Genomic DNA, 445,422 nt, shown 5'->3' on the forward strand with positions numbered 1-445,422 from the left:
GCAACCTCGTCATCCGTGACGGCCCGGCCGTAGAGGAACCGCTCGGCGACGCCGGGGCCGAGCGGGGGCGCATAGCGCTCGATCATGGGCCCGTCCGTCAGCCACGCCTCCCGTCCCTGGATGCGCCGGAACGCCCAGTAGAGCGGCTCGAAGCCGCTCGCGGCGGTCTCGACCATCGCGGCCTCGCCGAGCGCGCGCTCGATCCCGTGCACCACGATGGCGAGTGCGCCCCGCACCTCCGTATCGAGCATGGCGAAGCAATCGGCCGCGAGCATGGGCCGCGGCTCCTGCGGCAGCGGATTCGGGTCGGGCCCGAGCAGCACCTCGCCGACCCGCAGGAAGGTGTCGCCGTCGCGGGCGAAGTGCCCGCAGGTGTCGAGCGAGGGAGAGAGGTCGAGCGCGCCTTCGAGGCTGACGCGCCCGTGGCTCGGCCGGATGCCGAACAGGCCGCAATGGCTTCCCGGCGCACGGACCGAGCCCCCCGTATCGGTGCCGATCGCGAAGTCGCAGAGCCCGTTGGAGACCGCCGAGGCGGAACCCGAAGACGAGCCGCCCGGGATGCGGTCCGGTGCGCCGCCGTTCACCGGCGTGCCGAAATGCGCATTCTTGCCGTTCAGCGAGAAGGCAAGCTCGTCCGTGTGGGTCTTGCCGACGAAACGGGCGCCCGCGTCGAGCAGGCGCTGCACGGCCGGCGCCGTGACGCTCTTGATCCCCGACATGGCGAGGACGTGCGGCGATCCGCCCCCGGTCGGGTAGCCCGCGACGTCGAAGAGGTCCTTCGCCCCGAAAGTCAGGCCTGCGAGCGGACCTTCGGAGGCGTTCGGCACCTCGACGGCAGGATAGGGGACGAAGGCGCGGGCAGGATCGTCGCGAAGAAGCATCGTGTCTCCAGCTTCCGGCTCCGGAGGCTCATCTCCCGATTATCCCGGGAGGAAGCCGGGCCGCAATTCCGGCCGCGCTGAAAAGACGGGCAGCTTCTCTCAGGCGCCATGCGGGGAGAGGACGTGGATGACGCGGCTCGCCAGCATGTCCTTCGTCCGCGCCCCATAGGCCTGCATGTGCGGTGCGGCGGCATGGGCGCGCAGGGCCTCGAGGCTCGCCCATTTCTCCACGACCATGAAGGTATCGGGGCCGAGCTTCGTCTGGAACGGCCCGACATCCTCGGCGTCCACCACGGGTCCATATTCGATGCAGCCGTCCTCGGCGAGGACGTTGGGCACGTTGGCGTGCATCTCGCGCAGCACGCTCTCCCGCATCCCCGGCTTCGCCGAGATGACGGCTATGACATGGATCATCGGACGCTCTCTCCCGTGTGATTGTCAGGCGATCTAGACCGCCGCTGCCGCCCCCGGCAAGGCGGGATCCGGATTGGCCCTTCGGCGGGCTTGGCGGCGGAACGGAGCCGGGCTAGGCCTTGGACGGCCGCCCGGCTCAAGAGGCGGCGACGAGGAGGCGCCGTGTTCTATCGCGAGGCGGGCCAGTTCAAGACCAGCTACGCGGCCGACATGGCCGTCTTTCCCCTGCGGGAGGATCGGATCGGCCTCGCGGCGATCCTGCTCGTCGCGGCCGTGGCGATCCCGCTTTTCGGTTCGGGTTTCCTTCTCAACGTCGTGATGATCCCGTTCCTGATCTTCGCGCTCGCGGCGATCGGGCTGAACATCCTGGTCGGCTATACGGGCCTTCTGTCGCTCGGGACGGCCGGGTTCATGGGGGTCGGCGCCTATGCCTGCTACAAGCTGACGAGCGCCTTCCCCGGCGTGAACATCGTGGTCTGGGTGCTTGCGTCCGGCCTGTTCTCGAGCGCGGTCGGGGTTCTGTTCGGGCTGCCCTCGCTGCGCATCAAGGGCTTCTATCTCGCGGTCGCGACGCTCGCGGCGCAGTTCTTCCTGTCCTGGTGCTTCATCCGCATCCCGTGGCTCGTGAACTACAACATCTCGGGTGCGATCGAGGTGCCGACCAGGACGCTGTTCGGCGTCCCCGTGACGGGCCCGAACGCCGCGCCGGAAACGCGCTACCTCGTCGTGCTCGCCATCGTGGTGCTCCTGACCTGGGTGGCTTCGAACCTCGTCCACGGCCGCATCGGGCGCATGTGGATGGCGGTGCGCGACATGGATCTCGCGGCGGAGCTCATCGGCATCCGGCTCCTGCCGACGAAGCTCCTCGCCTTCGCGGTCTCGTCCTATTTCTGCGGAGTGGCCGGGGCGCTCCTCGTGTTTCTCTGGTACGGCTCAGCAGAGCCGGACGTGTTCGGGATCGACCAGTCCTTCCTCATCCTGTTCATGGTGATCATCGGCGGGCTCGGGTCGCTTCTCGGCTCGTTTCTCGGCGCCGGACTGATCTATCTCCTGCCCATCGGGCTTCGCGCCGTCCTGCCGGCGCTCGGCATCGACGTGCAGCCCTCGACGGTCGAGCACCTCCAGTTCCTCATCGTCGGGTCTCTCATCATCGGTTTCCTGATCGCCGAGCCGCATGGCCTCGCGAGATTGTGGCAGACGGTGAAGCAGAAGCTCCGGGTCTGGCCCTTCCCCTACTGACGCGGCTGCCATCTGCAGCTCGCCCGTCCGGCAGCGCCTCGTGCCGTGAATGCGCCGGGCCGCGGCTGGCTCCGGGCTGAAACGGCGTCACCCAGGAACCCGTTCGCACGGGATCCGGAGTACCCTTGCGCGCCTGCGGGCCCGCTCCCATCTCGCTTCGCGCGGGCCGGGCCCCTCTGACGACGCACCCCAGGTGTCGTGATGTCGGACCGCGTCGGGCGAGCTCGATGCCGGGTCCATGCGCTTTACGGGACAGTTCCCATCGAGCCGCCTCTCGAACCTGAGAGGGAGCTATGGATCTGTTCACGGATGTCGTTTTGCTGGGAAGGCCGCTTTGGATGTGGGCGGGCTTTCTCGTCCTCGTCGCGGCGCTTCTCGTCTTCGATCTGGGCGTTCTTCACCGCAAGACGCGTGAGATCGGGGTGCGCGAGAGTCTCGCTCTCTCCGCATTCTACATCGCGCTTGGCCTGGCGTTCGGCGGCCTCGTCTGGGTTCAGCTCGGGCAGCAGGCAGGGGTCGAGTACCTGACCGGCTTCGTCGTCGAGAAGAGCCTGGCGATGGACAACGTCTTCGTCATCGCCATGATCTTCGGCTATTTCGCCATTCCGCGCGAGCTGCAGCACCGCGTCCTGTTCTGGGGCGTGCTCGGGGTCATCGTGCTGCGGGCCGTCATGATCGGCGCCGGCGCAGTCCTCGTCCAGGAATTCTCCTGGATCCTCTATGTCTTCGCGGCCTTCCTCATCGCCACGGGCGTGAAGATGCTGTGGACGAGCGGGGAAGATTCCGACCTGTCGCAGAACCCGGTCCTCCGGTTCCTGTGCAGGCGGCTCCGGGTGACGGACAGGCTGCACGGGGAGAGCTTCTTCGTGCGCCTGCCGCACGGCCCGGCCGGGCAGGCCGCGATCTTCGCGACCCCGCTCTTCCTGGCGCTCGTGCTGATCGAGGTCGCGGACGTGATCTTCGCGGTCGATTCGGTGCCGGCGATCTTCGCGATCACGACCGATCCCTACATCGTCTATACGTCCAACATCTTCGCGATCCTCGGCCTGCGCGCGCTCTATTTCGCGCTCGCCGCGGTGCTGCATCGGTTCACCTACCTGAAGCAGGCGCTCGCGGTGCTGCTGGTGTTCATCGGCTCGAAGGTCTTCGTCGCCGACCTGCTCGGCTGGACCAAGTTCCCGGCGGAGTGGTCGCTCGGAATCACCTTCGCGATCCTCGCGGCGGGCATGCTCTACTCGATCTGGCGCACGCGGCCGGACGGCGAGCGTGGTCCTGCCCTGCCGGCTCATAGCAGGCCGTGACGGAAGCGGGACGGCCCGGCTTCCGGGCCGTCCCGCCACCGACTAAAGTCGGGGCATCGGACGCATGACGTCCGCAACACAATGCGGCACACGGCCGACAAGGGCCCGCAAAGGGCGTTCCATCCGGAGGAAACGATGCTCAAACGCGCGATTGCACTCGGCCTTGCCGCCGCCACCCTGGCCGGCTCGCCCCTTCCCGCCTCGGCGCAGGAGGGGATCTATGTCCCGCTCTTCACCTACCGCACCGGCCCGTTCTCCGGTTCCGGCATCTTCATCGCGAACGGCATGCGCGACTACCTGACCATGCTGAACGAGCGCGACGGCGGCATCGGAGGCGTGAAGCTGCTCATCGAGGAATGCGAGACCGGCTACGACACCAAGAAGGGCGTCGAGTGCTACGAGGCCGTGAAGGACAAGCGGCCCGTGATGGTCAATCCGTGGTCGACGGGCATCACCCTGCCGCTGATCCCGAAGGCGGCGGTGGACAAGATCCCCGTCCTCTCGATGGCGTACGGGCTGTCCGCCTCGGCCGATGGCAGCCGCTTTCCCTGGATCTTCAACCCGCCCAACACCTACTGGGACGGGCTCGCCATGATCATCAAGTACATCGCCGAGCAGGAGGGCGGGCTCGACAAGCTGAAGGGCAAGAAGATCGGCTACATCTATCTCGACGCCGGCTTCGGCAAGGAACCGATCCCGCTCTTCGAGCAGCTCGCCAAGGATTACGGCTTCGAGCTGAAGATGTACCCCGTCGCCGGCACCGAGATGCAGAACCAGTCCTCGCAATGGCTCGGAGTGCGGCGCGACCGGCCCGACTATATGGTCATGTATGGCTGGGGCGCGATGAACCCGACGGCGATCAAGGAAGCCGTCAAGATCAACTATCCGATGAGCAAGTTCCTCTCCGTGTGGTGGCCGTCCGAGGACGACGCCCGCGGCGCCGGGCCTGGGGCGAAGGGCTTCAAGACCCTCAACTGGCACGCGGTCGGCACGAACTTCCCCGCCCTTCAGGACATCATCAAGCACGTCGTGGACACGGGTAAGAGCCAGTCGCCCAAGGATCAGGTCGGCCAGGTGCTCTACAACCGCGGCGTCTACAACTCGATGCTGATCGCCGAAGGCATCGCCCAGGCCCAGAAGATCACCGGCAAGAAGATGGTGACGGGCGAAGACGTCCGGCGCGGTCTGGAGGGGCTCGACCTGTCGGCCGCGCGCCTGAAGGAGCTCGGCTTCGAGGGGTTCGCGGACCCGATCAAGCTGAGCTGCACCGACCATAACGGCCACAAGGCGGCGTTCATGCAGGAATGGGATGGCGCCAAATGGGCGAAGGTCACGCAGCCGATCGAGCCCATGGCCGACAAGGTGAAGCCGCTCCTCGAGGCCGCCGCGAATGACTACGTCGAGAAGAACACCGGCTGGCCGAAGCGGACTGAGCCCTGCGACAAGAGCTCGTGATGTCTGGTGGTCGCCGAGACCAGGCTGCCATGGCCGGGCTTGTCCCGGCCCTCCCGGCCCTAAGGGGACGCCCGGTCGAGCGGAGGGCGGTCAGATGGGCTGCTGCATGCCGAACCCGCATGCGGACCTGATCGTCGTCGCCAGGACGAGCCGGCCATGATGAAGGGGAGTGCCATGAGTCCCGGCGCCGCGGTGTCGCCCGCACCCGACCCGATCCTCGCAGTCAACAACATCGAGGTCATCTACGATCACGTGATCCTTGTCCTGAAGGGCGTCTCACTCGAGGTGCCGCGCGGCGGCATCGTGGCGCTGCTCGGCGCCAACGGGGCCGGCAAGACGACGACCCTGAAGGCGATCTCCAGCCTTCTCAGGGCGGAGCGCGGCGACGTGACGAAGGGTTCGATCACCTTCGCGGGCGAGCGGGTGGACAGGCTCTCGCCGGACGATCTCGTTCGGCGCGGCTGCATCCAGGTGCTCGAGGGGCGGCACTGCTTCGGCCACCTGACGATCGAGGAGAACCTCCTGACGGGGGCCTATACGCGCCGTGACGGCAACGCGGCGATCAGGCGCGACCTGGAGGCCGTCTACGAGACGTTCCCGCGTCTGCGGCAGCGCCGCTCGGCGATGGCCGGCTACACGTCGGGCGGCGAGCAGCAGATGTGCGCGATCGGCCGCGCCATCATGTCCAAGCCGAAGATGATCCTGCTCGACGAGCCGTCGATGGGCCTCGCGCCGCAGATCGTGGAGGAGATCTTCGAGATCGTCCGCGACCTGAACACGAAGCAGGGGGTGTCCTTCCTGCTGGCCGAGCAGAATACCAACATGGCGCTCCGCTATGCGACCTACGGCTATATCCTGGAGACCGGCCGCGTCGTGATGGACGGTCCGGCCGAGAGCCTGCGCGAGAACGAGGACGTCAAGGAATTCTACCTCGGCGTGGCCGAGGGCGGGCAGCGCAGCTTCCGCAACGTGAAGAGCTACAAGCGCCGCAAGCGCTGGCTGGCGTGATCCTCAGAGCATCGAGCCACGGCGGGGCGGGTCGAGGCTGAAATTTCGACGGTTCGGCCGCCCGGAACTCTGGCGCGTGTCGAGCTGGCCTGGCCGCCGCGATGCCAGGACGGACCTTGTTGGCTCGATGCTGCGGTTCATCCGCCCGGCGCCGGGGCAGACCCCGACCGGCTCGTCGATCACCGTCCGGAGCAAGCGGCCCCGGGGCCGCGGCCGATCCCGGGGCAGGCGGCGCGTGCCGGGACGACCGCGACCAGCTTGCGGCCTGCATCCCCTCCGGCCGTCACGACCGGGTTTCCGCTTCTCGGCGGCTGCGGCATCTCGCGCCGGAGAGAAAGTCGTCCCGCCGCCCCTTGAAACCCCGCCGAGCCGGGAGCATGTGAATGTTGTTGACATTCACATCGGGAGCTTCCCCCATGTACTCTGCCTCGTCCTCCGGCTGGAATGCCGGTGCGGCTGCCGCCCAAGCTCCGTCGCGCCCGTGCTCCTCGCGCCGGCCGCTGGAGATCGTCGGCGTCGTGTTCATGTTCCTCTATTTCTGGCCGCTCGCGGTCACCTATCTGGTCTGGAAGTTCATGGGCTATCCGGTGCCGCACGAGCTGCGTCGCACTGTCGAGGAGAACGTGCTCAACCCGCTGCGCAACATGCGGTGGGGCGCACCGTCCTCCTTCGCCGGCACGGGCAACCTCGCCTTCGACGAGTATCGCCGCTCCGAGCTCGAGCGGCTCGAGCGTGAGCGCCGCCGCCTCGACGAGGAGGCGCGCGAGTTCCGCGACTTCGTCGAGGAGCTGAAGCGGGCCAAGGACCGCGAGGAATTCGACGCCTACATGGCGCGGCGCCGGAATTCCGGCCCGACCACGGCCTGATCTGCAGGAGGAGCCGGGTGGCGCCGCCCGGCTCCTCTCTCGTCTTGCAGGCGTCATATTTGACGCCTTCCCGCACGCGGCGGTAAACGACGGCATCTCGGCCGGCCTCGGGTCGGCCGGCGAAGGGTCGCTCATGTCCGAAATCGCGGGTCCTGCGCCGCGTCATCCCACAATCGGTGTCCGGGTCGGTTCCGTCATGGTCGGCGGGGGCGCGCCCATCGTCGTCCAGTCGATGACGAACACCGACACGGCGGATGTCGATTCGACGGTCGCCCAGGTCTCGGCGCTCGCCCGGGCCGGTTCGGAGATCGTCCGCATCACGGTCGATCGTGACGAGGCGGCCGCGGCCGTGCCGAAGATCCGCGAGCGGCTCGACCGGATCGGGGTCTCGGTGCCGCTCGTCGGCGATTTCCACTATATCGGCCACAAGCTCCTCACTGACCATCCGGCCTGCGCGGAAGCGCTGGCCAAGTACCGGATCAACCCGGGCAATGTCGGCTTCAAGGAGAAGAAGGACCGGCAGTTTGGCGCCATCATCGAGCTCGCGGCGAAGCACGGCAAAGCCGTCCGCATCGGTGCGAACTGGGGCTCGCTCGACCAGGAGCTGCTCACCCATCTGATGGATGAGAACGCGAGGCTGCCGAACCCGGTCGATGCGCGCGCGATCACGCGCGAGGCGCTCGTCCAATCGGCGCTCCTCTCCGCTGCGCGGGCGGAAGAAATGGGGCTGCCGCGCGACCGCATCATCCTGTCCGCCAAGGTCTCCAACGTCCAGGACCTGATCGCCTGCTACCAGGACCTCGCCCGCCGCTCGGACTACGCGATCCATCTCGGCCTGACCGAGGCCGGCATGGGCTCCAAGGGCATCGTGGCCTCCTCGGCCGCGCTCGGGATTCTCCTGCAGCAGGGGATCGGCGACACGATCCGCGTCTCGCTCACGCCCGAGCCCGGCGGCGACCGCACGCTCGAGGTCAAGGTCGCGCAGGAGATCCTGCAGACCATGGGGTTCCGCACCTTCGTGCCGCTGGTCGCGGCCTGCCCCGGCTGCGGCCGCACGACCTCGACCGTGTTCCAGGAACTCGCCCGCGACATCCAGGATTGGATCCAGGTCTCGATGCCGGACTGGAAGCGGACCTATCCGGGCGTCGAGAACCTGAACGTCGCCGTGATGGGCTGCATCGTGAACGGCCCGGGCGAATCGAAGCATGCCGATATCGGCATTTCGCTCCCCGGCACGGGCGAGAGTCCGACCGCGCCGGTCTTCATCGACGGGCGCAAGGCCATGACCCTGCGCGGCCCGACGCTCGCGCAGGACTTCAAGTCGCTCGTGGCGGATTACATCGAGCGGCGCTACGGCACGGCGGCGCGCGACGCGGCCGAATAGAGCGCCCCACCTCCGCGGGAACACTCCCATGCGCCCGAGTCTTGTGGTGGGGCCCGGCGGCGAAACCTCCCGGAGGGATCGCGGCCAGGCAGGCGGCGCCGCGGCGCCCGGCATGCGGGCGCGCAGGCGGTCCTGGCGGGGCTGACCATGGCTCAGGAGGCGGCCGTCGCGAACGGTCATCCCGACTCTCCTGCTCCGGCGGAGAGCGCCGTCCCGGGCGGGCACCACAAGGCCGGCTTCTGGACGCTCGCGCTCGGCTCGGTCGGGGTCGTCTACGGCGATATCGGCACCAGCCCGCTCTACGCCTTCCGCGAGGCGGTGCATACGGCCCGCTCGGACGGGGTGATCACGCCGGACGAAGTCTATGGCGTGATCTCGCTGATCCTGTGGACGCTGACGCTCATCGTCACGATCAAATACGTGACGATCGTGCTGCGGATGGACAACAAGGGGGAGGGCGGCGGGCTCTCTCTCATGGCTCTCGCCCGGCAGGCGACGGGGGGGAGCTTCGTCCTCCTGGCGCTCGGCGTGCTCGGGGCATCGCTGTTCTATGGAGACGCGATGGTCACGCCGGCCATCTCGGTCCTGTCCGCCGTCGAAGGCCTGAAGCTCGTCACGCCCGCCTTCGAGCCCTACATCCTGCCGATCACCATCGGCATCCTGCTCGCGATGTTCCTGGTCCAGAGCCACGGCACGGCGCGGGTGGCGGCCTTTTTCGGGCCGATCATGGTGGCCTGGTTCTTGACCATCGGGCTTTCGGCGCTGCCGCACATCGCCGGCCACCCCGAGATCTTCCACGCGTTCAACCCCTATTACGGGGTCGAGTACCTGTTCACCCACGGTCACGGCGCGCTGGTCGCGCTCGGCGCCGTGTTCCTGGCGGTGACGGGCGCGGAGGCGCTCTTCGCCGATCTTGGCCATTTCGGGCGCAAGCCCATCCAGCGCGCCTGGTTCTTCCTCGTCTTCCCGTGCCTCGCGCTGAACTATCTGGGCCAGGGCTCGCTCGTGCTGCAGGACGCGGAGGCCGCGGCCGATCCCTTCTTCAGGCTCGTGCCCGAATGGGCGCTGCTTCCGCTCGTCGTGCTTGCGACCTGCGCGACCGTCATCGCCGGCCAGGCCAATATCACCGGGGCCTTCTCGATGTCGCGCCAGGCGGTGCAGCTGGGGCTGCTGCCGCGGCTCGAGATACGCCACACCTCCGAGGCGCATTCGGGCCAGATCTATCTGCCGCAGATCAACTTCTTGCTGCTTGTCGGGGTGATCATCCTGGTTCTCGCCTTCAGGTCCTCCTCGGCGCTGGCAGCCGCCTACGGCATCGCCGTGACCGGGACCATGCTGATCACCGGCACGATGGCCTTCATCGTCGCGCGCCGGGTCTGGAAATGGAGCACGCCGGTGGCGGTGCTCGTGATCGTGCCCTTCCTCCTCCTGGAACTCACGTTCCTTGGCGCGAACATGATCAAGGTCCTGGACGGAGGCTATGTCCCGCTCATGCTGGCGGCGGTCCTGACCCTCATCATGGCAACCTGGATCAAGGGCACCCGCATCCTCTTCGACAAGACCCGCAAGACGGACGTGCCGCTCGCGGAGCTGGTCGGCATGCTCGAGCGCAGCCCGCCGCACCGGGTGAAGGGCACCGCGGTCTTCCTCACGAGCGACCCCGCCACGGCGCCCTCCGCGCTGCTCCACAACCTCAAGCACAACAAGGTGCTGCACGAGAGGAACGTGGTGCTGACGGTACGGTCGATGGATACGCCGCGCGTGGCCCCCGAGGAGCGGATCTCGATCGAGCAGCTCGGCGACGCGTTCTGGCGCGTGCAGATGATGTTCGGCTACATGGAGACGCCGAACATCCCGCGCAGCATGGCGCTGCTCAGGAAGCTGGGCTTCAAGTTCGACATCATGGGAACGTCGTTCTTCCTGTCCCGGCGCTCGATCCGACCGGCCGTGCGCTCCTCGATGCCGCTCTGGCAGGACAAGCTGTTCATCGCGCTCGCGCGCAGCGCCTCCGACGCCACCGACTTCTTCCAGATCCCGACCGGGCGCGTCGTCGAGGTCGGCACGCAGGTCACAATCTGAGCCCAGCCGCGGGAGCCCAGCTGCCATGAGGCGGCTCGTCCGCCTCCTGCTCGTCGTCGCGCTCGTCTATCCGGCGTTCGTTCTCGCGCTCGCGCTCGCCTATATCGTCGTGCCCCCGGTCTCGACCCTGATGCTCGCCCGCTGGCTCTCCGGTGAGAGCGTGGCCCGCAGCTACGTGTCGCTGGCGCAGATCTCGCCCCAGCTTCCCGCGGCCGTCATCGCCTCGGAGGACGCCCGGTTCTGCCAGCATGGCGGCGTCGACTGGAGCGCCCTGCACGAGGTGATCACGGACGAGGAAGGTCCGAGCCGGGGCGCCTCCACCATCCCGATGCAGGTCGCCAAGAACCTGTTCCTCTGGCCGTCCCGCTCCTATGTCCGCAAGGCGTTGGAGATCCCCCTCGCCATCGTCCTCGACCTCCTCTGGTCCAAACGGCGGATGATCGAGGTCTACCTGAACGTCGCCGAATGGGGGGAGGGGACGTTCGGGGCCGAGGCCGCCGCACGCAGGCATTTCGGGAAGGGCGCGCGCGAGCTCTCGCGGCGGGAGGCGGCGCTTCTCGCCGCGGCCCTGCCGAACCCGCTCCTGCGCAATCCCGGACGGCCTTCGGGGCGACTCCGGGGCCTTGCCGGCCGCATCCAGGTCCGGATGGAAGGAACCCCGACCGACTGCCTCCGCCAGGGCTAAGGCGCTCCGGAGAACGCTCTAGCCAGAACCGGCGCGCACCTATATAAGCCCGCCAATCCGGAAGATGCCTGCACGCCTCCCGCCCGCGCGGGAGCGCTTGCGTTTGGAGACAGCAACGTGGCCGTTCCGAAGCGAAAGACCTCGCCGATGAAGCGCGGCATGCGCCGCTCGGCGGATGCCCTCAAGGCCCCGACCTATGTCGAGGACAAGGATTCGGGCGAGCTGCGCCGCCCGCATCATGTCGACCTGAAGACCGGCATGTATCGCGGCCGCCAGGTGCTCGCCGTCAAGTCGAAGGATTGAGGGCGGAGGCCCTCTCGGCGCGCCCGCGTCGCAACTGGCCGGTTTTCGGCCGGCGCGGGCCAGGTCAGATCAGCAGCTCAAATCAGGCAGTCGAGCCGCGCCTGCGCGGGTTCGCTTCGCCGGGCGTAGGCGCTCGTCGCGGTCTCGGGGGCGGCCGAGCGGGCCTGCCTGTAGGCGGGAAGCCGGCGCTCGCAGGCGATCAGCTGGGCCAGGAAATACGCTTCGGGCCGATCCGATCCGTGCGGCGGACGCGGCGTTGCGAGCGGGACGAGGGCGCGCGAGCGCGGATTGCCCGCTTGGGCTTCCTCGGGGTCGGCCAGGTGCTGATCCGTCATGGGACGCCTCCCTCCTCGAGCCCGTCTCCTCGCAAGCGATCGGCCAGATTTTACGAGACCTTAACGACACTTACCGCATCGTTTCGGCACGTTCCACGCCGAACGAACCCCCTTCCGCCCGAATCGTTCCAGGATGAGGCGAGGGCCCGCTCGGCACCGCCAGGACTGCGCGATGTCGGGCCTTGCCCAGCCGAGACTCCCGGACCATCTGCCGTCCGATCCGCGCGGCATCCTGACCTCGATCGGCGTCGCCGTCTATGACTGGGACATCGCGGCCGACCGGCTGACCTGGGCGCCGAACGCGGCGGAGGTCATCGGCCTGCAGGACCTCTCCGCCTTCTCCAGCGGGCGAGACTTCGCCGGCATCGTCGAGCCCGGCTCCGGCATCGCGCGCAGCGAAGCGATCCTCGGCTCGGCCGTGCGGGACGAGGGCTCGGGCGTGCCCTATTCCACCCGGTATGCCGTCCGGCCGACGCCGCACCGCCTCATCCTGGTCGAGGATACGGGGCGCTGGTACGCGGGTGCGGACGGGCGGCCGGCCGTGGCGCACGGCATGCTCCGGATATCGCAGGCCGAATCGGAGGGGCAGGCGCATGAAGGCCCCGGCCAGCGCGAGCGCACGGCCTTCCTGAGGCAGATCGCCGGAGACGTCGGCGAGGCGAGCCGCTCCAGAAGGCCGCTCACCGTCTTCGCCATCGCGATCGAGAACCTGTCGCAGCTCAACGACGAGCTCGGCTTCGACGGCGCCGACCAGGTCGTGCAGGAAGTCCTCGCGCGCATGCGGGTCGTGATGCGACGGCGTGACGGCTTCACCCGCTATTCGGGCAACCGCTTCGCCCTGGCCCTGCGCGCCTGCCCGCCGGATCAGGCCCGCATCGCGGCGGAGCGGCTGAACGCCGCGGTCTCGGGCGCTCCCGTCGCCACGGCGCAAGGCCCGGTGGCGGTGCGCATCCTCATCGGCGGGGCGACCGCGCCGGACCACGCGCTCGACGCCGCGGGTCTGCTGCGCCGCGCCGAGCAGAGCCTCGCGGTCGTCAAGCGCCGCTCCGGCGCGAGCTTCGTCCATTACGATCCCGAGATCTTCCGCTCCGGGGAGCGTCCGGCCGGCAGCCAGGGCGCGCTCGACGTGATCGGCCTTCTGAACGCCCGCCGCATCGCCTTCGCCCGGCAGCCGGTCGTGGATGCGAGCACGCGGGAGGTCGTCTTCAGCGAGGCGCTTCTGCGGATAACAGGAGAGGACGGGCGGGTCGCCACCGCCGGGGACGTCGTGCCGGCCATGGAGCGGAGCGGCCTCGTGCCGCTCGTCGACATGCGGATCCTGGAACTCGCGGCGGAACGGCTCGCGCGCCACCCGGAGGAGCGGCTCTCGGTCAACATCTCGCCTCTGACACTGGAGAGCCCGGACTGGCTCGCGACGCTGGCCGCGCATGTCGGCCGCCGCTCCGACATCGCGTCCAGGCTCATCGTCGAGGTGACCGAGACGGTGGCGATCCGCGACCCGGACATGGCCAGGCGCAAGCTCGACGCCATGAAGGCGCTGGGCGTGACGATCGCGATCGACGATTTCGGGGCCGGCCATACTTCGTTCCGGCACCTGCGCAACTTCCCGGTCGACATCGTGAAGATCGACGGGGCCTTCATCCAGAACCTGTCGCGCTCGACCAACGACCGCTTCTTCGTCCAGACCCTCATCGACCTCGCCCATCACCTCGGGCTCTCGACGGTCGCCGAATGGGTCGAGGACGAGGAGACCGCCCGCATGCTCGCCAAATGGGGCGTCGACTACCTGCAGGGCGACTATTGCGGTCTGCCGCGGCTCTCGCTCGAGGCTCCCCCGCGCGAGGCCGCCCGGGTCGCCTGATTCCGCCGGGCGGAGGCTCCGGGCCGGCCAGATCCGGGTTCCCGGCAGCAGCCGCAATCCCGGGCTGGCCCAGAAGGCTTACTTGCGGGCGCAGACAATCACGCTCAGGATAGCTCCCAGGCGATCGTCACTTCCGGCTCTCGTAGAGGAGCTTCAGATGGCGGGCGAGCGAAGAAGAGGTTGGGAGTTCACGAGAGCGGTCCAAAGGGAGGCCGAGCAGCGGCAGATGGGGCGATGCGCCTGCTGCTACAGGGAGCTGGCCGACACGGCCCAGACCAATGCCCACCACGTCGTTCCCATCGAACAGGTGGACGAGCGGGTCGATTTCTTCAAGCATCAATGGCTGAAGAGTTCGGACAATTGCGTGGTCGTCTGCCGGGAGCCGTGCCACACCGAGATCGCGCATCACGCATTCAAGACCAGCGGAGGCTACGAGGCGCCGCCGGAATTCTTCCCGTTTTCGCACGGTATCGGCAATTCGCCGGCGCATCGCGCCTGGATCCGCAAGATCAAGGAATACCGCGCCCGCCTGTTCAAGGAAAAGGGATGGGATGCCGACGGGGACTTCTCCGGCGGGGGCGCTCCGTCCGGAGGAGGACCGCCCGAGGGCACCTTCGTTCCCCCGCCGGCGCTTCCGGCCCTTCCGAACGGAGCCGGGGGAGCCGCCTCGGTCGGTCTCGCGATCCTCGCCATGGTGGCGGTCGCAAGGAACCTCGCGACCTTCGTGCGCAACTGCAAGAACGCGGGGGCGGCTGCCGCGGACCTGGTCGGGGCAGAGCGGGATATCGACGAGAAGCGTCGCCGCGATCCGACGCTCGGCTGCCTGGTCGCGCTGACCTACAGGGTCGAGGTCGGCGTCGGGACGGTGAGCTTCGAGTACGAAAGCGTGAAGCTCTACTACAATTACTCGGAAGACAAGGCGCTGGCCACCTTGCGGATATCGCCGCCGTACCGGCTGAAGGCCGACCCGTTCGGCCAGGACGCGCCCAACATGGGTTATTCCGTAGAGGCGATCTGGATAAAGCCCGTCAAGACGGCGGTCTTCTCGAAGGACATCTCAGGCACGATCGCGAGCATCGACCATGCGATGTACAACCCGCCGGATCGCGAGCAGGCCTTCCACATCCTGAATGGCTGCAGGATGCACGACATCCTCCAGATCTACGTGACCTTCATGAAGGATGGGAAGCACAGGTGTCTGTGGGAGAACATCGGAAGCGCGAAAGGCATCAACCGGGAGAGGCTGTCTCTGGCCGTAGCCGCTATCGACTACAAGAAGCAGGGCATCCCCTTTGCGAAATTCGCGCAGGCCATGGGGACCTGGATGCCCGCTTCGGGCACCCAGGAGTACAACGAGCTGGCCGCCTTCTACGGAACCTCGGCGCCGGCGAGCGACACCGGGCACGCGATCGTGGGGAACTGGGGCGTGAAGATCGGAGGCTGGAGCGGGGCGTTCAGCTTCACGCGCGACGGCAAGGTCTCCTGGAACGAGACCGGAGGGAAGCCGCATCCTGGGAAATGGTGGCGCTACCAGGGTGCGGTGAACTGGCAATTCGACGACGATCCTCCGGGCTTCCAGCGGACGTTCGAAGCCGTCGAGCCGATCGGGCCCTCCGTGAGCGGCCGCATACTTCCCGAAGGCCAGGGCTTCTTTAGCATGGCGAAGAGGTAGGAGGCGGGCGCACGCACGGGTCGGCTGGGCCGCGAGGCCGGAGGGACCGCGGCTACTTCTTCGCCAGGCTTTCGAGCTTCGCTTGCATCTCGGCCATCTGCCGCTTGAGCGCCTCGATGTCGCTGGCGCTGGTATCGGCCGGCTGGGCCGGCTTTTCGGCCTTGTCGGGTTCACCCTCGCCCTTCGGCACGAAGGGAGACCACATCCTCATGGCCTCCGTGAAGAAGGCCATGTTCGCCCGGACCTGGTCCTCCATGGCGTGAAAGGCGGTCGGCCCGAAGGTCTTCTCCATCTGATCGCGCAGCTTCTGCTGGTCGCGCGTCAGATGGTCCATGGAGAATTCGAGATAGCGCGGCACGAGCGCCTGCATGCTGTCGCCGTAGAAGCGGATGAGCTGGCGCAGGAAGGTGGTGGGGAGCAGGTTCTGCTGGCCGCCCTTGCTCTCCTGCTCGAACATGATCTGCGCGAGCACGGAGCGGGTGATGTCCTCGCCGGTCTTGGCGTCGTTCACCACGAAGTCCTCGCCGGCCCGGACCATGGCGGCGAGGTCCTCCAGCGTCACATAGGTGCTCGTACCCATGTGATAGAGACGGCGGTTCGCGTACTTCTTGATGACCGTCGGCGCCTTTTCGGTGGCCATTCGACTCCCATCCTCCCGAGACGGGGAGAGTCTTCCACGGACCGTGCTGCACTGCAATCATGCAAAAAGGTGGGAGTGGCTGCGCCGCCGGCTCCAGCGCCGGTCCTAGTCCGGGCATCCCTCGGCAAGCCATGCGCTCTTCAGCTCCGCCAGCCGTCGTCCGAGCTGCGGTCCCGGCGGCACTCCCTCGCCGATCAGGTCGCGCCCGGTCAGGCGGAAGGCGGGGGCCGGCGCGCCTGCCCTGAACGCCTCGACCTGCACCTGCCCGTCCTCGGACACGACCGGGCGCGGCTCTCCGGCCAGGACCGAGACGATCTCCACGAGCGGCCCCGCACCGTGCAGCGCCGCGATGCGGCGGGCCTCGGCCCGGTCCAGGACGCCGCGTGACAGCAAACGGCCGAGCAGGCGGGCGAAGGTGGCGAGGCGGTCATGCTCCGCGTTGGACAGGCGGAGGCGGTCGCGCAGGCGTTCGGCATCCTCCTCCGTCCGGACATGCAGCGCCGCCAGCCTTCCGACCGCGTCGAGGCTCGACGCCCGGCGCAGGCGGCCCAGTTCCGGCACCTCGCCCGCGATGCGCAGGAGGAGGCCCGTCCCGCTCAGCGTGGCCACGACCTCGGCGGCACGGCGGGCCGAGAGCAGCTTGAGGAGTTCTGCGCGGATGCGCTCGCGCGACAGGATCGAGAGCCCGTCCCGCTCGCGGATTGCGGCATCGAGACCCTCAGGGTCGAGCGGACCCTCGGCATAATCCGCGCTGAACCGGAAGAAGCGCAATACGCGCAGGAAATCCTCCCGAATGCGCTGGCGCGGATCGCCGATGAAGCGCACCCGGCCGGCGGCGAGATCCGGCACCCCGCCCGTGTAGTCGCGGACCTGCCCGTCAGGCCCGAGCGACAGCGCGTTGATGGTGAAGTCGCGGCGGAGCGCGTCCTGCTCGAAGCTGCGGCCGAAGCGCACGACGGCGCGGCGCCCGTCCGTCTCGACATCCTCCCTCAGGGTCGTAACCTCGAAAGGCGTGCCGTGCACGATGACCGTGACTGTCCCGTGCTCGATGCCGGTCGGGACCGCCTTCAGCCCGGCGGCGCGGGCCCGCCGCATCGTGTCCTGCGGCGGCGCAGTCGTGGCGAGATCGATCTCGTGGACCGCTCGGCCGAGAAGCGCATTGCGCACCGCGCCGCCGACGATCCGGGTCTCCTCGGCGGGGGCGGCAAGCGCCTGGAGAAGGCGCCCGACCTCGGCGCGGTCGAGCAGCCGTGCCGGACCGTCGAGGTCGAGCTCGCCCGCGCTCATTTGAACCGGCCGGGCACGAACTGGCCGTTCTCCATGTGGGGCGGTTCGAAGCCGGCCGCAGGCCGCTCGGTGAAGAAGCCCTTGTAGAGGAAGCTCGCGAGCACGAGCAGGAGTCCCGCCATCGCGAGCCATACGATCGGACCGGACCAATGCTCGACGTCCAGCACCTTCCGGCGCTGGAGCATGAGGAAGAGCCCGAAGACGAGGAACGGCGCGAGGAAGAGAAGCCCCTCGGTCAGGATGACCCTAATCATGCGCGTAGAGGCGCTCGTACATGTTGCGCAAAATGCCTGCGGTAACGCCCCAGATATAGCGGCGGCCGAAGGGGATGGCGTAGTACTGGCGGATGCTGCCGCGCCATTGCCGCGCATGCAGCTCGTGGTTGCGCTCGTCCATCAGGAAGGAGAGCGGCACCTCGAAGACGTCCGCGACTTCCGCCGGGTTCGGCGCGAGCGGCGCGCCGGGCATGACGAGCGCGACCACGGGCAGGACGAAGTAGTTGGAGGACGACAGGTAGGCGTCCAGGTAGCCGAGCGGCCGCACGAAGCTGCGCGGAAGCCCGATCTCCTCCTCGGCCTCGCGCAGGGCGGTGTCGATCGCGGTCGGGTCCTCCGGATCCATGCGTCCGCCCGGAAAGGCGATCTGGCCCGAATGGCTCCGCAGGCCCGAGGCGCGCTCGGTGAGAAGGACGCAAGGCCCGCCCGCATGCTCGACCACGGGCACGAGCACGGCGGCGTTCCGTGGCTGCGCCGAGGGGAGCGAGCTCCAGGTCGCCGGGTTCAGGGCGTGATCGCCCTTCAGGTCGCAGCGCGGCTCGAGGAAGCCCGGCGGCTCGCGACGGAGCCGGCCCCCGGCGCGCTCGGCGAGATCGTGCCGGCGCTCGAGCGCCGCGCTCACGCCGCCTCTCCGTACGGCACGGGATAGAACGCGCCGCGCACGAAGATCCCGAACTCGGCCGGCCGGCCTTCCGCCGACCTGTCCTCGCCCAGCTCGATGAGATCGTAGGTCAGGGCCCGCGTCAGCCGCGCCCAGAGGTCGCCGCGGACACGGAGATAGGGCTTCACGGCTCCGGTCACGTCCGCGTCGAAGCGCAGCGGGTGGTCGGGCCCGACCTCGACGAGATCGTCGACATTGGTCCGAAACGCGACCCTCCGCTCCCGTCCCTCGCCGTCGACCGCCATCTCGACCGCCAGAAAGGGGACGTCCTCGACCGCGATTCCCACCCGCTCCACGGGGGTGACGAGGACGTAGCGGTCCGGGTCCTTGCGCAGCACGGAGGCGAACAGCTTGACGAGGGCGGGCCGGCCGATCGGGGTTCCCATGTAGAACCAGGTGCCGTCGGCCGCGATCCGCATGTCGAGATCGCCGCAGAAGGGCGGGTTCCAGCGTTCGACGGGAGGCGGACCCTTGCCGGCCGCGTGCTCGCCGAGCGCGGCCTTCAGCCGCCCCAGCGCATCGGTCGGCCCGGAAGTCTCGCTTGTTCGGCACTGTGCCATGCCGCGTCTTTAGTCGATCCGCCATCAAAGAAACATCAAGCCGCTGCCTAGTTTCGAGGCGGCTGCGTCGACGGACCGCTTGCCACGGTCCGGCTGCCTGCCCACACTCTCCGCTTCCGTCAGGCGGCGGAGACCCCTGGAGGCGCTTTTGGAACTGGCCCAGTCAGCCGCATCGGTCCCGACCTCGCTCGACGATGCGGTGATCCAGCACGCGGAGACCGCGCTCGAGACCATCGGCCGCGCACGCGAGGCGATCGACCGTGTCATTTTCGGCCAGGAGCGCGTGGTCGAGCTCGCGCTCGTCACCCTGCTCGCGGGCGGCCACGGGCTGCTCGTCGGCGTGCCCGGCCTGGCGAAGACGAAGCTCGTCGAGACGCTCGGGACCGTGCTCGGGCTCGAGGCGCGCCGCGTCCAGTTCACGCCCGACCTGATGCCCTCCGACATTCTCGGAACCGAGGTGCTGGACGAGGGCGCGGACCGACGCCGCTCCTTCCGCTTCCTGAAGGGACCGATCTTCGCCCAGCTGCTCATGGCGGACGAGATCAACCGCGCCTCGCCGCGCACGCAATCGGCGCTGCTCCAGGCGATGCAGGAATTCCACGTTTCGGTCGCGGGCGAGCGGCACGACCTGCCGCGCCCCTTCCACGTCCTGGCGACCCAGAACCCGATCGAGCAGGAGGGCACCTATCCGCTGCCCGAGGCCCAGCTCGACCGCTTCCTCCTGCAGATCGACGTCGGCTATCCGGACCGCTCGGCGGAGCGCCGCATCCTGCTCGAGACGACGGGCGTGGAGGAAAGCCGGCCGGCCGCGGTCATGAACCCGGAAGGGCTCATGGCGACGCAGCGGCTGGTGCGCCGCCTGCCGGTCGGGGACAGCGTGGTCGAGGCCATTCTTGACCTTGTCCGCTCCGCACGGCCGGAGGATTCGGGCGAGATCGCGGGCAAGCTGATGTGGGGACCTGGCCCCCGCGCCAGCCAGTCGCTGATGCTGGCTGTGCGGGCGCGCGCCCTCATCCAGGGCCGGCTCGCGCCCTCCGTCGACGACGTGATCGCGCTGGCGGAACCCGTCCTGAAGCACCGCATGGCGCTGAGCTTCGCGGCGCGGGCCGACGGCGAGACGCTGCCCGGCATCATCGGGCGGCTCGTTTCGCGGCTCGGCTGACCCGCCGGATGGCCAGGACGGAGGTTCTTCCGGCCGAGAGCCGCAGGCCGGGCCGCAGCGAGACCGCGGCGGCCCTGTCGCTCGCCGCCCGGATGCCACGGCTCATCCTGGAGGCGCGGCGGGTGACCGCGAGCCTGGCCCACGGCCTGCATGGCCGCAGGCGCGCCGGACCGGGCGAAAGCTTCTGGCAGTTCCGCCCCTTCGTGACGGGCGAGGCCGCCGGCCGGATCGACTGGCGGCGGTCGGGTCGCGACGACCGACTCTATGTGCGCGAGCGGGAATGGGAGACGCCCCATGCCGTGTGGCTCTGGATCGACCGCTCGGCTTCCATGGCGTTCCGGTCCGACCTTGCGGAAACGCCGAAGATCGAGCGCGCCTTCGTGCTCGGGCTGGCGCTCGCGGACACGCTCGTCGAGGCGGGCGAGCGGGTCGGCCTTCTCGGCCTCAAGCAGCCGACCGCCTCGCGCCGGGTGGCGGAAGGCTTCGCCCAGACCTTCGCGGCGCGCGAGCGCGACCTGGACGACGACCTCCCGCCCGCGACGCCGATCGGACGCCTGGACGAGGCGGTGATCGTCAGCGATTTCCTGTCGCCGCTGCCCGAGTTGCGGCGGCGTGTCGAGGCGATTTCCTCACGGGGTGCGCGCGGTCATCTCGTGATGATCGTCGATCCGGTCGAAGAGACCTTTCCGTTCGGCGGCCAGGCCGTGCTGGAGGAGCCCGAGGCGGGGCTGCGGCTCCGCATCGGCGATGCGGCGTCGTGGGGCGCGAGCTACCGCCGCCGCATGGCGGCTCATCGCGGCGCCATCGCGGAGCTCGCGCGTGCCCGCGGCTGGTCGGTCACGATCCACCACACGGACAAGCCAGCAACCCAGCCTGCGCTGCGGGTGCTGACCCTCGTGGCGGGCGCGCCCGGGACGGGGGGTGCCTGACATGCTGGGCCTGCCGCTCACCTTCCTGTCCCCGCTGGTGCTGGCCGCGCTCGTGACCCTGCCGGCGATCTGGCTCCTGCTCCGGGTCACGCCGCCGCAGCCGCGCCGCATCGACTTCCCGCCGCTGCGCATCCTCGCGGACCTCCTGCCGGAGCAGGAAAATCCCGCCCGCACGCCCTGGTGGCTCCTCGCACTCCGCCTCCTCGTCGCGGCGCTCCTGATCCTCGCGGCCGCAGGCCCGCTCTGGAACCCGGGCGCCGCCGGCGGGCGCGGGCCGCTGCTGGTGATCCTGGATTCCGGCTTTCCGGCCGCGTATGACTGGCGCGAGCGGGCCGCCTTCGCGGCCGAGCGGATCGAGGGCGCGCAGCGGGACGGCCGCCCCGTCGCGCTCCTCGCGACCGGCGAGCGCCCGGGCGGCCTTGAGACCGTCTCGCCGGCCGCGGCGCTCGACCGGCTTCGCGCCGTGAAGCCTCAGCCCTGGCTCGTCGACCGCCGCAACCACGCCGATGCCGTGACCCGCTTCCTCGCGGCCCAGCCCGATGCCGAGATCGTCTGGATCTCCGACGGGGTCGCCGGCGCGGGAGATTCCGCCTTCAGCGAGGCGCTTGCGGCTGCGGCAGGAGCCCGGTCGCTCGCGGTGTTCCAAGCTCCGGCGCCGCCGGCCGTGGCGCTCGCCGGCCTGGAGAACCGGGCGGGCCAGCTCGTCGTTCATGTCTTGCGGGCGGTGCCGAACGGCCGCGATGCCGGGACGCTTCGCGCCATGGATCTCAAGGGCCTGCCGCTCGCCGACGCCCAGTTCGCCTTCCAGCCCGGCGCGACGGAGGCCGAGGCGAGCTTCGAGGTGCCGATGGAGATCCGAAACGCGATCGCCCGGATCGACATCCTGGGCGAATCCTCCGCCGGAGCCGTCCACCTCTCGGACGAGCGCGGCAAGCGCCGCCGGATCGGTCTTGTTTCCGGTTCGACGGCCGACCAGGCCCAGCCCTTGCTCGCGCCGACCTACTACCTCGCCCGCGCGCTCGGCCCCTATGGGGAGGTGCGGGAGGCGCCCGGCGGCGTCGCGGAAGCGGTCGGCCAGCTCCTGGACCAGCAGGTCTCGGTCCTCGTCCTGGCGGATGTCGGGACGCTCGACCGCGACACCTACCGGCGCGTGGCGGAGTTCGTGGACAAGGGCGGCCTGCTCCTGCGCTTTGCCGGAACGCGGCTCGCGGCAGGGAACGACGACCTGGTTCCCGTCCGGCTGCGCCGGGGCGGCCGCAATCTCGGGGGCGCGCTGTCCTGGGACGCGCCGAGGACGCTCGCGCCGTTCACGCGCGAAAGCCCGTTTTTCGGCCTGGCCGTGCCGGCCGATCTCGGCGTGCGGCGCCAGATTCTGGCCGAGCCGGACGGGGAGCTGAGCCGGAAGACCTGGGCGGCGCTCCAGGACGGAACGCCGATCGTCACGGCCGACTGGCGCGGCCAGGGCATGGTCGTTCTCGTCCACGTGACCGCGGATGCCGCCTGGTCGAACCTGCCGCTGACCGGCCTCTTCGTGGACATGCTGCGCCGGGTCGTCGCGCTGTCCGGCAATCCGGACGTGGTCGGGGCGGATCAGAAGGCCGACATCCAGACCGTGGCGCCGACGCGCGTGCTGGACGGGTTCGGCGCACTCGTCGCTCCTCCGCCGACCGCCAAGGCGGTGCAGCGCAACCATTCGGACCGGGCGAGCCCCGAGCACCCGCCCGGCTATTACGGCCCGACCGAATCGAGCCTCGCCGTCAACGCGCTCCTCGCCGGCGACAAGCTCGCGCCGCTTCCGCTCGGCCCGCTTGCGTCCCGCACCGCCCCGCTCGCCCGTGCGGAGACCCTGGATCTGCGCGCCCCGCTGCTCACGGCCGCGATCCTGCTGCTCCTCGCCGACGCGCTCGTCTCCCTGTGGCTCGGCGGACATCTCCAGCGGCTTCGTCCGCGCCGGGTGGCGGCCGCAGCCGCTCTGGCGGCGGCTCTCGGCCTGCCGTGCCTCGTCGGCGGCCAACCGGCCTTAGCGCAGGGCTCCGGCCGTGCCTCGCCCGATCCGGCGCTCGTGACGCGGCTCGCCTACGTCGTCACGGGGGATGCCACCATCGACCAGACGAGCAAGGCGGGGCTGACCGGCCTGACCCAGGCTCTGGCCGCCCGCACGGCGCTCGAGGCGGGCGAGCCGGCGGCCGTGGACCTGGCGCGGGACGAGCTGGCCTTCTTCCCGCTGCTCTATGTCCCGGTCGCCCCGAACCAGCCGCTGCCGTCGCCGGCGGCGATCCGCAAGCTGGACGCCTTCATGAAGAACGGCGGCACCATCCTGTTCGACACCCGCGATGCCATGAACGCGCGGCCGGGCGGCGAGCCGACAGCCGAGACGCAGGCACTGCGACGCATGCTCGCCACGCTCGACATACCCGAGCTCGAGCCGGTGCCGCGCGACCACGTGCTCACCAAGACCTTCTACCTGCTCGATCGCTTTCCCGGCCGCTACGGCACCGGCCAGACCTGGGTCGAGGCGCTGCCGCCCGCGGCCGACGGCGAGCGCCGCCCGGCGCGCGCGGGCGACGGCGTGTCGCCGATCGTGATCACGTCCAACGATCTCGCGGCCGCCTGGGCCGTCGGCCGCAACGGCGAGCCCATGTTCCCGGTGATCGGCGCCGATCCGCGCCAGCGCGAGATGGCGTTCCGCGGAGGTGTGAACCTCGTCATGTACACCCTGACCGGTAACTACAAGGCTGACCAGGTCCATGTGCCGGCGCTGCTGGAGCGGCTGGGGCAATAGGCCCCGCGAGGCGCGATGCTGACCCTCTCCTTCTCCCCGCTGCTTCCGGTCTGGGCCCTCGTTGCGCTCGGGATCGCGGTCGCAGCGGTCACGGTCGTGGCGGCGCTCACCCGGGGCGGCGTCGCGGCTCTGCGCGCGCTCGCCCTGGCGCTCGTGCTCGGCGCCTTGACCGGGCCCTCGCTCGTGCAGGAGGAGCGCGATCCCGTCCGCAGCGTGGTGGCGGTCGTGGTCGACCGCTCGACCTCACAGACGCTCGGCGATCGTGCCGAGATGACGACGCGGCTGCGCGAGGAGGCCGAGCGCCGGCTCGGCGCGCTGCCCGATATCGAGATCCGCATGGTCGATGCCGGCGACGGCGAGGGGGACGACGGCACGCGCCTCTTCGCCGCCCTGCAGCGCGGGCTGGCCGATGTGCCGCCGGACCGGCTCGCGGGCGTGCTCATGGTGACGGACGGGGTGGTGCACGACATCCCGGCTTCAGCATCCGAGCTCAGCTTCCGGGCGCCCCTCCACGCCCTGGTCACCGGCCGGCCGAACGAGCGCGACCGCCGCATCGCGCTCCTCGAAGCGCCTCGTTTCGGCATCGTCGGCAAGGACCAGACCATTCGCGCGGAGGTATCCGAGCGCGGCGGGACGGGGATCGCGACCGTGACGGTGCGGCGCGACGGCCAGACGGTGCTGCGCCAGGACGTCCGGACGGGCGCGCCGTTCACGCTGACCGTCCGGGTGGACCATGGTGGGCCGAATGTCGTCGAGATCGAGGCGGACGGACTCCCCGGCGAGCTGACGCCGGTCAACAACCGGGCGGTGGTCACGATCGAGGGGATCCGCGAGAAGCTGCGCGTCCTCCTCGTCTCGGGCGAGCCGCATCCGGGCGAACGGACCTGGCGCAACCTGCTCAAGTCGGACGCGAACGTGGACCTCGTCCACTTCACCATCCTGCGTCCCCCGGAGAAGCAGGACGGCACGCCGATCAACGAGCTCTCGCTGATCGCCTTCCCGACCCGGGAGCTCTTCCAGCAGAAGATCAAGGATTTCGACCTCATCATCTTCGACCGCTACGCCAACCAGAGCGTCCTACCGTCGACCTATTTCGACAACATCACCCGCTACGTGCGGGAGGGCGGCGCGCTCCTGATCGCAGCGGGGCCGGAATATGCGGGCCCGGGCAGCCTCGCCCGGACGCGCCTCTCCGCGATCCTGCCGGGGGGGCCGGACGGCCGCATCCTGGAGACGCCCTTCAAGGCGCGCATCACCGAGCGCGGCCAGCGTCATCCCGTGACCCGCGACCTGCCGGGATCCGAATCCGACCCCCCGGCCTGGGGCGAGTGGCTGCGCACGATCGGGGCGGAGATCCGAACCGGCACGAGCGTGATGTCCGGAGCGGGCGAGGCGCCGCTTCTCGTGCTGAACCGCGAGGAGAAGGGCCGGGTCGCGCTGCTTCTCTCGGACCACGCCTGGCTGTGGGCGCGCGGCTACAACGACGGCGGGCCGCATCTCGACCTCCTGCGCCGCCTCGCCCACTGGCTCATGAAGGAGCCCGCTCTCGAAGAGGAGGCGCTGCGCGCGAATGTGGCCGGCCGCGCGATCCGGCTCGAACGGCAGACGATGGGTCAGGATCCCGGACCGATCGCGGTCACGTCCCCGTCGGGTCGAGAGCGACAGATCGCGGTCGCCGAGGCCCGGCCGGGGCTCTTCACGGCGGAGGTGCGGGCCGAAGAACTCGGGCTCTATACGTTCCGCTCCGGCGACCTCGCCGCATTCGCGAGTGTCGGGCCGGCGAATTCGCGCGAGCTCTCCGACGTCTTCAGCGACCCGGCTCATCTCCGTCCGTTAGCGGAGGCTACGGGCGGGTCCTCGCGCCGCGTCGCGGAAGCGGCCGGGCCGGCGACGCTGCCGCGCATCCAGATCGTGCGCTCCGGCTCCCGCATGGCCGGGTCGGACTGGATCGGCATCCGCCCGAGCGACGCTGCGACGATCCGCGGCGTGCGGGTCTTCCCGCTCGGGCTCGGCTTCCTCGGTCTCGGCGTGCTGGTCGGCGCGGTGCTGTTGGCCTGGATCCTGGAGGGTCGCCGCCGGGTGGCGCGGGCCTGAACGCCACGGTCAGGGCTCCGCCACCGTTTTCCTCTCGTTATCGATCACCATCAGCAGGTCGTAATAGACGATCTGCGGCTCCGATCCCGTGCGGGCGCGAACGCCCTCGCGCCATTCCGGTCCATGCGCCGCCTCGGCCGCTTCGCGCGACGGCCAGAGATAGATACCGCCGCCGGCATCGTCCTGGCCGTAGAGGAAGTGCTTGCGGATCAGGTCGGGATTGGCTTGCCATTTCGGCACGGTCGCCCGCGCCTCCTCCAGGACCTCTTCCCGGCTCTGGCCCGGCCGATGCTTGAAGGTGACGATCTCGACAATCACGAGGAGCTCTCCCGCGCAGCGAAGCTGCACAATGCTGCACAATAGTGCGCGGCACCGTTCGGGAAAGCCGTCCGCCCGGCGAGGGGCCTAGGGCCACCTCACGGTGGGCGGGAGGGAGGACAGGATCGAGGCGACGTTGCCGCCGGTCTTAAGCCCGAAGATCGTGCCGCGATCGTAGAGCAGGTTGAATTCCACATAGCGGCCGCGGCGGACCTGCTGCTCCTCCCGGTCGGCCTCAGTCCAGGGCGTGGACATGTTGCGGCGGACGATCTCCGGATAGACGCGGAGGAACGCTTCGCCGACGGCCTTCGTGAAGGCGAGATCGGCCTGCGGATCGCCGGACCAGAGATAGTCGTAGAAGATGCCGCCGATCCCGCGCGGCTCGTTGCGGTGCTTCAGGAAGAAGTATTCGTCGCACCAGGCCTTGTAGCGGTCGTAGGGCTGCGTCGGATGCGCCGCGCACGCCTCCCGCATCGCGGCGTGGAAGGCGAGGGTGTCGGGATCCTCCTGGCTGCGGCGACGATCCAGCACCGGCGTGAGGTCCGCCCCGCCGCCGAACCAGGGCTTCGACGTGACCACGAAGCGCGTGTTCATGTGCACGGTCGGCACGTTCGGGTTCCAGGGATGCGCGATGAGCGAGATGCCGCCCGCCCAGAAGCCCGGATGCTCCTCCGTGCCCGGAATCTGCGCCCGGAATTCGGGCGCGAACTCGCCATGGACGGTCGAGACATGGACGCCGGCTTTCTCGAAGACGCGTCCCTTGATGACCGACATGACGCCGCCGCCGCCCGGCGCGCCCGTATGGTCCGTACGCTGCCAGGGCGTGCGGACGAAGCGGCCGGGTCCGGCCGGCGCCTCGGGAAAGGCCGGCCCCTCCGCCTCGGCCTCCAGGCGCTCGAAGGCGGCGCAGATGCGGTCGCGCAGATCGGCGAACCAAGTGGGAGCCTCGGTCTGGAGGCGCTCGGTGACGGACGGAATGCGCTTCGGCGTGCGGCGTTCCGGACAGCTGCTCATTGCGCCGCCGTGACCGCGATCGCCATTTCGCGGAGGTCCGGACCACTCACCTGCACCGCGAAGGGCGCGCCGCCCGTGTCGAAGCGGACGCTCTTGCGCAGGCCCGGGCAGCCGCGATGGCCGGTCGAGCCGAGCGAGCGGAGATGGCGCCCGCCCTGCACGACGTCGACCCAGGCGTCGTCCGACAGCGTCACCTGGATCCGGGCCGGCGCCCCGTCCACCTGGACATGGGCAGCCCGGATGTCGGGGCCGCCGCGCTCCGGAGGAGCGTGCAGCCCCGCCTGCGCCAGCGGCACAGCCGCGATGCGCCGCGCTTCCCCGAAGGGCAGGGTCGCCCCGTTCTCCGCGGCCGGTGCTTCCGAGAGGAGGGTGCGCTCCCGGGTGAGCGGCCAAGCGAAGTCGGCGCAGCGGTCCTGGGCGGCGGCCGGACCGGACGCCGCGAGAGCCGCGAGGAGGCCGAGAAGGGCGGGCCGCATTTTCAATCCACGCCAACCATCACGTCGGACGCCTTCACGACCGCATAGGCCTCCTGGCCGACCGCAAGGCCGAGCTCGGCAACCGCGCGGTTGGTGATGGATGCGGTGACCACCTGACCGCCCGCGATCTCGATCCGGACATGCGAGGTCGTCGCGCCCTTCTCGATCTCGACGATGCGGCCCCTGAGCTGGTTGCGGGCGCTGAGCTTCATGTTCCCTCCGGGACCGCCACCGACCGGACGCGGCCGTCAGGCCGCGAGCTGCCGCAGCACGTAGGGCAGGATACCCCCGTTGCGGAAATATTCGAGCTCGTCGAGCGTATCGATGCGGCAGACGAGCGGCACGTTCTTCACCGTTCCGTCGGGCGAGCGCACCTCCATGGTCATCCTCTTGCGCGGCGTGAGGCCCTCCTCGATGCCCCGGAGCGTGATCGTCTCGTCGCCCTTGATGCCGAGCGAGGCCCAGGAATCATCGCCCTGGAAGACGAGCGGCATCACGCCCATGCCGACGAGGTTGGAGCGGTGGATGCGCTCGAAGGACTCGGCGACCACGGCCCGGACCCCGAGCAGGTTCGTGCCCTTCGCGGCCCAGTCGCGCGAGGAGCCGGTGCCGTACTCCTTCCCCGCCAGGACGACGAGCGGAACGCCTTCCTGCTTGTAGCGCATGGCGGCGTCATAGATCGCCATCTGCTCGCCGGAGGGCTGATGGATCGTGTAGCCGCCCTCGACGACGTTCCCGGAGGCGTCCTTCACCATCTGGTTCTTGATGCGGATATTGGCGAAGGTGCCGCGCATCATGACTTCGTGGTTGCCGCGCCGCGTCCCGTACTGGTTGAAGTCGGCCACGCGGACCTGGTGCTCCAGGAGGTATTTGCCGGCGGGCGAGGAGGCGCGAATGTTGCCGGCCGGCGAGATGTGGTCCGTCGTGATCGAGTCGCCGAAGAGGCCCAGGATGCGGGCATCGACGATGTCGCGGACCGGCTTCGGCTCCCTGGTGATCCCCTCGAAATAGGGCGGGTTCTGGATGTAGGTCGAGCCCATGTCCCATTCGTAGGTCAGGCCTGTGGAGACCGGCACCGCCTTCCAGTGAGCGTCACCCGCGAAGACGTCGGCATAGCGGGTCTTGAAGAGGTCGGCCGTGATCGTCCGGTCGATGAAGGACTGGATCTCCTCCGAGCTGGGCCAGATGTCCTTGAGGTAGACCGGCTGGCCGTCCGAGCCCGTGCCGAGCGGCTCGGTCGCGAGGTCGATCGTGAGCGAGCCCGCGAGCGCATAGGCGACCACGAGGGGCGGCGAGGCGAGATAGTTCGCCCGCACGTCGGGGTTCACCCGGCCTTCGAAGTTGCGGTTCCCCGAGATCACCGCGCCCGCGATGATGTCGTTGTCGTTGATCGCCTTCGAGATGTTCTCCGGCAGCGGCCCGGAATTGCCGATGCACGTCGTGCAGCCGAAGCCGACGATGTTGAAGCCGAGCTTGTCGAGGCAATCCTGCAGGCCGGCCTTCTCGAAATATTCCTCGACCACCTGCGATCCGGGCGCGAGCGAGGTCTTCACCCAGGGCTTGGAGCGCAGGCCCTTAGCGACGGCGTTGCGGGCGAGGAGCCCCGCCCCGATCATCACCGAAGGGTTCGAGGTGTTCGTGCAGGAGGTGATCGCCGCGATGACGACGTCGCCGTGGCCGAGGTCGAAATTCGCGCCCTCGACCTTGAACCGCTTGCCGAGCTCCCCGGCCTTGCGGAACTCGCCTTCCATGGCGGACGCGAACGACGCCTTGATGTTGTCCAGGGCGACCTTGTCCTGCGGGCGCTTCGGGCCGGCCATGGACGGCACGACGTCCGCGAGGTCGAGCTCGAGCGTGTCGGTGAAGACCGGATCGGGCGTCGACGCGTCGCGCCACATGCCCTGCGCCTTGGCATAGGCCTCCACCAGAGCGACGCGCTCCGGCGTACGGCTCGTCGTCCTGAGATAGGCGATGGTCTTCTCGTCGATCGGGAAGAAGCCGCAGGTCGCGCCGTATTCAGGCGCCATGTTGCCGATCGTCGCCCGGTCGGCCACCGACATGTCGGCGAGGCCCGGCCCGTAGAACTCGACGAACTTGCCGACCACGCCCTTCTTGCGCAGCATCTGCGTGACGGTGAGCACGAGGTCGGTCGCCGTCACGCCCTCGCGCAGCTTGCCCGTGATCTTGAAGCCGATCACCTCCGGGATGAGCATCGACACGGGCTGGCCGAGCATGGCGGCCTCGGCCTCGATGCCGCCGACGCCCCAGCCGAGCACCGCGAGCCCGTTCACCATCGTGGTATGCGAGTCGGTGCCGACCAGCGTGTCCGGATAGGCCATCTCGACCGGCTCGGCCTCCGCGCGGCGCGTCCACACCGTCTGCGACAGGAACTCCAGATTGACCTGGTGGCAGATGCCGGTGCCGGGCGGCACCACCGAGAAGTTCTCGAAGCCGACCTGGCCCCATTTCAGGAACTTGTACCGCTCGGCATTGCGCTCGTATTCGAGTTCGACGTTCTTCGCGAACGCCTTCGGCGTCCCGAACTCGTCCACGATGACGGAGTGGTCGATGACGAGGTCGACCGGGATCAGCGGGTTGATCTTGCGGGGATCGCCGCCGAGCGTCTTCATGGCATCGCGCATGGCCGCGAGGTCCACCACCGCAGGCACGCCCGTGAAGTCCTGCATGAGGACGCGGGCGGGCCGGTAGGCGATTTCCTTCTCGGCCTTGCCGCGGTTCTCGAGCCAGTCGACGATGGCCTGGACGTCCTCCTTCTTGACGGTGCGGCCGTCCTCGTAGCGCAGCAGGTTCTCCAGCAGCACCTTCATCGAGAAGGGCAGGCGGGACGCGCCCGCGAGGCCGTTCTTCTCGGCTTCCGGAAGGGAGTACATCGAGTAGGTCTTGTCGCCGACCGTCAGGGTCTGGCGGGACTTGAAGCTGTCGAGCGAAGTGGACACCGGGCTGCTCCTCCGGATCGGTGTGATCGAACACGCGCGGCGTGAACCGCGCAGGACGGGTGTTCGGCCGTGTGCGCCTTGTCGGCGCGCGCCGCTCCGGGGGTGCCCGGACGCTGGGAAAGCGCGCGGAGCGGATTGGACGCTCTGGCGCGCGGCGCAGCCGGCGCGGATATAGGTCAAAAGCGCGGCCCGCGCCAGCGTTTCGGAGCAGTTCTAATTTTGCTCTCACACGGTGTGGATGGGTAAGTCTGCCTTGTCAAGATAACAAGTCTCTCTTACCATGTTGCCGTGATCGAGGTCGTCAAGAGAGCTGCGGAGCGCGTGGGCGGCGTCCCGGCGCTGGCCAAGCGTATCGGCGTCAGTCGGCAGGCGCTGTATCAGTGGCAGCGCGTCCCGTCCGACAAGGTGAGCGCGCTCGCGCGTGAGACCGGCATTGCCGAGCATGACCTCCGTCCGGATCTGTATGGTCGCAGCCGGGAAGACCGCACGCCTAGCTACGATGACGACTACGCCGCCTGGGCCTTGCACCAGGCCCGCCTTCTTCGCACCGGTCGCTTCGACGAGCTCGATCCGGAGAACCTGGCCGAGGAGGTGGAGGATTTGGCCAGGCAGGAGAAGCGCGAGATCGAGAGTAGGCTCGGGGTGCTGCTCCAGCACCTTCTCAAATACATGGTTCAGCCGGAGAACCGCTCCAATTCCTGGCGTGCCACCATTTTGGAGCAGCGCGCGAGGATCGCGCGGCGGCTGACCGAAAGCCCAAGCCTGCGAAGCTATCCAGGGCAGGTTCTGGAGGACGAGTATGGGCTGGCCCGCCAACAAGCTGCTCTAGAAACAGGACTGCCGCTCGAGCGGTTTCCCGCCAATTGCCCGTTTGGTATCGATGACGTCCTCGACTTGGATTTCCTGCCCGAACCGGGGCGAGAAGCAATCTGACTGCGGTCGAGAGCCGGTCTGCTTCGCGTGGCGTATCATAAACTCCAATCCACCGGCCCCATGCCCCGACTTTCCAGAAAGGCATTGGCCCGGCTGAACGGTCGCGAGCCGGGGAAGTCGCGGGCCCGGTTGAGCGGCGAGGGGTGGCCGCTCTCGATGACGAGATGCTTCGTCCGGTCCACCAGGGCGGCGCGGGCGCGCGCATTCGCTCCCCAGAGCAGGAAGGCGACGGCGGGCCGCCCGGCCGAGACCGCCGCGACGATCTCGTCGACGAGCCGGGACCAGCCGAGCCGCATATGCGCGCCGGAGCGTCCGATCTCGGTCGTGAGCGCCGCGTTGAGCAGCAGGACGCCCTGGCGGGCCCATTCCGTCAGGTCGCCATGGCTCGGGCGCGGACAGCCGAGATCGTCGCAGAGCTCCTGGAAGATGACGCGGAGAGAGGCCGGCACGGATTTCGGGCCGACATAGGAGAAGGCCAGGCCGTGTGCGTCGCCTGCCTTCGGGTAGGGGTCCTGGCCGAGGATCACGGCCCTAACGCTGTCGAGTGGCGTCAGCTCGAGGGCGCGAAAGATCAGGCCGGGCGGGGGGGCGAGCGAGACGCCCTCGTCGCAGAGCCGGTCGAGCTCGGCCGAGATCCGGTCCGCCTCTCCCTCCGTGAAGAAGGGGAGGCGGCACCAGCCTGAAGCGTTCGGATCGGCGCGCAGCTGCGCCAGGGCCGCCGCGACCGGTCGCGTCATCGTGACGTCCCGGGCTCGGCTGCCGGGAGGTTCGGGCGCTGTGTCCTGGAGCATTCGCGAACAAGTATCGTTATGAGCTGCGCCGAGGCCGAACCCAGATAATCATGAGCGCACCGACCGTCACCTCCGCACAGAGCTCCCGCTCCCCCTCCTCCGATCGTCCCGCGGGCCATCCGCTCGTGCGCTCGGGCCGGATCGGAGTGCTCCTGATGAACCTCGGAACCCCCGAGGCGACGACCTACTGGCCGATGCGGCGCTACCTGAAGGAGTTTCTGTCCGATCGCCGGGTGATCGAGACGCCGCGGTTGATCTGGTGGCCGCTCCTCAACGGCATCATCCTCTCCACCCGGCCGAGCCGGAAGGGGCGCGACTACGACACGATCTGGAACAAGGAGCTGGACGAGGGCCCGCTGAAGACCATCACCCGCAGCCAGGCGCAGCAGCTCGCGGCGGTGCTCGGCGAGACGGCCGGCGAGCGCATCGTCGTCGACTGGTCGATGCGCTACGGCTTTCCGCGCACGAAGGACCGGATCGAGGCGCTCCTGGGGGAAGGGTGCGACCGCATCCTCCTCGTGCCGCTCTACCCTCAATACTGCGCCGCGACCTCGGCCACCGCCTGCGACCAGGCCTTCCGGGCGCTCATGGACATGCGCTGGCAGCCGGCCGTCAGGGTCGCGCCGCCCTATCACGACGATCCCGTCTATATCGAGGCGGTCGTCTCCTCCATGAAGGCGGAGCTCGCCAAGCTCGCCTTCGAGCCCGAGGTGATCCTCGTCTCCTTCCACGGCATCCCCGAGGAGTACCTGCAGAAGGGCGACCCCTATTATTGCCATTGCCACAAGACGTGGCGGCTGATGCGCGAGGCCTTCGGCTGGCCGGAGGAGCGGTTCCGCATGAGCTTCCAGTCGCGCTTCGGGCCGGACGAGTGGTTGAAGCCCTACACGGACGAGACCGTGAAGGAGTTCGCCGCCTCCGGCGTGAAGCGCATGGCGATCGTGGCGCCGGGGTTCTCGGCCGACTGCCTGGAGACGCTGGAGGAGCTGAACGGGGAGAACCGGCACTATTTCGAGGAAGGCGGCGGGACGGACTTCGCCTATCTGCCGTGCCTGAACGACTCGCCCGAAGGCATGCGGGTGATCCGCCACGTGGTCGAGCGCGAGCTGTCCGGCTGGATCTGATCTCCGGCCGCGGCTTGCGTCCCGGCACAAGCTGCCTAACATCGCGGCAGGTCGAACCGGAGCCGGTCGCATGATCGCGCAACCTCGGTGCATTGCGCTCGTCGGACCCTTCCAGAGCGGCAAGACCACGCTGCTGGAAGCCATCCTCCACCGCACGGGCGCGATCGACCGCATGGGCCGCTCCGGCTCAGGCAGCCTGGTCGGCGATTCGAGCCCGGAGGGCCGCGCCCATAACATGGGCGTCGAGCCGAACGTCTCCACGGTGCAGTATCTCGGCGACGGCTACACCTTCATCGATTGCCCGGGCTCGGTCGAGTTCGCGCATGACATGCGCACCGTGCTGCCCGTCTGCGACGCGGCCGTGGTCGTGTGCGAGCCGGACGACAGGAAGGTCCCGGCGCTCGCCCTCGTCATGCGCGAGCTCGAAGAACTCGGGATCCCGCGCTTCCTGTTCCTGAACAAGATCGACGCCACGGGCCGGCGCGTCCGGGAGACTCTGGCTTCGCTGCAGGAGGCCTCGGCGACGCCGCTGCTGCTGCGCCAGATCCCGATCTGGGAGAATGGGGTCGCGACCGGCTTCATCGATCTCGCGCTCGAGCGTGGCTTCGTCTACCGCGAGCAGGCGCCGAGCGAGCAGATCCCGCTCTCCGAGGGCGAACTGCCCCGCGAGAAGGAGGCGCGTTTCACCATGCTGGAGCGCCTCGCCGACCACGACGACGCGCTCATGGAGGCGCTCATCTCCGACGAGGAGCCGCCGAACGACCGTGTGTTCCAGGACCTCGCGCGCGAGCTGCGGGACGGGCAGGTCGTCTCCGTGCTGATCGGCTCGGCCGAGCATGGGCATGGGGTGACACGCCTTCTGAAGGCGCTCCGCCACGAGGCGCCTGCGCTCCCGGATACGCGCGAGCGGCTCGGCGTGCCTGCCGAGAGCGTTCCGCTGGCGCAGGTCGTGCGGACGATCCACACCGGCTTCAGCGGCAAGCTCTCGGTCGCGCGCGTGCTCCGGGGCGTCTTCCGCGAGGGCGACACGGTGACGGGATCGGGCGGCGGGGAAACGCGCATCGCCGGTCTCTCGCAGCTTCGCGGCGCCCAGACCACTCGGTTGGCCGAGGCCGGGGAAGGGGAGGTGGCGGGCTTCGCCCGGCTCGATCCGATCGGCACGGGCGAATGCTTTGCGGCGGGCCGCAAGGCGGCCGAACCCCTCGTCCAGCTTGTGCCGGCGGAACCGGTCTACGCCGTCGCGGTGCGGGTGAAGAACCGCAAGGACGACGTGCGCCTCACCTCCGCGCTCGCCAAGATCGTGGAGGAGGATCCCTCGCTGAAGCTCGAGCACCGGCCGGATCTCGGCGAGGTGCGGCTTCTCGGCCAGGGCGAGATGCATCTCAGGGTCGCGGTCGAGCGTCTCGCCTCGCGGTTCCAGGTCGAGGTCGAGACCGCGAAGCCGAAGGTGGGCTACGCCGAGACGATCCGCCGGCCGAGCTCGGCCCGCGGCCGGCACAAGAAGCAGTCCGGGGGGCACGGCCAGTTCGGCGACGTCTCCATCGAGGTGCGCCCGCTCGGCCGTGGCGAGGGCTTCGTGTTCGAGAGCCGGATCGTCGGCGGCGTCGTGCCGAAACAGTACATCCCTTCCGTCGAGGCCGGCGTGGAGGAGTGGCTGAAGCGCGGGCCGCTCGGCTTCCCCATGGTCGATCTCGCCGTGACGCTGGTCGACGGCTCGTACCACGCGGTCGATTCCTCCGATGCGGCCTTCCAGGCCGCGGCCAAGCTCGCCATGAGCGAAGCGGTTCCGCGTCACGCCTCCGTGCTGCTGGAGCCGATCCTGTCCGTCGAGATCGCGATCCCGTCCGGTGCGATCTCCAAGGCTGCGAGCCTCGTCACGGGCCGCCGCGGGCAGGTGCTGGGCTACGATGCCCGCCCGGGCTGGCCCGGCTGGGACATCCTCTCCGCGACCGTCCCGGAGGCGGAGATTGCCGACCTCATCGTCGAGCTGCGCTCGGCCACCGCCGGGGTCGGCACCTTCTCGACGAAGTTCTCCCACATGGCGGAGGTGACCGGCCGCCCGGCCGAGCTGGCGCTCGCAGCCGCGGGTTAGAGGATGAAGCGGCTCAGGTCGGTGTTGCTCGCCAGGCTCTCGACCTGCGCCCGCACATAGGCGCCGTCGATCGCGAAGGTCTCGCCCGAACGGTCCGGTGCCGTGAATGAGATGTCGTCCAGCACGCGCTCCAGTACCGTCTGGAGCCGGCGCGCGCCGATATTCTCGACCGTGGAGTTCACGTCCACGGCGACCTTGGCGATGGCCTCGATCGCGTCCTCCGAGAATTCGAGGCGGATGCCCTCCGTGCTCATCAGGGCCACGGATTGCTTGATGAGGCTCGCCTCCGTCTCGGTCAGGATCCGGCGGAAATCGTCGATGGTGAGCGGGTTGAGCTCGACCCGGATCGGCAGCCGGCCCTGCAGCTCGGGTAGAAGGTCCGAGGGCTTGGAGACGTGGAAGGCGCCCGACGCGATGAAGAGGATGTGGTCCGTCTTCACCGGGCCATGCTTGGTCGCGACCGTGGTGCCCTCGATCAGGGGCAGAAGGTCGCGCTGCACCCCCTCGCGCGAGACGTCGGCGCCGATCCGCCCGCCTTCGGAGCGGGCGCAGATCTTGTCGATCTCGTCCAGGAACACGATCCCGTTGTTCTCCACCTGCCGGATCGCCTCCTGCACGATCGCGTCCTGGTCGAGCAGCTTGTCGGATTCCTCCCCGATGAGAGGCCCGTAGGCCTCCCGCACCGTGGTGCGGCGGGTGCGGGGCCGGCCGCCGCCCAGCGCCTTGCCCAGCATGTCGGAGATGTTGATCGCGCCCATGGAGGCGCCCGGCATGCCGGGTATCTCGAACATCGGAAAGGCCGGCGCGCCGCCCTGGACCTCGATCTCGATCTCCTTGTCGTCGAGCTCGTTCGCCCGAAGCTTCCGCCGGAAGGAGTCGCGGGTCACCTGGGAGGCCGTCGTGCCGACGAGCGCGTCGAGCACGCGCTCCTCCGCCGCGAGATGCGCCCTCGCCTCGACGCTCTTGCGCTTCTCGTCGCGGACGAGCGCGATCCCCACCTCGACGAGGTCGCGCACGATCTGCTCGACGTCGCGGCCGACATAGCCGACCTCCGTGAACTTGGTCGCCTCGACCTTCAGGAAAGGCGCGCCCGCGAGCCTGGCGAGCCGGCGCGAGATCTCCGTCTTGCCGCAGCCGGTCGGCCCGATCATCAGGATGTTCTTGGGCGCCACCTCCTCCTTGAGGGGCCCTTCGAGCTGCTGCCGGCGCCAGCGGTTGCGGAGCGCGATGGCGACGGCGCGCTTGGCGTCGGCCTGGCCCACGATGAAGCGGTCGAGCTCGGAGACGATTTCACGGGGAGAGAACGTGGTCATGCCTGCTTATAGCTGCTTCGGCCGGTCTCGGGCGCCGTGGCGTCCGGCCAGGACCTCTCGATGCTTCCGTTTCGATGCGATAGGCCGCGATACAGGGGCTTCGCGCGATCATCCTTTCGCGCGTCGCGCGCCATCAGCAGCACCCGGCCAAAGATCGTATCCCGGAACCCGAGCCTGACGAAGCCGGCCTTTTCGTAGGCCCTGATCGCGCGCGGATTCGACGGATCGGGATCGGTGACGACGCGCGGGGCGCCGCGCCTGAACAGCTCCTCGACGAAGGCCGTGACGAAGCAGGAACCATGACCCCGCCCGACGAGATCAGGCGGCCCGATGAACTGGTCGATGCCGAGCGTTCCGTCCGGCTGGTCCCGGTAGGGATGGCCGTCCTCCAGATGGGGCGCGTAGTGCTGGATGTAGCCGATCGGCTCGCCGCCGAACTCGACCAGGAAGGGCTCCGTCGAGGGATCGGCGATCGCGGCCCGGATCTCGGCGAGACCGTCCCCGTGCCACCACTCGGCGACGTGCGGCTCGGCGAGCCAGCGCGCCAGCAGCGGCAAGTCGGCCGCCGCGACCGGGCGGAACGCATATGCGGGTGCCTCAAGCCGCATCGAGCGTTTCGATCACCACGTTGCCGTTCGTGTAGACGCAGATCTCGGCCGCGATCGCGAGCGAGCGGCGGGCGATCGCCTCGGCGGCCATGTCGGTGTCGATGAGCGCACGGGCGGCGGCCAGCGCGAAGTTTCCGCCCGAGCCGATCGCCATCACGGCCCCGTTCGGCGTCGCCTCGGGCTCGAGCACGTCCCCGGAACCCGACAGGAGCAGGCTCACCTCGCGGTCCGCGACCAGCATCATGGCCTCGAGCCGGCGCAGATAGCGGTCCGTGCGCCAGTCCTTGGTGAGCTCGACGCAGGCGCGCGTGAGCTGCCCCGGATATTGCTCGAGCTTGCCTTCCAGCCGCTCGAACAGCGTGAAGGCGTCGGCGGTCGCGCCCGCGAAGCCGCCGATCACCCCGCCCTTCGCGAGGCGTCGCACCTTGCGGGCATTGCCCTTCACGATCGTCTGGCCAAGGCTCACCTGGCCGTCGCCGCCGATCACCACCTGCCCGTCCTTGCGGACCATGACGATGGTGGTGGCATGCATGCGGGGCGGCTGGTCTTCGGACAAGGAGAGCTTCCTAGAGGGAACCGTCACTTAATCATCCGGATAGCGAAATCCAGCCACGACCCCGGAGCGGTGGCGCCATGGCCCTGCGCTTGCTACTGAGCGGGGCCTGTTCAACTCAAGAACACCTTCGGGGGGATCATGCGCTCCGCGAGCGTCAGCCGCCGGACGAACGAGACCGATATTTCCGTGTCGCTGGCGATCGACGGGTCGGGCCGCACCTCCGTGGCGACGGGCATCGGCTTCCTCGACCACATGCTTGAGCTCCTCGGCCGGCACGCGCTGTTCGATCTCGACGTGAAGGCGGCGGGCGACCTCCATATCGACGGGCACCACACGACCGAGGACATCGGCATCGCGCTCGGCCAGGCCTTCGCGAAGGCGCTGGGCGACAAGCGCGGCATCGCCCGCTATGCGAGTCTCGACCTGCCGATGGACGAGACGCTGACCCGTGTCGCGGTGGATCTGTCGGGGCGGCCCTTCCTGGTCTTCCGCACGACGTTCCCGACGGAGAAGATCGGCGGCTTCGACACCGAGCTCGTCCGCGAGTTCTTCATCGCCTTCGCCATGAATGCCGGCCTGACGCTGCACGTCGAGACTTTGTACGGCGAGAACAGCCACCATATCGCGGAAAGCTGCTTCAAGGGTCTGGCGCGCGCGCTGCGCCGGGCGGCCGCTGTCGATCCGCGGGAAGGCGAGCGCATTCCTTCCACCAAGGGTGCGCTCTGACGGTTTGCTCGATGTCCTCCTCCTTCACCGTCCACCTGCCCAAGGACGCGCTGCCCGGCGATCCCCGCGCGCTCGACCGCGCGGAGATCGTCCGCGACCAGTTTTCCTGGGGCGCCTTCCTCGTACCGGAGCTCTGGTTCCTGTGGCACCGGCACTGGATCGTCGCGATCGGGGTGCTCCTGGTCAGCTTGGCGGTCGCCATGGGGCTGCGCGCGCTCGGCTTCCCGGCAGGTGTCATCTTCCTGATCGACCTGCTCATTCAGCTGTTCCTCGGGTTCGAGGCAGCGAGCATCCGCCGCCTGGCCTACCGGATGCGCGGACGGCCCATGACCGGGTTGGTCATCGCGGCGGACGAAGCCGAGGCGGAGGCGAAGGGCTTCGCGCAGTGGCTCGATGCCGGTGTCGCTTCGGCTCCGACGCCGGCTGCCCTCGTGCGGGTGGCGCCGCTCGTGCCCCGGCCCGTCCAGGAACCTGTGCTCGGCCTCTTCCCTGACGCGGAGGGCCGGCGATGACCGTCGCGATCGTCGATTACGGCTCGGGTAACCTCAATTCCGCTGCCAGGGCCTTCGAGCGCGCGGCGCGCGAGAGCGGCTCGGGCGAGGACATCGTGGTGACGTCCGATCCCGACCTGGTCGGGCGGGCGGACCGCGTCGTGCTTCCCGGCGTCGGCGCCTTCGCGGATTGCCGGCGGGGACTGGACGCCATCCCGGGGATGGTCGAGGCGATGCGGGACGCCGTGATCGGGCGCGGGCACCCGTTCCTGGGCATCTGCGTCGGCATGCAGCTCATGGCGACGCGCGGCCTCGAACACGAGACGACCCCGGGCCTCGACTGGATCGGGGGCGATGTCGCGCCCATCCAGCCGGACGATCCCGGTCTCAAGATCCCCCATATGGGCTGGAACACGCTCCACCCCCAGAAGGACCATCCGCTGACGGACGGCATCCCGCTCGGGCCGGAGGGTCTGCACGCCTATTTCGTCCATTCCTACGCGCTCCAGCCGAGGGACGGTGACGAGGTCGTGGCGATCTCGGCCTATGGCGGTCCGGTGACCGCGATGGTCGCGCGGGACAACCTGGCGGGGACCCAGTTCCACCCGGAGAAGAGCCAGGAGCTCGGCCTCAGGCTCATCGCCAACTTCCTGCGCTGGCGGCCATGATCCTCTTTCCCGCGATCGACCTGAAGGAGGGGCGCTGCGTCCGGCTGGTCCAGGGCGACATGGCCCAGGCCACGATCTTCAACGACGACCCGGCCGACCAGGCGCTCACCTTCCAGCGCCAGGGTTTCGAGTGGCTGCACCTCGTGGATCTCGACGGGGCCTTCGCGGGCCGGCCCGTCAATGCCGAGGCCGTGCGCCGGATCCTGCGGGAGGTCGCGATTCCCGTGCAGCTCGGCGGCGGCATCCGCGACATGCGCACGGTTGAAGGATGGCTCTCGGAAGGAGTGGCGCGCGTCATCATCGGGACCGCCGCCGTGCAGGATCCCGACTTCGTGCGCGAGGCCGCCCGGCGTCACCCGGGGCGGATCGCCGTCGGGATCGACGCCAAGGACGGACGCGTCGCCGTGCATGGCTGGGCGGAGACCTCGATGCTCACGGCCGAGGAGCTCGGCCGCCGCTTCGAGGATGCGGGCGTTTCGGCCATCATCTACACCGATATCGCGCGCGACGGCGTGCTGAAGGGACTGAACATCCCGATGACGCTCGCGCTCGCCCGCGCGGTCGGCATCCCGGTCATCGCATCGGGCGGGCTCGCCTCGCTTGCCGACGTCCAGAGGCTGCTCGAGCCGGACTGCGCCGCGCTCGCCGGCGCGATCACGGGGCGTGCGCTTTATGACGGCCGGATCGAGCCTGGGGAGGCGCTCACCCTGATCGCCCGGGCCCGCGGCGCGAGAGGTGCGGCGCCGCCGGATCGCGTCCGCGCCCGGGGATGAGCACGCCGCTGTCGGAGCCGGGAGCGCCCCCCGCGACGGGCGGCCTCGATCGGCCGGGTCGGGCAGTCGGCGGAATCCAGCAGCTCCTGCGCGAGATCACCGCCGGCGGCATGGTGGGGCTCCTGGTCCTGCCGTTCTGCGTCTCTGCCGGGGTCGTCGCCTACGAGCCGCTCGGCCGCGACTACGTGGCGCTCGGCGCCGCCGCAGGCATCCTGTGCGCCGTGGCGGGCGGCGTGACCGGAGCGCTCGCCCGCGCCTCGTCCTTCATCCCTAACGTTACCTCGACCACCCACTCGCTGATCCAGGCGAGCTTCCTCGGCTGGCTCGTTCAGCGGTCGAATGGCGACGTGACGCTCGCGCTCGCCCTGCTCCCGCTCTCGGCGATGCTCGCAGGCCTCTGGCAGATCGTCATCGCGCTTTCGGGCCTCGGCCGGGCCGTGAAGTTCACTCCCTATCCGGTTCTCGCGGGCTTCCTCACGGGCCTGGCGATCCTCATCATGGCGCAGCAGCTGCCGCGGCTGTTCGGGCTTTCGTCGGTGGGTGCCCTGGCAGGCGCCTTGGCCGAATTCCGGCTGCCGGCGCCTGCGATGCCGCTGTTCGGGCTCTCGCTCGTCCTTCTCGCCACCACGCTCGAGCGGCGGGCGCCCCAGCTCCCGACCATGCTGATCGCGCTGCTGGTCGGCACCGGGATCTACCACCTTCTCCGGCTCCTCGCGCCCTCGCTCGATCTCGGCGGCACCGTCGGCCCCATCTCGCTCGAGACCGCCTCGCTCGGGCTTCATCTCGACCTCGCGACCGCAACCCGGGCGCTCGCCGATATCGAGCTCGTGAAGGCGCTTCTCCTCACCTCGCTGACCCTGGCGATCCTGGGCACGCTCGATCTCACCTTCGCGCTCCGGGCGGCGCAGGATCTCGCCGACGTCGACCCCGCCCCGCGCCGCAACCTCGCGGGCCAGGGGCTCTCCAATTTCGCCTCGTCGCTCGCCGGCGGCCTCACGGTCACGACCTCGATCGCCTTCTTGCGCACCATCTTCGGCGGCGGCGGGCGGACCCGCCTTTCGACGATCTCGGTCGCGGCCGTTCTGCTGCTCGCGGCGGCTGCCGCCCCGAAGGCGGTCGGCGCGCTGCCGAGCGTCGTTCTCGCCGCCATCCTCGTCGCGATCGCGTGGCGGCTCTGGGACCGCTGGTGCCTGGCCCTCGTGCATGACCTCGTCCGGGCCGACGACCGCGATGCGGCCGTGCGGGCGCGCCGCAACGCCGCGATCGTGGCGGCCGTGACGGCGACGACCGTCCTCGGCCAGCCCGTCGCGGGCGCTCTGGCCGGCATCGCGCTCTCCTGCCTCGTCTTCATCATGGAGATGAGCCGCCCGATCGTCCGGCGGCAGCTCGACGGCTCCCAGCTCTTCTCCAAACGCATCCGGTCGCAGGGGCACGTGGCGCTGCTGCGCGGCAGCGGCCGCTACACGGCGATCCTCGAGCTGCAGGGCATCCTCTTCTTCGGCAATGCCGACGACCTCGCCTCGCGGGTGAACTCGCTGGAGGGAAGCGCCCGTACGGTGATCCTCGATCTGCGCCGCGTGACCGACATCGACACGTCCGGGGCCACCATCCTGAAGCAGATCGCCGCCCGCTGCAGGCAGCGCGGAATGACCCTCATGGTCTCCGCCGTCGATCCCAAATTCGCCGCCCTCGTCGCCCAGGCGATCGGGCCGGATTCGGAGGCGGCGATCTTCGCCGACCTTGATGCGGCGCTGGAGACGGCGGAGGACAGGGCCCTGAAGAGCGCGCATGCGGCGGGCAGCGCATCCTGGCGGGCATTGCGGATCGAGGAGACGGATCTCGCAGGCGGTCTGTCGGAGCGTGAGATGGCGGCCTTCAAGGCGCATCTGAAGCCCTGCTCCTACCCGGCGGGAGCCGCGCTCTGCCGGGCCGGGGAGGCGGCCGACAAGCTCTGGATTCTGACCCGCGGCTCGGTCAGCGTCCGGCTCGCCGGCGGGCGGGCCGACCGCCGGATCGCGGGCCTCGGCCCGGGCACCGCCGTGGGCGAGATGGGGCTCCTGGACCGCCGCCCGCGCTCGGCCGACGTGATCGCCGACGAAGAGGTCGAAGGCTTCATCCTGACGACGGAAAGCTTCGATCAGCTCTTGCGCGAGGAGCCGCATCTCGGCCAATCGCTGCTTGCGACGATCGCCCGCCTCACCGCGCAGCGGCTCCGGGCCACGTCGGAAGAGCTGCTGCTGGCCTCGAGCTGATGCTGAAGATTCGGATCATCCCCTGCCTGGACGTCAAGGACGGACGCGTCGTGAAGGGCGTGCGGTTCCTCGACCTGCGCGACGCGGGCGACCCCGTAGAGGCGGCACGCGCCTATGACGCGGCAGGTGCGGACGAGCTCTGCTTCCTGGACATCACGGCGAGCCATGAGGACCGCGGCATCCTGCTCGACATCGTCCGGCGCACGGCGGCGGAGTGCTTCATGCCGCTCACGGTCGGAGGCGGTGTGCGCACGGTGGAGGACATCCGCCAGCTCCTCCTGGCCGGCGCCGACAAGGTGTCGATCAACACCGCGGCCGTGAACGATCCGGACTTCGTCCGCCAGGCGGCCGAGAAGTTCGGCAGCCAGTGCATCGTGGTCGCGATCGACGCCAAGCGCGTCACGGAAAAGGGCGAGGAGCCGGACCGGTGGGAGATCTTCACCCATGGTGGCCGCAAGCCGACCAGGATCGACGCGATCGCCTTCGCCCGCAAGGTCGTGGCGCTCGGCGCCGGCGAGCTTCTCGTCACCTCCATGGACAAGGACGGGACGCGCTCCGGCTACGACCTCGCGCTCGTGCGGGCGGTCGCCGACGCCGTGACGGTCCCGGTGGTCGCCTCGGGGGGCGTCGGCAGCCTCGACGATCTCGTGGCGGGCGTGCGGGACGGTCATGCGAGCGCGGTTCTCGCCGCCTCCATTTTCCACTTCGGCCAGCACACGATCGGCGAGGCGAAGCGGCACATGGCGCAGGCCGGCATTCCTGTGCGGCCTCCGCTCGAACCGCGGCATGCTCCGCTCCACCGATCGCATCGCCGGCCGCTTCAGGGGACGGGAGGACAGGACATGGCATCGTTCAAGCTGAGCAATCCGGAGGGTGTCCATCGTGCGGCTCCAAGCTACTCGCTGGCTGCGCAGGTCGAGGCGGGCGCAAGGCGGGTGATCGTCTCCGGTCAGGTCGGCATGGCCGCGGACGGCACGATCCCGGCCGCCCCGGAGAGGCAGATCGAGCTCGCCTTCGAGAACCTCCGCACCGTGCTGCGCGCGCACGGCCTGGACCTGCCGGACGTCGCCAAGACCACCGTGTTCCTGACGGATCGCTCCCTCCTCCCTCCCTATCGCGAGATCCGGGCGCGGCTCATGGGCGAGCACGCCCCAGCCTCGACGCTGCTGTTCGTGGCGGGGCTCGCCCATCCGGAATTCCTGGTGGAGATCGAGGCGGAGGCAGTCGCCTGACGCCCCATTGACCCTCTCGCAACCTGGACCGGCATGACCAGCTTCACGCTCCTCGATCTCGAGCGCATCGTGGCGGAGCGCGCGGCCGCGCCCGTCAGCGAATCGCATACGGCGAAGCTTCTTGCAGGGGGGCCCGCCAAGCCGGCCAAGAAACTGGGCGAGGAGGCCGTCGAGGCGGCGATCGCGGCCGTCCAGGGCGACCGGCCCGGCCTCGTGGCGGAAGCGGCCGACGTCCTCTATCATCTTCTCGTCACACTCCGCGCCGGCGGGGTGAGCGTCGATGAAGTCATGGCCGAACTGGCGCGGCGCACCGCCCGGTCCGGCCTCGCCGAAAAGGCGTCGCGCGGGAGCGGTTGAGCCGATGCACGAGTTCCTAGGCCGGGAGAGCCCGGCCGTGCCGGTCCCGCCCCCTGCCGCGGTGCCGGCAGCGCCGGAGCGCGATCTATCGCCCTACCGCACCTTCTCGCGTGAGGAATGGGCGAAGCTGAGGGCCGACACCCCGCTGACGCTCTCGGCGAGGGAGGTGGAGCAACTCCAGTCTCTGAACGACCCGATCTCGCTGGACGAGGTCATCGCCATCTACCTGCCGCTGTCGCGGCTGCTCTCGCTCTATGTCGCGGCCGCGCAGGGGCTGTTCCGCGCGACGCAGCGCTTCCTTCTCGCCGACACCCACGAGAAGGTGCCCTATATCATCGGGATCGCGGGCTCGGTCGCGGTCGGCAAATCGACCACGGCCCGTATCCTCAAGGCGCTCCTGGCGCGCTGGCCGAACACCCCGAAGGTCGACCTCGTCACGACGGACGGGTTCCTGCGGCCCAATGCCGAGCTGCAGCGGCTCAACATGATGGACCGCAAGGGCTTTCCGGAGAGCTACGACACTGCCCGGCTCCTGCGCTTCCTGTCCGACATCAAGGCGGGCAAGCGAGGGGTCAGGGCGCCGATCTACTCGCACCTGACCTATGACGTCCTGCCCGACGAGGAGGTGGTGGTCGAGAACCCGGACATCCTGATCGTCGAGGGGCTGAACGTGCTGCAGCCGGCCCGCCTGCCCCGGGACGGGGCCGCGATTCCCTTCGTGTCCGACTTCTTCGACTTCTCGGTCTATCTTGATGCCGAGGAGGAGGACCTGCACCGCTGGTACCTCGCGCGCTTCCTCCGCCTGCGCAGCACGGCCTTCCGCAACCCGCTCTCGTATTTCCGGAAATACGCGGACCTGTCCGAGAGCGAGGCGGTCGAGTTCGCCGAGGGGCTCTGGAACCGCATCAACCTCGTCAATCTGAACGAGAACATCCTGCCGACGCGCCAGCGGGCGAGCCTCATCCTGCGCAAGGGGGCGAGCCACCGGATCGAGGAGGTCTCGCTCCGGCGGCTTTGAGCGGCTCAGCCGCGGCGCATCGGGCCCTCGCCATGCGGGCCGGGGCCATGACGCCGGTGGTGGCCGGCGACGCCGCGGACGAGGCTGCGCGAGAGTACCGAAAGGCGCCGCTTCTGGCCCTCGTCGAGCGAGGCGTAGAGGGGCTGGGCGGCGTCGGCGAGCTTCCGAAGCGCATCCGCCGAGGCCGCCTGGCGGTCGGCCATGAAGCGCAACGTGTCCGGCACGTCCCGCGGGGCTCCGTCCTGCCGCATGGAAGCGAAGCGCTCGCGCCTCGCTTGCCGGGCCTCCTGGCGCTGCGTCGCGAGTCCGCGGATCGCCTCCTCGACCGGCGGCCAGAGATTCTCCTGGGCGGGCGTAAGCTTGAGCCCCGCACGAAGGGCGGCGATACGGGCATCCGTGAAGGCGGCCCGATCCTCGGCCGAGAGCGGTCCGCCCCGGCGCCAGCCCGGCCCGTCGTCGAACGGCCCGCCCGGGAAGCCGCGATCCTGCGCATAGACCGCCGTCGCCGCCGCCAAGGCGCCGACGCCCGAAAGGCCGATCAGCCACCGCTTCATGTCCGTCTCCTGGTCTGGCCGGCGCTATCCGGCTCGACCCGAAGCTGGACCTGCCGAGCTTACGGCGGGGTCGCGGCCGGGTTAAAGGGCGGTAATGCTGCAGCCCCAAGGCCGACACCCCGCGCCCGCCGAAGCCGTTCCCGCCCGATGAAGTGGTCCCCCGAGCAGGACGCCGCCATGCTTGCGGTCGCCCAATGGCTGAAGGCGCGCGACCGGCCGGTCTTCCGCCTGTTCGGCTATGCCGGGACGGGCAAGACGACGCTCGCCCGGCACATCGCCGAGAGCGTGGAGGGCGACGTGTGCTTCGCCGCCTATACGGGCAAGGCCGCGCTCGTGTTGCGGGACAAGGGCTGCGCCGAGGCCTCGACCATTCACTCGCTGATCTACCGCTCGCGCGGCTCGGGCGAGACGGGCCCGCGCTTCGTGCTGAACCGGCAGAGCGACGCGGCGAAGGCCAAGCTCATCGTCATCGACGAATGCTCGATGGTCGACGAGGAACTGGGGCGCGACCTCCTCTCCTTCGGCACCCCCGTCCTCGTACTGGGCGATCCCGCTCAGCTTCCGCCCGTGAAGGGGGCCGGCTATTTCACGGAGCACGAGCCGGACGCGATGCTGACCGAGGTGCATCGGCAGGCCGCGGGCGATCCGATCATCCGCCTCTCCGTTGCGGTCCGCGAAGGCGGCCGGCTGGAGCGCGGGGAATGGGGCGGGACGCGCGTGATCGGCCGCCGCGACATAGACGCCGAGGCGATCCTCAAGGCCGACCAGGTGCTGGTCGGGCTCAACAAGTCCCGGCGCGGCTACAACAATCGCATCCGCCAGCTTCTCGGCTTCCGCGACTCGATGGCGGCTGCGGGCGAGCGCCTCGTCTGCCTGCGCAACGACAAGACGAAGGGGCTGCTGAACGGCGGCCTGTTCACGGTGAAGGCGGCGCGTGGCGAGCGCGGCGGCCATGTCGAGCTGGACGTCTCGCCGGAGGACGAGGCGAAGCGCTCCGTCCGGGTCTCGGTTCCACGCGAGTTCTTCGAGGGGCGCGAGGAGGAGCTCTCCTTCGCGACGCGGCGCAAGTCGGACGAGTTCGACTACGGCTATGTCCTCACCGTCCACAAGGCGCAGGGCTCGCAATGGGACGAGGTCGTGCTCTTCGACGAGAGCTACGCCTTCCGCGAGCATCGCGCGCGCTGGCTCTATACGGGCCTGACCCGGGCCGCCAAGCGGCTCACTGTGGTAATGTGATCACAACCTCAAGGAGTGTAGATCTAAGGTTCGAATCTCGCTTCCTGACCTGTCGGCCGCGTGCATTCATTACCTGAGGTTGTGGAGACGCGATCTGACCTCCACACAAGCCGGCACATGCCGAAGGGCAGGCCGGGCCCGGGGGGGGCTGACATGCGCGCATTTGCGATCGGGATTCTCTGCGCCGGGCTCGCGGCCTGCGACTCGCCGAACTTCCGCACCTCGCAGTTCCGCTTCGGCGACACGGACACGCTTGCTGCGACCGGGAACCTGCGTTTCGTGACCGAGAGGCCTCGGTCGATTGCGGGCGGGCCGCCCGAGATCATCATGTGCTCGGAACCTACCCCCGACTACGCGACCGCCTTCTCCCAGGACGTCGATCTCACGCTGAAGAGCACGGCTGCGCAAGCGCCGGCCGAAGGCACGCTCGGCAACGCCGTCACCGAGAAGATCGAAAACCTCGGCGGCCGCAGCAAGGGCGTACTGGCGCTGCGGGACGGGCTCTACGCCGCCTGCCAGGCCTATACGAACGGGCAGATCGGCAAGGATGCCTATTCGATGATCCTGAGCCAGTACGGGACGCTGCTCGTGGCGCTCATGAACGAGACGGCGCCCACCGCGACGGTCCAGGGCGGGAACGGTGCGGCGAACGCTGAGGCGATCAGGGTCCAGCGCGCGGCGAGCGCATTCTCGGCCGTGCTCGTCGCCTGCATCAACGGCAACGACCCGACGCGGCAGACCGCCGAGGACCTCCCTCCCAACCCGCTTCTCACGCGCGAGTTCTGTCGGAACGTCGTCGCGCGCGCCGGCGGGGTGACCTGGCGCCGCAACCGGGGCTGAGCCGCCCGGTTGACCTACGGCATTCTCGGGACGCGCCGGACAGGATCCGGGTTCCGCTCGCGAGCTGGTCCGGCGGCAATCTCGGCGCGTGGTCGAATGGCTTGGCCGAAGCCTTGCATCGTGGGAGCCGCCCGTGGGCGAGCCGGAGTTCCCCGATGCAGCACCCCTTCAGGATCGCCGCGGCGGCAGCCGCCTCCATCGCCCTTGCCGTGCCCGGCGCCCTGGCCCAGGGCACCCTTCGGATCGGGATGACCGCCTCCGACATCCCGCTCACCACCGGCCAGACCGACAATGGCGGCGAAGGCATGCGCTTCATGGGCTATACGGTCTATGACGGGCTCATCAACTGGGACCTGTCCAGCGCGACCAAACCGTCCGATCTCGCGCCGGGGCTCGCCGCGAGCTGGGCTGTCGACGCTTCGGACAAGACGAAGTGGACCTTCAAGCTGCGCGAGGGCGTCCGCTTCCACGACGGATCCCAGCTCGATGCCGCGGCCATCGTCTGGAACCTCGACAAGCTGCTGAAGGAAGACGCTCCGCAATTCGACCGCAGGCAATCCGCGCAGGGCCGGACCCGCATTCCGGCGGTCGCTTCCTACAGAGCCCTCGACGGATCGACGCTCGAGATCACGACCAAGACGCCCGATGCGACTCTTCCCTACCAGCTCGCCTGGATCATGATCTCATCACCGGCGCAGTGGGAAAAGGTCGGTCGGAACTGGGACGAGTTCGCGAAAACGCCCTCCGGCACCGGGCCCTGGAAGCTCGTCTCGTTCAGGCCGCGCGAACGGGCCGAGCTCGTTCCCAACCCCGGCTACTGGGACAAGGCGCGCGTCCCGAAGCTCGACCGGCTCGTCCTGTTGCCGCTGCCGGAGCCGAACGCCCGCACAGCTGCCTTGCTGTCCGGCCAGGTGGATTGGATCGAAGCTCCCGCGCCTGACGCGGTCGAGGCCCTCAAGAAGGGCGGCTTCCAGATCGTCACCAATGCGTATCCGCACAACTGGACGTGGCACCTCTCCCGGGTGGAAGGATCGCCCTGGAACGACATCCGCGTCCGGAAGGCGGCCAATCTCGCCGTCGACCGGGAGGGGATGAAGGAGCTCCTGGCCGGTCTGATGATCCCCGCCAAGGGTTTCTTCCCTCCGGGCCACCAATGGTTCGGCAATCCGAGCTTCAAGCTCGGCTACGATCCGGCCTCGGCCAGGAAGCTCCTGGCAGAGGCGGGTTACGGGCCGGACAAGCCGCTCGCGACCAAGATCCTGATCTCGCCCTCAGGCTCCGGCCAGATGCAGCCGCTGCCCATGAACGAGTTCGTTCAGCAGAACCTCGCCGATATCGGCATAAAGATCGAGTTCGAGGTCGTGGACTGGAACACGCTCATCAATCTCTGGCGCGCCGGCGCGAAGTCCGAGACGAACAAGGGCGCCACTGGGATGAACTACACCTACTTCATCCAGGACCCGTTCACCGGCTTCATCCGGCATCTGCAATGCAACCTGGCTCCGCCGGCGGGCACGAACTGGGGGCACTATTGCGATCCCGAGATGGACAAGCTGTTCGATCAGGTCCGCAACACCTTCGATCGGGCCGAGCAGACCGCCGTCCTGCAGAAGGTCCACGAGAAATACGTCGACGACGCGCTCTTCCTGATGGTTACGCACGACGTCAACCCGCGCGCGATGAGCCCGAACGTGAAGGGCTTCGTTCAGGCCCAGAACTGGTTCCAGGACTTCTCCCCGATCACGATGGCGAAATAGCCGAAAGGCCCGGACCGCCGGCGCGCCCTTCCTCCAGCATCATGCGGGCGCGGGCGGAGAGCTTTTCCGTCTCGCTCTTGAGCTGGCCGCAGGCCGCCAGGATGTCGCGACCGCGCGGCGTGCGGACGGGGGAGGCGTAGCCCGCGCGGAACACGATCTCGGAGAAGCGCTCGATCCGCTCCCAGCTCGAGCACTCGTACTTGGTGCCGGGCCAGGGATTGAACGGGATCAGGTTGATCTTGGCCGGGATGCCGCGCAGCAGCCGCACGAGCTCGCGCGCATCCGCGTCGGAATCGTTCACGCCCTTCAGCATGACGTATTCGAAGGTGATGCGCCGCGCGTTCGAGAGCCCCGGATAGTCGCGGCAGGCGTTGAGCAGGTCGGCGATGGGGTAGCGCCTGTTCAGCGGCACGAGCTCGTTCCTGAGATCGTCCCGCACGGCGTGGAGCGAGATCGCCAGCATCGTGTTCGCCCGCTCGCCCAAGGCCGGCATCTCGGGGACGACGCCCGAGGTCGAGACCGTGATGCGGCGGCGCGAGAGCGTCAGCCCCTCGGCGTCGCTCATCACGTCGATCGCATCAACCACGTTGTCGAGATTGTAGAGCGGCTCGCCCATGCCCATGAAGACGATGTTCGTCACGAGCCGGCCGCCATCCGGCAGCATGGCCGTCTCGCGGTCGCCGAGCGTCGGGAAGTCGCCGAGCCGGTCGCGGGCCACGACGAGCTGGGCGGCGATCTCGGCGGAGGTCAGGTTCCGGACCAGGCGCTGCGTGCCGGTGTGGCAGAAGGAGCAGGTGAGCGTGCAGCCGACCTGGCTCGAGACGCAGAGCGTGCCGCGGTCGTCGTCCGGGATGTAGACGCACTCGATCTCGGCGCCGCGATCATGCGGGCCGGTCTTCGGCATGCGCAGCAGCCACTTGCGCGTGCCGTCCACGGAGATCTGCTCGGCCGTCACCTCCGGCCGGTCGAGCGTGTAGGCTTCGGCAAGGGCGTGCCGCAGGCCCTTGCCGACATTGGTCATCTCCTCGAAGTCCCGGATGCCGCGGTGGTAGAGCCAGTGCCAGATTTGCGAGACCCGCATCCGGGCCTCCTTCTCGGGCACGCCGATGGCGAGCAGCTTCTCCTTGAGCGCAGGCCGCGTCAGCCCGACGAGCGACGGCCGCGCGGATTCGGTCGCGATGTCGGAGGACGGCGCGGGCGGAAGAACGGGATGCGGTGCGCGCGCGCCATTGTCGAGCGACGCCGTCGCCATGGGAGCCTGCCTGGTGAGCCTGGGTGAGTGGCTCATATAGCATTGCGGCCCCGTCTTGTTGAGGGGCGGGCCTCCGGGTCGCGATCCTTCCCGGACGGGCCGGCGTCAGGGGCATTCCTTCCTGGCGCGGTCCAGCGCCTGGGCGAAGCCGGCGAGAGAATAGCGGTCGCTCGTCTTGTTGCCGCGGGCCGAGGTGACCGAGACGGTCATGGCCTGCCCGCGCGCCATCGCGGCGATGGCCTGAGGCTCGTCGGCCGGATTCTTGATCCAGGCGTTCTGCGCCTTGGTGACGAGGGCATAGGAGCTGTTGCCGACCGCCAGGGAGGCCTCGCCGCCCTCGCGGGTGTTGAAGCCGAGGACGGACGCGACCTCGTTGCGGACGTTCTCGGCCGGCCGGAACGAGACGAAGAGATAGGCCGGCGTGTCCTTGAGGTTCGCCGGGCTGCGCGATTTCGGCTGGGACAGCGCGTAGCAGATCTTCGCGCGGCCGGTCTGCGCCGTATAGGCGCTCCAGTCGGTGAAGGTGGCCACCAGGGTCGCCTGGCCGCCGCCCGGCGCCTGCGCCGCCGCGGCGGGACGCTGCGCCCGCTGGGCCGTCTGTCCCTGCGCGAGAGCGGGCGCGGCGAGCGCGAGGCAGAGCGCCGGGAGGACCAGGGGCAGACGAGTCATGGACGGGACCGGTTCAACTTTTCGTTAAGCTAGGCCGGACAGGGTTAACAAACACGAAACGGGGCGGAATTGCGGTCCCTGGCCGGCCCGGCACCGGTCACCCGAGCCGCTGCTCGGGCCGCGCCTCGCCGAAGGGGCGGCCGACCCGGATTCCACCGCCGACCATCGGATAGGCGGCCTCGACCAGATAGGGCCCGCCGCCGACGGTGTCGCGGGCCGAGAAGAGCACGAAGCGCTCGGCCGTGAAGCTCAGCTTCGGGAAATGGCCGCGCATGGCGATGAAGCCGGCGACCTCGCCTGCGGAGGCGTCCCGCAGCCGCGCCAGCGTGACGTGGGGCGTGTACTTGCGGGATTCGGGCTCGAGCCCGACGCGCCGCATCAGCCGCTCCTGGTCGGCCTGGAGCTTGGTGAGCTCCGGCGTCGGCGCGACGCGGGCAAGGAGCGCCCGCGGCCGCGACCCGCCGAAGGTCGAGAGCGCGTCGAGCGTGATGCGGATCGGCGCGCGCGGCCGCTCCTCCGCCAGCATGGAGGCGATGTCCCGCGCGATCCCATGGTCGACATCGCCGATGAAGCGCAGCGTGATGTGGTAGTTCGCGGGATCGGCCCAGCGCGCGCCGGGGAGCCCGCCGCGATAGAGCGCGAGCTCGGCGCCGATCTCGGGCGGGATCTCGAGGCCGGTGAAAAGGCGTGGCATCGGCATCCCTCCAAATCAGCGACTCGGGAATTGTCGCGGCCGCGCGCGCGGCCGCAAGGGCCGGATGCCCGTCGATCAACAGCCCGTTTGGGAGCGGCTCAGCGGCCCGGGGCGAGATCGGGCTTCGCTGCCGCGATATCGTCGCCTCGGAGCACGCGCCCGCTCGCCGTCGTCACGAAGGGACCGCGCGCATCCGCCGGCAGGCCACCCTGCGCGAAGTCGAGCGCCTCGCGCAGCGTGGCGAATTTCTGGCTCGCCTCGCCCCAGGACAGGTCGGCCGACGCGTTCTCGCCCCGGATCCAGTGGACCTCGGCCGGCTCGTCGAAATTCAGGTCGTCGGGCATTCTGACCTCCCGCCTCTTCGCAGCGTGAACGTCCGACGGCTTCCCGGGTTCGCTAGCCCCGCTCCCCGATGCGCGCGAGAAAGCTCTCCACGGTCGGCAGAATGCGCTCCACGATGACCTTCACGCCCTCCGCCGACGGATGCATCCCGTCCGGGAGCTGCAGCCGCGCCTCGCCCGCGACGCCGTCGAGGAAGAACGGGTAGAGGACGAGGCCGTGCGTCTTGGCGAGTTCGGGATAGATGGCGTCGAACCGGCGGGCATAGTCGGGCCCGAGATTGCGGGCGGCCAGCATCCCGGCGAGCAGGACCGGGATTTTCCGCTCCTTCAGGCGCGCGATGATCGCATCGAGCGCCCGGCGCGTCACGGCGGGGTCGATGCCCCGCAGCATGTCGTTCGCCCCGAGTTCGAGGATGACGCCGTCCGTCCCGTCCGGAACCGACCAGTCGAGCCGTTCGAGCCCGCCCGTCGCGGTGTCCCCGGAGACGCCGGCATTGGCGATCTCGACCTTGTGACCGCGCGCCTTGAGAGCCGCCTCGAGCACGGCGGGGAAGGCCGCGGCCTGCGGCAGGTTGTAGCCCGCGGTGAGCGAATCCCCGAGCGCCACGAGCCTGATCACGCCGTCTGGCGCGGCCCTTGCGGGCGCGCATCCGAGCCATGCGAGGGCGAGCAGCAGGCCCGTGACGTAGGCGCGCCATTTGCCGGCGGCGCGGAGCGACCCATATGTGCGGCTGCTGGACGCCAGCGCCATCTGCAACTCTCCCTGGGAACGGGGGCTGAGATCGGGTCTCCGTGCATGCCAGGCAAGATCATCGAGCTCGAGGATGTCCAGCTCAGCCTCGGGGACGGGGCGGCGCGCGTCGAGGTCCTGAAGGGGATCAGCCTGACGGTCGAGCCCGGCGAGGCGGTCGGTCTCGTCGGGCCCTCCGGCTCCGGGAAATCCACGCTCCTCATGGTGATGGCCGGGCTGGAACGGCCGGACCGCGGCCGCGTCGTCCTTGACGGCGCGGAGCTGACCGGTCTCGGCGAGGACGAGCTCGCCCGGGTGCGCGGCCGCCGCATCGGCATCGTCTTCCAGTCCTTCCACCTCGTGCCGACCATGACGGCGCTGGAGAACGTGGCGCTGCCGCTCGAACTCGCGGGGCGCGATGGGGCCTTCGCCCGCGCGAAAGCCGAGCTCGAGACGGTCGGGCTCGGGGCGCGGCTGCACCATTATCCGGCGCAGCTCTCGGGCGGCGAGCAGCAGCGGGTCGCGATCGCCCGGGCGCTCGCGCCGGACCCGGCGATCGTCGTGGCCGACGAGCCGACCGGCAACCTCGACGAGACGACCGGGCGGGGCGTGGCGGACCTGCTTTTCGGGCTGAAGCGCGAGCGCGGGACGACGCTCGTCCTGGTCACGCACGACCCTTCGCTCGCCGCCCGCTGCGACCGTACGGTCCGGCTCCGGGCGGGGCGCATCGCCGAGCCCGTCCCGGCGGCGGAGATCTGAGCCCGCATGCACGGCACGATCCCGGCCGCCTCCTCGCCCGCCCGCAGGGCCGGGCTTCCGCTCGTCCTGCGCCTCGCGCTGCGCGAGCTCAGGGCCGGGCTTGCCGGCTTCTTCGTCTTCATCGCCTGCATCGCGCTCGGGGTCGGGGCGATCTCGGGCGTCGCCTCCATCGCCCGCTCCCTCGTGGAGGGCGTGGCGAGCCAGGGCCGCACGATTCTCGGCGGGGACGCGACCTTCGCGCTCATCCAGCGGGAAGCCACGCCCGAGGAGCGCGCCGCGCTCGCGGCCCGGGGAAGCGTCGCGACCGTCGCGACGCTCCGGGCCATGGCCGTCACGGCGGATGGCGCCGCGCTCGTCGAAGCGAAGGCGGTCGATGCGAGCTATCCGACCCGCGGCACGCTCGAGACGGATCCGCCCGTCGCCGTGGCGGAGCTCCTGGCCGAGCGGGACGGCGCCTGGGGCGCCGTCGCCGATCCCGTTCTGTTCGAGCGGCTGGACTTGAAGCCCGGGGCCCGGGTCACGATCGGCACCGCGGCATTCGAGCTGCGGGCCCGTCTCGTGTCGGAGCCCGACAAGATCGCGAACGGGATCGGGTTCGGGCCGCGTCTCATCATGTCCCAGGACGCCCTGCGCGCGAGCGGTCTCCTGCAGCCGGGCAGCCTGGTGCGCTGGAGCTATCGGGTGTCGCTGCCGCCGGGCCGGGATACGGACGAGGACCTCTCCGCCGCGGTGGAAGCCGTCGCGAAGGCCGTGCCGGAGGCGGGCTGGGACGTGCGCACCCGCCTCAACGCCGATCCCCGCTTCACCAACAACATCCTGCGCTTCTCGCAATTCCTGACCCTGGTGGGCCTGACCGCGCTGCTCGTCGGCGGGGTCGGGGTCGCGAACGCCGTGACCGCCTTCGTGGACCGGAAGCGCAATTCGGTCGGTATCCTGAAGAGCCTCGGCGCGACGGGCGGGACCGTGATCGCGGTCTTCCTCGTCCAGGTCATGGCGATCGCGCTGATCGGGATCGCGCTCGGGCTGGCGGTCGGGGCTGCGCTCCTCTTCGGCACGGCGGCGCTCGCCGGCTCGGTCCTGCCGCTCCCGATCACGCCGACGCTGGCGCCGGCCGATCTGGCCACGGCCGTGCTGTACGGGCTTCTGACCGCGCTCGCCTTCTCGATCCTGCCCCTCGGCCGGGCGCACGACATTTCGGTCTCCGGCCTCTTCCGGGACCGGATCGCACCCGACCGGCGCTGGCCGCGCCCCCGCTACATGGTCGCGGCGGCGGTGGCCGGGCTTGCCCTGACGGGGCTCGCCGTCCTGGCCGCGCAGGACCGCCGCGTCGCGCTGATCTTCGTCGGGGCGGCGCTCTTCGCCTTCGTCCTGCTCCGCCTCGTGGCGGAGGGCGTGATGGCGGCGGCCCGCCGCCTGCCGCATCCGCGCCATCCCTCGGCGCGGCTCGCGCTCGCGAATCTGCATCGCCCGGGCGCGCTCACGCCCTCGCTCGTCCTCTCGCTCGGACTCGGCATCGCGCTCCTGGTCACGATCGCCGTGATCGACCGCAATCTCAGCCGCGAGCTGAATTCGACGCTGCCGGAACGCGCGCCGAACTTCTTCTTCATCGACGTGCCGAGCACCGAGACGGAGGCCTTCGGCCGCTTCCTGGCCGAGAAGGCGCCCGGCGCGGCGCTGGAGGCGGTGCCGATGATGCGCGGACGGCTGACGAGCCTGAAGGGCGTGCCGGTCGGCGAGGTCAAGGCCGCGCAGGAGGTCGCCTGGGTGCTCGACGGCGATCGGGGCATTACCTATTCCCGGGCGCTGCCGGAGGGCAGCTCGCTCGTCGCCGGCGAGTGGTGGCCGGCCGACTATCGCGGCCCGCCGCTCGTCTCCTTCGACGCGCAGGTGGCGGAGGGGCTCGGGCTCGCCATAGGCGACAGCGTCACGGTCAACGTGCTCGGGCGCAGCCTCACGGCCCGGATCGCGAATCTGCGCAAGGTCGATTGGCGGCGGCTCGGCATCAACTTCGTCATGGTGTTCTCGCCCAACACCTTCACGGGCGCTCCGCACACCGAGCTCATGACCATCACGCTGCCGCGCGGCGCCGACCCGGCGCTGGAGCCCCGGCTCCTGCGCGACGTCGCCCGCGCCTTCCCGAGCGTCACGAGCGTGCGGGTGAAGGACGCGCTCGAGGCCTTCAACGAGATCGTCGGCCAGCTTCTCTTCGCGATCCGCATCGCGAGCTCGGTCGCGCTGCTCGCGAGCGTGCTGGTGCTCGCCGGCGCGCTTGCGGCCGGGCACCGGGCGCGCGTCTACGACGCCGTGATCCTGAAGACCCTCGGCGCGACCCGGCCGAAGCTCGTCCTGGCCTATGCGATCGAATACGGCGCGCTCGGGCTTGCGACCGCCCTGTTCGGCCTCGTGGCCGGGAGCGCGGCGGCGTTCTTCGTGATCACGCGCGTCATGAAGCTCGGCTTCTCGCCGGATCTCGGCCCGGCCGCGGCCTGGGCGCTCGCGGCCGTATTCGTCGCGGTCGGGCTCGGTCTTGCGGGCACCTGGCGCATCCTGGGCCAGAAACCGGCCCGCTACCTGCGCAGCAGCGAATAGCGAATCGGTAACCCTGCCGCGCATCGGACGGAGGGGCGCGGCATGCGACGCAGGTCGTAACGGCGGCAAAGCTTGGCCGCCTCTTGCCGGCAACTCTGCTTCCCCCCATATTCGCTGCATCGCCGGAGGTCCGGCGGAGGAGGGTGCGTGAAATCCTCCCGAGAACAAACACGCTGAGAGCCATCCAGAGGACGACTCCCATGCCTTCCTTTATCCCGAACCAGGCCGGCTACGGCGCGGGGTTCGCCCGCACGACCGCCGAGGTCGATCAGGGCCTCCGGGCCTTCATGCTCGGCGTCTACAACAACATGGTGCTCGGGCTTGCCGTGTCAGCGCTCGTCGCGCTGGGCATCAACATGCTCGCCGTGACCACCGATGCCAGCCAGGCCGTGGCCCGGATGAACGGCCAGTACCTGACCGCCTTCGGCCGCACCCTCTACGGCACGCCCCTGATGTGGGTGATCGCGCTCGCGCCGCTCGCCTTCATCTTCTTCTTCAGCTTCCGGCTGGACAAGATGTCGGCGGCGACCGCGCGGACGACCTTCCTGGCCTTCGCGGCCGTGATGGGCGCCTCGCTCTCGACGATCCTGCTCCGCTACACCGGCGCGAGCGTCGTGCAGACGTTCTTCGTCACGGCGGCGGCCTTCGGCGGGCTGAGCCTGTGGGGCTACACCACGCAGCGTTCGCTGTCGGGGATGGGCTCCTTCCTAATGATGGGCCTGATCGGCCTCATCCTGGCCTCGCTGGTCAACATCTTCCTGGCTTCGAGCGCGCTTCAGTTCGCGATCTCGGCGATCGGCGTGCTGATCTTCGCAGGCCTCACCGCCTACGACACGCAGAAGCTGAAGGAGATGTACCTCTACGGCAACTATGACGGCGAGACCGCCGCCAAGGTGTCCGTCTATGGCGCCCTGACGCTCTATCTCGACTTCATCAACATGTTCCAGTTCCTGCTCGCCTTCATGGGCAACCGGAACGAGTAAGTACGGCCGCAAGGCCGGACCTCCAGAACCCCGGCGAAAGCCGGGGTTTTTCTTTGTCCAGAGGGCAGGGGCCCTTCCATCGCGAGGACATCACCTTGGCCACCGCCGTGCGCCTGCGCCATCCGCAATCCGGGATCGTCAAGACGGGCTATTACGGCTTCAGCTGGACGTCGTTCTTCTTCGGCGGCTTCCCGGCCCTGATGCGCGGCGACGTCTGGGTCGGCCTGGCGATCCTCGCCGGATCGCTCGTCGCCTCCGCCTTCTCGGCGGGGCTGCTCTGGTTCGTGGTCGGCCTCGTCTGGGCCTTCATCTACAACCGCCGCTACACGCTCGGCCTGCTCGAGCAGGGCTACGTCTTCGACGACGACCCTCGCCGCGTGGCGGACGCGAAGCGCGCGCTCGGCGTCGCCTGACCCTCTCTCGCGCCGCCTCAGTTCGCGACGACGCGCAGAGGCTCCAGTACGCGCAGCACGCGGTCGAGCTCGTGGCCGCGCTTCAGGATGCGGCCCCCGGCCGCGATCACGGAATAGGCGCCCTGGCGGCGGGCGAGAGCCGGCTCCTTGACGATGCGGTAGAGCGGCATCTCGGAGGAGCGTCGGAATACCGAGAACACGGCCCGCTCCCGCTCGAAATCCATCGCGTAGTCGCGCCACTCGCCCTCGGCGACCATGCGGCCGTAGAGGTTCAGGATCTGGCGCAGCTCGTCTCGGTTGAAGGTGACTTCCGCCTTCGGCGCGGCGGCCGGAAAGGGCACGATATGCGCCCCGCCGCCGCGCATCATCTCCGCCTGCTCGCCCTCGTTCATCACGCCTCCACCGAGCCGGGGCCGTCACCAGCCTGTCACGGGATGATGGGCCGCGCCCGGCCCGGGCGCAAGCCGCCATGCCGGGCAGGCGCCGGGGTTCAGGCGGGCTCCACCACCAGCGTCGCCCCGTCGAGGCGGGAGACCCGGATCTCGGCTCCGGCCGGCAGATCGGGGCCGACCACCCGCCACACCGTGTCGTCCAGGCGGATCCGGCCCTCGCCCGCCACGATCGGCTCGTCCAGCCGGAAGCGGCGGCCGACAAGCGCCTCGCCGCGCCGGTTGAGGGCCGGACCGTCGGCGCCGCCCCCACGTCGCGTCAGCGCCCGCCCGGTCAGGACGGAGGCGAGCGACAATGCGGCGAAGGCCACGAAGGCCGCCTGCCAGGACAGGCCGAGCCCGTAATCGAGCAGGCCCGTCAGGACGGCGGCGATCCCGAGCCAGAAGAGGAAGACGCCGGGGGCGAGCGTCTCGAGCCCGATGAGGACGAGGCCCAGGATCAGCCAGGTCCAGGGCTGAAGATCGCCCGCACCCCACATCGGTCAGCCCGCGTTCGGGGGCGGGGAGGAGGGCGGCAGGCTCCGGCCCGCCCGGGGCCTGCTGTCGCCCGAAGAAGCGGCGCCGTCGCCGAAGACGGCGCGGGTGATCTCGGCGATGCCGCCGAGCGTCCCGGCCAGGGCCGCGGCCTCGATCGGCACGACGACCACCTTCTGGTTGGGCGCCGTCGCGATCGCCTTGACGGCGTCGACGTATTTCTCGGCGACGAGGAAGTTCGCGCCTGCGATGTCGCCCCGCCCGATCGCCTCGGACACCATGGCGGTGGCCTTGGCCTCGGCTTCCGCCAGCCGCTCGCGGGCTTCGGCATCGCGGAAGGCCGCTTCCTTGCGGCCCTCGGCGGCCAGGATCTGGGCCTGCTTCTGCCCCTCCGCGCGCAGGACCTCCGCCTGCCGCAGGCCCTCCGCCTCGAGCACCGCGGCGCGCTTCTCGCGCTCGGCCTTCATCTGCCGGGCCATGGCGCCCGCAAGGTCGGCCGGCGGCAGGATGTCCTTGATCTCGATGCGGGTCACCTTGACGCCCCAGGGGGAGGCGGCCGCATCCATCACGCGGAGCAGCCGCTCGTTGATCTCGTCCCGGTGCGACAGAAGCTGGTCGAGATCCATGGAGCCCACGACCGTGCGGATGTTGGTCATGGTCAGGACGAGGAGCGCCTGCTGCAGGTCGGCCACCTCGTAGGAGGCGCGCGGGGCGTCGAGCACCTGGTAGAAGGCCGCCGCGTCGATCCTCACCCCGGCATTGTCGCGCGTGAACGCCTCCTGGCTCGGCACGTCGAGCACCTGCTCCATGATGTTCACCTTGTGCCCGATGCGCTCGATATACGGCACGATGAGGCCCAGCCCCGCCCCGAGCGAGCGCGAGAACTTCCCGAACCGCTCGACCGTATAGACATAGCCCTGGGGCACCGTCCTGACGCCCGCCGCAATCGTCACGATCACAAGAAGGACCAGGACGATGACGAAGACGTTCAATCCGAGCGAGACCTGCGTCACGAAGCTCCCTCCCGGGGCGATTCGCGGCCCTCGGCGCAGCCCTTCGTAGCGCAGGCTCCGTTTCCGTCCGGTTTCTCATACGGGCGGGTCCCGGCCGCATGGGGGAGCCCTTTGCGCCGGAACGCGTTGTCGCGCCGAATCACGCACGGAGACGCGCCATGGCTGCCAGACAGACGCCGGCCCAGAAGGAGACGGTCGAGCGCGTCATCCACGAGTTCAAGCATGGCGAGCTCAGGATCCGGGGGAACGGCCCCAAGGTGAAGAACCCGAAACAGGCGATCGCGATCGCGCTGCGCGAGGCGGGCGCCTCGAACCAGGAAAGCCCGAAGAAGAACAGGCAGAGCCTTGCCCGCAGCAAGGCCAAGGAGCGCCGCGGCGAGACGGCGAAGGACGCGGCCGAGGGCGGCAAGAGCGCGAAGTCTGCGGCCGGCGAGACGAAGGCCGCACTCTACGAGCAGGCCAGGAAGAAGGATATTCCCGGGCGCTCGAAGATGAGCAAGGACGAACTCGCCCGCGCGCTGCATCGCTGAACCGCGCAGATCGGCCGGCCGGGCCTTGGATCTGGCCCATGCCCGGCATGGCGTAAATCGAAATCATCCGAAGCATCTGGCGGGCTTAAGCCGCGGTTCAGCCACATAGGACAGGTTGAAGTGCTGCCGCCCGCTCGTCACGCGCGCGTTTTTTCAAGGAGAGGATGGTGACGTCACCCTGGACGATCCTGCGCCGGACCGGCGCGGCCGCAATCCTGGCCGGTGTGTTCTCGACCGCGGCCTCCGCCGCGACCTGCCGCGATCCGGCCGGCTTCGACAAATGGCTGCAGGACATCCGGCGCGAGGCGATCGCGCAGGGCATCTCGCCCCGGGCCGTCGATGCGGGCCTGGCGGGCGTGACCTTCGATCCGGCCGTGATGCGCAAGGATCGCGGTCAGGGGGCGTTCCGGGTGCCGTTCGAGCAGTTCGTGAAGACGCGCGTCACGGCGGGCCGGGTCGCCAAGGCGGCCCAGCAGCTCCGCCAGCGGGCGGCGCTCTTCCGCTCCATCGAGCAGCGCTTCGGCGTGCCGGGCCCCATCCTCGCCGCGATCTGGGCCATGGAGACGGATTTCGGCGCCGTCCAGGGCAACATGCCGGTCGTCCGCTCGGTGGCGACGCTCGCCTATGATTGCCGCCGCACCGAGCGCTTCACGAACGAGCTCTTCGCGGCGCTCCGGGTCATCGACCGCGGCGACCTCACGCCGGCGCAGATGAAGGGCGCCTGGGCGGGCGAGATCGGCCAGACCCAGTTCATGATCTCGAACTACTACAAATACGCGGTCGATTTCGACGGCGACGGCCATCCGGACCTGATCCGGAGCGTGCCGGACGTGCTCGCTTCCACGGCGAACTACCTGAAGGGCCACGGCTGGCAGCGCGGCGCAGGCTGGAATCCGGGCCAGCCGAACTTCGCGGTCATCCGCGAGTGGAACAAGTCGGAGAACTACGCCCGCGCGATCGCGCTCTTCGCCAGCAAGCTCGCGGGCGCGGAGGATTGAGGACGCGCAGGACGATCAGGGAGTCCTGCCCGCCTCCTCCACCGTCCGATGGAGATGCTGGACGAGCGCGTCGTCCAGTTTGAGTCGCGCGGCCAGCATGGCGAGGTAGCCGCGCTCGGCCGCGTTGTCGACGTCGATGGCGAGGAGCGAGGCCGCATAGATCTCCGCCGCCTCCTCCGGGTTGCGCGCGCCGCGCGCGACCGCATCGACATCGAGCGGCGCCCGCAGCTCGTCCATCACGAAGGCCTTGTCGTCGGAATCGAGATCGAGCTTGTCCATGGCCCCGAAGATGTTCGCCTGCTCGGCGGCGTCGATATGGCCGTCCGCCTTCGCGGCCGCGATCATGGCCCGGAGGAGCGCCCGGCTGAGATCCTGCTGCTCCTCCTCGCCCGCCGGGTTGAACGGCGTGCCCGGGGGAGGCGGCGCGAGGCCGGCCGCCGCCTGGGCAGGCTGGCCCCAGGGGCTCTGCCCCGGCTGCGGGATGAAGCCGCCGCGCGCGGATCCAGGACCCATGCCGGCGGCGCGCGCGCCCTGGCCCGCCTGCCAGTCCTGGTAGGCCCGATAGGCGAGCGAGCCGATCAGGGCGAGACCGCCGAGCTTCGCGGCCGAGCCGCCGAGCTTCCGCCCTTTCTTGGAGCCGAGCAGGATGCTCGCGAGGCCGCCGGCCAGCGCGCCCGAGCCGCCGCCGCCGAGCTGCCGGGCGAGGCTGTCGAGCGGCGAGCCGCCGCCATGACCGCCGAACCCGCCGCCATGGCCGCGGTCGTAGCCGCGCCCGTGCTGGCCGAGCGATCGTCCGACCTGGCTTGCGATGAGCTGCCCCAGGAGGCGCTTGGCGTCGAACATCGGGTTCCCTGTCTCCTGCCGGCCGGGCCGGCCTGGAGGTCAGGTGGGGACGCTGCCGCCGGACGCCAATGCTTCAGCGCGGCGCCGTGACCCGGATCGGGCCGAAGCGACAGGCCTCCCGGTCCACCTGCGGGCAGCGCCGGAAGCCCGACAGGTCCTTCTCCAGGCAGATGCGGACCTCCCGCAGCTCGCCGCGGCGGCAGGTCACGGCCATCATGTCGGGCCGCAGCCCCGGATTGACCTCCGCAAAGGCGCGTTCGACGCTGGCGCCGGTCGTCTGCCCGTCCCGGGAAAGGCTCTGGAGCGGGTCGGGGATGCGGACCATCTCGCGCGCCCGGCGCACGGCCCGGAAATAGGAGCCGGGATCGAGGCCCGAGCAGGTGCCGTGCCTGCGCCATTGGTGACGCGCGAGCCCGGCATCCGGGAAGATGTCCGACGTCTCCTCGACCACGTAGCGCGGGGGGGGGCGGCTGTCGCATTCCGTCGGGTAGCCGCGCTCGTATTGCGGCCAGAGGCCGTGCACCACGAAGCCGAGCCGGCGTCCGGGATCGCATTGCCGCGAGCCGCGGGCGGCTCCGGTCGCCTCGCAGAAGGCCGGCGACCAGCTCAGCGCCAGGACATAGAAGTCGAAATCTCCCGGCCGTCCGCGCTCCTGCGCGAGGGTCGGACCGGCCGGGAGAAGAAGCGCGACGAGGCCGGCGAGGGCGGCTCCGAGGCGCCTCCGCATCAGGGCCGCGCCATCCGGCAGGCGGGTGCGAAGGCCCAGTTGCGGTCGAGCCCCTGGACGCAGAATTCGACGCCCCAGCCGTTGCCGAGAAAGTCCATGTCCTCGCGCACGGAATAGTCGACGCGGTGGCGGCGGCTGTTCGACAGCGTCGCGGTCGCCGTGCAGTAGCGGCGCGGGATCATGTCCAGCCCCCAGGGCTTGTAGGCGAGCGGGTGGATGCGCTCGTACTCGACGATGGTCAGGTCAGAGTTCCAGAACTGGGCTTCCTTCTCGGCGAACTGGTTCGCGACCCTGGCGAGCACGGCCGGGTCGCCGCAGAGAGGAAGCTCTCCCGTATAGGGCAGGACGCGCTTCTCGGCCGGCGTCAGCTCCCGGGCGCCCGGAGTTCCGGCGAGGGGAAGGAGGGCCGCGAGGCCGAGGACCAGGGCTGGCAGGTTGCGACGCATGGCGTCCCGGATGTTCGTGGCGACCCGCACACTTGGCCGCGAGGAGGCGGCCGGGTCAATGGCCGGGCCGCAACACTCGCCTCAGTAGATCGCGGTGCCGCGGTGAAGCTGGGGCTGGAGCACCAGGGGTGCCCCGGCGGGCCGGCCCGGCGCTCCGGCCGGCGGAGCGTAGGGATCGCGATGCGGGGCTGGAGCGGGGCCCCTGTAGGCCGGACCGTCCTGGCGCGGCGCCGCGGCGGCGCGGCTCGGCGCTGCCATCTCGTAGGCTGCCGCGCGGCTGGCGGGGGGCGGCGGCGAGGCGGCGGCCCGGCTCTGCGGGCCGGGGCCATGGCGCGGCAAGGCCTCCGAGACCGCGTAAGGATCCTCGCCCTCGTCCTCGATCTCCAGCGGCTCGGCCGGTTGCGGCAGCGGCCGGACCGCGGGCCTGGGCCGGGCGACCGGGACGTCGGCTGCGCGGTCGGGATCGAGCCGGGGCTCGAACTTGATCATCGGCTTGCAGACGCGCCGTCTGCCGCGCGGATCGTGCCGGGCGAGGTCCAGGTGGAAGTGGTTGTAGTGGTAGATGTCGGAGCCGGGGGCCAGCACCGTCGTGAAATGGCGGCATGCGCCCACGAAGGCCTCGCGGAGGAAGTCCTGCTCGTCCGGCGCGCCTTTCCAGCCCTTCTCCACGCTGATCGTGCGGCCGTCGGCGAGCTTGAAGGACATGATGTCGACCGCGTTGCCGAAGGCATGCTCGGAGAGCTTGGCGCCGACGCGGTTGTTGCGGCCGCGGCAGGAATAGGAGCCGGCCCGGATCTCGGCGACGCTCGTGCCGAAATAGAGCTCGGCCGCGGGCTGCACCGTGCCGTTCAGCCAGGCGTCGATCTCGGGGATGATGGGACAGCCGAGCGTCAGCCGGTTGGAGAGGCCGACCGTGCCGTCGGCCAGCGCGGCGACCTTGAACGGGTACGAGATGCCGCAGGCGCCCGGCCCGTCGATCTCGGATGCGCGCGACATATAGGCCGTGGGCGTGACGAGCTTCGCCGCAAGGCATGCTTCCTCGGCCTGGGTCCGCCAGGCTTCACGCTGCTCGAAGCCGAAGCGCCCACAGCCCACGAGCGCAACGCCGACGAGCGTCAGGGCCAGAAACGCAACGTAGCCACGACGCATTCCGATCAAATGCGGCGGGCGCGGTTAAGGGCGCTTCAACGGCTGCGGCGGGGCGCTGGCCCGAATCGGGGCAGCGTCATCTGGCGCCACCTTGCCGCCATGGGATAAGCCGTTCGCCCCTCCGCCTGCGGCCTCCCATGCTGTCCCTCGTCGATCTCCTTGCCCGAATCGGATCGGGCGCGCTCACGCCAGAGAGCGCCTTCCGGCTGACCCTGGAGGCGATCGCGATGCGCGAGGGCGAGATCGGCGCCTTCGCGCATCTCGACCGGGATGCGCGCCCATCCGGACGAGGCCCGCTCAACGGGATCGCGGTGGGCGTGAAGGACATCATCGACACGGCCGGCATGCCGACCGAGATGGGCTCGCCGATCTATGCCGGATGGCGGCCGAAAGCGGACGCGCCCGTCGTCTCCGCGCTGAAGCGCGCCGGCGCGACGGTGATCGGCAAGACGACGACGACCGCCTTCGCGTCCGTCGACCCGACCCGGACGCGCAACCCGCACGGGCTCTCGCACACGCCGGGCGGCTCCTCCGCGGGCTCCGCGGCCGCGGTCGGGGCCGGCATGGTCCCGCTCGCCGTCGGCACCCAGACCGGCGGCTCGGTCATCCGCCCGGCCGCCTATTGCGGCGCGGCCGCCATCAAGCCGTCCTTCCGCCTCCTGCCGACGGTCGGGGTGAAGTGCTTCGCCTGGACGCTCGATACGGTGGGGCTGTTCGCGGCCGGCACGGCCGACCTCGCCTTGGCGCTCGAACTCGTGAGCGGCCGGCCGATGCCGCTCGATCCGCCCGCGAGGCCGCGGATCGGCGTCGTCACGCAGGATTTCGCGGGCGAGCCCGAGCCCGCCGCGGCCGCGGCGTTGGAACGGGCCGCCCTCCTCCTCTCGCGAAGCGGGGCCGAGATCTGGGACGTGAAGCCCCCTTCCTCCTTCGCGGCCGCCTGGGCGGCGCACGGGACCATCCAGGATTTCGAGGCGAAGCACGCGCTCGCCTGGGAATACGACCACCACCGGGCCGAGATCGCGCCGCTGCTCGGCGAGGCGCTCGACAAGGCGCAGGCCATTCCGGCAGCGGCCTATGACGATGCGCGGCGGCTTGCGAACCGTGCCCGCCGGGACGCCAGGGAGCTGTTCGCCGAACTCGACGCCGTCGTCACCTACGCGGCTCCCGGTCCGGCCCCCGAAGGTTACGGCTCGACCGGCGACTCCCGCTACAACCGGCTCTGGACCCTGCTCGGGACCCCCTGCGTCAATGTCCCCGGGCTCGTCCGGGAGGGCGGGCTGCCCGTCGGCGTGCAGGTGATCGCGCCCTTCGCCCGCGACGGGGTCGCGCTCGCCCTCGCGCATCTCCTGGAGAGGGCACAGGCTGCCTCCTGAAACGCGCCGCAGCACGGTCGGACCCTGCGCCGCAGCATCGAAAGCCGCTGGCGCCGTGAAACCCGGGCTGTTAGCCTCGCGTTCAATACGGCGTCAGGCGAGGGGGCTAGCCATGGACGTTCTGCTGAGATCGCATTGGTGGGGCCGAATGCAGGCGGCGGCAGCCTGCGCCGCGCTCGGGCTACTGGGAGCCATCGTGCTCGGAGTGTTCTGATCCGAGCTCGTCCCGACCGGATGCCGGCGCCCGGCCGGTTGCCGGGCCGGTCGGGATCATGCCAAGCGGAGGCCATTTCGCGAGGCCTCCGTGACCGGACATCGACCTGACAACGTGCTGATCGGGCCCTGGGCGACGCCTTTCGGGGCCCCGCCCTTCGACCTGATCGACCGGGCGAGCTTCCGAGACGCCTTCGACCACGCCATCGCGGAGGATCGGCGCGAGGTCGACCTCATCACGAACGACCCGGCCGAGCCCAGCTTCGAGAACACCATCGTGGCTCTCGAACGGAGCGGGCGGCTGCTGAACCGGGTCTCCGCCACCTTCTTCAACCTGACGGGCGCGGATACCGACGACACCCTGAAGGCGATCGAGCGGGACATCGCGCCCGTACTCGCCAAGCACAACAGCTCGATCTACCTCAACGACGCGCTGTTCCGCCGCATCGACCTGCTGAAGGGGCGCCGGGACGAACTCGGGCTCGGCGAGGAGGAAGTCCGGCTCCTCGACAAGTGGCACAAGCTCTTCGTCCGCCAGGGGGCGGGGCGTCCTGCCGAGGTGCGGGCGCGGCTCGCCGAGATCGGGGAGCGGCTCGCCGTGCTCGGCACCCGCTTCGGCCAGAACGTGCTTGCGGACGAGCAGGCCTATACGCTCCGGCTCGAAACCGAGGAGGACCTCGCCGGCCTCCCCGACTTCATGGTCGCGGCGGCGCGGGAGGCCGCGGCCGAGCGCGGGCTCGACGGCCACGTCATCACGCTCTCGCGCTCCTCGATCGAGCCCTTTCTCCAGTACTGCGCGCGTCGCGACCTGCGGGAGAAGGCGTTCCGCGCCTGGATCGCGCGCGGGGAGGGCGGCGGAGAGACGGACAACCGCGCGATCATCGCCGAGATGGTGGAGTTGCGGGCCGAGCGGGCGCGCCTTCTCGGCTATGCGAGCTTCGCCCATTTCCGGCTCGACGACACGATGGCCGGCACGCCGGAGCGGGCGCTCGAGCTCCTGCGCTCCGTGTGGGGACCGGCGCGCGCGCTCGCGCTGCGCGAGGCGGCCGACCTGCAGAAGCTCGCCGATGCCGAGGGTGGCGGATTCCGCATCGCGCCCTGGGACTGGCGCTACTATGCCGAGCGTTTGCGCAAGGAGCGCTTCGCGCTCGATGCGGAGGGCGTGAAGCCCTATCTCCAGCTCGACCGCGTGATCGAGGCGGCCTTCGACTGCGCCGGCCGGCTGTTCGGCCTGAACTTCACCGAGCGCCGGGACGTCCCGACATATCACCCGGACGTGCGCGCCTTCGAGGTGACGGACCGCGAGGGCCGGCATGTCGGGCTGTTCCTCGGCGACTATTTCGCCCGGCCGTCCAAGCGCTCCGGCGCCTGGATGAGCGCGTTCCGCACGCAGTGGAAGCTCGACGGCGAGGTCCGGCCGATCATCGTCAACGTGATGAATTTCTCGAAGAGCGCCGGCGAGGAGCCGGCGCTCCTGTCCTTCGACGACGCCCGCACCCTGTTCCACGAATTCGGCCACGGGCTGCACGGCCTTCTCTCCGACGTGACCTATCCGTCGCTCGCGGGCACCGCCGTCCCGCGCGATTTCGTCGAGTTCCCGTCCCAGCTCTACGAGCATTGGCTGGAGCAGCCCGCCGTGCTGCGGCGCTACGCCCGCCATTACCGCACGGGCGAGCCGATGCCGGACAGCCTGATCGAGCGCGTTCTCGCCTCGCGCCAGTTCAACCAGGGCTTCGCGACCGTCGAGTATACCGCCTCCGCGCTCGTCGACATGGAGCTGCATCTCCTGCCCTCGGCGCACAACCTCGACGTCGTCGCGTTCGAGCGGGCGACGCTGGAGAGCCTCGGCATGCCGGAGCCGATCGCGATGCGGCACCGGACCCCGCATTTCGGGCACGTCTTCTCGGGCGAGGGCTATTCGGCCGCCTATTACAGCTATCTCTGGTCGGAGACCCTCGACGCGGACGGCTTCGCCGCCTTCGAGGAGGCCGGCGACATCTTCGATCCCGCGACGGCCGGCCGCCTGCGGCGCTACGTCTATTCGGCGGGCGACCTGCGCGATCCCGCGGAGGCCTACCGGGCCTTCCGCGGCCGGCTGCCCTCGCCCGAGGCCCTGATGCGCCAGCGCGGGCTGCTCGCGGTGGCGAGCGAGGCGGAGATGTAGCTCCGCCCCCGCGAGCGCCTACGCGACCGTGAGCGTCTTCTGGATGTTGCCCCTGGTCGCGTGGGAGTAGGGGCAGACGATATCCGCCCGCCGCACGAGGTCCTCGGCCCGGTCGCGATCGAGCCCCGGCAGCGTCACCGTGAGCGCGACCGTGATGCCGAAACCCTCTCCGTCGTCGCGCGGACCGATCCCGACCGCGGCCTCGACCTTCGCGTCGGCCGGAACCGGGATCTTGTCGCGGTTGCCGACGAAGCGCATCGCGCCGAGGAAGCAGGCCGAATAGCCGACCGCGAAGAGCTGCTCGGGATTCGTGCCCGGATTGCCGGCACCACCGAGCGCCTTCGGGGTCGTGAGCTTCAGGTCGAGGACCTTGTCGTCCGTCTGGGCCGAACCCTCGCGGCCGCCGCCCGTCGCGTGGCCATGTGCCGTGTAGAGAACCTTCACCATGACACTCTCCCGTGCGGGGCCGCTCGACCCTAATTAAATTGCGCGCAATACATCTAATCGACATTCCGATTGCGCGCAATCGATTTCCGCGCGAGAATCCGATCACGAACTCGGGAGCATCCGGTGCCTGCGCCGAACCGACCCATGCCGGTCGACATGCTGTGCTTTGCCGTCTACTCGGCGGCGCATGCCTTCAACCGCGCCTATCGGCCGCTTCTGGCGCGCCACGGCCTCACCTATCCGCAGTACCTTGTCCTGCTCCTGCTCTGGGCGGATGACGGGCAGACCGTGAGCGAGCTCGGCGCGCCGCTCTTTCTCGATTCCGGAACTCTCACGCCGCTCTTGCGGCGGCTGGAGAGCGCCGGCCATATCCGGCGCGAGCGCGACCGGGAGGACGAGCGCCAGGTGAGGATCCGGCTGACCGGCAGGGGTAGGGCGCTCGAGGCGGAGCTCGCGGATGTGCCGGCCGCGATCGGCTGCGCGGTCGGGATGCCGGCCGCGGAGCTGCGGGAGCTGACGGGCCGCATCCGGGAACTTGGGCGGACGCTGCGCGCCACCGCCGGATCGGAGATGGACGGGGACGGCGATGGCGCATGACCAGCTGAGGATGGACCGGGTCGCGGATGCGCCGCGCTGGAACCCGGTCGACAACCTGGCTCCGGACGGCTGGAAGCCGTGGCTCAGGCTCGGGCGCTACGACCGGCCGATCGGGTCCTGGCTCCTCATGTGGCCCTGCTGGTGGTCGGCGGCGCTCGCCGCCCAGGCCTCCGGCCGCCTCGAGCAGCTGCCGGCCCATCTGGCGCTCTTCTATGTCGGAGCCTTCGTCATGCGGGGCGCGGGCACGACCTGGAACGACATCCTCGACCGCAACATCGATGCTCGCGTCGAGCGGACGAAGCTGCGCCCGCTCGCCTCGGGGCAGATCGGAGTCAAGGCGGCGCTCGCCTTCGCGATCGTCCAGTCGCTGATCGGGCTGCTGGTCCTGCTCCAGTTCAACGCGTTCTCGATCGCGCTCGGCTGCCTCTCGCTCGTGCCGGTCGCGGTCTATCCGCTGATGAAGCGCTTCTTCGCGCTGCCGCAGGCCGTCTTCGGGCTCTGCTTCGCCTGGGGCGCGCTGATGGGCTGGGCCGCGGTCTTCGGCGCGCTCGCGGCGGCGCCGGTCCTCATGTACTGGGGCGCCTATTGCTGGTGCATCGGCTACGACACGGTGTACGGGCACCAGGACCAGCGCGACGACGCCATCATCGGCGTGCAGTCCACCTCGCGCACCTTCGGCCGCTGGAGCCGTGCCATCATCGCGGGGCTCTATGGCGCGGCGGTGCTGCTGATCGGGCTCGCCCTCTGGTCCGCGGGCGCCTCCTGGCCGGGCTATCTCGGCCTTGCGGCCTTCGCGGCTCATCTCGCCCAGCAGGTGGTGCGGCTCGATCCCGGCGACCCGCCCCTCTGCCTCCGCCTGTTCAGGTCGAATCGGGATGCCGGCGCGCTGCTGTTCCTGGGATTGCTGGCCGATGCGGCGATGAGGGGGTGAGCGGCAAGCCGCTCGCTGATGCCGGGCCGGGGACGGCGTCGCCTTCGGCGCAGGGCGGCCGAGATCCGGCCGCGAGCCGGCTCAGGCGGCGTAACGGTTCGCGGTCGGGCCGAAATAGTTGATGTAGCGGCCGCTGATGGCCTCGACGGGGAGGGCGACGAACACGTCCGTCGTGCCGAACTGCCTGTCGATGGCGGCGCCCTCGCCGAACTTCGCCCCGACCCGGAGATAGGCCTTCACCAGCGGCGGCAGGCTGAGGAGCGCCGCCTTCCTGTCGATCGCCTCGGCCGCGATCCTATCCATGCGGACCAGGCGCCCGGGACGCGGGCGTGCGCTCCATTCGGGCTCGGCCCTGGCGAAATGGTGCAGGAAGCTCAAAGGCACGGCGAGCCTGTCGGGATCGGTTCCTTCGAGGCTCGCGCAGCCGATCATCGCGTCGATGCTGTGGCGCTGCACATAGGCCCAGATCCCGGCCCAGAGCAGCTCGACGGTCTTCTTGTTGCGGTAGGGCCGCAGCACGCAGGAGCGGCCGAGCTCGAGCAGGTTCCTGCCCCGATGCCTGTCCAGGAGCGGGGCAATGTCGAATTCGCCGGCCGTGTAGAAGCCGGAATGCGCCTCCGCCACGTCGCCCCGCAGCAGCCGGTAGGTGCCGACGACCTTCGGCTTCGGCGCCCGGAACGGCTTCCGCTTCACGGCATGGTCGAGGACGAGCAGGTGGTCGCAGATCGCATCGTAGGCGTCGATGTCGCGCCGCTTCAGGGCGGCCAGGCCGACCGGCACGGCCGACATCTCCTCGTAGAACACCTTGTAGCGCAGGCGCTGCGCGCGCTTGATCTCCTGCGGTCCCGCGGCGAGCCGGACCTCCAGGGACCCGAGCCGCCCGAAGCTCTCCGGCAGTGCGATCGGTAGGCCAAACCCGGGCAGGAAGCGGGAGGCCGTCCCGCGCAGCATCGCGGGCACGAAGGGCAGGCCGGGCAGAGTCGGTGCCGGCCGTGGGACATCACGGTCGAACTGCGACTGGCTGGACATGCGGGGTAGCTCCGGCAAATCGGCATGCGGCGCCGATTGCTGCGGCCTTACATCACGGCCCTCTGACGAATTTGCGACGGGCGGCGGGGCGATCAAGCGGCGGCGCTTCGGTGGGGCCGGACGGCCTCCGCCAGCGCCTCGAAGCCGAAGGGTTTCAGGAGGAAACCGTCGAAGCCGGCGGTCTCGCTGTAGCGCTCGCGCTCCCCGACCATGCTGGCCGTGAGCGCCACGATGCGCAGGCGTTCGTCCCGGCCGGTCGCGGCCTCGATCTCGCGAATGCGGCGCGTGGCCTCCGCGCCGTCGAGCCCCGGCATGCGCAGGTCCATGAGGATCACGTCGTAGGGGGGGCGGGCGCCCGAGAGCGCCTCCTCCGCATAGGCCAAGGCCTGCAGGCCGTCCTTCGCCCAATCCACCAGGGTGTCGAGCTTCTGGAGGCTCTTCATCGCGACGAGCGCGTTGATCTCGTTGTCCTCCGCGAGCAGAATTCGGAGCGGGCCGGAAACGGCCGGCGCCGGCGCGGCCGGCGGCGGAATATCGGCGAATCGCACCGGGGGCGCCTCCGGACGGAGGCGCTCGAAGAGCGAGCGGGCCCGCACGGGTTTCACGAGATAGGCGTCGTAGCCTGCGGCGTGCGGCGATTCGAGATCGCGCCGCTCGAAGGGCGAAAGGAGCACGATCTTCCGGCGGATGCCGCCGTCCTGCGCCGCCCGGGCGAGCTGCCGGATGTCCGTCTCGCCGAGGGCGACATCGGCGATCAGCACGTCGAAGCGCGCGGCCCGCATGATCTCGCCGGCGCTCGCGGCGTCCAGCGCGCGCGCCGTCTCGGCCCCCGCCTCGGCGAGCCGCCGCTCCAGGCAGCGCGGCTCGAAGGGCGAGGCGCCGACGAGCAGCACGCGCAGGTCGAGCCGGTCCGGCTGCGCCTGTCCGCCGGCGGCCGCGGCCCGGAGGGGCAGCCGGACCCGGAAGATCGAGCCCTGCCCGACGGTGCTCTCCACCTCGATGCGCCCGCCCATCCGCTCGACGATTCGGCGCGTGATCGCGAGCCCGAGCCCCGTGCCGACGCTGCGGGCCGCCTTCAGTCCGCCCTGCTCGAACTCCTCGAAGATCGCGCCGATCCGGTCGGCCGGAATCCCGGGGCCCGTGTCCTCGACGGCCAGGACGATCTCCTCGCCCCCTCCGCGCTCGACCGAGATGCAGACCCCTCCGCTCCCGGTGAACTTGACCGCGTTGCCGGCGAGGTTGAACAGCACCTGCCGCAGCCGGTCCCGGTCCGAGTTGACGACCCTCGGTACGTCGGCGGCCACGAAGCAGGCGATCTCGGTGCCCTTGTCCTGCGCGCGCGGCGCCAGGAGTTCGACGACGCCCTGGACCAGGCTCTCCAGCTCGAACGGCTCGCAGACGAGATCGATGCGGCCGGCCTCGATCCGGGAGAAGTCGAGGATCTCCTCGATCAGCGACAGGAAGGCTTCGGCCGAGCCGCGCAGCGCCTGGACATAGGTGAGCTGCTCGGGCGCCAGCCGCGTGTCCAGGAGCAGGTCGGACATGCCCAGGATGCCGTTGAGCGGCGTCCGGAACTCGTGGCTAACCGTCGCCAGGAAGCGGGACTTCGCCTCGCTCGCGGCTTCCGCCCGCGCCCGCGCCTCCTCCAGCGCCCGCTCGCTCTCGATCCTATCGGTGATCTCGCGCCCGCTCCTGAGGAGCGCGACCGTCCCGTCCGGCTGCGCAAGCTCCCGTTCGGTCCAGCTGAACCAGCGGACGCCGCTCTCCGTCCTGATCGCCTCGTCGACACGCCGCGTGCCGTCCGGCAGGGTTTCCGGCTCGCGCCGCTCGACGATCTCGGGCTCGGCCGCCGGGTCGCCGAGCAGCCGCCGGTAGGCCGCGTTCGCCAGGACGATGCGGCCGTCGGCCCCGCGCTGCACGACGGGATCGGGCAGGGCGTCGAGGATTTGGCCTTTCGGCTCGGCGGACATGCGCAGAGATCACCCCGGATTCGGGGCGAGCCTAGCGTCTCCGCTTCTCACGGGCCGTTGAGGAAGATGCTTACGACAAGCCTAACGGGCCTGCTCCCGCCACGTCTCAGATCCGCTCGATGATCTTCTCGCCGAACAGGCCCTGGGGCCGGATCATCAGCACCGCGAGCGCGATGAAATAGGCCAGCCAGGTCTCGATCCCGCCCCCGATGAGCGGCCCCCAGTAGAACTCCCCGAGCTTCTCGCCGATGCCGATGATCAGGCCGCCGACGATCGCGCCCGGGATCGAGGTCAGGCCGCCGAGGATCAGCACCGGCAGCGCCTTCAGCGCGATGACCTGGAGCGCGAAGGAGACCTCCGAGCGGGCGCCCCACATGATGCCGGTGGCGAGCGCGACGATGCCGGCCGTGAACCAGACCACGACCCAGATCTGGTTCAGCGAGATGCCGACCGAGAGCGCGGCCTTGTGGCTGTCCGCCACCGCGCGCAGCGCGCGGCCGATTCTGGTCTTCTGGAAGAAGACCGCGAGCGTCGCGACCGCGAGGGAGGCGATGATCGCGGCCGCGATGTCGATCTTCTGCAGCGAGACGAGGCCGCCGAGGATGGGCAGGTCGATCGCGCCGCTCGGCAGGTAGAGCTGCTCGGTGATCATGCGGCGCGGATTGCCGCCGAAGATGATCTCGCCGAGCCCGATGAGGAGATAGGTCAGCCCGAAGGTCGCCATGAACAGGATGATGTCGGGCTGGTTCACGAGCGGGCGCAGCACGACGCGTTCGATCGCGACCGCAAGCACGAACATGACGCCGATCGTGATGGCGAGCGCGAGGAAGGCCGGCACGCCCTTCTCGGCGAGGCCGACGAGGGTCAGGGCCGAGAACACGACCATGATGCCCTGGGCGAAGTTGAACACGCCCGAGGCCTTGAAGATCAGCACGAAGCCGAGGGCGATCAGCGCGTAGAGAACGCCCGATACGAGCCCTTCCCAGATCGTCTGGACGAGCAGGTCCGGCGCCCCGCCCATCTGGACGAATGGGTCGATGAAGATGCGGTACAGGAGGTCCATCAGGCCGCGATCCCACCTCTCCCCTTGCGGGAGAGGTCGAGTCGCGTGCGGTAGCACGCGACCGGGTGAGGGGACGATCTTCCTCGAGCAGGATCCGACCCCTCACCCGGACGGCCGCTGCCGCGGCCTGCTCGGCCTCTCCCGCAAGGGGAGAGGCGGGCGCGCTCCGTGATCAATGCGCCACTCCCAGATACGCGTCGATGACCTTCTGGTCGCGCTTGACCTCGGCCGGGACGCCGTCCGCGATCTTGCGGCCGTATTCCAGGACGACCACGCGGTCGGACAGCTCCATCACGACGCCCATGTCGTGCTCGATCAGCGCGATGGTGGTGCCGAACTGGGCGTTCACGTCGAGGATGAAGCGGCACATGTCCTCCTTCTCCTCGAGGTTCATGCCGGCCATCGGCTCGTCGAGCAGCAGCACCTCCGGCTCCATGGCCAGGGCGCGGCCGAGTTCGACGCGCTTCTGCAGGCCGTAGGGAAGCTTGCCGACCGGCACCTTCCGGATCGCCTGGATCTCCAGGAAGTCGATGATCTCCTCGACCACGCGGCGGTGCTCCACCTCCTCGGCCATGGCCGGGCCGAAGCGGAGCGCCTGCCAGAGGAAGCCCCTGTGCATCCTGAGCGAACGCCCGGTCATGATGTTGTCGAGCGTCGTCATGCCCTTGAACAGAGCCACGTTCTGGAAGGTGCGGGCGATGCCGCCGCGCGCCGCCGCGGACGGGCGCATGCGCTGCCGCCGGGCGCCCTTGAAGGTGATGCAGCCCTCCGTCGGATGGTAGAAGCCGTTGATGCAGTTCAGCATCGAGGTCTTGCCGGCGCCGTTCGGGCCGATGATGGCGCGGATCTCCCCCTTCTGGATGTCGAAGGAGACGTCGGTCAGCGCCTTCACGCCCCCGAAGGCGAGGGAGACGTTCTCGACGGAGAGGATCACCTCGCCCTTCACGATGAGCGGTCCGTCGGGGGCTCTCACGCCGCCTTCTCCAGCTCGCGCGCGGCCTCTGCCGGGGGGTGGAGGATCATGTCGCGGATCGCGACGGTGCCGGCCAGGATGCCCTTGCGGCCGTCCTCGAAGGTGACCTCGGTGCGGATGGAGGCTTCCTTCGAGCCGTCGTAGAGGCCCTGGATCAAGGGTGCGTAGCGCTCGGCGATGAAGCCGCGGCGCACCTTCTGGGTCCTGGTCAGCTCGCCGTCGTCGGCGTCGAGCTCCTTGGGCAGGATGAGGAAGCGGCGGATCTGCGCCCCGCCCATGCGGGGCTCGGCGGCGAGCGAGCGGTTCACCTCGTCCACGTGCCCGGCCACCATGTCGTAGACGCGCGGATGCGCCGCCAGCTCCTGGTAGGAGGCGTAGGTCACGTTGTTGCGCTCGGCCCATGAGCCGACCGCCACCAGGTCGATGTTGATGAAGCAGGCGACGTAGTCGCGCCCGTCCCCGAAGGCGACCGCCTCCTTGATGTTGGGATAGAACTTCAGCTTGTTCTCGACATATTTCGGCGGGAAGAGCGAGCCGTCGCGCAATCGGCCCACATCCTTGGCGCGGTCGATGATCTTCAGGTGCCCGCGCGCATCGAAGAAGCCGGCGTCGCCGGAGCGGACGAAGCCGTCCGGCGTCTTGGTTTCGGCCGTCTTCTCCGGGTCCTTGTAATAGGCCTGGAAGACGCCCGGCGAGCGGTAGAGGACCTCTCCGTTCTCGTCGATCCGGATCTCGACCTCCGGCGCCGGCCGCCCGACCGTGTCGGCCAGGATCTCGCCGTCGGGCTGCATGGTGACGTAGACCGAGGCCTCGGTCTGCCCGTAGAGCTGCTTCAGGTTCACGCCGATCGAGCGGTAGAAGCGGAAGATTTCCGGCCCGATCGCCTCGCCGGCCGTGTAGCCGACCTTGATCCGCGACAGGCCGAAGCGGTTGCGGAGCGGCGCATAGACCAGGGCGTTGCCCAGCCCGTAGATCAGCCGGTCCAGCAAGCCGACGCGCTCGCCGTTGAGGATCGGCTCGCCGACTTTCCTGGCGTGGCGCAGGAAGTAGTGGAACATGCGCCGCTTGGGCGCGGAGGCGTCCTCCATGCGGACCATGGTCAGGGTCAGCATGTTCTCGAAGACGCGCGGCGGCGCGAAGGCGTAGGTCGTGCCGATCTCGCGCCTGTCGTCGACGACGGTGTCCGGGCTCTCGGGGCAGTTCACGCAGAGCCCCGTGATGATGGCCTGCGCGTAGGAGAAGATGTGGTCGCCGACCCAGGCGATCGGCAGATAGGCGATGATCTCGTCCGTCTCGTCGAGCTTGTCGAAGGCCGAGCCGATCTCGCCCGCAAGCCTGACGTTGTCGAAGGTCAGCATCACGCCCTTGGGCCGGCCCGTCGTGCCCGAGGTGTAGAGGATGATGGAGAGGTCCGAGCCCTTGCCGGCCGCGAGCGACGCGTCGAGCTTCTCGACGAGCTCCGGCAGCGTCTCGAGCAGGCGCCGGCCTTCCGTCACGGCGTCGTCGATGGAGGTCAGCCGCGTGTGGTCGTAGGTCCGAAGGCCCTTCTCCTCGTCGTAGAGGATGTGGTGCAGCTTCGGCAGCCGCTCGGAGACGGAGAGGAGCTTGTCGACCTGCTCCTGGTCCTGCGCGACCGCGAGGGTCACCTCGGCATGGTCGAGCACATAGGCCATCTCGTCGGCGACCGAATCGGCATAGACCGGCACCGGCACGGCGCCGAGCCATTGCGCGGCGGCGATCGCCCAGTACAGGCGCGGCCGGTTCTGGCCGACGATCGCGATCTTCGAGCCGCGCTCCACGCCGAGCTTGTCGAGCCCGGCCGCGAAGGCGCGGACGATGTCGTGCACCTCGGCCCAGGTCCAGCTCTGCCAGATCCCCAGGTCCTTGTGCCGGAACGCGGGACGCGCGCCGCGGACGCGCGCGTTGCGGACGAGAAGCTTCGGAAACGTGTCCTCGGCGCCGGGCGCTGGAGCCGCCACCACAACCTCCCTCAGCTCCGGCGGAGCAACCTATAGCCACGCGCGGATTGCTTCCGCGTCTCGGGCGATGAGCCCGGCCGCGGATTATGTCGCACGGGGATTGCCGGCCCGCAACGCGACGGAAGTCGCACGGGCCGGGGGGGCGACCTACTCCGCCGCCTGCGCCAGCGTCGGCTCGGGCGAGCGGAAGCGGGCGAGGAGCTCCGCCTCCTCCTTCTTCGCTGCCGCGAGGTGGCGGGCCTTCACGTGGCCGAAGCCGCGGATCTTGCCGGGCAGCGCCGCGAGCCCGACCGCGGTGGCGTGGTTCGCGGGCGTGAGCCCGGCCAGGATCTCGTCGAGTAGCTTCACGTAATCGGCCACGAGCTGGCGCTCGACCTTCCGCTCGTGCGTGTAGCCGAAGATGTCGAAAGGCGTGCCGCGCAGACCCTTCAGCTTCGCCAGCATGCCGAACGCCTTCAGCATCCACGGGCCAAAGCTCATCTTCCTCGGCTCGCCGGTGCGCCGGTCGGTCCGGGCGAGGAGCGGCGGCGCGAGATGGAACTCGAAGCGCAGGTTATCGCCCTCGAAGGTGGAGGCGATCTGCTTCGCGAAATGGCCGTTCGTGTAGAGGCGCGCGACCTCGTACTCGTCCTTGTACGCCATCAGCTTGAACAGCGCGCGGGCGACTGCCTCGGCGAGCGCGGTCGAGCCCGGCACGGCCTTCGCCTCGGCCGCGCGCACCCGCTCCACCAGGTCGCGATAGCGCTTCGCGTAGCCCGCGTCCTGGTAGTCGGTCAGGAAGGCGACCCGGCGCGCGACCGCCTCGTCCAGCGTCTGGGAAAGGTCGGTCGTGTCGGCGGACGCCTTGCCGGCCGCCACGATCGCCCGCACGGCCTCCGGCTCGGCCGCGGCGCGGCGGCCCCACTCGAAGGCGTCGAGGTTCATCTGCACGGCCTCGCCGTTGAGCTCGATCGCCCGGCGGAGCGCGGCGCGCGACAGCGGCACCCGCCCCGTCTGCCAAGCATAGCCCAGCATGAACATGTTCGCGCCGATCGCATTGCCGAGCAGCGCCAGCGAAGCCTCCGTGGCGTCCACGAAGGAGAGGCCCGGACCTTGCTCGGTGCGGGCTCCGGCCGCGGCCGCGATCGCCCGCTTCAGGCGCTCGGCCGGAAGCGAGTAGTCGGCATTGCGGGCGAAATCGCCCGGCATGACCTCGGCCGTGTTGACGACCGCGCCGGTGCGGCCCGGCTTCATGGCCGCGAGCACCTTCTTCGAGCCGGTCACCACGAGGTCGCAGCCGAGCACGAGGTCGGCCATGCCGGCCGTCACCCGGATGGAGGTGATGTCCTCCTGCCGGTTGGCGAGACGCAGATGGCTCGTGACCGCGCCGCCTTTCTGGGCGAGGCCCGCCATGTCGATGAGCCCGAGTCCCTTGCCCTCCAGATGCGCGGCCATCCCCATGATCTGGCCGACCGTGATCACGCCCGTGCCGCCGACCCCGGTGACGAGGACGTTGAAGGTCTTCTCGATCGCCGGGAGGGCCGGCTCGGGCAATTCGCCCGCCGGCATCGCGGCCGCCGGGAGGGCGGCCGGCTCCATCTTCTTCGGCTTGGCGCCATGCACCGTCACGAAGGAGGGGCAGAAGCCCTTGATGCAGGAGAAATCCTTGTTGCAGTTCGACTGGTCGATCCGCCGCTTGCGGCCGAACTCGGTCTCGAGCGGCTGCACGGCGACGCAGTTCGACTTGACCGAGCAGTCGCCGCAGCCCTCGCAGACGAGGTCGTTGATGATCACGCGCTTGTCGGGGTCCGGGAAGGCGCCGCGCTTCCTGCGCCGACGCTTTTCCGAGGCGCAGGTCTGGTCGTAGATCAGGACCGACACGCCGCCGACCTCGGCCAGCTCGCGCTGCACCTCGTCGAGCTCGTCCCGGTGATGGATGGTGAGGCCCGCCGGCCAGCGCACGCCGGCCGGGTACTTGTCCGGCTCGTCGGTCACCAGGCGGATCGTCTGCACGCCCTCGGCCGCGACCTGCCGGGCGATCATGTCGACGGTGAGCGAGCCCTCGTGCGGCTGCCCGCCGGTCATCGCGACGGCGTCGTTGAACAGGATCTTGTAGGTGATGTTCGTCTTGGTCGCGACGGCCCAGCGCAGGGCCAGCGAGCCGGAATGGTTGTAGGTGCCGTCCCCCAGATTCTGGAACATGTGGCCGCGCTTGGAGAACGGCGCCTCGCCGATCCAGTTCGCGCCCTCGCCGCCCATCTGGGTGTAGCCCTCGGTCTGGCGGTCCATCCACTGCGCCATGAAGTGGCAGCCGATGCCGGCATAGGCGCGGTGGCCTTCGGGAACCCGGGTCGAGGTGTTGTGCGGGCAGCCGGAGCAGAAACCGGGCGTGCGCACGGCCACGTCGCCGGTGACGGCGAGGAGCGCCTGCGCCTCCTTGAGCTTCGCCACGCGCCCGGCGAGGTCGTCGTTGCGGTGATAGCGCAGGAGCCGCTCGCCGATCGCGATCGCGATGTCGTTCGTGTCGAGCGCGTATTTCACGGGGAAGAGCCACTTCCCCTGCTCGTCCTTCTTGCCGACGACGACGGGCTGGTTGGCGGTGCCGTAGAGCTCCTCCCGGACCTGGACCTCGATCAGCGAGCGCTTCTCCTCGACCACGATCACGAGATCGAGCCCGCGCGCGAAGTCGATCAGCTCCGATTGCGGCAGCGGCCAGGGACAAGCGACCTTGAACAGGCGCAGGCCCATGTCGTTGGCCTTGACCTCGTCGAGGCCGAGCTCATCCAGGGCCTCGCGGACGTCGAGATAGCTCTTGCCGACCGTGATGATGCCGACCTTCGGGTTGCGGCCGCCCGACAGGATCGTCCTATTGAGGCCGTTCGCCCGCACGAAGGCGAGCATCGCGTCCCGCTTGAAGTCGTGGAGGCGCGCCTCCTGCTCCAGGAAGGGATCGCGCGGCCGGATGTTGAGTCCCCCGGGCGGCATCGCGAAGTCCGTCGGGATCTCGATCTTCACGCGATCCACGCGGCCGTCGACGGAGGCGGTCGACTCGATGTTGTCCTTCACGCACTTGACCGCGACCCAGGTGCCGCAGAACCGCGACAGCGCGAAGCCGTAGAGCCCGTAATCGAGGATCTCCTGGACACCGGCCGGGTTCAGGATCGGGCTCATCACGTCCACGAAGGCGAATTCGGACTGGTGCGCGACCGTGGAGGATTCCGCCGTGTGGTCGTCGCCCATCAGGGCGAGGACGCCGCCGTGGCGGGAGGTCCCGGCCTGATTCGCGTGCCGGAAGACGTCGCCGGTGCGGTCGACGCCGGGGCCTTTCCCGTACCAGACGCCGAAGACGCCGTCGTACTTGCCCTCGCCGCGCATCTCCGCCTGCTGCGCGCCCCAGAGCGCGGTTGCGGCGAGCTCCTCGTTCAGCCCGGGCTGGAAGACGATATGCGAGGCCTCGAGCTGTCGCTTCGCCTTGTAGAGGTTGAGGTCCAGCCCGGCGATCGGAGAGCCGCGATAGCCGGAGACGAGGCCCGCCGTGTTCAGGCCGGCCCGGCGGTCGCGCTCCCGCTGCATCAGCAGCAGGCGGACGATCGCCTGCGTGCCGGTGAGGAAGACCCGCTCCTTCGAGAGGTCGTACTTGTCGTCGAGCGATACGGAGTCGAGAGCAACCTCGGAGAGGCTCATGACCCGGTCCTCCACGCCCCACGGGGCTCAAGCCGGCTGCGGCCGGTCTCGTTCGAATACGTCAGTAATGCTGACATATGCAGTTTAGAGCGTCAATCAACTGCGGACGGGCAGGCTGGGTCAAGACGGCCGGAGGTCGCGACGCCCGGATACGCTTCGCTGCGCTCGCCACGCCCACCGGGTCACGGGGTCAAACCCGAGGCGTCCAGCTCCGCTTCGCGCGGGCGACCAGCGCCCACGCTCCTCATGCTGAGGTCCTCATGCTGAGGTGCCTCGCCGGGAGGCGGGCCTCGAAACACGAGGCCGAGGCCCGGACCGACTCGCTGCAGACACCCTTTTGTCCTTCGAGGCTCCGCTCCTCAGGACGAGGAGCTCGGGCGGGCCGCATCGGCTTCCGCCTGACAGGACCTTCTTTTATTCCTATAAGGCCGCCACTCCCCTCCGGAGAGGGAGCCGCGTGCGCACCGGTCGCGTTGGCGGAGGGGAGGCGGTCCCGCGACGGGCGCCCAGGTGGGTGCCCGGCCCGGGCGGCCGTCGCGAAACCGAGGCAGCTCCGATCTGACCCGATGGCCGCGGGATGCGGGCCCTCCGGGTCGTCGAGCGCCTTCAGCTCGGAGATGCCGGCCCGCCCGCAGCGGAGAGCGACACGACGGCCGCTAGCGTCCGGAGGAGGAGGAAGGACGGCGCGTCGCGAGCGCGATGACGTGCGACAGCTCCGCAAGGGTCGGGCCGTGCATCGCTTGCCCTCCAACTCGGGGCGAAGCGAGCGGCCGGACGCGTCCGGAACATGGAGACGCTTGTCGCGCGACCGCCATCCGCCCCATGAGAGCGGCAGAACGGAGATGAGCAGCCTCATGACAGCGATCCGCCCCCGCCGCAGCGTCCTCTACATGCCGGGCTCGAATGCCCGCGCGATCGAGAAGGCCCGCTCGCTTCCGGCGGATGCCGTCATCCTCGATCTGGAGGACGCTGTTGCGCCGGAGGCCAAGGCAGCCGCTCGGGAGCAGGTGGTCGCTTCCGTGAAGGCCGGCGGCTTCGGCCGGCGGGAGGTCGTGATCCGGGTGAACGGGCTCGACACGCCCTGGGGGCATGACGACCTCCTCGCGGCGGCCTCGTCCGGCGCCGATGCCGTGCTGGTCCCCAAGGTGTCGGATGCCGACGCGATCGGGGCCGTGGAACTCGCGCTCGCGACGGCGCGCGCGCCCGACGCCCTGCGGGTCTGGGCCATGATCGAGACCCCGATCGCGATCCTGCATGCGGAAGCGATCGCCCGAGCCGCCCGGCACGAGACCGGCCGGCTCGCCTGCTTCGTGCTCGGCACCAACGACATCGCCAAGGAGACCCGCGCCCGTTTCGTCCCGGGCCGCTGGACCATGCTGCCCTGGCTCGCGACCGTCGTCGTCGCCGCCCGCGCGCACGGGCTCGACGTGCTCGACGGCGTCTACAACGACCTGCAGGACGAGGCGGGCTTTCGGGCCGAATGCGAGCAGGGCCGCGACCTCGGCATGGACGGCAAGACCCTGATCCATCCGAACCAGATCCCGGCCGCAAACGAGATCTTCGCCCCGGCTCCTGCAGAGGTCGAGGCCGCCCGCAAGATCATCTCGGCCTTCGATCTGCCCGAGAACAGGGGGCGCGGCGTCATCTCGCTCGGCGGCCGCATGGTCGAGCGGATGCATGCGGAGATGGCTGCGCGCACGGTCGCCCTGGCGGACGCGATTGCGTCGGCGCGATAGGCCCCGCCCTACCCCAGACTACGCCCGATCGCCTCGAATTTCCGGGCGCGGTGCTCGCGGATCTCCGTCGGTCCCATGCCGCCGAGATCCGACAGCGCCCGCTCGATCGCGTCTCCCGCCGCCCTCACGGCCGTCGGGCGGTCGCGGTGGGCGCCGCCGATCGGCTCGGGCACGATCTCGTCGATGATGCCGAAGCGCAGAAGGTCCTGGGCGGTGATCTTCATGGCGGTCGCGGCGTCCTGGGCACGCGTCGGGTCGCGCCACAGGATGGAGGCCGCGCCCTCGGGCGAGATCACGCTGTAGACGGAGTGCTCCAGCATCAGGACCTTGTTCGCGGTCGCCACCGCGATGGCGCCGCCGGACCCGCCCTCGCCGATGACGAGAGCCACGTTCGGGGAGCCGAGCGCGAGGCAGGCCTCGGTCGAGCGCGCGATCGCCTCGGCCTGGCCGCGCTCTTCGGCGTCGATGCCCGGATAGGCGCCCGCCGTGTCGACGAAGCTGATGACGGGCAGGCCGAACCGGTCGGCCATCTCCATGATGCGGGCCGCCTTGCGGTAGCCCTCGGGCCGGGCCATGCCGAAATTGTGCCGCACGCGGGTCTCGGTCGTGGAGCCCTTCTCCTGGCCGATGACGGCCACGGCCTCGCCCCGGAAGCGGCCCAGCCCGGCAAGGATCGCCTGATCCTCCCCGAACTTGCGATCACCGGCAAGCGGCGTGAACTCGGTCATCAGCTCGCGGCAATAATCGACGAAGCGCGGCCGCTCGGGATGGCGAGCGACGAGCGTCTTCTGCCAGGGCGTCAGGCCGTCATAGAGATCCTTGAGGGCCGCGAAGGCCTTGGCCTCCAGGCGCGCCACATCCTCCCGGATCTCGACCGCGTCGTCGCCCTGCGTGAGCGTGCGCAGCTCCTCGACCTTCGCCTCCAGTTCGGCGACGGGCTTCTCGAAATCCAGATATGCGCGCATCGGGGGTCGAGACGAAGCTCCGCGGGAGGCGAGCGATGTCCGGCCGGCACGCCCGCGGCGGATCGCATTGCGGGCGGGACTTAAGCCGCTCCGCCGTCCGCTTCAAGTCGCAGCCAGCTTCAGCCGACTACCAGGAGCCCGGCGAGCCCCGCCGAGCCGACCAGGATCCGCCACCATGCGAACGGCGTGAAGCCGTGGCGCGAGATATAGTTCAGGAAGGCCTTCACGACGAAGAGGCCTGCCGCGAAGGCCGCCAGGAAGCCTACGGCGATGTTCGCCACGTCGTTGAAGGCGAGCAGCTTGTAGCTCTTGAGGAGGTCGTACGCGAAGGCGCCCGCCATGGTCGGCATGGCGAGGAAGAAGGAGAACTCGGCTGCCGAGCGCTTGTCGGCGCCCAGCAGCATGGCGCCCACGATCGTCGCCCCCGAGCGCGACACGCCGGGGATCATGGCCAGGCACTGCACGCAGCCGATCCCGACATACATCCGCAGGGGAAAGCTCGTCGCATCGTTGTAGCGCGGTTTCAGGTCCACCTGGTCGATGATCATCAGCACGAAGCCGCCGGCGATCAGCGATATGCAGACGATGAGCGGGTTGAAGAGCACGCCCTTGATGAAGCCGTGCAGCAGCGCGCCGACGATGGCGGCCGGCAGGAAGGCGATGAGGACGCCGATCACGAAGTACCGTGCCGCCGGCTCGCGCGGCAGGTCCTGCGCGACCCGGAGCAGGCGGCCGAAATAGGCCGAGACGATCGCCAGGATCGCGCCGAGCTGGACCAGGATCGCGAAGGTCTTGTTGGCCTCTCCGCTCAGCCCGAAGAAATGCTGGAGGAGCAGCAGGTGCCCGGTGGAGGAGACGGGCAGGAACTCGGTGAAGCCCTCGACGAAGCCGAGGATCAACGACTGCAGAAGCTGGATGGCGGTCATGGGCGGCTCGGCCGGGGCGGGTGGTCCGCTAGGAAGGGGTTGTCCGCTTAAGGTAAGCGGCGGGTTAACGCGAGCGACCCGGTCTCGCGCCTTCTCTGGCGAACCCGACGATCACGGCCCGTTAACTCTCCGGCCGTCTATGGGCGCAGTTTCGCGTTTCCCGACATGGCCGTTCTCCACCACTACCCTTTCTGCCCGCATTCCCGCTTCATCCGCCTCTCGCTCGCCGAGATGGGCATCCAGTCCGCGACCGCGGAGGAGCGGCCCTGGGAGCGCGACGAGAGCTTCCTCCGGCTGAACCCATCCGGGACCACGCCCGTGCTTTGCGACGACGAGATCGCGGTGCCGGGGGCGAACGTCATCGCCGAATATCTCGACGAAACCCGCGGCCCCGGCCTGAACGGCCGCCGCCTCCTTCCGCCGGATCCCGCCACCCGGGTCGAGGTGCGGCGGCTCGTCGAGTGGTTCAACGGCAAGTTCTTCGAGGAGGTGACTTCCTATCTGCTCGAGGAGAAGATCCTGAAGCGCTTCCGCCGCGGCGCGTCGCCCGACGCCTCCGCCATCCGGGCGGCGCGCTCGAACATGCGCTATCATCTGCGCTATATCGGCTATCTGGCCGGGACCCGGAACTGGCTCGCCGGCGACAGGCTCACCTATGCGGACCTCGCGGCCGCAGCCCATCTCTCCTGCGCGGATTATCTCGGCGACGTGCCATGGGACGAGGACGAGACTGCGAGGGACTGGTACGCCCGGGTGAAGTCGCGCCCCGCCTTCCGGCCGATCCTGGTCGACCGGATCCCCGGCATGGCGCCGGCAGCGCATTACGCGGACCTGGATTTCTGACCGGGGCGGCCCTGAAGGCCCAGGTCGCCGAGCGGGGCAGGGCGCTCGGCTTCGACCTTATCCGCGTGGCCGCTCCGGACGCGATCCCGGAGGCGGCCGACAGGCTCGCCGACTGGCTGGGTGCGGGGCACCAGGCCGGCATGGACTGGATGGCGGCCACCCCTGAGCGCCGCGCCTCGCCGGCCGGGCTCTGGCCGGAGGTGCGCTCGGTCGTCATGCTGGGCATCTCCTATGCGCCCGAGCGCGACCCGATGGCGGCTCTGGCCGAGCGCGGCACGGCGGTCCTTGCGACCTATGCCACGCGGCGCGACTATCACGACGTCATCAAGGGACGCCTGAAGGAACTCGCAGGGTTCCTCGCCGCGAAGGCGGGGGCGGACGTGAAGGTGTTCGTCGACACCGCCCCCGTGATGGAGAAGGCGCTCGCCGCGGCGTCTGGCCTCGGCTGGGTGGGCAAGCATTCCGTGATCGTCTCGCGCGAGCACGGCTCCTGGCTGCTCCTGGGGGCCATCTACACGACGGCCGAGCTGCCGCCGGACGAGCCCGAGACGCCGCGCTGCGGGAATTGCACGCGCTGTCTCGACATCTGCCCAACCGCCGCCTTTCCGAGACCGCATGTGCTCGATGCCGGACGCTGCATCGCGTATCTCACCATCGAGCATAAGGGCCATATCGCGCCCGAGTTCAGGGAGGCGATCGGCAACCGAGTGTTCGGCTGCGACGACTGCCTCGCGGTCTGCCCCTGGAACAAGTTCGCGGCCGCCGCACGCGATGCCCGGCTCGCAGCGCGGGCCGAGCTGTCCGGCCTCTCGCTTCGGGATCTGTCCCGGCTCGACGATGCCGGTTTCAGGCAGCTTTTCGCCGGCACGCCGATCAAGCGGACGGGCCGGGACCGCTTCATTCGCAACGTGCTGATCGCGATCGGCAATTCCGGCGACCCCACCCTTTCCGAAGAAGCCATGCGGCTCCTCGCCGATCCATCCCCGCTCGTACGTGCCATGGCCGTATGGGCCGCGGGACGTCTGCTGCCGCCTGCGGAATTCAGGCGTCTCGCCGCCGCGCAAGAGCCGTGCGAGGGGGATGCGGATGTCCGGGCCGAGTGGCGCGCCGCGCTCGGGCCGGCGGCCCCGCTCGAGGCTGCCGCATGAGTCTCGTCGTGTTCGGGCACGGCTACACGGCCGAAGCCTTCATCCGCCGCGTTCGCGGCCGCTTCGACCGGGTCGTCGCGACCGCGCGCAGCCGGGAGAAGACCGTCCGCCTCGCGGAAGCGGGCCTGGTGGGCCGGCTCTTTCCGGACCCGGACGGCGCGTCCGCGCTCCGCGCCGACATCGCGGCCGCCGAGGCGGTGCTCGTCTCCGTCCCGCCCGGCCCGGACGGCGATCCGGTTCTCGCCCGCCTCTCGGATGCGATCGCGGCCGCGCCGCGCCTGGCATGGATCGGCTATCTCTCGACGGTCGGCGTCTATGGCGACCATGGCGGCGGCTGGGTGGACGAGACGACGGAGCCAAGGCCGGTCAGCCGACGCTCGCACGAGCGGCTCGCGGCCGAGGGCGGCTGGCTCGATCTCGGCCGGCGCAGCGGCAAGCCGGTCGCGATCTTTCGCCTCGCCGGCATCTACGGGCCCGGCCGTTCGCCGCTGCAGAAGGTGCTGGACGGGACGGCGCAGCGCATCGTGAAGCCGGGCCAAGTGTTCAATCGCATTCATGTCGAGGACATCGCGGCGGTTCTGGAGGCCTCGCTCGCCCGTCCGCGCGCCGGTGCGATCTACAATGTGGCCGACGACGAGCCCGCGCCGCCGCAGGATGTGGTGACCTACGCGGCCGGGCTCGCCGGGCTTCCGCCCCCGCCGGAGGTCGCCTTCTCCGAGGCCGAGATGACCCCGATGGCGAGGAGCTTCTACGGCGAGAACAAGCGCGTCGCCTCGCGGCTCATCCGCGAGGAGCTCGGCGTCACGCTGCGCTATCCGACCTATCGCGAGGGGCTGGCAGCGCTGGTCGCAGGCCGTGATGCGGCGGAGCGACCGGACAGGAGTTGAGACCTTCCGACGAGCCCAGCCGAGCGGAAGACGGAGGCGCGTCTATTCCACGCGCTCGTTCGGGTAGACGCCCCAGAGCCGGTCCTGACGGATATAGCCGGAGATGTCGCGGCCGGGCTGCGCGATGGAGACCCGGCACCAGCCGTCCCGGCACGCCTTCACGCTCGCGATCACGTTGGGCTGAAGCTGCGCGACGACATTGCCCTTCTCGTCCTGCCTGTCGAACAGGGGCAGCGGCGCCGTCCCGCTCTTGGCCCAGGGCATGACGAGCGCGGTGCGACGGCCGGAGAGAAGCGAGTGGAGCACCCATCCTTCCGTGCCGCCTGCGTCCCGTATCCGCCGCCACACCTCGTATTCGGCCGTGATCTCCACCGGCAGGCCGGCGCGCTGGAACACCCAGGCCGTCCTGTGATCCTTGGACGGGCCCTCGCGCAGGTTCACCCGGTCCGTCTTGAGGCTCACGTAGCGTGGCACCGGCAGGCCGGAGACCTTGCCTGTCTGCGTCTCGCCGACCGCGAGAGCCGGGACGACGCTGCCCAGGAGAAGGAGTGCGGCAAGCGCTGCGAGGATGCGGCTGGATTGCGTCATGGGCGGCTCATGAGGGTCGATTGTCTTCGCCCGGGCCTCTGCTAGACAGGCCGGCTCTAGCGAGGTCCGGCTCCTGCCGCCATAGGGCGGCTTGCCGCCTTTGATCGTCGCACTAGGGTTAAGGGCGCGTAAGCGCCGCCACGGGGGAAGTCTCGGATCCATGATGCCGTCGCGGAAAAGACCGGTCGTTGTCGTGACGAGGCGGCTGCCTAACGCGGTCGAGACGCGCATGCGCGAGCTCTTCGACACGCGCCTCAATATCGAGGACAGGCCCATGACGGCGGCGGAGCTCGCCGAGGCCGTGCAGAGCGCCGACGTGCTGGTCCCGACCGTGACGGACCAGATCAACGCCTCCCTCCTCGCCCAGGCCGGGCCGAACCTGCGGCTGATCGCGAATTTCGGCAACGGCGTCGACCATATCGACGTGCAGGCGGCACTCGCCCGCGGCATCACGGTCACCAACACGCCGGGCGTCCTGACCGAGGACACGGCGGACATGACGATGGCGCTCGTGCTCGCGGTCGCGCGCCGGCTCGCAGAGGGGATCCGCATCATCCCGGAGGACGAATGGGCCGGCTGGTCGCCGACCTGGATGCTGGGCCGCCGCATCACGGGCAAGCGCCTCGGCATCGTCGGCATGGGCCGTATCGGTCAGGCTCTGGCGCGGCGCGCCAAGGCCTTCGGACTATCGATCCACTACCACAACCGCCGCCGCGTCGCGCTGCCGATCGAGGAGGAGCTCGAGGCGACCTATTGGGACTCGCTCGACCAGATGCTCGCCCGCATGGACATCGTATCGGTGAACTGCCCGCACACGCCCGCGACCTACCACCTGCTCTCGGCTCGCCGCCTCAAGCTGATGCGGCCCGACGCCATCATCGTGAATACGGCGCGCGGCGAGATCATCGACGAGACCGCGCTCGCCCGGATGATCGAGGCCGGCGACCTCGCGGGCGCCGGGCTCGACGTGTTCGAGCACGAGCCGACGGTCAATCCGCGCCTCGTCAAGCTCGCACGCCAGGGCAAGATCGTGCTCCTGCCGCATATGGGCTCGGCCACCGAGGAGAGCCGCTTCGACATGGGCGAGAAGGTCATCGTCAACATCCGGACCTTCATGGACGGGCACCGTCCGCCCGACCGCGTGCTGCCGAGCATGCTGTGAAGCCTTTCTGCCGGACGGCATAGAGGGACGGCATCCGGCGATAGCCGCGATGCAGCATCGCACGGACGCCGAATGCGGTCGGGTTCGCTGCCTGGTTGCCGAGCCGGCATAGGGCTATGTCGGCCGACCCTGCCCGGAAAAATCCTTCTCGTAGCGCCATGCGGCCGCACCGTCCTCGTAATAGTCGGGGATGACCGCGATCCTGCGATATCCGGCGCGCTCGTACAGCTTGCGGGCCGCTTCGTTGTCCGCCCTCACCTCGAGCCGGATGCGGGTACGACCGGCCTCCCGCGCGGCCCGCTCGGCGGCATCCACCAGCCTGCGGCCGAGCCCGTCGCCCTGACGGCCGGGCGCGACCGCCACGGAGGTGAGCCAGGCGAGATCCGAGCCGCGGCGGATCTGGACGAGCACGTAGCCCAGGACCTCGTCGCCATCGGCTGCGACCCGGGCCAGGATGGTGGGCGACCTGACCGCGTGCCGGAGCGCGCGCCGGTCGAGACGGTCGGTCGGGAAGGAGGCCTCCTCGATGGCGAGGAGCGCAGGCACGTCGTCCGGCTCCGCCGGGCGGATCGCGGCCGCCGTGCGTCGCCGGCCGGCTCCGCTCAAGTCACGGTCCAGCGATAGGTCCAGGTCTCGGTCAGCGCCTTGTCGCCGGAGCGCAGATAGGCGCGCAGATCCGCCGACTGGCCGGGATCGAGCTTGAGGTCGATCGCGGCCCGGAAGCCGCCCGTATGCTCGTTCGGCACCACGAAGGTTCCGACGATCTGCCCGGCGGACATGGAGGGCACGACCTGAACCAGGCTCGGATCGGGCAGGTAATAGGCCAGGTTGCCGCCCGCGAAGTCGATCAGGAAACGACGCACCGTCCTGTCGGCGGGCTCGACGGAGCCGCTGGCCCTGGCCGGCGCCTGGAACGTGTTCACGACCTTGCCGCCGGGGTGGAGATCCTCGCCGGCGCCGATCGACCGGATCCGATAGCCGAAGGAGACTTCCTGGCCGGTTTCGTAGGGTTGGCGGGGACGCCAATAGGCGACGACGTTGTCATGCACCTCGGCGGGCGTCGGGATCTCGACGAGCTCGACTGCACCCTCGCCCCAATTGCCGGTCGGCTCGACCCAGTAGCTCGGCCGCATCTCGTAATTGGCCTCGAGGTCCTGGTAGCTGTCGAAGCGCCGGTCGCGCTGCATCAGCCCGAAGCCGCGCGGATTGTTGTCCATGAAGGCCTGGACGGTCTTGGTGGCCGGGTTGCGGATGGGCCGCCAGATCCACTCGCCGGTGCCGGCATGGATCAGGAGCCCGTCCGAATCGTGCACCTCCAGGCGGAAATCGTCGCCCGTGCGCCGCTCATTCTCGCCAGAATAGTACATCGAGGTCAGTGGCGCGAGGCCGGCCGCGGCGATGGGCCGGCGCGGGAACAGCGTTGCGCTGACGTCGATCGTGGTCTCCGCGGAGGGATAGATCTCGAACCGGTAGGCGCCCGCGACCGAAGGGCCGTCGAGCAGGGCCAGCACCGTCACCCGCTCCGGGCCCGCGGTCGGTACGTCGATCCAGAACTCGCGGAAGAACGGGAACTCCTCCGGCTGCTCGCGGCCGTCCACGTTGATGGCGAGCCCGCGGGCGGAGATGCCGTAACGCTGGTCGCGCCCGAGGAAGCGGAAATAGCTCGCGCCGAGAAAGGCCACGAGCTCGTCCAGCACCCGCGGCGTGTTGAGCGGGTAGTGCAGGCGGAATCCGGCGAAGCCGAGATTGACCGGAAGCGGCCGCTCGATCCGCGTGCGGCCGTAATCGAAGAGCTGCGGCTGGTAGGCGACCGGGGTGGGCACCCCGTCGCGGATGACGTTCACGGTGATCGGGCGCGTGTAGAGAAAGCCCAGATGGAAGAGCTGCAGCCGGAACGGCCCCCCCGAGGAGGCGAGCAGCGCCCGTTCCGGGCGGAAGCGGATGTCGCGATAGGCGTCGAAATCGAGGTTCTGCAGCGGCTCGGGAAGGGGCGCGATGGCGGCGTCGAAAGGCGCGCCCGCGAGCTCGCGCGCGCGCCGGACCACGTCCTCGAACCGGAACGGGATGAGCGGCGGGGCGGCGCTCTGCTGGGCGCGAATGGGGGAGGCGGCAGCCGCGGCGGCGGCCAGTGTGGCGAGCGCGCTCCGGCGCGTGATGTCGGTCATGGAAACAGGATATAAGAGGGTGCGTCGGATCGCGCGACCCTGGACGGCGGCAGGTGACCTTTCGGTGAACGGCCGGGCTGGCGGCCCCCGGGCCGCGGAACCACCGGGGCTGGCCGCCGCTTGGGGAAGGAGCTCACGGGAGGCGGCATGATCGGGCGGGTCCTGGCACTGGCGATCGGACTCTTTGCGGGGCTTGCCGCCTCGCAGGCGCCGGAATTCGCTCAGCAGTACCGGCAGCGGATCGGCGGCGCGATCGACGAGCTGCGGCGGGTGGTCGGCACATTCGACGAGAATGCGCGTGCGGAGGGCCTGTCGCGGGAGCAGGCCATCGCGCGGCTGTCCGGCCAGCCCGACCGCCTTACCCAACGGCAGGGGCCAGCCATGAGCGAGATCGTCGACCGGCTCGAGCGGCTGGAGCGGCAGCGGGACGCGGTCGCCAATGCCGGACCCTTCGAGCGCCTCGTCGTGCTTGCGCGCGGCTTCGACGGCCAGCTCGCCCGCGCCACCTATCTCGATTACGAGCCGGCCTGGCCCGCGACGAGCGAGGGGCTCGTGATAGGCGGCGCCGGGTTTCTGCTCGGCTGGGGCGGCTTCGCGCTCCTGTTCCGCGCGTTCGGCCGGCTCCGGCCAGGGCGCTGGCGCCAACCGCCTCGTAAACGCCTCCAATCCGCGTGATCAGCCGCCGATTTTCAGGTCGGCGTAGACCTGGGCGAGCGTGACTGAGCCGCCGAGCGCTGGAAGTGCCAGGATGGACCGGTGAACCTGCTCGTCGAGGGGGAAAGAACCTCCGCGACGAGCACTGGATCCTTCGCGTATCCGCTCTCGAGAGGCGGGCCGCAACGGACCACCAGATCAGGAATCGCTACGTAGTCCTCCACCGCACCGCTGAGCAGCCTCAATCCGGCCAGCGCGACGCAGCCGCGTTTCGCGGCGAGATCGTCGAGCGCCCGCCAAAGGTTTTGCTGAATGCGCTGGTGCCGCTCGATCTGCGGCGCCATCCGGACGGGCTTTCCCGACGAGAAGCTCCCACCGCTCCTCGTCGGGGAAGCGCTCTATCATGTCCATGAACGCCGTGACGTTCATGGAGGGCGTGGCCGGCGGACGGCGACGTTCATTCGGAACACCTCCGCCGGCCAGATTACCCTGGCTTAAGGGTCACCGCACCAAGGTGTTCCGGAACGCCCAGGGCTCGGCAGGGTCGATGTCCTCCGGGAAGAAGCCTGGGCGGCCGGTGAGCGGCGTCCAGTCCGTGTACTGGCCGATCACCGGGCCGAGATAGGGCATCTGGATCTCGAGGCAGCGGCGGAAGTCCATCTCGTCCGCCTCGACGATCCCGGCTTCGGGGTTCTCCAGCGCCCAGACCATCCCGGCGATCACGGCCGAGGAGACCTGGAGGCCCGTCGCGTTCTGGTAGGGCGCGATGCGCCGCGTCTCCTCGATGGAGAGTTGCGAGCCATACCAATAGGCGTTCCGGGCATGGCCGTAGAGGAGGACGCCGAGTTCGTCGATCCCGTCGACGATCTCGTTCTCGTCCAGGATGTGCCATTCGGGCTGCCGCTCGCCGGCCTGGCCGAACATCTCGTGCAGCGAGAGCACGGCGTCGTCGCAGGGATGATAGGCATAATGGCAGGTGGGCCGGTACACGGCCCGCCCCGACTGGTCGCGGACGGTGTAGTAGTCGGAAATCGAGATCGACTCGTTATGCGTGACGAGGAAGCCGTATTGCGCCTGCGCGGTCGGCGTCCACGAACGCACGCGCGTGTTGGCGCCGGGCTGCAGAAGGAAGATGCCCGCCTGGCAGCCTTTGTCGTGGCCGCGCGCGTTCTCCGGCATCCAGGGCTCGAAGGTCCCCCAGCCGAGCTCGGCGGGCTGCAGGCCTTCCGACACGAAGCCCTCGACGGACCAGGTGTTGACGAAGACCCGCCGCGGCTTCGGGTTGCGGGCGCGCTGCGTGTCGCGCTCCGCGATGTGGATGCCCTTGACGCCGACACGCTGCATCAGCGCCGCCCAGCCCTCGCGCGTCCTCGGCTCGTCGCCGTCGAGCCCGAGATCGGTCGCCACGTTGAGGAGGGCGCGCTTCACGAACCAGGACACCATTCCCGGGTTCGCGCCGCAGGTCGACACCGCGGTGGGACCGCCCGGCCGCTTGCGCTTGGCGGCGAGCAGGGTCTCGCGGAGGGCGTAGTTCGTACGGGCTTCCGGCCCCGTCGACCTATCGAAATAGAACCCCGCCCAGGGCTCGACGACAGTGTCAATATAGAGCGCGCCGAGCTCGCGGCAGAGCTCCATGATGTCGACCGACGAGGTGTCGACGGAAAGATTCACGCAGAAGCCCTGCCCCTCTCCCTCGGTGAGGAGGGGGGTCAGGATCTCCCGGTAGTTCTGGGCGGTGAGCGCCGCGTGCACGAATCGCACTCCCTGGACGTCCAGCATCTCGCGCTCGGTATCGACCGGGTCGATCACCGTGATGCGCGACCGGTCATACTCGAAATGCCGCTCGATCAGCGGCAGCGTGCCGCGGCCGATGGAGCCGAAGCCGATCATGACGATCGGCCCGCTGATGCGGGCATGGACGGGCCAAGCTGTCATTCCGGGGAGGGTTTCCTTCTGCTGAGGGACGACGCCGCCAGATGAACGGCGGCGCCTGCCGGGTCAACCGCTACAGGCGGCTTGTGGAGGACGGATGAAACGTCCAGCCCTGCCGCGCTTTAACCCGGGCGCGGGACGCTCTAAACCGCGGGCCACGCCTCCGGAGAGGGGCGGAACGGGATGGGACGTCCGGGCTTGGGGGCGCAACCACCGGTCCTGACCGGACAACGCCTGGAGACCCATCGTGCGTTCCCTCTCCCGTCGCGGCCTTCTTGCCGGCACGGCCGCCGCAATCGCCGCGCCCGCCCTCGCCCAGAGCTTCCCGAACCGGCCCATCACGATGGTGGTGCCCTTCGCGGCCGGAGGCTCGACCGACGTCGTGGCGCGCATCATCGCCCAGAAGATGAGCGAGGGCCTCGGCCAGCAGGTCGTGGTGGAGAACGTGGCGGGCGCAGGCGGCAATGTCGGCGCGGCCCGCGTCGCCAAGGGCGAGCCCGACGGCTACCAGATCCTGATGGGCACGGTCGCCACGCACGCGCTCAACCCGCTGATGCTCAAGCGGAAGCCCTACGATCCGGCGACCGATTTCGCACCGATCTCGCTGCTCGCGATCGTGCCGAACGTGCTGATCGTGAATCCGTCGCTGCCGGCGAAGACCGTTCCGGAGCTGATCGGGCTCCTGAAGGCCAATCCGGGCAAGTATAACTACGCCTCCTCGGGCCTCGGCACGCCGCTCCACCTCTCGGGCGAGCTGTTCAAGAGCCTCGCCAAGGTCGAGATGCAGCACATCGCCTATCGCGGCTCGGGCCCGGCCCTGAACGACGTGGTGGCGGGCGTGGTGCCGATCCAGTTCGACAACCTTCCTTCCGCCTCCGCCTTCATCCAGGCCGGGACGCTGCGGGCGCTCGGCGTCACCACCAAGGAGCGCGCCGCGTCCTTTCCGGACGTGCCGACCATCGCGGAGGCCCTGCCCGGCTACGAGACCTATACGTGGAACGCGCTCTTCGCCCCGAAGGGAACGCCGAAGGAGATCGTGGACCGGCTGAACGCCGAGGCGGTGAAGGCCGTCAAGGACCCTGCCGTCGGCGAGCGCATGAAGGTCTTCTCGGCGGCCGTGGTCGGCTCGACGCCGGAGGCGCTGGCCGAGCATGTCAGGGCGGAGATCGCCAAGTGGACGCCGGTCGTGAAGGAGGCGGGCGTCTCCATCGACTGACCCCGCACGGCCGCGCGGCAAAGAAAAAGCCCGGTCGGGAGATCTCCGGACCGGGCGAAAGTTTCCACTAACCGGGAGCTACAAAGCCCGAGATGCCGCCACGAGTCGAGCCCGTGCCTTAAGATTTGGTTAACCACTCGGTCGACGGCTCAGGCCGCGCGCGCGACCGACGGCAGATCGTCGTTCGCGAGCGCCCGGATGAGGCTCGCGAGGTCGGGACGCGGCGCGAGCTCGCCCGTGGCCTGGACGAGGCCGCGGGCGCCGGCGAGCGCGCCGGGCGCGAGTTCGAGCCCGAGAAAGCGTTCCCGCTCGACCGGGCCGGGCAGCCACAGGCCGGCGACCGCCTGGGCCGAGAAGCCGAAGCGCCGGTAGTAAGGGGCGTCGCCGACGAGCAGCACGGCCCGATGGCCGAGTTCGGCTGCGCGGGCGAGCGCATGGCGCATCAGCTTGGCTCCCATGCCGAGCCCCTGCAGGGCGGGATCGACCGCGATCGGGCCGAGCAGCAGCGCCGGCCGTCCCGGACCGGCCGTGACGTTCCAGAGCCGCAGGGTCGCGACCAGCTCGCCCTGCCGCTCGACCACGAAGGCCAGCTCCTCCGCGGGGAGGCGGCCTTCGCGCAGGCGCTCGCAGGTCTTGGCGAAGCGCTCGTCGCCGAAGCAGGCTTCGAGCAGAGCCTCGCGCGCGGGAATATCCTTCGGGGTCTCTGTGCGGATCTCGAACAAGGCCGTGCCCTCCCCGGGCGAAAGGTGGGAGAAAACAGCCCTCGCACCTGCCGCTGACGCGGCAGGCCGTCCGGGGGATTGGGGGGGTCGTCATGGTCGGGCTTGACCCGACCATCTAGGGATCGCGCCGCGGCTGGATCCTCGGGTCGAGCCCGAGGATGACAGCCTTGGCCCTCACCCGGTTGCCGCTGCCGCGGGCGCTCGACCTCTGCCGACGGGAGAGGCGGGGCCGCTCAGATCACATGCGTCTCGAGCGGCGGCAGGCCGTTGAACGCGACCGACGAGTAGGTCGACGTATAGGCGCCCGTCCCCTCGATCAGCACGAGATCGCCGATCTGGAGCGAGACGGGGAGCCAGTACGGCGTCTTCTCGTACATCACGTCGGCCGAATCGCAGGTCGGGCCGGCGAGCACGCACGGGACCTTGCGGTCATCGTCGTGCTCGGTGCGGATGCGGTAGCGGATCGACTCGTCCATCGTCTCGGCGAGGCCGCCGAACTTGCCGATGTCGAGATAGACCCAGCGCACCTCGTCCTCGTCGCGGCTCTTCTTGGAGACGAGCACGACTTCGGACTCGATCACGCCCGCATTGCCGACCATGCCGCGGCCCGGCTCGATGATCGTCTCGGGCAGACGGTTGCCGAAGTGCTTCGAGAGCGCCTGGAAGATCGAGTTGCCGTAGGCCTCGACCGCCGGGACGTCCTTCAGGTACTTCGTCGGGAAGCCCCCGCCGAGATTGACCATCGAGAGCGCGATGCCGCGCTCGGCGCATTCGCGGAAGATCCAGGACGCCGAGGCGAGCGCGCCGTCCCAGGCCTCCGTGTTCGCCTGCTGCGAGCCGACATGGAAGGAGACGCCATAGGCCTCCAGCCCCAGCCGGTGCGCATGCTCCAGCACGCCGACCGCCATCTCCGGCTCGCAGCCGAACTTGCGCGAGAGCGGCCATTCGGCGCCTGCGCCGTCGCACAGGATGCGGCAGAAGACACGGGTGTCCTCGGCGCCGGTCGCCCCCACGGAGCGCGCGATCTTCTCGACCTCGGCCTCGCAATCCACCGCGAAGAGCCGCACGCCGAGCTCGAGCGCGCGCACGATGTCGCGCTCCTTCTTGATCGTGTTGCCGAAGGAGATGCGGTCGGGCGTGGCCCCGGCCTCGAGCGCCATGCGGATCTCCGCGACCGAGGCCGTGTCGAAGCACGAGCCGAGCTCGGCCAGCATGGCGAGCAGCTTGGGCTCGGGATTCGCCTTCACGGCGTAGAAGACGCGGGTGTCCGGCAGGGCGCGCGCGAACTTCTCGTAGTTCTCGCGCACGACCTCGAGGTCCACCACGAGGACGGGGCCGTCGGCGAGGCCGGCGCGGCGTCGGTCCTGCAGGAAATCACGGATGCGCTCGGTCATGGCGCTCTCCCCAGAAGGTTCAACGTGCCGGATCAGGCCGGCCCCGGTGAAAATTCAGGCGGCAGGGAGAGAGACCCTGGCCGCCCGGCCTCATTGGGTCGACGTGCGATGTGGCGCCCCGCGCGGTGGAAACGCGGATGCGGCACAAGGCACCGTCGTCCCGACGATGCTGCCTTCGTTTGGATGGGGAGACCCCGTCCGCACGCCCGGCAATGAGAAACAAGCCTCTTCGGTGCCGGCCTTTGGAGGGCCGACGAGACCAAAAAAGCCCGTTCGTCGTTGCTTTAAGCTGCGTCCCCCGTGGAGAGCGGGGTTCGCCGGTTTCGCCTCCGGCTGCCGGTTGTTGTCGGGGTCGGTGTCACCACCTGGATCGCCGCCTGGAGGGTTCCCGCCCTCGCGGCATCGATCCTAAACCCCTGGCGGCTGTCCGGCCTCTTGTCCGGATGCCCACCAACCGGCACGCGGCCACAGGCACGTGCGAAATTGGGCAAGCGCGGAGATAGGGTTATTCGCCCCCGGGCACAAGACCCTTTTTGGGGCCGCGCCGGGACATTTTGACGGGGCGGCGCGCTGGGTCCGCCTCAGGCGGACAGGACGAGAATGCCGGCCTGGCCGTCGGCGGCCCCGAAGGCGAGCCGGCCGCCCTTTGCGTCCCAGGCGAGCGCCGTGATCGCGCTGCCTTCCGCCGGGCGGCGGGCGAGGAGTTCGGCCCCGTCCTCGAAGCGGACCAGGAGCACGCAGCCGTCCTCGTAGCCGATCGCCAGCACGTTGACGTGCGGGTGGAAGGCAACTCTCATGACGCGCGCATGGCGCAGCCCGCATTCTCGCGGCGCCTTGCCGGTCGGGCCTTCCTTCGAGCCGAAGGGCCAGACGATCGCGGCATCGGCCCCGGAGGTCGCAAGCCACGCGCCGCCGAATGACCAGGAGAAGGAGCGAGGCTTGCCGGCATAGCCGGTCATCCGCATGTGGCCGCGATCCGGCTGCAGACGCCAGCCATGCATCGCGTTCTCCTGCATGGAGGTCACCACGAAGCGGCCGTCCGGCGACCACGTGACGTCGAGATGCGAGCCCTTCCAGGAGAGGAGCTCCGGCGGCGTGTCGAGGTTCGGGTACCAGAGCGTGGCGCCGCCGTAATGAGCGACCGCCAGACGGTAGCCCTTCGGCGCGAAGGCGAGGCCGCGGGCGCTGGAGGGCGCATCCCAGCTCTTCGCCCGGCCCTTATCGTCGAGCGCCGTGACCCTGCGCCCGGCCGCGAAGGCCACCGCGCCGGAGGGGTGGACCGCCAGGGCATCGACCCAGCCGGACGAGGCGGCGAACTCCCTCGCAGTGCCGTCCGGGCCCGTCGCGACCACGCGGCCGTCGTCGCCGCCCGTCACGATCCGTTTCCCGTCCGTGGCGGCGGCGAGGACGGCCCCGTCCGGATGCACCGCGGCCCGGCGCGGCTCCCCTTCGGGCGGGACGAGAAGCACGCTTCCGTCTGCGAGCGCGAAGGCGGCCGTGCGGCCGAGCCAGCCGAGCCCGGTCACCTCCGCGCCGGCTTCGACCGGCAGGACCTGGTCGGTGAGCGAGGTCAGCGTGGCGGACATGTCGTTCCCTGTCATGGTCGGGCTTGACCCGGCCCCGAGAATTGTCTGGATGCTCGAGTCAAGCCCGAGGATGACAATGCCGGTCATGCGGCCGAGGCCGAGCGGTTACGCCGCGCAGGCGAGAAAACCCTCGCGGATGGCCTTCTCGTTCAGGTCCCGGCCGATGAAGACGACGCGGCTTTCGCGCTTCTCGTCCGGGCGCCACTCGCGGGACAGATCGCCGTCCAGGATCATGTGCACGCCCTGGAACACGAAGCGCCTGGGCTCCTGCGGGAAGGCCACGATCCCCTTGCAGCGCAGGATGTTCGGCCCCTCGCGCTGGGTCAGGTCGGAGATCCAGGGCATGAACTTGTCCGGGTTCACCTCGCCCGCGCGGAAGGAGAAGGAATCGATCTCCTCGTCGTGGTGGTGATGGTGCCCCTCCTCCAGGAATTCGGGCTCCACCTCCATGATGCGGTCGAGGTCGAACGCCTTGCGGTCGAGCACCTCGCCGATCGGCACGTTGCAGTTCACCGTCCTGTGGATCGTGGCGGAAGGGTTGATGGCGCGGATCTGCGCCTCGACCTTCTCCAGTCCCGCCGCGTCGACGAGGTCGGTCTTGTTGAGGAGGATCACGTCCGCGAAGGCGATCTGGTTCTTGGCCTCCGGCGCGTCCTTCAGGCGCTCGCTGAGCCACTTGGCGTCCGCCACGGTGACGACGGCGTCGAGCCGGGCGCGCTGCGCCACGTCCTCGTCGACGAAGAAGGTCTGGGCCACGGGAGCCGGATCGGCGAGGCCGGTCGTCTCGACGATGATCGCGTCGAACTTGCCGCGCCGCTTCATCAGCCCCTCGATGATGCGGATGAGGTCGCCGCGCACGGTGCAGCAGATGCAGCCGTTGTTCATCTCGAACACCTCCTCGTCCGCACCGACGACGAGGTCGTTGTCGATGCCGATCTCGCCGAACTCGTTGACGATGACGGCGTAGCGGCGGCCGTGCTGCTCGGTGAGGATGCGGTTGAGGAGGGTGGTCTTGCCGGCCCCGAGATAGCCGGTGAGCACGGTGACGGGAATCTTGTCGGGCATGTCCGGTCGGATGCTGCGGTTCGGGGCGCCGCCCGCGAACCTCGAAGGTCGCGGCTTATATCGTGAGCCTCGCGGCCGGGGGAAGATCGCGGCCGGCCGGGCATGGCTGTCGCGCGTTCCGCCAATCCGCTCGCCCCTTCATCGTTCTGCGGCGGTGCTCCTCCCCCTTGAGCGGGGGAGGGGACCACGCGAAGCACGGGTGGGGCAGCGCCAGACAGTCGCGTCCTCGCAACCCCGGTCTCAGAGCGGCCGCTTCACCCAGCGCGCCACGAGGCCGAGGATGCCCTCGCGGAACAGGAGCACGCAGAGCACGAAGATGATGCCCTGCACGATCGTCACCCAGGCGCCGAGTGTGGCCAGGTAGTTGGCCATGGCGACGATCACGGCCGCGCCCACGATCGGCCCGAAGACCGTGCCCATGCCGCCGACCAGGGTCATCAGCACGACCTCGCCCGACATGGACCAGTGCACGTCCGTGAGCGAGGCGAGCTGGAACACGATCGCCTTCAAGGCGCCGGCCAGCCCCGCGAGCGTGGTCGAGAGGACGAAGACCGCGAGCTTGTACTGGTTCGCCCGGTAGCCGAGGGAGACCGCGCGCGGTTCGTTGTCCCGGATCGCCTTCAGGACCTGCCCGAAGGGGGAGTGGATGATCCGGTAGATCAGCGCGAGCCCGAACAGGAACACGGCCGCGACCACGAAATAGAGCACGCGGTCGTCGGCGAGATTGATGAAGCCGAACAGCCTGCCGCGCGGCACCGCCTGGATGCCGTCCTCGCCGCCGGTGAACTTGGCCTGGAGGCAGAAGAAGAACACCATCTGCGCGAGCGCGAGGGTGATCATCGAGAAGTAGATGCCTTGCCGTCGGATCGCGACCGCCCCGAAGACGAGCCCCAGGAGGGCCGCCGTGGCCGTGCCCGTGAGGATGGCGAGTTCGGGCGAGAAGCCCCACACCTTCGCCGAATAGGCCGACAAGTAGCTCGCCATGCCGAAATAGGCGGCGTGGCCGAAGGAGAGGAGGCCGCCATAGCCCAGCAGAAGGTTGAAGGCGAGCGCGAAGAGCGCGAAGCACAGCACCTTCATCAGGAAGACGGGGTAGAGGACGAAGGGCGCGATGACGAGCGCCACCGCGATCCCGATGAAGACCTTCAGGTGGAAGGAGGCGGTGCCGCGCGGCTCGTGCAGCACGGTTGGGATGTTGGTGTCGGCCGGCAGCGCGGCTCCGGCGGTGGTCGCGTTGGCCATCAGGAGGCCCTCCCGAACAGGCCGGCCGGCTTCACGAGCAGGACCAGCACCATGATGACGAAGATGACGGTGGACGAGGCCTCCGGATAGAAGACCTTCGTGAAGCCCTCGACCAGGCCGAGCGTGAAGCCGGTGACGATCGAGCCCAGGATGGAGCCCATCCCGCCGATCACGACCACGGCGAAGACCACGATGATGAGGTCGGCCCCCATGTTCGGGTTCACCGAATAGATCGGGGCGGCGAGCACGCCCGCGAAAGCCGCAAGCGCGACGCCGAAGCCGTAGGTCAGCGTGATCATCAGGGGCACGTTCACGCCGAAGGCGCTGACCAGGGTCGGGTTCTCGGTGGCCGCCCTGAGATAGGCCCCGAGCTTGGTCTTCTCGATCATGAACCAGGTCGCGAGGCACACGATCAGCGAGGCGACGATCACCCAGGCCCGGTAGTTCGGCATGAACATGATGGGCGCATCGAAGAGGCGGATCTGCTGTCCGCCCGCGAGCTGCGGCGGGATCCCGTATGGCAGGCCGGAGACGCCGTACTGGTTGCGGAACAGGCCCTGGATGATGAGGGCGAGCCCGAAGGTGAGCAGCAGGCCGTAGAGGTGGTCGACATGGACGGTCGAGCTCTGGCTCGGCCGCTTCCAGGCATAGATGGACGCCGCCGCCACTCCGATCACGGCCGCGCCGACGAAGGCCAGCGTCGCGGAAAGCGAGAAGCCGAAGGACAGGACCAGGAAGCCGATCGCCGTCGCCCCGATCAGGACGAAGCTCTGGCGCTGGTCGGAGAAGCTGAGCGGCGCGATGTAGTTGCGCTCGATCAGGATGCCGACGCCGCCGACGATCACGGGCGCGAGGATGAGCGCCCACCAATAGCCGATGCCAAGATAGTTCAGCAGCATCCAGGCCACGAACGCGCCCATCATGTACAGCGCACCGTGGGCGAAATTGATGATGTTCAGGAGCCCGAAGATGACGGCGAGCCCGAGGCTCAGGATCGCATAGAACGATCCGTTGATGAGCCCCAAGAGGAGCTGTCCGAACAGGGCGGCGCTTGGGACGCCGAAGATCGTGATCATGCGACAGGGTCTCGGCCGGGGCGCTTCGCCTCCATTGAGGGGAGACGAAGCTGCTTTGCGTCAAGGCCGCTCCGCCGATTCAGCGGAGCGGAGTTATGGTTCAGCTGTGGTCCGCGGATGGCGGAGCAGTCGGGTCAGCCCTTCTTCACGAAGGGGCAGTTGCCCTCCTCGATCGGCCGGAAGGCCTCCTCGGTCGGGATGGTGGCGACGAGCTTGTAGAGGTCCCACTCGCCCTTCGATTCCTCGGGCTTCTTCACCTCGAAGAGGTACATCGGGTGGATCGCGCGGCCATCGGCCCGGATCGAGCCCTTGCCGAAGAGCGGATCGTCGATCGGCATCTCCTTCATCTTGGCCATCACGACGGCGGTGTCCTTGCTCTTCGTCGCCTCGACGGCCTTCAGGTAGTGGATGATGCTCGAGTAGACGCCCGCCTGGGCGCTTGTCGGCATCTTGCCGCCGAATTTCGCGGCGAAGCGCTTGGAGAAGTCGCGCGTGGCGTCGTTCTGATCCCAGTAGAACGCCTCGGTCAGCACGAGGCCTTGTGCCGCCTTCAGCCCCAGCGCCTTGACGTCGGACGAGAAGATCAGGAGCCCGGCGAGGTTCTGGCCGCCTTGGGTAATGCCGAATTCCGAGGCCTGCTTGATCGCGTTGATCGTGTCGGAGCCGGCATTGGCAAGTCCGATGACCTTGGCCTGCGAGCTCTGCGCCTGGAGGAGGAAGGACGAGAAATCGGCCGCCGAGAGCGGATGCTTCACGGCGCCGAGGACCTTGCCGCCCGCCTTCTTCACGGCGTTGCTGGTATCGCGCTCCAGCGCGGCCCCGAAGGCATAGTCCGCAGTCAGGAAGAACCAGCTGTCGCCGCCCTTCTTGGTCATCGCAGCGCCGGTGCCGTTGGCGAGCGCCCAGGTGTCGTAGGTCCAGTGGACGTTGTTAGGTGTGCACTTCTCGCCCGTGAGGTCGGAGGTGCCCCCGCCCGAAGGCATGAATATCTTGTTCTTCTCCCGCGTGACCTCGGAGACCGCGAGAGCGACCGAGGAGGTCGTCACGTCGAGGATCACGTCGACCCCGTCCTGGTCGTACCATCTCCTGGCGATGGTCGAGCCGGTATCCGGCTTGTTCTGGTGATCGGCCGAGACGATCTCGGCCTTGATGCCCTTCTCGGCGGCCTTGAAGTCCTCGACGGCCATCTGGGCCGCGACGACCGAGCCCGGACCCGAGATGTCGGCATAGAGGCCGGACATGTCGTTCAGGACGCCGAGCTTCACTGAAACCTGGGCCTGGGCCGCGCCCGCGCAGGAGGCGGCGAGAGCGGCCGCGATTACCGTACCGAGCTTTCTCATCATCGCGTCACCCGGTTGACCTTGAACAAACCGGCTCGCAGAGGCGGCAACCGTGCCTCCGCGAGCCTGCCTCGAACCGCTCAGCTCTTCTTGACGAGCGGGCAGTTGCTCTCGGAGAGCGGACGGAAGACCTGATCCGCCGGCACCTTGGCCAGGATCTTCGCCACGTCCCAGTCGCCCTTCGATTCCTCCGGCTTCTTCACCTCGAGCAGGAAGGCGTCGTGCATCTTGCGGCCATCCGCGCGCACGCTGCCCTTGCCGAACAGAGCGTCCTCGGTCGGCATCGCCTTCATGCGCGCCAGGACCTTCTGCGGATCCTTGCTCTTCTCCGCCGCGACCGCCTTGAGGTAGTGGATCACGCTCGAATAGACGCCGGCATTGGTCATGTTCGGCATGCGGTTGTTCAGCCTCTCGCCGAAGCGCTTCGACCAGGCCCGGGTCTGGTCGTTCTCGTCCCAGTAGAAGGTCTCGCTGAAGACAAGGCCCTGGGCCGTCTTCAGCCCGAGCGCCTTCACGTCGTTCACGAAGACGAGCATGCCGGCGAGGTTCTGCCCGCCCTGCGTGATGCCGAACTCGGCCGCCTGCTTGATCGAGTTGACGGTGTCGCCCCCGGCATTCGCCAGCCCGATGACCTTCGCCTTCGAGGCCTGGGCCTGGAGGAGGAAGGACGAGAAGTCGTTGCTCGGGAACGGCGTCTTCACCGAGCCGAGGATCTTGCCCCCGTTCTTCTGCACGACGGCCGCGGTGTCGCGCTCGAGCGCGTGGCCGAAGGCGTAATCCGCGGTGAGGAAGTACCAGGTGTCGCCGCCCTGGCGCACCATGGCGCCGCCCGTCACATTCGCGAGCTGGACCATGTCGTAGGTCCAGTGAACTGTGTTCGGCGAGCACTGCGTCCCGGTCAGGTCCGAGGTGGCCGCGCCGGAGTTCAGGAAGACCTTGTTCTTCTCGCGCGTGATCTGGTTGATGGCGAGCGCGACCGACGAGGTCGGCACGTCGAGGATCACGTCCACGCCGTCCTGGTCGTACCATTGCCGGGCGATGTTGGACCCGACATCCGGCTTGTTCTGATGGTCGGCGGCGATGACCTCGACCTTGATGTCGTCGCCGATGATCTTCTGCGCCCTGGCGTCCTCGACCGCCATCCGGGCGGCGAGCACCGAGCCCTCGCCGCCGATATCCGAATAGACGCCCGAGCGATCGTTCAGAACCCCGAGCTTCACCGAGATCTGCGCCTCGGCGGAACCCGCCATGAGGGTCGCCAACGCGACGGCCGCCAGCATCGTCCTCCCTGTCATCCTCGTTCCTCCCGTGGTCGCGTTATGGTTGTTCTTGTTCTTAGACGCCGAGATAGCGGTGGAGCTTCTCGATGTTCCGGTCGAGCTCGGCATTGGGGATCATGTCGACGACCTTGCCCTGCTCCATGACATAGTGCCGGTCCGCCACGGTCTGGGCGAAGCGGAAATTCTGCTCCACGAGCACGATGGTGAACCCGTCCCGCTTCAGGCGTTCGATGGTACGGCCGATCTGCTGGACGATCACGGGGGCGAGCCCCTCGGTCGGCTCGTCGAGGAGCAGCAGCTTCGCGCCCGTGCGCAGGATGCGGCCGATGGAGAGCATCTGCTGCTCGCCGCCGGAGAGCTTCGTGCCCTGGCTGCCCGAGCGCTCGCGCAGGTTCGGGAAGAGCTCGTAGATCTGCTCGACCGTGAGCCCGCCCGGCTTCACGACGGGCGGCAGCATCAGGTTCTCGTAGACCGAGAGGCTGGCGAAGATGCCGCGCTCCTCGGGCACGTAGCCCATCCCGAGCCGCGCGATGGCGCGCGACGGCATCCTGATCGTCTCGACCCCGTCGAAGGTCACGGATCCGGTACGCTTGCTCATGATGCCGATGATGGAGCGCAACGTCGTCGTCTTGCCGGCGCCGTTGCGGCCGAGCAGCGTCACGACCTCGCCGGGAGCGACGTCGAAGGTCACCCCATGCAGGACGTGGCTCTCGCCGTACCAGGCCTCGAGATTGCTGATCCCGAGCAGCGGGGCGCTCGCTCGCGCCGCCCCGGGTGCGCGAAGTGCGGCCTCAGCCATGGCCGGCTCCGATATAAGCTTCCACCACGCGGGGGTCCTTCGAGACGGTTTCGTAATTGCCCTCGGCGAGCACGTTGCCGCGCGCCAGGACCGTGATCGTGTCGGACAGCGAGGCTACGACCGAGAGATTGTGCTCGACCATGAGGATCGTGCGGTTCTTGGCGGCGCGCCGGATCAGGTCGGAGTTCCGGTCGACGTCCTCGTGGCCCATTCCGGCCATCGGCTCGTCCAGGAGCATCATCTCCGGATCGAGCGCGAGCGTGGTCGCGATCTCGAGCGCGCGCTTGCGGCCGTAGGAGAGCTCGACGGCCGTGTGATTGCGGAAATTGGCGAGGCCGACCTGCTCGATCAGGTTCATGGCGTCGCCATTCAGCTGGTCGAGCACCCGCTCGGAGCGCCAGAAATCGAACGAATCACCGCGCTTGCGCTGCAGCGCGATGCGCACGTTCTCGAGCACGGTGAGATGTCCGAAGACGGCCGAGATCTGGAAGGAGCGGACAAGCCCGAGCCGGGCGACGTCGGCCGGCTTCATGTTGGTGATGTCGCGCCCGTTATAGACGATCGAGCCGCGGCTCGGCTGCAGGAACTTCGTCAGCAGGTTGAAGCAGGTCGTCTTGCCCGCCCCGTTCGGGCCGATGAGAGCGTGGATCGTCCCGCGCTTCACCTTCAGGTCGACCTCGCCGACGGCCGTGAAGCCCTTGAAGTCGCGCCCGAGTCCGCGTGTCGACAGGATGATGTCGTCAGCCATTCCGATGCTTGGTCCCCGGCGTTCCCAGCGCCGAGTTCCCCGTCGGTCGCTTGGCCGGTATGAGCCACACGCAATCCGGACAAGTCAACACTGACGAGGGAGGTGAGGGGTAAGGTGCCGCATTTTCGGTCACCCGGCACCCTCGGCAGCCAGGAGGTCCGCCTGATGCTGGGTGATGAGGGCGTCGACGATCTCGTCGAGCGCCTCGCCCGAGAGCACCTCCTCGAGCTTGTAGAGCGTGAGGTTGATGCGGTGGTCCGTCACGCGACCCTGCGGGAAGTTGTAGGTCCGAATCCGTTCCGACCGGTCGCCCGAGCCGACCTGCGACCGGCGGTCGGCCGCACGGGCGGCGTCCTTCGCGCTCCTCTCCCTGTCGAGCAGGCGCGAGCGCAGCAGGGCGAGGCCGCGCGCCTTGTTCTTGTGCTGGGACCGCTCGTCCTGGACGAAGACCACGATGCCGGACGGGATGTGGGTGATACGCACCGCTGATTCCGTCTTGTTGACGTGCTGGCCGCCGGCCCCCTGCGCCCGCATGGTGTCGATCTTCAGGTCAGCGTCGTTGATGGCGACGTCGACCTCCTCGGCTTCCGGCAGCACCGCAACGGTGGCCGCGGAGGTGTGGATGCGCCCCGACGCCTCGGTCGCGGGCACGCGCTGGACGCGGTGGACGCCGCTCTCGAACTTGAGCCGGGCGAAGACGCCGCGCCCCTTGATCTCGGCCACGACCTCCTTCAGCCCGCCGGCCGTGCCCTCGCTCTCGGCCATCACCTCGACCCGCCAACCCTTCAGCTCGGCATAGCGGGCATACATGCGGAACAGGTCGCCCGCGAAGAGCGCGGCCTCGTCCCCGCCGGTTCCGGCGCGGATCTCCAGGATCGCGCTCTTCTCGTCGGCGGAGTCCTTGGGCAGGAGGAGCACGTTCAGCTCGGCCGCGGCGCGCTCGAGCGCATCGACCGCCTCCGGCCGCTCGTCGAAGGCGAGCGCCCGCATCTCGGCGTCGGTCGCCGGATCCTCGAGGAGTGCATCGAGCCCGGCGAGGTCTTCCGCCCGGGTCCGGTAGGCGCGAATCGCCGCGACCACGGGGTCGAGTTCGGCGAGCTCGCGCGACAGCGCGACGAACTGGTCGGGCTCCGGCGCGCCGTTCAGCGTGGCGGTGACGATCGCGTGCCGCGCCAGCACGGCATCGAGCTTCTGGGCCGGCGGGGCTCGCATCAGAGCGGGATTCCGTGGCGCTCGGCGAAGTCCGTCAGGGCGGGCCTCAGGCTCTCGTAGGTGCCGGCATGGTCCATCTCGCGCCGGATCAGCTCCTTCAAGGGACGGGTATCGAGTTCCAGGATCATGGCCTTGATCGGGCCGATGGAGGCCGCCGACATGGAGAGCGAGCGGAAGCCGAGGCCGATCAGCAGCATCGCCTCGAGCGGCCGCCCGGCCATCTCGCCGCAGACGGTGACCGGGCAGTTCCGCTCCGCGGCGCCCTCGACGATGGCCGTGAGCGCCCGCAGCGGCGCGCGGCTCAGCGGGTCGAAGCGGCTGGCGACGAGCTTGTTGCCGCGATCGGCCGCGAACAGGAACTGCATCAGGTCGTTCGAGCCGATCGACAGGAAGTCGGCCGCCTGCGCGATCTCGCCGATCTCGAAGAGCAGCGAGGGCACCTCGACCATGGCTCCGAGGGAGAGCCTCTCGGGAAGCGGGCTCGACTGCCGCTTCAGCCAGTTGATCTCGCCCTCGACGAGGAGCTTCGCGCGCTCGAACTCGGCCGTGCTCGCCACCATGGGGAACATGATTCGCAGATGCCGTCCGGCCGCGGCCTTGAGGAGGGCGCGGGCCTGGATCCGCAGGAGCGCGGGCCGGTCCAGCGCGATGCGGATCGCGCGCCAGCCCAGCGCCGGGTTCTCCTCCTCGACGCGCGGCATGTAGGGGAGGAGCTTGTCCCCGCCGATATCGAGCGACCGGAAGGTGATCGGCGCATCCCCCGCGGCCGCGAAGACGGCCGCATAGAGCTGCTGCTGGTCCTTCGCGGAGGGCATGCGCTCGGCGATCATGAATTGCAGCTCGGTTCGGAAGAGGCCGATGCCGACCGCCCCCGTCTCGTGCAGATGCGGCAGGTCGACGAGGAGCCCGGCATTGAGCTGGAGCGCGATCTCGACCCCGTCGCGCGTCACGGCCGGGCGGTCGCGGAGCTGGCGGTACTGGGCCTGGCGCCGCGCCCGCATCCGCGCCTTCTCGGCATAGGCCGCCTCGACCTCCGGGGGCGGGCGGATCTGCACTTCGCCGGCGCCGCCGTCGACGATGATGGCGTCCCCCGTATCGACCATCGAGGCCGCGCCCTCGACCTCGCTCACGACCGGAATGTTGAGCGCGCGGGCGACGATCGCGATGTGGCTCGTCTCGCCTCCCTCCTCGAGCACGAGCCCGCGCAGGCGCGAGCGGTCGTAGTCGAGGAGCGCGGCGGGCCCGAGCATGCGGGCCACGATGATGGCGTTGTCCGGCAGGTTTTCGCGCGGCGCCACCATCTCCTGGCCGGCCAGCTTGTGCAGGAGCCGGTTGGCGAGATCGTCCAGGTCGTGCAGACGCTCGCGGAGGTAGGGCTCCGTGACCCGCATCAGGCGGGCGCGCGTGTCGCTCTGGACGCGTTCCACGGCCGCTTCCGCCGTGATGCCGGTTTTCACCGCGTCCCGCATGCGCCGGAGCCAGCCCGGGTCGTGTGCGAACATGCGGAAGGTCTCCAGCACCTCGCGGTGCTCGCCGCCATGCGCGATGTCGCCTCGCTCCAGCATCTCGTCGATGGAAGAGCGCACCTCGCCGAGCGCCTCGTCGAGGCGGGCAAGCTCGGCATCGACATCCGTCGCGATGAGATCGCGGATGACGACCCGCGGTTCGTGCAGGACGGCGTAGCCGAGGCCGAGCCCGTCGGCCAGCGCCACGCCCTTCAGCTGCGCCGGGCCCCGCGCAGCCGGCTCCGCGCCGGGCGAGCCGAGAGACTGCAGCTCGCCGGAGGCGATCATCTCCGCCAGCACCATCGCGGTCGTCTGGAGCGCCTCGACCTCCTCCTCGGCATAGACCCGATGCGTCCGATTCTGGACGACGAGGACGCCGAGCGTGTTGCCGCCGCGCAGGATCGGGACCCCGAGGAACCCGTGATAGACCTCCTCGCCCGTCTCCGGCCGGTAGGAGAAGGCCGGGTGCGACTGCGCGTCGGAGAGCGCGAGGGGCTCCGCGTTCTGGGCGATCAGGCCGACCAGGCCCTCGCCGGCCTGCATGGTGGTGAGGTGGACGGCCTCGCGGTTCAGACCCTCGGTGGCATAGAGTTCCAGCGTCCTGTCCGCCCGCATCACGTAGATCGAGCAGACCTCCGAGACCATGTTGGACGCGATGAGCACCACGATGCGATCGAGGCGGGCCTGCGGAGGCGCGGGCTCCGCCATGACCTCCCGCAGGCGGCGCAGGAGCAGGCGCGGACCGCCTGGTGCACCTCGCATCTCAGAAACCCGTGACTTTCGACCCGCTTAGGCAAACCCCAATAGCCGAGCTCTGCCCCCGAGCCCGCTTCCGCATGAAATCAGGCCTTGTCCAGGCCGTATAGCGAGTGAAGCGTCCGAACGGCAAGCTCGGTGTAGGCGGCGTCGATGAGCACGGAGAACTTGATCTCGGACGTCGTGATCGCCCGGATATTGATGCCCTTCTCGGCCAAGGCCCGGAAGGCGCGGGAGGCGACGCCGGCATGCGAGCGCATCCCGACCCCGATGGCCGAGACCTTTACGACGTCCGTCGCGCCCTGGATGTCCTTCAGGCCGATCCGCTCGCGGTTCTCCTCCAGGATCGCGCGCGAACGCTCGTAATCGGCCGCCGGCACCGTGAAGGTGATGTCGGTGGTCGCCTCGTCGTCGGAGACGACCTGGATGATCATGTCGACATTGACGTTCTGGTCCGCAAGCGGACCGAAGATGGCCGCGGCTACGCCCGGCTTGTCGGCGACGCGGCGGAGGGTGATCTGGGCCTCGTCCTTCGAGAAGGCGATCCCGGTGACGACGGACTGCTCCACGATGTCCTCCTCGTCGCAGATGAGCGTGCCGGGCTTCGGATCGGCGGGATCGTCGAAGCTTGAGCGCACATAGGTCGGCACCCGGTAGAGCATGGCGAGCTCGACCGAGCGCACCTGCAGGACCTTCGCGCCGAGCGACGCCATTTCCAGCATTTCCTCGAAGGCCACCCGGTCGAGCCGGCGCGCCTTCGGCACGATGCGCGGATCGGTCGTGTAGACGCCGTCCACGTCAGTGTAGATGTCGCAGCGCTCGGCGCCCAAAGCCGCCGCGAGCGCGACCGCGCTCGTGTCCGACCCGCCGCGGCCGAGCGTCGCGATCCGGCTCGTCTCGGCATGGACGCCCTGGAAGCCGGACACGACCGCGACCTCGCGGCGCGCCTCGAACCCGTCCAGGATGCCGGAGCCGTCGATGCTCGCGATGCGGGCAGCGCCATGCTGGTCGGAGGTGCGGATGGGGATCTGCCAGCCCTGCCAGGAGCGAGCCGGCAGCCCGTCGTTCTGCAGCACCAGCGCCAGCAGGCCGGACGTGACCTGCTCGCCCGACGCGACGACGACGTCGTATTCCTTCGGGTCGTAGATCGGCGCCGCCTCCTTGCACCAGGCGACGAGCTCGTTCGTCTTGCCGGCCATCGCGGACACCACCACCGCGACATCGTAGCCGGCCTCGACCTCGCGCCGGACGTGGCGCGCGACGTTGCGGATGCGCTCCACATTGGCGACGGAGGTGCCGCCGAACTTCATGACGAGACGTGGCATCGGATCGTGTCTTGAGGAAGCGTCGTGGTGCCGATGCCGAGGGAGGGAGCCGGGCCGGTCGCCCGCGGGGCGCGTATCGCGTATGGTCGCGCCATGTCAACGCAGCGCGCATTCGCCGGAGCCGGGACGGTCGACCGGCGCGAGGTCGACCGCTTCGACCGCCTCGCCCGGGACTGGTGGGACCCGAAGGGCCCCATGCGGGCGCTCCACCGCATAAATCCGCTCCGGATGTCCTTCATCCGGGACGAGGCCTGCCGGCATTTCCGGCGGGAGCCGAAGGCGCCCTTTCCGCTTGCCGGTTTGTCGGTGCTCGACGTCGGCTGCGGGGCCGGGCTCCTGTCCGAGCCCGTGGCGCGCCTCGGCGGGGCCGTGACTGGGCTCGATCCGAGCGCGCGGAACATCGAGGCGGCGCGCCGCCACGCGGCGGAGGGCGGACTTGCGATCGAGTACCGGACGGAGACGGTCGAGGAGATTGCCGCCCGAGGCGGGAGGTTCGACCTCGTGATCGCCATGGAGGTCGTCGAGCACGTCCCGGAGGTGGAGAGCTTCGTCCGGGCCTGCGGAGCAGCGGTGGCGCCGGGCGGGCTCCTTCTCCTCGCGACCATCAACCGGACGATGCGTTCCTTCGCGCTCGCGATCCTGGGCGCGGAATACCTGCTGAAATGGCTGCCGAAAGGCACGCACGACTGGGAGAAGTTCGTCACCCCGGACGAGCTGCGCGAGGCGGTCGAAGCGGCCGGGTTGACGGGATTCCGGACGCGCGGGATGGTGTTCAACCCGGTCGAGCGGGACTGGTCGCTCTCCCGCGACACGGCCGTGAACTATCTCGCGGCAGCCGAGAAGCCGGCCGGCCCATGATCCACGTCACGCCCTCGATCGTGCTGGACGAAGCCGAGATATCCGAGAGCTTCGTCCGGGCATCGGGGCCGGGTGGGCAGAACGTCAACAAGGTGTCGACCGCCGTCGAGCTACGGTTCGATGCGGCGCGTTCGCCGGCTCTTTCGGAGGCCGTGTTCCATCGGCTTGCGGCGCTCGCCGGCCGACGGATGACGCAGGACGGGGTCGTGGTGATCGAGGCGCAACGGTTCCGCTCGCGCGAGCAGAACCGCGCCGACGCGCTGGAGCGCCTCGTGGCCCTGATCCGCCAGGCGGCAGTCGCCCAGAAGCCCCGCCGCCCGACCCGGCCGACATTGTCATCGAAGGTGCGTCGTCTCGAAGGAAAGACCCGCCGGGCCACCGTGAAGAAGCTGCGCGGCGCGGCGCGCCTGGAGGATTGATGCTGGCAAGAAGAGGGAGGGGCGCCGGGGGGAATGCGCGCCGTCCGAGCGGCTGCCGTCATCCCGTTGGGGACCGACACCATCGCGGCCGACCGGATCTATTCGGCGTCGGGCTGCCGCGCCGGCTGGGCGTCTGCGAAGGCGGGGAGGGCCATCGCGGCTGCGTCCGCCTCCGCGAGCCGCGGCAAGCCGGAGAGGTCGGCGCCATAGCGGCGCGCATTCGCCATCTGCGGCACGAGGCAGATATCGGCGAGGGTCGGGGCCCGGCCGAAGCAGAACGGCCCGCTTTCGGCAGCGACCAGCTTCTCGCAGGCCGCGAGACCCTGCTCGTTGACGTGCCGCGCCCAGGCCGTCGTCCTCGCCTCGTCCGAGAGCGCACGGATCTCGTTGAGCACACGCAGGTTCTGGAGCGGGTGGGTGTCGCAGGCGATCGCCGCCGCGAAGGCCCGCACCTTGGCGCGGCGCACCGGGTCGGCGGGTAGGAGGGGCGGCTCCGGACGGGTCTCGTCCAGCCATTCGATGATGGCGAGCGACTGCGTGAGCACCGTCCCGTCGTCCAGCACCAGGGTGGGAACGAGACCCTGCGGGTTCAGGGCCAGATACTCGGGCGCGCTCTGCTCCCCGCGCCGGAGATGCCGGAAGGCATGCTCGACCGCGATGCCCTTGAGGTTCAGCGCAATGCGGACCCGGAAGGCCGCGCTCGAGCGGAAATAGCCGTAGAGCTTCATCGGGCCGTCACCTTCCCGGCCGGTTCCCCGGCTCCCGGCCCGTTCAGTGACGGAGCGGCCGCGCCTTGTCGAGCCGGCCGCCCGGAGCTACGAGCCTCAGCCGGAGGAACGCCATGGACATCATCCCCCCGTCGAAACATCCGAGCCGCCGCGTGAACCCGGACTGGTTCACCGGGACCGTGTGGCAGGACCCCATCGTGGAAGCCCCGCCTCCGGCCCGGATCCGGGCGGCGCGGGTTGCCTTCGAGCCCGGGGCGCGCACGAACTGGCACACACACCCGCTCGGCCAGACGCTCCATGTGGTCCAGGGGATCGGGCATGTGCAGAGGGAGGGCGGCCCCGTCCAGGTCATCCGGGCCGGCGACACGGTCTGGATCCCGCCGAACGAGCGGCACTGGCACGGCGCCTCGCCGACCCACGGCATGGTTCATATCGCCATGCACGAGACGGATGGCGAGAAGCACGTGACCTGGATGGAGCCGGTCACGGACGAGCAATACGCGGTGCAGCCGACAGCCTGACCGGAGCGGCCGAGGGCGGCGGTCCCGGCGGGGCTCTCAGTTCCCCATCCGGTCGCGCCATTGCTGCTCGCCGGCCAGGCAATTGGCGCGCCGCGTCTCCTGGGCGAGGAGGACGAGCGAGCCGCCCTCGTCCGCAGCCGCGAAGCCGGGACTTGGCGCCGCGGCGATCTCCATGATGATCTTGGTCTTCACCGCGTCCCGGAACTGCGCCTTGTCCTTGGCCGGTACCATGAAGGCGCCCTGCCCACCGATGACGCAGTCGCGGTAGTAGGTATCGAGGTCCTGGATGTCGAAATAGCCGGCGTCCTTGAGCATGACGGGGAGGCCGTTGATCGTGATGCCGCGCGCGATCGCGTCGGCGCGCGAGGCGAGGACCGCCCGGCCCTGGTTGTTGGGCCCGTCCCCCGAGACGTCGATCACGCGGCGGAGCGCCGAGACCCCGCTCTCGTCCTGCATCCGCACGGAATAGTCGATCGCCCCCGAGATCGAGGTTCGCGAGGCGCGCCGCGTCGGCTTGCGCGAGAGCGCCTCCGCAAAGGCGTTCGCCGTGTCGGCGCCTTCCAGGATCGTCCAGGGAAGCAGGATCCGCTGGTCGCTCGCACCCGCCCATTCCATGTAGGATACGGCGATCCGGCCGACGGCGCCGCGGCGGATCGCGTCGTGGACGATGGGGGAACGGAACGCCTCGATGAAGCCCTCGCGCTGAAGCGTCTGTTCGTCGGGGTCCATCGAGAAGGAGACGTCGACCGCGATGACGAGCGCGAGGTCGACCTCGATCTCCGCTCGCGCCGGCCCCGAAGTCAGGGCGGCCCCTGCGAGGGCCAGGCCCGCGAGCTGGAAGAGACGGCGCCGCATCGCGCACCCCCAAGGACGACCGCCAGTGTGGCGATCGGGATAGGCGATGCAAGCAACGGTCCAGCCCCGGACCGGGTTCAGACGTCCAGTCGCGTCCGGACGATCCGAAGCGCCTCCGCGAAGGCGGCGTCGGCGTCGAGCGCGGTCGTGTCCAGGAGGACCGCGTCCTCGGCCATCCGCAGCGGCGCGTTGGGGCGGCCCTGATCGCGCGCGTCCCGGCGACGGATATCGGCCAGGACCGTCTCGAAATCCGACGGTTCGCCCGTTTGGGCGAGCTCGCGCTGCCGACGGCGGGCGCGTTCTTCCGGAGAGGCCGTGACGTAGAGCTTCAGGTCCGCGTCCGGACAGACGACGGTGCCGATGTCGCGCCCGTCGAGCACCGCGCCGCCCTCCTGGCGGGCGAAGCGGCGCTGGAAGCCGAGCAGCGTCTCGCGCACGGCCGCGAAGGTGGAGACGATCGAGGCCGCCTCGCCCATCTCGCGGCTGCGCAGCCGCGGGTCGTCGAGCCTGGCGGTATCGAGCGCCGCGGCCGCGCGCGCGGCGAGCGCCGCGTCCGAGAGCGGCTCCTCGCGGTCGAGCATGTCGCGGGCGACCGCCCGGTAGAGGAGCCCGGTATCGAGATGGGGCCGGCCGAGATGGCGCGCGAGGCGGCGGGCGAGCGTTCCCTTGCCCGAGGCGGCGGGCCCGTCGATGGCGATCACCATCAGGACAGCTCGGCCCCGAGCTCGCGCATCATGGCGGCGAAGCCGGGGAAGCTCGTCGCGATCATGGCCGAATCGTCGGCCGTGACGGGATCCCGCGAGGCGAGGCCCATCACCAGGAACGCCATCGCGATCCGATGGTCCATATGGGTCGCGACGAGGCCGCCGCCCGGCACCTTGCCGCCCGTCCCGTGCACGAGGAGGTCGTCGCCCGAAATCTCGGCCGCGATCCCGTTCGCCGCGAGACCGGCGGCGACCGCGGCCAGCCGGTCCGATTCCTTGACCCGAAGTTCCTCGAGGCCGCGCATCAGCGTCGGGCCGGCCGCGAAGGAGGCCGCGACGGCGAGGACGGGGTACTCGTCGATCATGGAGGGGGCGCGCTCCGGCGGGACCTCGACCCCCTTCAGCGGCCCGTAGGACGCCCTGATATCCGCGACGGTTTCGCCGCCGATATCGCGCCGGTTCATGAACTCGATGGCGGCGCCCATCTCGACCAGCGTCGTAATGAGTCCGGTGCGCAGCGGGTTCATCATCACGTTCTCGACGACGACCTCCGAGCCCGGCGTCACCAGCGCGGCCACAAGGGGGAAGGCGGCGGAGGACGGATCTGCCGGAACCACGACCTCCGTGCCCTTGAGGTCCGGCTGGCCCACGAGCGCGATCCGCCGGCCGGCGTCCTCCTCGGCCACCGAGACGGTCGCGCCGAAATGGGACAGCATGCGTTCCGTATGGTCGCGCGTCGCCTGCCGCTCGACGACGGTCGTGATGCCGGGCGAGTTGAGCCCGGCGAGGAGTACTGCCGACTTGATCTGGGCCGAGGGAGCCGGGGTCTCGTAGGTGATCGGGATCGTCTCGCGCGGTCCGCGCAGCGACAGCGGCACGCGCCCGCCCGGGGCTTCGGAGACGACGGTCGCGCCCATCCGGACGAGCGGGTCGAGGATCCGGCGCATGGGCCGCTTGCGGAGCGAGGCGTCACCGTCGAAGGTCGCCGTGATCGGATGCGAGCCGGCGACGCCCATCATCAGGCGCGAGCCGGTCCCGGCATTGCCGAAATCGAGGACTGAGGCGGGCTCCCGAAGGCCGCCGATCCCGGCCCCGACGACGCGCCAGCGCCCCTCGGCCTCGCGGGTCACCCCCGCCCCGAGCGCGCGCGCCGCTTCGGCCGTGCGCAGGACGTCGTCCGCTTCCAGGAGGTTCTCGACCCGCGTCTCGCCGCGGGCGAGGAGGCCGAAGATCAGGGCCCGGTGCGAGATGGATTTGTCGCCGGGAACGCGGATCCGTCCGCGCAACGGCGAGCCGGGACGGGACGCGATGGGGGATGCGGCGGTGTGGGACCGTGACACGATGCTGGGCGATGTCGGAAGAAGGCGGCGCCCCGTTACCATGCAGGCCCGCGCGCGTCATCCGCGCTTGAAATCGCGCCCGTCCGTTACGAATTGACTCGCTTGGCCCGCGCGACTAACGGGGCCGCTTCCATCCAGCGGAAATCTTTGCACGTGGCTAGACCAGAGCTCGGCACGAAGCGCGTCTGTCCGACGACCGGCCGGAAATTCTACGACCTGAACCGCGACCCCATCGTGTCGCCCTATACGGGCGAGGCCATTCCGCGCTCTGCCTTCGAGCCCGCGCTGAAGCCTGCCGCGGGAACGCGCGCCCGTCCGGAGGAGGACGACGAGGAGACGGACGTGGCCGGCGCCGGCGCCGAGATGATCTCGCTCGAAGACGTCGCCGAGGGCGAGGACGCCGCTGCCGTGGTCGAGGACGAGGTTGCGCTCGAGGAGGATGGCGGCGCCGAGGACACCTTCCTGGAGGAGGAAGAGGAGGGCGGCGACGATGTCGCAGACCTCATCGACGGAGATATCGAGGACGAGGAGGAGGCCTGAGGCTTCCCGCCGCCGCGATCGGTCTTGAACTGACCGGCGCCGGCCCATATAGAGGCGCCGCTGCTTCGGCGGCGCCGACGCGGCTTCCCAACGCCGCGGACGTGTCTGGGGCCATAGCTCAGTTGGGAGAGCGCGTGAATGGCATTCACGAGGTCGGCGGTTCGATCCCGCCTGGCTCCACCACTCGACCGTTGATCCGGTCCATCATCCGCCTTCCCGCCCGACCCGGACGGGTCGCGCGGACATGCGTACCGGCGCCGTCTGCTCCCGCGGCGACCCGGCGGGCCTGAGGGCGTCGGCATGTTCCCCCGACGCCGGATCCCTGTCGTTCACGTAGGCAAGGACGGCTGGCTGTTCCTGGCCGGCGGCCGCAACCGCCCGATCGACATGTACCGCCGGCGGATCGGCACGGCGTGGCGCGCCCATGCCTGGGCACGGCTGATCCGGACCCGCGCCGAGCGCTTTCGCGCCCGCGGGATCCTCTACCGGCACGCCGTCGTGCCGGAGAAGCTGTCCTTGTACCCCGAGTTCACGGCCGGGCTCCGCTACGACCCGGCCCGCGGTTATGCGGCCCGGCTGGGCCGCCGGCCGGACCTGCAGCCGGTCCTCGTGGATATCCTCGGCGCACTTGCCGAGGCGAAAGGGCGCGCGCAGCTCTACCACCGGACCGACACGCATTGGACCACGGAGGGCTGCCTCGCCGCGCATGACGCGATCTGCGCCGCGCTGGGGGCCAGCCGCTCCTGGCGTCTCGAGGACAGGCCGTATATCGCGCAGGACATCGCGGGCGACCTCGGAGTGAAGCTCGATCCGCCGGTCGGCGAGACGCGCCGGCAGCATCACGTCACTCTCGCGGCCGCGCCCGTCTGGCGCAACGCCCTGTTGAGCCGGGCGGAGGCGTCCGGCACGATCGCCGACCTCCATCGCGGCGCCGCCATCACCTATGCCCAGGGCGGCCCGGAGGCGGATCCCAGGCGGGTGCTGCTGTTCGGAGATTCGCTGTCCCACTTCTATCCGATGTTGTTGACGGGCATGCTCGCCGAGACGTTCCGCGAGTTGCACTTCGTCTGGTCCGCCTCGGTCGACTGGACCCTCGTCGACCGGATCCGACCCGATATCGTCGTCACCGAGATCGCGGAGCGGTTCATGGCCGAAGTGCCGGCAGACGATTTCGACCTGGAGGCGTTCGTCGGCGAGCGCCTCCGGACGGCGTAGCTTCTCCGACCGAAGTGCCGCCCAGAGTTCAGTTTCGCACGGGAGCCTCTGCCCGATCCCGGCGTTTTGCCGAGGTCCTCATCGGACGTTCCTCCCAGACTGGCCCCGGCCCATTCGATGCGGCCGGGGTTTTTTGAGCGCCGCAGCTCGGCGCCTCTTAACGCAACATTAACCATGACCGGGCGAGCCAGTCGGAAAAGGAGAATCCGAATGGCCCCGAACGACGGAAGCGCGAGCGCCGGCGAGACCCTGACGCCGCTCGTGCGTCAGCTTGCCTCGCAGCTCCGCGCCAGCCGGTCTGGAACCGCCATCGCGAAGTCGTTCCCCGAACGCGAGGCTGCCGATCGGCCGGCCCTGCGGAGCACGCTGGAGGCCATCGCGAAGGCAGCGGAGCGAAGCAGCGCCCGCGAGCAGGCGATCACCCAGCTCGAAGCGCGGCTGAAGGAGGTGGAGGCGATGCTCGCGGCCCAGGCCGCCCGGCTTTCCGAGACCGAGGCCAGACTGCGCGCATCGCAGGACGAGACCCGCCGCGAGCGGGCCCGGGCCGAGGAGCTCCAGCGCCGCTCGACCGAGCTCCTGGAGAAGACCCAGGGCATGCTGAGCGAGGCGGGGGAGCGGCTGGCGGCGGCGGAAGGCCGCGCCGAGAGCGCGGAAGCGGATCTCGAATACCTGAAGACCTTCGTCCGCGACCGCCTGAGCGCGTGATCCGGGGCGAGGGGGTCAGAGTACGGCGAGGGCATAGGCCAGCCCGATATTCGTGACTTGGTGGAGAAGCTGGTCGAAGCCGAACAGCCACCAGTAACGCGCATCATGGGGCGTCCAGCCGCCCCAGCGTCCGACGACGCTCTTGCCGCGGTCGACCCCGAAATGGACGACCAAGTCTATCGCGGCGAGCCACCACAGGCGTGGCGCCACTACGAGGACGATCGCGAGCGCCAGGCCGGCATGGATCGCCACATGTGCCGCGAGCGGCTTGAACCAGTCGCCGCGGCAGTCCTTCCCGATGGCGATCCACCCGGTCTGGAGCACGAAATCGGCGAGGAAGTGCTTGACCGTAAAGGCCACGGTCAGGACGGCTAGCATCGTCAGCGGCGTCCACGCGCCCGCCCCACCCATCATGCTCCGCCCGTCTCTCCCATGCCGACGACCTATGGCGCGTCCAGAGGGCCGGCGCCAGCGAGAGTCGGAAGCGGCATTGCGGCTGTCTGTGTGCAGGCGCACGGATCGGCTTGGGCGCGCATCCGCGGGCCGTGTATCATGCGGCATGCCACCCCGAGCCATAACGGGACGCCATGGGAAGCTACGCCGCGCCGCGCTACGAATACGTCATCCCGCCGGAGCTGCGCGGGAGCCCGGGTGCGAGGCGCCCCGTCGTGGTGGTGGGGGCTGGACCGGTCGGGCTCGCGGCCGCAATCGATCTCGCGATCCACGGGATTCCCTGCCTCGTGCTGGACGACAACGACACGGTCTCGGTGGGAAGCCGCGCGATCTGCTGGGCGAAGCGAACGCTCGAAATCTTCGACCGGCTCGGCGTGGGGGACCGGATGGTCGCGAAAGGCGTGACGTGGCAGCGTGGCCGCGTTCATCGCGGCGATGAGGAGATCTACAGCTTCGACCTGCTGCCCGAGGGCGGGCACAAGATGCCGGCCTTCATCAATCTCCAGCAATACTACGTGGAGGAATACCTCGTCGAGCGGGCGCGCGACTTCCCGGACCTCCTGGAACTGCGCTGGCGCAACGAGGTCACCGGCGTGAGCGCCCGCGGGGATGGGGTCGTGCTGGAGGTCGCGACCCCGGACGGCTCCTACCGGATCGAGGCGGATTGGGTGCTGGCGGCCGACGGCGCGAACAGCGCGCTGCGGCGCATGCTCGGCCTGCCCTTCGAGGGCCAGGCCTTCGAGGAACGCTTCCTCATCGCGGATGTCCGCATGCGGGCACCCTTTCCGAACGAGCGCCTCTTCTGGTTCCGGCCGAGCTTCCATCCCGGCCAGAGCGCCCTGCTCCACCGCCAGCCGGACGACGTCTTCCGCATCGACTTCCAGCTCGGGCCGGAGGCCGATCCTGTGCTCGAACGCCAGCCCCAGCGCGTGATTCCCCGCGTCAGGGCGGTGGTGGGCGAGAGCACTCCCTTCGAGCTCGAATGGTGTTCCGTCTACGCCTTCCGCTGCGCCCGGCTGGAGCGCTTCGTGCATGGGCGCGTCGTCTTCGTCGGGGACAGCGCGCATGTGGTCAGCCCCTTCGGGGCGCGGGGCGGCAATGGCGGCATCCAGGACGTGGACAATCTGTGCTGGAAGCTCGCGCGCGTCGTCCAGGGCCGCGCCCCGGAAAGCCTCGTGGCGACCTACGACGGGGAGCGCCGGCATGGGGCGGACGAGAACATTCTGAACTCGTCGCGCACGACCAGTTTCATGACTCCGAAGACGAAGGTCGAGCATCTCTTCCGCGACGCCGTCCTCGACCTCGCGCCGCGCGCCGCCTTCGCCCGTGCGCTGGTGAATGCCGGGCGGCTGTCCCGGCCCTGCACGCTGGCCGGACATGTTCTCCAGACTCCGGATGCCGCTCCATGGGACGGCCCGGCCCCGGGCACCGTCTGCCCCGACGCGCCGATCCTGGACGAGGCCGGGCGGCCGGGCTGGCTGCTCAACCGCCTTGGCGGAGACTTCGCACTGCTCGTCTTCGCGGAGGATGCGGCCGAGCTTGCCGCGATGGCCGCCCGCGCCTCGTGCCTCGGGCCGCCGCTCGTCGCAATCGCCCCGCGCTCCCTCCAGGCGCCGGAAGGGATCGTGGTCCTCGCCGATCCGGACGGGCTGGCCCGGGTGCGCTACGCGGCGGAGCCCGGCACGACCTATCTGATCCGGCCCGACCAGCATGTTGCGGCGCGGTTCAAAAGCTTCGATCCTGGCGGAATCGCGCTTGCGCTCGAGAGGGCGGGCGGCGGCGTCCGCCCGGTGCGGGCAGCTGCGTGATGGCGGGTGGTCTCGACCTCGCGGAGGGCTTCGCCGGCCGCGGCGACGACGTCTACGAGGCGCTGATCAGGGGCCACGAAGGTCTTACGGACGAGGAGAGCGCCGCCATGAATGCGCGCCTCGTCCTGATCCTCGCCAATCAGGTCCGCGACCCGGAGGCGGTGATCGCCGCCATCCGGCTCGCCCGCGAAACGGCCCGGGCCGGCTAGCACTTTGGCCGGTCTCGGTGTCACCTTGAAGCGGATGCGGCAGTGCCGCCGATCCTTCGCATCGCCGGGAACAAGCTCCGCACCGACGACGGCTACGTGAGCGGCCAGACGGCCAGGATGAGCGGCACGCCCACGACGATCACGATGAGCGAGAGCGGCAGGCCGAGGCGGGCGTAGTCGCCGAACTTGTAGCCGCCGGGGCCCATCACCAGCGTGTTGCACTGGTGGCCGATCGGGGTGAGGAAGTCGCAGGCGGCCCCGATGGCGACCGCCATGAGGAAGGCGTCGGGCTTGAAGCCGAGCCCGGTCGCGAACCCGGCCGCGATCGGCGCCATGACGAGCACGGTCGCGGCGTTGTTGAGGAAGGGCGTGACCGCCATCGCGGCCACCAGGATCAGGGCGAGCGCGCCCCAAGGCGGAAGCCCGCTCGCCGCATGGCTGAGCCACCCGGCGAAGAGGTCCGTGGTTCCGGTCGTGCGGAGCGCGTCGCTCACCGGGATGAGGGTCGCGAGCATCACCAGGATCGGCCATTCGATCGCGTCGTAGGCCTCCCGGATCGGCAGCGCGCCGAACAGGATGAGGAGTGCGGCCGCGCCGAAGAACGCGACCGCCACCGGCACGAGGCTGAAGGCCAGCAGCGTCACCGTGACCGCCAGGATCCCGACCGTGATCCAGGCGCGCCGGGCGCTTCCGAGCTGAAGGGTGCGTTCGGCGAGCGGCAGCAGACCGAGCTCCCGCATCCGCTCCGGCACCAGAGCGAGGTCGCCCTGAAGGACGAGGACGTCGCCCGACCGGAGCGTGATGTCGCGCAGGCGCTCCGTGAAGCGCTTGTTCGAGCGGCTGACCGCCAGGATGTTGAGGCCGAAGCGTTCGTGCACGGCGAGGCGGCGGGCGGATTGCCCGATCAGCAGCGAGTTCGGCCCGATGACGGCCTCTGCCACGCCGACCTCGTGGCTCGGATCCTCCACCTCCACCGAGCGCCGCTCCGCCTCGAGTTCGAGGTCCGCCCGGGCGACCACCCGCTCGAGCGCGTCCGGCTCGCCCTCGAGCAGGAGGATGTCGCCGGACCGGAGCGTCGCGTCGGGCAGCGGCGACAGGCTCTGGGTCTTGTTGCGCACGACGGCCGTGACGGTGACGTCCCCCTCCGCCATGTTCTTCAGGTCGGAGACGGTCTTGCCGGCCAGCGGCGAGGTCTGCGGAACCGCGGCCTCCGTCACGTAGTCCTTGATGTTCAGCGCCTCGTCGAGCGTCGCCGCGCCGCGGCGGTCGGCCGGGAGCAGCCGGTGGCCGACGACCAGGAAGGCGACGCCCGCCGCGGCGATCCCAAGGCCCACCGGCGCGAAGTCGAACATCGTGAAGGGCTCGCCCAGCATCTCGCCGCGCACGCGCGACACGATGATGTTGGGCGAGGTGCCGATGAGCGTGATGATGCCGCCGAGCAGCGCCCCGAAGGACATCGGCATCAGGAACACGGAGGGCGACTTGCCGCTGCGGCGCGCGATCTGAAACGCGACCGGGATCAGCATGGCGAGGGCGCCGATGTTCTTGATGATGGCGGACAGGATCGTGACGCTGCCGACAAGCACGGCGATCTGCGTGCGGGTGGTGCGGGCATAGGGTGCGATGTGGCGGAGAAGCCGCTCCATCACGCCGGAGCGCCCGACCGCGGCGCTCACCACGAGCGCGCTCGCCACGATGATGACGATGTCGTCGCTGAAGCCGGAAAAGGCGTCCTTCGGCTTGACGATCCCGGCCGCGAGCGCGGTGAGAAGTGCGAGAGCCCCGACCAGGTCGTAGCGGAGCCGCCCCCACAGGAAGAGCCCCATCATCGCGGCGAGGATGAGGACGGCTAGGATCTGTGGGGTGGTCATCGAGCTCGGACGGCGGGGGCGGGCGGGCCGCCGAACTCAAGTCGGGCCTCTCGCCCCGGTTCCAGGTGCGCGGCCTCTGGCCGGTTCCGTCCGAAACCAAGCCTCGGATCGGGTGGCGGCGGAAAGACCGCCATGCCGGGCGGATGCCGCCCGGAAGCAGGCGGAGCGCGGGCGCGCCGCGCTCCGTCTCGGCGTCAGCGCGTGGCGAGATTGGTGCCGATGGACCTAAAGGCGGTGTTCAGGTTCGTGCCGATGGTCGTCAGGGCGCCGATGATCACCACGGCGATCAGAGCCGCGATGAGGCCATACTCGATGGCGGTCGCGCCATCCTCGTTGCGGATGAAGCTGCTGGCGATCGACTTAAGCTTAGGCACAGGTCTCTCCCTTGTGGCCGGTATGCTTGGCCAGTCTGCCGGGTAAACGTGGAGAGCCGCTTAAGAGGCGCGGTTAAAAAGTTCAGCATGACTTGCCTCGTCGGCGGGGCCCGATCCCGCCGGTGGAACCGAGGACGGCAGAAAACGGGTCGCGGCGGGTATCCGGCAGGCTAGACCCGCGCGGGAGGGTTCTCTCTTGCGACACACCGGCACGCTGCCCGGCGCGATGAATGCGACGGAATGGTCGCTGCTCGTCTCGCTTTCGCTGCTCTGGGGCGGCTCCTTCTTCTTCGTGGCCGTTGCCGTGCGGGAGATCCCGCCGCTCACGCTCGTCCTGCTGCGGGTCGGGATCGCGGCCCTGGTGCTCAACGCCCTGCTGCCGCTCCTCGGAAGCGGGCTCCCGAAGACCCGGCGCGCCTGGTCCGCGATCCTGGTCATGAGCCTGCTGAACAACGTGGCGCCCTTCTCCCTCTTCGTCTGGGCCCAGACGACCCTGACGGGCGGGGCTGCCGCCATCCTGAACGCAACGACGCCGCTCTTCGGCGTTCTGGTGGCCAATGCCTGCCTGCCCGACGAGAGGCTGACGGCTGCCCGGGTTGCCGGCGTGATGCTCGGCCTCGCGGGCGTGGTCGTGATGGTCGGGCCATCGGTGCTGTCTGGGATCGGGCAGGAAGCGGGAGCGCAGGCCGCGTGCCTCGCCGCCGCGCTCAGCTATGCGTTCGCCGGTGTATGGGGCCGGCGCTTCGCAGGGCTTGAGGTCGCACCGATCCAGACGGCGGCGGGGCAGGTGAGCGTCTCGGCCCTCATCCTGCTGCCGCTCGCGCTCGGCATCGAACGGCCCTGGACCATCGGCATGCCCGGCGCGGCGAGCTGGGCCGCCGTGTTCGGGCTGGCGACGCTGTCCACGGCTCTCGGCTACGTCATCTATTTCCGGATTCTCGCGACCGCGGGGGCGACGAACCTGCTTCTCGTCACGTTTCTCATCCCGCCGAGCGCGATGCTGCTGGGCGCCCTTATCCTGGGCGAGACGCTCACGCTCCGGCAGGCGGGCGGCATGGCCCTGATCGGGGCGGGGCTCGCCGCCATCGACGGGCGTCTCGTGCGGCTTGCTTCGGGCATCGCCCGGACCGGCATGCGCTGGCGGAGGGCGAAACGGCGAAACAGCCCGGAAACGTGAACCCCAGCCCCGCGCATCACGGGCGAAACATCCGCAACCTAAGTAGCTCCCGCCCCGGCGCAGCAGGCCGGACAAAGGGGGTTCACGTCATGATCGCTCGCGCCAAGATCCTGCCCGCCTTCGCGGCCGCCGCCATCCTGGGCGGCGCGACCGTCGCCGCGACAAGCCCGGCCCAGGCCTGGTGCGGCTATTACGGCTGCGGCTACGGCGATGCGGCGCTCGCGGCAGGCATCGTGGGCGGCCTCGCGGTCGGCGCGATCGCGGCCTCCGCGGCCCACCAGGCGCAGGCCGCGCGCGAGGCGGAGGCGCGCCGCGCCTATTACGGCCATCGCCGCGCGCCGGCCCGAAAGGCGCGCCCGGCGCGCCATGTCCAACGCTGATCCGCTTCAGGTCGGCGTCGGGACCGGCGACGGTACGAGGACCGGCGAGAAGTGCCGCGCGCGGCGCCTCTCGTAGACCGGGATGGGGCGGTGGAGCTGCTTGGTCGCCTCCACGACGTGGAGGCCCGCGAAGGGGAGCGAGAGGCTCCGCCCGAGCTGCTCCCAGGCCGCCGCCCCGGACAGGAGGAAGCGGCTCCGCAGCGGCGGGACGTAGAGGATCTCGGCCCAGCTCTCTGGCGAGAACAGCGCGCCCTTCATCAAGTGCCGGAGCTGCCGCCGGCTGAAGGGTTGGCCATGCCCGAAGGGCGTGGTGTCCATGCGCGACCACAGCCCGCGGCGGTTCGGGCAGACCAGGATCATCCGGCCGCCGGGGTTCAGGACGCGCCAGACCTCGTTCAGGAGCTCGGACGGGCTCTCGACCGTCTCCAACGCGTGGACGACCAGCACGCGGTCCACCGATCCGTCGGCGAGCGGCATCATCATCGGGTCGACCAGGGCGGATGACGAGGGGCCCGAGGCGGGCCAGTTCACGACGCCCTGGGTGGCGGGCATGAAGGCGAAGCGGGGGCCGGCCTCCTCCATCTCGGCAAGGAACGGGGTCGCATAGCCGAGCCCGAGCACGCTCAGGCCGCGCAGGTCGCTCCAGGCCTGCGCGATCGCGCGGCCGACGAGCCGCTTCGTCACAGAGCCGAGCGGGCCCGCATAGAAGGCGCGCAGATCGGTTACGTCCACGCTCAATCCCGCCTCCGCTCCCGGCCGCTCCGGTCGTCCACGGCCGAGGTTCCATCGTGTCCCGGGCCGTGATAGCCGATCGCCCGTTCACGCGAGATTATTCCGATGCCGGCCGACATCCATGTCTTCCGCTGCCTTGAGGACAATATCGGGGTGCTCATCCACGATCCCGCGACGGGCGCCTGCGCGTCGGTCGACGCTCCCGAGGAGGCCGCGGTCGCGAATGCGCTGGACGAGAAGGGCTGGAAGCTCAGCCACATCCTGGTCACGCATCGCCACGCCGATCACGTCCAGGGCATTCCGGGCCTGAAGGCGCGGTTCAACTGCCGGGTTGTGGCGCCCAGGAAGGCCGCCTCCGAGGTGCCCGGCATCGACCAGAGCGCGGGGGAGGGCGACCGGGTGGCCGTCGGCGACCTGTCGGCCGAGGTGTGGGACACGCCGGGCCATTGCCGGGATCATATCGCGTACTGGTTCTCGGCCGAGAAGGCGGTCTTCGCCGGCGACACGATCTTCACGCTGGGCTGCGGCCGCGTGATGGAATCGACCATGGACGAGATGTGGCGGTCGCTCGAGCGCTTCGCCGCGCTGCCGGACGACACGCGCGTCTATTCCGGGCACGATTACGTGCTGTCCAACGCGAAATTCGCGCTCGCGGCCGATCCGGACAATGCCGCCCTGAAGAGCCGCGCCGAGGAGGCGAAGCGCGCCGCGGAGCAGGGCCGCTTCCTGGTTCCGTCGACGATCGGCGAGGAGAAGGCGACGAACCCGTTCCTGCGGGCCGGCGAGCCGGCGCTGGCCAGGTCGGTGGACAAGGCGGGCGCCCCTCCGAACGAGGTCTTCGCCGCCCTGCGCGAGTGGAAGAACCGGTTCCGATGAGCGTGGGCGGCCTGTCCGCCGAGGCCGTGATCCGTCTCCTCGATCTCGCGCCCCATCCTGAGGGCGGGCATTTCCGCGAGACCTTCCGCGATCCGCGCGAGATCGCAGGCCGGTCCGCCTCGACCGCGATCTACTATCTTCTGGCGGCCGGCGAGACCTCGGAATGGCACCGCGTCGACGCCGCCGAGACCTGGCACTACTACGCGGGCGCCCCGCTTGTCCTCACCGTCTCGCCGGACGGCCACGACGCGGAGGCGCGCCGTCTCGGGCCGGAGCTCGCCGCGGGCCAGCGCCCGCAGATCACGGTCGCGGCAGGCTCCTGGCAAAGCGCGACGAGCCTCGGCGCCTGGACGCTCGTCGGCTGCACGGTCGCGCCCGGCTTTCGCTTCGAGGGGTTCGAGATGGCCCCGCTCGGCTGGCGCCCGGTGCCGAGGGCAGCGTCCGGGCATGGCTGACCTCGCTCTCATTCGCGCCCTGGAGGAGCGGCTGATCAACGCCTGGCCCGCTTTCGAGATCGAGGTGGTCGAGGGCTGGATTCTGCGCTTCGCCGAGGGCTATTCCAAGCGCGCCAACGCGGCGACCCCGCTCGTGCCCGGGGCGGCGGTGGATCCGGCGCTGATCGACCATGTGCTGCGGTCGTTCGAGGAGCGGGCGGTCGCGCCCTGCTTCCGCCTCACGGGGGTCGAGGACCGCCGCTGCGAGGAGGTGCTCGCCGCCCGCGGGCTCGTCGACTTCGATCCCTCGCTCTGCCTCGTCGCACCGCTCGGGCCCGAGCTCGCCGTCGATCCCTCCGTCGTCATCCGGCCGGCGCCCAAAGCCGCCTGGATTGGGGCCGCAGCCGCGGCCTATGGCGGGGAGAAGGCGAATGCCGACCGGCTCGGGCGCATCGTCCGCGCCATCCGTCAGCCGGCCGCCTTCGCGACCCTGTCGCTCGACGGGGAGGATGCAGGCTGGGGCCTCGCGGTCTGCGAGCGCGGCTATGTCGGGCTCTACGACATCGTCGTGGCGCCGAACCTGCGCGGGCTGGGCCTCGGCCGGAGGTTGGTCGTTTCGCTCATGGCCTGGGGCCGCGACGCGGGCGCTGCGCAGGCCTATCTGCAGATGCGGGAAGCGAACGAGGTTGCCGGGAGCCTCTACGCCTCGCTCGGCTTCACCACCGCCTACCGCTACGCGCACCGCGTCCTACCGGCGCCGCCATGAGGCCGGCATCGTGGCGACGACCGCGCCGGACGCGATAAGCGCGCAGGCCAGCGCCAGCGACCAGGTCGGCTCGGCGAAGCCGGCCAGGATCAGGATGCCCGTGGACACGACCGGGATCGCATAGGAGCCGATCCCGAGAAGCCGGATGTCGCCGCGCTTCATGCCGATGTCCCACAGGTAGAAGGCGGCGCCGACCGGCCCGAGGCCGTTCGCGATCACGGCCGCCCATTGCAGGCCGGCTTGCGGCCACACCGTCCGCTCGAACAGGAGATGGCATAGGAACCCGAGCGCGGCGGTCGCGAGGCAGAAGCCCGTGACCGCGTCCGTCGGCACGGCCGCCACGCGCCGCGACAGGACCGAGTAGCCGGCCCACACGAAGGCGCAAGCGAAGGCGCAGAGATAGCCCGCCCAGTATTCCGGCCTGATCTCGAGCGCGCCGCGGCCCGCGACCAGGACGACCACGCCCGCGAAGCCGAGAAGTGCGCCCGCGACATGCTGCGCCCGCAGCCGCTCCCCGGGGAGAAAGGAGGAGAAGAGGACGATCAGGAGCGGCCAGAGGTAGTTGATGAGGCCCGATTCGGCCGGCGGCGCGAGCTTCAGGGCCGCGAAATAGAGTGCATGGTAGCCGAAGAGCCCGGCTACCCCGAGGGCCCACACGGCCGGCTTCTGCACGAGGGAGGCCGCCGCGCCCGGGCGGAACGGCCACGAGAGCACGCCGAGCCCGCCCCCGATCGCAAAGGTCATCGCGAGGAGCTGGAACGGCGGGACGGGCCCGGTCGCGGCGGTGAAGAGCGCGAGCAGCGCCCAGAGCGCCGCCGCGCCGAAGCCGGTGAGCGTTGCGGCGCGGGACGACATGCCCGCGCCGTAGCGAGCCTTCCGCTACCCGGTCAAGCTGGCCGGGACGGCTCAGACCATGTATTGGCCGCCGTTGATGGAGAGCGTCGAGCCGGTGATGAAGCCGGCATCCTCGCTCGCCAGGAACACGACCGCGCGGGCGATCTCCTCGGGCTCGCCGAGCCGGCCGACCGGGATGCCAGGCAGGATGTTCTTCTCCACGACCGCCGGGTCGATCGCCTTCACCATCTCGGTCGCGATGTAGCCCGGGCAGATGGCGTTCACGGTGATGCCGGCCCGCGCGCCTTCCTGGGCCAGCGCCTTCACGAAGCCGATGTCGCCGGCCTTCGCGGCCGAGTAGTTCGCCTGGCCCATCTGCCCCTTCTGGCCGTTGATGGAAGAGATGCAGATCACGCGGCCCCACTTGCGTGTCCGCATGCCCTCCCAGACCGGGCGGGTCATGTTGAAGAGCGAGTTCAGGTTCGTGTTGATGACGGCGTACCACTGATCCTTGGTCATGCGGTGGAACATGCCGTCGCGCGTGATGCCCGCATTGTTGACCAGGACGTCGACCGGCCCGACCTCCGCCTCGACCTTGGCGATGCCGGCCGCGCAGGCGTCGAAATCCGACACGTCCCATTTGTAGGTCTTGATCCCGGTGGCCGAGGTGAAGGCGGAGGCCGCCTCGTCGTTGCCGGCATAGTTCGCGGCCACCGTGTAGCCGGCGGCCTTGAGCGCCTTCGAGATCGCCTCGCCGATGCCGCGCGTCCCGCCCGTCACCAATGCCACACGTGCCATGCGTTTCACTCCCTCTTGCTGCCGCCCCGGCTCTTCGGCCCGAAAGCGGAACGGCCCGGCGTTGCCGGGCCGTTCACCAATGTTAACGCGGCAGAGCCGGGCGTCGATCCTCTATGTGGGTTCGACTTTCGGCCGCTTCATCCCGCCCGAGGGAGGTCAGCGCTCCACGCACATCGCAACGCCCATGCCGCCGCCGATGCAGAGGGTGGCGAGGCCGCGCTTGGCGTCGCGCTTGCCCATCTCATGCAGCAGCGTGACGAAGACGCGGGCGCCGGAAGCGCCGATCGGATGGCCGATGGCGATGGCTCCGCCATTGACGTTCACGATGTCAGGGTTCCAGCCCATGTCCTTGTTGACGGCGCAGGCCTGGGCCGCGAAGGCCTCGTTGGCCTCCACGAGGTCGAGATCCTGAACCTTCCAGCCCGCCTTTTCGAGCGCGCGCCGCGATGACGGGATCGGGCCCGTGCCCATGATGGCCGGATCGACGCCGGCGGTCGCCCAGGACACGATGCGGGCGAGGGGAGTGAGGCCGCGCTTCTCGGCTTCGGACGCGGCCATCAGCACGACGGCGGCCGCGCCGTCATTGATGCCCGATGCGTTCCCGGCCGTGACCGTGCCGTCCTTCGAGAAGGCGGGGCGGAGCTTGGCGACGGAATCGAGGGTCGTGCCGGCCCGGATATACTCGTCGTCCGCGACGACGACGTCGCCCTTGCGGCCCTTGACGGTGACCGGGACGATCTCGTCCTTGAACCTGCCGGCTTTCTGGGCGGCCTCCGCCTTGTTCTGCGACGCGACCGCGAAGCGGTCCTGCTCCTCGCGCGAGAGCTGCCACTTCTGCGCGACGTTCTCGGCCGTGTTGCCCATGTGGTAGCCGTGGAAGGCGTCCAGGAGGCCGTCCTTGAGCATCGTGTCGAGGAGCTTCAGGTCGCCCATCTTGGTGCCGCCGCGCATATGGGCGGCGTGCGGCGCCATCGACATCGATTCCTGGCCGCCGGCCACGATGATGTCGGCGTCGCCGTTCGCGATCTGCTGCATGCCGATGGCGATCGTGCGCAGGCCTGAGCCGCAGAGCTGGTTCAGGCCCCAGGCCGTCTTCTCGGCCGGGACGCCCGCGGCCATCGCGGCCTGGCGGGCCGGGTTCTGGCCCTGGCCGGCGGTCAGGATCTGGCCCAGGATGACCTCGTCGACCTCGCCGGGCTCGACCTTCGCGCGCTTGAGCGCCGCCTTGATCGCAACCGCGCCGAGCTCGTGCGCCGGCATCGTGCCGAAGACGCCGTTGAAGGACCCGACCGGGGTGCGCGCGGCTCCCACGATCACGATGTCGGCTTGGGCCATCCCTGTTCTCCGGTTCGGCAGATTGCTGAAATTGGATGCGATAGGGCGATCAACTCCCCGTCCGCCATCAAGTCAAGCCGGCCGGATGGTCCCTTCTCTCACCGCCCGGTGCGGATGCGGGTCCAGAGCCGCGTCACGGTGCGCTGCGTCCGCTCGTCATAGGCCGTGTTGGTGAAAAGCCGCCCGAAGGTCTCCGCATCCGGATAGATGCCGGGATCGGACGCGATCTCGGGCCTGACCAGCTCCTTCGCGGGCAGGTTGCCGCTGGCATAGTTCACGAAATTCGAATTGGCGGCCGCAACCTCCGGCCGGAGCATGTAGTCGATGAAGGCATGCGCCTCGGCGACGTGCGGAGCGTCGGCCGGGATCGCCATGGAATCGAACCACATCAGCGCGCCCTCGCGTGGGATGACATAGGCGATGTCGACGCCGTTCTTCGCCTCCTGCGCCCGCTTCCTCGCCTGGAGGATGTCGCCCGAATAGCCGACCGCCATGCAGATGTCGCCGTTGGCGAGCGCATTGATATATTCGGAGGAGTGGAACTTGCGGATGTTGCCGCGGATCTTCATGACCGCGTCCGCGGCCTTCTGCAGGTCCTCCTGCTTCTTGGAATTCGGCTCGAGGCCGAGCGCCGCGAGGACGCCGGGGAAGACGTCCTCGGGTGCGTCGAGGACGTAGATCCCGCAATCCTTGAGCTTTCCCGAGAGCTCCGGGTCGAGCAGCAGCTTCCAGCTGTCGAGCGGCACGTCGCCGAGCCGCTCTTTCACCTTGGCCCGGTTCAGCCCGATTCCGGTTGTGCCCCACATGTAGTTCACGGCGAATTTGTTGCCCGGATCGTAGACCGCAAGCCGCGACTGGATCTCAGGCCAGGCGTTCTTCAGGTTCGGGAGCTTGGCCGGATCGAGCTTCTGGAAGACGCTCGCCCGGATCAGGCGCTGAAGAAACGGTCCCGACGGGACGACGACGTCGTAGCCGGACTTGCCCGCGAGCAGCTTCGTCTCGACGATCTCGTTGTTGTCGTATGTGTCGTACACGACCTTGATCCCGGTCTCGGCCGTGAAGCGCTCGAGCACCTTGGGATCGACGTAGTCGCTCCAGTTATAGACGTGGACCACGCGGTCCTGGGCGAGGGCGGCGGTCGCCGCGAGGGCGCAGAGGAGAGCGGCTGCAAGGCGTCTGATCATGATGGCGGGAACGTAGGAGAGGGGGGACGGCGAGACAACCGGTCCTTCGGCCGACGGATGCGTCCTGCCGAAGCAGATTCCGTCTGGCGTGCCATGGCCTCACCATGATTACACGTACGATCCAGCGACGGCGGTACCTGTCCGGAGTGCCTGGCCGCGGGAGTAGAGTGCGCCATGATCACGCGTCGCAGCTTGGTCCAGGCCGCCGGCGTTGCGGCGGCCGCGATCGCGACCGGCGCGCGCGCCCGATCCGGCGAGGTCGCGATCGGCATCCTGTTCCCGACCTCCGGGCCGAACGCGCAGGTCGGCATCGATGCCCGCCACGCGATCGATACCGCGCTCGATATCGTCAACAACCCGCATCCCGACCTCGACCTGCCCCTTGCCGCCGGGGTGGGGCTCCCCGGCCTCGGTGGGGCGAAGCTCCGGGTGGTCGCCGCCGATCACCAGTCGAGCCCGCAGACCGGCCGCTCGGAAGCCGAGCGGCTGATCGCTCAGGAGAAGGTCTGCGCGCTGCTCGGCTCCTACCAGAGCGCGGTCGCGGCCAGCATCGCCCAGGTCTCCGAGCAGCTCGAGGTCCCCTATGTGTCGGCCGAGAATTCCTCGCCCAGCCTGACCCGGCGCGGGCTGCGCTACATCTTCCGCCCCGGCGCGCATGACGACATGTTCTCGGCGACCATGTTCGACTGCCTGGACGAATTGCGGCGCAGGGGAAGCCGCGTGGAGACCGTGGCGCTCTTCGCCGAGGATACCCTGTTCGGCACAGATTCCGCCAATACCCAGCGCAGGCTCGCCGGCGAGCGCGGCTACAAGGTCGTGGCCGACATCAAGTACAGGGCGAACGCCCCCACCCTTGCCGAGGAGGTCCGGCAGCTCAAGGAGGCAGATGCGGACGTGCTCATGCCGTCCAGTTACACGAGGGACGGCATCCTGCTGGTCAGGGGCATGGCCGAGCTCGGGTACCGGCCGCGTGCGATCCTGGCCCAGAATTCCGGCTTCTCCGATCGGGCCCTCTACGACGCCGTCGGGCGCGACGTCGTCGGCTGCATCACGCGGGCCTCCTTCCCGCCGGAGCTCGCGGCGCGGCGGCCCCTGGTCGGCAGGGTCAACGCCCTGTTCCGCGCCCGCTCGGGCAAGGACCTGAACGACCTCTCGGCGCGCCAGTTCACGGGCGCGCTGGTGCTCGCGGAGGCGATCGACCGGGCGCAAGGAACGGACGGCCCCGGGATCCGCGACGCGCTCGCGGCGACCGACATACCGGGGGAGCGCACGATCATGCCGTGGAAGCGCGTCACCTTCGACGAGACCGGCCAGAACCGCGACGCGGATCCCGTCCTGCTGCAATGGACGGGCGAGCGCTTCGTGACGGTGTACCCGTCCACGGTTGCGGTCGCCGAACTGCGCTTCCCGATGGGCCGGGCCTGATCGAGGCCACGACCTCGATGATCGTGTCCGGCCCGATCCGCTCGACCAGACGGCGGATCCGGCTCCGCTCGACGGCCACGCAGCCCTCGGTCGGGGAGAAGCCCGGCCCGGCCGAGTGGAGGAAGATGGCGCTGCCGCGGCCGCGCACGATGGGGCCTCGATTGTAGGAGAGATCGAGCACGAGATCGTAGAGCGCGTCATCGCGCCACATGCGCTCGTGCCCCGAATGGGACGGCAGCGCGATCGGGCGGTTGTAGAGCCGGTCCTTCGGATCGTCGCTCCAGCCGAGATCCGGCCGGATGATGCCGAGCGGGAGCGGCGTCGCCGGCCGCCGCATCCGGTCGGGCCTGTACAGGGCGGCGAGCACCCGGAAGCGGCCGACCGGGGTGCGCCCGTCGCCCTCCCGCTTCGGGCGCCCTGGCCCGCTCCGGCCGAGCGCGCAGACGAGGTCGATCCCCGGGCCGAGGAGGCGGCCCCTGGTCCGGTCGAGCGGCGAGCGAAACACGCGGATAAGTCGGGCGGTGCGGCGCTTCATCGGAGGAGGGGTCTTCTACCGGACCCGCCTGTCAAGCTAAAGGGGCGGGATGTCGAGCTCCGCCGAGCCTATGGCATCAGGAAGGCGCATCTGAATGGCGCGCATCAGTCGGCTACTCGTCGTCGAGGACGACGGCGATCTCCGCGAGACGCTGGTCGAGCAGATCGGCCTCTGTTCCGAGTTCGAGGTCGGCTCTGTCGAGACCGCGGGCGAGGCGCGCGAGCTCCTCAAGACGGAGCGCATCGACGTCGTCATCATGGATGTCGGGCTTCCCGACATGGACGGGCGCGACGCCGTGAAGCTGATCCGCCAGGACGGCTATCGCGGGCCCATCATCATGCTGACGGCGCAGACGAGCGACGCGGACGTCGTGACGGGCCTGGATGCGGGCGCGAACGACTACGTGGCCAAGCCCTTCAAGTTCGCCGTGCTGCTCGCGCGCATCCGGGCGCAGCTCAGGAGCCACGAGGCGAGCGAGGACGCAGTCTTCAAGATCGGCCCCTACACGTTCCGGCCCGGGGTCAAGCTGCTGGTCAGCGACAAGGGCTCCAAGCTCAAGCTGACCGAGAAGGAGACCGCGATCCTGCGCTTCCTGTACCGGGCGGGCCAGAAGGTCGTCTCGCGCGACATCCTGCTCCAGGAGGTCTGGGGCTACAACGCAGCGGTTACGACCCACACGCTGGAGACGCATGTCTACCGGCTGCGGCAGAAGATCGAGCCGAACCCCTCCTCCGCCCGCATCCTGGTCACCGAGCCGGGCGGCTACAAGCTCCTGCCCTAGCGAGCCGGGGCGTGGCGCAGGAGAGCATCATCGCGCTGCTTCGCCGGACCCCGGTGGTCGGGCTGTTCGAGGACGATGCCCTGCGCATCATCGCGAACGTCGCCGACGCGCGCCGGCTGCGGCCGGGCGAGGTGCTGTTCCGGCAGGGGGACCGTTCCGACGGAGGCTATGTCGTGACCTCCGGCCGGATCGCCGTCGGGCGCGAGGGGGACGAGGAGGAGGCCGTGCTCCTCGGGCCGGGCTCGCTCATCGGGGAGGTGGCGCTCTTTCTCCGGATGCAGCGCCCCGCCACCGCGACCGCCCGCGAGCCCTCGTCGGTCCTGCGCATCTCGCCCACCCTGATGCGCCGCGTCCTGCAGGAATATCCCGCCGCGGCCGACGGCATGGCCGAGGTCCTGTCGCGCGACCTGGAAGGCGTCGCGGCCGAGCTCGACCGGGTCGAGCGGCTCTTCGCGGAGCCGGCGTAGCGCTCAGAATTCCAGCGTCGCCGTGACCGGGACGTGGTCGGAGGGCCGCATCCAGCCGCGCGCGTCGCCATGGATGTCGACCGACCGCAGCGTCGAGCCGAGGTCGTCCGAGATCCAGACGTGGTCGAGCCGCCGGCCCTTGTTGGCGGCGGCCCAGTCCGGCGAGCGGTAGCTCCACCAGGTGTAGATCTTGGTCGGCTCGGGCGTGAGGTGGCGGGCGCAGTCGATGAAGGCGCCTTCCTGGCGGAGGGTTTCCAGCGCCTCCGTCTCGACCGGCGTGTGGCTCACCACGTCCAGGAGCTGCTTGTGCGACCAGACGTCGTGCTCGAGCGGCGCGACGTTCAGGTCGCCGACCACGATGGTCGGCCGCTTCCCGCGCCGGCCCGCCCAGTCCCGCATCTCGGCCAGGAACTGCAGCTTGTGCTTGAATTTCGGGTTCAGCTCCGGGTCCGGCACGTCGCCACCGGCCGGCACGTAGAAGTTGTGGATCTCGAATCCGGCCGCCTCGCCCGCCTCCGGCCCGAGGGTCACGGCGATGTGGCGCGCGTCCTGCCGCTCGCACCAGTTCTGCGGCTCGACCTTCGCGAAGGGGAAGCGCGACAGGATCGCGACGCCGTTATAGCCCTTCTGCCCGACCTGGACGACGTGCGGGTAGCCGAAGCCCTGGAGCGCCTTCAGGGGGAAGCAGTTGTCCGGGCACTTCGTCTCCTGCAGGCACAGGACGTCCGGCGCGATCTCGCCGAGCGCCCGCTCGACCTGATCGATGCGCAGCCGGACGGAGTTGATGTTCCAGGTGGAGACGGAGAGCTTCACGGGAGGCTAGGGGCAGGAGGATGCCTGCCCCTAGTGGAGGATCGTGGCCTGGGGAAGGGAGCGAAACGCCCCATCCCGCCCGCCGGCCCGCTACTCCACAGGCCGCATGTAGTTGAGCATGAAGATGCGCGGATCGATCGTGCGGTTCTTCTCGATGTCGGAGAGGGAGACGGTCGTCGTGTAGCCCTGCGGGTCGATCACGCGCCAGCGCTTCAGGGTCGTGATCTCGGGGTCGAAATAGAGGGTGATCTTCGAGGTCCCGCCGAGCGTGGACGAATCCTCGATCGAGATGCGCACGCCCTCCTGGTCGGTCGCCACGGCGGTCACGCGCGCGTCCCGGGACAGGTCGATCTTGGAGGAGAGCAGGAACTTCAGCGGCGTCTGCGAGATCGGGTAGGGGTCCGAGGTGTTGAGCTTGCGGTCGCGGACAAGCACCGTCGAGCCGTCGGACACGACCTCCAGGGTCGAGGGCTTCTCGTATTCGAAGCGCAGCTTGCCCGGCCTCTGCAGGTAGAGAATGCCCGTGAGCCGGCGGCCGTCGCCGCCGACCTGGGTGAAATCGGCCACCATGGAGGTGACCGAGTTCAGCGCCGCATTGGCCTTCTCGACGATCTGCCGGTCGGTCAGCTTGTCGCTCGCAGCGGCCGGGACGACCGGAGCGCCGGCCGCCCGCGCCTTCGCGATGGGCACGATGGAGCCCGTCGCCGCCACGTCCAGGTCGCGTCCGAGCGAGGCCGGCCGCGGCGGCGGCAGCACGCCCGCCACCCTCGACCGGCCGGCGGCCTCGGCCGATGGGCCGAGCGCGAGCAGCGCCGCGAGCGCCAGCGCCGGTGCGCGGGTGAAGTATGCCGCCGTCATGTACTCAACTCCACGCTTGGGCCGGGCGCGTCCGGCCGGCAGCCCGCCGGCCCGGCTCAGTCGCCGGCGCCCACGTTCTCCATCAGGATCTCGCGCTTGCCCGCATGGTTCGCGGGCCCGACGATCCCCTCGTTCTCCATCCGCTCCATGATGGAGGCGGCGCGGTTGTAGCCGATGCCGAGCCTGCGCTGGATATAGGAGGTCGAGGCCTTCTTATCACGCAGCACCACCTGGATGGCCTGGTCGTAGAGGTCGCCGCCTTCCTCGCCGAAGGAGCCCTTGTCGAAGATGGCCGCCTCGTCGCCGCCGCCGGCCGGACCGTCCTCGTCGCCCGTCGTGACCGCGTCGAGATATTGCGGTCGGCCCTGCGCCTTCAGATGCGCCACGACCTTCTCGACCTCGTTGTCGGACACGAAGGGGCCATGCACGCGCGTGATGCGCCCGCCACCCGCCATGTAGAGCATGTCGCCCTGGCCGAGGAGCTGCTCGGCGCCCATCTCGCCGAGGATCGTCCGTGAGTCGATCTTCGACGTGACCTGGAAGGAGATCCGGGTCGGGAAGTTCGCCTTGATCGTGCCCGTGATCACGTCCACCGAGGGGCGCTGCGTCGCCATGATGAGGTGGATCCCGGCGGCGCGGGCCATCTGGGCGAGGCGCTGGATCGCGCCCTCGATGTCCTTGCCGGCCACCATCATCAGGTCGGCCATCTCGTCGACGATCACGACGATGTAGGGCAGCGGCTCGAGATCCATGATCTCGTCCTCGTAGATCGCCTCCCCCGTCTCATTGTCGAAGCCGGTCTGCACCGTGCGGGTGATGACCTCGTGGCGCGCCGAAGCTTCCGCGACGCGGGCGTTGAACCCGTCGATGTTGCGGACGCCGAGCTTCGACATCTTCTTGTAGCGCTCCTCCATCTCGCGCACGGCCCATTTGAGGGCGATGACCGCCTTCTTGGGGTCCGTCACGACGGGCGAGAGCAGGTGCGGGATCCCGTCATAGACCGACAGCTCGAGCATCTTGGGATCGACCATGATGAGCCGGCACTGCTCGGGCGTGTGCTTGTAGAGCAGGCTCAGGATCATGGTGTTGATGGCGACCGACTTGCCCGAGCCGGTGGTGCCGGCGACGAGGAGGTGCGGCATGCGGGCGAGGTCGGCGATGATGGGCTCGCCGCCGATGTTCTTGCCGAGGCAGAGCGCCAGCTTCTGCTTGGTCTCGACGAAATCGGCCGAGGAGAGGAGCTCGCGCAGATACACCGTCTCGCGCTTCTGGTTCGGCAGCTCGATGCCGATCGCGTTGCGGCCGGGCACGACCGCGACGCGGGCCGACACCGCCGACATGGACCGGGCGATGTCGTCCGCGAGGCCGATGACGCGGCTCGACTTGGTGCCGGGGGCCGGCTCGAGTTCGTAGAGCGTCACGACCGGTCCAGGGCGGACGTTGATGATCTCGCCGCGGACGCCGAAATCCTCCAGCGTCGATTCGAGCAGCGTGGCGTTCTGCTCGAGCGCGTCCTTGGAGACGGTCGCGACCTGCTTCTTCGCCTCCGACAGCAGACCGAGCGAGGGGATCTCGTAATCCCCCTCCGGTTCAGGCTGGCGCACGGCCTGCCTGACCGGGGCGGCGGGAGCGGAGACGCGGCTTGGCGCGGGGCGGGCGGGCGCGGCCGGCGGCTTTGCGGCAGCTCGCGGCGGCGGCTCGCAGGCGGGCTCCTCCTCCTCGTCCTCGCCGAGGTCGTCGAACTCGGGCTCGACCTCGTCCCGGCTGCGCTCTGGCTCGATGACGAGCTTCCGGCCGCCTCGGGCGGCCGCGACGGGCGGCGCGTCCTCGTCCTCTTCCTCGTCGAAGACGTCCGGCGGCGCCGCCGGGGCGCGGCGCTCCGCCACGACCGGCTGTGGCCGCGCAGGCGCGGGCCGAGCCGGAACGGGCGCATCGCCGAAGGAAGGCTCGCGGCGCATGCCGGCGGCTGTGGGGGCGCGACGCTCCAGAGCAGATGCCGTACGGGCAAGGTGACCGTCCTCGCCGCGATGCGCCTCCAGGCCGGCCTCCACCTTGCGGCGGAGCGCCGATTTCAGGCTCATCGCGGCATGCGCGAGGGCGCCGAGCGAGATGATCGCCCAGCTCGGCTCCTCGTCCGACGAGGCTTCCTCGCGATCCTCGCCGCGGCGCCCGCGCGGCATCGGCTCGGCCGCGGCGGTCTCCGGCGGGCGCCGGCCGGCGCTGCAGGCGGCGGTGAGGAGCAGGATGGCGAGCGCCGCGAAGCCGAGCCCGGCGAGGGCCGCGCCCGTCGCTCCGCTGAGCCCGACGACGTGGCGCAGCCCCAGGACGCCGTCCCCGACCACGCCGCCAAGGCCCGTGAGGAGCGGCCACCGCGTCGTGGGGGGCAGCGCGCTCGCGGTCGCGGCTGCGGCCATGATGCCGCCGCCCCAGAGGAGAAAGCGCATGATCGGACGCTCGAGCTTCTTCTGCCGCAGGAGACGCAGGCCCCAGGCCGCCGGCCCGAGCAGGAAGGCGACCGAGCCGAGCCCGAAGATCTGAATGAGGAGGTCCGCCCCGATCGCGCCCGGCGCCCCGAGCAGGTTGCGGGCCGGCGCGGATGTCGCGTTGTTCCAGCTCGGGTCGTTCACGGACCAGCTCGCGAGCGCGAGAGCCGCCGCGATCGAGCCCGCGACCAGCACGATGCCGCCCGCCTCGACGGCGCGCCGCCGCAGGAAGGCCCCGAGCGCCTCGGACAGGCGGTCGAGAGGTGAATCGTAGCGACGGATCGTGTGCATCAGGATACGCGACGAATATGGTTGACCGCCCCGATCCTTAGGGAGGGGCAGTTAAGGCGCCGCTAACCCTGCGGCGGGGGCCGGAGCTGACCGGGTGCCCCCTCCCGGCTCTGCAGCGCCGGTGCTATCTTCGGGCCATGGCTATCGCGGCGCTGCAGACCATCCTGGACCGTATCCATGCCTGGCCGGAGGAGCGGCAGGAGCGCGCGGCCGACCTGCCCGCCTCGCTGGAGGCCGCGGGCGGCGGCGATGACCTGCAGGTCAGCGACGAGGATCTCGCCGAGATCGACCGGCGGCTTGCGAACCCGGATTCCCGTCGACTTGGCCTGGAGGAGTTCAACGCCCGTATGGACCGGCGTCTCGGGCGGTGAAGGTCCTTGTCTTGGAGCCCGCTGTCGAGGATCTCGAGGCGATCCACGGCTCTATCGCTCGCGACGGCCCGCGTGCGGCGGACGACTTCATCGAGAGCATCCGAGCGCACCTGAACAGCATCGCCGATACGGGGTTCGGCGGCATCGGAAGGCCCGGCAGAGGACGTGGCACCAGAGAGCTGGTGCATGGCCGCTACGTGATCGTCTACCGCTACGACCCGCAGACAGACGAGATTCTCGTTATCTCCGTCGTCAACGGCGCGCGCCGCCGCTAGGATGGCGGCCCGCCGCTCCGCGCTCGTCGGGTGGGCGCTGTTCGACTGGGCCTGCCAGCCCTTCTTCACGCTGGTCACGACCTTCGTGTTCGCCCCGTATTTCGCGTCGGCGCTGGCGCCTGACCCGGCGACGGGCCAGGCCTGGTGGGGCTATGCGACGGCGGCGGCGGGCCTCGCCCTGGCGATTTCCTCGCCGGTGCTCGGCTCGATCGCGGACGCGACAGGCCGCATGAAGCCCTGGATCGCGGCCGCCTGCCTCATCCTCGTCCTGGCCTCGGCCTCGCTCTGGTTCGCGGCGCCCGGCGCCAACCGGGCCGTTCCGCTGGCGCTCGCCGCCTTCGCGGTCGGCACGGTCGCGGCGGAGGTCGCGGCCGTGTTCAACAATGCCATGATGTCGCGGCTCGTCGGCCCGGCCGGGCTCGGGCGGCTGTCCGGCACCGGCTGGGCGGTGGGCTATACGGGCGGTCTCGTCTCGCTGGTCCTCGTGCTCGGCTTCATGGCGGCCTCCCCCGATACGGGGAGGACGTTCTTCGGCCTCGAACCATGGTTCGGCCTCGATCCCGCGGCTCGGGAAGGGGATCGGGCCTCCGGCCCGCTCGCCGCGCTCTGGTTGATCCTCTTCGTCTGGCCGCTCTTCGTCTTCACGCCCGACGCGGCCGGCACGGGAATCCCCGCCCGAGCGGCCGTTCGGGACGGGCTCGCACGGCTGCGCTCCACGATCGCCGAGGCGAGGGCGCATCCGGCGGTCGGGCGCTTCCTCCTCGGCAACATGATCTATCAGGACGGGCTCGTCGCCCTCTTCGCCTTCGGGGGCATCTACGGCGCGGGCGTCTTCGGCTGGAGCCCGACCGAGCTCGGGATCTTCGGCATCCTGCTCACGGTGTCCGGCACGGTCGGAGCGGTCGTCGGCGGCATCCTCGACGACCGGTTCGGGGCGCGTGCCGTAATCCTGGGCTCGCTCGCCGTGCTGATCCTCGTCTGCATCGGCATCCTGTCGCTCGGGCGCGCGCACGTGCTCTTCGTGGTCCCGACCGCGCCGCCATCGGCCGAGCTGTTCGGCAGCGTGCCCGAGAAGCTGTTCCTCGGGCTCGGCCTCCTGATCGGAGCCGTCGCGGGGCCGCTCCAGGCCTCCTCGCGCGCCTATCTCGCCCGCACCGTACCGGCCGAGGATGCGGGCCGCTATTTCGGCCTGCTCGCGCTCTCCGGGAAGGTCACGTCCTTCCTGGCGCCGCTCGCGGTCGCGGCGGCAACCCAGGCGGCCGGCACGCAGGCGGCGGGCCCCGCGGTACTGATCCTCTTCTTCGGGATCGGCGCGGCCCTGATCGCGAGCCTCAGGCGACCGTGGCGGCGGTGCCGGTCACGGTCACCATGAGCATGCTTTCGGAGGCGCCGATCGCGCCGTAATCGAGGTCCACCCCAACGACCGCGTTGGCGCCGAGCCTGCGCGCCCGCTCGGCCATCTCGGACATGGCATGCTCGCGCGCATCGCCGAGCACCTTCTCGTAGGATCCCGACCGGCCGCCCACGAAGTCCCGGATGGAGGCGAAGAAGTCCCGGAACACGTTCGCCCCGAGGATCGCCTCGCCCGAGACCACGCCGTGATAAGCCGTGATCCGGTGGCCCTCGATGCTCGGCGTCGTGGTGATCAGCATCGGCTCTCTCCCCTTCAGTGGCGGAAATGGCGGTGACCGGTGAACACCATGGCGAGACCGGCCTCGTCGGCGGCGCGGATGACCTCGTCGTCGCGCATGGAGCCGCCGGGCTGGATCACGGCCGTCGCTCCGGCTTCCGCGGCCGCGAGGAGACCGTCCGCGAAGGGGAAGAAGGCGTCGGAGGCGACCACCGCGCCCCGGGCGAGGCTCTCGGGCAGCCCCGTATTCCGGGCGGCCTCGGCCGCCTTCCAGGCTGCGATGCGGGAGGAATCGACGCGGCTCATCTGGCCCGCCCCGATCCCGACGGTCGCGCCGTCTCGGGCATAGACGATCGCGTTCGACTTCACGTGCTTGGCGACCCGGAAGGCGAAGCGGAGGTCCCGCAGCTCCTCGTCGGTCGGGCCTCGCCTCGTCACGACCTTGAGGTCCATGTCGTCGACGACCGCATTGTCGCGCGCCTGGGCCAGAAAGCCGCCCGAGACCGTACGGACGACGAGGCCCGGCGCGCGCGGGTCGGGCAGGCCGTCCGCGAGCAGGAGCCGGAGGTTCTTCTTCGCGGCTACGATCGCGACCGCCTCCTCGGACGCGTCGGGCGCGATGATCACCTCCGTGAATATCTCCACGATCTTCCGCGCGGCCTCCGCATCGAGCGGCCGGTTCAGGGCGACGATGCCGCCGAAGGCCGAGACCGGGTCGCAGCGGAGCGCCTTCTCGTAGGCCTCAAGGAGCGTCCCGCCCTCGGCGACGCCGCATGGATTGGCGTGCTTGATGATGGCGACCGCCGCCGTGCGGGCCGGGTCGAACTCCGCCACGCATTCGAAGGCGGCATCGGTGTCGTTGACGTTGTTGTAGGAGAGCTGCTTGCCCTGGACCTGACGCGCTGTCGCGACCCCCGGCCGGCGCTCCGGCCCGCGGTAGAAGGCGGCGCTCTGGTGCGGGTTCTCCCCGTAGCGCATGGCCTCGGCCAGCATACCCCCGATGGCCCGGTAGTCCGGGGCCGCTTCGGCGATCTCGCCGGCGAGCCAGTTGGAGATCGCGGCATCGTAGGTGGCCGTCCGGGCATAGGCCTTCTGCGCCAGCCGCTTCCGCAACGTGAGGGTCACGGCGCCGTCATGCGCCGCGAGCTCGCCCAGGACCGCATCGTAATCCGCCGCATCCACCACGACCGCGACATCGGCATGGTTCTTCGCCGCGGCCCGGATCATGGCGGGGCCGCCGATGTCGATGTTCTCCACGCATTCGTCGTAGCCCTTGCCGGCCGCGACGGTCGCCTCGAACGGGTAGAGGTTCACGACGAGCAGATCGATGCTCGGAATGCCATGCGCGAGCATGGCGGCCTGGTGCTCGGGATTGGACCTGATCGCGAGGAGACCGCCGTGAACCGCCGGGTGGAGCGTCTTCACCCGTCCGTCCATCATCTCCGGAAAGCCCGTGAGCTCGGACACCTCCTGGACGCGAAGCCCGGCCCCGACAAGGGCTGCGTGCGTTCCCCCTGTCGAGACGAGCTCGACGCCGCGCTGCGCCAAAGCCTGCGCGAAGGGCACGAGCCCCGATTTGTCGGAGACGGACAGGAGGGCGCGGGTGACGCGCCGAAGCTCGGTGGGCATACTCAACTCTGGTCGGGTTCTGGGCCCGGCCGTCCGGCCGGTGCCTCGGGTTCCTCTAGGGTCGCCTCCTCGGGCGGAGCGGCGGCCTGACGCCCCTCTAGCACACGTTCGAAGCTCCAGCGGGCGGAGAGCGGCGCATCTGGCGGCGGCGGATTGAGGCGCACCACGATCTGCCGCGTCGGCCTGCGGCCCTGGGGACCGCCGAAATAGATGCTGTCCTCGAGCGCGGCCGGCGCGTTCTCGCTCCGGAACCGCCAGACCTCGCCGCTTCTGCCGAGCTTCAGCGCGACGGCGTTCGGAGAGGCCTCGCGCGCGGCCTGCACGTCCGGATGGAGGTGGAACCGCAGCACCGGCCCGGGCGCGCGCTCGCGGGGGCGCCCCGCACCGAGAAGGCGGTCGACCCCTTCCAGCCTGGCGCCGTCCGGAGCGAGGCTCCAGCGCCGCTCATGCGCGATCCCGAAGCGCGCCTCGTAGCCGTCGTGCCGCGCCGAGACCACCACCCAGCCGTCGGCATCGATGCCGCGCTCGACCCGGACCTCACCGGGGCCGGCGACGAGCACCGGCCCGAGCCGGCGTTCCACGAAGCGGGCGATCTCGCCCCGCGCGTCCTCGAGAAGGAGGCCCGACGACACCTCGCCCAGCGCGAGCGTGGAATGCGCCGCGGTCCGGCGCGCGGCCGTCCGGGCGGGTCCGGGCGCGAGCGGCGCGCCGACATTGACGACGAGCGGCGCCCCGCCCGCCGTCATCTCGAAGGACAGGCAGCCGGCATGGGCCGCTCCCGCCGAATCGAGCGGCGGGGCCCGCCCGGTATCGGCGATGAGGACCGTCCCGCCCGACTCCAGCCGGGCATAGCCGGACTGCTCCGCGTAGCTCGGCGGGCTTCCCCGGACGCTGTCGTAGGACAGGAGCGTCGCGATCTGGTCGACCGCGGTCGGCCCCATCCCGTTGAACAGCGCGAGCTCCCGCCCGCCGCCCCGGAGATAGCGCAGCATCGGCATCATGCGGTCGATGGCGCGCCCGAGCGCCTCCGGCGCCTCGATCGCCCGGCTGGCATAGAGGAGGCGCAGCGGCAGCAGGTCGAGCAGGAGCTCGATCAGCACGCCCGGATGGCGGCTGACATGGCCTCCGTCCGGCAGGATCTGCGCGTCGAGCTCCGCCCCGAGCAGACGGGTGGCGCGCCTCAGCCGGTTCTCCAGCCCGCTGCAGCAGAGCGCCGCATAGGAGAGCGCGATCGCGGCGGCGAGCCGGTCGAGCGGGATACGGGCGCCGACGGCCTCCGCCTCGAGGAGCGCGACGCCGCGTCCGATCGCCCGCAGGAAGGCGTTGTAGAAGGCCGGATCGGCCCCGTTCAGGACGAGCGGCGACTGGCACAGGAAGGAGATGGTCCGCCGGGCCACGACGCGCGGCTCGCGTCCCACCCCGGCCGCCAATTCCCGCCGACGCGGCCCGACGGCTTCGCCGACGAGGGCGCGCGCGTTCTCGCGGGACAGCTGGGAATCGGCGGCCCGCAGGTGCCTGAGCCAGGAGAAGCCGTAGAGGGCGCGCGCCCAGTCGCGCGTCGGCGGCTCGATCTCGAAGGGCGAACGGCCGCGCGTCTCGACCTCGCGCCCGGCGAAGGTGAACAGGCCGGAATAGATGTCCTGCGCGATGGTCGGGTCGCTGGTGCGGAGATCCTGGGGCGCGAAGAGCAGCCGCTCGGGGCGCGGCACGCGCCAGCTCGGGCCGCGCGCATGCCGGCGCAGCCAGAGGATCGGCACGCGGCCGGCCTCTGCTAGTGCCAGCCTGTAGAGCCGCCAGCGGTCGGCCGCCCAGCCCAAACGCTATTCCCGCCTGATCGGACCCGCGCGGAGGAAAGGCCCGGGTGAGTTGAGCGCGGCCTCCGGCGCCGCCCTCTCCCCATGGCGCATCAGGCCGGCTTGCGCGAGACCCGGCACGCGAAAAAGCCGTCCAATCCCCGGCGGAAAGCCTCCGGCAGGCCGGCGGCGTCGGGCAGCGTGCGGAGGTCGCCCTCGTCCGTGACGACGGCCTGGCCCAGGCCGGTCTCGCCCGGCGCGACGGGGATGCGCTCGAATTCGGGGTGGCGGCGGAGGAAGGCGGCGGCCTGCTGCTCGCCCTCCTCGGGTTCGAGCGAGCATACGCAATAGACGAGCCGCCCGCCCGGGCGGACGAGCGTTGCCGCGTGGTCGAGGAGGCGGCGCTGCAGGTCGGCGAGGCTGGCGAGATCGCCTTCCTGCTTGGTCCAGGCGGCGTCGGGATGGCGGCGGAGGGTTCCGGTCGCCGTGCAGGGCGCATCCAGCAGCACGGCGTCGAAGGGCTCGGCCCGGAAGGCCAGGGCGTCGGTGCAGACCACCTCCGCCCCGAGCCGGAGACGGTCGAGATTCTGCCGCAGCCGGCCGAGCCGCGCGGCGGAGCGGTCCACGGCGGTCACCACGGCGCCCGCGGCCGCGAGCTGCGCCGTCTTGCCGCCGGGCGCGGCGCAGAGATCCGCGACCCGCTCGCCCGGCCCCGCTCCCAGAAGCCGGGCCGGGAGCGCCGCCGCGGCATCCTGCACCCACCATGCGCCCTCGGCATAGCCCGGCAGGTCCGGGATGGCGGTCCGGTCCGCGAGGCGGATGCTGCCGGAGGGCAGGAGCGCGCCGCCGAGCCGCTCGGCCCAGCCCGCGGCATCCTCCTTCGCGCTGAGGTCGACCGGCGCGCCGTCGCGATGCGCCGCCGCCATGGCGGCGGCGCGCTCCGGCCCGTAGGTCCCGGTCCAGCGCTCGGCCAGCCAGACCGGAGCGTCCTCGAGCGGCGAGATCTCCTCGGCCAGGATGGCCTCGCGCTCGCGCGCCACCCGGCGCAGGACGGCATTCGCCACCCCCGTGAGGTGCCGGAGCTTCGGGTCGCTGCGGGCCAGCTCGACCGTGAGGTCGACCGCGGCGTGATCCGGCACGTTCAGGAACAGGATCTGCGCCGCTCCGGTCGCCAGCAGCGCGAAGGCGCGCTCGTCCGCGGAGAGGCCCTTCGCCAGCCGCTCGTTCAGCACGCGTCCCAGGGTCCCGAGCCGGCGGAAGGTCGTCACCGCGACCGCGCGCGCGAGCGGGTCGGCGCCAGGGCTCCGGGCCAGGATCTCGTCAAGCCCGGTGCGGCTGCGCAGAACCTCGGCGACGGCCGCCAGGGCCAGCCGCCGCGCTCCGAACCCGGCCGGCTCGGCCGCGGCGGGAGGTCCTTCCTCGCTCCGGCCCGAACGCCGGGCCCGCGTCACCGCCACGTGCCCGGCCAGCCGGTCGCGCCCAGGGAGCGGCGAACGGCCGGCCCGAAGCCCGGGCGGGCCGCGCCGCCGAAGCCGGACCGGGCGAGCTCATGCAGGGCCGCGATGCGGTTCTCGGTTGCCGGATGGGTCGAGAAGAGGCTGTCCAGCCCGCCGCTCCGCAACGGGTTGACGATGAAGAGCGGCGCCGTCGCGGGATGTCGCTCCGCCTCGACATTCACGTAGCGCTGGGCGCCGGCCTCGATCCGGGCCAGCGCCGAGGCGAGCCAGAGCGGGTTGCCGCAGATCTCGGCGCCCAGCCTGTCGGCCTCGTATTCGCGCGACCGGCTGATCGCGAACTGGATGATCATGGCTGCGATGGGAGCGAGAAGGGCCGTCGCGATCGCCACGATCGGATTCATCCGCTCGGCCTCGCGCCCGCCGAAGATGAAGCCGAACTGCGCCAATGTCGAGATCGCGCCCGCGATCGTGGCCGAGACGGTCATGAGCAGCGTGTCGCGGTTGCGGATATGCGCGAGTTCGTGCGCGATCACGCCGGCCAGCTCCTGGCGGTTGAGCGTATCGAGCAGGCCGGTCGAGACCGCGACGGCCGAGTTCGCCGGGTTGCGCCCCGTCGCGAAGGCGTTCGGCTGCGCGCTCTCGATGATGTAGACTCGGGGCATCGGCAGCCCGGCGCGCGCTGCGAGCTCCCCGACCAGCCCAACGAGATCGGGCGCGGTGCGCGCATCGACCTCGACCGCGCCATGCGCCGCAAGCGCGAGCTGGTCCGAGTTCCAATAGGCGAAGAGGTTCGTCACGGCCGCGAACCCCAACGCGATCAACATCCCGGTCGTGCCGCCGAGCGCGTAGCCGACCACGCCGAAGAGAGCCGTGAGCCCGGCGAGCAGGACCGCGGTCTTGACGGTGTTCATGCCATCCTCCAACTCGACGTCATGACTGACGTCCTCGCCGGGAATGTGGGAATTCAGGGCGGCCTGCGGCAAGATGCGCCACCGGGCGCGGCCCCTGGCAAGCCGCTGAGCGAGGCCGCGAGGCGGGCGCTCGCCGAAGCGGCCGAGCGGCGCGCCGCTGTCGACCGGCGGGCGGCGGAGATCGCGAAAAGTCCCGAGCGGAACGGTCGCGGCGGGCTGGAGCCCGTGCGCTACGACGACTGGGAGATCGGCGGCCGCGCGGTCGATTTCTGAGGCCGGCGGCGCCGATTGCGGGAGGCCGGGACGCCGCCTAAAGCTGCAGCAAAGCTTGAGGGGAGGGGCAGGTGTCCGCCTACGACCGCGATCTCGACCGCAATCCGGCGAACCACCAGCCGCTCACGCCGCTGCAGTTCCTCGAACGCGCCGCGGGGGCCTTCCCGGACCGCACGGCCGTCATCCACGGCGGGCTGCGCCGCTCCTATGCCGAGTTCTACGCTCGCACCCGCCGCCTCGCCTCGGCCCTTGCGAAGCGCGGCATCGGGCGCGGCGATACGGTCGCGGCGGTCCTCGCCAACACCCCGGCTATGCTCGAATGCCATTACGGCGTGCCGATGTGCGGGGCGGTGCTCAACACCCTGAACACCCGTCTGGACGCGGCCACCATCGCCTTCTCGCTCGACCACGGCGAGGCCAAGGTCCTCATCACGGACCGCGAATTCTCACCCGTCGTGCAGGCAGCGCTCGCCCGGGCGAGCGTGAAGCCGCTCGTCATCGACTACGACGATCCCGAGTTCGACGGCCCCGGCGAGCGCCTCGGCGCCATCGAGTACGAGAGCTTCCTGGCGGAGGGCGACCCGGATTTCGCCTGGCTGCCGCCGGACGACGAATGGGACGCGATCGCGCTGAACTACACCTCGGGGACCACGGGCGACCCCAAGGGCGTCGTCTACCATCACCGCGGCGCCTATCTCACGGCCATCGGCAACATCCTGTCCGCCAGCATGGGCCGGCACCCGGTCTATCTCTGGACGCTGCCGATGTTCCACTGCAACGGCTGGTGCTTCCCCTGGACGATCTCCGTGCTCGCGGGCACGCATGTCTGTCTGCGCTGGGTGCGGGCGAAGGCGATGTTCGACGCCATCGCGGAACACGGCGTCACGCATCTCTGCGGCGCGCCGATCGTCATGTCGACGCTGCTCAACGCCCCCGCCGCGGAGAGGCGGGAACTGCCGCACCGGGTCGAGTTCATCACGGCCGCGGCTCCGCCGCCCGAGGCGGTGCTCGCCGCGATGGCGGAGGCCGGGTTCAACGTGACCCATGTCTACGGCCTGACCGAGACCTACGGGCCTGCCGTCGTGAACGAGTGGCACGGCGAGTGGGACGACCTGCCTGCCACCGAGCGCGCGGCGCTCAAGTCCCGCCAAGGCATCCGCTACGTCCCGCTCGACGCCCTCGACGTCCTGGACCCGGAGACGATGCGGCCCGTCCCGGCGGACGGCGCGACGCTCGGCGAGGTCATGTTCCGCGGCAACGTGGTGATGAAGGGCTATCTCAAGAACCCGAAGGCGAGCGCGGCCGCCTTCGCGGGCGGCTGGTTCCACTCGGGCGACCTCGGCGTGAAGCACCCGGACGGCTACATCCAGCTCAAGGACCGCTCGAAGGACATCATCATCTCGGGCGGGGAGAACATCTCGTCCATCGAGGTCGAGGAGGCGCTCTACAAGCATCCCGCCGTCCAGGCCGCCGCCGTCGTCGCGAAGCCGGACGAGAAATGGGGCGAGACGCCCGTCGCCTTCGTCGAGCTGAAGCCGTCCGAGATGGTCTCGGCCGAGGAGATCGTCGCCTGGTGCCGGGCCAATCTCGCCCATTACAAGGCGCCCAGGCACGTCGTCTTCACGGAGCTGCCCAAGACCTCGACGGGCAAGATCCAGAAGTTCCGCCTGCGCGAGATGGCGCGCGCGGTCTGAGGCCGGACCGGGAACCGCCGCCTCGCAAGAGGCGGCGGCGGGGATCGTCAGGCTGTCTCGGCGTGCCTCAATGGGCCGTCCGCTTCAGGCGGTAGATCTCGTCCTTAAGCTGCAGTTTCCGTCGCTTCAGCTCCGCAAGCCGCGTCGTGTCGGCGGAGGGACGTGCGGCGGCATCGTGGATCTCACGCTCGAGCGCCTCGTGCTTCCTCTCGAGCTCGGACAGATGGTTCTGCAGCGGCATTTAGTTCTCCTCGCCTAGTGCCAGTGCCCCCAGATCTCGTCGTTGATTCGTGGCCAAGCTGTGGCATCCAGCCGCAGATTGACGGGCCATCAGCCTTGCTGAGATGGCCATGCGAAAGCATAGTCGCAACCGCCTTCGGGCGCTAGGACTGCGACGCTCGGGAGCCGCGATGGTGCTGGAACAGGACGATGATCCCGTGGCCGCGATGCAGGCCGAGCTGTCGCGGCTGAAGCAGGAACACCGGGATCTCGATTCGGCCATCGATGCGCTGGAGAACATGGTCGGCGGCGACCAGCTGCAGGTGCAGCGTCTCAAGAAACGGAAGCTGATCCTGAAGGATCGCATCTCCTTCCTGGAGGACCAGCTCACGCCCGACATCATCGCCTGAGGATTTCGGCGGCGCGCGCCGCCTTCCGCTCGCGCTTGCGGCGGTACATGGCGGCGTCCGCGCGGGCGAGCGCCGCCTCGGGCTCGTCCTCCGGCCGGATGGCGGCCGCCCCGATCGAGGCCTCCACGGTCAGGTCCGGCTCCGGCAGCGGGGTTCCGGCCAGGACCGCCTCCAGCGCCTCCGCCTTCTGCCGCGCGAGCGCCTCGTCGACCCGCCAGAGCAGGACGGCGAACTCGTCGCCGCCGAGCCGACCGATGACGTCGGAGGCGCGCAGATTGGCCTTCAGGCAGGCCGCGACGTGCTTCAGCGCGCGGTCCCCGACCTCGTGGCCATGGGTGTCGTTGATCGGCTTGAACCGGTCGAGGTCGACGAAGAGGAGGCCGGCCGGCATCTTGTAGCGCCGGACGAACGAGACGGCGCGGGCGAGGTCGCGCATGAAGCCGCGCCGGTTGAGCAGGCCGGTCAGCGGATCCTCGACGGAAGCCGCCGCGAGCGCCTCCTTCTCCGCCTCGACCTTGCGGAGTTCGCAGGCGAGCCGCCGGATCTCGGCGCGCAGGCGCCGAATCTCCTCCGACGGCTCGCGAGCTCTCCTGGCCGGCTGCCTCATGTCGGGAGGTTAAGGCTAGGGCCCTTAAGCCTTTCTCAGCCGCTTGCCCCGAATTGTGCGCTCCTCTAATCGGCCCTCTCCGGGCCGGGGCGCGCCCGGCGGACGGAGCCGGGCATGAGTGCGGGTGCGCCACCCGTCGCGATCATCATGGGCAGCCAGTCGGACTGGGCGACGATGCGGCACGCGGCCGAGACGCTCGACGCGCTCGGGGTGCCGCACGACGACCGGATCGTCTCCGCCCACCGCACGCCGGACCGGCTCTTCGCCTTCGCCAAGGGCGCGCGCGATGCCGGGTTCAAGGTCATCATCGCGGGCGCGGGCGGTGCGGCCCATCTTCCCGGCATGGCGGCGGCCATGACGACTCTGCCCGTCCTCGGCGTGCCGGTCGAATCGAAGGCGCTCTCCGGCCAGGACAGCCTGCTCTCCATCGTCCAGATGCCGGCCGGCGTACCCGTCGGCACGCTCGCGATCGGCCGCGCGGGAGCCGTGAACGCGGCCCTGCTCGCGGCGTCCATCCTGGCCCTGGAGGACAGGGCGCTCTCCGAGCGGCTCGACGCCTGGCGGCGCGCCCGCACGGAGGAGGTCGCCGAGCGGCCCCGCGACGATGCCTGACCGGCTCGCGCCCGGCGCCACGATCGGGATTCTGGGCGGCGGCCAGCTCGGCCGCATGCTGGCGCTCGCCGCCGCCAATCTCGGGCTGAAGTCGCATATTTTCTGCCCCGATCCGCATTCGCCGGCCTTCGACGTCGCGGCCGCGCGCACGGTCGCCGAATACGACGACGAGACGGCCCTGCGCGCATTCGCGGAGGCCGTGGACGTCGTCACCTACGAGTTCGAGAACGTGCCGGCCCGCACGGCCGAGGTCGTCGCCGCTTCGCGCCCGCTCCATCCGGGCGCCCGGGCGCTCGCGACCGCACAGGACCGCCTGGCGGAGAAGACCTTCGCGGCGGAGCTCGGCATCCCGACGGCTCCGTTCCGGGCGGTGGCGAGCGAAGCCGAGCTCGCGCGGGCTCTGGGCGAGCTCGGCGCGCCCGCCATCCTGAAGACGCGCCGCTTCGGCTACGACGGCAAGGGCCAGGTGAGGATCGAGCCGGGCATGGCGGCCGGTGAGGCCTGGGCGCATCTCGGCGGCGCCCCCGCCATCCTGGAGGGCTTCGTGGCCTTCTCGCGCGAGATCTCGATCGTCGCCGCGCGCGGCCGCGACGGCGCCTTCGCGGCCTACGAGCCGTGCTGGAACGAGCACCGGAACGGCATCCTGGACGTGACGCGGCTTCCGGCCGGGCTGCCGTCCGCGGCAGAGCGGGCCGCGGTCGACGCCGCGCAGGCCATAGCCGAGGCGCTCGATTACGTGGGCGTCATCGCGGTCGAGATGTTCGTGGTCGGGGAGGGCGAGCGGGCGTCGGTCGCCGTGAACGAGATCGCGCCGCGCGTCCACAATTCCGGCCATTGGACGATCGAGGGCGCCGAGACCTCGCAGTTCGAGCAGCATGTCCGGGCGATCTGCGGCTGGCCGCTGGGATCGACCGCGCGCCGGGGCCGGATCGAGATGCGCAACCTGATCGGAGCCGAGATCGAGGCCTGGTCCGAGATCCTCGCACAGCCGGGCGCGCACCTGCACCATTACGGCAAGGCGAAGGCCCGGCCGGGCCGCAAGATGGGCCATGTCACCGTGGTGGCGCCGGAGGGGACTTAGCGCGCGATTTCGGCGGCTGCGCTTCTGGACAGGCCGCGGCGATTCTGCTATCGGGACGCCCTTCGGCGGAGGCCTGCGCGTTCCGCGCCCTTTGCCGTTTCCGAAATTCGCGCTGGTCGCCGGCGACAGAGGCTTTCGAGGAGCACGCGTGCAGGTTCTCGTTCGGGACAACAACGTCGATCAGGCGCTTCGCGCCCTGAAGAAGAAGATGCAGCGCGAGGGCATCTTCCGCGAGATGAAGCTCCGTGGCCATTACGAGAAGCCTTCGGAGAAGAGGGCACGCGAGAAGGCCGAGGCCGTGCGCCGCGCCCGCAAGCTCATTCGCAAGCGCATGCAGCGCGAGGGCCTGCTGCCGTCCAAGCCGAAGGCTCCGCCGCGCGGCGGCGCGCGTCCGGGCCGTCCGGGCGAGGCTCGCCCGCTGGCTCCGCGTCCGGTCGCTGCGGCCCCTGCGGTCTGACCTTTTTCAGGTTTTCCTAACCACGAGCCGACACCTTCCGGCCGGCGGACGGGAGTTCAAGCTTATGGTTGCCTCGGGACGGGGATTCGGGATCGTGGGCGCTGCGGCGCTGGCTGCGGCGCTCGCGGGATGCAACACCGTCGGGCAGGGCGCGCGCGGCCCGCAGGTCGCGGTGGTCGAGGAGGACAAGGGGACGGCCTCGATCAACATCGAGTCGCTCTCCGACGTCGTCCGGCGCAACCCGAACGACGCGAGCGCCCTGAACACGCGGGGCGCCGCGCTCGCGCGGGTCGGCCGCTACGGCGATGCGATCGCCGATTTCAACAAGGCGCTCCAGATCGATCCGGGCAACGCGCCGGCCTACACGAATCGCGGGCTCGCGCATCGCCAGACCGGCCGCAACGACGCCGCCTATGCCGATTTCACCAAGGCGATCCAGGCGGACCCGAACTACGGCCCGGCCTATATCGGCCGCGCGAACCTTCTGCGCGCGCAGGGCAATTACGATGCGGCCCTGGCCGATCTCAGCCAGGCGATCCGCCTGATGCCGGAATCGGCCGAGGTGCTCCATGCGCGCGGCCTCGTCTATCAGAAGATGGAGCGGCACCGCGAGGCGATCATCGATTTCGACGCCGCCATCGACCGCAACGCCTATGTGGCGGCGCCCTACGAGGCACGCGGCCAGAGCCTGATCGCGACGCGCCAGTACGACAAGGCGGTCGAGGACTTCAACGCCGCCCTCAACGTCAACAACAAGGACGCGAGCGCCTGGGCGTGGCGCGGCCTCGCGCTCGAGCGGGCCGGCAAGCGCCAGGAGGCGATGGAGAGCTACACGCGCGCCACCTCCATCGATCCGGGTAACAGCATCGCCAAGCAGGGCCTCGGCCGTCTCCAGGGCGGGATCGCCTCGCTCAATCCCTTCCGATAGCGGGGCCGGGCCCGGCCTTCGCCTCGACCGGAAGCTTCGCCTCGATCTCGGCCAGGAAGCTGCGGACGGCGTCGATCCCGCCGCTCTCCAGGATGGTTTCGTGCCCGACGCCGGGGAGGCGCAGGTAGCGCTTCGGCTCGTTGGCGGCCGCATGGAGCAGCTCCGACAGCGCGATCGGGATCACGGCGTCAGCCTCGCCGTGCATGACGAGGAGCGGCACCTTGATGTCGCCGATCCGGTCGATCGAGCGGAACTGGTCACGCATGAGGAGCGCGACGGGCAGATACCAGAACATCCCCCTGGCAATGTCGGCCGTGGACGTATAGGGCGCGTCCAGGATCACGCCCCCGACCTCGCGCTCCGTCGCGAGCCGCACGGCGACGCCGGTCCCGAGCGATTCGCCATAGAGCACGATGCGCTGCGGCGCGTATGAGCTCAGCCAGTCGCGCGCGGCCCTGGCGTCCTCGCGCAGGCCCTCCTCGGAGGGGGCGCCGGTCGAGCCCGAATAGCCGCGATAGCTCACGATCAGGATGCCGCGGCCGTCCTGCGTGAGCAGCCGGACCCGGTCCCGCCGGTTCAGCAGGCTCCCGCCATTGCCGTGGAAGTAGAGGACGAGTGCCCGCCCGGGTTCAGGCGGCTTCCACCAGCCCACGAGCCGCTCGCCGTCGCGGGTCACGATCACGACGTCCTGCACGTCGGGAAGCCCGGCCTGCGCGGCCGGGACCCGGAGGCCGGAGGCCGGAAACAGCAGCCGGCGCTGCTGCGTGTAGATCAGGGCCAGGACCGCCACATAGGCAAGGATGCCGAAGGCGACCGTCCAGGCGAGGATGCGGAGAAGGCCGGATCCGGCGCTGTCCATGTGGCTGCGTGCGCTGTCTGCCGAGACTTCAGGAACAATGTGGCCCGGCCGCGATTGTTCGGGCCGTCTCCCCGAACAGAACGATCGAGCCCGGGTATGAAGCTCTTCAAGTGCCCGCATTGCGGGCAGCTGCTCTACTTCGAGAACGTGAAGTGCGAGCGCTGCGGTCACCGCCTGGGCTACATCCCCGAGGCGGGATACCTGACCGCGCTGGAACCGCAGGACGACGGAACCTGGCGCTCGCTCCGCCCGGACGGAGCGCGCTACAGGTTCTGCTCCAATGCCGAATACGACGTCTGCAACTGGCTGGTCCCGGCCGAAAGCCCGGACACGCTGTGCCGCGCCTGCCGGCACAACCGCACCGTCCCGAATCTTGGCCGCCCGGGCGCGCAGCTCGCCTGGCGCAAGATCGAGGAGGCCAAGCACCGGCTGTTCTACCAGCTCCTCCGGCTGGGCCTGCCGACGCCCGCGGAGGGCGAGGCGAAGGAGCCGCTCATCTTCGACTTCCTGGCCGACCCCCCCACACCGGACGGTCCCAGGGTCCTCACCGGCCATGACGACGGCCTGATCACGATCGCGCTGGCCGAGGCGGACGATGCCGAGCGCGAGCGGCGCCGGGCCGCAATGGGCGAGCCCTACCGCACCCTGCTCGGCCATTTCCGGCACGAGGTCGGGCACTTCTATTGGGATCTCCTGGTCCGCGACGGCGGACGGCTCGCCGAATGCCGCGCCGTCTTCGGGAACGACGAGGAGGATTACGGCGAGGCGCTCAAGCGCCACTACGAGGAGGGCGTGCCCGAGAACTGGCGGGAGAGCTACATCTCGGCCTATGCCACGACCCATGCCTGGGAGGATTTCGCCGAGACCTGGGCGCATTACCTCCACATCATCGACTGCCTGGAGATGGCGCGCGCCTTCGGGATCAGCGTGCAGGCGCGCGCGGACGATACGGGGCTGATCGCGGCCGATGCGGATGTGGACGTCTACGGGCCGGGAGATTTCGCGCCGATCGTGCAGACCTGGTTGCCCATCGCCTTCGCGCTGAACAGCGTGAACCGCTGCATGGGCCAGACTGACCTCTACCCGTTCGTGCTCTCGCCGCCTGTCGTGCGGAAGCTCGGCTTCATCCACTGGCTGGTCCACGACCACCGCAGCCGCACCAGCGGTTGACTCAGTCAAGTAATCCGATCAGCTTCGCTCCTCCACGCGGAGGGTGCGATGCCGGAACCGGACGACGAGGCGGTCGTGGCCGTCCGAGCCTTCACGCGCTTCTATACGCGGCAGACCGAGCTCCTGAACGAGGGGCTGCTCGACAGCGGCTTCTCCCTCGCGGAGGCGCGCGTGCTCTACGAGCTCGCCAATCGGGACGAGGTTTCGGCCGGCGATCTCGTACGGGATCTCGGCATGGATGCCGGATATCTGAGCCGTATCCTGAAGCGGTTCGAATCGGCCGGTCTTCTCTCGCGCTCCGCTGCGCCCGAGGACGGCAGGCGCGCCCGGCTGAGCCTCACGGAGGCGGGGCGTGCCGCCTTCGCGCCGCTCGACCGCGCATCGCGCGAGCAGGTCCGCAGGCTCATCGGCCCGCTCGCGCCGGCGGAGCGCATGCGGCTCGTGCGCAGGATGGGCGAGATCGAGACGTTGCTCGGCGGCGGGGACGGGGAGGGAGAGCCGCCCTTCCGCCTGCGCGGACACCGGCCGGGCGACATGGGCTGGATCACGCACCGGCAGGCCGTGCTCTATGCCCGTGAATACGGCTGGGACGAGACCTTCGAGGCGCTGGTCGCCGAGATCACGGCCGCCTTCATCCGCAACTTCGACCCGGCGCGCGAGCGGTGCTGGATCGCGCAGCGGCGCGGCGAGGTTCTTGGCTCGGTGTTCTGCGTGCGGGAGAGCGACACGGTCGCGAAGCTCCGGCTCCTCTATGTCGAGCCGGAGGCGCGCGGCCTCGGCCTCGGCCGCCGCCTCGTCGAGGAATGCATCGGCTTCGCGCGTCACGCGGGCTACCGCACCCTGACACTCTGGACGAATGACATCCTTCTCGCAGCCCGCAGGATCTATGTCGGGGCCGGTTTCAGGCTGGTCGCCGAGGAGCGCCACCATTCCTTCGGGCACGACCTCGTCGGGCAGTACTGGGAGCTGGCGCTATGAGGGCGAGGGACGGAACTCAGCCACGCGGCCGAGTATCTGTTTAAGCGCCTGAACATCGTCCAGATCCGCACGCGAGCTGAAGTCTCCGTGAGCGAGGGCATTTCGCTTCCGGAGAAGGTCCCGCAGGGACACCACGAGGTCTCCTTCGACGATGCCGAGGGACGTGAGCCACTCGACGATCTGCCACGAAGTCATAGGCTCGCGAGCCGCAGATGCGGCATCTTCTATTTTGCGACGGGTCGCTGCTTCGAGGAGAGACCAGCCGAGTAGGAAGGCTGCGGACAGATTGCCGGCCTGCTCGAGCCTGTCGATCTCCTCCTGAACCTCCATCAACTCGGCGTCGGAAGCCGAGCGGATCTCGGCGGGCCTGAGCGTCCATCCTCTTTCGCGAACGAAGTTCTCCGTGAACACGACCTCCAACGTCCAGTTCGGATGACCGTTGAGCCGGCGCGACACCTCGGCGATGCGCTGGTCGGGCCGGCCTGTCCTCTGGCGCTTGAGCTCTATCAGAACGCCTTCTCCGTCCTTCAACGCGAGGGCGTCGGGCCTGTAGCCTTGCAGAAAGTCGGGCACGAACTCCGTCGGCGGCTCCACCATGAACTGAAAGCCCCGCTCCCGATACTTCGCGCCGAGGACTTCCATGATCTCTCGCTCTTGGGAAGCAGACGGCGTAGTCATGGCAGTTCCTGATGATCGATTCCGGCATCCACCCGAACGAGCACGAAAGCGTCGTTCCACAGAAGCGCGTCCGCAAGCTCCGGAGGTGGGTTTTTCATGGCCACTAGAGCCGTAAGATCTGACTTCCGGATAACGATCTCATCGATCTGTCGGTCGTCAACCCAGATCAGACCATTCAGAGCGTCCAGTATGGGCTTTGCGATATTGTCCGCGTCCAGGGCGGAAGGACCCTGAGAGAAATAGATGATGGTGACGCGAAGCTGGGTCGTCCAGGCCCATGATCCCGGTGGGAGCTTAGCCAGGGCGGCCACCCGGACACTGTCTCGCCACCTTGCTCGCGATCGGGCCGAGGCTTGCACCGATGCAGGAATTCCCCGCACTGCGAACGTCAGAGGTAAGTCTGGCTCGAGCTGTGGCACGGCTCGGCAGCTCAGGGGTAAAAGTAGGCCTCCAATCGAGACCTCGCCTCAGTGGGCGAGGCTCTTGTTGATCTCGTCCACCATCTTCTTCGCGTCGCCGAAGAGCATCATGGTGTTGTCGTTGAAGAAGAGCGGGTTCTCGACGCCGGCATAGCCCGAGCCCATGCCGCGCTTGATGAAGAGCACCGTCTTCGCCTTCTCGACGTCCAGGATGGGCATGCCGAAGATCGGCGAGGAGGGGTCGGTCTTGGCCGACGGGTTGGTGACGTCGTTCGCGCCGATCACGAAGGCGACGTCCGCCTGCGGGAACTCGCCGTTGATGTCCTCGAGCTCGAACACCTCGTCATAGGGGACGTTCGCTTCCGCGAGCAGCACGTTCATGTGGCCAGGCATGCGGCCCGCGACCGGGTGGATGGCGTATTTGACCTCGACGCCCTCCTTCTTGAGGTTGTCGGCCATCTCGCGCAGCGCATGCTGCGCCTGGGCGACCGCCATGCCGTAGCCCGGCACGATGATCACCTTGGCGGCGTTCTTCATGATGAAGGCCGCATCGTCCGCCGAGCCCTGCTTGACCGGCCGGGTCTCGGCCGCGCCGGCAGCCGGGCCCGCCGTCTCGCCGCCGAACCCGCCGAGGATGACCGAGATGAAGCTGCGGTTCATCCCCTTGCACATGATGTAGGACAGGATCGCGCCCGACGAGCCGACCAGGGCCCCCGTGATGATCAGAGCCATGTTGTGCAGGGTGAAGCCGATGCCGGCCGCGGCCCAGCCCGAATAGGAGTTGAGCATCGACACGACGACAGGCATGTCCGCGCCGCCGATCGGGATGATGAGCGTCACGCCGAGCACGAACGAGACGAGCACGATCAGCCAGAAGGCGAGGTGGCTCTCCGTCCGGATCAGCACCACGACGAGGACCAGCAGCAGGACGGCGAGCCCGATATTCAGGGCGTGCCGCTGCGGCAGGATGATGGGCTTGCCCGACATGCGCCCGTCGAGCTTCAGGAAGGCGATCACCGAGCCCGTGAAGGTCAGGGCGCCGATCGCCACTCCCAGCGCCATCTCGAAGAGCGAGGCGCCGTAGATCCGCCCCGAGACCGGGTTGACGATGCCGAAGGCCTGCGGCGCGTAGAGCGCACCGGCCGCGACCAGCACCGCCGCGAGACCGACGAGCGAGTGGAAGGCCGCCACGAGCTGCGGCATCGCGGTCATCGGGACGCGCTTGGCGACGACCGCGCCGATGCCGCCGCCGATGCCGAGCGCGAGGATCACGAGGATCCAGGCGACCGCGCCGGAAGGCGGATGGCCGGCGAGGGTCGTCACGACCGCGATCCCCATGCCGACCATGCCGAACAGGTTGCCCTGCCGTGACGTGGTCGGGTGGGAGAGGCCCCGCAGCGCCAGGACGAAGAGGACGCCGGAGACGAGGTAGAGAAGGGCGGAGAGGTTCGGCGACATGGGGAACCTCAGCCCTTCTTGCGGTACATGGCGAGCATCCGCTGGGTGACCAGGAAGCCGCCGAAGATGTTGATGGAGGCGAGGATCACGGCAATGAAGCCGAAGATCCGCGCCCAGGTCGTGCCCGATCCCAGCATCGGGGCCGCGGCCACGCCGACGGAGAGCAGGCCGCCGACCACGATCACGGAGGAGATCGCGTTCGTCACCGACATGAGCGGCGTGTGCAGCGCCGGCGTCACGGACCAGACGACGTAGTAGCCGACGAAGACCGCGAGCACGAAGACGGCCAGCTCGAACACGACCGGGTCGACATGGCCGCCGGTGGCGGCGCTTGCGGCGGCGGAGAGGGAGCGGATCTGGTCGAGATAGCCCTGCGTTGCCTCGGCCGCCTGCCGGGCGGCGGCCGCGGAGGCGCGGGCGCTCTCGAGGGCCTGTTGGTCGGTCACAGCCATGTCGGGACCTCCGGAAAAATCGCGGGTCCCTTCTCCCCTTGCGGGAGAAGGTGTCGGCACGAAGCGACGACGGATGAGGGGGTGGTCGGGTGCGTACCCCTCATCCGGCCCTCGCTGACGCGAGGGCCGCCTTCTCCCGCAAGGGGAGAAGGGGCGCGAGCTGGAGGGGTCGCCTGCACGATGGTTCTACAGCGTCACGGCGTCTTCTCGGGACGGCGCTTCGGCTCCAGCCGGGGCGGTCGCGACCGCCGGCTGCGAGGCCGTCTGCTGGGCGGCGGTGCCGAACAGCGGATGCACGATCTGCCCGTCGCGGGTCAGCAGCGTCGCCTTCACGAGCTCGTCGTCCCAGTTCACGGCAAGGCTCTTCGACGCCTTGTCGACCAGCGTCTCGACGAAGGCGTAGAGGTTGCGCGCATAGAGGCTCGAGGCCGTCGCGGCGAGCCGGCCGACATTCGAGTAGCCGACGATCTTCACGCCGTTGGCGGTCGTGACGAGCTCGTCCGCCTTGGCGCCGTCGACGTTGCCGCCGCGCTCGACCGCGAGATCGACGAGCACCGAGCCGGGTTTCATCGAGGCGATCATCTCGCCGGAGACGAGCTTCGGCGCGGGCCGGCCCGGGATGAGGGCCGTCGTGATGACGATGTCCTGCTTGGCGATATGGGAGGCGACGAGCTCGGCCTGCTTACGGCGGTACTCGGCCGACATCTCCTTGGCGTAACCGCCGGCCGTCTCGGCCTGGCGGAACTCCTCGTCCTCGACAGCGATGAACTTGGCGCCGAGCGACTCGACCTGCTCCTTGGCGGCCGGCCGGACGTCGGTCGCGGTCACGACCGCGCCGAGGCGGCGCGCGGTCGCGATCGCCTGCAGGCCGGCCACTCCCGCGCCCATGACGAAGATGCGCGCAGCCGGGACGGTCCCGGCCGCGGTCATCATCATGGGGAGCGCGCGGCCGTATTCGGCGGCGGCGTCGATCACGGCCCGGTAGCCGGCGAGGTTCGCCTGGCTGGACAGCACGTCCATCACCTGGGCGCGGGTGATGCGCGGCATCAGCTCCATCGCGAAGGCGGCGACGCGGGCCTCGGCCGCGGCCCGGAGCGCCGCCTCGTTGCCGTGCGGGTCCATGATCGCGATGACGAGCGCGCCCGGCTTGCAGGCGGCGAGCTCCGCCGGGCTCGGACGGCGGACCTTCAGGACGATGTCGGCCTCGCGCGCCGCGGACGCCGCGTCGGGCGCGATGCCGGCACCCGCCGCCTCGAACTCGGCATCCGGGACGCCGGCCGCGGTGCCGGCACCGGCCTGGACGACGACGCTCGCCCCGAGGCCGAGATATTTCTTCACCGTCTCGGGCACCGCCGCAACGCGCGTCTCCGACGGCGCGTCGGACAGGACAGCGATCCGCATTTCCGTCCCCTTCGTCTTTGTCGGCGGGCTGACCGGAGCCCTTAAGGCCTTAAGGCGGTCAGTAGAGGAGAAGCATGAGCAGGAGGATCGCCATCACGACCGCTCCGGGACGCCACGACAGCGATGTCGAGAACAGGCCGACCGCGGCCGCGACATGGGCGAGCACGATCATGACGATCGCCGAGACCCAGCCGCCCTTGACCCCGCCGACCGCAAGCGCCGTCACGATCGACGCGGCGAAGACGGTCCCGACCGCCGTGAAATGCGTGAAGGCGTTGTAGGTGGCCTCGTGCGCCCGCGCGTCCATGTCCGGGCTGTACAGCCGCTCGGCGTTGCCGGTCTCCGCCATCGTCTTCCTCTTCAACGACCCTGGCCCGTCTCGTAGCCGAAGGTCCGGGACGCCGCAATCGTGGCGTGCCGGCTCCCGTCAGGCGGCGGCGGGGAGCCCGACGCGCTCGAGGGCGGCCTTCTGGCGTGCGGCGAGCGTCTCGATCGCGAAGCCCTCGATCTCCGACTGGAACAGGCGGTGGAAGTTCAGCTCGGCGTTGAGGTGCAGGAACACCGCGCCGAGCCCGACCGCCGCGCGGTCCATGAACACGAATTCGCGCGGCACCGTCACGGGCCCCTTCTCGCGCAGCGCCATGTGGACCCGATACGCTTCGCGGCGTCCGTATTCGGACGGCTTCACGCCGTCCGCAATGGTGCGGACGCGATCCTCGAGCAACGGCCCGTAGATGAAGCGGGCCCAGATGTTCAGCGTGTCGATCAGATCGGGAGTAAGCCGGCGGAAGCCCCAGGTCTCGTAGGCATGGACCATGCGGGCGCGGTCGTCGTGCAGGAGTCCGAGATAGAGGTCCACCACGCCCGCCAGGAAGCGCGGCGGGAAGATGCGGACGCAGCCGTAATCGAGAAGGTTGATGCCGGCGGGCTCGCCGCCCTCGGAGAACACCGTGTAGTTCCCCAGATGCGGGTCGCCATGGATGATTCCGAGATCGGCGACGGGGTGCCACCAGGCCTTGAACATCGCGATCGCGAGGCGGTTGCGGATCTCGACCGGGGCGTCCTTGAAGGTGAGGATCTTCGCGCCGTCCAGCCAGCCGAGGGTCAGGAGGCGGCGGGTCGAGAGCTCGGGGAACACCTCCGGGACGCGCACCTCGCCGATGCCGTCCAGCGCCTCGCGGTAGATGGCGGCGTTCTTGGCCTCGTGCGTGTAGTCGAGCTCCTCGCGCACGCGCGCCCCGATCTCCTTGGCGATCTCGCGCGTGTCGATGGCGGCATCCATGCGCCGATGCAGCGCGAAGACGAGCCCGAGCTGCCTGAGGTCGGCTTCGACGGCCGACTGCATGTCCGGATACTGGAGCTTGCAGGCAAGCGCCCGGCCCTCATGTGTGGTGGCGCGGTGCACCTGGCCGAGCGAGGCGGCCGCCGCGGGCTTCAGGTCGAAGGAGCCGAAGCGGCTGCGCCAGTCGGGTCCGAGCTCGCTCATCATGCGGCGGTTCACGAAGGCCGCGCCCATCGGGGGCGCCTCGCTTTGCAGCTTCGACAGCTCGGCCGCGTATTCGGGCGGAACCAGGTCCGGGACGGTGGCGAGCAGCTGCGCCACCTTCATGATCGGGCCCTTCAGGCCGCCGAGGGCGGAGGCGAGCGCGGCCGCGTTCGAGGCGTCGGCGCCGTCGCGACCGAGCAGGCGCTGCCCGGCGATGCGCGCCGCCACCCCGCCGACATTCGCTCCCACCCGCGCATAGCGCGCGGCACGGGCGGAGAAACGGTTCGCTTCGCGATCTGACATGCGGGGGAGAGACTCGAGAAGACGGGCTCCTCATATGGGTCGCCCGGCGCCGGATGCTACGGCGCCCACGGTTCTTGGAGAGGCGGACAAGTAGAGTTATAACGCTTGTACGAACCGGAGGCGCTCATGACGGCTCACGACAAGGACCTGGCGAGCGGCCCAGTCCAGGCTGCCCCTGCCGCAAAGGTGGTCGCTATCGGCAACTCGCACGGGATCGTCCTCGGGAAGGAGATCCTGGCGAAGCTCAATGTCGGGCGCGGGGATCTTCTCTATCTGGTCGAGGCTCCGGACGGGTTCCTGCTGACGCCCTACGATCCGAAGATTACCGAGCAAGTGGAGGCGGGGAAGCGCTTCATGCGCCGCTACCGGGACACGTTCCGGGCGCTTGCGAAGTGATCGCGTCTCGTGCGCGCGATCGTCTGGATCGAGAAGAAGGCTCTCCTCCTGCTTCATAACATCAGCCTCGCCGAGCACGGCGGCTCGTCCGGATTACGGGACGAGGGTCTGCTCGACTCGTCGCTCGCGCGTCCCCAGAACCTGGCCGCTTACGGCGAGCCGGACCTCGCCGCGTTCGCCGCCAGCTACGGCTATAGGTTGGCGAACAACCATCCCTTCATCGACGGAAACAAGCGCGCCGCCTTCCTTGGGATCGGCCTCTGCCTGGACCTGAACGGGATGGTTCTCGACGTGGACCAGCCGGAGGCGATCGCCACCGTTCTGGCCCTGGCCGCGGGAGAGCTGGGCGAGGACGAACTTGCGGCTTGGATCAGGGATCACGCCGTCCCGGTCGATTGAGCTGGGCCGGCCTCCCGCCCCCAGCGAAGCACCCCCTCGGCCGCCGCAACGCCGGTCGCGAAACAGGCCTGGAGGAGATAGCCGCCCGTCGGCGCCTCCCAGTCCAGCATCTCTCCGGCTGCGAAGATGCCGGGGAGGCGCTTCAGCATGAAATGCTCGTCGATCTCGTCCAGCAGGATGCCGCCGGCGGAGGAGATCGCGCGGTCGAGGCTGTCCGTGCCGACGACCCGAAGCGGAACGGCCTTGATGGCCGCCGCGAGCCCTGGCGGGTCCGCGGCGAGCGCCGGGCCGTATCCCTCGCGCATGAGGCCGATCGCGGCCGGCGGGAGCCCCGCCGCCTTGCGCAGGAAACTGGCCATCGACTGCTTTCCGCGCTCGCGGGACAGAGCCTTCGCGAGGGCGTCGGCCGGCAGGTCCGGGCGGAGGTCGACACGCAACGTCGCCTCGCCGTCCTGCGCGACCGCATCCCTGACCGATCCCGCGACCGCATAGACGGCGCCGCCTTCCAGCCCGGCCTTCGTGACATTCGCCTCGCCGCGGATATCCCGACCTCCATGAGCCAGCGCGATGCGCTTGAGCGGCGCGCCCTCGAACCGGGCGAGGAAGCGGTCGGACCAGGCGACGCGCAGGCCGGCATTGGCCGGGACGAGATCGCGGATGCGCACGCCCGCCTGTTGCAGGATGCTCACCCAGCCACCGTCCGATCCCAGCCGCGGCCAGCTCCCGCCGCCAAGCGCCAGGATGGCCGCATCAGGCCGGATCGAGGCCGGTCCGGCCGGCGTTTCGAACCGCAGCTCGCCTGCCGGGCCGAAGCCCGTCCAACGGTGCCGGAGGCGGAACTCCACGCCGAGGTCGTCCAGCCGCCGCAGCCAGGCCCGAAGCAGGGGCGACGCCTTCCAGGCCCGCGGGAAGACGCGCCCGCTCGAGCCGATGAAGGTCTCCGCCCCGAGCCCGTCCGCCCAGGCGCGCAGCCGCTCCGGCGGAAAGGCCTCCAGGGCCGGCCGGAGCCGCCCGGCCGCCTCGGCATAGCGGGCGACGAACCGCTCGAAGGGCTCGCCATGAGTGAGGTTCAGCCCGCCGCGACCGGCAATCAGGAGCTTGCGGCCGACCGACGGCATCCGGTCGAACACGGTCACGCCCATGCCCGCCCGGGCGAGCGTCTCGGCCGCGATGAGGCCGGCCGGCCCGGCGCCGATGACGGCGACCTTGCGGGATGCGTAGGAGCTCAGCCCGGGGCCTCAGACCATGGCCGCGAGCAAGGCTGCCAATTCGCCGTTCGGCTGCGCCGTGTTGAAGGTCACCATGGCCTTCCGGGAGGTTGCGCCGAGCTGCCTGCGGGCCATGGCGGCCCTGGCATCTTCGCCGCCTTTCAACAAGGCCTGCATCCCCCGGACCGTCTCGCGGGCGGCGAGGTAGCGTGCCTTGGCCTCCGACCGGAGGCGGAGCCTGTTCCGCTCCGCGCCTGCAAGATCGAGCCCGGCCAGCGTGAAGCCGAAAGGCGCGCCGGGCGCGCTGAAGGCCAGCGTGCCCGTCTCCACGGTCCCGTCCCAGAGATCCTGGATGACGTGACCGGCCTGCGTCACGCAGGAATCCATCTCGTCTGCGAAGCGGCTGGCGAACAGATGCTCGATGACGAGCAGTTCGAGCACGAGCCCGGGGCTGAACCGGCGCAGGCTCTCGTCATAGGCGCATTTGATCGCGAACGAGGTTCGCCCCGTCTGCAGGTTCAGGGAGACCGCGATCGCCTTCCCGTCGAGGGAGAGGACGTCGGCCGAGGCGATCGGCGCGCCTCCGACCTGACCGCCGAACGCGGCCCGGGCGAAGGCGGCCGTCCCGGGCTGCGAGAGAAAGGCGGTGCCCGCCTCGCCCTTCCAGCCGGATTGCTCGATGCGGAGAAAGTCCTCCAGAGCGGCGCGGACCTCGTTCGGCTCGGTCGCGTGCCGGTAGGCGACGGAGCCTTGTTCGGACAACCGGCGCTGCGTCCGGCGCAGTTCGCGCAGCCGCTTCGGCGCGACGCTTCGTGCAAGATAGGCCTCGGATGTCTCGTCGCTGCGCCGCAGGACGGGTCGCGCAAGGCTGCCGACGAACTCCGCCCGGGACCCCGTCGCGGCCGCCCGGTTCCGAGCGAGGGACGCGACGGGGCCGTTCACGCGAATGTTGGGCAGCAATACGCGGCCCGCGAGCCCGGACAGCCCCGCGCGGGCGGACAGCAGCGCATCCAGCGTTGCGGCTGCATGGTCCCGATCGATCAGCGGCGTTCCGCTCGGCTGGAACAGGTTCTGCGCGCCGAGCTCGACTGCCCAGGGCAGACCGTAGCGGAACCAGGTTCTTTGGAGCGGCAGGAGCCCCACGAGACGCTCGGCGCCCGAGGCCTCGCACCGGAAGGCGCAGAGGATACGCGTGCCGCTCTCCCCCAGATGCTCCAGCCCGGCGCGGATATAGGGCCGGCTGTAGAACGGATTCTCCTCGATCGCGTTCGCGGCAAGCCTGTCCCAGGCCGGGCCGAGCGCCTGCAGGTCCTGCTGCGCGAGAATCCGCGCGACCACGCGCGCCGCCTCAGGCATGTGCCTGCCTCGACGAGAGGCCGAGAGGAAGGATGATGCCGAGCCGTTGATAGGCATAGGCCGCCAGCATCAGCGAGCGGCAGGCCATGGTGGCCGCGCTCGCGGCCGCCGCGCCCGCGAGACCGAAGGCGGGGATCAGCATGACGAGCAGCCCCAGATTGAGCACGAGCGCCAGGGCGAAGCTCAGGGCGCAGACGCGCTCCTGGCCCAGCATGGTCAGGACGTCCTCGCCCGGTCCGGCGAGGCATGCGACCACCATGCCGGCAGCCAGGATCGGAACGAGGTAGGCGGCCGGCGTGAAGTCCGGCCCGAAGAGGCCGAGCAGGAACGGAGCGGCAGCCGAGAGCGCGACCGCGCCCGCGAGGGTGAGTCCCGAGGTCGCGACCGTGACGAGCGCGATCAGGCGGTGAAGGTCGGCCCGCCGTCCCATGGCGTCGAGGGCCGCGAAACGCTGGGCCGTGGCGGCCGAGCCGGAATAGCGGACATATTCCAGAATCTGCGCGATCCGGGTGGCGGCAAAGTAGATGGCAACGGATTCCGGCGGCAAGAACAGGCCGACCACCAGCAGGTCGGCATTGAGGAGCAGCAACTCGGTCGTGTCGACGAGCGCGATGGGCAGGGCGGTTCGGAGCCAGACCCGAAGCTCGTAGCGGGGCTTCCCGGCGGGGACCGCCTGCCGCAGGGCAGCCCTCAGGAGGACGACTTGAACCGCGATGCCGACCAGGAGAGCCGCAGCGGCACCGATCAGCGCGATGCCGGGGCTCGGCACCACGGGCGAGAGCGCCAGGCCGGCAAAGACCAGGACGGACGCGCCCTGCCGTACGACATAGGCTGGTCCGATCCCGAGAAGCGGCCGGCCGAGCGCGCGCGCAACGGCCTCCAGGTTGTCCTGGATCGCCAGGAGCGGGACCGCCAGGAAGCCGATCGCGAGCGGCAGGACATAGATGCTGTCCACGAGGCCGGGAACGAGGGCGACGACCGAGATCGCGGCCAGACCGATACAGGCGCCCGCCGCGAGCGCGAAGACGATCCCGAAACGGACAAACCCCCGAACGATCGCGTGGTCGCCTGTCGCGAGCGCCTGCGCGACGTAGCGGCAGAGAGCCTGGTTCGTGCCGCCGACCGAGAGATGACCGAGGACGGTCAGCCAGACGAGGGCGAGGGCATAGACGCCGAAGCCCTCCCGGCCGAGATAGCGGGCGGCGAGGATCTGGGCCGCATAGGCGAGGGCGGCGCCGAGGAGCCGCGCGGCCAGGACCTGCGCACCCGCGCGTCCGTCCCGGTTCGCGCCTGCCCGTCTCAGCCGCGCGCGGAGCGAAGCGGCCGGCGAGAGCGCGCTGCGGGCATCGAGCACGATTCCGGCGTGGCTCATGCCCAGATCCGCCCCCGAAGCGGAATGCAGTCTACCGACCCGCTCATTCTACAGCTCCCAGCGTCATCTGCGACGGGAGCTGTTGTCAATCCATGAACCGAAGCCAGTAATCCCGGCTCTATTCGCCGAAGATATGGTTAATGGCGCAGTCGCGCATGGCCGGCCCGACTATTCCATGCTTTCCAACTCGGCGATGAGGCTCTCGATCATGGACAGGCCGATCTGCCAGAAGCCGGGATCCTTCGCGTCGAGCCCGAATGGCTGCAGGAGCTCGGCATAGGGCTTGCTGCCGCCAGCCGAGAGCAGCGCGAAATATCTCTCGACGAAACCGTCGCTGGCGCGCTGGTACACGCCGTAGAGCGAGTTCACGAGGCAGTCGCCGAACGCATAGGCATAGACGTAGAACGGCGAGTGGATGAAGTGCGGGATGTAGGTCCAGTAGGTCTCGTATCCAGGGCCGAGCCGGATCGACGGCCCGAGGCTCTCGCCCTGGACCGACATCCAGAGCTCGCCGAGCTGGTCCGCGGTCAGCTCGCCCCTGCGACGCTCCGTATGGAGCTTCCGCTCGAAGGAATAGAAGGCGATCTGGCGCACGACCGTGTTGATCATGTCCTCGACCTTCTGGGCGAGCATCGCCCGGCGCTGCTCCCGATCGGTCGTGCGGTCGAGGAGACGCCGGAAGGTCAGCATCTCGCCGAAGACGCTCGCCGTCTCTGCGAGCGTCAGGGGCGTCGGCGCCATGAGGGCGCCGTTCGGGGCGGCGAGCACCTGGTGCACGCCGTGGCCGAGCTCGTGCGCGAGGGTCATCACGTCGCGCGGCTTGCCCTGATAGTTCAGGAGCACATAGGGATGCGCCGAGGGCACGGTCGGATGCGCGAAGGCCCCGGGCGCCTTGCCGGGGCGGACGGGCGCGTCGATCCAGCTTTCGTCGAAGAAGCGGCGGGCGATGTCCGCCATCTTCGGGGCGAAATCCGCATAGGCCGCAAGCACCGTGTCGCGCGCCTCGCCCCACGGGATCGGCCGCTGCTCGACCTTGGGCAGGGGAGCGTTGCGGTCCCAGAAATCGAGCACGTCCCGGCCGAACCAGCGCGCCTTGAGCCGGTAGTAGCGGTGCGAGAGCCGCGGATAGGCGTCGGTGACGGCCTGGACGAGCGCATCCACGACCTCGCGCTCGACCCGGTTCGCGAGGTGGCGCGAATCGGCCACGTCCTCGAAGCCGCGCCAGCGGTCGGAGATCTCCTTGTCCTTGGCGAGCGTGTTGGTTATGAGGGTGAAGACCCGCAGGTTCGCCCTGAAGACCTCGGCCAGCGCATTGGCCGCCTCACGGCGCACTTCCCCGTCGCGGTCCTGCAGCTTGTTCAGCGTCGGCTCGAGCGTCAGCTCATCGCCCCGCACCTTGAAGCGGAGCGAGGCGAGCGTCTCGTCGAATAGACGGTTCCAGGCGCCTCGGCCGGTGACGGACTTCTCGTGGAAGAGCTGCTCGATCCGGTCCTCCAGCTGGTAAGGCTTGTCCTTGCGGAGGTCCTCGATCCAGGGGCGGTAATGGCCGAGCGCCGGATCGGCCATGGCGGCATCGAGCACGGCGTCGTCGATCCGGTTCAGCTCGAGCGTGAAGAACAGGAGATCGCTGGAGGCGGCCGTCAGCCGCTCCTGGGTATCGCCGTAGAACTTCGCGCGCGCCGGATCGGTCGTGTCGCCGGAATAAACGAGGCCCGCATAGGACATGAGCCGCCCGAGCCGGTCCTCGATCGCCTCGTAGCGCTTCACCGCCTCGGCCAGGCCGCCGGAGCGGGCCAGCTCGTCGAGCCGTCCCCGGTAGGTCTCGGCGAAGGTGCGGCACTCGCCCTCCGCCCAGGCCAGGTCGGCCCGGAACGCCTCGCTGCCGATGCCCGGATAGAGGTGCGAGAGATCCCATTCCGGCAGCGCCCCAAGCTCCGCCTGCTCCGGGGGGGCGGAGGCGAGGAGGGCACTCGAGCGGGCGTGCTCGCGGAAGGCGAGGGCGGACATCGCGACGGCAATCCTGACGGTCGTGGAACTGTTCCAATATCGTGCGCCCGCCCCGCCGATCAACGGAGGAAAGCCGTAACCTTAAGCCGGACTTTACACTTCGGGCCGACCATGCCGGCCCGATCCCACCCTGTCGCAGCCTTCCCAGACGCATGTCCCAGAACGTCCTCATCGTCGACGACGATCCCGTCCAGCGCCGCCTGTTGGAGGCGACCGTGCGCCGCCTCGGCTACGGCACGGCGCTGGCGGAGAGTGGCGATGCGGCGCTGGCCATCCTGCGGGCCGGCGAGGCGGCCGACCTCGTGATCCTCGACCTCGTCATGCCGGGGCTCGACGGGTTCGGCGTACTCGCGGCGATGCGCGAATCGCGCATCGAGGTCCCGGTCATCGTGCAGACCGCGCATGGCTCCATCGAGACGGTGGTGAACGCGATGCGGGCGGGCGCGATCGACTTCGTCGTGAAGCCGGTCGGCGCGGAACGCCTCGGCGTCTCGATCAAGAACGCGCTCCGCCTCGGCTCGCTGGAGGACGAGGTGCGGCGCATGAAGCGGCGCGCGGACGGCACGCTCGGCTTCCGCGACCTCGCCACCCGCTCGCCCGACATGACCCGGGTGCTGCGCCTCGCCGAGCGCGCCGCCAAGTCGAACATCCCCGTCCTGATCGAAGGCGAATCCGGGGTCGGCAAGGAGGTTCTCGCCCGTGCCATCCAGGGGTCCGGCGACCGCAAGGGGAAGCCCTTCATCACCGTCAATTGCGGCGCGATCCCCGAGAACCTCGTCGAATCGACCCTCTTCGGGCACGAGAAGGGCGCCTTCACCGGAGCGACCGAGCGCCACCAGGGCAAGTTCGTCGAGGCGAATGGCGGGACGCTCTTCCTCGACGAGATCGGCGAGCTGCCTCCGAACGCGCAGGTGAAGCTGCTGCGCGCCATCCAGGAAGGCGAGGTCGACCCCGTCGGCGGCAAGCGCTCGGTGCGGGTCGACATCCGGCTGATCTCGGCCACCAACCGCTCGCTCCTCGACATGGTCAAGGAGGGTCGCTTCCGGGAGGACCTCTACTACCGGCTGAACGTCTTCCCGATGACCATCCCGCCGCTGCGCAACCGGCGGGAGGACATCCCGGAACTCGCGCGCTCCTTCCTGGCGCGGTTCGCGGCCGAGGAGGGAAAGCGCCTGCGCGGCATCTCGGCGGAGGCCATGTCGCTCCTCTCCAGCTACGGTTGGCCCGGCAATGTCCGCCAGCTGGAGAACGCCATGTTCCGTGCCGTGGTGCTGGCGGACGGGGACGAGCTCACGCTCGCCGAGTTCCCGCAGATCGCCAACCAGGTCGACGGCTTCGACGTCCGCATCCCGCCTGCGCCCGTCCGCGAAGCGGGGGCCCCGGTGGAGAAGGAGATCGTGCGCGTGGAGATCCGCGACCCGCACGCGACCTCGCTCGTGGACGAGGTCGGGGACGTGAAGAAGCTGGAGTATTTCGAGGCGGAGATCATCCGCTTCGCGCTCGCCCATTATCGGGGGCGGATGTCGGAGGTGTCGCGCCGGCTCGGGATCGGACGGTCCACCCTGTACCGAAAATTGAAGGAATTCGGGTTAGACGAGGGCTTCGACGAGGAAGCGGCCTGACCGGGCACTGTGTCCTTCGTGCGCTTGCGCACGCTCGGACCGCCGGGAACAAGGCCAGGCTTCGGTCGGGGCGTGAGGGCGTAGGGCATGGGACGACGGCGCGAGGCCGCTTTGCTGGTGGGGCTCTGGCTCGCGGCGGCGGCGCCGGTCTTCGCGACCGAGCCAGGCCCGGATCTCCTCGGCCTTCCGCTGCCCGAGGAGCCTGCTCGGCCGGAGCTGCGCGGGAGCGCGGACGAGCCCGCGCCCGCGATCCTGGCCGACCTGCCGCCGCCGGACCTGCCGGCCGTTCCGCCCGTCGCCGAGGCATTCGGCCGGCCGGAACCGGTGAGGACCGGGAGCCTCGGGGCCGTCGCGGTTCCGCTCCCGGCCGAGGCGCAGGTCGTCGTCACAGCGGCGGACATGGTCAGCGGTGCTCTCGAAGCGAGGCTCGCCGACGGGAAGGGCGCATGGCCGCAGCGCCTGCCGAAGGCCGATCGGGAGGCCGTGGCGGCCTTCTACGCCGCGCGGCAGCACCGGCCGCTCTGGCTGGCGGGTGAGGGTTGGAGCGCGGCGGGGCAGGCGGTGATCCGCCGGCTCGGACTGGCGGCGGAGGACGGGCTCGATCCGGCGGATTACGTCCCGCCCGCGATGGGTCCCGGCGCCGCGCGGCGCTCGCCGCCGGAACTCGCCGAGGCCGAGCTGAAGCTGTCGGCGGCCGCTGCGCTCTACGCGCGCGACGCCCGTGGCGGCCGCATCAACCCGACGCGGCTCTCCTCTCTGCTCACCCCGAAGCTCGACCTGCCGACGGCGGACCAGGTCCTCGCCGCCCTCGCGGCGGCCGACGACCCGGATGCCGCGCTGGAGGCCTATAACCCGCGCCATCCGGGCTATGCCGCGCTCAGGCGGAAGCTCGCCGAATACAGGGTCAACCGTCCCGCGACGGTTCCCATGGTGCGGCGGAAGCCCGGAATCGAGCTTACGACCCAGGCGATCGCCGTCCTGCACGACGCCCCGGTGGCGCGTGCCTCCGGTGTCTATGCGAGCCCGCGGCTCGAGGGCGACCTCGTCGCCAACATGGAGCGCTGGCGCTGGCTTCCGTCCGAGCTCGGCGACCGGTACGTGGCGGTGAACATCCCCGAATACCGGCTGCGGCTGTTCGAGGGCGAGCGCGTCGCGCACGAGACCCGCGTCATCGTCGGCAAGCCGGAATCGGCGTCCCCGGTGTTTTCCGGGCTGATGGAATACGCCGTCGTGAACCCGTCCTGGTACGTACCGCCGTCCATCCTGAAGAAGGAGTTCCTGCCGAAGCTAGCCGAGGATCCGGGCTATGCCGAGCGCCAGGGCTACAAGGTCGTCCGGCGCGGCAATGCGATCTCGATCCGCCAGCCGCCGGGCGAGCGCAATGCGCTCGGCTTCATCAAGTTCATGTTCCCGAACGGCCACGCGGTCTATCTGCACGATACGCCCAACCGGCGGCTGTTCTCGACGACGCGGCGGGCCTATAGCCACGGCTGCATCCGGGTGGAGAACCCGTTCCTCCTGGCCGATTTCGTGCTCGGGCACGAATGGTCGGAGGCGCGGCTGAAGAAGCTCATCGGCCGGGGCGAGCGCACGATCTTCCTGCCGCGGAAGCTTCCCGTCCACCTGACCTATTTCACGCTCGCGGTGGACGAGATGGGCGAGCTCAGGTCCTTCGAGGACATCTACGGCCACGACCGGCGTGTGCGGCAGGCCCTCGGGCTCTCCGGCTGAGGCCGGAACGGAAAGGGCCGCCCCGAGGGGCGGCCCTGATGTCTCGACCTTCTCTGGCCCGGCCCCGGCCGCGTTGGCTGGGGGCTGACAAAGCACGGCCGGGAGCCGGGCCGTCGAGGCAACGACCCGTTTCTGCTGCCGCGCTTTGGCAAGGGCGCGACGTCAAAGCGGCCGGAATGTGAAATCTGCTGACACGAACGTGATCGTGCCCGCCGCTCGCGAACTCTGCACCGCTTCGCACGTTGGAGGGGAGGAGACGTGACGATGTCGGAAGCGAAAGACGGCGGCGAGGCCTACGGCCGCGAAGAGCACGAGAAGGCACTCTCGCGCCAGGTCCGGGAGCATCTCGGCCGCAAGCTGAGATCCGAGCTGCGGGTGGAGGCCGAGAAACCCGCCTTTCTGGGCGACGAAGCCGTGCCACCGCAATTCGCCGGGCTCGTGCATCAGCTCCAGCGCCGCGAGATGTCGTCCCAGCAGGGCCTGGACGCCCTCCGCAAGGAATTCGGCCTTCCGGAGCGGGACGAGGGCGGCGGAGGCTAGGGGCGGCTCTCCTCGGCCAGCTTCTTCAACGTCTGCAGGTCGCGTTCGATCCAGGCCGCGTCAGCGGCGAAGCTGTCCTCCGACATCTCGGGCCACCGGAACAGCGTCAGGGTCACGAGGCAGCCTTCCCCATTCCGGATCACCCGGAGCGGAACATAGACCTCGCGGCCCCCGCCCAGCTCCACCCAATGGTCCATGATCCCGAAGGGATTGTGCCCCGTGAAGCGGATCGTGACCGGACCTTCCGGGCCCCTTGCCCGCCAGACCTCGCCGTCCTGCTCCAGGCCAGCCTCGCTGAGGCCCGACGCCCATTCCGGAAACGCCTCAGGCCGCCAGAGGCGCTCATAGAGCTCGCACCAATCCCGGCACAGATCGCGACGCTGATGGTCCGCGCCTCGAACACCGCCGTTCACCGCTGGCAGAGGGGGCAGTGGAAGGTCGAGCGGCCGGACTGGACGATCCGGCCGATGACCCCCCGGCAGCCGGGCGTCATGCAGGGCTCGCCCTCCCGGTCATAGACCCGGAAGCGCTCCTGCATCGCGCCCGCCGTCCCGTCGACTTGCGCATGGTCGCGCAGCGTCGAGCCGCCATGCGCGACGGCCTCCTCCAGCACCGCCTTGATCGCCTCGCTCAGGGCATGCGCCTTGGCCTTCGGCCGCCCGCTCGCGGTGACCAGCGAGCCGGCCGGCGCCTCCGGCGAAAGCCGTGCCCGGAACAGGGCCTCGCACACATAGATGTTGCCGAGGCCCGCCACGAGCCGCTGGTCCAGGAGCGCGGCCTTCAGCGGCGTCCGCTTGCCGCGGAACAGATCCGCGAGCGCGTCTCCGGACAGCTCCGTCCCGAGCGGCTCGATCCCCATCCCGGCGAAGGGCGGCGAGGCCTCGATCGTCGCGCCGTCATAGAGGCTCATGAAGCCGAAGCGCCGCGCGTCGTTGTAGGTGACGCGCGCTCCGTCCGAGAGCCAGAACACGACGTGGTCATGGGCCGGGGCGGGCGGCGAATCGTAATAGAAGGCCCCCGGCTCCGCCGCCTCGCGTCCCGTCTCGACGCGGAACCGGCCGCTCATGCCGAGATGCATGACCAGCACCTCTCCGGACGAAAGATCCGCCAGCAGGTACTTCGCCCGCCGGCGCAGGGCCTCCACGCTGGTTCCTTCGAGCCGCTCGGCGAAACGCTCCGGGAAGCGGAAGCGCAGATCGGGCCGGCGCTGCTCCACCCGGACCAGCCGGCGTCCGACCAGCACCGGCTCCAGGCCGCGCCTCACCGTCTCGACCTCTGGAAGCTCGGGCATTGCGACCTGTCGACCCACGGGCGGCGTCTCGTCCCGCCTGCCCGGATAACCTAAAGACGGAGCTCAGATAGCGGGCAGGTGCGGCTTTCGCTATGTGCAGGGCGAAGGCCGGGGAAGATGCAGGACAGCTTGGACAGCCCGCGGGGCGGCGAGACCCATTTCGGCTTCGAGACCGTCCCGCTCGCGGAGAAGCAGGGACGGGTCAACGAGGTCTTCAGGTCCGTGGCACGGCGCTACGACCTGATGAACGACCTCATGTCGGCCGGTCTGCATCGCGCCTGGAAGTCGACCCTCGTCTCGATGCTGAGGCCGCCGCGCACGCGGCCGTTCCGCCATCTCGACGTCGCCGGGGGCACGGGCGACGTCGCGTTCCGCGTCGCCGAGGCCGGCGGCGAGCGGACCCGGGTGACGGTCGCGGACATCAACCCGGACATGCTCGCGGTCGGGCGCGAGCGCGCCGAGACGAGAGGGCTCTCCCGGCTCGAATTCGTGGAGGCCGATGCCCAGGCGCTGCCGTTCGGGGATGCGGTCTATGACGGCTACACGATCGCCTTCGGCATCCGGAACGTGCCCCGGATCGAACTCGCATTGCGGGAGGCGCATCGGGTGCTGAAGCCGGGCAGCCGCTTTCTCTGCCTCGAGTTCTCCAAGGTCGACGTTCCCGGGCTCGACCGCCTCTACGACGCCTATTCGTTCAACGTGATCCCGAAGATCGGCGAACTCGTCGCGAAGGACCGCGACTCGTACCAGTACCTCGTCGAGTCGATCCGCCGCTTCCCGGCCCCGGGCGCCTTCGCGCGCATGATCGAGGAGGCCGGCTTCCGCCGGGTGACCTGCCGGCCGCTCTCCGGCGGCATCGTCGCGATCCACTCGGGCTGGAAATTCTGAGCGTGATCGGCGCCGTCGCGCATCTCGCCCGCAACCTGCGCGCCGGCTATGTGCTGGCGCGAGAGGGCGCGCTCTCGCTCATCGACGCGAGCGTGCTGCCGCCGGGGGCCCGGCTCGCCCTGGGCTTCGCACGGCTGATCGAGAAGCAGCGTGTCGGCGGCGGGGCGGCGCGCCTCTCCTCGGCGCTGACGCGGCTCGGCCCCTCCTATGTGAAGTTCGGGCAGTTCCTGGCGACCCGTCCGGACATCGTCGGCGTCGAGGTCGCGCGGGACCTCGAAAGCCTGCAGGACCGCATGCCGGCCTTCCCGAAGGCGGAGGCGATCGCCGCGATCGAGCTCGCGACCGCGCGGCCGATCGCGGAGCTCTTCGCGAGCCTCAGCGAGCCGGTCGCGGCTGCCTCCATCGCGCAGGTGCATCGGGCGGTGCTGCACGACGGCCGCACGGTCGCCGTGAAGGTCGTCCGCCCCGGCGTGCGCGAGCGGTTCCACAAGGACCTGCAGGCGATGCGCTTCGCCGCGAAGCTCGCCGAGCGCACCCTGCCCGAGGCGCGCCGGCTCCGGCCGCAGGACATCGTCGAGACGCTCGCCCGCTCCGTGGCGGTCGAGATCGACCTGCGGCTCGAGGCGGCCGCTCTGTCGGAACTCGCCGACAACACCGCCGAGGACCCGGGCTTCCGCGTGCCCCGGCCGGACTGGGACCTCACGCAGCGCGACGTCCTCACGACCGAGTGGATCGACGGCATCCCGCTGCACAGGCTCGACGCTATCGACGCCGCCGGCCACGACCGTCCGGCCCTCGCCCGGACGGTCATCCAGTCCTTCCTGCGACAGGCCATCCGGGACGGCTTCTTCCATGCCGACATGCATCCCGGGAACCTGATGGTGGATGCGGAGGGACGGCTCGTCGCGGTCGATACCGGCATCATGGGCCGGCTCGGCCTCAAGGAGCGGCGCTTCCTGGCCGAGATCCTGCTCGGCTTCATCCGTCGCGACTACCGGCGCGTCGCCGAGGTGCATTTCGAGGCGGGCTACGTCCCCGCCCACCATTCGGTGGAGGATTTCGCCCAGGCCATCCGGGCGATCGGCGAGCCGATCCACAACCGCCGCGCCAGCGAGATCTCGATGGCGAAGCTCCTGACGCTGCTCTTCGAGATCACCTCGCTCTTCGACATGGCGACCCGGCCGGAGCTCGTCATGCTCCAGAAGACCATGGTGGTGGTCGAGGGCGTGGCTCGGGGCCTCGACCCGCATCTGAATATCTGGGCGATCTCCGAGCCCGTGGTGCGCGACTGGATCGAACGCAATCTCGGCCCCATCGGCCGGGCCGAGGAGGCCGGGCGCGGGCTCTGGACGCTGGCCAAGGTCGCGTCCGACCTGCCCGAGATGGCGCAGCGCGTCGAGCGCCTCCTGACCAAGCTCGAGCGGGTCGCCGACGAAGGGCTCGGCCTTGCGCCGGTGCGCGTCACGACCATCGGCCCGCGGCCGACCCGCAACCTCGCCTTCATCGCGCTCGGCATATGGGTGGTGGTGCTGCTCCTCCTCTTCGGCTTCGCTGGGCTGTAGGGTTCTTCCATGCAGGGCCGGCGCATCCTCCTCGTCATCGGCGGCGGCATCGCGGCCTACAAGTCGCTCGACCTCATCCGTCGGCTGCGCGAGCGCGGCGCGTCGGTTCGCTGCATCCTCACGGCGGGAGCGCAGCAATTCGTGACCCCGCTCGCCGCCGCGGCTCTGTCCGGCCAGCGCGCGCATACGGACCTTTTCGACCGTGAGGACGAGGCGGATATCGGCCATATCAGGCTCGCGCGCGATGCCGATGCGGTCGTGATCGCGCCCGCAACCGCGAACCTGATGAGCAAGATGTCGGCCGGCGTCGCCGACGACCTCGCCTCGACGGTGCTGCTGGCCACGACCCTCCCGATCCTGATCGCGCCCGCCATGAACGTCAGGATGTGGCAGCATCCGGCGACGCAGCGGAACCTCGCGACGCTCCGGGCGGACGGCGTCCAGGTCGTCGGTCCGAACGAGGGCGCGATGGCCGAGGCCGAGTTCGGTCCCGGCCGCATGGCGGAGCCGACCGAGATCGCAGATGCGGCGGAGCGGCTCCTGTCCCTCCCCGGAGGGGAGGGCCGAGTCGCGCCGGAGGCGCGAACCGGGGTGGGGACATCGTCCCCCTCCGTCGGGCGCTCCGCGCCCACCACCTCCCCCTCAGGGGGAGGAGAACTCGCCGGCCTGCGCGTGCTCGTGACCTCAGGCCCGACGCACGAGCCGATCGACCCCGTCCGCTACATCGCGAACCGTTCCTCCGGCCGCCAGGGCCACGCCATCGCGGCCGCGGCGGCCGCCGCCGGCGCCGAGGTGACGCTCGTCTCCGGTCCCGTGTCGCTGTCCGACCCTCCGGGGGTGAGGACTATCCGTGTCGAGACGGCGCGCGAGATGCTGGCCGCCGTCGAGGCGGCTCTGCCCGCCGATATCGCGGTCTTCGCCGCGGCGGTCGCGGATTGGCGCACGGAGACCGAGGCCGGGCAGAAGCTGAAGAAGGACGGCGGCGCGCCGCCCCCGCTGCAGCTCGCCCTCAACCCCGACATCCTGGCCACGATCGCGCAGCGGACCGAGGGACGGCCGCCGCTGGTCGTGGGCTTCGCGGCCGAGACGGAGAACGTGGTCGAACATGCCCGGCAGAAGCTCGCCCGCAAGGGCTGCGACCTCATCGTCGCCAACGACGTCTCGCCCGCGACCGGCGTGATGGGCGGGGAGCGCAACACCGTCCATCTCGTCACGGCGCAGACGGTCGAGACCTGGCCGACCATGGGCAAGGACGAGGTCGCCCGCAGGCTCGTTGCGCGTCTTGGCGAGCTTGCGGGGAAGCGGCCATGACAGCCTCCGTTCTCTGGCGCGAGCTCACCGCTGCGCAGCTTCGCGGGATGGCCGAGGCGGGAGCCCTGGTGCTCCTGCCGGTGGCCTCCACCGAGCAGCATGGCCCGCATCTGGCGACCGGCGTCGACGACATTCTCTGCTCGGACATCTGCCGGCGCGTCGGCGAGGCCCTCGTTGCCGCGGGCAAGCCGGCCCTGGTCGCCCCGACCCTGTGGTGCGGCCTCGCCGAGCACCACGTCGCGTTCGGGGGCAGCTTCACGCTGACCCTGCCGACCTATCACGCGCTCCTGCGCGATCTCTGCCGCTCGATCCTGCGGGCGGGCTTCCGCCAGATACTCATCGTGAACGGGCATGGCGGGAACATGAGCGCCCTTGCCGCTCTGACGGTCGAACTGACCCGGGAACTCGAGGCGCCGATCGCGACGACGACCTATTTCCTCGCGGCCCAGGAAGAGTTCGCGCAGATCCTCCAGGATCAGCGGGCGGTTCTCCATGCCTGCGAGGCCGAGACCTCCATGATGATGGTCGTCCGGCCGGATCTGGTCGATGCCTCCCGCCTGCCCGAAGCCACCGGCCGGCAGGCAGACAGCCCGAGCGCGGTGCTGTCTCCCGTCCTGAACCGCTGGCGCTCCTTCCGCGAGCTGACCGAGACGGGCGTGCTCGGGGATGCGCGCCGGTCCACCCCGGAAAAGGGCGAGCGGCTCATCCGGGCGGTCGTCGACGGCATGGCGCGGCAGCTCCTTGCGGGCGAGCCCTGGGCCTGACCGCTCGCCGCGACCGGGCGATGCGTTGGCCGCCGGATTAAATCTTGTTCATCTAAGGGCTTGGCAGCTTCTCAGCACCGCCGGCCGTCCCTAAGGTCCCGGCCGCGACCGGTCGGGTTCTCCTCGGGCGCGACGATGTCCTGCGCCCGAACCGGAATGCCCGTCCTCCTGACCCTCCGCAGCCGAGACCCGGCCTGGGCGCGCGCGGCTGCGCTGGGCGGGATGCTGCTGCTCCTGGGCGGCTGCCAGACGGCGGCCCCGGACACCGCCCTGCCGATCCCGACCGGCTTCAAGGCCGCCCGAAGCGGGGAGGCTCCGGCGGTCTCGCCCGTCTGGTTCCGCTCCTTCGGATCCGCGGAGCTCGATCGCCTGGTGAGCGCGGCGCTCGCGCAGAACCTCGATATCGAGGCGGCGATCCAGCGCATCAACCAGGCCGAGGCGCAGGCCGTCATCACCGGCGCACCGCTCTTCCCGACCCTGGCCGCATCGGGGGACGCCTCCCGCCAGCAATCTTCCGGCACGGCGCGGGCGGGCCTCGGCGGCGGCGGCTCGCCGACCCGCTCGAACTCCTTCAGCCTCGGCCTCAACGCCGCCTTCGAGGTCGATCTCTTCGGGCGCAACCGCTATGCGGCTCGCGCCGCGGAGACGAGTGCCGTCGCGACCCGCTTCGATCGCGACGCGGTCGCGCTGGCGACCGCGGCCTCGGTCGCCAACACCTATTTCGCCGTCCTCGCCTCGCAGGATCGGCTCCGCATCGCCGAATCCAACCTGCGCATCGCCGAGCGCGTGCTCGAGGCCGTGCGCGGCCGCCTCAATGTGGGCACCGGCACGGCCCTCGACGTCGCGCAGCAGGAAAGCGTCCTCGCCACCCAGCGCGCCGCCGTGCCGCCGCTCAGGCAGGAGCTGCAGCAGAACAGGAACGCGCTCGCCGTCCTGGTCGGCCGGACGCCCGAGAGCGTGAGCGTGGCGGGAGGCAGCCTCGACCGGCTGCGGCTTCCGGGCGTCCGGGCCGGACTACCCTCGCAGCTCCTCCTTCGGCGGCCGGACATCGCGCGGGACGAGGCCAATCTTGCGGCCGCCGAGGCGAATGTCGCGTCCGCGCGGGCCGCCTTCTTCCCGTCCATCCAGCTCACCGCGGCCGGCGGCTTCCAGAGCGCCGCGCTCCGGACGCTCCTCGGCGGCAATTCGCTGGTCTATTCGGTCGCGGCCGGGCTGACCCAGCCGATCTTCGACGGCTTCAACCTCCAGGGGCAGCTCGCGCTGCAGCAGGGGAGGGCGGCCGAGCTCGCCGCGACCTACAAGCGGACCATCCTGCAATCCTTCCTCGACGTCGAGAACGCGCTCGTCGCCGTGCGGGAGACGGCGGAATACGAGCGGCGGCAGCGCGAAGCGGTCGCGGCCTCCCGGCGCGCGCTCGACATAACGGAGGAGCGCCTGCGGGAGGGCACGATCGACGTCGTGACGCTCTTCAACACGCAGACTAGTCTCTTCCAGAACCAGGACGCCCTCGCCCGCGTGCGCCTCCTGCGCTTCCAGGCTCTCGTCGGCCTCTACCAGGCGCTCGGCGGCGGCTGGACGGTCGAGCGGGCCGTGCCGGTCGCGCAGGTGGCGGACGCGCCGTTCAGCTGGAAGCTCCGCCCGTGAAGCGCTTTCTCACCGCGCTCCTCATCCTCGGGATCGTGGCCGCCGGAGCCGCCTATGTCTGGCGCAAGGAGCTCGGGCTGACCTTTCCCGGCCAGCAGGTCGCCGGCCAGGGCCAGAGGCCGGCGGGCGGGCCCGGCGGCCGGCGCGCGGGCGCGATGCGGGGCGGCGAGGGGCCGGTCTCCGTGCTCGCCGAGCCCGCGCGGGTGGCGGATGTGCCCGTCATCCTCGAGGCGGTCGGCACGGCGCAGGCGCTGAACACCGTCACGGTCCGGTCGCAGGTGGACGGCCGGCTGGTCGAGCTTGCCTTCCGCGAGGGGCAGGACGTCAGGAAGGGCGACCTCCTCGCCCGCATCGATCCCACGATCTACCAGGCGCAATACGATCAGGCGGTCGCGAAAAAGGCGCAGGACGAGGCGAATCTCGCCAATGCCCGCATCGATCTCGAGCGCTATGTGAACCTGGCCAAGACCAATTACGGCTCGAAGCAGCAGGCCGACACGCAGCGCGCCCTCGTCGCGCAGCTCGAAGCGCAGGTGAAGGCCGACCAGGGCGCGATCGACAACGCCAAGGCCTATCTCGACTATACGACCATCACCGCGCCGATCGACGGCCGCACCGGCATCCGCCTCGTCGACCAGGGCAACCTCGTCCGGGCCTCCGACACGACCGGCATCGTGGTCATCACCCAGATCAAGCCGATTGCGGTGGTCTTCAACCTGCCGCAGCAGAACCTGCGCGCCGTGAACGCCGCCGCCCAGAAGGGACCGCTGGTCGTCGAAGCGCTCGAGTCGGACAACCGGACCGTCATCGACAGGGGCCGGCTCGAGGTCGTCGACAACCAGGTCGACCAGACGACCGGAACCGTGAAGCTGAAGGCGAGCTTCCCGAACGCCAGCCTCCAGCTCTGGCCGGGCAGCTTCGTGAACGTGCGGCTCACCGTCGACGTCCTGAGGGGCGTGACCGTCGTGCCGACCGCCGCCGTGCAGCGCGGGCCGAATGGCGCCTTCGTCTATGCGCTCGACGAGGACAGGGCGGTGCTGAAGCCGGTGACGGTGGGGCGCCAGACCGAGACGGTGGCGGTGATAGGCTCGGGGATCGCGCCCGGCGAGCGCGTGATCACGACGGGCTTCGCCCGCCTCACCGATGGCGACCGGGTCCGCGTGGCCGAGGGCGGGAGCGCCGACGCCCCGGCAACTCCGCCCGCGATGCGCCGCCAGCGCCCCGACGGCGAAGCGGGCGCGCCGCCCCGCGAGCGCCGCCGCCGGCCCGAGGGGCAGGCCGGTCCGGTCGGCGCGTCCGGCCCCGCTCCAGGCGGCGCGGCCGAGGGGCAGGCCACGGGCTCGACGGAGCCGGCGCCCGAGAGCCAGCGCTCGCCGCGCCCGGAAGACGCCTCCCAGGGCCGGAGGCCCGCCGCGCCGTGAGCGTCTCGGGGCCGTTCATCCGCCGGCCGATCGCGACCTCGCTTCTCGGCCTCGCGGTCCTGCTTTGCGGCGTGCTCGGCTTCCTCCGTCTTCCGGTCTCCTCGCTGCCCCAGGTCGATTTCCCGACCATCCAGATCACGACGCGGCTGCCGGGCGCGAACCCGGACACGATCGCGTCCCTCGTGACGGCTCCGCTCGAACGCCAGTTCGGGCAGATCCCGGCCCTTGCCGGCATGTCCTCGAACTCGTCCTTCGGTCTGTCCCAGATCACCCTGCAGTTCGAGCTCGACCGCGACATCGACGGCGCCGCCCAGGACGTCCAATCGGCCATCAACGCGGCCGGCTCCACCCTGCCGCGCAACCTTCCGTACCCGCCGACCTACGCCAAGGTGAACCCGGCCGACGTCCCGGTGGTGACGCTCGCGCTCTCGTCGCGCACCGTGCCGCTGCGGACGCTCTCGGACCTCGCCGACACGCTGATCGCGCAGCGGCTGGCGGAGGTGTCGGGCGTCGGCAGCGTATCGATCCAGGGCGGCGTCCGGCCCGCGGTCCGGGTCCAGGCGGATCTCGCCCGGCTCGCCTCCTACAGGCTGAGCCTGGAGGACCTGCGCCTTGCCATCGTGGGCGCGAACGTGGCAGGCCCCAAAGGCGCGCTCGACGGGCCGCAGCAATCCTACACCGTCGCGGCCAACGACCAGATCGAGTCCGCCGCGCAGTACCGGGACATCGTCGTCGCCTACCGGACGGGCGCGCCCGTCCTGCTCCGGGACGTCGCCGACATCGTGGACGGGCTCGAGGATGCCCGGGTCGGCGGCTGGTACAACGGCGAGACCGCCGTGATCCTGGACGTCCAGCGCCAGCCGGGCGCCAACGTCGTCCAGACCGTCGACCGCATCCGGGCCGAGCTGACCCGGCTCGCGCGCGCCATGCCGGCCGGCGTCGACCTGCGGGTCGTCCAGGACCGCACGGACACGATCCGCGCCTCGATCTGGGACGTGCAGCTCACGCTGGTCGTGTCGGCGGTCCTGGTCGTGCTCGTGGTGCTCCTGTTCCTGCGCACCGTGCGGGCCACGATCATCGCGGCGATCACGCTTCCGCTCTCCATCATCGGCACCTTCGCGGTGATGTGGCTCGTCGGCTTCAGCCTCGACAACCTCTCGCTCATGGCGCTCACGATCGGAACAGGCTTCGTGGTCGACGACGCCATCGTGATGATCGAGAACATCGTCCGCAAGATCGAGGAGGGCGAGCGGCCCTTCGAGGCGGCTTTGGAGGGCGCGCGCGAGATCGGCTTCACGGTGATCTCGCTCACGGTCTCGCTGATCGCGGTCTTCATCCCGCTGCTCTTCATGACGGGCCTCGTCGGCCGCATGTTCCGGGAATTCGCGCTCACGCTCACCATCAACGTCGTGGTCTCGGCGATCGTGTCGCTGACGCTCACGCCGATGCTCTGCGCCAAGATCCTGCGCCACGTGCCGAAGGGCGAGAGCCGCTGGCAGCGGATGGCCGAGGCGCCCGTGGCCGCCATGGCGCGGGCCTACGACGTCACGCTCGGCTGGGCGCTGCGCAACCGGGCGCTCATGCTGCTCGTCACCTTCGGCACGCTGGCGCTGACCGGCTGGCTCTATCTCGCCATCCCGAAGGGCCTCCTGCCCGAGCAGGACACGAGCCTCATCGTCGCGGTGCTCGAGACCGAGCCGGATTCCTCCTTCCAGGAGGTCTCCCGGATCCAGGAGCAGGTCGTCCGCATCCTCCGCCGCGACCCCGACGTGACGGGCGTCGTCTCGTCCGTGGGCGTCGGACCGCTGAACCCGACCCCGAATGTGGCGCGGCTGTCGATCAGCCTGAAGCCGCGCGACGAGCGTTCCGCCTCCGCGGCCGAGATCGGCGACCGCCTGAAGGCCGAAGCCGCGGTGGTGCCGGGCGCGACGCTCTTCGTCCAGCCGGTGCAGGACATCCAGATCGCGACCCGCCAGAGCCGGTCGCAATACCAGTACACCTTGTCCGGATCGGACGCGGCGGATGTCTCGTACTGGGCGCGCCGGATGGCCGAGCGGCTCGCGCAGGACCCGGCGCTGCGCAACGTCGCCTTCGAGAACCAGGACGGCGGGCTGCGGGCGCTGATCCTGGTGGACCGCGAGATGGCGGGCCGGCTCGGCGTGTCCATGCAGACCGTGAACGACACGCTGAACAGTGCCTTCGGGCAGCGCCAGATCTCGACCATCTACGGGCAGGCGAACCAGTTCCGCGTGGTCCTCGAGGCTGCGCCCGCCTACCAGACCAGCCCGGACGCGCTGTCGAAGCTCTACGTCCCGGGCACGGGCGGCGCGCAGGTGCCGCTGTCCGCCTTCTCGCGCATGGAGCGCACGACGGCGCCGCTCTCGGTGGCGCACCAGGAGCAGTTCCCGGCCGCCACGATCTCCTTCGACGTGGCGCGCGGGGCCGCGCTCAGCGCCGCCATCGACGGAGTGGCGCGGGCGGAGGCCGATCTCGCCCTGCCGACCTCCGTCGTCTCCAGCTTCACGGGCGACGCGGCCGAGTTCCGCCGCTCGCTCGAGGGGCAGCCCTGGCTGATCCTGGCCGCGGCCGTCACGATCTACATCGTGCTGGGAATCCTCTACGAGAGCTTCATCCACCCCCTCACGATCCTGTCCACGCTGCCCTCGGCCGGCGTCGGCGCGCTCCTCGCGCTCATGCTCCTCGGCCACGACCTCTCCGTCGTCGCGCTGATCGGCATCATCCTCCTGATGGGCATCGTGAAGAAGAACGCGATCATGATGATCGACTTCGCGCTCGACGCGGAGCGCGAGCAGGGGCTGGGCCCGACGGAGGCGATCGTCCAGGCCTGCCGGCTGCGCTTCCGGCCGATCATGATGACGACGCTCGCGGCGCTCTTCGGGGCGCTGCCCCTGGCGCTCGCGCACGGGGCGGGGGCGGAACTGCGCATCCCGCTCGGCATCACGATCATCGGCGGGCTGCTGCTCAGCCAGCTCATCACCCTCTACACGACGCCGGTGATCTATCTCGGCCTCGAGGGCGTCAGGCAGCGGCTCGCGGCCCCTCCCGAGAACCGGCCTGCGGACGCCCTTCAGCCCGAGCTGCCGCTACCCGAACCGAGACCGCCGCTCCGCGAGGCCGCGGAATGAAGGGGGAGGCGCTACTCGGCGGCTTGGAGCCGCGCCTTCGCGGCCGCTACCAGGAAGCCGGAGCGCGTCTCTCCGGCGGCGCTCGCCGCGCGGTCGATGCGCTTCAACACGTTCTCGTCGACCGTGATGTTCACCCGGACGGCGCGACTCGGCAGGTCTACGTCCAGAAGCACGACCATGGCGTCGCGCGCATCCTCGACGAAATCCGGATCGGCCCGGAGCTCCGACAGGCTGCGGAAGCGGGGCAGGTCGAGCCCGTCCTCGACCATTCCGCCGACATGGAAGGCGACCACCTCGGCGGCCTTCCGTACGAGGCTGTCGGCATCGGGCGCAACCGTGGTGCAGCCCGGCAGGTCCGGGAAGGACGCGCCAAGGCGCCCGTTCTCCTCGTGAACCAGCATGACGACGCGGCTCATGGGCATTCTCCCTCCTCAGCGTCACCAGTCCCAGCCGGCCTGGCGGTAGATCGAGCGGAGTGTGCCCGTCGGAATCTCCGGTTCGCCGTGGTCGACCGTGACCCGGCCCGGCTTGCCGGGATGCTTGTACTGCCGGTGATCGCCGGGGCCTCGCCGCGCTTCGACCTAGCCGTCCTCGCGCAGCCGGCGCAGGACGTCCCGGGTTTTCCGAGACCGGTGCGGAACGGCCATGCTGCTCCCTGGCGGGCTTCAGTGTGTATCTATACATACGAACGTGGGCGGTCAAGAAGCGGTCTCCCGGCATGAACCTCTCGGAGCCCTTCATCCGGCGGCCGGTCGCGACCACGCTGGTCTCGATCGCGCTGATGCTGCTCGGCTTCGTGGCCTACCGGCTCCTGCCGGTCGCCTCCATGCCGACGGTCGACTTCCCGACGGTCCGCGTGATGGCGAGCCGGCCTGGGGCGGACCCGGCCACCATGGCCGCCACGGTCGCGGCGCCGCTCGAGCGGCGGCTCGGCTCGATCGCGGGCGTGAGCGAGATCACCTCGACCTCGTCGCTCGGCTCGACCTCCATCTCGATCCAGTTCGATCTCTCGCGCAATTCGGACAGTGCTGCGCGCGACGTCCAGGCGGCGCTGAACGCCGCCGCGACCGACCTGCCGAGCGATCTCCCGACGCTGCCGACCTTCCGGAAAGCCAATCCGGGCGCCTTCCCGGTCCTCATCCTGGCGCTGACGTCGAGGACGCTCGCCGGCCCCGCCATCTACGACGTCGCCGATACAGTCATCGCCCAGCGGATCGCCCAGGTGGAGGGCGTGGCCGAGGTGAATGTCAGCGGCGCCGAGCAGCCTGCGATCCGGGTGCGGCTCGACCCCCAGCGCCTGGCGGCCATGGGGCTTTCCCTCGAGGCCGTCCGGAGCGCCGTCGCGGCCGCGAACACGCAATCGCCGCTCGGGACCTTCAGCGGGACCGGCCAGGGCGTCACGCTCGCCACCAACGACCAGCTCTCGACGCCGGAGGACTTCGCCCGCATCGTCGTCCGCAACCAGAACGGCGCGATCGTCCGGCTCTCCGACGTCGCGGTCGTCGAGCGCGGGACCCGGAGCACCCGCGCGGCCGGCTCCTACAACGGCATGCCGGCGGTCACGCTCATGATCACCAAGCAGCCGGACGCGAACGTGGTCGAGACCGTGGACCGGGTGAAGGCCATCCTGCCGGAACTGCACCGCTGGATTCCAGCCGCGATCGACATCCAGGTGATGAGCGACCGCACCCAGACCATACGGGCATCGCTCGCCGACATGCAGGTCACGCTCGTCGAGACGATCGCGCTCGTCATGCTGGTCGTCTTCGTGTTCCTGCGCCGGGCGACCCCGACTTTTGCGGCGGGCGTCACCGTCCCGCTCTCGCTCGCCGGGACCTTCGCGCTGATGTGGGCCTGCGGCTTCACCCTGGACAATCTGTCCCTGATGGCGATCGCGATCTCGATCGGCTTCGTGGTCGACGATGCGATCGTGATGATCGAGAGCGTGCAGCGGAACGTCGAGGCCGGGATGAGCCGGATCGACGCCGCCATCGCGGGCGCCCGGCAGATCGGCTTCACGGTCCTGTCGATCTCGCTCTCCCTCCTGGCCGCCTTCATCCCGCTCTTCTTCATGCCGGGGATCATCGGACGCTTCTTTCGCGAGTTCTCGATGACGCTGGCCTTCGCGGTCGTGATCTCGACCTTCGTGTCGCTCTCGATCGCGCCCACGATCGTGGCCCGCATGCCGCAGCGGCCGCACCGGGTGACGCGGTTCGACCGGATCGTGGAAGGCGCGCTCGGCGCGCTGACGCGCGGCTACGCGGCGACGCTCGGAGCCGCCCTGCGCCACCGCTGGCTGATGCTTCTCCTGACCCTGGCGACCGTCGCCTTCACGGTGCAGATGTTCCGCGCCATACCGAAGGGCTATTTCCCGCAGGACGATACGGGCCTCGTGGTCGGCTTCACGGAAGCCTCGCCGGACATCTCCTTTCCGGCCATGGCCGAGCTGCAGGAGCGCGTCGCCCGCATCATCCGCGAGGATCCGGCCGTTCTCGGGGTCTCATCGTCCGTCGGCTCCTCCGGCTTCGGCGCGGGATCCGTCAACCAGTGGCGGCTTTTCATCAGCTTGAAGACGGGCGAGGGCCGCGAGCCGTCCATGACCGTGATCCAGCGGCTGAGGCGCCAGCTCGCGACCGTGGCGGGCATCCGGAGCTTCATGTTCCTGGCGCAGGACATCCGGGCGGGAACGCGCGGCGGGCGCGGCAGCTACCAGTTCACGCTGTGGAGCCCGGAGCTGTCGGACATCGAGACCTGGCTGCCGCGCGTCGTGGCGAAGCTGCGCACGCTTCCGGGCCTGCAGGACGTCTCGACCGACCGCGAGCAGGGCGGGCTCCAGGCCAAGGTCGAGGTGGACCGCCTCGCGGCTTCGAGGCTCGGCGTGCGCATGCAGGACATCGACGACGCGCTGAACAACGCCTTCTCGCAGCGCCAGATCTCGACCATCTACACGCAGCGGAACCAGTATCGCGTCGTCCTCGACGTCTCGCCCGAGGACCGGAACGATCCGGAAGACCTGACCCGCATCTACGTCCCGGCCTCAGGGGGCGCCCAGGTGCCGCTCGCCGCCCTGGCCCGGGTGACGCGCGGGACCGCGCCGCTGGTCGTCAACCACCAGGGCCAGTTCCCGGCCGCGACGATCAGCTACAATCTCGCCCCGGGCACCGGCATCGGCGAGGGCACGAGCGCCATCCTGGAGGCCGTGAACGAGCTGCGCCTGCCCGACACGTTGCGGGCCGAGTTCGCCGGCGACGCCAAGGACTTCGCGCAGGGGTCCGGCAGCACCGGCCTCCTGATCCTGGCGGCGCTCCTCGCCGTCTACATCATCCTGGGCGTGCTCTACGAAAGCCTCGTCCACCCGATCACGATCATCTCGACGCTGCCCTCGGCCGGGCTCGGGGCGCTCATCGCGCTCGACCTCGTCGGCTACGACCTGTCCATCATCGCGCTGATCGGGCTCGTGCTCCTCATCGGGCTCGTGAAGAAGAACGGCATCATGCTGGTCGATTTCGCGCTCGAGGCCGAGGCGCGCGGCCTTCCGCCCGAGAAAGCAGCGGTTCAGGCTGCCGTCGAGCGCTTCCGGCCCATCCTGATGACGACGCTCGCCGCGCTGCTCGGGGCGGTTCCGCTCGCGCTCGCGACGGGGGTCGGGGCGGAAATCCGCAAGCCGCTCGGCGTCACCATCATCGGCGGCCTCCTCGTCTCGCAGCTCCTGACGCTCTACACGACGCCGGCGATCTACCTCCTGCTGAGCCGCTGGCACCGGCGCACGGCCGCGCCGCGGCCGCAGGCCGGGCCGGCCCCTGCGGTGGCCCAGGCCTAGAACTCGTCTCTGTTCGCTGTCGTCATCGCAGGCGCCGGTCTTCACATCCCGAGCATCTCGGCCACCTGCGGCACGTCCTTGTCGCCCCGGCCGGACAGGTTGACCACCATCAGGTGATCCTTCGGCAGTTCGGGCGCGAGTTCCAAAACCTTGGCGATGGCGTGCGCCGGCTCCAGCGCCGGGATGATGCCTTCCAGGCGCGACATGAGCTGGAAGGCCGAGAGCGCCTCCTCGTCGGTGGCGGAGAGATAGGTCACGCGGCCCATCTCGTGCAGCCAGGAATGCTCCGGCCCGATGCCCGGATAATCGAGGCCCGCCGAGATCGAATGCGCGTCGGCGATCTGCCCGTCCTCGTTCATGAGCAGATAGGTCCGGTTCCCGTGCAGCACGCCCGGACGCCCGCCGGTGAGCGAGGCGGCATGCAGGCCGCCCGCGATGCCGTGGCCCGCCGCCTCGACGCCGTAGATCGCGACCTCGCGATCGTCGAGGAAAGGGTGGAAGAGGCCCATCGCGTTGGAGCCGCCGCCGATGCAGGCGACGAGCGAATCCGGAAGCCGGCCCTCGGCTTCGAGCATCTGCTCGCGGGTTTCGTTCCCGATCACCGCCTGGAAATCGCGCACCATCGCCGGGTAGGGGTGCGGGCCCGCGACGGTGCCGATGCAGTAGAACGTCGTCTCGACATTCGTGACCCAGTCGCGGAGCGCCTCGTTCATGGCGTCCTTGAGCGTCTTCGTCCCGGACTCGACCGGCACCACCTCGGCGCCGAGCATGCGCATCCGGAAGACGTTCGGCGCCTGCCGGGCGACGTCGACCGCGCCCATATAGACGATGCATTGGAGACCGAAGCGGGCGCAGAGGGTCGCGGTCGCGACGCCATGCTGGCCGGCGCCCGTCTCGGCGATGATCCGGGTCTTGCCCATGCGGCGGGCGAGCAGGATCTGGCCCAGCACGTTGTTCACCTTGTGCGAGCCCGTGTGGTTCAGCTCCTCCCGCTTCAGGTAGATCTTCGCGCCGCCGGACCGGCCGGAGGCCGTGGCCACCTCACGAAGATGGGCCGTGAGCCGCTCGGCGAAGTAGAGCGGGCTCGGGCGGCCGACATAGTGCTCCAGATAGCCGTCCATCTCGGCCCGGAAGGCCGGATCGGCCTTGGCCTCCTCGTAAGCCTCTTCGAGGGCGAGGATGTTGGGCATGAGGGTCTCGGCGACGAAGCGGCCGCCGAAGGTGCCGAACATGCCGCGTTCGTCCGGCCCGGTCCGGAAGCTGTTCGGGGTGGGTTGCACGGTCACGGTTCGGTCCTGTCCTGCTGAGCGGCCGCGAAGGCGGCCCGGGCGGCCTGCACGAAAGCCGCGATCTTCTCCGGATCTTTCACGCCGGGGCGGCTTTCGACCCCGGACGAGACGTCGACCGCCCTGACGCGTGTCGCCGCGATCGCCTCGGCCACGTTGGCGGGGTCGAGCCCGCCGGACAGCATGACATCGAGCCGCGGGTCAAGGCCGGCAAGGAGCGACCAGTCGAACGGGAGGCCGTTGCCGCCCGGGAGCGCCGAGCCCCGGGGCGCCTTGGCGTCCAGGATGATGCCGTCCGCGACGCCCCGATAGGCCGCGATGCGGCCGAGGTCTTCGGCCTCGGCGATCCCGAGCGCCTTCATGACCGGCCGGCCCGTCCGGGCCTGGATGGCGGCTACCCGCCCGGGCGCCTCGCTCCCGTGGAGCTGCACGATGTCGGGATCCAGAGCCGCGACGGCCTCGTCGAGCTCCCGGTCCGACGGATCGACCAGGAGAAGGACGCGCCGCGCTCGCCCGCGGGCGAGCGCGGAGAGCTCGCGTCCGTGCTCCAGCTCCAGGTGCCGCGGCGAGCGCGGGAACCGGACGAAACCGACCATGTCCGCGCCCGCCGCGATCGCCGCTTCCAGCGTCGCCGGCGTGGACAGGCCGCAGATCTTGATCATGACCTGTCCACCAGCAGCTGCAGAAGAGCATCGAGAGCTCGGATCAGCTTCGGCAGATCCTCCGACACAGCGCAGGCCAAGATGAATTCGTCGCAAAGCCAGTATTCGTGAACGAGGCGATTGCGCATGCCTCTTATTGCGGACCAAGGAACGTCTGGAGCAAGCCCCTGGACGGCCGGCGACACGCTGCCGAGCGCCTCTCCTACGACGATCAAGTCGAAGAGCAGGCTGTTGCGCGTGGCGCGATGGTTCCAGACGTCATCCCAACCCAGATCCGATACGGCGGTCACAGCGCCGAAAGCGTGCTGGCGCGCATCCAGCAACCTCTCGGTATCCGAGCGGTTCAAAGCGGTGAGGCTTTCGCAGGCAACTCTTCCGCGGCCGGGCCGTGCAATTCGCTGGTGAGGACAATCCGCACGGGCTGGCCGAGAAGATCGGACAGATCGGCTTCCGCACCGGTCAAACCGAGAAGGGAAAGGCCCTCCCTCTTCTCGGCGAGAAACTCGACATCCTTTTCGCCGGCCCAATGGCCGAGTGTCCCTGAAGGCAGCATTCCCACCACCTTCAGCGGGTATTTCGCCTCGATCGTCGCCACGTGGTGACGGAGGATCGAGCGATAGGTGTCCGGTGCGTTCACGCGAGCCTCCCGCCCGCCATCTCAGCCCTTCATATAGGCCTCGAAAGCCTCCTTGTAACGCGGGTCCCAGCGGGAGAGGGCGGGGCGGTTCTGGATGATGTCCTCCGACGACCAGCGGATGCGCTTCTCGTCGGCCTCGCGCGTGACCTCGTTGTCGGGGCACAGGATGTAGAAGTCGCCGCGCCCCAGCGCTTCGAACATGAAGTCGACCGTCTGCTCCGGCGTCCAGGCGCCGGGCGGCTTCTCGGTCACGCCGCGGGCGCGGGTGAGGCCCGTGAAGACGAAGCCGGGAATGAGCAGATGGGCCGTGACCCGGCAGCCCGGCGCGTTGCGCAGCTCGTGCGCAAGCGCCTCCGTCACCACCTTCAGCCCGGCCTTGGAAACGTTGTAGGGCGTGTTGCCGGGCGGCGTCGTGATGCCCTGTTTCGATCCGGTATTGATCACGAGGCCGGGCCGGCCGCTCGCCATCATGTCCGGCACGAAGGCCTGGATGCCGTGGATCGCGCCCCAGAGGTTCACGCCGATGATGCGGCGCCAGGTGTCGAGCGGGCTGAAGAACCTGCCGCCGATCTCGATCCCGGCATTGTTCGTGAGCACGGCGACGTCGCCGAGCTCCTCGGCTCTCCCCTTCAGATGGAGCATGTCCTCCATGCTGCCGACATCCGTCGGGATCGTCCGGACGTCGCCATGGGCGCCGCTGCTAGCGGCCCGGACCTCCCGCCCTGCCTCGTCCAGCCTGTCGCCTTCGAGATCCGCGAGGCAGACTTTCAGGCCGAGCGCGGCGAAGCGCTTGGCGGCGGCGAGCCCGATTCCGCTCGCCGCGCCGGTGACGACGGCGACACGGCCGGGCTCGATGGCTGGATGGATCGGCATGCTCACCTCTTCGGAATCGGACGAGGCGAGAACGGCCCGGGCGGGCGAAGGCTCCGGCCGCCCCGATCTCAGTAGGTCGCGCCGGAGCCCGGCAGGGCCGGCCGGTTCTGCACGATGCTGTCGCGCAGCCGGTCCGCCTCGGCCTTCAGCCGGTTGATCTCGCGCGCGGACATCCGGCGCTCGCGCCGTTGGCGGCCGGCGGCCAGCCAGGAACCCACGCCGCCCAGCACCACGCCGAGCGCGACCGAACCCAGGATGAGCGCGAAGAGCGGCAGCGTCACGCTAAGCTCCGGCGCGCCCTTCGAGAAGGGATCGAACGAGAGCACGACCGGACCGCGGTTCGCGACCGCCAGGAGCACGACCAGGATCGCGATCGGAAGAAGGATCAGCGCCTTCAGGAAGCCCAGCATGCCTCGTCCTACCTTGCGCTGTCCGGCGTCTCGGTTTTGGGGGCCGAGAGGTTCAGGCGCTTGCGCATCTCCTTCCCGGTCTTGAAGACCGGGATGTGCTTCTCGCAGACCGCGACGGTCTCGCCCGTGCGGGGGTTGCGGCCGCTGCGCGCCTCGCGCTTCTTGACCGAGAAGGCGCCGAAGCCGCGCAGTTCGACCCGGTCGCCGCGCGCAAGCGCATCCGCGATCGTGTCGAGGATGGCGCTCACCACCGTCTCGATGTCGCGCTGGTAGAGATGCGGGTTCTGTTCCGCGATCTTCAGGACGAGCTCGGACTTGATCATCGGTTACGCGAGCTCTGACCTTACTGACGGATTGCGGCGGGAGGCTGCCAAACGGCCAGAAGGCCGTCAAGCTTGGCGGCATCGGTCGAGGCCGAGCGCAGCGTGGCCGCGAGCTCGTCGAGGCCCGCGAGATCGGCCCCGAGCGCCGCCAGCGACCACAGCGAGAAGCTCCGCTCGGAGCGCGGCCGCCAGTCCCGAACCGGGAGGTCGGACGGCACGCCCTTTTCCCGCTCGAGCCAGGCGATCGCGTCGCGCTCGGTGCCGAGCTGGTCCACGAGCCTGAGCGGGAGGCCCTGGCGGGCGCTGAAGACGCGGCCGTCCGAGACGGTGTCGAGCGCACCGCCCGAGATGCCGCGGCGCTCGGCGACCAGCCCCTTGAACCAGCCGAAGGTGTCGTTCACGACCGACTGGATGGCCGCGCGTGCCTCGGGCGTGGTCGGGTGGAATCCCGAGGGCTCGGCTTTCAGCGGTCCCGACTTGATCTGCTCGACGGAGACGCCGAGCTTGCCGAGCACCCCCGAGAACTCGGGATACTGGAAGAGCACGCCGATGGAGCCGACGAGCGCCGTCTCGCGCGCGACGATGCGGTCGGCACCCATGGCCGTGATGTAGGCGCCGGACGCGGCGACGCCGTCCACGAAGGCGACCGTCGGCTTTTTCGCCGCGAGCGCCCGGATGCCCTGGAACAGCTCCTCGGACCCGGACGTGGTCCCGCCGGGCGAGTTGATCGAGACGACGACGCCCCGGACGAGGCCGGAATCGCCGACGCGCTTGAGCAGCTCGGTCGTGCGGCGGTCGCCCGTGATGAGGCCGGAGATGTTGACCCGCGCGACCTGCTGCCCCGTTCCGGGCAGGCCGTCGCGCCCGCTCCAGGCGAGGGCGCCCGCCGCGACCGCCAGGATGACCACGAGGAAGGAGGCGGCGCGCCAGAAGGTCAGCTTCCGGCGCAGGCGCCTCCGGTCCGCGATCAGATCGGCATCGAATGCCATGTCACCAGTCCCTTGCTTCGGCCCGTACCTAGCCCCGACCTCCGCCGGGCCGCAAGCAAGCCCGGCCGCGGCCGGGGCTCGCATGGCCGGTGCCGGCCGGATAATGCGCGGGCGTCCCCGAAAGGCTCGCCATGACGCTGCGCCACTTCGCCCCGATCGTTCTCCTCGTCGCCTCGAACGTGTTCATGACCTTCGCCTGGTACGGCCATCTCAGATTCGCCGACCGCGCTCTCTGGATCGTGGTGCTTGCGAGCTGGGGGATCGCGTTCTTCGAGTACTGGCTCGCGGTGCCGGCGAACCGGATCGGCCACCGGGTCTACAGCGCGGCCGAGCTCAAGGTCATGCAGGAGGTGATCACGCTCGCCGTCTTCGCGGGCTTCTCCGCGCTCTATCTGCGCGAGCCGCTGACGGTCAATCACGCGATCGGCTTCGCCCTGATCGTCGCGGGGGCCTTCTTCGTCTTCAAGGGCCCGATCGGCTGAGGCCGACACGAAAAGGCCCGCGCGGATCGCTCCGCGCGGGCCCGTCCCGATCGGCTCCGGCCGGGGCCGGAGCGAGGTTACTTGCGGTTCTTCAGCGCCGCCCCGAGGATGTCGCCGAGCGAGGCGCCGGAATCGGACGAGCCGAACTTCTCCATCGCCTCCTTCTCCTCGGCCACCTCGAGCGCCTTGATCGACAGCGTGACGCGGCGCGCCTTGCGGTCGAACATGGTCACGCGGGCATCGACCTTCTCGCCCTTCGCGAAACGCTCCGGACGCTGGTCCTGGCGGTCGCGGGCGAGCTCGGCCCGGCGGATGAAGGTCTGCATGTCGGTATCGACGATCTTCACCTCGATGCCGGAATCCTTCACGTCCAGCACCTCGCAGGTGACGACCTGGCCCTTCTTCAGCTCGCCGGCATCCGCGAAGGGATCGCCCGCCAGCTGCTTGATGCCGAGCGAGATGCGCTCCTTCTCGACGTCGACGTCGAGAACCTGGGCGCGCACCACGTCGCCCTTCTTGAACTCGTCGATGACCTGTTCGCCCGGACGGTTCCAGTCGAGATCCGACAGATGGACCATCCCGTCGACATCGTTCTCCAGGCCGATGAACAGGCCGAACTCGGTCTTGTTCTTGACCTCGCCCTCGACGACGGAGCCGACCGGGTGCGTCTCCGCGAAAGCCTCCCACGGGTTCTGCAGGGCCTGCTTGAGGCCGAGCGAGATGCGGCGCTTGACCTGGTCCACCTCGATGATGACCACCTCGACCTCCTGGGAGGTGGAGACGATCTTGCCCGGATGGACGTTCTTCTTCGTCCAGGACATCTCGGAGACGTGGATCAGGCCCTCGATCCCCGGCTCCAGCTCCACGAAGGCGCCGTAATCGGTGATGTTGGTGACGCGGCCCTTGAGCTTGGCGCCGACCGGATAGCGGGCGGCGATGCCCTCCCACGGATCGGCGAGGAGCTGCTTGATGCCGAGCGAGATGCGGTGCGTCTCGTGGTTGATCTTGATGATCTTCACCTTCACGGTCTGGCCGATATTCACGACCTCGCTCGGGTGATTGACGCGGCGCCACGCCATGTCCGTGACGTGCAGGAGGCCGTCGATCCCGCCGAGATCCACGAAGGCGCCGTATTCGGTGATGTTCTTCACCACGCCGTCGATGACCTGGCCCTCCTCGAGATTGGCGACCAGCTCGGAACGCTGCTCGGCGCGGCTCTCCTCGAGCACGGTGCGGCGCGACACGACGATGTTGCCGCGGCGGCGGTCCATCTTCAGGATCATGAAGGGCTGCGGCGTGCCCATCAGGGGCGACACGTCGCGGACGGGGCGGATGTCGACCTGCGAGCGCGGCAGGAACGCGACCGCGCCGTCGAGGTCGACCGTGTAGCCGCCCTTCACCTGGTTGAAGATGACGCCCATGACCCGCTCGTTGGCCTCGAAGGCCTTCTCGAGCTTCACCCAGCTCTCCTCGCGGCGAGCCTTGTCGCGGCTGATGACGGCCTCGCCGAGCGCGTTCTCGACGCGCTCCAGATAGACCTCGACCTCGTCCCCGACCTTGAGCGGCTGATCGCCGCGGCCGGGTCCGGTGAATTCCTTCAGAGGGACGCGGCCCTCCGTCTTCGCGCCGACGTCGATGACCGCGACGTCCTTCTCGATCGCGACGACCTTCCCCTTGACGACCGAGCCTTCCTGGACCTCGGACTTCTCGAAGGATTCCGCGAGCATGGCCGCGAAATCTTCGCGGGAGCTATTCTGCAAAGCTGCTGACATTCAGTCTCCTGGTGCCCGGAAGGGCGGCGCCGGCGGTTCGTGTTGCTGTACGATCCTGGCCGTCGGCTCGTCCCGCGCACCCTCGGGTGTCTGCGGAACCCACTGCCCGAGGGCAGGCCGGCGCGTCGTCGACGGGCGGGATCGGTTCCCGGCGGTCTCGCAGGAGGGATCCGGCGCGGGCGCACCCGCGCGGCATCCATCATCGTCTCGTCGGAACGGCGCTCATGTAATGCAAAGACGCTGTTGCGACAAGTTGTTTCGCGCGTCAGCCGGCGCTGCCCCTCCGGGCCGCCCAGGCGAGCGCCCGGTCCAGCCTGTCGTTGCCCCAGAACATCTCGCCATCGGGCGTGATGAAGCTCGGCGCGCCGAAGATGCCGCGCTCGCGGGCCTCGTCGCATTGCGCCCTGAGGCGGGCCTTGTTCGCGTCCGTTTGCGCCTCGCGGAGGATGCGGTCCGCATCGAGCCCGAGATGCAGGAGGATTTCGCGGACCGTCGCGGGATCGGAGATGTCGCGGCCCTCCCCGAATTCGGCCCGGTAGACCGCCTTGACGAAGGTCGGCTCCCAGGGGTGGCCGGCCGCGAGCAGCGCCACCCGGGCCGCAAGGAGCGAGTTCTGGGGAAAGGGCTCCGGCTTCCGGCATGGCAGGCCGAGCGCGGCGGCTTCCCGCTCCATGTCGCGCCACATGTAGCGGCCCTTGGCCGGGTAGAGGTTGAAGGGCGAGGTCGTCCAGCCCTGCGCGGCGAAGATCGGCCCGAGCAGAAAGGGCCGCCAGGCGATCTCGATCCCGGCCGCCTCCGCCTCGCGCTCGATGCGCATCGCGGACAGGTACGAATAGGTCGAGGCGAACTCGTACCAGAATTCGAGGACGGGTCGGCTCATCGGCGCCTCCGGCTGCGACCGCCCGCGAGGGCCGCATCGCAGCCTTATCTCACGGCCTTCCCCGCATGCGGTAGCGCTGCCTGCGGCTCGTCGTCCGGCAGGGCGGTGTCGAGATCCGCGACCGCCTCCTCGAGTTCCCTGAGGAGCGCCTGGAGGGCGGCGAGCTTCTCCGCCCCGAACCGCTGGGTGATCGCCCGATAGATCGCCTCGGAACTCGGCGTCACCGTCTCGATGAGCGCCGCGCCGGCCGCCGTGATGGAGATGACCCCGCGCCGAAGGTCGCCCGGGCTCGCCGCGCGCCGGATCAGGCCCCGTCCCTCGAGGTCCTGCAGGATGCGCGACAGGCTCGGCCCCAGGAGGAAGGTGGCCCGGGCGAGGCCGGCCACCTCGATATCCGGGACGGTGGCGAGCGCCCGCAGCACGCGCCATTGCTGCTCCGTGAGGCCGTGCCGGCGCAGCGAGGGCCGGAAATGGCGCATGACGGCTTCCCGGGCGCGCAGCAGCGACATCGGCAGCGATTTCGAGAAGTGCCGCAGATGCACGCGGGTCGGGCTTCGGGCGGATGCGGGCGTCATCGGAGGTGCCGGTCGAATTCCTTGCGCCGTTTCGTTTAACACGTTAAGTACTTAGCGACGAGCGGAGACCCGGCGTGCCGCATATCATCGTCGAATATTCGGCCAACCTGGAGGCCGAGCTCGATCCGGGACGTCTCGTCGACGCCCTCCACGCGGCAGCCCTCGCCACGGGCGCGATGCCGGTCGGCGGCCTGCGCACGCGAGCGGAGCGGCGCGACCTGTACCGGATCGCGGACGGAGATCCCGAGAACGCTTTCGTGGCGGTGCTGGCGCGCATCGGGCAGGGCCGCGACCCCGAGACGCGCCGCCGCATCGCCGAGACCCTCATGGCCGCGCTCGAGGCGGAGACGCGGGCCGTCTTCGCCACGCGCGGGCTCGGGCTGACGGTCGAGGTCCAGGAGATCGAGGGAACCGCCTCGCTCAAGACCAACAACCTGCATGAGCGCGTCCAGGCCCGCGCCAGGGGACCGATCCCGTCGTGACCGCGATGGTCGCGGAACTGCGATCGCACGGGGTGCCCGCCCGCGCGGACGAAAGACATAAGGCCGGGACCGCCGGCCGTGAGCAGCGAGGATGCGTCCCATGCCGATCCCGGCGCCGGTTCTCTATCCCCCGTTCCAGGTCGTCCGCCTCAACCACATCGTCCTGAGCGTCTCGGATCTGTCGCGCTCGCGCGCCTTCTGGGCCGATACGCTGGGCCTGCAGGTCACGGGCGAGGCGGACGACCGGCTCTACCTGCGGGCCATGGAGGAGCGGGGCCATCACTGCGTCGTGCTGGAGCGGGGCGAGGAGCCACGCGCGAGGGTGCTCGGCTTCAAGGTCTATGCCGAAGAGGATCTCGACCGCGCCCGGCACTTCTTCCGCGCACGCGGCCTTCCGGCGGAATTCGTCGAGGCTCCGCACCAGGGGCGGACGCTGCGCTGCAAGGACCCGCTCGGCGTGCCGCTCGAATTCTACTTCGCGATGGAGAAGCTGCCCTCGATCCACCAGCGATACGCCCTGTACAGGGGCGTCAAGCCGCTGCGCATCGACCATTTCAACTGCTTCTCGGACGACGTGCAGGCTTCGGTCGACTTCTACAACGCGTTGGGGTTCCGGACGACGGAATACACCGAATGCGAGCAGACCGGCCGGCTCTGGGCGGCCTGGATGCACCGGAAGGGGGGCGTCCACGACATGGCCTTCACGCACGGCGTGGGGCCGCGGCTGCATCACGTCGCCTTCTGGGTGCCGACGCCGCTCAACATCATCGACCTGCTCGATCTCATGGCGACGACGGGCTATGTGGCGAATATCGAGCGCGGGCCCGGCCGCCACGGCATCTCCAACGCCTTCTTCCTCTATGTCCGCGATCCGGACGGGCACCGGATCGAGCTCTACTGCTCCGACTACCTGACAGCCGATCCGGACCACGAGCCGATCCGCTGGGACCTGCGCGACCCGCAGCGCCAGACGCTCTGGGGCGCACCCGCCCCGCGCTCCTGGTTCGAGGAGGGCACGCCCTTTCCGGACACGCCGCCGCGCCAGCCCGTCTACGAGGCCTCGCCCATCGTCGCCGCCTGAAGCTGCCCGGAGATTATGCGCTTCGCAAGCCGACTGCCTGAGGATCGGAGATGGATTCCGCCCTCTCTCAGCTCCACAAGTTCAAGCAAGCCGCCCGCGAACTCGGGACGGATGACGACCCGGAGCGGTTCAAGGTAAGGGTCAGGAAAGTCGGGAGTGCGAAGGCGCCTGAGAAGCACCCGACACGGAAAGTGTGAGCCTGACGACTTCGCGGTCGTCTTCGTCTGTGACTCTCATATGCCAATCGTCGGGAATGGGATCCACCCTGCTAAGATCGCGTAGCAGCTCACCGAACGTGCGGAACGCTTCGCGTCGCGCTAGCTCAACGCGGTCCAGTTCGACTCCAGTGGCGTCGCGTAGGTCCGGCGTGTGGAAATAGAACTTGGGCATGCACGCGACATAGAGCGACCACACGCCGCGGCGACCACATAGGTTAGTACGTAAGCCGACCGCTGGAGTCTCAGATGGGGGACCTACCGATTACCGTAGAGGAACTTGAGGACGAGCTCATCGCGCTGGACGCCGAACTCACAAGAGCGCTCACCATCATCGACCATTTAAAGGTCGAGCCGCGGCAGGAAACGTTGGATCGCCTCGTCTCGAGGACCTTGCAGCTTGAAGCGCTTCTGGCACGGATCAGGAGCGGGCTGCCGCTGAACTGATTTGCAAACTGCATAATCGCCCTCCCCGGGACGGCAGCCGCGCCTACACGAACTCGTCGTCGCGGTTGCGGCCGATCATGATCTCGCCCTTGGCTTCCAGCTCCTTGGCGAGCTGGATGATCGCCGCCTGCGCCTGGTCGACATCCTTCATGCGCATGGGGCCGAGCGCCTCGAGATCGTCCATGAACAGCTTCGCGGCGCGGCTCGACATGTTCGACGTGAAGGCCTCGCGCGCCTTCTCGTTGGCGCCTTTCAGGGCGCGGGCGAGAAGCGTCTTGTCCACGGAGCGGAGCAGCGTCTGGATCGCGGCCGGACCGAGATTGGTCAGGTCCTCGAAGGTGAACATCAGCTCCTTGATCTTGCTCGCGGCCGCTTCGTTCGTCCGTTCGAGCGCGGCCATGAGGCGCTTCTCGGCCTGACGGTCGAGGTTGTTGAACACCTCCGCGATCGCCTCGTGCGAGTCGCGGCGCTGCTTGCGGGAGAGGCCGGACAGGAACTCCGCATGCAGGACCTGCTCGACGCTCTCCAGCGCTTCCCGCTGGACGTTGTTGAGCGTGAGCATGCGGTTCAGCACCTCGGTGGCGAATTCCTCGTCGAGGAACGACAGGGTCCGGGCCGCGATATCGGGCGGCAGGCGCGAGAGGATCAGGGCGACCGTCTGGGGATGCTCGCCCTTGAGGTAGGCGCTGAGCAGCGTGACGTCCACGTTGGAGAGCTTGTGCCAGACGTTGCGGCTCGCCTGGCCGCGGATCTCGTCCATGATGGCGTCGGCCTTCTCCTTCGGCAGCACCCCGCGGAGAAAGGTTTCGGTCCGGTCGTAATTGCCGACCACCTTGTCCTGTTCGGACAGGCTCTGCGCGAATTCCTCCGCGATGGCCTCGATCTTGGAACGCGGCACGGTCCCGAGCTCGGCCATGGCGAGCGACAGCTTCTTGACCTCGTCCTCGTCGAGATGCTGCCAGATGGGCGCGCTGCGCTCCTCGCCGAGAAGCAGCATGATCGTGGCGGCTTTGCGGGCGCCGCTGAGCTCGTCGCGTGCTGTGGCTTCCGTGCTGCTGGACATGGCGATCTGGCGCGAGCGTGCCCCCTGGGCGCCTCAGGCGTGAGGCTCCGGCTCGTATTGCGGGTTCGTCACCGTCTGGGTGAGCCTCACGGCGACGTGGCTGCCGGCGCGGCCCATGCGGCCGCGGGTGACCAGCACGTCGCCGCAGCGCAGCTCGACGGGCTGGTCCGGCCCGATGTCGAATATCAGCGTGTCGCCGACCGCGAGGTTCAGCACCCGCCCGAGCGGCAGCATTTCCTCGTGCAGCACGGCCGTGAGGTTCACCTCGGAGCGGCTCACTTCCGACACGAGATGCTGTTGCCAGACGTCGTCCTGGCCGAGGCGGTCGCCGACATAGGACAGGCTCAGCGCCTCGCGGATCGGCTCCAGGGTCACGAAGGGCAGGACGATGTCGAAGAAGCCCTGAAGCGTGCCGAGCTCGACCTTGAAGGTGGCGAGCGCCACGATGTTCTGCGGCTGCGTGATGGAGGCGAAGCGGGGATTGGTCTCGAAATGGTCGAGCACGAAATCGACCGGCGAGATCGAGCTGAAAGCCTCCTTGGTGTCGTTCAGCACCGCCTCGAAGAAGCGGCGCAGCATGTTCATCTCGATGGACGAGAACGAGCGTCCCTCGACGACCGGCGGCGAGAGATTGGCGCTGCCGCCGAAGACGACGTCGATGAGCGCGTAGACCAGGCTCGAATCGACCGTGACCAGCCCGAAATTGTTCCAGGGCTGCGCCTTGGTCACGCCGATCAGCGAAGGCAGCGAGATCGAGTCGAGATACTGCCCGAAGCGGAGCGAGGTGATGCGGTCGAGCCGGACCTCGACGATGTCGGAGGTGATCTTGCGGGCCGAGATGCGCAGCAGCTTGACGAGGCGGTCGAACACCGCCTCGAGCATCGGGATGCGCTCGTAGGGTACGGTCGGCGCATGGACGAGCGCGTCGATGCCGGACTGGCTCTGGACCGGGCCGCCGAAGCCGCTCAGCCCCAGGAAGTCGTCGATCGAGGCCTGGTTGAACGGGGCGTCCTGCTCGGCAGTGCCGTTCTCGCCGGGCGCCGTGCTGACAGGATTCGCCATCCCTCGTCCGATCCGACCTCTCCCGCCGGCCGCGGGCCGCGATCCCGGGGCGACATGCGGCGCGGCCTGCGCCCGGCCCCGCAGGACTGGTTAAGCCGACATGGTTTCCGACCGGTTAACCGCGTCGTCCCGGCGGCCGAGCGCGGCCGCCTCACGTCAGAGAAGTTTTAGCAAATTGAGCTTACCGACTGTCTTCAACCACAAGGGGAGATCTGTGGTCCGGGCCGCCGTGATCAGCCATCTCGAAAATACAGGCGACCCCCATCATCGCGTTCGGGACCGTCATCCTCAGCTTCCGCCCGCACGCGGCCGGCGGGCTGCCGTTGCCGCCGGGACGGCCCGCCGAGAAGGCGGCCGTTAATCGGATGGACCCGCTTGCGCAGCAGAATGGCGCGATGGCCGAGCGGCCGGCCGCGGCGTCCCGGCCGCGCAAGCCGGAGCGGCGGAAGAGCTGGAAAGAGTTGTGAGAGAGGAACGATGCAGGCGGCAACAGAATCTCAAGCAGAGACCCTGAAACTTCGCTCCGTCCTCGACCTCACGGCGGCCGCGCCGCTGAAGGCCGAGTTCGGTGCGCTGCGCGGCAGGCCCGTGCGCGTGGACGCATCGGACGTGGACCGCCTGGGGGCGCTCTGCCTCCAGGTGCTGATGTCGGCGCATTCGACCTGGACCTCCGACGGGGTGCCGTTCTCCCTGGGCGGCACCTCCCCGGGCTTCGAGGAAGGGCTGGATACGCTCGGCGCCTCCTTTCTCCTGTTCTCCATCCCGCGGGAGTGACCTCGTTGAGCAAGACAATCCTGACGATCGACGATTCCCGCACCATGCGCGACATGCTGATGCTGGCCTTGTCGAACGCCGGCTACCGGGTGGTGCAAGCGGTTGACGGCGTGCACGGCCTCGAAGTGCTGGGCGCCGCCGCCCCCGACGTCATCATCACGGACATCAACATGCCCCGGATGGACGGGTTCGGCGTGATCGAGAGCGTCCGCAAGGACGACCGGCACCGCGCCACGCCGATCCTCGTCCTCACGACCGAGAGCGATGCGGCCAAGAAGGAGCGGGCGCGTGCGGCCGGGGCCACCGGCTGGATCGTGAAGCCGTTCAATCCCGAGAAGCTGGTCAGCGCCATCCGCCGTGTGGCGGCCTGATCCGAGCCGCATCGAGCCGAGGGTGGCGACGTGGATCCTCTAGCCTCCATCAAGATCACCTTCTTCCAGGAATGCGAGGAGCAGCTCGCGGAGCTCGAGACGGGGCTCCTGACGATGAAGGACGGGGAGACCGATCCGGAGACCGTGAATGCGGTGTTTCGGGCCGTCCATTCGATCAAGGGCGGGGCCGGCGCCTTCTCGCTGACCGAGCTCGTGCGCTTCGCGCATGTGTTCGAGACGGTGCTGGACGAGATGCGGGCGGGGCGGCTCGCGCCGGACGGCCGCATCCTCGACGTGATGCTGCGCGCCGCCGACGTGCTGGCGGATCTGGTCCGCGCGGCGCGCGACGGTGGCACGGTGGACGAGGATCGCTGCCAGGCGCTGATCGCCGAGCTCGGCGCGCTCACGGGCGTGCAGGAGGCGGCGGTCGATGACGGCTTCCTCGACCTCGACTTCGCGCCGATCACCGTTTCCGTCGATGTCGGGGAGGAGCCGGAGCCCGCCGCCGCGGCCGGGCTCGAGATGGCGGAGGGGGCTCCCGCGGCGGAGAAGCTGGTGGTGGCGTTCCGCCCGCGCGCCGCGCTCTACGCCAAGGCGAACGAGCCGGCCGTGCTGCTGCGCGAACTCGCCTCGCTCGGCAGGGCCGAGATCACGCTCGATGCGTCGAGCCTGCCGCAGCTCGACGAGCTCGAGCCGGAGGCCGCCTATCTCCACTGGGTCGCGACGGTCGAGACCGATGACGAGGCCGCGATCCGCGAGGTGTTCGATTTCGTCGAGGGCGATTGCGAGCTGAGCATCGCGCGTGTGCCCGACGATTGCGAGCCGGTTGCCGCGAGGCAACCGCCCGTGGACGAGGCGGAGACTGCCGGGGAGCTCGACATCAAGGCGCTGATCGCCCGTGCGACCGGCGGCGCGACGCAGACCGCCGCGGCCGCCCAGGCAGCGCCCGCCGCGCAGGTCATCTCCCTGAGGGATCACCCGGCTCGGGCCCCGGATATGTCGGCCAGGAAGGAGGACGGGCACGCGGTCGCCGCCGCCTCGCCCACGATCCGTGTCGACCTGGAGCGCGTTGACCGCCTCATCGACCTGGTCGGCGAACTCGTGATCAACCAGGCCATGCTCGCCCAGCGCGTGCTCGAGAGCGGGCTCGCCCGCTCCTCCGGCATCGCGGTCGGGCTCGACGACCTGGAGCTCCTGACCCGCGAGATCCAGGACAGCGTGATGGCGATCCGCGCCCAGCCCGTGAAGTCCGTCTTCCAGCGCATGCCGCGGCTCGTGCGCGAGGTCGCTCACGCGACCGGCAAGCAGGTCCGTCTCGTCGTCGAAGGCGAGGGGACGGAGGTTGACAAGACCGTGATCGAGCGCCTGACCGATCCGATCACGCACATGATCCGCAACGCCATCGACCACGGCCTCGAGCCGCCCGAGAGGCGGATCGAGGTCGGCAAGCCCGCCGAAGGCGTCGTCCGCCTCTCCGCCCTCCACCGGAGCGGCCGCATCGTGATCGAGGTGGCCGACGACGGCGGCGGCATCAACCGCACGCGCGTCCGCCAGATCGCGGTCGACAAGGGCCTGATCTCGCCGGACGCGAACCTCTCGGACGAGGAGACGGACAACCTCATCTTCATGCCGGGCTTCTCGACCGCCGAGACGATCTCTGACATCTCGGGCCGCGGCGTCGGCATGGATGTCGTGCGGCGGTCGATCCAGGCGCTCGGTGGGCGCATCAGCATCGCGTCGCGCCCGGGCCAGGGCTCGACCTTCACGCTCAGCCTTCCGCTCACGCTTGCGGTGCTCGACGGCATGGTGGTCTCGGTCGGCGGCCAGACCTTCGTGCTCCCGATCACGACCGTGATGGAGACCCTGCAGCCGAAGCCCACGGAGGTGAGGAGACTTGAGGGTAGCGTGCCGCTCCTCCTCGTCCGCGACCGCTATGTGCCCATCCTCGATGTGGGGCACCGGCTCGGCTACCGCGCCGGGCCGATCGAACCGACGGAGGGGGTGGTCCTGCTCGTCGAGGGCGAGGACGGCCGCAGCGCCGCACTCCTCGTGGAATCGATCCTCGGCCAGCGCCAGGTGGTCATCAAGAGCCTGGAGGCGAACTACCAGCGCGTGCCCGGCATCGCTGCCGCCACCATCCTGGGCGACGGCCGCGTCGCTCTCATTCTCGACGTCGATGCGGTGATCTCGGGCCCAACCTCGGAGCCCGCGCTGGCCGAAACCCGTCTCCTCGCAGCAGGCTGATCCGATGAGCCCCGAGATGGTCATGCACGGGTCCGACCGGAAGGAGCTGATTGCCTTCCGAATCGGCTCCCAGGAGTTCTGCGTCGACATCCAGTCCGTGCGGGAGATCCGCGGCTGGACGCCCGCGACCCCGCTGCCGCATTCGCCGGGCTTCGTTCGCGGGGTCATCAACCTGCGCGGCGCCGTGCTCCCGGTCGTCGATCTCGCGGCCCGGCTCGGATTGCGCAGCACGGAGCCGACCGCCCGCCACGTGATCATCGTCTCGCGGATCGGCGCGCAACTCGTCGGCCTGCTGGTCGACGCGGTCTCCGACATCCTGACGGTCACGGACGACACGCTGCAGCCGACGCCGCACGTCGCCTACGACGCCGAACGCGCCTTCGTGAAGGGCCTGCTTCCCGTCGACGGCCGGCTGATCAGCCTCGTCTCGCTCGACCGCATCCTCCCGGACCAGGCGGAGGCAGCCTGATCCATGGCGACGTCTCCAGTGAGGCAGGCCGAGCGTTCGATCGTCGGTGGTGAGTTCCCCTTCACCGATCACGACTTCAGGCAGATCGCCGCCATGCTCTACGCGGATGCCGGCCTCGCGCTGCCGGAGAGCAAGGCGACTCTGGTCTATTCGCGGCTCGCGAAGCGCCTGCGCGCGCTGGGGCTCGAGAGCTTCCGCCAGTATTGCGCGCTCGTCTCGGAGGCGGAAGGCCACGGGGAGCGGCGCAACATGCTGGCCGCGCTCACGACCAACGTCACCCGCTTCTTCCGCGAGCCGCATCATTTCGAGCATCTCAAGACCGAGGTGCTGCCGCGCCTCCTCCAGAGCGCGCGGCAGGGTGGACGCGTCCGCATCTGGTCGGCCGGCTGCTCGACCGGTCAGGAGCCCTACTCGATCGCGCTTACGGTCCTGTCGCTTATGCCGGAGGCGCCCGACCACGACGTGAAGATCCTGGCCACGGACATCGATCCGAACGTGGTGATCACGGCGCGGCGCGGGATCTATCCGCAGAACGAGGTTGCGCCGATACCGGCCGATCTCGCCCGACGCTGGATGCTGCCCCGCGAGGGCGGTGCGCTGGAGGTCGGGGAGGCGATGCGGGAGCTCGTCGCCTTCCGCGAGCTGAACCTGATCGGCCAGTGGCCGATGAAGGGCCGCTTCGACGCGATCTTCTGCCGCAACGTCGTGATCTATTTCGACGAGCCGACGCAGCACCGGATCTGGGGCCGCTTCCGCGGCCTGCTGCAGCCGGGCGGCCGGCTCTATGTCGGGCATTCCGAACGCGTGACGGATGGCGGGTTCCGCAGCGACGGCCTCACGACCTACGCCCTCATCGGAGGCCGGACATGACGAAGACCACCGTCCTGGTCGTCGACGACTCGCTGACCATGCGCAGCATCGTGTCCGCGATGCTCCAGAGCGATCCCGAGATCGAGGTGGTCGGCACCGCCGGGGATCCTCTGCAGGCGCGCGAGGCCATCAAGGCGCTCAATCCCGACGTCGTGACGCTCGACATCGAGATGCCGAACATGAACGGCCTCGAGTTCCTCGAGAAGATCATGCGGCTCCGGCCCATGCCGGTCATCATGATCTCGACCCTGACGCAGCAGGGCGCGGATGCCAGCATCCGGGCGCTGGAGCTCGGCGCCTTCGACTGCGTCGGCAAACCCTCGGGGGGCGTGACCGCGGCCGAGGCCTTCGCCGAGCTGCCGGCGAAGGTGAAGGCGGCGAAGCGCTCGCGGCCCCGGCAGGCGAACGTGGCGGGGAAGCCGCCCGCCCCGGCGCAGGGCTTCGAGCCGAACGGCAAGGTGGTGGCGATCGGCTCCTCCACGGGCGGCGTCGAGGCGCTTCTCACCATCATCTCGCGCTTTCCGGCGAACTGTCCGCCGACGGTGATCACCCAGCATATGCCGGCGACCTTCACGGGCAGCTTCGCCCAGCGGCTCGACCGTTTCAGCGCCGCCAGGGTGGCAGAGGCAAAGGACGGTGCGCCGCTCCTGCCGGGCCATGTCTACCTGGCCCCGGGCGGCTCGACGCATCTGGAGATCTCCGGTTCCACCTCGTTCCGCTGCCGCCTGCGCGAGAGCGGGCTGGTCAACGGCCACCGCCCGTCGGTCGACCGCCTGTTCGAGTCCGTCACCGCGACCGTCGCCGAGAACGCCGTCGGCGTGATCCTGACCGGCATGGGGCGGGACGGCGCCCAGGGCCTGCTCGGGATGCGGCGCGCCGGCGCCGCCACCATCGGACAGGATGAACCGACCTCGGTCGTCTACGGAATGCCCCGCGTCGCCTTCGAGATCGGCGCGGTCGAGCGGCAGCTGCCGCTGTCGAGAATCGCCGGGGAGGTGCTTCGGCTCTGCAATCAGCATTCGGAGGAGAGGGTCTGATGCCCGCCGCCAAGAACATCAGCGTCATGATCGCCGACGACCAGGCGTCGATGCGATCGCTGATCCGGAACAGCCTGGAACAGATCGGCTTCGTTGACATCCGCGAGGCACGGGACGGTGAGGAATGCCTGAGAGGCGTGATCACCCGCCCGGCCAATCTCGTGATCTCGGATTTCAACATGCCCAATCTCGACGGGATCGGGCTTCTGCGCTCCATTCGCGTCCATCCGCCCACCAGCAAGATCGCCTTCATCATGCTGACCGGTCGGACCGATATCGAGCTCCTCAAGCGGGCCAAGGAATACGGGGTGAACAACTACGTGGTGAAGCCGTTCACGGTTGCGGGCCTGAAGGAACGGATCGAAGCCGTATTCGGTAAGCTTTCGTGAACGGCGCCGCGCGGGCTCTCGTCTCCACCGGCGACGGTCTCGATCCCTGCGCCCGGCGCATCCACATCGTGCAGGGCGAGTACGAGGTGAGCCGCGACCCGAACGTCGTCCTGACGACGCTGCTCGGCTCCTGCGTCGCGGCCTGCATCCACGACCCCGTCGCGGGGATCGGAGGTATGAACCACTTCCTCCTGCCGGACGCGGATGGCGGGAGCGACAGCGAGCACATGCGCTACGGCGTGAACTCGATGGAGCTCCTGATCAACGGTATCCTGAAACTCGGCGGGCGACGCGACCGGCTCCACGTCTGGCTATTCGGCGGCGCGCGGCTTTTCGATCGGCTGACGGATATCGGATCGAAGAATGCGGATTTCGCAGAAGCTTTCATCCGGCGCGAGGAGTTGATCCCGATGGGCGGCAGCCTCCGGGGCAGCAAGGCGCGGCGCATTCAGTTCTGGCCGGTTGCCGGCCGCGCACGCCAGCTCCTTCTCAGCAAGGCCGATCCGGCCGTGCTGAATCCGCCCGTCCCCACCCAGGTCCTGCCGTCAGCCGAGGCCGGATCGGACGTCGAGCTGTTCTGAGCGGAGCGGCGCAACCCCATGTCTTCGAGCGAGCCGCGATCCATCGGATTGACCCGCGTCCTCGGCACGCTGCAGCACGAACTCGCCGCGCTCGCCGGGATGAGCGACGAAGTGCAGGAGACCCTGTCGGATCTGCTCGGCGCGATGCAGCTCTCGAACGCGGACCTCGTGGCGATCCAGAACCTCGACCTGATTGCCCAGCACCTCGCGGCGCTCGCGACCTATGTGGAGCGCCTCTCCGAGCAGGTGCCGCCGGATTGGACCGTCTTTCCGGAGCGTGCTGCCTCGGAGGTGAAGCTCTCCGCTCTCGCGCACCGCCTCTCCTTCCACTCGCCTTCCGAGGCCGCCGAGGACCCGGACGACCCGCTCCTGTTCTGAGCCGATCTGCGCCGCCGGTTGTCCGGCACGACTCCCGCGATCACGCAACGCGGTCGCGGACTGCGATTTGCCTTGCCGAAGAACCCCCGGCCGGGCATTGTTGCCGGGATGTCCGTCGTCACCATCGCGCTCCTGGTGTTGGCGATCATCGGCACCGCCCTCTTCTGCGTGGCGCTGGGGATCTACAACCGCCTCGTCGTGCTCACGAGCATGCTCGTGGAGCTGCGCGAGCTCGCCGCCGGCAGCCAGGGCGAACTCGTCCAGACGAAGGAGGGGATCGGCAAGGTCCGCAGCGATCTCGGCCGGCTCGTCAACAACGCGAACGCCGCCTCAGAGATCGTCCGCACGGTGACGCGGCTTCCGACGCGCTGACCTGAGGCTCGTCGCCGGTCCAGGGGACGGGATCGGGCATACCCTTCTATCCTGAGACTCTCCGCAGGCCATGCACCGCTGCCGCTTGCCTTCCGGGCGCCGACCGGCATGGCTCGGCCGTGATGAATCGCATCCTCCAGCCGCTGGCCGTGATCGGCCGCTATGGAACCCAGGGCTTTGTCGTCAGCCTGCTGGTCGGGCTCTCGCTGCCATGGCTCGCGGCGGCGGCACGGCCGCTCATAGGGGTTTCGGTCTTCGTCTTCCTCCTGACGAGCTTCCTGCGGCTGAACGGGCAGGCTTTCCTGGCCGTCCTGCGGTCGCCGCGGCGCCTCATCCTGTCCGTCGCCTGCACGCTGCTCGTGCCGGGCATCGTCGTCTCGGCCGTGAAGGCCCTCGCCGGGCCGGACCTCGTGGATCCGGGCCTCGGGCTCGGGCTCGCCATCTATGCCGCCGCCCCGCCCATCATGTCCTCGCCCGCCGTCGCGATGCTGCTCGGGGTCGAGCCCGCCCTGATTCTTGCGACGGTGCTCCTGACGACGGTGGCGGCTCCCGTCCTGTCCCCGATCGTCGCGGACGTGGTGGCGGGCGGCTCGGTGCCGCTGGACCTCACGGTTCTCGTCACCCGCCTCGTCGCCATCGTGGGCGGGGCGCTGCTCACCGGGATCGTCCTGCGGCGCCTTCTCGGGCCGGCCCGCATCCAGGCCCATTCGCGCAGCCTCGACGGCATCGGGGTGCTGATGTACGGGCTCTTCGCCATCGCGGCGATGGACGGCGTGCTCGCGGCGGCATTCGACCGGCCCGGCCGGGTCGCGGCCTTCCTCGGCCTGTCCGTCCTGCTCTCGGTGACCGGCTACCTTGTCGCCTGGCTGCTCCTTCGGCCGGTGCCTCCGGCCGAGCGCGTCGTGCTCGGCTACGCGACCGGCCAGCGCAACATGGGCCTCCTCATCGCGGCGCTCGGGGCGAGCGCGCCGGAGACCACGTTCCTGTTCTTCGCGCTGTCGCAGTTCCCGATCTATATCGGCCCGCAGGTCATCCGGCTCCTTGCGGGCCGTCTGCTCCCCGGGCGCTGAGCCTCACTCGCCGATGCGCGCGCACACGTCGAGCGCCAGCGACAGCGCCGAGGTGAGGCCGGGGCTCTCGATCCCGAAAAGAGCGACCAGGCGGGGCAGCCCGTGCTCCTCCGGACCCTCGACGACGAAATCGGCCGGCTTCTCGCCCGGGCCGGTCAGCTTGGGCCGGATGCCGGCGTAATCGGGGACGAGCGCGCCGTCCGGCAGCCCCGGCCAGTAGCGGCGGATCGAGGCATAGAAGGAGCCGGCGCGCTCCGGGCGAACCTCGTAGTCGAGCCGGTCCACCCACTCGACATCCGGCCCGAACCGCATGCGGCCGGCGAGGTCGAGCGTGAGGTGGGTGCCGAGGCCGCCGTCCACCGGGGCCGGGTAGATCAGCCGCCTGAAGGCGGGCTTCCCGAGGCAGCCGAAGTAGTTGCCCTTGGCATAGACGAGCGGCGGGATGCGATCGGGCGGGTATCCGTCTGTCGCGCGGGCCAGCGCCTGGGCGCCGAGCCCGGCCGCGTTCACGACCGCATCCACGGTCATGCTGCCGCTGTCGGCTCCGCGATATTCCACCTCCCAGCCGAGCGCCGTATGGGAGAGGCGCGTGATCTCGGCGTTGAGCGCGAGATTGCCGGAGGCATCCTCGACATCGCCCTGGAGAGCCAGCATGAGGGCATGGCTGTCGACGATTCCGGTTTCCTCCGACAGCAGCGCGGCGATGCAGGACAGGTTCGGCTCGAGCGTCTTGGCGCGGTCGGCCTCGATGAGGGACAGCCCGTCGACGCCGTTGGCGAGCCCTTGCTGGTAGATCCCTTCGATCTTCGCGAGCTCGAGCTCGGAGGTCGCCACCACGAGCTTGCCGCAGCGCTTCGCCGGCACGCCGTGGCTCTCGCAATACTCGTAGAGGAGTTCGCGTCCGCGCACGCAATGGCGCGCCCGCAGCGAGCCGGTCGGATAGTAGAGCCCCGCATGGATCACCTCGCTGTTGCGCGAGGAGACTCCCGACCCGATGCCGGCCTCGCGGTCCGCGATGATGACCGAATGACCGCTGCGGGCGATCGCCCTGGCGCAGGCGAGGCCGATCACTCCGGCCCCGATGACAAGCACTTCCATGGCGATCAGGTCTGGGAGGGCGGCGAAGCGGGCATGGCTGCCCTATAGCATCTCGAGGGGGCGCGGGCGCGTGGGCGGCGGGAAGGCCCGGTCGATCTCGGCGCAGTCCTCGGGCGTGAGCCGGAGACGGAGCGCATCATGGTTCTCGCGCAGATGGGCGGGGCGTCCGGCCTTCGGGATCGCGATCACGCCCTCCTGCCGCAGCACCCAGGCGAGCGCCACCTGGGCCGGCGTGGCCCCGTGTCGCGCAGCCACCTTGGCGAGCACGGGCTGGCGCAGGATGCGGCCCTGCTCGATGGGCGAATAGGCCATGAGCGGGACGCCGCGGGCGCGGCAGGCGGGCAGGAGGTCGTATTCGATGCCGCGCCGGCTCAGGTTGTAGAGCACCTGGTTCGTCGCGACCGCCGCTCCGCCAGGCAGACCCTCGAGCTCCGCCATGTCCGCCGGGTCGAAGTTGCTGACCCCCCAGTGACGGATCTTTCCGCCCCGGACGAGCGCCTCGAAGGCCTCGAGCGTCTCCGAAAGCGGGACGTTTCCGCGCCAGTGCAGCAGGTAGAGATCGATCCGGTCCGTCCGGAGCCGGGCGAGGCTCCGCTCGCAGGCTCGGATCGCGGCTGTCCGCCCGGCATTGCTCGGGAGCACCTTGGAGACGAGGAACACCTCGTCCCGGCGCCCCGCGATGGCCTCGCCGACGAGCGTCTCGGAAGCTCCGTCGGCATACATCTCGGCCGTGTCGATGAGGGTGAGGCCGAGATCCAGCCCAAGCTGGAGCGAGGCGATCTCGTCGGCCCGCCTTCGCGCATCCTCGGCCATCATCCAGGTGCCCTGGCCGAGCACCGGGACGGCCTCGCCGGACGGAAGCTTCAGGGTCGGGACCTGCATCATGGTGGCCCTCAACGAAAAAGGCCCGGGCGGGCCCGGGCCTCGGCTGATCCGAGCTGCGTTCAGGCAGCGATCGACATCTGCGGCTCGGCCGCCCGGACGTCGGCGTCCACATGCGCCTCGAACCGCTTGAAGTTCTCCTGGAACATGGAGACGAGCCGCTTCGCGGTCTCGGCGAAGGCGGCCTTATCCGCCCAGGTCTTCACGGGATACAGGATGTGCGGCTCGACGCCCGGCACAGAGGTCGGGACCGCGAAGCCGAAATAGGGGTCACGCCGGAAATCGGCCTTGGCGAGGGAGCCGTCGAGCGCGGCCGTGAGCAGGCGGCGGGTCACGCGGATCGGCATGCGCCGCCCGCCGGTCGCCACGCCGCCGCCGGTCCAGCCGGTGTTCACGAGCCAGCAATCGACATGGTGGCGCTGGATCAGTTCGCGCAGCAGGTTGCCGTAGACCGAGGGATGGCGCGGCATGAAGGGTGCGCCGAAGCAGGTCGAGAAGGTCGCCTCCGGGCCCTTCAGGCCCTTCTCGGTGCCCGCGACCTTGGCTGTGTAGCCCGACAGGAAGTGGTACATCGCTTCCGCCCCGGTGAGTTTCGCGATCGGGGGAAGCACGCCGAATGCGTCGGCCGTGAGCATCACGATGTTCTTCGGATGGCCCGCGCGGCCGCTCGTCGAGGCGTTCGGGATGAAGTCGATCGGGTAGGCGCAGCGCGCGTTCTCCGTCTTCGACGCGTCGTCGAAATCGGGCATGCGGGTCACCGGATCGAAGACGACGTTCTCCAGCACCGTGCCGAACCGCTCGGTCGTGGCGTAGATCTCCGGCTCCGCATCGCGCGACAGGCGGATGGTCTTGGCATAGCAGCCGCCCTCGAAATTGAAGATGCCGTTCGGCCCCCAGCCGTGCTCGTCATCACCGATGAGGATGCGGTTCGGGTCGTTCGACAGGGTCGTCTTGCCGGTGCCGGAGAGACCGAAGAAGATGGCGGAATCGCCGTCCCGCCCGGCGTTGGCCGAGCAGTGCATCGGCATAATCTTCTTCGCCGGGAGCACGTAGTTCAGGTAGGTGAAGACCGACTTCTTCATCTCGCCCGCATAGGACGACGACCCGATCAGCACGATCTTGCGGCTGAAGTCGCAGGCGATGATCGTCTCCGACCGGCAGCCGTGCCGAGCCGGATCGGCCTTGAAGCTCGGCAGGTCGATGATCGTCAGGTCCGGCGTGTAGGACGGAAGCTCGCTCTCGTCCGGCCGGATCAGCAGGTTGCGGATGAACAGCGAGTGCCACGCGTACTCGGTATAGACGCGGGCCTTGACGCGGTAGGTCGGATCGGCTCCGCCGTAGAGATCCTGCGCGAAAAGCTGCTTGCCCTCGGCGTGCCTGAGGAAATCCTCCAGGATCGTGTTGAACTGATCCCGGGTGATCGAACCGTTATTGTCCCACCAGATCTCGTTCTCGGTGTCGGCGTCCCGGACGATGAACTTGTCCTTCGGCGATCGTCCGGTATGGATGCCGGTATCGGCAGCCAGCGCCCCGCCATGGATGAGGTGCGCCTCGTTGCGGGCCAGGGCGTGCTCGACCAGCGCCGGCGCGGTCAGGTTCCAGTGCACGCCCTTCAGCTGGCGAAAGCCGATCTTGTCCGCACCGAATGACTCGTTGTGCCGGCCGATATTTTCCAAGGACGTATCCTCCGGGACAGCTTCGTGCGCTATCGCACAGAACTCGAAGATGTCGCACGCAAACGGGTTCGTTCAAACGGGCATTAGCCGAAAGGCCCTTGTCGTCACAAGGGCGTCGCGCACGCATTCTTAACCGCGCGACCTCGCCTCGGCAGCAAGCGCGACGAGCACGCGGCGCAGCGCCGCTGCCGTGGTAACCCGTTCGGGGAAGGGGATGCGCGCGGTCTCGGTGCCGAGATCGATGTCCATCCCGAGCGGGTCGATGCCGGTGACGCGCCAGGGCCCGTCCTGGCACCCGGCCGTCGCGACCGCGAGACGCCGCACGGCGTCCGCATGGTCCTCGTTCAGATGGGCGACCGCTCCTTCCTCGGCCGCGACGAGGTCGGCAGCATCCGACAGGTCGCAGGCGAGGTCCTCCACCCTGATCTGGCCCGCCCGGGCGAAGCCTCCGTTGGGGTGATATCCGCGCGCGGTCACGCGGAAGAAGGAGAAGTCCGGAAAGTCTGCGTAGAGCCTCGCCTTCGGATGGCGGGCCAGGAAGCGGCGGCGCGCGGACGGCGCATGCGTCCTCTCGGCGCGGCCGGATACGGTGAGGCGGCGCGTATCGGCCATCGGGTCCCCCTTGCCAGGCGAGGCCAGAAGCAGGGATACGCGCGGGTCGGCCTCCATGTTGCGCGTGTGCAGCGCGAGCCGGGACGCCAGGAAGACCACCGAGCCGTCGATATCGGTCGCGACGTTGGTGAGAGAGGCGAACGGCCAGCCCGATGTTGGGTCCAGGGTCGCGAGCGTTGCCGTACGTGCCGTCCTGAGCAGCTCGCGAGCCATCGCGACCGGGTCGAAATCCGCCGGCGGCGTCCCGCCGAGCTCCAAACCGAGCGGCGTAACGGCTAGGTCGGCATCCGGTCGGATGGGCGCAGTGGACATGGAGCGGGTCTCCTTGGGATGCCGGTTGCTGGACGGGACGGCCGCAGACTGAAACCGTAAACGTGCGGAGCTGGGTCGAACCCGGCCGCCGCAAGCGCGTTTCCACCGCTCATAAATCCCGTTCGGGGCTGGGGAATTGGTATTCGACCCGCTCTGCCTTATTTAGCGGCTGGCGACCATGCGCTTCGGCGCAGGTGGACAACGGACCAAGCGGGTGCGACGAGCCGGATCTCCGGCGCGACGCACCGGATCGAGGAGACATGATGCCAACCATCGCCCTCGTGGACGACGACCGCAACATTCTGGCTTCCGTATCCATCGCCCTGGAGGCGGAGGGCTACCGGATCCAGACCTACACGGACGGCGCCTCCGCCTTCGACGGCCTTCGGCAATCTCCCGCAGACCTCGCCATCCTGGACATCAAGATGCCGCGCATGGACGGCATGGAGCTGCTGCGGCGGCTGCGGCAGAAGTCCGACATCCCGGTCATATTCCTGACCTCGAAGGACGAGGAGATCGACGAGCTCTTCGGCCTCAAGATGGGGGCGGACGACTTCATCCGGAAGCCGTTCTCGCAGCGTCTCCTGGTGGAGCGCGTGAAGGCGGTCCTTCGCCGCGGCGCCCCGAAGGACGCCGCGGCTCCGCGCGAAAGCGACACGGCCAAGGCGCTCGAGCGCGGGCAGCTCGTCATGGATCCGGAGCGGCACTCCTGCACCTGGAAGGGCGAGCCGGTGACGCTCACGGTCACGGAGTTCCTCATCCTCCAGGCGCTCGCGACGCGGCCCGGCGTGGTGAAGAGCCGCAACGCGCTCATGGATGCGGCCTATGACGATCAGGTCTATGTCGACGACCGGACGATCGACAGCCACATCAAGCGCCTGCGCAAGAAGTTCAAGGCGGTCGATCCGAGCTTCGACATGATCGAGACGCTTTACGGTGTCGGTTACCGCTTCAAGGAGGCCTGAGGAGTCGGCTTTCGGCTCCGACGAGCAATCGCCGCTGCCCGGGACGCCGGCGGGGGAGGCCGGCCCATCCGCGGGCGGCCCGGGTTTGAAGCCCCGCGCGGGCGCATCCGCCCGGCTGCGCGGGTTCGGGCGCTGGCTGCTGGGCCGCGCCTCGTCGAGCCTGACCCGCCGCATCGTCGTCCTCAATCTGGCCGGCCTCGTCGCGCTCCTGGTCGGCTTCCTGACCCTGAACCAATTCAGACAGGGGCTGATCGAGGCGCGGGTCAACAGCCTCCTGATCCAGGGCGAGATCATCGCCGGCGCGATCGCGTCCTCGGCGACCGTCGAGTCCGGGTCCGTGACCATGGATCCCGACCGGCTGCTCGAGCTCCAGGCGGGCGAGGGCGGGGGACAGCCGGACGAACCGTTCTCCCCGCTCCAGTTTTCGATCAATCCCGAGCGCGTCGCGCCGCTTCTGCGCCGGCTCGTCACGCCGACCGGCACCCGCGCCCGCATCTATGACCGCGACGGGACGCTCACGCTGGATTCCCGCACCCTCTATGCGCGCGGCGATCTCCGGGCGGAGCCGGCTCCCATCCCGAAGCCGCCCAAGCCGAGCCTGATCGAGCAGGCCTGGAACCTTCTCAGACGCCCGTTCGAGCGCGAACGGCCGGCCCTGGACGACGTCGGCCCGGTCGACGCGCGCAACCTTCCGGAGGTGCAGAGGGCTCTCGGCGGGCAGACGGCCTCTTCCGTTCGTGCCAACCGCCAGGGCGAGACCATCGTGTCCGTCGCCGTTCCGATCCAGCGGCAAGGCGTGGTCCGCGGCGCGCTGCTCCTCTCGACCCAGGGCGGCGACATCGACGCGACCATCGCGTCCGAGCGCTTCCAGCTTCTCCAGGTGTTCCTGGTCGCAGCGCTGGTGATGATCCTGCTCTCCGCGCTGCTCGCCGGCGCGATCGCCGGACCCGTGCGCCGTCTGGCGGAGGCGGCCGAGCGCGTCCGCCGCGGCACCAAGGCCCGGCAGGAGATTCCGGATTTTACGCGCCGGTCCGACGAGATCGGCCATCTGTCCGGGGCGCTTCGCGAGATGACGGCGGCCCTCTACAACCGCATCGATGCAATCCAGTCCTTCGCCGCCGATGTCGCGCACGAGCTGAAGAACCCGCTCACATCCCTGCGCAGCGCCGTCGAGACCCTGCCGGTCGCCAAGACGGACCAGACCCGCGAGCGGCTCATGTCGATCATCCAGCACGATGTCCGCCGCCTCGACCGGCTGATCAGCGACATCTCGGACGCGTCGCGCCTCGACGCGGAGCTCGCACGGGCGGAGGCGGAGCCGATCGACATGCGCCGGCTCGTCGAGACCGTCGTGTCCATCGCAAACGAACGGCGGCGCCCGCATGAGCCGGTGATCGAAGTCTCCGTCGAGCAGGGCGCGCCGGAAGCCTTCACGATCATCGGGCACGATTCCCGGCTCGGCCAGGTGTTCAACAATCTCTTCGACAACGCCCGCTCCTTCTCGCCGCCGGACAGCATCATCCGGGTGGAGGTCGCCCGGCGCGGGCGCGAGGTCGAGATCACGGTGGACGACGAGGGGCCGGGCATCCCGCCTCATGCGGTGGAACGCATCTTCGAGCGCTTCTATACCGACCGGCCGGACCACGGCTTCGGCCAGAATTCAGGCCTGGGCCTCTCCATCTCGCGCCAGATCGTGGAAGCCCACCGCGGCACGATCCGGGCCGGAAACCGTCCGCCCGCGCCCGATGGCACTCCCCGCAAAGGCGCGCGCTTCGTTGTACGGCTCCCCGCAGTCAAGCCGGCATGAGCGCCTCGGCCGCGACAATCCATGCGACCGCCCTCGTCCTCGGCGAGGACGGGATCCTCCTTCGCGGTTCGGCCGGGGCGGGAAAGTCCAGCCTCGCCCGGGACCTCGTGCAGCGCGCGCGGGAGACGGGGCGTCATGCCGCCCTGGTCGCCGACGACCGCGTTGCGCTCGCGGCCGCGCATGGCCGGGTCCTCGCCCGTCCTCCATCGGCCATCGCGGGCCTGCTCGAAATCCGGGGGGTCGGCATCGTGCGGGTTCCGTTCGTCGAGGCAGCCGTCCTCCGCCTCGTCGTGGATCTGGAGCATGTGCCGGCCCGGCTTCTGGACGAGGACGCGGGGTCCGTCAGCCTGCAAGGCATCCCGCTGCCCCGGATCGCGGCCGACAGGGCTTCGGCGCTGGGATCCGTGATGTGGCGGCTCGGCCACCTGCATGATCCTTTTGTGACCGTTCCTTGAGCAAAAGGTCGCAATGCTCTTGCGTCTGCCACTGCACTGCACAAAAATGATCTCTTCCGCCCGTATGGGTGAGGACCAAGTTCGCGCATGATCGGTATGGTGCTCGTGACCCACGGGCAGCTTGCGACGGAGTTCCGCGCCGCGCTGGAACACGTCGTCGGGCCTCAGGAGCAGATCGAGACGATCACGATCGGTCCGGAGGACGATATGGAGACGCGCCGCCAGGACATCATGGCGGCTGTCTGCCGGGTGAATACCGGCTCGGGCGTGGTGGTGCTGACCGACATGTTCGGCGGCACGCCCTCGAATCTCGCGCTGTCATGTATGAACGGCGGGTCGGTCGAGGTCGTGGCCGGGATCAACCTGCCGATGCTCATCAAGCTCGCCTCCGTCCGCGACGAGGAGGGCCTGAAGGACGCCGTCCTCCATGCCCAGGAGGCTGGCCGCAAATACATCAACGTCGCCTCCCGCGTCCTGGCCGGAAAGTAGCTGCCTGCATGGACGCCGAGACGGAGGACTGCCCGCCTGCCGAGATCCCGGAGGGTGCCCTCTATCGGGACCTGCTCATCGTCAACAAGAAGGGACTGCACGCGCGCGCTTCCGCCAAATTCGTGCAGACGGTCGAGCGCTTCGATGCGGCCGTGACCGTGACCCGCTGCGGCGAGACGGTCGGAGGCCGGTCCATCATGGGGCTGCTGACGCTCGGCGCCGCCAAGGGCACCACCATCACGGTCGTTGCGGCCGGGCACGACGCGGCGGAAAGCCTGGCCGCCATCGCGGCGCTCGTCGAGAGCCGCTTCGGAGAGGACGAGTAGCCCGTCTCAGGCGCTTCGCCCCGACCGCCGCTCGATCTCGGTCTCCAGTCGCTCCAAGGCCGCGTCCCTGACCTGGAGCGTGCGCAGAATGCGCACCGTCCGTTCGAAATAGTCGAGGCAGGATCCGAGTTCTCCGGATGCGGCGAGGATCCGCTCTGCGGTCTCCGCCTCGCCGAGCTTGCCCGAATAGCGCTTGTGACCCTGGTTCACGACGAAGGTCACGGCCCGGACCGGGCCCTCCTCCGTCGCGACCGTGACCCACCGGGCCAGATAGGCGCCGGACAGCATCTCCCGACGCCACACGAGCAGCAACTCCTCCCGTGCCTCCGCGGCCGGGATGCGGAAGGCCACGCCGCGGCAGGTGCCGCCGCGGTCGAGGGCGAGCATCAGGCCCGGGCAGTCCGGGCTGCCGCGCCCGCGCGAGAGCCACAGGCAGAAGCGCCGGTGCCAGCCCCGCACGGTCCCGAGCCGGCGCTCCTCGAACCGGAAGGCCGGGTTCCACATCAGCGAGCCGTAGCCGAACACCCACACGTCCTCTCCCGGCGGATGGCCGGCGAGCGTCTCGGCCAGCGACGCCTCGATCTCCGCGTCGGAGCGGATCGGGAAGTCGGGCGTCGCCCGCGCGCGGATCGCCGCGAGGTGGCTGCCGTCCCGCAGCCGCTCGCGCGTGATCACGAAGCCCTCGCGGCCCGTCCGCGGCTCGCCGTCGCTCACCGTGCCGCGCTCGGGACTGTTCGGAACAGATATAAAGACATCTTTATATGTTGATTGCCACGGAGGCGGACCGCTGCTATAGGCGCGCTATCATCCATCATCGAGAAAGTGCCCCGCTCATGTCGCAGCCGTTGAGGAAGGTCGAGTCCACGGGAGATTACATCGTCGCCGATATCGGGCTTGCCGCTTGGGGACGGAAGGAACTCGACATCGCCGAGACGGAGATGCCGGGCCTCATGGCGGTGCGGGCCGAATATGGTCCGGCGCAGCCGCTGAAGGGCGCCCGCATCGCCGGCTCGCTGCACATGACCATCCAGACGGGCGTCCTCATCGAGACCCTCGCGGCGCTCGGCGCCGATATCCGCTGGGTCTCCTGCAACATCTACTCCACCCAGGACCATGCCGCCGCCGCGATCGCCGCCCGCGGCATCCCGGTCTTCGCCCGCAAGGGCGAGAGCCTCGTCGACTACTGGGACTACACCCGCAAGCTCTTCGAGTGGGGCGACGGCGGGATGCCCAACATGATCCTCGACGACGGCGGCGACGCCACGCTCTTCGTCCATCTCGGCGTCCGGGCCGAGGGCGGCGACACGGCCTTTCTCGACAAGCCCGAGAGCGAGGAGGAGGAGATCCTCTTCGCGCTGCTCAGGAAGACCCTGGCCGAGAAGCCGAAGGGCTGGTTCGGCGAACTCGCCAAATCCATCCGGGGCGTGTCGGAGGAAACCACGACCGGGGTCCACCGCCTCTACATGATGGAGAAGGAAGGCCGGCTGCTCTTCCCGGCGATCAACGTCAACGACGCGGTCACCAAGTCGAAGTTCGACAACCTTTATGGCTGCCGGGAGTCGCTCGTGGATGGCATCCGCCGCGGCACCGACGTCATGATGGCCGGCAAGGTCGCGATGGTCGCGGGCTTCGGCGATGTCGGCAAGGGCTCGGCCGCTTCCCTCCGCAACGCCGGCTGCCGCGTGCTCGTCTCGGAGATCGATCCGATCTGCGCTCTGCAGGCCGCGATGGAAGGCTACGAGGTCGTCACCATGGAGGACGCGGCGCCCCGCGCCGACATCTTCGTCACCGCGACCGGCAACAAGGACGTGATCACGATCGATCACATGCGGGCCATGAAGGATCGGGCCATTGTCTGCAACATCGGCCACTTCGACAACGAGATCCAGGTCTCGGCGTTGAAGAACCTGAAGTGGAACAACATCAAGCCGCAGGTCGACGAGATCGAGTTCCCGGACGGGCACCGGATCATCCTCCTGTCGGAAGGGCGGCTGGTGAATCTCGGCAATGCGATGGGCCACCCCTCCTTCGTGATGTCGGCATCCTTCACCAACCAGACGCTCGCCCAGATCGAGCTCTTCACCAATCCGGGCAAGTACGAGAACAGGGTCTACACGCTGCCGAAGCACCTCGACGAGAAGGTCGCCATGCTGCACCTGGAGAAGATCGGCGCGAAGCTGACGAAGCTTCGGCCTGACCAGGCGAGCTACATCGGCGTATCGGAGACCGGGCCCTTCAAGCCGGATCATTATCGGTACTGAGGCGGACCCGACTCGTCCGGCTGTTGCGGACGAGTCACGCTCGAGCCGGCTGTTCCGGAGCCGGCCACAAAGATGGCGAAACCGCTTCCGGGCGGAGTCGGCGGCAAACTAGACTGCAGCGATTCGCGAGGGATGGATCCCCCCATTCCTCGCGATTCAGGCCTGCCGCGATGAGCCGCCCAGTCATTTTCAGACATAGACGAACCGTCCGAAGCGGCCGCCCAGCCGCTGCCGGATCCCGGCGCCGGCCCGGACAGCCGTGACGGCGGCATCGTGGCGCCGGCCCCGGCGCCGTCACTCTCAGGTCGTGTTCCAGTCTCTTCGCCTGCTCCTGCTCATCGGGCCCGGCATGGGCGCCTGTGCGAGCGCGGCCGCGGGTCCCCTCGACCTGCTCAACGCAGACTTCCTGCCTTCCCTGCTGTGGTTCGATCCGCGCTCGGCTTTCGGCTTCGCGATCCTGACCGGGCTCGTGATCTTCTCCACGACGCTCGCCATCCTGCACATCCGCGAGCGCCGGATCTGGACGGAGCGGGAGCGCGATCTCACGGCGGAACTCGACCATCTGCGCGATGCTGCCGAGCGCGCTGAGCTCCTCATGGGGTCGGACCGCCAGGCCGTCGTGCTCTGGTCCGGACGGGATGGCGGTGTGGCGGTCGAAGGGGATTTCGCCTCGTTCGTCCAGCCGGCGAGCCCGGGGCGGCTCCTCGCCTTCGGGTCGTGGCTCCTGCCGCCCGATGCCGGACAGATCGAGGCCGCCGTCGAACGGCTGCGCGATCGCGGCGAAGGCTTCCGCCTGGTCGCCCGTTCGGCGGAGGGCCGCTTCATCGAGGCGGAGGGGCGGGCGGTGGGCGGTCGCGCGCTCCTGCGCCTGCGCGAGGTGACGGGCTACCGGGCCGATCTCCTCAGGACGGAGGAGGAGCAGGCCGAGATGCGCCGTCGCCTCGACACGCTCCGCGCCCTTCTGGATTCGATCGACCAGCCGGTCTGGCTGCGCGGGCCCGACGGCCAACTCACTTTCGCCAACAGGGCCTATTGCGCGGCGGTCGAGGCGGCAGACGCCGAGGACGCCTGCCGACGTTCGCTCGAGCTGATGGAGCGCGGCGACCGCGCGGAGGCGGCGCGCCGGCGCGAGGCGGGGGAGGTCTTTCGGGCTCGGGTCGCGGCCATCGTCGCAGGCGCGCGTCGCGTGCTCGACATCACCGAGGCTCCGCTTCCGGCGGGCGCGGGCGGCATCGCCCAGGACGTTTCGGAGCTAGAGGCCCTGCGGGCCGACCTGCAGCGCCTCATGAAGGCGCATACCCGCACGCTCGACCAGTTCCCGACCGCAGTGGCGATGTTCGATTCCGCGCAGCGGCTCGTCTTCCACAACGCAGCCTACCGCCAGCTCTGGCATCTCGACGACGCATTCCTCGGCTCGCGCCCCACGGATGGCGAGATCCTGGACCGCCTGCGCAGCCTGCGGCTTCTGCCGGAACAGGCCGACTATCGCGCCTGGAAGGCCGGGATGCTCGACGCGTACCGCTCGCTCGAGCCGCGCGAGACGTGGTGGTACCTGCCGGACCGGCGCACGCTGCGGGTCGTGGCCAACCCGAACCCGCAGGGTGGACTTACCTACCTGTTCGACGACGTGTCGGACAGGATGCATCTGGAATCGCGCTACAACTCGCTCATCAAGGTCCAGAGCGAGACCCTGAACACCCTCTCCGAGGGCGTCGCGCTGTTCGGCGCGGACGGGCGGCTGCGGCTGTTCAATACCGCCTTCGCCAAGCAGTGGCGGCTCGAGGCCGCCGCGCTCGCCGGCGAGCCGCACGTCTCGAAGATCGTGGAGCTCTGCGCAGCCCTGTCTCCACAGGACGGCTCCTGGGCCGATCTCACGGCCGCCGTCTCCGGCTTCTCGGACACGCGGCTTCGGGTGGAGACCCGCATGGAGCGGCCGGACGGATCCGTCCTCGAATGCGCGGCCGAGCCTCTGCCTGACGGCAGCACGCTCCTCACCTTCGTGGACGTGACCGCGAGCGTGAACGTGGAGCGCGCGCTGACGGAGCGGAACGAGGCGCTCGAGCTTGCCTCTCGCCTGCGCAACGAGTTCGTGCACCACGTCTCCTACGAGCTGCGCTCGCCGCTCACCAACATCATCGGCTTCACCGAGCTCCTTGGGGCCGAGACCATCGGCGAGCTGAACGAGCGCCAGCGGGAATACGCGGCGCACATCATGCAATCCTCCGCCGCACTGCTCGCCATCATCAACGACATCCTGGACCTCGCCTCCATCGACGCGGACACGATCGAGCTCGCGCGCGAGCGCATCGACATCCGGGCGACGATCGAGGCGGCTGCGCGCGGCATCAACGACCGGCTCGTCGAGGACCGGCTGAACCTCGTGGTGGACGTCCCGGCCGATATCGGCTCCTTCACGGGAGACGCCAAGCGCGTCCGCCAGATCCTGTTCAATCTCCTGTCGAACGCGGCCGGCTTCTCCTCGCCCGGCCAGACCATCACCGTTCGGGCCCGGCGCGAAGGAGGCGACATCGTGCTGTCGGTAACCGACCACGGCCGGGGCATCCCCGAAGAGGTGCGCGAGCGCGTCTTCGACCGCTTCGAAAGCCACACGGCCGGGTCCGGGCACCGCGGGGTCGGGCTCGGCCTCTCCATCGTGCGCTCCTTCGTCGAGCTGCATGGCGGCCGTGTCGAGCTCCAGTCGTCGCCGGGTGCCGGCACGGTGGTGACCTGCTACTTCCCGGCCGAGGATGGCGGCCCGGCGGAGCGGATCGCCGCCTGAGGCGCCCGGCGGCGGGGTTGCGTCCCGACCCGAGGGCCTGCAAGAGGCCGGCATGCCCGTGACCCAGAAGGCCGCCCCGAGCGCGGCCGAGATCATCCGCGACAGGATGCCGATCGAGGTGCCGCTCCCCGACGAGGCGGCGACGGTCGAGTTTGGGCGCATGCTGGCCGCCGAACTGCAGGCCGGCGACCTCGTCGCGCTCTCGGGCGAGATCGGGGCGGGCAAAACGACGCTCGCCCGGGCCATTCTCCGCGCCAGACTGGGCGACCCTGAGCTGGAGGCGCCGAGCCCCACCTTCACCCTGCTCCAGACCTACGATGCCGGCGACGTCCCGGTCGTCCATGCGGATCTCTACCGCATCGCAGGCGGGGGCGAGCTCTACGAGCTCGGCTTCGAGGAGATCCAGGCAAGCTCGATCGTGCTGGTGGAATGGCCGGAGCGCGCGCCCGACCACCTGCCGGCCGAGCGCCTCGACGTGCTTCTTGAGCTCGACCCGGCGAGCGGGGGACGGCGAGCCCTCGTCTCGGGGGCAGGCCCGGTCGCCGAGCGCGTCCTGCGCGCCCATGCGCTGGTCAGTCTCCTGGAGCGCGCCGGGTGGGGAGATGCCGAGCGCATCCTCATGCAGGGCGACGCGTCGAGCCGTGCCTACGAGCGTGTGGTGAAGCCGTCCGGGGAGACGGCGGTGCTGATGATCTCGCCGCCCCGGCCCGACGGCCCGCCGGTCAGGCGGGGCAAGCCGTACAGTGCCATCGCGCGGCTCGCCGAGAGCGTGCACGCGTTCTCAGCGATGGACCGAGGCCTCGTCGATCAGGGCTTCAGCGCGCCGCAGATCCTGGCCGAGGATCTCGATATCGGGCTCGTTCTGCTGGAGGATCTCGGCAGCGAGCCCGTCGCCGACGGGAACGGTCCGATCCCGGACCGCTATGCGGAAGCGATCCGCCTCCTCGCGCGGCTCCATTCGCGCAGGCTCCCCTCCGAACTGCCCTATGGCGAGGACGGGCTCCACCAGATTCCGCCCTACGATCTCGACGCCTTCCTGATCGAGGCCGAGCTCCTGCTCGACTGGTACCTGCCCTTCATCGTGGGAACGAAACCCTCGGGTTCCGTGCGGGCGGAATTCGGACACATCTGGCGCGACACGCTGGCCGACATCCTGGCCGGCCCGCAGACCTGGACGCTGCGCGACTTCCACTCGCCGAACCTGATCTGGCTGGCGGGGCGCGAGGGCATCCGCCGCGTCGGGCTGCTCGATTTTCAGGACGCGGTCATGGGGCCGGCGTCCTACGACGTCGCCTCGCTCCTGCAGGATGCGCGGGTCACCGTCCCGACGGAACTGGAGCTCAAGCTCCTCGCCCTCTACGGGCGGGAGCGGAAGGCGGCGGATCCCGGCTTCGACATGGCCGAGTTCGCGACCTCCTACGCGATCATGGGCGCGCAGCGCGCGACCAAGATCCTCGGCATCTTCGCCCGGCTGGACCGCCGGGACGGCAAGCCGCAATACCTCGCGCATCTCCCCCGGATACGAGCCTATCTCGCCCGCAACCTCGCCCATCCGGCGCTTGTCCGGCTCCGGGCCTGGTTCGAGTATCACGGCGGCGATGTCATCCCGCAGCCGGCGGTCGAGGACGAGCGGGCCGATGCCGAGCCCGCGGCCGTCGGTGCCAGGACGGGCGACGAGCTCCCGAGCGGCGCGGCGGAGGCTGGCGGGGAGGCCGAGCGGAGTCCGCCCACCGCGGACGGGACCGCCGCGGAGGCGCCGCAGCCCGAAGCAGAGCCGGGAACCCCGGTCGCGGATCCGATACCCGCCATGGTGCTCGCGGCCGGCCTCGGCAAGCGCATGCGCCCGGTGACCGAGACGCGACCCAAGCCCCTGGTCGAAGTCGGTGGGCGGGCGCTCATCGATCACGCGCTGGGCCGCCTTGCCGAGGCCGGGCTGACCAGGGTGGTGGTCAACGTCCACTATCTGCCGGACATGATCGAGGCCCATCTCGCTGGCCGCACCGATCTCGACGTGACGATCTCCGACGAGCGCGACGCGCTCCTCGAAACGGGCGGCGGGATCAAGCGCGCCCTGCCGCTCCTCGGGCCTGAGTTCCTCGTCCTCAACTCGGATTCGCTCTGGACCGAGCGCGAGACCAAGAACCTGGCGCGTCTCATGGAGACCTGGCGGCCGCAGGACATGGACGTCCTTCTTCTTCTCGCGCCGCGGAAGAGCCTCGGCTATGACGGGCTCGGCGACTTCAACATGGATGCAGGCGGACGCCTGACGCGGCGCGCCTACGGGGCGCTTGCGCCTCATGTCTATGCCGGGGCGGCGATCCTGAAGGCGAGCCTTTTCGACGACGCGCCGAACGGCGCCTTCTCGCTGAACCTGCTGTTCGACCGGGCGATCGAGGCCGGGCGGCTCTATGGGCTGCCGCTCGAAGGCGAGTGGCTCCATGTCGGCACGCCGGAAGCCATCGGCCAGGCCGAGGCGCGGCTCGCGGAGGCGGAACGGAACTGAGGATCGAGGGATGTGCGGTCCCGCCTCCTGCTCCGTTTCGCGGGTTTGGTTGTTCCCGTATTGTTCGTGAGACGGCGGGGGATTCGCCCCCGCTCCCATGGAACGCTTCTTGGCCGAACCGAAACTCTTCACGATCCCGCCGGGGACGCCCTTCCTCGCGACTCTGGCCGATGCGCTCCATTCCGGTGAGCTGGTCGGGCCTCTCGGCCCGGACGAGATTTCAGCCGCGACGATCTACCTGCCGACGCGGCGTGCGGGGCGGGCGCTCGCGGAGCTGCTCGCCGCGCGGGCGCGCGGGCGCGGCCTCGTCCTGCCGCGGATCGTGCCGCTGGGCGATGCGGACGAGGAGAGCGGGACGGGGGGCGCCTCCGCTTCCGCCGACCTGAAGCCCGCGATCCCGCCGCTCGAGCGGCGGCTCATCCTGGCCCGGCTCGTCCAGGTCTGGGCGGCGCGGGTGGACCGGAGCGAGCTGCGCCTGGACCCCGACACGCCCTTCATGGTGCCCGGCTCGCCCGCGGATGCGGTGTCGCTCGCGGCGGATCTCGAAGGCCTGATGGACGCGCTCGCGACCGAGAGCGTGGACTGGGAGGCGCTCGAGGAGGTCGTCGACATCGACTATTCGCAGTATTTCCGCCTCACGCTCGATTTCGTCCGCATCGCGCACGAGCTCTGGCCCGGCATCCTGGCCGAGCGGGACGCCATGGATCCTGCCGTGCGCCGCAACGCCGTGATCGAGGCCGAGCGGCGGCGGCTCGAGCGCGAGCCGCCGGCCGGTCCCGTGATCGCGGCGGGCTCGACCGGCTCGATCCCGGCCACCGCGCGGCTGCTCGCCACGATCGCGCGCCTGCCTCGGGGGGCGGTGGTGCTCCCCGGGCTCGATCTCGATCTCGACGAGAAGGGCTGGGCGGCGATCGGCGGCGACGGCCGGAGCGGAGGCGTGCATGGCCATCCGCAATTCATCCTGCGCCGCCTCGTCGAGGAAAGTGTCGGGACCGCCCGCTCTGCCGTGACGCCGCTCGGGCCGCGCGACCCCGCCCTGGAGCCGCGGCGCCGGCTCCTCTCCGAGATCATGCGGCCGGCGGACACAACCGATCTCTGGGCCGAGATCTCGAAGGTCGAGCGGCATATCGTGGCCAGCGAGGGAACGGACGGCTTGGTCCTGATCGAGGCGGCGGACGAGCGCGAGGAGGCGCTCGCCATCGCGGTCGCGCTTCGGGAGACGCTGGCGACACCTGGTCGGCGCGCGGCGCTCGTGACGCCCGACCGCAGCCTCGCCCGGCGCGTCGCGGCCGAGCTCGGCCGCTGGGGCATCCGCATCGCTGATTCGGCAGGCATCCCGCTCGCCGACACCGCGCCTGGCCGGCTCGCCCGACTGGCAGCCGAGGCTGCCGCGCTCGACTTCCAGCCCGTTCAGGTGCTGGCGCTGCTCGCCCACCCGCAGGTTACGCTCGGACTCGCCCGCGAGGAGGTGGAGCGCGGCGCGGCCGCTCTGGAGCTCGGCGTCCTGCGCGGGCCGGCCCCCCGACCGGGGCTCGACGGCATCGCGGCGGCCTACCGTTTGCGCCGCGCTGGAAAGAGCCGCCGCGAACCGCTGCCCGCCCGCATCCTGTCGCCCGAGGACTGGGATCTCGCGGCCGAGATTCTGCAACGGCTGGACCTCGCTTTCGGGCCCTTCCGGCAGGCGGGCGCCGATGGCAGGCTCGTCGACCTCGTCCGGCTCGCCGGGCTGCATGCGGACGCCGTCGCGGGGCTGACGGACCTGCCCCCCGGCACGGGGCGGCCGCCAGATCCGGCGCGCGACTGCCTCGACGGGCTCTTCGACGAGCTCGCCGCCACGCGCGTCGAGGATGGTGCCGGCCGTTCCATCCTGGGCCGCTTCTCCGACTACCCCGCCTTCTTCTCGGCGCTGGCCCGCGACCGCCAGCTGGCGCCGGAGATCCGCGGCACGCATCCGCGCATTCGCATCCTCGGCCTTCTCGAAGCCCGCCTCATCGAGGCGGACCGCGTGGTTCTCGGAGGTCTCGACGAGACGATCTGGCCGCCGGTCGCCGAGACGGACGCCTTCCTGAACCGGCCGATGCGGCTGAAGCTCGGCCTGACCCCGCCGGAGCGGCGGATCGGCCAGACCGCGCATGACTTCGTGCAGGCGCTCGGCGTGCGGGATGCGATCGTCTCCCGGGCCAGAAAACGCGGCGGGAAGCCGACCGTCCCGTCGCGCTTCCTGGAGCGCCTGCAGGCCTTCGCGGGGAAGCCGGTCTGGAGCGAGATGGTCGCAAGGGGCGACCGCTACCGCCGGCTCGCGGCCGCGCTCGATACGCCGCGACCCGTCCCGCCTCTGCGCCGGCCGGAGCCGCAGCCGGGACCGGAGCGCTTCCCGCGCAAGCTCAGCGTGACCGAGATCGAGACGCTGGTGCGCGACCCCTACGCGATCTTCGCCAGGCACGTCCTCCGGCTCGAGCCGCTCGACCCGATCGCGGTGCAGCCCTCGGCGGCGGAGCGCGGCACCATCCTGCACGAGATCGTCGGTGGCTTCGCGGCCGCCCATCCCAAGGAGCTGCCCGCGGATGCCGAGGCCGAGCTGCTCCAGCGCGGCGCCGATCGGTTCGGGCCGATCGAGGAGGCCTATCCCGAGCTCTACGCCTTGTGGTGGCCGGCCTTCGTGCGCTTCGTGCCAGCCTATCTCGAATGGGAGCGCAAGCGGCGCGCGCGCCTCTCGGCCATCCACGTCGAGCGCTCCGGCCAGATCGCAATTCCGATCGCCGATGGCGACGTCTTCATGCTCCGCGCGCGCGCCGACCGCATCGAGTACGGGACGGGCAGCGAGGCCGTCATCATCGATTTCAAGAGCGGGCGGGTGCCGAGCGACAGGGAGGTCGCGGTTGGCTTCTCGCCGCAGCTCACCCTCGAAGCCGCGATGCTGATGCGCGGCGGCTTCGACCGCGTGCCCGCGGCCGAGGCGCTGCCCGTGCTGGAATACGTGAAGATCGGCGGACGCGAGCTCCTGCGGGAGAGGGCGGTCGAGACGCCCAAGAAGGACGGGCGCAGCATCGCGGCTCTCGTCGAGGAGCACCTGGAGGGCCTGGAGAAGCTCGTCCGCCGTTACGCGGTCGAGGGCGCCGGCTACCGCTCCCGGCCCTATCCGCAATATGCGCGGGCGCATTCGCCGTACGACCATCTCGCCCGCGTGAAGGAATGGTCGGCGACCGCGGGCGCGGACGATGCCGGGGGCGAGAGATGAGCGGCGATCTCGTCATCCCGGCGGACACGCTTGCGCGCCAGCGACGGGCCGCCGATCCCCGCGCCTCGGCCTGGGTCTCGGCCAATGCGGGCGCGGGCAAGACGCGCGTTCTGACCGACCGCGTGATCCGGCTCCTGCTCGAGGGCGCGGAGCCGTCGCGCATCCTCTGCCTCACCTTCACCAAGGCGGCCGCGGCCGAGATGACGATCCGTGTCTTCGAACGGCTCGGCAGCTGGGTCACTCTGGACGAGGTCTCGCTGCGCGACGAGCTGGAGAAGATGACCGGGGCGAGGCCGGACCGCGCAACGCTGGCCCGGGCGCGCCGGCTCTTCGCCAGGGCCGTCGAGACGCCGGGCGGGCTCAAGATCGAGACCATCCACGCCTTCTGCGAGCGCATACTGCACCTCGTGCCGTTCGAGGCGAACGTGCCGGCACGCTTCGCCGTGCTGGACGAGCCGCAGACGGCGGAGCTTCTCGCCGCCGCCCGCGCCCGCGTCCTGTCGGAGGCCGCGACGGGCGGGCCGCTCGGGGAAGCGCTGGAGATCGCGGGCGCGATCTGCACCGGCGATGCGCTGACCGGCCTCATCGATTGCGCCGTCCTCGACGAGCGCGTCCCGGGGGATCCGGACGAGCGCCAGATGGCGCTCTCGGCGCTCTGGGCGGCGCTCGGCGTCCCGGCGGGCCTTGCCTCGCGCGAGGTGGAGCGCGCCATGCTGGAGGACGGCATCCCGGCCTCCGAGCTGCCGGCGCTCGCGGCCGAGCTGCGCCGGACCGGCAGCAGGACGGATGCGGCGCAGGCCGCCGCGCTGGAGGCTGCCGCCTCCGCGGCTCCGGCCGACCAGCGGCTCGCGGCCTACAGGTCGGTCTTCTTCATCGACGGAGGCAAGGGCACGCCGAAGAGGTCGCTCGCGACCAAGGCGGTCGATCCGGGCGTCTGCGCCGCGCTGGCGAAGGAGCAGGAGCGGCTCGTCGCGCTGGGCGAGATGCTCAAGGCGGTCCAGACGGTGGAGCGCACGCAGGCGCTCTACCTGCTCGCCGGCGCGGTGCGGAGGGCGGCCGAGGCCGCCAAGCGCCGGCTGGGCGCGCTCGATTTCGCCGACCTCATCCGCAAGACGCTCGAGCTGCTCGATCGCGGCTCGGCCGCCTGGGTGCTCTACAAGCTCGACCGCGGCATCGACCATGTGCTGGTCGACGAGGCGCAGGATACCAATCCGGACCAGTGGCGCATCCTGCGCCGTCTCACGGAGGAGTTCACGGCCGGCGCCGGCCGCCCGACCTCCAAGCCGCGCACGGTCTTCGCGGTCGGCGACCCCAAGCAGTCCATCTACTCGTTCCAGGGCGCCGATCCGCGCTGGTTCGAGGAGGGCCGGCGGCACTGGAAGAGGCTGACCGAGGCGGCCTCGCTCGACTTCGCCGACGTGCGGCTCGACCTCTCCTTCCGGTCGGCGCCGGCGATCCTCAAGGCGGTCGACCACACCTTCCGCGTGGCCGCGCATTTCCGCGGCCTCTCCTTCGAGGATGCAGCCGTCGGCACGAGCCACGCCAGCGCCCGCCCGAACGCGCCGGGCCAGGTCGAGATCTGGCCGACGGAGGTGAGGAAGGAGGGCACCGAAGATCCGGACGCCTGGAGCGAACCGCTCGACGAGCCCGAGAAGGATGCTCCGCCGGTCGTCGTCGCGAGCCGGATCGCCAAGGCGATCCAGTGCTGGACCCGGCCGGGGAACGCGACCGGACGCGTCTGGCGGCCGAAGGACATCCTCGTCCTGGTGCGGAGCCGCGGGCCGGCCTTCTTCGCCGTGATCCGAGCCCTCAAGGCCGCGGGCGTGCCGGTCGCGGGCGCCGACCGTTTCGACATGGGCGAGCACATCGCGGTGAACGACCTCGTCGCGGCGGGCCAGGCGGCGCTCCTGCCGCGCAACGACCTCGTGCTCGCGGCCGCGCTGAAATCGCCGCTGGTCGGCCTGGACGACGACGACCTCGTCCGCATCGCGGCCGATCGCGGCGAGGCGGAGCCCCTCGTCGAGGCGCTGGAGCGCGCCGCGAAGGACGGGGACATGCGGGCCGAGGCCGCCTGTCGGGCGCTCGCGCGCTGGCGCGAGCTCGCCCGCGAGCACGGCCCGTTCGGCTTCTATGCGGCGCTGCTCGGCCCCGGCGAAGGCCGCCGCCGTCTTGTCGAGCGGCTCGGCGGCGAGGCCGCCGACGCGATCGATTCCTTCCTGATCTACGCGCAGACCTCCGAGATCGGGACGGATACGCCGTCCCTCTCCACGTTCCTGGCCCGGTTCGAATCGGCCGCGCACGAGGTCAAGCGCGATCTCGATGCGAGCGGCGACGAGGTGAAGGTCATGACGGTACACGGGGCGAAGGGCCTGGAGGCGCCGCTCGTGGTCGTGATCGACAATTGCGACGTGTTCGGGCGCGAGCCCCCGCTCGTTCCGGTCCAGGCCGGCAACGGCCAGCCGCTCCCGGTCTGGTCGCCGAAGAAGGACTGGGATTGCCGGGTCGTAGCCGAGGCGCGCGAGCGCGCCAAGCACCTGCGGCTGGAGGAGCATAACCGCCTCCTCTACGTCGCCATGACCCGCGCCCGGGACCGGCTCGTCATAGCCCCCTTCGCGGCGGGCAGGAGCGAGCCCGAGGAGGCCTGGTGCGCCATGGTCCGCCGCGGCTTCGCGGAGGCGACCCATGCGCTGGTCCGCACCGAGACGCCCTATGGCGAGGTGGATCTCTGGGCGGACGGGACGCATCCGGCCGAGCCCGCGCGCGGCGCCTCCGTGGCGGCCGATGCCGGCTCCCTGCCGGACTGGCTCCTGGCCCCCGCCGAGCCGGAGGACGAGCCGGCCCGGCGGCTGCGGCCCTCGGCGGCGCTTCCGGACGGCGCCGGCCGCCGCCGGCGCGCACCGGACGGCCTGTCGCGCGCCGAGGCGAGGCGGCGCGGCACGCTCGTTCACGCGCTCATCGACCACCTCGCGGCGCAGCCGCCCGAAAGGCGCGCCGAGGCCGCGGCCGCGTTCGTCGGGGCCCGGGCGGCCGGCCTGCCCTCGTCCGCGCGCGACAGGATCGTCGCGGACGCGCTCGCCGTGGTGGCTCATCCGGCGCTCGCGCCGCTCTTCGGGCCAGGCGCGCAGGGCGAGGCGCCGGTTGCGGGCGAGGTCACGGGCCCGGACGGCCGAAGCCGGGTCGTCGTCGGCCAGGTGGACCGGATGGCCGTGGCCGCCGACGAGGTCGTGGTGGCGGATTTCAAGACCGGCGCGGAGAGCGGCGACGACGCTCTGCCGGAGGGCTACCTCGCCCAGCTTGCGCTCTATCGCGCGGTGCTCGCGCGCGCCTATCCGGGCCGGAGGATCAGGCCGGTCCTCGTCTGGACGGACGGTCCGGAGATCGTCGAGCCCGACTCCGCCATGCTCGATGCTGCCTTGCACCGGGCGCTTGCCGGCTCGGCTTGACACAAACCTGTCGCAACATACCTAGTCAGCAACGAAGGGCGGTCCGGCCGTCCGCAGCAAGGATTCTTTCATGGCAACCGTGAAGGTGACCGACCAGAGCTTCGATACCGACGTGATCAAGTCGTCCGAGCCGGTGGTGGTCGATTTCTGGGCCGAGTGGTGCGGCCCGTGCCGGATGATCGGCCCGGCGCTCGAGGAGATCTCCAACGAGATGGCCGGCAAGGTGAAGATCGCGAAGGTCAATATCGACGAGAACCCGGGCATCGCCTCCCAGCTCGGCATCCGGTCGATCCCGACTCTGATGATCTTCAAGGACGGCAAGCTCGCCGGGCAGAAGGTCGGCGCGGCCCCGAAGGGCGATCTGTCCCGCTGGATCCAGCAGACCGCGTAGGCCCGCCCGACGGCTTCGATCTCAGCGGCCCGCTTCGGCGGGCCGTTTCATGTCGGGGGGGTGCCGTTGAGCGCCAGGACCTCGCCCGCGAGATAGAGCGAGCCGCAGACCAGCACGCGCGGCGGACGCTCGAACACCGTTTCCGAGATCTCGTCGAGCGCGGCCTCGATCCCGGCCGCGACGGAACTCCTCAGCCCGGCGCGGGCCGCGATCGCGGCGAGCTCTTCCGCCGGCCGCGCGGCGATCTGGGCCGCCATCGGCACCGCGATCAGCTCGCGCGCGAGCCCCCTGAATTCGCCGAGATAGGCGGCCGCGTCCTTCGTGGCTAGCATCGCCGAGACGAGGATGAGCGGTGCGGGGCTGCGCTCTTCGAGGTCGGCCATGGCGGCCGCGATGGCCCGGCCGCCATCGGCATTGTGCCCGCCGTCGAGCCAGAGCTCAGCGCCCTCCGGCAGGAGGTGCGTGAGGCGCCCGCGCGAGAGAAGCTGCAGCCGTCCCGGCCACTCCGCATTGGCAATCCCGCTCTCGAACGCCCTCTGCTCCAGGTCCCCGAAGCCTGCGGCCTTGAGAGCGGCGATCGCGGTCCCGGCATTCACCAACTGATGCCGGCCCGCGAGGCGCGGGGCGGGCAGGTCCATGAGGCCGGTCTCGTCCTGGTAGACGAGGCGCCCGCCCTCCGCATGGACCGAGAAGTCCTGCGCGCCGACGAGGATGGGGCTCGCGCCCGCGCGCTCGGCGGCCTCGCGCAGGGCGCCGTCGGCCTCCGCATGGTCCTGCGGGGCGATCACGACCGGGCAGCCGCGCTTGGCGATGCCCGCCTTCTCGCGCGCGATCGCGGCAAGCGTCGTGCCGAGATGCTCGGCGTGGTCGTGCCCGATCGGCGTGATCACGGCGCAGGCCGGCTGCTCGATCACGTTCGTGGCGTCCGCGCGTCCGCCGAGCCCGACCTCGAGCAGGAGCGCGTCGGCCGGTGTGTCCGCGAAGATGTCGAGGGCGGCGGCGGTCGTGATCTCGAACATGGTGATCGGCTCGCCGGCATTGAGCGCCTCCGCCCGCAGCAGCGCCTCCGCGAGCCGCTCCTCCGAGACGAAGCGGCCCCCCCGCATCCCGCCGAGCCGGATGCGCTCGTGGAAGCGCACGAGATGCGGCGAGGTGTAGACGTGCACGCGCAGCCCCGCGCTCTCCAGGATCGCCCGCATGAACGCGATGGTGGATCCCTTGCCGTTCGTCCCCGCGACATGGATCACGGGCGGCAGCCGCCGCTCCGGATGGTGCAGCCGCGCGAGCAGCGTCCGGATGCGGTCCAGCGAGAGGTCGATCAGCTTCGGGTGCAGCGCAAGGCAGCGCGCGATGATCGCGTCTGAGGATTCCATGCGGCCGCTCAGGCCGCGGGTGCGGGCGGGGCGGATTCTGCGGCGGGCGCTTCGGTCGCGACGCCCGTCGGGGGCGCCCGCATCAGGAGGCGGCAGAGCCGCGAGACTTCGTCCTTCATGTCGCGCCGATGCACCACGCGATCCACCATGCCGTGGTCGCGCAGGTATTCGGAGCGCTGGAAGCCGGGTGGCAGCTTCTCCCTGATGGTCTGCTCGATCACGCGCGGGCCGGCAAAGCCGATGAGCGCGCCGGGCTCGGCCAGATGGATGTCGCCGAGCATCGCGTAGGAGGCCGTGACGCCGCCCGTCGTCGGATTGGTCAGCACGACGATGTAGGGGAGCCGCGCCTCCCTGAGCCGCCGGATGGCCACCGTCGTGCGCGGCATCTGCATCAGGGAGAAGATGCCCTCCTGCATGCGCGCCCCGCCGGATCCGGCGAAGAGGACATACGGCGTCCTCTTGTCGAGCGCCGTCTCCGCGCCGCGGATGAAGGCCTCCCCCGCGGCCATCCCGAGCGAGCCGCCCATGAAGGCGAAATCCTGCACGGCGATCGTGGTCGGCAGCTCGCCGCAGCGGCCGTAGCCGACCTTGAAGGCGTCCTTCTGCCCTGTCTTGGCGCGCGCGTCCTTCAGCCGGTCGAGATAGCGCTTCTCGTCGCGGAACTTGAGGGGATCGGTCGCGACCTCCGGCAGCGGCACGTCCAGCCAGGTGCCCTGGTCGAACATCATCTTCAGGCGCTGCGTCGCCGTGACCCGGAGGTGGTGCTCGGAGCCGGGGATCACCCACCAATTCGCCTCGACGTCCTTCTGGAAGACCATCTGCCCCGTCTCGGGACACTTGATCCAGAGGTTCTCGGGGCTCTCGCGCTTGAAGAGCGTCTTGATCCGCGGGCGGACGACTTCGGTGACCCAGTTCATATAGCGATGCCTTTGTGCGCGTCAGGAGCGCGCGGCTTCGAGCGCTGACATTCGTTGTTTCAGGTCGGACAGGTCGGCTTCGAAGGACGCCACGGTGCGCTCGACCATCGTCCGATGGCCGATGAACCTCTTCATGGCTTCGAGCCCATTCGCCTGCATCTTATCGAGTTGCTCACGGATAGCGGCGAACTCTGCCGTGATTTCAGAATGCCGCCGGTCCATGTCGGTGCGCATTTCGCGCAACAGCGCCAGGGTGTGGTTCTCAGGCTCTGCCATGAGCTGAAGATACGCTTCCGCCTGCCCGACATCCAGAGCGTCAGGCGGCCCGCGCCTTCCGGGCCGACCGGACGCCCCGGGCCAGATCCCGCACCAGCGCGGTCACGGACGGTACCGTTTCCGCCGTCCCGTGCCCGTCCGCGTCGAGCGACCGGGCGACCGCGTCGACGATGGCCGAGCCCACGACCACCCCGTCGGCGCCGCGCGCCACGGCCGCCGCGTGTTCGCCGGACTTGACGCCGAATCCCACGACGACGGGCAGTTCGGTGTGGCGCTTGATCCGGGCCACCGCCTCGGCGACCCGGCCGAAATCCGGCGTCGCGGTGCCGGTCACGCCCGTGATCGAGACGTAATAGACGAAGCCTGCCGTGTTCCTGAGCACCGTGGGGAGGCGCCTGTCGTCCGTCGTCGGCGTCGCGAGCCGGATGAAGGCGAAGCCGGCCTGGAGCGCGGGTAGGCAGAATTCCTCGTCCATCTCCGGGGGCAGGTCGACGACGATGAAGCCGTCCGCTCCCGCGGCCTTCGCGTCGGCCAGGAAGCGCTCGACCCCATAGACGTAGATCGGGTTGAAATAGCCCATGAGGATCACGGGCGTATCCGGATCCGTCTCCCGGAACCGGCGCACCAGTTCGAGGGTCTTGACCGTCGTCTGCCCGGCCTTGAGCGCCCGGAGCCCCGCGGCCTGGATGGCCGGACCGTCCGCCATGGGATCCGTGAAGGGCAGGCCGAACTCGACGATGTCGGCACCCGCCTCCGGCAGGGCCGAGAGGATCGCGAGCGAGGTCTCGGGATCGGGATCGCCCGCCATGACATAGGTGACGAGCGCGGCGCGGCCCTCGGCGCGGCAGCGGGCGAAGCGGGCGGCGATGCGGTCGGTCATGGTGCCGGCTCGCTAGCAGAGGCGGCGGCGCCTGAACAGGAGGAGCCCGGTCCGGGGCTCGCGACGGATAGGGCGCTCAGATCGCGCCCGACCTGAACCAGACGCAGTTCGTGTAGGCGACGGCCGGGTCGACATTTGTCCGCGCCTTCGCCTGCGGCAGCGGCCGGCCGTTCTCGCCGAGATCGATCGTCACCTTCGAGGTCCCGTCGATCTGCTCGGAATAGTAGCAATACTGGTGGCTTGGGCTCTTCTGCTCGGAGGAGGTGAAGTTCCAGCCGGTAACCACCTGGCCCGACCCGTAGGGCACGTTCTTGAATACGGTGAAGTTGGTGAGCACCGCCGCCTTCGATTCCGGAACGGCGCCCGCCCCGAGCTGCGCCGGCGTGGGGGTGGGGACGTCCGAGCGGCCGCCGTTCACGGCGATGGCCGATTCGGGATCGAGCTTCACGGTGCCCTCCGTCTTGAAGGTCACCTTCTGCAGCGCCTCCGCGACCGCGTTCGCGACCTTGGCGGTCGGGAAGGTGGGGTCGTTCGCATAGGAATAGCCGTAGAAGGCGGCCCCGATCCCGACGCCGGTCAGCGCGCAGAGGATGCCGATCCCGGCGAGCCGGTAGAGCGCGGCGCGCGCGTTCAGGAGCCGCGCATCCGACTTGATGCGGGCATTCACGGCCGAGGCGAGGACCCGGTTTTCGGTCGTGTTCGGCAGTTCCATGGCTCAGCGTCCCGATTCGATCACGCGGAGCGGCGCGTGCCCGGGTGCGGCCGCATGGCTGGCGGACGCCGCGCCGCCGGCCTGGGCGGCCGCGGCCGGAGCCTGGGCAGGGGCCGGAGGACCGGCGGGTTCGGCCGGCGCGACGGGCGCTGGCGGGCGCGCCCGGTCGAGCGCCGCGGCGGCGCTGCGCTCCGCTTCCTCGCGGGCGTGGCGGATGATCTCCGCCGCGAAGGGCTCGAGGATGAAGGAGCCCGCCTGCGGATCGAGCACGATGTCGTCCTCCTCGCGCAACCTCTCGACCGAGGTGAGCGCGAGCAGCGTCGAGGCGAGCGAGGCCCCGAGCGCCGGGATGAAGACGAAGAAGAAGAGGAAGGAGTGGATCTCCTTCTCCGTCACCTGGGCGGGGTCCTTGAAGAAGACCATGCCCGTGAAGGAATGGAGCTGCGAGCGCATGATCGCATCCCGGAACGCGACCTCCGCCTCGCTCTGCGCGCGGTCGATCGCCGTGCGGTCGAGCTTGGCGCGTTCGGCGCGCGCCTCGTCGAGCCGCGCGGAGGCGTCCTGGCGGTCCTTCTGGGCCGTGCCGAGGCTGGTCTTCATCGCCTCCGTGCGCGGGTCGGTGGAGCAGCGCGTCCCGGTGACCCGCCGTCCGTCGGACGTCGTGCTCGTGACCCGCCAGCAGCGCTGGGGCGGGAGTGCGCCGAGCTCGGTATTGGCCGATTTCAGGCGTCTTTCCGCGTCCTCGAGCTGCGCCGTGCGCTGCGCCACCACCTCGTCGGCGTCCTTGATCTTGCGGTCGAGCGTCGCACGGGCATTGTTGGCGTCCACGAGCCGCTCATGCGCCTGCACGGCCTCCTGCAGGCGCGGGCGGAACATGATCTCCCCGAGCTGCGAGACCGATTTCACGGTCACGGCGGCGGCCCCGACGACGCCCACCGCGGCCACGATCCGCAGGGCAAGCGACTTCTGCGTCCGGATGGAGACGGCGAGCGGGACGCGGCTGAACTCGATGACGCCGTAGGCGATCGGCGCCAGCATCATCATCCAGAAGGCGAGAGGATCGTTGCCCCCATAGATCGAGGCGAAGAGCCAGGCGCCGGCAAGCGAGGTCGCGACGATGACGCCCTCGGCCGCGAAGGCGAGCGAGAGACGCTTGTAGGAGATCGAATAGCCCCGCTCCAGATCGGCGGCGCGCCGCGCCGCCTTCCGGGCCTGACGTCGTGTAAGGGCGTTCGGGCCCGCTGCAGCTACGGCATCCGCCATGCGATCCAAGAATCCTTCGCGTTCGTCGTCGCGTCCGCGAGCTCCCCCAAACCCACGCGTCTCATCATCTTAACTGATCCTTCACTTCTCCATCAATCGCTTGACGCCCGCATCCCAAGTGCCTCTCGTCGCATGATGAACGCGATCGAAGGCAGGCCCGGCACGGCGCAACTCCTCCGGTTCCTCGCCTTCCTGGCGATGGCGATCGTCTGGGGGCTGACCTGGATCTCGGCCAAATGGGCCACCGACGCCGCCCCGCCGGTCTTCGTGGCGGGGATCCGGCTCGTCCTCGCCTCGCTGTTCTTCGGGGCCTGGTGCCTGCTGGCGCGCGTGAGGCTGGCGACAGGACAGGCATCGCGGCTGGTCGTCGCCTCGCTCCTCGTGAACACGGGCTGCTACAGCTTCCTGTTCTGGGGCGTGGCGCATTCGCCGACCGGACTTGCGGCCATCGTCAACCTCTCGCTCATCCCGGTCCTCTCCATGCTCGTCGGGGCGCTCTACGGCGAGGAGACGATCTCGGCACGCCGGATCGCGGCCGTGGCTTTGGGCGCGGTCGGGCTCGTGCTCCTCTTCTCGACCCGGACCGGCGACGCGGCGCGCGAGGGTACGCAGGTGGGGCTCGGCCTTGCCGCCGTCGTGGTCGCGACCCTGTCCTATGCCTGGGGCGCCATCGTCTCGAAGCCGCTCGTGCGCGAGATGCCGCCGGTGGCCGTCGCATTCTGGCAGACGCTGATCGGCGGGATCTCGCTTCTGGCGATCTCGCTGGCGGCCGAGCGGGTCGGCGCGGGCGCGCTCGCGGCCCTGTTCTCGGGGCGGGGCCTCGCCGGCCTCGGCTTCCTCGTCCTCGGCGGCTCGCTCGTCGGCTTCTCGGTCTATCTCTGGCTTCTGCGCGAATGGGGCGCCTTCCGGGCCGGGCTCTACGCCTTCGTGAGCCCGGTCATCGCGGTCGCGGTCGGGGTGATCTGGGCCGGCGAGAGCTTCGGCCTCTGGGAAGGTGTCGGCATGGCCATCATGCTCGCGGCGACCGCCCTCGTCGTGCAGCCCGACAAGGTCAGCGCTTCCTGAGCCAGAGGCTGGTCTCGCGCGCGCCGGGCGGAAGCGGAAGCTCGGCGCAGATCCCGCCGGCGAGCCAGTCGGCGCGACGGGACGCGACCCAGTGGCTGGAGAAGAGGATGTCCCAGCCGCCGGATCCGATCAGGGCGGCCAAGACCGTCGCTTCGTTGTAGCCGCGCCAGGCCCATTCGGGCGGATAGGCATCCGGCAGCAGGATGTCGTGGACATGGACCAGGACGCCCGCCGGCAGGCGCGGGAGGATGTCGCCGGCGATGCGGTCCACGTCCGTGCCCGGCATGGCGACATGGCTCGAATCGACGAAGAGCACGTCGCCCGGCGCGAGCGCGGCGAAGAGGGCCGGATCCGCGTCGCGCAGGAGGGACGGCTCGTGCCGCACGCCCTGGTCGGCGAGGGAGGCGAGCGAGGCGCGGGGCGCAGGATCGATCGCCGCGATCGCGGTCGCGAGCCCGCCGTCGGCGACAGCCCGCGCCAGGAATCGCGTCGAGTGTCCCGATCCGATCTCGACGATGCGGGCCGGCCGGTGCCGGCGAACCATGGCGTAGGCGGCGACCGCGTCGAGGCGCGGGAACCAGTCCTGGTCGAAGCGGGCGGGTCCGTCGCCGCGGAGGATGCGGAGGATGTCCGGGCGATAGCCGTCGGCGGCGGCCAGCACGTCGCGAAAGAACCCTTCCGCGCCGAGGAAGGCCGGCTCCAGCGCCGGATAGGGTTCCGGCCGCGCGGAGGCCGCGTAGCGGTACGGGATGAAGAAGCCGCGCGTCCGCCCGAAGAGCGTCGACAGGCCCAAGGCGGCGCGGCGGAACCGGTGCTGCGGGCCGGGGCGGCGGGCCGCGCCGGTCACGGCGGGGGCGGCGGAACGGGCGGAATGGTGGCGGGCATCCGGTCGCGCCAGGCTTTCGCCAGCCGGGCGCGCTCGAACAGGAGCACGACCAGGAGCGCCATCGCGAAGGGCAGGAGCAGGTAGAAAAGACGGAAGACGAGCAGCGCGGCGAGCACGTCCGCCTGCGGGACGTCCGGCATCATCGCCACGAAGACCAGCTCCAGCACGCCGAGCCCGCCCGGCGCATGGCTGACCAGCGCGGCCGAGAAGGCGGCGAGGAACGCGCCCAGCACGATCAGGAATCCGGGATTGGCGGCTTCCGGCAGGGCGAAATAGATGATGCCGGCGGCGCCGATGAGCTCCAGCGGCGCGGCGATGATCTGCCGCCACATGATGGGCGGCCGCGGATAGGCGAGCGTGAAGTTGCGGATCGTGACCGGCCGCAGGTGCAGCAGCGAGCCGAGGACGTAGAGGGCGACGAAGGCCAGGAAGACGAAGCCGATGATCCGGGCCGTGGTGGGATTGGCCAGCATCGCCGGGACACGGTCGGCGACCCTGGTCAGGAGGTCCGGTTCGATGACGAGCACGGCGCCGCTGAGCAGGATGGTGCCGAGCCCGAACGTGAAGGAGCACAGGGCGACCAGGACGGCGACCTGCGCGGCCGAGAGCCCCTTGGACGTGTAGGCGCGGTATCGGACGAGCGCCCCGGAGAACACCGACGCGCCGATATTGTGGGAGAGCGCGTAGGTCGTGAACGACGTCACGGAGATGAAGAACCACGAGATGTGGCGCACGCCGAGATGCAGCAGCGCGATGCGGTCGTACCAGGCGAGCGCGGCATAGGCGAGGAGGGTCGAGCCGAAGGCGAGCGCGTAGCGGTGCGGCGGGATCGAGACCAGGCTCGTCCAGACGTCGACGAGCGAGATGCCGCGCAGCTCCCGGTAGAGCAGCCAGCAGGAGATGACGACGGCGGCGAGGCCGATGATCGGCCAGATGAATTCCTTGACGTTCTTCATTCACTCGTCCGGGCCGGCCGGGCCTCGTGGCCGGCGCGAAGCCCGGCCTCTGTGCCCGAGCGGACATATCCTCGCAAGCCGGGCAGGGATGTGACGAAAGGCCAAAAAGTCACAAGTCGCGGCGCGCGAGCCATTCCAGGATGTGCCGCGCCACGGCTTCGGCGCAGGGATCGAGCATGAGGAAGTGGCCGCCCGCCTCGAAAAGCCGGTGCCCGGCGCCGTGATAGAGCGCGGTGCGGAAGGCCGTGGCGGGCCAGACGAGCCGGTCGGCCGCTCCGTTCAGGACGAGGGTCGGCAGTCCTGCAAGGAAGGCGGGGAGTACCGGCCGCGGCAGATGCGCCTCCGCCAGCGCGCGCGGCGATTCCGGGATCAGGCGTGCGCCGTAGCGCAGCGCCTCCTCGCGCGGCACACCCTCGCCGAACAGGATCTCGAGGCCGGCGAGGTCGATGGCGGCGCGGGAATTCGCGAGCGTCGCGGCCAGCGCTTCCGACCAGATCCTCGTCTCCGTCATGGCGAGGCGCGGGCCGACCAGCGCCATCCCGTCCGGCGGCAGCGAGCCGACGAGAACGAGCGCCCGCATCCTGGCGCTGCCGATGAGGAGCTGTGCGAGGTAGCCCCCGAGGGAGTGGCCGATCACGACCGGCGGCTCGGGCATCGCCTCGACCGCGCGCCGGACGTCGCGGAGCATGTCGTCCAGGCCCGAGCGCCGCAGCCGGTCGCGCCCGTCGCTTCCGCCATGGCCGCGCAGGCTCACGGCGGCCGCCCGCCTTCCGCGCCGCCCGAAGAAGGGCAGGGCGTGCTCCGCCCAGCACCATGCGCCCGCGAAGGCGCCGTGGACGAAGAGCAGCGGCGCGCCGCCGGCGCTCCCGTCCGGCTCCGCCTCGATCAGTTCGAGCGCGGGCTCGCCCGGGGCGGCGAGAAGGCGGGCGGCGAGGGCGGGACCCTCGTCCGAATGGGGAAGGCGCGATGGCACGTGTCGGTGGCGCTCCGTGTCGCTCGTCATCCGAAGGCATTGGCCAATGCCGGCGGGAGGCATAGGTTCGCGCAGGCCTTCGTGTTCCCTTCCGATCCAAGGACATCGCAGTGTCGCCACGCCCCCGCCCGGACGGCCAGCCCGAGGTGCCCGGCTTCCTGGAGCTGCCCCCGGGCAAGATCGCGGCGGTGGCGACCTATCTGCAGATGACGCGTCCGCCGAGGCAGCCCGCGGGGGCGCGGTCGGGAAGGTTCGCGCCGCTCCGGGGCGACCTCGGCCGCTACCGCCGGCTCTTTGCCGAGGTCGGGCGGCCATGGCTCTGGTTCAGCCGCGCCGCGCTCTCGGACGCGCAGCTCCGCGCCATCATCGACGATCCGGCGGTCGAGGCCCTCGCCTATGTGGCGGATGGCGCGGATGCCGGAATCCTGGAGCTCGACTTCCGAAAGGCGGGCGAGTGCGAACTCGCCTTTCTCGGCCTCGTGCCGGGCGCCATCGGACGTGGTCTCGGCCGGCAACTCGCCGCCGAAGCGATCCGGCGCGCCTTCGCGCGTCCGATCTCGCGGCTCTGGCTGCATACCTGCACGCTGGATCATCCGGCCGCGGTCAGGTTCTACCTGTCGGTGGGCTTCGTGCCCTATCGCCGGGCGCTGGAGGTCGCGGACGATCCGCGCCTCACGGGCGGGCTGCCGCGCGATGCGGCGCCGGACGTCCCGATCGTGTGAGCCAGGCGCTCCGGCTCATGCCCGCATCGCCCGGGCGAGCCCGAGCTGGTTCATGGCCGCCTGGTCCCGGGCCGATTCGACGGCCCGTTCGGCCGAGCGTTCGCGGTTCTCCAGGATCTCGACCTTCTTCAGCGCCTCGAAGGCTTCGCCGAGTTCCGCCTGGGCGTCCTCGAGCTGGCTCTTCAATTCGTCGGCCGAGCGCTTCAGGTTGTCCCGCCGGGTCCGGGCGGCCTTGGCATAGGTCGAGTAGGCGAAATGGGCGACGTCGGTAATCCCCGAGCGCTGCTCTTCGGCGGCGACCTCCCGATCGAGATCGGCCGCCATGCGGTCGAACTCGGCAATCATCCCCTCGATCTGCGCGACCCGCCGGCGCTTCTCATCGAGCTGGAAGCGTTTCAGGCGGATAAGCGTCTCCCGCGACTTCATGGATCAATGTACTCCGCACGCGAGCCTCGTCGTCGGGCGTCATGACCGCGCGCCCAGAATCTCGGCGAGGCGACGGTAACCATCCCGTATGGAGGTTGACTCTTCCTTACGCTGGCCGAGGAAGGCCTCGAGCTGTGGCATCAAGGCTACGGCCTCGTCCACCTCGGCCGAAGAGCCGCTCTTGTACGCGCCGAGCCGGATCAGCTCCTCCATATCGGAATAGGTCGCGAGAACCTGCCTGGCCTTCTGCACGACGGGCCAGAACTCGGGATCGCAGGAGCGCGGCATCGTCCGGGAGACCGAGCGCAGGACGTTGATGGCCGGATAGCGGCCGCGCTCGGCGATGGACCGCTCCATGACGATGTGGCCGTCGAGGATGCCGCGCACGGCGTCGGCGACCGGCTCGTTGTGGTCGTCGCCTTCCACCAGGACGGTGAAGAGCCCGGTGATCGTGCCCTCGCCCGAGCCCGGCCCCGCCCGCTCCAGCAGCCGCGGCAGCTCGCCGAACACGGTCGGCGTATAACCCTTGGCCGTCGGCGGCTCGCCGGCCGCGAGCCCGATGTCGCGCTGGGCCATGGCGAAGCGCGTCACCGAATCCATCATGCACAGGACCGAGCGGCGGCCGTCGCGGAAATACTCGGACAGGCAAAGCGTCAGATAGGCGGCGTTGCGGCGCATGAGCGCGGGCTCGTCGGAGGTGGCGACCACGACGACCGAGCGCGCGAGCCCTTCCTCTCCGAGGTCGTCCTGCAGGAATTCCTGCACCTCGCGGCCGCGCTCGCCGACGAGCCCGATCACGGCGACATCCGCCTCCGTCGCGCGCGCCATCATTGACAGCAGCACCGACTTGCCGACGCCCGAACCCGCGAAGATGCCCATGCGCTGGCCGCGTGCGGCCGTGATGAAGGTGTTGATCGCGCGCACGCCGAGATCGAGCGGCGCGCCGACGCGCCGGCGGCTATGGGCCGGAGGCGGGTCAGCCCGGAACGGGTAGAGGACTGCGCCCTTCGGCAGCGGGCCCCTGCCGTCGAGCGGGCGCCCGAGCCCGTCGACGACGCGCCCGAGCCAGGCCGGACTCGGCCTGATCCCGGGCGCCGCGGCGCTGACCCGCGCCTCGCAGCCCCGCCGCACGCCCTGAAGCGAGCCGAACGGCATGGCGAGCGCCCGGTCGCCCGAAAAGCCGATGACTTCACAGGCGATCTCGCTTCCTCCATCGACCTGGATGTCGATGCGGCCGCCCACCTGCATCGCCCCGACCGGCCCGGCGATCTCCACGAGCAGGCCCCGCACCCCGGCCACGCGGCCGAAGACCCGGAAGGGTTCGACTCCCTGCAGGGCCGAGATTGCCTTTTCGATCCGGGAGGATGTCACGATCGTCTAAACCTCCTGTTTACCTGTCCCGTTAACACTGCGGCCATCGCGTCGCGAAGGTGGCGCGAGCCCGGATCCGACCGGGCGCTTGGCGGTTGACCCGCCTGAGGACAGGCGCAGGGCCGATGGGACACGAGCGTGTCCCGGCCGCCCTTGCGCGGTGGAATCAGGCTTTGTTAACCAAGCGAGCCTAGCGTCTTTGAGTCGAATCCGAGCGGTCCGGTCGCAGCGTGGGCGGCGGCGGCGGGCCGGTATTCTAAGCCCGTTGGCCTTGGGGCTAGGCTGGGGATCTCTATGCGCGTACTCCTCGTCGAAGACGACAGCGCGACGGCGCGCTCCATCGAGCTGATGCTCAAGTCCGAGAACTTCAACGTCTACACGACGGATCTCGGCGAGGAGGGCATCGATCTCGGCAAGCTCTACGATTACGACATCATCCTGCTCGACCTGAACCTGCCCGACATGTCGGGCTACGAGGTGCTGCGCACCCTGCGCGTCGCGAAGGTCAAGACACCTATCCTCATCCTGTCGGGCATGGCCGGGATCGAGGACAAGGTGAAGGGGCTCGGCTTCGGGGCCGACGATTACCTGACCAAGCCGTTCCACAAGGACGAGCTCGTCGCCCGCATCCACGCCATCGTGCGCCGCTCGAAGGGCCACGCCCAATCGGTCATCACGACGGGCGACCTCATCGTGAACCTGGACACCAAGACGGTCGAGGTCGCGGGCTCGCGCGTCCATCTCACGGGCAAGGAGTACCAGATGCTGGAACTCCTCTCGCTCCGGAAGGGCACGACGCTGACGAAGGAGATGTTCCTCAACCATCTCTATGGCGGGATGGACGAGCCCGAGCTGAAGATCATCGACGTCTTCATCTGCAAGCTCCGGAAGAAGCTCGCCAACGCCAGCCAGGGCAAGAACTACATCGAGACGGTCTGGGGCCGTGGCTACGTGCTGCGGGAGCCCAGCGAGGCCGAGGAGCGCATCCCGGCCTGAGGGCTCACCGAGCTTCGATCAGAAGCTCGCCTGCCTCCAGGCGGGAGAGGATCTTGGGCCGGAGACATCCATCCTGGCCAGCGGAACCTGTGTCCGGGCGCTGCCGCCCTGAAGCCAGACCACCGTCGTGACGCGTTCCTGAAGGGCCAAGTCGACGACGTCCTCGTCCCTTCCCTGGCCAGGACGACGCCCGCGGGGGCTGACCGACCTCTCCATCGGGCCTGCCGGCCGGCCGACTTCCGACGCATGCTCCGGGAGACTTCGGTCCCCGCGACCGGTGGCGCGATGGCCATGCGGAATTCGCGTTCGTGGTCGCCTGACTCTCACCTCGCCGACGAGGACCGGCCTGCTCGGGTACGCCGGGCGGACCGGAGCGTCATGGCGAGGAGCCCCGCATTCCAGCCGATGCAGATCGCCAGCGCCAGGAGGAGCGCGGCCGCCGAGCCGAGCGGCACGACGGTCAGGTGAAGGATCGCAAGGGCGGTCGTGAAGCCCACCATTCCGGGGATGCTGTTCGCCAGGACGGCGGCCGTCGCGGGGCCGCCGATGCGGGGATGGAGGACGAGGACCAGGCTCGTCAGCACCACCGGAAGCAGGGCCGCGATCCCGGCGGCCTGCGGCCCGAGCCAGCGCCCGGCAAGGACGACGGTCGCCGCGAGCCCCATCACGGTCGCGGCACGCGCCGGCAGGTCCCACCAGCGGGCGGGGGCCCTGACCGGCCGCGCCGCCCGCCGATAGGGGTGCGACAGGAGGTAGGCGCCGCCATAGGACAGGGCGTTCAGCGCCGCGGCTGTCCCGATCCCGGGAGCCAGGACGGACAACGCAGCGGCCAGGCCGGACCATACCAGGAGGGCCGCTCCCAGGCTGACGAGCAGCCCGAAGCGCTGCGCAAGGGAGGCGTAGAGCAGGATGAAGGGAGCGGTGCCGGCATTCACCGCCAGGCTCGCGAGCGTCGACCGGGCCAGGAACTCGGGCGAATGGTCGAGGGCGAGAAACGCGAAGGCGGGACCGGCGGAGATGGGCAGGGTCGCGACGAGCGCTCCGATCACCGGACCGGAGCGCTCGACCACGAGCGATGCCGCCACTACCACGGCGGCGCTCGCCACCATCTTGGCGAGGAGCGCGAGCCAGAAGGAGGTCACCGGCGCACGCGTCTCTCTCGGTGCGAGGAGCGGGTCAAGTCAGACGCTCTGCCGTGCGCCCGGGAGCTACCGCGCGGTCGCGACCCGGGGGCGCCCCGGGCTCAGGCCGTGAACCGGCCGTGGCAGTGCTTGTACTTCTTGCCCGAGCCGCAGGGGCAGGGCTCGTTGCGGCCGACGCGGCCCCAGGTCGTCGGATCGTGCGGATCGCGTTCCAGCACGGCGGTGTCGGCGCTCATCCCGGCGGCAGCGAAGCCGAGGGCAGGGCCTCCGCCACCGGAAGAGCCCGTGGCGTGCCCGGCGGCGAACTCGTTCTCGCCGGTCGCCGGATCGAGATGCTCCGCGAACATCGGCGGAAGCCCCTCGGGTTCCGGTTCCTGGAACACGATCTCGACCCGCATCAGCTGGCCGGTGACCTGCTCCCGCAGATGCCCGATCATCTGGTTGAAGAGATCGAAGGCCTCGCTCTTGTACTCGTTCAGCGGATCGCGCTGCGCGTAGCCGCGCCAGCCGATCACCTGCCGCAGATGGTCGAGCGTGACGAGGTGCTCGCGCCAGAGGCCGTCGAGCGATTGCAGCAGCACCTGCTTCTCGACATAGGTCATCACCTCCGGCGTGTTGCGCTCCACCCGGCTCTGGTACGCCTCGTCGGAGAGCTTGCGGAGCCGGTCGCGGATCTCGTCCTCCGCGATGCCCTCCTCCTTCGCCCATTCCTCGACGGGAGCGTCGAGGTTGAGGACATGCGCCACCGCTTCCTTCAGGCCGGCCGTGTCCCATTGTTCCGGATAGGCGCCTTCCGGGATGTGCCGGGCGACGAGGTCGTCGATGACGCCGTGGCGCATCTCGTCCACCTCGTCGCGCACGCTCTCGCGGGCCATGAACTCGCGGCGCTGCTCGAAGACGACCTTGCGCTGGTCGTTCATGACGTTGTCGTACTTGAGGATGTTCTTGCGGATGTCGAAGTTCCGCGCCTCCACCTTCTGCTGCGCCTTCTCGACCGCGCGGTTGATCCAGGGATGGACGATCGCCTCGTCCTCCTTCAGGCCGAGCTTGGTCAGCATGCCGTCCATGCGCTCGGACCCGAAGATCCGCATCAGGTCGTCCTGGAGCGACAGGTAGAACTTCGACCGGCCGGGATCTCCCTGGCGGCCGGAACGGCCGCGGAGCTGGTTGTCGATGCGGCGGGATTCGTGCCGCTCGGTGCCGAGAACGTAGAGGCCGCCCGCGGCGAGCGCCTTCTCCTTGAAGCGCGCGACCTCGGCCTCGATCTCGGCCTGGCGGCGCGCCCGCTCCTCGGCCGGCATATCGCCGCCGGCCGGGCCGAGCTCCTGTTCGATGCGCATCTTGGCGTTGCCGCCGAGCTGGATGTCGGTGCCGCGCCCCGCCATGTTGGTGGCGATCGTGATCATGCCGGGCACGCCGGCCTGGGCCACGATATGCGCCTCCTGCTCGTGGAAGCGCGCGTTCAGCACGGCGAAGATCTTGCGGTGCTCCCCCCTCCGGGCGGCGTCGTAGAGCGGCTCCAGCGCGTTCGGATCGGCGAAGTCGATCTGCCGGAAGCCGTCCTCCTTCAGGAGCTCGGCCAGGTATTCCGACTTCTCGATGGAGGTCGTGCCGACGAGCGTCGGCTGGCCGCGCTTGGATGCTTCGGTGATCTCGCGGATGATCGCCTTGTACTTCTCGCCGGCCGTCCGGTAGACCTCGTCGTCCTCGTCGAGGCGCTGGACCGGCCGGTTGGTCGGGATCTCCACGACCTCCAGGTTGTAGATCTCCTGGAACTCGTCGGCTTCCGTCGAGGCGGTGCCCGTCATGCCGGCGAGCTTCTCGTAGAGCCGGAAGTAGTTCTGGAAGGTGATGGAGGCGAGCGTCTGGTTCTCGGGCTGGACCTGGACGCGCTCCTTGGCCTCGAGCGCCTGGTGCTGGCCTTCCGAATAGCGCCGGCCGGGCATCATGCGGCCGGTGAACTCGTCGATGATGACGACCTCGCCGTTCCTGACGATGTAGTCCTTGTCGCGCTGGAACAGCTTGTGCGCGCGCAGCGCCTGGTTCACGTGGTGCACCAGCGTGATGTTGGCGGCGTCGTAGAGGTCGCCCTCCTTCAGGAGCCCCGCCTCGCGCAGCCAGCCCTCGATCTTCTCGTTGCCGCTCTCGTTCAGCGACACCGCGCGCTGCTTCTCGTCGAGATCGTAATCCTCGCGCGCCAGCCGCGGGACGATCTCGTCGATGGCGAGATAGAGGTCGGAGCGGTCGTCGATCGGGCCCGAGATGATGAGCGGCGTGCGGGCCTCGTCGATCAGGATCGAGTCCACCTCGTCCACGATCGCGAAATTGTGCCCGCGCTGGACCATCTGCGCGAAGTCGTACTTCATGTTGTCGCGCAGGTAGTCGAACCCGTACTCGTTGTTGGTCCCGTAGGTGATGTCGCAGGCATAGGCCGCGCGGCGCTGGTCGTCGTCGAGCCCGTGCACGATCGTGCCGACCGAAAGCCCCAGGAAGCGGTAGATCTGTCCCATCCATTCGGCGTCGCGGGTGGCCAGATAGTCGTTCACCGTGACGACATGGACGCCCTTGCCCGAGAGCGCGTTCAGGTAGACGGGAAGGGTGGCGACCAGCGTCTTGCCCTCGCCGGTCTTCATCTCCGAGATGGCGCCCTCGTGCAGCACCATGCCGCCGATGAGCTGGACGTCGAAATGCCGCTGGCCGAGCGTGCGCTTGGCCGCCTCGCGCACCGTCGCGAAGGCCGGGACCAGGATGTCGTCGAGCGTCTTGCCGGATGCGAGCTCGGCCTTCAGCTCGTCCGTCCGCCCGCGGAGCTGCTCGTCGGAGAGGGAAGCGAGCTCGGGCTCGAGGGCGTTGATGGCCGCGACCCTCGGAGCATAGGTCTTGAGCCGCCTGTCGTTGGCGGAGCCAAAGATCTTCTTGGCGAGAGCACCGAGCATCGCGGACCTGTAACCGATCGTGTCTTGGGGGCCGGGCAGCGTCGCCCGCTTTGGCCGGCCTTATAGACATAAGCATCGCGCCGCGCATCCGGAAGGCTCAGGCGGCGGAGGCCGGGAACAGCAAGGCCGGCTCGGCGGTTGCGGCCCCGTCTGTCGGGGAGCCCTCATGCAGCATGGTTGGCCCGAGCGGTTATGGATCGTCCGGCACGGCGAGAGCGCCGGGAACGTCGCGCGCGCGGCCGCGACGGAGGCCGGCCTCGCCTGGATCGACATCGCCGAGCGGGACGTCGACGTCGATCTCTCGGCCCTCGGCGAGCGCCAGTCCCGCTCGATCGGGCGCTGGTTTGCGGCCATGCCGCCGCAGGAACGGCCCGAGGTCGTCCTCGCCTCGCCCTACCGCCGGGCGCGGCGCACGGCCGAGATCATGGCGGAGCTCGGCGCCTATGATCCGGAGCACCAGCTGCTCCTCGACGAGCGCCTGCGCGAGAAGGAGTTCGGCATCCTCGACCGGCTGACCACGGTCGGCATCCGCGAGCGCTATCCGGAGCAGGCGGAGTTCCGCCGCATCCTGGGCAAGTTCTACCACCGGCCGCCGGGGGGCGAGAGCTGGTGCGACGCGATCCTGCGGCTGCGGAGCGCGCTGGACACGATCGGCATCCGGCATGCCGGCCGCCGGGTCCTGGTGGTGAGCCACCAGGTCATCGTGCTCTGCATGCGCTACCTGATCGAGAACATGACGGAGGAGCAGATCCTGGCGATCGACCGCGCCGGCGACGTCGCCAATTGCGGCATCACCGAGTACCGCTTCGATCCGTCGATGGGAAAGGACGGGGGAATGCGGCTCGAGCGCTACAACTTCACCGTCCCGCTGGAGGAGGAAGGCACGCCCGTGACCTCCGAGCCAGACGCGAAGCTCGCGGCCGCCTCGTGATCAGGACCGTCACCCGCGAGGCGCTGGCCCGGATGCCGATCCCGTCCCCGAGCGGGGAGGGCGGCAAGGAGGAGCGCGGCCGCGTCCTTGTCGTCGCAGGCAGCCGCGAACTGATCGGCGCCGCCATCCTGGCCGGTACCGCCGTGCTTCGGGTCGGGGCCGGCAAGCTGCAGTACAACGTGCCCGCCAGCATCGCCTTTCATCTCGGAGCCGCCATGCCCGAGGCCCGCTCGGTAGCGATGCCGGAGACGCCCTCGGGCGCGATCGCGGCCGGGGCCGCGGAAACCATTGCCGGGAATGCCGGCAAGTGCAGCGCCGTCCTGATCGGGCCGGGGCTCCTCGACGAGGAGGCGACCGGCGAACTCGTGGCGGCGCTGCTACGGAGGCTGGAAGCCCTGCCTCTCGTGCTGGACGCTGCGGCCATGATGGGCCTCAAACGCCACCGGGAGCTCCTCGCGCGCCACGCTGGCCGGATCGTCGTCACCCCGCATGCCGGCGAGATGGCCGGCATGCTCGGGCGGGACAAGGCGGAGATCGAGGCGGACCCGGCCGCGGTCGCGCGCGAGGTGGCGCAGGAATACGGCACCGTGGTGGTGCTGAAGGGCGCCTGCTCCTACATCGCGGGGCCGGGCGGGGAAGCCTGGTCATGCGGACACGGCAATGTCGGGCTCGGAACCTCGGGCTCGGGCGATACGCTCGCGGGCTTCATCACGGGCCTGATGGCGCGCGGCGCCGATCCGGTCCGGGCTGCGCTCTGGGGGGTCTATCTCCATGGCGAGGCCGGCAACCGCCTCGCCCGATCGCGCGGGCTTCTCGGCTATCTGGCGCGCGAGATTCCCGACGAGGTCCCGGCGATCCTCGCGGAGATGTGCTAAGCTCGCGCTCGCATCAAAGGTCGAAGCAGCAATGAGACGAGACGAGGCGGTCTCCAGACTGGCGGGGCTCGAGCCGGAGCTTCGGGCTTTCGGCGTCGCTCACCTGTATCTCTTCGGCTCCGTTGCCCGTGACGAGGCTGGCCCGGGCTCCGATCTGGACGTTTTCGTCGAGCCTGTCGGCCAGGACTTCTTCCGCCTGGACAACTACATGGGACCGTTCGAGCTGATCGAGCGGATATTTCCCGGGGTGCCGGTCGGCTACAGCACCCGTCAGGGGCTGTCTGACTACATCCGCGACACCGTCGAGAGCGAGGCCGTCAGGGTCTTCTAATGGGGGCAAGCCGGAATCCCGTCGCGCGGCTACGCCACATACGGGACGAGATCGACCAGCTTACGGCAGCGATGGGCGGCATCGGCTATGAGGTGTTCGCGTCGAGCTATATGCATCGGCGCACGGCCGAGCACGCTCTCCTGATCATCTCTGAGGCGGTCCGAGCCGTCCCGGAGGACATCACCAACCAGTACCCTGGCCCGAACTGGCGTGATGCGCGCCATCGGGAACGTGCTGCGGCACGACTACTATGCGGTCGAGCCTCCCGTGCTGTGGGACGTGGTGAATGTGAGGTTGCCTGAGCTCCGGCCCGTCATTGCTCGGATGATCGAGGATCTGAGCGGCGGGATCAATTGACGCACGCTCCCGGCAGGCCCCGGCCGCCCGAGGGCGCAGTCTTGCCATCTTCCTGGAACTAATCCACGTCTCCGCGACCCAGCGGGCCAGCAGGAACAGCTCATGTCGTCACGTCCCACCACGCTTCTGCGCAGCACCGCACTTGCGGCGGCGCTCGCGCTTCCGCTCGGCGCCGTGGCCCAGACCGCGCCGGCTCCGGCCGCTCCGCCGACCGCATCCGCCGCACCGGCCGACCCGGACAAGGTCATCGCGAAGGTCGGCGGGCAGAGCATCACGGAGGCCGATCTCGCCGTTGCCGCCGAGGATCCCGCCCTCGCGCTTCCGGGCACGGACGAGAAGCAGAAGCGCGACATCCTGGTCGGCTATGTGATCGACCTCAAGCTCGGCGCCCAGGCGGCCGAGGCCGCGAAGCTCGCCGACACGCCCGAGTTCAAGCGCCGCCTCGCCTATATGCGGGACAAGCTTCTCGTCGACGAATACCTGGAGCAGGAGACCAAGAAGGCGGTGAGCCCCGACGCCGCCCGCAAGCTCTACGACGAGACCGCCAAGACCATGCAGCCGGAGGAGGAGGTGCGCGCCCGCCACATCCTCGTCGAGGACGAGGCGGAGGCGAAGAAGGTCGCCGCGCGCGTCAAGGGCGGGGAGGATTTCGCCAAGGTCGCGGCGGAGGTCTCCAAGGATCCGGGCTCGAAGAACGAGGGCGGCGAGCTCGGCTTCTTCACCAAGGACCGCATGGTCGAACCCTTCGCCGAGGCCGCCTTCGCCATGAAGCCGAAGGAGATCTCCGACCCGGTGAAGAGCCAGTTCGGCTGGCACGTCATCCAGGTCGAGGAGCGCCGCACGAAGCCGCAGCCGACCTTCGAGGAGCTGAAGGACCAGATCGACCAGTATCTCACCCGCAAGGCGCAGCAGGACGTCGTCCTGGCCCTGCGCAAGAGCGGGAAGGTCGAGCGGCTCGACCAGCCGGCGGCTGCGACCGGAGCAACGCCGGCGCCGGGTGCCGCTCAGCCCAAATAGGCGGCAGTTCCCAAAGTCGGGCTCGACAAAAGCGGACGGCGTGACACATTCCCCGCCGGCACCCTCGGGTGCCCCACCATTGGGGAAACGTCCGCATGAAACGTCGTCAGTTCCTCCAGGCCGGCTCCGTCGGCCTGGCGGCCGGCACCGTCGCCGCGCCTGCCATCGCGCAATCCAATCCTGAGATCCGGTGGCGGCTCTCCTCTACCTTCCCGAAATCGCTCGACACGCTCTACGGCGCGTCCGAGACCTTCTCCCGGCTGGTCAGCGAGCTGACCGAGGGCAAGTTCCAGATCCAGCCCTTCGCTGCCGGTGAGATCGTCGGCATGCCGCAGGCGCTCGATGCGGTGTCGAACGCTACGGTCGAGATGATCCACGGCCCCGGCTACTACTACGTGGGCAAGGATCCGGCGCTCGCCCTCATCGCCGACGTCCCCTTTATCATGAACGTGCGGCAGCGGAACGCCTGGTTGCATATGGGCGGCGGCCAGGATCTCGTGAACGAGTTCGTCGCCAAGTACAACGTGCATACTCTCCAGGGCGGCAATACCGGCACCCAGATGGGCGGCTGGTTCCGCAAGGAGGTGAAGACCGTCGCCGACCTCCAGGGGCTCAAGTTCCGCATCGCGGGCCTCGCCGGACAGGTTCTCGCCAAGATGGGCGCGGTGCCGCAGCAGATTCCGGGCGGCGACATCTATCCGGCGCTGGAGCGCGGCACGATCGACGCGGCCGAATGGGTCGGCCCCTATGACGACGAGAAGCTCGGCTTCGCCAAGGTTGCGCCCTACTACTACTATCCGGGCTTCTGGGAGGGTGCGCCCACCACCCATTTCTGGATCAACAAGCCGAAATGGGAGGAGCTGCCGAAGCTCTACAAGCAGGTCATGACCACGGCCGCGATCCAGGCCGGCATGGAGATGACGGCGAAATACGACGCACGCAACCCGGCCGCTCTCCGGCGCCTCGTCGCGCAAGGCGCGCAGCTCCGGCCGTTCAGCCAGGAGATCCTGGAGGCGGGTTACAAGGCGTCCAACGAGATTTATGACGATCTCTCGGCCAAGAACCCGGACTTCAAAAAGCTCTACGAGCACATGCGGGCGTTCAGGAACGAGGAATATCTCTGGTGGCAGCTCGCCGAATATTCCTTCGACACCTTCATGATCCGCGCCCGTCGCGGCTGATCCGGACCGATGCGGCCGCCGGGCTTGTTCCGGCGGCCGTTCCGTGAAAAGCGCCTCGCCGGCCGGGACCGGCGTCCCGCACGCGTCGAGCGAGGCACATGGCAGATCTATCCACCTTCCCCATCACGAAGCGCTGGCCGGCCGCCCATCCCGACCGGCTGCAGCTCTATTCGCTGCCGACCCCGAACGGCGTGAAGGCCTCCATCATGCTGGAGGAGATCGGGCTCGCCTACGAGCCGCATACGATCAATATCGGGGCGAACGAGACCTGGACCCCCGAATTCCTGTCGCTCAACCCGAACGGCAAGATCCCGGCGATCATCGATCCCGACGGGCCGGGCGGGAAGCCGTTCGGGCTCTGGGAATCGGGCGCGATCCTCGTCTATCTCGCCGAGAAGACGGGCAAGCTCCTGCCGTCCGATCCGGCGGGCCGCTACGAGGCCCTGCAATGGGTCTTCTTCCAGATGGCCGCGATCGGGCCGATGTTCGGGCAGCTCGGCTTCTTCCATAAGTTCGCGGGCCGCGAATGGGAGGACAAGCGCCCGCGCGACCGCTACGCGGCGGAATCGAAGCGGCTGCTCGGCGTGCTCGAGACGCGTCTCGCCGGGCGCGACTGGATCATGGGCGACGAGTATACGATCGCGGACATCTCCATGCTCGGCTGGGTGCGCAACCTCGTCGGCTTCTACGGCGCCGGCGACCTCGTCGACTATGCGTCCCTGAAGGAGGTGCCGCGCTGGCTCGAGCAGGGCCTCGCGCGCCCGGCCGTCCAGCGCGGGTTGGAGATCCCGAAGCGGCCGTGAAGCCGGCGGAGCCGAGCCACGGTCCGGCGAGGCGGTGCGCGGCCGGGACACTCGGGCTTGTCCCGGCCCGCCGGATGTGAGAGGCGGCGCGGGCGTCGAGACGGCCGGGACAAGCCCGGCCGTGACAAAGGTTCTCCCGTTGACTCACGCCGTTTCGCCGCTGGCACCGCAGAGCTATCCCGAGATGCCGCCCATCCGCGGCGTCCGCCTCGCGACCGCCGAGGCAGGCATCCGCTACCGGGGGCGGACCGACGTTCTCTACGTCGAGCTGGACGAGGGCACGCAGGTGGCGGGCGTGTTCACGCGCTCGCGCTGCCCCTCCGCCCCGGTGGATTGGTGCCGGGCGCACCTGCCGGGCGGGGCGGCCCGCGCCGTCGTCGTCAATTCGGGCAACGCCAACGCCTTCACGGGCCTGAAGGGCCGCGAGGCCGTCCGGCTGACGGCCGAGATCGCCGCCGAGGCCGCCGGCTGCCGGCCCGAGGAGGTGTTCCTTGCCTCGACCGGGGTCATCGGCGAGCCGCTGGACGCGACCAAGTTCCGCGGCGTGCTCGCCGACTGCGCGGGACGTGCCCGCCCGGACTCGTGGCTCGATGCCGCCCGCGCCATCATGACGACCGACACCTTCCCCAAGATCGCGACCCGCCGGGTGCGGCTGGGGGAGGCGGAGGTCGCGATCAACGGCATGGCGAAGGGGGCCGGCATGATCGCGCCCGACATGGCCACCATGCTCTCCTTCGTGTTCACCGATGCCGCGATCGCCGCGCCGGTGCTGCAGCAGCTCCTGGCGGCCGGCGCGGAGAAGAGCTTCAACTGCGTCACGGTCGACGGCGACACCTCGACCTCCGACACGCTCCTCCTTTTCGCCACGGGCAAGGCGGGCGGGCCTGCCGTCGAGAGCGCGGACGATCCGGCGCTGCAGCCCTTCCGGCAGGCGCTCGACGACCTGCTCGTGGAGCTCGCGCAGCTCGTCGCGCGCGACGGAGAGGGCGCGCGCAAGTTCGTGACCGTCGAGGTCTCGGGCGCCGAGAGCGACCGCTCCGCCCATCGGATCGCCATGTCCATCGCGAACTCCCCCCTCGTGAAGACCGCGATCGCCGGGGAGGATGCGAATTGGGGCCGGGTCGTGATGGCCGTCGGCAAGGCCGGCGAGCCGGCCGACCGGGACCGCCTCGCGATTTCCTTCGGGGACGTGCGGGTCGCGGTCGAGGGCGCGCGCGACCCGGCTTACAGCGAGGAGGCGGCCTCCGCGGTCATGAAAAAGGACGAGATCGCCGTGAGGGTGGATCTCGGCCTGGGCGGGGGCAAGGCGCGGGTTTGGACCTGCGACCTCACCAAGGCCTATGTCGAGATCAACGGAGATTATCGCTCGTGAGCCTGCGCCGCCTAGCCTTCTCCACGCTGTGCCTTGCCGGATGGGCCTCGGCCGCGCTGGCCCAGCCGGCCCCCGGCCCGGAACCCGGGCGCATCAGCGTGATCGGACAGGCCACGATCGAGACGCCGCCGGACTTCGCCGCGGTGCAGATCGGCGTGACCTCCAAGGCCGCCACCGCGGCTGCGGCGCTTGCCGACAACTCCGCGGCGGTGGCCCGGACGATCGCGCTGGCGAAGACGATGGGGGTCGAGCCGCGCGACGTCGCGACGAGCGCGGTGAGCCTGCATCAGGCCTTCCGGAGCGTGCGGACGCCGAGCGGGGTCGAGCAGCAGCCGGACGGCTACCAGGCGCAGAACGTCGTGACCGTCCGGCTCGCCGACATGGGCAGGCTCGGCCAGTTCATGCAGCAGGCCGTCGAAGGCGGCGCGAACCGCATCGACTCGGTGTCCTTCGGCCTGCGCGAGCCGGGAAAGGCCGAGCGCGAAGCGGCCGTCGCCGCGACCCGCGATGCGCTCGCGCGGGCGAGGGCGGTGGCGGAGGCCGCCGGCGTGACGCTCGGACCGGTCGAGAGGATCACCACCCCGCCCCGGGCGGAACGGCCTGGTCACCCGCCCTATCCAGTCATGCGCATGGCCACCGCCGAGAGCCAGGCCAAGGCCGTGCCGCTGGAGGCCGGGACGCTCGCCGTCTCGGCCGAGGTCGAGGTGGTCTGGGCGCTGCGGCAATAGCCGGGCTATCCTCTGGTTATCGGACGGGCACGAATCGGAGACGGACAGGGTGCCTCGCGTGACCCGCCCCGCGGCGGTCCTGCTCCTTCTGAGCACGTTCGGGGCCGAAGCCGGCCCGGAATTCCTGCGCGTGCCGGAGCCGCGTTCCGCCGTCCCGCTCGGCTCCTTCGAGAGCGCCGGCGTGGCGGTCTTCGTGCGGGCGCACGAGGCGCGGCGGCATCCCGCGCCGGCCCCTCCGGCAGGACATGCGAGCCGGATCGCCGTCGCGCCCGTCGCGGCCGCGGTACAGGCGGACATGCTTGCCGCTCCCGGCCAGGCCGAAATCGACATGCCGACGGCCACCGGCAGCATGGGGCGCAGCCGGTGGGTCGCGCCGCCCGAAGGCGCGGCCCGGCCGGGCGCTCTCGCCCCGACGGGCACGGACGTGGCCTCGCCCTTCGCCAAGCCGGGCCTGCTCGGCTCGCACGCCACGCCGGACCTGGAGCTCGAGGTCTCCAAGCGGGCCACGATCGGCGTCTTCGGCGAGGCCGGCAAGATCGAGCCGACCGACATCCGCAACGCCACCACGCGCACGACACGCGACCTGGGCGCCGGCGTGACCCTGCAATACCGCTTCGGCGAATAGGCCCCGCGATGAAGCTTCTCCTCGTCGCGGCGGTCGCCCTGATCGACGCCGATTTCCGCGTGCTCATCGCCGAGCGGCCGGAGGGGAAACAGCTCGCCGGGATGTGGGAATTCCCCGGTGGGAAGGTGGAATTCGGCGAGCGGCCCGAGCAGACCCTGATCCGGGAGCTCCGGGAGGAGCTCGGCATCGCGGTCGAGGAACCCTGCCTCGCGCCGCTCACCTTCGCGAGCCATGCCTACGAGAGCTTCCATCTCCTGATGCCGCTCTATGCCTGCCGCCGGTGGAACGGCTTCGTGCAGCCGCTCGAAGGCCAGCGTCTCAAATGGGTGAGGCCGGCGGAGCTCCGGAACTATCCCATGCCGCCGGCCGACGAGCCGCTGATCCCAGCCCTGATCGAGCTCGTCGGAGCCGGCCCGAGCGCGTGACCGCAAGGAGCAGACCATGATCCTGGATCATTTCGGCTTCGGCGTCTCCGACTACGCCAGGGCGCGCGCATTCTACAACGCGGCGCTCGCGCCGCTCGGGATCAGGCTCGTGATGGAGATGAGCCCGGCCGAGACGGAGCGCGGCAACTGGGCCGCCGGCTACGGCCGGGAGAAGCCGGATTTCTGGATCGGCTCGGACGGGAAGACCTCGCCGCCGCTGCATGTCGCTTTCGCGGCGGAGAGCCGGGAGCAGGTGCGCCTCTTCCACGAGGCCGCGATCCGGGCCGGCGGGCGGGACAACGGCCGGCCGGGCCTCAGGCCGCACTACCATCCCCACTACTATGCGGCCTTCGTGCTGGATCCGGACGGCCACAATGTCGAGGCGGTCTGCCACCGCCCCTGACGGGTCAGGCGCGCAGCGGCTCGAGGACGGCGCGCGTCGCCGCCGGGATCCCGGCCGGGCGGCCCGTGGCGCGGTCGACATAGACATGCGTGAAGCGGCCCTGCGCCGCCGCGAGCTCGCCGCCTGCCTTGAAGATCGCGACCCGGTAGGTCGCCGACGAGCGTCCGAGCGCCGTGACCGCGATCCCGGCCTCGACCGTCTCGGGAAAGGAGATCGATTCGAAATAGGTGCAGGAGGTCTCGACCACGAGGCCCGTGACCGGGCTCGTGGCCGGGTCGAGCACGCCGTGATCGACCAGATGGGCGTTCACGGCCGTGTCGAAATACGAGTAGTAGACGACGTTGTTCACGTGCCCGTAGACGTCGTTGTCCATCCAGCGCGTCGGGACGGGCCGGAACAGCCGGAAGGCGGAGCGGGCGAGCCGTTCGGGGCGCTCCGCCATGCTCAGTAGAGCTCCTCGATCGCGTCCACCTTCTCCGGATAGAAGGCCATGTGCCCGGCGATGGCCTTGGCGGCGGGCAGCGGCGCCTCGTAGCTCCAGGCGGCGTCCCGGCGCTCGAGCCCGCCGGCCGTAAGCTTGTAGTAGCTCGCGTCCCCCTTGTAGGGGCAATGGGAGCGCCGCTCCGTGCGGTCGAAGAGGTCGATCTGCACGTCCTCGCGCGGGATGTAGAAGACCGGCGGATGGTTCGCCTCGCGCAAGGTCAGGGCGCGCGTCGACTCGGCCACGATGGTGCCGCCGAGCACGACCCGGATGCGGTTCGGGTTCGGCACGATGGTGATCGGGTGGTCCGCTGGCCTGTCGCTCATCCTGTCCCTCCCTCGCCGCCGGACGGCATGTCGGGCCGGTGTTCTCTCACCCCGAGCGCATCCGCAAGCCTCGCCTGCGCGGAACCGGGCCGGAGCGGCTTCTGCTGGCTCTCGTGCGGCGCCCAGCCGGAGAGCCAGACGATGTCGAAGGTCGCCCGGATGCGCCCGTCCGGATCGGCGAAACGTTCCGCATAGAAAGCCGCCATGCGGATGAGGGTCGCGCGCCGGAGCGGCGCGCGGCGGCGCTCGGCGAGCGCGTTGGTCAGGCCCATCGCCCGCAGGTCCTGCATGAGCCGGAACGCGTCGCGGTAGCGGACCGTCACGGTCTCGAGATCCACGACCGGCAGCGCGAAGCCGGCGCGCTGGAGGAGCCCGCCCAGCGAGCGCACATCGGCGAAGGGCGCGACGCGCGGGCTTGCGCCGCCTTCCATCTCGGCCTCGGCCGCCGCGAAGGCCTGGCGCAGCTCGGTCAGCGTGTCGCCGCCGAACAGGCATGCGAGCAGAAGCCCGTCGGGCCGGAGTGCGCGGCGGATCTGCAGCAGCGCGCCCGGAAGGTCGTTCACGGATTGAAGCGCCAGGAGCGACACCGCGAGGTCGACCGATTCCGGGCCGATCGGCAGCCGCTCCTCGTCGCCGAGCGCCGTCGGAATGAACGAGGCCGGGCCGGGAGCGGGCGCGATCCGCGCGATCGCGGTCCCGGGCCGCGACCTTGCGACGATCTCCGCGGCTATGGGGGTGGGCGTGCCGATATCGACCGCGAGCGGGAACGGCCGGCTCACGGCCGAGAGGCGCTCCTCCAGGTCGAGGGCCGCCCGCTCGAGCAGGAAGCCCGCGAACCTGCCCTCGATGGCGCGCGCGAGCCGCTTGCGCACCAGCGCGCGGTCGAAGACGGTCGGAGCCGTAGTCATGCCGTCCTATGGCGCCGATCCGGCCGCGACGGAAGGCGCTCGCGCGGACCCGTATGGGCGGCTAGGCTTCGGGCATGGTCCAGGCCGGCCTCTCGGCATTGTCCCGCTTCGGCGGCACGCTCCTCGGGCTCGTCTTTCCGCCGAGCTGCATCGGCTGCGGCGCGGCGACGGGCGAGCCGCACACGCTGTGCGGCCGCTGCTGGAGCTCCATCCGGTTCATCGAGCGCCCTTTCTGCGAGCGCCTCGGCACGCCCTTCGCGGTCGATCTCGGGATGGCGCTCGTGTCGCCGGCGGCGATCGCCGATCCGCCCGTCTTCGCCCGCGCCCGCGCCGTCGCCCGCTACGACGACACCGCCCGCAGGCTGGTGCACCGCCTCAAATATTCCGATCGGCTCGACCTCGTTCCCGCGCTCGGCGCCATGATGGCGCGCTCGGGCGCGGAGCTCGCCGCGGAGGCGGACGTGATCGTGCCGGTGCCGCTCCACCGGACCCGGCTCTGGTGGCGGCGCTTCAACCAGTCCATGGAACTCGCGCGCGTTGTCGCCGCCCGTCACGGCAAGCCCTGCGACCCCTCCCTGCTGCTGCGGATCAAGCGGACCACCCCTCAGGTGGGGCTGAGCCGCAACCAGCGGGCCGAGAATCTCCAGGGCGCCTTCCGCGTGCCGGAAAGCGCCCGGCCGCAGCTCAAGGGGAAGCGCGTGCTGCTCGTCGACGACGTGCTGACCACGGGCGCCACCGCCAATGCCGCCTCCCGCGCGCTCCTGCGGGGCGGCGCCTCGGCAGTCGACGTCCTCGCCTTCGCCCGCGTCGTGGCGGAGAGCTGAGGAGTAGGGAACGCAAGCAGGGCGACCTTCCCCATCTTGCATCCGGTAATCGAAGCAGTACCTTCAAGTGATGTCCGACCCGCCGTCGCCTGAGAACAACCTGATGCTGCGGCAGCTCGCGGAAATTCGGCGTGAGAACGCGGAGACACAGGAGCGGCAGGCCCGTGTCATCGAGCTTCTCGGACGCACGAACCAGAAGATAGATGACCTGGCGGCCAGAATGGACCAGGCTTGTCGGTGGTGCGGAGCGATATCGTTCTACTCGAGAACAAGGCCCTTACCGCTATCACCGATGTTCAGAGAGCGATTGCTAGGATCGACGAGCAGGATTCGACCCTCGCCGATCTCCGCAATACTCGCGCGCCGAGCTGAGTGCCCCGAGGATGAGGCTCAGGCCGCCTCGTCCAGTTCGCCCTCCGTGCCCTCCTCGAGCGATGCCTCGTCGGCTTCGAGCAACTCCGTATCGGAGGAGGTCAGTCCGAACCGCGCCGCCACGTCCGGCGCATAGCGCAGGAGGTCCGGCCGGAGCTTCATCAGGGCCAGGTCCTTCGCCTTGCTCTCCAGCATCACGTCGAAGACGAGGCCGTCCGCGTCGCGCATGAAGCGCGCGAACTCGAACGGATTCGTGAAATCCGCATGTCCCGTCCAGACGGGGGGCAGGAGCACGGTCTTGAGCTTCTTCGTCGTCCGGTCGCGCCGCTTGAGCTCCCGCAGCTCCGTCCGCGGGGAGGAATAGTGGAGCTTGGGCCGGACGCCGTCCGGCCAGGTCGCCAGGATGCGGCGCAGCGCCTCCACCATGTCGAGCCGCTCGGGGTTCAGGCACCAGAAATGCTGGTAGTCGAAGATGAGCCGCACGCCGGTCCGCTCGTGGATCCACAAGACGTCCGCGGCGCTGAAGCGGAGGTCGTCGTGCTCGAGCACGAGGCGCCGGCGCACATGCTCCGGCAGCGTCGGCCAGGTTTCGGCCCAGCGCGCCCGGCTCGCCTCGCGGTCTCCATAGGTGCCGCCGACATGGGTGACGAGCACGGCCTCGGGCCCGAGCTCCATCCGGTCCAGCATCTCGGCCTGGGATGCCAGGTCCCAGACGCTCTTGCGCGTCAGCTCCGGGTCGGGGCTGTTCAGGAGCACGAATTGCGACGGGTGGAAGGACAGGCGGATGTCGAGCCGCCGCGCCTTCTCGCCGATCGCGCGCAGCTCCGCGTCGCTCTCCGCCACCATGCCGTGGAATTGCGGCATGCCGGGATGCGTCGCGTAGGGCGCCAGGTCGGACGACATCCGGTACATCCCAATCTTGTGCCGGGCGAGGTGGTCGAGGATCCCGTCGAGATATTCGAGCGACACCTTGAGGTGCGGGTTCTTCTGCCAGCGCCTCGTGTCGTTGCTCTTCAGGTCGGCCCGCGCCATCACCTTCACGGGAAAGCCGAGCCGCATCGCGCCGTCGTTCATCCGCTCTTCTCCTGTGCGGACAACGGCCGGACCGGGAACGCGTTCTCGCGGCCGCCGCACGGTTTCGTGAGCGCGCCGGGACCTGCGCTTTGCCGGAACGGCCGGGCGCCTGCTACGTTTCCGCCGGAAACAGACGGACGGCCATGTCCCCCATCACGATCTATACGAAGGGCTGGTGCCCCTATTGCGCGGCCGCCAAGGACCTCCTCCGGCAGAAAGGCGCCGATTTCGAGGAGATCGACATCGGGCGGGAATCGGCCCGGCGCGGTGAGATGATCCAGCGTGCCGGCGGGCGCTCGACCGTGCCGCAGATCTTCATCGGCGAGCGCCACGTGGGCGGCTGCGACGACCTCTACGCCCTGGACCGGCGCGGCGAATTGGATAGGTTGCTCGCCGCCTGATCCCGCCGGAGAGCGCCATGACAGCCCAGACATTCGTCGCCGCCTGCGCGGGCATGCGCTCCGGTCGCGACCCGGTCGCGAACCGCGACGCGGCGGTCGCCCTCGTGCGTGAGGCCGCCGATCGCGGCGCGCATTTCGTCCAGACGCCCGAGATGACCTCGCTCGTCGAGCGCAGCCGGGCGGCGCTCTTCGAAAAGGTCGGGCCTGAGGAGACCGACGTCACGCTCGCCGGCCTCCGGGAGGTCGCACGCGAGAGGGGCGTGGTCGTCCATATCGGCTCGATCGCGGTGCGCGCCGGCGACAGGATCGCGAACCGCGCCTTCCTGATCGACCGGCAGGGCGAGATCACGGCCCGCTACGACAAGATCCACCTCTTCGACGTCGACCTGCCGAACGGCGAGTCCTGGCGCGAATCGGCCACCTATGCGGGCGGCGGCAGGGCGGTCCTGGCGGAGACGCCCTGGGGCCTGATCGGGCTCACCATCTGCTACGACGTCCGCTTTCCCGCCCTCTACCGGGCGCTCGCCGAAGCAGGGGCGGGGATGCTGTCGGCGCCGGCCTGCTTCACGCGCCAGACCGGCGAGGCGCATTGGCACGTGCTTCACCGGGCGCGCGCCATCGAGACCGGCTCCTTCATGATCTCGGCCGCGCAGGGCGGGCTGCACGAGGACGGGCGCGAGACCTTCGGACATTCGGTCATCGTCGACCCGTGGGGCCGCGTGCTGGCGGACGGCACGGCCGAGCCGGGGATCGTGATGGCGGAGATCGATCTCGCCCTCGTGGCCGAGGCCCGCGGCCGCATCCCTGCCCTGAAGCACGGGCGGCCGTTCACGGTCGAGGTGGCTCGGTCCGCGCCGCGGCTTGCGGCCGCGGAGTGAAATCTCGTAACGGCACGGAAAGCGCTTACTTGGCAGGATGATGACAGGCGCTTTCTGAAGGCTCAGCGTCCGAGATGATCCGTTACGCCCTGGCCTGCGACAACGGCCACGAATTCGAGTCGTGGTTCCCGTCCTCGGCCTCCTACGACCGGCAGGCCGAACGCGGCCTCGTTCTCTGTCCGCTCTGCGGTTCCGCCAAGGTGGCCAAGCAGCTCATGGCGCCCGCGCTGGGGCGGAAGGGGAACGCCGCCGGGGCCGCCGCGGAGCCCGCGCCTGCCCCGGCGAACCTGCCCGTGCCGGCAGCGCCGGCCCCGCAGCCGGTCGCCCTGATGTCCGAGCGCGAGCAGGCGGTCCGGGCGATGCTCCGGGCCGTCCGCGAGCACGTGACCAGGAACGCCGACTACGTCGGCACGGCCTTCGCCGAGGAGGCGCGCAAGATGCATTACGGCGAGATCGAGCACCGCTCGATCTACGGCGAGGCGAACGCCGCCGAAGCGAAGGCGCTCCTGGAGGAGGGGATCGAGTTCCACCCCCTCCCGATCGTGCCGGACGACCGGAACTAGGCGGGACCGCTTGTCGGTCTTCTTCACCTCCGACCAGCATTTCGGCGATCATCGGCGGCTCTTCATCGACCGCCGTCCCTTCGCGTCCGTCGCCGAGATGGACGAGGCGATGGCCGCGCGCTGGAACGCGGCGGTGAGGCCGGAGGACACCGTCTGGCATCTCGGGGACCTGACGCGGCTGCGGAAGCCGGAGCGGATCGACGCCCTCCTTTCCGGACTGAACGGCCGGAAGCACCTGATCATCGGCAACAATGACGGCCCCGCCACGCTCGCCTGGCCGGGCTGGCAGAGAGTGAGCCACTATGCCGAGCTCGAAGTGGATGGGCGCGGTCTCGTCCTCTGCCACTATGCCTTCCGGACCTGGAACGGCTCGGGCCGGGGCAGCCTGAACCTGCACGGCCACAGCCACGGGCGTCTCCGGCCCATGAAGCGGCAGTTCGATGTCGGCGTGGATGTGTGGGATTTCACGCCGGCGACGCTGGACCAGATCCTGGCCCGCGCCGCCATGCGGGCCTGAGCGTGGGGGGCGCTTGAGTTTCCCCGCCACCCGCCCGAGAACAGGCCCGGCCGAGGCAGGGCTCTAGGCGGACGGAGGAGGCGATGACGCAGGAGTACCCACCCGGCCGGGCGGTCCGGCGCCTGGTCGGCGACATCGAGGTGATCGCGCTGAGCGACGGCGTGCAGACGATCTCGCCGGCGCTCTTCCCGGATGCCGACCCGCAGGACCTCGCCTCCCTGGCGGCCGCGGCCGGCCATGCGGCCGATCCCATGCCGGTCCCGGTCAACACCTTCCTGATCCGGGCCGACGGCTGCAGCTATCTGGTCGATGCCGGGACGGGGCCGTCGCGCGGCGCGCATCTCGGCCATGTCCCGGCCGCGCTGGCCGAGGCCGGAGTGACGCCGGACGAGATCGACGTCGTGCTGATGACCCATATGCACGGCGATCATGCGGGCGGGCTCCTGCACCCCTCCGGCGAGACCGCCTTTCCGTCGGCCGAGCTGTGGCTGGCCGAGGAGGAGGCCGCGTTCTGGCTCGATCCCGATCTGCCCGGCCGCGTACCCGAACGCATGAAGGCGACGCTGGCCAACGCCGTTAAGGCGCTCGATGCCTACCGCGAGCGGACGACCCGCTTCTCCGCCGGCCGCGAGGTCGCGCCGGGGATCCGGACGGTGCCGCTGCCCGGCCACACGCCGGGCCAGACCGGCTACCTCGTCGAGAGCCGCGGCGAGCGGCTCCTGATCTGGGCGGACATCATCCATGTCGCGGCGCTCCAGTTCGCCCGCCCGCATTGGACGGTCGGCTTCGACGTCGACGGCCGGCAGGCGGCGGAGACGCGCCGCCGCATCTTCGAGCGCGCGGCGGCCGAGAACCTCCCCGTGGCCGGCATGCATCTGCCCTTCCCGGGCTTCGGCCGCGTCGTGGGGCTGGGGGAGGGGTATGCCTACGCGGCGGAGCCGGCGGATCTCTGACAGGCCGGATCGCGCAAATCTTGCACCGGGGCACGTCCGATGCTATCTAGCTGACGTCAGCTCTGGTGTGGTGCGAAAGCGCCATTGTCGGGAGCGGGCCCGAGAGGGTCCCGCTCTTTTTTATTGCTTGGACGCCGGACGACGAGCATCGGTCATGACGGACGGATCCGAAGCCAGATTCTATCGCGAGAAGGGCGTCGCGGCGCGCGTCGCGCAGGTGGTCGAGCCGGTGCTCGAGGATCTGGGCTTCCGCCTCGTGCGCGTGAAGGTGTCGGCCCAGAACGGGACGACGGTCCAGATCATGGCCGAGCGCCCGGACGGGACGATGACCGTGGAGGATTGCGAGGCGGTGAGCCGCGCGGTCTCGCCCGTGCTCGACCTGGAGGACCCGGTCGCACAGGCCTACCATCTGGAGGTCTCGTCGCCCGGGATCGACCGGCCGCTGGTGCGCGCCTCCGATTTCCGGCGCTGGGCGGGTTACGAGGCCAAGATCGAGCTTGGCGTTCCGCTGGAGGGGCGCAAGCGCTTCCGCGGCATCGTCCGGGACGCGGACGAGACCACGGCGACGGTCGAGCTCCCCGACGCGCCGGGCGACGAGGAGGTCGTGGCGAGGCTTGCGCTCGACGACATCGCGGAGGCGCGGCTCGTGCTCACCGACGACCTGATCCGGGAATCGCTCCGGCGCGGCAAGGCCGCGGAGGAAGCGGCCGCCGGCGACGAGGAAGCGGACCCGACCGCGGACGGGCGGGCCGGACAGAATACGGTTTAGAGGAGAACGGACATGGCGGTCAGCGCCAATCGGCTTGAATTGCTGCAGATCGCGGACGCCGTCGCCCGCGAGAAGGTCATCGACCGGCAGATCGTGATCTCCGCCATGGAGGACGCGATCGCCAAGGCGGCCCGCTCGCGCTACGGCGCAGAGACGGACGTGCATGCCGAGATCCACCCCCGGACGGGCGAGCTGCGGCTCTCGCGCCATCTCCTCGTGGTGGACAGGGTCGAGAACGAGGCGACCGAGATCTCGCTGGAGGAGGCGCGCCGCCGCAACCCGGCCGCCCAGGTGGGCGACGCCATCTCCGAGACGCTGCCGCCCTTCGATTTCGGCCGCATCGCGGCGCAATCGGCCAAGCAGGTCATCGTCCAGAAGGTCCGCGATGCCGAGCGCGACCGGCAATACGAGGAATACAAGGACCGCATCGGCGAGATCATCAACGGGCTGGTGAAGCGGGTCGAATACGGCAACGTCATCGTCGACCTGTCGGGACGCGGCGAGGGCATCGTGCGCCGCGACGAGCTGATCCCGCGCGAGACCTTCCGGCCGGGCGATCGCATCCGCGCCTATCTGTTCGACGTGCGGCGCGAGGCGCGCGGGCCGCAGATCTTCCTCTCCCGCACGCATCCGCAATTCATGGCGAAGCTCTTCGCCTCCGAGGTGCCGGAGATCTATGACGGCATCGTCGAGGTGAAGGCGGTGGCGCGCGACCCCGGCTCCCGCGCCAAGATCGCGGTCACCTCGCGCGACTCGTCCATCGACCCGGTCGGCGCCTGCGTCGGCATGCGGGGCTCGCGCGTCCAGGCGGTCGTGGGCGAGCTCCAGGGCGAGAAGATCGACATCATCCCGTGGTCCTACGACCGCGCGACCTTCATCGTGAACGCGCTGCAGCCGGCCGAGGTGGTCAAGGTCGTGCTCGACGAGGAGGCCGAGCGCATCGAGGTGGTGGTGCCGGACGACCAGCTCTCGCTGGCCATCGGCCGCCGCGGCCAGAACGTCCGCCTCGCCTCGCAGCTCACCGGCTGGGACATCGACATCCTGACCGAGGCCGAGGAATCGGAGCGGCGCCAGAAGGAGTTCGTCGAGCGGACCGAGCTCTTCATGGCCGCGCTGGACGTCGACGAGGTCGTGGGCCAGCTCCTCGCGTCGGAAGGCTTCCGCAGCGTGGAGGAGATCGCGGCCGCCGATCCGTCCGAGATCGCGGCCATCCAGGGCTTCGACGAGGACACCGGCGCCGAGATCCAGCGCCGGGCGCAGGAATATCTCGACCGCATCGAGGCGGAGCAGGATGCGCGCCGGCGCGAGCTCGGCGTGCAGGACGAGCTGCGCGAGATCGACGGCGTGACGACGCCGATGCTGGTCGCCCTCGGCGAGAACGACGTGAAGACGATCGAGGATCTCGCGGGCTGCGCGACGGACGACCTCGTCGGCTACACGGAGGGCCGCGGCCAGGACGCGGTGCGCCACGAGGGCTTCCTCGACCCCTTCGGCGTTTCGCGCGCCGAAGCCGAGGCCATGATCATGCAGGCCCGCGTGAAGGCCGGCTGGATCGAGCCGCAGGCCGAGGAGCCCGTCGAGGAGGAAGCGGCCGCCGAGGCCGAGATGCAGCCGAGCTGAACCGGGCCGCGCCGCGACGTGCCGAAACCCGAGCCCGAGCGCACCTGCATCGTCACGCGCGAGGCGAAGCCCGCCTCCGAGCTGATGCGCTTCGTGCTCGGGCCGGACGGCGCCGTCGTGCCGGACCTGCGCAACCGGCTCCCCGGCCGCGGCGCCTGGGTCACGCCGACCGCCGCCGCCGTCGCCGAGGCGGTCAGGAAGCGCGCCTTCGGTCGGGCCTTCAAGGCCGAGGCGAAAGTCCCGCCGAATCTCGTCGAAGCCATCGACGCGGCGCTCGTGCGGGATCTCAAGGGGGCGCTTTCGCTCGCCAACAAGGCGGGCGCGGTCGTGGCCGGCTTCGGCAAGGTGGAGGCGGCCATCGCGTCGGGTAGCGTGGCGGCCCTCATCCACGCCCGCGAGGCGGCCGAGGACGGAAGGCGCAAGCTCGCCGGGGCATTGCGAAAACGCGATGGCGACTCGATATCAGGCATATCCATCTTCGACGACCTGCCGGGTGACGATTTGGACGTGGCCTTGGGGCGCGCGCATGTGATACATGCTGCGCTTCTCGCGGGTCCTGGTAGTGAAGGGTGCCTGGCGCGCTGGCGTCGGCTTCGCCGTTTTCGCGGAGTTGACGACGGGGCCGGGCCCTCGCGGGACGTGGATGGACGGCAGGGCGAGGCTCGGCAGGCCGAGCGGCAGGACTAGATCTGTATGAGTGACACCAAGACCCCGGGCGACAAGACGCTGCACGTCTCTCCGAAGACGTTGTCGCTGCCGAAGCGCCCGGCCGAGCAGAACACGGTGCGCCAGAGCTTCTCCCATGGACGGTCGAAGGCCGTCGTGGTCGAGACTGTGAAGCGTCGTGCCGCGACGCCGGGCGGCGCCAAGGATGCCGCTCCGGCCGGCGCGCCGGCCGCTTCCCCCCGCTCCGCCGCGGCGCCTGCCCCGCCCGGCCGCCCGACCCTCGGCCTGTCGCGCCCGTCCCCGGCGGCTCCCGCTCCGGCGGCGGCGGCGCCCGCTGCCCGCGCGCCTACCCCGGCGGCTGGGACGGCCCCGCGTCCCGCGGCGCCGTCCCAGCCTTCCGGCCAAGCTCCGGCCCAACCCTCCGCACAGCCAGCCGGCCCGCCGGCCGGCGGCCGCCCGACCGGCATCGTGCTGCGCACGCTCACCGATGCGGAGCGCGACGCGAGGGTCCATGCCCTCACGGACGCCAAGCGCCGGGAGGAGGAGGAGCGCCGGATCGCGGAGGAGAATGCGCGGCGCCGTGCGGAGCGCGAGGCGCGCGACCAGAAGGAGCGCGAGGCCGCCGAGGCGCGCAAGCGCGAGGAGGAGGAGCGCCGCCGCCAGGAGGACGAGCGCAAGCGCCGCGCCGAGGATGAAGCGCGCCGCCGTCTCGGCGAGGTGACGCCGCCCGCGCCCGCGACGCCCCGTCCCACCGATTCGCGCCGCCCGCAGAATCTCGACATGATCGGCCGCCGGCCGGCCCCTGCCGCCGCGCAGCCCACGAACAAGGATGCGCCGCGTCCGGCCGGTGCCGCCGCGCGCCCGGCCGCCTCCGCGCCTGCCGGCCGGAGCGCCGCCGCGGACGACGAGGGCGACCGCAAGGTCGTCATCCGGCGGCCCGGCATGCCGCTCAAGATCATCACGCCCCCGAAGCCGAAGGGCCCGGGCGGCGGCAACCGCGACCGCCGCGGCCGCCTGACCATCGCCAGCGCCACCTCGGGCGAGGAGGAGCGCACGCGCTCCGTCGCAGCCTTCCGCCGCCGCATGCAGCGCATGAGCGGCCACCGCCAGGTTGACGACAAGGAGAAGATCGCGCGCGAGGTGACCATCCCGGAGACGATCACCATCCAGGATCTCGCCAACCGCATGGCGGAGCGCGCGGTCGACGTGATCAAGCTCCTGATGAAGCAGGGCCAGATCCACAAGATCACCGATACGATCGATGCCGACACGGCGCAGCTCGTGGCGGAGGAGCTCGGCCATACGGTGCGCCGCGTCGCCGAGGCCGACGTTCTCGAGGGCCTGTTCGACGAGCCGGATCTCGAGGAGCATCTCGAGCCGCGCCCGCCGGTCGTCACCATCATGGGCCATGTCGACCACGGCAAGACGTCGCTGCTCGACGCGATCCGCAAGACGGACGTCGTTGCGGGCGAGGCCGGCGGCATCACCCAGCATATCGGCGCCTATCAGATCACGACGCCCTCCGGCGCGAAGATCACCTTCATCGACACGCCCGGCCACGCCGCCTTTACGGCCATGCGGGCGCGCGGCGCCAAGATCACGGACATCGTGGTCCTGGTGGTCGCGGCCGATGACGGGGTCATGCCGCAGACGGTCGAGGCGATCAGCCACGCGAAGGCGGCGGGCGTTCCGATGGTGGTCGCGATCAACAAGATGGACAAGCCGGACGCGAACCCGCAGCGGGTCCGCACGGAGCTGCTGCAGCACAACATCCAGGTCGAGTCGATGGGCGGCGACACCCTCGAATTCGAGGTGTCCGCGCTGACGGGCCAGGGCCTCGATACCCTGCTCGAAGGTCTGCTGCTCCAGGCCGAGGTGTTGGACCTCAAGGCCGATCCGCTCCGCAACGCGGAAGGCACGGTGATCGAGGCGAAGCTCGACCGCGGTCGTGGTCCGGTCGCGACCGTGCTCGTCCAGCGCGGGCTGCTGGAGCCCGGCGACATCATCGTGGCCGGCGCCGAATGGGGCCGCGTGCGCGCCCTCATCAGCGACACGGGCGAGATGATCGAGGAGGCGGGCCCGTCCTATCCGGCCCAGGTGCTTGGCTTCAACGGTACGCCGGATGCCGGCGACCGGTTCGCCGTGGTGGAATCGGAGGCGCGCGCCCGCGAGATCACGGAGTACCGTGCCCGCGTGAAGCGCGAGCGTGCGGCCGCCCGCGCCTCGGTGAACCGCGGCTCGCTCGCCGACATGATGCGCGACCTGCGCGAGGGCTCCGGCCGCAAGGAATTCCCGCTCGTCATCAAGGGCGATGTGGGCGGTTCGGTCGAGGCCATCGTCACCGCGCTCGAGAAGATCGGCAACGAGGAGGTCGCCGCGCGCATCCTGCATGCCGGCGTCGGCGCCATCACCGAATCCGACGTGACGCTCGCCCAGGCCTCGGGCGCGGTCATCATCGGCTTCAACGTGCGCGCCCACAAGGAAGCGCGCGAGGCGGCCGAGCGCGCCGGGATCGAGATCCGCTATTACAACATCATCTACAATCTCGTGGACGATGTGCGGGACGCGATGTCGGGCCTGCTCGCCCCGACGCTCCGCGAGGAGCGGCTCGGCGAGGCGAAGATCCTGGAGGTCTTCGACGTCTCCAAGGTCGGCAAGGTCGCCGGCTGCCGCGTGATGGACGGCCGCGTCGAGCGCGGCGCCCATATCCGGCTCATCCGCGACAACGTCGTCATCCACGAGGGCGGGCGCCTGCAGACGCTCAAGCGCTTCAAGGACGACGTCCAATCGGTCGTGGCCGGCCAGGAATGCGGCATGTCGTTCGACAATTACGACAAGATCCGCGTCGGCGACGTGATCGAGTGCTTCAACGTCCACGAGGAGCGGCGCTCGCTGTAGCCCTGTCATGGCCGGGCTTGGCCCGGCCATCCACGGAACCCTCGAGACTGGCAGTACGTAGATGGCCGGGCCAAGCCCGGCCATGACGCTTTGGAGCCGGTTCGATTCCGGCATTGCGAACGATGCAGAAACGACAGGACTCCCCGAAGGGCCCGAGCCAGCGCCAGCAGCGCGTGGCGGAGCTGGTGCGTCACGCGCTCGCCGAGGTGCTCGGCCGCGGCGACATCCAGGATCCGGTGCTCGCGGCCCACGTGATCACCATTCCCGAGGTGCGGATGTCGCCGGACCTGAAGCTCGCGACGGCCTTCGTCATGCCGCTCGGCGGCAAGGACGAGCGGCCCGTCATCGAGGCGCTCGACCGCAACAAGAAGGTGCTGCGCCAGGAGGTGGCGCGGCGCGTCGAGCTGAAATACGCGCCCGAGCTCCGCTTCCGGCGCGACGAGAGCTTCGACGAGGCGGCGCGCATCGACGCCCTCCTCAGGAGCGAGAAGGTGCGGCGGGACCTGGAGAAGGATGCCGCCGCGGACGAGACAGAACGGGGCTGATGGACACGATGGTCGACGAGGCGCCGCGCGCCGAGGAACGGGCTCCCGAAGGGCGCCGCCCACCGCAGGACCGCCCGAAGAAGCGGGTCGTGAACGGCTGGGTCATCCTCGACAAGCCGGTCGGGATGACCTCGACCCATGCGGTCGCGGTGGTGAAGCGCGCCCTGAACGCCAAGAAGGCGGGCCATGCCGGCACGCTGGATCCGCTCGCCTCGGGCATCCTGCCGATCGCGCTCGGCGAGGCAACCAAGACCGTTCCCTTCGTCATGGACGGCAGGAAGTCCTACGTCTTCACGGTTACCTGGGGTGTCGAGACCGATACGGACGATGCGGAGGGCCGGCCGGTCCAGGCCACGAACCGGGTCCCGGACCCCGCGGCCGTGGCGGCGCTGCTGCCCCGCTTCATCGGCCAGATCGAGCAGGTGCCGCCGCGCTTCTCGGCCATCAAGGTCGCGGGCGAGCGCGCCTATGACGTCGCCCGCGGCGGCGGCGACCTGGAGCTCAAGGCGCGCGTGGTAGAGGTGGAACGCCTCGCGATCCTCCATCACGCCGACGACAAGACGGTGCTCGCGGCCGATTGCGGCAAGGGTACCTATGTGCGGGCGCTCGCCCGCGATCTCGGGCGGGCGCTCGGCTGCCTGGGCCATGTCTCGGCGCTCCGGCGCACGCGGGTCGGCCCCTTCACGGAGGCCGAGACGGCGACGATCCAGGAGCTCGAGACCGGGACGCCGGAGCCCGGCCGGACGACGCCCATCCTGCATCCGGTCGCATCCGCGCTCGCCGACCTGCCATGCCTGCCCGTGTCGCGCGATGCGGCCGGCCGCCTGATGCGCGGGCAGTCCGTGCTGCTGCGCGGCCGCGACGCGCCGGTGGAAGGCCGGCTCTATGCCACCTGCAACGGCGTCCTGGTCGCGATAGCGGATGTCGAGCAGGGGGAACTCGTCCCCCACCGGGTGTTCAGCCTGGCGTGATGGGGGCGGAAGCTCCCGAGATACGGGTCCTCGGACCTCAGGATGCGGCCGATTACCGGGCTCTCCGGCTATTCGCGCTGGAATGCGAGCCGGAAGCCTTCTCGGCCGATCTCGAGGAGGCCCGAGGGCACGGGCTGGACTGGTTCAGGAACCGGCTGGACCTGCCGCCGCCATCGGCGACCTTCGGGGCTTTCTTCGGCGGAACGCTGGTCGGGGCGGCGTCGCTGATCGTCGAGACGAGCCGGAAGATGAGCCATCGCGGGCTGGTCGCCGGCGTGTTCGTCTCGCCGGAGGCGCGGGGCAGGGGCGTAGCGGCCCGGCTGCTCGGCGGGCTGGTCGACCACGCGACGGACCGGCTCGATGTCCTCGACCTCGCGGTCGGAACCTACAACGCACCCGCGCGAGCGCTCTACCTTCGGCTCGGCTTCACGCCTTACGGCCTGATGCGCGACGCCCTCCGGGTGAACGGGCGCTCGATCGACGAGGAGATGATGTCCCTCGATCTTCGGACGCGAGCCCGACGGCCCGCGTCCGATTGAGCGGAATCAGCGGTCCGCCTTCTCGCCCGCGGCCGCCCGCTCGAGGTATTTGCGGGTGATCGGCTCCACCATGTCCTTGATCATCTGCGCAGCCTTCTCGTCCTCGCGCAGGTTCTGGTTGAGCGCCGTCAGGAACCGGCTCTCGCCCGCCACCTCCGCCATCGTGACCAGCGACTTGTAGGCCGCCACCTCGAAATTCTCGAAGGCGTGGTTGGCGAAGGTGTTCTTCAGGATCTCGTCGCCCATGGGCACATGCGCGATCGCCGCCATGTTGCCCATGAACTGCGTGGCCATGTCCTTCAGCAGCGAGCGGTCCTCGCCCAGACCGTCCAGGATCTCGTCGATGCGCTGCTCGTGCTGGAGGGTCTCCTCCAGGTGACGCCTGACGAGCGCCTCCATCTCCGGATAGTTCTTGAGCCGCTCGAGTTGCCGCTCGAGGATCTGGATCGCCTCCTTTTCCAGCGCGTGCGCGTTCTTCACGCCCGTGATGAAGATGGACCGCACCGCGTCGTTCTGCGAAAGGCTGCCGCCGAGTGTGGCCGTCGCCATGTGAATGCTCCGTCGGGTGATGCCGGCTCAACCGGCTCCTCGGCGACGGAGTTCCCATGCGAAACCGGACGGAAGCGCACGGAGCCGTGAACGTCCGGGAAGTGGCTACTGGCGCCCGAGACGGATTCGTGTATAAGGGCGCGTCCCGGACTGGCCCCTGGCCCCGGGCATTCCCGCGACAACCGACCGCGCTGGACGACATCCCGGCCCGGCCGCTTTCGCGGACCGGCGGTCACGTCACGTGCCCCGGCCTCGTCAACCCCTACCCGAAAGGATCCCGATGTCGATCACGGCCGAGCGCAAGCGAGCGCTCATGAACGAATATGCCCGCGAGGCGAACGACACCGGCTCGCCGGAGGTTCAGGTCGCCATCCTCACGGAGCGGATCAACAACCTGACCGACCACTTCAAGTCGCACAAGAAGGACAATCATTCGCGCCGCGGCCTGCTGAAGATGGTGTCGCAGCGCAGGTCGCTGCTCGACTATCTGAAGAGCCGGGACGAGAGCCGCTATCGCTCGCTCATCGAGCGCCTCGGCATCCGTCGCTGACGAGTTCCTGGCCGGAGCCTTGCGCTCCGGCCGTTTTCGCATCCGGGACGGCTGCAGCCGTTCCGTAACCCGATCGGCGGAATGGTCCGCCGGTCCGATCCCAAGCCGGGCGGCTGAGGCAGGCCATGGCAGGATCGCCGGGGGCTCGCGCGGACTGATCTCCGCCCTGTGCCGAGCCCCCCGTCGTCTTGCACATGGCGGAACCCACGCCTCCGTCGGCCCACACGGAAGGCAGCACATGTTCGACATCCAACGCGAAGAGCTGATCTGGGGCGGGCGCAAGCTCACCCTCGAGACGGGCAAGATGGCCCGCCAGGCGGACGGCGCCGTCGTCGCCACCTATGGCGAGACGACCGTCCTCGCCACCGTCGTCTCCATGAAGGAGCCGAAGCCCGGCTTCGACTTCTTCCCGCTCACGGTGAACTACCAGGAGCGCACCTATGCGGCCGGCCGCATCCCGGGCGGCTACTTCAAGCGCGAGGGCCGCCCGACCGAGAAGGAGACGCTGACCTCGCGTCTCATCGACCGGCCGATCCGCCCCCTCTTCGTCGAGGGCTACAAGAACGACACCCAGATCGTCGCGACCGTGCTGAGCCACGATCTCGAGAACGATCCGGACATCGTCGCGATGCTCGCGACCTCCGCCGCGCTCACGCTCTCCGGCGTACCGTTCATGGGCCCGATCGGCGCCGCCCGCGTCGGCTATATCGGCGGTGCCTACAAGCTCAACCCGACCCTCGCCGAGATGGAGGCGACGAGCCTCGACCTCGTCGTGGCGGGCACGAACGAGGCCGTGCTCATGGTCGAATCCGAGGCGAAGGAGCTCTCGGAAGAGGTCATGCTCGGGGCGGTCATGTTCGGCCACAAGCATTTCCAGCCGGTCATCGAGGCGATCATCCGGCTCGCCGAGAAGGCCGCCAAGGAGCCGCGCGACTTCACGGCGCCTGACCTCTCCGAGATCGAGAAGGTCATCCTGGAGATCGCCGAGCAGGACCTGCGCGCCGCCTACAAGCTCACCGACAAGCAGAGCCGCTACGCCGCGGTCGACGCCGCCAAGGTCAAGGTCATGAACGCGCTGGTCCCGGCCGAGGGCGAGGCGCGGTTCGACCCCGAGAAGGTCAAGACCGCCTTCAAGGAGGTCCAGGCCAAGATCGTGCGCTGGAACATCCTCGACACGAAGAGCCGCATCGACGGCCGCGACCTGACGACGGTCCGCCCGATCGTTGCCGAGGTCGGCGTGCTGCCGCGGGCGCATGGCTCGGCGCTGTTCACCCGGGGCGAGACGCAGGCGCTGGTCGTCGCGACGCTCGGCACCGGCGAGGACGAGCAGTTCATCGATCAGCTGGAAGGCACCCGGAAGGAGAACTTCCTCCTTCACTACAACTTCCCGCCCTACAGCGTCGGCGAGACTGGCCGCATGGGCTCGCCGGGCCGCCGCGAGATCGGCCACGGCAAGCTCGCCTGGCGCGCCATCCACCCGATGCTGCCGCCCGCGCACGAGTTCCCGTACACGATCCGGGTCGTGTCCGAGATCACGGAATCGAACGGCTCCTCCTCGATGGCGAGCGTCTGCGGCGCCTCGCTCTCGCTGATGGATGCGGGCGTGCCGCTCCGCAAGCCCGTCGCGGGCATCGCCTTGGGCCTGATCCTCGAGGGCGATCGCCACGCGGTCCTGTCCGACATCCTCGGCGACGAGGACCATCTCGGCGACATGGACTTCAAGGTGGCGGGCACGGATGCCGGCATCACGTCGCTCCAGATGGACATCAAGATCGCCGGCATCACCGAGGAGATCATGCGGGTCGCACTCGACCAGGCGAGGGACGGCCGCACGCACATCCTCGGGGAGATGAGCAAGGCTCTGACCTCGGCCCGCGCCGAGCTCGGCGAGCATGCGCCGCGCATCGAGGTCATGACCATCCCGACCGACAAGATCCGCGAGGTCATCGGCACGGGCGGCAAGGTCATCCGCGAGATCGTCGAGAAGACCGGCGCCAAGATCGACATCCAGGACGACGGCACGGTGAAGATCGCCTCCGCCGACGGCAAGGCGATCAAGGCGGCGTATAACTGGATCCGCTCGATCGTGGCGGAGCCGGAGGCCGGCACGATCTATGACGGCACCGTCGTCAAGACGATGGAGTTCGGCGCCTTCGTCAACTTCTTCGGCCCGAAGGACGGCCTCGTCCACATCTCGGAGCTCGCGCCGCAGCGCGTCCAGAAGGTCACCGACGTCGTGAAGGAAGGCGACAAGGTGAAGGTGAAGTTCCTCGGCCAGGACGAGCGCGGCAAGATCCGCCTCTCCATGAAGGTCGTCGACCAGCAGACGGGCGAGGACCTGACCGAGAAGCTCAAGGCGCAGCGCGACGCCGAGCGGGCCGAGCGCGAGGCCCGCGGCGAGACCGTGGATGACCGCGAGGAGCGCGGCGACCGGAGCGATCGCGGTCCCCGCCGCGATCGCGGTGACCGTGGCCCGCGCCGCGACCGTGGCGACCGCGATCGCGGCGACTTCCGCGAGGGGCGCGGCGAGGGCGAACGCCGCGAGCGGCCGGAGCCCGCAGACGCCGGCGAGTGAGCCTCGCGAATCGAGACGATGAAGGCGGCCTCTCGAGGCCGCCTTTTTCATGTCTGCCGCCGCCTTTGTCGCTGGAACGGGTCCCCGTCTCGCCGGTTCACGGTCCGGGCCGCCGCACGCTGCGGCGCGAAGGAGTTTCGAACCGATGCCGAACCACCTGATCGAGGAAACCCAGCACCTGTTCTCCGGCGAGCGGAACCTGTCCGTCACCGAGCGGAGCCTGTCGGTCGTGGGCGGGCTGGCGCTTGCGGCCGTTGCGGCGAGGCCGCGTCCGAACAAGGTGCTAAGCCTGATCGCGCTGGTGGCCGGCGTGGCGCTCGCCATCCGGGGCGCGACCGGTCACTGCCCGGCCAAGGCCGCCATGACCGGGGGCTCCATGTCCGGGGGCGCCGTGTCCGGCCCGGACGCCTGACGCGGAAAGCCGCCCGGCCAGGCCGGGCGGCTTTCCGACGACGCGGTCTAGGCCATTGGCCGAGAGGAGGAACGGCCGACGATCAGCCCGTAGATGAACAGCACGATGATGGCCCCGACCACGCCCCCGATGAAGCGGGCGCCGTCATTCGGGCCGTACCAGCCGACGAGCTGGCCGAGCCAAGTTCCCACGAACATGCCCACGATGCCCAGGATCGTGGTCAGGATGAAGCCCTGCGGCTCGTTCTTGCCGGGCATGATGAACTTGGCCACGACACCGATGATGAAACCCAGAATGATCGTCCAAAGAATACCCATTTCCTCGCGCTCCGGCTGCTGAGACCTGCCGTGCAACGCTCAGGCTCCGGCCCGGTTGCACCGGACTGCCAAGCTTGGTGAAAATCGTGATCGGCGTTTGACGCCTCCGCCTCGGTCGGGAACGATGCGGGCCATGTCCCAGCCTGCCGAAATCACCTCCGTCGAGGATCTCCATGCCCGCTACGGCCGCCCGAGCGAGAACGCGGTCGCGAAGGAGCTCGACAGGCTGATCCCGGAATACCGGGTCTTCATCGAGGCCTCGCCCTTCCTGACGATCGCCAGCGCCGGGCCGGACGGGCTCGACTGCACGCCGCGCGGCGACGCGCCCGGCTTCGTCCGAATCGTCGACGACAGGACCCTGATGATCCCGGACCGGCGCGGCAACAACCGCGTCGACACGCTGGAGAACATCCTGCACGACCCGCGCGTCGGGCTCCTCTTCCTAATCCCGGGGATAGGCGAGACGATCAGGGTGAATGGCCGCGCGCGGATCTCGGTCGATCCCGAACTGCTGGAGAGCTTCGCGACCGAAGGGCAGGCGCCGCGCTCGGTGATGATCGTCGCCGTCGGCCGGGTCTATTTCCAATGCGCGAAGGCGATCATGCGCTCGCATCTGTGGGATCCGTCCCGCCATGTCGAGCGCTCCGCGCTGCCGAGCCCGGGGCGCATCCTGAAGGCCTGCACGGCAGGCCGGATGGACGCGGAGGCGATCGACGAGGCCTATCCGGCGCGCCTGAAGGCGACGCTCTGGTAGCGAGCGGCCGCCGGCCGGGAGCGCGAGCCCGCGCTCGGCAACGAACTCGCCGCCCTGGCGTTGTCGCCCCGACGATCCAGGGAGAGCGAAATGGGAAGCGCCGGCTACGGCAACCATGAGGAGGCGGTGGCGGAGCGGCCTTCGGAAGAGGCCGCATCGGCGAAGCTCGGCGCGGGTTCGACGGACCGGCCGGGCCTCGATCTCGGCGGAGCGGGCGATCTCTCCTCCCCGCAGGGGCAGATGGCGGGCTCGCGCTCCGTGCCCGATCCGGCGGGGACCGGGCCCCATTCCGGCAACAAGGATTCGGGTTCGCCGACACTGAGCGACGACGACCGCCGCGACCAGTCGACGCCCGGCTCCGGCGCGCTTCCGAGCGACCGCCCCCAGGGCGGCGAGGTCGATCCGGGTGCCGGCTGAGGGGACGCATATGGGAGTGGCCAGCAACACCACCGACAACAGGCAGGGCCAGGGCACTCTGCGCGATGCCGGCAAGGGCATCGATGCCCCGCGTCTCACGCCGCAGGGCCGGACCGACCCGGATGCCGCCGGCGAGGACGACACCTCCCCGAAGGGCGGCTCCGAGCAGGGACAGCCGAGCAAGGCCGAGGGCTGAGAGCGGCGACGTGCCCGCCCTCGCGACATCCCCGGGCGAACGAAGCGGAGCGTAACGGGTCATCTCCCACCCGCCGGGAGAGAGGTCGGGCCGGAGACCCGAGACCCTCCGTCGGCAGCCATGGTCCTTGCGAACCCGGGAATGTCCGGAGGGCTGCGCCGCCTGCCCGGACCCGTCACATGGATGTTACCTCGCGGCGCGAGGAGCGGCCCGTCGTCCAGACGGAGACCCGACATGCTGTCACGCCGCACCGCGCTCGGGAGCGCGCTCGCCGCCACGCTCGCCACCCGGTTCGCCGGCTTCGCGGCCGCCCAGGACGGGGCGTTCCGGTTCGGCATCGTGGCCGATCCGCAATATGCGCCGGTGCCGCCGAACCTCGCCAGCGGCCGCTACTACGCGAACAGCCTGTGGAAGATGCAGGAGGCCGTGGCCGAGCTGAACAGGCACGACCTGAAGTTCGTCGCGACGCTCGGTGACATCATCGACCGGCACTGGGAGAGCTTCGGCCACGTCCTGCCCGTCTATGACGGCCTGAAGCACCCGAAGGTCTTCGTGCTCGGCAACCACGATTACGAGGTCGGCCGCGAGTTCCTTCGGTCGGTGGTGCGGACGGTGGGGATGCCCAATGCCTATTACGATTTCGCCGGCGGCGGCTACCGCTTCGTCGTGATCGACGGCAACGACGTCTCGACTTTCGCGCCGCCCGTCGGCGATCCGCGCCGCGAGCTTGCCGCCGAGCGCCTCGCCAGGCTCAAGGCTTCGGGGGCGCCCAATGCGCAGAGCTGGAACGGCTCGCTCTCCGACGAGCAGTTCGCCTGGCTGCAGAGGACCCTCGATGCCGCCCGCACGGCCCGAGAGAACGTGGTCGTGCTCGGCCATTACCCCGTCTTCCCGGCCGACAAGCACAATATGTGGGACTCGCAGCGGATCGTCGATCTGCTGACGAGCTACGACAATTTCGTCGCCTATCTCTGCGGCCACAACCACGCCGGCAATTACGGCGAGATCGGCGGGCGCCACTTCATCAATTTCCGCGGCATGGTCGATACGCCGACCACCACGGCCTACTCGATCGTGGAGATGCATCCCGACCGGCTGCGGATCGAGGGCTTCGGCCGCGAGGAGAGCCGGTCCTACGCGATCCGGGCCCGAGCCTGACTAGGGGAGCCGCCTCCCGCTCCGCCAGCCTCCTGCAGGGGCCGCCCCGCTACTGTACGGCGGCGCGCTTCCTGAGCACCATGTCGCCGCGGAACAGGAACTTCTGCGTCCGTTTCGCGGTGTCGACCTCGGTCGTGAAGACGTTGCCCTTCGAGTCGACCGCGAGGTTGTGCACCCAGTGGAACTGGCCCGCATTGCGGCCATTGCGGCCGAAGGCCCCCAAGACGTCGCCCGTCTCGCGGTCGAGCGTGCGCACCTCGTTGTTCTCGCCGTCCGCATTCAGGAGGAAGCTCTCCTTCTCGTCCGGCCAGAGCGCCAGTTCCCATACGGCCCCGTTGCCGCGCGTGGCCTTCTCGACGAAGAACTCCTTCACGAAGCTCCCGTCCCTCCGGAAGACCTGCACGCGGTTGCTGACCCGGTCGCAGACATAGACGAGCCCGTCCCGTGCCACCTGGACGCAATGGACCGGGTTCCTGAACTGGGCCGGGGGCGTCTCGCCCGGGCTGTAGGCCGGAAGCCTCTCGTCGGTCGGCGGCTTGCCGTAGGCGCCCCACATCCGCTTGTAGGCGCCGGTATCGGCGTCGAACACGATGATGCGCCTGTTGCCGTAGCCGTCCGCCACGAAGAGCTCGTTGGTCGCGGCGTCGACCATCATGCCGGCCGGTCGGCCGAGCCGGCTCGTGTCGAGGCTGTTCGTCTGCGGCCCCTGCTTGCCGATCTGCATCACGAACTTGCCGTCGGCCGTGAACTTCAGGATCTGCCCGTCCTGCTCGCCGTTCCCGGCGAGCCAAACGAAACCTTTGTGGTCGATGTGGATTCCGTGCTCGCTCTGGGGCCAGCTGTAGCCCTCGCCCGGGCCGCCCCAGCTCCTGATGAGGTCGCCGGCCTGGTTGAACACGAGCACGGGCGGGGCCGGCCTGCAGCATTTCGAGCGCGGCGGATCGAGGCTCGCGCCCTTCTCGTCATCGGTCAGCGTACGCGGGCGCTGCACCACCCAGACATTGTCCTCGGCATCCACGGCGACACCTGCCGCCTGGCCCATGAGCCACTCGTTCGGGAGCGGCTTCGGCCAGGCCGCATCGACCTCGAACCTGAGAGGTTCCGCCGCATCGGCGGCAAACGACAGTACGAGCGCCGCCGCAGCGGCTACGACCAGCCTCATCGGACCACCCTCCCTGACGCATCTTGTTCAGCGGAGTATCGGCCGGTCCGCGGCTTCGATCCAGCGATATCGGCGGAGTGGGGTCAGGCCCTGTTACCGGCGATCCGATCGGGCAGGCGCGGCGCCCGCTCGGTGGCGAGCCCCGCTGCGACGGAGAAGAGACCGAAGAGGAGATGCGGCCAGACCACGCGGTCCGCGAAGCCGAAGATCCATGGCGAGGCCGCCAGGACCGCGCCGCCTGCGACGTCGAGCATGAGGTGGACCGGCACTGCGATGACCGGCAGAAGCCCGACCTCGTAGTCCGTGAGCAGGCTGTAGAGGATCGCGCCGGCGCCGAGGATCCAGGCCATGTAGGCGGCAGGCCCGTCGCCGGCGAAGCCCAGCGTCCAGGGCGCGGTGCCGAGGAGCAGGCCCCAGGCATAGTCGACGAGCCCATGGATCCGGGTAGGGATGAACCGCATCGCGCCCTCCGGTTCGCGAGAAGCACAACAGTCGGCCGGCGACGCCGTTCCCCTGCGATCCGCAGCCGGGGCAGCGGGAGGAACACGCCTGTCTCCTCCCTCGTCAGAAGACATCGTCGGGCGCTGCGGGCGTCGGGAGCCGTCTTGCGCGACCTTCACGCGGGCGGCAGGTGCAACCAGTTTCGATCCACGCTCCGGCGCAGGAGCGACCTGCGTCCATGCGCCGGCCAGTTCTGCGGCTGCAACTGGAACTGCGCGTGCTCTAGCCCGTACCATCCCTTGCCGAGCGCCCGGCTTCGGGAGCATCCTGCCGCGTCGCCTTCAACACGCCCCGGAGATCGTTGACCAGTTCGTTCGTCAAGTTGGATAGGCCAGGCTCATCTGATGCTCGTCTCATCATCAGCAGGCCAAACAACAGGCAGCCACAACTTCCGAATAAGGGGTAAAGTAGTAAGGAATATGGGCCGAATGCAGGCCAGAACAGGAGGCAGCTTACACCCGATACGATGCCTGCAAGCGCGAGCGGAAGCAACATGGTGCTCAATGTGCCGCTCCTTGGTTAATGAATAATTATGTTTCTGGTCTGGGCACTATCAGCCGAGACTAAAAATTGGGCAATACGCCTCGATGTCACACTGAAGCGACCTGCCGACGATCCCTCAAGCCCCCCGCGCTAGATATCCCCAGCGTCCTTCGCCGCGTCCGCCGGTTGCGCTACCCGGATCGATCACAAGCTGCGACCCGCAGCGGACGGGAACAGAGCCTGCGCGGTCCGGCCAAAGGCTGCGGCCGCCATTGCCTGGCCGCGTGCGCAGCCCGAGACGGGCAGGCGCGTCGTGAATTCGGGTTGGATGGGCGCCGTCCAGACCCGGACGGGCACCCGCCCGCGCAGGGCTAAACCGCTATCCGGAAGGTGTAGAGGCGGGCAGGCGCAAGGGCCGCCAGTGGCGGAACGCTCCCGCTCGGGACCACCCGACGATGCTTCAGCCTGTCGATGGAGCCGTTCAGGCCGGTCTCAGGCCAGGCAGCGTGCTTCGTCAGAGTGGCGGACGTCCAGAATTCCACCAACCGAACTCATGATCTCCCCTCTAGTACGCCCGATGGGAAATCAACTTCGTGCATGTCAGCGCCAATATACGGAGATCCAGCTCAAGAGACCAGTTTTCGATGTACCAGAGATCATGATCAACGCGGGCCTTCATGTCCTCGACACGAGGCGTCTCGCCTCTGAACCCATTGACCTGCGCCCAGCCGGTGAGGCCAGGCTTGACATGCTGCCGGTGCGCGTAGTTGTCGATGACATCGCTGTAGATCTCGTCATGGGCGACTGCATGCGGCCGCGGGCCGATAACGGACATGTCTCCCTTGATGACGTTCCAGAGCTGAGGCAGTTCGTCGATGCTGGTCCGGCGAAGCCACCGGCCAACGCGGGTCACCCGCCGATCGCTTCGCGTCGCCTGAACGACTTCACCGCCGTCTTCCAAGACATGCATCGTGCGGAACTTCAAAATCTTGAAAGACCGCCCATTGAAGCCCCGCCGCGTCTGCCTGAAGAGGATCGGTCCTGCGGAATCGAACTTCACCGCCGCAGCAACGAAGAGAAGGAGCGGTGCGAGCGCCGCGATCGCCAGACCGGCCACGACAAGGTCCAGAATACGCTTCGCGGAGCGTTCGACCAATGTAAGCGGCTCCCGCTTGACCTCGACCAGCCCGAAGCTCCCGTATCCACGCCGGCGCTGGAAAAGCAGATATGAAGCCGCGTCGTCCGGCAGAACACTGGCGGGGAGCGGCGTCGAGCGCAGCTCGAAAACGATGATCGGCAGGATGTGGAGATGGCGATACGGAAGGTGTATCAATATCTCCTCGACGTTCGATCCTCGCAGCTGGGCTATCGCTTTGGCTACGCGGACAGGAATCTCTTGGGAATTTGATCTGTCGAGGGAGATGGTTTCCGTTATCTCGAAGCCGTTCCTGAGAAGTGCCTGCTTCTTGCTGGGTGCGAGCTCGTCGTCACTCCACGTCAGAAGCGCGACGGGCCGACGCTTCAGTCCGCCCCGATCCAATTCCGAGCTGAGATGTCTGCTCCAAAAGGCCCTTGCGCCGATCAGCTGTACCGAGCACAGACAGACGAACGCAACCGTCTCTCCCTGGAATAGTCTCAATTCAGATTGTATGAGCCGAACAATGAAATATGCCATGAAAATGGATATGAACAGATGGCTGACAACGTACTTGATCTGATCATATAACGATAAGAGATGTTCAACTTTGTACAACCCACGATAGAAGAGCGTGGCGCTGCAGACGGAAGCGACGAGAATGGCGAAGCCAAGGTATAGATCCGGATGATGGGGGTAGGCGTAGAAAAACCCGTGTAGATAGGCTGACACAGGTCCGGAAAGCGTGATGATCGCGAAATCAAGCCCTGCGGCAGAGATTTCGACCCGATGATGCGGATACCGCGGCAAAGACTCACTCATCAGCGCCTTCGTTCGCTCCTAGTCCGCTGGGCTAAGGGGTGCCGCTATCGCCCTCTGAGCGTATCATAGGCGGCAATCCTCGATCTAGCGGTTTCGGCTTAATCCACGTCATATCAGGTCGTTCGGAAGTACTTGGCGCATTCGGCGGACGTGAACGCGTCCGGGACCGCGTCGAGCCGGGCCCGAAATGCTCCAGCGGTTCGCGTGGTTGCCTCGCGCAGGAGGGCCTAAGCTTGGCGAAGGCATTCTCGCTGGGGGAGAACTCGGAGCTGGTTGGCCTGCCGGGGCGGGCCGGATGGGAGAAGAGGCCGCCGCGCGCCGCTCCACGCCTTGCGGCGGGAGAACTTGCCCGGGAGATCCGTTCGCCTGTGTTAGAAGAAGCTTGGCTGGCGCGGCCAGGCCTCCCTTCCGGGAACTGTCGCGGCCGCTGTCGCGATGCCTATTCGTGATCGTGCGCTAACTCTTCGTTGCGCCGATCGATGCATTCGATGATGTTTCGAGGATCATTGCTACAAACATTGATCTTAGACGGTTCCCGTCAGTTCGGGGACCCGCATGAATCTCGGGATAAATCTGTCCGGCGCCCGCTACGGACTGCTGGCCGATTTCAGTAGCATCGACTACTTCGCCGCCCGCGGATTTTCCACCATCAGGCTCCCGCTCGACTGGGAGCTTCTGCAACCCAAGCTCAATGGGCCGCTGGAGGCCAGCCTGATGACGCAGGTCCATGCCTTCGTCTCCTATGCCGAGGCGCGGGGGATGGACGTCATCATCGACCTGCACAATTACGGCTCCTATGCCGGCCACCTGATCGGGACCGCTCAGACGCCGGTCAAGGCCTTCGCCGATTTCTGGGGCCGCATGGCGGCCGAGTTCAAGAACGACGCCAATGTCTCGTTCGGGCTGATGAACGAGCCGCAACTCGCCTCGGCCGGGGCCTGGCTGCCGGCCGTGAACGCTGCCGTGTCGGCGATCCGGGCCGCCGGAGCGACCTCGCAGGAGATCCTCGTTTCCGGCACCTATTGGGACGGCGCCCATAACTGGACGCAGACCGACAACGCCTCGGTACTCGGGACGAAGGGAGCGATCGTCGACCCGTCGGACAACATCGTCTTCGAGGTTCACCAGTACCTGGACGATACGTCCGGCAAGCACGAATGGGTCGTGTCCGAGACGATCGGCGTCGAGCGTCTGACGGCGATCACGGAATGGGCCCGCGAAACGGGCTCGAGGCTTTATCTGGGCGAGTTCGGGGTTGCGAACAATCCGACCGCGCTGATCGCTCTCGGCAACATGCTGAATTTCCTGGCCGCAAATAGCGATGTCTGGGTGGGCGCCGCGTATTGGGCGGCGGGAAAGGGCTGGCAGGATTACATGTACTCTGTCGAGCCGAACCACGGCATTCTCGACATGCCGCAGATGGCGGTGCTCGCGCAGCATACCGACACGCGCACGGTGGCAAAGACGCTCCCGGACGGCCTCGTGGAGGTCCTGACATTCGTCGGCGATAGCTCATCCGCGAGCATCAGGGACGTTGTCGCTGCGGACGGCCGGCTACTCTCCCGGACGCTGTTCGACCCCGAAGCCAGGGTGACGCGCAGCGTCGAGGTTCGGTCCGACCAAACCCTCAAGCTCTCGATCCACTCGGTGCCAGGCTCGGCCCCGGACATCGTCGAGATCTACACGCCGACGGACGAGATCGTCAGCCGCACCACGTTCAACACCGACGGCTCGAAACTCCTGCAGTTCTTCGGCGAGAACGAGTGGCAGACTGTCCGGTCCGAAACCTACACGGCCGACGGCCGGTTGGCGGAGGTCTTCATCAAGAACCCGGACGGGACGCTCGTCGTCCAGCATTACGCGAACGACATAATCTCCAGCGTCGAGACGTTCGACGCAGGCTGGAACTTCATCTCCCGCTCGAGTTACGACGCCGCGGGACGGCTCACCAGAACCCAAAGCGTGGATGATTCCGGTCACAACGTCGTGACCGAGTACGGCAGCGCTGGGACGGTACCCACGACAGCCTACGTCTACGACACGTCCTGGAAGCTCATCGGTACGAGAAGCTACGATGCGGAGGGGCTTCTTCTGCTCGAGCGTACGAAGCTCGCCGGCGGAGGCGAACAGGTCGACAGCTATCAGGGCGGCCGAATAACCCAGACGGAGCTCTTCGATCGGGCCGGCGCCCTGGTGTCGCGCACGGTGCGCGATTCTGACGGTACGCGAACCGTGTCCAGCTTCGAGAACGGCGTGATCGAGACACTCGAGGTCGTCGCTTCCTCCGGTCAGATCCTGGCCCGCACCTGTTACGACGATTCAGGCCTCGTAAGTACGGTCGAGCGTACGGCCGAGGATGGAACGCGCCTGCTCGAGACCTATCGGTCAGGCACCGCATCGCTCGCAACATCCGAGGCCTATGCGGCGGATGGACGTCTCGTCAGCCGGACGACCTACGATGTCGAGGGCCGGGTCTCCGAGGTTCTGACCGAGAGCTCGGACGGAACGCACACGGTCGCCAAGTACGCGGCTGGCGCCACGACGCCCTCTACGCTTGACGTCTTCGACGCGTCCTGGGCCATCGTGAGCCGGACGCATTTTGATCCCGACGGCGATGTCACCGCGATCGATCGGATCGACGCCTCCGGACGACATCTCGTCGACAGTTTCGAACCGGGGTCCAGGTCGCCGATCCGGTCGGAGATCTATGATGCGAGCTGGAATCTGGTCAGCCGCACGACTTTCGATGGCGAGGGCCGCGTCGTCGAAACCCTGCAAGAAGGCACGGACGGAACTCATACGGTCGCGAGATTCACTGCCGGGGCGGAGCATCCGTCCACGGTGGACGTGTTCAGCCCGGATTGGAGCATTCTGAGCAGAGCTCATTACGATCAGAACGGCGCGTTCATCGCGATCGACCGCATCGACCCGTCCGGGAGACACCTGGTCGACAGCTTCGAGCCGGGCTCCGCGTCGCCGATCAGATCGGAGGTGTATGACGCGAGCTGGAATCTCCTCAGCCGCATCACGTACGACAGCGATGGTCGCATAACGACCGTGCAGCACGACAAGGCCGACGGAGGCCACCTTATCGCAAGGTACGATGCTGACGGCGACCTGCAGTACCTGGACACGTTCGCGCCGAACTGGGCGATGCTTGCGCGGGCCACGTTCCTCGACGATGGCAGCCTGCAGGCAGTCGACCATATCGGCGCGGACGGCTCCCACCGGGTCGACACCTTCCGCGGCGGCTCCGAGCAGGCCTACAGGTCCGAATTCTACGATCCTCAATGGCGCTTCATCGAGGGCAGGGGCTTTGCCGACGGCGGCGGGCCGACAAGCGAGCTGGCGGCGGAGGCGTGGAACTTCGCCGAGAGCGGAGGACCGGGCGGGAGCGTCGTTCCAGCGCCGGCCTGGACGGACGATACCCTCTCCGCATCAGCCTCGTCCGACCACTTCCCCGTCTCCGGCTGGTTACTCGCCGGGTGACGGCGCGCGCACGGGCCGCGACCGAGAGGCGCCCGCCGCCGAATCCAGGGGCTGCTCTGGGCCGGAGGCCCGGCCCGCGGCGCGAGCAAGAAATCTTCGCTCGACCAGATGCCAGGACAGGAAGCCGGCCAAGTATGAAATCGCCATGACGGCGTACAGGTAGATTTCGCGACCGACGGCTCCAAGTTCCACGAATATGTTGAGAACGAGCCCGTGATACAGGTAGGTCCCGTACGAGATGTCCGTGGCGTGGAGCAGGTTTCGCCGGACGAAGGTATATGCGGCCGAGATGGTGGCCGCCGCGAGAGCCGCCTGGGCACACATGATCGCCGCCGTGCTGGTGCCGCCGAACGTCGTGATGGCGAATAGCAGGGCAACCCAGGACAGGAGCTTGCCCCGCAGCAAGCGATGCGAATGCAGCGCCAGATAATAGCAGGCCGCTCCGGCCAGGAAGAGATGATAGTGTGAGATGAAGGCGTAACGTACGAGCTTGGCGGGCAGCGTCTCCTGACCCTCGAACATTCCGGTCACGCTCGGAAAGATCAGCCTGATCACCAGGGCGAGCACCCAGGCCGCCACGAGAAGCAGGCCCAGGACCGTGGCACGGCGCCCGCAGCGGTTCAGGAACCAGCTCAGGATCGGAACCGTAACGTAGAACTGAATCTCGACCGGGATGGTCCAGAGGCTGCCGTTATAGGAGCCGAACCCGAAATCACGCAGAAATGCCGGCGTGTAGAGCAGGAACGCGAACTGCGCGAGCAGCCAGCGCATGCCGTGCCCGGTGAGGATAGGGTATCCCAGCAGGAGGAGGACGAGCGCCGTGACCGCGAGGCAGCCCCATAGGCCCGGGATGATGCGCCGGGCCCGCCGCTCTGCATAGCTCCTGCTCGAGCGGCTTCGCTCATAGGAGGCCGTGATCAGGAAGCCGCTGGTCACGAAGAAGACCGGCACGCCCGAGAAGGGGCCGAGAAGGGCGGTCCATCCGGGCGCAGAAATCCCGAGGTGGTGGACCGCGTGGAATACCATCACCTGAGTGGCGGCGAAGATCCTGATGTAATCGAAATTGTTCGGCAGCAGCGAAGGCGCGGCCGGACTCGCGTTCGGATCCGGGGCGGAACGCTCCGGCCGCTGCGATGGGGCATACCCCCCGGGGATCCAGCCGCGCATGCGCCCTGTCACGCCTGGCTTTGCGCGGCCGGCGCCGTGCGTTCCGGAGCCAGACCTCCGGATCGACCGACCCGGCCCCTGTCTGCCGAGAGCAGGCCCTGAGCCAGCCTCGTCAACGGCATCTCCACGAACTTCCACACCAGGTGCGCGACGACGAGCGAGGATACGATCGAGACGACATAGAAGGCCGCTGACGCCACTGCCCCGCTGCTTATGCCAAAGCCGGACCAGATTGCACGCACTACCGGCAGGACCAGGATATGGGTCAGGTAGAGCGAGTAGGATACGCCCCCCAGCCAGTTCAGGGATGGGATTTCAGGCACGCCGTTGCTCTTCTCCCATAGAACAAAAGCCGCAACGATCAAGGCGACCGGCCCCCCGATCGCGAGAACGTGGAGCGGCACTGGCCGCACCGTGAACAGGATGGCGAGCATGAGGCCCGATGCGAGACAAAGGAGTGACAGGGCGCGGCTCGGCCGCGCCGCGGTCGTGAACAGCCACCCGATCACGACGCCGGCCCCGAACTCGAGGATGATGGGATCGGAATAGAACCGGATCGCATCCGGCAGGTCCGGTGCGAACCCAAGCGCCGCGATCGCAGACAGGATGGCGAGAACGGTCCAGGGCCGGCGCTTCTCGTCGGTCCGGAGGCATTGCGAGAAGACCAGGTAGAAGGCGAGCTCGTATAGCAGCGTCCAGCCCGGGATGAGGACGGGCGAGAGGCCATGACCGAGCGGGTGCGGCCAGGGAAGGAACAGGAGGGACGCGATCATGTGCGGGCCATCGACGACGGTCGATCGCATCGCGCCCGGAGCAAGGAGCGCGACCGCGACGACCGCAAGGGTGAGCGCCCAGTACAGGGGAGCGATCCGGGCCATCCGCCGCGCCAGGAACTCGGTCGCGGTCGGCTGAGACCGGACCGTCGTGATCCACATCACGATCCCGCTGATGACGAAGAATACGTCGACGCCGAAACGGCCCAGGCTTCCGAACGGCGCGATCTCTCCGCCGATCCGCACGATCTGCGTCTCGATGTGGAAATAGACGACGGCAAGAGCGGCGAGCCCCCGAAGGTACTGCAGGGAGAGGATCAAACAGCGCCCCCGGATCGCGACGAGTCGAGCCTCTGCTCCGCGATGGGCGGCGTCGCCGCGTCTGCCTCGGGGACTTGCCGTCCCCTCGGACGCAGGCGCGCGAGGGGCTGCTCGATCAGCCGGTGATAGGCGAGCCCGACGCAAGTGGCCGCAATCACCAGTGCGACGAACGCGACCGGCAGGCTCAGCGAACGTCCGGCGATCTTCGTGACGAGATGGATGGAGGCGGAAAGCGCGACCCCGTGGATCAGATAGATCGCGTAGGAGGCCGCGCCGAGTTGCCGGAGCGGCGCGAGAACCGCCACGCCGCGGCTGCGCTCGAATTCGACGAAGCCGACGATGCCGCAGAAGGATGCTGCGCCGTAGGCGAGGCGGGCGAACAGGGAGGTCGCCATGAAGGGCGGCGGGAAGAGCATCAGCGCGAAGAACGACAGCAGGCCGGCGACGCCCACCAGGAGCGGGGCCGGAATGCGGGCATGCCGCAGGCAGGCGGCTGCACCTATGCCGATGAGGAACTCCAGGTTGAAGGCGTTCAGGTAGACCGAGAGCGGGAAAGGCAGGCGCCCATAGTGAAGCTCCGCCCAGACGATCAGCGCGGCCCAGGTGGGCAGGACCCACAGGAACGGTCGGCCGAGCACGATGAGGAGCCCGAAGAGCAGATAGAACGCGATCTCGTGGACCAGCGTCCAGGCTACGCCGAGAACTGGGGGCTCCGGATAGGGCAGGAGCGCGGCGGACAACAAGAGGTTCAGCGGATCGCGCTGGCTGGGCTGGCCCGTGCCTGGGAACATGAAGTAGAGAGCCGCCAGCGGCAGCAGTACGGCCCAATAGCTGGGATATATTCGCCAGAAACGCCGGATGGCGTATCGGCGAAGGCGCTCGGGACGTCCGAGGTCGCCCCAATGGACCCAGGAGATGATGAAGCCGCTCAGTACAAAGAAGAAGTCGACGCCGGCGCCGAAGGGTAGAAGCCTGCCGCCGAACACGAGCTCCCCGAAGAAGCGAGGCTCGGCCATGATGCTGGTCGCATGGGCGAGCACGACGGCCAGGGCCGCTAGGCCACGCCCCGCCTCGATGGTCTCAAGCTTGCCAGCAGGCGGAGCAGTGGCGCCGGACTTGGATTTCTCTCCTGACACCTGCTACCCCAGCGGCAAGACCGGACGAAACCGAAGCTGAACCCGCCGCCCCCCTTGGGGATAGTGGCAGCATATGGGCGGGGCGCGCGGAGCGCTCCCCTGTCTAGCCGGGCCTGCGATTGCTGGACAGTACTGACGGCGATTTGCTCGAAAGAAGGTAAAATCCGCAGGTCTGGCTAAACTGGCCGCCTTGTGCGATGCAAGATGCTGGCCTATCTCCCTGGCGCGGACGACTAGGCCAGGGCGGTTGCTCAACCGGAGATCCGACATGCAAAATGCCGCGTGGCCGTTCTTTCTCCGGCATTGGAAGATCCTGGCCGCGCTTGCATTCCTGGCACCGGTTGTGCTCGCGGCCGTTGCAGCCTTCGTTCCGTCCAAGCGCTATCAGGCGACAGCCTGGATCATCGTGGATGCCAGTCGGCAATCCCAGGCGGTGTCGGTGTCGCCGGAAGAGCGGCGCGGAGGCAACGAGGTCATCACCTACGATCAGGTGCTGCGGACCCAGCTCAGCATCGCTGGCAGCGAGGAGGTCGTCCGCCGCGCGATCCAAGGCCTGCGCCCGGTGCGTCTCTATCCTGAGCTTCCGGAGGACGCGACCGATGCCGAGTACCTGATGGCCAGAGGCAACCTCGGCTTGGCGGTCGAGCCGAACACCTTCGTCGTCAAGATCAGCTTCCGGCACAAGGATCCGGTGCTCGCAGCGAGATTCGCCAACGAGGTCGCGAGCAAGTACCGTGATCGGCGTTCCGAACTCATCGGGAACGAGGGTGCGGTCGATTTCTTCAGGAAGGAGGAGGAGAGGTTCAAGAACGAACTGCAGAGTGCCTCCGCCAAGCTGGAAGAGTTCGCTCGCAAGACGGGCATCTATGCCGTCGGCGAGCAGCGGAAACTGCTGCTCGAAGCCCGCTATCACTCCGCAAAGGAGCTGGCCGAAAACGAAAACCAGATCGCGCGTGCATCGAGCGAACTGGACTCCCTGCGCTTCCAGATGCGTGCGCTCCGTCGAAGAACGACGCTGCCGCCCGAGATCTTCGGAGAGGGGAGCAACCCGGCTGCCGCGCGCCAGCCTCGGCGCGACGAGATCCTGTCCGACGAGCCGCCCCTGCTCAACGTCAAGATCTACCAGGATTCGGCGGCAAAGCTTGTCGCGGCCAATGCGGAGCTGGAAGGCCTCAGAGCCACTCAGGCGAAGCGTCTGGAGGATCTGAGGAAGATGGACGAGCAGCTTGCGCAGCTTGCAGCCAACGAGGCTCAATTCACAAGTCTGAGGCGCTCCGTCTCCTTGGCGGAAGCTTATATCGAGAACCTCGCCAAACGCGCCGACGAGGCCAAGATCAACAATTCGTGGCGGTCCAACGAAGCGTTTTCGAGCGCGCAGCTGCTACAGAGCGCAACCGTCCCGCTCGGGCCGTCCTTCCCGAACCCTGTCCTGTTCATGGGCGCGGGATTGCTCGCCGGCGTCTTCGCCTCGGGGAGCATAGCCTATTTTGCCAAGGTGTTCGGAAGGTTCTCAGCCCCAACCGATGCTGGTCGGATCGGGGAGACGGTGCAGGCCGCCCCGGCGCATCCGTTCGGCGGCTTCGGGTCGCGAGTGCAGCCGCCTCGTGACGCCGTACAGGATTTTCCGTCCGTCAAGGGCGGCCGTCGACCGCTCGGGGTCTCCGAGCTGTAGGGCGAGGCATCCGTGCATCGGGCCTCGCATGGCGAGCATGGTTCGCCTGGATCGGCTCGACCTCCTGCACGCGCGGTGGAAGACGCTCGGCTGACGATCGTTCAGTACGCGGGAGACTTCCGCGAGGCCTCCGAACGGCTGCGGGACGGAGGGCCGGAGACCTATCGCGGCCAGCGCTACACGGTCGGCTACGTGGAGGGTCTCGCATCCCGGCTCGCCTCGGTGACGACGGTGACCGGCTTCACCGAGGAAGCTTACGCAGAGACCCTTCCGAGCGGCGCGAAGGCGATCGGGGCTGGCTTCCGCGACCGCTTCGACGGCAGGCGGATGGCGGCGCTGGTGAAGGAGAGCGCGCCCAACCTCCTCATTCTGCGCTCGCCCATCCGGCCGGTCCTGCTCTGGGCGGCGCTGAACCGCGTCCGGACGCTTGTTCTCCTCGCCGATTCCTTCGACCGGAGCTCGCTCAAGTCCCGCTTGAGCCAGTATCTCCTGTCCGGGTTTCTCCGTCTCCCGAATGTCGACTGGGTCGCCAATCACGGGCTGCGCGCTGCCGAGCAGCTCGTGAGCGCGGGTGTCCCGGCCCGCAAGGTCCTGCCCTGGGACTATCCTGCCCTCGACAGTCCTCACGGGCGTCCCGCGAAGACGCAGGCCGGATCGGCCGGCCGGCTGCTCTATGTCGGCCTGATGACGGAAGCCAAGGGCGTCGACGACCTCATCGAGGCCGTCGCCCTGCTGAAGGCGCAAGGGCGGGCGGTTCACCTCGACCTGATCGGCCGGCCCGATGACGGACGGCTGGCGCAGCTGATTGCCGCGAGGGATCTTGGCGCCGAGGTGACCCAGGTCGGCCTGGTGAGCAATGCGGAGATCGTGGGCCGGATGCGGCAGGCCGATGTGGTGGTCGTCCCCAGCCGACACGAATATTCCGAGGGCATTCCGCTCACGATCTACGAGGCCTATTGCTCCCGCACGCCGCTCGTCGTGTCCGATCACCCGATGTTCCTCGGCAACGTGGTCGACGGGGAGAGCGGCCTCGTCTTCCAGGCCGGCAGGCGCGACGGGCTGGCCTCGAGCATCGCACGCCTCCTCGACGACCCGCCGCTCTATGCCCGCATCTCCGCCGCCTCCGCCTCCGCCTGGGAGCGGCTGCAGATCCCGCTCAAATGGGACAGGCTGATCGACGATTGGCTCGAGAACAGCCCGGAGAGCCGGGCCCGGCTCGCGAGCCACTCCCTGGCGAGGACTTCGGTTGCCGCAAGACCCGCTTAGCAGCGTGCGCAACCACCTTCCGGGGGAGGGCGGGTCGCCGGGGTTGAGCCGGCGCGACACGTTTGGCGGCGCCGCCCTGGCCGCCCAGCTCGTGCTGCCGTCCGCCTCGGCATTCGGGCAGGCCGGCGGGTCGTCCTCCTTCCCGTTCCTGCGCGGCATCAATCTCGTCGGCAGCAACCGCTATATCGGGGCCAATACCTGGCCGACCGAGAAGGGAATGGATTACTGGCTCGGCCTCGGCATGAACTGCTTCCGCATCACGGCGATGTGGGAGAATCTGCAGCCGCGGCTCCTCGGCCCGCTCCATCCCGGCAACCGGGACGGCCTTCTCCGCACCGTATCCTATCTCAGCGCGGGCGGCGCCTATCCGATCGTCGAGCTGCACAACAGCGCACGCTACAAGACCAGCGGCCGCGACGACGATCCCGGCAGCGTCGTGGGCGAGAGCGCCGTCACGGCGGAAATGTTCGCAGACGTCTGGGCCAAGCTCGCCGAGCTCTTCAAGGCGGATCCCCGCGTGATCCTCGAGCCGACGAACGAGCCGCACGACCAGGATACCGATATTCTCGTGCGGACCTACAACATCGTCATCGCGGCGATCCGGGCGACGGGCGCGCGCAACCTGATCCTGCTGGACGGCAACGGCTACTCGAACGCGGCGTCCTGGATGCGGAGCTACGACGGCTCGGTCGCGAACGGCGTCGCGATGCTCGGGATCGTCGATCCGATCGACAATGTCGCGTTCAGCCCGCACCAGTACCTCGACGACATGGGCGGAAAGCTCGAGACCTGCGTCGCGGGTGCCGGCACGCGGTATCTCGGGGGCGTGACGGATTGGGCGCGCAGGCACCGCAAGCGGCTGCTGCTCGGGGAATTCGGCGGTGGCGAGAACGCCGCCTGCCATCGCGAGATCGCCGCCATGATCCGCTACGTCGAGGCGAATAGCGACGTGTGGATGGGCTGGACCTACTTCGCCGCCTATGCGGGCCAGCGCCCCTATCTGGAGCCCGACACGTTCTTCCTCGGCATCGATCCGAAGGATTACGACAACCCGGTCGAGAACGGCCGGATCAGGACGCTCCGGCAGTTCCTGACCAAGCGCTGAGGCGCCGCCGGGCTCAACCTCGGCCCGCCAGAAGGTGCTGCTTGTAAAGCCAGAGCCCCAGGATCAGCGCGAAGACGGTTGCACCGCCGGGGTAGAACAGCGTCGGCGAGATGCAGCCATAGGCGGCGATCAGGCATCCGCTCAGGAAGAAGGGCCACGCATAGCGCGGCCCGAGAAGCGAGTTCCACGAGCAGGCGATGAGCGCGCCCGTCACGAAGAGCAGCATTCCGAGAAGACCGAAGTCCCACCAGACGCCGACTAGGCCGAGGTCGCTGGCGGCGAAAAAATAGTTCCCGGTGGCGAAGCCGACTTCGTAGGGCGTGGGTGCGAGGCCGACACCCAGGAGCGGGCTCTCGCGCAGGAAGTCCTGAGCTACCTCGAACTCGATCGCGCGCGCCGTGCCGGACGAGTCGGCGGACAATGCGGAGAACGGGTTGAAGGACGGATCGAGGATCCCGGCGAGGAGGACCAACGAGGTCGTCCCGAAGACGAGGACCGAGAGCGCCGAGATGGCCGGCCGCGGCATACGGACGAGATAGAGCAGGGTCATGAAGCCCGTCAGAAGGATGAATACGCGAGACAGGCTGATGAGGATCGCCGCCGCGCATAGGACGATGCCTGCGGCCGCGGCCGCCGTCAGGCCTTCCGAGCGCCATCGGTGCAGCCAGTAGAAATAGGCGACGGCGGTGGCCGACCCGTAGTGGTAGAGCCGCAGGCCGCGCTCGTCCTGGAACAGCGTGACGGGAGCCATGAGGCCTGCGGGCAAAACGCCCGCGGAATAGGCGAGGCTGAGGGCAAGATAGGCTATGCTATAGAGGAAGAAGTACCTGCACGCCCATTCCAGCATATGATGCAGCAAGCCGCACCTGGCCATGATGAAGAAAAAAATGAATGTCTGCACGGGCAGGAATTGAAAGCCTGCCGTGACGAGGAAGCCGAAGCCGCTCACCTTGGAGAACAGGTAGATCTGAAAGAACAGCAGCGTTATCGTGAGCGTGCTCAGTCCGGCGATGATCAGGTGGCCGCTGAGATAGGCAAGGACGAGCGCCAGCGCGATGCATGCGAGCAGGACCGCGAGCGTGAGCTGCTGCGAGGATGGGTGAAGAAGAGCGCGGTTCAGGCGCGAGCTGAAGACCAAGTCCGAGACAAGCAGGAGATGGAAGGACAGCTTCAGGATCAGCTGGACAGGTTCGGACGCGAGCACCGCATCCAGGCTCGTCGGGGCCGCGCGCCGAGGCTCCTGCAGGACGATGCTCAATGCGTGCCTCCGGCTTCGGCTGGCAGCGACCCTGCGCGCGAGCCGTGGGTGCACTGCCGTCCGCCAGTCCTAGCTAGCGTGCCGTCCGGCGCCAGGATAGAGGCGGTCTGCACGTGCACCAAGTCCGCCGGACCTGCGCACCTGCCCCGGGGGCAACTCCGGTTGCGCGCGAGGCGCGGAACCGGGCCTCGGCTAGATGGTCTGAACGGGGCAGAGACGCGGGCATGAGAAAGCCAGGCATCGCGCGCAGTTTCGCCGCGAACTCCATCGGGACCCTGCTGACGCTTCTCGTGTCCATCCTGACGGTGCCGATCTACGTCCATCAGGTCGGGGATGCGCGTTACGGCGTGCTGTCGATCGTTTGGCTCCTCCTCGGATATTTCGGCTTCCTCGACCTGGGCCTGTCCCGCGCCTCGACGAACGCGCTCGCCAAGATCGGCGAGGGGTCGGACGAGGAGCGCACGCGCGTCTTTGCGACATCGCTCGCCATCAATCTCGTGCTCGGGGCGGTCGGAAGCTTCGTCCTATACGTCTGCGGATCGTTCCTTCTTGAGCGGATCGTATCGGTTCCGGCCGAGCTTCGTCCGGAGGTCGAGGCGTCGCTGCCCTGGGTTGCCTCGCTCCTGCCGCTGGCACTCGTCTCCGGCGTGGCTGTCGGAACCTTGGAGGCGCGAGAGCGCTTCGTCGCGGCGAACGTGCTGCAGGTGGCCGGCACGAGCATCGGGCAGATCGCACCCGTGATCTGCGCGATCGTCATCTCGCCGAGCCTGACCGTCGTCATACCGGCCGCCGTGATCGCTCGCGCGTTCGGCGTCCTCCTCGTCCTGGGCTACGTCGTTCTCAGGAACGGACCCTGGACAGGCTTCCGGGTCGATCCTGCGAAGGGGCGGGCCCTCCTCGGCTATGGCGGCTGGGTGACCGTCTCGAGCGTCGTCAGCCCGATCCTGCAATCCGTCGACCAGTTCGTGATCGGCTCGATCCTCGGCGTCGCCGCGGTGACGTATTACGCGATCCCCATGAACCTCGTCGTGCGCAGCCAGCTTTTCGCTGTCGCGCTCTCCCGATCCTTGTTTCCGAGGATGTCGCGGCTGGATCCCGAGGAGGGGAGGCGGATCTCCTCCCGCTCGCTCGTGACGCTGGCCTTCGGCTACGCCGCAATCTCCGCGCCTGCCATCGTCTTCGTCGAGCCGTTTCTCGGGCTGTGGATCGGCCCGACCTTCGCCGACACGGCCGGATCGCTCGCCCGTGTTCTCTTTCTAGGGGGCTGGCTCAACGGCCTGGCCTTCATTCCCTTCAGCCTGCTCCAGGCGCAGGGCCGCCCCGACATCACGGCCAAGTTCCACCTCGTCGAGATGTTGCCCTTCCTGGCCGTCCTGTGGGTCCTCTCCTCCCATTTCGGCCTCCTCGGGGCCGCGATCGCATGGTCTCTCCGCACGATCGTCGATGGCGGTCTGCTCTTCGCGGCGGCGAGGCTCGAGTACCGGGCGCTCCTCAGCATCCTTCCGGCAGGCCTGACGCTGGTCTTCGCGCTGGCGCTCGCGGAGCTCGTTCCGCTCTCCCTTCTGCCGGCCTTTCTTGCCGCGTCGGCCGTGGGGGTGGGGGTGCTCGGTCTAGGCTTGGCCTGCGACGCGGAACTCCGCTCGCGCATCGAGAGGATTGCGAGCGACGCACGCCTCTTCCGCACGAAGCGGTCGGGCTGACCGCCCTCGGCAGGGCTGCATGATCTATTGACTTTATTCCTTTATAGGAATATAAGCAGGAAGAGCTAGCGCCTGACGCGAGGAGTTGCCATGCGCGCCTTCCTGGAACCCTATCCCCTTAGCTCCACCCGCTCGAGCTTCGCGCCGCCCTTCGCCGATTACGTCGAAGACGTGGTGCTGCCCGCCGACACCCTCGTCCGCGTCCCGATCCCGGCCGGAGCGCGCTTTGCGCTGTTCTCCTTCGACGGCAGCTTCCGTGCGAAGCCCGGGGTCGCCGCAACGACCTTCGCCCTTCCGACGGCGACGACCGGGGACGGCTCCGGCAGCGAGCTCGAGCCCGCGGCCCGGCGCATCCCGCCGTTTCTCGCAGACGGTACGACCGCTCCCACGCATCTCTGCCTGCGGGCGCCTGCGGCCTGCAAGGGCTCGCTCGCCTTCTACCGGTAAGCGCGATGACCTCGCTTATCTCCCCGCTCGGCGGGACGGACCGCGTGTTCTCGGGCCCCGGCGCGTTCGCGACGGCGTGGCGGGAAAGAACCGGGATCGGCAGCCCAGGCGCCGTGCCGCTCGGCGCGCGCCTCGTGACCCTTGGCGACAGCATTACGGCTCACGCCTTCCAGCAGAACAATCCGCAGGACCGCGGCTATTCGGCTTCCGGCTTCGTGTTCTGGTTCCTTCAGGGGCTCGGGCACAGGCTGCGCGTGCCGCATAACGGCAACCTGGCCGTGTCCGGCAACACGCTGCAGCAGATCCGCGACAGCCTCGGCGCGGGCGGCGCGACCGTGCGGGCGCTGGCCCCGGACGTGGTATCGTTTCTCGGCGGGACGAACAACCTGAACGACACGTTCGCGGACGGGCAGTTGACGGCCCTGCTCGACCAGAGCCTGGATCTCCTGCTGGGAGCGACGGCGGCGCAGATCCTGCTCTGGACGATCCCACCGCGACCGGCGGCGGTGCCCCTGTCGACGGAGGGTGAGCGCCAGCGGCTGGCGCTCAATGCCCATCTCGCGGCGCGGGCCGCGGCGCGCACCGACCGGATCACGCTGGTCGACCTCGACGACGTCGGGCTCGGGGCCGGCGACTTCTCGGACAATGTCCACCCGAACGCGAGCGGGGCCAGGAAGATCGGCCTCGCGGGCGCCGCCCGGTTCGTCGGCAAGGTGGCGGCCGGGAGCATCGCGGCCGTGCCGCCGCTTGCCGCCTACACGCTCAACCCGACCCTCTCGGGCGGAAGCACGGTCGCGCCCTCCTGGAGCACGACGCTGGCGGCGGGCAGCGCCACCGTGGCGTTCACAAAAGACGAGAACGACCGTCAGCGCATCCTGATCTCCGGAAGCTATGCCGGGACGGCCGGCAGGATTTCGCTCGATCAGTACACGACCGTCGCGGCTGTGGGCTCAGGGCCGCCCGACGGTGCGGAGATCGATGCGCTGCTCGATTACGAGATCGTCGGCACACCGGTCGGCATCAACGCGATCGGCGTCCTGGGGCAGACCGGAACGGCGGGCTACGCGAACCTCGCTCAGGCGCAGAGTTGCCTCGGCGACTACGCGAACGATCTCACGCCCGGGGGGCCGGGCAGCTACCTGTCGCGTGCGATCGGCGTCGCGAAAGGAGCCGGTACGCCGCATTTCCTGACGACGCGCCTCCTGATCACCTTCATCGACCGCCCTGTCGCAGGGCCGGTCTCTCTCGATCTGCGCGTCAACTCGCTTGCCTTCCGGCGGATTGGCTGACCCGAGCTGAGGGGCGGCGAAGCCGCCCCTTTCGGTCAGATGAGATCGAAGCCGTGCGCCACACCGGCAGCGACGGCGGCCCAGTTTACGTGCAGGCCGGAAACGTCGTGATTCACCTCGTTGATCGTGTAGTCGGCCGCGATCTGCCACTTGTAGTTATAGAGCTGCACGTAGTCGTACTGGCCGTAGTCGAACTCGGCCTTCGCCCACTGGAAGTCCAAATCGGAGTCGAAGTGTTCGGTCACCGTCTTGTTGCCGGTGACGGTCACGATGTCGACGCCTTCAAGCTTCCACTTCTTGTTGTAATGCTCCGTCCGAGTCTGGTTCCCGTTGACGGTGACGATCTCGGAGCCGGTCTGACGCCACTTGCTGTCGAAATGTTCGATGATCGTCCTGTCGCCGTCCTGCTTGACGGAAGTGGCCGAGACGAGCCGGTTCTTGTCGTCCAGGATCTGCGTCACTGTCGCGCCGTTCACGACGCTCACGTATTTGTGTGTCGGTCTTTGCTTCACGGACGCTCCCCGCACGCCTGCTCATCTTTCGTGAATTAGGCGAACGCTTCTGCGGGCGCGACACTTTGGTGAACAATTAGTAAAATAGATCGGCTCCGGCAGACCTCTCGCCCGGCCTCATGCCGAGCGGGCAAGATCCACGAAGGTGCGGCCGATGCCGCCCCAGGCGATCGAGGTGGAGACCCTGGCGGCGGCGGCGGAGGCGCGAACCTGCCATTCGGCGGCGGGCAAGGCCGCGAAGCGATCGATGGCATCCGCGATGGAGGCGGGCCCGACCGGCCCGAGGATCTCTTCCCCGGCCATCCCGGCGGCAAAGAGGTCGGCGAGCCCGCCCGAGCGCGACCCGATCACGGGCCGTCCACTGACCGCAGCCATGACGGCGACGCCACTCTGGGACTCGAAGTTGTCGTAGGCGAGGATGAATGCGTCGATGCCCGACAGGATGCCGGGCAGGTCCTCGTCCCGAACGAAGCGCAGATCCACATCGAACCCGTCCGGATCCCGTGCGATCTCCGACAGGCACTCGTCCCAGTACTCGCGCTCGAGCGGATGCGGCTCCCCGGCTATCAGGAGCCGCACATCCAGACCCCGGGCCCGGGCGAGCTTCACGCCCCGGATCGCCTCGAGGACATTCTTGTTCCGCCGGATCGTCCCGAAGCAGAGGAAGCGCCCCGACCCGGGGACCGGCCCGACTCCTTGGACCGCGAACGGCCCGTGCGGGACGACACTGATCCGGGACGGCTGGATCCCGAAGCTCTGCTCGAGGACGCGGGCGCCGGCCGGAGCGAGCACCACGAGCCGCTGCGCCAGCCCGTAGATCAGGTCGTGCACGATCCGCTCCACCGAGCGCAGGGCTCCGGCGAAGCGCCAGGCGTGCGGCTCCGGGTCGTGCACCACGAAGATGATCCGAGCGCCGGTCGCGCGTAGAAACAGCAATAGCGGCACCGTGAACGGCAGCGGCTCGGGTATGGTGAAGATGAACACGCGGGTCGAGCCGCGCAGAAGGGCGGTGCGCAGCGTGCTCGTGAGAGAGCGCCGGAGCGATGCCATGACCCGGGCCGGCCGCATTGCCGGCACGACCAGCTCGCGGGGCACGACAATTCGGGTCACGTTCGGGTGCGAAGGCTCGCGAGCCTCCGGCGAGGCAAGCGGCGACACGAAAGCCACGGTCGCGCCGGCGCCCGCGATCGCTTCGGCCAGGAGCTGAGCGTACCATCCGGTGCCCGAGCGCCAGACCTTGGAAACCAGGCAGATCTCGGGCATCGCTTCACCGATGGGCGCCGCTTGTGAACGGCGGGAACACTTGCTAGTCAGCCCGCTCATCTTCGCGCGGGCGGCCTCATGTCAAGCGCGGGCGGAGGTTTTAGGCGGCCTCTCGTCGGCTCTTGCTGGATCAGCAGCTGTCGACCATCGGAATATCGGCATGGCAGGAGGTCGTGATTTCGCAGCCGATGCGACGGCGGTCATCGTTCTGAACTACAACGGCTGGCGCGACACGATCGACTGCGTCGAGTCTCTGCTGCATCTGCCCGAGCCGCTCGGCGTGTTCGTCGTCGACAATGCTTCGTCGGACGAGTCGGTCCGCAAGCTGCGCGAGTGGGGGCAGTCACGACTTCCCGACATCAATGCCGAAAGGGTTGCGTCTGGCTCCTCGGCCGTGCGCTTCCTCGAGCGCAGGCCGATGTCGTCGCAGGGACCGGGTCCGGATTGGCCGCCCGCCGAGAGCAGCATCGGGTCCGTGGTGCTGATCGCAAGCAGCCGCAACGGAGGCTACGCGGCCGGGAATAACGTCGCACTACGCTTCGCGCTGGCCGAACCCTATCGGTTCTTCTGGGTGCTGAACAACGACACCCTGGTGAAGCCGGACACGCTGCACTGGATGATCGCGCGGCTGCGGGAGGATCCGGGGATCGGCATGTGCGGCTCGACGCTCCTCTACCACGACGAGCCGGACACCGTGCAGAATTACGGCGGCGCCGCCTTCCAGCCCTGGAAAGGCCGGGCCTCGGGGATCGGGCTCGGGGAGCCTTTCGATCCCGCCATCGACCGGACCGGCGTGGAGCGCCAGCTTGCCTATGTCAGCGGAGCGTCGACACTCGTCACGCGGCGCTTTCTCGAGACGGTCGGCCTGATGGAGGAGAGCTACTTCCTGTTCTGGGAGGAGATCGACTGGGCCGTTCGAGCCCGGGGCCGCTTCCGTCTCGGCTTTGCGCCCCGCTCGATCGTGTATCACCGGGTCGGTGCGTCCATCGGAACCCGGGACAAGAGCGAGCAATCCGAACTCGCGGAATTCTACATGGTGCGGAACCGCGTCCTGTTCTGCAGCCGCTATTCCCGTCGCTCCCTCCCGTTCGTGCTCGCCGATGTCGGCCGAACCATGTTCCGGCGACTGCGCCGCGGCGAGTGGCGGCGTGCGGCCGGCCTGGTTCGGGCGGTGACCGGCGGTCATCTGCGGCCCGGGACGGTGTGACATCGAAGGCGAAGCGTGGTGACTTCTCTCGACATTCGTCCGGCAGGTCCCGAGGTGGGGCTCGACCTGTTCGACAAGCTCTCGGTCGTCGAGACGGAGCGGGAGCTCGATTCCCTCGTCAGCGACCTGCTCGATAGGAAGCGAGCCGTCGTCCTTTCCTTCCTGAACCAGCACGCCTTCAACCTCGCCATGCGGGACGCGCCGTTCAGGCGCGCCCTTCTCGAAAGCGACATCCTCCTGCGGGACGGCGTCGGCATCGAGGTGGCATTGAAACTCCTGGGCCGGCCGGCCGGCCTCAACTCGAACGGCACCGATCTCATCCCGCTCATCCTGGAAAAGGCACGGGGACGACGGGTCGCCATCTTCGGTACCCGGGAGCCCTGGCTCGGGGCGGCGGCGGACAGGATCGGCAGGCTCGGAGCCGAGATCGTGTCATGCCGCGACGGGTTCCAGCCGGAGGCAAGCTACCTCGATCAGGTGCGGGCGACGCGGCCTTCGATCGTGCTGCTCGCGATGGGAATGCCGCGGCAGGAAAGCCTCGCCGCTCTCATCAGGTCAGAAGCGGAGGAACCCTGCCTGATCATCAATGGGGGCGCGATCCTCGACTTCATGGCCAACCGCTTCCGGAGAGCGCCGACCTGGATGCAGGCAGCCCGCATCGAATGGATCTTCCGGATGGCGCAGGAGCCGGAGCGTCTCATGCGGCGCTATCTGTCCGGAGGCCCGCCCTTCGCGATGAAGGTGCTTCGCCTGGCCTGGCATCAGCGCGCGAGGCGGGCGCTTGCGAGCGGCGACCCATGACGGAGGGCCGACGAACCCGGATCGTCGCGATCGCGTCGCCGGGCGGACGCTCTGCAGGCGGCGGAATGGGCACGGTCTCGCGTCTGATCGCCGACGGCCTGGAGGGCGCCGGATCCGGTTACGGCGCCGTGATCCTGGATCCGCGGGGCGCCGGTTCGCCTTGGCTCTGGCCCGCCTTCTTCCTCGGCGTCTGCGGCCGACTCGGGTGGCTGTGGGCCCGAGCCCGCCTGTCCGTCCTGCACCTGCAGGTTTCCGAACGCAGCAGCTTCATCCGGAAGGGGCTGCTGCTTGCGCTCGGCAGGGCTCTCCGGGTTCCGGTGGTGCTGCATCATCACGGAGCGGAGCTCATCCCCACCTACGCGGGTGGCCCGCGATGGCTTCGCGCCATCATGCGCCGCACAATCAGGGGGGCCGATCTCAATATCGTGCTGGGCGATGTCTGGCGCCGCTTCCTCGTCGAAGAGATCGCGGCCGATCCGGCGAAGGTCGTCGTTCTTGCCAATGCCAGCGCCGATCTCGGCTCGCGATCCCCGCCCGAGCCGTCCCAGGGCGCCCGGCCGGGGCTGCTGATGCTGGCAAACCTCTCGCCCCGGAAGGGCGTAGGCGAGTTGCTCGCCGCGCTCGCCCGCCTCCGTGAGGAGGGTCTGGACGTTCCGACGATGCTCGCCGGCGGCGGCGAGGTCGAACGCTATCGGGCCGAAGCCGCACGGCTCGGCATTGCTGATCTCTGCACCTTCACAGGCTGGGTTGGCCGGGCGGAGGTCGAAAGGCTGCTTGGCCAAGCGCGGGCGCTCGTCCTGCCGAGCTACGAGGAAGGCCTGCCGATGGCCATTCTCGAGGCCTTGAGCGCCGGTGTGCCGGTCGTCGCCACGCCGGTCGGCAGCATCCCGGAGAACCTGACGAACGGCGAGACATGCCTGCTCGTTCAGCCCGGGAACGTGGACGAACTGGTCTCGGCCCTGCGCGCGATCATGACGGACGAGCACTTGCGTGAACGTCTTGTCCGGAACGGGCGTGCGTTGTTCGAAAAGCGCTTCGCTCCAGGCGCCTACATCCAGGCCGTCGTCGCCATGTACGACCGGCTTGGAGCCGGCCGGCCATGAGGCCTGGACCTAGCTCGCGGCCCACAAGGCCAGGGAGTACGCGCCGTAGAGCAGTCCAAGCGTCCAGGCGGCAGACCCCAGCAATCCGACGCCGATCACTGCCAGCGGCCAGTGCGGTGCAACGGTGTTCAATGCGGCCGATACGGCGACCGAGCGATGGCCGGCCGGCGTCGCCGGACCCAAGTCGGGCCGGCAATCCGCCTCGAGGTGGGCTTCGCGGGCGAGAGCTGCGACCACGATCCTGACTCCTGATGCTGCACTAGCTAACGTTAACATTGCGACGCAACAATGTCAGCTCGGCCGGATCGCGCGCAAGGGGGGCGTTCGCCCGGCGTCCCTAAGACGGCTGCTCCGGTACGTGCAGGAGAGCCGCATCCAGAGCGTCCAGATGGGCGCGAGACGCCGCTTCGGCCTCACGCTCGATGGCCCGGTAATGGGCGACGAGAGTCTTGCCCAGCTCCGTCAGACGGGCGCCGCCGCCATGGCGTCCGCCAAGCTGCGCCTCGACGAGCGGGGACGCGAAGGTAGCGTTCAGTTCCGCGACCAGGTCCCATGCCCGCTTGTACGACATCTTGAGCGAGCGCCCGGCCGCCGAGATCGACCCATGCTCCGCGATGCGTTCGAGGAGCAGGACCTTGCCGGGTCCCAATCGGCGCTCGGGACCCAGATCGATGCGGATGCTCATGCGGGCCAAGGGAGCGTCCTCAGATCGCGGGAAGCCTGTCCGCGAGCGCCGCGGCCTTGACGACGGCATAGGCGGGCGAGCCTGGGCGGAGGCCGAGCGCGCGCAGCGATCCCCGCGTGATCCGCGACAGCAATCGGGCATCCCCGCAATCGAGCTGCAGCATCATGCTCCCGTCGGGAAGCTCCTCGATTGTCGAAACGGTCCCGGGAAGAACGTTCATGGCCGAGATCCGGCCCGGAGGGTCGACGGCCAGCAGCACGTCCCGGGCATAGATCCGCACCCGGCTTCTCGCGCCCGCAGGCAGGTTCAGCGAGGGGATGCGGAGCTCGCCCGCCCGGCTGGACAGGACCGTCACGCCGAGCTCGGCATCATGTCCGATCACCTCGGCCTCCAGGACGGCGCTGGCCTCGTCTCCTTCGGCGCGCGCGACATCGAGCCGGGAGACGAGGTCGGAGGCGGGACCCGCCGCGATCACCCGGCCGGCCTCGAGCAGGACGAGCGTATCGGCGAGGCGGGCCACCTCGGCCATGGCGTGCGACACGTAGACGATCGGGACCGCCGCCTCGTCCCGGAGGCGCTCGAGATAGGGCAGGATCTCCGCCTTCCGCGCGGCGTCCAGGGACGCCAGCGGCTCGTCCATCAGGAGCAGGCGCGGCTTGGACAGGAGCGCGCGGCCGATCGCCACCCGCTGCCGCTCTCCTCCCGAGAGGCCGGCCGGCCGCCGTGCGAGCAGGTGGCCGATGCCGAGCAGATCGACGACCCCCGGCAGGTCCGGGCCCCGTTCCCGGCGGGGGGCGAAGAAGCGCCCGAACAGGAGATTTTGCCGGACCGTCAGATGCGGAAACAGCCGCGCCTCCTGGAACACATATCCGATCCGGCGCCTGTGGCAGGGAATCTCGGTCCCATCATCAGTGTCGAGGAGCACGACGCCGTCGACGACGACACGTCCCCGGCCGGGTCTGAGAAGCCCGCCGATGACGTTGACGAGGGTCGTCTTGCCGGAGCCGGACCGGCCGAACAGCGCCGTCACGCCAGACGGAGCATCGAAGGCGGCCTGGAGGGCGAACTCGCCGAGCCTGTGCTCGACCTCGACGGACAGCCTCATGCCGCCAGGCGCCGGCTGACCCGCCGAGCCAGGAACTCGGATGCGGCGAGCGCCGCCATCGACACTGCGACGGAGACGACGGTCAATCTCATTGCTCCCGCCTCCCCGCCGGGCACCTGCGTGAAGGTGTAGATCGCCGACGGCAGCGTCTGGGTCTCGCCGGGGATGTTCGACACGAAGGTGATCGTCGCTCCGAACTCGCCCATCGACTTGGCGAAGGAGAGGATCATGCCCGCGATGATGCCGGGCAGGATCAAGGGCAGGGTTACCAGGCCGAAGACCCAGGCCCGGTTCGCGCCAAGCGTGCCCGCCGCCTGTTCCAGCCTGATGTCGACGGCTTCGATCGAGAGGCGGATCGCCCGCACCAGCAGGGGAAATCCCATCACGGCGCAGGCGAGAGCGGCCCCCGTCCAGTGGAACGAGAGCACGATGCCGAAGCTATCGGCCAGGAACGTCCCGATCGGCCCGCGGCGCCCGAACCAGACCAGCAGCAGGTAGCCCGTGACGACCGGCGGCAGGATGAGCGGAAGGTGCACCAGGGTATCGACCAGCGCCTTGCCCCAGAACCTGCCCCGGGCGAGGAGGTAGGCGACCGCGAGGCCCGGAACGAGGCTCGCGGCTGTGGCGGTCGTCGAGACGAGGAGGGACAGGCGCAAAGCCGTCCACTCCTCGGGCCGGAGCCAGTCCGTCATCGATCAGGAGGTCAGGAGCCGCCGGCAGGCCGGTCGAGCACCGTGAAGCCCTGCTTCTCGAAGGCTGCCCTCGCCTCCGGACCGCGCAGGAAGGCGAGCAGCGCGGCGGCGTCCGGGCTCGCCGCCTCCTTCGTCACGGCAACGGGGTAGACAATCGGCGGGTGAGTATCGGCCGGGAAGGTGGCGAGCACCTTGACGTTCGGATCGGCGGCCGCGTCGGTCGCATAGACGATGCCGAGCGGCGCCTCGCCGCGGGAGACCAGAAGGAGCGCCGCCCGGACGCTCTCGGCCTGCGCGACCCTGTCCTTCAGGCCCTCCCAGGCGCCGAGCTTCTCCAGCGCCGCCTTGCCGTATTTGCCCGCCGGCACGGCATCGACGTTGCCCATGGCGATCCGGCCCGAGCCGAGCGCCGCCGAGAGATCGAGCCGCGGCCCCATGCTCACCGACGCGCGCGAGTCCTTCGGGGCGATGATGACGATCGTGTTGGCGAGAAGGTTTATGCGCGTGCCGGGACGGATCAGGCCCTTCCTCTCGACATGATCCATCCAGTCGAGGTCGGCCGAGAAGAAGAGGTCGGCCGGCGCTCCCTGCTCGATCTGCTTGGCGAGCGTGTTGGACGCGGCGAGCGAGACCCTGAGCGGCGGCTTCCCGCTCCTGGCCCAGGCGGCGGCGATGTCGTCCATGGCGTTCTTCAGGCTCGCGGCCGCGAACACGGTTGGGCCGCCGGCTTGCGCGAGGGCGGCAGGGCCCGCGGCCGCGACCGACAGCAGCGCTCCGAGCAGCGTGCCGGCGACCAGTCTGCGCGTTGCGGCCATCGCGATCCCTCCGATCTCCTGCGCTATATCCAGCCATTTATATCGCTCCGAGGCAACCGCCTAGGGCGGATCCCAGCCTGCCGGACCGCATCGATGCGCGGCGGGTCCCGGCGGGTCTCGGCCCCGGCAGCAGGGTCCCGGTTGCGAAGCGGAGGGGCCGCCTGAAGAATGACGCATGTTCTTCGCGCATTCGACGGACCGGCCCGACCGCTCCGACTGGCAGCCGCTTGCGGTTCATCTGACGGGCGTCGGCGCGAAAGCGTCTGAGTTCGCGGCCAAGTTCGGGGCGCCGAAGGCGGCGCTCCTGGCGGGGCTCGCGCACGACCTCGGGAAGTACAGCCTGGCCTTCCAGGCCCGGCTCTCGGGCGGGAAGGAGCGGGTCGATCACTCGACCGCGGGCGCACGGGAGGTGGTCGGCGCTACCTTGCCGAAGGCGCCGTGGAGCTGGATGGCCGAGCTCGTCGCCTATGCCATCGCGGGCCATCATGCGGGACTGCCCGACCGGCACGGCGGCCGGGGTTCGCTCGAGGAGCGCCTGAAGGCCGCCTCCATCCCCGAACCCGACCCGGCCTGGGCAGGAGAGATCTCCCTGCCCGCGGCAGGGCCGCCCCGGATCCCGGACCCGGTGAAGGAGCGCTATCCCTTTCAACTGGCCTTTCTCGGCCGGATGATCTTCTCCGCCCTCGTGGACGCAGACCGGCGCGATACGGAGGAGCACGCGGTCGCGACGGGACAGGAGGAGGCGAAGCCGCGCGACCGGCCGCTTCTCTCGGAGCAGGTCGACGCGATGATCGCCAGGCTGGACGCGCATCTCGCGCGGTTGTCCGGGCGAGCCCCGGACGACACGCTGACCGGGATCCGCCGCCGCGTCCTCGACGCCGTGACGGCGCGGGCCGAGGGCGAGCGCGGCCTCTATACCCTCACGGTACCGACCGGAGGAGGCAAGACGCTCACGGCGACGCGCTTCGCGCTGGGCCATGCGCGCCGCTGGCATCTCGACCGGATCATATACGCCATCCCGTTCACGTCGGTGATCGAGCAGACGGCCGCGATCCTGAAGGGCATCTTCGGCGAGGAGCTTGTTCTGGAGCACCACTCCGCGATCGAGTTCGGGTCGTCCGAAGACGAGCGCCAATTTCGCGAGCGCGACGAGAGCCTCGGGCTCAAGCTGCGCCTTGCCATGGAGGATTGGGCCGTCCCGGTGGTCGTGACCACGAACGTCCAGCTGTTCGAGAGCCTGTTCTCGCACCGGCCCTCGCGCTGCCGGAAGCTGCACAACCTGGCAAACAGCGTCATCATCCTCGACGAGGCTCAGACGATTCCGCTCATGAAGCTGCGGCCCTGCCTGGCAGCGATCGACGAGCTTGCGCGCAACTACGGTTGCACGGTCGTGCTGTGCACGGCCACGCAGCCGGCCATCGCTGCGCCCGATTTCGGGGGCGGGCTTCACCTCGGGCCGGAGCGCGAGCTTGCGCCTGATCCTGCCGGGCTCCACGAGGAGCTCCGTCGCGCCGCCATCCGGATCGAGCCTCGGCCGATGACGGACGGCGACCTCGTGGCTGCGCTCGCCTCGGTCGAGCAAGGGTTCGTGATCCTCAACTCGCGCCGGCACGCGCTCGCGGTCTACCGGGCTGCCCGGCAGGCCGGGCTGGAGGGGCTGATCCATCTCTCGACCCGGCAATATGCCGCCCATCGCCGCGAGATCATCGCAGGGATCAAGCGCGATCTCGCCGACGGACGACCCTGCCGGCTGGTCGCGACCTCTCTGATCGAGGCCGGCATCGACCTCGACTTCCGGGCCGGCTGGCGAGCCATGGCGGGGCTCGAAAGCATCGTGCAGAGCGCCGGGCGCGTGAACCGGGAGGGGCGATACGCGGCCGAAGACAGCATCCTCACCGTGTTCACGCCCGCCGTCGATCAGGACACGCCGCGCGAGATCGCCGGATTCATCAGGGATCTCGGCCGGATGGCCAGGGAGCATTCGGACCTCGCCCATCCGGACGCGATCCGGGCCTATTTCAGGGAAGTCTACTTCCGGACGGACGCGGAGCTGGACATCATCGAGGTCAGAGAGGACAACGGCGCCACCCGACGCAGCGTGCTCGACTCGTTTCGGCTCAGCGGGAGCGAGACAAATTTCGCCTACCGCACCGTCGGCGAGAACTTCCGCATGGTCGAGGATCAGGGACTGCCGGTGATCGTCGCGCGGGACGAGGAAGCCAGTATCGCGCTCGATCGGCTGGGGCGTCCCGACGCGTCGGCCGGCGCGGCCGCACGTCTGCTGCAGCGCTATATCGTCCAGGTGCCGCAACGGAGTCGGCAGCGGATGCTCGACAGGGGAGACGTTCAATTCCGTGAACATGCTCGCTTCGGGGAGCAATTCCCGGTCCTTGCAGCCGATCTCCTGTACCAGGACGAGTTCGGTCTACTTTGGGAGGATGATGCCGAGCTTGGCAGCGAAGATACGATCTTCTAGCTTCGGCTGAGGCGCGTCGGGGGGATTGGTGGCGTACGGTGTAAGGCTGAAGGTGTGGGGAGATTACGCGTGCTTCACTCGGCCGGAGATGAAGGTCGAGCGCGTATCGTACGACGTGATGACGCCGTCAGCGGCCCGAGGGATACTTGAGGCGATCCACTGGAAACCGGCGATTCGCTGGATCATAGACGCCATTCATGTGCTGGAGCCGATCCGCTTTCACTCCATCCGCCGCAACGAGGTGGGGAGCAAGGTTCCGGCCGCCTCGGCCCGGAGAGCCATGAGGGCCGGCAGCATCGAGGGCCTGCATCTCAGGATCGAGGATGCGCGGCAGCAGCGTGCCGCGACCGTCCTGGCCTGCGTCGCCTATGTGATCGTTTCGAGCTGACGCCGAAGGCTGATGGGAGCGACAACGCGGGGAAGCATCTCGACACCTTCAACCGGCGCGCCCGCAGGGGCCAGTGCTTCCACCAACCCTGCCTCGGCACCCGGGAGTTCCCGGCCCGCTTCGAGCTGATCGAGCCGGGCGCGCCGCTGCCGCGCGCGAAGGACGAGCACCGGACGCCAAGTCTCGGCTTCGGAACACCGCGCGACCTCGGCTTCATGCTCTGGGACATCGATCACGCCGGCGACCGCTCCTCGATGCTGTTCCGGGCGAGCCTGGCGGACGGCGTGATGCGCGTACCGCCGCCCGGCTCGCCCGAGATCAGGCGGTGAGGGAAGAATGACGATCCTGGCTTCGCTCGCGAGAGCCTATGAGCGGCTTCCGGACAAGTCCCCGCCTGGCTATTCGAGCCAGCCGATCGGCTACGTGATCTCTCTCAACCCGGACGGCACGCCGGCCCACCTTCCGATCCCGCGGCAGCAAGGTTCCGCGAGGAAGCCGGCCGCATTGCCGATGAGCGTGCCGCAGCCCGTCAAGCGCACCTCCGGCATCGCGCCGAACCTTCTCTGGGACAAGACCTCCTACGCGCTCGGCGTCACGGCGGCGGGCGGCCGCAGAACCGCCGAGGAACATGCGGCCTTCCGCAAGCTCCACGCCGAGAAACTGGCGGGCAACGACGATGCCGGGCTGACGGCGCTCAGGCTGTTCCTGGAACGTTGGACGCCGGGCCAGTTCGAGGCGCTCGGCTGGCCGAAGGAGATGATCGACCAGAACGTCGCTTTCGTGCTGGAAAGCGACCGCCTTCGCCACCTGTTCATCCACGACCGGCCAGCCGCGCGAGCGCTGGTCGCGCGGGTCTCGTCCGAAGGCGGGGCCCGGCCGGAAGCCGTGTGTCTGGTCACGGGCGAGCGCGCTCCTGTGGCGCGCCTCCACCCGTCCATCAAGGGCGTCTGGGGAGCGCAGACAGCCGGCGCCTCCATCGTCTCGTTCAACCTCGACGCCTTCACGTCCTACGGCCACGAGCAGGGCGACAACGCGCCGGTCTCGGAGGCGGCGGCCTTCGCCTATACGACCGCGCTGAACCGGTTCCTGGCGCGCGACAGCCGCAACCGCATCCAGATCGGCGACGCCTCGACCGTGTTCTGGGCGGATGCGAGTGCGGCCGATGCCGGCAGCGGCGGAGATCTGGCCGCAGAGCTCGAAGGGATGTTCCGCACCCTGCTCGGGGAGGGGATGAGCGCCGAGGAGGCGCGCGGCATGGCCGAGATGGTGCTCGGCGATTTCTCTCGCGTGGACGAGGTCGGTGAGGCCGAGAAGCTTCGCGCGGCGCTCCGCCAGATCCGGGCCGGGCGGCCGGGCGAGATCAGGCTCGGTCTCGCCGAGCATGTCCGCTTCCACGTGCTCGGCCTCGCGCCGAACGCGGCCCGCCTGTCTGTCCGGTTCTGGCTCGACGACGAGTTCGGCGTCATCGTCCGGCGCTACGCCGAGCATGTGGACCGGATGCGGATCGAGCCGAAGCCGCGCGACGAGAGCCCGTCCATCTGGCGCTGCCTCGTGGAGACGGCGACCCTGCGCAAGACCGAGAACATCCCGCCCAACCTCGCCGGGGATTGGCTGCGCGCGATCCTCGCCGGCACACCCTATCCGCTCACCCTCCTGACGACGCTGCTCATGCGCATGCGGGCCGACAAGGACGTGAATGCGTTGCGCGCCGCCATGCTGAAGGCCGTGTTGATGCGAAACTTCGGAATGACCGAGAAGGAGGCGCCCGTGGGGCTCGATCCCGACAACGATCAGCCCGGCTACCTGCTCGGGCGGCTATTTGCGACCTACGAGCGGATCCAGACCGACGCTCTGCCGGGGCTGAACGCCACGATCCGGGACAAATTCTACGGGGCCGCTTCGGCGACGCCCCGGAAGGTGTTCACCCTGCTCGACCGCGGTTCGGCCAATCACCTGGCCAAGATCGCCAAGGACAGCAAGGGCCGGGCCGTCAACCTGGAGAAGCTGCTCAGCTCCATCATGGAGCGGCTCCGGCCGGACCGTGATCCCTTTCCGGCCTTTCTCTCCACCGACCAGCAGGCTCTGTTCCCGCTCGGCTATTACCACCAGAAGAGCGAGTTCTTCCGCCGCAAGGAAACCGGGACGGCGCCCAGCCCCGTAGAGGAAACCGCTGCATGACCGCGCTCGCGAACCGCTATGACTTCGTCCTTCTCTTCGACGTGACGAACGGCAATCCCAACGGCGATCCGGATGCCGGCAACCTGCCGCGGCTCGACCCCGAGACCAATCGCGGCCTCGTCAGCGACGTCAGCCTCAAGCGGAAGGTCCGCAACTATGCCGAACTCGCGAAAGCGGGAGAGACCGGTTACGCGATCTATGTCTCGGAGGGCGCCATCCTGAACGACAAGCACCGGGAGGCCTACAAGGTCGCCCGGCCCGGCGACGCCAAGGTCGCGACCGAGAAGAAGCTGAACCCGAAGGACGATGCGGAAGCCGCGAAGGTGCGCGGCTTCATGTGCGAGAACTTCTTCGACGTGCGGACCTTCGGGGCCGTGATGTCGACCGGCATCAATTGCGGTCAGGTGCGCGGGCCGGTGCAGTTCTCCTTCGCGACCTCTGTCGAGCCGATCGTGCCGCTGGAGATATCGATCACCCGCATGGCCGCGACCACGCCGGACGAGAAGTCGAAGCGGGAGCAGGAGAGCGAGGGCGACGAGCGGCGCGAGAACCGCACCATGGGCCGGAAATACATCGTCCCCTACGGGCTCTACCGGGCCCACGGCTATGTTTCCGCGAAGCTGGCGGAGCGGACCGGCTTCTCGGAGGATGACCTCGCCTTCCTCTGGGAGGCGCTCGACGGCATGTTCGACCACGACCGATCGGCGGCGCGCGGCGAGATGGCCAAGCGCCGAACGGTGATCTTCAGGCATGCCTCGGCGCTCGGCAACGCGCCGGCGCACGCGCTCTTCGACCGCGTCAAGGTCGACCGCGTGTACCAGGGCGACAGTCACGAGGTCGGCGATGCGCGCACGTCCAACTGGCCGCCGGCCCGCCGCTTCGAGGATTACGCCATCCGGATCGATCGGGACGGACTGCCGGAGGGCGTAGAGGTGATCGAACGTTAGCTTCCGCTTCGGAGATGGCTGCGACCCCCGACCCCGCCGCCGAGGACGCGCTGATCCCCCTCTCGGCGCTGCAGCACCACCTGTTCTGCCCGCGGCAATGCGCGCTGATCCACGTGGAGCAGATCTGGGCGGAGGATCGGGCCACGGCGGAAGGGCGTCTCCTGCACGAGCGGCCGGATGACGGACGCGGCGAGACCCGGCCGGGCCTGCGCGTGGCGCGGGGCATCGCGATCCGCTCCTTCGCCCTCGGCGTGTCGGGCAAGGCCGATGTCGTCGAGTTCCACGGCGCCGGCCCGGGCCGGATCGGCCGGCCGTTTCCGGTCGAGTACAAGCGCGGCAGGCCGAAGGCGCACCGGGCGGACGAGGTGCAGCTCTGCGCCCAGGCGATCTGCCTGGAGGAGATGTTCGGCATCACCGTGCCCGAAGGCGCGCTCTTCTACGGCGCGACCCGCCGGCGCTGTCCGGTCAGCTTCGACGACGGCCTGCGCGAACTCACGGCCCGCGTGGCGGCGCAAGCCCGGACCATGATCCAGGCCGGCCGGACACCGCCGCCCCTGCGCATCCCGGGATGCCGCCGCTGCTCCCTCCAGGATGCCTGCCGGCCCGATCGGCTGCAGAAGCCGCCTTCCGTCGCCCGCTGGCTCGCCCGCCAGCTCGCCGCCTGAGCCCGTCCATGCGCCGGATGCTCAACACGATCTACGTGACGAGCGACGGCGCCTGGCTGCGCAAGGACGGCGCGAACCTCGTCGTCGAAGTTGAGGGGACGGAACGCGGCCGGGCGCCGCTGCACATGCTGGACGGCATCGTGTCGTTCGGGCGACCAGGCGCCTCGCCGGCGCTGCTGGCGGCCTGCGCGGAGGCCGGTATCACGGTGTCGCATCTCGATCCGAACGGCCGCTTCCTGGCCCGCGTGGAAGGGCCCCGGACCGGCAACGTGCTGCTGCGGCGGGCGCAGTTCCGGCTGGCGGACGATCCGGCTCGCGCCGTGCCGATCGTGCGCGGGATCGTGGCCGGCAAGGCCGCCAACCAGCGCGTCGTGATCCAGCGTGCCCTGAGGGACCACGGGCCCGGCCTGCCCCGGGAGCAGGCGGAGGCGCTCGAAGCGGCCGAGCGCCGGCTGGCGGATGTCGCTCGCCGCACGCTGCCGGCGACCGAGATCGACACCCTGCGCGGGCTCGAAGGCGAAGCGGCCCTGGTCTATTTCGGCTGCTTCGACGCCATGCTGCGCGTCGAGGGGGAGGCCTTCCGGTTCCGCGGGCGCTCCCGCCGTCCGCCGCTCGACCGAGTGAACGCACTGCTCTCGTTTCTCTACGCCATGCTCGGCCACGATTGCCGCTCGGCTCTGGAAGCGCATGGGCTCGACCCGCAGGTCGGTTTCCTCCACGCGGCCCGGCCGGGCCGCGCGAGTCTCGCGCTCGACCTGATGGAGGAGCTCCGTCCCGTGCTGGCGGACCGCCTTGCGCTGAGCCTCGTCAACCGCCGGCAGCTCGCGGCGGACGATTTCGTCGTGGAGGAGGCTGGCGGCGTGCGGCTCACCGACGAAGCCCGCAGGCGGGTCCTGGTCGCCTGGCAGGAGCGCAAGCGCGACGAGCTCCGCCATCCCTTTCTCGACGAGGCGGTGCCGCTCGGGCTGCTTGCGCACGTGCAGGCGCAGCTGCTCGCGCGCACCCTGCGCGGCGACCTCGACGGCTACCCCGCCTTCATCTGGAAATAGCCGATGCTCATGCTCTTGACTTACGACGTGAACGTCGAGACGAAGATCGGGCGGCGCCGGCTCCGCCGCGTCGCACGCGCCTGCCTCGATTTCGGGCAGCGGGTGCAGAACTCGGTCTTCGAATGCGAGGTCGACCCGGCGCAGTGGACGGCCCTGCGGGCGCGCCTCGTGGCCGAAATCGACCCGGCCGTCGACAGCCTCCGGTTCTACCGGCTCGGCGCGGAAGGGCGCAGGCGCGTCGAGCATGTCGGCGCCAAGCCCGCACCCGACCTCGAGGGGCCTCTCCTGTTCTGACCCGCGCGAACCGGGAGCGGCCACGAGGCAGGCCGAGGGTTCGCGGGGAGGCCAAGTCCCGATCCGCAAAGGCAAATCCGCCGTCGGCCCGCCCTGGCGGCCTTGCAGCGGCGCCACGGGCGCGGGGTTTCGCGCGGCGAGGGCGATTTTGCATGTCCTGCCAATATGGTAGCGGCAGGCGGTCGCTCCCTCACGGGAGCGCGGATCGAAACGAGGGCACCGATGCGGGCAATGGCATCGGTCGAGAGTCGCTCCCTCACGGGAGCGCGGATCGAAACCACACGCTTGAACCAGTGGGCCCGCCCATCTCCAGGTCGCTCCCTCACGGGAGCGCGGATCGAAACTCGCGTTCAGGCGCGAAGGCACGTCGCGACTGGCGCGTCGCTCCCTCACGGGAGCGCGGATCGAAACACGATCCGCGTGAACAGCCAGATCTACACCACGCCGTCGCTCCCTCACGGGAGCGCGGATCGAAACTCGATGGCCTCGTCCGGAATGGGATGCTCGATCTGTCGCTCCCTCACGGGAGCGCGGATCGAAACATCGAAGCGTGTGAGGACATCGGTTTCGATGTCTGTCGCTCCCTCACGGGAGCGCGGATCGAAACACCTCCAACGTGCATGTTGCGGTGATGGTGCTCGTCGCTCCCTCACGGGAGCGCGGATCGAAACCCGTCGGGCTCCTGACCACGATGGCCGTGGCCGGCGTCGCTCCCTCACGGGAGCGCGGATCGAAACTGCTCGGTATCGGCCTCCTTGTTCTCAAGCTCGGGTCGCTCCCTCACGGGAGCGCGGATCGAAACCAATAGATCACTCCCTTTGGGAGTGATTGAGCCAAGTCGCTCCCTCACGGGAGCGCGGATCGAAACTCCTATGCCGCTGGCGACGTCGTGCCGGTCGAGGAGTCGCTCCCTCACGGGAGCGCGGATCGAAACTCCGCCGCCTCGAGCTCGCGCGCCAGGCGATCCCGTCGCTCCCTCACGGGAGCGCGGATCGAAACATGAGGGCATAGGCCTCGCGCGCCTGGGCCACATGTCGCTCCCTCACGGGAGCGCGGATCGAAACTGCGGGTTGCCGATGATGTAGCGGCCCTCGCCGTGTCGCTCCCTCACGGGAGCGCGGATCGAAACGATTGCTACGGCCTCGCCCGCTACGTCCAGCGCGGTCGCTCCCTCACGGGAGCGCGGATCGAAACCCGGACGCACCACTTGTTCAGGATGTCGCGCAGGGTCGCTCCCTCACGGGAGCGCGGATCGAAACGGTATTGGCGTATTGTTTGCGCTCGCGCTCCAGCGTCGCTCCCTCACGGGAGCGCGGATCGAAACAAGACGGTCGTCGTGGACACCGCCGGCCGGGCGCTCGTCGCTCCCTCACGGGAGCGCGGATCGAAACCAGGGGCTCCGCTTCCCGTCATAGATGGGCACCACGTCGCTCCCTCACGGGAGCGCGGATCGAAACAGGAGCGAGAACGGGACGCGCGTTGCGAAGCGGTGGTCGCTCCCTCACGGGAGCGCGGATCGAAACAGAACCGACGCGCGCAACGCCGCCCGCCGCCACGCGTCGCTCCCTCACGGGAGCGCGGATCGAAACAGCAGGATCGCGACACGGTCTGCCGTCGGCGCAGGTCGCTCCCTCACGGGAGCGCGGATCGAAACTCGCGGTTGTCGCGCTGGTATCGCAACTGCCGCTGTCGCTCCCTCACGGGAGCGCGGATCGAAACTCGCAGGAGCTCGGCACGGGCAAATGCGACGTCAGTCGCTTCCTCACGGGAGCGCGGATCGAAACTCCTCAATCTGTCGATATTTGGCGGGGATTGGCGGGTCGCTCCCTCACGGGAGCGCGGATCGAAACATGGGCGTGATGGTGAACACTCTGTCGCTGGCCGTCGCTCCCTCACGGGAGCGCGGATCGAAACTGGAAACGCTCCCCCATCACACGCCCGAACTTCGTCGCTCCCTCACGGGAGCGCGGATCGAAACCATTCGAGCTCCTCGTGGATCTCGCCGCGATCCCGTCGCTCCCTCACGGGAGCGCGGATCGAAACTGGAAACGCTCCCCCATCACACGCCCGAACTTCGTCGCTCCCTCACGGGAGCGCGGATCGAAACCATTCGAGCTCCTCGTGGATCTCGCCGCGATCCCGTCGCTCCCTCACGGGAGCGCGGATCGAAACGACGATCATCTGCAGGTCGGGAGCGTCGGTCTTGTCGCTCCCTCACGGGAGCGCGGATCGAAACTTGATCGGGTCGGACACGGCGCGCGCCTGCAGCAGTCGCTCCCTCACGGGAGCGCGGATCGAAACCGGATCAGGATGTCGAAGCCCGGCTACGACGCCCTGGTCGCTCCCTCACGGGAGCGCGGATCGAAACTCAACCACCTCTGGCGCGACCGACTGCAGCCCTGTCGCTCCCTCACGGGAGCGCGGATCGAAACAGGGCCGTGCGAGAGGAGGCGCGCCACCTCCGCCGTCGCTCCCTCACGGGAGCGCGGATCGAAACGTGCTGGGGGCAGGCTTCGTGCTCGGCGGCTGCCTGTCGCTCCCTCACGGGAGCGCGGATCGAAACGCGGCGCTCCTGCCCGGCGTCCCGGACGGGACGCGTCGCTCCCTCACGGGAGCTCGGATCGAAACAGATCGCGGACGACGGCAGCGTGGAGCGCGACCAGTCGCTCCCTCACGGGAGCGCGGATCGAAACCACCGCGCAATGGCGCGAGCGCTGGGTCGGGGTCGTCGCTCCCTCACGGGAGCGCGGATCGAAACTCCGGCGACAGCATGGTCGAATACGCGCTGTTCTGTCGCTCCCTCACGGGGGCGCGGATCGAAACTGGCGCGGCAAGAAGAACGGCACGGAGGGCCACGGTCGCTCCCTCACGGGGGCGCGGATCGAAACTCGTTCCTCGGCGCTCATCTCGGCGCCCCCGGGGTGTCGCTCCCTCACGGGGGCGCGGATCGAAACACCGCGGAGGCCGCCGAGAAGATCGGCCTGTCCGTCGCTCCCTCACGGGGGCGCGGATCGAAACTTCGCCGCGCTCCTGCGCAACGCGCCCGGGCGGGTGTCGCTCCCTCACGGGAGCGCGGATCGAAACGACCACTGGTTCACGGAGCCCGTCTCGCTCGACGAGTCGCTCCCTCACGGGAGCGCGGATCGAAACATCTATGCCGATGGCACCATCACGCTCACGTCGGGCGTCGCTCCCTCACGGGAGCGCGGATCGAAACGCCTGGGATGCGGGCCCGATTCCCCAGACCTCGGTCGCTCCCTTACGGGAGCGCGGATCGAAACCGCAAGGCCAATCCAACCCTGATCCTCCGCGCCCTCCGAAGTCGCTCCCTCACGGGAGCGCGGATCGAAACAGGTTCGCGGTGACGTTCGTGCGGACGCGCGGGGGGTCGCTCCCTCACGGGAGCGCGGATCGAAACGCTATCCGCTCCTGCTCGCACTCGCGATCCGGGCGTCGCTCCCTCACGGGGGCGCGGATCGAAACAACAACCAGCTCCCGGCCGGCTCGCGCGAGGCGGGTCGCTCCCTCACGGGGGCGCGGATCGAAACGAGTTGGAGGCGTGCGATGACACGGGTCGTCTCGCGTCGCTCCCTCGCGGGAGCGCGGATCGAAACCACATGGCGCCATCGCCGCCGACCTCGCCCATCAGCGAAGTCACTCCCCGCAGGCGCGGGTCGGGCCGCGCCTGCGGGCGCGTCAGTTCGTCTGGGCGGGCGCGTCCGGCTTCGGACCCGCCTCGTTGTTCTGCGGCGGCGGGGTGCTCTGCTGGCCGCTGTTCATGGGCGTCACGCCCTCGATGACCCGGACGGGCCTGCGTTCGCCCGCCTCGGCCGTCGCGGGGCCGGGTGCGGCCGGCGTCGCATCCGGCTTGGTCGCGGTGCTCGGCGCCGGGGCGGCAGGCGAGGTCCGGGCGGCGGGGGCCTGCGGCTCGGCAGGCTTCTCGGGCCTGGCCGCCACATCCGCCTTCGGCTTCGGCGCGGGCTTCGCCGCACGGCGGGCGTCCGGGTTGACGCCGTCCACTCCGCCCGACGGCAGGCCTGGCTCGGGACCGGCGGGGCGCCTGGCTTCGCGCCGGGGCTCCGGCTCGGCCGGACGGGAGGCGGCCGGGCTGTCCGGGGCGAGCCGCGGATCGGCCGGGCGGGTCCGCCGCGCCGGGGAGGGCGGGTCGAGCTCGGGCGCGACGGGCCTTGCGGCCTGGCGGCCCGGGACCGGCTCGGGCTCGCCCGGGCGCCAGCGCGGCGCGTTCGGCATCTCGGGGGGCGGCGATACGCTCCGGCTGCGCGGCGCCGGGTATCCGTCGATGTCGAAGAGGTCGTCGTCGTCGAGACGGGCGATCGTCAGCGGCGTCTGGCGCAGGATCCGCCCGTCATAGGGGTCGAGCACGAGGCGGACCGCGCCGCCGCGGCGGCTCGTCGCCTCCACGACATAGACCGAGCCGTCGAAACGCGGCCGGCCGATATCCTCGAAGCCCCGATCCTCCAGCCGCTCGACGATCAGGTCGCGCGGGAGCGGGCGGGCATAGGCGGGCCCGCCATAGCCATAGGGGGGCGGCGGCGCGTTGTAATAGGTCCCGCCATACCATTGCGCGGCGGCGGGCGATGCGAGGCCGGCGAGCGCGGCGCCGGCGATCAGCAGGGACTTCAGGTTACGCATTCATCCGCTTCCGGTGGAATGCCGCGAGACTCGCGGCGGATTGGGGCGCGGCTGCGGCGGCGAGCTTACAAATTGGTAAGCTCCCGCCCTCACGCCCCCTGCCGGGCCGCCGCGAGCAGCGCCTCCACGCTCTCCGGCCGGGTGTCGAACGCGGTCACCAGCCTGACCAGGACCTCGTCGGGCCCGACCGCCTCTCCGGCCGGCAGGCTCTTCGCCGACCAGGGATGGTAGACCGCCCCGGCCGTCCGGAGCGCCGCGTCGACGCGCTTCGGCAGGATCGGGAAGACCTCGTTCGCCTCGCAGGGCCAGGCGAGCCGCACGCCCGGCACCGCGGCGAGCCCGGCCGCGAGCCGGGCCGCCATGGCATTGGCGTGCCGCGCGTTCTCGAGCCAGTGACCCTGCGCGAGGTAGCCCTCGAACTGCGCCGCGAGCAGCCGGCCCTTGGACAGGGTGTGGCCGGCGCGCTTGCGCCGCCGCCGCAGCGTGCCGGCAAGGTCCGGGTCGAACACGACGACCGCCTCCGCCGCGAGGCAGCCGTTCTTCGTGCCGCCGAAGGACAGGATGTCGACCCCGCGCCGCCAGGTCATCTCGGCCGGTTTCGCGCCGAGGCTCACGAGAGCGTTCGCGAAGCGCGCCCCGTCCATGTGGAGCTTCAGGCCCCGCGCATGCGCAGCCTCCCCCAGCGCGGCGATCTCGTCGGGCGTGTAGACGAGCCCGCATTCGGTCGCCTGCGAGATCGAGACGATCTCCGCCGGCATCTGCTTCTCGTGCCGTGGCAGGGCGTCCGCCGCAGCGGCCACCGCATCGGCGCCGATCTTCCCGCCGGCGCCGGGGAGGCCGAGAAGCTTCGCGCCGTGGCTGAAGAATTCCGGCGCGCCGCATTCGTCGTCGATCACATGCGCCTCCTCGTGGCAGAGGCACAGGCCCCAGGGCGAGAGCGCCGCCGAGAGCGCCAGCGCGTTCGCGGCCGTGCCGGTGGCGACGAGCAGCACCTCCACCTCCCGCTCGAACAGCTCGACGAAGGCTTCGGCGACCCGCCCCGTGATCGGGTCCGCGCCATAGGCCGGCATCGGACCGGCATTGGCCGCGACGAGTGCATCGAGCACGGGCCTGCTTGCGCCCGCGACGTTGTCGCTGGCGAAGTTGAGAGGGATCACGGGCTGTCCTGGATAGAGCTGGCTGCGTTCCGGGCTTATAAGGCACCCCTCCGCCGATCGGGAGCCGTCCGATGCAACCAAGGCCCACGCGCCGCGCCGCGCTGCAGGGTGGAATGCTCGTCGCGATCCCGCTCGCGGCCGGGCCCGGCCGGGCGTCATCCCCACGGGATGCGGCCGCCGAGATCGCGGCGATCGAGGCCGGGCTCGGAGGCAGGATCGGGGTGGCGGCGCTCGACGGCGGGTCGCGGCAGCGCATCCTGCACCGGGCCGACGAGCGGTTTGCGCTGACCAGCACCTTCAAGATGCTGGCCGCGGCCCTCGTGCTCGCCCGGGTCGACCGCGGCGACGAGGATCTGGATCGGCGCATCCTCTTCGGCCCGGACGATCTCGTCACCTATTCGCCCGTCACGAAGGACCGCACCCACGGACAGGGCATGTCGCTGGCCGAGCTCTGCGAGGCCGCCGTCGTGGTGAGCGACAACACCGCCGGGAACCTGCTTCTTGCGAGCTTCGGCGGGCCTGCAGGGCTGACCGGCTACCTGCGCTCGCTCGGGGACGACCTCACCCGGCTCGACCGGACCGAGCCCCAGCTCAACGAGGCTGCGCCGGGCGATCCGCGCGACACGACGACCCCGGCCGCGAAGCTCGAGACGATGCGCCGGATCCTGATCGGCGACGCGCTCGCGCCCCATTCCCGCGAGCGCCTGCTGCGCTGGATGCGGGCGAGCCGGACCGGCGCGGCGCGGCTCAGGGCCGGGTTGCCGAAGGACTGGACAGCCGGAGACAAGACCGGCTCCGGCGGGAACGGGACGGCGAACGATGTCGCGGTCGCCGTCAAGCCGGACGGGACGCCCGTCCTGATCGCCTCCTACATGACCGGCTCGAAGGCCAGCACGGCCCGGCTGAACGAGGCCCACGCCGCCATCGGCCGGCTTGTCGCGGCGACGTTCCGATAGGAGCGCGCGCAGCGCGGTTCGGTCCACGTGACGCTTGTGCTCGCAACTCAAATCTGTCACGTTCGAAACTAGGACAGTGGTGCTGTCCAAAACCCGGCTTCGGTCGCCAAGGCTTTCGTCCCGTGACACGCGTGGCTACGAAAAAACGAGACGTGATCGACGCCCGCGCCGAGCGGGCGATGCGGGTGCGCGCGGGCTAGGCAGCCGGCGAGACGCCCGCGGGAGCGGGCGCGAGACGGGACGCGGCCGCCCCAAGAGGAAGAGGGCAGCGAACGTCCGGGCAGTTTCTTGCATTCGGGCGGGATCGCCGCCGCGAGTCTGGTGTTTGCCATGCGGCAGGCGGATGCAGGAAACGTGATGGGCGCGCATCTGAACGGCATCGAAGGCCCCGAGGCTCGGGAGCAGGCGCTTGCGGCGCCTCTCGTCCCGCGCGATCCGGCCATGCCGGAAGCCGAGGGCCTCTACCACCCGGGGACGGAGCGGGATTCCTGCGGCGTCGGCTTCATCGCCGACATGAAGAACAGGAAGAGCCACGCCATCGTCGAGCAGGGGCTGCAGATCCTCCTGAACCTCGACCATCGCGGCGCCGTCGGGGGCGACCCGACCATGGGCGACGGGTGCGGCATCCTGGTCCAGATCCCGCACGGCTTCTTCGCCGAGGAATGTGCCGCCCTCGGCATCCAGCTTCCGCAGCCCGGACATCACGGCATCGGCCATTTCTTCATGCCGCGCGACCCCGAGGCGTTCCGGGCCGTGGAGGAGATCGTCACGGCCGCCGTCGAGAGCGAGGGCCTGACGCTGCTGGGCTGGCGCGACGTGCCGGTGCGGTCGGAAGACCTCAGCCCGTCGGTCGCCGCGACGGAGCCGCGGCACCGGCAGATCTTCATCGGTTCGCCCAAGCCCGTCGAGAACCTCGACACCTTCGAGCGTCAGCTTTTCATCCTGCGGAAGGTGATCTCGAACGCCGTCTATACCCGCGGGGATGCCGGGCTCTCGAAGTTCTACCCCGTGTGCCTTTCGGCCAGCACGATCGTCTACAAGGGCATGGTCCTGGTGACCCAGCTCGGGCGGTACTACAGGGACCTCGCCGATCCGCGCTTCGAGAGCGCCATCGCGCTCGTCCACCAGCGCTTCGCCACCAACACCTTCCCGTCCTGGCGCCTCGCGCATCCCTACCGCTTCGTCGCGCATAACGGCGAGATCAACACGCTGCGCGGCAACGTGAACTGGATGGCGGCGAGGCAGGCGAGCGTCGATTCTGAGCTTTTCGGCAACGACATCTCGAAGCTCTGGCCGATCTCCTACGAGGGCCAGTCGGACACCGCCTGTTTCGACAACGCGCTCGAGTTCCTCCTGCGCGGCGGCTACTCGCTCCCGCACGCCATGATGATGCTGGTCCCGGAAGCCTGGGCCGGCAACCCGCTCATGGACGAGGACCGGCGCGCCTTCTACGAGTACCACGCCGCCCTGATGGAGCCCTGGGACGGCCCGGCCGCGATCGTGTTCACCGATGGCAGGCAGATCGGCGCGACGCTCGACCGCAACGGCCTTCGCCCGGCCCGCTTCCTGGTCACCGAGGACGGGCTCGTCGTGCTCGCCTCCGAGGCCGGCGTTCTGCCGATTCCGGAAGAGAAGATCGTCCAGAAGTGGCGGCTGCAGCCCGGCCGCATGCTCCTCATCGACCTGGAGCAGGGGCGCATCGTCGAGGACGAGGAGATCAAGCGCGAGCTCGCGACGGCCCATCCCTACAAGGAATGGCTGCGGCGCACGCAGATCGTCCTGGAGGACCTGCGCAAGGTCGAGCCGCGGCAGCCGCGCACGGATGTCTCGCTCCTCGATCGCCAGCAGGCCTTCGGCTACACGTCGGAAGACCTCAAGCTCCTGATGGCGCCCATGGCCGTGACCGGCCAGGAGGCGGTCGGCTCCATGGGCAACGACACGCCGATCTCGGCGCTGTCGCAGAAGTCCAAGCTCCTCTACACCTATTTCAAGCAGAACTTCGCGCAGGTCACGAACCCGCCGATCGACCCGATCCGCGAGGAGCTCGTGATGAGCCTGGTGTCCTTCATCGGCCCGCGGCCGAACATCCTCGATCTCGAGGGCACGTCCCGCAAGAAGCGGCTCGAGGTGCGCCAGCCCATCCTCACCAACGAGGACCTGGAGAAGATCCGCTCCATCGGCCATTTCGAGGACCGGTTCGACACCAAGACCCTGGACATGACCTACCCGGTCGAGCTCGGCGCGGCCGGGCTCGAGGGCGCGCTCGAGCGCCTCTGCGACCGGGCGGAGGCGGCCGTGCATGGCGGCTACAACATCATCGTCCTGTCCGACCGCGCGGTCGGGCCGGACCGCATCCCGATCCCGGCGCTGCTGGGAACGGCCGCGGTGCACCACCACCTGATCCGGCGCGGCCTGCGCACCTCCGTGGGGCTCGTGCTGGAGACCGGCGAGCCGCGCGAGGTGCACCATTTCGCCTGCCTCGCCGGCTACGGCGCCGAGGCGATCAACCCCTATCTCGCCTTCGAGACCCTGCTCGCCATGAAGGACGACCTGCCCGAGCAGGTCGACGAGAAGGAGATCGTCTACCGCTACATTAAGTCCATCGACAAAGGCCTGCTCAAGGTCATGTCGAAGATGGGTATCTCGACCTACCAGTCCTATTGCGGCGCGCAGATCTTCGACGCCGTGGGGCTCCGGTCGGACCTCGTCGAGAAGTATTTCTTCGGCACCGCGACCACGATCGAGGGGGTCGGCCTGGCCGAGATCGCGGAGGAGACGGTGCGCCGGCACTCCGACGCGTTCGGCGACTCGCCCGTCCTGCGGAACACGCTCGATATCGGCGGCGAATACGCCTATCGCCTGCGCGGCGAGGCGCATGTCTGGAGCCCGGACACCGTCGCGGCGCTGCAGCACGCGGTCCGGCTCAACGCCGAGGACCGCTACCGCGAATTCGCCCGGCTCGTGAACGAGGGCGAGAACCGCTTCCGCACGGTGCGCGGCCTGTTCCGTATCAAGGACGCCGCCGAGATCGGCCGCTCGCCGCTGCCGCTCGACCAGGTGGAGCCCGCCGCCTCTATCGTGAAGCGCTTCTCGACGGGGGCGATGTCCTACGGCTCGATCTCGAAGGAGGCGCACGAGACGCTCGCGCTGGCCATGAACCAGATCGGGGCCAAGTCGAACACGGGCGAGGGCGGCGAGCTGCCGGAACGCTTCCGCAGGCTGCCGGACGGGCGCTCGAAGCGCTCGGCCATCAAGCAGGTCGCGTCGGGCCGGTTCGGCGTCACGACCGAGTACCTCGTCAATTCGGACGTGATGCAGATCAAGGTCGCGCAGGGCGCCAAGCCCGGCGAGGGCGGCCAGCTTCCCGGTCACAAGGTGGACGCCAAGATCGCCAAGGTCCGGCATTCGACGCCGGGCGTCGGCCTGATCTCGCCGCCGCCGCATCACGACATCTATTCGATCGAGGATCTGGCCCAGCTGATCTTCGACCTGAAGAACGTGAACCCGGCCGCCGACGTCTCCGTGAAGCTCGTCTCGGAGGTCGGCGTCGGCACGGTCGCGGCGGGCGTCGCCAAGGCCCGCGCCGACCACATCACGATCTCGGGCTACGAGGGTGGGACGGGCGCCGCGCCGCTGACCTCCATCAAGCATGCCGGCTCGCCCTGGGAGATGGGTCTCGCCGAGACGCAGCAGACGCTCGTGCTCAACAAGCTGCGCGGCCGCGTCGCCCTGCAGGCCGATGGCGGCATCCGCACGGGCCGCGACGTGCTGATCGCCTTCCTGCTCGGGGCGGACGAGGTCGGCTTCTCGACGGCGCCGCTCATCGCGGCCGGCTGCATCATGATGCGCAAGTGCCACCTGAACACCTGTCCGGTCGGGGTCGCGACCCAAGACCCGGTGCTGCGCAAGCGCTTCAAGGGCCAGCCCGAGCATGTGATCAACTACATGTTCTTCGTGGCCGAGGAGGTGCGCGAGCTGATGGCCTCGCTCGGCGTCGCGAGCGTGGACGAGCTCGTCGGCCGCTCCGACTTCCTCGACCAGCAGAGGGCGATCGATCACTGGAAGGCCAAGGGCCTCGACTTCTCGCGCATGTTCCACAAGCCCGAGGTCGGGCCGCAGATCGCGATCCGCCATGTCGAGCGGCAGCACCATCCGATCGACAAGGTGCTGGACCTCGAGCTGATCGCGCAGGCGCGCTCCGCCATCGAGGGCGGCGGCCCGGTCGCGATCGACGCGAAGGTGGGCAATGTCGACCGGGCGGTCGGAGCCATGCTGTCGGGCGAGGTGGCCAAGGCGCACGGCCATGCCGGGCTCCCGGACGACACGATCACGGTGAAGCTTCGCGGCACGGCCGGCCAGAGCTTCGGCGCCTGGCTCGCGGCGGGCGTCACGCTCTCGCTGGAGGGCGAGGCGAACGACTATGTCGGCAAGGGCCTGTCCGGCGGCAAGCTGATCATCCGGCCGCCGGCCGGGAGCAGGGCGGTGGCCGAGCGCTCGATCATCGTCGGCAACACCGTCCTCTACGGTGCGATCTCGGGCGAGTGCTATTTCCGCGGCGTCGCGGGCGAGCGCTTCGCGGTGCGCAACTCGGGCGCGATCGCCGTCGTCGAAGGCACGGGCGATCACGGCTGCGAATACATGACCGGCGGCGTGGTCGTGGTGATCGGCCAGACCGGGCGCAACTTCGCGGCCGGCATGTCGGGCGGCATCGCCTATGTGCTCGACGAGGACGGCACCTTCGCCAAGCGCTGCAACCTCTCCATGGTCGACCTCGAGCCGGTGGAGGAGGAGGAAGACCTGATGCAGCGCTTCCACCAGTCCGGGGACCTCGAGACCAAGGGCCGGATCGACATCCTGGCCGATATGTCGCGCGGCGACGAGGAGCGTCTCACCTCGCTGCTGAAGAACCACGTCGCCTATACGGATTCGGCGCGGGCCAAGGCGATCCTCGACAACTGGGCCGAGTACCGGACGAGGTTCGTCAAGGTCATGCCCGTCGAATACCGCCGGGCCATCCGCGAGATGGAGCGCGGGCGGATGCTGCAGGCAGCCGAGTAGACGGCCGTTGTAGGGGAGAAATCTGCGGCATATGCTCTGGCATATGCCAATCGGAGGTCGGCCATGCTGGAGCGAAAGGTGAGCCTGTTCCGGAACGGCCGCAGCCAGGCCGTCCGGATTCCGAAGGAATTCGAGCTGCCGGGAAATGAGGCCGTCATGCGGCAGGAGGAAGGTGGTCGACTCGTGATCGAGCCGACCCGGAAAGAGACGCTGCTGGAGGTTCTCGACCGCCTTGAACCGGTCGAGGATCCCTGGCCTGAGTTCGATGATCCGCTTCCCGAGGCGGTCGACCTGTGAGCCGCTACCTGCTCGACACGAACATTCTCTCGGATGCGATGCGAAATCCTCGGGGTGTGATCCGGCAACGGATCGAGGAGGTCGGGCCGGACTCCGTCTACACGAGCATCATCGTGGCGGCGGAGCTCCGTTTCGGAGTGGCAAAATCTGGCTCGTCGCGTCTGGCGAGCAACTTCGACGAGGTTATCAGGCCGCTAGAGGTGGTGCCGTTCGCTGCGCCGGCGGACCGGATCTACGCCGATCTCCGCGCCGATCTCGATCGATGCGGCACGCCCATCGGGGCGAACGATCTCTGGATCGCCGCCCAGGCGCTGCACGACGGCAGCGTCCTGGTGACGGACAACATGAGCGAATTCAGCCGTGTGCCTGGGCTCACGGTCGAGAACTGGCTTCGGCCGTAGCCCGCGCGAGCGGGCCGGGTACAGGACGTGTGGGTATGGGCAAGGTCACAGGCTTTCTCGAATACGACCGGCAGGAGCAGAAGTACCAGCTCGCCGCCGACCGCATCCGGCATTTCCGCGAGTTCACGCTGCCGCTCGACGACGGCGACCTGCGCAAGCAGGCGGCGCGCTGCATGGATTGCGGCATCCCCTTCTGCCACGGCCCGACCGGCTGCCCGGTCCACAACCAGATCCCGGACTGGAACGACCTCGTCTTCCAGGATGACTGGTTCGAGGCGCAGCGCAACCTGCACTCGACCAACAACTTCCCGGAATTTACCGGCCGCATCTGTCCCGCACCCTGCGAGGAAGCCTGCACGCTGAACCTCGAGAACCAGCCGGTCACCATCAAGACGATCGAGCAGGCGATCGCCGACAAGGCCTGGCAGAGCGGCTGGATCAAGCCGGAGCCGGCCGAGATCAGGACAGGCAGGCGCGTCGCGATCGTCGGGTCGGGGCCGGCCGGCATGGCCGCAGCGCAGCAGCTCGCGCGGGTCGGGCACGAGGTGCATGTCTTCGAGCGGGAGCCGAAGGCCGGCGGCCTGCTCCGCTACGGCATCCCCGACTTCAAGATGGAGAAGCACCATATCGACCGCCGCATCGCGCAGATGCAGGCCGAAGGCGTGGTCTTCCATTACGGCCAGGATATCGGGGTGACGCGCACGCTCGCCTCGCTCGAGGAGGAGTTCGAGGCCGTCCTCCTGACCGGCGGCGCCGAGGCGCCGCGCGACCCGAAGCTGCCCGGGCAGGAGCTCCACGGCGTCCACTTCGCCATGCCCTTCCTGGTGCAGCAGAACCGGCGACTCGGCGGCGAGGACGTGAGCGACGAGGAGCAGATTCACGCGGCCGGCAAGCATGTCGTGGTGATCGGCGGCGGCGACACCGCGTCCGATTGCATCGGCACGTCCTTCCGGCAGGGCGCGCTCTCGGTGACGCAGCTCGACATCCGCATGAAGCCGCCCGAGCGCGAGGACAAGCTGACCGTCTGGCCCTACTGGCCGACCAAGATGCGGACCTCTTCGAGCCAGGCCGAGGGCGCCGAGCGCGAGTTCCAGGCCGCCACCCTCCGGATCGAGGGGAAGAAAGGACGCGTCACGGGCGTGGTCTGCGCCCGCGTCGACGAGAAGCGCCAGCCGATCGCGGGCACCGAGTTCGTGCTCCCCGCCGAACTCGTCTTCCTGGCGATCGGCTTCTCCGGCCCGAAGGAGGAGGGCCTCCTCGCCGAGGCCGCGGTCGACCGCGACCGCCGCGGCAACGTGCTGGCCGACGACCGCGACTACCGGACCTCGCGCGAGAAGGTCTGGGTCGCGGGCGACATGCGGCGCGGCCAGTCCCTGGTCGTCTGGGCGATCCGCGAGGGCCGGCAGGCGGCCCGCGCGATCGATACGGCCCTCATGGGCGGGAGCGTCCTGCCCCTGTGACGGCAGAGGAGGAGATCAGAACTCCTCCCAGCCCTCGTCGTTGGAGGGTTCGAGGCTCAGGGCCGTGTTGCCCCGGACGGAAGCGGCCGGCGGTGCGCTCCGGGTGACCGGGGCCGGACGGGCGGCCGGAACGGGCCGGGGAGACTGCGCACGGGTCTCTTCAGTCCTGAACCGGCCGATCAGCCGGGCGAGCTCGTCGACCTCGCGGGCGAGCGAGTGGCTCGCGGCGGTCGATTGCTCGACCATGGCGGCGTTCTGCTGCGTCACCTGATCCATCTGGTTGATGGCCGTGTTCACCTCGGCGAGGCCGGTCGACTGCTCGCGGGCCGAGGCGGCGATCTCGGCCACGATGCCGTTGATCTCGCCGACCTGTGCCACGATCCGCTCCAGGCTCCTGCCCGTCTCGGCCACGAGCTCCACGCCGGAGGCCACCTGCGCGCCCGAGGTTGAAATAAGGGCCTTGATCCGCTTGGCGGCGTCGGCCGAGCGCTGGGCGAGGCCGCGGACCTCGGAGGCCACGACCGCGAAGCCCTTGCCCGCCTCGCCCGCGCGGGCCGCCTCGACACCGGCATTCAGCGCGAGCAGGCTCGTCTGGAAGGCGATCTCGTCGATGACGCCGATGATCTGCGAGATCTCCTTGGCGGATTTCTCGATCTCGCCCATCGCGGCGACCGCCTCGCGCACGACCGCGCCGGAGCGCTCGGCGTCGCCGGAGGCGGCGGCCACGGCCTCGCGGGCGTGGCTCGCGCCTTCGGCGGTCTTGCGGACGGTCGCGGTGATCTCGTCGAGCGCGGCCGCGGTCTCCTCCAGCGAGGCCGCCTGCTGCTCGGTGCGCCTTGAGAGGTCGTCCGCCGCCTGGCTCACCTCGCCGGCGCCTGAGCGGATGCCTTCCGCATTGCCGGCCACGACCCGCATGGTCTCCTGCAGCTCTGCCATCGCGGCGTTGAAGTCGGTGCGCAGCTTCTCGTACTCGGCCGCGAAGCGCCGCTCGAGCCGGAAGGTCAGGTCGCCCTTCGACAGGTTCTCCAGCCCCTCCGCCAGGGCATCGACCACGGCCTGCTGTTCCGCGGCCTGCCGCTCGCGGGCCTCCTCGTTCCGCATCCGCTCGGCTTCCGCCGCCGCGGCCTGCTCGGCGCTTTCCCGTTCCAGGCGCAGCTTCTCGATCGCGGCCTCCTTGAAGGTCAGGACGGCCCTGGACATCTCGCCGATCTCGTCCCGGCGCTCCGTGCCCGGGACCGCCGCCTCGTGGTCCCCGGAGGCGAGCCGGCGCATGGCGTCCACGAGCCGCTTGACCGGGAGCGTGATGCTGCGCCCGACCAGGAGGGCGAGGACGAGGCCGATCGCGATGGCCAGGAGAACCCCGCCGCCGAGCAGCCAGAGCGCGCTGGTGCGGGCCGTCTCGATGCCGGCGAGCTCGCGGGCTGCGACCTCCTGGGCCTCGCTCGCGACCTTGGCGACCGAGCGCGACAGCTCGGTCCGCAGCTCCTGCTCGGCCGCGTTGGCGTCCAGGATCTCGGGAATGCTGTTGCGGTACTCGGTGATCTTGCCGAGCAGGCCCTCGATCACCTTGTGCTGCCCGGCCTTGTCGATCTTGTAGTAGATGTCGAGCGCGGCCTTGGCGAGCGTCGCGGCGGCCGCGTCCATGGCGGTCGCGGCGGCCTCGTTGCCCGTTCGAATGAGCTCAAGCTCCTCCGCTTGCGCCGTCTGGGCCGCGACGATCGCGGTCGAGCTGAGCGTGAGGAGCTCCGTGCCGAGCGAGATGCGGTCGCGCGCCTCCTCCAGCCGCGTCTGGACGCTGCTTTGCTGGTTCAGGATCTGGCCGTCGATGGCCTGGAGCGCGTCCTGCAGGGCGCGGCCGGCATCGCCCAGCCCCTGCATCTCCTCGGGGCTCGCGATCCCCTTGATCGCGGCGCGATAGGGCTCGAGCGCCGCGAGCGCCTTTTCGGCCCCGTCCTTGAAGGCGGGGGCCTGGGCGACCCTGCGCAGGACGACGCCGACGAGATTGGCCGCCCGATCCGCCTGGATCCGCTGCTCGCCGTCCCGCAGGAGCGCGGCTTCGGATGCGCGCATCTGGTAGACCGAGCGGTTCACGTGGGCGAGGTTGCTCGCCAGCGTGTTGAGGGCGATCTGCTGGGCCGTTCCCTCCGCGGAGCTCTTCACGGCGGCGGCCAGGCTCTCCTCCTGCGCCATCGCGATCTCGCGCGCGGCGGTCTGGAACTCGTCCACCAGCGCCTTGTGCGCCCGCTGCATCGCGGCCTTCGTTCCCTGGCGGTCGGTGAGGCCGGTGAGGCCGGACTCGAAGGCGTCGAGTGCCTTGTTCATTCTGGCCGCCGCCTCGGCGATGGCGGCGCCGGGGCTTGCCGCGAGCCGGGCGATCGAGCCGCGGACCGCGGTCAGCGCCGCGCGCACCTGCGGATCGTCCTTCGCCCTGCCGCCGGCAAGCGCTCGTTCCGCTGCGAGCGCCAGCTGGCTGCTCTGGCCGCTGAGCGTCTGTGCCAACACCGCCTGGTCGGCCCCGGCCGAGAAACTCGAGAGGCTCCGCCAGCCCACCGCGGCCACTGCAATGGTGAGGAATAGGACCGAGAAGAAACCGCCGAAGATCCGCAGCCGAACGCTCACCCAACTCTCCCCCGTGCTCGGGCGGAGTCTGGATAAGACCGCTTAATTCCAGCTGAAATTCGGTGGTCGGTTCAAAGTTTAACTAAGGACTGCTTAATCATGTTGTCATTTGAACTTGTTCGCACAAGATCAAAGGATCAGGGATGCCGGTCGGCGGTCATGGCCGGCGCAGCGCCTCCAGCACCCGCCGGTTGGCGTAGCCGTCGGGCAGGAGACCGCGCGAGAGCTGGAACCGGCGTACGGCATCACGCGTCTGCGCCCCGAATTTCCCGTCCGGCGTGCCCCTGTAGAAGCCGAGGGATGTGAGCCGGCGATGCAGCTCGCGCCGCTCGTCTCCGGTCAATCCCGCGCCGGTCGGCCAGGCGCGGGAGAGTGGCGGCCCGCCGCCGATCCGGTCCGACAGGAGCCCGATCGCGAGCGCATACGCGTCCGAGGTGTTGTAGGCGCGGATCGCCTCCCAGTTCTCGTCGGCCAGCAGGAAGGCCGGCCCGCCGATCCCGGCCGGCAGGAAGAGGCGGCCGAGCCCGCCTCGCGGCATGGGCGAGCCGTCGGCGCGGCGGATGCCGAGCCGTGCCCATTCGGCGAAGTCGCGGTCGTGAACGGACAGGTCGAGCCCGTCCGGCAGGACCGCCTCGAAGCCCCAGGGTAGGCCCGGCTTCCAGCCCGACTGTGCGAGGAAGTGGCCGATCGAGGCGAGGACGTCGGGCGTGGAACGCCAAATGTCGCGCCGCCCGTCGCCGTCGCCGTCGACCGCATGGGCGAGGAAGCTCGACGGCATGAACTGCGTCTGCCCCATGGCGCCGGCCCAGGAGCCCTTGAGCTCGTCGCGCGGAAGGTGGTCCTCCTCGAGGATCCTGAGGGCGGCCAGGAGCTCGCGCCGGAACAGGTCCCTGCGTTCGCCCGCGAAAGCCAGGGTGGCGAGCGAGCGGATCGTGTCGAAGCCGCCGGTCGAGGATCCGTAGCCGCTCTCGGATGCCCAAATGGCGAGCACGACCGCCCGCGGAACGCCGTAGCTCGCCTCCACCCGGTCGAGCACCGCGCGCCAGCGTTCCGCGAGCGCCTGCCCTTGGGAGATTCGGGACGGCGAGACCGCGCCGGCGACATAGGCCGAGATCGGCCGGCTGAACTCCCCCTGCCTGCGGGTCAGCGCGACGACCTTGGGATCGGGCTCGAGGCCACGGAAAGCCTCGTCGAAGGTCGCGCGCGACACGCCGGCGCTGCGCGCCTCCGGCCAGAGGCTTTCCAGGAAACGGCCGAACGCCTCTGGCCGCGCGGCCGCGCCCTGCGAGGCCGAAGGGGAGGGGGCGGGCCGTTGCGCCTCCGCCGCGCCGGGGCCGAGGAGCGCGAACGCGGCGGCCAGCGCTGCGCCTCCGCTCCGCCGCATCAGGCCGCCCTGGCGCGCCCGGCGAGATGCCGTTCCCAGGCGAGGGCCTGGGCCACGATGCCGTCGAGGTCGTCGTGCTGCGGCACCCAGCCGAGCTCGGCCCGGATGCGGTCCGCCTTGGCGACGATCGCGGCCGGATCACCGGCGCGCCGCGGGGACAGCCTCACCGGGAAATCGGTGCCGGAGACGCGCTTCATCACGTCGATCACCTCCAGCACCGAATATCCGCGGCCGTAGCCGCAATTCAGCGTCAGGCTGGCGCCGCCACGGCGCAGGTGATCGAGCGCCGAGAGATGGGCGTTGGCGAGGTCCGAAACCTGGATGTAGTCGCGGATGCAGGAGCCGTCGCGTGTCGGGTAGTCGGTGCCGAAGACCTCCAGCGCGGGCCGCTGCCCGAGCGCGGTCTGGGCCGCGACCTTGATGAGGTGCGTCGCTGCCGGGGTGGACTGGCCGATGCGGCCGGCCGGATCGGCGCCGGCGACGTTGAAGTAGCGCAGGGCGACGTAGCGGAGGTCGTGCGCGCGGCCCGCATCCTCCAGCATCCACTCGGTCATCAGCTTCGAGCGGCCATAGGGGGACATCGGGTTCTTAGGGGTATCCTCCCCCACGGGCTCGCTGGAAGTCTCGCCGTAGACGGCCGCCGTGGACGAGAAGATGAAATGCTTCACGCCCGACAGGACCGCGGTCTCCAGCAGGTTCCGCGACTTGGCGGTGTTGTTGAGATAATAGCCGAGCGGGTCGGCGACCGACTCCGGCACCACGATCTTGGCCGCGAAATGCGCGATCGCATCGACCCGGTGCTCGCGGATGACGCGCGCAACCAGCTCCTGGTCCCCCATGTCGCCGACCACGAGCTTCGCCTGGCGCGGGACGGCCCAGTCGAAGCCCGTCGAGAGATTGTCGAGCACGACGACCTCCTCGCCGCGATCCACCAGGGCGAGCGCCATGTGGCCGCCGATATAGCCCGCTCCTCCCGTGACCAGGACCGTCATGCGTTCATTCTCCGTGCAGCCGCCGGCCGGTAGCAGCCTTGCGCTTCACAAGCCGTGAAGCCATTGAATTAGCCCATCGTGGAGCCGCTTGCGACCGGCGGCCTGTCCCGCACCGCACGAACCTCGAGGATTCCGAGCCTTCATGAAGCGCATCCGCAAAGCCGTCCTGCCCGTCGCCGGGCTCGGGACGCGGTTCCTGCCGGCCACGAAATCGGTGCCGAAGGAGATGCTGACCGTGGTCGACCGGCCCGTGATCCAGCACGTGGTGGACGAGGCCAGGGAGGCCGGCATCGAGCATTTCGTCTTCGTGACAGGCCGCAACAAGGGCGTGATCGAGGACCATTTCGACATCGCCTACGAGCTCGACGCCACCCTCAGGGAGCGCGGCAAGACCAAGGAATACGAGGCGCTTCAGCGCGACCTGCCGAAGGCCGGGCAGACGAGCTTCACCCGCCAGCAGGCGCCGCTCGGCCTCGGCCACGCCGTCTGGTGCGCACGCGAGATCGTCGGCGACGAGCCCTTCGCGGTCATCCTGCCCGACATGCTGAGCCGCGGCTGCATGAGCCAGATGATCGCGGCCTACGAGCGGCACGGCGGCAACGTCATCGCGGTCGAGGCGGTGCCGGAGGACCAGACGCACCAATACGGGATAGTCGCGACGGGCGAGGATTTCGGCGACACCTTCCGCATCACCGGCATGGTCGAGAAGCCCCCGAAGGGGACCGCGCCGTCCAACCTCATCATCTCCGGCCGCTACATCCTCCAGCCGGAGATCTTCGGCATCCTGTCGGCGCACGAGAAGGGCGCGGGCGGCGAGATCCAGCTCACCGACGCGATGAAGCGCCTCGCGCAGAGCCAGGACTTCTTCGGGATGCGCTATCGCGGCCGCACCTATGATACGGGCAACAAGCTCGGCTTCCTGATGGCGAACGTCGCCTATGCGCTCGAGCGGGACGATCTCGCCGGACCGTTCCGGGCCGAGGTCGAGGCGCTTCTCAAGAGCTGAGCCGCATGGACGAGGGGCGCCTCGAGGAAGTTCGGGCCTGGGTCATCAAGGCCGGGCTCTACGGCACGTCGGAGCCGGACCTGCTGCGCGGCTTCTGCAAGGGGCTGCACAAGGCGGGCCTGCCGGTCGCCCGCGCGCTCGTCATCATCGACACGCTCCATCCCGTCCATGAGGGCCGGGTGTTCCGCTGGCGCAGCGACAATGCGGGAGAGAGCGAGACCGTCGAATACGGCCGCACGAGCGGGGGTGGCGAGGCGGCCGAGAGCTGGCGCCGCTCGCCCTTCTACCACCTGCTCCAATCCGGTGCCTCGCTCCTGCGGCGGCGCCTGAGCGAGCCGGACGGGCCGGAATTCGCCCTTTTCGACGAGCTGCGGTCGGAGGGGCAGACGGATTATCTGGCGGTGATCCAGCGCTTCGCCGAGGACAGCACGATCGGCGAGATGGACTGCGTCTATTCCTCCTGGACCACCGCCCAGGAGGGCGGCTTCACGGATGCGCAGATCGAGGCCTTGCAGCGCCTCGTCCCCTCGCTTTCGCTCGCGGTGAAGTCCGCCTCGCTCTCCCGCATCCTGGAGACGCTGGTCGAGACCTATCTCGGCCGCGATGCCGGGCGCCGCGTGCTCCAGGGCCGCATCCAGCGCGGCGTCGCCGACCGGATCGAGGCGGTGCTCTGGTTCAGCGACCTGCGCGGCTTCACGCGCGTGACGGACACGGCGCCGCCCGGCGAGGTGATCCCGTTCCTCAACGACTATGCGGATGCCGTGATTTCGGCCGTGCACGAGGCGGGCGGCGACGTGCTGAAGCTCGTGGGCGACGGGACGCTCGCGATCTTCACGGCCGAGGAACCGCGGGATGCCTGCCGCTGCGCCCTGAAGGCGGAGAGCCTCGCGCGCGAGCGCATCCGCGAGCTGAACGCCCGCCGCGAGGCCGAGGGGCTGCCGGTGACCCAGGCCTATCTCGGGCTTCACATCGGCGAGGTCTTCTACGGCAATATCGGTTCGCAGGAGCGGCTCGACTTCACGGTGGTCGGGCCGGCCGTGAACGAGGTGAGCCGCATCGGCCAGATGTGCCGCTCCGCGGAGCGCGACGTGCTCATGTCCTCCGCCTTCGTGGAGGCTGCCCATGCCGAGGACAGGAGCGAGTTCGTGTCGGTGGGGCGCTATGCCCTGCGGGGCGTCGGCCGTTCGCAGGAGCTCTTTACGCGCGAGCGGCCTTGACGGCCCGGACCTGCCGATAAGGATGCGGCAAGCTGGCGGGCATAGTTTCGCCGCGCTCGGCTGCGACGACCAACGGCTGCAGAGACCTGTTGTCCAGTGACCTCCGTCTTCGAAACATCGGCGGCCTTCGTCTCGACCGCGGGCCTCTGGTCGCCCGTTCTGATCGTGTGCGCCTTCGTCTTCGGAGCTCTGGTCGCCGTTCCGCGGCCGCTCCTGTCGGTGGTCTGCGGCTTCGCCTTCGGGTGGTGGGGGCTGCCGCTCGCCTTCGTGTCCGCCGCCCTGGGCGCCTCGCTCGTCTTCGTCGTCGGGCGTCATCTCCTGCGGCCGCGGATCTCCGAGCGGGTCGCCCGCAGCCGGGTCGCGGATGCGGCCTTCAGGGCGGTCGAACTCGAAGGGTTCAGGGCGGTGCTGCTGCTGCGCATGAGCCCGGTCGTGCCCTCCAGCATCCAGAGCTACCTGTTCTCGATCACCTCGCTCGATTTCCGCGCCTATATCGCCGGGACCGTGCTCGGCACCTTGCCGGCCATGGTGCTCCAGGTCTGGACCGGCACGCTGGGCAGGACGATGATCGAGGCGGGCCTGCCTGCGGGGACCACGGCCCTGTGGGCGATGGGGCTTGTCGCTCTCGTCCTGGCGACGGCCCTGATCGGCCGCCGGCTCCGGGGCCTGCTCCTCGCGGAGGGCTGAGCCCCTCGCAGGCTTCACCCAAGGGCCGAGGCCGCCACGATGATCGCCGCGAAGCGGATCTACGCGCCGGCCGTGGAGGCCGACGGGTACCGTGTCCTGGTGGATCGGATCTGGCCCCGCGGGATCGGGAAGGCCGAGGCGGCGGTCGACCTCTGGCTCAGGACGGTCGCGCCCAGCCCGGAACTCCGCCGCTGGTTCGCTCACGACCCGGCGCGCTGGGATGAGTTCCGGTCGCGCTACGCCGGCGAACTGGCGGCGCAGCCGCAGGCTGTTGCGCTCCTGCGCGAGAGGGCGGCGATGGGCCCGCTGACGCTCGTCTATGCCGCGCGCGACGAGGCCCGGAACAACGCGGTCGCGCTGAAGCTCTTCCTGGAGCGGAACTCCTAGCTGCACGCCCGGGGCTCGTCCCCGGATCGGCGGACCTGCCTGTTACAAGATTGCATCATCATCCCCGGCGGCCGTGTTTGGGGTCCGTGCGAACCATTGCCCAGAGCCAACACATGTGATGTTACAACATAACGTTAAAGGAGATGTATGATGAGACGGCGCGACTGGGCATCGGGGTGCAGCATGGCCGTGGTGGGGACGGTCCTGTCGGGGGCCGCGCTGGCGCAGCAGGTCTCGCTGCCCGAGATCGTCGTGACGTCGCCGAGCCCGATTCTCACGCGCCCGGAACGCTTCGGTGCGGCGGCCGGGGCGGAGACGCCCGTCCGCGGAACCCTGCCCGTCATCGAGGACGCCTTCGCGCCCGTGACGGTCGTGACGCCCGACGAGATCGCTCGCGAGACGCGCCGCTCCCTTGGCGACCTGCTGTTCACCCGGCCGGGGCTCAGCGCCTCGAGCTACGCCCCGGGGGCAAGCCGACCCATCGTGCGTGGGCTCGACAACTTCCGGGTCCGCATCCAGGAAAACGGAATCGGCGCGCAGGACGTCTCCGAGCTCGGCGAGGATCATGGCGTTCCGCTCGATCCGCTCGCGGCCGACCGGATCGAGGTGATCCGGGGTCCGGCCACCCTGCGCTACGGCTCGCAGGCGATCGGGGGCGTGGTCAGCGCGACCAATAACCGTATCCCGACCTTCGTTCCCCCGGAGGGCGTGACGGGCCGCATGACGGGCGGTCTGTCCTCGGTCGATCGCGGACGCGAGGGTGCAGCGTCGATCGATGCGGGTGGGGGCAGCGTCGCGATCCATGCCGACGCGTTCGGCCGGCGCGCCGACGACTATCGCACCCCGCTCGGGATCCAGCGCAACTCGGCGGTCGAGGCGCATGGGCAGTCGGTCGGGGCATCCGTGGTCGGAACGAGCGGCTTCGTCGGGCTCGCCTTCCAGCATTTCGACGCGCTTTACGGCATCCCGGGCGGGGAGGCGGCCGAGAGCCGCACCCGCATCGATCTCAACCAGGACAAGCTCAGCTCGAAAGGCGAGGTGCGGCCCGACAGCGGCCCGATCGAGGCGGTCCGCTTCTTCTTCGGGGCCTCCCGCTACAAGCATCACGAGCGCGGGCTCGACGAGGACGGCGCCGATGCTGTCCGGGCGACCTTCCGCAATCGCGAATACGAGGCGAGGATCGAGGCCCAGCACGTTCCGGTCTTCACCGGCCTCGGCACGCTGACGGGCGCCCTCGGGGTCCAGTTCGGCCGCCGCGACATCGGCACCTCGGGCGAGGCCGGCACCTTGCTGCGCCCGACCGAAACCCGCACCGCCGCGGTCTATCTCTTCGAGGAACTCGCCGTGACCGACGCGTTCAAGCTGCAGGCTGCCGGCCGGGTCGAAGGGGCGGGGGTCCGAGGCACCGCGACAGCCTTTCCGACCGATTTCCTGCCGGCTCCCGACGAGCCGCCCGAGAGCCACCGCGAGCGCCGCTTCGTGCCGGCGAGCGTGTCGCTCGGCGCCCTGCACAAGCTGCCCTGGGGCATGGTCGCGAGCCTCAATGCGCAATATGTCGAGCGCGCGCCCGCTTCCGCCGAGCTCTATTCGCGCGGTGCCCACGACGCGACCGCCACCTTCGAGATCGGCAATCCCGACCTGAAGAAGGAGGTCGCGAGAACCGTCGAGGCCGGGATCCGCCGGGCGGAGGGGCCGTTCCGGTTCGATGCGACCGGGTATTACACCCGGTTTTCCGGCTTCATCTACAAGCGGCTGACCGGGATCACCTGCGGCGACGAGTTCTCGACCTGCGGCACGGATACGGAACTGCAGCAGATCGTCTATTCGCAGCGGAACGCCACGTTCTACGGCGCGGAGGTCACGGCGCAGCTCGACCTGGTGCCGATCGGACCGGGCTTTGTCGGGCTCGATGCGCAGTACGATTTCGTGCGCGCCCGCTTCGCCGACGGCACCTACGTGCCGCGCATTCCGCCCCACCGGGCCGGCGCAGGCCTGTTCTACCGGGATCCGAACTGGTTCGCGCGGCTCGGCTTCCTGCATGCCTTCGCCCACACGGAACTCGGGCAGTTCGAGACGGTCACGCCCGACTACACGCTTTTGAAGGCCGAGCTGAGCTACCGTCTGAAGCTCGATCGCGAGGCGCACGGCTTCACGGAGGTGAGCTTCGGGCTGGTCGGCGACAACCTCCTCGACGATCAGGTCCGGAACTCGGCCTCGTTCAAGAAGGACGAGGTGCTGCTGCCCGGCCGGAACGTGCGGCTGTTCCTGTCCGCCCGCTTCTGAGTGGATCAGGGCTGGTAGCGCATCCCGACCAGGAAGACGTTGGCCGTGTAGCTCGATCCGGCGATCGAGCTCGTGAGCCGCTCCCAGTTGTAGCTCGCCCGCAACGCGACGGAGCGGTTCAGCTTGTACTCGGCCCGGACCAGGGCGCCGTAGCCGCGCTCGTGGATCGCCGCGCCCTGGTAGTCGTAATCGGAGATGGTCAGCCCGCCGGTCACGATCAGGTAGCGCCTGAGCGCGTGCGAGACTTCGAGCAGGCCGCGGATCGTCTGCACGCCGCGCGCGTCCGGCACGGTCGTTTCGTCCACGGCCGCCGAGGCGGTCGCCTTGATCGTCGTCAGCGGCGTCACGGCCCAGACGAGCGAAGCGTCGACGAGCGGGCTCGTCAGGTCTCCGAGCCGCGGGTCGTCGTAGCGGCGGTTGATGGCGCCCGCCGCGATCTCGCCCGTGATGAGCCGCGTGATCTCGAAGGTGGTGCCGGCGCGCCCGCCGATCCCGTCGGAGCTGCGCCGGAACCCCGCATTGTCGATCCGCCTGTCATAGACGCGCGTGTCGGCCAGCGCCTCCACGAAGGGAATGAAGCCGGGCGTGATCTCGTAGCCGAGCCGGCCGCGGATACCGTATTGCGTGACGTTGCGGTCGCTCTGGTCGATGAGGATGCCGCTCGGCGTGCGGGCGTTCTCGTAATCGGTGCGGTCGATCGTGCCCTGCAGCGACGCGACGAGCCGGTTGAAGCGGTGCGTCAGGCCGAGCGTGCCGCCTTCGCTGAAGATCAGCGGCCTCGTCTTGACCGGCGAGGCGAGATCCGGGCTGTCCGGGCGCTGCGTGTCGATGAGGTAGCGGCCCTCGATGTTGATCTGGGTATCGCGCAGCACGTCGAGCCGCAGGCCCACACGCCCGGAGCCCTCCGGCCGGCTCGCCTCCGGGACGGCGGGATACTCGTTATAGGCGCCGCGGAGGAAGCCCGAGAGCTCGTGCCGCGACCAGTCGCTCTGGAGGCGCAGCTCGCCTTCGGTATGGGACACGAAGGAGCCCTTCCGCTGCTGCGTGCGGTTCGGGTTCGTGTCGTAGCCGATCGATTGCTCGATGGCCGGAAAGAGCGTGAGCCCGCCGACCCGGATGCCGAGCGAGGCGAAGGGATCCTCCTCCGGCGCGCGCCTGCGGGGCAGCGGGGGCGGCGTCGTGCCGAGCGCCAGCGCCGGATCCGGCACGCCGTTGAGCTGCGGCTGCACGTCCGGAAGAAGGCCGGGCGGGGTCAGGGTTGCTCTGAACGGCGTCGCCGGAAGCGCCTGGACGGGGTTGCGGGAGCGCCGCGAGGCCGGCCGGGGCGGCCGCGCCGGCCGGCGGATCCCGATCGGCGGGACCGTGCCGATCGCCGGCTCCGCGTTCGGGATCGACAGCCCCGTATTCCCCGTCGGGGCCGTGCTCCCCGTGGTCGGCGGATCGGCCGGACCCGCCGTGCCGCGGAGCTGCGCCGCCCCCGTTCGGCACGAGCCGATCAGGAGCGCTGCGGCGGCGACGGCGGTGAGAAGGTTCGGTCGCGTCCGGTCCACGGGCGCACCTCGGCGCGGGAGATGAGGAGCCGTCGCGGGCGTGACGGTGCTTAACGAGGGCTAAAGGGACGCGGTTAAGGAAGGGTAAGCGCGGTCAGCCGAGGAAGCGGGCGAAGGTGACCTCCGTGTCGCCGACCTCGCGCCGATCCAGCTCCTCGAAGCCGGCCGGAAGGGAGAAGGCTCCGGCCCGTTCCTCCACGACTGCGAGCGAGCCGGGTTCGAGCCAGCCGCCTGCGACTGCCGAGAGGAGGGCGGGGCCGGCGAGATCGCGCCCGTAGGGCGGGTCGCAGAAGAGCAGCGAGAAGGTCCCGTTCGGCCCGGCCGGGCCCAGCCGGGTCGCGTCGCGGCGGAACAGCCGGGTCGAGCCGCCGAGCCCGAGCCGGTCGATATTCTCGCGGATCAGCCCGCGGGCGGCGGCGGACTCGTCCACCAGGAGCGCGAAGGCGGCGCCGCGCGACATCGCCTCGAACCCCATCGCGCCCGTGCCGGCGAAGAGGTCGATCACGCGCGCCCCCGGGACGGGATCGCCATGGGCATGCGCCAGGATGTTGAAGATCGTCTCGCGCAGCCGGTCGGATGTCGGGCGGATCGCGTCCGAACCCGGTCCGGCGAGCGGGCGCCCGCGGAAGCGGCCGCCGACGATCCTCACGGCGAGTTTCCCCTAGCGGCCGCGCCCCCGCGGCGCCCCGCCGCTCGGGCGCGGTCCGGCTTTGCCGCCGGGCCGGGGGCCGCCGCGGGAGGGGCCGCCACGGCCTTGTCCCGCACCCGTCCGTCCGCCGGGCTTGCCGAAGGCGGGACGGCCGCCCGCTCGTTCGGCCGGGCGCTGATCGCGATCTCGGCCGAAGCCGCCGCCTGCAGGCCGCTTCGTCCGGGCAGGCCGGTCGTCGTCCTCACGCCGGGTCCGCGGAGGCCGGTCCGGCCGCGGCGGGCGCTCGGCGCGCTCCTCGCGCCGGGGACGGCGGGGCTTTTCCTCCGCCGCGGGATCGGCGACGAGCCGCTCCACGACGACCCGGCGCCCTTCCGGCGAGGAGATCGCGCCGATGCGCTCGCGCTCGCGCGCGGCCGCGGCCTGCCGTTCGGCCTTGGGGTCCTCCCGGCGCGGATGGGGGCGGCGGGGCATCTCCTCGTTCTCGCCGGCATCAGCGTGCCAGACGGTGCTCGGCTTGGGGCGCGTCCGCGCGGCCGGGGCCCGCTCCCCGCGGACAGGCCCGCGCTCGCGGTCGTCGAAGCGTCTGCCGCGCGCGCGCTCGTCGTCGACGCGTGCCGTCCGGGGCCGCGGCGGCCGCTCCGGCTTGCCGCGCTGCGCTTCGGCCGGCTGCTTCTCCGGCTTGCCGAAGGGCGGGATCGGCTCGCGGACCGGGCTCTCGAAATCGACTCCCGCCTCCTCCGCGAGCTTCTGGCCGAGCTGATCCTTCAGGACGCGCGTGCGGACCTCCTCTACGAGACCTGGCTCGAGATCGCCGAGCTGGAATGGGCCGAAGGAGAGGCGGATGAGCCGGTTCACCTGGAGCCCGAGATGTTCGAGGACGCGCTTCACCTCGCGGTTCTTGCCCTCCTTGAGGGCCAGCGTGATCCAGACATTGTCGCCCTGGACCCGGTCGAGCGTCGCCTCGATCGGACCATATTCCATGCCTTCGAGCGTGATCCCGTTCTTCAGCCTATCGAGATCCGCCTGCGTGACCTCGCCATGCGCGCGCGCCCGGTAGCGGCGCGTCCAGCCGGTATCCGGATGCGCGATGACCTTGGCGAGCCCGCCATCGTTGGTGAGGAGGAGCAGGCCCTCCGTGTTGATGTCGAGCCGCCCGATGGCGACGACGCGCGGCATGTCCTCCGGCAGGGAGTCGAACACTGTCGGCCGGCCCTGCGGGTCGCGCGCCGTCGTCACGAGCCCGCGCGGCTTGTGGAACAGCCAGAGCCGCGTCCGCTCGCGCGAGGGGAGCGGCTCGCCATCGACCGCGATCCGGTCGCCGGGGCCGACATTCACGGCCGGCGAGGTGAGGGTCTCGCCGTTCAGCGTGACGCGGCCCTCCGCGATCATCGCCTCTGCGTCGCGCCGCGAGGCGACGCCGGCGCGGGCGATCACCTTGGCGATGCGCTCCTCGGCCGGCGGAGCGGCCTCGGGCTGCCGCGCCGGGGCCGGCGCGTCCGCCGGCTTCTCCTCGGAACGCCGGTTCTCCCGCCGCTCGAACGGGCGCGTGCGGGGCCCGTCCTCGCGCCGTCCCGCCCGCTCGGCGCCGAAGCGGCCGGGCGGCTTGCCCCGACCGTCTCCGCCGCTGCCGCCGCGTCGGGGTCCGTCGGGGAAGCTCTGGCCACGGGGCGGGCGTCCGCCGGGGCGGCCGGGGCGTTTGCCGCCCCTGTCATTGCTGTCTGCCATGGCCGGCTGATAGCAGAGGCCGCATGGCAGGGCGAGGGACGGATAGGGAGGGGCGCACCCGCATCGACCCGATGGCGCTCGCGCTGGAGGAAGCCCGCCGTGCCGGCGCTCTCGGCGAGGTGCCGGTCGGCGCCGTCGTCGTGAAGGACGGCAAGGTCGTCGCGGCCGGGCACAACCGGCCCCGGACGGCGCACGACCCGACCGCCCATGCGGAGATCGTCGCGCTGCGCGAGGCGGCAGCCGTGCTCGGGGACGAGCGGCTTGCGGGCTGCGACCTCTACGTCACGCTCGAGCCCTGTACGATGTGCGCAGGCGCGATCTCCTTCGCGCGCATCCGCCGGCTCTATTACGGCGCGTCCGACCCGAAGGGCGGCGCCGTGGAGAGCGGCGTGCGCTTCTTCGACGCGCCGACCTGCCATCATGCGCCGGAGGTGTATGGCGGCATTCGCGAGAGCGAGGCGGCCGAGCTCCTGCGCGGTTTCTTCGCCGGGCGGCGCTAACCTTCGAGGAAAGGCCGGAGCGCCGCGAGGGTCTCGGCCGGCGCCTCCTCGGCGACGAAATGCCCGCAATCGATCTCCGATCCCATGATCCCCGGAGCAAAGGTTTTCCGCCAAGCCTCGAGCGGCGGCTCGGCCCCGGACCGGACGAGATAGCGTGCGCTCCAGACCAGGAAGCTGGGGCAGGCGAGCGTCCTTCCGGCTGCCATGTCCGCCTTGTCCTGCGCCGGATCGAGCGTCGCGCCGGCGCGGTAATCCTCGCAGAAGGCGTGGATGCGGGTGGGCTCGTTGCAGCTCTGGCGATAGGCGGCGAGGGCGCGCCGGTCGAGAAAGTCGAGCGACTTCCCGCCTGACCAGGAGCGGATCAGCCCCTCGAAATAGGGGAGGGGATCCCGGCCGATCTCCGTCTCGGGCTCGGGCTCCGGCCGCGCCAGGAACTCCCAATGCGCAGCGGGTTGGGTCCCGGCGCGGATGCGCCTCCAGACCTCGAAGGTCGGCAGGATGTCGAGCAGCGCCAGCCGCTCGACCCGTCCGGGCTCGTCGAGCGCGAGCCGGTACGCGACGCGTGCGCCGCGGTCGTGCCCGGCCACCGCGAAGCGGACATGGCCGAGCTCCTCCATGACGCGCACGACGTCGCGGCCCATGGCCCGCTTCGAGTAGGTCTCGTGCCCCGGATCGCCGCGCGGCGCGGAGGACCAGCCGTAGCCGCGCAGGTCCATGCAGACCACGTGATGCGTGCGGGCGAGCTCCGGCGCGAGCCGGTGCCACATCGCATGCGTCTCCGGAAAGCCGTGGAGGAGCACGAGGGGCGGCCCGCTTCCACCCGAGCGGGCGAAGACCCGGCCGGTCTCCGTGTCGATCCAGTGCGAGGCGAAGCCGGGAAAGAGATCGTCCGTCATCCGGTTCTCCTAGGGGAGCACGGCCGGCGGCGCGCGGAACGTCCAGAGCTTGTGCGCCAGGAAGCTCCAGACCAGCACGATCCCGGTCGTCGCGACCTGGGCCGGCAGGTAGGGCGCGCCGAGCGCCCGCACGAAGAGCGCCATGGCGGCCCAGGTGAGGCCGAACCCCACGAGCGCGACCACGGCGAAGCGCCAGCCCGCCTCCCGGTGCGGGCGGTCGCTCGCATAGGTATGCCGGCGGTTGAGCAGGTAGGACACGATGCCTCCGCCCACATAGCCGACCAGTGTCGCCCGCACGGCCTCCATGCGGTAGCCTTCGACGAGGCTGACGAGCAAGCCGTAATGCACGATCGCGGCCGCGATCCCGACGCCGAAGAAGGCGGAGAACTGCCGCAGCAGGGCCCGCATGGAACCCGGCCGGGCCGTCATCCCTTCGGCCTCTGCAGCCAGCCCGCGATCTGCCGGGCGAGGCGGCGCGGCGCGAGCTTGGCCCCGATTGCGCCGAGGCGGTTGGAAGCGCCGGGAATGACGACAGCCCGCCCCGCCTCGTGCCCGTCGATCCCGGCCTGCGCCACCTCCGCGGCGGACATGGGCCGCTCGAACATCCGCGAGCGCTCCAGGTCGGCGCGGGCCGAGAACTCGGTCGCGGTCGGGCCCGGGCAGAGCGCCGTGACCACCACGCCGTGCCGGCCCGCCTCCTCGTGCAGCGCCTCCGAGAGTGACAGGACATAGGCCTTCGTGGCCGCGTAGGCCGCCATGTACGGGATGGCCTGGAAGGCTGCGGTGGACGCGACGTTGATGATGCCGCCGCGCCGCCGTGCCGCGAGGCCGGGAAGCGCGAGCCGGCAGAGCTGGGTCAGGCTCACGACGTTGAGCTGCAGCATGGCGAGCTGGTCGCGATAGGGCAGGGTCGCGAATCCGCCGCGCAGCCCGAACCCGGCATTGTTGACGAGCGTCTCCAGCTCGATCCCGCGCCGGTCGAGTTCGGCCATCAGCGCCTCGGCGCCGTCCGGCTCCTCCAGATCGAGCACGACGGTCTCGATCCTTGCGTCGGGATGGCGCGAGCCGATCTCGGCCTTCAGCTCCGCGAGCCGCGCCTCGCGGCGCGCCGCCAAGACGAGCGAGCGTCCGCGGCCGGCATAGATCCGCGCCATCTCGGCCCCGATCCCGCTCGATGCGCCCGTGATCACCGCCCAGCGCGGATCGTTCATGCTTCGAGGCCTCCTGGAACGCGGTCGAGGATGGGTTATGCGTACGGGCTTCACGGTTCCAGTAGCGCAAGCGGGGCGGGATGTCTGGCAAGGTCGCGATCATCGGGTCTGGCGCCATCGGGGGTTATCTGGCGGCGGAGCTCGCCGAGGCGGGCCGCGACGTCACCCTCTGCGTCCGCACCCCGTTCGACAGGCTGATCGTCGAGGAGCCGGACCGGACGCGGCAGGTCGCCGTACCGCTCGCGACGAGGCCGGAAGATGTCGGCCCCGTGCCGTTCGTCCTCCTCACCACCAAGTCGCAGGACACGGCGGGCACGAAGCCCTGGCTCGACCGCCTGGTCGGGCCGGAGACGATCGTCGTCGTGGTGCAGAACGGCGTCGGGCACGAGGAGCGCGTCCGTCCGCTGGCCCCCGGCGCACGCGCGATCCTGCCGGCCATCATCTATTGCTCGGCCGAGCGGGTCTCGCCGGGCCGCATCCGCCATCACGCCTATGCGAGGCTGACGCTGTCTGCGACGGAGGCCGGCGCCGCCATCCCGCCGCTCTTCGCGGGCTCCGCCTTCGAGGTGGCGGAGGATCCCGATTTCACGACCGTCGCCTGGCGGAAGCTCCTCGGCAACCTGGTCGCGAACCCGATCACCGCCTTGACGCTCCGGCGCATCCGGGTGCTCGGCGAGGAGGGCATCGGCCCGCTCGTATCCGGCGTCCTCGCCGAGGCCCTCCGGGTCGCGCAGGCGGAGGGCGCGAAGCTCACGCCGGCCGATGCCGACCAGGTCGTTGCCGGCCTCGGCAAGGCCAATCCGGACGGCGGCACATCCATGCTCTACGACCGGCTCGCGGGCCGGCCGCTCGAGCACGACTACATCACGGGCGCGGTCGTCCGTGCGGCCGAGCGGCACGGGATCGAGGTGCCGCTCAACCGCGCGCTCCTCGCCCTCTGCCAAGCCGCGAGCGGGCGTGGCCTGGACGGATCGTACTAGCGAAGGAGGAGGGTCAGCCGCGTCCGCACCGGGCCGACCGCGCCGGCCGGCATAGCCGGATGTCCAGCTTTACGTTCCCCCTCCCGTGTGCTGCCCTGACCGGAGAAACGGCCAAGACCGAAGGAGGAAACATCATGAAAGGGTGCGCCAGGGCTGCGGCGGTCATGTTGATAGGGCTGCTCGGCTGGTCGGCCCAGGCCCAGACCCAGACCCAGACCTATCCGAGCCGGCCGCTCACCATGGTGATCCCGTTCGCGGCGGGCGGCCCGACGGACGTCATCGGTCGCATCATCGGCGAGCAGATGTCCCGCAGCCTCGGTCAGTCGGTCGTCATCGAGAACGTTGTCGGAGCGAGCGGGCAGACCGCAGGGCTGCGCGTCTCCCAGGCCGCGCCCGACGGCTACACCTTCCTGATCGGTCACACCGGCACGCATGCGGCGGCGGTCGCCCTGAACCCGAAGCTCCGCTACGACCCGCTGTCCGATTTCACACCCGTGGGTCTGGTCAACACCAATCCGATCCTGGTCGTCGCCCGCAAGACGCTCCCGGCCTCCAACCTTCGCGAGTTCGTCGCCTATCTCAAAGCGAGCGAGGGCAAGGTCACCAATGCCCATGCGGGCATCGGGTCGGTGTCCCATACCACCTGCCTCCTCTTCAATTCGATCGTCGGCATCAAGCCGACGGAGGTGCCGTATCGCGGAACGGGGCCGGCCATGAACGACATCATCGGCGGGCAGGTCGACTACCTTTGCGACCAGATCGTCAATGTGGCGCCACAGGTGCAGGCAGACACCATCAAGGCCTTCGCGGTCGCGCAGGCGGAACGGGCCCGGAGCCTGCCGGGCGTACCCACGACGGACGAGGCCGGGCTGCCCGAGTACAAGGTCCAGGTCTGGAATGCGATGTTCCTGCCGAAGGACACGCCCCGGCCGATCCTGGACAAGCTGAACGAGGCGCTGGTCGCCGCGCTGGCCTCGCCAGCCGTGCAGACCCGCTTCGCCGAACTCGGCGCCGATGTCCCGGCCCGGGATCTGCAAAGTCCAGAGGGGCTCCACCGCTTCATCAGAAGCGAGATCGACCGCTGGACGCCGGTAATCAGGAAAGCAGGCGCAGTGCTGGACCAGTGACGAGCGGCGGGCAGTCCTCAGCCGCCGCCGTCCGCGATCGGGGAGGGGGGCGCCGCGCCGCATCTTCAGAATGCGGAGGTCGGGTCGGACCCCGCCTCACGGGGCGGCAAGCTCCTCCCTGACCAGGCTCACCCAATAGGCGACCCCGAGCGGGATGATGCCGTCGTTGAAGTCGTAATGCGGCGTGTGGACTGGGTGGTGCGTACCGTCGGGGTTCACGCCGTTGCCGATGAAGATGAAGGCGCCCGGCCGGGCCCGCAGCATGTCGGAGAAGTCCTCGCCGCCCGTGATGGGCGGGGCGTTGCCCTCCACCCTGTCGCCGCCGACGAGGGACGCGGCGACCCGGGTGGCGATCGCGGTCTGTTCCGGGTGGTTGACGAGCGCCTGGCAGAGCTTCTCGTAGACCACTTCGGCCGTGCAGCCCTGCGCGGCCGCATGCGCCTCGGCGAGCTCCCGCATCCGCCGCTCGACCTTCGCGCGGATGTCCTCCGAGAAGGTCCGGACCGTGCCGCGGATCGCGATCTCGGCCGGGATCACGTTCGGCGAATGCGGCGAGCCGCCCTGGATGGAGCCGATCGAGATCACGGCGGGTTCGAGCGCGGGGATGTTGCGGCCGATCACGTTCTGCAGCGCCAGGACGAAATGGGCCTGCGCGATTGTGGTGTCGGTCGCCAGATGCGGGGTGGAGCCGCCATGCCCGCCCGTGCCGCGGAAGGTGACCGTGAAGAAGTCGACCGCCGCCATCATCGGCCCCGGCCGCAGGCGGAACTGCCCGACCGGCGTGCCCGCCCCGTTATGCATCCCGTAGACGGCGTCGCAGGGAAAGCGCTCGAATAGCCCGTCCTCGATCATGCGGGCGGCACCGCCGCCGCCCTCCTCGGCGGGCTGGAAGATGAAATGAACCTGCCCGGCGAAGTCCGGCTTCTCGGCGAGATAGCGCGCCGCGCCGAGCAGCATGGTCGTGTGCCCGTCATGGCCGCAGGCGTGCATCTTGCCCGGGATCGTCGAGGCGTAGGGAAGCCCCGTCTGCTCGTGGATGTTGAGCGCGTCCATGTCCGCCCGCAGCCCCACCGCGTGGTTCCCCGGGCGCCTGCCCCTGAGCGTGCCGACCACTCCCGTCCGGCCGACCCCCTCGCTCACCTCGATGCCCCAGCTCCGCAGCCGCTCGGCGACGAGCGCGGCGGTGCGCGTCTCCTCGAAGGAGGTTTCCGGATGCGCATGGATGTCGCGCCGGATGCGGATGAGGTCGTCCGCGAAGGGCGCGATCTCGGCGAGGAGCGGATGGGTCATCTGGTCCCTTGGGGTCGGTGCGCGCCCAGGAAGTCGGGCGTCTGCCAGCCAAGATGCTGCCCGCCGTCCACGCAGATCAACTGCCCTGTGACATTGCGGGCCCGCGCCAGGAACAGGACCGCCTCGGCGATCTCGGCCGCCTGGACCGGTCGGGCGAGCGGAATCCCCGCCACCTCCGCCCGCATCCCGTCCTCTCCGTCGTGGCGGTTCGGCGCGGTCGGGCCGGGCCCGACCGCATTCACCCGGATGCGGCGCGCTGCATGGGCCTGCGCCATCGTCCGTGTCGCGGTCCAGAGCGCCGACTTGGACAGGGTATAGGAGAAATAGGCCGGGTTCGGGCGCAGGACCCGCTGGTCGATGATGTTGACGATGGAGGCTTCGATCCCATCCGGCACCTGGGCCGCGAAGGCGGCCGCAAGGAGCACCGGCGCCTTCAGGTTCACGGCGAAGTGCCGGTCGAGCAGATCGGGATCGGGAGCCTCCGCCCCGTCCGGCTCGAACAGGGCGGCGGAATTGACAAGCAGCGTCAGCGGCCCGAGCGCGGCATTGGCCGCATCCACGACCGCGGCCGGCGCGGCCGCGTCTTCGAGGTCGCCCGGCACCACGGCGACGCGACGCCCGCCCGATGCGAGGCGGGTCGCGGCCGCTTCGGCCTCGCGCCGCGACCCCGGGCTGCAATGGAGCGCGACGTCGTAGCCGGCCCTGGCCAGTTCCTCGGCGATGGCGAGCCCGATCCGGCGCGCGGCGCCCGTCACCAGTGCCGCCGCGATCCCCGCCTCGCCCGCCGTCCCGCCGTCCAAGGCCGTTCCCCCGCTCGTCCGCCGCTCATAGTCGAGCTTCGCCGCGGCCGGAAAGCCGGCCCCGCCGATCCCGATTGTTGGAACTTCCGCCCGGGCAGCCAAGTTCACGTCGCAACCATGCAAGTTCCGGCGCCGTGGCGGAAGCCCGACCCGAATATCCGGGCCGAAAGCGGCGCCGGCTTGCGTCCAGATCTCGGATGTGGCGGTCGGCGATGCGGATCAGCGGCTTGAAGTCTTCTCTGCGTGCCGCCGCCGGCGCCGCCTTGGTGCTCGGCGGCATCACGGGCGCGCAGGCCGGGTTCTTCGAACGATTGTTCGGGATCGAGCCGGAGCCGCAGCGCTACTACTATCAGCCCGCCCCTGCGGGGGAGGGGGTGGATGTGGGCGACGATGCGCTCGACATCACGGTGCGCAAGCGCCCCAAGGAGCGGGCGGTGCGCAAGGAGCGCAAGCGGCAGGATTCGGTCGAGACCGCGAGCGTGCCCCCCGAGGCGCTCGACCCGGCCAAGAACCCGGACTGGTACCTGCAGGACCCGACGCTCCGGCGCGGCGACATCGTGGTGCTCAAGGGCGAGGTCCTGGTCTTCCGCGGCGGGCGCCTGCCCTTCTCGCGGGCGAACTTCGCCTCGCTCTCAGAATCGGACCTGCCGAAGGAGGAACGCGAGCGCCTCGCCCACATGGCCGGGTTGAAGCCCGTCCTCCCGCCCCGCACGACGGTGGCGAGCGCGGCCGAATAGGGCGGCCGGACCGGGTTCAGCGGGATCCGAGCCCGCGTCGCGGCGGGGGCTCCCGCCTGCGGGGGGTCGGCTCTTCCCCGTCCTGCCCGGCGCGGCTGTCGGGGCGTCGGCGGTCGGCCTGGCGCAGCAGGCTCTTCACGTGGCTCCGGATGTTGCGCCTGCGCTCGTTGTCCACGGCTCCCGCCCCAGAGATCGCCCCGATCGCGTCCATCGTAGCCTGCGGGCGCGGATCCCGATTCATCTGAACAGATAGGTTGGCGCGGACCCGCAGGGTCCTGCCCGGCGGCGCCTCGCACCAGCTCCGCGACGAGCGGGCGGGAAGCTTCCGCCTGCCGGTCCCGCTTCCCCCCGGCGGCGCGGCCTGCTAAAGCCTGCGCCCTAGCCCGATCACACCGTTGCCCGAGCGTGGCGCCTCGCCCGAGCGCCGCGCGCGGGCGCGCGCACGCAACACGCAATGCCCAAACGCACAGACATCTCCACCATCCTGATCATCGGGGCGGGGCCGATCGTGATCGGCCAAGCCTGCGAGTTCGACTATTCGGGCACCCAGGCCTGCAAGGCCCTGAAGGCCGAAGGCTACCGCATCGTCCTGGTCAACTCGAACCCGGCGACGATCATGACCGATCCCGATCTCGCCGATGCGACCTATGTCGAGCCGATCACGCCGGAGATCGTCGCCAAGGTCATCGAGAAGGAGCGCGGCGACCGCTCCAAAGGCTTCGCGCTGCTGCCGACCATGGGCGGCCAGACGGCGCTGAACACGGCGCTCTCGCTCAAGAAGATGGGCGTGCTCGACCGGTTCGGCGTCGAGATGATCGGCGCCGACGCGACCGCGATCGACAAGGCGGAGGACCGCCAGCTCTTCCGCGAGGCGATGACCCGGATCGGGCTCGAGACGCCGCGTTCGGCCCTCGCCAACGCCTCGGCGCTCAAGAAGGCGGACCGGGAGAAATACCTCGCGGGCAAGTCCGCGATCGACCCGGCGGACGCCGCCGCGCTCGCGGCCTACGAGGCCGCCTGGGAGCGCGGCGAGAACGAGCGTCGCAAGCGCTACCAGGAGCATGCGCTCGGCGCGGCCCTTGCGGCGCTGCCGATGGTCGGGCTCCCGGCCATCATCCGGCCATCCTTCACGCTCGGCGGGACGGGCGGCGGCATCGCCTATAACCGCGAGGAGTTCCTGGAGATCGTCGAGCGCGGCCTCGACGCCTCGCCCACCAACGAGGTGCTCATCGAGGAGAGCGTGCTCGGCTGGAAGGAATACGAGATGGAGGTGGTCCGCGACGGGGCGGACAACTGCATCATCATCTGCTCGATCGAGAACGTGGACCCGATGGGAGTTCACACCGGGGACTCGATCACCGTCGCGCCGGCGCTGACGCTGACCGACAAGGAATACCAGATCATGCGCGACGCCTCGATCGCGGTTTTGCGCGAGATCGGCGTCGAGACGGGCGGCTCCAACGTCCAGTTCGCGATCAACCCCGAGAACGGGCGCATGATCGTGATCGAGATGAACCCGCGCGTGTCGCGCTCGTCCGCGCTCGCCTCCAAGGCGACGGGCTTCCCGATCGCGAAGGTCGCGGCGAAGCTCGCGGTCGGCTACACGCTCGACGAGATCGAGAACGACATCACGGCCGGCGCCACCCCGGCCTCCTTCGAGCCGACGATCGACTACGTCGTCACCAAGATCCCGCGCTTTGCCTTCGAGAAGTTCCCGGGCGCCGAGCCGACGCTCACCACGGCCATGAAGTCCGTCGGCGAGGTCATGGCGATCGGCCGGACCTTCCCGGAAAGCCTCCAGAAGGCGCTGCGCTCGCTGGAGACGGGGCTGACCGGGCTCGACGAGATCGAGATCGAGGGGCTCGGCAAGGGCGACGACAGGAACGCCGTCAAGGCCGCGATCTCGACCCCGACGCCCGACCGGCTGCTCAAGGTCGCGCAGGCGCTCCGCCTCGGCTTCTCGGTGGAGGAGGTGTACGAGAGCTGCCGGATCGACCGGTGGTTCCTCCAGCAGATCTGCTCCATCCTCGATCTGGAGGCGAAGGTGAAGGCGCACGGCCTGCCGGCGACGCCCGGCGCGCTGCGCAAGCTGAAGGCGGCGGGCTTCTCGGATGCGCGCCTCGCGGTCCTGACGGGCAGGAGCGAGGCGGAGGTGAGGGCGCTGCGCCGTTCGCTCGACGTCCGGCCCGTCTTCAAGCGCATCGACACCTGCGCGGCCGAGTTCGCCTCGCCCACCGCCTACATGTACTCGACCTACGCGCCGCCCTTCGCGGGCGCGCCGGTCTCGGAGGCGGAGCCCTCCGACCGGAAGAAGGTGATGATCCTCGGCGGCGGGCCGAACCGGATCGGGCAGGGGATCGAGTTCGACTATTGCTGCTGCCATGCCGCCTTCGCGCTCGGCGAGGCCGGCTACGAGACCGTGATGGTGAACTGCAACCCGGAGACCGTGTCGACGGACTACGACACCTCCGACCGGCTCTATTTCGAGCCGCTGACCGCCGAGGACGTGCTGGAGATCGTCGATGTCGAGCGCTCGCGCGGCACGCTGCACGGCGTCATCGTGCAGTTCGGCGGGCAGACGCCGCTGAAGCTCGCAAAGCCCCTCGAGGCCGAGGGCGTGCCGATCCTCGGCACCTCGCCGGATGCGATCGACCTCGCCGAGGACCGCGACCGCTTCAAGCGCCTCCTCGACCGGCTGCACCTGAAGCAGCCGAAGAACGGCATCGCCTATTCGGTGGAGCAGGCGCGGCTCGTGGCGAGCGATCTCGGCCTGCCTTTCGTGGTGCGCCCCTCCTACGTGCTCGGCGGCCGCGCCATGGCGATCATCCGCGACGAGCAGCAATTCGAGGACTATCTCCTCGGCACGCTGCCCTCGCTGATCCCGTCGGACGTGAAGGCGCGCTATCCGAACGACAAGACCGGCCAGATCAATACCGTGCTCGGGCAGAACCCGCTTCTCTTCGATCGCTACCTGTCGGATGCGATCGAGGTGGATGTCGACGCGCTCTGCGACGGCAAGGACGTCTTCGTCGCCGGCATCATGGAGCATATCGAGGAGGCCGGGATCCATTCCGGCGACTCGGCCTGCTCGCTGCCGCCGCGCTCGCTCTCGCCGGAGACCGTGCGGAAGCTGGAGGACCAGACCCGCGCGCTCGCGCTCGGCCTCGGCGTGGGCGGCCTGATGAACGTGCAATACGCGATCAAGGACGGCGAGATCTACGTGCTGGAGGTGAACCCGCGCGCATCCCGCACCGTACCCTTCGTCGCCAAGGTGATCGGCGTGCCGATCGCCAAGATCGCGGCCCGCATCATGGCGGGCGAGAGCCTCGCCTCGTTCGGGCTCGCCCGCAAGGAGCTCAACCATATCGGCGTGAAGGAGGCCGTCTTCCCCTTCGCGCGCTTCCCGGGCGTCGACGTGCTGCTCGGGCCGGAGATGCGGTCCACGGGCGAGGTCATCGGGCTCGATCGCGGCTTCGGGGTCGCCTTCGCTAAGAGCCAGCTCGGCGGGGGCACGAGCGTGCCGCGCGGCGGGACGGTCTTCGTGTCGGTGCGCGATGGCGACAAGGAGCGGATCGCGCCCGCCGTGAAGCTCCTCGCCGATCTCGGCTTCCGGATCGTGGCGACGCGTGGCACGCAGCGCTACCTCGCCGAGCAGGGCATCCCGGCCGAGCGCATCAACAAGGTGCTGGAAGGCCGGCCGCACGTCGTCGACGCGATCAAGAACGGCGACATCCAGCTCGTGTTCAATACGACCGAGGGGGCGGGAGCGCTGTCCGATTCCCGTTCGCTCCGCCGCGCCGCGCTGCTGCACAAGGTGCCGTACTACACCACGCTCGCCGGCGCCGTGGCCGCGGCGGAGGGGATCAAGGCCTATCTCGCCGGCGATCTCGAGGTGCGCGCCCTGCAGGAGTACTTCGGCTGAACGCGCCTCTTCGTTGATGGGCAGGTGCCCTGCGCCAAGCTCCACGTCATGCAGGGCTGCCGTCGCGATTGGGCGCTGGCGCATGTCTTCGGCGAGCATTCCAGTGGCCTGCCGCCCGCAGGGGCTCGCCTCGTCTGGGGACCCGGCCTGCCGCCCTCTTGCGCAAGGTGCTCGGCTGCACCACACTTCCAGCCGAGATCGCCGCCGCGGGAGGCATGCGGGCCCATCCTGCAGGCGGTCCTGAGATGTACGCCGCGGGCAGTCTCGCCCGGGCGCCGCATCGGCCGACCTTGCGGGCCGGGTTCTCCGGACCTGGCTCCTGCTCCGATTCCGAAAGACGTGCCATGGACAAGATGCCGATCACGGCGAAGGGTTTCGCAGCTCTGGAGGAGGAGCTGAAGCACCGCCAGCAGGTGGAGCGGCCACGCATCATCGAGGCGATCGCGGAAGCCCGCGCGCACGGCGACCTGTCCGAGAACGCCGAGTATCATGCGGCCAAGGAGAGCCAGTCCCTCAACGAGGGCAGGATCCAGGAGCTCGAATCGATGATCGCGCGTGCGGAGATCATCGACGTCGCCAAGCTCTCGGGCGACAAGGTGAAGTTCGGCGCGACCGTGAAGCTCGTCGACGAGGAGACCGAGCAGGAGCGGATCTATCAGATCGTCGGCGACCCGGAGGCCGACGTGAAGTCCGGCCGGGTCTCCATCTCGTCGCCCGTCGCCCGGGCGCTGATCGGCAAGGGCGTCGGCGACACCGTGGAGGTTTCGACGCCGGGCGGGGGCAAGTCCTACGAGATCGTCGAGGTTGCCTTCAGATAGAGCGCGGCCTGCGCGTCTCCAGGCCGGACCGCCGGGTCTGGCTTATGCCGGCCCGCCGGACGGCCTTGGGCGGCGGGCGCAGATGCCGTCGATGAGCGATACTCCGCTGAACTGGACCCGCGACGAGGTCGCGAGCGTGCCGCTCCGGCGGTTCACGGCGCGCTCGGGCGCCGTCGAGGTAGGCTTCGTCGAATATGACGGCGGCAACCGCATGTGGGTCTGGTCGAGCCCGCTCGCGGAGGATGCCTGGGGCTGGGGCGCCGACGAGGCCGGTGCGAAGCGGGGCCTCGAGACCTGGCTGCGCGGCTGGCTGGAGAATTTCCGGCCGTTCTTCTCGGCGGAGCCCGCGGGGCCTCTCGCGCCGCGGTGATGGCGCGGGCGTCGCGGCCTGACCCGCGGCGCGCCGGCGATCACAGGAAGGCGGTCGAGAACCAGGGCACGGCCGCGATGACGACGAGCCCGGCGAAGAGCGCCACGAGATAGGGCCAGATGGCGCCGAGCGCCTCGTCCGGCGAGACCCCGCCGATCTTGCAGGCGAGATAGAAGCCGACGCCCACGGGCGGCGTCATCAGGCCGATATTCATCGCCGTGACCACCACCATCGAATAGTGGATGTCGTTGATGCCGAGCCCCTTGGCGATCGGGAACATCAGCGGCGCCATGAGGACGATGGCGGGCAGTCCCTCCAGGAAGCAGCCCAGCACGAGGAAGACCACGATGCTGAGCGCCAGGAACGCGAAGGAGCCGCCGGGCAGGCCCGTCATGAAGGAGGCGACCTGCTGGGCGATGCCGGCCTGGGTGATGGCCCAGGCCATGGCGAGCGCCGTGCCGAGGATGAGGAGGATCGCGCCGGTCAGCGCCGCCGTCTCGACCAGCATGGCGTAGAAAGAGCGCCAGCCGATCCCGCCATAGACCAGGATGCCGATGAGCAGCGCGTAGAGCACCGCGACCGTCGAGACCTCCGTCGCGGTCGCGATGCCGTCCGCCACCGTCCAGCGGATCAGGAACGGCAGGACGAGCGCGGGACCGGCGACGAGCATCGTGCGCCCGATCACGCCCAGGGGTGCCCGGCGCACCCCCTCCAGGCTCTCGTGGCGGCATTTCCAGCGCGCGAGCACGGCCAGCATGAGCAGCAGCACCATCGCGATCGCGAAGCCGCTCGTGAACAGGCCGGCGATGGAGACCCCGGCGACCGAGCCCAGCACGATCAGCACGATCGAGGGCGGCACGGTATCGGCCATGGCGGCCCCGGTCGCGAGCAGCGCGATCATCTCGCGCGGCGAATGGCCCCTGCGCTTCATCTCCGGAAAGAGCGCGGGCGCGACGGTCGCCATGTCGGAGACCTTGGAACCGGAGATGCCGGAGACCACGAAGAGCGAGCCGAGCAGCACGTAGGACATGCCGGCCCGCACATGCCCGAGGAGCGAGGCCAGGAAGTCGACGATCGCCTTGCCCATGCCGGTCGCGTCCAGGATGCAGCCCAGGAGCACGAAGACCGGGACGGAGAGCAGGATCAGGCTCGACATGCCCTCGTCCATGCGGCCGATCATGACGAAGACGGGCACCCGCGTCGCGAAGGCGAGATAGGTCAGCGTGCCGATGCCGAAGCAGAAGGCGATTGGCACGCCGGCCGCGAGCGCCACGGCGACGAAGATCACCAGGAAGATGACGATCTTGCCCTGGCCCATCCGGACGAGGCCCGGCGACCAGAGCCAGAGCGCGAAGCCGATGGCGGCCAGCACGAGCGCGGCGAGCGCGAGGTCGCGCCAGCGCGAGTTCCGCGCCGCATAGGCCAGCACGATGCCGAGCATCGTCACCATGCCGAACGGGATGGCGGAGACCCGGAACGTGTTCGGGATGTTCAGCGCGGGCGTCGTGATGAACCATTCCTCGGAGGCATAGTCGAAGGCCGAGGGTATGAGCCCCGCCAGGAACACGGCGACGACCAGGGCCGCGAAGGCCTCCACGAGGTCGCGCCAGCGCCCGGGGATCATGTTCAGGAACAGGGTCAGCCGCAGGTGCTCGTTGCGGTCCACGGCGATCGCGGAGCCGAGCATCGCGAGCCACAGGAAGCAGAGCGAGGCGACCTCGTCGATCCAGACGACCGGCAGCGAAAAGACGTAGCGGGACACCACCCCCGCGAAGAGCAGGACGACGATCGCGACGAGCAGCGCCGAGGCGATCATCTCGAGCGGCCGCAGGAGGCGGGAGCCGCGCCGAGCGCCCTCCGTTTCCGTGAGCGCGACTGAGGGCTCGCCCGGGACGAAGTCCTGAGCGGGGGCGATGCCGGGAGACGTCATGCGGTCACCGGTTCGGACGGGACCCTGCCGGAGCGCGGGCCCGGAGGGGCGCTCAGCAGGTTAGGCGAGCTTGCCGGTCGAGCGCTCCAGGAGCGCCCAGGCCTCGTCGCCGTACTTGCCCTTCCACTCGGCGTAGAACCCGGCCTGGCGGAGCTTGTCGCGGAAGGGCTCGATCCTGGGCTGGTTGAAGACCATGCCCTTCTCGGCCAGCTCCTTCTGGAGCGAGGCGTTGAGCGCCGCGACGTCCGCACGCTCCTTCATGCCGGCGTCGTTGACGTGCTTCGCCACCACGGTGCGCAGGTTCTCGGGCAGGCGCTCCCAGGCGCGGCGGTTCGCCAGGAACCAGAACCCGTCCCACATGTGGTTCGTGAGCGAGCAGTATCTCTGCACCTCGTAGAGCTTGGCGGTCGAGATGATGGCGAGCGGGTTCTCCTGGCCGTCGACGGTCTTGGTCTGCAGCGCGGTATAGACTTCCGCGAAGTTGATGCTGGCCGGCGCCGATTCCAGCGCCTTGAACATGGAGGTCCAGAGCGGCGACACGGGCACCCGGATCTTGAAGCCCTTGAAATCCTCCGGCGCGTTGATCGGCCTGGTCGAGGAGGTGGTCTGGCGGAAGCCGTTGTCCCAGATCTTCTCCATGGCGACGAGGTTCGCCTTGGCGATCTGGGCGCGCACATGGGCCCCGAGCTCGCCGTCCATCGCCTTCCAGACCGCGTCGTAATCCGGGAAGGCGAAGCCGACGCCGTTGATCGAGGCCGCGGGTACCAGCGTCGAGAGGATCAGTCCGGAGAGCGTGAAGAACTCGATCCCGCCGGAACGGAGCTGGCTCAGCATGTCGGTATCGGAGCCGAGCTGATTGGACGGGAAGATCTGGATCTCGACCCTGCCGCCGGTCTCGGCCTTGATCACCTCGGCCATCTCGCGGGCGCGCACGTTCATCGGGTGCGTGACCGGGAGATTGTTCGCGTATTTGTAGGTGAACTCGGCCGATTGGGCGCGCGCGATCCATGGTGCGGCCACGCCGCCGGCCAGCGCGGTCGAAGCCGTCGCCTTCATCAGCGCGCGACGAGACAGATCCATGACGCTCTCCTCCCGGGCCCGGCGGGGCCGGGCGGACGTTTCCAAGGGCCGGGCGCCCTTGCCGGGCTGCCTCGTTGGCCGGGAGTGTTGGGACAGCGCGGCGCAAAGATCAAGCAGCGGGAAACAGCACTTCCGGCGGAGGCCGAGGCTCCTTCCGGGCCCGGACGATGTGATTGGACAGCGTCGCGACTCCGCTCGACTCTGCCGATGCAGCGCGGGCCGTGGCCGGGAACGGCGCGGGCGAGGAGGGAGGACGTGCGATGGCGGGTTCGGATGTAGTCATCGTCTCGGGGGGCGCGTCCGGGATCGGGCTCGCAGCCGCGCGCCGGCTTCTCGGCCAGGGCTGGCGCGTGCTCGTCGCGGACCTCGCGCCCGACAGCCTTGCGGCGGCCGGGTCTTCCATCGGGCTCGGCCCCGAGCGGGTGCGGTTCGAGCGGCTCGACGTCTGCGACGAGGCGGCGGTCGTCGAGGCGGTGGCGCGCTGCGATGCGGAGTTCGGACCGGTGCGGGGCGTCGTGAATTCCGCCGGGATCGCCCGCGACGTGCCGTTCTTCGAGACGAGCGCGGAGCTGTTCAGGAAGATCCTGGACGTCAACGTCGTCGGCACCTTCCTGCTCGGGCGCGAGGCGGCGCGCTGCATGCGCCGGCATGGCGGCGGCGCGATCGTGAACATCGCCTCCGTGTCCGGCATGCGGGGCAATCTCGGGCGCTCCGCCTACGGCTCCTCGAAGGGGGCCGTGATCAACCTGACGCAGGTGATGGCTGTCGAACTGGCGTCTCACCGGATCCGCGTCAACGCCGTGGCGCCTGGTCCGATCGAGACCGCGATGGTGCGCGAGATGCACGGCCCGGAGGTGCGGCGCGGCTGGCTTCGCACCGTGCCGCAGAAGCGCTACGCCGCCCCGGAGGAGGTCGCGGGCACCATCGCGTTCCTGCTCGACGAGGGAAGCGCCAGCTTCGTCACGGGCCAGGTCGTCGCGGTGGACGGCGGCTTCACGGCCGGCGGCCTGATCGACACCTCCGAACCGGCCGCCTGAGGCGCGCGGTTACCTCACGAGGCGGTTCGCGTAGTCGGCCCCGAGCCCGATCCGCTCGTAATGGGCGCGTACGTTCTCGAGCTTGGTGAAGACGTCCTCGTAGCCCATCGCGATGCCGTAGGGGTCGACATAGGTGTAGCCGCCCGTGACGTGGAAGAGCGTGGCCATCTCGGACACGTCCTCCGGCACGACGAGCGTATGCGTCTCGCCCGGCGGCTCGAAGGCGTAGTCGCCCGCATTCGCCACCCAGTCGTGCTCGAGGTAGCGCCATCTGCCGCGCAGCGTGAAGGCGTGGACCGGACCGCTATGGCGGTGGCGCGACAGCACCCCGGCCCGGCGCACGCGCAGGATGTTGACGTAGAAGCCCTGGCTCACGCTCAGAATCAGGGGCTTGAAGGACACGTCCTCCGATTGCGGCACCCAGTCCCGCTCGTCGCCGTCGAGATCGAGCCCGCCGGTCACGAAGACGTCCGGCAGCATGCCGAACGGCTGCGGCTTCTGGTAGGCGACCTTGCTCGTGTCGAGCGCGGCCGCCGCGCGGGCGAGGTTGTCGTTCGAGGTCATAGCCTCCTCCGGTCAGCGGCGAAGGCGCCCCTTCTGCCGCGATAGCGTTCCGGTCCGGATCTGCCAACCGCAGCGCTCAGGTGCGACGCTTCTCGAAGACCTGGCGTCCCGTCTCCGAGAAGCCGGCGATCCGGGTTCCGTGCTGCGGGTGACTTCGCTCCCATTCCTCCAGGCCGGCATTGGCGGCCTCGGCCCAATCCGCGACGGGCCTCCCCGCCCCGAGCGCGGCCTTGAACCGCGCGGCCAGATCGCGCTCCAGCGCGCCCTGCTCGAGTAGCGTCATCTTCACGCGGCTGGCATAGAGCTCGACCACGCGCTCCGCCCATTGCCGCAACTCCCTGTCCGTCACGTCCCCTCGGCTCTCAACCTGCCTGCCCGCGCCCTGGCTGCCGCCTTGCCGGTCGGCGGCGCGGGCGGATCCGGTTCCCAGTCGCGCGGCTTCAGCTTCTGCGGGCCGAGCTCCCCGCGGGCACGCTCATACGCCACGCGCGCGATCTCGACGAACCGTGCCTCGCGGCGGGCCACGCGGCGCGCGAGCTCCGCGGGCGATCTCCAGGGCCAAATCATGCCGCGTCCCTCGCGATCAGGCCGGAACGGCCGACGGCCGTGCAGAACCGAGCCTCGTGGAGAACGGTCGCCCCGCGCAGCGGTTGCATCGTGCCCGGCCCGCCCGGCGCTCCCGCGGCAACAGCGCCGAAACATTGCCGGCCGCGGCGCCAACCCGCCGAAACATTCGGACCCTAGACAGGGACGGCGATCACGCGGAGGACGTGAGATGGGAAGGGCGGTAAATTTTGGCCGGCAGGCGGATGCCTGCAACGACAACGGCCTTCCGGCGCTCGTCACGCCGGCGCTGGCGCCGCGGGATGTCCTCACGGTCGCGCGGCGGTCGTGCGGGCCGGTGGCGCTCAGCTACCTCGCGGCAGGATGTCTTCTCGTCGGCGCGGCCGGGCCGCGGCGCATGCCGCACGCGGCCTGAGGGCTTTTCTTAACATCGGTTAACCGCCAAGCTGAAACCGCAGCAGGGCTGGGCGCTTATCCTCCGTGTCTGCGGAGGGGAGGCCCGTTCATGATCACCACGCAACCATCGGCGGCGCCGACCGGGCGTCGCGGAAGATCAAGGGCATCGCTGTTCGCGGGCCTGCTTCAGGACTTCTACGAGGATCTGCTCGAGCAAGGCGTTCCCGACGAGATGGCCGCGCTCGTGCGCCAGATCCCCGACGGCGGGGCGCCCGCTCGCGGCTCCCGGCGCATCGCGCTGGTTGCGGAGCCGGATCCGGACCTGCGGGCGCTCGCGGCCGCGCTGCTGGAGGAGACGGAACTCGCGGTGATCGAATGCACGAGCGCGGAGGCCGCCCTCGCAATCCTGCAGCGGAACGGCGAGCACGTGGCCTTCCTGTTCGCCGACGAGACGCTGGCCGGCCCGCGGGACGGGCTGGATCTCGCGCGCTCGGCCGCGACGCTCTGGCCGCAGGTCCACGTTGTGGTCACGACGTCCTCGTCCGGCCGGGATGGACAGGAGCCCCTGCCCGAGGGCATCCGGGCGCTGCGCAAGCCCTGGCGCGGCCTGGACGTACTGCTTGCGGCCGAGCGCGCGGTTGCGGCCTCCAAGATTCCGGGCTGACTGCGGCGCGGTCGCTCCGGCCGCTACGCGGGCGGTCTCGCGCCATTCCTGGTGCCGGCCGGAAAAGCGCTCGGGATCGAGCGGGCGCGGTACACGAGATAGGCTTGGGTCTCGCCGCAGCGAAGGCTGCAGCATGTCGCAGATCGCCGGCTTCCTCATCCCTCGGCCGCGACGCCCGATCGAGGCTGCCGGCCGGCGAGACCGCTCGGACCAGCGTCCGGGTGCGTCAGCGGCCGGCTGGGCCGCGGATGGAGGGCCGGTCGCGCCTACTTAATCTCGTAGGCCGTTTCCGACTTGATCCTCTCCATGGCGAAGCGGGAGGTGACGTTCTTCAGGCTGACGGTCGAAATGAGGCGCTTGTAGAAGGCGTCGTAGGCGGCCATGTCGGCCACCACGACCCGGAGCATGTAGTCGACGTCTCCGGCCATCCGGTAGAACTCCAGCACCTCCGGCATCGCCGAGACCCGCTCGGCGAAGGTCGCGAGCCATTCCTCCGAATGGTCGGGCGCCTCGATCGAGACGAAGACCGTGATGCCGAGCCCGATCTTCTCGGGGTTGAGCAGGGCCACGCGCTTCTCGATGATCCCGTCCCGCTCCAGCCGCCTGATGCGCTTCCAGCACGGCGTCTGCGACAGCCCGACCTTGTCGGCGATGCTCGCGATCGGGACGTCGGCATCGGCCTGGAGGATGCGCAGGATCTGGCGGTCGATGCGGTCCAGGCTTTTGGCCGCGGCGCTCATGGTCGCGATCCGACTGCGCCGGCGCGCGGAACCCGCCGGAGAAGAAGATTTTTCGTACGCCGCGGGGCCGGCGCGCATTCGCTCTGCCTGGCTCGTCTACGAGAAGAAATTAGTAAATATCGCGCCATGGCCTGATCGTTCTGGTTTTGATGCGCTTCTGGGTATAACTGAAACCGCTCGCTATTCTTCATCCCGGAAATGTTACACAGGATCGTTTCTGCCATGTTCTGGGCAATCGTGGTAGCGCTCCTGGCGGCCCGCGTCATCCTCTATCATGACATCGCAGTCGAGGCGCCGCCGCAGCCCGCACCGGGCGCGACCGCCGTATCCGGCCTGCGGGGCTAGCAAGGGACTGCCTGCGCGAGCTCGCCGCAAAGGGCTCCGGACAGCCTTGTCTCGGCTGCGGCCGCGAGCGCCGCCCCGATCACGATGATCACCGGCCGCCGCTCGGGAAGCACAAGGCCCTGCGCGAGGTCGCAGAGCCGCGCCGCGATCCGCGTCTCCTCCGGCCGCGACACGTCGGCCAGCGCGACCACCGGGGTCCCGCCCGGCAGCCCGGCCCCGATCAGCTTCCGCGCCAGGAGCGCGGCCGTGCGCCGGCCCATATAGATCACGAGGGTGGAGCGGGGATTCGCCAGCGCGGCGATATCGAGGTCGGCGGGAAGCTCGCCGTGCCGGTCGTGCCCCGTCACGAATTGGAGCCGCTGGGCGTGGTCGCGATGCGTCAGCGATACGTTCAGCGAGGCGGCGGCCGCGCTCGCCGTCGTGACGCCCGGCACGATCCGGACCGGAACGCCGGCCTCGCGGCAGGCAAGAACCTCTTCGCCCGTGCGGCCGAACACGGCCGGGTCGCCGCCCTTGAGCCGCACCACGCGCTCGCCCGCGAGCGCGAGATCGACGACCAGGGACGAGATGTCCTCCTGCCGGCACGCGGCGCCGTGGCCCTCCTTGCCGACATGGATGCGGCGCGCCTCGCGGCGGGCGAGCTCGAGCACGCCGGGCGTGACGAGACGGTCGTAGACGATGACGTCGGCGGCCTGGAGTTCGCGCATGGCCTTGAGCGTCAGGAGCTCGGGATCGCCCGGCCCCGCCCCCACGATCACGACCTCTCCGATGCCGCTCTCCCGGCGCCGCCCGGCGGCAATCGAGCCGGCCAGGCGCTCCAGTTCGGCGGGCTGTTCCGTTTCCGGCGTGCCCGTCCGAAGGGCGCGATCGACGAAGCCCTCCCAGAAGAGGCGCCGGTCGGAGCGGCCGGGCAGGAGTGCTCTCAGCCGCTCGCGAAAACCCTTGGCGGTCCGCGTCCAGGAGGCGAGCGAGGCCGGCACCACGGCCTCGATGCGGCGCCGGATCGCCTGGCCGAGGATCGGAGCCGCGCCGTCCGTCATGATGCCGATCACCACCGGCGACCTGTTGACGATGGTGCCGAACTGGAAGTCGCAGAAGGCCGGCTTGTCGATGACGTTGACCAGCAGCCCGCGCGCCTGCGCGGCCTGCCGCAGCCGGGCGGCCTCCGCTTCGTCCTCCTCGTCGGCGATCACGATGGCCGCCCCGTCGAGATCTCTGGGCCGCCAGGCGCGCCGATGCAGCACGACCGCACCTCCGCTCGCCGCGGCGAGCTCCGCGAGATCCGGATGCGGCTCGGGCGCCACGACATCGAGCCGCGCGCCCGCGGCGGCGAGCAGCTCCGCCTTCCAGACGACCGGCTCGCCGCCGCCGACCAGCAGCATGCGCCGCCCCGCGAGGTCGAGGAAGATCGGCAGCTTCGCGAGCGGCGCGAGCCGCGGAGCGCGGGTTACGGACGGGGCGAGTGTCGGCGTCATGGCCATGGTTCAAGCAAGGGTTGCGCCGGAAGGCACGGCTTCGAGGACGTTCACGCCGCCGCCTTCCGCTGCCCGACATTGTCGTGGAAGGTCCGTCCCGCCTCCGTTCTCGCGACGAAGCCGGCCCGGATGACGAAGTCGCCGAAGCGCTCCCCTCTCTTCCGCTTCTTCGCGTAGGCGGCGAAGAGCGGGTCGAGCGCAGCCACGATCGCACCCTCGTCCGCGTCGTCGAGATAGAGCTTCGACAGCCGCGAGCCGTCGAAGGCCGCGCCGAGATAGAGGTTGTACCGGCCGGGGCCCTTACCCACGAGCCCGATCTCCGCGATGTAGGGGCGGGCGCAGCCATTGGGGCAGCCGGTCATGCGGATGGTGATCTCCTGCTGGCCGAGGCCATGCGCGGCGAGGCGCTCCTCCAGGATCGTCACGAGGCTCGGCAGGTAGCGCTCGCTCTCCGCGAGCGCGAGGCCGCAGGTCGGAAGCGCCACGCAGGCCATCGCATTGCGCCGGAGCGCGCCGGCATGCGCGGTCAGGCCGAACTCGGCCACGATCGCCTCGATCTCGGCGCGCTTCTCGGGCGCGACATTGGCGACCATGACGTTCTGGTTCGCGGTCAGCCGGAACTCGCCCTCGTGCCGTTCCGCGATGCGGCGGAGCCCCGAGAGGAGCTGCGGCCCGCCGGGGATGTCCCGGATGCGGCCGTTCTCGATGAAGAGCGTCAGGTGCTGGCGCCCATCCTCGCCCTCGGTCCAGCCGTAGCGGTCGCCGTTGTTCTCGAAGCGGAAGGGGCGCGGATCCTCGAAGGCGCGCCCGACCCGCCTCTCCACCTCGGCCCGGAAGGCGGCGAGCCCGTGCTTCTCGATCGTGTATTTGAGCCGCGCGGCCTTGCGGTTCTGGCGGTTGCCCCAGTCGCGCTGCACCGTCATGACGGCCTCGGCGACCTTCACGGCATGGTCCGGCTCGCAGAAGAACATCACGTCGGCGAGACGCGGGAAGGTCTCCGGTTCGCCGTGGGTCATGCCCATGCCGCCGCCGACGGTCACGTTCCAACCCTGCACCCGGCCCGCATCGTCCAGGATGGCGATGAAGCCGAGATCATGCGCGAAGATGTCGACCTCGTTGGAGGGCGGCACCGCGACGACCGTCTTGAACTTGCGCGGCAGATAGGTGCGGCCGTAGACCGGCTCGCCCTCGTCCTCGCCGCCGACCACGCGCTCGCCGTCGAGCCAGATCTCGCGCCACGCGCCCGTGCGCGGCAGGAGCTCGTCCGACAGGCGTTTGGCGAGGTCGTGCGCGGCCCGGTGCGCGCCGGACTGATGCGGGTTCGTGGCCGCGAGCACGTTGCGGTTCACGTCGCCGCAGGCCGCGATCGTGTCGAGCAGGGCGGAGTCGATGGCGCGCATCGTCCGCTTCAGGTTCGACTTGATGACCCCGTGGTACTGGAACGTCTGCCGCGTGGTGGCCCGGAGAGAGCCGTTCGCATAGGTCGTGGCGATGCCGTCCAGGATCAGCCACTGCTTCGGCGTCACCACCCCGCCCGGGATGCGCAGCCTGATCATGAAGGAATAGGCCTTTTCCAGCTTCTTCTTCGTCCGCTCGGCCCTGAGGTCGCGGTCGTCCTGCAGGTACATGCCGTGGAACTTCACGAGCTGCCCGTCATCCTCGGAGATCGCCCCCGTGACGTCCTTCAGCAGGCCCTCCGCCAGGGTGCCGCGGAGATATCCCGAAGCCTCCTTGATGTGCTCGTTGCGGGAGAGCTGGTCCTTGGTCGGGGTGTCGTCGCTCATGTCTTCAACCTGCTTCCCGGCGTCATGGCCGGGCTTGGCCCGGCCATCCGGGTCCAGTGCGAGCATGCTCGGGACGGCCGGGACAAGCCCGGCCATGACACGACGTCAATACACGTCGGTCAGGTAGCGCCTGTCGCGTTCGAGCTTCCGTACGGCATCTTCCGCCAATTCCGGCGACATCGCCTTCACGTCGGCAAATGCATCCACGAGCGCCTTACGGACATCCTTCGCCATCGCCTTGGCGTCGCCGCAGACGTAGAAGGACGCGCCGCCCTCGAGCCAGTCGATCACGTCGCGCCGGCGCGCGCGGATCCGGTCCTGGACGTAGATCTTCTCGGGCTGGTCGCGCGAGAAGGCGAGGTCGATCCGGGTGAGGCTGCCGTCCTCCAGCGCGTCCTGCCATTCCAGCTGGTACAGGAAGTCGTGCGTGAAGTGGCGGTCGCCGAAGAAGAGCCACGAGCGGCCGGTGGCTCCGACGGCGCGGCGCTCCTGCACGAAGGCCCGGAAGGGCGCGACGCCCGTGCCCGGCCCGACCATGATGATGTCCGTTGCAGGATCCGCCGGCAGGCGGAAATGCCTGTTCGGCTTCAGCCGCACCTTGAGCTTCGCGCCGGTCCTGGTCCGGTCGGCGACATGGGTGGAGGCAACTCCCGTCCGGGCTCGCCCATGGGTGGCGTAGCGGACGGCCGCGATCAGAAGATGCGCCTCTTCGCCCACCTCCTTGCGCGAAGATGCGATGGAGTAGGCGCGGGGCGGAAGCGGGCGCGTGATGTCGCCCAGATGCTCGGCCGATAGAGCGGCTGGGTAGGTTTCGAGCAGGTCGATCAGCTGCCGGCCCTCGATCCAGGCCCGTGCCTCGCCCGAATCCAGGAGCCGCCGCGCCTCGTCGTGCCCGGTCGCCTTCGCGAAGCGGTCGATCGTGGCGGGTGAGAGCGTGGTGATGTCGCGCTCCGAGAGCAGAGTGCGGCGCAGGGCATCGTCGCCTGCAAGGCCCGCCGCCTTGAGGACCTGGTCGACCAGCGCCGGGTCGTTCTCCGGATAGAGCTCGAGGGAGTCGCCGGGCTCGTAGGCCGGGGCGCCGTCCTCGAACGACAGGGCGAGGTGGATCGTCTCCTTGGCCGAACGCGACGAGTTCAGGTTGATGTGCTCGGTCACCTCGGCCGTAACCGGCTCGCGGCTGGGCTCGGCGCCCGCTCGCCCGGCGAAATCCACCGCGACGACATTCCCGGTCTGCGGCTCGGGCGTAGCCGGTGCGAGCTTTTCGACCGCGCCCTTGATCCAGGCGGCCGCGCCTTTTTCGAAATCGAGATCGAGGTCGACGCGTTCGATGGCGCGTCTCGCGCCAAGCTCGGCGAGCCGGGCGTCGATCGCCTTTCCGATGGCGCAGAACTCGACATAAGCCGTGTCGCCCAGCGCCAGCACGCCGAAATCGACGCCATCGAGCCGCGGCGCATTCGGGCCCATCAGGTCGGCATAGCCGCTCGCCGCGCGGCCGGGTGGCTCGCCTTCCCCCCAGGTCGCCGCGATGACCATGAGGTGCTTCGCCTTCGGCAACTCGGCCAGATCCAGCTCGGCGAGATCGACCACCCTCGGCTTGAAGCCACTCCTCCGCGCCAGCTTCGCCGCATCGTTCGCCAGCTTCTCGGAATTCCCGGACTCGCTCGCGAACAGGATCGTCAGCGGCTCAGCGGCACGCGGCGGGGAGACAGCACTCGCCGGGACGGGCTGCGCGCCGGCATCGAGACCGGCCAGGAACCCGGCCAGCCAAGCGCGCTGGAGCGGCGTCGCCCCGCCGAGGACGCGGTCGAGGCGGGCGATATCGTCTTCTTTGAAGGGTGCGCTGCGGGGGAGAAGGGATACTTGGGTCACGCATCTGATTATAGATTTTACAGCCTGACCGGCCAATGGAATATTCGCGCTAAATTCCCGCGAGATGAAGCACAATCTCGTCTCTCTATCCCCGCCATGGAGAACTTATATCTTCGACGATCCGTTCTGACCGACGCGGCGCGATAAAAACATTCCCCAAACTGCCGTGCGCGGGGCGCTTTCGACCATGCGGTTCGCGGACAAAGAAAAACCCGACCATTGACCTCATGCCCTAGTCAAGAGCAACATATTTGGAAATGAACGATCTCTTACCTCCAGATTTCGGCAGATCGCGCACGAAATCTGCGCTCATGCTCGGGGATTTGAGTTCCGCCGAGCGTGATCACGTCTCGATACCGGGGAACAGGAGCCGCTCCGACGTAGTCCGGGCGGGACAGGCCGATGCGCCGAAAGGGGTCTCATAGAGCATGAGCAGACTGAAGATCGTGGCCGTTTCCGGAAGCACGCGCCGTCCGTCGCGCACCACGGAGCTGGTCGCCGCCATCGGGCGGGAGGTAGCTGCCAGACGCGGCGCAGACATTCGGCTCGTCGATCTGGCCGATATAGGCCCGGGCCTCGCCGCATTCCGGCGGGACGGACTGCCCGAGCAGGCGCTCGCGACTTTGGCCGAGATCGAGAAGGCCGATGCCCTCATCGTCGGCGCGCCCGTCTACAAGGGCTCCTATCCGGGGCTGTTCAAGCACCTCTTCGACTTCGTCGAGCCGGCGGCGCTCGCCGGGACCCCGGTCATCCTGGCCGCCACCGGGGGCGGGCGGCGGCATGCGCTCGTGGTGGAGCACCAGCTTCGCCCGCTGTTCGGCTTCTTCGCGGCTCTGACCCTGCCGACATCCATCTATGCGAGCGACGAGGACTTCCAGGACGGCGAGCTGGCCGACCCGGTGACCCTGGGGCGCATCAGCCAGGCGGCCGCCGAGCTCGCCAGCTTCGCCCGTCCCGCCACGCGCGATGCAACCCTCATCCGGGCCGCCTGAGAGCATCCATCATGTTGAACAGACGTTCCGCCCTGGCCGGTCTCCTCGCCGTCCCGTCGCTCGCTTCCGCCATCCGGCCGAGCGCGGCCGCCCCGGCCGAGTTCCGCGTCGGCTATCAGAAGAGCGGCGTCCTCGTCGTCGCGCGCCAGCAGGGGACGCTCGAAGCGCGGCTCAAGGCGCTCGGGGTGCCCAGCGTGAAATGGGTCGAGTTCCAGTACGGCCCGCCCATGATGGAGGCGCTGGGCCTCGGCTCGATCGATTTCGGCGCGGTCGGCGACACGCCGCCGATCTTCGCCCAGGTCGCGGGGGCCAAGGTGGTCTACGCGGCCGCGACGCCCGCCTCGCAATCCGCCATTCTCGTGCCGCAGGACAGCCCGATCCGCAGCCTCGCGGAGCTGAAGGGGAAGAAGCTCGCCTTCGCGCGCGGCTCGAGCTCACACAACTTCGTCGTGCAGGCGCTCGCGAAGGCGGGGCTGGCGCCCTCGGACGTGCAGCAGACCTTCCTCAATCCGGCCGACGCGGTCGCGGCCTTCTCGCGCGGCAGCATCGATGCCTGGGCCGTGTGGGACCCGTATTTCGCGATTGCCGAGAAGCGCCATAACGGCCGGGTGCTCACGACCACGCAGGGGGTACTCGACAGCTACTCCTTCTATCTCGCCAACCGGGATTTCGCAGCCCGACACCCGACGGTCCTGAAGGCCGCCGTCGACGCGGTCGGCGACACGGTCGCCTGGTCGGCACGCAACCGCGACAAGCTCGCCGCCGCGATCTCCGAGGTGACCGGCGTCGATCTGGAAATCCAGAAACATGCGGTCGACCGGCTGCGGATCGAGATCGGGCCGATGACCGACCAGATCATCCAGAGCCAGCAGACGATAGCGGACAGCTTCCACAAGCTCGGCATCGTGCCGCGCCAGGTCACCGTCCGCGACATCGTCTGGACCGCGCCCCAGAGCTGAACCGAGGACAGGACGAATGGCCGCCATGAACCGTCGCGCAGCCCTTGCATTGGGTCTGGCGCTCGCAGGCCTTGCCGCGCAGCCGCTCGCCGCCCAGGAGGCGCCGAAGGAGCTGCGCATCGGCTACCAGAAGGCCGGGCTCCCGGTGATCGCCCGGCAGCAGAAGGCGATCGAGAAGCGGCTCGCCGCGCAGGGCACCAACGTGCGCTGGGTCGAATTCACGGCCGGGCCGCCGCTGCTGGAGGCGATGAATGTCGGGTCCGTCGATGTCGGCTGGACGGGGGACGCGCCGCCGATCTTCGCGCAGGCTGCCCGCGCGGCGATCGTCTATGTGGCGGCGCTGCCCTCGAATGGGGCCGGCGAGGCGGTGATCGTCAAGCAGGATTCCCCGATCAGGACGCTTGCGGATCTCAAGGGCAGGAAGGTCGGCTTCACCAAGGGGTCGAGCTCCCACAACCTCACGGTCGCGGCCCTCGAGCGGGGAGGCCTCTCCTATTCCGACATCACGCCGGTCTATCTGAGCCCGGCCGATGCCGCCGCGGCCTTTGCGCGCGACGCGATCGACGCCTGGACTATCTGGGATCCCTTCCTGGCCATCGCGCAGACGCGGCACGAGCCGCGCCTTCTCGTGACCTCGAAGGAGGCGCTGAAGGTCAATACCTTCTTCCTGGCCAACAAGGCTTTTGCGGCAAAGAACGGCAGGACGATCGATCTCACGCTCGCCGGCCTCGACGAGGCCGCGAAATGGGCGGACGCCAATCGTCCGGCCGTCGCCAAGGCGCTGCACGAGGTGACCGGCGTCGAGCTCGCCGCGCAAACGCTCGCGGCCGACCGGACGGATTTCGGGATCCTGCCGATCACGGACGAGATCATCGCCAACCAGCAGAAGACGGCTGATCGCTTCCACAAGCTCGGGCTGATCCCGCGGGCGATCACCGTCCGCGACGCCGTGTGGGTACGCCCGCAGAGCTGAATTCCGGCTCCAGCGCACAGGACAGGTTCAGGAGGTATCCATGAGCGTAACCGCTCTCCGGCCCGGCATCGCCGATCCGATCCACTTCTTCTGGTTCATTCCGACCCACGGCGACGGGTCGTATCTCGGCTCCGAGCGGCAGCAGCGGCCGGCCGAGTTCCCGTATTTCAAGCAGATCGCCCAGGCGGTCGACCAGCTCGGCTTCGAGGGCGTGCTGCTGCCGACCGGACAGAGCTGCGAGGATTCCTGGATCACGGCCACCGGGCTCGCCACGGTCACCGAGCGTCTGAAGTTCCTCGTCGCGCTGAGGCCGGGCGTGGTCTCGCCCTCCTTCGCGGCGCGGCAGACCGCCGCCCTCGACCGGCTGTCGAACGGGCGCCTGCTGCTGAACGTCGTCGTCGGAGGCAATCCGGTCGAGCTGGCAGGAGACGGCGTGTTCCTGCCCCATGACGAGCGCTACCTCCAGGCGGACGAGTTCCTGACGATCTGGCGCCGGCTCCTATCCGGCGAGACTCTCGACTTCCGGGGCAAGTATTACCGGGTCGAGGGCGGCCGGATCGATTTCCCGCCCGTGCAGTCGCCGCATCCCCCGCTCTGGTTCGGCGGGTCCTCCGATGCCGGCCAGGAGATCGCGGCCGAGCATACCGATGTCTACCTGACCTGGGGCGAGCCGGTCGCCGGCGTGGCGGAGAAGGTCGAGCGCGCACGGCAGAGGGCGGCGGCGCGCGGCCGCAAGCTGCGGTTCGGCATCCGGCTGCACTTCATCGTCCGCGAGACCGAGGAGGAGGCCTGGGCGGCAGCCGACAGGCTCATCAGCCGGGTCAGCGACGCCCAGATCGAGGCGGCGCAGAAGCGCTTCGCCGAGCAGATGGACTCGGTCGGCCAGAAACGGATGGCGGAGCTGCATGGGGGACGGCGCGACCGGCTCGTCGTGGCGCCCAATCTCTGGGCGGGCGTCGGCCTCGTGCGCACCGGCGCCGGCACGGCGCTCGTCGGCACGCCCGAGCAGGTCGCGGAGCGGCTGCGCGAGTACCAGGCCGTCGGCATCGATACGGTGATCGGATCCGGCTACCCGCATCTGGAGGAAGCCTACCGGGTCGCCGAGCTCCTGTTCCCCGCGCTCGGCATCGAGAACCGGTTGCGCCGTCTTGGGGCCGCGGTCGCGAACGAGTTCACGGTCGGCCGGCACGGCCGCGAGAGGGTTGCGGCAGCATCGTGAGAGCCTTGAAATCGATCAACGCCGGGAATGCGATCGGCTGGCTTCTGCCGGTCGCGATCATCCTCGCCTGGGAAGCCGCCTCACGGCTCGGCGGCATTCCGCCGAACGTGCTGCCTGCCCCGTCCGATGTCGTCGCAGCGGCAGTCAAGCTCGCCCGTTCGGGCGAACTGCTCGAGAACATCTGGGTCTCGGCCCTGCGCGCGGTTTCGGGCTTCGTGGTCGGTGGAGGGATCGGGCTCGCGCTCGGCTTCGCCAACGGCCTCTCGTCTCTTTCGGAGAAGCTGACGGACACGACGCTGCAGATGATCCGGAACGTGCCGCATCTGGCGATGATCCCGCTCGTCATCCTGTGGTTCGGCATCGACGAGGAGGCGAAGCTCTTCCTCGTGGCGCTCGGCGTCTTCTTCCCGATCTACATCAATACGCTGCACGGGATACGTGGCGTTGATCCGCAGCTCCTGGAGATGGGCCGCGTCTACGGCATGTCGCCGGCGCGCCTCTTCTGGAAGGTGATCCTCCCGGGGGCGCTCCCCTCCATCTTCGTCGGACTGCGCTATGCGCTCGGCATCATGTGGCTCACGCTCATCGTGGCGGAGACGATCTCGGCCTCCTCGGGCATCGGCTACATGGCCATGCAGGCGCGGGAATTCCTCCTGGTGGACGTCGTGGTCCTGTCGATCGTGATCTATGCCCTGCTCGGCAAGCTCGCCGACACGATCGCCCGCTTCCTGGAGCGGCTCTCGCTGCAATGGCACCCGGCGTTCCAGATCAAGTCGTGAGGATCCGCACATGTTCGCCCAAGCCCTGCAGCGCCAGGCCGATCTTCCGGCCGTGAGCGGCAGCCGCGGCCAGATCGGACGCCCCCCTGCGGCGGGGGGCCTTCCGATCACGGTGCGGAGCCTGGAAAAATCGTTCGGGCCGAAGCGCGTGCTGGCCGGGCTCGACCTCCACATCCCGGCCGGGCAGTTCGTGGCCATCGTCGGCAAGTCGGGATGCGGGAAGTCCACCCTGCTGCGCCTTCTGGTCGACCTCGACGCGCCAACGGCCGGAACCGTCCGGGTGGGCGAGGAGAATGCTCCGGCCCGTGCCGCCCGGCTCATGTTCCAGGAGCCCCGGCTCCTGCCCTGGGGACGCGTGCTGGCCAATGTCGAGGTCGGCCTCGATCCGTCGATCCCGGCGGCCACCCGCCGGGAGATGGCGGTCTCGGCGCTGAAGGCGGTCGGCCTGGCGGACAGGGCCAGGGAATGGCCCTCCGTCTTGTCCGGCGGGCAGAAGCAGCGGGTCGCGCTCGCCCGCGCGCTCGTCAGCCAGCCGCGGTTCCTGGCGCTGGACGAGCCTCTCGGCGCCCTCGACGCGCTGACCCGGATCGAGATGCAGGGCCTGATCGAGAGCATCTGGTCCAGGGAGCGCTTCACGGCCGTGCTCGTGACGCACGATGTCGGCGAGGCCGTCGCCCTCGCGGACCGGATCCTCGTCATCGACGGGGGCCGGATCGCGCTCGACCTCCCGGTCGAGGTGCCGCGGCCGCGGCGGCGCGGCGACCCGACCCTGGCGGCCCTGGAAGGCCGCATCATCGAGCACCTCTTCAACGATCAGGGCGTCGGGATATAGGGGCTCGCGCAGCCCGGCCCGATCAGGCAGGCATCGTCATCGCCCCGAGCTCGGCTCGGCTCGGCATCCCGGCCTGCGCGCCCGACCGCCCGCAGGCGAGAGAAGCGGCTCGACAGGCGAGCTCGACGGAGCGCGGCAGGTCCATCCCCTCGGCCGACATCGCGGCGAGCACGCCCACGAAGGTGTCTCCGGCGCCGGTCGTGTCCACCACCTCGACGGCGGGTGCGGGCGCATGGAACGAGCAGGTCCCGCCGGCATAGACCCGGGCGCCCGCCGCGCCGCTCGTCAGGATGACCGTCCGATCGTGGCACAAGGAGACCGCGGCAGCGGCCGCTGCAGCATCGGAAGCGGCCTCGCCGAGCGCCCCGGCGGCTGCGGAGGCTTCGTGCTCGTTGACCACCAGGATCGTCGTGGCGTCGAGCAGCGCGCTCAGATCCTCGCGCGAGAAGCTCGCCGGAGCCGGCGCAAGATTCCAGATCACGACGGCCCCGGCGGCGCTCGCCTCCCGCGCGGCCGAAAGCGCCTCGGCGAACGGCACCTCCATCTGCAGCACCAGGACGTCGCCCCTGCCAGGCCGATGCGCGAGGTCGCCGGCGCGAAGCGCCATGTTCGCCCCGCTCGCGACCGTGATCGCGTTCTCGCCGCGCTCATCGACGGCGATGAAGGCGCAGCCGGTCGGCTCCCGGGCCGCCGCGACGCACCCGACCGCGACCCCGTTCGCCTGGAGGTTTCCGACCGCGGCCCTGCCGAACTCGTCGTCTCCCACGCGCCCCACCATCGCGACCTCGATGCCGGTCCCCTGCAGCGCGCGCGCGGCCGCCACCGCCTGGTTCGCACCCTTGCCGCCGAAGAGCATCTCGTAGCCGGGCGACAGGACCGTTTCGCCCGGGCGGGGAATCGACGCGACCCGGGCGACGAGGTCGATGTTGATCGAACCGAAGACGACGATCATGGCGGCGGGGGATGGATCAGGATTCGGCGTCCATCTCGTGCAGCTTCCGCACGCGACGCCTGAAATCCTCGTCGGTCGAGAACTCCGCCTCCATGAAGGATGTGATCAGGTCCTTCGCCAGCCAAGGTCCGACGATCTGGGCTCCGATGCACATAACGTTCACGTCGTCGTGCTCGACCGCCTGGTGCGCCGAATGGACGTCGTGGCACACGGCCGCGCGGATGCCCTTAAGCTTGTTGGCCGCGATCGAGGCGCCGACGCCCGTGCCGCAGACCATGATGCCGCGCTCCGCCTCCCCGGCCGTGATCTTCGCCGCCACCTTGCGGGCGACGTCGGGGAAATCGACCGGTTTGTCGTCGTAGGAGCCAACATCCGTGACCTCGTGGCCGAGTTCGCGCAGATGGGCGATGACCGTGCCCTTCAGGCTCCAGCCGGCGTGGTCCGATCCGATCACGAGACGCATCTTGCCATCCTTGTCAGTAGGAGGCCGGCGCATGGGCGCGCCGGCCGGTCTTGAGGTCGCCTGAAGGCTCAGCTGCGCATCTCGGCAGGCAGGTCGGAGCCGTGGAACTTCCTGTAGATCTCGTTCAGCTTGCCGTTCTTCAGGTTCGCCGAGATCCACTCGTTCAGCTTCTCTTTCAGGCGCGGCTCGCCCTGGCGCAAGCCGATCGCGAGGTCGAAATTCGTGATCAGCACCTTCGGCTCGAAGGCGCGGGACGGGTTCTTCACGCCGATCTGGTTCACGATCGTCGCGGAGGTCGCCACGCAATCGGCCTGGCCGGAGACGGCGGCCGTCACCATGGTGGCGTCGTCGTCGTAGCGCGCGATCCTGAGGTCGCGATCCTTCATGTTGGTGAGCGTCGTGTCCTGCGTCGTGCCGCGCGAGACCGCGATCGCCTTCCCCTTCAGGTCGGCCCAGTCCTTGATCGGCAGCGACTTCAGGCAGCCGACGACGGATTGCAGGGCCGCGTAGGGCTTGGTGAAGTCGATCACCTTGGCGCGTTCCGGTGTGACCGAAAGCGTCGAGATGATGATGTCCGCCTTGCCGGTCTGGACGTTCGGGATGCGGGTCGCCCCGGTCGTCTGGACGAACTCCAGCTCGAGGCCCCAGTCCTTGGCGAGGAGCTGGGCCGTCTCCACGTCCGAGCCGGTCGGCTTCATGTTGGCGTCGACCATGCCGGATGGCGGGATGGCGAGGTCGGTCGCGATCCTGATCTTCTTCGCCTTCATGATGTCGTCCAGGAGATCCGCCTTCGCGCCTCCTGAAGGCAGCGCCGCGCAGAGCGCTGCGAGCGCCGCAGCCGCAAGCCAATGCCGTCCCGTCATTTGTCTCTCTCCCTCTCCTGATGTGCCTCTAGGGTCCGGACCCTAGAGCCCCGTGCCGACGAACTGGGCGAGTTCCTGCGTCGCCGGCGACGAAAGGATGGCGGCAGGGCCGATCTCGTGGACCTTGCCGCGATGCATGAACACGACCTGGTCGGCGATGCCGCGCGCGAAGGCCATCTCGTGGGTGACGAGCACCATCGTCATGCCGTCCGCCGCGAGCTGCTCGATGACCTTCAGGACCTCGCCGGTCAGTTCGGGGTCGAGCGCCGAGGTCACCTCGTCGAACAGCATCACCTTGGGCTGCATCGCGAGCGAGCGAGCGATGGCGCCGCGCTGCTGCTGCCCGCCCGAGAGCTGCTCGGGATAGGCATGGAGCTTCTCCTCCAGGCCGACCTGGGCGAGCACCCGGCGGGCAAGCTCCCTCGCCTCCGCCTTCGGCATCTTCTTCACGGCGGTGGGCGCGAGGATGATGTTCTCCTCGACCGTGAGATGGGGGAAGAGGTTGTAGCTCTGGAACACGATCCCGACGTCGAGCCGCAGGGCTCTGAGGTCGAGCGACGGCTCGTGCACCCTGTGACCGCAGACGGTGATCTCGCCGCGGTCGATGCGCTCGAACCGGTCGATGCAGCGAAGCGCGGTGCTCTTCCCGGACCCGCTGCGGCCGATGATCGTGGTGACGCTTCCGCGCGGCACGTCGAAGCTGACGCCGTCCAGAACCTTGTTCGTTCCGAACGACTTGTGCACGTCGGAGAGACGGACGGCGGGGTCCTGGCCGGTCGCTGATGTGGGGGCTGGGCTCATGGCTTCGGGTATCACGCGGGCGCGAGCGTCTGGCCCCGCCCCTGTCCGGCCCGTCGCTCGAGCCTTCGGCTGAGGCGCGAGAGCGGGTAGCAGAGTACGAAGTAGATGACCGCGATGATCGAGTAGATCAGGAAGGGCTCGAACAGCGAGTTGTTGATGATCTGGCCCGAACGGGCGAGCTCGACGAACCCGACCACCGAGGCGAGCGAGGTGTTCTTGATGATCTGGACGAAGAACCCGACGGTCGGCGGTGTGGCGATGCGGACCGCCTGGGGCAGGATCACCCGGGTCATCCTCTGCGTGCGGCTGAGGGCGAGCCCTTCGGCGGCCTCCCATTGCGGCCGCGGCACCGACTGGATCGCGCCGCGCCAGATTTCGCCCAGATAGGCGCCGACATAGATCGTGAGCGACGCGCCGGCCGCTGCGAGCGGCGAGATGCGGAAGCCGATCGCTGGCAGGCCGAAATAGGTGAGGAACATGATGACCAGGAGCGGCGTGCCCTGGATGAGCTGCACGTAGCCGCCCGAGACGAGCCGGACGGCGCGGCTGGCCGAAACTCGGCAGAGCGCCACGGCGAAGCCGAGAATCCCCCCGCCCACAAGCGCCAGCACGGACAGGACCACGGTCCAGCCCGCGCCCTGCAGGAGGAAGAGGAGGTGGTTGAGGTTCAGCGAGCCGCCCATCCGGTCCTCACAGCGGCGTGCCGAGCCGGCGCCGGCGGGGGAAGATGAGCTGGCCGATCCCGAAGAAGCCGGCCCGCATGACGAGCGAGAGGACGACGTAGATCAGCGCGACGACGATATAGGTCTCGAAGGCCCGGTAGGTGTCGGACTGGATGTAGTTCGCCACCGCCGTCAGCTCCTCGGCCGAGATCTGCGAGGTGACCGAGGAGGCGAGCATCAGCAGCACGAACTGGCTGGTGAGCGAGGGATAGACCCGCTCGATCGCGGGCAGCAGGATGACGTGCCAATAGACCTGGGCCGGGGACAGGCCGAGGCCCTGGCCCGCCTCGATCTGACCCTTGTTGATGGATTCGAACCCCGCCCGGACGATCTCGGTCGTATAGGCGCCGACATTGATGGTGAGCGCGAGCGCCGCGACCGTCATGGCCGAAAGCTGCAGGCCGATGCTGGCAAGCCCGAAATAGACGAGGAAGATCTGGACCAGCAGGGGCGTATTGCGGATCCCCTCCACGTAGATCTCGCACAGCGCCGCCACCACCGGAGGTCCGCTGCGCCGCCCGATGGCGCACAGGATGCCGATCGCGCCCCCGGCGACCGTCGCGATGCAGGCGAGCTGCAGGGTCACCATGGCGCCGTCGAGCAGGCTCGGCCAGCGCTCGAGCACCACGGAGAAGTCGAGGTTCAGGTTCATGCCGGCCTGACGCTCCGACCCCGGTGTTCAGGAGGGCCGCTGGTTGGTCATGCGGTCGTAGACCCGGAACAAGGCCTGGTTCCCGTTCGCACCCTCGCCATGCGCCCGCGCCTCCACGTATTGGCTCGTGACCAGCGCGGTCCCGGGAAGCGGAACCGAAAGCGCCTGCGCATGCTCCTGGACGAGCCGCAGGTCCTTGAACATGAGGTCGATGCGGAAGCCGGCACTCGCATCGCCGGCGATCATGGCGGGCCCGAGCCTGTCCAGCATCCAGGAGGCGGCCGAGCCGCCGAGCAGCACCTTGCGCAGCTGCTCGAGATCGACCCCGGAGGCGCGTCCGAGGGCGATCGCCTCGCAGATCGCCTGGATGTTGATGCCGCAGACGAGCTGGTTGCAGAGCTTGACCGTCTGCCCGGCGCCCGGCCCGCCGACATGCGTGATCGTGGTGCCCATCGCGCCGAAGAAGGGGTGCGCCCGAGCGAAGCCCTCGGGGTCGCCCCCGACCATGATGGACAATGTCCCGTTCTTTGCCCCGACAGGGCCTCCGGAAACCGGCGCGTCGAGGAAGGCGACGTCCCGGGCCGCGAAATCAGCATGGATCCGCCTCACCGCGACAGGCGAGATCGTACTCATGTCGACCACGAGCCGGCCTCGCGGCGGGTTCGCGAGCAGGCCGCCTGCGGCATAGACCACCGCCTCGACATCGGGCGTGTCGGGCAGCATCGTGATCGCGATGTCGGCCCCGGCTGCGGCCTCTGCCGGGCCGTCCGCGGCGGTTGCGCCATGCGCGACGAGCTCGTCCATCGCCTCCCGGCGCAGATCGGAAACCCGAACCGCATGCCCCGCCTTGAGCAGGTTCAGCACCATCTCGCGGCCCATCGTGCCGAGCCCGATGAAGCCGACCGTGCCGGCTCCGCCACTCACGCCCATACGCGTTCCCTCGTCCCTTCTGTCGTTCAGGCCGATGCGGCAGGCCGCATCTCCCCGATGGCCGCCTTGCGGCGGAACTCGTCTCCGATGGCGAAATGCTCGCGCAGCAGCCTGTCCGCACGTTCCGGATCACGTTCGACGACGGCCTGGAACAGGCGCCTGTGATCCTCGATGAGATAGGTCCGGATCTCCCCGAAGGCGTCGAGCGTGCGCCGCCTGCCGACATGCGAGGTCATCAGCACCTCGGCCATGGCGTCGTAGAGGACCGCCAAGGTCTCCGAGCCGCTTGCGCGCACGAGGGAGCGATGAAAGTCGTAATCCGCCCGGGCGCCTGCCTCGGGATCGTGGATCGTCGGCGCGATCCGCGCGAGGGCGGCTCCAAGCCGCTCGAAATCGGCGATGGTGGCGCGCGCGGCGGCGAGGCGGATCGCCTGGCACTCGATGGCGATGCGCGCCTGCATGACGTCGTCGACGACGTCCGTGGCTTGAGCGATCGCGAAAGCGAAGAAATCGTTGAGGACGGAGACGTCTGGCCGGCGCACCACCGTGCCGACCCGGTCCTTGATCTCGACGAGCCCGAGCACGGTAAGCGCGCGAAGCGCCTCGCGCACGATCGGCCGGCTCACGCCGAGGATCACGGCCAGCTCGCGCTCCGGTAGGAGGCGGTCGCCAGGCTTGAGGTCGCCCGCGAGAAGCCGGGCACGCAAGAAGGCGAAGACCTTCTCGAACCCCTTTGCTCCGGCGTCCTCGGCCCGCGTGATTTCGATCCTGTCGTGCATCTGTCCGACCGTGGTCAGACCAATAAGCACGATCCCGGGCCCGCGGGAAGACCTGAGGCCCCGCCGTCGGTGGGCGCAGGTCGCCTCGGCTCCTGGCGGGGATCGTTTGCGCGCCAATGCTGTCGGACATATTGCAGGCGTCGGACGTGGCTGACGGACCTGCCGTCGATCGATCGCAATGTGCCGCTCGCAGTCGATGATCTTCTTGGCGGATCGAGGCCTCCTCCCGTGCCGACCGGGCCTCGCAGGACTGGCTGCCGATGAGCGGTCACACGCGGGCGTCCCGTCGTCCCGGGCGGGATCGCGGTAGAGGTGCGCGTGGCGGACGGAGCGGAGGAACAGGGGCTCGGGCGGACCGATCGGGAGCGCGCAGGCGACGGGCGGCGATCGGAGGCCGTCCAGCCCGTCTCGGCGGGACTGCTTGCGGCGATCGTGGGCTTTGCATCCACCTTCGCCCTGGTCCTGCAGGCGTTGGCCGCGGTCGGCGCGACGCCCGTGCAGGCGGCCTCGGGGCTCCTCGCGCTGCTGGTCGTGAAGGGCGGCGCCGCGACCGTCCTGAGCCTGCGCGCCCGCATGCCGATCAGCCTCGCCTGGTCGACCCCGGGCGCGGCGCTGCTGATCGTGACGGGCGTTCCGGCGGGCGGCTTCGCCGGCGCGGTGGGCGCCTTCCTTCTCGCCTCGGCACTCGTCGTCGCGGCGGGACTGTGGCGGCCGTTCGGCCGCGCGGTGGCCGCCATTCCGATCTCGCTCGCCGGGGCCATGCTGGCGGGGGTGCTGCTCGATCTCTGCCTCGCCCCGGTCCGTGCCGTCGGCGCGCTGCCGATGCTGGCGCTCCCCGTCGTGATCGCCTGGGCCCTGGCCTGGCGCGTTGCGCGCCCCTACGCGATCCCGGTCGCGGTTCTCGTCACCGGCGTCATCGTGGCCTTCGCGACGCCGCTGCCTGATGCGGCGCTGGCGGACTTCGTACCGCGGGTGGTGCCTGTCGCACCCGCATTCAGCTGGTCAGCATTCCTCGGCATCTCGCTCCCGCTGTTCATCGTGACCATGGCCTCGCAGAACATCCCGGGCCTCGCCGTCCTGAACTCGAACGGCTACCATCCGCCGATCGGGCCGATCTTCGTCGCAACCGGCTTCGCCAGCGCCCTCGCCGCGTTGTTCGGCGGGCACATGGTCAACCTGGCGGCGATCACGGCGGCGCTCTGCGCCGGGCCGGAGGCCGGTCCCGACAGGTCGCGGCGCTGGATCGCCGCCGCGACGGCAGGCCTCGCCTATATCGCCCTCGGGATGACAGCGACTTTCGCCGCGGCCTTCGTGGCCGCCTCGCCGCCGCTGCTGATCCAGGCTGTCGCCGGGCTTGCGCTGCTCGGCAGCTTCGGCGCCGCGATCCAGACCGCGCTCGCGCGCGAGCACGAGCGCGTGCCCGCCATCGTCACGTTCGTGACGGCGGCATCTGGGCTGTCCTTTCTCGGGATCGGGGCGGCCTTCTGGGGCCTCGTCGCGGGCGGCGCGATGCTCGGGCTCGCCCGGGTCGGCCGCCGCCGCTCAGCGATGCGCGGCTGACAGCGCTTCGTCGAGATCGGCGTAGAGATCGCCCGGATCCTCGATTCCCGTGGAGAGGCGGAGGAGGTCTGGGGGGCAGGGCGTACCTGGCCCTTCGATGGAAGCGCGATGCTCGATGAGGCTCTCGACGCCGCCAAGCGATGTCGCGCGTTTCCAGAGCCGGATATTGGCCGCCGTCCCGATCGCGGCCTGCTCGCCGCCCTTCACCTGGACGGAGAGCATGAAGCCGAACCCGTTCTCCATCTGGCGGGCGGCGACATCGTGCCCCGGATGCTGCGGCAGGCCCGGATAGAGCACGCGCGCCACCAGCGGGTGGTGCGACAGGCGCTCGGCGAGCGTGGCGGCGCTCCGCGCCTGCGCCGCCGCGCGCACGAAGAAGGTCTTGAGGCCGCGATTCAGGAGATAGGCTTCGAAGGGGCCGAGGATCGCGCCCGAGCCTGACCGGATGCGGCCGATGCGCTCCCAATAGGCGTCGCGCTCCCGCGCCGCGAGCACGCCCGCGATCACGTCCGAATGGCCGTTCAGGATCTTGGTTGCGGCGTGCATCACGATGTCCGCGCCGAGCGCGAGCGGGCGCGTGTGGAACGGGGAGGCGCAGGTCGAATCTACGGCAAGCCGGGCGCCGGCGGCATGGGCGATCTCGGCCGCGCCCGCGATGTCGGTGATCGTCCAGAGCGGATTGGAGGGCGTCTCGACCCAGACGAGCTTGGTCCGGCCCGGCCGCACCGCCGCCCGGAGCTTCGCCAAGTCGTCCGTCTCGGCGAGTTCGACCTCGAGGCCCCAGCGCGCTCCCTCGGTCACGAGCCAGTTGCGGAGCGCCCAGTACATCACGGCCGAGGCCACGACATGATCGCCGGGCTCCAGCGCCATGAAGCAGGCCGTCGCCGCCGCCATCCCCGAGGAGAACAGGAGCGCTCCCGCCTGCGCTTCCTCCAGCATCGCGATCACGGCCTCGGTATCGCGGATCGTCGCGTTGTCCGGCCGCCCGTAGATGAAGCCCGACGAATAGGCGTTGTCGGGATCGCGGATATAGGTGGACGCGACGTGGATCGGCGGCACGATAGCGCGCGTCACGGGGTCTATCCGGCCGAGCGCCTGCGCGGTCATGCTCGCCTTCGACCAGGTCCGGCTCTCCGCCATGTCCCGAGGAACCTCGTATCGTGACGCGTGTTTCGAGGCCGAGCCGTAGCGGATGGGACCGGCGATGAACACCCTGGCGGCAAGCGCGCGACATCGGAACGGCCGGTTGGGGAGGCTCGCCCTCGCGATCCTGCCGGTCGCGCTGGTGTCCGTCCTGGGCTCCTGGGCGACGCTGCCCAACATTCCGACCTGGTACGCGGGCCTCGCAAAACCGCCGCTCACGCCGCCGAACGGGGTGTTCGGCCCGGTCTGGACGGCGCTCTACGGGCTCATGGCCTTCGCGATCTGGCGGGTGCTCTCGACTCATCCCGCCATGCCCGGCCGGGGCAGGGCCGTCGCTCTCTTCTACCTCCAGCTCGCGCTGAACGGCCTCTGGTCGTGGTCCTTCTTCGCCGCGCAGAGCCCGGCCGCGGGGCTCGCGAACATCCTCGCGCTCGACGTCGCCGCAGGCGCGACCTTCGCCATGTTCCGGCGGATCGACCGGCTCGCCTCCTGGTGCCTGCTGCCCTACCTGGCCTGGATCGCGTTCGCGACCTACCTGAATGCCGAGATCTGGCTGCTCAACGGGTAGGTGTCACGCGGCCGAGCGGCGGGCCTCCAGCACGCGCGAGACGGCGGCGCGCGCTTCGGCGAGCGAGAACGGCTTCGTCAGCACGTCCTCGATGATCACCTCCAGGTTCTTCGCGCGCTCGCGCTGGTCGGCATAGCCGGTCATGAGCAGGATCGGCAGGTCCGGGAAATCGCGCTTGGCAGCGAGCGCGAGCGCGATGCCGTCCATGATCGGCATGCGGATATCGGTGAGCATCAGGTCGAACGCGCCTGCCTCCTCCGTGAGGCGTTCGAGCGCGTCCGAGCCGTCGACGGCAGTCGCGACCTGATGCCCGTCGAGCTCGAGGCCGCGCTTCAGGAAGCCGCGCACCGGCTCCTCGTCGTCGACAAGTAGAATTTTCGCCATCGTAAAGGTCAAGTTCCGCCGAACAGGTCGGGTTCCGCGTCTCCATGGGCCACGACGCCCACGAATGGAAGCTGCCGATAGTTGTGGGCGATATCCATTCCGTAGCCGACCACGAAGACGTCCGGGCAGGTGAAGCCGACGAAGTCGGGCTTGATCGTGACGGCGCGCTTGCCCGGCTTCTCCAGCAGGACGGAGACGAAGACCCGGCGCGCCCCGCGCGCCATCAGCAGGTCCTTGGCGAAGACGAGGGTGCGGCCCGACTCGAGCACATCGTCGACGAGGAGCACGTCGCGCCCGCGCACCGAGCTCTCGACATCGCGCAGGATGCTCACGTTGCCGGACGAGACGGTGCCGGACCGGTAGCTCGACAGGTGGACGAATTCGACCTGCGGGGCCAGACCGGCCCGATGAAGGGCGCGGATCAGGTCGGCCGCGAACATGAAGCTGCCCTTCAGGACCGCGATGACGAGCAGGTCGGGCGCGGCCGCCGCCGCGATTTCGGCCGCCATCTCCTGGTTGCGCCGGGCGATCGCGGCTTCGTCGAAGAGAACCCGGACACGGGGAGAGGAAGTCATGCCGCGAACACTGGCCGCAACCTCACCGCAACGCAACGGACGGGTCCGCTCCGGTGCTCTGGAATGAGGCGACGAGCCGCGCCCCGTCCGGCGGCGGCGAGGCGAGCCGGGCGGTGAAGCGGGCGCTCTCGCCGGGCCCGAGCTCGGGAACGGGCGGTTTCACGGACCAGCGATAGAGGCCGGTCCGGTCCTTGCCTTCGACGACGAATTCGAGCCGCGGCACCTGCACGCTGGCGGCGGCGACCGAGCGGATCTCGCCCTCAATGACGAGAGCCCGGGCGGGGCCATCCTCCGCGATCCCGGCCGTGACGTCGGCGAGCTCCAGCCCGACGAGGTTCACCCCGAGCCCGACCGCTGCGAAGAGCGGCGCGCTTTCGGGCAGGCGACGGACAAGCTCGTGGCGAAGCGCGATGGCGGTGGGAGCGGCGACGAGGACGAAAGCTATCGCTGCCGCCGCGAGCCGCTCGGGCATGCGGTCGCGCTTCAGGGGCAGGGATCTGGTCCGGCGGCCGGGCGGCGCTGCGTTGTTCGGGCGGGTCGGCTCCGCCGCCGCCTCGATCACGCGCAGCCCGGTCTCCGGCCCGGGCGCTCTCGAACCGAGATCCGCGCCGCTCCGCTCGGGAGCCGGCTCAGGCTTGCCCACGAACCAGGTCGTGCGGCACACGGCGCAGCGCACCTTGCGGCCACCATCCCCGATCCGTTCGGGATCGAGCGCGTATTCGCTTGCGCAGGAGGGGCAGACGATGAGCATGGCGAATCGGCCGAGAGGAGGGGCCTCGCTCTCGCCGGCGACCCTTGGTCGCGACTGGTTAACGGAGCCTCAATCGGAGCCACTCCGGCTTGGAACAGCCCGTCGTCGCCTTCGACAATGTCGGCCTGCGCTACGGGCAGGGCCCCGAGATCCTGCACGACATCAGTTTCGCGCTGGAGCCCGGCTCCTTCCAGTTCCTCACGGGACCGTCCGGAGCGGGCAAGACGACGCTGCTCCGCCTCATCCTCCTGTCGCTGCGGCCGAGCCGCGGGCTCGTGCGGCTCTTCGGCCTGGAGGCTTCGGGCATCGCCGGCCAGGATCTGACGGCCGTGCGCCGGCGCATGGGCGTGGTGTTCCAGGATTTTCGCCTGCTCGACCATCTGACGACCTACGAGAACGTGGCGCTGCCGCTGCGCGTGCAGGAGCGGGAGGAGGCGAGCTACCGCGCGGAGGTCATGGAGCTCCTCGCCTGGGTCGGCCTGGGCGAGCGGGCGCATGCGCTGCCGCCCGTCCTGTCGGGCGGGGAGAAGCAGCGCGCCGCCATCGCGCGGGCGCTCATCGCCCGGCCCGAGCTGATCCTCGCCGACGAGCCGACCGGGAATGTCGATCCGGCGCTGGCGCGGCGCCTCCTCCGCCTGTTCCTGGAGCTGAACCGCCTGGGCACTTCCGTTCTCATCGCCACGCACGATCTTGCGCTGATGGATCAGGTCGATGCGCGCCGGCTCGTCCTGAGCGACGGCCAGCTTCATCGGTATGACTGAGCCGCGGGCATGAGCGGATTCCGGTTCCTCCGTCGCGACCGCCGGCCGGCTCTCGTCCTGTCGGACCCGGCCGCCAGCCGCTCTCTCCTGGCCATCGTGGCGATCCTCACCTTCCTGGCTGCGCTGGCCGCCGCCGGTGCGGAGATGGTGGCCGCCAGTTCGCGCGAATGGCGCGCCGCGCTCGCGCGCGAGGCGACGATCCAGCTGCGGCCGCAGGCGGGCCGGGACATCGAGGCGGACCTCGCCCGTGCGGCTTCGCTCGCCCGCGCGGCCGCGGGTGTGGCGGAGGCCCGAATCCTGTCCCGGGCGGATGCCGAGGCTCTGCTGGAGCCCTGGCTCGGACGCGGCCTCGATCTCGCCTCGCTGCCCGTTCCAAGGCTCGTCTCGCTGCGCCTGTCGGCCGATCCCGCCCCGGATCTGCGGGCTCTCGAGCGGCGGCTCGCGGCGGAGATCCCCGGCGCGGGCCTCGACGACCACGGAGCATGGCGGGCGCGCCTCTCGGGCGTGGCGAACACGATCCTGGGCGCCGCCGCGGCTCTGATGCTGGTGATCCTGGCGGCATCGGGCCTGGCGGTGGCCTTCGCGACGCGCGGCGCGATGGCGGGGAGCCGCGACGCCGTCGACGTGCTGCAGCTTGTGGGTGCGACCGACCGCTTCGTCGCCCGCGTGCTCGCGCTCCGCTTTCTTGCGCTCGCGGCCGCCGCGGCGGCCGCCGGGGCTGCGGCGGCCGCGTTGTCCCTGCCGCTGCTCGGGTGGATCGCGGCGCTCGCCTCCGGCGCCCGCGGCAGCGAGGATGGCGTCCTCTTCGGCACGGTCTCGGTCGGCCTGCGGGCCTATCTCCTCATCCTATGCGTCGCCGCGGCCGTCGCGGCGATCGCAGGCCTGGTCTCGGCCGCGACGGCGAAACGCTTTCTTCGGGAGCTGAGGGCAGGGTGAAGGGATCGAACCGAATCGCCCTTCCGGCGTCTTATTCGGAACTATCCTGGAGTAGACGTGATCGTCCAGGGCGGCGCCGGCAGGCTGGTCCATGGTGGTCTGCACGAGGCACGAGAGATGAGGGAGGAGCGGTCCGGCCTGTTCCGCCGGCTGGCGATCGCCGGGGCCGCATGCGTCGGACTCGGGACCGCGGCTGCGGTCGCGGGTTTCGTCGGCTTCGTCTGGTCGCTGGACCGGGTGGAGCGCGATCCACCCGTCTCCGCGGATGCCATCGTCGCGCTGACGGGCGGGGCGCAGCGCATCGGCGACGCCATCGAGCTTCTCGCCCGCGGCTTCGGGCACCGGCTTCTCATCACGGGCGTAAACGAGCGCACCAGCCGCGAGGAGATCGCGCGGCTCTCTCCGGGCCAGCGCCGCCTCGTGGAATGCTGCGTCGATCTCGACTACCGCGCCCGCAACACGGTCGGGAATGCAGAGGAGACCCGGCGCTGGGTGCGCGAGAACGGTTTCGGATCGCTGATCGTGGTGACGTCGAACTACCACATGCCGCGCACCATGGCGGAGCTCGATCACGCCTTGCCGCAGATCCGCAAGGTGCCGCACCCCGTGGTAAGCCCGGCCGTCGATCCGGCCGGCTGGTGGTCGAGTCCGTCCGCGGCCCGGCTCCTCGCAAGCGAATATGCCAAATACGTCATGGTGGCTATCCGCACGCGGCTCAGCTCCGGGCCCGCGGCCGATCCGCCGGTCCGGGAGGCCGTCCCGAGGTCCGACGAGCTGGCGCGGCGCTGAGCCCCGGGCTTTCGTCCGGCCGCGTTTCCGGACTAAGACGCGGCTCCAGTCATCCCCCGGCCCGCCCCGGCGGCGCTCCCGCCATGAGCCGATGATCGTCGCAAGATCGCTTCTCTTCAGCCTCGTGTTCTACCTGAACACGATCGTGATGCTGATCGCCGCCATCCCGACCTTCCTGCTGCCGCGAAGGGCCATCCTCAGGGTGGCGCAGGCCTGGGCGCGGGTCAGCCTCCTCCTTCTCCGCGTCATCGTCGGCACGAGGGTCGAGTACCGGGGGCTCGACCGCATCCCGGCGGGCGGCCTCCTCGTCGCCTCTAAGCATCAATCCTTCGCCGACATCCATGCGATCCTGCCGAAGCTGCACGACCCGACCTTCATCCTGAAGCGGGAGCTCACCTGGATCCCGCTCTTCGGCTGGTTCACCATCAAGGCGGGGATGATCCCCGTGGACCGGAGCCGCGGCGCCTCCGCCATCACGGACTTGAACCGCCGCGCTCGCCACGAGGCGGCGTGTGGGCGGCAGATTCTGATCTATCCGGAGGGAACGCGGCGCGCGCCCGGGGCGGAGCCCGCCTACAAGCAGGGCGTGGCGCATCTCTACCGTTCGCTGGGCGTGCCGTGCCTGCCGGTGGCGCTGAATTCGGGCCTCTTCTGGCCGCGCCGCCGCTTTGTGCTGCAGCCCGGGACGATGGTGGTGGAGTTCCTCGACCCGATCCCGCCGGGGCTCGAGAAGGACGAGTTCATGGCCGTCTTGCGCGAGCGGATCGAAACGGCCTCGAACCGGCTCCTCGCGGAGGCGAAGCAGCCGGCCGGCTATACCGGGCCGGAGGGGATCTGACCTCCTCGGATCGAAGCTCCTTGACGGCAAGGCTTTCGTTCCTATATAAGAACAAATGTCGAACAGACGCAGACTTTCCTGGCTGACTTCCATGCGGGACATGCGGCACGAGAGGATCATGCGGGCCGTGATCCGCGAGGAACGGCTGCGGGCGACGGCGGGCCTGCGCGAGCCGCCGGCGCTCACCTCGTGGCGCGGCAGATCGGGCCGCCGCTATGTCGTGGGCATCCATCCGGCGAACGAGGCGGAGGTCGCCGATCTCAGCGACGCGGTGCTCATCGCCGTCCAGCGGGGGGAGGATGGAAGGGCCGAGATGCTGGACGTATTGGCGCCGGAGGCGCGCAGCTCGCGCCGGCAGCGTCTGCGCTGGCTCTCCGCCATGCGGTCGCGCGGCGCGACCGAGCTTCACGTTCACCGCCTGGCGGAAAGCGAAGCCGAGCGGCGGGCGGTGGCCGCCGACCTGGCCGTCGGCTCGCCCTGAGACAGGCGCGCCGCGATCCCGGCGAGGATCGGGTCGCTCACGCCCATTTCCATCAGTTGCCGGTGCGTCGCCCGCACGTAATCGGGGTTCGCGCCTGAGACGCCGACACCCTGGTTCACGAGCCGCAGAAGATCCTCGACCGGCAGCCGTCCCGCATATTGCGGGTGGCGCCTGTCGGCCACGTAGGTGACGGCCGGCACGATCCGCCCGTCATCGAGGCGGATCCTGACCCGGCGCTCCAGATAGACGGCAGTCACCTGCTCGCGCTCGCGCAGATAGGCGAGGGTGGCTTGCGCCTCCGCGGCCTCCACCGCGAAGGCGACCCCCCGGCACTTGCCGCCGCGGTCGAGGCCGAGCACCAGGCCCGGCATCTCCGGCGTGCCGCGGTGGACATGCGAGAAGATGCAGAGCGAGCGGTGGTAGCCCGTCAGCGTCGCGAAGTGGCGCTCGCGATACGTGAAGCCCGGCCGCCACATCAGCGAGCCGTAGCCGAACACCCAAAGATCGCCGCTTTCCGCCGCCATCCGGCTCCCGCCGCTTCCGTCCTTGTGGACCGGGGCGGCTAGCAGCTACGAACCGGCGGTTCAACAGGAGAGGCGCGTGCCGGCCGAATCGAGACCTCCCCGCCGGGCGAGCCGCGTCCGCCTCTATCTCCCCCTGGTGCTTCTGGCGCTCCTCGCGATCGGTTGGTCCGCCGGCTGGTTCGTGATCCGCGCCCGTACCCTCGCCGGCATGGATGCGTGGCTCGCCTCGGAGGCGGCGTCCGGGCGGCAATGGACCTGCCGCGACCGGAACGCCGGCGGCTATCCGTTCCGGATCGAGATCTCGTGCGGGAGCCTCTCGTTCGAGCGCGCCGACTTGACCGCGAGCCTCGGGCGGGTGCTCGCGGTCTCGCAGGTCTATCGGCCCGGCCACATCATCATCGAGGCGCAGGGCCCGCTCCGCGTCGCGGCCGCCCCGTCGACGAATGTCGAGGCGGAATGGCGGCTGCTCCAGGCCAGCGTCATATTCGGGGCCGGCAACTTCCAGCGCCTGGCGCTGGTGGCGGAGGATCCAAGGCTGCGCGGCGCCTCGCCGGAGACCGGCCCGCTCGATCTCGCGGCGCGCCGCTTCGAGGCGCATGCCCGCCCCGATCCGGCCGACGCGACCACGGCCGATCTCGCCTTCTCCACGGAGGGTGCGGTCCTGCCGGGCCTGGATGCACTGGTCGGCGGGAACGAGCCGGCCGATCTCGATCTCGTTCTCAGGCTGACGCGCGCCGTCGATCTCCCGACCCGGCTCGTCGCCAGCGAGCTCGAAGGCTGGCGCCTTGCCGGCGGGCGGCTTCAGATCGACCGGGTGCGGCTGGTCAAGGGTCCCCGCCGGGTCGAGCTGCAGGGCTCGGCTGCGCTCGACGAGATGCACCGGCCGCGGGCCGAGCTCCAGGGCCAGGTCGCAGGTGTCGAGGGGCTGCTCGGCCCCTTCCTCGGCGACCGCTCGGGGCTCGCCGGCAATCTCCTCGGTGCCCTCCTGGGGCAGCCTCCCGCCGCCGCGACAGCCCAGCCGCTCGACCCGAAGGCCCCGCGCATGAAGCCGCTCCCGCCGCTCAGGGTGGAGAACGGGCGCCTCTTCGTCGGGCCTCTCCAGATTCCGAATGTCAGGATCCCGGCGCTCTACTGACCGGCGGCGCTGGCGCGGTCCTGGCCGGGACGGAGCAGCGACACCGCCTCCTCGGCGGATACCGCCTGGCTGAACAGATAGCCCTGGCCCTGCTGGCAGCCGCGCGCCAGGAGGTCGGCCTCCTGCTCGCTCCCTTCGACGCCCTCGGCGGTGATCGTCAGGCCCAGCCCGTGCCCGAGCCCGACGAGCGCGCTGACGATCTCGGCGCTCTCGTGCTCATGGGCCATGCTGCTCACGAAGCTGCGGTCGATCTTGATCTTGTCGAGCTTGAAGTTGCGCAGGTGATAGAGGCTCGAATAGCCGGTGCCGAAATCGTCGAGCGCCAGGCGGACTCCGGCCTCGCGGAGCGAGGTGAGAACGCTGCGCGCCGATTCGAGGTCGCGGACCAGCGCGCTCTCGGTGATCTCGATCTCCAGGCGGCTGGGCGGTAGCCCTGTCCGGGCCAGAATCGCGAGGATGCGCAGCCCGAGGGTCGGCTCCTTGAGCTGGACGGGCGAGATGTTGAACGACAAGGTCACCGAGGTCGGCCAGTCGAGGGCCGCCCGGCAGGACTCCGCGAGCAGCGATTCGGAGAGCTCCTGGATCAGCCCGGTATCCTCCGCGACCGGGATGAAGCGGTCCGGAGGGACGGCTCCGAGGACCGGATGAGACCAGCGCGCGAGCGCCTCAAAGCCGACGATCTCCTTGGTCCGGAGGTCGACGAGAGGCTGGAAGAACGGCCTGATATCGCCCCTCGCGACCGCCGTCTTCAGCTCGCGCTCGAGCTGGTCCCGCTCGCGGATATGCTGGTCCATCTCCGCGTCGAAGAAGCGGAGTGAGGACTTGCCGTCGGCCTTGGCGCGGTAGAGCGCGACGTCCGCCCGCCGCATGACCTCGTCCAGCGTGGCGTCGGGAAACGGGAAAAGGCAGATCCCGATACCGGAGCTGATCTCCTGGCGGATGTTGGCGACCGTCGCCGGCGGGCTCAGGGCGTCGATGACCCGGAGCGCCAGCCCGGTGGCCGCCTCGGGGCCGGCGAGCTGCTCGGCCAGGATGGCGAATTCGTCACCTCCCAACCGGACCACGAGATCGCCTTCCCGCACGGCTCCGAGCAGACGCTGCGCGACCACGATGAGCAATTCGTCTCCTGCCCCATGTCCGTGGATGTCGTTGACCTGCTTGAACCCGTTCAGGTCCAGCATGAGCAGCGCATGCGCTGCGCCCAGGCGCGGAGGCGACATCAGGGCCGTCCTCAGCGCCTCCGTGAACTGCCGGCGGTTCGGGAGCCCCGTGAGCGGGTCGCGGAAGGCGAGCTTGCGCACGTCGCGCTCGGCCGCGCTGCGGCGCCGGGTCTCCCGCTTCAGCTCGCGAAGCCGGCGCCAGGCGAAGACCAGGAGCCCGATCATCAGGACGGCGCCGATCACCGGCAGCTCGTCAGTCTCGATTCCGGGCAGGTGCCCTCGGCCGCCGGAGACGAACACGTCTATCTCGAGGCAGACAAAGGCGGTGCCGAGGACCGCCAGGAGAACGAGGGTAAGATCCTGAATGCTGACGCGGTTACGAATGATGAAACTCCAGGCCCGGGCCGACAGGGTGAGCGGAGGAGCCGCTGCGCTGCGATGCATGGGACCAGTGTCGCCCGAGCTTCCTGACGAGACGTGAATCGGACGCGAGCGTCGTGGGACAGCGTGACCGGAAGCCTACCGCGGCGCGCGCAATTGCCGGAGCCGCGGCTCGCCCTACTCCTCGCGCCGCCGCCCGAAATCGGGCTCGGGCGTCTCCTGCCCCTGCGAGATGATGCCCCGCCGGATGGCGCGCGTGCGGGTGAAAAGGTCGAACAGCGCATCGCCGTCGCCCCAGCGGATGGCGCGGGCGAGGATCGCGATGTCCTCGTTCAGCCGCCCCAGCATCTCCAGAACGGCTTCCTTGTTATGCAGGAAGATGTCGCGCCACATCGTCGGGTCGGAGGCCGCGATGCGCGTGAAGTCGCGGAAGCCGCCAGCCGAGAACTTGATCACCTCGCCCTGCGTGACCTCCTCGAGGTCCGCGGCGGTGCCGACGATGTTGTAGGCGATCAGGTGCGGCACGTGGCTGGTGATGGCGAGCACGAGGTCATGGTGCTCGGCCGTCATGACTTCCACATTCGCACCCATCGCGCTCCACAGGGCGGCGACCTTCGCGACGGCTTCCGGATCACTCCCCTCGGGCGGCGTCAGGATGCACCAGCGGTCGCGGAACAGGGTCGCAAAACCGGCATCCGGCCCGGAATGCTCCGTCCCCGCCACCGGATGGGCCGGCACGAGATGGACGCCCTCGGGCAGGTGGGGCGTCACCTGTTCGATCATGGACTTCTTGACCGAGCCCGTGTCGGACAGGATCGCGCCGGGCTTCAGAGCGGGCGCGATCGCCTTCGCGACGGCCGCGAAGCCGCCGACCGGGATGCACAGGATGACGAGGTCGGCATCGCGAACGCCGGCCGTGGGATCCGTCGTCGCCTCGTCCGCGATGCCGAGCTCCTCCACGCGACGGATCACGGCCGGATCGCGGTCGACTGCCACGATCGTGCCGGCGAGGTTCCGAAGTCTTGCGGCCCGGGCGATCGAGGAGCCGATGAGGCCGAGGCCGACGAGCGCAAGCCGGGAGACGAGCGGCGTGTCGAGCGGCGGCCCGAGACGGTCAGGCATGGCCCGCGCCCATGAAGTCCCGCATGGCCGAGATGACGAGTTCGTTCGCCTCCGCGGAGCCGATGGTCATCCGCAGCGCGTTGGGCAGGCCGTAGGCCGCGACCGCGCGCAGAACCAGGCCGCGCCGGCACAGGAAGGCGTCCGCGTCCTTCGCGGTCCGGCCCGGCGTGCCGGGGAAGTGGATCAGGATGAAGTTGCCCACGCTCGGCGTGACCTCGAGCCCGAGCGCCGTCAGCTCCTTCGTGAGGCGCGGCAGCCATTCCTCGTTATGGGCGAGGGCTGCCGCGACATGGGCGTCGTCGCGCATCGCCGCCGCGCCGGCCGCGATCGCCGGCGCGTTGACGTTGAACGGGCCCCGGATGCGGTTCAGCGCGTCCACGACATGGGCCGGTCCCACGAGCCAGCCGATGCGCAGGGCTGCAAGTCCGTAGATCTTCGAGAAGGTGCGGCACATCACGACGTTCGGCGCCGTGAGCGCGAGCTCGAGCCCGGCCGAGTAGTCGTTGCGCCGGACATATTCGGCGTAGGCCGCATCGAGCACGAGGAGCACGTTCGTCGGCAGCCCGGCATGGAGGCGCTTCACCTCCTCGAAGGGCAGGTAGGTGCCGGTCGGGTTGTTGGGGTTGGCCAGGAAGACGATCCTCGTCCTGTCCGTCACCTTGGACAGGATCGCGTCGACCGAGGCCGTGAGGTCGGTTTCCTCGGCCACCACGGGCCTGCCACCCGCGCCCAGGATGTTGATCCGATAGACCAGGAAGCCGTGCTGGCTGAAGATGCCCTCATCGCCCGGACCGATATAGGCGTTCGTGAGGAGCGCGAGCAGCTCGTCCGAGCCCGTGCCGCACAGGATGCGGTCGGGATCGATCCCGTATTTCTGGCCGATCGCCTCGCGCAGCGCCGTCGCGCCGCCATCGGGATAGGTCTCGAGCGAGGCGGCTGCCGCCCTAAAGGCTTCGACCGCCTGCGGCGAGGGCCCGAGCGGCGTCTCGTTGGAGGAGAGCTTGTAGACCTTCTCCACGCCCTCCACATGGTCGCGCCCCGGCACATAGGCCGAGATGTCGAGGATGCCCGGGCGCGGCTGCGGGATGGGGGTGGCTGTATCGGTCATGGCTGGGATGCGGACGTGACGGGAAGGTCCGCTTAGCGGAACGGAGGGGGCTTGGCACGTCCAATCCGCCGGCACCCGCTCCGCCTTCCGCGCAGGCTGCCGACGCTTGATCGTCCCGGGGTCGCGTGCGACTGCCCGGCCGCACGGGAGGAGCGGTTGGTCAGGATCGGAGCTTCGGGTGCGCTCCGGCGCACGGTCGCGGCGCTCGCCCTCACGCAGCTCATCGGCTGGGGCACCACCTTCCACCTGCCGGCTGTGCTCGCGCCCGATATCGCGGCCGGAACGGGCCTCACCAGCGCGGCCGTGTTCGGCGGCGTCACGATCATGCTGCTGGTGGCGGCCGCGATGGCGCCGGTCGCCGGCCGCATCCTCGACCGGCAGCCGGCGCGCGGCTGCATGGTAGCGGGCTCGCTCCTCGTCGCGACGGGGCTCCTCGTGCTGTCGCAGGCGACCGGCTGGCCGGGATTCCTGTCCGGCTGGATGGTGCTCGGGCTCGCGACGCCCTTCGCGCTCGGGCAGGCCGCTTCGGTCGGGATCGTGCAGGTCGCGCCCGACCGCGCCAGGCAGGCGCTGACGCTGCTTCTCCTCTTCGGCGGGGTCGCCTCCACGGTCTCCTGGCCGCTGATGATCTGGCTGGGCGGCGCGCTCGGCTGGCGGGGCACGCTCCTCGCTTTCGCGCTCGCGCATGCGCTGGTCTGCGCTCCGCTGCACTGGCTCGCGCTGCCGCGCCGCCCCGCCGAGCTCCCGGCGGCGCCCGGCGGGGCGGCGGCCGTCTCGGAGCTCGATCCCGATCCCGAGCCCGTCCGCGGCGCCTTCCTGCTCGCCGCGATCTCGTTCTCGCTCGCCGGGTTCGCCACCTGGGGCCTGCCGCTCCAGCTCATCCAGGTGCTCCAGACCTACGGCCACACGGAGGTGACGGCGGTGGCGGTCGCGATGCTGTTCGGCCCGGGGCAGGTCGCGGCAAGGATCATCGAGGTGGTCGTGGGCCATCGCTTCGCCATCCTGACGACGGGGGTCGTCGCGACGGCCCTCCTCCCGACGTCGCTGCTTCTCCTGCCCCTGATCGGCCCGACGGTGGCCGGCGCCGTCCTGTTCACGGTCTTGTACGGCATCGCGGCGGGCGCGCTCTCCGTCGTGCGGGCGGTCGGCCCGCTCAGGCTCTTCGGCCGGAGGCGCTACGCTGTCATGGCGGGCTGGCTCATGGCGCCGCAGAACGTCGCCTTCGCGGCCGGGCCCTTCGTGTTCGCGGCGATTCGCGAGAACTTCGGGACGCAGGTGCTCGTCTGGGTCGCTGCCGCGGCGGGGTTCGTCTCCTTTGCGGCGACGGCTCTGCTGGCCCGTCGGGCGGGGGGCTGAGGCTCAGCCGCCCACACTGAACCGCGCCGCGTGCGACCCGACCTCGACGACCGGGCGCCCGCCGAGGCCTGCGGGGGCGAGCGCCGCGGCGAGCTGGCTCGGCGACAGGCTGCCAGGCAGAGCCGCGAGCACGGACAGGCCCTGCGCCTCGCCGGCGCTGCCGACAAGCTCGCCTCCGAGCTGTGCGAGCGCCTCCGCGGCCGCGCCGCTCCAGCGCTCGAGCCGGGCCGAATAGAGCACGACCTCGCGGGCGCCCGGGCTCGCGAGCGGCCGCGACACGACGAGGACGGGTGTTCCGGCCGGGTGGTCCGGGCGCTCGATGAAGGGAAGGCGCGCTATCACCTTCGGGGCGTCCGTGCCTTCGAGCCGCCGCCACCAGGCGCCCGCGCTTGCGCCCTGGTCGAGCCGAACGAGGCCGAGATCGCCGCGCGAGGCCGCGACTGCCGCGATGACGGAGGGCGCCGCGTCGTGCTGCCGGTAGGGCACCGTGAAGCCGAAATGGAAGCGGGCCGAATCGCGCATAGGCGCGTCGCCGCCCGAGATGTCCGCATGGACGGAGAAGGGCGCCTGGACATACGTGAAGGTCGCGATGATCACGCGCCAGATGCCCTCGGCCGTGTCGAGCGGCAGGAGGCCGCGATGCCGCTCGGCGAGCGCCCGCATCATGGAAGCCTCGCGGTCCGGCCGGAACGCCGCGCCGGACTGCGCGGTCCCCTTCGTGGCGATCAGCCGGTCGATGATCTCGCCGCGCTCCATCAGGAGGCGGTGCATCGCCTCGTCGATGCGGTCGATCTCGCGCCGGAGATCCGCAAGGGTAGGGGCTGGCTCTGTCATCGTGGTCCCGTCGGAGGATCGTCCCCGTCTAGGTTCACCCGCACAGGCTGCCAACAGCCGTTTCGTTGACATCGCGGCTGTTCGGAATAAAGAACGCTCGATGAACGAGCACGTCCTCAGGACGGCCGCGCCGGGCGTCGCCCCCCTTCCGGAAGTCGACCACCCGTCGAGCCCCGTCGCCGCCTTCGGTGCAGAGGAGCCGCTGCGGCTCGATGCCGGGGTCGATCTCGGGCCCTGGCAGATCGCCTACCAGAGCTACGGCGCGCTGAACGCGGAGCGCTCCAACGCCGTCCTCGTCTGTCATGCGCTCACGGGCGACCAGCACGTCGCGAACCGGCATCCCGTCACGGGCAAGCCCGGCTGGTGGGAGACGCTGGTCGGGCCTGGAAAGCCGGTCGACACGGACCGCTACTTCGTGCTCTGCGCGAACGTGGTCGGCGGCTGCATGGGAACGACCGGGCCGGCCTCGCGCAGCCCGCATACCGGCCGGCCCTACGCCCTCGACTTTCCGCTCGTCACGATCCGCGACATGGTCCGGGCGCAGGCCATGCTGCTCGACCGGCTCGGCATACCGAGCCTCTTCGCGGTGGTGGGCGGCTCCATGGGCGGGATGCAGGTCCTGCAATGGGCTGCGAGCTACCCCGAGCGCGTCTTCGCGGCGATCCCGATCGCCGCCTCCGCGCGGCACTCGGCCCAGAACATCGCCTTCCACGAGGTCGGCCGGCAGGCCGTCATGGCCGATCCCGACTGGCGGCGCGGCCGCTACATCGAGGAGGGCGTGCGCCCGCGCAAAGGGCTCGCGGTCGCCCGCATGGGCGCGCACATCACCTATCTGTCGGAGGGCGCCCTGCACCGCAAGTTCGGCCGCTCCTTCCAGGATCGCGCAGCCCCCACCTTCTCCTTCGACGCCGATTTCCAGATCGAGAGCTACCTGCGCCACCAGGGCATGTCGTTCGTCGAAAGATTCGACGCGAATTCCTATCTCTACGTGACGCGTGCGATGGACTATTTCGACCTCGCGGCCGATTACGGCGGGGTGCTGGCCAAGGCCTTCAAGGGCTCGCCGACCCGCTTCTGCGTGATGTCGTTCACGTCCGACTGGCTCTTCCCGACGGTCGAATCCCGGGCCGTCGTGCATGCGCTGAACGCCGGCGGCGCGCAGGTGGGGTTCGTGGAGATCGAGAGCGACAAGGGCCACGACGCGTTTCTGCTGGAGGAGCCGGAGATGTTCGCCGCCGCGCGCGGCTTCCTGGACGCGGCCGCGGTCGCTCGGGGGATCCGATGAGCACCGACGCGCCTTCCCTGCCGGTCGAGTCGCGCGGAGCGCGAACCGGCCTGGGCAGGGCGAGGATTCAGGGCGCCACGGGTTCGGGCATTCCCGCCCCCAATCTCTCCCCGCAGAGAGGAGGAGAGAACGCCGGCGAGCCCCGCCGCGACCACCTCCTGGTCGCCAGGATGGTGGAGCCGGGCTCGCGCGTGCTCGACGTCGGCTGCGGCGATGGCTCGCTCCTTGCGCTCCTGCGCGACCGCCGCGGCAGCGACGCGCGCGGCATCGAGCTGTCGCGCGAGGGCGTCAGCGATTGCCTGGCCAAGGGCCTGGCGGTGATCCAGGGCGACGCCGATACCGATCTCGCCGATTATCCGGACGACGCCTTCGACTACGTCATCCTGTCCCAGACCCTGCAGGCGACGCGCCGGCCGCGCGCGGTGCTGGAGCACATGCTTCGGATCGGGCGCCGGGCGATCGTATCGTTCCCGAATTTCGGCCATTGGCGCGTGCGCTGGGAACTCGGTGTCCGCGGCCGCATGCCGGTGACGGACAACCTGCCGCATAGCTGGTACGACACGCCCAACATCCATTTCTGCACCATCCGCGACTTCGTCGGCCTTTGCCGCGAGATCGGAGCGCAGATGGAGGAGGCCCACGCGCTCGATGCCGGCGGGCAGCCGGTCAGGTTCCACATGCCGTGGTGGTTCTGGAACCTGTTCGGCCAGCAGGGCGTGTTCCTGCTCAGGCGCGGATAGCGCCCCGCCCAGCCTATTTCGTGATGCGGAGCGCGCCGATCCCCTGGGCGATGGCCGCGAAAGTCGAGTTGAGCGAGGCGGCATCGCTCGCCAGGAAGTACTTGTCCGCCGAGCTCGCGCAATCCTTGATCAGCTGCTGGCCGCTCGCATCGATCGCATCGCCGGGCGTCGAGAACGCGACCGAGTAGATCACGATCCCCTTCGCCTTGGCGTTCGTGCAGGTCTCGCGGGTGAGCTGATCTATCGCGTTGCGCGCGTCGGTGTTCGAGGCGAGCGTCGTGCCCGCGGGAAACCGGCTCGCCGCCGCCGTACTGCCGTCTGTGTTCGTGAAGTAGCCGTAGGCCGAATATTCCGAGTTTCCGACGGAATAGACCGTTCTGTACCAGCCCCTGTCTGTCTCGTGGTTCCATGTATTGACGCCGTCCGTCATCAGGACGATGATTTTTGTCGTGTTGGGCGTCCCGTAGTCAGAAGCCTCGGTGAAGACGCCGGTCTTCGTGATCGTGCGCCAACCCCAGTGCAAGCCTTCGGCGATGTTGGTCTGACCATCCGCGGCAAGATTGCCGATTTCGGTCGTCAGGGCCGATTTCACGTTCGTGAGCCGAGTGAGAGCCCGCGACGTGCAGCCCCAGTTGGGGCCGCTCGCGCTGCTGTCGATATTCTTAGGCGTGACATACTTGCACGCTTGGCTCATCCGGGTGGTCTTGTTGCCGTTCAGGCTGTTGCAGGTGCCGCTCGTCGACGAGCCGTCGTCGAGATAGGTGTTGACGGGCGAGGTGCCGCCATCGTCGGTGCAGGTATAGTTGCCCCACCGTGAGGAGCACGTCGACTGCGTGCCGACCTCGTCAGGTGCGAAAAGCGGAACGTAGCGCGTGTTGGGCGTGCCGGAAGACGGTGTGACGTCCTGGGTGTTATAAGGATAGGGCAGTGACTCGAAACAGCCCGCCCAGGTCCAGCTGGACCGTGCCGTCTTCAGCTTCTTGAAGATGTCGAAGCGGCTCGTGAAGCTGGAAACGCTGGGGTTGCTGACGTTCTGCCAATGAATGCTCGACCCTCCCGACGAGTCGATCCAGGCGGCATTGGGCACGTTGTTGGGCGCATAGGTGTCCGGGTTCACCTTCACGGAAGCTGCGAAGGGCACGATCGACATCTTCAGATGCGTCGTATCGAAATTCGTGAACATCGTGTTCACGAAGTTGGTCGCGGCCGTCCGCAGCGCCTGGATCTTGGTGCCCGATCCCGCCGATTGGCTCATGGAGCCGGTTGTATCGAGCACGAGCGCGATCTCGTAGAAGTTCTCGCCCGCCGCGCAGGTCGCCGTGGTCGAGATCGGCATGGTTCCGGCGAACTTCATGAAGCGGGGCTCGTAGGTCACCCGCGTCGTCAGCGTGATGCTGCGCGGATTGTTCGTGGCCGTGAACGGGTCGAGGATCTCGACCGTGCGGCCCGGCATGAAGCCGCTGAGAACCTGCCGGGCGAGATTCCTGAGGTCGGCCGTTGCCGTGAGGGGGGACTTGCAGGCGGCGAGCGCGGCGGCATCCGTATCGGCCTGGAGCTGCGACTGCAGGTTTGCCGCCGAGGAGTAGTCGACGGCGGCGCCGACGACCGCGAGCAGCGGCACGGCGCTCACGGCGAAGATCATCGCAACGTTGCCGTCCTTGCGCTTCGCGAAGCGTCGGAGCAACCGTTTCATCGTCTTCGTCCAGCCTCGCTCGCGCCGCCAGCCTGCGCCTCGCGAGCACAAAGCCTTCCGATCACGCGGTTGAGATGTGGTTACGCCGAATGCACAACCTCACATTTTCGTCGAATGTCGAAGAGAGCTGGTTAGTGAGGCCTGACCCGGATGCGACAATTCGAGCGGCCGGCAAATTCATCTTCTTGTAGTCTAGTCGCGAGATCGGCCCGCCCCGCATCGAGCCGTTCTGCCGAAAGCTTCCGTCAAGCGGCGGCGCTCGACATCGGGTGCAGGTCCCGCACCATGGTCTTTAGCCGGTCGTCGAGGACGTGGGTGTAGATCTGCGTCGTCGAGATGTCCGAGTGGCCGAGGAGTTCCTGGACGACGCGGAGATCGGCCCCGTTCTGGAGCAGGTGGCTCGCGAAGGCGTGCCGCAGGACATGCGGGCTGATCCGGTCGCTGCGCAGGCCGGCGGCGGCCGCAAGGATCTTCAGATCGCGTGCGAAAGCCTGGCGCGTGAGGTGGCCGGATTCGGCGTCGGCGGGAAACAGCCAGGGCCCGGTCTGGCCGCGCCCTTCCAGCAGGGCGAGGTAGTCGCGCGCCGCGTCCAGCGCGGCCTCCGTCAGCGGGACGAGCCGCTCCTTCGCGCCTTTCCCCCGGACGATCAGGAAGCGCTCGCGCGCTCGCGCCGCCGCGGCGGGGAGCGAGACGAGCTCCGAGACGCGCAGCCCCGTCGCGTAGAGAAGCTCGACGAGGCAGCGCATCCTGGCGGCGCGCAGCCGGGCACCGGATCCCGGCTCCGCCTGCTCGACGAGCTCGCGGGCGACGCGCAGCAAGCGGTCGACATCGGCGACCGAGAGCACCTTGGGCAGCGTGCGCCCGCGCTTCGGGCCCGCCGCGGCGGCCGTCGGGTCGGCCGGGGCGTAGCCCTCGGCATAGAGGAACTTGTGGAATTGCCGCACGGCCGAGAGCCGCCGGGCCGCCGACGAGCTCTTGAGCCCACGCTCGTCGAGGCTCGCCAGGAAGCCGGAGATCGTGGCGGGTTCTGCCGCGGCAGGTTCCGTTCCGGCCTCCGCAAGGTAATCGAGATAGTCTTCCAGGTCGCGTCGGTAGGCGGCAAGCGTGTTCGCCGCCGCGCCGCGCTCGGCCGCGAGCATATCGAGGAAGAGCGAGGCGAGGCGGGAGGCGGGGAGGCTCATCGGGTAAGCGAGCCACCATTCCGGTTAAGGGCGGGTGTGGCGGAGTCGAGGCGGCGTGTTAAACCTCGCCCATGGACAGGCACATCCCGGGCGGGCAGGAGGCCGCAGGCGACGACCGGCCCCGGTCTTCCGGTCGGGATGCGCCGGCGCGCGACCTCCGCGAGCGGCTCCGGGACCGCGCGATCGTGCTTGTCGGGCTCATGGGGGCGGGGAAGACAACGGTCGGGCGTCGGCTCGCGACACGTCTCGACCTGCCCTTCCGGGATGCGGATGTGGAGATCGAGACCGCGGCCGGGATGCCGATCTCGGACATCTTCGCCATCTACGGCGAACCGGCCTTCCGCGACGGGGAACGGCGGGTCATCGCGCGCCTCCTCGATGAAGGGCCGCTCGTGCTCGCGACGGGGGGCGGAGCCTACATGAATGCCGAGACGCGGGCCAAGATCGCCGCCCGCGGCATTTCGGTGTGGCTGAAGGCGGATCACGAGACGCTGATGCGGCGGGTCAGGCGACGCTCCCACCGGCCGCTCCTCGCAAATCCGGACCCGGAAGGCACGATGCGGCGGCTGATCGCCGAGCGCTATCCGGTCTATGCGGAGGCCGACGTGGCGGTCGAATCCTGCGACATGCCGCATGACAGGGTGGTGGCCGAGGTGGTGAAGGCGCTCGAGTCCTGGTTCGAGGCGCATGAGGTAGAGGCGTGAGACCGGCGCTCGGCGAGCGGATCGGGCCGTCCCGGCAGGAGATCATCCGCGTCCCGCTGGGAGAGCGGGCCTACGACATCGTGGTCGGCCGGGGCGCGATCGAAGAGGCGGGTGCCCGGATTGCGGCGCTCGGCGCCCGCACGGTCGGGCTTGTCACGGACGGCACGGTCGCTGACCTTCACGCCGCGCGCGTATCGGCCGATCTGGAGGCGCATGGCCTGCGGGTCGCGGCCGTGGTGGTGCCGCCGGGGGAGGCGTCCAAGAGCTTCGGGCAGCTCGAGGCGATCTGCGACGCGCTCCTCGGGGCGAAGCTCGAGCGCGGCGATGTCGTCCTTGCGCTCGGGGGAGGGGTCGTCGGCGATCTCGCGGGCTTCGCGGCTGCGATCCTGCTGCGCGGCATCCGCCTCGTCCAGGCGCCGACGACGCTGCTCGCGCAGGTGGATTCCTCCGTCGGGGGAAAGACCGGCATCAACACGGCGCGCGGCAAGAACCTGGTCGGCGCCTTCCACCAGCCTTCCCTCGTGCTCGCCGACACCGCGCTTCTCGACACGCTCCCCGAGCGCGAGATGAAGGCCGGCTATGCGGAGGTCGCGAAATACGGCCTCATCGGCGATGCCGGCTTCTTCCGCTGGTGCGAAGGGCATTGGCGCGAGATCTTCGCGGGCGGCCCGGAGCGCGACCGGGCGGTGGCGCAGAGCTGCCGCGCCAAGGCCGCGGTGGTCGTCCGCGACGAGCGCGAGGAAGGCGACCGCGCCCTCCTCAATCTCGGCCATACCTTCGGCCACGCGCTGGAGCGGGCCGTCGCCTATGACGGCGCGCGCCTCGTCCATGGCGAGGCTGTGGCGATCGGGCTGGCGCTCGCGTTCCGGTTCTCGTCGCGGCTCGGCCTCTGCCCGCGGGAGGATGCCGAGCGCGTCGCCGCTCATCTCGACTCGGTCGGCCTGCCGACCCGAATCCGGGACGTGCCGGGTGCGGAAGCGTTTTCGGCCGCGGATCTGCTCGCCGCGATGGGGCAGGACAAGAAGGTGAAGGCTGGCGAGCTCACCTTCATCCTGGCCCGAGGCATCGGAAGGAGCTTCGTCGCCCGGGGCATCGACCGCACCGAGGTGCAGGCCTTCCTCGATGCGGAGCTGGCTCGGCGCTCCTCGTGATCTGGCCGCGGAACCGGCCTCCCGCAATCGCGCTCAGAAGAGCGTGTAGGCGCCGTCGATCACGATGCTGTCGCCCGTGTGGTAGCGGCTCGCCTCGCTCAGGAGGTACACGGCGATCCCGGCGAAATCCTCCGTCTCGCCCCAGCGCCGCATCGGGATGCGCGGCAGGACGTTCCCGGCGAAGCGTGCATCCGCAAACTTGTCGGCCGTCATCTCCGTCTCGATCCAGCCCGGCACGATGCCGTTCACGGTGATGCCGTAGCGGGCGTATTCCACCGCCAGCGCCCGCACCATGACGTTCAGCGCGCCCTTGCTCGCGCCGTAGGCTACCGCGCCCGCGGGCCCGTGCACGGTCGAGGTGGACGAGGTCACGACGATGCGGCCGCCCGGCTCTCCGGCCTTGGCGCGCTCGACCATGTGGCGCGAGGCGGCGCGGAGCGTGAAGAACGCGCCGTCCAGGTTCACGCTCATCACTGCGCGCCAGTCCTCGGTGGAAAGCTCATGGAAGGCGGTCCGCGCGAGCGAGCGTCCGGCATTGGCGAAGCAGCCGTCGAGCCGCCCGAGGGTCGCGATCAGCTCGGCCATGCGGGCATCGACCTCCTGCTCGTCCGCCACGTTGCAGGTCTGCGCGAGCACGCGCCCGCCGAAAGCCTTGAGCCGCTCCTCGGCGGCTCGGTTCTTGTCGGGGTTCGAGCCCCAGATCGCGACGCTCGCCCCGGCGCGTGCCAGGCCCTCCGCCATGCCGAGCCCGATCCCGCCGTTGCCGCCGGTGACCAGCGCCACCTTGCCCGTCAGATCGAAGTTGCCCTTGTCCGCTGCCATCATGCCCTCCCGCTCGGCAGGCCTATAACCCGTCGGGACGGCTGGCGACAGGAGCTGGAAGGACGGCGGGATTTGCTTGCCAAGGCAACGAATTTCGGGCAACTCTGACGACGGCAGAGGCGGGACAACCGCCCGGCCGGAGGAAACCCGATGCAGAGCCGAGCGCCCGGGCAGCGGGCGGCAGAAGCATGAGCGGTATCGTCATCGCGGGCGCCGGCCAGGCCGGCTTCCAGGCTGCGGCCTCGCTCCGCGATAACGGCTATGCGGGCCCGGTGGTGCTCCTCGGCGACGAGCCGGAGCTGCCCTATCAGCGTCCGCCGCTCTCCAAGGCCTATCTCGACGGCAAGGCCGATGACGAGATGCTGCGCCTGCGGCCGCAGAGCTTCTTCGACGAGCACCGCATCGAGTACCACCCGGGCGAGAGCCTCGTCCGCATTCGGCGGGCCGAACGCCAGGTCGAGCTGAGCTCCGGCCGCCGGCTCGCCTACGACCACCTGGTCCTGGCGACCGGCTCCCGCAACCGCGTGCTGCCCGTCCCGGGGGCCGATCTCGACGGCGTGGTCCAGCTGAGGACCCGCGCCGACGCCGCCGACCTGAGAAGGCGGCTGTCCGGGGTTCGCCGCGCCGTCGTGATCGGGGCGGGCTTCATCGGGCTCGAATTCGCAGCCGTCGCCGTCCAGCGCGGCATACCGGTCAGCGTGATCGAGGCGACGGAGCGGCCGATGTCGCGCGCGCTCTCCGTCCCCATGTCGTCCTTCTTCCGCGCCGCGCACGAGGCGAAGGGCGTCCGCTTCCTCTTCGATGCACCGGCGACGCGGATAACAGGCGAGAACGGCCGCGCGACCGGGGTCGAGACGGCCGGGGCCGGGCATGTGGAAGGCGATCTCGTCCTGGTCGGGATCGGGGTCGTTCCCAATGTCGATGCGGCGGTGGATGCGCAGCTTGCGGTCGCGGACGGCGTCCTCGTGGACGAGCAGCTCGTGACCAGCGACCCGCATATCTCGGCGATCGGGGATTGCGCATCCTTCCCGACGCCCTTCGCGGACGGAAGGCGCGTCCGGATCGAGTCGGTCCAGAACGCCGCCGATCAGGCGCGCTGCGTCGCGTCGCGGCTCGCCGGCAGGCCTGCCTCCTACGCGGCCGTACCGTGGTTCTGGAGCGACCAGGGCTCGCTGAAGCTGCAGATCGCGGGGCTCTCCACGCCGCACGAGGAAGCGGTCCTGCGTGGCGCCCCGGCGGGCGGCGCCTTCTCGGTGTTCTGCTTCGCGCGCGGGCGCCTGGTCGGGGTGGAGTCGGTGAACCGCCCGGCCGATCACATGGCGGCGCGCCGCCTGCTCGCCGGCCGGATCGGCATCACGCCCGAGCAGGCCGGCGATCCCGGCTTCGACCTCAAGGCTCTGGCGAGCGCGCCGCGCTCGGCGGGGGCCGCCGCGGCATGACCGGGGCGCCGCTACCCCTTCGCGACCGCGAGCGGCCTGTTCACGGCCGAAAGGTTCTCGTGCATCGCGTTGAGCGATGCGATCAGGAGCTCGCGCTCCTCCGCCGACAGGCAGGCGAGGAGCCGCCGCTCGCGCTCGAGCGCGACGGCGATGATCCGGTCGTGCAGCGCGCGGCCATGCCCGGTGAGCGCGATCACGCGCCGCCGGGCATCCGCCTTGTCCACCTCGATCGTCACGATGCCCCGCTTCTCCATGGCGGCGAGGCTGCGGCTGACCGGGCCCTTGTCGAAGCCGATCACCTGGCAGATGCGCGAAGCCGGGATGCCCGGCTCGATCGCGAGCTGGGACATGATGCGCCATTCGGTGACGTTCACGCCGAACTCGCGCTGGTAGAGCGCCGAAGCGCTGCGCGACAGCTTGTTGGCCAGGAAGGTCAGGAGCCCGGGAACGTAGCGGCGCAGGTCGAGCACCGGCCCCGAACCCGGCTCGACGGTCGGAGGCGCTGCTCTCGCCTGGGCTCGGGCTTTCGCCATCGTTCTTCCGCGCTCGTCCCCCGCTCCCAGCATATGACGGAACGGCGCCCTTCCGTCGACCTCCGTCCCGATTCCTCCTCCGAGCCCGGACAGAAGCCATGACGCGCACCCAGGTCGGCATCATCGGGGCGGGCCCGGCAGGCCTGATGCTCTCGCATCTGCTTCACCTCGCCGGGATCGACTCGGTCATCCTCGAGAGCCGGAGCCGGCGGGCCATCGAGGAGACGATCCGCGCGGGCGTGCTCGAGCAGAGCACCGTCGACCTCATGGTCGAGACCGGGGTCGGGGACCGGCTGAAGCGCGAGGGCTTTCTCCATCACGGCTTCGAGTTCCGCTTCGAGGGGCACGGCCACCGCATCGATCTTGCGGCGCTCACGGGCGGGCGCTCGATCACGGTCTATGCCCAGCACGAGGTCCTGAAGGACCTGATCCAGGCCCGGCTCGATGCGGGCGCGGATATCCGCTTCGATATGCGGGACGTGGCCCTCCACGACGTCGCCACCTCTCCCCGCATCACCTTCACGGACCGGGACGGCAGGGCGGGCGAGCTCGCCTGCGAGCTCGTCGGCGGCTGCGACGGCTCGTACGGTGTGTCGCGTCCGGCGATCCCGCACGAGAGTCGCCGCGACTACCTGCGCATCTACCCTTTCGGCTGGTTCGGCATCCTGGCCGAGGCGCCGCCCTCGTCGGACGAGCTGATCTACGCCCGCCACGAGCGCGGCTTCGCGCTGATCTCGACCCGCTCGCAGGAGGTGCAGCGGATGTACTTCCAGTGCGACCCCTCCGACAACGTCGACAACTGGTCGGAGGACCGGATCTGGGACGAGCTCCAGACCCGCACGGAAGGCGACGGCTTCCGCCTCAAGGAGGGCCGCATCTTCCAGAAGAACATCGTGCCGATGCGCTCCTTCGTTTGCGAGCCTATGCAATATGGCCGCCTGTTCATCGCGGGCGACGCCGCCCATACGGTCCCGCCGACGGGCGCGAAGGGCCTCAACCTGGCGGTCGCGGACATCTTCGTGCTGGCGCGGGCGATGGAGCGCTACCTGAAGTCCGGAGCGGATGACGGGCTGCAGAGCTATTCCGCGACGGCGCTGAGACGGATCTGGCGCGCGCAGCATTTCTCGTGGTGGATGACCTCCATGCTCCACCGTTTCGAGGAGGCGACCGAATTTGACAGGCGGCGCCAGCTCGCCGAGCTCGACCTCGTGACGAGCTCGGAGGCGGCGGCCCGCACCGTCGCCGAGAACTATGTCGGGCTGCCGCTGACCTAGACGGCGGCGGAGCCCTCCGGGCACAGGAACAAGAACAGGGAGGAGAGCCATGACGCCGAACGCAGCCCCCGAGCTCAGAGGCGGCGCCCTGCACGCGGCGCTCGCGGCCGGCGCGCCCGTCCCGGGCGTCCCGGTCTCGGATGTCGACCCGTTCTCGGTCGAGTTCTTCGAGGATCCGCACCGCATCCATCACGAGCTGCGCGAGGCCGGGCCGGTCGTGTGGCTCTCTTCCTGGAACGTCTGGGCTCTGGCGCGCTACGCCGAGGTCCATGCCGTCCTGAACGACTGGGGGACCTTCTGCTCGAGCCGCGGCGTCGGCATGAGCGACTTCGCGCGGGAGAAGCCCTGGCGGCCGCAGAGCCTCATCCTGGAGCAGGACCCGCCGAAGCACACGCGCGCCCGCAACGTCCTCGGCCGCGTGCTGTCGCCCGCCGTCATGAAGACTTTGCGCGAGCGCTTCGCCGCGGCGGCCGAGCGCAAGGCCGACGAACTTCTCGCCCTCGGCACGTTCGACGCGATCACGGACCTGGCGGAAGCCTTCCCGCTCGCGGTCTTCCCGGACGCGATGGGGCTGCCGAAAGAGGGGCGCGAGCACCTGCTTCCCTATGCGGCGCTCGCCTTCAACGCCTTCGGGCCGGATAACGAGCTGCGCCGGAAGGCCATGGCCGAGGCGGGCCCGCACGTCGCCTACGTGACCGACCAATGCGCGCGCGAGCGCCTGGCGGCCGGAGGCTTCGGGGCCGCGATCCATGCGGCGGTCGATGCGGGCGAGATCACGGCCGAGGAGGCACCGCTCCTCGTCCGGTCGCTGCTCACGGCCGGGATCGACACGACGGTGAACGGGCTCGGGGCCGCGATCTACTGCCTCGCCCGCTTCCCGGAGGAATACGCCAAGCTGCGCGCAAATCCGGCGCTCGCCCGCAACGCCTTCGAGGAGGCGGTGCGGTTCGAAAGCCCGGTCCAGACCTTCTTCCGCACCACGACGCGCCGTGTCGAGATCGGCGGGGTCGAGATCGGCGAGGGCGAGAAGGTGCTCATGTTCCTGGGCGCGGCCAACCGCGACCCGCGCCGCTGGGAGGAGCCCGAGCGCTACGACATCGAGCTCAAGACGAGCGGCCATGTCGGGTTCGGTTCGGGCATCCATATGTGCGTCGGCCAGCTTCTCGCCCGGCTGGAGGGCGAGGTCATGCTCGCCGCGCTCGCCCGGAAGGTCGGCTCGGTCGAGATCGCCGGGCCGACGAGGCGCCGCTACAACAACACGTTGCGCGGCCTGGAGAGCCTTCCCGTGACCATCCGCCCGGCCTGAGGACGCGAAGTGCCATCCGTCATCTACATCCACCCGAACGGGTCCCGGCAGACGCTCGACGTCCCCGCGGGACAGAGCGTCATGCAGGCGGCGGTCAGTCGCGGCATCGAGGAGATCCTGGGCGAATGCGGGGGCAACGCCATGTGCGCGACCTGCCATGTCTATGTGGAGCCGGACCAGCTCGACCGGCTGCCGCCGATGGGCGACGACGAGGACGCGCTGCTCGACGGGGCGGCGGCCGACCGGCTGCCGAACAGCCGCCTGTCCTGCCAGATCAAGGTCACGGGGGAGCTCGACGGCCTCGTCGTCCGGCTGCCCGACAGACAGGTCTGAGCATGCGCCCAGGCCGGCAACGACGAGAGCACCGGAAGGGGCTCCGGAGAGGGAACGAACAGGAGACACCATGAGACGCAATCTTGCTGCGGCCGCGGCCGCCGTCACGCTCGCCCTCGCGCCGGCCGCGCGGGCGCAGGTCTCGGACGACGTGGTCCGCATCGGCGTGCTCAACGACATCTCCGGCGTGTTCCAGGACACGAACGGGATGGGATCGGTCGAGGCCGCCCGCATGGCCGCGGAGGATTTCAACGGCGGCGGCAAGGGCATCAAGGTCGAGATCGTCTTCGCCGACCACCAGAACAAGCCGGATATCGGCTCGACCATCGTCCGCAAGTGGCTTGACGTGGACAAGGTCGACGCGGTTGTCGACGTGCCGAACTCCTCGGTCGGGCTCGCGATCAACTCGCTGCTGCGCGGCACGAAGATGACGTTCCTGGCCTCCTCGACGGCCACCTCGGACCTCACGGGCAAGGATTGCTCGCCCAACACCATCCAGTGGGTGAACGACGCCTGGGCGACGGGCAATACGACCGCAGCCGCCATGATGAAGCGCGGCGGCAACGACTGGTATTTCCTGACCGTGAACTACGCGCTCGGCCACGGCATCGAGGCGGAGGCCACGAACTACATCACCAGGAACGGCGGCAAGGTCCTCGGTTCCAGCCGCCACCCGCTCGGCACGTCGGACTTCTCGTCCTTCCTGCTCCAGGCGCAGGGCTCGAAGGCAAAGGTGATCGGGCTGGCGAATGCCGGCGCGGACACGATCAACGTCGTCAAGCAGGCAGGCGAGTTCGGCCTCAAGGAGGGCGGGCAGTCGCTCGTCGCCTTCCTGGTCTTCATCAACGACGTGCACGCGATGGGGCTGAAGGCCGGCCAGGGGCTGCTGCTCACCGAGTCCTTCTACTGGGACATGGATGACGAGACTCGCGCCTTCGCGAAGCGTTTCGCGCAGCGGCCGGGCATGAACGGCAAGATGCCGAGCGGCACCCAGGCCGGCGTCTATGCGGCCACGCTCGCCTATCTGAATGCGGTCGCGGCGACCGGCACGGACGATGCGCAGAAGGTCGTGCCGCAGATGAAGACCTTCAACGGCAAGGGCAAGCTCTTCGGCGACCTCGCCATCCGGCCCGACGGGCGGGTGATCCACCCGATCCACCTGTTCGAGGTGAAGAAGCCCGAGGAGTCGAAGTACCCTTACGATTACTACAAGCTCGTCGGCACCGTGCCGGCCGACCAGGCCTTCCGGCCGATCTCCGAGGGGAATTGCCCCCTGGTGGCAAAGTGACGGATTCCGTTGTCGGAACGGCAGGCGGAGCCGAGGCGACCGGCTCCCCAGCTATGCTGATCCCTGATAGCTATTGAGCCGAACGTATAAGACATGGCCGGCAACCAAGGTTGCGTTTTCAACGCCTCGGCTTCAAGGAACGGCCAATATAAGGGAATGCGGTTGGGAGGACCTACGATGACGACACGACGCGATCTGCTGGCCGGCGCCGCCATGCTCTCGGCCGCGCTCGCCGCGGGCGGCGCCTTCGCGCAGGAACCGGTGAAGATCGGCCTCATACTGCCCATGACCGGCCCCTTCGCCTCGACGGGCCGGCAGGTCGAGGCCGCCGTGAAGCTCTACCAGCAGCGTAACGGCGACACCGTCGCAGGCCGCAAGGTGCAGATCATCCTGAAGGACGATACCGGCACGGCCGACGTCACCAAGCGCCTCGCCCAGGAACTCATCGTCAACGACAAGGTCACCGTGCTCGCGGGCTTCGGCCTGACCCCGCTCGCGCTCGCCGCGGCGCCCCTCGCGACGCAGGCGAAGGTGCCGGAGGTGGTGATGTGCGCGGCCACCTCCTCGATCACGGAGGCCTCGCCTTTCGTGGTGCGCTCCGGCTTCACGCTGCCGCAGGTCTCCGCCCCGATGGCGGAATGGGCCGCCAAGAACAACATCAGGAAGGTCGTGACCCTGGTCTCCGATTACGGGCCGGGCATCGATGCCGAGAAATGGTTCTCCGACACGTTCAAGGCCGCGGGCGGCACCGTCGAGAACCTGCGGGTGCCGCTGCGCAACCCGGATTTCTCGCCCTTCCTCCAGCGCGCGGCCGACGCCAAGCCGGACGCCGTCTTCATCTTCGTGCCGTCCGGCGTCGGCGCGCAGTTCATGAAGCAGTTCGCCGAGCGCGGGCTCGACAAGTCCGGCATCAAGCTCATCGGCACGGGGGACGTCACCGACGACGACCTCCTCAACGACATGGGCGAGACGGCGCTCGGCGTGGTCACGAGCTTCCACTACTCGGCCGCACACGAGAGCCCCGAGAACAAGGCCTATGTCGAGGGCTTCAAGAAGGCCAACAACAACATGCGGCCGAACTTCCACTCGGTCGGCGGCTATGACGGCATGCACCTCATCTACGAGGGGCTGAAGAAGACGAACGGGCAGGGCGGCCAGGCGCTCGTCGACGCCATGAAGGGGATGAGCTGGAACTCGCCGCGCGGGCCGGTCACGATCGATCCGGACACGCGCGAGGTCGTCCAGAACGTCTATATCCGCCGGGTCGAGAAGAAGGACGGCGAACTCTACAACGTCGAGTTCGCGACCATCGAGAAGGTGAAGGACCCGGCGAAGAAGAAGTGATCGGGCGAATGGCGAGCGGCTGGCGGCGAGTGGCGCATGACGGCGCTGGACCCGGCCAGCCTGCTTCTGCTGCTCTCCGCTCGCCACGCTCCGCGCGCCACCCGCCACACCCATGCTGACCATCCTGTTCGACGGGGTCGCCTACGGCATGCTGCTGTTCGTGCTGGCCTGCGGGCTGGCCGTGACGCTCGGCCTGATGAACTTCGTCAACCTCGCCCATGGCGCCTTCGCCATGGCCGGTGGCTATGTCAGCGCCCTGATGCTGAACCGCTGGGGCGTGCCCTTCGTGGCGACGCTGCCCTTCGCCTTCATCATCCCGGCTGCGATCGGGCTCGTGCTCGAGCGCACCCTCTACGTCCACCTCTACGGACGGTCGCATCTCGACCAGGTGCTGTTTTCCATCGGCCTCGTCTTCATGTCGGTCGCGGCGGTCGACTACGCCTTCGGCTCGCAGCAGCAATTCATCCGCCTGCCGGCCTGGCTGCAGGGCCGCGTGGAGATCGCGGGCGTGCAGGTCGGGCTCTACCGCTCCTTCATCATCGCGATCTGCGCGGTGCTGGTGATCGCGATCCAGCTCGTCCTGACGAAGACGCGGTTCGGCAGCCGGCTGCGGGCCGCCGTCGACGACCCTCGCGTCGCGCGCGGGCTCGGGATCAACGTCAACGGCATCTTCGCGGCGACCTTCGCAGTCGGGTCCGGGCTCGCGGGACTCGGCGGGGCGCTCGGGGCGGAGATCCTGGGGCTCGACCCGAGCTTCCCGCTCAAGTTCATGATCTACTTCCTGATCGTGGTGACGGTGGGAGGAACCTCCGGCATCGTCGGCCCCTTCGTGGCCTCGCTCATCCTCGGCATCGCGGACGTGGCCGGCAAATACTACGTGCCGGCCTTCGGGGCCTTCGTGATCTACACGCTGATGATCGTGGTCCTGGTGCTGCGGCCGCAGGGGCTCTTCGCCCGTGCCCGCTGAGGCAGGCTCCCGCTCGCCCGTCGAGGCCGGGCTCCGCCACCGCCCGCGCTGGCGCTGGCAGGAGACCGTCTTCTGGATCCTGGCTTTCGGCTCCTTCTTCCTGACGAGCGACAAGCACCTGCTCGTCAGCGAGATCGCGATCCTGGCGCTCTTCGCCCTCTCGCTCGACCTCATCCTCGGCTATGCCGGCATCGTCTCCCTCGGCCACGCGGCCTTCCTCGGGCTCGGCGCCTATGTGGCGGGCCTCCTCGCCAAGCACGGTGCCGGCGAGCCGCTGCTCGGCCTCGTCGCAGCCGCCGCGGCGGCCGCGCTCGCCGGTTTTGCGACGAGCTTCCTCGTGCTCCGCGGGGCGGACCTCACGCGCCTCATGGTGACGCTCGGGGTCGCGCTCGTCTTCGGCGAGATCGCGAACCAGGCCGCCTGGCTCACGGGCGGCGCCGACGGGCTGCAGGGCATCACCATGGGGCCGGTCCTCGGCCTGTTCGAGTTCGACATCTTCGGGCGGACCGCGCACGCCTACACGCTCGTCGTCCTCTTCATCCTGTTCCTGCTCGCCCGGCGCGTCGTTCATTCCCCGTTCGGCCTCTCCATCATGGCCATTCGCGACAACCCGCTCCGGGCGCGGGCGGTCGGCGTCCCGGTGAACCGGCGCCTCGTCGCCATCTACACCATGGCCGCCGCCTATGCGGGGGTCGCGGGCGCGCTTCTCGCCCAGACGACGCAGTTCGTCTCCCTCGACGTGCTCGAGTTCCACCGCTCGGCCGACCTCATCCTCGTCCTCGTGATCGGCGGGGCGGGCTATCTCTATGGCGGGCTGATCGGCGCGGTGGTGTTCAAGCTCCTGCAGGACGCCTTCGCGACGCTCACGCCGCAATACTGGCTGTTCTGGATCGGCCTGATCCTCGTCGTCCTCGTGCTCGTCGGCCGCGAGCGGATCAGCCTTCACGCCCATGGCGTGCTCGGCCGTATCTTCGGCCGCCTCGGCCTGCCCGGCCGCAGGGTCGCGCCGCTGGCGGGCGGGGAGCCCCGGCCATGACGGCCGCGCTCGAGACGATCGGCCTGAAGAAGCGCTTCGGCGGCCTCACGGCGACCGACGATGTTACCTTCCGGCTTGAGAAAGGCGCGCGGCACGCGCTCATCGGCCCCAACGGCGCCGGCAAGACGACCTTCATCAACCTCCTCACCGGCGTCCTCGCCCCGAGCGGCGGCACCGTCCTGCTCGAAGGCGCCGACATCACGCGCCTCCCGCCCGATGCACGCGTCCGACGCGGCCTTGCCCGCACCTTCCAGATCAACCAGCTTTTTCCCGCGCTCACGCCGCTGGAGACGATCGGGCTCGCGGTCTCCGAGCGGCTTGGCGGCGGTTGGCACTGGTGGCGCAGCCTCGGCACGCGCCGGCCGATCATGGCGGAGATCGAGGCGGTGGCCGAGCGCTTCGGCCTGACCGATATCCTGGGCGAGCGCACGGCGACGCTGCCCTATGGCAAGCAGCGCCTCCTGGAGATCGCGGTCGCGTTCGCGTCGAAGCCGCGGGTTCTGCTCCTCGACGAGCCGGCGGCAGGCGTGCCGGAAGCGGAGCGGGCGGACCTGCTGGCCGCGGTCGCGGCGCTGCCGCGCGAGGTTTCCGTGCTCCTCATCGAGCACGACATGGACCTTGTCTTCTCCTTCGCCGAACGGATCTCGGTCCTCGTGAACGGCGCGCTCTTCACGGAGGGCACGGTCGAGGAGGTCTCGACGGATCCGCGGGTGCGCGCCGTCTATCTCGGGGAGGCGGAGCATTGAGCGGCCTTCTTACGGTCTCGGGGCTGCGCGCCGGCTATGGCGAGGCGGTCGTCATCGACGGCATCGACCTTGCCCTGGGGGAGGGGCGCTCGCTCGCGGTCCTCGGCCGCAACGGCGTCGGCAAGACGACCCTCCTCAACACGATCGTCGGCGTCACGCGTCACCGCGGCGGTACGATTGCGCTCGGCGGCCGCGACATCACGCGGCTGCGGCCGGAACAGCGCGCGCAGGCCGGCATCGGCTGGGTGCCGCAGGAGCGCAACATCTTCCGCTCGCTGACGGTGGAGGAGAACATGACCGCCATCGCCCGCCCGGGCCCCTGGACGGTGGAGCGGGTCTACGGCCTCTTCCCCAGGCTCAAGGAGCGGCGCTCGAACATGGGCAACCAGCTCTCGGGCGGCGAGCAGCAGATGCTCGCGGTCGGCCGCGCGCTCGTGTTGAACCCGAGGCTCATGCTGCTCGACGAGCCGACGGAGGGTCTCGCCCCCATCATCATCGAGGAGCTGCTGGCCGCGCTCCAGCGCATCCTCCGCGAGGAAGGCATGTCGGCGATCGTAGTCGAGCAGCACGCCCAGAAGATCCTGGGCGTGACCGACGAAGCCGTGATCCTGGAGCGCGGCGTGGTCGTGCACCGGGCCGCGAGCGCAGCTTTGCGGCAGGACGCGGCGGCGCTCGAGCGCTATCTCGGGGTGGCCGGCAAGAAGGTCACCTGACACCGCGACGCATACCGGAAACGTATGTCACCACAGACGCACGGGACTGGAACAGCCGGGCTTTATATGCTTTCATTCCTGGAAAGGGAGGAAAGCATGAGAGAATTGCCCCAAGATGCAGGCGCGGCGGTGAAATTGCTCGCCGACGAGGTGAAGCGCCTCAACGGCAAGGTCGCCGCGCTCGAGGCTTACGTCGCCTCGCTGCATGGCACGGTCACCCGGGATCCCGAGGCATTGCGGCGGTTCGCCGACTACTGCTGCAAGGAACGGCCGGCCGTCGGCTCAGCGGAATACGATTGGGCCTGCGCGACCCTCGATACGCTGATGCATAACCGCTGGTGCGATCCGCGGCCCTGATTGGGCGCGCTGGCACGCTTGCAAGAAGCTGCGCGGAGCGCGCATGCCGGGAGGTGCCGGAATCGGGCGGAAGCAGGACGGAAGGCCTCAGTGATGTCGAGGCGGGATTTGCGCGGGGTCAGGCCCCGCCGACCGTCACCACCAGCTTTCCCGTCGCGCCGCGGCTCGCGAGCTTTCGGATCGCCTCTGCCCCGCGCTCCAGCGGGTAGCGCTCCGACACGTAGGGCCGGATCTTGCCGGCGGCGTAGAGGTCCAGGAGTTCGCGGTTGTTCTGAGCGTTTCCGGCCGGGTCGCGCCGGGTGAACTCGCCCCAGAACACGCCCACCACCTGGCACGACTTCAGCAGCGTCAGGTTCAGCGGCAGGCGCGGGATGCCGGCCGGAAAGCCGACCACCAGATAGCGCCCTTCCCAGGCGATCGCCCGGAGCGCCGGTTCCGCATAGTCGCCGCCCACCGGATCGTAGATCACGTCGGCGCCGCCCTCGCCGCAGGCGGCCTTGAAAGCATCGGCCAGGGCCTTCGACTCCTCCCTGGATGAGGGAGCCGGCCCATAGACGAAGCCCGAATCCGCCCCGTGCTTCCTGGCGAGCGCCAGCTTCTCCTCGGACGACACCGCCGCGACCACGCGCGCGCCCATCGCCTTGCCGAGCTCGACGGCCGCGAGTCCGACCCCGCCCGCGGCGCCGAGCACCAGCAGCGTCTCGCCGGGCTTCAGCCCAGCCCGGTTCTTCAGAGCGTGGTACGAGGTCCCGTATGTCAGGATGAAGGCGGAAGCTTCGTCGAACGGCATGGTGTCCGGGATCGCGAGGCATTTCGCGGCTGGGACGACCGCCTTCTCGGCCATGCCGCCGGCGAGCAGCGAGCCGATCACCCGGTCGCCGGGCTTGAGACCGGTCACGCCCTCGCCGACCCGCTCGACCACGCCGGAGATTTCGGCGCCCGGCGCGAACGGGCGGGGCGGCCGGAACTGATATTTGTCCTGGATGATGAGGACGTCGGGGAAGTTCGCCCCGCAGGCCTTCACGGCGACGAGCACCTCGCCCGGGCCGGGCTCCGGCTCCGGCATGTCCCTGAGCACGAGGGTTTCGGGCCCGCCCGGAGCCTCGCTGACCAGCGCCTTCATGCCGTTCCGTCCACCTCTTCCAGCGTGAAACTACTTTCCGTAGCCCGGCGCGCCGATCGTCGGAAGGGTCGGGGCGGTCGCGCCGCCATAGACGTCCATGCGGCGGTTGGTGCCGTAGGTGTCCCGCCCGAGCGCCCCGCTCATGCTGGAGCTGAGGTCGCCCATGGCGTCGTCGCCGGAGCTGGACTGGCAGCCGGCGAGGAGAGAGCCCGCCACGAGCAGGCCGATGAGGGTGATGATGCGCATGGGAGCCTTCGCGAGATGGCGATTCGACCGCTCCTCATAAGCCGCGCCGGCCTCCGAAGGAAACGGTCCGCGTCGCGCGGCAAGGCCAGCCGACAACTTCAAGCAAAGGTGCAAGACGATCGCGGCGGTTGCTGGAGGCGAGAGACGAAAACAAAGCAAGGCGGTCGATTAACCAAGCTTTAATCATGATCTTCAAACTCGGTACAAAGCGGTTATCGTAGGCTCGATCTGGACCGAAGACATGGCGTCGGACACACCCGAGATACGAACCGAGCTCAACGCGGCCTGGCGGGCGGTGTCGGACCGGCTGATCAGCTGCGGCTACGCACGCTCGGCGGTGGTCGAGACGATGATGGGCGTCGCGCTCGCCGATCTGGACGAGCTATACGGTCTACAGGAGGCGACGCATTTCATCCTCAAGACGCGCAGCGCTCGGCGCAAGGCGGCAGAGAGCGAGATGCGGATGGAGGCGAGGCGCGCGGCCTTCGGCTGATCGCCGCCGGACCCTATAGGTCGCGCCCTTCCACTTCGGGCGAGATGCGGTCGACGACCTTCTTCGCATCCTCCAGGAACGGGTGCAGCGCGAGCGCCTTGCGATAGGCCTCGAGCGCCCGGCGCTTGTCGCCGCCCGCCATGTAGACATGGCCGAGCGCCGCCCAGGCCGCGAAATGGCGCGGCTCGGCGCTGAGCGCCTTGTGCAGGTCGGCCATCGCGTCGGCAGGGTCCTCCAGCATGTAGAAGGCCGCGGCGCGGCGATGCCACGCCTCCGCCCAGCCGGGCCTGAGCTGGGTCACGCGGTCCAGGAGCTCGATGGCGAGCGGCGCGTCCTTCGCCTCCAGGGCCTGGACGGCGCGGGACATCAGCAGGTCCGCCGTATCGCTGCCCGACCGGGCGAGCCGGCGCTCGATCAGGTTCTCGATCCCCTTCGCCTCCGTCTCGTCGGCAGCCGCGGCGAGCCGGGCGAAAAGGTCGTCGAGCGTGGACGGCCGGCGCGTCTCGGCCTTCTGCGGCCCGGGCGTGCGCTCGGCAGGCTTCGGCTCGATCGCCAGACTCGGGGGCGTGGCCGGCCGCGGCGCCTGCCCGAGCGCCGCCGTCGTCCCGAAGGGGGCGGCGAGCGCGAGCGCCAAGAAGAGAAGCCGTCGCATGGAGGGATGATGGGCGTCCTGCAGGGCGCGGTCAATGCGGCGGGCTGCCCGTGCTGGCTGTGCATGACCGTATCGCCGCTCTCGTCTCCGGGGCCGAGACGTTCTAGCTTTGTTCGGAAACTGACTCGCACGGACCCGATGCCGTTTGATCCCGTCTGGCTCGCTATCCTCCTCGGCTGCATCACGTCGATCCTGTCCGGGGTCGCCGCCTTCCGGCCGCGAGTCGCGGGCGACCCGTTGCTCCGGAACGCGCTGGACGAGCTGAGCAGGGATCTGGGCCAGCTCCGCACCGCGCTCGCGGAGGACCTGAAGCGGGGACGGGACGAGACCGGCAGCCAGGCCCGTGACCTCCGCCAGGAGGTGCAGACGATCGTGGCGCGCCTCGGCGAGACGCTCGGGGCCAATATCGGGCTCCTCGGCACGGCTCAGGCGGAGAAGCTCGACAGCGTGGTCGTGAACGTGAAATCGCTTGCGGAGGCGAACGAGCGCCGGCTCGGCGAGATGCGGCGCGACGCCGACGAAGGCGGCAAGGCGCTGCGCGAGGAGGTGGTGCGGCAGCTCAAGGCCCTCGCCGAGTTCCTCGACGGCAACCTGGAGAAGGGCGCGGCGAGCCAGAAGGAGCGGCTCGACGGCGTCGCGACGGAGATCCGCCGGCTCATCCAGACCAATGCCGAAGCCAACGAGAACCTCCGTCAGACTGTCGAAGGCAAGCTCGAGACGCTGCGCAACGACAATGCCCAGAAGCTGGAGGAGATGAGGCGGACGGTTGACGAGAAGCTGCAGGGCACGCTGGAGGAGCGGCTCGGCGAGAAGTTCAAGATCGTCAGCCATCAGCTCGAGCAGGTCTTCAAGAGCGTGGGCGAGATGCAGTCGCTCGCCTCGGGCGTCGGCGACCTGAAGCGCGTCCTCACCAACGTGAAGACGCGGGGAACCTGGGCGGAGGTGTCGCTCGGCCATCTGCTGGAGCAGGTGATGGCGCCCGAGCAGTTCGTCCGCAACGTGGAGGTGAAGCCGGGCTCGGGCGAGCGGGTCGAGTTTGCGATCCGGCTGCCGGGACAGGGCGAGGGCGACGCGGGGGTCCTGCTGCCGATCGACGCGAAGTTCCCGAGCGAGGATTACGAGCGCCTGCTGGACGCCTCCGAACGCGCCGACGGCGCCGCGGTCGAGGCCGCGCTCAAGGGGCTGGAAGCCCGGATCCGGCAGGAGGGGCAGACCATCTGCACCAAATACATCTGGCCCCCGGACACGACGGATTTCGCCATCCTCTACCTGCCGACGGAGGGCCTCTATGCCGAGGTCATCCGCCGGCCGGGTCTCGTCGACCATCTCCAGGCGCAGTGCCGGATCGTGGTCGCCGGCCCGACGGTGCTGCTCGCCATCCTCAACAGCCTGCGCATGGGCTTCCGGACGCTCGCGATCCAGAAGCGGTCGAGCGAGGTGTGGCAGACGCTCGCGGCCGTGAAGACCGAGTTCGGGAAATACGGCGAGGTCCTGGATGCCGTCCGGAAGAAGCTGAACGAGGCGACGAACCAGATCGACAAGGTGGCCGTACGCAAGCGCGCCATCGACCGGAAGCTGCGCGAGGTGGAGAGCCTGCCCGAGGGAGAGGCGGGTGCGGTGCTCTCGCTGGAGAAGCTGATCCAGGAAGGCGACCTCCTGGACGCCGCGGAGTAGCGGTCCGACCGCAGGTTGGCCGCCGAGTGACTACCGTCCCCCTTCCAGCAGCCGCGATACGACCCGGGCCGTGAAGTCGACCATCGGCACGATGCGGGCGTAGTTGAGCCGGGTCGGGCCGATGACGCCGACGGCGCCCACGACGCGCTGCTGACCGTCGCGGAAGGGCGCGGCGATCATGGACGAGCCGGAGAGCGAGAACAGCCGGTTCTCCGACCCGATGAAGATGCGCACCCCCTCGCCCTCGTCCGCGCGGGTGAGGAGGTCGATCACGTCCGTCTGCGTCTCCAGATCCGCGAAGAGGAGGCGGATGCGCTCCAGGTCCTCGGCCGCGCGCAGGTCTTCGAGAAGGTTCGCCTGGCCGCGGACGATGAGCTGGCGCCCCTCGGCCGCCCCGACCGTGGTGGCGAGGCCGGCATCGACGAGCCTTGCGGTGAGCTCGTCGAGCTCGCGCTCCATCTCGGCGCGGCGCTGCTGCAGCTCGGCCCGCAGCTCCGGCAGCGTGCGCCCGGCGATCCGGGCGTTCAGATAGTTGGACGCCTCCACGAGCGCCGAGACGGGAAGGCCGGGCGGCAGGTCGAGGAGCCGGTTCTCGACGGAACCGTCGTCGGAGACGAGCACCACCAGCGCCCGGCCCGGATCGAGCCGGACGAACTCGATATGCTTCAGCCGCGCATTCGTCTTCGTGGTCACGACGACGCCCGCCCCGCGCGAGATGCCGGAGAGCATGGACGAGGCTTCCGCGAGCGCCGTCTCGAAGGTGTGGCGGGACGCGGCCGCGCGCATTTGCGATTCGATGCGGTCGCGCTCGTCCGCCGCCACGTCGCCGATCTCGAGCAGCGCGTCGACGAAGAAGCGAAGCCCGTACTGGGTCGGCAGGCGGCCGGCGCTCGTATGGGGGGCGAAGATGAGCCCGGCCTGCTCCAGGTCGGCCATGACGTTGCGCACCGAGGCCGAGGAGAGGGTCATCGGCAGCATGCGGGCGATGTTCTTCGAGCCGACCGGCTCGCCCGTGGCGAGGTAGCTCTCGACGATCTGGCGGAAGATCTCGCGCGAGCGCTCGTTCAGCTCCGCGATCGCGCGGGTCGGCGGCGAGGGCGGGACGGTCGGTGCGTTCATGTCAGCCGGACTATGTGCCGTCGCGTTCGGGCCGCCGCAAGGGCACTCAGGTGCGGCTTGCCGCCCGGGAGGCGAGCCCGTAAGGACCCCCGATCCCACAGGAGACAGGCATGCGGCCTTCAGGGCGCCGACCGGACGAACTCAGGCCCGTGACATTGGAGCGCGGCGTGGCGCGCTATGCGGAGGGCTCCTGCCTCGTGTCCTTCGGCAACACCAAGGTGCTGTGCACGGCCTCGCTTGAGGAACGCGGCCCGCCTTGGCTGCGCGGGTCGGGACGGGGCTGGGTCACGGCCGAATACGCCATGCTGCCGCGAGCGACGCACGAGCGGACGCGACGCGAGGTCACCTCCGGCAGGCCGTCCGGCCGCACGCAGGAGATCCAGCGCCTGATCGGGCGCTCGTTGCGTGCCGTCGTGAACCTCGCGGCCTTGGGCGAGCGCCAGGTCACCATCGATTGCGACGTGCTCCAGGCGGACGGCGGGACGCGCACGGCCTCCATCACGGGGGCCTGGATCGCGCTGCACGAGTGCTTCGCCTGGATGCGGGAGCGCTCCATCATCTCCGTCGATCCGATGAAGGACCATGTCGCGGCGATCTCCTGCGGCATCCATGCCGGGACGCCGGTGCTCGATCTCGACTATGTCGAGGACTCGGCCGCGGAGACGGATGCCAATTTCGTCATCACGGGCTCGGGCGGCATCGTCGAGGTTCAGGGCACCGCGGAGGGAAAGCCCTTCACGGACGACGAGCTCCTGGCGCTGCTGCGCCTCGCCAAGGCGGGCGTATCCGAGCTCGTCGCGAAGCAGAAGGCCGTCCTCGCAGGCTGATCCGCGCCCCCCGCCCGCCTGCCTGCCGGCAAGCCGAGGAGCCCCGCCATGCGCGCCGTCACCGATCCCGAAACCCGCCTTCCGATCGGCCCCGAGGTGACCGCCACGCCGGCGCGGCGGCCGGCGCCCAATATCCGGCTCGAGGGGCGGACGGTGCTGCTGGAGCGGCTCGATCCGGACAAGCATGCCGCGGCCCTGTTCCGCGCGGTCGAGGCGGGCGATCCGGCGCAGCTCTATCTCTATCTCTCGCCGCCGCCCCCGACCGATTTCGCCGGCTTCCGCAGCCTGATGGCCGCGATGGCGGCGGCCGAGGATCCGTTCGCGCTGGCGGTGGTGGACAGGGAGACGGGCGAGGCCGTCGGCCACGCCACCTTCATGCGGATCGAGCCGACCCACCGCGTGATCGAGGTCGGCAACATCCTCTACACGCCTGCCCTCCAGCGCAGCGTCGCGGCGACCGAGGCCATGTACCTCATGGCCCGGCACGCCTTCGAGGAGCTCGGGTACCGGCGCTACGAATGGAAGTGCAACGCGCTCAACGCACCGTCCCGGCGCGCCGCGGCGCGCTACGGCTTCACCTACGAGGGCACCTTCCGCAGCCACATGATCGTGAAGGGGCGCTCGCGCGACACCGCCTGGTTCTCGATCACGGAGGAGGAGTGGCCGGCCCGCAGGCGCGCCTTTGAGCGCTGGCTCGATCCGGCCAATTTCGATTCCGGGGAGCAGCGGGTGTCGCTGTCCACGATCAATTCTCCCACCCTCCGGGCGGGCGACGCCGTCCTGCGGCGGGCCGGGCGGGACGACGTGGAAGCCTTCGACGCGGTGCACCGCGCCGCCTTCGCCCAAAACCGCGAGATCCTGGGGCGCGAGCCGCTGCCGCTGCTCATCGGGCCCGATGAGGTGCTCTCCCGCTACGAGACCTGGCTCCTGGAGGACGAGCGCGGGCTCGCCGGCACGCTGGCGCTTGAACCGAGGGCAGATGACCTGGAGATATGGAGCGTCGCGGTCGAGCCCTCGCGCCAGGATACCGGGATCGGCCGGAAGCTCCTGTCCGCGGCCGAAGCACGGGCGAAGGCGCTCGGGCTCGGGACGCTCCGCCTCTATACGGGCGCGGCGCTCACGAAAAACGTCGACTGGTACGGCCGCAGGGGCTACGCGGTCGAGCGGACGGAAGAGCTGCCCGACGGGCGGCAGGTCGTCCACATGGTCAAGCACATAGAACCATAGCTCGGGAGACGACGCATGGCCGGAAGGCTCGAGGGCAAGACCGCGCTGGTGACGGCTGCGGGTCAGGGGATCGGGCGCGCCATCGCGGAAGCGTTCGTGCGGGAAGGCGCCACGGTCTGGGCGACCGACCTCGATCCGGCGAAGCTCGCCGGACTCGGCGCCGCCGAGACCCGCAAGCTCGATGCGCTGTCCACCGAAGCCGTCGATGCGCTCGCGAAGGAGACCGGCCCGATCGGCATCCTCGTCAACGCCGCCGGCTACGTCCATGCCGGCACGGTCTTCGAGACGTCCGACCGCGACTGGGACTTCTCCTTCGACCTGAACGTCAAGTCGATGCACCGGACCATCAAGGCCTTCCTGCCGGGCATGCTGGAGCGGGGAGGCGGCTCCATCATCAACATCGCGTCCGGGGCCTCCTCGGTGAAGGCGGCACCGAACCGCTACGTCTACGGCGCCACGAAAGCCGCCGTGATCGGGCTCACGAAGGCGGTCGCGATCGACTTCATCCGGCGCGGGATCAGGGCCAACGCGATCTGCCCGGGCACCATCCAGTCGCCGTCCCTGGACGAGCGCATCGCCGCGCAGGCCAAGGCGACCGGCAAGAGCCTGGACGAGGTTCGCCAGATGTTCATCGACCGCCAGGCGATGGGCCGGCTCGGCACGCCGGAGGAGGTGGCCTACATGGCGCTCTATCTCGCCTCGGACGAATCGAAGTTCACGACGGGCCAGATCCATCTCGTCGACGGTGGCTGGTCGCTCTGACTGCGGCCGGAGGGAGCGGTCCCATGCACATCCTGGTTCTCGGTGCGGCCGGCATGATCGGCCGCAAGCTCGTCGGCCGGCTCCTCGCGGACGGCCAGGTCGGCGGCCGCCCGATCAGCCGCCTCACGCTGTTCGACATGGTCGAGCCCACGGCCCCGGGCGGATCGGTCCCGGCCGACACGGTCGCGGGCGATCTTGCCGCGGCAGGGCAGGCCGCGAAGCTGGTCGCGGACCGGCCGGACCTGATCTTCCATCTCGCGGCGATCGTGTCGGGGGAGGCCGAGGCCGATTTCGAGAAGGGCTACCGGGTCAATCTCGACGGGACGCGCGAGCTCTTCGAGGCCATCCGTCTTGTCGGGGACGGCTACAGGCCGCGGCTCGTCTTCACCTCGTCCATCGCGGTCTTCGGCGCGCCCTTCCCGCCGGACGGCATCCATGACGAGTTCCACACGACGCCGCTCACGAGCTACGGCACGCAGAAGGCGATCGGCGAGCTGCTGCTCGCGGATTATTCGCGCCGCCTCTTCTTCGACGGAATCGGAATCCGGCTTCCCACGATCTGCGTCCGGCCGGGCAAGCCCAACAAGGCCGCCTCCGGCTTCTTCTCCGGGATCATCCGCGAGCCGCTGAACGGGCAGGAGGCCGTGCTGCCGGTGCCGGAGACGGTGCGGCATTGGCATGCCTCGCCCCGCGCCGCGATCGGCTTCCTGATGCACGCGGCCAGCATGGATACGGCCCGGCTCGGGGCGCGGCGCAACCTCACCATGCCGGGGCTCTGCGCGACGGTCGGCGAGCAGATCGCGGCCCTGCGGCGCGTTGCAGGCGACCGGGTCGCGAACCTGATCCGACGCGAGCCCGACGAGACCATCATCCGCATCGTCCAGGGCTGGCCCGAGACCTTCTCGGCGAGGCGCGCCGAGGCGCTCGGCTTCCGGGCGGAGCGGAGCTTCGACGAGATCATCCGGGTCTATGTCGAGGACGAACTCGGCGGAAGGCTGCCCGCCTGAAAAGGATGTGGCGGCGGATGGGCCGCCGCCACGTCGCATCACCAGAATACCGGATGCGGTGCGTAGAACCCGACCGAGATGACCGGCCGGTAGGGCTTGTAGTAGCGCGGACCGTACCAGCCGTATCGGACGGGCCGGTAGTGACGAGGCCCATACCAGCCGTACCGAACGGGACGGTAGTAGCGCGGGCCGTACCATCCGTAGGGCCCATAGACCGGCCCTGGCTTGAACGGACGGCAGAAGCCGAAGGCGTCGCGTCCCCAGCCCGGGCCGCAACCCTGCGCCGCTTCGGCCGTCGTCGTATTCGCGAGACCGGCTGCAATAAGCGCAGCCAAGCCGATCAGCATCTTCTTCATTTTTCGCTGTCGTTCCCTGGCGTGTTGGTCGCCCCTTGCGCCCCAAAACCGGCAAGGGCCGCGCAGGTTCCCGGGGAGCCCGGATGACGCCGTTCAGCGCCTGTAGGGCGTCTCCGCCACGGGCGTGAGCGGGCCCTTGCCGGCGAACCACGAGACGAGGTTGTCGACCACGAGCTGGCCCATGGCGCGCCGGGTCTCGACCGAGGCCGAGCCGACATGGGGCAGGAGCACCACGTGCTCCATCTCGATCAGCTCCTTGGGCACGCGGGGCTCGTCCGCGAAGACGTCGAGGCCGGCCGTGAGGATCGTCTTGGAGCGGAGCGCCTCGATCAGCGCGGGCTCGTCCACCACGCTGCCGCGGCCGACATTGACGAAGACGCCGTTCGGTCCGAGCGCGCGCAGCACCTCGGCATTCACCATCCGGTCCGTCTCGGCGCTGCCCGGCGCGACCGAGATCAGCACGTCAACCGCCTCCGCGAGGCCGACGAGCGTGGGATAGTAATCGTAGGCGACGTCCTCCTGCCGGCTGCGGCCGTGATAGCTGATCGGCAGGCCGAAGGCTTCGAGCCGTTTTGCCACCGCCTTGCCGATGCGGCCGAGCCCCAGGATGCCCACCTTGCGGCCGCGCAGCGTTGCCGTGAGCGGGTAGGGCTTCTCCAGCCAGCGGCCCTCGCGGAGATAGCGGTCGACCTGCGGGAGCTGGCGGATGGTGGCGATGAGGAGCCCGACGGTCAGGTCCGCCACCTCGTCCGTCAGCACGTCGGGCGTGTTCGTGACGATGATCCCGCGCCGCCCCGCCTCGACCGCGTCGATGTAATCGTAGCCCACCCCGAAGCTCGACACGATCTCGAGCTTCGGGAAACGGTCCAGGAACGCCGCGTCCACCTTCGTGTGCCCGCCGAGCGCGATTCCCCGTATCGTCGGGCCGACCTCGCGCAGAAAGGCCTCCCGGTCGGGCGCCTCCCAGGCCTTGTGCAGCGTGAACTGCCGCTCCAGCCCCTCGATCACGACGGGCGGCATCTGGGCCGGCATCAGGACGGGTACGCTCGTCAACGGGCTCTCCTCGGATGTGGCGCGCCGGCGGCGCGCTCTTGTCGGGCGTTCAGGCGCGGCTCGATCCCATGCGCGCCCGCATCAAGCGCGCAAGGTCGCGCGGCGTCTCGATCCGGGCGGCCTTCACGGCACGCGAGCCGCATTCGGAGCATCTGAGGCGCCTCGTCAACTGGACGAGCGGGATGTCGCCGAGACCGTCATCGTCCCGGCCGATCGCCGATCGCCGGCCGCAGGACAGGCACTCCACGAGAATGCCGGAGACCGGAGGCCCCTGCCGTGTGCGCTCGTTCCGGCTCGCCATGGACCGGATTCGGCCCATGCCGTCATTCAGGAGTCAAGCACGGCCCCTAGGGCCTGCGTCCGAAAGCATGAGGGGCTCCGGCTTCCGCATGCTCCTGCGGCTGTGCTACGCCAAGGCAAGGCCGCTCTTTTCGCGAAGCGGCTGCGATACGGGAGGTGGCATGGCGTCGGTCGGCATCCGGGACGTGCAGAAGGCCTTCGGTTCGACGCGCGTCATCCATGGCGTCTCCGTCGACATCCAGGACGGGGAATTCGTCATCCTCGTCGGCCCCTCCGGCTGCGGAAAGTCGACGCTGCTGCGCATGATCGCGGGGCTCGAGAACATCTCCGGCGGCGAGATCCGCATCGGCGACCGCGTCGTGAACGACGTCCCGCCCAAGGAGCGGGACATCGCCATGGTGTTCCAGAACTACGCGCTCTACCCGCACATGACGGTTCGGGAGAACATGGCCTTCTCCCTGAAGCTCCGGAAGGCGCCGAAATCCGAGATCGAGACCCGGGTGGCCAAGGCCGCGCAGATCCTCGGCCTCGGCGCCCTGCTCGACCGCTATCCGCGCCAGCTCTCGGGCGGTCAGCGCCAGCGCGTCGCCATGGGCCGCGCCATCGTGCGCGATCCGCAGGTCTTCCTCTTCGACGAGCCGCTTTCGAACCTCGACGCCAAGCTCCGCGTCGCGATGCGGACCGAGATCAAGGAGCTGCACCAGCGCCTTCGGACGACCACCGTCTATGTGACGCACGACCAGATCGAGGCCATGACCATGGCCGACCGGATCGTGGTCATGCATGACGGCGTCGTCGAGCAGATCGGTGCGCCTCTCGAGCTCTACGACAAGCCGCAGAACCTGTTCGTCGCGGGGTTCATCGGGTCCCCTGCGATGAACTTCTTCAACGGCAGGATCCGGACGAACGGTCAGGCGACATTCGTCGGCGACAGCGGGATCGAGATCCCGCTCGGCCACAGCGCGCCTCCTGCGTCCGACGGCCGCCCCGTGACGCTCGGGGTCCGCCCGGAGCATTTCCGGGTTGCGGAAGACGGCGTCCCGGTCGAGGTGGTCGTCGTCGAGCCGACCGGCTCCGAAACGCTTCTCGCCCTGAAGGCAGGTGGCCAGGAGCTCACCTGCGTGTTCCGCGAGCGCGTTCTGCCGAAGCCCGGCGAAACGATTCGGATCCGTCCAGACACCGCGTCGGCGCACTTCTTCGACCGGGAGAGCGGACAGCGGATCTGAGGCAAGACTTCAGAACAGAAGAAAACCTAGGGAGTGAAGCTGCGATGACAATGAACAGGCGCGACCTTCTTCTGACGGGCGCGGCCGGTCTGGCCGCGACGTCGCCGTTCCTGAGCCGGACGCCTGCCCTCGCCCAGGCTGCGGAGCCGAACTACAAGCCTGAGCAGGGAGCCGAACTCCGCATCCTGCGCTGGTCGCCCTTCGTGAAGGGCGAAGAGGACGCTTTCCTCGCCAACGCCAAGAAGTTCACCGACCAGACGGGCGTGCAGGTCCGGATCGACAAGGAGAGCTGGGAGGATATCCGGCCGAAAGCTGCGGTCGCGGCCAATGTCGGATCCGGCCCGGACATCGTCCTCGTCTGGTTCGACGATCCCTTCCAGTACCCGGACAAGCTCGTCGACGTCACGGACCTCGCGACCTATCTCGGCGGCAAGTACGGCGGCTGGTATCCGGGCCTGGAGGGCTACACGAAGACGCGCGAGGGCAAGTTCATCGGCCTGCCGCTTGCGACCATCGCCAATGCGGTCTGCTATCGCGAGTCGCACGTGAAGGATGCGGGCTTTTCGACCTTCCCGACCAAGACGGACGAGTTCCTGGCCCTCTGCAAGGCGCTGAAGGCCAAAGGCACGCCGGCCGGGTTCACGCTCGGGCACGGCGTCGGCGACGGCAACAACTTCGCGCATTGGGTCCTTTGGAGCCACGGCGGCAAGATGGTCGACGAGAACGGGAAGGTCACGATCAACTCTCCCGAGACCATCGCGGCGCTGCGCTACGTGCGGGAGCTGTACCAGACGTTCATTCCGGGCACGGAGAGCTGGCTCGACGTGAACAACAACCGGGCCTTCCTGGCAGGTCAGGTCTCGGTCACCGCCAACGGGGTATCGCTCTACTACGCGGCCAAGAACGACCCGAAGCTCGCCGACATGGCGAGGGACATCAGGACAACCAATTTCCCGATCGGACCGGTCGGCCAGTCCGTGGAATTGCACCAGGTCACCTCGACCGTGCTGTTCAGGCACACCAAATACCCGAACGCGGCCAAGGCCTTCCTGAAGTTCATCTTCGAGGAGCCCCAGATGAACGCCTGGATCACCGCCTCATCGGCCTATTGCTGCCAGCCGCTCAAGGCCTTCGCGAACAACCCCGTCTGGACGTCGGACCCGAACCACGCCGCCTATGCGAGGGCGTCCGAGACGCTCCGGCCGAACGGCTATGCCGGCCCGCTCGGTCCCGCATCCGCCTCCACGATGGCCGATTACGTGCTCGTCGACATGATGGCGGAGGCCGCAACCGGCTCCCGGACGCCCGAAGAGGCCGCCCGCCGCGCCGAGCAGCGCGCCACGCGCTTCTATCGCAACGCCTGACGCTGAGTTCGACGCCCGGCCACCGCGGAGTGCCTCCGCGGTGGCCCGATTCTTTAGGGGCGAGGCGCCGCGCCACAGGTAGGTGCGGGCCGCTTTGTCCGCCGGGAGGACGCCGACATGGCGAATGCTGCCTTGGCCGGCACGGCCGGGACGAAAGACCGGGCGGGTCGCCGGCCCGTTTGGGGCCTCGGCCAGAGCCGCAACGCGCTCGGCATTCTCTTCATGGCGCCGGCCGCGCTCATCCTGCTCGTCTTCCTGGCCTATCCGCTCGGTCTCGGGGTCTGGCTCGCCTTCACCGACACGCGGATCGGCCGGGCTGGGACCTATGTGGGGCTGGAGAACTACGAGCTTCTCCTCGACGACAGCGTTTTCCGGCTCTCGATCTTCAACACGATCTTCTACACGGCCGTCGCCTCCGTCCTGAAGTTCGGGCTGGGGCTCTGGCTCGCGCTGATCCTGAACGAGCGGCTGCCCTTCAAGGCCTTCTTCCGCGCGATCGTGCTCCTTCCCTGGGTGGTTCCGACGGTGCTGTCCGCGATCGCCTTCTGGTGGATCTACGACGCGCAGTTCTCGATCGTGTCCTGGGCGTTGATCAAGCTCGGGATCATCGACAGCAACATCAACTTCCTCGGCGATCCCTGGAATGCCCGTGCCGCCGTGATCGCGGCCAATGTCTGGCGCGGCATCCCCTTCGTGGCGATCTCGCTCCTCGCCGGCCTCCAGACGATCCCCCCCTCGCTGCACGAGGCGGCGACCCTTGACGGCGCGACGCCTTGGCAGCGGTTCCGGAACATCACGCTTCCCATGCTGACCCCGATCATCGCGGTGGTGATGACCTTCTCGGTCCTGTTCACCTTCACGGACTTCCAGCTGATCTACGTGCTGACGCGCGGCGGGCCGCTCAACGCGACGCATCTGATGGCGACGCTGTCCTTCCAGCGCGCTATCCCCGGAGGGCAGCTCGGCGAGGGAGCGGCGATCGCGGTCGCCATGATCCCGTTCCTGCTCGCCGCGATCATGTTCTCCTATTTCGGCCTTCAGCGCCGGCGCTGGCAGCAGGGCGGAGCCGATTGATGGCCAGGATGTCACGCTCGCTTCCCGCGGACGACGCGGAGGGCATGAGCTATCTCGACCGGCTGCCGCGCCGGGTTGCGCTGGTCTATCTGCCGCTCGCGGTCTTCGTGTTCGTACTGCTGTTTCCGTTCTACTGGATGGCGATCACCGCCGTGAAGCCGAACGCGCAGCTCACCGATTACGAGAACTACAGCCCGTTCTGGGTGGTGCAGCCGACGCTCGAACACATCCGCTATCTCTGGACGACGACCTATCCGGCCTGGCTCTGGAATACGATCATCATCTCGGTCGGTTCGACCTTCCTGTCGATCGTCGCATCCGTGATGGCGGCCTATGCGATCGAGCGCGTGCGCTTCAAGGGCTCGCGCACGACGGGCCTCGCCATCTTCCTCGCCTACCTCGTCCCGCCCTCGATCCTGTTCATCCCGCTTGCCGCGATGGTGTTCCGGCTCGGCATCTACGACACCAAGCTCGCGCTGGTCCTCTCCTACCCGACCTTCCTGATCCCGTTCTGCACCTGGCTCCTCATGGGGTATTTCCGCTCGATCCCCTACGAGCTCGAGGAATGCGCCCTCGTCGACGGTGCGTCCCGGCTGCAGATCCTGTTCAAGGTCCTGCTGCCGCTCTCGGTGCCGGGACTCATCTCGGCTGGCATCTTCGCCTTCACGCTCTCCTGGAACGAGTTCATCTACGCGCTCACCTTCATCCAGTCCTCGGAGAACAAGACCATCTCGGTCGGCGTGCTGACCGAACTCGTCCGCTCGGACGTCTACGAATGGGGAGCCCTGATGGCCGGCGCGCTGATCGGCTCCCTCCCGGTCGTCATCCTCTACTCGTTCTTCGTCGAGCACTACGTCTCGTCCATGACGGGGGCCGTGAAGGAGTAGTCCGCTCGGTCCGATCCGACGGGAACGGTCGCCGGGCGCCGCGGTTTCGCCCTCCTCGGGAGGGGCTGCCATGGACGGGCTGCGGCTGCGCGGGCGGGATCGGGACAGGGTGCCGGAGGCCGAGATCGCGGCCGTGCGGGCCCATGCGGAGCCTCTGCCCGACATCGAGGATCCGGCCTTCGGGGCGATGTTCGACCGCTTCGCGGATGCCCGGGTGGTGCTGCTCGGGGAGGCGACCCACGGCACGAGCGAGTTCTACCGTGCCCGCGCGGCGATCACGCGGCGGCTGATCGAGCGGCACGGCTTCACGATCGTGGCGGTCGAGGCGGACTGGCCCGACGCCGCCCATATCGATGCCTTCGTGCGCGGGCGCGAGCGGCCCACGGCCGATGGCCCGCCCTTCACGCGCTTTCCGACCTGGATGTGGCGCAACGCCGAGGTGCATGCCTTCATCACCTGGCTGCACGCCCACAACCGCGAGCTGCCGGCCGAGAGGCGCATCGGCTTCCGCGGGCTCGATATCTATTCGCTCGGCGGCTCGATCGCGACCGTGCTGCAATACCTCGACCGGGTCGATCCGGAGGAGGCCAGGGATGCGCGCGGGCGCTACGGCTGCCTTTCGCCCTGGCTCGCCGACCCCGGCCGCTACGGCCGGGCGGTGCTGAATGGCGACAAGAAACCCTGCGCGCAGGCGCTGCTGGACCAGCTGAACGAGCTTCTGGAGAACCGCCTCGCCTATGCGCGCCTGTCGGGCGAGGAGGACTTCTTCGACGCCGTGCAGAATGCCCGGATCGCGCGGGCGGCCGAGCACTATTACCGGGTCATGTACCAGGGCTCGACGGAGTCCTGGAATCTGCGCGACCGGCACATGTTCGACACGCTGGAGCGCCTGCTCGCCGCGGGCGGAGCGGAGGCGCGGGCGGTCGTATGGGCGCACAATTCCCATATCGGCAATGCGACCGCGACCGCGATGGGCTGGCAGGGCGAGTTCAACATCGGCGAGCTCTGCCGCATCGCCTACCGGGACGGGGCCGTGCTGATCGGCTTCGGCACGGATCGGGGAACCGTCGCGGCTGCGGACGACTGGGACGAGCCGATGCGGGTGAAGAACGTCCTTCCCGCCCGGGCCGACAGCCACGAGCGCGTCTTCCGGGAGGCAGGCCTGCCGGCCGCGCTGACCGATTGGCGGCAGGATGCCGAGCTTCGCCAGACCTTGTCCGCCTCGCGGCTCGAGCGCGCGATCGGCGTCGTGTACCGGCCGCAGAGCGAGCTCGCGAGCCACTATTTCGAAGCCGTGCTGCCCGAGCAGTTCGATGCCTTCGTCTGGTTCGAGAAGACGAAGGCAGTCACCCCGCTCCCCGTCGCGCCGCAGCGCGGCGGCGGCGACCTGTATCCTTTCGGGCTGTGATCCGCCGGTCCCGGGATCGGCGGGCAGTCGCTTTCCCCAGAAAAGTTCTCGATATTTGCGGCCGAGCTGAAACTCTCTGGGTACCATGCCGTTCATCCGGCATGCGGACCGGCGGCAAGACCTCGTTCTCCTCGGACGCGTCCTTCGAGACGCGGTGCGACGCCATGCTCCTGGGCAGGCTCGGCCGCGAGCTCGCGCATGTCTATCACGACACGCTGCACGCGCCGCTGCCGGCGGCACTCAGGGCCCTGATCGACCAGCTCGAAGCCGCCCTCGACACGGGCGAGGGAAGCCGGCCGCAAGTCGCAAGCGCGCACAATCGCCCGCTTCGTTGAAGGGCGCCGGCCCGACCGCCCCGGCATGGACAAACCCCGGGAAGGCTTGCTATGCCTGCCCGCAGGCGGGCGTAGTTCAGTGGTAGAACGTCAGCTTCCCAAGCTGAATGTCGTCGGTTCGATCCCGATCGCCCGCTCCAAATTTCGCAGGCTCGACAAGAGCTTAAGACGGTCTGCCACTAATCTCCGTTCCCCACGTTCCCCGTCGCGTTCCCCATATCCGTTCAGGCCCCGTTCTTCGCGGCCCGGTGGGCGACGCGAAGTTTTGCGACCTTCCTGGATTTCCCGACCGCTCCCCGCGAGTAGCGGGCCGTGGTCGAAGCCTGTGAGTGGGCAGCCGACGACCTGATCGCGTCCAGGTCCGCTTCGGCGTCCTCTGCCTCAGTGATCGCGCCGGCGCGGGCGTCCATGTTCCAGACGTGGTCCGGTACCCCGGCCGCGCGAGCGACGGCTCGCCACTCCCGGGAATAGGCATCGTCGGCGTACGGCCGGCCGGCCTTCTCATCCATGATCACGGGGCCGACTCGTCGCTCTGGCGGAACGTGCGCCACGACCTGCAGAACGTGCGGGCAGAGCGAGACGTCATGGGCGGCGATAGCGCCGGTCTTGGACGTCACCTTGCGCGTCACGCCGTCGAGGACGAGCTCGCTCCAGGTCAGGCCGTTCACCCAGCGCTTGCCGTTCAGGACAATTCCGGTCGCGGGAGTGTCGGCCGGGATCGGCTCCCATTCCCCGATCACATCCTTCTGCCGGAGGAGAAGGTCGAACTGGATGGCGGTCCCAAGCGCGAGGGAAACGCGGCCCATCTCGATTGCCTTCGGGATGAACGCGGCCACGTGCTCAGCATCGAGCGTAGTGCGGCGCCGTTCCGGGCCGGGGAAGCGGGTCTCCTGAAGGATCGCGTGCACCCGACTGCATCCTGACAGCTCGGCCGCGACGCCGTAGGAGAACATCTCCCGGAGCTTCTTCATGATGCCCCAGGCGCGGCGGACGCGCGGAGGGGCGCCCGGCTCTTTCGGCTTTTTCGCCGCCTCGTACCAGCGCCAGAGGTCAGACAGGCCGATGGCGGCTATGGCTCGATCGCCGAAGGCCTTCTCGATGAGCTTGAGGACGTGGAGATCCTTCTCCCGCGTGTTGTGCTTCATCCGCTGGAACGGGCTGGCCTCGTCCGTCTGGTAGCGCCGGGACAGGCCGCGGATCGTGCCGTCATAGCGATTCAGGTCCCGCTTACGACCGCTGGACCACTCCAGCATCTCGGCTTGGAAGCGCATGCAGGCAGCCGAGATCAGTTCCCGGTCACCCGGCTTGCTCTCGTCATAGGGGAGGGGGATCGTCTTGGGCGTGTAGCCCTTCTTCACGAGGTCGGGCCGGGCGCACCAATACAGCCGGGGCGGTCCCGACTTGTTCGGCCGGCGCTTCAGGCCGGGCATGTCGGCGTCAGAGGGCATCGAGGTTCTCCATTCCGTCCGCTTGGACGACCTCGATGCTAGAAAGGGCATAGCGCCGGAGCCAATAGGCCTCGACGGCGGGCCAGAACCGGCCGCCCATGATCGGATCCACCTTGGGCAGGCCGTCGCGCTCGAGCACGATCGACTTCGCGGCCCACTCCTTGGGAGTCTGGCTCAGCCGCCGGGCGACCTCTGCCTCGCAGGGAAATAGCCCCGTCATCTTCACAGCCCGGTCGGAGGCGGCGGAGCGGGGCATCGGCTTAGGAGCGGCTAGTCCGCTCGGGACGGGATTTCCGCCCAGCGATCTTGAGGCCCTCTCGCACAAGCGCCCGAATAGCGTCTGAGCGGCAGGACTGCCCGGCAGGAATCGCCCAAGCGTCGATCGCGTCCAGATCCGACTTATCGAACACAACGAGTGTTCGATGGCGAGCAGGCGCGCGGGTGCGCCGCTCAGCTCCATAAGCTGATCGCATGGGGAACGACCTTCGATTTTCGGGGGTAGAAACAACGACGCCCGGCAGCCATTTCTGGCTCCGGGCGCGGCTCGATGTGCTGGGCGCGAGAATTAGCCCGTAAGTTCGCAGACCGCAAAGTCCAAAGTTGCCGCTGGAGTGTCCTTCAACGGCATTCGGTGGGAGGGTAAGCGACTGCAAGAACGTGCGTTTTTGGCTGCGGTAGTGCCATTTCGCCGCACGGCGGAGATCAGGGGCATTGGCGCTCATTTCTGATGTGCCTGGACCTTGGATCGCGCACGCCTCACCATTCCCCTGAGACGGTCCATGGTCCCGTCGCGACTGAACCCTTTCTCCTGAAGAGCGCTCACCATGGTGCCGGGCACCAAGCCGCACGTCTTAGCGTCGGGGCCGGCGGCTAGTAGGTCGACGAGCGCCGTCAGACAGGCGCGGGCCATCTCATCCCGGTCTGGGATGTTCGCTGCTTCGAGCTTGTCGCGGTAGTTCTGCGAGTATCGCTGCTGCTTGCGAAGGCGAGCGCGGTAGCGCTTGGCGTCTTCAGCGTCGTGGAAGTCGGTCATCAGCACGGGCCTCCTCGCTCCCGTGCTGATCCATCTCGGACGAGATCATGAAAGTGACCAGCGGATCCTGTTCCGCTGGATCGTGTGGCGGAGCTATCCGAAACCCGGTGAGATCGGCGGGTTTCCCCCTTCATACATCCTATAGGCCCTGCCCGGCGGGGCTAACCGGGTGAGCAAATCCGGGCCTGGGCATCCGACTAAATGATGAAGGCCCGGCGCTTTGGCCGAGCCCTATCCGATCAATCGGTATCCTGCTTCGGTGTCAGGAGCTCGGCCGGCGGCCGGCCGAAACCGCTGCGGAGTGGGGTGTCGCCATGCCAGTAGCTCCACTTTCGCATCGGACCTGCGCCGGGTCGGATCACGCGTTCGGCCTGTTCCCGGAGCCGTGGCGGCAACACCGGAATCAGGTTCTTCAGCGTCTCGCCCTCATGATAGATCCTGAGATCGCGCAACGCGTCGCTCTGCTTACTGAACGCCACATCGCCAACGGACATCCACGCGATCAACTCGATCGCCCGGAAAGCCAGTCGAGATGGAGACGGCGGGGTCTTCCCGATCATGGTCGACCAGCGAGAGAGACGGAGGTGATGCTCGCTCTCAATGCGACGAGCTGAGGCGGTTCCAGACCGTCGCATCTCGACAGCCTGCGCCTCCTCACGCTCCTTCAGCCTCGCCATCGCCTTATCGAAGGCATGTTGGCGCTCGTCCTCCCGAAGGAATGGATGGTTGAGATAGCGCTCGCGGAACTCGGACTCTCCGGGCCGGATGATGATGTGAACCATGCCGGTCGGAAGCTCGAACTGCTGCAGCGCGGGGATCCAGGAGTTCCTTCCCGAAAGCCTACCATCCGAGTGGACCGTCGACGGCCCCGGCTGCGCCCACCAGGGCATCGCGGCGATACACTCCGCAAGGATACGCTGCGCCCGCTTTAGCTCGAGCACCTGATCGAGCCATTCCGCGAACAGCTCGTCGACGCGGCGCGCGCTCTCATCACTGAGCGTGACGAGATCTGCCGCGCTGATCGGTGTCGCTTCTCCCGTAAAGGCCTCGTGTCGAGACATGCCGTCCTCCAAATTGCTGCCCCGATTGGGGCGAGGAGGAACGTCGGTGGCAATCTCGGCCGGATCGGTGCTCCGGCGAACATCACAAGACGCCGTTCGGGGCTGCTTTGAGCGGTTCGGGCGGGCCGGCGATTCGTTGGATGCAGGCAAGCCGAGGGCGGCTGCCGGAACGGTGTCGTTCGGCATTGATCAAGTTGCTCCGTCAACGGATCGTTGATAGTTTCTATATCAAATCGCCGACGTTCGGCTGTCAATAGAAATTCTATCGAAATGACGATCAGCGTCCGCCAGGTGAAAGCCGCTCGCGCCCTTCTCGGCTGGTCGCAAGCCGACCTCGCAAAAGCGTCGGCAGTTTCCTATCCGACGATCGCGCGTCTTGAATCAGACGACGGCGCTGGCCCGATCGGCGGGCGACAGGACACGGTCGACAAGATCACGAAGGCGTTGCAGGACGCCGGCGTGGAATTCACGAACGGTGGACAACCAGGGGTCAGGCTCAGGGGGGTCGGCTAGCGCGCATTTCGTTGACAGGGCAGGATCGCCGAACAATGGGCTGGGGAGCTCCACTTGCGTCATCTGCTTTGGATCATTGCGGCACTCGGCCTAGCGGGTTGCGCGACTCAGATCTCCGTTCCAGTCTCAGGCCAGTTCGGGAACGGCGTACCCGCTGCGGGGCAGGCAACGGCGCGCACGAGCGGCGAAGGCGATTTCTGGGTGCAGGCGCCGGGCGGAAAGCGCTGCTCGGGGACCTACAACTCGCTCGACACGAACCCCACGATCGTTGTCCCGGTCACATGCTCCAACGGCGCGCGAGGTGAGATCGTCGTCACTCGCCAGCTGAACGGGCTGTCGGGGACGGCCATCGGGAAGCTTTCCGACGGAACGACCGGCCAGTTCGTGTTCGGTGACCTGAAGTTCGAACAGGCGTTCGGGGCCGGCGGAAAGGCGAAGTCCGGCGGCTGACCCGAGCTACACACCTATGCGAGGGACAGGATGAGGAAGCTCGACTCCTTCACCGGCGAAGGCACGATCTCGTCGCGGCGGTTCGAGCCTTTCCCGTGCACCTATACGGTCGAGGTCTGGCACGACAGCGCTCGGAACCGCCGCGAAGCAAGCGGCACGGTCCGTGGCTCCGTGAACGACCTGTTCAGCGCGTTCGACTCGGACGATGCCCGCCTCACTATGAGCAATGGTTGGGTGCTCGAGATCGTACTCGGGAAGACGTCGGGCGATGGTACGGCGGAGATCTTCGTCAACAGCCGGATTCCGGGGTACTAGGAACGCAGTCTCGCCGCCCCTACATCACTGCTTCGTGAACCGGGACGGCGACCGCGGACGGACGGCGCCGGGCCGGGGATCGCGCCGCATCGCGGGAAGAAGCGGCTATGACGCCTCCCGCGCCTCACTCTCCGCCGTGATCCGTTCCAGCTCAATGAGATCGTAGTGCCGCCCCTCGGGGTCCACGACGTCGATATCGGTCAGGCCTCGGTCAAGCATGTCCCGCACATGATTGAGTGCCTCGCGGGCGTCTTGCGCGATTACGGCGAACCCACCGCTCGCGGTGCTTTCGCCTGGCCTGATGGTGAATCGCATCGCCACTCCACCCTCCATCGCTGCTGCCGGTAGCTCAGGGATGGCATCCTGCTTAGATCAGTCAAGGGCGCGGCAGCCGAGAGCGCCGTTACATCCGCGGTCGCTCTCGGCTCAGCCCGCCGCGTTGCGGAGCGATCAACCATGTTCAAAGGCCGAATGGCGGCTAGCGATCCGCTGAGGCATACTCCCAGGAAATGAGCCGCGAGATCACATTTCGCATCGACAGCTGGACGCCAGAGACGATCCCGATGGAGCGGCTCGGCGAGTACCTGGTCGAGCTTGGCCGCCTGTACGGCGAGAGCGCCAGCGTCCATTTCAAGAGACTGAAGAAGGGCAGCACGGTGATCGTCTCGGCTGTGGCTGAGCCTGCCGTTCCGAAGGTCGAAAGGCGCCTTGCTCAGGCACGGCAGATCCAAGCGCCGGCGGATGTCGTTCGAATCTATCGGCGAATCGACCAGATGCTTGCCGAGGATAATGCCGTTGGCGTGGTACGCTTCGGGCGAGGGAACGTCGTGCCGTTTCCAGGCCGCGAGCGAGAGATGCCGGTCGACTATGGCGTGGTCCGAGAGGAGGGCTTCATCGAAGGCGAGTTGGTCCGGCTCGGCGGGATCGACAAGTCGGTGCACCTGCAGCTGCAGGACGGCGACACGCTCTATACGAATGTTGTCACCAATCGCGAGACAGCACGTGAACTCGGGAAGCTGATTTTTGGCCCGATCATCCGGCTCTGGGGCACGGGCGCGTGGAGGAGATCGGCTGAGGGTGGCTGGGCGCTGGACAGCTTTAAGGTTGGTCGATTCGAGGTTTTGAGCGAGCAGGACCTAACGGAGGTGATTGCGGACCTGCAGGCAGTGCCCGGGAACTCGTGGCACCTCGAGCAGGACCCTATTGACGCCTTGCTAAGGATGCGAGCTGGCGAGCCGCCGGCCGCTCGGAAGCGTTCGCAGTGATAGGCGCCTTCGACGCGTCCATGCTGATCCTGCTGCTCAATGAGAGGGCAGCAGCGCCGACGGACCATCAGACGGGCGAACCGGTGAGCCTGGTGCAGGAAAGAATTAAGTTCATGGTCCAGCAGACCGTGAAGGCGCGAGGCCGCCTCATTGTGCCGACACCTGCACTTGGAGAGGTGCTGGTGAAGGTCGAGCCCGAGAGCGCAGCGGAGTATCTTTCCATTATGGAGCGCGCCCGCGGGTTCAAGATCTCACCGTTCGGGATCAAGGCCGCGATCGAGTTCGCCGAGATGCAGCGTCAGCTGTTAGGCAGCCGGCGGCGGATCAAGCGTGGCGACCTTGAGACGCGTGCCAGGGCCAAGTTCGACCAGCAAATCGTCGCGATCGCGAAAGCCGAAGGGGCATCGGTGATCTATTCGGACGACAGCGGGCTCAAGACCTACGCGAAGCACTTCGGCCTGGAGACACTCGGCATCCGCGATCTGCCGACACCACCGCCCAGCGATCTTCAACAGGAGCTGCCACTTGAGCCCCCCGAGCCGGAGATCCCGGCTGAAGTTGAGACGGCTCGCTAACGTGTTCACCCCGCGATCCTCTCGCCGACTCGGTCCGGCCAGCGCTCGAGGATGCGGCTCTCGATGCGGTCGCGGTACACGGTCGTGAGCTGGGCGAACCCGCCGACCTTTGCGGGCTCTGCCACGTGCTGTCGCCGGAGGATGGCCAAGCCGGCCTCGATCGCGTTCATGGCCCCAAGCCGGTCGACAGAGACCGCCGGCGTGATGACGCACTCCTGGAGCTCCGCTAGCTGCCCAGCCGGGCAGACGCCGGGGATCTCGTGCGTGCTGAACATGAGCGTGACGAACCGCTGGCCCTGCTCTGACCAGCCGGCGACCGTGTGGTCCGACCGGTGCACCTTTCCGGCGAACCGCTCCGCGAGCGCTTCCAGACGATCACCGACGGTGGGAACGAGCGTCGGGAGGGCCGCCACTATCTCCTCGACGCTGCTCAGCGTGTTGAGTTCGAAGAAGACGCTCGCTGTAAGCTCAACCTGCCCCCGGCCGACATAGACCGCCCTGGCCTGCGGGATTGGAAAGGCTTTCCCCATCCGGCCGACCGCGGCGCCTTCGGGGGTCGCCATCAGCCCGTCCGTGAATACGTGAACGGCATCGGTCGTCCGAATGACGTTGACCGCGGTCACAGGGCAGCTCCTTCAGATTCAGGCCGGTCGGGATCGCTGGGGTTAGGAGTCCGCTGACCGTGAGCCCGGGGATGATCGTGGTCGCGCCAAGGCTTCCGAGGCCAGCCGCACCGAGACCGGCGCCAACGAGTGGTCCGACAAGAAAGGGCATCAGCCGAACCTCCTGTCCCACACGCGACCCATGTTCCCGAAATTCCTCTGGATGTGCCGGACCGTCTCCTCGTTACCCTGGCGGATCGCAGCGAGGATCTGCTCGGGGGTGTAGCCCTGGGCGGGCTGCACGTTGATCGGTGCCTGGTTGATGGTGATCGGCGCCCCGCCGCCTCCGCCGGTGTTCACCGGCATGGGGACATTCATCGAGACCGGGATCGAGCGTCCGTCCGGGAGGGGGACGACGGCTTCGTTCATCTGGCCTTCGCCGATGATGTTGACGAAGGGCTGCCCGGCTTGCGCGATCCCGCCCTTCGCCATGTAGCGGAGAGGCATCGGGCCATCCGGCGTCAGGACGTTCCCGTTCGCGCTCCAAGACGCACCGGCGGCGTCGATGAACGGCGCACTGCCTCCGCCGCCTCCGAAGAGGCTTCCGAACA

The 445,422-nt window shown here is 69.5% G+C and carries 433 protein-coding genes, 2 tRNA genes, 9 pseudogenes and 1 CRISPR repeat array (2 of these 445 cut by a window edge); of the genes and pseudogenes, 238 read left to right on the forward strand and 206 right to left on the reverse strand.

The window, feature by feature from the left end; translation table 11 throughout:
• A protein-coding gene (locus HJG44_RS01095) for an amidase (protein ID WP_171216503.1) crosses the window boundary here: on the reverse strand, window positions 1-881 show its 5' portion. 322 nt of this gene lie to the left of the window's left edge; only the first 881 of its 1,203 coding nucleotides appear in the window; it begins with the start codon at window positions 879-881; the stop codon falls past the left edge of the window.
• 99 nt (window positions 882-980) lie between these two features.
• A complete protein-coding gene (locus tag HJG44_RS01100) occupies window positions 981-1,295 on the reverse strand; it encodes a putative quinol monooxygenase (protein WP_171216504.1) in 315 nt (104 codons plus the stop codon).
• A 162-nt stretch (window positions 1,296-1,457) separates the two neighbouring features.
• On the opposite strand from HJG44_RS01100, the gene HJG44_RS01105 reads away from it, so the two are divergent.
• The 9 genes from HJG44_RS01105 to rpmF all read left to right on the forward strand — a co-directional run bounded on the left by HJG44_RS01105 (window position 1,458) and on the right by rpmF (window position 11,615).
• Window positions 1,458-2,534, forward strand: a complete 1,077-nt coding sequence (locus HJG44_RS01105; RefSeq protein ID WP_171216505.1) for an ABC transporter permease subunit — start codon at window positions 1,458-1,460, stop codon at window positions 2,532-2,534.
• Between the two features lie 293 nt (window positions 2,535-2,827).
• Entirely contained in the window at window positions 2,828-3,835 is a 1,008-nt protein-coding gene (locus HJG44_RS01110; protein ID WP_171216506.1) for a TerC family protein, read from the forward strand.
• Between the two features lie 135 nt (window positions 3,836-3,970).
• A complete protein-coding gene (locus tag HJG44_RS01115; RefSeq protein WP_171216507.1) occupies window positions 3,971-5,290 on the forward strand; it encodes an ABC transporter substrate-binding protein in 1,320 nt (439 codons plus the stop codon).
• A 174-nt stretch (window positions 5,291-5,464) separates the two neighbouring features.
• Window positions 5,465-6,298 (forward strand): ABC transporter ATP-binding protein, encoded by an 834-nt coding sequence (locus HJG44_RS01120; RefSeq protein ID WP_210260874.1) that lies wholly within the window; start codon window positions 5,465-5,467, stop codon window positions 6,296-6,298.
• Between the two features lie 416 nt (window positions 6,299-6,714).
• A complete protein-coding gene (locus tag HJG44_RS01125) occupies window positions 6,715-7,164 on the forward strand; it encodes a DUF2852 domain-containing protein (RefSeq protein WP_171216509.1) in 450 nt (149 codons plus the stop codon).
• 133 nt (window positions 7,165-7,297) lie between these two features.
• Entirely contained in the window at window positions 7,298-8,548 is a 1,251-nt protein-coding gene (gene ispG / locus HJG44_RS01130) for a flavodoxin-dependent (E)-4-hydroxy-3-methylbut-2-enyl-diphosphate synthase (protein WP_171216510.1), read from the forward strand.
• A gap of 147 nt (window positions 8,549-8,695) precedes the next feature.
• Complete coding sequence (locus tag HJG44_RS01135) at window positions 8,696-10,627, forward strand: potassium transporter Kup (protein ID WP_171216511.1); 1,932 nt, start codon at window positions 8,696-8,698, stop codon at window positions 10,625-10,627.
• Between the two features lie 25 nt (window positions 10,628-10,652).
• The gene (gene mtgA / locus HJG44_RS01140) at window positions 10,653-11,312 is read left to right on the forward strand and encodes a monofunctional biosynthetic peptidoglycan transglycosylase (protein WP_171216512.1); all 660 of its coding nucleotides are present in this window, start codon (window positions 10,653-10,655) and stop codon (window positions 11,310-11,312) included.
• Window positions 11,313-11,429: 117 nt separating this feature from the next.
• Window positions 11,430-11,615 carry a 50S ribosomal protein L32 gene (rpmF, locus tag HJG44_RS01145; protein ID WP_171216513.1) on the forward strand — a complete coding sequence of 62 codons (186 nt, stop codon included), beginning with the start codon at window positions 11,430-11,432 and terminating at the stop codon, window positions 11,613-11,615.
• 77 nt (window positions 11,616-11,692) lie between these two features.
• On the opposite strand, the gene HJG44_RS01150 is transcribed toward rpmF, so the two are convergent.
• Entirely contained in the window at window positions 11,693-11,950 is a 258-nt protein-coding gene (locus HJG44_RS01150) for a hypothetical protein (RefSeq protein ID WP_171216514.1), read from the reverse strand.
• Between the two features lie 172 nt (window positions 11,951-12,122).
• Between HJG44_RS01150 and HJG44_RS01155 the strand changes: the two genes are divergently transcribed.
• Both HJG44_RS01155 and HJG44_RS01160 read left to right on the forward strand, forming a co-directional pair.
• Window positions 12,123-13,811, forward strand: a complete 1,689-nt coding sequence (locus HJG44_RS01155) for an EAL domain-containing protein (RefSeq protein ID WP_171216515.1) — start codon at window positions 12,123-12,125, stop codon at window positions 13,809-13,811.
• A gap of 226 nt (window positions 13,812-14,037) precedes the next feature.
• On the forward strand, window positions 14,038-15,483 hold the full coding sequence (locus HJG44_RS01160) for a hypothetical protein (RefSeq protein WP_171216516.1): 1,446 nt from the start codon (window positions 14,038-14,040) through the stop codon (window positions 15,481-15,483).
• Window positions 15,484-15,535: 52 nt separating this feature from the next.
• Here HJG44_RS01160 and phaR read toward each other — a convergent pair whose 3' ends face one another.
• The 5 genes from phaR to HJG44_RS23475 form a co-directional block, all read right to left on the reverse strand.
• A complete protein-coding gene (gene phaR / locus HJG44_RS01165) occupies window positions 15,536-16,123 on the reverse strand; it encodes a polyhydroxyalkanoate synthesis repressor PhaR (RefSeq protein ID WP_171216517.1) in 588 nt (195 codons plus the stop codon).
• Window positions 16,124-16,228: 105 nt separating this feature from the next.
• Window positions 16,229-17,410 (reverse strand): CCA tRNA nucleotidyltransferase, encoded by a 1,182-nt coding sequence (locus HJG44_RS01170; RefSeq protein WP_171216518.1) that lies wholly within the window; start codon window positions 17,408-17,410, stop codon window positions 16,229-16,231.
• Window positions 17,407-17,664, reverse strand: a complete 258-nt coding sequence (locus HJG44_RS01175; RefSeq protein WP_171216519.1) for a DUF6111 family protein — start codon at window positions 17,662-17,664, stop codon at window positions 17,407-17,409. Before HJG44_RS01175 ends, HJG44_RS01170 begins: the two co-directional genes overlap by 4 nt.
• Entirely contained in the window at window positions 17,657-18,307 is a 651-nt protein-coding gene (locus tag HJG44_RS23470) for a CoA pyrophosphatase (protein ID WP_346767057.1), read from the reverse strand. The genes HJG44_RS01175 and HJG44_RS23470 overlap by 8 nt, the downstream gene beginning before the upstream one ends.
• Window positions 18,304-18,906 (reverse strand): DUF1285 domain-containing protein, encoded by a 603-nt coding sequence (locus HJG44_RS23475; RefSeq protein WP_246735990.1) that lies wholly within the window; start codon window positions 18,904-18,906, stop codon window positions 18,304-18,306. Before HJG44_RS23475 ends, HJG44_RS23470 begins: the two co-directional genes overlap by 4 nt.
• Before the next feature lie 154 nt (window positions 18,907-19,060).
• Here HJG44_RS23475 and HJG44_RS01185 point away from each other — a divergent pair, with 154 nt between their 5' ends.
• Genes HJG44_RS01185 through HJG44_RS01200 form a run of 4 tightly spaced genes read left to right on the forward strand, consistent with a single transcriptional unit; the run spans window position 19,061 to window position 25,873 of the window.
• Window positions 19,061-20,068 carry an AAA family ATPase gene (locus HJG44_RS01185; protein WP_171217243.1) on the forward strand — a complete coding sequence of 336 codons (1,008 nt, stop codon included), beginning with the start codon at window positions 19,061-19,063 and terminating at the stop codon, window positions 20,066-20,068.
• Window positions 20,069-20,076: 8 nt separating this feature from the next.
• Window positions 20,077-20,997, forward strand: a complete 921-nt coding sequence (locus tag HJG44_RS01190; protein ID WP_171216520.1) for a DUF58 domain-containing protein — start codon at window positions 20,077-20,079, stop codon at window positions 20,995-20,997.
• A 1-nt stretch (window position 20,998) separates the two neighbouring features.
• The gene (locus tag HJG44_RS01195) at window positions 20,999-23,779 is read left to right on the forward strand and encodes a DUF4159 domain-containing protein (RefSeq protein WP_171217244.1); all 2,781 of its coding nucleotides are present in this window, start codon (window positions 20,999-21,001) and stop codon (window positions 23,777-23,779) included.
• Window positions 23,780-23,794: 15 nt separating this feature from the next.
• Entirely contained in the window at window positions 23,795-25,873 is a 2,079-nt protein-coding gene (locus tag HJG44_RS01200; RefSeq protein ID WP_171216521.1) for a hypothetical protein, read from the forward strand.
• 9 nt (window positions 25,874-25,882) lie between these two features.
• Here HJG44_RS01200 and HJG44_RS01205 read toward each other — a convergent pair whose 3' ends face one another.
• The 5 genes from HJG44_RS01205 to acnA all read right to left on the reverse strand — a co-directional run bounded on the left by HJG44_RS01205 (window position 25,883) and on the right by acnA (window position 30,638).
• Window positions 25,883-26,191 (reverse strand): monooxygenase, encoded by a 309-nt coding sequence (locus HJG44_RS01205; RefSeq protein WP_171216522.1) that lies wholly within the window; start codon window positions 26,189-26,191, stop codon window positions 25,883-25,885.
• A gap of 87 nt (window positions 26,192-26,278) precedes the next feature.
• Entirely contained in the window at window positions 26,279-27,205 is a 927-nt protein-coding gene (gene hemF / locus HJG44_RS01210; RefSeq protein ID WP_171216523.1) for an oxygen-dependent coproporphyrinogen oxidase, read from the reverse strand.
• The gene (locus tag HJG44_RS01215; RefSeq protein ID WP_171216524.1) at window positions 27,202-27,681 is read right to left on the reverse strand and encodes a hypothetical protein; all 480 of its coding nucleotides are present in this window, start codon (window positions 27,679-27,681) and stop codon (window positions 27,202-27,204) included. The genes hemF and HJG44_RS01215 overlap by 4 nt, the downstream gene beginning before the upstream one ends.
• A 2-nt stretch (window positions 27,682-27,683) precedes the next feature.
• Window positions 27,684-27,893 (reverse strand): TOBE domain-containing protein, encoded by a 210-nt coding sequence (locus HJG44_RS01220; RefSeq protein ID WP_171216525.1) that lies wholly within the window; start codon window positions 27,891-27,893, stop codon window positions 27,684-27,686.
• A 36-nt stretch (window positions 27,894-27,929) separates the two neighbouring features.
• On the reverse strand, window positions 27,930-30,638 hold the full coding sequence (gene acnA, locus HJG44_RS01225) for an aconitate hydratase AcnA (RefSeq protein WP_171216526.1): 2,709 nt from the start codon (window positions 30,636-30,638) through the stop codon (window positions 27,930-27,932).
• A gap of 288 nt (window positions 30,639-30,926) precedes the next feature.
• Between acnA and HJG44_RS01230 the strand changes: the two genes are divergently transcribed.
• Complete coding sequence (locus tag HJG44_RS01230; RefSeq protein ID WP_346767058.1) at window positions 30,927-31,571, forward strand: DUF29 family protein; 645 nt, start codon at window positions 30,927-30,929, stop codon at window positions 31,569-31,571.
• Between the two features lie 35 nt (window positions 31,572-31,606).
• Here the strand turns inward: HJG44_RS01230 and HJG44_RS01235 are convergent, their stop codons facing one another.
• Window positions 31,607-32,308: a uracil-DNA glycosylase gene (locus HJG44_RS01235; protein WP_171216527.1), complete on the reverse strand. Its 702-nt coding sequence runs from the start codon at window positions 32,306-32,308 to the stop codon at window positions 31,607-31,609.
• 104 nt (window positions 32,309-32,412) lie between these two features.
• Here HJG44_RS01235 and hemH point away from each other — a divergent pair, with 104 nt between their 5' ends.
• Window positions 32,413-33,486, forward strand: a complete 1,074-nt coding sequence (gene hemH / locus HJG44_RS01240; protein ID WP_171216528.1) for a ferrochelatase — start codon at window positions 32,413-32,415, stop codon at window positions 33,484-33,486.
• A gap of 70 nt (window positions 33,487-33,556) precedes the next feature.
• Complete coding sequence (locus tag HJG44_RS01245; protein WP_171216529.1) at window positions 33,557-35,578, forward strand: elongation factor G; 2,022 nt, start codon at window positions 33,557-33,559, stop codon at window positions 35,576-35,578.
• On the opposite strand, the gene hslU is transcribed toward HJG44_RS01245, so the two are convergent.
• The 3 genes from hslU to hslV are packed head-to-tail and all read right to left on the reverse strand — an operon-like array spanning window position 35,575 to window position 38,031.
• On the reverse strand, window positions 35,575-36,891 hold the full coding sequence (hslU, locus tag HJG44_RS01250) for an ATP-dependent protease ATPase subunit HslU (RefSeq protein ID WP_171216530.1): 1,317 nt from the start codon (window positions 36,889-36,891) through the stop codon (window positions 35,575-35,577). The two genes, HJG44_RS01245 and hslU, sit on opposite strands and share 4 nt — an antisense overlap.
• Window positions 36,888-37,499, reverse strand: coding sequence for a GNAT family N-acetyltransferase (locus HJG44_RS01255; RefSeq protein WP_171216531.1), 612 nt, complete (start codon window positions 37,497-37,499; stop codon window positions 36,888-36,890). The genes hslU and HJG44_RS01255 overlap by 4 nt, the downstream gene beginning before the upstream one ends.
• Window positions 37,489-38,031 (reverse strand): ATP-dependent protease subunit HslV, encoded by a 543-nt coding sequence (hslV, locus tag HJG44_RS01260; protein WP_171217246.1) that lies wholly within the window; start codon window positions 38,029-38,031, stop codon window positions 37,489-37,491. The genes HJG44_RS01255 and hslV overlap by 11 nt, the downstream gene beginning before the upstream one ends.
• Before the next feature lie 162 nt (window positions 38,032-38,193).
• On the opposite strand from hslV, the gene hisB reads away from it, so the two are divergent.
• The 9 genes and pseudogenes from hisB (at window position 38,194) to coaA (ending at window position 45,572) form a co-directional block, all read left to right on the forward strand.
• A complete protein-coding gene (gene hisB / locus HJG44_RS01265) occupies window positions 38,194-38,781 on the forward strand; it encodes an imidazoleglycerol-phosphate dehydratase HisB (protein ID WP_171216532.1) in 588 nt (195 codons plus the stop codon).
• Window positions 38,782-38,792: 11 nt separating this feature from the next.
• Window positions 38,793-39,293 carry a DUF2628 domain-containing protein gene (locus tag HJG44_RS01270; RefSeq protein WP_171216533.1) on the forward strand — a complete coding sequence of 167 codons (501 nt, stop codon included), beginning with the start codon at window positions 38,793-38,795 and terminating at the stop codon, window positions 39,291-39,293.
• Window positions 39,290-39,940, forward strand: coding sequence for an imidazole glycerol phosphate synthase subunit HisH (hisH, locus tag HJG44_RS01275; protein ID WP_171216534.1), 651 nt, complete (start codon window positions 39,290-39,292; stop codon window positions 39,938-39,940). The genes HJG44_RS01270 and hisH overlap by 4 nt, the downstream gene beginning before the upstream one ends.
• Window positions 39,928-40,713 (forward strand): 1-(5-phosphoribosyl)-5-[(5-phosphoribosylamino)methylideneamino]imidazole-4-carboxamide isomerase, encoded by a 786-nt coding sequence (gene hisA / locus HJG44_RS01280; protein ID WP_171217247.1) that lies wholly within the window; start codon window positions 39,928-39,930, stop codon window positions 40,711-40,713. The genes hisH and hisA overlap by 13 nt, the downstream gene beginning before the upstream one ends.
• Window positions 40,710-42,965, forward strand: a complete 2,256-nt coding sequence (locus HJG44_RS01285; RefSeq protein ID WP_171216535.1) for an SLC26A/SulP transporter family protein — start codon at window positions 40,710-40,712, stop codon at window positions 42,963-42,965. The genes hisA and HJG44_RS01285 overlap by 4 nt, the downstream gene beginning before the upstream one ends.
• A pseudogene (gene hisF, locus HJG44_RS23480) lies at window positions 42,965-43,732 on the forward strand (imidazole glycerol phosphate synthase subunit HisF); the annotation flags it as partial. The gene HJG44_RS01285 and the pseudogene hisF, both read left to right, overlap by 1 nt.
• Before the next feature lie 75 nt (window positions 43,733-43,807).
• The gene (locus HJG44_RS23485; RefSeq protein WP_246736033.1) at window positions 43,808-44,197 is read left to right on the forward strand and encodes a RidA family protein; all 390 of its coding nucleotides are present in this window, start codon (window positions 43,808-43,810) and stop codon (window positions 44,195-44,197) included.
• Between the two features lie 33 nt (window positions 44,198-44,230).
• Window positions 44,231-44,554, forward strand: coding sequence for a phosphoribosyl-ATP diphosphatase (locus tag HJG44_RS01295; RefSeq protein WP_171216537.1), 324 nt, complete (start codon window positions 44,231-44,233; stop codon window positions 44,552-44,554).
• A gap of 4 nt (window positions 44,555-44,558) precedes the next feature.
• Window positions 44,559-45,572 carry a type I pantothenate kinase gene (gene coaA / locus HJG44_RS01300; RefSeq protein ID WP_171216538.1) on the forward strand — a complete coding sequence of 338 codons (1,014 nt, stop codon included), beginning with the start codon at window positions 44,559-44,561 and terminating at the stop codon, window positions 45,570-45,572.
• Window positions 45,573-45,577: 5 nt separating this feature from the next.
• On the opposite strand, the gene HJG44_RS01305 is transcribed toward coaA, so the two are convergent.
• Window positions 45,578-46,126 carry a Spy/CpxP family protein refolding chaperone gene (locus tag HJG44_RS01305; protein ID WP_171216539.1) on the reverse strand — a complete coding sequence of 183 codons (549 nt, stop codon included), beginning with the start codon at window positions 46,124-46,126 and terminating at the stop codon, window positions 45,578-45,580.
• 147 nt (window positions 46,127-46,273) lie between these two features.
• Between HJG44_RS01305 and HJG44_RS01310 the strand changes: the two genes are divergently transcribed.
• The 3 genes from HJG44_RS01310 (at window position 46,274) to HJG44_RS01320 (ending at window position 49,959) form a co-directional block, all read left to right on the forward strand.
• The gene (locus tag HJG44_RS01310; RefSeq protein ID WP_171216540.1) at window positions 46,274-47,362 is read left to right on the forward strand and encodes an ATP-dependent DNA helicase; all 1,089 of its coding nucleotides are present in this window, start codon (window positions 46,274-46,276) and stop codon (window positions 47,360-47,362) included.
• A 153-nt stretch (window positions 47,363-47,515) separates the two neighbouring features.
• Window positions 47,516-48,202, forward strand: a complete 687-nt coding sequence (locus HJG44_RS01315; protein ID WP_171216541.1) for a hypothetical protein — start codon at window positions 47,516-47,518, stop codon at window positions 48,200-48,202.
• 155 nt (window positions 48,203-48,357) lie between these two features.
• Window positions 48,358-49,959, forward strand: a complete 1,602-nt coding sequence (locus HJG44_RS01320) for an ABC transporter substrate-binding protein (RefSeq protein ID WP_171216542.1) — start codon at window positions 48,358-48,360, stop codon at window positions 49,957-49,959.
• On the opposite strand, the gene rlmN is transcribed toward HJG44_RS01320, so the two are convergent.
• The 5 genes from rlmN to HJG44_RS01345 form a co-directional block, all read right to left on the reverse strand.
• The gene (rlmN, locus tag HJG44_RS01325) at window positions 49,943-51,211 is read right to left on the reverse strand and encodes a dual-specificity RNA methyltransferase RlmN (protein ID WP_171216543.1); all 1,269 of its coding nucleotides are present in this window, start codon (window positions 51,209-51,211) and stop codon (window positions 49,943-49,945) included. The genes HJG44_RS01320 and rlmN overlap by 17 nt on opposite strands.
• A gap of 105 nt (window positions 51,212-51,316) precedes the next feature.
• The gene (locus tag HJG44_RS01330) at window positions 51,317-51,880 is read right to left on the reverse strand and encodes an invasion associated locus B family protein (protein ID WP_171216544.1); all 564 of its coding nucleotides are present in this window, start codon (window positions 51,878-51,880) and stop codon (window positions 51,317-51,319) included.
• 97 nt (window positions 51,881-51,977) lie between these two features.
• The gene (thpR, locus tag HJG44_RS01335) at window positions 51,978-52,574 is read right to left on the reverse strand and encodes an RNA 2',3'-cyclic phosphodiesterase (protein WP_171216545.1); all 597 of its coding nucleotides are present in this window, start codon (window positions 52,572-52,574) and stop codon (window positions 51,978-51,980) included.
• 98 nt (window positions 52,575-52,672) lie between these two features.
• On the reverse strand, window positions 52,673-52,918 hold the full coding sequence (locus HJG44_RS01340; protein ID WP_171216546.1) for a hypothetical protein: 246 nt from the start codon (window positions 52,916-52,918) through the stop codon (window positions 52,673-52,675).
• 52 nt (window positions 52,919-52,970) lie between these two features.
• A complete protein-coding gene (locus HJG44_RS01345; RefSeq protein ID WP_171216547.1) occupies window positions 52,971-53,666 on the reverse strand; it encodes an arylesterase in 696 nt (231 codons plus the stop codon).
• Window positions 53,667-53,711: 45 nt separating this feature from the next.
• Here HJG44_RS01345 and HJG44_RS01350 point away from each other — a divergent pair, with 45 nt between their 5' ends.
• From HJG44_RS01350 to HJG44_RS01365, 4 genes are all read left to right on the forward strand, one after another.
• Window positions 53,712-54,404 (forward strand): ABC transporter ATP-binding protein, encoded by a 693-nt coding sequence (locus HJG44_RS01350; RefSeq protein ID WP_171216548.1) that lies wholly within the window; start codon window positions 53,712-53,714, stop codon window positions 54,402-54,404.
• A gap of 6 nt (window positions 54,405-54,410) precedes the next feature.
• Window positions 54,411-56,993, forward strand: coding sequence for an ABC transporter permease (locus HJG44_RS01355; RefSeq protein WP_171216549.1), 2,583 nt, complete (start codon window positions 54,411-54,413; stop codon window positions 56,991-56,993).
• Window positions 56,994-57,193: 200 nt separating this feature from the next.
• Window positions 57,194-57,976, forward strand: coding sequence for a Bax inhibitor-1/YccA family protein (locus HJG44_RS01360; protein ID WP_171216550.1), 783 nt, complete (start codon window positions 57,194-57,196; stop codon window positions 57,974-57,976).
• Window positions 57,977-58,071: 95 nt separating this feature from the next.
• A complete protein-coding gene (locus tag HJG44_RS01365) occupies window positions 58,072-58,389 on the forward strand; it encodes a hypothetical protein (RefSeq protein WP_171216551.1) in 318 nt (105 codons plus the stop codon).
• A gap of 17 nt (window positions 58,390-58,406) precedes the next feature.
• Here the strand turns inward: HJG44_RS01365 and HJG44_RS01370 are convergent, their stop codons facing one another.
• The 3 genes from HJG44_RS01370 to HJG44_RS01380 form a co-directional block, all read right to left on the reverse strand.
• Window positions 58,407-58,781 (reverse strand): DUF2794 domain-containing protein, encoded by a 375-nt coding sequence (locus HJG44_RS01370; RefSeq protein WP_171216552.1) that lies wholly within the window; start codon window positions 58,779-58,781, stop codon window positions 58,407-58,409.
• Between the two features lie 98 nt (window positions 58,782-58,879).
• A complete protein-coding gene (locus tag HJG44_RS01375; RefSeq protein ID WP_171216553.1) occupies window positions 58,880-59,317 on the reverse strand; it encodes an NfeD family protein in 438 nt (145 codons plus the stop codon).
• A 3-nt stretch (window positions 59,318-59,320) separates the two neighbouring features.
• Window positions 59,321-60,325, reverse strand: a complete 1,005-nt coding sequence (locus HJG44_RS01380; protein ID WP_171216554.1) for an SPFH domain-containing protein — start codon at window positions 60,323-60,325, stop codon at window positions 59,321-59,323.
• Between the two features lie 158 nt (window positions 60,326-60,483).
• On the opposite strand from HJG44_RS01380, the gene HJG44_RS01385 reads away from it, so the two are divergent.
• Complete coding sequence (locus tag HJG44_RS01385; RefSeq protein WP_171216555.1) at window positions 60,484-60,855, forward strand: DUF6496 domain-containing protein; 372 nt, start codon at window positions 60,484-60,486, stop codon at window positions 60,853-60,855.
• Window positions 60,856-61,019: 164 nt separating this feature from the next.
• Complete coding sequence (locus HJG44_RS01390) at window positions 61,020-61,853, forward strand: lytic murein transglycosylase (protein WP_171216556.1); 834 nt, start codon at window positions 61,020-61,022, stop codon at window positions 61,851-61,853.
• A gap of 15 nt (window positions 61,854-61,868) precedes the next feature.
• On the opposite strand, the gene HJG44_RS01395 is transcribed toward HJG44_RS01390, so the two are convergent.
• The 4 genes from HJG44_RS01395 to HJG44_RS01410 form a co-directional block, all read right to left on the reverse strand.
• Window positions 61,869-62,696, reverse strand: coding sequence for a tellurite resistance TerB family protein (locus tag HJG44_RS01395; protein ID WP_171216557.1), 828 nt, complete (start codon window positions 62,694-62,696; stop codon window positions 61,869-61,871).
• A 73-nt stretch (window positions 62,697-62,769) separates the two neighbouring features.
• Window positions 62,770-63,423, reverse strand: a complete 654-nt coding sequence (locus HJG44_RS01400) for a ribonuclease T2 family protein (RefSeq protein ID WP_171216558.1) — start codon at window positions 63,421-63,423, stop codon at window positions 62,770-62,772.
• Window positions 63,423-63,869, reverse strand: a complete 447-nt coding sequence (locus tag HJG44_RS01405) for a hypothetical protein (RefSeq protein ID WP_171216559.1) — start codon at window positions 63,867-63,869, stop codon at window positions 63,423-63,425. Before HJG44_RS01405 ends, HJG44_RS01400 begins: the two co-directional genes overlap by 1 nt.
• An 81-nt stretch (window positions 63,870-63,950) precedes the next feature.
• The gene (locus HJG44_RS01410; protein WP_171216560.1) at window positions 63,951-65,018 is read right to left on the reverse strand and encodes an extensin-like domain-containing protein; all 1,068 of its coding nucleotides are present in this window, start codon (window positions 65,016-65,018) and stop codon (window positions 63,951-63,953) included.
• A gap of 137 nt (window positions 65,019-65,155) precedes the next feature.
• On the opposite strand from HJG44_RS01410, the gene HJG44_RS01415 reads away from it, so the two are divergent.
• The gene (locus HJG44_RS01415; protein ID WP_171216561.1) at window positions 65,156-66,391 is read left to right on the forward strand and encodes an amidase; all 1,236 of its coding nucleotides are present in this window, start codon (window positions 65,156-65,158) and stop codon (window positions 66,389-66,391) included.
• 304 nt (window positions 66,392-66,695) lie between these two features.
• Window positions 66,696-68,768: a M3 family metallopeptidase gene (locus HJG44_RS01420; protein WP_171216562.1), complete on the forward strand. Its 2,073-nt coding sequence runs from the start codon at window positions 66,696-66,698 to the stop codon at window positions 68,766-68,768.
• Between the two features lie 18 nt (window positions 68,769-68,786).
• Here the strand turns inward: HJG44_RS01420 and HJG44_RS01425 are convergent, their stop codons facing one another.
• Window positions 68,787-69,212: an Ohr family peroxiredoxin gene (locus HJG44_RS01425; protein ID WP_171217248.1), complete on the reverse strand. Its 426-nt coding sequence runs from the start codon at window positions 69,210-69,212 to the stop codon at window positions 68,787-68,789.
• Window positions 69,213-69,359: 147 nt separating this feature from the next.
• Here HJG44_RS01425 and HJG44_RS01430 point away from each other — a divergent pair, with 147 nt between their 5' ends.
• Both HJG44_RS01430 and ubiA read left to right on the forward strand, forming a co-directional pair.
• Window positions 69,360-69,812, forward strand: a complete 453-nt coding sequence (locus HJG44_RS01430) for a MarR family winged helix-turn-helix transcriptional regulator (RefSeq protein ID WP_171217249.1) — start codon at window positions 69,360-69,362, stop codon at window positions 69,810-69,812.
• Entirely contained in the window at window positions 69,802-70,743 is a 942-nt protein-coding gene (gene ubiA / locus HJG44_RS01435) for a 4-hydroxybenzoate octaprenyltransferase (RefSeq protein WP_171216563.1), read from the forward strand. Before HJG44_RS01430 ends, ubiA begins: the two co-directional genes overlap by 11 nt.
• Window positions 70,744-70,824: 81 nt before the next feature.
• On the opposite strand, the gene olsB is transcribed toward ubiA, so the two are convergent.
• The 6 genes from olsB to HJG44_RS01465 all read right to left on the reverse strand — a co-directional run bounded on the left by olsB (window position 70,825) and on the right by HJG44_RS01465 (window position 81,420).
• Complete coding sequence (olsB, locus tag HJG44_RS01440) at window positions 70,825-71,772, reverse strand: l-ornithine N(alpha)-acyltransferase (RefSeq protein WP_171216564.1); 948 nt, start codon at window positions 71,770-71,772, stop codon at window positions 70,825-70,827.
• A gap of 92 nt (window positions 71,773-71,864) precedes the next feature.
• Window positions 71,865-73,742, reverse strand: a complete 1,878-nt coding sequence (locus HJG44_RS01445) for an ATP-binding protein (RefSeq protein ID WP_171216565.1) — start codon at window positions 73,740-73,742, stop codon at window positions 71,865-71,867.
• A 106-nt stretch (window positions 73,743-73,848) separates the two neighbouring features.
• Window positions 73,849-74,805 carry a branched-chain amino acid ABC transporter permease gene (locus HJG44_RS01450; RefSeq protein ID WP_171216566.1) on the reverse strand — a complete coding sequence of 319 codons (957 nt, stop codon included), beginning with the start codon at window positions 74,803-74,805 and terminating at the stop codon, window positions 73,849-73,851.
• Window positions 74,806-74,977: 172 nt separating this feature from the next.
• Window positions 74,978-75,778, reverse strand: a complete 801-nt coding sequence (locus HJG44_RS01455; protein WP_171216567.1) for an ATP-binding cassette domain-containing protein — start codon at window positions 75,776-75,778, stop codon at window positions 74,978-74,980.
• Entirely contained in the window at window positions 75,775-77,757 is a 1,983-nt protein-coding gene (locus HJG44_RS01460) for an AMP-dependent synthetase/ligase (RefSeq protein WP_430395020.1), read from the reverse strand. Before HJG44_RS01460 ends, HJG44_RS01455 begins: the two co-directional genes overlap by 4 nt.
• A 147-nt stretch (window positions 77,758-77,904) precedes the next feature.
• Window positions 77,905-81,420: an indolepyruvate ferredoxin oxidoreductase family protein gene (locus HJG44_RS01465; RefSeq protein WP_171216569.1), complete on the reverse strand. Its 3,516-nt coding sequence runs from the start codon at window positions 81,418-81,420 to the stop codon at window positions 77,905-77,907.
• A gap of 854 nt (window positions 81,421-82,274) precedes the next feature.
• On the opposite strand from HJG44_RS01465, the gene HJG44_RS01470 reads away from it, so the two are divergent.
• Window positions 82,275-83,156, forward strand: a complete 882-nt coding sequence (locus HJG44_RS01470; protein WP_171216570.1) for an HpcH/HpaI aldolase/citrate lyase family protein — start codon at window positions 82,275-82,277, stop codon at window positions 83,154-83,156.
• 8 nt (window positions 83,157-83,164) lie between these two features.
• Here HJG44_RS01470 and HJG44_RS01475 read toward each other — a convergent pair whose 3' ends face one another.
• Together HJG44_RS01475 and HJG44_RS01480 are read right to left on the reverse strand one after the other, a co-directional pair.
• Window positions 83,165-84,121, reverse strand: coding sequence for an acetyl-CoA carboxylase carboxyltransferase subunit alpha (locus tag HJG44_RS01475; protein ID WP_171216571.1), 957 nt, complete (start codon window positions 84,119-84,121; stop codon window positions 83,165-83,167).
• Between the two features lie 119 nt (window positions 84,122-84,240).
• Entirely contained in the window at window positions 84,241-85,047 is an 807-nt protein-coding gene (locus HJG44_RS01480; RefSeq protein ID WP_171216572.1) for an undecaprenyl-diphosphate phosphatase, read from the reverse strand.
• A 165-nt stretch (window positions 85,048-85,212) separates the two neighbouring features.
• Between HJG44_RS01480 and HJG44_RS01485 the strand changes: the two genes are divergently transcribed.
• Genes HJG44_RS01485 through HJG44_RS01495 form a run of 3 tightly spaced genes read left to right on the forward strand, consistent with a single transcriptional unit; the run spans window position 85,213 to window position 87,925 of the window.
• On the forward strand, window positions 85,213-85,890 hold the full coding sequence (locus HJG44_RS01485; RefSeq protein ID WP_171216573.1) for a glutathione S-transferase family protein: 678 nt from the start codon (window positions 85,213-85,215) through the stop codon (window positions 85,888-85,890).
• Between the two features lie 11 nt (window positions 85,891-85,901).
• Window positions 85,902-87,038 (forward strand): tRNA epoxyqueuosine(34) reductase QueG, encoded by a 1,137-nt coding sequence (queG, locus tag HJG44_RS01490; RefSeq protein WP_430395030.1) that lies wholly within the window; start codon window positions 85,902-85,904, stop codon window positions 87,036-87,038.
• Window positions 87,035-87,925, forward strand: a complete 891-nt coding sequence (locus tag HJG44_RS01495; protein WP_171216574.1) for an SDR family oxidoreductase — start codon at window positions 87,035-87,037, stop codon at window positions 87,923-87,925. The genes queG and HJG44_RS01495 overlap by 4 nt, the downstream gene beginning before the upstream one ends.
• A 42-nt stretch (window positions 87,926-87,967) precedes the next feature.
• Here the strand turns inward: HJG44_RS01495 and HJG44_RS01500 are convergent, their stop codons facing one another.
• Window positions 87,968-88,513, reverse strand: a complete 546-nt coding sequence (locus HJG44_RS01500) for an SH3 domain-containing protein (protein ID WP_171216575.1) — start codon at window positions 88,511-88,513, stop codon at window positions 87,968-87,970.
• A gap of 160 nt (window positions 88,514-88,673) precedes the next feature.
• Between HJG44_RS01500 and HJG44_RS01505 the strand changes: the two genes are divergently transcribed.
• Window positions 88,674-89,675 (forward strand): 2-hydroxyacid dehydrogenase, encoded by a 1,002-nt coding sequence (locus tag HJG44_RS01505; RefSeq protein ID WP_171216576.1) that lies wholly within the window; start codon window positions 88,674-88,676, stop codon window positions 89,673-89,675.
• A 114-nt stretch (window positions 89,676-89,789) separates the two neighbouring features.
• Here the strand turns inward: HJG44_RS01505 and rimI are convergent, their stop codons facing one another.
• Together rimI and HJG44_RS01515 are read right to left on the reverse strand one after the other, a co-directional pair.
• Entirely contained in the window at window positions 89,790-90,281 is a 492-nt protein-coding gene (gene rimI / locus HJG44_RS01510; RefSeq protein ID WP_171216577.1) for a ribosomal protein S18-alanine N-acetyltransferase, read from the reverse strand.
• Window positions 90,278-91,840, reverse strand: a complete 1,563-nt coding sequence (locus tag HJG44_RS01515) for an OpgD/OpgG family glucan biosynthesis protein (protein ID WP_171216578.1) — start codon at window positions 91,838-91,840, stop codon at window positions 90,278-90,280. The genes rimI and HJG44_RS01515 overlap by 4 nt, the downstream gene beginning before the upstream one ends.
• Before the next feature lie 147 nt (window positions 91,841-91,987).
• On the opposite strand from HJG44_RS01515, the gene HJG44_RS01520 reads away from it, so the two are divergent.
• A complete protein-coding gene (locus tag HJG44_RS01520) occupies window positions 91,988-92,515 on the forward strand; it encodes a DUF2937 family protein (RefSeq protein ID WP_171216579.1) in 528 nt (175 codons plus the stop codon).
• Window positions 92,516-92,529: 14 nt separating this feature from the next.
• Here HJG44_RS01520 and HJG44_RS01525 read toward each other — a convergent pair whose 3' ends face one another.
• Together HJG44_RS01525 and HJG44_RS01530 are read right to left on the reverse strand one after the other, a co-directional pair.
• Entirely contained in the window at window positions 92,530-92,838 is a 309-nt protein-coding gene (locus tag HJG44_RS01525) for a Uma2 family endonuclease (RefSeq protein ID WP_246735991.1), read from the reverse strand.
• Window positions 92,839-92,995: 157 nt separating this feature from the next.
• A complete protein-coding gene (locus HJG44_RS01530; protein WP_171216580.1) occupies window positions 92,996-94,429 on the reverse strand; it encodes a homospermidine synthase in 1,434 nt (477 codons plus the stop codon).
• 244 nt (window positions 94,430-94,673) lie between these two features.
• On the opposite strand from HJG44_RS01530, the gene HJG44_RS01535 reads away from it, so the two are divergent.
• Window positions 94,674-95,642 carry a Bug family tripartite tricarboxylate transporter substrate binding protein gene (locus HJG44_RS01535; RefSeq protein ID WP_346767059.1) on the forward strand — a complete coding sequence of 323 codons (969 nt, stop codon included), beginning with the start codon at window positions 94,674-94,676 and terminating at the stop codon, window positions 95,640-95,642.
• Window positions 95,643-95,791: 149 nt separating this feature from the next.
• On the opposite strand, the gene HJG44_RS01540 is transcribed toward HJG44_RS01535, so the two are convergent.
• The 14 genes and pseudogenes from HJG44_RS01540 to HJG44_RS01605 form a co-directional block, all read right to left on the reverse strand.
• Complete coding sequence (locus tag HJG44_RS01540; RefSeq protein ID WP_171216581.1) at window positions 95,792-96,364, reverse strand: GNAT family N-acetyltransferase; 573 nt, start codon at window positions 96,362-96,364, stop codon at window positions 95,792-95,794.
• A gap of 233 nt (window positions 96,365-96,597) precedes the next feature.
• On the reverse strand, window positions 96,598-97,758 hold the full coding sequence (locus tag HJG44_RS01545) for a type III PLP-dependent enzyme (protein ID WP_171216582.1): 1,161 nt from the start codon (window positions 97,756-97,758) through the stop codon (window positions 96,598-96,600).
• A gap of 581 nt (window positions 97,759-98,339) precedes the next feature.
• Window positions 98,340-99,344, reverse strand: a complete 1,005-nt coding sequence (locus HJG44_RS01550) for a WD40 repeat domain-containing protein (RefSeq protein WP_171217252.1) — start codon at window positions 99,342-99,344, stop codon at window positions 98,340-98,342.
• 105 nt (window positions 99,345-99,449) lie between these two features.
• Complete coding sequence (locus HJG44_RS01555; RefSeq protein WP_171216583.1) at window positions 99,450-100,409, reverse strand: CobW family GTP-binding protein; 960 nt, start codon at window positions 100,407-100,409, stop codon at window positions 99,450-99,452.
• A 240-nt stretch (window positions 100,410-100,649) separates the two neighbouring features.
• Window positions 100,650-101,651, reverse strand: a complete 1,002-nt coding sequence (locus HJG44_RS01560; RefSeq protein WP_171216584.1) for a branched-chain amino acid ABC transporter permease — start codon at window positions 101,649-101,651, stop codon at window positions 100,650-100,652.
• A pseudogene (locus HJG44_RS23490) lies at window positions 101,651-102,262 on the reverse strand (branched-chain amino acid ABC transporter permease); the annotation flags it as partial. The pseudogene HJG44_RS23490 and the gene HJG44_RS01560, both read right to left, overlap by 1 nt.
• A gap of 177 nt (window positions 102,263-102,439) precedes the next feature.
• Window positions 102,440-102,727, reverse strand: a pseudogene (locus tag HJG44_RS24140) (ABC transporter permease subunit); the annotation flags it as partial.
• Between the two features lie 134 nt (window positions 102,728-102,861).
• The gene (locus tag HJG44_RS01575) at window positions 102,862-104,067 is read right to left on the reverse strand and encodes an ABC transporter substrate-binding protein (RefSeq protein ID WP_430395031.1); all 1,206 of its coding nucleotides are present in this window, start codon (window positions 104,065-104,067) and stop codon (window positions 102,862-102,864) included.
• 80 nt (window positions 104,068-104,147) lie between these two features.
• Entirely contained in the window at window positions 104,148-105,362 is a 1,215-nt protein-coding gene (locus tag HJG44_RS01580) for an ABC transporter substrate-binding protein (protein WP_210260876.1), read from the reverse strand.
• Between the two features lie 40 nt (window positions 105,363-105,402).
• Entirely contained in the window at window positions 105,403-106,146 is a 744-nt protein-coding gene (locus HJG44_RS01585) for an ABC transporter ATP-binding protein (RefSeq protein WP_171216586.1), read from the reverse strand.
• Window positions 106,139-106,894 carry an ABC transporter ATP-binding protein gene (locus tag HJG44_RS01590; protein WP_171216587.1) on the reverse strand — a complete coding sequence of 252 codons (756 nt, stop codon included), beginning with the start codon at window positions 106,892-106,894 and terminating at the stop codon, window positions 106,139-106,141. Before HJG44_RS01590 ends, HJG44_RS01585 begins: the two co-directional genes overlap by 8 nt.
• A 129-nt stretch (window positions 106,895-107,023) precedes the next feature.
• Window positions 107,024-108,106, reverse strand: coding sequence for a peptide chain release factor 1 (gene prfA, locus HJG44_RS01595; RefSeq protein WP_171216588.1), 1,083 nt, complete (start codon window positions 108,104-108,106; stop codon window positions 107,024-107,026).
• The gene (gene ptsP / locus HJG44_RS01600) at window positions 108,106-110,373 is read right to left on the reverse strand and encodes a phosphoenolpyruvate--protein phosphotransferase (protein ID WP_171216589.1); all 2,268 of its coding nucleotides are present in this window, start codon (window positions 110,371-110,373) and stop codon (window positions 108,106-108,108) included. The genes prfA and ptsP overlap by 1 nt, the downstream gene beginning before the upstream one ends.
• An 80-nt stretch (window positions 110,374-110,453) precedes the next feature.
• Window positions 110,454-111,692 carry an aspartate kinase gene (locus HJG44_RS01605; protein WP_171216590.1) on the reverse strand — a complete coding sequence of 413 codons (1,239 nt, stop codon included), beginning with the start codon at window positions 111,690-111,692 and terminating at the stop codon, window positions 110,454-110,456.
• A gap of 93 nt (window positions 111,693-111,785) precedes the next feature.
• Between HJG44_RS01605 and ubiG the strand changes: the two genes are divergently transcribed.
• The gene (gene ubiG / locus HJG44_RS01610) at window positions 111,786-112,550 is read left to right on the forward strand and encodes a bifunctional 2-polyprenyl-6-hydroxyphenol methylase/3-demethylubiquinol 3-O-methyltransferase UbiG (protein ID WP_171216591.1); all 765 of its coding nucleotides are present in this window, start codon (window positions 111,786-111,788) and stop codon (window positions 112,548-112,550) included.
• Entirely contained in the window at window positions 112,547-112,969 is a 423-nt protein-coding gene (gene arfB / locus HJG44_RS01615) for an alternative ribosome rescue aminoacyl-tRNA hydrolase ArfB (RefSeq protein ID WP_171216592.1), read from the forward strand. Before ubiG ends, arfB begins: the two co-directional genes overlap by 4 nt.
• A gap of 98 nt (window positions 112,970-113,067) precedes the next feature.
• On the opposite strand, the gene maiA is transcribed toward arfB, so the two are convergent.
• Complete coding sequence (gene maiA / locus HJG44_RS01620) at window positions 113,068-113,697, reverse strand: maleylacetoacetate isomerase (protein WP_171216593.1); 630 nt, start codon at window positions 113,695-113,697, stop codon at window positions 113,068-113,070.
• Between the two features lie 113 nt (window positions 113,698-113,810).
• On the opposite strand from maiA, the gene HJG44_RS01625 reads away from it, so the two are divergent.
• Complete coding sequence (locus HJG44_RS01625; protein WP_171216594.1) at window positions 113,811-114,218, forward strand: (R)-mandelonitrile lyase; 408 nt, start codon at window positions 113,811-113,813, stop codon at window positions 114,216-114,218.
• Window positions 114,219-114,254: 36 nt separating this feature from the next.
• Here the strand turns inward: HJG44_RS01625 and HJG44_RS01630 are convergent, their stop codons facing one another.
• The 3 genes from HJG44_RS01630 to aroA all read right to left on the reverse strand — a co-directional run bounded on the left by HJG44_RS01630 (window position 114,255) and on the right by aroA (window position 117,159).
• Window positions 114,255-115,073 (reverse strand): DUF1194 domain-containing protein, encoded by an 819-nt coding sequence (locus HJG44_RS01630; protein WP_171216595.1) that lies wholly within the window; start codon window positions 115,071-115,073, stop codon window positions 114,255-114,257.
• A gap of 77 nt (window positions 115,074-115,150) precedes the next feature.
• Window positions 115,151-115,777 carry a (d)CMP kinase gene (cmk, locus tag HJG44_RS01635; protein ID WP_171216596.1) on the reverse strand — a complete coding sequence of 209 codons (627 nt, stop codon included), beginning with the start codon at window positions 115,775-115,777 and terminating at the stop codon, window positions 115,151-115,153.
• Window positions 115,777-117,159 carry a 3-phosphoshikimate 1-carboxyvinyltransferase gene (aroA, locus tag HJG44_RS01640; RefSeq protein ID WP_171216597.1) on the reverse strand — a complete coding sequence of 461 codons (1,383 nt, stop codon included), beginning with the start codon at window positions 117,157-117,159 and terminating at the stop codon, window positions 115,777-115,779. Before aroA ends, cmk begins: the two co-directional genes overlap by 1 nt.
• A 111-nt stretch (window positions 117,160-117,270) precedes the next feature.
• Here aroA and HJG44_RS01645 point away from each other — a divergent pair, with 111 nt between their 5' ends.
• The 4 genes from HJG44_RS01645 to HJG44_RS01660 all read left to right on the forward strand — a co-directional run bounded on the left by HJG44_RS01645 (window position 117,271) and on the right by HJG44_RS01660 (window position 119,577).
• Window positions 117,271-117,657 (forward strand): TIGR02300 family protein, encoded by a 387-nt coding sequence (locus tag HJG44_RS01645; protein ID WP_171216598.1) that lies wholly within the window; start codon window positions 117,271-117,273, stop codon window positions 117,655-117,657.
• 107 nt (window positions 117,658-117,764) lie between these two features.
• Window positions 117,765-117,840: transfer RNA gene (locus HJG44_RS01650), tRNA-Ala, on the forward strand.
• A 117-nt stretch (window positions 117,841-117,957) separates the two neighbouring features.
• A complete protein-coding gene (locus tag HJG44_RS01655; protein WP_171216599.1) occupies window positions 117,958-118,872 on the forward strand; it encodes an alginate O-acetyltransferase AlgX-related protein in 915 nt (304 codons plus the stop codon).
• A 210-nt stretch (window positions 118,873-119,082) separates the two neighbouring features.
• Window positions 119,083-119,577 carry a hypothetical protein gene (locus HJG44_RS01660; RefSeq protein ID WP_171216600.1) on the forward strand — a complete coding sequence of 165 codons (495 nt, stop codon included), beginning with the start codon at window positions 119,083-119,085 and terminating at the stop codon, window positions 119,575-119,577.
• A 15-nt stretch (window positions 119,578-119,592) separates the two neighbouring features.
• Here the strand turns inward: HJG44_RS01660 and HJG44_RS01665 are convergent, their stop codons facing one another.
• Complete coding sequence (locus HJG44_RS01665) at window positions 119,593-119,955, reverse strand: DUF3307 domain-containing protein (RefSeq protein WP_246735993.1); 363 nt, start codon at window positions 119,953-119,955, stop codon at window positions 119,593-119,595.
• A gap of 209 nt (window positions 119,956-120,164) precedes the next feature.
• On the opposite strand from HJG44_RS01665, the gene HJG44_RS01670 reads away from it, so the two are divergent.
• Together HJG44_RS01670 and HJG44_RS01675 are read left to right on the forward strand one after the other, a co-directional pair.
• A complete protein-coding gene (locus tag HJG44_RS01670) occupies window positions 120,165-121,838 on the forward strand; it encodes an FAD-dependent oxidoreductase (RefSeq protein ID WP_171216601.1) in 1,674 nt (557 codons plus the stop codon).
• A complete protein-coding gene (locus HJG44_RS01675) occupies window positions 121,838-122,047 on the forward strand; it encodes a DUF2783 domain-containing protein (RefSeq protein ID WP_171216602.1) in 210 nt (69 codons plus the stop codon). Before HJG44_RS01670 ends, HJG44_RS01675 begins: the two co-directional genes overlap by 1 nt.
• Before the next feature lie 92 nt (window positions 122,048-122,139).
• Here HJG44_RS01675 and HJG44_RS01680 read toward each other — a convergent pair whose 3' ends face one another.
• Complete coding sequence (locus HJG44_RS01680) at window positions 122,140-123,918, reverse strand: SLC13 family permease (RefSeq protein ID WP_171216603.1); 1,779 nt, start codon at window positions 123,916-123,918, stop codon at window positions 122,140-122,142.
• A gap of 194 nt (window positions 123,919-124,112) precedes the next feature.
• The gene (locus tag HJG44_RS01685; protein ID WP_171216604.1) at window positions 124,113-124,292 is read right to left on the reverse strand and encodes a Flp family type IVb pilin; all 180 of its coding nucleotides are present in this window, start codon (window positions 124,290-124,292) and stop codon (window positions 124,113-124,115) included.
• Between the two features lie 226 nt (window positions 124,293-124,518).
• Between HJG44_RS01685 and HJG44_RS01690 the strand changes: the two genes are divergently transcribed.
• Together HJG44_RS01690 and HJG44_RS01695 are read left to right on the forward strand one after the other, a co-directional pair.
• Entirely contained in the window at window positions 124,519-125,469 is a 951-nt protein-coding gene (locus tag HJG44_RS01690) for a DMT family transporter (RefSeq protein WP_171217255.1), read from the forward strand.
• A gap of 89 nt (window positions 125,470-125,558) precedes the next feature.
• Window positions 125,559-125,849, forward strand: a complete 291-nt coding sequence (locus HJG44_RS01695; RefSeq protein WP_171216605.1) for a hypothetical protein — start codon at window positions 125,559-125,561, stop codon at window positions 125,847-125,849.
• A 6-nt stretch (window positions 125,850-125,855) separates the two neighbouring features.
• Here the strand turns inward: HJG44_RS01695 and HJG44_RS01700 are convergent, their stop codons facing one another.
• Window positions 125,856-126,587 carry a class I SAM-dependent methyltransferase gene (locus HJG44_RS01700; RefSeq protein ID WP_171216606.1) on the reverse strand — a complete coding sequence of 244 codons (732 nt, stop codon included), beginning with the start codon at window positions 126,585-126,587 and terminating at the stop codon, window positions 125,856-125,858.
• Window positions 126,588-126,686: 99 nt separating this feature from the next.
• Here HJG44_RS01700 and gloB point away from each other — a divergent pair, with 99 nt between their 5' ends.
• From gloB to HJG44_RS01715, 3 genes are read left to right on the forward strand one after another with little or no spacing between them, the layout of a single operon-like run.
• Window positions 126,687-127,457, forward strand: a complete 771-nt coding sequence (gloB, locus tag HJG44_RS01705; RefSeq protein WP_171216607.1) for a hydroxyacylglutathione hydrolase — start codon at window positions 126,687-126,689, stop codon at window positions 127,455-127,457.
• Entirely contained in the window at window positions 127,454-127,912 is a 459-nt protein-coding gene (locus tag HJG44_RS01710; RefSeq protein WP_171216608.1) for a cupin domain-containing protein, read from the forward strand. The genes gloB and HJG44_RS01710 overlap by 4 nt, the downstream gene beginning before the upstream one ends.
• Window positions 127,905-128,657, forward strand: a complete 753-nt coding sequence (locus HJG44_RS01715) for a GNAT family N-acetyltransferase (RefSeq protein ID WP_171216609.1) — start codon at window positions 127,905-127,907, stop codon at window positions 128,655-128,657. The genes HJG44_RS01710 and HJG44_RS01715 overlap by 8 nt, the downstream gene beginning before the upstream one ends.
• On the opposite strand, the gene yddG is transcribed toward HJG44_RS01715, so the two are convergent.
• The 4 genes from yddG to HJG44_RS01735 form a co-directional block, all read right to left on the reverse strand.
• Complete coding sequence (gene yddG, locus HJG44_RS01720) at window positions 128,640-129,512, reverse strand: aromatic amino acid exporter YddG (RefSeq protein ID WP_171216610.1); 873 nt, start codon at window positions 129,510-129,512, stop codon at window positions 128,640-128,642. The two genes, HJG44_RS01715 and yddG, sit on opposite strands and share 18 nt — an antisense overlap.
• A gap of 51 nt (window positions 129,513-129,563) precedes the next feature.
• Entirely contained in the window at window positions 129,564-130,289 is a 726-nt protein-coding gene (gene phbB / locus HJG44_RS01725; protein ID WP_171216611.1) for an acetoacetyl-CoA reductase, read from the reverse strand.
• Between the two features lie 156 nt (window positions 130,290-130,445).
• Window positions 130,446-131,624, reverse strand: coding sequence for an acetyl-CoA C-acetyltransferase (locus HJG44_RS01730; RefSeq protein ID WP_171216612.1), 1,179 nt, complete (start codon window positions 131,622-131,624; stop codon window positions 130,446-130,448).
• 98 nt (window positions 131,625-131,722) lie between these two features.
• Window positions 131,723-132,808: a polyamine ABC transporter substrate-binding protein gene (locus HJG44_RS01735; RefSeq protein ID WP_171216613.1), complete on the reverse strand. Its 1,086-nt coding sequence runs from the start codon at window positions 132,806-132,808 to the stop codon at window positions 131,723-131,725.
• A gap of 174 nt (window positions 132,809-132,982) precedes the next feature.
• Between HJG44_RS01735 and HJG44_RS01740 the strand changes: the two genes are divergently transcribed.
• A complete protein-coding gene (locus HJG44_RS01740) occupies window positions 132,983-134,233 on the forward strand; it encodes an ABC transporter substrate-binding protein (RefSeq protein WP_171216614.1) in 1,251 nt (416 codons plus the stop codon).
• A 22-nt stretch (window positions 134,234-134,255) separates the two neighbouring features.
• Here HJG44_RS01740 and HJG44_RS01745 read toward each other — a convergent pair.
• Window positions 134,256-134,768 (reverse strand): annotated as a pseudogene (locus HJG44_RS01745) (L,D-transpeptidase family protein); the annotation flags it as partial.
• Window positions 134,769-134,862: 94 nt separating this feature from the next.
• Between HJG44_RS01745 and HJG44_RS01750 the strand changes: the two are divergent.
• Window positions 134,863-135,549 (forward strand): response regulator transcription factor, encoded by a 687-nt coding sequence (locus HJG44_RS01750; RefSeq protein ID WP_171216615.1) that lies wholly within the window; start codon window positions 134,863-134,865, stop codon window positions 135,547-135,549.
• Window positions 135,550-135,560: 11 nt separating this feature from the next.
• Window positions 135,561-136,016 carry a cyclic nucleotide-binding domain-containing protein gene (locus HJG44_RS01755; RefSeq protein ID WP_171216616.1) on the forward strand — a complete coding sequence of 152 codons (456 nt, stop codon included), beginning with the start codon at window positions 135,561-135,563 and terminating at the stop codon, window positions 136,014-136,016.
• Window positions 136,017-136,019: 3 nt separating this feature from the next.
• Here HJG44_RS01755 and HJG44_RS01760 read toward each other — a convergent pair whose 3' ends face one another.
• The 3 genes from HJG44_RS01760 to HJG44_RS01770 form a co-directional block, all read right to left on the reverse strand.
• A complete protein-coding gene (locus tag HJG44_RS01760) occupies window positions 136,020-136,829 on the reverse strand; it encodes an exodeoxyribonuclease III (protein WP_171216617.1) in 810 nt (269 codons plus the stop codon).
• A 90-nt stretch (window positions 136,830-136,919) separates the two neighbouring features.
• Window positions 136,920-137,687: a LolA family protein gene (locus HJG44_RS01765; protein WP_171216618.1), complete on the reverse strand. Its 768-nt coding sequence runs from the start codon at window positions 137,685-137,687 to the stop codon at window positions 136,920-136,922.
• A gap of 56 nt (window positions 137,688-137,743) precedes the next feature.
• A complete protein-coding gene (locus tag HJG44_RS01770; protein ID WP_171216619.1) occupies window positions 137,744-140,461 on the reverse strand; it encodes an FtsK/SpoIIIE family DNA translocase in 2,718 nt (905 codons plus the stop codon).
• Window positions 140,462-140,598: 137 nt separating this feature from the next.
• Between HJG44_RS01770 and HJG44_RS01775 the strand changes: the two genes are divergently transcribed.
• From HJG44_RS01775 to HJG44_RS01785, 3 genes are read left to right on the forward strand one after another with little or no spacing between them, the layout of a single operon-like run.
• The gene (locus HJG44_RS01775; RefSeq protein WP_171216620.1) at window positions 140,599-140,832 is read left to right on the forward strand and encodes a hypothetical protein; all 234 of its coding nucleotides are present in this window, start codon (window positions 140,599-140,601) and stop codon (window positions 140,830-140,832) included.
• A complete protein-coding gene (locus tag HJG44_RS01780) occupies window positions 140,829-141,107 on the forward strand; it encodes a type II toxin-antitoxin system RelE/ParE family toxin (protein WP_171216621.1) in 279 nt (92 codons plus the stop codon). The genes HJG44_RS01775 and HJG44_RS01780 overlap by 4 nt, the downstream gene beginning before the upstream one ends.
• 1 nt (window position 141,108) lies before the next feature.
• Window positions 141,109-142,479: an MFS transporter gene (locus HJG44_RS01785; protein ID WP_171216622.1), complete on the forward strand. Its 1,371-nt coding sequence runs from the start codon at window positions 141,109-141,111 to the stop codon at window positions 142,477-142,479.
• Here HJG44_RS01785 and HJG44_RS01790 read toward each other — a convergent pair.
• From HJG44_RS01790 to htpX, 5 genes are all read right to left on the reverse strand, one after another.
• Window positions 142,439-142,759, reverse strand: a complete 321-nt coding sequence (locus tag HJG44_RS01790; protein WP_171216623.1) for a heavy metal-binding domain-containing protein — start codon at window positions 142,757-142,759, stop codon at window positions 142,439-142,441. The two genes, HJG44_RS01785 and HJG44_RS01790, sit on opposite strands and share 41 nt — an antisense overlap.
• A gap of 14 nt (window positions 142,760-142,773) precedes the next feature.
• The gene (gene purH, locus HJG44_RS01795) at window positions 142,774-144,366 is read right to left on the reverse strand and encodes a bifunctional phosphoribosylaminoimidazolecarboxamide formyltransferase/IMP cyclohydrolase (protein ID WP_171216624.1); all 1,593 of its coding nucleotides are present in this window, start codon (window positions 144,364-144,366) and stop codon (window positions 142,774-142,776) included.
• 2 nt (window positions 144,367-144,368) lie between these two features.
• Entirely contained in the window at window positions 144,369-146,183 is a 1,815-nt protein-coding gene (locus HJG44_RS01800) for a heparinase II/III family protein (RefSeq protein ID WP_171216625.1), read from the reverse strand.
• Window positions 146,184-146,272: 89 nt separating this feature from the next.
• Window positions 146,273-147,610: a transcription antitermination factor NusB gene (locus HJG44_RS01805; RefSeq protein ID WP_171217256.1), complete on the reverse strand. Its 1,338-nt coding sequence runs from the start codon at window positions 147,608-147,610 to the stop codon at window positions 146,273-146,275.
• On the reverse strand, window positions 147,607-148,527 hold the full coding sequence (gene htpX / locus HJG44_RS01810) for a zinc metalloprotease HtpX (protein WP_171216626.1): 921 nt from the start codon (window positions 148,525-148,527) through the stop codon (window positions 147,607-147,609). Before htpX ends, HJG44_RS01805 begins: the two co-directional genes overlap by 4 nt.
• Window positions 148,528-148,548: 21 nt before the next feature.
• On the opposite strand from htpX, the gene HJG44_RS01815 reads away from it, so the two are divergent.
• Both HJG44_RS01815 and HJG44_RS01820 read left to right on the forward strand, forming a co-directional pair.
• Window positions 148,549-148,800 (forward strand): DUF1674 domain-containing protein, encoded by a 252-nt coding sequence (locus HJG44_RS01815; protein ID WP_171216627.1) that lies wholly within the window; start codon window positions 148,549-148,551, stop codon window positions 148,798-148,800.
• A 71-nt stretch (window positions 148,801-148,871) separates the two neighbouring features.
• The gene (locus HJG44_RS01820) at window positions 148,872-150,494 is read left to right on the forward strand and encodes an AMP-binding protein (protein ID WP_171216628.1); all 1,623 of its coding nucleotides are present in this window, start codon (window positions 148,872-148,874) and stop codon (window positions 150,492-150,494) included.
• 67 nt (window positions 150,495-150,561) lie between these two features.
• Here HJG44_RS01820 and HJG44_RS01825 read toward each other — a convergent pair whose 3' ends face one another.
• Complete coding sequence (locus tag HJG44_RS01825) at window positions 150,562-150,735, reverse strand: YdcH family protein (RefSeq protein WP_171216629.1); 174 nt, start codon at window positions 150,733-150,735, stop codon at window positions 150,562-150,564.
• A 169-nt stretch (window positions 150,736-150,904) separates the two neighbouring features.
• Between HJG44_RS01825 and HJG44_RS01830 the strand changes: the two genes are divergently transcribed.
• Window positions 150,905-151,123: a YdcH family protein gene (locus tag HJG44_RS01830; RefSeq protein ID WP_171217257.1), complete on the forward strand. Its 219-nt coding sequence runs from the start codon at window positions 150,905-150,907 to the stop codon at window positions 151,121-151,123.
• On the opposite strand, the gene HJG44_RS01835 is transcribed toward HJG44_RS01830, so the two are convergent.
• The gene (locus HJG44_RS01835; protein WP_171216630.1) at window positions 151,113-151,730 is read right to left on the reverse strand and encodes a GGDEF domain-containing protein; all 618 of its coding nucleotides are present in this window, start codon (window positions 151,728-151,730) and stop codon (window positions 151,113-151,115) included. The genes HJG44_RS01830 and HJG44_RS01835 overlap by 11 nt on opposite strands.
• A 114-nt stretch (window positions 151,731-151,844) precedes the next feature.
• Between HJG44_RS01835 and purE the strand changes: the two genes are divergently transcribed.
• The 4 genes from purE to HJG44_RS01855 all read left to right on the forward strand — a co-directional run bounded on the left by purE (window position 151,845) and on the right by HJG44_RS01855 (window position 154,808).
• Window positions 151,845-152,342, forward strand: a complete 498-nt coding sequence (gene purE / locus HJG44_RS01840; protein WP_171216631.1) for a 5-(carboxyamino)imidazole ribonucleotide mutase — start codon at window positions 151,845-151,847, stop codon at window positions 152,340-152,342.
• Window positions 152,335-153,423: a 5-(carboxyamino)imidazole ribonucleotide synthase gene (locus HJG44_RS01845; RefSeq protein ID WP_171216632.1), complete on the forward strand. Its 1,089-nt coding sequence runs from the start codon at window positions 152,335-152,337 to the stop codon at window positions 153,421-153,423. The genes purE and HJG44_RS01845 overlap by 8 nt, the downstream gene beginning before the upstream one ends.
• A gap of 148 nt (window positions 153,424-153,571) precedes the next feature.
• Window positions 153,572-153,880: a 30S ribosomal protein S21 gene (rpsU, locus tag HJG44_RS01850; protein WP_171216633.1), complete on the forward strand. Its 309-nt coding sequence runs from the start codon at window positions 153,572-153,574 to the stop codon at window positions 153,878-153,880.
• A gap of 64 nt (window positions 153,881-153,944) precedes the next feature.
• Window positions 153,945-154,808: a tetratricopeptide repeat protein gene (locus tag HJG44_RS01855; protein WP_171216634.1), complete on the forward strand. Its 864-nt coding sequence runs from the start codon at window positions 153,945-153,947 to the stop codon at window positions 154,806-154,808.
• Here the strand turns inward: HJG44_RS01855 and HJG44_RS01860 are convergent.
• Window positions 154,792-155,667 (reverse strand): alpha/beta hydrolase, encoded by an 876-nt coding sequence (locus HJG44_RS01860; RefSeq protein ID WP_174873159.1) that lies wholly within the window; start codon window positions 155,665-155,667, stop codon window positions 154,792-154,794. The genes HJG44_RS01855 and HJG44_RS01860 overlap by 17 nt on opposite strands.
• Before the next feature lie 96 nt (window positions 155,668-155,763).
• On the opposite strand from HJG44_RS01860, the gene HJG44_RS01865 reads away from it, so the two are divergent.
• Entirely contained in the window at window positions 155,764-156,837 is a 1,074-nt protein-coding gene (locus HJG44_RS01865; protein WP_171216635.1) for a zinc-binding metallopeptidase family protein, read from the forward strand.
• Window positions 156,838-156,885: 48 nt separating this feature from the next.
• Window positions 156,886-157,815: a bifunctional helix-turn-helix transcriptional regulator/GNAT family N-acetyltransferase gene (locus tag HJG44_RS01870; protein ID WP_171216636.1), complete on the forward strand. Its 930-nt coding sequence runs from the start codon at window positions 156,886-156,888 to the stop codon at window positions 157,813-157,815.
• On the opposite strand, the gene HJG44_RS01875 is transcribed toward HJG44_RS01870, so the two are convergent.
• The 7 genes from HJG44_RS01875 to HJG44_RS01905 form a co-directional block, all read right to left on the reverse strand.
• Window positions 157,810-158,493, reverse strand: coding sequence for a hypothetical protein (locus tag HJG44_RS01875; RefSeq protein WP_281411460.1), 684 nt, complete (start codon window positions 158,491-158,493; stop codon window positions 157,810-157,812). The genes HJG44_RS01870 and HJG44_RS01875 overlap by 6 nt on opposite strands.
• The gene (locus tag HJG44_RS01880) at window positions 158,490-158,804 is read right to left on the reverse strand and encodes a RusA family crossover junction endodeoxyribonuclease (RefSeq protein ID WP_171216638.1); all 315 of its coding nucleotides are present in this window, start codon (window positions 158,802-158,804) and stop codon (window positions 158,490-158,492) included. Before HJG44_RS01880 ends, HJG44_RS01875 begins: the two co-directional genes overlap by 4 nt.
• Before the next feature lie 156 nt (window positions 158,805-158,960).
• Window positions 158,961-160,370, reverse strand: a complete 1,410-nt coding sequence (locus tag HJG44_RS01885; RefSeq protein WP_171216639.1) for an NAD(P)(+) transhydrogenase (Re/Si-specific) subunit beta — start codon at window positions 160,368-160,370, stop codon at window positions 158,961-158,963.
• A gap of 8 nt (window positions 160,371-160,378) precedes the next feature.
• Entirely contained in the window at window positions 160,379-160,822 is a 444-nt protein-coding gene (locus HJG44_RS01890; protein ID WP_171216640.1) for a proton-translocating transhydrogenase family protein, read from the reverse strand.
• Between the two features lie 186 nt (window positions 160,823-161,008).
• Window positions 161,009-162,223, reverse strand: coding sequence for a Re/Si-specific NAD(P)(+) transhydrogenase subunit alpha (locus HJG44_RS01895; protein WP_171216641.1), 1,215 nt, complete (start codon window positions 162,221-162,223; stop codon window positions 161,009-161,011).
• Window positions 162,224-162,281: 58 nt separating this feature from the next.
• Window positions 162,282-162,572: an aa3-type cytochrome c oxidase subunit IV gene (locus HJG44_RS01900; protein WP_171216642.1), complete on the reverse strand. Its 291-nt coding sequence runs from the start codon at window positions 162,570-162,572 to the stop codon at window positions 162,282-162,284.
• A gap of 78 nt (window positions 162,573-162,650) precedes the next feature.
• Window positions 162,651-164,012, reverse strand: a complete 1,362-nt coding sequence (locus tag HJG44_RS01905; RefSeq protein ID WP_171216643.1) for an ABC1 kinase family protein — start codon at window positions 164,010-164,012, stop codon at window positions 162,651-162,653.
• Window positions 164,013-164,138: 126 nt separating this feature from the next.
• Between HJG44_RS01905 and HJG44_RS01910 the strand changes: the two genes are divergently transcribed.
• On the forward strand, window positions 164,139-164,408 hold the full coding sequence (locus tag HJG44_RS01910; RefSeq protein ID WP_171216644.1) for an AbrB/MazE/SpoVT family DNA-binding domain-containing protein: 270 nt from the start codon (window positions 164,139-164,141) through the stop codon (window positions 164,406-164,408).
• A gap of 9 nt (window positions 164,409-164,417) precedes the next feature.
• Window positions 164,418-164,807 carry a type II toxin-antitoxin system death-on-curing family toxin gene (locus tag HJG44_RS01915; RefSeq protein WP_346767061.1) on the forward strand — a complete coding sequence of 130 codons (390 nt, stop codon included), beginning with the start codon at window positions 164,418-164,420 and terminating at the stop codon, window positions 164,805-164,807.
• On the opposite strand, the gene HJG44_RS01920 is transcribed toward HJG44_RS01915, so the two are convergent.
• The 4 genes from HJG44_RS01920 to HJG44_RS01935 form a co-directional block, all read right to left on the reverse strand.
• Complete coding sequence (locus HJG44_RS01920; RefSeq protein WP_171217259.1) at window positions 164,786-166,036, reverse strand: TIGR03862 family flavoprotein; 1,251 nt, start codon at window positions 166,034-166,036, stop codon at window positions 164,786-164,788. The genes HJG44_RS01915 and HJG44_RS01920 overlap by 22 nt on opposite strands.
• A gap of 9 nt (window positions 166,037-166,045) precedes the next feature.
• The gene (locus HJG44_RS01925; protein WP_171216645.1) at window positions 166,046-167,371 is read right to left on the reverse strand and encodes a GNAT family N-acetyltransferase; all 1,326 of its coding nucleotides are present in this window, start codon (window positions 167,369-167,371) and stop codon (window positions 166,046-166,048) included.
• Window positions 167,364-168,743, reverse strand: coding sequence for a lipopolysaccharide biosynthesis protein (locus HJG44_RS01930; protein WP_171216646.1), 1,380 nt, complete (start codon window positions 168,741-168,743; stop codon window positions 167,364-167,366). The genes HJG44_RS01925 and HJG44_RS01930 overlap by 8 nt, the downstream gene beginning before the upstream one ends.
• A gap of 168 nt (window positions 168,744-168,911) precedes the next feature.
• Window positions 168,912-170,750, reverse strand: coding sequence for a M3 family oligoendopeptidase (locus HJG44_RS01935; protein ID WP_171216647.1), 1,839 nt, complete (start codon window positions 170,748-170,750; stop codon window positions 168,912-168,914).
• Between the two features lie 152 nt (window positions 170,751-170,902).
• Here HJG44_RS01935 and HJG44_RS01940 point away from each other — a divergent pair, with 152 nt between their 5' ends.
• The 3 genes from HJG44_RS01940 to HJG44_RS01950 all read left to right on the forward strand — a co-directional run bounded on the left by HJG44_RS01940 (window position 170,903) and on the right by HJG44_RS01950 (window position 174,643).
• Window positions 170,903-172,372: a sigma-54-dependent transcriptional regulator gene (locus tag HJG44_RS01940; protein WP_171216648.1), complete on the forward strand. Its 1,470-nt coding sequence runs from the start codon at window positions 170,903-170,905 to the stop codon at window positions 172,370-172,372.
• An 87-nt stretch (window positions 172,373-172,459) separates the two neighbouring features.
• Window positions 172,460-174,103, forward strand: coding sequence for a L,D-transpeptidase family protein (locus HJG44_RS01945; protein WP_171216649.1), 1,644 nt, complete (start codon window positions 172,460-172,462; stop codon window positions 174,101-174,103).
• A gap of 264 nt (window positions 174,104-174,367) precedes the next feature.
• Window positions 174,368-174,643 carry a hypothetical protein gene (locus tag HJG44_RS01950; RefSeq protein WP_171216650.1) on the forward strand — a complete coding sequence of 92 codons (276 nt, stop codon included), beginning with the start codon at window positions 174,368-174,370 and terminating at the stop codon, window positions 174,641-174,643.
• On the opposite strand, the gene HJG44_RS01955 is transcribed toward HJG44_RS01950, so the two are convergent.
• Both HJG44_RS01955 and mutM read right to left on the reverse strand, forming a co-directional pair.
• Window positions 174,640-175,056, reverse strand: a complete 417-nt coding sequence (locus HJG44_RS01955; protein ID WP_346767062.1) for a polyketide cyclase — start codon at window positions 175,054-175,056, stop codon at window positions 174,640-174,642. The genes HJG44_RS01950 and HJG44_RS01955 overlap by 4 nt on opposite strands.
• The gene (gene mutM / locus HJG44_RS01960; protein ID WP_171216651.1) at window positions 175,053-175,934 is read right to left on the reverse strand and encodes a bifunctional DNA-formamidopyrimidine glycosylase/DNA-(apurinic or apyrimidinic site) lyase; all 882 of its coding nucleotides are present in this window, start codon (window positions 175,932-175,934) and stop codon (window positions 175,053-175,055) included. The genes HJG44_RS01955 and mutM overlap by 4 nt, the downstream gene beginning before the upstream one ends.
• 117 nt (window positions 175,935-176,051) lie before the next feature.
• On the opposite strand from mutM, the gene ubiE reads away from it, so the two are divergent.
• The 7 genes from ubiE (at window position 176,052) to HJG44_RS01995 (ending at window position 186,670) form a co-directional block, all read left to right on the forward strand.
• Window positions 176,052-176,822, forward strand: coding sequence for a bifunctional demethylmenaquinone methyltransferase/2-methoxy-6-polyprenyl-1,4-benzoquinol methylase UbiE (gene ubiE, locus HJG44_RS01965; RefSeq protein WP_171216652.1), 771 nt, complete (start codon window positions 176,052-176,054; stop codon window positions 176,820-176,822).
• A 2-nt stretch (window positions 176,823-176,824) separates the two neighbouring features.
• Window positions 176,825-178,384, forward strand: a complete 1,560-nt coding sequence (gene ubiB, locus HJG44_RS01970) for a 2-polyprenylphenol 6-hydroxylase (RefSeq protein WP_171216653.1) — start codon at window positions 176,825-176,827, stop codon at window positions 178,382-178,384.
• A gap of 9 nt (window positions 178,385-178,393) precedes the next feature.
• A complete protein-coding gene (locus HJG44_RS01975) occupies window positions 178,394-179,695 on the forward strand; it encodes a phosphopantothenoylcysteine decarboxylase domain-containing protein (protein ID WP_171216654.1) in 1,302 nt (433 codons plus the stop codon).
• Complete coding sequence (locus tag HJG44_RS01980; protein ID WP_171216655.1) at window positions 179,692-180,459, forward strand: creatininase family protein; 768 nt, start codon at window positions 179,692-179,694, stop codon at window positions 180,457-180,459. Before HJG44_RS01975 ends, HJG44_RS01980 begins: the two co-directional genes overlap by 4 nt.
• A gap of 156 nt (window positions 180,460-180,615) precedes the next feature.
• A complete protein-coding gene (locus HJG44_RS01985) occupies window positions 180,616-182,103 on the forward strand; it encodes an efflux transporter outer membrane subunit (RefSeq protein ID WP_171216656.1) in 1,488 nt (495 codons plus the stop codon).
• On the forward strand, window positions 182,100-183,524 hold the full coding sequence (locus tag HJG44_RS01990) for an efflux RND transporter periplasmic adaptor subunit (RefSeq protein WP_346767063.1): 1,425 nt from the start codon (window positions 182,100-182,102) through the stop codon (window positions 183,522-183,524). Before HJG44_RS01985 ends, HJG44_RS01990 begins: the two co-directional genes overlap by 4 nt.
• The gene (locus HJG44_RS01995) at window positions 183,521-186,670 is read left to right on the forward strand and encodes an efflux RND transporter permease subunit (RefSeq protein ID WP_171216657.1); all 3,150 of its coding nucleotides are present in this window, start codon (window positions 183,521-183,523) and stop codon (window positions 186,668-186,670) included. Before HJG44_RS01990 ends, HJG44_RS01995 begins: the two co-directional genes overlap by 4 nt.
• An 11-nt stretch (window positions 186,671-186,681) precedes the next feature.
• Here the strand turns inward: HJG44_RS01995 and HJG44_RS02000 are convergent, their stop codons facing one another.
• Both HJG44_RS02000 and HJG44_RS24340 read right to left on the reverse strand, forming a co-directional pair.
• Window positions 186,682-187,086, reverse strand: a complete 405-nt coding sequence (locus tag HJG44_RS02000) for a type II toxin-antitoxin system HicB family antitoxin (RefSeq protein ID WP_171216658.1) — start codon at window positions 187,084-187,086, stop codon at window positions 186,682-186,684.
• 21 nt (window positions 187,087-187,107) lie between these two features.
• Window positions 187,108-187,317, reverse strand: a pseudogene (locus HJG44_RS24340) (type II toxin-antitoxin system HicA family toxin).
• 71 nt (window positions 187,318-187,388) lie between these two features.
• Between HJG44_RS24340 and HJG44_RS02010 the strand changes: the two are divergent.
• Complete coding sequence (locus HJG44_RS02010; RefSeq protein ID WP_171216659.1) at window positions 187,389-190,490, forward strand: efflux RND transporter permease subunit; 3,102 nt, start codon at window positions 187,389-187,391, stop codon at window positions 190,488-190,490.
• A 41-nt stretch (window positions 190,491-190,531) separates the two neighbouring features.
• Here HJG44_RS02010 and trpB read toward each other — a convergent pair whose 3' ends face one another.
• The 8 genes from trpB to sppA all read right to left on the reverse strand — a co-directional run bounded on the left by trpB (window position 190,532) and on the right by sppA (window position 195,670).
• The gene (trpB, locus tag HJG44_RS02015; protein ID WP_171216660.1) at window positions 190,532-191,776 is read right to left on the reverse strand and encodes a tryptophan synthase subunit beta; all 1,245 of its coding nucleotides are present in this window, start codon (window positions 191,774-191,776) and stop codon (window positions 190,532-190,534) included.
• Window positions 191,773-192,438, reverse strand: coding sequence for a phosphoribosylanthranilate isomerase (locus HJG44_RS02020; protein ID WP_171216661.1), 666 nt, complete (start codon window positions 192,436-192,438; stop codon window positions 191,773-191,775). The genes trpB and HJG44_RS02020 overlap by 4 nt, the downstream gene beginning before the upstream one ends.
• Entirely contained in the window at window positions 192,435-192,761 is a 327-nt protein-coding gene (locus tag HJG44_RS02025) for a HepT-like ribonuclease domain-containing protein (RefSeq protein ID WP_171216662.1), read from the reverse strand. The genes HJG44_RS02020 and HJG44_RS02025 overlap by 4 nt, the downstream gene beginning before the upstream one ends.
• Window positions 192,762-192,781: 20 nt before the next feature.
• Entirely contained in the window at window positions 192,782-193,075 is a 294-nt protein-coding gene (locus tag HJG44_RS02030; RefSeq protein WP_171216663.1) for a hypothetical protein, read from the reverse strand.
• A gap of 21 nt (window positions 193,076-193,096) precedes the next feature.
• Window positions 193,097-193,948: an SDR family NAD(P)-dependent oxidoreductase gene (locus tag HJG44_RS02035; protein ID WP_171216664.1), complete on the reverse strand. Its 852-nt coding sequence runs from the start codon at window positions 193,946-193,948 to the stop codon at window positions 193,097-193,099.
• 68 nt (window positions 193,949-194,016) lie between these two features.
• A complete protein-coding gene (locus tag HJG44_RS02040) occupies window positions 194,017-194,358 on the reverse strand; it encodes a lipopolysaccharide assembly protein LapA domain-containing protein (protein ID WP_171216665.1) in 342 nt (113 codons plus the stop codon).
• 8 nt (window positions 194,359-194,366) lie between these two features.
• A complete protein-coding gene (locus HJG44_RS02045) occupies window positions 194,367-194,681 on the reverse strand; it encodes an integration host factor subunit beta (RefSeq protein WP_171216666.1) in 315 nt (104 codons plus the stop codon).
• A gap of 20 nt (window positions 194,682-194,701) precedes the next feature.
• Entirely contained in the window at window positions 194,702-195,670 is a 969-nt protein-coding gene (gene sppA, locus HJG44_RS02050; RefSeq protein WP_171216667.1) for a signal peptide peptidase SppA, read from the reverse strand.
• Between the two features lie 131 nt (window positions 195,671-195,801).
• On the opposite strand from sppA, the gene HJG44_RS02055 reads away from it, so the two are divergent.
• Complete coding sequence (locus HJG44_RS02055; RefSeq protein WP_171216668.1) at window positions 195,802-196,152, forward strand: DMT family protein; 351 nt, start codon at window positions 195,802-195,804, stop codon at window positions 196,150-196,152.
• A 77-nt stretch (window positions 196,153-196,229) separates the two neighbouring features.
• Here the strand turns inward: HJG44_RS02055 and rpsA are convergent, their stop codons facing one another.
• From rpsA to hpaR, 3 genes are all read right to left on the reverse strand, one after another.
• Window positions 196,230-197,924: a 30S ribosomal protein S1 gene (rpsA, locus tag HJG44_RS02060; RefSeq protein WP_171216669.1), complete on the reverse strand. Its 1,695-nt coding sequence runs from the start codon at window positions 197,922-197,924 to the stop codon at window positions 196,230-196,232.
• Window positions 197,925-198,189: 265 nt separating this feature from the next.
• Window positions 198,190-198,804, reverse strand: a complete 615-nt coding sequence (locus tag HJG44_RS02065) for a 2-hydroxychromene-2-carboxylate isomerase (protein ID WP_171216670.1) — start codon at window positions 198,802-198,804, stop codon at window positions 198,190-198,192.
• A 44-nt stretch (window positions 198,805-198,848) separates the two neighbouring features.
• Window positions 198,849-199,379, reverse strand: coding sequence for a homoprotocatechuate degradation operon regulator HpaR (hpaR, locus tag HJG44_RS02070; protein WP_171216671.1), 531 nt, complete (start codon window positions 199,377-199,379; stop codon window positions 198,849-198,851).
• A 74-nt stretch (window positions 199,380-199,453) separates the two neighbouring features.
• On the opposite strand from hpaR, the gene HJG44_RS02075 reads away from it, so the two are divergent.
• The 3 genes from HJG44_RS02075 to HJG44_RS02085 all read left to right on the forward strand — a co-directional run bounded on the left by HJG44_RS02075 (window position 199,454) and on the right by HJG44_RS02085 (window position 201,139).
• Complete coding sequence (locus tag HJG44_RS02075; protein ID WP_171216672.1) at window positions 199,454-199,861, forward strand: 5-carboxymethyl-2-hydroxymuconate isomerase; 408 nt, start codon at window positions 199,454-199,456, stop codon at window positions 199,859-199,861.
• A 100-nt stretch (window positions 199,862-199,961) separates the two neighbouring features.
• Window positions 199,962-200,942: a 3,4-dihydroxyphenylacetate 2,3-dioxygenase gene (gene hpaD / locus HJG44_RS02080; protein ID WP_171216673.1), complete on the forward strand. Its 981-nt coding sequence runs from the start codon at window positions 199,962-199,964 to the stop codon at window positions 200,940-200,942.
• Window positions 200,943-200,992: 50 nt separating this feature from the next.
• On the forward strand, window positions 200,993-201,139 hold the full coding sequence (locus HJG44_RS02085) for a hypothetical protein (protein ID WP_171216674.1): 147 nt from the start codon (window positions 200,993-200,995) through the stop codon (window positions 201,137-201,139).
• Here HJG44_RS02085 and HJG44_RS24345 read toward each other — a convergent pair.
• A complete protein-coding gene (locus HJG44_RS24345) occupies window positions 201,084-201,332 on the reverse strand; it encodes a DUF6894 family protein (protein ID WP_430395021.1) in 249 nt (82 codons plus the stop codon). The genes HJG44_RS02085 and HJG44_RS24345 overlap by 56 nt on opposite strands.
• Before the next feature lie 74 nt (window positions 201,333-201,406).
• Between HJG44_RS24345 and HJG44_RS02090 the strand changes: the two genes are divergently transcribed.
• A complete protein-coding gene (locus tag HJG44_RS02090) occupies window positions 201,407-201,604 on the forward strand; it encodes a hypothetical protein (protein ID WP_171216675.1) in 198 nt (65 codons plus the stop codon).
• A gap of 43 nt (window positions 201,605-201,647) precedes the next feature.
• Here HJG44_RS02090 and fliG read toward each other — a convergent pair whose 3' ends face one another.
• Window positions 201,648-202,667: a flagellar motor switch protein FliG gene (fliG, locus tag HJG44_RS02095; RefSeq protein WP_171216676.1), complete on the reverse strand. Its 1,020-nt coding sequence runs from the start codon at window positions 202,665-202,667 to the stop codon at window positions 201,648-201,650.
• Window positions 202,668-202,700: 33 nt separating this feature from the next.
• Window positions 202,701-203,729, reverse strand: a complete 1,029-nt coding sequence (fliM, locus tag HJG44_RS02100) for a flagellar motor switch protein FliM (RefSeq protein ID WP_171216677.1) — start codon at window positions 203,727-203,729, stop codon at window positions 202,701-202,703.
• Window positions 203,730-204,206: 477 nt separating this feature from the next.
• Here fliM and HJG44_RS02105 point away from each other — a divergent pair, with 477 nt between their 5' ends.
• The 11 genes from HJG44_RS02105 (at window position 204,207) to HJG44_RS02155 (ending at window position 212,284) form a co-directional block, all read left to right on the forward strand.
• Entirely contained in the window at window positions 204,207-204,503 is a 297-nt protein-coding gene (locus HJG44_RS02105) for an STAS domain-containing protein (protein ID WP_171216678.1), read from the forward strand.
• A 5-nt stretch (window positions 204,504-204,508) separates the two neighbouring features.
• Window positions 204,509-204,874 carry a response regulator gene (locus tag HJG44_RS02110; RefSeq protein ID WP_171216679.1) on the forward strand — a complete coding sequence of 122 codons (366 nt, stop codon included), beginning with the start codon at window positions 204,509-204,511 and terminating at the stop codon, window positions 204,872-204,874.
• Between the two features lie 30 nt (window positions 204,875-204,904).
• Complete coding sequence (locus tag HJG44_RS02115; protein WP_171216680.1) at window positions 204,905-207,118, forward strand: chemotaxis protein CheW; 2,214 nt, start codon at window positions 204,905-204,907, stop codon at window positions 207,116-207,118.
• A 4-nt stretch (window positions 207,119-207,122) separates the two neighbouring features.
• Complete coding sequence (locus tag HJG44_RS02120) at window positions 207,123-207,587, forward strand: chemotaxis protein CheW (protein ID WP_171216681.1); 465 nt, start codon at window positions 207,123-207,125, stop codon at window positions 207,585-207,587.
• A 3-nt stretch (window positions 207,588-207,590) separates the two neighbouring features.
• Entirely contained in the window at window positions 207,591-208,457 is an 867-nt protein-coding gene (locus tag HJG44_RS02125; RefSeq protein ID WP_171216682.1) for a CheR family methyltransferase, read from the forward strand.
• The gene (locus tag HJG44_RS02130; protein ID WP_171216683.1) at window positions 208,454-209,494 is read left to right on the forward strand and encodes a protein-glutamate methylesterase/protein-glutamine glutaminase; all 1,041 of its coding nucleotides are present in this window, start codon (window positions 208,454-208,456) and stop codon (window positions 209,492-209,494) included. Before HJG44_RS02125 ends, HJG44_RS02130 begins: the two co-directional genes overlap by 4 nt.
• Window positions 209,494-209,883 (forward strand): response regulator, encoded by a 390-nt coding sequence (locus HJG44_RS02135; protein WP_171216684.1) that lies wholly within the window; start codon window positions 209,494-209,496, stop codon window positions 209,881-209,883. The genes HJG44_RS02130 and HJG44_RS02135 overlap by 1 nt, the downstream gene beginning before the upstream one ends.
• On the forward strand, window positions 209,880-210,464 hold the full coding sequence (locus HJG44_RS02140) for a chemotaxis protein CheD (protein WP_171216685.1): 585 nt from the start codon (window positions 209,880-209,882) through the stop codon (window positions 210,462-210,464). Before HJG44_RS02135 ends, HJG44_RS02140 begins: the two co-directional genes overlap by 4 nt.
• A 48-nt stretch (window positions 210,465-210,512) precedes the next feature.
• On the forward strand, window positions 210,513-210,842 hold the full coding sequence (locus HJG44_RS02145; protein WP_171216686.1) for a hypothetical protein: 330 nt from the start codon (window positions 210,513-210,515) through the stop codon (window positions 210,840-210,842).
• Window positions 210,843-210,914: 72 nt separating this feature from the next.
• Window positions 210,915-211,214: a hypothetical protein gene (locus HJG44_RS02150; protein ID WP_171216687.1), complete on the forward strand. Its 300-nt coding sequence runs from the start codon at window positions 210,915-210,917 to the stop codon at window positions 211,212-211,214.
• Between the two features lie 122 nt (window positions 211,215-211,336).
• Window positions 211,337-212,284, forward strand: coding sequence for a hypothetical protein (locus HJG44_RS02155; RefSeq protein WP_171216688.1), 948 nt, complete (start codon window positions 211,337-211,339; stop codon window positions 212,282-212,284).
• A gap of 3 nt (window positions 212,285-212,287) precedes the next feature.
• Here HJG44_RS02155 and HJG44_RS02160 read toward each other — a convergent pair whose 3' ends face one another.
• From HJG44_RS02160 to HJG44_RS02175, 4 genes are all read right to left on the reverse strand, one after another.
• Window positions 212,288-213,382, reverse strand: coding sequence for an NAD(P)/FAD-dependent oxidoreductase (locus HJG44_RS02160; protein WP_171216689.1), 1,095 nt, complete (start codon window positions 213,380-213,382; stop codon window positions 212,288-212,290).
• A gap of 42 nt (window positions 213,383-213,424) precedes the next feature.
• Window positions 213,425-214,267, reverse strand: coding sequence for an aldo/keto reductase (locus tag HJG44_RS02165; RefSeq protein ID WP_171216690.1), 843 nt, complete (start codon window positions 214,265-214,267; stop codon window positions 213,425-213,427).
• 59 nt (window positions 214,268-214,326) lie between these two features.
• Window positions 214,327-215,940, reverse strand: coding sequence for a phosphoenolpyruvate carboxykinase (locus HJG44_RS02170; RefSeq protein ID WP_171216691.1), 1,614 nt, complete (start codon window positions 215,938-215,940; stop codon window positions 214,327-214,329).
• Window positions 215,941-216,069: 129 nt separating this feature from the next.
• Entirely contained in the window at window positions 216,070-216,864 is a 795-nt protein-coding gene (locus HJG44_RS02175; protein WP_171216692.1) for a HugZ family pyridoxamine 5'-phosphate oxidase, read from the reverse strand.
• 263 nt (window positions 216,865-217,127) lie between these two features.
• On the opposite strand from HJG44_RS02175, the gene HJG44_RS02180 reads away from it, so the two are divergent.
• The 5 genes from HJG44_RS02180 to HJG44_RS02200 all read left to right on the forward strand — a co-directional run bounded on the left by HJG44_RS02180 (window position 217,128) and on the right by HJG44_RS02200 (window position 220,906).
• Window positions 217,128-217,829, forward strand: coding sequence for a response regulator transcription factor (locus HJG44_RS02180; RefSeq protein ID WP_171217262.1), 702 nt, complete (start codon window positions 217,128-217,130; stop codon window positions 217,827-217,829).
• An 85-nt stretch (window positions 217,830-217,914) separates the two neighbouring features.
• Window positions 217,915-219,636: a sensor histidine kinase gene (locus HJG44_RS02185; RefSeq protein WP_246735994.1), complete on the forward strand. Its 1,722-nt coding sequence runs from the start codon at window positions 217,915-217,917 to the stop codon at window positions 219,634-219,636.
• Window positions 219,633-220,091 (forward strand): HPr kinase/phosphorylase, encoded by a 459-nt coding sequence (locus tag HJG44_RS02190; RefSeq protein WP_171216693.1) that lies wholly within the window; start codon window positions 219,633-219,635, stop codon window positions 220,089-220,091. Before HJG44_RS02185 ends, HJG44_RS02190 begins: the two co-directional genes overlap by 4 nt.
• An 87-nt stretch (window positions 220,092-220,178) precedes the next feature.
• Window positions 220,179-220,580 carry a PTS sugar transporter subunit IIA gene (locus HJG44_RS02195; RefSeq protein ID WP_171216694.1) on the forward strand — a complete coding sequence of 134 codons (402 nt, stop codon included), beginning with the start codon at window positions 220,179-220,181 and terminating at the stop codon, window positions 220,578-220,580.
• Between the two features lie 8 nt (window positions 220,581-220,588).
• Entirely contained in the window at window positions 220,589-220,906 is a 318-nt protein-coding gene (locus HJG44_RS02200; RefSeq protein WP_171216695.1) for an HPr family phosphocarrier protein, read from the forward strand.
• Window positions 220,907-220,912: 6 nt separating this feature from the next.
• Here the strand turns inward: HJG44_RS02200 and HJG44_RS02205 are convergent, their stop codons facing one another.
• Window positions 220,913-221,620, reverse strand: a complete 708-nt coding sequence (locus tag HJG44_RS02205) for a gamma-glutamylcyclotransferase (protein WP_346767064.1) — start codon at window positions 221,618-221,620, stop codon at window positions 220,913-220,915.
• A gap of 119 nt (window positions 221,621-221,739) precedes the next feature.
• Here HJG44_RS02205 and ahcY point away from each other — a divergent pair, with 119 nt between their 5' ends.
• The 7 genes and pseudogenes from ahcY (at window position 221,740) to trxA (ending at window position 235,521) form a co-directional block, all read left to right on the forward strand.
• Window positions 221,740-223,167 (forward strand): adenosylhomocysteinase, encoded by a 1,428-nt coding sequence (gene ahcY, locus HJG44_RS02210; RefSeq protein ID WP_171216696.1) that lies wholly within the window; start codon window positions 221,740-221,742, stop codon window positions 223,165-223,167.
• Between the two features lie 349 nt (window positions 223,168-223,516).
• Window positions 223,517-225,946, forward strand: a complete 2,430-nt coding sequence (locus HJG44_RS02215) for a sensor histidine kinase (RefSeq protein ID WP_171217265.1) — start codon at window positions 223,517-223,519, stop codon at window positions 225,944-225,946.
• Window positions 225,947-225,998: 52 nt separating this feature from the next.
• A pseudogene (gene tsaE, locus HJG44_RS23495) lies at window positions 225,999-227,603 on the forward strand (tRNA (adenosine(37)-N6)-threonylcarbamoyltransferase complex ATPase subunit type 1 TsaE); the annotation flags it as partial.
• A 159-nt stretch (window positions 227,604-227,762) separates the two neighbouring features.
• Window positions 227,763-228,449, forward strand: a pseudogene (locus HJG44_RS23500) (nucleotidyltransferase family protein); the annotation flags it as partial.
• Between the two features lie 97 nt (window positions 228,450-228,546).
• Entirely contained in the window at window positions 228,547-231,687 is a 3,141-nt protein-coding gene (gene addB / locus HJG44_RS02230; RefSeq protein WP_171216697.1) for a double-strand break repair protein AddB, read from the forward strand.
• Window positions 231,684-235,130 carry a double-strand break repair helicase AddA gene (gene addA, locus HJG44_RS02235; RefSeq protein WP_171216698.1) on the forward strand — a complete coding sequence of 1,149 codons (3,447 nt, stop codon included), beginning with the start codon at window positions 231,684-231,686 and terminating at the stop codon, window positions 235,128-235,130. Before addB ends, addA begins: the two co-directional genes overlap by 4 nt.
• Window positions 235,131-235,200: 70 nt before the next feature.
• On the forward strand, window positions 235,201-235,521 hold the full coding sequence (gene trxA / locus HJG44_RS02240) for a thioredoxin (protein WP_171216699.1): 321 nt from the start codon (window positions 235,201-235,203) through the stop codon (window positions 235,519-235,521).
• A gap of 47 nt (window positions 235,522-235,568) precedes the next feature.
• On the opposite strand, the gene HJG44_RS02245 is transcribed toward trxA, so the two are convergent.
• The 6 genes from HJG44_RS02245 to HJG44_RS02270 form a co-directional block, all read right to left on the reverse strand.
• Complete coding sequence (locus tag HJG44_RS02245; protein ID WP_171216700.1) at window positions 235,569-236,894, reverse strand: bifunctional folylpolyglutamate synthase/dihydrofolate synthase; 1,326 nt, start codon at window positions 236,892-236,894, stop codon at window positions 235,569-235,571.
• 8 nt (window positions 236,895-236,902) lie between these two features.
• On the reverse strand, window positions 236,903-237,811 hold the full coding sequence (accD, locus tag HJG44_RS02250; protein WP_171216701.1) for an acetyl-CoA carboxylase, carboxyltransferase subunit beta: 909 nt from the start codon (window positions 237,809-237,811) through the stop codon (window positions 236,903-236,905).
• A 21-nt stretch (window positions 237,812-237,832) separates the two neighbouring features.
• Complete coding sequence (locus HJG44_RS02255; RefSeq protein ID WP_171216702.1) at window positions 237,833-238,087, reverse strand: hypothetical protein; 255 nt, start codon at window positions 238,085-238,087, stop codon at window positions 237,833-237,835.
• Window positions 238,088-238,127: 40 nt separating this feature from the next.
• Complete coding sequence (trpA, locus tag HJG44_RS02260; protein WP_171216703.1) at window positions 238,128-238,967, reverse strand: tryptophan synthase subunit alpha; 840 nt, start codon at window positions 238,965-238,967, stop codon at window positions 238,128-238,130.
• Between the two features lie 76 nt (window positions 238,968-239,043).
• Entirely contained in the window at window positions 239,044-239,679 is a 636-nt protein-coding gene (locus HJG44_RS02265; RefSeq protein ID WP_171216704.1) for a hypothetical protein, read from the reverse strand.
• A gap of 3 nt (window positions 239,680-239,682) precedes the next feature.
• On the reverse strand, window positions 239,683-240,942 hold the full coding sequence (locus HJG44_RS02270; protein WP_171216705.1) for an ATPase: 1,260 nt from the start codon (window positions 240,940-240,942) through the stop codon (window positions 239,683-239,685).
• 132 nt (window positions 240,943-241,074) lie between these two features.
• On the opposite strand from HJG44_RS02270, the gene HJG44_RS02275 reads away from it, so the two are divergent.
• Window positions 241,075-242,007 (forward strand): DMT family transporter, encoded by a 933-nt coding sequence (locus HJG44_RS02275; RefSeq protein WP_246735996.1) that lies wholly within the window; start codon window positions 241,075-241,077, stop codon window positions 242,005-242,007.
• Here the strand turns inward: HJG44_RS02275 and HJG44_RS02280 are convergent.
• The 3 genes from HJG44_RS02280 to HJG44_RS02290 form a co-directional block, all read right to left on the reverse strand.
• A complete protein-coding gene (locus tag HJG44_RS02280) occupies window positions 241,994-242,854 on the reverse strand; it encodes a class I SAM-dependent methyltransferase (protein ID WP_346767066.1) in 861 nt (286 codons plus the stop codon). The two genes, HJG44_RS02275 and HJG44_RS02280, sit on opposite strands and share 14 nt — an antisense overlap.
• Window positions 242,851-243,849 (reverse strand): lysylphosphatidylglycerol synthase domain-containing protein, encoded by a 999-nt coding sequence (locus HJG44_RS02285; protein ID WP_171216706.1) that lies wholly within the window; start codon window positions 243,847-243,849, stop codon window positions 242,851-242,853. Before HJG44_RS02285 ends, HJG44_RS02280 begins: the two co-directional genes overlap by 4 nt.
• A 109-nt stretch (window positions 243,850-243,958) precedes the next feature.
• Window positions 243,959-244,822 (reverse strand): alpha/beta hydrolase, encoded by an 864-nt coding sequence (locus HJG44_RS02290; RefSeq protein WP_346767067.1) that lies wholly within the window; start codon window positions 244,820-244,822, stop codon window positions 243,959-243,961.
• 110 nt (window positions 244,823-244,932) lie between these two features.
• Between HJG44_RS02290 and HJG44_RS02295 the strand changes: the two genes are divergently transcribed.
• On the forward strand, window positions 244,933-245,544 hold the full coding sequence (locus tag HJG44_RS02295) for a GNAT family N-acetyltransferase (RefSeq protein WP_346767068.1): 612 nt from the start codon (window positions 244,933-244,935) through the stop codon (window positions 245,542-245,544).
• A gap of 15 nt (window positions 245,545-245,559) precedes the next feature.
• On the opposite strand, the gene fliJ is transcribed toward HJG44_RS02295, so the two are convergent.
• On the reverse strand, window positions 245,560-245,970 hold the full coding sequence (fliJ, locus tag HJG44_RS02300) for a flagellar export protein FliJ (protein WP_171216708.1): 411 nt from the start codon (window positions 245,968-245,970) through the stop codon (window positions 245,560-245,562).
• 39 nt (window positions 245,971-246,009) lie between these two features.
• Window positions 246,010-247,341: a flagellar protein export ATPase FliI gene (gene fliI / locus HJG44_RS02305; RefSeq protein WP_346767069.1), complete on the reverse strand. Its 1,332-nt coding sequence runs from the start codon at window positions 247,339-247,341 to the stop codon at window positions 246,010-246,012.
• A gap of 294 nt (window positions 247,342-247,635) precedes the next feature.
• Here fliI and ctrA point away from each other — a divergent pair, with 294 nt between their 5' ends.
• Entirely contained in the window at window positions 247,636-248,337 is a 702-nt protein-coding gene (ctrA, locus tag HJG44_RS02310) for a response regulator transcription factor CtrA (RefSeq protein ID WP_171216709.1), read from the forward strand.
• Between the two features lie 323 nt (window positions 248,338-248,660).
• Here ctrA and HJG44_RS02315 read toward each other — a convergent pair whose 3' ends face one another.
• Window positions 248,661-249,479 carry a hypothetical protein gene (locus HJG44_RS02315; RefSeq protein ID WP_346767070.1) on the reverse strand — a complete coding sequence of 273 codons (819 nt, stop codon included), beginning with the start codon at window positions 249,477-249,479 and terminating at the stop codon, window positions 248,661-248,663.
• Window positions 249,480-249,580: 101 nt separating this feature from the next.
• Window positions 249,581-252,415, reverse strand: a complete 2,835-nt coding sequence (gene secA, locus HJG44_RS02320; RefSeq protein ID WP_171216710.1) for a preprotein translocase subunit SecA — start codon at window positions 252,413-252,415, stop codon at window positions 249,581-249,583.
• A gap of 166 nt (window positions 252,416-252,581) precedes the next feature.
• Here secA and HJG44_RS02325 point away from each other — a divergent pair, with 166 nt between their 5' ends.
• The 12 genes and pseudogenes from HJG44_RS02325 to HJG44_RS02380 all read left to right on the forward strand — a co-directional run bounded on the left by HJG44_RS02325 (window position 252,582) and on the right by HJG44_RS02380 (window position 261,463).
• Entirely contained in the window at window positions 252,582-253,346 is a 765-nt protein-coding gene (locus HJG44_RS02325) for a histidine phosphatase family protein (RefSeq protein ID WP_171216711.1), read from the forward strand.
• A complete protein-coding gene (locus HJG44_RS02330) occupies window positions 253,343-254,221 on the forward strand; it encodes an NAD(P)H-hydrate dehydratase (RefSeq protein ID WP_346767071.1) in 879 nt (292 codons plus the stop codon). Before HJG44_RS02325 ends, HJG44_RS02330 begins: the two co-directional genes overlap by 4 nt.
• A 31-nt stretch (window positions 254,222-254,252) precedes the next feature.
• Window positions 254,253-254,552: a nucleotidyltransferase family protein gene (locus HJG44_RS02335; protein WP_171216712.1), complete on the forward strand. Its 300-nt coding sequence runs from the start codon at window positions 254,253-254,255 to the stop codon at window positions 254,550-254,552.
• Between the two features lie 71 nt (window positions 254,553-254,623).
• A pseudogene (locus HJG44_RS24150) lies at window positions 254,624-254,909 on the forward strand (HepT-like ribonuclease domain-containing protein).
• Between the two features lie 102 nt (window positions 254,910-255,011).
• On the forward strand, window positions 255,012-255,926 hold the full coding sequence (locus tag HJG44_RS02345; RefSeq protein WP_171216714.1) for a peptidylprolyl isomerase: 915 nt from the start codon (window positions 255,012-255,014) through the stop codon (window positions 255,924-255,926).
• Window positions 255,927-256,021: 95 nt separating this feature from the next.
• A complete protein-coding gene (locus tag HJG44_RS02350) occupies window positions 256,022-257,107 on the forward strand; it encodes a TRAP transporter substrate-binding protein (RefSeq protein ID WP_171216715.1) in 1,086 nt (361 codons plus the stop codon).
• A 98-nt stretch (window positions 257,108-257,205) separates the two neighbouring features.
• Entirely contained in the window at window positions 257,206-257,910 is a 705-nt protein-coding gene (locus HJG44_RS02355; protein WP_171216716.1) for a glutathione S-transferase N-terminal domain-containing protein, read from the forward strand.
• Between the two features lie 184 nt (window positions 257,911-258,094).
• Window positions 258,095-259,282 (forward strand): bifunctional glutamate N-acetyltransferase/amino-acid acetyltransferase ArgJ, encoded by a 1,188-nt coding sequence (gene argJ / locus HJG44_RS02360; RefSeq protein ID WP_171217273.1) that lies wholly within the window; start codon window positions 258,095-258,097, stop codon window positions 259,280-259,282.
• The gene (locus tag HJG44_RS02365; RefSeq protein WP_346767072.1) at window positions 259,279-260,010 is read left to right on the forward strand and encodes an SIMPL domain-containing protein; all 732 of its coding nucleotides are present in this window, start codon (window positions 259,279-259,281) and stop codon (window positions 260,008-260,010) included. The genes argJ and HJG44_RS02365 overlap by 4 nt, the downstream gene beginning before the upstream one ends.
• A gap of 58 nt (window positions 260,011-260,068) precedes the next feature.
• The gene (locus HJG44_RS02370; protein ID WP_171216717.1) at window positions 260,069-260,635 is read left to right on the forward strand and encodes a hypothetical protein; all 567 of its coding nucleotides are present in this window, start codon (window positions 260,069-260,071) and stop codon (window positions 260,633-260,635) included.
• Between the two features lie 8 nt (window positions 260,636-260,643).
• Window positions 260,644-261,060 carry a (deoxy)nucleoside triphosphate pyrophosphohydrolase gene (locus HJG44_RS02375; RefSeq protein WP_171216718.1) on the forward strand — a complete coding sequence of 139 codons (417 nt, stop codon included), beginning with the start codon at window positions 260,644-260,646 and terminating at the stop codon, window positions 261,058-261,060.
• Window positions 261,061-261,079: 19 nt separating this feature from the next.
• Window positions 261,080-261,463: a VOC family protein gene (locus HJG44_RS02380; protein WP_171217275.1), complete on the forward strand. Its 384-nt coding sequence runs from the start codon at window positions 261,080-261,082 to the stop codon at window positions 261,461-261,463.
• A gap of 4 nt (window positions 261,464-261,467) precedes the next feature.
• Here the strand turns inward: HJG44_RS02380 and HJG44_RS02385 are convergent, their stop codons facing one another.
• From HJG44_RS02385 to HJG44_RS02395, 3 genes are read right to left on the reverse strand one after another with little or no spacing between them, the layout of a single operon-like run.
• Complete coding sequence (locus HJG44_RS02385) at window positions 261,468-261,905, reverse strand: acyl-CoA thioesterase (protein WP_171216719.1); 438 nt, start codon at window positions 261,903-261,905, stop codon at window positions 261,468-261,470.
• Window positions 261,906-261,907: 2 nt separating this feature from the next.
• The gene (locus HJG44_RS02390; protein ID WP_171216720.1) at window positions 261,908-262,270 is read right to left on the reverse strand and encodes a DUF427 domain-containing protein; all 363 of its coding nucleotides are present in this window, start codon (window positions 262,268-262,270) and stop codon (window positions 261,908-261,910) included.
• Complete coding sequence (locus HJG44_RS02395; protein WP_171216721.1) at window positions 262,267-263,178, reverse strand: methyltransferase domain-containing protein; 912 nt, start codon at window positions 263,176-263,178, stop codon at window positions 262,267-262,269. Before HJG44_RS02395 ends, HJG44_RS02390 begins: the two co-directional genes overlap by 4 nt.
• 74 nt (window positions 263,179-263,252) lie before the next feature.
• Between HJG44_RS02395 and HJG44_RS02400 the strand changes: the two genes are divergently transcribed.
• Complete coding sequence (locus HJG44_RS02400; protein WP_171216722.1) at window positions 263,253-264,002, forward strand: ComF family protein; 750 nt, start codon at window positions 263,253-263,255, stop codon at window positions 264,000-264,002.
• Between the two features lie 390 nt (window positions 264,003-264,392).
• On the opposite strand, the gene uvsE is transcribed toward HJG44_RS02400, so the two are convergent.
• Complete coding sequence (gene uvsE / locus HJG44_RS02405; protein WP_210260880.1) at window positions 264,393-265,448, reverse strand: UV DNA damage repair endonuclease UvsE; 1,056 nt, start codon at window positions 265,446-265,448, stop codon at window positions 264,393-264,395.
• Between the two features lie 143 nt (window positions 265,449-265,591).
• On the opposite strand from uvsE, the gene grxC reads away from it, so the two are divergent.
• From grxC to HJG44_RS02465, 12 genes are all read left to right on the forward strand, one after another.
• Window positions 265,592-265,849, forward strand: coding sequence for a glutaredoxin 3 (grxC, locus tag HJG44_RS02410; protein ID WP_171216723.1), 258 nt, complete (start codon window positions 265,592-265,594; stop codon window positions 265,847-265,849).
• Between the two features lie 17 nt (window positions 265,850-265,866).
• Window positions 265,867-266,727 (forward strand): carbon-nitrogen hydrolase family protein, encoded by an 861-nt coding sequence (locus HJG44_RS02415; RefSeq protein WP_171216724.1) that lies wholly within the window; start codon window positions 265,867-265,869, stop codon window positions 266,725-266,727.
• 74 nt (window positions 266,728-266,801) lie between these two features.
• Window positions 266,802-267,290, forward strand: a complete 489-nt coding sequence (locus HJG44_RS02420; protein WP_171216725.1) for a DUF1178 family protein — start codon at window positions 266,802-266,804, stop codon at window positions 267,288-267,290.
• Window positions 267,291-267,300: 10 nt separating this feature from the next.
• On the forward strand, window positions 267,301-267,807 hold the full coding sequence (locus tag HJG44_RS02425) for a metallophosphoesterase (protein WP_171216726.1): 507 nt from the start codon (window positions 267,301-267,303) through the stop codon (window positions 267,805-267,807).
• Window positions 267,808-267,890: 83 nt separating this feature from the next.
• Entirely contained in the window at window positions 267,891-268,760 is an 870-nt protein-coding gene (locus HJG44_RS02430; RefSeq protein WP_171216727.1) for an MBL fold metallo-hydrolase, read from the forward strand.
• A gap of 154 nt (window positions 268,761-268,914) precedes the next feature.
• Window positions 268,915-269,529 carry a ribosome maturation factor RimP gene (gene rimP, locus HJG44_RS02435; RefSeq protein ID WP_171216728.1) on the forward strand — a complete coding sequence of 205 codons (615 nt, stop codon included), beginning with the start codon at window positions 268,915-268,917 and terminating at the stop codon, window positions 269,527-269,529.
• Between the two features lie 12 nt (window positions 269,530-269,541).
• Window positions 269,542-271,149 carry a transcription termination factor NusA gene (gene nusA, locus HJG44_RS02440; protein ID WP_171216729.1) on the forward strand — a complete coding sequence of 536 codons (1,608 nt, stop codon included), beginning with the start codon at window positions 269,542-269,544 and terminating at the stop codon, window positions 271,147-271,149.
• A gap of 18 nt (window positions 271,150-271,167) precedes the next feature.
• Entirely contained in the window at window positions 271,168-271,836 is a 669-nt protein-coding gene (locus tag HJG44_RS02445; RefSeq protein ID WP_171216730.1) for an RNA-binding protein, read from the forward strand.
• Between the two features lie 6 nt (window positions 271,837-271,842).
• Window positions 271,843-274,713 carry a translation initiation factor IF-2 gene (infB, locus tag HJG44_RS02450; protein ID WP_171216731.1) on the forward strand — a complete coding sequence of 957 codons (2,871 nt, stop codon included), beginning with the start codon at window positions 271,843-271,845 and terminating at the stop codon, window positions 274,711-274,713.
• Between the two features lie 122 nt (window positions 274,714-274,835).
• Complete coding sequence (gene rbfA, locus HJG44_RS02455) at window positions 274,836-275,258, forward strand: 30S ribosome-binding factor RbfA (protein WP_171216732.1); 423 nt, start codon at window positions 274,836-274,838, stop codon at window positions 275,256-275,258.
• Window positions 275,258-276,229, forward strand: coding sequence for a tRNA pseudouridine(55) synthase TruB (truB, locus tag HJG44_RS02460; protein WP_171216733.1), 972 nt, complete (start codon window positions 275,258-275,260; stop codon window positions 276,227-276,229). The genes rbfA and truB overlap by 1 nt, the downstream gene beginning before the upstream one ends.
• Window positions 276,229-276,768 carry a GNAT family N-acetyltransferase gene (locus HJG44_RS02465; protein WP_171216734.1) on the forward strand — a complete coding sequence of 180 codons (540 nt, stop codon included), beginning with the start codon at window positions 276,229-276,231 and terminating at the stop codon, window positions 276,766-276,768. Before truB ends, HJG44_RS02465 begins: the two co-directional genes overlap by 1 nt.
• 6 nt (window positions 276,769-276,774) lie before the next feature.
• On the opposite strand, the gene HJG44_RS02470 is transcribed toward HJG44_RS02465, so the two are convergent.
• Entirely contained in the window at window positions 276,775-277,317 is a 543-nt protein-coding gene (locus tag HJG44_RS02470; RefSeq protein WP_171216735.1) for a DUF892 family protein, read from the reverse strand.
• Between the two features lie 280 nt (window positions 277,318-277,597).
• Between HJG44_RS02470 and rpsO the strand changes: the two genes are divergently transcribed.
• From rpsO to HJG44_RS02485, 3 genes are all read left to right on the forward strand, one after another.
• Window positions 277,598-277,867, forward strand: a complete 270-nt coding sequence (rpsO, locus tag HJG44_RS02475; RefSeq protein WP_171216736.1) for a 30S ribosomal protein S15 — start codon at window positions 277,598-277,600, stop codon at window positions 277,865-277,867.
• Window positions 277,868-278,105: 238 nt separating this feature from the next.
• Complete coding sequence (gene pnp, locus HJG44_RS02480; RefSeq protein ID WP_171216737.1) at window positions 278,106-280,442, forward strand: polyribonucleotide nucleotidyltransferase; 2,337 nt, start codon at window positions 278,106-278,108, stop codon at window positions 280,440-280,442.
• A 145-nt stretch (window positions 280,443-280,587) separates the two neighbouring features.
• On the forward strand, window positions 280,588-280,854 hold the full coding sequence (locus tag HJG44_RS02485) for a YgaP-like transmembrane domain (protein ID WP_171216738.1): 267 nt from the start codon (window positions 280,588-280,590) through the stop codon (window positions 280,852-280,854).
• Between the two features lie 47 nt (window positions 280,855-280,901).
• On the opposite strand, the gene HJG44_RS02490 is transcribed toward HJG44_RS02485, so the two are convergent.
• Window positions 280,902-281,171 carry a GlsB/YeaQ/YmgE family stress response membrane protein gene (locus tag HJG44_RS02490; protein WP_171216739.1) on the reverse strand — a complete coding sequence of 90 codons (270 nt, stop codon included), beginning with the start codon at window positions 281,169-281,171 and terminating at the stop codon, window positions 280,902-280,904.
• Window positions 281,172-281,304: 133 nt separating this feature from the next.
• Between HJG44_RS02490 and HJG44_RS02495 the strand changes: the two genes are divergently transcribed.
• The 4 genes from HJG44_RS02495 to HJG44_RS02510 all read left to right on the forward strand — a co-directional run bounded on the left by HJG44_RS02495 (window position 281,305) and on the right by HJG44_RS02510 (window position 283,696).
• A complete protein-coding gene (locus HJG44_RS02495; protein WP_171216740.1) occupies window positions 281,305-281,925 on the forward strand; it encodes a pyridoxamine 5'-phosphate oxidase family protein in 621 nt (206 codons plus the stop codon).
• Between the two features lie 90 nt (window positions 281,926-282,015).
• Entirely contained in the window at window positions 282,016-282,342 is a 327-nt protein-coding gene (locus tag HJG44_RS02500; RefSeq protein ID WP_171216741.1) for a hypothetical protein, read from the forward strand.
• A 16-nt stretch (window positions 282,343-282,358) separates the two neighbouring features.
• Entirely contained in the window at window positions 282,359-282,538 is a 180-nt protein-coding gene (locus HJG44_RS02505; RefSeq protein WP_171216320.1) for a hypothetical protein, read from the forward strand.
• Window positions 282,539-282,772: 234 nt separating this feature from the next.
• Window positions 282,773-283,696, forward strand: coding sequence for a metallophosphoesterase (locus tag HJG44_RS02510; protein ID WP_171216742.1), 924 nt, complete (start codon window positions 282,773-282,775; stop codon window positions 283,694-283,696).
• Window positions 283,697-283,745: 49 nt separating this feature from the next.
• Here HJG44_RS02510 and HJG44_RS02515 read toward each other — a convergent pair whose 3' ends face one another.
• The 3 genes from HJG44_RS02515 to HJG44_RS02525 all read right to left on the reverse strand — a co-directional run bounded on the left by HJG44_RS02515 (window position 283,746) and on the right by HJG44_RS02525 (window position 287,799).
• Window positions 283,746-284,858, reverse strand: a complete 1,113-nt coding sequence (locus HJG44_RS02515) for an NHL repeat-containing protein (RefSeq protein WP_171216743.1) — start codon at window positions 284,856-284,858, stop codon at window positions 283,746-283,748.
• 83 nt (window positions 284,859-284,941) lie between these two features.
• Entirely contained in the window at window positions 284,942-285,319 is a 378-nt protein-coding gene (locus HJG44_RS02520; RefSeq protein ID WP_171216744.1) for an SPW repeat domain-containing protein, read from the reverse strand.
• 1,088 nt (window positions 285,320-286,407) lie between these two features.
• The gene (locus HJG44_RS02525; RefSeq protein ID WP_171216745.1) at window positions 286,408-287,799 is read right to left on the reverse strand and encodes an exopolysaccharide biosynthesis polyprenyl glycosylphosphotransferase; all 1,392 of its coding nucleotides are present in this window, start codon (window positions 287,797-287,799) and stop codon (window positions 286,408-286,410) included.
• A 555-nt stretch (window positions 287,800-288,354) separates the two neighbouring features.
• Here HJG44_RS02525 and HJG44_RS02530 point away from each other — a divergent pair.
• Window positions 288,355-291,288, forward strand: coding sequence for a glycoside hydrolase family 5 protein (locus HJG44_RS02530; protein WP_171216746.1), 2,934 nt, complete (start codon window positions 288,355-288,357; stop codon window positions 291,286-291,288).
• On the opposite strand, the gene HJG44_RS02535 is transcribed toward HJG44_RS02530, so the two are convergent.
• From HJG44_RS02535 to HJG44_RS02545, 3 genes are read right to left on the reverse strand one after another with little or no spacing between them, the layout of a single operon-like run.
• Window positions 291,274-292,455 carry an acyltransferase family protein gene (locus tag HJG44_RS02535; RefSeq protein WP_171216747.1) on the reverse strand — a complete coding sequence of 394 codons (1,182 nt, stop codon included), beginning with the start codon at window positions 292,453-292,455 and terminating at the stop codon, window positions 291,274-291,276. The two genes, HJG44_RS02530 and HJG44_RS02535, sit on opposite strands and share 15 nt — an antisense overlap.
• Before the next feature lie 8 nt (window positions 292,456-292,463).
• Window positions 292,464-293,549, reverse strand: a complete 1,086-nt coding sequence (locus tag HJG44_RS02540; RefSeq protein ID WP_171216748.1) for an acyltransferase family protein — start codon at window positions 293,547-293,549, stop codon at window positions 292,464-292,466.
• Window positions 293,546-294,685 carry an acyltransferase family protein gene (locus HJG44_RS02545; RefSeq protein ID WP_171216749.1) on the reverse strand — a complete coding sequence of 380 codons (1,140 nt, stop codon included), beginning with the start codon at window positions 294,683-294,685 and terminating at the stop codon, window positions 293,546-293,548. The genes HJG44_RS02540 and HJG44_RS02545 overlap by 4 nt, the downstream gene beginning before the upstream one ends.
• A 268-nt stretch (window positions 294,686-294,953) precedes the next feature.
• On the opposite strand from HJG44_RS02545, the gene HJG44_RS02550 reads away from it, so the two are divergent.
• From HJG44_RS02550 to HJG44_RS02560, 3 genes are all read left to right on the forward strand, one after another.
• Window positions 294,954-296,357, forward strand: a complete 1,404-nt coding sequence (locus tag HJG44_RS02550; RefSeq protein ID WP_210260881.1) for a GumC family protein — start codon at window positions 294,954-294,956, stop codon at window positions 296,355-296,357.
• A gap of 75 nt (window positions 296,358-296,432) precedes the next feature.
• On the forward strand, window positions 296,433-297,623 hold the full coding sequence (locus tag HJG44_RS23925; RefSeq protein WP_171216751.1) for a glycosyltransferase: 1,191 nt from the start codon (window positions 296,433-296,435) through the stop codon (window positions 297,621-297,623).
• A gap of 43 nt (window positions 297,624-297,666) precedes the next feature.
• On the forward strand, window positions 297,667-298,728 hold the full coding sequence (locus HJG44_RS02560; protein ID WP_171216752.1) for a glycoside hydrolase family 5 protein: 1,062 nt from the start codon (window positions 297,667-297,669) through the stop codon (window positions 298,726-298,728).
• A gap of 13 nt (window positions 298,729-298,741) precedes the next feature.
• Here the strand turns inward: HJG44_RS02560 and HJG44_RS02565 are convergent, their stop codons facing one another.
• Complete coding sequence (locus HJG44_RS02565) at window positions 298,742-299,986, reverse strand: hypothetical protein (RefSeq protein ID WP_171216753.1); 1,245 nt, start codon at window positions 299,984-299,986, stop codon at window positions 298,742-298,744.
• Between the two features lie 224 nt (window positions 299,987-300,210).
• On the opposite strand from HJG44_RS02565, the gene HJG44_RS02570 reads away from it, so the two are divergent.
• From HJG44_RS02570 to HJG44_RS02580, 3 genes are all read left to right on the forward strand, one after another.
• Entirely contained in the window at window positions 300,211-301,686 is a 1,476-nt protein-coding gene (locus HJG44_RS02570; protein WP_171216754.1) for a flippase, read from the forward strand.
• Between the two features lie 90 nt (window positions 301,687-301,776).
• The gene (locus HJG44_RS02575) at window positions 301,777-302,133 is read left to right on the forward strand and encodes a hypothetical protein (RefSeq protein ID WP_171216755.1); all 357 of its coding nucleotides are present in this window, start codon (window positions 301,777-301,779) and stop codon (window positions 302,131-302,133) included.
• Between the two features lie 5 nt (window positions 302,134-302,138).
• Window positions 302,139-303,422 carry an SGNH/GDSL hydrolase family protein gene (locus tag HJG44_RS02580; RefSeq protein WP_171216756.1) on the forward strand — a complete coding sequence of 428 codons (1,284 nt, stop codon included), beginning with the start codon at window positions 302,139-302,141 and terminating at the stop codon, window positions 303,420-303,422.
• 35 nt (window positions 303,423-303,457) lie between these two features.
• Here the strand turns inward: HJG44_RS02580 and HJG44_RS02585 are convergent, their stop codons facing one another.
• Both HJG44_RS02585 and HJG44_RS02590 read right to left on the reverse strand, forming a co-directional pair.
• Entirely contained in the window at window positions 303,458-303,934 is a 477-nt protein-coding gene (locus HJG44_RS02585; RefSeq protein ID WP_171216757.1) for a hypothetical protein, read from the reverse strand.
• Between the two features lie 117 nt (window positions 303,935-304,051).
• Window positions 304,052-305,197 (reverse strand): glycosyltransferase family 4 protein, encoded by a 1,146-nt coding sequence (locus HJG44_RS02590; protein WP_171216758.1) that lies wholly within the window; start codon window positions 305,195-305,197, stop codon window positions 304,052-304,054.
• A 160-nt stretch (window positions 305,198-305,357) separates the two neighbouring features.
• Here HJG44_RS02590 and HJG44_RS02595 point away from each other — a divergent pair, with 160 nt between their 5' ends.
• The 3 genes from HJG44_RS02595 to HJG44_RS02605 are packed head-to-tail and all read left to right on the forward strand — an operon-like array spanning window position 305,358 to window position 308,308.
• The gene (locus tag HJG44_RS02595) at window positions 305,358-306,404 is read left to right on the forward strand and encodes a glycosyltransferase family 2 protein (protein WP_171216759.1); all 1,047 of its coding nucleotides are present in this window, start codon (window positions 305,358-305,360) and stop codon (window positions 306,402-306,404) included.
• Window positions 306,405-306,422: 18 nt separating this feature from the next.
• Window positions 306,423-307,205 carry a WecB/TagA/CpsF family glycosyltransferase gene (locus tag HJG44_RS02600; protein ID WP_210260882.1) on the forward strand — a complete coding sequence of 261 codons (783 nt, stop codon included), beginning with the start codon at window positions 306,423-306,425 and terminating at the stop codon, window positions 307,203-307,205.
• Window positions 307,202-308,308: a glycosyltransferase family 4 protein gene (locus tag HJG44_RS02605; protein WP_171216761.1), complete on the forward strand. Its 1,107-nt coding sequence runs from the start codon at window positions 307,202-307,204 to the stop codon at window positions 308,306-308,308. The genes HJG44_RS02600 and HJG44_RS02605 overlap by 4 nt, the downstream gene beginning before the upstream one ends.
• A gap of 9 nt (window positions 308,309-308,317) precedes the next feature.
• Here the strand turns inward: HJG44_RS02605 and HJG44_RS02610 are convergent, their stop codons facing one another.
• The 5 genes from HJG44_RS02610 to modA all read right to left on the reverse strand — a co-directional run bounded on the left by HJG44_RS02610 (window position 308,318) and on the right by modA (window position 311,605).
• Window positions 308,318-308,545 (reverse strand): hypothetical protein, encoded by a 228-nt coding sequence (locus HJG44_RS02610; RefSeq protein ID WP_171216762.1) that lies wholly within the window; start codon window positions 308,543-308,545, stop codon window positions 308,318-308,320.
• A gap of 100 nt (window positions 308,546-308,645) precedes the next feature.
• Window positions 308,646-309,002, reverse strand: a complete 357-nt coding sequence (locus tag HJG44_RS02615) for a winged helix-turn-helix domain-containing protein (protein ID WP_171216763.1) — start codon at window positions 309,000-309,002, stop codon at window positions 308,646-308,648.
• 10 nt (window positions 309,003-309,012) lie between these two features.
• Window positions 309,013-310,098 (reverse strand): molybdenum ABC transporter ATP-binding protein, encoded by a 1,086-nt coding sequence (gene modC, locus HJG44_RS02620; protein WP_171216764.1) that lies wholly within the window; start codon window positions 310,096-310,098, stop codon window positions 309,013-309,015.
• Window positions 310,095-310,790, reverse strand: a complete 696-nt coding sequence (gene modB / locus HJG44_RS02625; protein WP_171216765.1) for a molybdate ABC transporter permease subunit — start codon at window positions 310,788-310,790, stop codon at window positions 310,095-310,097. Before modB ends, modC begins: the two co-directional genes overlap by 4 nt.
• 11 nt (window positions 310,791-310,801) lie before the next feature.
• Window positions 310,802-311,605 carry a molybdate ABC transporter substrate-binding protein gene (gene modA / locus HJG44_RS02630; RefSeq protein ID WP_171216766.1) on the reverse strand — a complete coding sequence of 268 codons (804 nt, stop codon included), beginning with the start codon at window positions 311,603-311,605 and terminating at the stop codon, window positions 310,802-310,804.
• 175 nt (window positions 311,606-311,780) lie between these two features.
• Between modA and cas3 the strand changes: the two genes are divergently transcribed.
• The 7 genes and pseudogenes from cas3 (at window position 311,781) to cas2 (ending at window position 319,602) form a co-directional block, all read left to right on the forward strand.
• Window positions 311,781-314,081, forward strand: a complete 2,301-nt coding sequence (gene cas3, locus HJG44_RS02635; RefSeq protein ID WP_171216767.1) for a CRISPR-associated helicase Cas3' — start codon at window positions 311,781-311,783, stop codon at window positions 314,079-314,081.
• Between the two features lie 88 nt (window positions 314,082-314,169).
• Window positions 314,170-314,798: pseudogene (gene cas5c, locus HJG44_RS24155) on the forward strand (type I-C CRISPR-associated protein Cas5c).
• Window positions 314,799-314,805: 7 nt separating this feature from the next.
• The gene (gene cas8c / locus HJG44_RS02645; protein WP_171216768.1) at window positions 314,806-316,647 is read left to right on the forward strand and encodes a type I-C CRISPR-associated protein Cas8c/Csd1; all 1,842 of its coding nucleotides are present in this window, start codon (window positions 314,806-314,808) and stop codon (window positions 316,645-316,647) included.
• On the forward strand, window positions 316,644-317,594 hold the full coding sequence (gene cas7c / locus HJG44_RS02650; protein WP_171216769.1) for a type I-C CRISPR-associated protein Cas7/Csd2: 951 nt from the start codon (window positions 316,644-316,646) through the stop codon (window positions 317,592-317,594). The genes cas8c and cas7c overlap by 4 nt, the downstream gene beginning before the upstream one ends.
• 14 nt (window positions 317,595-317,608) lie before the next feature.
• The gene (gene cas4, locus HJG44_RS02655) at window positions 317,609-318,259 is read left to right on the forward strand and encodes a CRISPR-associated protein Cas4 (RefSeq protein ID WP_171216770.1); all 651 of its coding nucleotides are present in this window, start codon (window positions 317,609-317,611) and stop codon (window positions 318,257-318,259) included.
• Between the two features lie 8 nt (window positions 318,260-318,267).
• Window positions 318,268-319,308, forward strand: a complete 1,041-nt coding sequence (gene cas1c, locus HJG44_RS02660) for a type I-C CRISPR-associated endonuclease Cas1c (protein WP_171216771.1) — start codon at window positions 318,268-318,270, stop codon at window positions 319,306-319,308.
• Window positions 319,309-319,311: 3 nt separating this feature from the next.
• On the forward strand, window positions 319,312-319,602 hold the full coding sequence (gene cas2 / locus HJG44_RS02665; RefSeq protein WP_171216772.1) for a CRISPR-associated endonuclease Cas2: 291 nt from the start codon (window positions 319,312-319,314) through the stop codon (window positions 319,600-319,602).
• A 181-nt stretch (window positions 319,603-319,783) separates the two neighbouring features.
• Window positions 319,784-323,216: a CRISPR direct-repeat array (repeat unit 31 nt; unit sequence GTCGCTCCCTCACGGGAGCGCGGATCGAAAC).
• Between the two features lie 82 nt (window positions 323,217-323,298).
• Here the strand turns inward: cas2 and HJG44_RS02670 are convergent.
• The gene (locus HJG44_RS02670; RefSeq protein WP_171216773.1) at window positions 323,299-324,255 is read right to left on the reverse strand and encodes a hypothetical protein; all 957 of its coding nucleotides are present in this window, start codon (window positions 324,253-324,255) and stop codon (window positions 323,299-323,301) included.
• Between the two features lie 89 nt (window positions 324,256-324,344).
• Window positions 324,345-325,412: a threonine aldolase family protein gene (locus HJG44_RS02675; protein ID WP_346767073.1), complete on the reverse strand. Its 1,068-nt coding sequence runs from the start codon at window positions 325,410-325,412 to the stop codon at window positions 324,345-324,347.
• Between the two features lie 71 nt (window positions 325,413-325,483).
• Between HJG44_RS02675 and bla the strand changes: the two genes are divergently transcribed.
• The 5 genes from bla to HJG44_RS02700 all read left to right on the forward strand — a co-directional run bounded on the left by bla (window position 325,484) and on the right by HJG44_RS02700 (window position 333,584).
• Complete coding sequence (gene bla, locus HJG44_RS02680; RefSeq protein ID WP_171216775.1) at window positions 325,484-326,368, forward strand: class A beta-lactamase; 885 nt, start codon at window positions 325,484-325,486, stop codon at window positions 326,366-326,368.
• A gap of 357 nt (window positions 326,369-326,725) precedes the next feature.
• Entirely contained in the window at window positions 326,726-331,426 is a 4,701-nt protein-coding gene (gltB, locus tag HJG44_RS02685) for a glutamate synthase large subunit (protein ID WP_430395022.1), read from the forward strand.
• A gap of 63 nt (window positions 331,427-331,489) precedes the next feature.
• Window positions 331,490-331,723: an antitoxin gene (locus HJG44_RS02690; protein WP_171216777.1), complete on the forward strand. Its 234-nt coding sequence runs from the start codon at window positions 331,490-331,492 to the stop codon at window positions 331,721-331,723.
• Complete coding sequence (locus HJG44_RS02695; protein ID WP_171216778.1) at window positions 331,720-332,124, forward strand: PIN domain-containing protein; 405 nt, start codon at window positions 331,720-331,722, stop codon at window positions 332,122-332,124. The genes HJG44_RS02690 and HJG44_RS02695 overlap by 4 nt, the downstream gene beginning before the upstream one ends.
• Before the next feature lie 35 nt (window positions 332,125-332,159).
• Window positions 332,160-333,584, forward strand: coding sequence for a glutamate synthase subunit beta (locus tag HJG44_RS02700; protein WP_171216779.1), 1,425 nt, complete (start codon window positions 332,160-332,162; stop codon window positions 333,582-333,584).
• A 15-nt stretch (window positions 333,585-333,599) separates the two neighbouring features.
• Here the strand turns inward: HJG44_RS02700 and HJG44_RS24160 are convergent, their stop codons facing one another.
• From HJG44_RS24160 to galE, 3 genes are all read right to left on the reverse strand, one after another.
• Window positions 333,600-336,203 carry a methyl-accepting chemotaxis protein gene (locus HJG44_RS24160; RefSeq protein ID WP_346767074.1) on the reverse strand — a complete coding sequence of 868 codons (2,604 nt, stop codon included), beginning with the start codon at window positions 336,201-336,203 and terminating at the stop codon, window positions 333,600-333,602.
• 157 nt (window positions 336,204-336,360) lie between these two features.
• The gene (locus tag HJG44_RS02710) at window positions 336,361-337,587 is read right to left on the reverse strand and encodes a lytic murein transglycosylase (RefSeq protein WP_171216780.1); all 1,227 of its coding nucleotides are present in this window, start codon (window positions 337,585-337,587) and stop codon (window positions 336,361-336,363) included.
• Window positions 337,587-338,579 carry a UDP-glucose 4-epimerase GalE gene (gene galE / locus HJG44_RS02715; protein WP_171216781.1) on the reverse strand — a complete coding sequence of 331 codons (993 nt, stop codon included), beginning with the start codon at window positions 338,577-338,579 and terminating at the stop codon, window positions 337,587-337,589. Before galE ends, HJG44_RS02710 begins: the two co-directional genes overlap by 1 nt.
• Window positions 338,580-338,721: 142 nt before the next feature.
• Here galE and HJG44_RS02720 point away from each other — a divergent pair, with 142 nt between their 5' ends.
• The 5 genes from HJG44_RS02720 (at window position 338,722) to HJG44_RS02740 (ending at window position 344,159) form a co-directional block, all read left to right on the forward strand.
• The gene (locus HJG44_RS02720; protein WP_171216782.1) at window positions 338,722-339,585 is read left to right on the forward strand and encodes a UTP--glucose-1-phosphate uridylyltransferase; all 864 of its coding nucleotides are present in this window, start codon (window positions 338,722-338,724) and stop codon (window positions 339,583-339,585) included.
• Window positions 339,586-339,590: 5 nt separating this feature from the next.
• Window positions 339,591-340,802 (forward strand): adenylate/guanylate cyclase domain-containing protein, encoded by a 1,212-nt coding sequence (locus tag HJG44_RS02725; RefSeq protein ID WP_171216783.1) that lies wholly within the window; start codon window positions 339,591-339,593, stop codon window positions 340,800-340,802.
• Window positions 340,803-340,898: 96 nt separating this feature from the next.
• The gene (locus HJG44_RS02730) at window positions 340,899-341,489 is read left to right on the forward strand and encodes a VTT domain-containing protein (RefSeq protein ID WP_171216784.1); all 591 of its coding nucleotides are present in this window, start codon (window positions 340,899-340,901) and stop codon (window positions 341,487-341,489) included.
• A 39-nt stretch (window positions 341,490-341,528) separates the two neighbouring features.
• Complete coding sequence (locus HJG44_RS02735) at window positions 341,529-341,876, forward strand: DUF488 domain-containing protein (protein ID WP_171216785.1); 348 nt, start codon at window positions 341,529-341,531, stop codon at window positions 341,874-341,876.
• Window positions 341,877-342,023: 147 nt separating this feature from the next.
• Entirely contained in the window at window positions 342,024-344,159 is a 2,136-nt protein-coding gene (locus HJG44_RS02740; protein ID WP_171216786.1) for a TonB-dependent receptor, read from the forward strand.
• Window positions 344,160-344,164: 5 nt separating this feature from the next.
• Here the strand turns inward: HJG44_RS02740 and HJG44_RS02745 are convergent, their stop codons facing one another.
• The 3 genes from HJG44_RS02745 to HJG44_RS02755 form a co-directional block, all read right to left on the reverse strand.
• The gene (locus HJG44_RS02745; protein WP_171216787.1) at window positions 344,165-345,709 is read right to left on the reverse strand and encodes an outer membrane beta-barrel protein; all 1,545 of its coding nucleotides are present in this window, start codon (window positions 345,707-345,709) and stop codon (window positions 344,165-344,167) included.
• Between the two features lie 94 nt (window positions 345,710-345,803).
• Window positions 345,804-346,358: a 16S rRNA (guanine(966)-N(2))-methyltransferase RsmD gene (rsmD, locus tag HJG44_RS02750; protein WP_171216788.1), complete on the reverse strand. Its 555-nt coding sequence runs from the start codon at window positions 346,356-346,358 to the stop codon at window positions 345,804-345,806.
• A gap of 12 nt (window positions 346,359-346,370) precedes the next feature.
• Complete coding sequence (locus HJG44_RS02755) at window positions 346,371-348,083, reverse strand: pseudouridine synthase (RefSeq protein ID WP_171216789.1); 1,713 nt, start codon at window positions 348,081-348,083, stop codon at window positions 346,371-346,373.
• A gap of 23 nt (window positions 348,084-348,106) precedes the next feature.
• Here HJG44_RS02755 and HJG44_RS02760 point away from each other — a divergent pair, with 23 nt between their 5' ends.
• On the forward strand, window positions 348,107-348,583 hold the full coding sequence (locus HJG44_RS02760; protein ID WP_430395023.1) for a nucleoside deaminase: 477 nt from the start codon (window positions 348,107-348,109) through the stop codon (window positions 348,581-348,583).
• Here the strand turns inward: HJG44_RS02760 and HJG44_RS02765 are convergent.
• From HJG44_RS02765 to HJG44_RS02775, 3 genes are read right to left on the reverse strand one after another with little or no spacing between them, the layout of a single operon-like run.
• Window positions 348,580-349,479, reverse strand: a complete 900-nt coding sequence (locus tag HJG44_RS02765; RefSeq protein WP_171216790.1) for an alpha/beta fold hydrolase — start codon at window positions 349,477-349,479, stop codon at window positions 348,580-348,582. The two genes, HJG44_RS02760 and HJG44_RS02765, sit on opposite strands and share 4 nt — an antisense overlap.
• Before the next feature lie 9 nt (window positions 349,480-349,488).
• The gene (locus HJG44_RS02770; protein WP_246735997.1) at window positions 349,489-349,908 is read right to left on the reverse strand and encodes a GtrA family protein; all 420 of its coding nucleotides are present in this window, start codon (window positions 349,906-349,908) and stop codon (window positions 349,489-349,491) included.
• On the reverse strand, window positions 349,905-350,690 hold the full coding sequence (locus tag HJG44_RS02775; RefSeq protein WP_171216791.1) for an SDR family NAD(P)-dependent oxidoreductase: 786 nt from the start codon (window positions 350,688-350,690) through the stop codon (window positions 349,905-349,907). Before HJG44_RS02775 ends, HJG44_RS02770 begins: the two co-directional genes overlap by 4 nt.
• Window positions 350,691-350,770: 80 nt before the next feature.
• Between HJG44_RS02775 and HJG44_RS02780 the strand changes: the two genes are divergently transcribed.
• Window positions 350,771-351,670 carry a 2-dehydropantoate 2-reductase gene (locus HJG44_RS02780; RefSeq protein WP_171216792.1) on the forward strand — a complete coding sequence of 300 codons (900 nt, stop codon included), beginning with the start codon at window positions 350,771-350,773 and terminating at the stop codon, window positions 351,668-351,670.
• A 134-nt stretch (window positions 351,671-351,804) separates the two neighbouring features.
• Window positions 351,805-352,797: a tripartite tricarboxylate transporter substrate-binding protein gene (locus tag HJG44_RS02785; protein WP_171216793.1), complete on the forward strand. Its 993-nt coding sequence runs from the start codon at window positions 351,805-351,807 to the stop codon at window positions 352,795-352,797.
• A 96-nt stretch (window positions 352,798-352,893) separates the two neighbouring features.
• Here HJG44_RS02785 and HJG44_RS02790 read toward each other — a convergent pair whose 3' ends face one another.
• Together HJG44_RS02790 and HJG44_RS02795 are read right to left on the reverse strand one after the other, a co-directional pair.
• Window positions 352,894-354,087 (reverse strand): M20 aminoacylase family protein, encoded by a 1,194-nt coding sequence (locus HJG44_RS02790; RefSeq protein ID WP_171216794.1) that lies wholly within the window; start codon window positions 354,085-354,087, stop codon window positions 352,894-352,896.
• Window positions 354,084-354,995, reverse strand: coding sequence for an SDR family oxidoreductase (locus tag HJG44_RS02795; RefSeq protein ID WP_430395024.1), 912 nt, complete (start codon window positions 354,993-354,995; stop codon window positions 354,084-354,086). The genes HJG44_RS02790 and HJG44_RS02795 overlap by 4 nt, the downstream gene beginning before the upstream one ends.
• A 119-nt stretch (window positions 354,996-355,114) precedes the next feature.
• Between HJG44_RS02795 and HJG44_RS02800 the strand changes: the two genes are divergently transcribed.
• From HJG44_RS02800 to HJG44_RS02815, 4 genes are all read left to right on the forward strand, one after another.
• Window positions 355,115-355,624, forward strand: coding sequence for a hypothetical protein (locus HJG44_RS02800; RefSeq protein WP_171216795.1), 510 nt, complete (start codon window positions 355,115-355,117; stop codon window positions 355,622-355,624).
• A gap of 454 nt (window positions 355,625-356,078) precedes the next feature.
• On the forward strand, window positions 356,079-359,546 hold the full coding sequence (carB, locus tag HJG44_RS02805) for a carbamoyl-phosphate synthase large subunit (protein ID WP_171216796.1): 3,468 nt from the start codon (window positions 356,079-356,081) through the stop codon (window positions 359,544-359,546).
• A 344-nt stretch (window positions 359,547-359,890) separates the two neighbouring features.
• The gene (greA, locus tag HJG44_RS02810; RefSeq protein ID WP_171216797.1) at window positions 359,891-360,364 is read left to right on the forward strand and encodes a transcription elongation factor GreA; all 474 of its coding nucleotides are present in this window, start codon (window positions 359,891-359,893) and stop codon (window positions 360,362-360,364) included.
• 91 nt (window positions 360,365-360,455) lie between these two features.
• Entirely contained in the window at window positions 360,456-360,734 is a 279-nt protein-coding gene (locus HJG44_RS02815; RefSeq protein ID WP_171216798.1) for a hypothetical protein, read from the forward strand.
• Between the two features lie 40 nt (window positions 360,735-360,774).
• Here the strand turns inward: HJG44_RS02815 and HJG44_RS02820 are convergent, their stop codons facing one another.
• Together HJG44_RS02820 and HJG44_RS02825 are read right to left on the reverse strand one after the other, a co-directional pair.
• A complete protein-coding gene (locus tag HJG44_RS02820) occupies window positions 360,775-362,550 on the reverse strand; it encodes a TRAP transporter large permease (RefSeq protein WP_246736054.1) in 1,776 nt (591 codons plus the stop codon).
• Window positions 362,551-362,724: 174 nt separating this feature from the next.
• On the reverse strand, window positions 362,725-363,744 hold the full coding sequence (locus HJG44_RS02825) for a TRAP transporter substrate-binding protein (RefSeq protein WP_171216800.1): 1,020 nt from the start codon (window positions 363,742-363,744) through the stop codon (window positions 362,725-362,727).
• 260 nt (window positions 363,745-364,004) lie between these two features.
• Between HJG44_RS02825 and HJG44_RS02830 the strand changes: the two genes are divergently transcribed.
• Window positions 364,005-364,781 (forward strand): SDR family NAD(P)-dependent oxidoreductase, encoded by a 777-nt coding sequence (locus HJG44_RS02830; RefSeq protein ID WP_171216801.1) that lies wholly within the window; start codon window positions 364,005-364,007, stop codon window positions 364,779-364,781.
• 9 nt (window positions 364,782-364,790) lie between these two features.
• On the opposite strand, the gene HJG44_RS02835 is transcribed toward HJG44_RS02830, so the two are convergent.
• The 3 genes from HJG44_RS02835 to HJG44_RS02845 form a co-directional block, all read right to left on the reverse strand.
• Window positions 364,791-365,345 carry a 2,4'-dihydroxyacetophenone dioxygenase family protein gene (locus HJG44_RS02835; protein ID WP_430395025.1) on the reverse strand — a complete coding sequence of 185 codons (555 nt, stop codon included), beginning with the start codon at window positions 365,343-365,345 and terminating at the stop codon, window positions 364,791-364,793.
• A 76-nt stretch (window positions 365,346-365,421) separates the two neighbouring features.
• Window positions 365,422-365,694 carry a hypothetical protein gene (locus tag HJG44_RS02840; RefSeq protein ID WP_171216802.1) on the reverse strand — a complete coding sequence of 91 codons (273 nt, stop codon included), beginning with the start codon at window positions 365,692-365,694 and terminating at the stop codon, window positions 365,422-365,424.
• Window positions 365,691-365,912: a hypothetical protein gene (locus tag HJG44_RS02845; protein ID WP_171216803.1), complete on the reverse strand. Its 222-nt coding sequence runs from the start codon at window positions 365,910-365,912 to the stop codon at window positions 365,691-365,693. Before HJG44_RS02845 ends, HJG44_RS02840 begins: the two co-directional genes overlap by 4 nt.
• A 208-nt stretch (window positions 365,913-366,120) precedes the next feature.
• On the opposite strand from HJG44_RS02845, the gene HJG44_RS02850 reads away from it, so the two are divergent.
• Both HJG44_RS02850 and HJG44_RS02855 read left to right on the forward strand, forming a co-directional pair.
• Window positions 366,121-366,324 carry a hypothetical protein gene (locus tag HJG44_RS02850; RefSeq protein WP_171216804.1) on the forward strand — a complete coding sequence of 68 codons (204 nt, stop codon included), beginning with the start codon at window positions 366,121-366,123 and terminating at the stop codon, window positions 366,322-366,324.
• Window positions 366,325-366,414: 90 nt separating this feature from the next.
• On the forward strand, window positions 366,415-366,969 hold the full coding sequence (locus HJG44_RS02855; protein WP_246735998.1) for a response regulator: 555 nt from the start codon (window positions 366,415-366,417) through the stop codon (window positions 366,967-366,969).
• Window positions 366,970-367,235: 266 nt separating this feature from the next.
• Here the strand turns inward: HJG44_RS02855 and HJG44_RS02860 are convergent, their stop codons facing one another.
• On the reverse strand, window positions 367,236-367,709 hold the full coding sequence (locus HJG44_RS02860; RefSeq protein WP_171216805.1) for an Lrp/AsnC family transcriptional regulator: 474 nt from the start codon (window positions 367,707-367,709) through the stop codon (window positions 367,236-367,238).
• Window positions 367,710-367,931: 222 nt separating this feature from the next.
• On the opposite strand from HJG44_RS02860, the gene HJG44_RS23940 reads away from it, so the two are divergent.
• Complete coding sequence (locus tag HJG44_RS23940) at window positions 367,932-368,054, forward strand: hypothetical protein (RefSeq protein ID WP_281411461.1); 123 nt, start codon at window positions 367,932-367,934, stop codon at window positions 368,052-368,054.
• Here HJG44_RS23940 and cysG read toward each other — a convergent pair.
• The 3 genes from cysG to HJG44_RS02875 are packed head-to-tail and all read right to left on the reverse strand — an operon-like array spanning window position 368,051 to window position 373,182.
• The gene (gene cysG, locus HJG44_RS02865) at window positions 368,051-369,529 is read right to left on the reverse strand and encodes a siroheme synthase CysG (RefSeq protein WP_171216806.1); all 1,479 of its coding nucleotides are present in this window, start codon (window positions 369,527-369,529) and stop codon (window positions 368,051-368,053) included. The genes HJG44_RS23940 and cysG overlap by 4 nt on opposite strands.
• Window positions 369,530-369,579: 50 nt before the next feature.
• The gene (locus HJG44_RS02870) at window positions 369,580-371,409 is read right to left on the reverse strand and encodes an NADPH-dependent assimilatory sulfite reductase hemoprotein subunit (protein ID WP_346767075.1); all 1,830 of its coding nucleotides are present in this window, start codon (window positions 371,407-371,409) and stop codon (window positions 369,580-369,582) included.
• A gap of 9 nt (window positions 371,410-371,418) precedes the next feature.
• Window positions 371,419-373,182, reverse strand: coding sequence for a flavodoxin domain-containing protein (locus tag HJG44_RS02875; RefSeq protein WP_171216807.1), 1,764 nt, complete (start codon window positions 373,180-373,182; stop codon window positions 371,419-371,421).
• 428 nt (window positions 373,183-373,610) lie between these two features.
• On the opposite strand from HJG44_RS02875, the gene msuE reads away from it, so the two are divergent.
• Genes msuE through HJG44_RS02905 form a run of 6 tightly spaced genes read left to right on the forward strand, consistent with a single transcriptional unit; the run spans window position 373,611 to window position 378,936 of the window.
• Window positions 373,611-374,174 carry an FMN reductase gene (gene msuE, locus HJG44_RS02880; protein WP_171216808.1) on the forward strand — a complete coding sequence of 188 codons (564 nt, stop codon included), beginning with the start codon at window positions 373,611-373,613 and terminating at the stop codon, window positions 374,172-374,174.
• An 11-nt stretch (window positions 374,175-374,185) separates the two neighbouring features.
• The gene (locus tag HJG44_RS02885; RefSeq protein WP_171216809.1) at window positions 374,186-375,133 is read left to right on the forward strand and encodes an aliphatic sulfonate ABC transporter substrate-binding protein; all 948 of its coding nucleotides are present in this window, start codon (window positions 374,186-374,188) and stop codon (window positions 375,131-375,133) included.
• A 16-nt stretch (window positions 375,134-375,149) separates the two neighbouring features.
• Window positions 375,150-376,106 (forward strand): aliphatic sulfonate ABC transporter substrate-binding protein, encoded by a 957-nt coding sequence (locus HJG44_RS02890; RefSeq protein ID WP_171216810.1) that lies wholly within the window; start codon window positions 375,150-375,152, stop codon window positions 376,104-376,106.
• A 40-nt stretch (window positions 376,107-376,146) separates the two neighbouring features.
• Complete coding sequence (ssuD, locus tag HJG44_RS02895; protein WP_171216811.1) at window positions 376,147-377,325, forward strand: FMNH2-dependent alkanesulfonate monooxygenase; 1,179 nt, start codon at window positions 376,147-376,149, stop codon at window positions 377,323-377,325.
• Window positions 377,322-378,104 carry an ABC transporter permease subunit gene (locus tag HJG44_RS02900; RefSeq protein WP_430395026.1) on the forward strand — a complete coding sequence of 261 codons (783 nt, stop codon included), beginning with the start codon at window positions 377,322-377,324 and terminating at the stop codon, window positions 378,102-378,104. The genes ssuD and HJG44_RS02900 overlap by 4 nt, the downstream gene beginning before the upstream one ends.
• A 10-nt stretch (window positions 378,105-378,114) precedes the next feature.
• The gene (locus HJG44_RS02905) at window positions 378,115-378,936 is read left to right on the forward strand and encodes an ATP-binding cassette domain-containing protein (RefSeq protein WP_171216812.1); all 822 of its coding nucleotides are present in this window, start codon (window positions 378,115-378,117) and stop codon (window positions 378,934-378,936) included.
• A gap of 22 nt (window positions 378,937-378,958) precedes the next feature.
• Here HJG44_RS02905 and HJG44_RS02910 read toward each other — a convergent pair whose 3' ends face one another.
• The 8 genes from HJG44_RS02910 to HJG44_RS02945 form a co-directional block, all read right to left on the reverse strand.
• Window positions 378,959-379,888 (reverse strand): ribokinase, encoded by a 930-nt coding sequence (locus tag HJG44_RS02910; RefSeq protein ID WP_171216813.1) that lies wholly within the window; start codon window positions 379,886-379,888, stop codon window positions 378,959-378,961.
• Between the two features lie 16 nt (window positions 379,889-379,904).
• Window positions 379,905-380,351, reverse strand: a complete 447-nt coding sequence (rpiB, locus tag HJG44_RS02915; RefSeq protein ID WP_171216814.1) for a ribose 5-phosphate isomerase B — start codon at window positions 380,349-380,351, stop codon at window positions 379,905-379,907.
• 68 nt (window positions 380,352-380,419) lie between these two features.
• Window positions 380,420-381,214 carry a transporter substrate-binding domain-containing protein gene (locus HJG44_RS02920; RefSeq protein ID WP_171216815.1) on the reverse strand — a complete coding sequence of 265 codons (795 nt, stop codon included), beginning with the start codon at window positions 381,212-381,214 and terminating at the stop codon, window positions 380,420-380,422.
• A 42-nt stretch (window positions 381,215-381,256) separates the two neighbouring features.
• The gene (locus tag HJG44_RS02925; protein ID WP_171216816.1) at window positions 381,257-382,015 is read right to left on the reverse strand and encodes an amino acid ABC transporter ATP-binding protein; all 759 of its coding nucleotides are present in this window, start codon (window positions 382,013-382,015) and stop codon (window positions 381,257-381,259) included.
• Between the two features lie 11 nt (window positions 382,016-382,026).
• Complete coding sequence (locus HJG44_RS02930) at window positions 382,027-382,698, reverse strand: amino acid ABC transporter permease (RefSeq protein WP_171216817.1); 672 nt, start codon at window positions 382,696-382,698, stop codon at window positions 382,027-382,029.
• Between the two features lie 7 nt (window positions 382,699-382,705).
• Window positions 382,706-383,389, reverse strand: coding sequence for an amino acid ABC transporter permease (locus HJG44_RS02935; protein ID WP_171216818.1), 684 nt, complete (start codon window positions 383,387-383,389; stop codon window positions 382,706-382,708).
• A 27-nt stretch (window positions 383,390-383,416) separates the two neighbouring features.
• Window positions 383,417-384,313: an NAD(P)-dependent oxidoreductase gene (locus HJG44_RS02940; RefSeq protein WP_346767076.1), complete on the reverse strand. Its 897-nt coding sequence runs from the start codon at window positions 384,311-384,313 to the stop codon at window positions 383,417-383,419.
• A 32-nt stretch (window positions 384,314-384,345) separates the two neighbouring features.
• On the reverse strand, window positions 384,346-385,098 hold the full coding sequence (locus tag HJG44_RS02945; protein ID WP_171217285.1) for a FadR/GntR family transcriptional regulator: 753 nt from the start codon (window positions 385,096-385,098) through the stop codon (window positions 384,346-384,348).
• Between the two features lie 318 nt (window positions 385,099-385,416).
• On the opposite strand from HJG44_RS02945, the gene HJG44_RS02950 reads away from it, so the two are divergent.
• Complete coding sequence (locus tag HJG44_RS02950) at window positions 385,417-386,658, forward strand: benzoate/H(+) symporter BenE family transporter (protein WP_171216820.1); 1,242 nt, start codon at window positions 385,417-385,419, stop codon at window positions 386,656-386,658.
• On the opposite strand, the gene HJG44_RS02955 is transcribed toward HJG44_RS02950, so the two are convergent.
• Window positions 386,641-387,798 (reverse strand): trans-sulfuration enzyme family protein, encoded by a 1,158-nt coding sequence (locus HJG44_RS02955; RefSeq protein WP_171216821.1) that lies wholly within the window; start codon window positions 387,796-387,798, stop codon window positions 386,641-386,643. The genes HJG44_RS02950 and HJG44_RS02955 overlap by 18 nt on opposite strands.
• 106 nt (window positions 387,799-387,904) lie before the next feature.
• Here HJG44_RS02955 and HJG44_RS02960 point away from each other — a divergent pair, with 106 nt between their 5' ends.
• Window positions 387,905-388,369, forward strand: coding sequence for a TspO/MBR family protein (locus HJG44_RS02960; protein ID WP_246736000.1), 465 nt, complete (start codon window positions 387,905-387,907; stop codon window positions 388,367-388,369).
• Between the two features lie 3 nt (window positions 388,370-388,372).
• Here the strand turns inward: HJG44_RS02960 and HJG44_RS02965 are convergent, their stop codons facing one another.
• The 3 genes from HJG44_RS02965 to HJG44_RS02975 are packed head-to-tail and all read right to left on the reverse strand — an operon-like array spanning window position 388,373 to window position 390,079.
• A complete protein-coding gene (locus tag HJG44_RS02965) occupies window positions 388,373-388,753 on the reverse strand; it encodes a response regulator (protein ID WP_171216823.1) in 381 nt (126 codons plus the stop codon).
• An 8-nt stretch (window positions 388,754-388,761) separates the two neighbouring features.
• Entirely contained in the window at window positions 388,762-389,328 is a 567-nt protein-coding gene (hpt, locus tag HJG44_RS02970) for a hypoxanthine phosphoribosyltransferase (protein WP_171216824.1), read from the reverse strand.
• Window positions 389,329-389,350: 22 nt separating this feature from the next.
• The gene (locus HJG44_RS02975) at window positions 389,351-390,079 is read right to left on the reverse strand and encodes a zinc-ribbon domain-containing protein (RefSeq protein ID WP_171216825.1); all 729 of its coding nucleotides are present in this window, start codon (window positions 390,077-390,079) and stop codon (window positions 389,351-389,353) included.
• A gap of 89 nt (window positions 390,080-390,168) precedes the next feature.
• Here HJG44_RS02975 and ftsE point away from each other — a divergent pair, with 89 nt between their 5' ends.
• From ftsE to HJG44_RS03000, 5 genes are all read left to right on the forward strand, one after another.
• Window positions 390,169-390,840, forward strand: coding sequence for a cell division ATP-binding protein FtsE (ftsE, locus tag HJG44_RS02980; protein WP_171216826.1), 672 nt, complete (start codon window positions 390,169-390,171; stop codon window positions 390,838-390,840).
• A gap of 9 nt (window positions 390,841-390,849) precedes the next feature.
• Complete coding sequence (locus HJG44_RS02985; RefSeq protein WP_171216827.1) at window positions 390,850-391,776, forward strand: cell division protein FtsX; 927 nt, start codon at window positions 390,850-390,852, stop codon at window positions 391,774-391,776.
• Window positions 391,777-391,833: 57 nt separating this feature from the next.
• A complete protein-coding gene (locus tag HJG44_RS02990) occupies window positions 391,834-392,565 on the forward strand; it encodes a YdcF family protein (RefSeq protein ID WP_430395027.1) in 732 nt (243 codons plus the stop codon).
• A gap of 91 nt (window positions 392,566-392,656) precedes the next feature.
• A complete protein-coding gene (locus HJG44_RS02995; protein WP_171216828.1) occupies window positions 392,657-393,403 on the forward strand; it encodes a lysophospholipid acyltransferase family protein in 747 nt (248 codons plus the stop codon).
• 118 nt (window positions 393,404-393,521) lie between these two features.
• The gene (locus tag HJG44_RS03000) at window positions 393,522-393,884 is read left to right on the forward strand and encodes a hypothetical protein (protein WP_346767077.1); all 363 of its coding nucleotides are present in this window, start codon (window positions 393,522-393,524) and stop codon (window positions 393,882-393,884) included.
• Here the strand turns inward: HJG44_RS03000 and HJG44_RS03005 are convergent.
• Entirely contained in the window at window positions 393,815-394,408 is a 594-nt protein-coding gene (locus tag HJG44_RS03005) for a gamma-glutamylcyclotransferase (RefSeq protein ID WP_171216829.1), read from the reverse strand. The genes HJG44_RS03000 and HJG44_RS03005 overlap by 70 nt on opposite strands.
• 76 nt (window positions 394,409-394,484) lie before the next feature.
• Between HJG44_RS03005 and HJG44_RS03010 the strand changes: the two genes are divergently transcribed.
• Complete coding sequence (locus tag HJG44_RS03010) at window positions 394,485-395,543, forward strand: DUF2125 domain-containing protein (RefSeq protein ID WP_171216830.1); 1,059 nt, start codon at window positions 394,485-394,487, stop codon at window positions 395,541-395,543.
• On the opposite strand, the gene HJG44_RS03015 is transcribed toward HJG44_RS03010, so the two are convergent.
• From HJG44_RS03015 to hisC, 3 genes are all read right to left on the reverse strand, one after another.
• Window positions 395,537-397,147, reverse strand: coding sequence for a putative bifunctional diguanylate cyclase/phosphodiesterase (locus tag HJG44_RS03015; protein ID WP_171216831.1), 1,611 nt, complete (start codon window positions 397,145-397,147; stop codon window positions 395,537-395,539). The two genes, HJG44_RS03010 and HJG44_RS03015, sit on opposite strands and share 7 nt — an antisense overlap.
• A gap of 114 nt (window positions 397,148-397,261) precedes the next feature.
• Window positions 397,262-398,206: a prephenate/arogenate dehydrogenase family protein gene (locus HJG44_RS03020; RefSeq protein WP_171216832.1), complete on the reverse strand. Its 945-nt coding sequence runs from the start codon at window positions 398,204-398,206 to the stop codon at window positions 397,262-397,264.
• Window positions 398,199-399,314, reverse strand: a complete 1,116-nt coding sequence (gene hisC, locus HJG44_RS03025; RefSeq protein WP_171216833.1) for a histidinol-phosphate transaminase — start codon at window positions 399,312-399,314, stop codon at window positions 398,199-398,201. The genes HJG44_RS03020 and hisC overlap by 8 nt, the downstream gene beginning before the upstream one ends.
• A gap of 156 nt (window positions 399,315-399,470) precedes the next feature.
• Between hisC and HJG44_RS03030 the strand changes: the two genes are divergently transcribed.
• A complete protein-coding gene (locus HJG44_RS03030) occupies window positions 399,471-400,670 on the forward strand; it encodes an MFS transporter (protein ID WP_171216834.1) in 1,200 nt (399 codons plus the stop codon).
• 3 nt (window positions 400,671-400,673) lie between these two features.
• Here the strand turns inward: HJG44_RS03030 and HJG44_RS03035 are convergent, their stop codons facing one another.
• Window positions 400,674-401,504 carry a chorismate mutase gene (locus tag HJG44_RS03035; RefSeq protein WP_171216835.1) on the reverse strand — a complete coding sequence of 277 codons (831 nt, stop codon included), beginning with the start codon at window positions 401,502-401,504 and terminating at the stop codon, window positions 400,674-400,676.
• Between the two features lie 100 nt (window positions 401,505-401,604).
• Between HJG44_RS03035 and metX the strand changes: the two genes are divergently transcribed.
• Entirely contained in the window at window positions 401,605-402,789 is a 1,185-nt protein-coding gene (gene metX, locus HJG44_RS03040) for a homoserine O-acetyltransferase MetX (protein WP_171216836.1), read from the forward strand.
• Window positions 402,786-403,529: a methionine biosynthesis protein MetW gene (gene metW / locus HJG44_RS03045; protein ID WP_171216837.1), complete on the forward strand. Its 744-nt coding sequence runs from the start codon at window positions 402,786-402,788 to the stop codon at window positions 403,527-403,529. The genes metX and metW overlap by 4 nt, the downstream gene beginning before the upstream one ends.
• Window positions 403,530-403,542: 13 nt before the next feature.
• On the opposite strand, the gene HJG44_RS03050 is transcribed toward metW, so the two are convergent.
• Window positions 403,543-405,222: a TadE/TadG family type IV pilus assembly protein gene (locus HJG44_RS03050; RefSeq protein WP_171216838.1), complete on the reverse strand. Its 1,680-nt coding sequence runs from the start codon at window positions 405,220-405,222 to the stop codon at window positions 403,543-403,545.
• 245 nt (window positions 405,223-405,467) lie between these two features.
• The gene (locus HJG44_RS03055) at window positions 405,468-406,403 is read right to left on the reverse strand and encodes a site-specific tyrosine recombinase XerD (protein WP_171216839.1); all 936 of its coding nucleotides are present in this window, start codon (window positions 406,401-406,403) and stop codon (window positions 405,468-405,470) included.
• A 71-nt stretch (window positions 406,404-406,474) separates the two neighbouring features.
• Here HJG44_RS03055 and HJG44_RS03060 point away from each other — a divergent pair, with 71 nt between their 5' ends.
• Both HJG44_RS03060 and aroB read left to right on the forward strand, forming a co-directional pair.
• The gene (locus HJG44_RS03060; protein WP_171216840.1) at window positions 406,475-407,107 is read left to right on the forward strand and encodes a shikimate kinase; all 633 of its coding nucleotides are present in this window, start codon (window positions 406,475-406,477) and stop codon (window positions 407,105-407,107) included.
• Window positions 407,104-408,258, forward strand: coding sequence for a 3-dehydroquinate synthase (gene aroB / locus HJG44_RS03065; RefSeq protein WP_346767078.1), 1,155 nt, complete (start codon window positions 407,104-407,106; stop codon window positions 408,256-408,258). The genes HJG44_RS03060 and aroB overlap by 4 nt, the downstream gene beginning before the upstream one ends.
• Before the next feature lie 33 nt (window positions 408,259-408,291).
• Here aroB and HJG44_RS03070 read toward each other — a convergent pair whose 3' ends face one another.
• Window positions 408,292-409,083 carry an SDR family NAD(P)-dependent oxidoreductase gene (locus tag HJG44_RS03070; RefSeq protein WP_246736002.1) on the reverse strand — a complete coding sequence of 264 codons (792 nt, stop codon included), beginning with the start codon at window positions 409,081-409,083 and terminating at the stop codon, window positions 408,292-408,294.
• A gap of 185 nt (window positions 409,084-409,268) precedes the next feature.
• Here HJG44_RS03070 and HJG44_RS03075 point away from each other — a divergent pair, with 185 nt between their 5' ends.
• A complete protein-coding gene (locus HJG44_RS03075; RefSeq protein ID WP_171216841.1) occupies window positions 409,269-410,519 on the forward strand; it encodes an NAD(P)/FAD-dependent oxidoreductase in 1,251 nt (416 codons plus the stop codon).
• 11 nt (window positions 410,520-410,530) lie between these two features.
• Here the strand turns inward: HJG44_RS03075 and HJG44_RS03080 are convergent, their stop codons facing one another.
• On the reverse strand, window positions 410,531-411,052 hold the full coding sequence (locus HJG44_RS03080) for a MarR family winged helix-turn-helix transcriptional regulator (RefSeq protein ID WP_171216842.1): 522 nt from the start codon (window positions 411,050-411,052) through the stop codon (window positions 410,531-410,533).
• Between the two features lie 98 nt (window positions 411,053-411,150).
• Between HJG44_RS03080 and HJG44_RS03085 the strand changes: the two genes are divergently transcribed.
• The 10 genes from HJG44_RS03085 to HJG44_RS03130 all read left to right on the forward strand — a co-directional run bounded on the left by HJG44_RS03085 (window position 411,151) and on the right by HJG44_RS03130 (window position 420,416).
• Window positions 411,151-412,326, forward strand: coding sequence for a 4-hydroxybenzoate 3-monooxygenase (locus HJG44_RS03085; protein WP_171216843.1), 1,176 nt, complete (start codon window positions 411,151-411,153; stop codon window positions 412,324-412,326).
• Between the two features lie 49 nt (window positions 412,327-412,375).
• A complete protein-coding gene (locus tag HJG44_RS03090) occupies window positions 412,376-413,632 on the forward strand; it encodes a cytochrome P450 (protein WP_171216844.1) in 1,257 nt (418 codons plus the stop codon).
• A gap of 9 nt (window positions 413,633-413,641) precedes the next feature.
• Window positions 413,642-413,965 (forward strand): 2Fe-2S iron-sulfur cluster-binding protein, encoded by a 324-nt coding sequence (locus HJG44_RS03095; protein WP_171216845.1) that lies wholly within the window; start codon window positions 413,642-413,644, stop codon window positions 413,963-413,965.
• Between the two features lie 70 nt (window positions 413,966-414,035).
• On the forward strand, window positions 414,036-415,253 hold the full coding sequence (locus tag HJG44_RS03100) for an ABC transporter substrate-binding protein (RefSeq protein ID WP_171216846.1): 1,218 nt from the start codon (window positions 414,036-414,038) through the stop codon (window positions 415,251-415,253).
• 177 nt (window positions 415,254-415,430) lie between these two features.
• On the forward strand, window positions 415,431-416,597 hold the full coding sequence (locus HJG44_RS03105) for an ABC transporter substrate-binding protein (RefSeq protein WP_171216847.1): 1,167 nt from the start codon (window positions 415,431-415,433) through the stop codon (window positions 416,595-416,597).
• A gap of 112 nt (window positions 416,598-416,709) precedes the next feature.
• Window positions 416,710-417,564, forward strand: coding sequence for a branched-chain amino acid ABC transporter permease (locus tag HJG44_RS03110; protein WP_171216848.1), 855 nt, complete (start codon window positions 416,710-416,712; stop codon window positions 417,562-417,564).
• On the forward strand, window positions 417,554-418,600 hold the full coding sequence (locus tag HJG44_RS03115) for a branched-chain amino acid ABC transporter permease (RefSeq protein WP_171216849.1): 1,047 nt from the start codon (window positions 417,554-417,556) through the stop codon (window positions 418,598-418,600). The genes HJG44_RS03110 and HJG44_RS03115 overlap by 11 nt, the downstream gene beginning before the upstream one ends.
• Complete coding sequence (locus tag HJG44_RS03120) at window positions 418,597-419,346, forward strand: ABC transporter ATP-binding protein (RefSeq protein ID WP_171216850.1); 750 nt, start codon at window positions 418,597-418,599, stop codon at window positions 419,344-419,346. Before HJG44_RS03115 ends, HJG44_RS03120 begins: the two co-directional genes overlap by 4 nt.
• A complete protein-coding gene (locus HJG44_RS03125; RefSeq protein WP_171216851.1) occupies window positions 419,343-420,059 on the forward strand; it encodes an ABC transporter ATP-binding protein in 717 nt (238 codons plus the stop codon). The genes HJG44_RS03120 and HJG44_RS03125 overlap by 4 nt, the downstream gene beginning before the upstream one ends.
• Window positions 420,060-420,155: 96 nt before the next feature.
• Window positions 420,156-420,416, forward strand: a complete 261-nt coding sequence (locus HJG44_RS03130) for a hypothetical protein (protein WP_171216852.1) — start codon at window positions 420,156-420,158, stop codon at window positions 420,414-420,416.
• Window positions 420,417-420,534: 118 nt separating this feature from the next.
• Here the strand turns inward: HJG44_RS03130 and HJG44_RS03135 are convergent, their stop codons facing one another.
• Together HJG44_RS03135 and HJG44_RS03140 are read right to left on the reverse strand one after the other, a co-directional pair.
• Window positions 420,535-421,539 (reverse strand): NADPH:quinone oxidoreductase family protein, encoded by a 1,005-nt coding sequence (locus HJG44_RS03135; RefSeq protein WP_171216853.1) that lies wholly within the window; start codon window positions 421,537-421,539, stop codon window positions 420,535-420,537.
• A gap of 30 nt (window positions 421,540-421,569) precedes the next feature.
• The gene (locus HJG44_RS03140; RefSeq protein WP_171216854.1) at window positions 421,570-421,785 is read right to left on the reverse strand and encodes a hypothetical protein; all 216 of its coding nucleotides are present in this window, start codon (window positions 421,783-421,785) and stop codon (window positions 421,570-421,572) included.
• 241 nt (window positions 421,786-422,026) lie between these two features.
• Here HJG44_RS03140 and HJG44_RS03145 point away from each other — a divergent pair, with 241 nt between their 5' ends.
• On the forward strand, window positions 422,027-422,278 hold the full coding sequence (locus HJG44_RS03145) for a hypothetical protein (RefSeq protein WP_171216855.1): 252 nt from the start codon (window positions 422,027-422,029) through the stop codon (window positions 422,276-422,278).
• 13 nt (window positions 422,279-422,291) lie between these two features.
• Here the strand turns inward: HJG44_RS03145 and HJG44_RS03150 are convergent, their stop codons facing one another.
• Window positions 422,292-422,930, reverse strand: coding sequence for a tetratricopeptide repeat protein (locus tag HJG44_RS03150; RefSeq protein WP_171216856.1), 639 nt, complete (start codon window positions 422,928-422,930; stop codon window positions 422,292-422,294).
• 138 nt (window positions 422,931-423,068) lie between these two features.
• Here HJG44_RS03150 and HJG44_RS03155 point away from each other — a divergent pair, with 138 nt between their 5' ends.
• Window positions 423,069-424,604 (forward strand): DNA recombination protein RmuC, encoded by a 1,536-nt coding sequence (locus tag HJG44_RS03155; protein ID WP_171216857.1) that lies wholly within the window; start codon window positions 423,069-423,071, stop codon window positions 424,602-424,604.
• 30 nt (window positions 424,605-424,634) lie between these two features.
• Here HJG44_RS03155 and hrcA read toward each other — a convergent pair whose 3' ends face one another.
• Window positions 424,635-425,723: a heat-inducible transcriptional repressor HrcA gene (hrcA, locus tag HJG44_RS03160; protein WP_171216858.1), complete on the reverse strand. Its 1,089-nt coding sequence runs from the start codon at window positions 425,721-425,723 to the stop codon at window positions 424,635-424,637.
• 110 nt (window positions 425,724-425,833) lie between these two features.
• Here hrcA and rph point away from each other — a divergent pair, with 110 nt between their 5' ends.
• From rph to denD, 4 genes are read left to right on the forward strand one after another with little or no spacing between them, the layout of a single operon-like run.
• Window positions 425,834-426,550: a ribonuclease PH gene (gene rph, locus HJG44_RS03165; RefSeq protein ID WP_171216859.1), complete on the forward strand. Its 717-nt coding sequence runs from the start codon at window positions 425,834-425,836 to the stop codon at window positions 426,548-426,550.
• A gap of 48 nt (window positions 426,551-426,598) precedes the next feature.
• Complete coding sequence (locus tag HJG44_RS03170; RefSeq protein ID WP_171216860.1) at window positions 426,599-427,777, forward strand: GNAT family N-acetyltransferase; 1,179 nt, start codon at window positions 426,599-426,601, stop codon at window positions 427,775-427,777.
• Window positions 427,778-427,792: 15 nt separating this feature from the next.
• A complete protein-coding gene (locus HJG44_RS03175) occupies window positions 427,793-428,539 on the forward strand; it encodes an SDR family oxidoreductase (protein ID WP_171216861.1) in 747 nt (248 codons plus the stop codon).
• A 23-nt stretch (window positions 428,540-428,562) separates the two neighbouring features.
• A complete protein-coding gene (gene denD, locus HJG44_RS03180) occupies window positions 428,563-429,546 on the forward strand; it encodes a D-erythronate dehydrogenase (protein ID WP_171216862.1) in 984 nt (327 codons plus the stop codon).
• Between the two features lie 38 nt (window positions 429,547-429,584).
• Here the strand turns inward: denD and HJG44_RS03185 are convergent, their stop codons facing one another.
• The 3 genes from HJG44_RS03185 to HJG44_RS03195 all read right to left on the reverse strand — a co-directional run bounded on the left by HJG44_RS03185 (window position 429,585) and on the right by HJG44_RS03195 (window position 431,256).
• Entirely contained in the window at window positions 429,585-429,902 is a 318-nt protein-coding gene (locus HJG44_RS03185; protein ID WP_171216863.1) for a GCG_CRPN prefix-to-repeats domain-containing protein, read from the reverse strand.
• A 93-nt stretch (window positions 429,903-429,995) separates the two neighbouring features.
• Window positions 429,996-430,955: a 2-hydroxyacid dehydrogenase gene (locus HJG44_RS03190; protein ID WP_246736003.1), complete on the reverse strand. Its 960-nt coding sequence runs from the start codon at window positions 430,953-430,955 to the stop codon at window positions 429,996-429,998.
• Between the two features lie 49 nt (window positions 430,956-431,004).
• Window positions 431,005-431,256: a hypothetical protein gene (locus HJG44_RS03195; RefSeq protein WP_171216864.1), complete on the reverse strand. Its 252-nt coding sequence runs from the start codon at window positions 431,254-431,256 to the stop codon at window positions 431,005-431,007.
• Window positions 431,257-431,416: 160 nt separating this feature from the next.
• Between HJG44_RS03195 and HJG44_RS03200 the strand changes: the two genes are divergently transcribed.
• From HJG44_RS03200 to HJG44_RS03230, 7 genes are all read left to right on the forward strand, one after another.
• Window positions 431,417-432,481 (forward strand): ABC transporter ATP-binding protein, encoded by a 1,065-nt coding sequence (locus HJG44_RS03200; protein WP_171216865.1) that lies wholly within the window; start codon window positions 431,417-431,419, stop codon window positions 432,479-432,481.
• A gap of 44 nt (window positions 432,482-432,525) precedes the next feature.
• Window positions 432,526-433,845: an ABC transporter substrate-binding protein gene (locus HJG44_RS03205; RefSeq protein ID WP_171216866.1), complete on the forward strand. Its 1,320-nt coding sequence runs from the start codon at window positions 432,526-432,528 to the stop codon at window positions 433,843-433,845.
• A gap of 117 nt (window positions 433,846-433,962) precedes the next feature.
• Complete coding sequence (locus tag HJG44_RS03210) at window positions 433,963-434,919, forward strand: carbohydrate ABC transporter permease (protein ID WP_171216867.1); 957 nt, start codon at window positions 433,963-433,965, stop codon at window positions 434,917-434,919.
• On the forward strand, window positions 434,919-435,806 hold the full coding sequence (locus HJG44_RS03215) for a carbohydrate ABC transporter permease (protein ID WP_171216868.1): 888 nt from the start codon (window positions 434,919-434,921) through the stop codon (window positions 435,804-435,806). Before HJG44_RS03210 ends, HJG44_RS03215 begins: the two co-directional genes overlap by 1 nt.
• Window positions 435,807-435,876: 70 nt before the next feature.
• On the forward strand, window positions 435,877-437,214 hold the full coding sequence (locus tag HJG44_RS03220) for an erythromycin esterase family protein (protein WP_171216869.1): 1,338 nt from the start codon (window positions 435,877-435,879) through the stop codon (window positions 437,212-437,214).
• A 101-nt stretch (window positions 437,215-437,315) separates the two neighbouring features.
• Window positions 437,316-437,549 (forward strand): hypothetical protein, encoded by a 234-nt coding sequence (locus tag HJG44_RS03225; RefSeq protein ID WP_171216870.1) that lies wholly within the window; start codon window positions 437,316-437,318, stop codon window positions 437,547-437,549.
• Window positions 437,550-437,614: 65 nt separating this feature from the next.
• A tRNA-Gly gene (locus HJG44_RS03230) sits at window positions 437,615-437,689 on the forward strand.
• An 84-nt stretch (window positions 437,690-437,773) separates the two neighbouring features.
• Here HJG44_RS03230 and HJG44_RS03235 read toward each other — a convergent pair.
• From HJG44_RS03235 to HJG44_RS03250, 4 genes are all read right to left on the reverse strand, one after another.
• Window positions 437,774-438,997, reverse strand: coding sequence for a site-specific integrase (locus tag HJG44_RS03235; protein ID WP_171216871.1), 1,224 nt, complete (start codon window positions 438,995-438,997; stop codon window positions 437,774-437,776).
• Window positions 438,987-439,217 (reverse strand): hypothetical protein, encoded by a 231-nt coding sequence (locus HJG44_RS03240; protein ID WP_246736004.1) that lies wholly within the window; start codon window positions 439,215-439,217, stop codon window positions 438,987-438,989. Before HJG44_RS03240 ends, HJG44_RS03235 begins: the two co-directional genes overlap by 11 nt.
• Before the next feature lie 498 nt (window positions 439,218-439,715).
• Complete coding sequence (locus tag HJG44_RS03245) at window positions 439,716-440,030, reverse strand: hypothetical protein (RefSeq protein WP_210260885.1); 315 nt, start codon at window positions 440,028-440,030, stop codon at window positions 439,716-439,718.
• Window positions 440,031-440,269: 239 nt separating this feature from the next.
• On the reverse strand, window positions 440,270-441,277 hold the full coding sequence (locus tag HJG44_RS03250; protein ID WP_171216874.1) for a hypothetical protein: 1,008 nt from the start codon (window positions 441,275-441,277) through the stop codon (window positions 440,270-440,272).
• Window positions 441,278-441,361: 84 nt separating this feature from the next.
• Between HJG44_RS03250 and HJG44_RS03255 the strand changes: the two genes are divergently transcribed.
• Genes HJG44_RS03255 through HJG44_RS03265 form a run of 3 tightly spaced genes read left to right on the forward strand, consistent with a single transcriptional unit; the run spans window position 441,362 to window position 442,369 of the window.
• Entirely contained in the window at window positions 441,362-441,604 is a 243-nt protein-coding gene (locus HJG44_RS03255) for a helix-turn-helix transcriptional regulator (protein ID WP_171216875.1), read from the forward strand.
• Window positions 441,605-441,658: 54 nt separating this feature from the next.
• A complete protein-coding gene (locus HJG44_RS03260; protein ID WP_171216876.1) occupies window positions 441,659-442,054 on the forward strand; it encodes a hypothetical protein in 396 nt (131 codons plus the stop codon).
• A gap of 30 nt (window positions 442,055-442,084) precedes the next feature.
• Window positions 442,085-442,369: a hypothetical protein gene (locus HJG44_RS03265; protein WP_171216877.1), complete on the forward strand. Its 285-nt coding sequence runs from the start codon at window positions 442,085-442,087 to the stop codon at window positions 442,367-442,369.
• Window positions 442,370-442,474: 105 nt separating this feature from the next.
• On the opposite strand, the gene HJG44_RS03270 is transcribed toward HJG44_RS03265, so the two are convergent.
• Window positions 442,475-442,684 (reverse strand): hypothetical protein, encoded by a 210-nt coding sequence (locus HJG44_RS03270; protein ID WP_171216878.1) that lies wholly within the window; start codon window positions 442,682-442,684, stop codon window positions 442,475-442,477.
• A 194-nt stretch (window positions 442,685-442,878) separates the two neighbouring features.
• Here HJG44_RS03270 and HJG44_RS03275 point away from each other — a divergent pair, with 194 nt between their 5' ends.
• Entirely contained in the window at window positions 442,879-443,634 is a 756-nt protein-coding gene (locus HJG44_RS03275) for a hypothetical protein (RefSeq protein ID WP_171216879.1), read from the forward strand.
• A gap of 20 nt (window positions 443,635-443,654) precedes the next feature.
• Window positions 443,655-444,209: a PIN domain-containing protein gene (locus HJG44_RS03280; protein ID WP_171216880.1), complete on the forward strand. Its 555-nt coding sequence runs from the start codon at window positions 443,655-443,657 to the stop codon at window positions 444,207-444,209.
• Window positions 444,210-444,214: 5 nt separating this feature from the next.
• Here HJG44_RS03280 and HJG44_RS03285 read toward each other — a convergent pair whose 3' ends face one another.
• Complete coding sequence (locus HJG44_RS03285; protein WP_171216881.1) at window positions 444,215-444,832, reverse strand: hypothetical protein; 618 nt, start codon at window positions 444,830-444,832, stop codon at window positions 444,215-444,217.
• A gap of 150 nt (window positions 444,833-444,982) precedes the next feature.
• Window positions 444,983-445,422, reverse strand: the 3' end of a protein-coding gene (locus HJG44_RS03290) for a phage tail length tape measure family protein (RefSeq protein WP_171216882.1). 2,980 nt of this gene lie beyond the right edge of the window; the window shows 440 of its 3,420 coding nt (coding positions 2,981-3,420); the start codon falls outside the window, past its right edge; its stop codon occupies window positions 444,983-444,985.

Origin of the sequence: Enterovirga aerilata (assembly GCF_013044135.1) — a bacterium.
GTDB lineage: Bacteria > Pseudomonadota > Alphaproteobacteria > Rhizobiales > Beijerinckiaceae > Enterovirga > Enterovirga aerilata.

Bases quoted from the DNA above. Each gene is read 5' to 3' on its own strand.
- coaA (WP_171216538.1), top strand. From the start codon at position 44,559: ATGCACGAGTTCCTAGGCCGGGAGAGCCCGGCCGTGCCGGTCCCGCCC.
- arfB (WP_171216592.1), top strand. From the start codon at position 112,547: ATGATCCACGTCACGCCCTCGATCGTGCTGGACGAAGCCGAGATATCC.
- HJG44_RS01445 (WP_171216565.1), bottom strand. From the start codon at position 73,742: ATGTCCGCCGAGCCGAAAGGCCAAATCCTCGACGCCCTGCCCGATCCC.
- HJG44_RS01775 (WP_171216620.1), top strand. From the start codon at position 140,599: ATGGCTATCGCGGCGCTGCAGACCATCCTGGACCGTATCCATGCCTGG.
- HJG44_RS02925 (WP_171216816.1), bottom strand. From the start codon at position 382,015: ATGAGCCCAGCCCCCACATCAGCGACCGGCCAGGACCCCGCCGTCCGT.
- ctrA (WP_171216709.1), top strand. From the start codon at position 247,636: ATGCGCGTACTCCTCGTCGAAGACGACAGCGCGACGGCGCGCTCCATC.
- HJG44_RS02430 (WP_171216727.1), top strand. From the start codon at position 267,891: ATGACGCAGGAGTACCCACCCGGCCGGGCGGTCCGGCGCCTGGTCGGC.
- HJG44_RS01765 (WP_171216618.1), bottom strand. From the start codon at position 137,687: ATGACGGCGGCATACTTCACCCGCGCACCGGCGCTGGCGCTCGCGGCG.
- HJG44_RS01505 (WP_171216576.1), top strand. From the start codon at position 88,674: ATGATGCCGTCGCGGAAAAGACCGGTCGTTGTCGTGACGAGGCGGCTG.
- uvsE (WP_210260880.1), bottom strand. From the start codon at position 265,448: ATGAACGACGGCGCGATGCGGCTCGGCTTTCCCGTGAAGGTGATGGCG.
- HJG44_RS03035 (WP_171216835.1), bottom strand. From the start codon at position 401,504: ATGACAGAGCCAGCCCCTACCCTTGCGGATCTCCGGCGCGAGATCGAC.
- HJG44_RS02355 (WP_171216716.1), top strand. From the start codon at position 257,206: ATGGCAGATCTATCCACCTTCCCCATCACGAAGCGCTGGCCGGCCGCC.
- HJG44_RS01585 (WP_171216586.1), bottom strand. From the start codon at position 106,146: ATGGCTGAGGCCGCACTTCGCGCACCCGGGGCGGCGCGAGCGAGCGCC.
- HJG44_RS02485 (WP_171216738.1), top strand. From the start codon at position 280,588: ATGCCGAACCACCTGATCGAGGAAACCCAGCACCTGTTCTCCGGCGAG.
- HJG44_RS02035 (WP_171216664.1), bottom strand. From the start codon at position 193,948: ATGCCGATCCATCCAGCCATCGAGCCCGGCCGTGTCGCCGTCGTCACC.
- HJG44_RS02065 (WP_171216670.1), bottom strand. From the start codon at position 198,804: ATGAGCCGACCCGTCCTCGAATTCTGGTACGAGTTCGCCTCGACCTAT.
- HJG44_RS01295 (WP_171216537.1), top strand. From the start codon at position 44,231: ATGACCAGCTTCACGCTCCTCGATCTCGAGCGCATCGTGGCGGAGCGC.
- greA (WP_171216797.1), top strand. From the start codon at position 359,891: ATGGACAAGATGCCGATCACGGCGAAGGGTTTCGCAGCTCTGGAGGAG.
- HJG44_RS02535 (WP_171216747.1), bottom strand. From the start codon at position 292,455: ATGCGCGGCTGGATCCCCGGGGGGTATGCCCCATCGCAGCGGCCGGAG.
- HJG44_RS01830 (WP_171217257.1), top strand. From the start codon at position 150,905: ATGGTGCTGGAACAGGACGATGATCCCGTGGCCGCGATGCAGGCCGAG.
- HJG44_RS02255 (WP_171216702.1), bottom strand. From the start codon at position 238,087: ATGGCAGAGCCTGAGAACCACACCCTGGCGCTGTTGCGCGAAATGCGC.
- HJG44_RS01580 (WP_210260876.1), bottom strand. From the start codon at position 105,362: ATGACAGGGAGGACGATGCTGGCGGCCGTCGCGTTGGCGACCCTCATG.
- HJG44_RS01890 (WP_171216640.1), bottom strand. From the start codon at position 160,822: ATGGCTGTGACCGACCAACAGGCCCTCGAGAGCGCCCGCGCCTCCGCG.
- HJG44_RS02710 (WP_171216780.1), bottom strand. From the start codon at position 337,587: ATGCGGCGGAGCGGAGGCGCAGCGCTGGCCGCCGCGTTCGCGCTCCTC.
- HJG44_RS01285 (WP_171216535.1), top strand. From the start codon at position 40,710: ATGAGCACGCCGCTGTCGGAGCCGGGAGCGCCCCCCGCGACGGGCGGC.
- HJG44_RS01235 (WP_171216527.1), bottom strand. From the start codon at position 32,308: ATGACGCGACCGGTCGCGGCGGCCCTGGCGCAGCTGCGCGCCGATCCG.
- HJG44_RS01715 (WP_171216609.1), top strand. From the start codon at position 127,905: ATGGCTGACCTCGCTCTCATTCGCGCCCTGGAGGAGCGGCTGATCAAC.
- HJG44_RS01155 (WP_171216515.1), top strand. From the start codon at position 12,123: ATGTCGGGCCTTGCCCAGCCGAGACTCCCGGACCATCTGCCGTCCGAT.
- cysG (WP_171216806.1), bottom strand. From the start codon at position 369,529: ATGACGCCGACACTCGCCCCGTCCGTAACCCGCGCTCCGCGGCTCGCG.
- gltB (WP_430395022.1), top strand. From the start codon at position 326,726: ATGGGCGCGCATCTGAACGGCATCGAAGGCCCCGAGGCTCGGGAGCAG.
- prfA (WP_171216588.1), bottom strand. From the start codon at position 108,106: ATGCGAGCCCCGCCGGCCCAGAAGCTCGATGCCGTGCTGGCGCGGCAC.
- rlmN (WP_171216543.1), bottom strand. From the start codon at position 51,211: ATGGCGACGGCGTCGCTCGACAATGGCGCGCGCGCACCGCATCCCGTT.
- addA (WP_171216698.1), top strand. From the start codon at position 231,684: ATGAGCGGCGATCTCGTCATCCCGGCGGACACGCTTGCGCGCCAGCGA.
- cas1c (WP_171216771.1), top strand. From the start codon at position 318,268: ATGCGCCGGATGCTCAACACGATCTACGTGACGAGCGACGGCGCCTGG.
- HJG44_RS01245 (WP_171216529.1), top strand. From the start codon at position 33,557: ATGATCGCGCAACCTCGGTGCATTGCGCTCGTCGGACCCTTCCAGAGC.
- HJG44_RS01400 (WP_171216558.1), bottom strand. From the start codon at position 63,423: ATGCGGAGGCGCCTCGGAGCCGCCCTCGCCGGCCTCGTCGCGCTTCTT.
- HJG44_RS01925 (WP_171216645.1), bottom strand. From the start codon at position 167,371: ATGCCTGAGGCGGCGCGCGTGGTCGCGCGGATTCTCGCGCAGCAGGAC.
- HJG44_RS01530 (WP_171216580.1), bottom strand. From the start codon at position 94,429: ATGACAGCTTGGCCCGTCCATGCCCGCATCAGCGGGCCGATCGTCATG.
- HJG44_RS02770 (WP_246735997.1), bottom strand. From the start codon at position 349,908: ATGACGGCCCGGCCGGGTTCCATGCGGGCCCTGCTGCGGCAGTTCTCC.
- HJG44_RS01190 (WP_171216520.1), top strand. From the start codon at position 20,077: ATGGCCAGGACGGAGGTTCTTCCGGCCGAGAGCCGCAGGCCGGGCCGC.
- grxC (WP_171216723.1), top strand. From the start codon at position 265,592: ATGTCCCCCATCACGATCTATACGAAGGGCTGGTGCCCCTATTGCGCG.
- galE (WP_171216781.1), bottom strand. From the start codon at position 338,579: ATGACGGTCCTGGTCACGGGAGGAGCGGGCTATATCGGCGGCCACATG.
- HJG44_RS01405 (WP_171216559.1), bottom strand. From the start codon at position 63,869: ATGCGTCGCAACCTGCCAGCCCTGGTCCTCGGCCTCGCGGCCCTCCTT.
- HJG44_RS02995 (WP_171216828.1), top strand. From the start codon at position 392,657: ATGATCGTCGCAAGATCGCTTCTCTTCAGCCTCGTGTTCTACCTGAAC.
- HJG44_RS02165 (WP_171216690.1), bottom strand. From the start codon at position 214,267: ATGATGCAGGTCCCGACCCTGAAGCTTCCGTCCGGCGAGGCCGTCCCG.
- HJG44_RS02725 (WP_171216783.1), top strand. From the start codon at position 339,591: ATGGACGAGGGGCGCCTCGAGGAAGTTCGGGCCTGGGTCATCAAGGCC.
- HJG44_RS02780 (WP_171216792.1), top strand. From the start codon at position 350,771: ATGTCTGGCAAGGTCGCGATCATCGGGTCTGGCGCCATCGGGGGTTAT.
- HJG44_RS03280 (WP_171216880.1), top strand. From the start codon at position 443,655: ATGCTGATCCTGCTGCTCAATGAGAGGGCAGCAGCGCCGACGGACCAT.
- HJG44_RS01150 (WP_171216514.1), bottom strand. From the start codon at position 11,950: ATGACGGATCAGCACCTGGCCGACCCCGAGGAAGCCCAAGCGGGCAAT.
- HJG44_RS01345 (WP_171216547.1), bottom strand. From the start codon at position 53,666: ATGGCGCTGGCGTCCAGCAGCCGCACATATGGGTCGCTCCGCGCCGCC.
- cas2 (WP_171216772.1), top strand. From the start codon at position 319,312: ATGCTCATGCTCTTGACTTACGACGTGAACGTCGAGACGAAGATCGGG.
- trxA (WP_171216699.1), top strand. From the start codon at position 235,201: ATGGCAACCGTGAAGGTGACCGACCAGAGCTTCGATACCGACGTGATC.
- HJG44_RS01255 (WP_171216531.1), bottom strand. From the start codon at position 37,499: ATGCGGCTTGAGGCACCCGCATATGCGTTCCGCCCGGTCGCGGCGGCC.
- hpaD (WP_171216673.1), top strand. From the start codon at position 199,962: ATGCCGATCCCGGCGCCGGTTCTCTATCCCCCGTTCCAGGTCGTCCGC.
- HJG44_RS01895 (WP_171216641.1), bottom strand. From the start codon at position 162,223: ATGCGGATCGCTGTCCTGTCCGACGCGCCGTCGGAGACGCGCGTTGCG.
- HJG44_RS03265 (WP_171216877.1), top strand. From the start codon at position 442,085: ATGAGGAAGCTCGACTCCTTCACCGGCGAAGGCACGATCTCGTCGCGG.
- HJG44_RS01480 (WP_171216572.1), bottom strand. From the start codon at position 85,047: ATGACCGCCATCCAGCTTCTGCAGTCGTTGATCCTCGGCTTCGTCGAG.
- HJG44_RS02195 (WP_171216694.1), top strand. From the start codon at position 220,179: ATGATCGGTATGGTGCTCGTGACCCACGGGCAGCTTGCGACGGAGTTC.
- HJG44_RS02190 (WP_171216693.1), top strand. From the start codon at position 219,633: ATGAGCGCCTCGGCCGCGACAATCCATGCGACCGCCCTCGTCCTCGGC.
- HJG44_RS02125 (WP_171216682.1), top strand. From the start codon at position 207,591: ATGGCGACGTCTCCAGTGAGGCAGGCCGAGCGTTCGATCGTCGGTGGT.
- HJG44_RS02245 (WP_171216700.1), bottom strand. From the start codon at position 236,894: ATGGAATCCTCAGACGCGATCATCGCGCGCTGCCTTGCGCTGCACCCG.
- HJG44_RS23940 (WP_281411461.1), top strand. From the start codon at position 367,932: ATGTTCTGGGCAATCGTGGTAGCGCTCCTGGCGGCCCGCGTCATCCTC.
- HJG44_RS03240 (WP_246736004.1), bottom strand. From the start codon at position 439,217: ATGACGGGGCTATTTCCCTGCGAGGCAGAGGTCGCCCGGCGGCTGAGC.
- hslV (WP_171217246.1), bottom strand. From the start codon at position 38,031: ATGCATGCCACCACCATCGTCATGGTCCGCAAGGACGGGCAGGTGGTG.
- HJG44_RS02885 (WP_171216809.1), top strand. From the start codon at position 374,186: ATGTTGAACAGACGTTCCGCCCTGGCCGGTCTCCTCGCCGTCCCGTCG.
- HJG44_RS03085 (WP_171216843.1), top strand. From the start codon at position 411,151: ATGACGCGCACCCAGGTCGGCATCATCGGGGCGGGCCCGGCAGGCCTG.
- HJG44_RS01200 (WP_171216521.1), top strand. From the start codon at position 23,795: ATGCTGACCCTCTCCTTCTCCCCGCTGCTTCCGGTCTGGGCCCTCGTT.
- HJG44_RS01885 (WP_171216639.1), bottom strand. From the start codon at position 160,370: ATGTCGCCGAACCTCTCCGCCCTTCTCTACCTCGTCTCCGGCGTCCTC.
- HJG44_RS02465 (WP_171216734.1), top strand. From the start codon at position 276,229: ATGGGGGCGGAAGCTCCCGAGATACGGGTCCTCGGACCTCAGGATGCG.
- HJG44_RS02595 (WP_171216759.1), top strand. From the start codon at position 305,358: ATGGCAGGAGGTCGTGATTTCGCAGCCGATGCGACGGCGGTCATCGTT.
- HJG44_RS02845 (WP_171216803.1), bottom strand. From the start codon at position 365,912: ATGATTTGGCCCTGGAGATCGCCCGCGGAGCTCGCGCGCCGCGTGGCC.
- HJG44_RS02490 (WP_171216739.1), bottom strand. From the start codon at position 281,171: ATGGGTATTCTTTGGACGATCATTCTGGGTTTCATCATCGGTGTCGTG.
- mutM (WP_171216651.1), bottom strand. From the start codon at position 175,934: ATGCCCGAGCTTCCAGAGGTCGAGACGGTGAGGCGCGGCCTGGAGCCG.
- HJG44_RS01360 (WP_171216550.1), top strand. From the start codon at position 57,194: ATGCCTTCCTTTATCCCGAACCAGGCCGGCTACGGCGCGGGGTTCGCC.
- HJG44_RS01485 (WP_171216573.1), top strand. From the start codon at position 85,213: ATGGCCGTTCTCCACCACTACCCTTTCTGCCCGCATTCCCGCTTCATC.
- HJG44_RS01675 (WP_171216602.1), top strand. From the start codon at position 121,838: ATGGCGGGTGGTCTCGACCTCGCGGAGGGCTTCGCCGGCCGCGGCGAC.
- HJG44_RS01330 (WP_171216544.1), bottom strand. From the start codon at position 51,880: ATGACTCGTCTGCCCCTGGTCCTCCCGGCGCTCTGCCTCGCGCTCGCC.
- HJG44_RS03110 (WP_171216848.1), top strand. From the start codon at position 416,710: ATGCTGACCATCCTGTTCGACGGGGTCGCCTACGGCATGCTGCTGTTC.
- HJG44_RS01655 (WP_171216599.1), top strand. From the start codon at position 117,958: ATGTTCCCCCGACGCCGGATCCCTGTCGTTCACGTAGGCAAGGACGGC.
- HJG44_RS02120 (WP_171216681.1), top strand. From the start codon at position 207,123: ATGAGCCCCGAGATGGTCATGCACGGGTCCGACCGGAAGGAGCTGATT.
- secA (WP_171216710.1), bottom strand. From the start codon at position 252,415: ATGCTCGGTGCTCTCGCCAAGAAGATCTTTGGCTCCGCCAACGACAGG.
- HJG44_RS02215 (WP_171217265.1), top strand. From the start codon at position 223,517: ATGGGCGCCTGTGCGAGCGCGGCCGCGGGTCCCCTCGACCTGCTCAAC.
- HJG44_RS02270 (WP_171216705.1), bottom strand. From the start codon at position 240,942: ATGGCGGATGCCGTAGCTGCAGCGGGCCCGAACGCCCTTACACGACGT.
- HJG44_RS02935 (WP_171216818.1), bottom strand. From the start codon at position 383,389: ATGAACCTGAACCTCGACTTCTCCGTGGTGCTCGAGCGCTGGCCGAGC.
- HJG44_RS02415 (WP_171216724.1), top strand. From the start codon at position 265,867: ATGACAGCCCAGACATTCGTCGCCGCCTGCGCGGGCATGCGCTCCGGT.
- htpX (WP_171216626.1), bottom strand. From the start codon at position 148,527: ATGAACACCGTCAAGACCGCGGTCCTGCTCGCCGGGCTCACGGCTCTC.
- HJG44_RS01575 (WP_430395031.1), bottom strand. From the start codon at position 104,067: ATGAGAAAGCTCGGTACGGTAATCGCGGCCGCTCTCGCCGCCTCCTGC.
- HJG44_RS02575 (WP_171216755.1), top strand. From the start codon at position 301,777: ATGCGCGCCTTCCTGGAACCCTATCCCCTTAGCTCCACCCGCTCGAGC.
- purE (WP_171216631.1), top strand. From the start codon at position 151,845: ATGAGTGCGGGTGCGCCACCCGTCGCGATCATCATGGGCAGCCAGTCG.
- HJG44_RS02905 (WP_171216812.1), top strand. From the start codon at position 378,115: ATGTTCGCCCAAGCCCTGCAGCGCCAGGCCGATCTTCCGGCCGTGAGC.
- HJG44_RS23475 (WP_246735990.1), bottom strand. From the start codon at position 18,906: ATGGCACAGTGCCGAACAAGCGAGACTTCCGGGCCGACCGATGCGCTG.
- HJG44_RS01100 (WP_171216504.1), bottom strand. From the start codon at position 1,295: ATGATCCATGTCATAGCCGTCATCTCGGCGAAGCCGGGGATGCGGGAG.
- HJG44_RS02850 (WP_171216804.1), top strand. From the start codon at position 366,121: ATGGGAAGGGCGGTAAATTTTGGCCGGCAGGCGGATGCCTGCAACGAC.
- cas8c (WP_171216768.1), top strand. From the start codon at position 314,806: ATGACGATCCTGGCTTCGCTCGCGAGAGCCTATGAGCGGCTTCCGGAC.
- modA (WP_171216766.1), bottom strand. From the start codon at position 311,605: ATGGCCGCAACGCGCAGACTGGTCGCCGGCACGCTGCTCGGAGCGCTG.
- HJG44_RS01125 (WP_171216509.1), top strand. From the start codon at position 6,715: ATGTACTCTGCCTCGTCCTCCGGCTGGAATGCCGGTGCGGCTGCCGCC.
- HJG44_RS02930 (WP_171216817.1), bottom strand. From the start codon at position 382,698: ATGGGCGGCTCGCTGAACCTCAACCACCTCCTCTTCCTCCTGCAGGGC.
- HJG44_RS01195 (WP_171217244.1), top strand. From the start codon at position 20,999: ATGCTGGGCCTGCCGCTCACCTTCCTGTCCCCGCTGGTGCTGGCCGCG.
- ahcY (WP_171216696.1), top strand. From the start codon at position 221,740: ATGTCGCAGCCGTTGAGGAAGGTCGAGTCCACGGGAGATTACATCGTC.
- HJG44_RS03215 (WP_171216868.1), top strand. From the start codon at position 434,919: ATGGCCAGGATGTCACGCTCGCTTCCCGCGGACGACGCGGAGGGCATG.
- HJG44_RS02825 (WP_171216800.1), bottom strand. From the start codon at position 363,744: ATGGATCTGTCTCGTCGCGCGCTGATGAAGGCGACGGCTTCGACCGCG.
- HJG44_RS01590 (WP_171216587.1), bottom strand. From the start codon at position 106,894: ATGGCTGACGACATCATCCTGTCGACACGCGGACTCGGGCGCGACTTC.
- metX (WP_171216836.1), top strand. From the start codon at position 401,605: ATGAACGAGCACGTCCTCAGGACGGCCGCGCCGGGCGTCGCCCCCCTT.
- HJG44_RS01430 (WP_171217249.1), top strand. From the start codon at position 69,360: ATGCCGGTCGACATGCTGTGCTTTGCCGTCTACTCGGCGGCGCATGCC.
- HJG44_RS23485 (WP_246736033.1), top strand. From the start codon at position 43,808: ATGGCATCGTTCAAGCTGAGCAATCCGGAGGGTGTCCATCGTGCGGCT.
- HJG44_RS02815 (WP_171216798.1), top strand. From the start codon at position 360,456: ATGAGCGATACTCCGCTGAACTGGACCCGCGACGAGGTCGCGAGCGTG.
- ssuD (WP_171216811.1), top strand. From the start codon at position 376,147: ATGAGCGTAACCGCTCTCCGGCCCGGCATCGCCGATCCGATCCACTTC.
- HJG44_RS01390 (WP_171216556.1), top strand. From the start codon at position 61,020: ATGGTGACGTCACCCTGGACGATCCTGCGCCGGACCGGCGCGGCCGCA.
- rimP (WP_171216728.1), top strand. From the start codon at position 268,915: ATGACGGACGGATCCGAAGCCAGATTCTATCGCGAGAAGGGCGTCGCG.
- HJG44_RS01735 (WP_171216613.1), bottom strand. From the start codon at position 132,808: ATGATCAGACGCCTTGCAGCCGCTCTCCTCTGCGCCCTCGCGGCGACC.
- hisB (WP_171216532.1), top strand. From the start codon at position 38,194: ATGCGCTCCGCGAGCGTCAGCCGCCGGACGAACGAGACCGATATTTCC.
- HJG44_RS01785 (WP_171216622.1), top strand. From the start codon at position 141,109: ATGGCGGCCCGCCGCTCCGCGCTCGTCGGGTGGGCGCTGTTCGACTGG.
- HJG44_RS01555 (WP_171216583.1), bottom strand. From the start codon at position 100,409: ATGCCCGACAAGATTCCCGTCACCGTGCTCACCGGCTATCTCGGGGCC.
- HJG44_RS02855 (WP_246735998.1), top strand. From the start codon at position 366,415: ATGATCACCACGCAACCATCGGCGGCGCCGACCGGGCGTCGCGGAAGA.
- HJG44_RS02785 (WP_171216793.1), top strand. From the start codon at position 351,805: ATGAAAGGGTGCGCCAGGGCTGCGGCGGTCATGTTGATAGGGCTGCTC.
- pnp (WP_171216737.1), top strand. From the start codon at position 278,106: ATGTTCGACATCCAACGCGAAGAGCTGATCTGGGGCGGGCGCAAGCTC.
- HJG44_RS02105 (WP_171216678.1), top strand. From the start codon at position 204,207: ATGCAGGCGGCAACAGAATCTCAAGCAGAGACCCTGAAACTTCGCTCC.
- HJG44_RS03225 (WP_171216870.1), top strand. From the start codon at position 437,316: ATGCGGACCGGCGGCAAGACCTCGTTCTCCTCGGACGCGTCCTTCGAG.
- HJG44_RS02400 (WP_171216722.1), top strand. From the start codon at position 263,253: ATGGTCCAGGCCGGCCTCTCGGCATTGTCCCGCTTCGGCGGCACGCTC.
- HJG44_RS01835 (WP_171216630.1), bottom strand. From the start codon at position 151,730: ATGAGGCAGCCGGCCAGGAGAGCTCGCGAGCCGTCGGAGGAGATTCGG.
- HJG44_RS02020 (WP_171216661.1), bottom strand. From the start codon at position 192,438: ATGATCAAGATCTGCGGCCTGTCCACGCCGGCGACGCTGGAAGCGGCG.
- HJG44_RS01415 (WP_171216561.1), top strand. From the start codon at position 65,156: ATGCTGTCCCTCGTCGATCTCCTTGCCCGAATCGGATCGGGCGCGCTC.
- HJG44_RS01470 (WP_171216570.1), top strand. From the start codon at position 82,275: ATGACAGCGATCCGCCCCCGCCGCAGCGTCCTCTACATGCCGGGCTCG.
- HJG44_RS01950 (WP_171216650.1), top strand. From the start codon at position 174,368: ATGTCGGAAGCGAAAGACGGCGGCGAGGCCTACGGCCGCGAAGAGCAC.
- HJG44_RS02335 (WP_171216712.1), top strand. From the start codon at position 254,253: ATGAGACGAGACGAGGCGGTCTCCAGACTGGCGGGGCTCGAGCCGGAG.
- HJG44_RS02470 (WP_171216735.1), bottom strand. From the start codon at position 277,317: ATGGCGACGGCCACACTCGGCGGCAGCCTTTCGCAGAACGACGCGGTG.
- HJG44_RS01845 (WP_171216632.1), top strand. From the start codon at position 152,335: ATGCCTGACCGGCTCGCGCCCGGCGCCACGATCGGGATTCTGGGCGGC.
- mtgA (WP_171216512.1), top strand. From the start codon at position 10,653: ATGAGGCGGCTCGTCCGCCTCCTGCTCGTCGTCGCGCTCGTCTATCCG.
- denD (WP_171216862.1), top strand. From the start codon at position 428,563: ATGCACATCCTGGTTCTCGGTGCGGCCGGCATGATCGGCCGCAAGCTC.
- ubiG (WP_171216591.1), top strand. From the start codon at position 111,786: ATGTCAACGCAGCGCGCATTCGCCGGAGCCGGGACGGTCGACCGGCGC.
- HJG44_RS02955 (WP_171216821.1), bottom strand. From the start codon at position 387,798: ATGGCGGAGAGCCGGACCTGGTCGAAGGCGAGCATGACCGCGCAGGCG.
- HJG44_RS02500 (WP_171216741.1), top strand. From the start codon at position 282,016: ATGGGAAGCGCCGGCTACGGCAACCATGAGGAGGCGGTGGCGGAGCGG.
- HJG44_RS03145 (WP_171216855.1), top strand. From the start codon at position 422,027: ATGGCGTCGGACACACCCGAGATACGAACCGAGCTCAACGCGGCCTGG.
- HJG44_RS02740 (WP_171216786.1), top strand. From the start codon at position 342,024: ATGATGAGACGGCGCGACTGGGCATCGGGGTGCAGCATGGCCGTGGTG.
- HJG44_RS02755 (WP_171216789.1), bottom strand. From the start codon at position 348,083: ATGGCAGACAGCAATGACAGGGGCGGCAAACGCCCCGGCCGCCCCGGC.
- HJG44_RS02605 (WP_171216761.1), top strand. From the start codon at position 307,202: ATGACGGAGGGCCGACGAACCCGGATCGTCGCGATCGCGTCGCCGGGC.
- cas4 (WP_171216770.1), top strand. From the start codon at position 317,609: ATGGCTGCGACCCCCGACCCCGCCGCCGAGGACGCGCTGATCCCCCTC.
- HJG44_RS03060 (WP_171216840.1), top strand. From the start codon at position 406,475: ATGGACAGGCACATCCCGGGCGGGCAGGAGGCCGCAGGCGACGACCGG.
- cas3 (WP_171216767.1), top strand. From the start codon at position 311,781: ATGTTCTTCGCGCATTCGACGGACCGGCCCGACCGCTCCGACTGGCAG.
- HJG44_RS02040 (WP_171216665.1), bottom strand. From the start codon at position 194,358: ATGCTGGGCTTCCTGAAGGCGCTGATCCTTCTTCCGATCGCGATCCTG.
- HJG44_RS02580 (WP_171216756.1), top strand. From the start codon at position 302,139: ATGACCTCGCTTATCTCCCCGCTCGGCGGGACGGACCGCGTGTTCTCG.
- hrcA (WP_171216858.1), bottom strand. From the start codon at position 425,723: ATGAACGCACCGACCGTCCCGCCCTCGCCGCCGACCCGCGCGATCGCG.
- HJG44_RS02920 (WP_171216815.1), bottom strand. From the start codon at position 381,214: ATGACGGGACGGCATTGGCTTGCGGCTGCGGCGCTCGCAGCGCTCTGC.
- ubiE (WP_171216652.1), top strand. From the start codon at position 176,052: ATGCAGGACAGCTTGGACAGCCCGCGGGGCGGCGAGACCCATTTCGGC.
- sppA (WP_171216667.1), bottom strand. From the start codon at position 195,670: ATGGCATTCGATGCCGATCTGATCGCGGACCGGAGGCGCCTGCGCCGG.
- HJG44_RS02395 (WP_171216721.1), bottom strand. From the start codon at position 263,178: ATGACTACGGCTCCGACCGTCTTCGACCGCGCGCTGGTGCGCAAGCGG.
- HJG44_RS02045 (WP_171216666.1), bottom strand. From the start codon at position 194,681: ATGATCAAGTCCGAGCTCGTCCTGAAGATCGCGGAACAGAACCCGCAT.
- HJG44_RS03275 (WP_171216879.1), top strand. From the start codon at position 442,879: ATGAGCCGCGAGATCACATTTCGCATCGACAGCTGGACGCCAGAGACG.
- HJG44_RS02345 (WP_171216714.1), top strand. From the start codon at position 255,012: ATGTCGTCACGTCCCACCACGCTTCTGCGCAGCACCGCACTTGCGGCG.
- HJG44_RS01475 (WP_171216571.1), bottom strand. From the start codon at position 84,121: ATGCGCGCATATCTGGATTTCGAGAAGCCCGTCGCCGAACTGGAGGCG.
- HJG44_RS02285 (WP_171216706.1), bottom strand. From the start codon at position 243,849: ATGAAGAACGTCAAGGAATTCATCTGGCCGATCATCGGCCTCGCCGCC.
- ubiA (WP_171216563.1), top strand. From the start codon at position 69,802: ATGGCGCATGACCAGCTGAGGATGGACCGGGTCGCGGATGCGCCGCGC.
- argJ (WP_171217273.1), top strand. From the start codon at position 258,095: ATGCCGCCCATCCGCGGCGTCCGCCTCGCGACCGCCGAGGCAGGCATC.
- HJG44_RS01385 (WP_171216555.1), top strand. From the start codon at position 60,484: ATGGCTGCCAGACAGACGCCGGCCCAGAAGGAGACGGTCGAGCGCGTC.
- HJG44_RS02265 (WP_171216704.1), bottom strand. From the start codon at position 239,679: ATGGAACTGCCGAACACGACCGAAAACCGGGTCCTCGCCTCGGCCGTG.
- hpt (WP_171216824.1), bottom strand. From the start codon at position 389,328: ATGACTTCCTCTCCCCGTGTCCGGGTTCTCTTCGACGAAGCCGCGATC.
- HJG44_RS03205 (WP_171216866.1), top strand. From the start codon at position 432,526: ATGACAATGAACAGGCGCGACCTTCTTCTGACGGGCGCGGCCGGTCTG.
- HJG44_RS02495 (WP_171216740.1), top strand. From the start codon at position 281,305: ATGTCCCAGCCTGCCGAAATCACCTCCGTCGAGGATCTCCATGCCCGC.
- HJG44_RS03250 (WP_171216874.1), bottom strand. From the start codon at position 441,277: ATGCCGAACGACACCGTTCCGGCAGCCGCCCTCGGCTTGCCTGCATCC.
- HJG44_RS02910 (WP_171216813.1), bottom strand. From the start codon at position 379,888: ATGATCGTCGTCTTCGGTTCGATCAACATCGACCTCGTCGCCCGGGTC.
- HJG44_RS03135 (WP_171216853.1), bottom strand. From the start codon at position 421,539: ATGAAGGCGCTGGTCAGCGAGGCTCCGGGCGGGCCCGAAACCCTCGTG.
- HJG44_RS02890 (WP_171216810.1), top strand. From the start codon at position 375,150: ATGGCCGCCATGAACCGTCGCGCAGCCCTTGCATTGGGTCTGGCGCTC.
- HJG44_RS03220 (WP_171216869.1), top strand. From the start codon at position 435,877: ATGGACGGGCTGCGGCTGCGCGGGCGGGATCGGGACAGGGTGCCGGAG.
- HJG44_RS02670 (WP_171216773.1), bottom strand. From the start codon at position 324,255: ATGCGTAACCTGAAGTCCCTGCTGATCGCCGGCGCCGCGCTCGCCGGC.
- HJG44_RS01985 (WP_171216656.1), top strand. From the start codon at position 180,616: ATGCCCGTCCTCCTGACCCTCCGCAGCCGAGACCCGGCCTGGGCGCGC.
- HJG44_RS01935 (WP_171216647.1), bottom strand. From the start codon at position 170,750: ATGTCCGCCCTCGCCTTCCGCGAGCACGCCCGCTCGAGTGCCCTCCTC.
- HJG44_RS03255 (WP_171216875.1), top strand. From the start codon at position 441,362: ATGACGATCAGCGTCCGCCAGGTGAAAGCCGCTCGCGCCCTTCTCGGC.
- HJG44_RS01695 (WP_171216605.1), top strand. From the start codon at position 125,559: ATGATCGCTCGCGCCAAGATCCTGCCCGCCTTCGCGGCCGCCGCCATC.
- HJG44_RS03015 (WP_171216831.1), bottom strand. From the start codon at position 397,147: ATGCATCGCAGCGCAGCGGCTCCTCCGCTCACCCTGTCGGCCCGGGCC.
- HJG44_RS02700 (WP_171216779.1), top strand. From the start codon at position 332,160: ATGGGCAAGGTCACAGGCTTTCTCGAATACGACCGGCAGGAGCAGAAG.
- msuE (WP_171216808.1), top strand. From the start codon at position 373,611: ATGAGCAGACTGAAGATCGTGGCCGTTTCCGGAAGCACGCGCCGTCCG.
- HJG44_RS02515 (WP_171216743.1), bottom strand. From the start codon at position 284,858: ATGAGGCTGGTCGTAGCCGCTGCGGCGGCGCTCGTACTGTCGTTTGCC.
- HJG44_RS03185 (WP_171216863.1), bottom strand. From the start codon at position 429,902: ATGAAGAAGATGCTGATCGGCTTGGCTGCGCTTATTGCAGCCGGTCTC.
- HJG44_RS01665 (WP_246735993.1), bottom strand. From the start codon at position 119,955: ATGCTAGCCGTCCTGACCGTGGCCTTTACGGTCAAGCACTTCCTCGCC.
- hisC (WP_171216833.1), bottom strand. From the start codon at position 399,314: ATGACCGATACAGCCACCCCCATCCCGCAGCCGCGCCCGGGCATCCTC.
- HJG44_RS02820 (WP_246736054.1), bottom strand. From the start codon at position 362,550: ATGATCGCCTCGGCGCTGCTCGTCGCGATCGTCGTCCTGCTCTTCGCG.
- phaR (WP_171216517.1), bottom strand. From the start codon at position 16,123: ATGGCCACCGAAAAGGCGCCGACGGTCATCAAGAAGTACGCGAACCGC.
- HJG44_RS01680 (WP_171216603.1), bottom strand. From the start codon at position 123,918: ATGACCACCCCACAGATCCTAGCCGTCCTCATCCTCGCCGCGATGATG.
- HJG44_RS01710 (WP_171216608.1), top strand. From the start codon at position 127,454: ATGAGCGTGGGCGGCCTGTCCGCCGAGGCCGTGATCCGTCTCCTCGAT.
- HJG44_RS01930 (WP_171216646.1), bottom strand. From the start codon at position 168,743: ATGAGCCACGCCGGAATCGTGCTCGATGCCCGCAGCGCGCTCTCGCCG.
- HJG44_RS03155 (WP_171216857.1), top strand. From the start codon at position 423,069: ATGCCGTTTGATCCCGTCTGGCTCGCTATCCTCCTCGGCTGCATCACG.
- HJG44_RS03020 (WP_171216832.1), bottom strand. From the start codon at position 398,206: ATGCCTGACCGTCTCGGGCCGCCGCTCGACACGCCGCTCGTCTCCCGG.
- HJG44_RS01980 (WP_171216655.1), top strand. From the start codon at position 179,692: ATGACAGCCTCCGTTCTCTGGCGCGAGCTCACCGCTGCGCAGCTTCGC.
- HJG44_RS03150 (WP_171216856.1), bottom strand. From the start codon at position 422,930: ATGCGACGGCTTCTCTTCTTGGCGCTCGCGCTCGCCGCCCCCTTCGGG.
- HJG44_RS01170 (WP_171216518.1), bottom strand. From the start codon at position 17,410: ATGAGCGCGGGCGAGCTCGACCTCGACGGTCCGGCACGGCTGCTCGAC.
- HJG44_RS02690 (WP_171216777.1), top strand. From the start codon at position 331,490: ATGCTGGAGCGAAAGGTGAGCCTGTTCCGGAACGGCCGCAGCCAGGCC.
- HJG44_RS01870 (WP_171216636.1), top strand. From the start codon at position 156,886: ATGCCGGAACCGGACGACGAGGCGGTCGTGGCCGTCCGAGCCTTCACG.
- HJG44_RS01790 (WP_171216623.1), bottom strand. From the start codon at position 142,759: ATGCTGATCACCACGACGCCGAGCATCGAGGGCCACCGGATCACGGCT.
- HJG44_RS02765 (WP_171216790.1), bottom strand. From the start codon at position 349,479: ATGACGGACGATCTCTTTCCCGGCTTCGCCTCGCACTGGATCGACACG.
- HJG44_RS01215 (WP_171216524.1), bottom strand. From the start codon at position 27,681: ATGCGGCCCGCCCTTCTCGGCCTCCTCGCGGCTCTCGCGGCGTCCGGT.
- HJG44_RS02180 (WP_171217262.1), top strand. From the start codon at position 217,128: ATGCCAACCATCGCCCTCGTGGACGACGACCGCAACATTCTGGCTTCC.
- HJG44_RS01630 (WP_171216595.1), bottom strand. From the start codon at position 115,073: ATGCGGCGCCGTCTCTTCCAGCTCGCGGGCCTGGCCCTCGCAGGGGCC.
- HJG44_RS01120 (WP_210260874.1), top strand. From the start codon at position 5,465: ATGAGTCCCGGCGCCGCGGTGTCGCCCGCACCCGACCCGATCCTCGCA.
- HJG44_RS01940 (WP_171216648.1), top strand. From the start codon at position 170,903: ATGTCCCAGAACGTCCTCATCGTCGACGACGATCCCGTCCAGCGCCGC.
- HJG44_RS03055 (WP_171216839.1), bottom strand. From the start codon at position 406,403: ATGAGCCTCCCCGCCTCCCGCCTCGCCTCGCTCTTCCTCGATATGCTC.
- truB (WP_171216733.1), top strand. From the start codon at position 275,258: ATGGACACGATGGTCGACGAGGCGCCGCGCGCCGAGGAACGGGCTCCC.
- HJG44_RS01670 (WP_171216601.1), top strand. From the start codon at position 120,165: ATGGGAAGCTACGCCGCGCCGCGCTACGAATACGTCATCCCGCCGGAG.
- HJG44_RS01160 (WP_171216516.1), top strand. From the start codon at position 14,038: ATGGGGCGATGCGCCTGCTGCTACAGGGAGCTGGCCGACACGGCCCAG.
- HJG44_RS01975 (WP_171216654.1), top strand. From the start codon at position 178,394: ATGCAGGGCCGGCGCATCCTCCTCGTCATCGGCGGCGGCATCGCGGCC.
- HJG44_RS02200 (WP_171216695.1), top strand. From the start codon at position 220,589: ATGGACGCCGAGACGGAGGACTGCCCGCCTGCCGAGATCCCGGAGGGT.
- HJG44_RS01110 (WP_171216506.1), top strand. From the start codon at position 2,828: ATGGATCTGTTCACGGATGTCGTTTTGCTGGGAAGGCCGCTTTGGATG.
- HJG44_RS01945 (WP_171216649.1), top strand. From the start codon at position 172,460: ATGGGACGACGGCGCGAGGCCGCTTTGCTGGTGGGGCTCTGGCTCGCG.
- purH (WP_171216624.1), bottom strand. From the start codon at position 144,366: ATGCCCACCGAGCTTCGGCGCGTCACCCGCGCCCTCCTGTCCGTCTCC.
- HJG44_RS01605 (WP_171216590.1), bottom strand. From the start codon at position 111,692: ATGCCACGTCTCGTCATGAAGTTCGGCGGCACCTCCGTCGCCAATGTG.
- cas7c (WP_171216769.1), top strand. From the start codon at position 316,644: ATGACCGCGCTCGCGAACCGCTATGACTTCGTCCTTCTCTTCGACGTG.
- HJG44_RS03200 (WP_171216865.1), top strand. From the start codon at position 431,417: ATGGCGTCGGTCGGCATCCGGGACGTGCAGAAGGCCTTCGGTTCGACG.
- HJG44_RS02350 (WP_171216715.1), top strand. From the start codon at position 256,022: ATGAAACGTCGTCAGTTCCTCCAGGCCGGCTCCGTCGGCCTGGCGGCC.
- fliM (WP_171216677.1), bottom strand. From the start codon at position 203,729: ATGGCGAATCCTGTCAGCACGGCGCCCGGCGAGAACGGCACTGCCGAG.
- HJG44_RS03100 (WP_171216846.1), top strand. From the start codon at position 414,036: ATGAGACGCAATCTTGCTGCGGCCGCGGCCGCCGTCACGCTCGCCCTC.
- HJG44_RS01115 (WP_171216507.1), top strand. From the start codon at position 3,971: ATGCTCAAACGCGCGATTGCACTCGGCCTTGCCGCCGCCACCCTGGCC.
- HJG44_RS02945 (WP_171217285.1), bottom strand. From the start codon at position 385,098: ATGCACGACAGGATCGAAATCACGCGGGCCGAGGACGCCGGAGCAAAG.
- HJG44_RS02175 (WP_171216692.1), bottom strand. From the start codon at position 216,864: ATGTCCACTGCGCCCATCCGACCGGATGCCGACCTAGCCGTTACGCCG.
- HJG44_RS02420 (WP_171216725.1), top strand. From the start codon at position 266,802: ATGATCCGTTACGCCCTGGCCTGCGACAACGGCCACGAATTCGAGTCG.
- ptsP (WP_171216589.1), bottom strand. From the start codon at position 110,373: ATGCGAGGTGCACCAGGCGGTCCGCGCCTGCTCCTGCGCCGCCTGCGG.
- HJG44_RS02570 (WP_171216754.1), top strand. From the start codon at position 300,211: ATGAGAAAGCCAGGCATCGCGCGCAGTTTCGCCGCGAACTCCATCGGG.
- HJG44_RS01395 (WP_171216557.1), bottom strand. From the start codon at position 62,696: ATGTTCGACGCCAAGCGCCTCCTGGGGCAGCTCATCGCAAGCCAGGTC.
- HJG44_RS02860 (WP_171216805.1), bottom strand. From the start codon at position 367,709: ATGAGCGCCGCGGCCAAAAGCCTGGACCGCATCGACCGCCAGATCCTG.
- HJG44_RS01770 (WP_171216619.1), bottom strand. From the start codon at position 140,461: ATGCACACGATCCGTCGCTACGATTCACCTCTCGACCGCCTGTCCGAG.
- HJG44_RS24345 (WP_430395021.1), bottom strand. From the start codon at position 201,332: ATGCCCAAGTTCTATTTCCACACGCCGGACCTACGCGACGCCACTGGA.
- aroA (WP_171216597.1), bottom strand. From the start codon at position 117,159: ATGGTAACGGGGCGCCGCCTTCTTCCGACATCGCCCAGCATCGTGTCA.
- HJG44_RS02550 (WP_210260881.1), top strand. From the start codon at position 294,954: ATGCAAAATGCCGCGTGGCCGTTCTTTCTCCGGCATTGGAAGATCCTG.
- HJG44_RS02720 (WP_171216782.1), top strand. From the start codon at position 338,722: ATGAAGCGCATCCGCAAAGCCGTCCTGCCCGTCGCCGGGCTCGGGACG.
- HJG44_RS01550 (WP_171217252.1), bottom strand. From the start codon at position 99,344: ATGTCCGCCACGCTGACCTCGCTCACCGACCAGGTCCTGCCGGTCGAA.
- HJG44_RS03005 (WP_171216829.1), bottom strand. From the start codon at position 394,408: ATGGCGGCGGAAAGCGGCGATCTTTGGGTGTTCGGCTACGGCTCGCTG.
- HJG44_RS02385 (WP_171216719.1), bottom strand. From the start codon at position 261,905: ATGGCGGAGCGCCCCGAACGGCTCGCCCGCTCCGCCTTCCGGCTGTTC.
- HJG44_RS01545 (WP_171216582.1), bottom strand. From the start codon at position 97,758: ATGACCGAGCGCATCCGTGATTTCCTGCAGGACCGACGCCGCGCCGGC.
- HJG44_RS03070 (WP_246736002.1), bottom strand. From the start codon at position 409,083: ATGATGGCAGCGGACAAGGGCAACTTCGATCTGACGGGCAAGGTGGCG.
- HJG44_RS02010 (WP_171216659.1), top strand. From the start codon at position 187,389: ATGAACCTCTCGGAGCCCTTCATCCGGCGGCCGGTCGCGACCACGCTG.
- HJG44_RS01910 (WP_171216644.1), top strand. From the start codon at position 164,139: ATGACGGCTCACGACAAGGACCTGGCGAGCGGCCCAGTCCAGGCTGCC.
- HJG44_RS02965 (WP_171216823.1), bottom strand. From the start codon at position 388,753: ATGGCGAAAATTCTACTTGTCGACGACGAGGAGCCGGTGCGCGGCTTC.
- HJG44_RS03170 (WP_171216860.1), top strand. From the start codon at position 426,599: ATGCGCGCCGTCACCGATCCCGAAACCCGCCTTCCGATCGGCCCCGAG.
- HJG44_RS03075 (WP_171216841.1), top strand. From the start codon at position 409,269: ATGAGCGGTATCGTCATCGCGGGCGCCGGCCAGGCCGGCTTCCAGGCT.
- HJG44_RS02325 (WP_171216711.1), top strand. From the start codon at position 252,582: ATGCAGCATGGTTGGCCCGAGCGGTTATGGATCGTCCGGCACGGCGAG.
- thpR (WP_171216545.1), bottom strand. From the start codon at position 52,574: ATGCCACGCCTTTTCACCGGCCTCGAGATCCCGCCCGAGATCGGCGCC.
- HJG44_RS01315 (WP_171216541.1), top strand. From the start codon at position 47,516: ATGCGCGCATTTGCGATCGGGATTCTCTGCGCCGGGCTCGCGGCCTGC.
- rph (WP_171216859.1), top strand. From the start codon at position 425,834: ATGCGGCCTTCAGGGCGCCGACCGGACGAACTCAGGCCCGTGACATTG.
- modC (WP_171216764.1), bottom strand. From the start codon at position 310,098: ATGAGGCTGTCCGTCGAGGTCGAGCACAGGCTCGGCGAGTTCGCCCTC.
- HJG44_RS03210 (WP_171216867.1), top strand. From the start codon at position 433,963: ATGGCGAATGCTGCCTTGGCCGGCACGGCCGGGACGAAAGACCGGGCG.
- HJG44_RS02160 (WP_171216689.1), bottom strand. From the start codon at position 213,382: ATGGAAGTGCTTGTCATCGGGGCCGGAGTGATCGGCCTCGCCTGCGCC.
- HJG44_RS02835 (WP_430395025.1), bottom strand. From the start codon at position 365,345: ATGACCTCGAACGACAACCTCGCCCGCGCGGCGGCCGCGCTCGACACG.
- HJG44_RS01825 (WP_171216629.1), bottom strand. From the start codon at position 150,735: ATGCCGCTGCAGAACCATCTGTCCGAGCTCGAGAGGAAGCACGAGGCG.
- HJG44_RS02525 (WP_171216745.1), bottom strand. From the start codon at position 287,799: ATGAGTGAGTCTTTGCCGCGGTATCCGCATCATCGGGTCGAAATCTCT.
- maiA (WP_171216593.1), bottom strand. From the start codon at position 113,697: ATGAAGCTCTACGGCTATTTCCGCTCGAGCGCGGCCTTCCGGGTCCGC.
- phbB (WP_171216611.1), bottom strand. From the start codon at position 130,289: ATGGCACGTGTGGCATTGGTGACGGGCGGGACGCGCGGCATCGGCGAG.
- HJG44_RS02510 (WP_171216742.1), top strand. From the start codon at position 282,773: ATGCTGTCACGCCGCACCGCGCTCGGGAGCGCGCTCGCCGCCACGCTC.
- HJG44_RS02735 (WP_171216785.1), top strand. From the start codon at position 341,529: ATGATCGCCGCGAAGCGGATCTACGCGCCGGCCGTGGAGGCCGACGGG.
- HJG44_RS03000 (WP_346767077.1), top strand. From the start codon at position 393,522: ATGCGGGCCGTGATCCGCGAGGAACGGCTGCGGGCGACGGCGGGCCTG.
- hemF (WP_171216523.1), bottom strand. From the start codon at position 27,205: ATGAGCAGCTGTCCGGAACGCCGCACGCCGAAGCGCATTCCGTCCGTC.
- HJG44_RS03195 (WP_171216864.1), bottom strand. From the start codon at position 431,256: ATGGCGAGCCGGAACGAGCGCACACGGCAGGGGCCTCCGGTCTCCGGC.
- HJG44_RS01860 (WP_174873159.1), bottom strand. From the start codon at position 155,667: ATGGACAGCGCCGGATCCGGCCTTCTCCGCATCCTCGCCTGGACGGTC.
- nusA (WP_171216729.1), top strand. From the start codon at position 269,542: ATGGCGGTCAGCGCCAATCGGCTTGAATTGCTGCAGATCGCGGACGCC.
- HJG44_RS01740 (WP_171216614.1), top strand. From the start codon at position 132,983: ATGATCACGCGTCGCAGCTTGGTCCAGGCCGCCGGCGTTGCGGCGGCC.
- HJG44_RS01660 (WP_171216600.1), top strand. From the start codon at position 119,083: ATGGCCCCGAACGACGGAAGCGCGAGCGCCGGCGAGACCCTGACGCCG.
- bla (WP_171216775.1), top strand. From the start codon at position 325,484: ATGCAACCAAGGCCCACGCGCCGCGCCGCGCTGCAGGGTGGAATGCTC.
- HJG44_RS01465 (WP_171216569.1), bottom strand. From the start codon at position 81,420: ATGAGCCTCTCCGAGGTTGCTCTCGACTCCGTATCGCTCGACGACAAG.
- HJG44_RS03050 (WP_171216838.1), bottom strand. From the start codon at position 405,222: ATGAAACGGTTGCTCCGACGCTTCGCGAAGCGCAAGGACGGCAACGTT.
- HJG44_RS02975 (WP_171216825.1), bottom strand. From the start codon at position 390,079: ATGCTCATCGTCTGCCCCTCCTGCGCAAGCGAATACGCGCTCGATCCC.
- fliG (WP_171216676.1), bottom strand. From the start codon at position 202,667: ATGTCCAGCAGCACGGAAGCCACAGCACGCGACGAGCTCAGCGGCGCC.
- rpsO (WP_171216736.1), top strand. From the start codon at position 277,598: ATGTCGATCACGGCCGAGCGCAAGCGAGCGCTCATGAACGAATATGCC.
- trpA (WP_171216703.1), bottom strand. From the start codon at position 238,967: ATGACCGACCGCATCGCCGCCCGCTTCGCCCGCTGCCGCGCCGAGGGC.
- HJG44_RS01855 (WP_171216634.1), top strand. From the start codon at position 153,945: ATGGTTGCCTCGGGACGGGGATTCGGGATCGTGGGCGCTGCGGCGCTG.
- accD (WP_171216701.1), bottom strand. From the start codon at position 237,811: ATGAACTGGGTCACCGAAGTCGTCCGCCCGCGGATCAAGACGCTCTTC.
- HJG44_RS02275 (WP_246735996.1), top strand. From the start codon at position 241,075: ATGATGAACGCGATCGAAGGCAGGCCCGGCACGGCGCAACTCCTCCGG.
- HJG44_RS01515 (WP_171216578.1), bottom strand. From the start codon at position 91,840: ATGACCGACATCACGCGCCGGAGCGCGCTCGCCACACTGGCCGCCGCC.
- HJG44_RS03130 (WP_171216852.1), top strand. From the start codon at position 420,156: ATGAGAGAATTGCCCCAAGATGCAGGCGCGGCGGTGAAATTGCTCGCC.
- hpaR (WP_171216671.1), bottom strand. From the start codon at position 199,379: ATGACGCCCGCATCCGCCCGAAGCCCGACCCGCGTGCATCTGCGGCAC.
- HJG44_RS02985 (WP_171216827.1), top strand. From the start codon at position 390,850: ATGAGCGGATTCCGGTTCCTCCGTCGCGACCGCCGGCCGGCTCTCGTC.
- rpsA (WP_171216669.1), bottom strand. From the start codon at position 197,924: ATGTCAGCAGCTTTGCAGAATAGCTCCCGCGAAGATTTCGCGGCCATG.
- HJG44_RS03175 (WP_171216861.1), top strand. From the start codon at position 427,793: ATGGCCGGAAGGCTCGAGGGCAAGACCGCGCTGGTGACGGCTGCGGGT.
- HJG44_RS03080 (WP_171216842.1), bottom strand. From the start codon at position 411,052: ATGGCGAAAGCCCGAGCCCAGGCGAGAGCAGCGCCTCCGACCGTCGAG.
- HJG44_RS02530 (WP_171216746.1), top strand. From the start codon at position 288,355: ATGAATCTCGGGATAAATCTGTCCGGCGCCCGCTACGGACTGCTGGCC.
- HJG44_RS03120 (WP_171216850.1), top strand. From the start codon at position 418,597: ATGACGGCCGCGCTCGAGACGATCGGCCTGAAGAAGCGCTTCGGCGGC.
- fliJ (WP_171216708.1), bottom strand. From the start codon at position 245,970: ATGAAGTCGCGGGAGACGCTTATCCGCCTGAAACGCTTCCAGCTCGAT.
- HJG44_RS01875 (WP_281411460.1), bottom strand. From the start codon at position 158,493: ATGACTACGCCGTCTGCTTCCCAAGAGCGAGAGATCATGGAAGTCCTC.
- HJG44_RS02390 (WP_171216720.1), bottom strand. From the start codon at position 262,270: ATGAGCGACAGGCCAGCGGACCACCCGATCACCATCGTGCCGAACCCG.
- cmk (WP_171216596.1), bottom strand. From the start codon at position 115,777: ATGGTGATCGCCATCGACGGGCCCGCCGCCTCGGGCAAGGGAACGCTC.
- HJG44_RS01450 (WP_171216566.1), bottom strand. From the start codon at position 74,805: ATGGACCTCCTGTACCGCATCTTCATCGACCCATTCGTCCAGATGGGC.
- HJG44_RS01525 (WP_246735991.1), bottom strand. From the start codon at position 92,838: ATGGCGCCGCAGATCGAGCGGCACCAGCGCATTCAGCAAAACCTTTGG.
- infB (WP_171216731.1), top strand. From the start codon at position 271,843: ATGAGTGACACCAAGACCCCGGGCGACAAGACGCTGCACGTCTCTCCG.
- HJG44_RS03105 (WP_171216847.1), top strand. From the start codon at position 415,431: ATGACGACACGACGCGATCTGCTGGCCGGCGCCGCCATGCTCTCGGCC.
- HJG44_RS01560 (WP_171216584.1), bottom strand. From the start codon at position 101,651: ATGGCCAACGCGACCACCGCCGGAGCCGCGCTGCCGGCCGACACCAAC.
- HJG44_RS01750 (WP_171216615.1), top strand. From the start codon at position 134,863: ATGGCGCGCATCAGTCGGCTACTCGTCGTCGAGGACGACGGCGATCTC.
- HJG44_RS01410 (WP_171216560.1), bottom strand. From the start codon at position 65,018: ATGCGTCGTGGCTACGTTGCGTTTCTGGCCCTGACGCTCGTCGGCGTT.
- HJG44_RS01730 (WP_171216612.1), bottom strand. From the start codon at position 131,624: ATGGCCCAAGCCGACATCGTGATCGTGGGAGCCGCGCGCACCCCGGTC.
- modB (WP_171216765.1), bottom strand. From the start codon at position 310,790: ATGACGGACTGGCTCCGGCCCGAGGAGTGGACGGCTTTGCGCCTGTCC.
- HJG44_RS02520 (WP_171216744.1), bottom strand. From the start codon at position 285,319: ATGCGGTTCATCCCTACCCGGATCCATGGGCTCGTCGACTATGCCTGG.
- HJG44_RS01355 (WP_171216549.1), top strand. From the start codon at position 54,411: ATGCACGGCACGATCCCGGCCGCCTCCTCGCCCGCCCGCAGGGCCGGG.
- HJG44_RS01815 (WP_171216627.1), top strand. From the start codon at position 148,549: ATGACTGACGTCCTCGCCGGGAATGTGGGAATTCAGGGCGGCCTGCGG.
- olsB (WP_171216564.1), bottom strand. From the start codon at position 71,772: ATGTCCAGCCAGTCGCAGTTCGACCGTGATGTCCCACGGCCGGCACCG.
- hemH (WP_171216528.1), top strand. From the start codon at position 32,413: ATGAGCGCACCGACCGTCACCTCCGCACAGAGCTCCCGCTCCCCCTCC.
- yddG (WP_171216610.1), bottom strand. From the start codon at position 129,512: ATGTCGTCCCGCGCCGCAACGCTCACCGGCTTCGGCGCGGCGGCGCTC.
- HJG44_RS03245 (WP_210260885.1), bottom strand. From the start codon at position 440,030: ATGACCGACTTCCACGACGCTGAAGACGCCAAGCGCTACCGCGCTCGC.
- metW (WP_171216837.1), top strand. From the start codon at position 402,786: ATGAGCACCGACGCGCCTTCCCTGCCGGTCGAGTCGCGCGGAGCGCGA.
- HJG44_RS01340 (WP_171216546.1), bottom strand. From the start codon at position 52,918: ATGCCCGACGACCTGAATTTCGACGAGCCGGCCGAGGTCCACTGGATC.
- hisH (WP_171216534.1), top strand. From the start codon at position 39,290: ATGACCGTCGCGATCGTCGATTACGGCTCGGGTAACCTCAATTCCGCT.
- carB (WP_171216796.1), top strand. From the start codon at position 356,079: ATGCCCAAACGCACAGACATCTCCACCATCCTGATCATCGGGGCGGGG.
- HJG44_RS02000 (WP_171216658.1), bottom strand. From the start codon at position 187,086: ATGAGCCGCGTCGTCATGCTGGTTCACGAGGAGAACGGGCGCCTTGGC.
- HJG44_RS03270 (WP_171216878.1), bottom strand. From the start codon at position 442,684: ATGCGATTCACCATCAGGCCAGGCGAAAGCACCGCGAGCGGTGGGTTC.
- HJG44_RS01690 (WP_171217255.1), top strand. From the start codon at position 124,519: ATGAATGCGACGGAATGGTCGCTGCTCGTCTCGCTTTCGCTGCTCTGG.
- HJG44_RS01305 (WP_171216539.1), bottom strand. From the start codon at position 46,126: ATGAAGCGGTGGCTGATCGGCCTTTCGGGCGTCGGCGCCTTGGCGGCG.
- HJG44_RS02135 (WP_171216684.1), top strand. From the start codon at position 209,494: ATGCCCGCCGCCAAGAACATCAGCGTCATGATCGCCGACGACCAGGCG.
- HJG44_RS01175 (WP_171216519.1), bottom strand. From the start codon at position 17,664: ATGATTAGGGTCATCCTGACCGAGGGGCTTCTCTTCCTCGCGCCGTTC.
- addB (WP_171216697.1), top strand. From the start codon at position 228,547: ATGGAACGCTTCTTGGCCGAACCGAAACTCTTCACGATCCCGCCGGGG.
- rbfA (WP_171216732.1), top strand. From the start codon at position 274,836: ATGCAGAAACGACAGGACTCCCCGAAGGGCCCGAGCCAGCGCCAGCAG.
- HJG44_RS02085 (WP_171216674.1), top strand. From the start codon at position 200,993: ATGGATTCCGCCCTCTCTCAGCTCCACAAGTTCAAGCAAGCCGCCCGC.
- HJG44_RS01135 (WP_171216511.1), top strand. From the start codon at position 8,696: ATGGCTCAGGAGGCGGCCGTCGCGAACGGTCATCCCGACTCTCCTGCT.
- HJG44_RS01220 (WP_171216525.1), bottom strand. From the start codon at position 27,893: ATGAAGCTCAGCGCCCGCAACCAGCTCAGGGGCCGCATCGTCGAGATC.
- HJG44_RS01310 (WP_171216540.1), top strand. From the start codon at position 46,274: ATGAAGTGGTCCCCCGAGCAGGACGCCGCCATGCTTGCGGTCGCCCAA.
- HJG44_RS02830 (WP_171216801.1), top strand. From the start codon at position 364,005: ATGGCGGGTTCGGATGTAGTCATCGTCTCGGGGGGCGCGTCCGGGATC.
- gloB (WP_171216607.1), top strand. From the start codon at position 126,687: ATGCCGGCCGACATCCATGTCTTCCGCTGCCTTGAGGACAATATCGGG.
- HJG44_RS01350 (WP_171216548.1), top strand. From the start codon at position 53,712: ATGCCAGGCAAGATCATCGAGCTCGAGGATGTCCAGCTCAGCCTCGGG.
- HJG44_RS01900 (WP_171216642.1), bottom strand. From the start codon at position 162,572: ATGGCGGAGACCGGCAACGCCGAGCGGCTGTACAGCCCGGACATGGAC.
- HJG44_RS02375 (WP_171216718.1), top strand. From the start codon at position 260,644: ATGAAGCTTCTCCTCGTCGCGGCGGTCGCCCTGATCGACGCCGATTTC.
- HJG44_RS03235 (WP_171216871.1), bottom strand. From the start codon at position 438,997: ATGCCCTCTGACGCCGACATGCCCGGCCTGAAGCGCCGGCCGAACAAG.
- HJG44_RS01520 (WP_171216579.1), top strand. From the start codon at position 91,988: ATGATCGGGCGGGTCCTGGCACTGGCGATCGGACTCTTTGCGGGGCTT.
- rpiB (WP_171216814.1), bottom strand. From the start codon at position 380,351: ATGCGTCTCGTGATCGGATCGGACCACGCCGGCTGGAGCCTGAAGGGC.
- HJG44_RS01370 (WP_171216552.1), bottom strand. From the start codon at position 58,781: ATGAACGAGGGCGAGCAGGCGGAGATGATGCGCGGCGGCGGGGCGCAT.
- HJG44_RS01500 (WP_171216575.1), bottom strand. From the start codon at position 88,513: ATGACGCAATCCAGCCGCATCCTCGCAGCGCTTGCCGCACTCCTTCTC.
- HJG44_RS02760 (WP_430395023.1), top strand. From the start codon at position 348,107: ATGGCAGGGCGAGGGACGGATAGGGAGGGGCGCACCCGCATCGACCCG.
- HJG44_RS01270 (WP_171216533.1), top strand. From the start codon at position 38,793: ATGTCCTCCTCCTTCACCGTCCACCTGCCCAAGGACGCGCTGCCCGGC.
- HJG44_RS03140 (WP_171216854.1), bottom strand. From the start codon at position 421,785: ATGCGCATCATCACCCTCATCGGCCTGCTCGTGGCGGGCTCTCTCCTC.
- HJG44_RS02090 (WP_171216675.1), top strand. From the start codon at position 201,407: ATGGGGGACCTACCGATTACCGTAGAGGAACTTGAGGACGAGCTCATC.
- HJG44_RS02055 (WP_171216668.1), top strand. From the start codon at position 195,802: ATGACGCTGCGCCACTTCGCCCCGATCGTTCTCCTCGTCGCCTCGAAC.
- HJG44_RS02790 (WP_171216794.1), bottom strand. From the start codon at position 354,087: ATGACCCATCCGCTCCTCGCCGAGATCGCGCCCTTCGCGGACGACCTC.
- HJG44_RS01375 (WP_171216553.1), bottom strand. From the start codon at position 59,317: ATGTGGGGTGCGGGCGATCTTCAGCCCTGGACCTGGCTGATCCTGGGC.
- HJG44_RS03090 (WP_171216844.1), top strand. From the start codon at position 412,376: ATGACGCCGAACGCAGCCCCCGAGCTCAGAGGCGGCGCCCTGCACGCG.
- HJG44_RS02155 (WP_171216688.1), top strand. From the start codon at position 211,337: ATGAATCGCATCCTCCAGCCGCTGGCCGTGATCGGCCGCTATGGAACC.
- HJG44_RS02775 (WP_171216791.1), bottom strand. From the start codon at position 350,690: ATGAACGATCCGCGCTGGGCGGTGATCACGGGCGCATCGAGCGGGATC.
- hslU (WP_171216530.1), bottom strand. From the start codon at position 36,891: ATGACCACGTTCTCTCCCCGTGAAATCGTCTCCGAGCTCGACCGCTTC.
- ispG (WP_171216510.1), top strand. From the start codon at position 7,298: ATGTCCGAAATCGCGGGTCCTGCGCCGCGTCATCCCACAATCGGTGTC.
- HJG44_RS01495 (WP_171216574.1), top strand. From the start codon at position 87,035: ATGAGTCTCGTCGTGTTCGGGCACGGCTACACGGCCGAAGCCTTCATC.
- HJG44_RS01865 (WP_171216635.1), top strand. From the start codon at position 155,764: ATGAAGCTCTTCAAGTGCCCGCATTGCGGGCAGCTGCTCTACTTCGAG.
- HJG44_RS01905 (WP_171216643.1), bottom strand. From the start codon at position 164,012: ATGTCAGATCGCGAAGCGAACCGTTTCTCCGCCCGTGCCGCGCGCTAT.
- HJG44_RS01320 (WP_171216542.1), top strand. From the start codon at position 48,358: ATGCAGCACCCCTTCAGGATCGCCGCGGCGGCAGCCGCCTCCATCGCC.
- HJG44_RS02590 (WP_171216758.1), bottom strand. From the start codon at position 305,197: ATGCCCGAGATCTGCCTGGTTTCCAAGGTCTGGCGCTCGGGCACCGGA.
- HJG44_RS02870 (WP_346767075.1), bottom strand. From the start codon at position 371,409: ATGGCCGGGCTTGTCCCGGCCGTCCCGAGCATGCTCGCACTGGACCCG.
- HJG44_RS02130 (WP_171216683.1), top strand. From the start codon at position 208,454: ATGACGAAGACCACCGTCCTGGTCGTCGACGACTCGCTGACCATGCGC.
- HJG44_RS01625 (WP_171216594.1), top strand. From the start codon at position 113,811: ATGGACATCATCCCCCCGTCGAAACATCCGAGCCGCCGCGTGAACCCG.